Raw genomic sequence first — 461373 nt, 5'->3', positions numbered from 1 at the left:
GACCATCTACTCGTATAAAAAGCCGGGCGATTACCGGGTGACCTTGTTTACCGAAGAAAACCAGGAACCGATTTATCACATGATCAAAATTCTTCCGGCTTACAACTCCCTGGAGCAAGATGAAGTACCGGTAGAAGATTCTTATAAAAAGGTGGATGATGATTTCAAATATCACCTTCAGCAGATTGCCAATGGAAACAGTTTTAATATGCATTACAACTACCTGTTGCGAACTTATTTGTGTAACAATGAAAACACAGTGGTAAAAGTAAGCGACAGCAAGGCTAATAATTTCTACATGTACTGTGCCGGACTTCAGTTTGATAAAAACGTTGTCATTCAGAGTGTAAAAGTGAACTTAGATGATAAGCAGAACTGTGTAACGAAAGTTGATATCAACCAAAGCAAATAATACAATCCGGATTTCCGGATCCACCAATCATAAAAATAAAATAGGATGAAAAATAAATTTCCTCTAGCAGCATATTATATCGGATTATCAGTATTAATAACGAGCTGTCAGGTGAAGCTGCCATCTAAAAGGACCCCTGAACCTTCAAAGTACGGACAGATAGAAAATTCCCCGGTAGTGAACGGATACCCTAAAAAGGCCGTTCCCTGGATCGTTATTTCAGACAGGTCAAGAAATACAGCTTATCTTGATAAAAGCGACGAAAAGTCTTATAAAGAAGTTAAATTTCTGGAACCTTTAATGGTTCTGAAGCATAGAGATGGAATGGTAAAAGTAGCGGAATATATTCCCGATGCTTTAATGAAAAAAGTTTCATCAAAATCCATTAAAACCTATGGATGGATTCCTGAAACCGATCTTCTTCTATGGAACAATTCCTTGAAAAGCGAAAAAACAGGATATCCTGTAAGAGTCGCTGTTGTTCCGAATAACAGTGAAGTCATTCGAAGTGCCGAGAGATACTATAAAAATGACTCTATTATGGTGTTCAATTCACCAAGCCTTATAGAAACAGCCAACGTTAAAATTCCAAATGGACAGATGGTGTATGTTTATAAGCAGGCTGAAAATAATAAGCGGTTCTTGGTAGGTAAAAAGCCCTCCATTGATATAGACAGCATCAGTACCAATCTTTACGGATGGGTGAATGCCAATGTTATCTCTGCATGGGGTGAACGTTCTGCCGTAAAACTGAAAAATGATACCAAGGTTACCGAATCAGCTTTAGGAATACATGAAGGGTATCCGGGAGCAGCAGATGCAGAGAGCAGAACTGCAGTTTTGCTTACAGAAACCCATAAAAGAACGCCTCTGGAAAATATTTATCCGGTCAACCTTCCCTTAGATGAAGCTCCAGCACCGGATTCCAAGACAAAATATTTTACCAATATTTTAGATTACAGTAAAAATTATATATTTAACGTTCTGGGGGAAAAAATTATTTTTGACCGTTACAGAGAAATCACAGAAAGAGATAAAAATATCAACATTGTTTTTGCCCTTGACGTAAGTGCTCCTAATGCACCCTATGCGCCGATCGTAAAATCTCTTCTTCAGGATCTTCAGCTTAGATTTGAAAAACCTTCTTATTTCAACGGTGTAAAATATGGCGTTGTTTTGTATAAAAATAATCCATGCGGAGAAAATGTTCTGGTTTCGAACTTAAGTACTGATTACAGCAAGATCACAACATTCATTACCGAAAAAACCAATGAAATGAACTGTGCAAGCAACAGCGGATATCAGCCTGTAGGCGAAGCCCTGTCAGCTGCAGGAAATCTTCTTTCAAATGTTCCGGATGAAACCAATATTGTGGTCACGGTAGGTACTTCTGCCAACCAGAGCGGAAATATGTACAGCGTCATCAGTTCTCTTACACAGGCACAGGCCAGATTGATCATGTTCCAGACCAGCGCAAGGTCATCTGACACCTACAATGACTTTGTATTGATGGCTGAAAACGTAGTGACCAATACAGCGAAAAATATTGCAGAACTTAAAAAAGAGAAAATCATTAACCAAAGTGATGTTCTTACAAAAAATAACTTCAGCCTTATCGAAGGTGATGCCGGGTTCTTTTCGTTAGATTATCCAAAACAGAGTATGTCCCAGGGATTTGTTATTTTTCCTAAAAAAGGTGATGTTGCAACGCCGGGGTACCTGAAAAAATCTGTAGACAGCTTGATTGCGCAGGTAACTTTAGACAATCAGACCATTGACAAATCACTTAATGAATATTTCCACTCTTCAGTAGGAGCCGGAAGAACAGATGTAGATTTAAAATATAAATATCTGTTCCCAGGTCTTACCAACCCGGTTTCTGCAGGAATTGCAGCACAGCTGATCAACTATGGAAATCCATTCCTGGTAAAAGGCTATATTCCCAAAGAATTGAAAGATTTCAAACCAGGTATAGAAAAAGGAATTCTTATCTCTGAAACAGAATACGATAACCTGAAAAATTTCTACACCGAAGTCTATCTTAAAACTGGAGCTGAAAAAGCTGATTTCAGTCAATCCAGAGCGATTAAAGAATACATCAAGCTTCTGAAAAAATACAATCCAACCTTAAAATTCCTGGATAAGTCTGAACTCTATGAGAAACCAATGTCTTATGCTGTAGGAATGAGTACAGGTTTTGATAATTCCGAAGATGAGCTGATGTCAAAATACAAGCTGAAAGGCTGGAAAAAACCTAAAATCGTTTTGAATGAAAGAGTAAGAAAGTATTTCAAGGATTATAAGGAACTGGCAGACAGAATGCTTTCCCACAGAAACGATCCGGCAGTGAAAATCCAGCAGAACGGACAAACCTTCTACTGGCTTAATGAATACTTTATGCCGACCACTCAGACCGTGGAGGCACCGGAATACACCAAGCATTAAACAGTAATTTTGATCATACAAAAGCAGGAGTTTAACTTCTGCTTTTTTGTTTTTAGAAAGTGAGGATAAGATATATTAGATAAGAGACATCAGATAACAGACCGTAGATAACAGACTTGAGACATGAGATTTTTAGGCAAAGGGTAAGGTTATTTTAGATTGATAAACTCAGACACTCAAATCCTTTGATGCTCCAGTTTCGTGATCTGTATAACGAAACAAAAATCCTGCACCTTAATTCTCAAACACCAGCATCCCGTCACCCCTCAACCTCTTAAACAAAAATAATGGTTCGCGTACTCAAAAAGAGACGCTATTTCTCATATAAGTGTAAAATACCCTTTTATTTCTGTAATGACCAGTAAAAGCAAAACGCCTGCTCATGATCTATAAGAGGGATTCTTAAATCCAAAGTCGTAGAATTACTACAAAAAGTCGTAGAACTACTACAATTTTTGAAATTTATATTCAAATGCTTTCAGGATACAAATAAGCGCTTTATATTTGTTAAACAATCACCACATCACAAAATATTAATAACTGTTAAATTTGACGATCATGGCAGGAAATTCAAGAGGAATCTTAAAATTCAATGGCGGAGAAGGACAGAAATTATTGAAACTGAAATACAGTGTATCCAGATCTACAGACGTTTCAGGACGTGTAGCATCAGATCCGTCTAATGCACTGATTAAAATAACAGTTGAAGCGACCGAAAAATCAGATATTCTGGAAAGTTTACTGAATGGCAAATACAAGCCTACAACTGGCGAAGTTACTTTTAACAAATCTCATGAAGAGGGGACACTGATCACTTTAAACTGGGAAAATGGCTATGTAATCGAGCATCAGATGAGTTTCGATGCGATTGACGAGAACAGCATGCTGATCAGTTTTGTAATCAGCGCAGAAACAATAGACTTTGGAAATTCCAAGTATAGCGGAGCATGGCCATCTTAAATAAGACACTATTACACATCAACATTCATAGAAAAAGATCGTCCCTTAAAAGACGGTCTTTTTTGCCTGAAATTGAATATAAAAACTTCGGGGAAGAAAAAAATTACAGATTTGGAAAATGATACAATCCCAAATAATTCATCTGGAATCCTGTACATATTTTTTTCTATTCAGAAGCATTCGTCAAAAAATTACCGAGGTAAAATAAAAGCATACCCAAAAACTTATTACTTCTCTAATCAAAGAATTAACTATCTTTAACCCTCTATACATTTTGTATAAAATAGATATATTTGTAAAAATGTATTTTTTGACAGATAACACCAAATCATCTGAAACTAAGATCAAGAACACAGACATATTAATATTAGAAAAATTATAAATGGGAGTACTAGTAACCAACGAAACAGTAAAACAGCTATTTCATATTGCTCAGTCGATAGCGAAGGAAAATTATAATGCAACATATGGCGGCCCTCATATTTTACAGGCCTTAATGCATAAAGATATTGGTCTTAATGAATTCCTGAAAAGCATCGATAAAGATCCCGGCTACTTTTATGAGTGGGCGGATGTCCGCATTGAAGATTACCCAAAGACAGCGCATCTTCCCGATGAGGTACGTCAGGATGAGGCCGTAGACGCTCTTGTTGAGGAGGCAGATGATATCCGTTTAAAATTAGGCTTGGATGAGATCACACCCATCTGTATCCTTACGGCTATTGTAAAGCCACAGGTTGTTTTTTCATTGCAGCAATTGAAATCACTCCCGCTCAGAGAACATGAAATTTTTAATTTATACAGAAAAGATACTCCTTTCGCCGTATCTGAAGACGGTGATTTTTCCTCAATTTTTTCAAACGGATCAGACTTCACAGATTCATCATTTCCATCCATCAAAAGCTATTGTGTAGACAGAACGGCGCAGGCCAGAAAAGGAGATCTGGAAAATATTATAGGAAGAGACAAAGAACTCAGAATGCTTGTTGAAATCCTTTGCCGGAGAAGTAAGCCCAATGTAATCATTATCGGTGAGCCTGGTGTAGGAAAAACAGCCTTGGTAGAAGGTTTTGCAACTGAAATTACCAAAGGAAATGTACCCGAAATGCTTAAAAATGCTACGCTTCTTGAACTGGACACAGGTGCATTATTAGCAGGAACATCTTACAAAGGTGAAATCGAAGACCGTCTTAAAAAAGTTATCAATGAATGTAAAAAAATTGAAAAAGCAGTTCTTTTCATTGATGAAATCCATACCCTTTTAGATCCTAAAGGAAGCATTGGAAATGTAGCCAACCTTCTGAAGCCTGAACTGGCAAGAGGAGAAATTACCGTAATCGGAGCTACAACACAGGAGGAATATAGAAAAATTATTGAGCCCGAACAGGCATTTAACCGTCGTTTTGAAGTCTTGACGGTCAATGAGCCGGATGAGCAAACCTGCGTAAAAATGATCGATGTTCTTCTCGATGGCTACAAGAAGCATCACGGGATTGAAGTAGAAAAAACATCCATTCCGGAGTGCGTACGTCTGGCAAAAAGATATGCAAAAGGGAAAAAACTGCCTGATGCAGCGATTGACCTCCTGGACCGGACCATGGCCGCCATTAAAATGCTGGATGAACTTTCAGAAAAAGAACTGGCAGCCTGGAAAGAAACCTATGAAACGATTTTAAAAGAAGAATATACCGACACTAAAGATCAGGCGAATGAACTGATCTGGAACTATAATCTTCTGAGAGACAAAATAAGTCCAATTCTTTGGGGATCTTTAAGTGAGCAACCCGCTATCGACAATTCGATGCCTGTTGATCAGATCCATAAAATTATCGATGATACTTATGCAGAGCTTTTACAGCATGCGGCCAAAAAGAGAGAAAAAGTAGACCGTCTGGAACTGGCAGCAGTGATGGCGGCAAAAACAAACATTCCAATCGGGAAGATTCAGGCCCAGGAAAAAGAAAAACTTCTGAACATGGAATCTCTTTTATTGAACAGAGTAGTGGGCCAGGATCATGCCCTGAAAATTCTGTCGGATGCCATCGTTGAAAACCGAAGCGGACTTAACAAACCTGGGCAGCCTATCGGATCATTTTTCCTTCTGGGACCTACCGGGACCGGAAAAACCGAGCTGGCAAAATCTATGGCAGAATTGCTTTTCAATGATGAGAAAGCCATGGTTCGTTTTGATATGTCAGAATTTAAAGAAGAGCATTCAGCAGCATTATTATACGGAGCGCCTCCGGGATATGTAGGGTATGAAGAAGGAGGAATGCTGGTGAATAAGATAAGGCAGCAACCTTATACCGTTGTTTTATTTGATGAAATTGAAAAAGCGCACCATTCCGTTTTTGATGTGTTTTTACAGATCATGGATGAAGGAAAGGTTCATGATAAACTGGGAAAAGAAGGTGATTTCAGCAATGCTATCATTTTATTCACTTCCAATATAGGCAGTGAAGAGATTGTCAAACAGTTTGAAGAAGGTAAAGTTCCGGAATCATCTTCGCTGATGCAGATTATGTCCAATTCAGGAAGATTCAGACCGGAGTTTTTAGCAAGGATTACAGAGATTATTCCTTTTGCACCGATTACGGAATCTATTGCAGAGAGAATTTTCAACATTCAGCTGAAATCACTTCATACTTCACTGACAAGACTAGGAATGAGCTTGAAGATCACAGACGAAGCCGTGAAAAATCTTGCATTAGGCGGATTCAGCAGTAAATACGGAGCAAGACAGATTTCCGGAGTGATCCGTGCCCAACTGGCCAGACCGATTTCAAAGATGATCGTAAGAGAAGAAGTGAAATCCGGACAGACGCTCCATGTAGACTGGAACAGCGAGGAGGAAAAAATAAGCTGGAAAGTAGATTAACAATAAACAAAGAAAGTTGATAAGTTCAAAAGTCAATGTGCCTGCAGGCTTATGAACTTTCTTTGAAGAAAAACATAAGGAATTAAAATGAAAACCATAGTCAAAAATATCTTTACAGGATTGATGCTGGCAGGGAGTTTTATGATGGTGAAGGGACAGTTTCTTGCTGCCTCCGATACTTCGGAAAACAGCGTAAGAAAGTACAACAATATTATAAATGCCAATAAGGAAATCGTTGAATTCATCGAATATTCTCTGGTACAGAAAGGCCTTCCAAAACATTTAAGAAATCTTGCCCTTATTGAGTCACATTTTAATAGGAATATTACCTCTGGAGCCGGTGCGGTAGGAATATGGCAGTTTATGACCGCTCATGCCAACCAATATGGTCTTACAGAACAGAACCGTACAGATGTTTATAAAAGTACCAAGACCGCTGTGGTTTCTTTAGGCAACCTTTACAGAAAATATGGAGACTGGATTACCGTAGTAGCAGCCTACAACTGTGGAGAAGGAAATATTGCCAAAGCGATGGAGGCTGCGGGTTCCAGCCAATATCATCTGTTTTCCAAATACCTGCCGGGAGAAACCATCAATCATGTTAAGAAGTATCTGAATGCATGCTATGCTACGGGTGAGCTGGAAAGTGTTTTGAGTAACTATAATTCTTCCAGACTTAATAAAGTTTTCTTTACTGAAGGAGGCAGTGGAAGGAATGCAGGGGTACCTCTGCAGGAAACAGAGATCAATGCCGGATTTAATCTGGACATCATTGCCAGTGAATTAAACATTGGAATGAGCGACATTCTCGCCTGGAATCCCGGGATTGTAGAAGAACTGCAAAAGAAAGGGGAGAGCCCTCTTTATCTTCCAACCGATCTTATGCCTGATTTTCTTTTGAGAAAAAATAAAATTCTTTCACGATCCATAAGAGAAGGAAACCGGGTACAGCAATAAATAAAAAACTAGCAGTAAAAAACTTATAGCCGTTACTTTAGTGACGGTTTTTTTGTGTGATAAAATCAGCCTAAGAGATTGTCGGGAATTTGCTTCAGGGTCTTGAAAAGAGTAGGTTATTTCTCTTTTAAGTGTAAAATTGTACTTCAGATGCAATTCTTTGTTTTCCACTTAATTGTTTTAAATTCAATTGATTAATATTGTTTTTTAAATCTACTATCGTAGAATTACTACATGAAATCGTAGAATTACTACAAATTTTCAATTTTATATCCAAAAGCTTTTTTATCAAAATATGACGTTATATATTTGCTATGTAATCAATCACCAAATCACATAATATTAACAATTAAAATTTACCAATCATGGCAGCAAATTCAAGAGGAATCTTAAAATTCAACAACGGAGGAGAGCAAAAATTATTAAAGCTTAATTACAGCGTTTCAAGATCTACAGACGTTTCAGGACGTGTAGCATCAGACCCTTCCAATGCTCTGATCAAAGTAACAGTAGAAGCGACTGAGAAATCTGATATCTTAGAAAGCTTATTGAACGGAAAGTATAAACCTACTACAGGTGAAGTTACTTTCAACAAATCTCACGAAGAAGGTACATTAACGACTTTGAAGTGGGAAAACGGATATGTTATCCAGCATGAAGTAGACTTCGATGCCGTGGACGAAAACAGTATGCTGATCAGCTTTGTTATCAGCGCAGAAGTGATTACCCTTGGTAACTCTGAGTATCGCGGAATGTGGCCTTCAGACGGAAAATAATCTGAACAATCATCTTAGTAAAATAAATTAGTACAGGATAGTGTATTCGCAGGAATATACTATTCTGTTTTGTTATTTTCAGGCAATTGACCCCAAAACGGATCCTGTAGAAATTCTTATTTAACTTGTTTTTTAAGAATTGAACATGAATCTTCAACAATGTTTTAAGCATCTTGAAGTGGTTAAAAATGGATTCTTTAATTAAAAAAAACACATAGTATGTTCAAGGATGATCAATCGATAAAAGGACCAAGCTCCAAAGGCAGTGTCAAAAATATAATGGCATCACAACAGCTTAAAAGTGCTGCCGTACAAAAAATAGACGAAAAGCTTCAGAAAGCAGATGAAGCCGTTAAAAAGTCAGCAAAAAAAGCTCAGGAAGTCTATTCCGGTGCTACCCAGAACTCAAAAATGTTCATGAACCAAACGCTGGTTCCCAATAATCCATCCATTACTGAAACTAAGGTCTGGGCAAAACAACCCACCTCAAAAATACACAATGCCGCCGCCATTCCTGAAAGCTTAATTGCCGGGATCAACCGCGTTGTTATGCTTGATATTGTCATTGAAGGACAGATTATTAAGCATTTCAAGCATTTTAAACTGGCTCAGAGTGCCTCAAAGCATCATGAATTCAGTCTGACCCTTGCTCATGATACCTCTGGGAGGGCCGGAAAACCATAATTTACAGGAAGCACAGAATTTTTTAGGAAAGAGAATTACTGTAATATTTCAATATAAAGACATTGAAGAAGGACCCGAACGTAATTTTGTTGGGGTTATTACAGAAGTAGGTTTCAGCCAGGAAAAAGGTAACCTGGGAAATATTGTCCTTACCGGATTCAGTCCTACGGTTTTACTGGATGCGGCACCGCATATCCAGAGTTTCGGAGGAGGACAGGAAGTGAGCTTAAACAGCATTGCGCATCATGTCATAAGAGAAGGTCTCGGATCGGATAAATTTGATTTCAGGGTAGATGCCCAGCATGGAAATGTTCCCTACAGCTCTCAATACGAAGAAACGCATTATAATTATCTGGCAAGAATTGCCGAAGCATACGGAGAACAGTTTTATTATGATGGTGAAGTACTGCATTTCGGGAAGCTCCCGCCACAGGAAAAACCGGTGATGCTTACCTACGGCAGCAGCGTAAGTGATATTGGCATCAAAATGAAAGCCCAGCATGTAAATCCGAGTTTTTATGGCTACAACAGCAGTAAAAATGAAAAACTGACCACCGGAAGCTCAAAGATCAGCCATACTTCTGATATTGCCAAACGGGCTTATGAAATATCAGAGAGAACTTTTAAGACGCCATCATTAAGAGTAGCCCCTATTAAAGCGACTTCCTTTATGGATATTGATGCATCACAGAAAGGGACAGCAGGAAGTAAAGCCTCTGAGGTTTTCATTACTTCAGGAACGACCACGGTTCCGTTCTTATATCCGGGATGTACCGCAGACATTGAAATGCGTAAAGCAGATACCAATGATACGGCCTATTTTACAAAATTAATGATCATTGGAGTTACCCATGAAGTGGATGCCAGGGGTTATTATGACGGCACTTTCGAAGCTATTGCAGCAGACACAGGATTTATTCCCCGCCCGGAGTTTGAAATTCCAAAAGCAGAACCTCAGTTTGCCAAAGTAATATCCAACAGTGATCCTTCAGATCAGGGAAGAGTGAAAGTGCAGTTTGACTGGCAGGCAGGGCAGGATACCACCGAATTTATCCGCGTCATGTCTCCTGACGCCGGAAGCAGTGATAAAGTCAATAAAAACCGTGGTTTTATGTCTGTTCCCGAAGTAGGTGATCAGATCATCGTGAACTTTGTTCATCAGCATCCCGATCGTCCTTTTGTGATGGGAGGAATGTTTCATGGAGGCATTGGTGCTGGAGGTGGTGCCGGAAATAATGTGATGAGTTTAAGCAGTAAAAGTGGTAATATTATCCAATTTCATGATGGTTGTGGGATAGAAATTAAGGATCGGAACGGAAATCATGTCACCCTAAGTGGAACAGGAAATATCAATACATATGTAAGTAATGACAGCACGGAAGATATCGGGAATAACCATACGATCAATGTTGGGACAAACAATACTATTGATGTTGGAAAAGGAAAGTCTACAATAACAATGGATAACGCCGGGAAAATAAACATTAAAAGTGCTTCCGAAATAAAATTGGAAACAGGAAGCAGTTCTATTACAATGACTTCTGATGGGAAAATTGTTATCCAAGGAGATATCATTGCACTTGGAGCTAATGGAATAGGAATAGTTGGTCATAATGATGTAACAGTAACAGGAGGAACAACTGCATCAGCAGTGTTTAAAGGAAGTACGAAAATAACAGGTTCACCGCAAGTTGATATTAATTAATGATGGAGTTTATTAAATACGAAATACAAAGAGATGACACATTAGAATCTATTGCGGAAAAGTATGGGAGAACTGTAAACGAACTTTTGGATTTTCATAATAGTCAATCTTTATTAACACAACAAATACATAGTGCCTATATTCCGATGCATATTGATACGATTTTATTAAGTTCTGAATATAAAAAAAAGGATTCGTTGCGGGATATAAATGCATATAAAATAATTTCAAAAAATGAATATTTTAATTTTAAAAACCTAGTATATTCTACAAGGAATGAAATTGTCGTTGAGATTGAAAAATTAAATAATAATAAATACGCCATTAGTCAAAAATCAAAGACAATTGAATGCAGTTCGCCACATTACGATAATTATCTTGTACTAATGTCATTGCTTGATCGTCCTTTTGAATATGTGGTTTTGATAATTGATGATTTTGGACAAATTAAAAAGATTGGTAATCAAAATGAAATAGAAGAACAATGGAGTATTGTTCAAAAGGAATTGTCTGGAGTTACAGATGATAAAGAAATGCTGGATAAATTAATTAAAGATGGTGCTCCTGTGTATACAGATTCTTTATCTCATATTAAAGCTAATCTTCAGTATAATCTTCTGTACCCGGGAAAATTTGAAAATAACGGTGTTAATAAGATTAATGAAGGTCCTGTAGTTAAGCTTTATTCATCGTTGTTTTCTGGTTCAAAAATTCTGTTAAAGTTTAAAAATAGAATTATTGAACATAATAACGACATTCTCACCCTTGAAAATAAATCCTTTTTAGAAAAAAGTAATATAGAAACCCTCAGGGAACTTTATAATGTAAGTTTTAGAGAATTGCTAGGGAATGATTTTAATTATAATTTAAGTTTAATATCCAATTATTATATAAAAAATAACCTTATTGATAGTTGTATTGTCGATTTTATCGAAAATATTAATGATACTATTGTAGCGAAATCTAGCTACGAAATTAACAAAATCAAAGCTTATGGGTAATTTATATGTTCCTGATGGATCCTGGTTAGTATGTTCTTCAGGAATGAAGAAACAACAGATAAAGGTTTCAAGTCAAACAACGATAAAGACACAAAATAAGAATTTAGCAACAATTAATGATAGAACAGGTGGGAATTTTATTTGTTCAAAAATGGTAATTGCCGGAGCATTGATCGGTGCTGCAGTTGGGGCTGCTATATTTTTTACAGGAGGAGCTGCTGGTGTTGCTCTTGGTGCATTGATGGCTGCTGGAGCAGCAGGTGGAGCAGCAGCAGGACTTGCCTCTGCAATTACTTATCCAATATGTGCTATGACAACATTAATGTATGATTGGGCCCCTGTTCATCAAAATGTCCATTTTGAAGGTAAAAAAGCTCTGATCGGTAGCTCTACATTAGACTGCTTATTTGGAGGTAAGATATTTATAACTTTCTCTGCAGAATATGCTGATGCTATTGTAAATAAAAATAGAGTTGATACACTTAGAAATACAGTTGTCATTATTGGCCTTTCTTATTTCGGCGGAAATTTACTTCAAGGAATAGTACAAGGTGTACCGGCTTTATTTACCGCTATAAAAGCAAAAAATTGGATTGCATTAATTCAAGCAGGATCTGTTGTTACCTTAAACTATGGGACTGGAAAAACCTATGATTGGATAAAAGATGTAACTGGAATGGGAGGTGTTATTAATCCTGAAAACAAGTCATCTAATGCTACATCAAGTTATGATTATCTGAGTTCGCCTGAAGGGGGGCTCTGGGGAGGCGGATCAGAAATTGATAATGTAAATACTCAAATCAGTCAATCTTCAGTGACGCAGAATATTTCAATTTATCAGAACAGGACTACAATAATTACTCCTAATGGAGAAATTATCTTGCCTGGTACAACAGCCCAGCAGACTACTATAGGATCTCAAACTATTCATTCTTCTACAGGGAATACTGCAGGTCCCAGAACAACTCAGATTAATATTAATTCCTCAACATCTGTTACAACAGGTTATCACTCTCCATCTATTACAGAGGTTAATAATACAACGACTAATTCTAACCTGAATATTCAGACCAATGCCTTCAGCCAGATAAAATCAACCATTGGCAAAGGTCTCTTAGAAAATTTAGTTAAAGATGTTGGAGACTTTATTACATTAAATTTAATGTCAAAATATGGAGAGGACGAAATAATGCAAAGTCTAATGACCGACGAAGTAAAAGCAAGAGAAGGAATCAAAGTTAGAGAACATGAATTTTAATAAGAAAATGACTATAATTATAATAATCTCAATAATAGGAATTTTGTACATCCCTTTGAGATTAGTATCTCTAAAAAATAATCTTATCCCGATCCAGGGCTCATTAATTGATGTTACAAAATCATCTACAAGGATTCCCTTTTATAGATTTCGTCTTTCTGATTATCCTAATATTTTCTATAACTCTGGGACAGGGTTTTTATCAAATTTAAAAAGGGATAAAGAGATTTTATATAATAGTGTTAACAAAGAAATAACATTTTTTATCAACAGAAAAGATTTTTCCAAGCTTGGTAGAGGTGATGATATTAAATATGTAGGACTGCAAAAGAAGAATGTTTTTATTGATTTATTTTATTATGATTACTCTAGTTTCGGTAAAATGTTTTTTTCTATGTTTTGTATTCTCATGATGTGCTTAAATTTATACGGGAGATATGCGTTTAAAACCAAAATTTTTGAGATATTCATTCTCTTTTATTTATTTTATGTAATTTTAATTTTAATAGTATGAGAAAAATAATTGCTGTTTTAGGAGTCGTTTTATTGTTAGGCTTTCTATCATACAAATTTTTATTTAAAAAAGATAGTGAGCGGTATTTGGATCAAGGAATAGAGTATTTTAACGAAAATAGATACAAAGAAGCTTTAGTTCATTTTGAATTGGCTGAGAAATTTGGGAGTACTGATGCTCTGAAATATTCTGGAGTCATTTATTTAGAATCCGGTGATCCTCAAAAAGCAATCCCTAAACTTGAAAAATATCTTAAAACACTAGAACCCATGAGTGAGGATAGTAGTATTATATTAAATGATTTAGGTGTAGCTTATTTTAAGATTAATGATGTACCGAATGCAAAAAAATATTGGCAAAAGGCAGAAGAATTAGGAAATACGACAAGCTCAAATAACCTAAAAGAACTTGCAAAAACGAAATAATTTTTTGATTGATATAAAAGTATTCTTTAAAACCTATAAAAAACAGACCTGAAAAGGTCTTTTTGTATATATGTAATGAGACATTAAATCATCCGCAGAATATATCAGATATGAATAATAAAGAGTTTCGATTTCAGGGTCTTGATGCTAAAACAGAGCTTAAGTTAGCTTTAATGTTAATTTTTCCAAGTCTAATGATTATGCTTGGAATATTGTATGGCAGTCATCTTTTATTTCCTAAAATATCCTTTCTCCTACCGCTTCTTTTTGGAGTTACAACAGTGGTAGGAATAAGCATTATTATCTTAAAACAATTAACTAATCTGGTCAGAGAAAAAGAATGGATTATAAATATAGATGATAATTTCTTAAATCTGAAATTCAGAGGTATTAATCATCATATTCAATTATCTGATATTAAAATAATCAAAAACTTGGGAAATATTGGATTGCGTTATCTGACAATTAAGACGAAAAGTAATGTAATTAAAATAAGAGTTGGTAATACAGGCTTGGCACCATTCTCTAAGCAAAAGGATATAGATGAATTAGATGCATTTGTTCAATACTTGAAACCTTATATTGATAAGCATTTTAATGAAAAAGTGCTTAAAAATATTGTACAACCTAATATTATTCCAAATTTTGGAGTTTATGTAGCAAAAGGAGAAAAGGTGAAATACTCAATAATCAATAGAATGAAACCTTGGCAGGTGGTGGTATTTATTTTAGGAATATTAGTCTTAATAATGATAATTTTTGTGAATATTATGGAATATATTTTTTTTAAATAATATAAATATGGCAGTTTACTTACCTGAAAATGTATTTGCAGTTTGTACAAATCAATTAAATTCAGACTATAAACAATTTAATCTGAGTGATAACAGACAATTTAAATCTGTGAAATTAGGTACTCAAAATAGAGTTTTTCTTGTTAAAATAGATAAAAAGTTATCAGAGGATTTTGAGTGTAAAAGTGGATGGAGCTCTGGTTTAGGGACTGTAGCTTTTGGAGGAGGAGTTATAGGAGGAATGCTTTTAGTTGCAGCAACCGCAGCAACTGTTCCCGTGGCAGGCTGGATCGTTGGAGGGGCAATTGCAATTGCAGCCATTGGATATGGGCTTTGGCAAATGAGTCAACGACCGACATGTAGCGAAATGATTGGCTTTCAGGAAAGTCAGTGGAAAAATCACCATATGACAGTACATTTTGATAGTAATAAAGTTAAAAATAAAGATATGTATTTGGCATTGACAAAGAATTCAATGCTAGCATGTAAGGAAGGTGGGATTTTATTACCTTTTATAAGTCGTATTTCTGCAAGTAGCGCAGCAAATAGCATTTCTTTAAATAATAATACTGAAAAATGGGTTAATATAGGTTCTGGACTTATTGCTGGAGTTTTGTTTGGTTTTAGTATGGGTGCTAGTTTGCCTGTCGGAGGTTTCTTAGGAGGAGCAAGGTCTCTATATGTAGCAAAACAAACTGCAATTTTTTTAGGTTTCTTACCAATTGGGTATTTTTTAATAAATCCTTTGGCTTCATCCACTGCCACATCTATTAATGCGGGAATAGGTGATGGTAGCTATGAAAACATTAAGGGAGCAGGTGAAAGTACAACAAACCTAATTCAGCCAACCGATAGTTGGGATCCATATTCGGTAGCTATCGATGCTAAAGATATTCCGAATATTAGACAGCGAATGGTTGACAACAAAGCGACAAAAAGCGATATTGCAAAATTTGAAAGCGGAGTTGCTGAAGCACAGAGGCAAGGAACATATTCACTTAAAAATAATCCTGATCTTAAAGAAATAATAATAAAGATGAAAAATGGAGATTTTGGGATTGTTCTTAAAGACAAAATTACTAATAAAAGTGGTAATTTAAGGGGAATGATAAATGAGCGGAATGTTGGAAGTGCAGCCAATATTCATAATGAAAATGGTAGAGCTTCGATTAAAGCTAACACAATATTAAACATTGAAACTTCCGGAAAAGTAGCGGGAGGTATAATTACTCTAATAGCACCTTTTGTCAGCAGTTTTTTTGCAGAGAATGCCATAAGACTTGCTGCGGAAGATTTTTCAAATGATAATACAGATAGTATCGCGGTCAATGCAAATGATGCATAAATTTTAAGTAATTTCTATTGAGAAGTATCATCTATTTGTGAATTTCGAAAGCATAAGGATAAAAAGAATAGGCTATTCTTCATGAGCAATTTTTGTAGTTGTACTATCTTTTTTAGTAAGTGAATTTTTCATTACAAAATGCTATCAGCCAGAAAATCTGATAAAGTATTTGCAACCATTTCATAGAGCAATTATGTTTCATATGATATTTATCAACTGTTTAAAAAATGGGGATGTCTTCACCCTGATTCTAGTATACGGTACATTTTATATATTTTATTTATAGAAGTTATTTAAGAGAATATTTAATCCACAAGAATTTTTAATGAAAAAAGTTACTGTTAGAAAAGTTGATTGGAAAGTCTTTATTTTTAATATAGTAGCAGTTGCTATACCATTATATTTTATTGTTTTATTTGCCTACGAAATTAATGATACTACAATGCAGACTGTTTTCATTATATGTAGTCTTTCCTTATTAGGTTTTGTAAATTTTATAATAGTTAAAAAAGGAACAGAATTAGTTGAAGTAATACTGAAAGATGATGAAATGGAGATTGTTGACGGTAAGAAAACAATCTACAGTTCGAAATACTCCCAGATTTTAAATTATAACATTTATTATTTTATTAATAAACGAGGCGGATACATTTTAAGAATTAAGGATAAAACAAGAACATTTTGTTCTTTAATAACATGGATCAATCTTAGCAAGGCAGAAGATATTGATTATCAAAATAGGGAGGTTATTTTGGAGACTTTAAATAATCATCTTTTAGGTAAAAAGAAAATCACACGATGTGATTACTTTTTAAAAATCCTTTCTATATTTCCTTATATCATGTTAGTTTTTGCATTACTATTATTGTTAGGAATGTTTTTATATCTAATTTATTTATAGAATGATTACTATCGTTACAGGCGAATAGGTGAAAAAATATCACAAGTAGTTTGTATTAATTAAACCTGAACAGTCTGATTGCCCCCCGTGGATTAAAAAGTTTATTTTCTGATTAGATTATAAGAAGTTATTTACTTAATTGTCGATAAAAATCACAATGGTAAGTCAGCATTAATCGTAAGATGAATCAAGCTGAAGATTCTTTAGAAAATAAGTATTTAAAATAGTACAATCTTTCGGCAGATACTATGCTTGAATTAAATGATTTATAACTTTTAGATTCTCTATGAAAAAAAATAAAATCTTCACATTTAAAAATGTTTTGCCGTACCATAGCGTCTGGACGGCTTTTGTGATCATTCCATGTCTGTTTTTATATGCATCTTTGTATTATCTTTTATTCAAAGATGGTTTTAGGCTTTCTTTGGTGAGTATTTTTACGTTGCTTTATTTCGTGACCTGCTATTTGATTTTAAAAGCAATTTCTGTTCAGGTGAAAATTTGGTTTAATGATCAGTATCTTTTCATACAAAAAGGAAACAGGAAGCAGAAAAAATATCCTAAAACTGATATTAAAGGATTTTATTCATATGATTATGAAACAAAATCAACCATATTGCAAAGTTCAAAGGTCTATTTTAGATTTTGTTTGAAAAACAGTCATGATATTTTTATTAATGACGTTGAATACAGAAGTCTATATGAAGTAGAAAAAGGTGAGAATCTTAAAAGATTTCTAAAGGAAGCTCAAAAAGAATTAAATTTTGTAAGAATAAGGAGGAGAAATTTTCAAAGCACTTATTGGTATTCAAAGCAGGAGAATGATAGTTGATAAGCATTTCATTTATTCAGTAAAATTAGTCTTTGACTTTTCTAAACCTTCGCTTCTTATTTACAATACTATTTCCCTTAATAGTGTAAAACAATAGCTCTTACTGCTTTTCAAAACAACAGTAAATCTTTTGTGAATAAGCATTTAAAGCATTATGTTAAATCAAAAGTCGTAGAATTACTACATCAAATCGTAGAATTACTACAATATTTCAGATTTACATCTAAAAACTTTTTCTTTACCTATATCGGGTCTATCTTTGTTCTGTAATCAATCACTAATCACAATATTATATAACAATTAAATACACCAATCATGGCAGCAAATTCAAGAGGAATCTTAAAATTCAACAACGGAGGAGAGCAAAAATTATTAAAGCTTAATTATAGCGTATCAAGATCTACAGATGTTTCAGGACGTGTAGCATCAGATCCTTCAAACGCTTTGATCAAAGTGACAGTAGAAGCTACTGAAAAATCTGATATCTTAGAAAGTTTATTGAACGGAAAATATAAGCCTACAACAGGTGAAGTTACTTTCAATAAATCTCACGAAGAAGGTACATTAACGACTTTGAAGTGGGAAAACGGATATGTCATCCAACATGAAGTAGACTTCGATGCTATCGACAGCAACAGCATGTTGATCAGCTTTGTTATCAGCGCAGAGGTTATTACTTTAGGAAACTCTGAGTACCGCGGAATGTGGCCAGGAGGTCAATAATGAATAGACCCAAGTCTTAAAAAAAATAACAACAGAACAGAACAACAGAAATGTTGTTCTTTTTTTTTACTATTCCTACTGGTGGCTGAAGCATTCGAAACCCCAGGCAGCTGTCTTAATTATTTCCAACCAGCAATTTCCTTTCACATCCATATACTCTACAACCCTCAAAGTCGTCGACTCTCAAACCCGCACTACGAACCCCGAAACTCATCACTCATAATTTATAACTCATCACTCCTGAAAATATTCCTATTTTCTTATATTTGTTCATTATAGATATTATGGACGCAACACAAGATAAAAGACTCTTTCTTATTGATGCTTATGCAATGATTTTTAGAGGATATTACGCATTGATCAGGAATCCGAGACTTACCAGTACAGGACTGGATACTTCTGCTATTTTCGGTTTTACCAACTCTTTGATAGAATTGATCAGAAGAGAAAAGCCTTCTCATCTGGCGGTTGTTTTTGATGTAGGACAAGCCAGTGTAAGAACTGATGATTATTCAGATTACAAAGCCAACAGAAGCGAAACTCCTGAAGCGATCAAAATTGCTATTCCATACATACACAGAATTCTTCAGGCGATGCATATCCCGATTTTGGGGGTCGAAGGCTACGAAGCAGATGACGTCATAGGAACCATTGCCTGCAAAGCAGAAAAAGAAGGCTATACCACTTTTATGGTGACCCCGGATAAAGATTTTGCCCAGTTGGTAACCGATAAGATCAAGATTTATAAACCCGGTTTAAAAGGTGGAGATATTGAGATCCTGGGAGTAGAGGAAGTAAAAGCAAAATACGAGATTGAAGATCCTAAGCAGGTCATCGATTTCCTTGCAATGATGGGAGATGCTGTGGATAATATCCCCGGACTGGATGGAGTAGGAGAAAAAACGGCGATGAAATTCCTTAAAGAATTCGGTAATATTGAAACCCTTTTGCAGAATACGGATAAACTGAAAGGAAAACTGAAAGAAAAAGTAGAAGCCTCCGCTGAACGTGGAATTTTATCAAAAAAATTAGCCACCATTATCTGTGATGCCCCTGTAGAATTTCATCAGGAACAATATGATCTGGATACACCGGATTTCGAGAAAGTAAAAGAAGTTTTTGACGAAATTGAATTCAGAAGATTGTATGAAAACCTTTACAGAGCTTTTGCTTCTGCTCCTCTGGAAACCGCAGTTGTGAATGAAGCCGAGGTTAAACAGAAACCATCAGTTGCTGAAATAAAAGGACAGGTTATGCAACTTGACCTGTTTGCCAATTTTGAAGAACTGGATCAGGCTACCTCCACGAAATCTAGTATAGAACATAATGACCATCTGTATCAGTATGTGGACAATCCCAAAGCCCAGAAGGTATTGGTCAATAACCTACTAAAACAGAAAGCAGTCTGTTTTGATACCGAAACCACGTCTCTGAACGAACTGGAAGCGGAGCTTGTGGGAATGAGTTTTTCTTATAAAAAAGGACTCGCTTACTATATCCCTCTATCCGAGGACAAAGGTGAAGTCCTTCAGACTTTGGAAATCTTCAGACCGTTCTTTGAAAAAGAAGATCTGCTGAAAATTGCCCACAATTTAAAATTCGATTATAAAATATTAAAGCAGTACGATATTACGGTAAAAGGAGCCATGTTTGACACCATGATCGCTCATTATCTGCTGAATCCGGACGGAAGGCACGGGATGGATTATCTTTCAGAAGTTTATCTGAATTATAAACCCGTTTCCATTGAAACCATTATCGGAAAGAAAGGTAAAAATCAGGGGACTTTCAGAGATGCGGATCTGAGAACACAGACCGATTATGCAGCGGAAGATGCAGATATTACTTTCCAGTTGTATGAACTCTTCGCGCCACAACTTAAAAAAGAAAACCTGGAAGACCTATTTTTTAACATAGAAATGCCTCTGATGGAGGTACTCGCTAAAATGGAATTGTCCGGAATTTCATTGGATGAAAAATGGCTGGCACAGGAAAGCATCGACCTTGAAAACGATCTGAGACAATTAGAAGCTACTATTTTTGAGATTTCGGGAGAAGAATTCAATATGAATTCACCAAAACAGCTGGGAGAAATCCTGTTTGAAAAAATGCAGCTGGATCCTAAAGCCAAAAAAACAAAAACCGGACAATATGCTACTTCTGAAGACGTTCTTCAGAAACTTTCCTCGAAGCATGAGATCATCAAGCATATTCTGGAATACAGAACCTATCAGAAATTAAAGTCAACCTATGTGGATGCACTGCCTTCACAGATCGATAAACAGGACAGCAGAGTTCATACCAATTTCTCACAGACTACGGCTGCTACGGGTCGTCTGGCGAGTGTCAACCCAAATCTTCAGAATATCCCGATCAGAACCCTTCGTGGACAGCAGATCAGAGGTGCTTTTGTTTCAGGCGAAGGAAAAAAAATCATCTCTGCCGATTACTCGCAGATTGAACTTCGTTTGATCGCCGAGATTTCAGGAGAAGATAATATGATCAAAGCTTTTCAGAACGGAGAAGATATCCATGCTTCAACTGCAGCCAAACTATTCAAAATTCCTTTGGAAGAGGTTTCCAAAACCCAGAGAGGTCAGGCAAAGACAGTGAATTTCGGAATTATCTATGGTCAGGGAGCCTTTGCATTGGCAGAACAGACCGGAATGTCAAGGACAGAAGCTAAACAGATGATCGAGGCCTATTTTGAAACTTATCCGAAACTAAAGGAATATATGGCAGAGCAGGTGAGTAAAGCCCGTCAGATAGGCTATGTAGAAACTATTTTAGGACGAAAGCGCCATTTAAAAGATATCAATTCCAATAATTTTGTGGTAAGAGGTCATGCGGAAAGAAATGCTGTAAATGCACCGGTTCAGGGAAGTGCAGCAGATGTTGTAAAGCTTGCCATGATCAAAATCGATAAAGAACTGGAAGCCCAGCAGCTAAAAACCAAAATGCTTCTTCAGGTGCATGACGAATTGGTGTTTGAATCTCCGATAGACGAGATTGAAATCGCTTCAAAACTGATTAAAACTGAAATGGAACGTGCTTTAGAAACACAAGTACCATTATTGGTAGAAGTGGGAGTCGGAAATAACTGGCTGGAAGCGCATTAATAAAAAATTTATAGAGATAAAATAAGGTGAGTTTTTGAAAACTCACCTTATTTTTTTTCAATTTAGTAAAACAATATAAATAAAAAGAAGACTAAAAATTTAGCCTTCTCAACTCTTTGCACTTTGCATGAAGTTTTGTAATCATTTTTCACCTCATTGATCTTACCTTCGTTTTGTGTCTGTCAAAAGAATAATTCATTCCAATGACCAGGTGATAAAGATAGAAAGTATAAACCTTCTGTGAAATACTACTTTAGGGGTAGTTTTTGATGAGAATGAAAGAAAATATTTATTCGTGAACGGCATTATAAGCTTTCCTTACCACATCATCCGGAGACGTTTTTTCAAATAAATACTTTTCTTTTTTAAGGTGAATCGTTTTAGATTTCGAAGGCATTTCTTCTTCCATGGTATTTACAGTTTCATGGATCAGCTTTCCCTTCAGAGGTTCATAATAGAGGGCAGAATGAGATCCTGCTCCCATATTATAGGTTTCGATATAAGTAAGAAGCAGATCGCCGTTCAGGTACTTAAATCGGCTGAATTGATTTCCGTTTGGCCCAATGTCATATAAATTGATGCTCAGACCTCCATTTTCAATCGAGATATCTTCCGGATCATGCATTTTATAGCCCGATTCGTTGTATTCATCAGGGAAAACGGTGTCTGATATCTTATCAGTACGATACGTTTTATCCGTATTCCTTAATAAAATCATCATCTTTCTACCAGCCAGCGTGTCTTCTTTTTTTCTAATCACCAGTGCCACGTCACTCAGTCCATCCTGATTGAGATCTCCTTCCGCATCATACTGGATTTCATATCCGTCCGGAACAAGATCAGATGGTTTTTTTGCTAATTGAAGAGCGCTTGTGTCCTGTCCAGAAATAAGATTGCTTATGGTATCTTTTTGAATGTTTTTTTCTTTGGCTGTGTCTTTTTTCTGATCTGAATTGGGTTTTTCATCTTTTTGGCAGGCATAGAGAAGAAGAAACAGAGCCAGTAGAGGAATGAATTTTTTCAATGTTTTTAGTTTTGTGTTCGGGTAAATTTAAGTTTTTTTTTCAAAAAATATTTTAATGGGACCGTATCATTCTGATTATTGCAAGGTCATCCGTTGGTTTTAATCCGTGATGATGTTCCAGTTTTTTAAGTTTTCTGTTGAGCATTTCTTCGGTGTCAATGAATGATCGCTCAGTCATTAAATATTGTGGAACATCTATTTTTTCTTCCGTATCCGTTTTTTTGATTTTAGTAAAGCTTAGAATACCATCAGTAGCTATAGAAATATCGGTTAAATGATCAAAACATATTTTTTGCTGCAGACCAGCATACCAGTCTTCGAAATTTTCATGAAGATGATAGGCTAAATAATCCGGTTTATTATCTCTGTCAAATTTCGTTATTTCGCCATTAATACAGATTACACCGTCCCCAATAGATAAAACAACACCTTTATTTTCATTCATGTCATAGAGAAGAATGATCAGGGTGGATAATAATTCTTTTTCATCCAGCATAAGATGATTCTTAACAAAAGCCAGTTCTTTGAATAGATTTTGCACAATTTCTTTTAGGTGATCATCCAAAGTTCTCGTAGCATTGTTTTCATATAAATCCTTATAACCTTTTTCGACGGCTGTTTTTCGCAAAATTTTTCCAATAAGAGTAGATGCAAAGTGACTGTCCATCGCAGTAGAGCAGCCATCCATTACAGCACACAACAATTGATCGGAGCCAATTTTTTTAATTAAGACATCATCTTCACAGTGATGGGTGTGGTAATCTCCCATCTGCAGGGCAGAGTAAATATTCATTGACTGTAAAAATAGTTTAAATCCGGTAAATTGGAAATAGGGAATGATTTCAATACGGAGAATAATTTATTGGCTCATCAACACTCCGTTGACAAGTTTAACTGCTGTTCCGGGCTGATCAAATTTCCATCCCAGATCTATAGCTTCTATTATTTTGGATTTAATGAATTGCGGACTAATATTCATGGGCTCTCTACCGTAGTCAATGGATCTGCAAAAACCTGTGTATATCAAAAGAAGCTGTCCTTCACTTTCATGCTGCACAGGGATTCCATATTCTTCATTATGTTTTTCGTTATGGGAAACAATTTTTCTAATTTTCCAGTAAAAGATCTGATCACCTACGACCATTCTTCTCAGTCCTTTTTTTGCTAAAGCCATACTATCTTTTCTTACTTTTTAGATGTTTTCTTCACATCATGGATTGCTTTTTCCATTCTTTCTTCCCAACCTTTTCCATTCCTTTTGTCAAGATAGGCCTCAACAGTTGAAAGGTTTTATTTTTTTATATTTTGAACTTTAAAAAGCAGAGGAAATTAGTATAAGAAATGTAGAATTTTATTCATGATTTACTTTCCTGTAAATAATCTCATCGTCCTTCAATCCATAGACAGAGCAATCTTCTGAAGTAAGATCTATAAGATCAAAAAACAGGTGAAAACTGTAGGTATGTTCATTGAGCAGTTGAGTATACTGAATGGTTTCTTTGACAGGAATGGTATAAGTAAAAGTCTGCCCGGGTTTTAGTCTCACTGTACTTTTAATGCAGTCTTTGAAACAATCTACGTCAGCAGTATAGTTGATTTTATTTCCAACGTTGGGGCTACTTTCTGTAATTTTGACAAGCTGCATTCTATAAGGTGAGAAATCTTTGTTGATTTTAACTTTCCTATTACCTGCATTCGTGACAGAAAGCTCTACAATCCCCGTACTTTGAAGATTAGAGGTGGTAGATTCAAGTTTTAGGGTACATTTTTTTTGCCCTGAAACAAAAAACAAATGCAATATCAGTACAATAAACAGAGCTTGTTTCATTAATAAATTATTAATCCTAGGATAGTTAAAAAAAATAAATAGTTGAAGTACTTAAAAACAGAAAAAGGACCTCAAAAACCTTCATCAGATTTTCGTAGTCCTTTATCGAAGCCCTTTTTATAACAGACTATATGTGGTATTCGATCTCACCGATGTAGTAGAGTGCATACTCCTCTTCATTCACAGAGACAGGATTGGGAATGACGTTTTTCGTGCCGAAAATAATAGCATTGACCGGAGTTTCCAAACCAAGTTCATTGATTTTTTGTTCCACAATCGGAAGCCATTGATCAGCATAAGAATAATCTGTAAATTTTTCATAAATCCCTAAGCTTTCATCTTCAAAACCATATTCCAGAAAATCATAGTCGAACCATTGTATATTCTGTGATTCAGCAAATTTTGAGACATAGAGGTCTTCATTTTCTTCCTCTGTATAATAACTTTCGTTCTCTTCAGCAAAATCATTAAAGTCATCTTCATTTTTAAAATATCCCAACCAAAAGTGTGAAATCTCTTTCTCCATAAATTATTTTTTAAGTATACCGTATGTTTATTTTATTCTTCTTGAATGTTCGCTTTCGTTAATAACTTTTTCAAGTCTCGATTGTCTTGTTTTTTCCTGTTGGGCACTCATCAGCCAATGAATAATGGTCCTTTTATAGGAAGGAGCCTGTTTTCAAAAAATTCCCAGGCATGATGATGGCTTTTAAACTCTTGTTCATACACAGCATCAAGAATAAGCTCTTTTTCATGCGAGTAGATTCCCGTTTTATGCTCTTTTCTTGCTTCAAATACTTTTTGTCCTTCAGGAGTCATCAGTCCGGATTTGGTAAGCTCTTCAACCTTTTTAATGTTGATCATGCTCCAGTTACTGTTCGGTTTTCTTGGAGTAAACCGGTTATAATAACTTTCTGCATCTATCGATCTTCGTACCCCATCGATCCACCCGAAACATAAAGCCTGATCTACAGATTCAGACCAGTTCAGGGAAGGTTTTCCGCTGCCTTTTTTGTAAAAGCCCACCAGAATTTCTTTTTCTTTCGAATGATTTTCCTCCAGCCACTTTCTGAATTCTTCCTTTGTTGCAAAAAAAGTTGGTGCCATGATGAATCTTAATTATTCATATTAAAATGTAATATTACAAAACTTTTCTTTTAAATGAGAATCTGACAGGACAAAGTCAGGACGTCAAAAAGCGTGACGATAAACTTTTTTATCGTAATTTTATTCAGGTAAAATTGTATATCATGGAATTTCTTCAGGATCATTATGTGGTCCAAAACGAGCTGCTGCTAATATTGATCTCTGTCCTTCTGGGGCTACTGATTGGGGCAGAACGCGAATACCGGAATAAATCAGCAGGGCTCCGTACCTTTATTCTGGTATGTTTCGGATCTTGCCTGTTCACCATCCTTTCCATTAAAATAGGCGTGCAGAATCCTGACCGTCTTGCGGCCAACATTATTACCGGGATTGGTTTTCTGGGAGCCGGGGTGATTTTTAAGGGAGACAATAAAATAGAAGGAATTACAACGGCTACAACCATTTGGGCCACTGCTTCTATAGGAATGGCCGTAGGTTCCGGATACATCTACCTGTCACTTCTTGGAACCGCGCTGGTACTCCTGATTCTGAGCGCACTGATTTATCTTCAGAATTTCATAGACAGCAGCCATAAAATCAGGGAATACAGAATAACAGTAGTGGGTCCCGAAGATATTAAACATTGCGAAACAATATTTGATGAACATCACCTGAAACATTTGATGCTGAAATTACAGTATACCCAGGGGAACCTTTCCATCACCTGGAGGCTTACCGGAAATGATACGAAGCACGATGAGGTCATAAGAAGTCTCATCAATGATCCTAAGATCACAGCTTATCAGTTTTAAAACAAAGCAAAAAAATAAAGGCCGGAGCCTTTATTTTTTCTTGAAAACATACAGATCCTTGTTGGGTCCGGTAATTTCCTTACCATCCATATCAAGCTGTATAAGAATGTTTTCACCCACTTTATATTTGTAACTGGCCGTTTTTCCTTTCAATGTGATAGAGCTTCCTGAAGCATCCCATTCAAAAGTTCCTTTATCTTGGTTTTTCGAATTTCTGTCGATATATTCTTCCGTAATGCTGAACGTTTTGTCATTGTTTAAAGTCAAAGAAGTCTTAATTCCCGGACAGTCTGCACAGGGAACAACGGCTTCATAAGTGCCCGGCCAATCCAGAGCATTTTCCGAAGTATCTCCTGCAGCAGTAGGCGTTGCTTTGGTAATGCTGTCTGCGGGTGCTGTACCCACAGTAGCAGAATCTGTGGTAGAATCAGTTGAGTCAGTCGTTTTTTCTTTTGGATTACACGAAGCTAAAAAGACAGCCGATGCCATGCCAAGAATGAGCATTTTGCTATTCATCATAATGAAGTAATTTAAATATATTAATAATTAAGTGCTTTATCAGGAACAAAAACTAAGCCAGTGGAGGAATTGAAGGATTTCGGGATGCAAGATCTTAAAGTTTAAGAATAGTAGGGATTTAGAGTAAATGAGTTCAGCGTTAATTATAGAGATGTCCTATTCTAAATCGTTGGGAAATTATTGAATCAATAACTTAAAGTCTCATATCTCATGTCTGAAATCTGATGTCTACTATCTGGCATCTAAATCTTGAATTTTAGCCCTATATTTCCACAACCACGTAAGGCATATATATAATATTCTTTGTAAATTGGGGCAAAATTTTGATTATGACAAAAAAGATACTTTTATCCGTATTTATTTTGCCGGCTGCTATGGCTTTCGCACAACAATATGGAGGAATGTGGATTCCGACAGAGTTGAATGAGAAGGAAATGAAGGATTTGGGAATGAAAATCTCTGCCAAAGACATTTTCAATACCCAGAAGCCGAGCATAAAAGATGCTGTTGTTCAGTTTAACGGTGGATGTACTGCGGAGATCATTTCGCCTAAAGGGTTGCTGCTCACCAACCATCACTGTGGATACGGGCAGATTCAGGCACATTCTACGGTTCAGAATGATCTTCTTTCCAATGGATTCTGGGCTAAGAATCCGGACGGGGAACTTCCGAATCCTGGCGTAAAAGTAGACTTCATTGTAGACATCAAAGAAGTAACCGATTTTATTTTGGAAGGAACAGACAACCTTGTGGAGCCTGAACTGACTAAAAAGATCAATAAAAATATCGAAGTTTATAAGAACTCTCAGAAAATAGAAGCTTACCAGTCGATCATTGTAAAATCGATGTACTATGGTAACAAATTTTATGCATTTACTACGGAGACCTACAAAGATATCCGTCTGGTTGGGGCACCGCCTCAAAGCATTGGAAAATTCGGTAGCGATACAGACAACTGGGTTTGGCCAAGACATACGGGAGATTTCTCTATGTTCAGAATTTATGCAGGCAAAGACAACAAACCGGCTGAATATTCAAAAGACAATATTCCTTACGTTCCAAAACATTATCTGCCGGTGTCTATCAAAGATAAAGCTGAAAACGATTTTACTTTCGTATTCGGATTCCCTGGGAAAACTACGGAATACCTTCCAGCAGTAGCGGTGCAGAAGATCATGACCGACATTGATCCTGCAAGAATTGCTGTACGTGAGGTAGCCCTTAAAACATTAGACGAAAAAATGCGTACAGATAGCGAAACGCGCATCAAATATGCTTCAAAATATGCTTCCGTAGCCAACTACTGGAAAAAATGGATTGGCGAAGTAGAAGGCTTGAAAAAGTCCAATGCCGTTGAGAAAAAAGTAATGTACGAAGGTTCTCTGGTTGCAAAAAACCATGAGATCAAAACAACTTTGGATCAGCTGAATAAACTGTACAATGACCAGGCTCCTTATGCCCTGAACAATGCCTATTATACAGAAGTTGTAAAAAATGCAGAAACCCTTAAACTCGCAGGAGATTACTATGATTATATAGCTTCTGTGGAATCCGGGAAAATGGAAGAAAAAGAGCTTGCCAAATTAAAATCAAAGGTCACCTCATTCTACAAAGATTACAGTGCAGAACTTGATGCAAAAGTAACAGCGAAATTACTCGCATTATACGTGAATAAAACCGCACCCCAGTTCTTACCTGCAGGATTCAGCAAATATAAAGACGAAAATCAGAATATTCCGATGATCGAGGAGATGTCTAAAAATTCAATCGTAACCGGAAGATCACAGGTCAACGGAGCTGCGCTGACAGGAGATATTGAAAAGGCATTTTCTAATCAGGACAAACTGATCAAGACTTTGAAAAAAGATCCTATTTATCAGCTGTATGCTTCTATGAAGGAAACCTATATGAAAACGGCAGATCCTCAGTTTACGTCTCTTCAGGGGAAAATTGATGACCTTCAGAAGAAATTCATGGCTCAGCAGATGGCAACGGATAAAGACAGAAAATTCTTCCCTGATGCCAATTCCACCCTTCGTGTTACCTATGGAAAAGTAAAAGGCTCTACACCTAGAGATGCTGTTTCTTACGGTTACCAAACGCATCTTGCGGGAGTGATGGAGAAATATGTTCCGGGAGATTATGAATTTGATGTTCCAAAAAAACTCATCGATCTTTACAACAAAAAAGATTACGGAAACTATAAAGACAAAACAGGAGACGTTCCGGTAGGATTTACCGCGACCAACCATACCACAGGAGGAAACTCAGGAAGCCCGGCTCTGGATGCCAACGGAAATCTTGTAGGACTTAACTTCGACAGACAGTGGGAGGGAACGATGAGTGACATCAACTATGACCCGCGTTTCAGCCGAAACATTATGGTAGATACCAAATACATTCTCTTTATTATCGAAAAATTTGCCGATTCAAAATGGCTTATCGACGAAATGAAGGTGATTAAATAATACATAAAAGTAATACCTTTAAGAATCTATTTGAATATCATTTAAATAGATTCTTTTTTATTGTACAGAGATGAAAGATAAGATCATCAGTTTACTTGCTGCTTTCGAAACCGGAAACATAGGTCAGTCTTTTCCTATGGAATATTGCCTGCCTGTCTATCATTGTGTTTCAGATGAAAATTTACCCCACATCAGACACCTTATTCAATATAAGAATACAAAGCAGTTTGAAGAAGACCTGGATGATCTTTCAAGACATTTCCAATGGGTCAGCTGGTCAGAATTCAAAGACTTTGTCAACGGAAATTTTAAACCGCGGAAAAAGATTGCTCTGCTCACTTTTGATGATGGTTTCAGAGAGTTTTATGATACCGTAGTTCCCATTCTGGAACGGAAAGGAATCTATGCCTGCAATTTTATAAATCCTGCGTTTATTGACAACCGGGAATTGATGTTCCGGTGTAAAGCCAGTTTAATCATTGACAAAGCAATAAAGGCCGAAAAGCCAGATCCTGAAGTGTACAGGATATTGTCTTTAGATAATCCAACCCGGGAACAGTTTAAACAGCGCTTGTTGAACATTAATTATCATCAGAGAGATCTGCTGGATAACCTTATCCAAAAATTTGAGATCGACTGTACAACCTACTTAAAAGGGCAAAGTCCGTATCTGACGACCAATCAATTAAAAATACTGACTCAGAAAGGTTACGGGATTTCCTCCCATAGCTGGGATCATCCAAAATACCATGAATTATCCTTGCCGGAACAAATAAAAACTACAGAACGAACCTTCCATTATTTAAAAGAAAATAACCTGATGTACGACAGTTTTGCTTTTCCTTTCACAGATTTCGGAGTGAAGAAAGATTTTTTTGATGAGTTGTTTAAAAATAAAGACCTTTTTTGCTGTTTCGGAAGCGCAGGCGTAAAGTTCGACAGTATCGAACGGCTTTTTCACAGAATTCCAATGGAAATGGGAGAAAGCGGAGAGCAAACTTTAAAAAAAGAAATTGCCTATTTCAGATTGAAGAAGATGATCAACAAAAATAAAATAGTGAGAAGATGACAGAGCTGAAGACATTGAATAAGAAAGAACTTGAAGATTTTGTGGCATCTGGTGATTTCAGCAATTTTGATTTTCTTCCCATATCAGAACACAGGGCAAAATCCCATATCAGAAACCTGAAAGCTTTAGATGATCAAACCCTTTTGGTCCTGGCATTTTATGACGGAAAGCTTGCTGGATATGTGGGGTGTTTTCCCGATAATTATCTGATCGATGGGAAAATATTCCATTATGCATGGTTGAGTACATTGTATGTGAGTGAAGAATTCCGTGGAAAAAGAATTGCAAAAACATTGCTGAACAAAATGTTTGAGGAATATGACGGAAATATCATTGCAACCGAATTCACCAAAGAAGCAGAAACTCTTTATAACATGTTGGGCGTATTCGAATACGTTTTTCCAAAGCCGGGGAAAAGATATTATTTCCGTTCAGATGCAACCCATATTATTCCTGAAAAAAAGCCGGAAATAAAGTCATTAAAGCCTGTTTTTAAATGGACAGATGCGGCAGCCAATTCTTTGATTGCCATAAAAAACCTGACGATTAAAAAGCCTGAATTCAGGTTTGAAATTCTTGATCATATCGATGATGAAAGTTCTGGATTCATGTCCAAATTCCAAAGCAGACGAAATGCAGATGAAATCAATGTATTTATAAAAAATCCGTGGGTGCTTGAAAGTAAAAGTAAAGAAAACAAATACCTTTTTTCAAGCCATGCGGAGGTCTTCAGGTATTTCTGGATTAAAATATATGATGAAAATAATACTTTAACAGCCTGCTCACTGCTGCTTTTAAGAGATGGCTATCTTAAAATTCCTTACCTCTTTTCCGAAAAGGCTTTAGACCATTTCATTGATTTCTTAAGCTATTTTATCGTTAAAAATAAAGTAAAAGCACTGACAAGTTATCAGCAGGAATTAAACAAAAAAATTGGACGGTCAAAAACATTTCCCAAAATCTATGAACGTGATTTTGAACGAAGATACCTTTTTCACAAGCAGCTTATCGGGCATCTTCCGAAAGGATTTGATCCCCTGTATCAGGATGGTGATGGAGATTGTATGATGACATAGGCACATCTTGAGTTGGAGAGTTTTAGGGTAGTTACTGGATTAGAGTTTTGGGTTTCGGGGTGCGACTTTCGGAAACTTTGAATGTTTTAGGATGATGATTGCGGGGGTCGTTGAATAAACGACAAATAGCTGGAGGCTGCCGACACCATCAGTGGTAATGTCTGAAATCTGACATCTGAAAATCCACCACAAAAAAAACCGCCTCAAGAGCTGAAGCGGTCTTTATTTTTTAATGTCCGAAAATATCTTTCAGGCTTAACTCTTTGAAGGGTCCCATCTCGTTGACGGCATCCATATCAAGATTTTCTTTCTTACCGATAATGGCGGTATTAAAATGAATCGGTTTGATGTTTGTCTGGTAGAATTCTTTTACATCTGCAAATCTCAGAGTTTCAATCTGTGTGTAGATATCTTTTCTGAAGTCATGATAAATGTTCAGTTTCTTCAATCGCAAGGTATTGAAAAATATATTGTTTCGGGTAATTCTGGTGGAAGCGATCTGTTTCAGAGCTGCATTTCTGGCGTTCTCAAACTGGATGGGAACTTCAGGAAGCTCGTCCATCAGTTCGCTCATTGTGCTTACGGCAGTCTGAAGTTTATCCGGTTGTGTTCCGATATACGTGGTGATATAATCCGGATGTCCCAGTTCAGAATTAGCAGCATAAGAAACATAGGCAGAATAGGCTAAGCTTTTGCTTTCACGGATCTCCTGGAACACAATAGAAGAAAGTCCTCTCCCGAAATATTCATTAAAAACATTGATCTTTCCGAAGTTTGAAGTCTTCACCTCAAAACCTCTTCCTACTTTGCTCATTTCCATCTGGACCATATCGTAATCTGTGAAATAAACGTTTCCGTTCGTTTCAGGTTCAGGATATTGTTTAGGTTCAGGAACCTGGAAACTTGCATTTTCTATATATTTTCCAATATACTGCTTAAAGTTTTCAAGCTTTTTCCCGTAATAGAAAAGTTGGTAAGGATATTTGAAAAGCCTTTTCATTCTGTCCGTAAATACCTCTGCATTGCTACTTTCCAGCTCCTCTTTCGAAATGATATCCGTATACCGCGAAAAGCTACCCAGCTTTGTATAATTGGTCAGGGCAGTCATGATTCTGTTTTTATCTTTTTTCGAGGCCTGGCGGTTTTCCAGAACAGTTTCCACAAACTGAGTATAAATTTCCTGGTCCGGTTTCACCTCATACATCCAGTTTTGTAAAAGCGCAATACCTTTTTCAATATTTTCCTCCAATCCGCTCAGTGAGATGGTGAGCTGGTCATTGGTCGTTTTAAAATCATTAGTGACCCCGATTTTAAAAAATTCCTGTTTTAAATCTTCAGCTGAAAGATTTTCTGTTCCAAGGTATTGGAGCAGCTGGGTAGAAACTCCAAGATCCCGGTCATGATCACCTCCGAAAGGGAAAATAAAATGAATCTGTGCGATATCATTGTACTTGTTGAGCACAAAACTCAGCTTTTTATCTTTTATCGTATCTGTAAGGATTTCTTTTTCATAATCAATGAATTCAGGCTGTATATCCTCCGTTTTTTCTGCCAGAATTTCTTTTAAAAACTCAGATTGTACCTCCCGGTTGATTTTAATAGGAGTAATTCCTGGATTTTCAACCCGTACCAATTGGTCATTAATGCCTTTCTCCTTATACACTTCAACATAATGATTCTTAAAAAAAGTCTGAGCAAAACTCACCACTTCTTCCTTTGTAAAATCCTGATATTCATTCAGTTCATTCAGTTCCTGCTCCCAGGATCTGCCTTTGATATAAGTGTCGTACAGATTGGTAGCCAGTCCGTCAGCTGTTTCAAGTCCCTTCAGACGCTGAATTTTAAAATCATTCACGATCGCAGGAAGAATCCAGTCCGGAAAATCTCCTTTTTTGATCAGTTCAATCTGTTCCAGAACCATTTCTTTAGCTTCGTCCAGGGTCTGGGTTTCCTTCGGAACAGCGACGATGGAAAAATATCCGTACTCCTTTAAGCCTACAGAAAAAGCCTGGGCCCAAAGCATTCGTTGCGTTTGATTAATATTAAGGTCAAGCAAGCCTGCTTCCCCTCTGTTGCTGAGAATATTGGCTATAATATCTGCAAGCATGGCCTCTTTCGTACCATAACTATCAGTTCTCCATGCCAGCTGAACCCTTGGAGTGGTAGGACTTTTTACCGTTCTTTTTATAATTTCCGTTAAAGGTTGTTCAATTACAGGCGTTTTTGGGGGAAGTTCTCTGTAAGGAATCGTTCCGAAATATTGATTAACAAGCTGAATCGTTTCCTCAAAATCCAGATCACCCACCAAAACTATCGCGTAATTATTCGGAACGTAATATTCATCAAAATACTTGTGAATGGCCTTCATAGAAGGATTTTTAAGGTGTTCCGGATCTCCGATAGTTGTTTGCTGACCATTTGGGTGGGTAGGAAACAGTGCATCCATCAATTCGTAATTGACCAATCTTGAATCATTATCCTGTGCTCTGTTAAATTCCTCATACACTGATTCCAGCTCGGTATGGAAAAGACGAAGGACCACTTCTGAAAATCTTTCCTTTTCTATTGTAAGCCATTTTTCAAGCTCGTTGTTCGGAACATTATTCTTATAAACCGTTTCGTCAAACCAGGTGTGTGCATTGGTTCCGGTAGCGCCCAGTGAAGAAATCACTTTGTCATATTCATTGGCGATCGCATATTGGCTGGCTTCCTGAGATACTTCATCTATTTTTTTATAAATCTCCTTCTTCCTGTCAGCATCCTGTGCCGCTTTATGCTCCTCATACAATGCCGAGATCTGGTCAAGAAGTTCTTTTTCCTTTTCCCAGTTCTGCGTCCCGATTTTCGAAGTTCCCTTAAACATCATGTGTTCCAGATAATGCGCAAGTCCCGTATTATCAGACGGATCATTGTTACTTCCCGTTCTCACGGGAATATAAGTCTGTATCCTTGGGGCATCAAAATTCTGGGCAAGAAAAACTTTTAAACCATTTTTCAGGGTATAGATTCTTACCTTATTTTCATCATGCGTTACTGTAATATATTCGTAGTTGTTTTTATCTGTATGAACCGTCTCTCTGTATCTTTTATCAATCATAAGCTAACTCATTTCATCCTTTTAGATCCGAATGCACTACAAATGTAAGCAATCAAAAAAAATTCCAATACCTTTTTGTGACTAATACATCTATAGCTTCGATTTGCAACAACGAAAAGGTGTTTTTTTCCTGATCTATCATTCACCAATCACTTGCGAAGCAAAATTTACCCTTTACAGTTTCTTCCATCTCGTTCATTTCCCTAGGGTTCAGATTAAATTTCGTCCCACTACTGTTCATTTGCTCAAAAAATTCAATAAGTTTGCATCAGGTTTTCCAAAAACAACCATTATGTCCGGAAACATTCTGATCATCGATGATGAGATCAAACTCCTTAAATTACTGGGGATGATCCTTTCCCAAGAAAATTTTAATGTTAAAGAAGCTTCTACAGCACGATCGGCAATGACCATGCTGGAGCAGCATGAATTTGAAGTCGTTTTATGCGATGTCCGGCTTCCCGATGCTTTCGGGGTAGAGCTGGTACGTTCCATCAAAACAAAATATCCGCATCTTGAAATTATTCTGATGACTGCTTTCGGGAATATCATCGATGCTGTTCAGGCTATGAAGAATGGGGCGTATGACTATCTGGTAAAAGGAGATGATAATGACAAGATCATTCCACTGGTGTACAAAGCACTCGAAAAAGTAAAAGACAACCAATCTAAAACTGTTCAAAAAACAGTGGTACCAAAAGGTTTCGGACAGATCATCGGAACTTCGCCTTTAATCCTTCAGTCTAAGAAACTGGCTGAAAAAGTAGCTTTAACGGATGCTGCCGTTCTTCTGACCGGAGAAACAGGGACGGGAAAAGAGGTTTTTGCGAATGCCATCCACGAAGGCAGCGATAGAAAGAAGAATAATTTTGTAGCCATCAACTGTTCAGCATTCAGCAAAGAAATACTGGAAAGCGAACTTTTTGGACATAAACAAGGGGCTTTTACAGGAGCTGTAAAGGATAAAAAAGGACTGATAGAAGAAGCCAATGGCGGAACCTTATTTCTTGACGAAATAGGAGAGATGCCGATAGAGCTGCAGGCCAAACTGCTCCGTGTCTTAGAAACCGGAGAGTTTATCAAAATGGGTGAAACAAAAGTTTCAAGATCGGATTTCAGACTCATTGCGGCTACCAACAGAGATCTGGAGCATGAAATAAAGCAGGGCCAGTTCCGGGAGGATTTATATTTCAGACTGAATGTATTCGAGATCCATCTTCCACCATTGCGTGAAAGAAAAGACGACCTGAAAACCCTGGCCAAAAACTTCATCGATGTTTTCTCACGAAAACTACATCTTTCCAACCTTCAGGTCAATCCGGATTATTATAAAATGCTGGAAAAAAACGACTGGAAAGGAAATATCCGCGAACTTAGAAATGCAGTGGAAAGAAGCCTTATCTTGATGGAAGACAATATTCTGGATGCCGGAAGCCTTCCGCATTACTCAGATAAAGCAGTTCCTGAAAGCGATTCTTTAAGTATAAGATCTCTGGAAAAAATACACATTCAAAAAGTCCTTCAATATACCAAAGGAAATAAAGCTGAAGCCGCCAGACTGCTGGAAATTGGCATTGCAACGCTGTACCGTAAGCTGGAGGAATATGGTTTGAGGTAGATGAGTTGCGAAGATTGAGAGGAAGAGAGTTATAAATTATGAGTTATTAGTAATTAGTTTCGGATGCGTGTTTCGGGGTTGAGGGGCATAGAATTTGAGTTTTTTAAAGCTATAAACTATAAGCCCAACAAAAAGCATGAATCCAGAAATCTTGAATAAATGATAAATATCTGTTGGCTGAGGCTCCTGAAACCATCAGCGGTAATGTCTGAAATCTGATGTCTGAATTCTCATGTCTAAAATCTCGTTTCCCGAATCTCCCATTCACCTTTCCCTTGCGAAGCAAGATTCACCACTGACATTTTCTGTCTGAAATCTGAAATCTAACTTCTACTCCCTATCATTTCAATAAACGAGCCTATCAAAATGATAGGCTTTTGTGTTTTGGTAAGGTTGATTTATTATTCATAAGTTTTTGTTTGTTAATGTCTTAAATGTTTTGTTTTCAGAGTGGGCCTCTTTTTGGCCTATAGGAGGTGAATAAAATATTTTAAAAATGACAATTTCAAGAAAAACGTTCAAAAAACGTGAGCATGCAGGCTTCAGTCTGCTGATGGTATCGTACGTACTGCTGACCCTATTAACCTTAATACTATCGATATGATGCTTATATGTTTGATCCTGCTTTTTGCAGTGATGTTTTGGCTTCTTTATAAATCTGTTGAATTTTTTGATAAAATATAAAGCTATGTGGAGTTTATTTTTCCTTTCAATTCTGGCCTTTGTGTACATCTGCTACGTTTTGCTGAAACCTGAAAAATTTTAACCGGTCATGAATACAGAAATTTTAGGCGTCATTGCCATGTTTGTTATTACATTAGTGATCGGAGTATTTCTGGGGAAATACATTGCTAATGTGTACGGGTACAAAAAGACCTTTTTAGATCCTGTTTTTGAACCTGTTGAAAAATTAATTTATAAAATATCGGGAATCAACCCGGCCCGTCAGATGACCTGGAAACAGAATATGTATGCCATGCTGACGATCAACCTGGTTTGGTTTGTTATAGGATTCCTGATGCTGATGACTCAGTCGTGGCTTCCTTTAAATCCTGACGGAAACCCGAATATGTCACCTGACCTTGCCTTTAACACGGCAATCTCCTTCCTGGTAAACTGTAATCTTCAGCATTATTCAGGAGAAACGGGAGTAAGTTATTTAAGTCAGCTTTACCTGATGTTCCTGCAGTTTGTAACCGCAGCTACCGGAATGGCGGCTATGGCTGTTCTTTTCAAAGCTTTTAAAGATAAGACAACTACAGAATTAGGAAATTTCTATGATTTCTTTACTAAATCTGTAGTCAGAATACTCGTTCCGATCAGTATCCTTGTTGCTCTGATCCTTTCTGCTAACGGAAGTCCGATGACTTTCGAAGGGAAAGATCATATCACAACACTGGAAGGACAGAAAGCTGATGTTTCCAGAGGTCCGGTAGCTGCTTTTGTAGCGATCAAGCATTTGGGAACCAATGGGGGAGGTTTCTTTGGAGCCAACTCAGCGCATCCGCTCGAAAACCCGAATTATGTAACGAATATGACTGAAATGGTCACTCAGATGATCATTCCGTTTGCACTGGTTTTTGCCTTAGGATTTTATCTGAAAAAGAGAAAACTGTCATGGGTCATCTTTACCGTAATGACAGTCGGTTTCCTGGCACTAGCTGTTCCGAATGTAGTGAATGAAACCAATGGAAATCCTCTCATCACTCAAATGGGTGCTGACAGTAGCCTTGGAGCAATGGAAGGTAAAGAGATCCGGTTCGGAAGTGCTTCTTCAGGATATTGGAGTATCGCAACGACGGTGATCTCAACAGGTTCCGTGAACTCCATGCATGACAGTACGATGCCGCTTTCAGGAATGAATGAGCTGCTCGCCATGATGATCAACTGCTTCTATGGAGGTTGTGGGGTCGGAATTCTGAATTACTTCATCTTTATCATTCTCGCTGTATTCATCAGTGGTCTGATGGTGGGAAGGACGCCGGAATTTATGGGTAAAAAGATCGAAGCCAAAGAAATGAAGATCGCAATGATCGTCGCTCTTTTCCATCCGTTCTTAATCCTTGTAGGGACAGCGTTAACTGCCTATCTGCCGGAATTTGGAGCAAAGACATTGAATAATCCGGGTTTCCACGGTTTCAGTGAAATGCTGTACGAGTTTACTTCTTCTTCTGCGAACAACGGTTCCGGATTTGAAGGTCTTGGCGACAATACGCCATGGTGGAATATCTCAACAGGAATTGTATTGCTGTTATCCAGATTTATTCCGATCATCGGACCGATAGCGATTGCAGGATTATTGGCACAGAAAAAATTCATCCCGGAAAGTTCAGGAACTCTGAAAACGGATACGGCTACTTTCGGCTTTATGACGCTGGCGGTGATCCTTCTTATTGCGGCGTTGTCTTTCTTCCCGGCCCTTACATTAGGACCTATTGCAGAACAGATCCAGTATTTCTCTAAATAAACATTAAAAATTAAAATCAATAGTCAACCATTAGGAAGATTGAAATGTAAGGGAATCAGTCTATAACTCATCGAAACATTCACCTGAATATATTATCCATTTCCACTCCTTTTAGTTTTATTCTTTCTTAATGGTTACCATTGATTACAATTATATAACTCTTTCAAAAAAATGAAAAATCAATCACAGACATTGTTTCAAAAAGATTTGGTAAACGAAGCGATCAAACAGTCCTTCGTCAAGCTGAATCCGAAAATCATGTTTAAAAATCCCGTGATGTTCCTGGTGGAAGTCGGAACAGTGGTGATGTTTATCGTAAGTCTTTTCAGCCTTACGGGGGACAAGTCACAAGGAAGCTTCGCTTATAACTTTACTGTATTCATTATCTTATTTTTTACCGTTCTTTTCGCCAATTTTGCAGAAGCTATCGCCGAAGCGAGAGGAAAAGCACAGGCAGATACCCTCAGAAAAACCCGTGAAGAAACTCCGGCTAAAGTGGTGGTGGACAACAAACCTGGATTTCAGGTAGAAACTGTTCTCAGAATGTCTGCCGAAATGAAACTGGGGGATATTTTCCTTTGCGAAACCGGGGATCAGATCCCTATGGACGGAGAGATCATCGAAGGACTTGCTACCATTGATGAATCAGCAATCACCGGAGAAAGTGCACCCGTGATCCGTGAATCCGGAGGTGATAAAAGCTCGGTAACAGGCGGAACAAAAGTGCTTTCCGACAGAATAAAAGTAAAAGTAACCACGAAACCCGGAGAATCTTTCTTAGATAAAATGATTGCCCTTGTAGAAGGTGCATCAAGACAGAAAACACCCAACGAAATCGCATTAACTATACTTTTGGCAGGATTTACCCTGACTTTTATTATCGTAACCCTCACTTTAAAACCTTTTGCAGACTATGCGCAGACTCCCATTACTATTGCGGCATTTATCTCACTTTTCGTTTGTTTGATTCCCACAACCATTGGAGGTCTGCTTTCTGCAATCGGGATCGCCGGAATGGACAGAGCCTTAAGAGCAAACGTCATTACCAAAAGTGGTAAAGCGGTGGAAACAGCCGGAGATATTGATGTACTGCTTCTGGATAAAACAGGAACCATAACGATTGGAAACCGTAAAGCAACAGAATTTCACCCGGCAGACGGAATCAGATTACCGGATTTTATTAAAGCTTCTGCATTAAGCTCAGTAGCAGATGAAACACCGGAAGGGAAATCCATTATAGAATTAAGCCAGCTGAAATCAGAAGACCTTCTTGTTCCCAACCCGGTCTATATTGATTTCTCAGCAGAAACAAGAACCTCAGGAATCGATTTTGAAGACACAAGGATCAGAAAAGGAGCGTATGACACGATAAAAAAACTGACTGAAAAAGCCGGGAATATCTTCCCAAAAGAAACCCAGGATGCCGTTACCAAAATTTCCGAAAACGGAGGAACCCCTCTTGTGGTAAGCGTTAATGAAAAAGTCTGGGGGGTTATCGAACTTCAGGATATCATTAAAACAGGAATCCAGGAACGTTTCCAGAGACTGAGAAAAATGGGCGTAAAAACAGTGATGGTAACCGGAGATAATCCTCTGACGGCAAAATTCATTGCTGAAAAAGCAGGTGTAGATGATTTTATTGCCGAAGCCAAGCCCGAAGACAAAATGAACTACATCAAAAAAGAGCAGCAGGAAGGAAAGCTGGTCGCCATGATGGGAGACGGAACGAATGATGCGCCGGCACTGGCTCAGGCCGATGTGGGAGTGGCAATGAACAGCGGAACACAGGCTGCAAAAGAAGCCGGTAACATGGTAGACCTTGATAACGACCCTACGAAACTGATTGAAATCGTAGAGATTGGAAAACAACTGCTGATGACCCGTGGAACACTGACGACTTTCAGTATTGCGAATGATGTTGCTAAGTATTTTGCCATTATTCCGGCCCTGTTCATCACCTTCATTCCTTCACTTCAGAAGCTGAATATCATGAACCTTCACAGCCCGGAAACAGCAATATTATCAGCCGTTATTTTCAATGCCGTGATTATTCCTTTCCTTATTCCACTGGCGTTAAAAGGAGTGGCCTACAAACCAATTGGTGCGAGTGCATTATTAAGAAGAAACCTTTTAATCTATGGTTTGGGTGGTGTTATTGTTCCGTTTATCGGGATTAAAATCATCGATTTAGTGATCAGTTTATTCTATTAAAATTTAAAAAATGAAAAATCATATTGTTGCAGCATTCAGACTGACTTTTGTAATGCTGGCTATCGTAGGAATTTATCTGCTTATCGTATACGGAGGTTCGAAAATATTGCCTACAAAAGGAAATGCAGAAATTATTACACAAAACGGACAGAAATTTTATGCGAATATCGGACAGGAATTCAAATCAGAAAAATATTTCCACGGACGTCCTTCATCTGTTAATTACAATGCGGCAGGAAGCGGTGGAAGCAATAAAGGTCCAAGCAATAAAGAATATCTGGAAACTGTACAGAAAAGAATAGATACCTTAAAGATGACGCATCCGGGAATGGGAAATACAAAAGTTCCTGTAGAACTGGTAACGGCCAGTGGTAGTGGTCTTGACCCTGACATTTCTGAAGAAGGCGCTTTGTATCAGGTGAAGAAAATTGCTGAAGTACGAAATCTTTCCGAAGAAAAAGTAAGAGATTTAATGAAAAACCAAACAGAAAAACCGTTTTTAGGACTTTTAGGGCCTTCAAAAGTAAATGTACTGAAGCTTAATATCGCTTTGGACCAATTAAAATAATCCAGCTATCATCGTGAAAAAATATATCATTACCAGTGCTGTATTATTCGGGATCTTTTTCCCGAAAGCACAATCATCAGATTCATTAAAAACAGAAAATAAAGTGACTTTTTCTGCCTATGCAGAACTTTTCTACACCTATGATTTTAATGAACCAGCTAATCATCTCCGTCAGAATTTTTTATATTCCTACAATAGACATAATGAGCTCAATCTGAATTTAGGATTAATCAAGGCCAATTATCAAAGTGAGAACCTTCGTGCCAATGTGGCTTTAATGGTAGGAACCTACGCACAGGATAATATGGCTGCGGAACAGGATGCATTGCGTTATGTCAATGAAGCAAACGTGGGAATCAAAATTTCAAAGACCAAAAACTTATGGATCGATGCGGGAATTATGCCTTCCCACATCGGTTGGGAAAGTGCTATTGGAAAAGACAATATCAACCTGACCAGAAGTTTTGCCGCTGAAAATTCACCTTATTTTGAAACCGGAGCAAAAGTTTCTTATACATCCGACAGCGGAAAATGGTTTTTAAGCGGATTGGTATTGAATGGCTGGCAACGTATCGCAAAGCCGGAAGGAAACCAAACCATCTCTTTCGGACATCAGGTAACCTACAAACCCACTGAAAAAATTACGCTGAACAGCAGTTCATTCATCGGAAACGATAAATCAAAAGAGGAAAAAAGAATGCGCTACTTTCATGATCTCTACGGAAGTTTTCAGTTGACAGATCAATTCTCAGCCTTATTGGGATTTGATATCGGGGCAGAGCAGAAAACAAAAGGAAGCAGCAGCTACAATATCTGGTATACTCCCAACGTCCTAATGAAATACCAGCTTGATAACAAATGGGCTCTGGCAGGAAGGTTCGAATATTACAATGATAAAAACGGGGTCATCATCAGTACCAAAACGCCTAATGGTTTCCAAACCTTCGGATACTCCCTGAATGTAGATTATGCTATTTTGAAGAACGTCATTTTCCGTACAGAAGCCCGGGGATTTACCTCGAAAGATGCTATTTTCGTGAAAAATGACGAGATGAAACAAGGGAACTTCTTTATCACAACAAGTCTGTCAGCGTGGTTTTAGAATATAAAAAATAATTAATTAACCACAAAAGTCACAAAAGCTTTTGACACTTAAGTTATCTGAAGTTCAAATACTTTGAGAAAAGAAGATCACATAAGTTCTCAAAAATCGAGGATTTTTATTCTGATGGATAATAATCCTTGAGCCGACAAGAATTCCCCTCCCGTGGAGGGGTGGCAAAAATTCAAAGAATTTTTGACGGGGTGGTTTAAGGCATTTCAAAATCACAACAAGTCTGTCAGCCTGGTTTTAGAATATAAAAAATAATTAATTAACCACAAAAGTCACAAAAGCTTTTGACACTTAAGTTATCTGAAGTTCAAATACTTTGAGAAAAGAAGATCACATAAGTTCTCAAAAATCGAGGATTTTTATTCTGATGGGTAATAATCCTTGAGCCGACAAGAATTCCCCTCCCGTGGAGGGGTGTCGAAAATTCAAAGAATTTTTGACGGGGTGGTTTAAGGCATTTCAAAATTACAACAAGTCTGTCAGTCTGGTTTTAGAATATAAAAAATGATTAATTAACCACAAAAGTCACAAAAGCTTTTGACACTTAAGTTATTTGAAGTTTAAATGCTTTGAGAAAAGAAGATCATATAAGTTCTCAAAAATCGAGGATTTTTATTCTGATGGATAATAATCATTGAGCCGTCAAAAATTCCCCTCCCGTGGAGGGGTGGCAAAAATTCAAAGAATTTTTGACGGGGTGGTTTCAGGTGGTTCAAAAAAATACCCAAAATAATCGTAACTTACTTATACAGTCTAAACTGGTGGAAAATAAACCTTTTGTGCCTTTTGTATTAAAAAAAATAAAGCAAAAAAAATCAATGTCATCAGCAAAACATTTTTTAGAATTGATCCAGAAATCCAGGAAAGGAAAATTCAAGATCTATATCGGGATGAGTGCAGGCGTCGGGAAAACCTTCCGGATGCTTCAGGAGGCACAATCCCTTCTGCGTAACGGCATTGATGTAAAGATCGGGTATATAGAAACCCACGACCGGGAAGAAACCGTTGCTCTTACCGACGGAATTCCTGAAATACCGAGAAGATCAGTTTTCTATAAGGGTAAAAACCTTGAAGAAATGGATCTTCAGACCATTATCAATGAACATCCGGAGGTGGTTCTTGTGGATGAATTGGCCCATACGAATGTAGAAGGTTCAAAAAATAAAAAAAGATGGCAGGATGTGCTGGAAATCCTTGATAACGGGATCAATGTCATCAGTGCCATGAATATCCAGCATATTGAAAGCCTGAATGAAGAAGTGAAGAATATCACGGGAATAGAAGTGGCTGAACGGGTTCCTGATAAGATTTTGAGCCTTGCAGATGAGGTGGTCAATATAGACCTTACCGCAGATGAATTGCTGACCCGTCTTAAAGAAGGTAAAATTTATAAAAAAGAAAAGATACAAACCGCATTGACCAATTTCTTTCAAAGCGGACATATTCTGCAACTCCGGGAACTTGCTTTAAAAGAAGTCGCTGCGCACGTCGAAAGAAAGGTTGAAACCGAAATTAAAACGGAGAATTTTAAACCCATAAAATTTCTTGCTTGTATCAGCAGTAATGAAAAGATTGCTAAAAATATCATCAGAAAAACAGCACGTCTGGCGAGTTACTACAACAGTCAGTGGACCGTCCTATATGTACAGAAGCCATCAGAAAATCCCGAAAAAATTGCCCTCGACAAACAGCGGTATTTGATTAATAATTTTAATTTAGCACAGGAATTGGGGGCCAAAGTGGTGCGGGTAAAAGAAAGCAGCGTCCACAAAGGAATTCTGGAGTATGTGATCGCCCACAATATCACGACGGTCTGTATCGGAAAACCCCACGCAGAGCTCTGGCAGCGTCTTTCCGGCTATAGCTGGATTTATACGTTGATGAACAGACTCAATGAAAAGCAGATAGATATTATTATTTTATCTTAGAAGTAATGAAACTTAAAACAAAACTCACCTTAGGCGTAGGTCTTTTATTTTTACTGATCGTTCTCATGTCAGTGATCGGATCCGTCTATATCAATAAACTAAAATCCGATACGGAGAAGATCCTTACGGCCAATTACAACAGTTTGGAATTTTCCAAAAATATGCTTCTCGCCCTGGATAAAATAAGCACGGACAGTGCTATTGCCGTGAATGATTTTCAGAAAAATAATAAGCTGCAGGAGAAAAACCTTACTGAATTTGGTGAAAAGGAAGCGACTCAAAGTCTGAATCTGCATTTCAACAGTTATCTGAAACAATCTTCTCCGGAAAAAGAAAAACTGATCCGGGAAGACCTTGCAAAAATCATGTCCCTGAATATGAAAGGGATTGAAAGAAAAAGTGATATCGCCATCATCACCGCTGAAAATGCCACTTTCTGGATCGTAAGTTTGGGAACGGTTTGTTTTCTGATTGCTTTTATTCTGCTGTTTAATCTTCCCCAGACGATCGCGGAACCTATCAACCAGCTCACATTCGGTATCCGGCAGATCGCTGCTAAAAATTACAATGAAAGAGTACATTTCAAAGGCAGTGAGGAATTCAACAGCCTTGCAGACTCTTTTAATACGATGGCTGAAAAACTTCAGGAGTACGAAAGCAGCAGTCTTTCCAAACAGCTGATGGATAAAAAACGAATCGAAACACTGGTGAACAATATGCATGATGCAGTAATCGGTCTGGATGAAAACCATTTTATCTACATGATCAATGATGAAGCCCTAAAAATCACCAATCTGCATAAAGAGGAAATCATCGGGAAAACAGCTCATGAAGTAGCGATCAATAATGATCTGTTGCGGGAGCTTCTTAAAAATATTGACCATCCGGTAAAAGAGCCGATCAAGATTGTTCGTGATCATAAAGAGAACTATTTTGAACAGGATATTATTCCTATCAATATTGTAAAAACGGGTGAAAAGGAAACCAAATATATTGGTAAAGTAATTCTTCTCCGCAACATTACGCCTTTTAAAGAACTTGATTTTGCTAAAACCAATTTCATAGCCACGATCTCTCATGAACTTAAAACTCCGATTTCTGCTATAAAAATGGGAGTACAGCTCCTAGGAAACCAAAAATTCGGCGAGTTGAATGACCAGCAGAAAGAACTGCTCAAAAGCATCAATGATGACGGTCAAAGGCTATTGAATATTACCGGAGAATTGCTGAATCTTTCGCAGGTAGAAACCGGAAATATCCGTCTGACCGTTGAAAAATGCTCCCCGAAAGAAGTGGTAAAGGCTGCCGTGAAAAATGTTGAAAAGCTGGCAGAGCAGAAGAATATTCTTATCAATACTGAATATCTGATTGACGATAATGATTTCATTACTGCAGATTTCGACAAAACGGTTTGGGTGATGAATAATTTCCTTACGAATGCCGTTAAACATTCTTTCCAGGATGAAAATATCAGTATCACAGTAGAAAAACAAGACTCAATGATTCAGTTCAGCATTACCGATACCGGAAGCGGAATTGATGAAAAGTATCACTGCCAGATCTTTGACCGCTATTTTCAGGTTCCTGGAGAGCATCAGAACGGAACAGGGCTGGGACTGGCTATTTCCAAAAATTTTATAGAAAAGCAAAACGGCGAAATAGGAGTGAAGAGTTCCCCCAATCAGGGAAGTACTTTTTATTTCAGACTGCCGGTGGTTTAAACAGATTTTAAATAATTTTTTTTAAATTTGAATGAAAATCACACAAGATGAATACATCAGATCTAAAAGCTGACTTGATCAACAGAATCAGTCAGTTAAAAGAAAAAACAATTATGGAGGAGATTCAAAAACTGCTGGATTTTGAATTGAACGAAAACGAATATATTCTTACCGAATCCCAAAAAGACAGAATTGCTGAAGCACAGGCAGAATACAAAAACTCAGCATATCTTACAGAAGATAAAGCCAATCAGGATATTGAAGAATGGCTGGGAGAAAAGTAATCTGGACACATAAAGCCAATATTGAAAGAAAAGAAATTCTTGAATATTGGATTCTCAGAAATCAATCCAAAACATTCAGTATTAAACTAAATAAATTGATAATTAGCAGTGTCAAACTGCTGTCTCTATTTCCGTTAATAGGGAGGAAAACTGCTGTCACAAATGTAAGAGTAAAGATTGTTAAGGATTATCTTATATTTTATGAGTTTTCAGAAACAGAGCTAATCATCCTATCTCTTTGGGATGGAAGACGGGAGGAAAATAAAATTTGATGCGATGAACAGAGTTCCAAAGGTAAAAAAAGTGGTGCAGGATCAAAATTCTGAAGCGTGGAAGAAACTATGTCTTTATATTGATGAAGTAGCAGAAGGAGGGTATGAAGAATTTGAACCGAGAAAAGGTATTGGTTCAGAGTTGTTTCAATTGATCGAAACGCTTCCAAAATCTATTGCCAAGCTGAAAAAAGTAAAAAAAATGATGCTTTATGGCAGTCATTTAAAGCAGATACCACCTGAAATAGGGGAAATGGAATCGCTGGAAGAGTTTATTCCTTATACTTCTTATAACCTTATGTGGTTTCCTTATGAAATCATATACTGTAAAAATCTTAAAAGCAGCACAGTGAGTACAAGAGCGCTCTATGGAAATTATAAATTCCGGACGCATTTTCCTAATCTGTATCAGCGCCCTTTAAGGTATTATGATTTTGAAATTGTAAAGTGCAGTATCTGTAAAAATGAAATACCGGAAAATGAACCGGATCAGTATTGGATTTCATTATCAATCGCCACAGATGTTCTTCCTCTACTGGTGAATGTATGCTCAGAAAGCTGTAAAGCAAAGATTCCACAACCTTCGGAATTATATGTTCAGTTTCCACATAAAGGTGGAGAATTTATAAAACAACCTCCAAAATATTAAATTAATATACATTTGTTTTTCAATGCCTGACAAAATCTTGATTTACTTCCTTCTCATCTGTGTTGCATCAACATTTCTACAAGGGATATTTTTTTATTTTCAGAATAAAAAAATAATAACGAAATACAAACAACCTGATTTCAGGGAATTAAAAAAAATTAGGGGAAAGATTGTTATAGAAAAGGGACTTTTGAGAAAAAGCATCCGTTGGTGTAGCTTTGATATTCTTTTGAATCAAAACTCTGTTTTTTTATTTTCAAAGAATTTTTATTGTATTCCTTCCCGTTTCATTAATCTTATATTTTTTTCTGATAAGAGAAATACGAAAAGTCCTACTGTGCTGAGAGAATTCAGTTTCAATAATAATTCTGTTGTTTTAGTATCTTACCCTGATTTTCTGGTTAATGGGAAACGGACGATCTATTTACAGAATCTTACACCTGACCAGATCAAACTTTTTCAGGAAGCTTTAAAGAATAGAATGCCTTCTGCTCTTCATTAGCAAAATTATTTTACATTTACATAACAGCAAAACTATTCCATGAAAAGCCCCATCAGCCTTTTACTACTCCTGTTCTTTTTCTGTGCCACTTCTCAGGTTTCAAAGAGAACGGCTGCCATCATTAAACCTCTTGAAAAAGAAATATTATTTTATTCAAGTGATGACCAAGAAATAAAAAAGATAGAGGAATTACTTTTTAAAGAAACAAGTACGGAAGAACTTGTATACTTAGCGGAAGAGGGTAAAAATGTTTACATAAAAGCAGCAGCAGTCAACGTTCTGGCTAATAAAAAAGAAGGTGAAAAAATGCTGGAAGTTTTTAAAAAAAATATTCATTCAAAGGAAAAATTAAAGTATAGAGCGGGTTGTATTGTAAGTGATTATTTTTTGTCGGTCTATATTTATGAAGCAATTGACGGAGAAAATAATTTTTCAGAAAAAGAAAAAGATAATCTTCATAGTGAGATGGTATCTATCGCACTGAACACTGATCCTGTCAATACAGATCTTCTGGAGGCTCTGACCTCTGACCTGCCGCTGGATGATGATAGCTACACCAAAATCAGAAGACTGGTGATGGAAACAAAATCACCCATACTGCTAGTGAATCTTGCAAAATATAAAAACCCTAATGATATAGAGCTGATCAAAAGTTTTGGAAAACAAGCTTATTCGGCCATTCAAGAGTTTCCGGATCCTAAGTTTCTGCCGATGATGAAAGAAAATAGGAATGATTCTTCTGATTTTGCTTTCATGCTTGCCTTAGCTGAATTCTGTAGTGAAGAAGCTAAAGAAATAGTGATTAAAGCCATTGAATACAATAAGAAAATCAATAAGGAAAAGGATTGTGGCGGGAATTGCCTGGCTTTCCTCTATCAGCAGATCTCCATAAAAAAATGTACCCTGTATGATGCTGCACTGGCTGATCTTTGGGTAACAGATAAAATCATTTCTTTTGATATTCTGGATGCCTATGAAAAAACACATACCCCAAAAGAAACCGCAAAATTTTTGCTGGATGGATTTTTGAAACCCGGACAAGCCGAAGTGATTGCAGTGAATACATACGATATGGATCACTTGGAGGAGGATGGATCCGGTGAAATGATCTTTGACGATAATCTAAGGCTGGTTACCCTATTGGAAAAAGCAAAAAAGATTTCCCGGGAAACTTATGAAAAAGCAGTAAGAAATTCTCTTCAGTATCTCGATGATCTTGATTTGAACCGTTTCATCTCAAAACTGAAAGACAATGATTCCGTACTTCAGAACCGGGATGTTCTTCTGGACAGGGTAAGAAATAATGAAAATGCCTATGGTGCCCTTAATATCATGGATGGTCTGAAAATGCTCAAAGATGAAAAGCTTTTTAATGAAGGGGCAGCTATAATTGTCAGCAGAAAAGCGGAATTTAAAAAAAGTCCGGTGTGGGGAGAAAATTATAAAAATTTTATCCGGGAAAATAATATCAAAGAATAATTAAACGATGAATACAATAAAAATAATGATGATCAGTATGCTTTGCACGCTTATGCATTCACAGCTGGCTGCGCAGGCATTCAAAGTGGAAGAGCTGGCCGCATTCAATAAGCTTGATATGGCTGCTTTTAAAACAGAAATTAAGAAGCATAAATATACTTTCTATGACAAAACAGAAAGTCCTGCATTTATTCTGTTTGAATATGACAGTCCGGATTTTACTTATAAGATCGGGAAGTTTGAATATACGGAAGACAAATCTCAGGACAATATAGAATTTCAGTTCAAAGACAAAAAAGAGCATGATACCTATATAAAAGTCATTCTAGCAGCAGGTTACCAACAAACGGAAAAGGGAAAGGTTCTTACCGGTGAAAATTATGTGGATTATTTTAAAAATAAAGCACAGATCAGAATGGTTTACCCCCAAACTGCACAGGATAACTATACAATTCTTGTTTTCAAATAGGCCAATCTTCCATTGCATCGGAACAAAGAATAAAATCAGTTTTTATTACCATGTTGGAATTCATCATTTACATACTATTGATTTTCGCTGCAGCCAATCTGTATTATTTCGCGTTTTCGGATCATCCCAACCGGAAAAGGACGATACTTTACATAATACTCCCTTTCTCAGCTTTTCTTTTGGTAACCGCCATATTCTTGAGCCTTATAGATTCTGATGATCTGGTACGGGATACCGGAGACTTCTTCCTGTTCCTTTTGTTTTCCAATATTTTGCTCGTGGCTTTTACTTTTTTCCTTTTGGCCATTCATCATACGGTAACCGGGATGTTTTCTTCCGCTAAAAACTATGGGACCTATGTCTTCGTATTTTCTATTGCTGCGTTTTTCGGGTGTCCTTTGCTTGCTTTTGTTTTGTACGCTGTAGTGTCACTTATTTTCGGATTCGGATCATAAGGAGAAAAAAAGGCTGTGACAAAAATGCACAGCCCTACAGATATAAATAAGATGATTAGTTTACATTTTGATAAACTTATGAGTCACAGTCTTGTCTTTGGTAAACAGTTTAATAATATAGTTCCCTTTCGTTAATTCCCTAACGTTGATAGAACTTCCTGTTACACTTGCTGAGCTGATCATTCTTCCGTTGGCATCATAAATTTCCGCTTTGATCACCGTGTTTTTAGATTGGATATTCAAAACATCATGTACAGGGTTCGGATAGATGGTGACCATGTCGTTTCCTTTGCTTACTTCTGACGTTGCCAGTACATTTCTGACCGTCGTTGTGAAAGTGTTGGTAATGATAGGATGATTGTAATCAAAATAAATTTTAGCAGTATTGCTGAAACTGTCACCCATTGTCATGGTGGCCTTTGTTTTAATTTTAAATGAAATATATCCGTCATTATGAGCATCATCAAAAGGCAGCTGAATATTTTCAAAAATAAATTCTATGACATTAGCGTTGCTGATTCTTGTTGTGTAACTATGACTTCCCGCTAATGGTACTACAGAATTAATATCAAATTTTGACAGGTCGATTTCATCTTTTACCACAATATTCTGGGCATTGGCCGTTCCTTTATTTTCAAATCGGATCAGGTAATGAACATAGTCTCCCACTTGTACCTGGGTGATGGATGTTCCTTCCAGACAAGTTTTATCATTCGGATCAAAAGAATTGACAACGGTTTGATGGAGCGCAAAATAATTATCAGCAGGAGTTTCATCGGTTGCTCCTGTGATTTGAGCCGTGTATTGCAGAATTTCTCCGCCATTTAATGCCGGTATTTGTGTAGGAGTATTGAGTTTTAAACTAACGGTAATTTCCTTTTTTTCAAAAGGTAAAAGATTCGTGAAATTCCAGTTGAGAACGCCTGTTGAAAGGGAAGTAGGAACAGTTGTTGAGCTTAGATAATCTGTCAGTGCATCATCGTAATTAAATACTAATGTTCCTGATTGGGCAGTGGTTCCTTTGTTTTTATAAACAATTTTGTAGAGAGACGTGAACCCCGGTCTGGCATTGTTGATAGGAATAATGACAACTTCTAAATCATGATGCGTTCCGTTGGCACTTACGCAAAAGTTTTTAGTTAATGGACTCGCCTGTGCCGGGAAATCCGCTGTTATACTGGCTGGAGAAATAGTAAAATACGCAGGATTTTCAACAACCGGAGTAATCATATGTAGTCCTTCTTGAACAGAAATAGAATAATTTCCGGAGCCATCTGCGATGTAGCTCCCGGAGTTAGTTCCGTCTGTGATATTAAATTTTTGGAATGCCTTGTTTACATCATTGGTATCGCAACCATTATTGTTGGAGTCATACTTTGTATTTCCCTGAATCGTATACGTTGTTCCGCCAGGGGTGAATGAGCAATAACTGTTGACTTCCACATGATTTTGCCCCTGACTGATCAGCATATTGGAAAACTGCTGTACTTTATCTGTATCGCAGCATATATAAGCCAAATTGGGTGAATAGGTTGATGATCCTGCATAGAAATTCAAATTCGGATTTCCATTTTTAACATTGATGTTTTGGATACCCGTTCCACTTACGGTGGCTCCTTCTAATTCTGTATTCTGGCTTAAATTCAGACTCGTTATGCCGTTTTCATTAAAATTAAAAGCTTTTAATCCCAAAACAGGAGAGACATCAAGAGAGGTCAATGCATTTCCACCGATGCTCATATTGATAATTTGCGGAGTGCCTGTAAAATCAAGTGATGTCACATTGGTTGCTCCTAAGCTTAATGTTTTAAGATTCGGCTTGTTTTGAAGCGCAACGGAAGTGATTAAAGGAGAGTTCAGTAGCTGTAAATTATCCAGATTATTTGTATTTTGGATATTTAGCGAACTCAATAATGGATTGGCATCCACCAATAGATATTGCAGCAGAATTGCATTGCTTAAGTTGAGTGCGGTCAGTTTCGTATTCTTAATACTGAAGTGCAAAAGCTTGTTTAAAGGCCCTAATGTTAAGGAGTTCAGATTACTTTTGTCAATGACAATTTTTTTAAGATTGACATTACTGGTAAGATTCAAACTTGTAATGGTGTTCGGATAAGTAAGGTTGTCACTGAACTCAATTTCTTCAAGATTGGTGAGAGTTGGAATGTTTACACTGGCTAAGTGCGCATTGCCTCTGATTGTCAATCTTTTTAAAGAAGAATTCTGTAAAAAATTCATATTGGTCACATATCCTCCATTAGATGTAAGGTTAAAATCTTCAAGCTGCGTGCAGCCTTGAGTGTTGATGACATCCACTGCATTATTATTAACGATTAGAATTTTCAAGGCAGTCATATGGCTCACATTCACTTCATCAATATAAATATTTCCCTGTACTACGAGCATTTTCAGATTAGCGAAATTCTGAATTCCTGTAATGTCGTGAATCTGTGTTTGATTTAAACTGATGCTCGAAATATTCAAGGCCTCACTGACCTGAATTTCACCATCATTGTTGGTGTCAATAACACTCGTATTTCCATTGAGATCCTGCGCAACATAATTCCATTGACTTGCTGAAACAAGTTTTGCTTTAAATTGTGGATCCGGGAAATTAATAATCTGTGCACTGAGTGACAGATGTGCTAGAAAAAGCACAAAAAAGTAAAGTCTATTCATGGTTTGGTGATTTGTTTTGTTAAATGTACAAATAAAATATTATTATGTGATATATTTTATTTTTAAAATATAAAGCGTTAATTATTCGTATTTAATTAAAAATATTACTATTATTCAATCTAATTGAAAATATTATTTCTATCATTAAGAGCGAAAAAAGACTGCCCTGGAAAGAAGCAGTCTTAAATCTCAACAAGTTTGTTTCAATTAATTTTTAATCAATTTCTGACTTACAGCTTTATTTTTTGTGAATAATTTGATAAGATAAGTGCCTTTTACAAGTTCAGAAACGTTGACTGAATTTCCGCTCACAGCCTTTGAGTTGATAATTCTTCCATTGACATCGTAGATCTCAGCTTTGATCACCTCATCTTTTGATTGGATATAAAGAATATCTTCGACAGGATTAGGATGAATATTGACCTCATTCTTGCGGATATCCACCTCAGAGGTCGCCAATACGTTTTGTACTGAAGTAGTATAGGTATTCGTAACGATCGGAGCATTATAGTCAAAATAAATCTGTGCGGTATTGCTGAAAGTATCACCAATAACTAAAGTAGATTTGGTTTTGATTTTAAACGAAATATACCCGTCATTGTTGGCATCATCAAAAGGAAGCTGAATATTTTCAAAAATAAATTCTACGGTCGGATTGTTAACCTTCGTGATAAAAGGATGGCTTCCATTCAGGGGCACTAAAGTAGAGAGATCAAACTTTGAAGTATCGATCACATCTTTTACCACAATATTCTGGGCATTGGCCGTTCCTGTATTTTCAAATCGGATTAAGTAATGAACGTAATCTCCAACCTTGGTTTGAGAAATGGTAGTTCCTTCCAGACAGGTCTTATCATTTGGATCAAAAGAGTTGACAACGGTTTGATTGAAGGTAAAGATATTGTCAAGAGGAGTATCATCCGCTGCTCCATTGATTTGTGCACCATAATGAAGAATGGTTCCACCATTAAGAGGAGGGGTTTGTGTTGGGGTATTCAAGTGTACGGTTACCGTGATTTCTCTTGTTTCAAACGGAAGAAGATTGCTGAAATTCCAATTCAGAATTCCCGGTGATTGAGAATTCGGAGCAAGGGTTGAAGTCAGGTAATTCATTACCGTACTATTATAATTGAAACCAAGAGATCCTGACTGTACCGATGTTCCTTTGTTCTTATAAATGATTTTATATTGAGCATCAAAACCCGGGCGGGCAATAGTAACAGGCATAATTACGGTTTCAAGATCGTGATGAGTGCCATTGGCTGCAAGACAGAAGTTTTGCGTAAAAGGAGTGGGCTGAGTGGGGAAAGTAGCCGTTACTGAAGTCGGTGAAACCGTAAAATAGTTCGGGTTTTCCAATAAAGGAGTAATGATATTGGTCCCTGCGGGAAGATATAGATGATGAGAGCCGCTTGCATCAGATAGAGCAATGGAGTAGCCTGAAACATAGCTTAAAATATTGAATTTTTGAAAGGGTTTTAAAGGATCATTATTATCACATCCGTTTCCGTTGCTGTCGTATTTTATAGTTCCTTGAAACAGATAGGAATTGCCTCCCGGAGTAAAAGTGCAATAGGAGTTTACGACAACATTGGTCTGATTATATTGGGTTAGAAGTGAATTGACCACATAAATTTCTGCCGGATCAATACATATATATTTTAGCTGTGGTGTATTGGCAAACGCACAAGCTGATCCGGGACCGTTAAAACTTTCTTTTCCATTTTTCATCATCAGAGTCTTGAGATTCAGATTATTGGAACAGTCAAAAGAAATCAGGGCAGCGTTCTGTGAAAAATCAATATTGGTAAACAAATTATTTTGAATCTGAATTCCTCTTAAAAAAGGAATTTGGGTAAAATCTAAATTCTGTAATTGATTATTACCAGCATAGATATACTGCAGATTTATATTATTGTTGAATGTTAATGTTGACAGTGAATTCTCAGAAACCAAAAGCTGAGAAAGCAAAGGATTAGAACTTAAATTCAGGCTCGTAAGTTGGTTTTCGTGGACGTCGAGGTACGTTAATCCAATGTAGGGAGTAGCGTCAAAAGTTTGAAAATGATTAGTGGATATCGTTAAATAGTTAACAAGAGAAGGATTGGGTACACTAAGGCCGCTTAGCTGGTTCCGAAATAATTCTAATTTTTTTAAAGCAGTATCTCCGGCAAAATTAATGCTTGTAAGAGATGGGTTTTCTGTAATACTTACTTCTTCAAGTGAAGGTAAATTACTCAGGTTTAAAGAGGAGAGAGTTGAGGCAAATAAAGAGAATTTTTTAAGATTGGGAGCTGATGAAATACTGATAGCATTTACATTCTCCAGCTTAATTTCCTGAACAGATGTATTTTGAATACTAATAACGTTTCCATGTGCCCCCAGATGTGCCAGACTTAAAGCATTGCAATTTTCAATAGTCACATTAGCGACTTCACCTCCCATAAATTTTATTTTCTGAAGAGCAGGATAATTGCTAAAAACCAGACTGTAGGTTAATAGGTTAGGATTGGTTAGTTCCAGTTCTTTTAAATTGGGGAATTCATTCAGACCGGATAAGCTCGTTACCGCATCGGTAAGGTTATTAATATTAATTTTATAAACCATTGCTGCTTCCGATACCTGAATTTGTCCGTCGCCATTCGCATCAAGAGTAATAAATGTTCCGCCGGAATTACTTGTTGCTCCGTAAGCAAATAATTTTGATTTCAGATAAGCATCAGGAATGTTCACAATTTGTGCCTGAAACATAGACAATACCATCATAAAAATGATAAAGCAGATTTTTTTCATGGATTATTAGTTTGTAGTTATTTTTATACTTAAAGCGCAAAAATAAACCATTGGAATCTAATCCCAATGGTTTAATTATAATTTGTTAAAAATATTACTGTTTCTCTATCAGATTCAGAAACTCTTGTTCGTCAAGAATTTCGATGGTTCCGATATCCTGAGCCTTTTTCAGTTTGCTTCCTGCTTTCTCACCAACCACAAGGAAGTTGAGGTTTTTAGACACTGCAGAAATATTTTTTCCACCATGTTTTTCCACCATTTCTTCCGCAGACTCTCTTGTGAATAATGAAAGTTTTCCTGTGAAAAGGAATGTTTTGCCTTCCAGAATATTCGATAAAACTTCATTCGTACTTTCCCCTTTTTCAAGCTGAACTCCATATGATTTCAAACGCTCGATCATCAGCAGGTTTTCCGGATTTTTGAAAAACTCCACAATACTTACAGCGATTTTTGCTCCGATATCTTCCACCTGGCAAAGCTCTTCTACCGTAGCTTCCTTCAGTTCATCAATAGTAGCAAAGTTTTTGACCAGCTTTTTGGCCACCGTTTCTCCCACATGCTTGATCCCGATTCCGTAAAGAACTTTTTCAAATGGAATTTCTTTGGACTTTTCAATTCCGGAAATAATATTCTGTGCAGACTTCTCCGCCATTCGCTCCAGTGGAAGAATCTGTTCCTTCGTTAAAGCATAAAAGTCAGCAGGATTTTCAATTAATTTTTCTCTGTAAAGCTGTTCTATAGTTTCACTTCCCAGATTATCGATATTCAAAGCCTTTCTTGAAACATAATGAATCATCCTTCCCACGACCTGAGGAGGACAGTGAAGCTCATTCGGACAAAAATGGATCGCCTGGTCCACAATTTTCACCAGCTCAGTTCCACATTCAGGACAATTGGTAATATATTCAATTTCTTTACTTTCAGAAGTTCTTTTTTCAGTATTCACTCCCACAATTTTCGGAATGATTTCCCCTCCTTTTTCCACATACACAAAATCATGCTCATGGAGATCCAGCTTTTTGATAATATCTTCATTGTGAAGGGAAGCTCTTTTAACGATCGTTCCAGCCAGTAAAACAGGCTTTAAATTAGCCACCGGTGTAATCGCTCCTGTTCTTCCCACCTGATAAGATACACTCTGAAGCTCAGTTTCTACCTTTTCAGCTTTAAATTTATAGGCCATAGCCCATCGCGGGGATTTTGCCGTATAGCCCAATTGTCTCTGTTGCTGTAAAGAATTTACTTTTAAAACAATTCCGTCAATTTCAAAAGGAAGATGGTGGCGCTCCGTGTCCCAGAAACTGATAAACGCCTTCACTTCATCCATGGTTGTACAAAGTTTAGCCTGCTGTGACGTTCTGAAACCCCAGCTTTGTGCTTTTTGCAGCAGTTCCCAATGCGTTTGCGCAGGAACATCCTCAGAAATGAACTGATAAAGTACAGAAGACAGACTACGCTTTCTTACTTCCGCGCTGTCCTGCATTTTTAAACTTCCGCTGGCTGTATTCCTGGGATTCATAAACGGATCCAATCCTTCCTCTTCACGAAGTTGATTAAGCTTATCAAAGTTTTTTCTGGTCAGATAAATTTCTCCCCTCATAAAAAAAGAAGCTGGGAAATCTCCTTTCAGTGTCAGAGGAATATCAGAGATCGTACGGACGTTCGAAGTGATTTCATCTCCCTGGAAACCATCACCACGGGTTACGGCCTGAACCAGTTTTCCGTTTTCATAAAGAATAGAAATAGAAGCACCGTCATATTTCAGCTCTGCAACAAACTCTACAGGATCATTGATGGTTTTGATGATTCTTTTCTCCCAATCTTCAAGATCATCGAAATCATAAGAATTATCAAGAGAATACATTCTGAATTTATGCTGAATAGTAGGAAAAACCTTCGTAATTCCTCCTCCTACTCGTACGGTAGGAGAGTTTTCATCGTAAAATTCCGGATGCTCCGCCTCCAGGTCCCGAAGCTGCTCCAGAAGCATATCAAACTCATAATCAGAGATGGTACCCGCATCCAAATGATAATAATTTTCATTGTGCTGATGAAGCTCTTTTCTTAGCTGTTCTATTTTTTGCTGTATATTTTCAGACATTCCTTTCTATCTTTTGAGCAAAAATAGCTAAACTAATTTCATTAAAAAATACCGCAATTAAATATTATAGAAAGATTAAAAACACGTAATATGACATAAGTTGTTGATTGTATTGAAATTAAAACACTTGTTTAAATTAATTTAACATATTGTTATGATTTAATTGAAAATTTGTTAAAACTCCCTTAAACACTAGGTCCGGAAACTCAAAATACCTTTGCACATCTAATTTGAAGAGATGAGAAAAGTAAAGATTGTACTAGGATTATTGTTTTTGGGATTTGGAACACTGGCTTATGCGCAGACTACGCAGGCATCTATTGTGGGAAAAGTAACCGGACTGGGCAGTACTGCTCAGGAAAAAGTGAAAGTAACGATCGTGAACGAGTCTACAGGGTTCAGGACGGAGACAGAAACCAATTCGAAAGGAGAATATATTTTTAAAGAAATTCCTCTTGGCGGACCTTATACGGTCATCGTAAACGAGGATAAAAAAGAAGGATATAATGTCAACTTCGGAGATCAGGTAACGGTAAATATGAGCTTGGGTGGTGGCGAAAAGCAGATTGAAGAAGTAGTCGTTACCGGAAATTTGAAAAACAAAATAGGAAATCTTGGAGCAGCTACCGCGATCTCTGCCAAGAATATCAGCATGCTTCCGGTGAATGGAAGGAATTTTAATAATCTTACTGAATTATCCCCATTAAGTGGAAAAGGCGGAAACCTTTCCGGGCAGCTGGGATCTTCCACCAACTTTACCATTGATGGGATGACGGCTAAAAACCCAACTTCGGCAGGATCTACAACCAGTAGAAGTGGCGCACCTTTCTCCATCTCAATCGAAGCAGTCCGTGAATTTAAAATCACGACCAACCAGTATGATGTTACACTCGGAAGAAGTGGTGGTGGAACGGTAAGTGCAGTGACTAAATCCGGTACGAACAAATTTTCTGGAAGTGCCTGGGAATATTTAAGAACAAACTGGCTTTCCAGCCCATATGATATCAGAGGAAACAAAAGAGAAAATGATTTCTCTACTTCCCAGTTTGGATTTTCATTAGGTGGACCCATTATCAAAAATAAATTACACTTCTTTGTGGCATGGGACCATCAGCTGGATTCAAGACCTTTGCAGATTGCAGATATCAAATCGGCGGATGACGAGAAAAGACTGAATACAACCACGCAGACGCTTAACCAGTTTTTAGATATTGCAAGATCAAAATACGGGGTAGGAAATACTCCACAATTCGGAAGCTTTGATAAAGTAAGAAATTCAGATGCCGCATTCCTTCGTTTAGACTGGCAGATCAACGAAAAAAACTTATTGACATTAAGAAATAATTTTACATATGACCTGAATAAAAACGGTTTAGGAGATAATACCGCCATCAATTTCTTTGAATCTTACGGAAACGATAAAAACCTTGACAACAGCTTACTTTTCACTTTAAGAACAAATGTAAAGCCGAATATCACAAATGAACTGAAAGCACAGTATTTGTATACTTTTCAGGACAGTTACCAAAACAGTGAATTGGGGAAAACAGTTCCAAGAGCAGTGGTAGAAGGGGTTGTGTCCAGTGTTGGAGCTACCAATATCCAGATTGGAGGTCACCGTTTTGGTCAGGAAGGTTTCCGGAATAATGTATTCCAGATTGTGGATAACCTCTATTACAACACAGATAAAATTAAATATACTTTCGGGGCAGACCTGATGTACACCAGATCAAAATCGATCTACGGAAGTGAAGTAAACGGAAGGTTCCAGTTTCAGGGGATGACCAATTTCGCCAACCTTACTCCTTACAGATTCTACAGGGAAGTTCCTTTAATGGATGACCCATCTGTAAAATCCAGTATCTGGAATGCCGGAATATACGGACAGATTCAGACTAAAATCGCTACAGGCCTTGATTTTATGGCCGGATTAAGGTTTGATTATGGAGGATACCCGAAAGCTGAATTCAATCAAAAGCTTTTTGATGAAATGGGAATCAGAACCGATAATCAAATCAAATCTTTTGTGATCCAGCCGAGATTTCAGTTTGATTGGAATATCAACGAAGGGAATAAAGATTTCTTAAAATTTGGAGCCGGAGTTTTCTCTTCCGATATCAACAATTATATGGTGATCAACAATCTTGTTTTTGACGGGAAACATCTGGCAACAGTAGATGTGAATCCTGGCACCGTTGGTCTGACTCCTGATTTTCCAGGGTATAGAAATGACTATGGAACGGTTCCTACTCTTTCACAGTATCAGATTCCGACCATTAATTATACAGGAAAAGATGCAAAAATTCCAATCGTTTATAAAGCGAATATCTCCTATACCCACTTCTTTAATGAAAGATTCAGAGCAGGAATTGCCGGATATATGGCATTGGGAAGAAACAATTATTTCTACTACGACAGAAATATGATGCCCAACCCATATTTCACTTTAGCCAATGAAGGAGGAAGAGGGGTGTATGTTCCTGCATCTACAATCGTCAATAATGATAATAAAAGTGTAAGTATCGACTGGAAAGAAGGAAGAATCAATAAAAAATTTGGAAGAGTCCTTGAGCTTGTAAGTGACGGAAAAGTGAACCAGTTTTCATTCGTGATGGATACCAGCTACCGTTACTGGAAAGATGGGGAGATCACAGCAAGTTATACCTGGTCTGATATCAAAGACAATACCTCATACAACGGAAACGTGGCGAATTCTGCAACACTTTCCACTCCGGTTCAGAGCGATCCGAGAGATTTAAGAATGAGCTATTCTGACAACCAGTTCCGGAATAAAGTAGTGATTTACGGAAATTCACCTACTATCGCAGGGTTTACGCTAGGAGTAAGATACTCCGGAATCGGAGGAACTCGTTTCTCGGTAACTGCAGGTGGAAATATCAACGGTGATTTCGTAGATTCTAACGATCTGGCTTACATTTTCCCGGGAATCATTACCCAACCGCTTTTGAATGATCCTGCAGTGGGACAGGCACTGAAAGATTATGTGGAAAAATACAACAATGCTATCGCAGAACGTAATGGAGGTAAAAATGGATTTTATGGAGTATGGGATGTACGTGTTGCCAAAAAAATCAAGTTTGAAAAAATCGGGGCATTTGAGCTTTCTGTAGATATTTTCAACCTTGCCAATCTGCTTAACAAAGAATGGGGAGTGAATAAGTCTTATGGAAATACAGCCCTGTACAGAGTGACAAAATTCAACCAGGCCACCAAAGAGTTTGAATACGTTAAAAATACCAGTGGTTTAGCGCCTCTTTCCGGGAATCCTTACCAGATCCAGATCGGTGCCAAATACAGCTTTTAACATTTAAACACTACCTTTATCAAACGTTTTTAAGATTTTTATCTAATTATCTCAATTGTATTATGAAAAATTTTATCTTAGGGTTAGCAGTTTTAAGTACAGTCCTAATGAAGGCACAAACCCAGATTATCGCACACAGAGGCTATTTCCAGGCACAACCGCCTACCACGGAAAATTCTATTCAATCTCTAGAAAATGCCCAGAAATTAAAAATATACGGATCAGAATTTGACGTGAGAATGACTAAAGATGGTATTCTCGTGATCAATCATGATGAGCATCACGGTGATATGGAGATCTCTGAAACATCTTTCAAAGAACTGGTAGCTGTGAAATTATCTAATGGGGAAAAGTTTCCTACCTTGAAAGATTATCTGAAACAAGGGAAAAAAGACACCTCTTTAAAGCTGATTGTTGAGATCAAGCCTGCCAAAACTCCGGAAATAGAAAACGAGATTACTCAGAAGACCCTTAAAATGATTAAGGATATGAAACTGGAAGGTCAGAGCGAGTATATTTCTTTCAGTTTAAACATCTGCAAAGAGATCAAAAAACTTCAGCCTAAATTTAAAGTGCAGTATCTGAACGGGGAATTATCTCCTGAGCAGATTAAAAAAGAAGGCCTTGACGGAATGGATTATCATTACAGTGTTTTTCAGAAAAATCCTACATGGATTTCTGAAGCTAAAGCCTTAGGTCTTATCACGAATTCCTGGACAGTAAATGATCCCGAAGTATATGGACAGTTAAAAAATCAGGGAATCGGTTTTGTGACGACCAATATTCCTGATCAGCTGAAAAATAAATAGTAGTTTTTTTATTACTTAAAATTTACGACCTGTCTCTTGGAGGCAGGTTTTTTTGTAAACCACCCCGTCAAAAATTCTTTGAATTTTTGCCATCCCTATGAGGGAGGGGAATTGCTGGTTGTCATTACGCAAGTTTGAGTCTTCTTTTTATAGATGGGTATAGCCTCCTTCAAAATAAAGCAACTATTAAAATTCTATTAAATCCAAATTCTCTTGGGCTTGTCAAAATGTTCTTTTGTAAATTTGTCCTAAGAAACAATATTATTATGAACATAAACGGAAAAAACGCCATCGTGACAGGTGGTGGAAGAGGACTTGGGAAAGCTGTGGCATTAGCTTTGGCGAATGAAGGAGTGCATGTTGCAATTACCGGAAGAAACGAAAAGAATCTTAAAAATACAGTTGAGGAAATTAAGGCCCTTGGAGTGAATTCTGCCTATGCAGTTTTCAGTATGGATAACGAATTTGAAGTAAAAACGGGAATTGAATCTCTTGCGAAACAACTTGGAGGCGTTGATATTTTAGTGAATAATGCAGGGATCGGAGACTTTGGAAGCATCGAAGAAATGCCTTCTGAAACCTGGGAACAGGTCATTAAAACAAATTTATTTGGAGTCTACTATGCGGCTAAAGCGGTTCATCCGTTCATGAAAGAAAATGGGGAAGGTGACATTGTCAATGTAGCTTCTACCGCTGGTTTGAAAGGAGGCCCGAATATGTCTGCGTATGCGGCTTCAAAAGCGGCAGTCGTTTCTCTGTCTCAATCCATGATGGCAGAATGGAGAAAACAAAATATCCGTGTAATCACCCTGACTCCAAGTACTATCGCTTCTGATATGAGTATTCAGGGAGGACTTACAGATGGAAATCCTGATAAAGTTCTTCAGCCTGAAGACTTTGCAGAATGGGTAAGAGATATTCTGAAAATGAACAGAAGAGCATTGATTGCCAATGCTTCCATTTTCTCTACAAATCCTTAACAGTAAATGATGGGGAGTCGTTGTGAAAAATACTCTGCAAACTAACCATAGAAGCGGGCTTTTGCTCGCTTTTTTAATGGATACCAGTGAACAAAATGTAAGAATTACTTTTATTTTTCCAGCTTCTTCTGAGGATGAGCGCTTTCAATCTTAAAAATCAATCGCTAAATCGAAAAACTTATCGTCAAAGGCATTAAAATATAAATAAAATCAAGAAAAAAATAGCCCGCATAACAGTTCCATTTTTTTAACCGTAATAACATTCTTATTTTTGCACTAAATTACTTACGCACATGCAAAATTATTTAGAATTCAATTTCAAGATTTCTCCATTACAGCCATGGAATGAGATATTAATGGCAGAGCTTATCGAAATAGGTTTTGACAGCTTTACAGAAGAAATCGACGGAATTTTAGGATATATCCAGAAAGAACTTTTCAAGGAAGAAGACCTTAAGACCCTTCCGCTTTTTGAAAACGAAAATGTGGAGATCACTTATTCTTTTGAAGAAATGCCGAACATCAACTGGAATGAAGAATGGGAAAAGAACTTTTCACCAATCAATATCGATGATAAAGTAATGATCAGGGCAGAATTCCATGAATCGGTACCCGGAATGCATGAAATCATCATCCAGCCTAAAATGTCTTTCGGAACAGGACATCACCCGACGACCCACCTGATGATCCAGCAGATGATGGATATTGATTTCAACGATAAAAAGGTACTTGATATGGGATGCGGAACTTCTGTACTGGCGATCTATGCAAAACAACAGGGAGCCGGAGAAGTAAAAGCAATTGATATCGATGAATGGTCTGTGGAAAATTCAAAAGAAAATGCCGCAAGAAATGGGGTGGAATTGGATATTGAACTGGGAACTGCAGAAAACTTAGGAAAAGAGAATTTTGATATTATTCTGGCTAATATCAATAGAAATATTCTGATCTCTGATATTCCTACCTATGTTGCTGTTATGAATGAAGGTGGAAAACTTCTGCTTTCAGGATTATGCTTCTTTGATGTGGACGATATCCTGGAGGTTTGCAAAGAAAGCGGACTTGAACTGAAAAAGAAACTTCAGCGTGAAGAATGGGTGAGTTTGTTACTGGAAAAATAATGAAAAGCAATATTGATATGAAATCCTTACTAACGATTATAGGGGTATTGTTCATCCAGCTTTTTTCAGCGCAGGAAGACAATATGACGTATCCTGATGGTATTTTTAGCTTTGAAGACAATAAGACCCAGAAAATTTTTACAGACTGGACCAGAGTAAGAAAAGAACCTAATGTAAAATCGGAGATATCGGATTCACTGCAAACCAACCAGCAGGTGGTGATCCTTAAAAAGGAAGAAGCTGTCCTGAGACTAGGTGAGAGAGGAGCGAATTGGTACAGGGTTTCCTATCAGAAAGGAGATGCAATTTCCGAAGGGTATATCTGGGGTGGGAATCTCTCCGTGGGATATCGTAACAAAAATGGGTACGACTTCCTTTTTGGATTGTCAAAAACAATAGACCGCAAGAGCAAGGAATATAATGGAACTGAAAAGCAGAATATCGCTGGTATAAAAGTAATGGAAGGAAATGCGCTGATTGATGAGGTGTATTTTGATACAGGAAGAGGAGAGGAGCTGAGTTATGGTACATTTACGATTGAAAGTGGGCATAAACTGCAAAATGTAGAATTAACCCTTAAAGCGATGGTATCCGGTGAGGCCTGTGGAATTGCAAGCTATGACCAGTATGTACTTTTTAGAGATAAAAAATTGGTTGCCCTTCCCCAGTTGACCAATGTAGGCGATGCTGATGTTTACTATCACAGTGAGAAATTTGTATTTCCTAATGACCAGGGAGGAATTCCAAATGCCTTTATCTTTAAAATAGAGGAAATGGAAAGAGATGATAAAGACAGGGAAAAGAAAAAACGTTCATCCAAAACCTACCTCTGGAATGGAAACTCTTATCAGCTGAAATAAGCTTTTAACTATGAATAAAAAAAACCACTGTATCTGTTACAGTGGTTTTTATGTTTCAGGGGCCTAGTTCTATGAAGAAAAAATAGTATTTGTAAGTAAAGTGTATCATTAGAATGGACAGACTTATCTTATGGGCAAAAAATATTGATCCTGTTTTTTATAATGGCAGGTTTCATTAATGTTCGGGAGTTAGCTGACGGTAGCTGATGACTCCTGATATAGTGTATAATTAAAAACAGCTCCTATAAGCCTATTAAGGCTCAATACAGGATTAAAAACAATTTCGAGCATTCTGTATACCTTTTCTCAATAAAGCCAATTTTGGAGCATTCAGGAAGCAGAGTGAGTGCCGTTTTACTATTGATGGAAAGAGTATACAAAAGAATGAGGTAATATTTAACCCCAGTGTCTATTTAAAGGGCGAAAATGGCTTAGATATCCTTATTCCGGATAACCTTGAAGCTTATCGTTAGTTTTGCCTTAAATGAGATGTATAGAGGGTAATGGCGTAAACTGAAAATTAAAGTCACAATACCTCGGGGATTTGGGGATGTTTCCTTAGTCGTTCTTGTAAATCTTCTGAAGAATATCCAATGTTGTATTTGTTTAAAGATTCCGAGTAGAGTGTTGGTGGATAGAATAGCGAGCTAATAGCAACAAAAAAGACTTTACATTTCTGTAAAGTCTTTTTAAGTGAGCGCGAAAGGATTCGAACCTTTGACCGTCTGCTTAGAAGGCAGATGCTCTATCCAGCTGAGCTACGCACCCATTAAATAATTTTGAAAAAATTACTAAAACTGTCGGGGCGGCAGGATTCGAACCTGCGACCTCCTGGTCCCAAACCAGGCGCGATGACCGGACTACGCTACGCCCCGATTATTAGGTCATCTGAACGAATTTTACTTCGTTTTTGCGAGTGCAAAGATATAAATTTATTTTGAATAAAAAAGACTAATGTGAAAAAAATATTAAATAATATTTTCCTGTGTTAAAAGGGCAAAGCATGAAATGTGGGGTTGTTTTCTGAAAGAAATGATCAGTGATTATTAAATATCAGTATTTTACATCCATTCCTGTTCATTTTTTGCTTCTCTTATACATAGCAACATTTTTTAGTATTAATTTTTCTGCACACACGAATAAAAATCCCTGTCACAAAAATAATTTAACAGTATTGAAGTCACGCTTCCACTCAAAATAAAATAATATAAACTTAAAATTATGCTATATTTTCTATAAAAGGTTCACACTTTATTAATATTGCTTCCTTCATGAATATAACTGTTTATTGGAAATCATGAGTTTATTTATTAAAATAAAATGTATAAAGGATTCCCTATTTTGTAAAGTTTAGGAAGGATTTGAGCATAATGCTTTTCATTATCAATTTTAAATTATTAATATGGAATTAATATGATGCTATTGTCAATATTAACTATTTCACTATTTTTGGAAAAAATTAATTACATGAAAAACTTTTTACTCATTTTACCTGTAGTTTTTTTTCAAAGCGTAGTGGCACAGACCCTAAGTTTTGAACATGATACAGGTGGAAACCAAAAAATCAGGAAGTATTGTGCAACCTGCTCTCCCTACAGTAAAGTTGTAAAACAGGAGCTGATCACCGCTGAGAAATTTGTTCCCTCAGTTGATCAAATCAAACTTTATCCAAATCCTACAACAGATAAGGTTAATTTGGTTTGGAGCCCTGAACTGGGAGACCGAATCGAAAAAATAGACTATGTTGCCTATAATTTTACCCAAATCCGAACGCTACCTTTTAACAAAAGAGAAGGTAAAGTGGTACTGGATCTTTCAGATCATCCAATAGGAATGTACGTTATTATCTTCTATCTGAACAACGGAGAAAAACTCACTTACAAAGTACTGAAACACTAACCATATAACTTAAATTATTGTATAATGAGAAAAAAACTCTCACTATTTGTCGTGCTTTTACTAGGCATGGCAAACCTTGTGAATGCTCAGGGTATAGGACAGACTGCTGGGGCTTTTTCCGTATCCTTAAGTGGAGGAGCCAGCTATTCGATTCCTATTAAAAATTTACCGGGGATAAAAGATGTTGCACCCAGTATTTCCCTGGATTATTCCAGTCAGGCTGGAAACGGTATAGCCGGATGGGGATGGAACATCAGTGGACTGTCTTCAATTATAAGAACAGCGTCCAACAGATTCCATGACGGAGGAGTAGACCCGGTGGATCTGGATGAAAAGGACAGATTTGTTATGGATGGGCAGAAGCTTATTCTGAAATCGGGAACCTATGGAGGAAATGCTGAATACCAACTTGAAAACTATTCCAATGTAAAGATAGTTTCTGTGGCTTCTTCAGATCCGTATACACCGTCTTATTTTTTGGTGTATCATCCTAACGGTTCTGTTGCCAAATATGCCTGGGACTACGGTTCGGATGTATTTAACTACAGAATGGTTTCTATGGAGGATGTACAGCATAATACCATCAGCTTTACGTATTCTGTAGGATATATTGAAGCTATAGATTATGGCGGAAATTCCTCTGCGGGAACTCCTAATGTCAATAAAATAAAGTTTTCTTACAACAATGCCGCACGTACTGAAAATACTCAGTTCTATGGGGGAATGTCTAAAAATATTTCCAGAAAACTTGATAAGATAGAAGTGCTGGCCAATAATCTGCTTTTCCGTAAATATCAACTGGAGTATAACACCACATCACTGAATTATGACCGTCTTATAAAAGTTCAGGAATATAACGGCAGCAACGAATCTATTGCACCTGTAACTTTTGAATATGATACAACGGATAACGGAATCACAAATAATTCCAAAACAATTACCAGTGTTTCTCCGGCTTTTGATAACGGAAGCTGGCAGTATGTTTCCGGGTACTTTGATCATGACGGTGCTCTGGATTTTATGACCTATCCGAATTCTAAGGATAAACTTTATCGGTTTAACTCCAGCCAGCTCATGAATTCTACCTCGAATGTGGCAGGAGGAATGATCAGTGTGCCAAAATTTTCAGATATCTTTACCTCTAAACTGGTACTCAGCAATAATAAATTTTACAATCTTGATGCTATTACAACGGTTTCAGACGGTCTTCTTGCTATGGATCAGGAAACTGTTAAACTGAATAATTATATTTCAAATACTTCTTACATCTCTTTGGATCTGGCTTTTACCAATACCTTTATTTTTCCTGCAGCTTACAATCAAAGATGTTATCCTATAGGGGGAGATGATGTGTATTATTCAAGAATTCCTAAAAGATATATCAGTGGAGATTTTGACGGAGATGGAATTACAGATGTTTTGGCTATATCTCTTCCTTATACGGTATATTATCCTACAATATGCAGTGGAGGACCTTCAGGACCTGTTATAGATCCCAATCCTTTTCCGGGAGAAACGATTCCTACGCACTGCTGCCAGGAAAGTTACACCATGTCCGGCTCCAGCGCTTACCTGCTAAAACTTAATGCTACTGATTCTTCAGATCAGCAGCCAATGAGTATTGGATATACCAATGCGATCAGTTCAGCATCAAAATTATACGTTGCTGATTTTGACGGGGATGGGAAGTCTGATCTGTATGTGATCAACAGCGGAAAGATGTATGTCTTTACGGTAGAGGATAATGTTTTTAAGCTGGTTCATGAAACAACAGACAGCTACTTAAACAGTCACTTAAATTCAGATTTACCAGTTTTTGTAGCAGATTTTAACGGAGATGGTAAAACGGATGTCGTTGTTCCGAGAGGAAATGCCAATACCACATGGTTCTTCTTCACGGCGAACGGAAAGCACTTTAACGGGTCTTCAAAAGATATCGGCATGAACTATTACAAACCTCAGGTGATCAATACATGTTATCCTGATGGTTCTGGCGGTAATTTATGCGGGTATATGCTTCAGCAGTATTTTTATACTTTCGCAGATATTAATGGCGACGGCAAAGCAGATGCTTTCTACCATGATATTCTTACCCCATACAACTATCCACAGGGAGGACAGGCTTACAATTATCCTTATCTGCATTATGGAGATAATTATTCTATCAGGGATAAAGGAGGCGTAAGATATAATATAGGAAGCGATGCCTTCGGATTGCCTAATTTTTCCGGATATATTGACGGATGGCAGAACAATTTCACTTATGGAGGAGCAATTAACAAAGGAACACCTATTTTCCTGAGCAACTCAAGTGTTACCAACCAAAATCTGGACTATGCCTTTTTTGGTGGGGATAAAATCAAATATGTTTCTTTCAAAAAAGATAACCGTATTGATACATCTCTGAAAAGGATCAAAGAAAACGGGATTACAACCACTATTACCTACAGTCCTCTTGTTGATAATGGCAGTGGTATTTATACGGCGGATAACGAAGAAGTATATCCTTTTGCGAATATTAATATTTCACCGTCTACGCAGATTGTAAGTAAAGTTACCAAAAGTGCTAATGGTGAAGAAAAAATCCAGGATTATAAATACAAAGGCGCGGTAACCAACCTGGATGGTTTAGGTTTCCTTGGATACAAAGGGATAGCCACTTCTTCAGTTTACGGTGGTGATATCACGAAAAAACTATGGACGATAACAAAACAGTCACCTCAAAAAAGAAGTGCAAATGTTGAATCTTATCTTTTGAATGATTTTGTTGATTTTAATTCACCTTCCAATTTTATTACAAAAAGTACAAAAGTTTATAACACCTCTTTATTGCCTAATAAAGTATTTGTCAATCTGGTGTCACAGGCTGCAAAAATTGATAATTTAACAGGAGTTACCAAAACTACTTTTTATGATATCTACGACAGCTTCAATAACCTTACCAAGCTGAGAGAAGTTGCTCCGGGTGGAGAAAAAGTAACACTTTTTGAATTTGATAATAATCAGGCGGGAGTTTCCAATCAGTATTATATAGGAAGACCTACCAAGAAAAACGAAACACAGACGCTGGGAAGTGAATCTTATTCTACCGAACAGGTTTTTGTATACGCCAACAGCCTTTTGAGCCAGGTAAAGAAAAAAGGAAACAATACGGATTATGTAACGGAAGATTACGAATATGATGCCTTCGGAAATGTTAATAAAAAAACTTTAACAGCAGTGGGAATAGTACCGAGAATAGAAAAGACTCAGTACGACCCTTCCGGAAGATTTGTAACAAAACTTACCAATACAATTGGCTTTGAAGATAACATGACCTATGATACGAACTTCGGTCTGCTGCTTTCTAAAACCAATCATCTTAACCAGGCCATCACCTATTCATATGATGGCTGGCAGAAGAAAACTAAAGAAACAGATTTCTATAATAAAGAAACCAAATATTTCTATGACTGGATTACGTCAGGTGAATTTGTAAACGGGATCAAGCTGAGAACGGAAGCACCTACAGGAGCTGTAAAAGAAACATTTGCGGATATCTGGGGAAGAAACCGGATAGAAAGCGAATTGAGTATCAACAACAAATGGATCAATGTAAAAACAGAGTATGATATACTGGACAGAGCATATAAAGTAAGTGACCCGTATTTCTCAACATCTTCTCCTACAAGATGGACATTCACGGAAGTAGATGATTATGGTAGAGTGAAAAAAATAACACTGCCTACCGGAAAAACGGCTTCTTCAACATATAACGGCCTGTCAGTAACCGTTACCGAAGGACAGAAAGCACAGACTATTACAAGTGATGCGTGGGGGAATAAAATTAAAATGGTAGATAATGGCGGTGAAATTAACTATACTTATTTCGCTAACGGTAATGTAAAATCCTCTAATTACGGCGGACATGTTGTTTCAACAGAACAGGACGGCTGGGGAAGAAAAACCAAGCTTACAGATCCGTCTATAGATGGTGACCGTACGTATACTTATGATGCTATCGGGCAGCTTACCAAAGAAGAAGATTCTAAAGGTAAAACAACATATGTGTATGACCAGTACGGAAGAACTGCTTCCAAAAAGATTCTGGGAGACAATACAGACATCAGCATTAATTATACCTATAAGCCTAATGGATTGCTGGAATCAGAAATCGGAACGGCGAACGGAATGCCTAATTCATTCCTCTATGAATATGATGACTATTTCAGAACCAAGACAAAAGTAGAAGACCTTGCCCACATCATTGTTACAAAAAAATATACATATGACGGCTTTGGAAGAATAGGAACAGAATTTACGGAAACAAAATCAGGGAGTGCTGTAAGCTTTGTGAATATTGAGAAAATATATGCTTCATGCGGAATTCTGGATAAGATCAAAGACATTACTTCAGGAGTGATGATCTGGAAAAAGAATCAGATCAATGAGAAAGGACAGATTCTGAGTGCTACATTAGGAAATGCAGTACAGATTAATAATAACTACGATTCAAATTATTATTTGTCAGGTATTAATCATATGAATGCCAATAATATTGCCGTTCTGGATAATACCTACAACTTTAATGCACTACTGGGAACATTGATGTCAAGATCCAATAACTCAATTCAGCCGGGAGGTTGGAATGAAACCTTTGAGTATGACAATTTGCAGCGATTGGTTTCATGGACGGATCCTTTAGGGACCCAGACTCAGAGCTATGACAACTATGGAAGAATCAATAACAGCAGCACCGTTGGAGATTATAAATATGACGCAGCGAGCAGATACCGTAAGAAAGGAATCAATTTAAATCCGATAGGAGATTCTTATTACAGCGTAAATCAGCTTCAGGAGATAGAATATAATGCGAACAGGCTGCCGGTAAATATTTCTCATGACGGAATTAAAAAGATGGTATTTGGCTATAATATTCATGAGAACAGATCGTCAGCAATGTCAGGCTACGAACCGGGATTCATGATTTATACAAAGCATAAATATTATTCTGATGATAAAAGTGTTGAAGCTTACAGTTTTAACCTGACAGGCAGACCTAACGGAACTTTCGTTAATAAAAGGATTATTACTTACATCGGTGGAGATGCCTATTCGGCTCCCGCAATGCAGATTCAGGACTTTACAGTTTCCGGACTTACTACTACCAGCATTCACTATCTGCACAGAGATTTTCAGGGATCATTACTTGCAATCACCGATCAGAATGGAAATGTACAGGAAAGAAGGCATTTTGATGCATGGGGTAATCTGGTTAAGTTAACCAATGAGGCAGGTGCTGCTATCCGTTCCAGAAGTATGATCATCGAAAGAGGATATACAGGACATGAGCACTTATTTGATGTTGGCCTTATTCATATGAATGCAAGGCTTTATGATCCTAAACTGCACACGTTCTTATCTACGGATAATTATATTCAGGATCCGCTGAATACACAAAGCTATAACAGGTATGGTTACGTTTTAAATAATCCGCTAATGTATACCGATCCTAGCGGGGAATTTGCCTTTATCCCTATTCTGATAGGAATGGCATACGGAGCACTTGTAAGTGCTGCCATTGCTGTGGTAACCTATTCTATTCCTGCTTTATTAAACGGTTCATGGAATCTGAAAGGACTCGGGACTTCTGTTTTATATGGAGCCATTTCCGGGGCTATTACCGGAGGCATAGGAGCCGCCGCCGCCCAGATGGCAGGATCTTTCTGGCAGAGTGCTACGATGAATATGCTGACAAGCGTTGCTTCTCAGGTAGGTACCGGAGTAGCTATGGGAGACAGTATTGGCTGGGGAACCATTGCGGCAGGTGTTGTAAGTGGTTATATGGGAGCTAAAATGACCGAATGGCAGGCGATTGATGGAAACTGGCTGGCTAATGCAACCGGAGAACTTGTATATAATGCAGGTAAGGGTGCTATATTAGGAGGTGTGTCAGGTACTGTGGCTGCTGCATTAAGCGGAAAAGATATGGGAGAAGGTATGAAAAGAGGAATGATTAATGGTGCTTACGGTGCAGCTTCTCAGAGTTTTGCAATGACCGTTACCTTTGGAGCGACCTTTATTCCGGATAAAACGAAACTTGAGCAGGTAGAAAAAATGTCTAAAAAAACGGGCGTTTCATCTGAAGGAGTAAGATGGAGAAAAGGAGGACTTTATCAGGTTTTACAACCGCTTTGGACAAGTGGTGGAGGTAAGAGAGAAGTGACATGGGGGAATAATGTCGCTGTATTCAACAGTACAAATTCAGATACTTACGGACATGAGTTCGGACATATCATTCAGGTGAGAACACAAGGCTGGTCAGTAATGCAAGGGAACGGGATCTGGGATCAGGTAGTTACCGGGCAGGACAGCTACATTACACCGGGAACTAATGAATATGGAGCGGAAAAAGCCCTTCAGAATGTAGGAGGATGTACTGTTTTTGCTAACGATGGCAATTGCTATAAACTTTAAGTAAAAATGAAAATAATATTTAAAATCAGCGCTTTTCTGCTTGTTTGCTTATCATTGTGTTCATGTCCCGGAGGAAATTTTAATAAATATTTTCAGGTGGGATCAGACAAGGAAAACAATTCAGAATATGATAAAATTGTGAATAATTCCGAAACCATTCAGGTAAAGGTCGGGATTGTGGATAATTTTACTGGTGATAAGAAAATTTATCTAATCGTAAGATTTAAAGAGCCGAAAAATGCTGATTTTAATATTATTTCAACACAGTACGGAATACTTCGCCCGGATCAGGAAAATCCGCAGGTATTCAGAACTGAGATAAAATCTTATAAAAAAAAGGATACGGTAATTCTGTCAAAAGACCGGCAGAAATATTATTTTACACGTTAGTGTAAGAATTTGGATTAAAAAAGAATAGGCTTTTGTCTATTCTTTTTTTTGATTTCCGTTTGATATTCTGTTGAAATACTTTTGATAAATAAATTGATTGAGCTCATCAGTATTATTTAAATGGGAAAAGTAGTACTGTTGATCTTGTTTCGGTTAAAAAAATCCTGTAACAGCTTTCCGCTTTTGGATGATAATGTACTTCCCGAAAACTGGATGTGAAAAACCATATGATTATGAAGATATTTGATGAGTCTTCTTTTTGTTTTAAACGTGGATCCGTCATCATGAGTATTTTCGCCCAATATGAGCATCTTATTGTCCTTTAAAATAGAGTCAAATATTTTCCGGTCACTGTTTCATTGTGTTTTATAGAAATACTTTTTACAGGGTGTTTGTAACGCTCAATTTCTGACAACTGTTCTTTTGTATCCTTCTCCGGAATTTCTGATCTATTATTGTTTGAGCAAAGAGGTCATGTGAAAAATCTATCATTTAAACAGTTGACGGAGAAATAGAATATTTTTTTAACACAAAGCATGATTTTCATACTACGGATTATAAGTGGCATAAAGAGAGAAGCAATTGCACAGATTTTTAACTGATCCGGAAAAAGGAATGATTATAATAAAAAGAAGGAAGGGTATAAAAACAAAAAAGACTTTACATTTTTGTAAAGTCTTTTTAAGTGAGCGCGTCAGGATTCGAACCTGAGACCGTCTGCTTAGAAGGCAGATGCTCTATCCAGCTGAGCTACGCACCCATTAAATAATTTTGTAAAAATTAATAAAACTGTCGGGGCGGCAGGATTCGAACCTGCGACCTCCTGGTCCCAAACCAGGCGCGATGACCGGACTACGCTACGCCCCGAAGTGTATATTGATAGTGTAAGAAAAAATAGCGGAGGGTAAGGGATTCGAACCCTTGCGACGCTTGCACGTCGACAGTTTAGCAAACTGCTCCATTAACCACTCTGGCAACCCTCCTTTTTTCTTATTTTTTAATGATCGTTGTTCCGTTATTGCGAGTGCAAATATAGAACAGATTTCTTTATTTACCAAATAAAATTCAAGAAAAATTTGCGTATTTTTGAAGTGATAAATGGTTAAAAAAATAAACTGATGCGTAAGACATTATATATCATCGGATTAAGTACTTTTGTTTTTTCATGTACTTCCCAACAAAATGTAAAAAAAAATACTTACAAGCCGAAAACCCCGGTATCACAGGCTAAACCCGCAGTTAAAACTCCGGTGGCTGAAACGCCAAGACCTAAAATTACCAATGAGCACGGTGTAGAGTTTTTTACAACCAATCTCGCAGATCCAGCAAAAAATGATAATACAGCAAGCTACGGTTCTATCGTTTCAGCAAAACCTATAGGATATAAAGTTGTAAAGACCTATTTTCCTTCCATTGCCCAGAACTTCAGACAGCGTTACCTCATATTACATTATACAGCACTGAATGACGAGAAATCCCTTACTGCTCTTACCCAGCAGGGCGTAAGCGCTCACTACCTGGTTAATAATACGGGAGACAATGAAATCTATCAGCTGGTAGATGAAAACAAACGTTCCTATCATGCAGGCGTAAGTGCATGGAGAAATGACAAAAATCTTAATGATACCTCTATAGGAATTGAAATCGTTAATACAGGGTATACAACAGATGCCACAGGAAAAAGAACATTTGCTGGTTTCAGTGATGATCAGATTAAAAAAGTGGCAGCACTGGCTAAGGATATTGCCGTAAGATATCAGATTCCGGCAACCAATGTGCTGGCCCATTCCGATATTGCCCCTACCAGAAAACAGGATCCGGGACCAATGTTTCCATGGAAAAAGCTTTACGATGAATATCAGCTTGGAATGTGGTATGACGAAACGGCAAAACAAAACTTCCTGACTCTGGCACAGGCAGATTTTTCTGTAAGATATATCGATCCGTCGTTTATCTTTGTTGTTCAGACGGCATTGCAGAAATTCGGATACTATTTGGATTTAAGTGGAAAATGGGATGATGCAACGAAAAAAACAATCGAAGCTTTCCAGTATCATTTCCGTCCTCAGAATTATGATGGAATCATGGATGCCGAAACATGGGCAATCCTTCAGGCTTTAAATCAAAAATATCCAGCGAAATAAAAATTCAAACGCATCGGTTAAGATGCGTTTTTGTTATATTTAAAAATAAAAACAGTTAAATTATCTGTAATGGAAAATTTCAGAAAAGAAAGTGACCTGTTAGGCGAGTTAAATGTGCCTGCAGACGCTTATTACGGAGTACAGACGCAAAGAGCGATCGATAACTTTAAAATCTCAGGACAGCTTTTGTCTTCCTACCCGGACTTTATCAAAGGGTTGGCTTTTGTAAAAAAAGCAGCGGCAAAAACCAATTATGAATTAGGTCTGCTTGATGAAAACCTATATTTCAAAATAGCAGAAGCTTGTGATGAAATTGTAGCAGGAAAATACCACGACCAGTTTCCTGTAGATATGATTCAGGGAGGGGCCGGAACTTCAATCAATATGAATGCGAATGAAGTGATTGCCAATATCGTTTTAGAAAAACTAGGAAAAAATAAAGGTGAGTACGAATTCTGTTCACCGAATGACCATATCAATCTTTCCCAATCCACTAACGATGCGTATCCTACAGCGATCAAAATGGGATTATTGCATATGAACATTGGCCTTGTGGACAGACTGGAGAAAATTGTTGAAGCTTTCCGTGCTAAAGGAAACGAGTTTCACGATGTGATCAAAATGGGCCGTACGCAGCTTCAGGATGCCGTTCCTATGACTTTGGGACAGGAGTTTGAAGCTTATGCTGCCACATTGGAAGAAGATATTTCTAAATTAAATAACAATGCTGACCTTTTCGTAGAAGTGAATATGGGAGCTACAGCGATCGGGACAGGATTAAATGCTCCGGTAGGGTATGCAAAACTTTGTGCGAAAAATCTGGCTCAGATTACAGGATTTCCGGTTATTTCCGCTCCTAATCTTGTAGAAGCAACACCGGATACGGGCTCATATGTGATTTATTCTTCCGCTACAAAACGTCTTGCTGTAAAGCTTTCCAAAATCTGTAATGATTTAAGATTACTTTCTTCAGGTCCGAGAGCTGGATTATTCGAGATCAATCTTCCTCCGATGCAACCGGGATCATCCATTATGCCTGGAAAAGTAAATCCTGTTATTCCGGAAGTGGTGAACCAGGTTTGTTTTAAAGTATTTGGAAATGATCTTACCGTAACTTTTGCCGCAGAAGCAGGACAATTACAGCTTAATGTAATGGAGCCTGTACTTTCCCATGCGATCATGGAAAATATCAATTTCCTTAGCAATGCACTGGACACGCTTCGTGAGAAATGTATAGTAGGAATTACGGCTAACAAAGAGATCTGCCTGAATATGGTAAAACACAGCATCGGTATTGTAACGGCATTGAATCCGTATATCGGGTACAAAAAGTCTACAGAAATCGCGAAAGAAGCATTGGAAACCGGAAATAGTGTTTATAATCTGGTTTTAGAGAAAGGGATTCTTTCACAGGAAAAATTAGACGAAATTCTTGACCCTAAAAACATGCTGACGCCGCATAATAAATAGAAAAGCTATCAATGATCAATGATAAGTGATGAACGATACTCCCGTGTCAGGAATTTATCATTGATCATTCATTATTCATCACTCATAACTTAAACGCGTGACGTTTTTAATCATCATTCCTGCCCACAACGAAGAAGAAAATCTTCCCTTCACTCTGGAATCTTTACAGAAACAAAGTTGTAAAGATTTTAAAACCGTGATTGTTAATGACGGGTCTACGGATAAAACACAGGAAGTGATTCGGAAATATACCGGTCAGGACTCCCGTTTTGAAACGGTAGATCTTCAGAAATCATCGCATCAGCCGGGTTCTAAAGTCGTCAATGCATTTAAAAACGGACTGAAGACCCAGAATATAAATGAATTTGATATCATCTGTAAATTTGATGCCGATATTATCCTTCCCGAAAATTATCTGGAGACCGTCCAAAATGCTTTTAAAAACAATCCTGAATACGGACTTGTTGGCGGCCTGTTGTACGTTGAAAGAGAAGGGGCTTGGGTGTATGAAGGCAATTCAAATAGACATCACGTAAGAGGCCCTGTGAAAGCCTACCGCAAAGAATGTTTTATACAGATGGGCGGAATAAGGGAAACATTGGGATGGGACAACATTGATTCCATTCTTTTGCAAAATCTAAGCTGGAAGGAAACTGTCATTCCTGAACTTCAGGTAAAACTGATTAAAGTGAAAGGAGCTGACTATACCATCAGACCAGCAGATTATTACGGAAGATATTTTTATTTTTTAGGACTGAATAGATTCCTGGCTTACATTGCCGCCTCAAAAGAAGCTGCGAAGAGTCAATCTGTTTCCTTTTTCTTTAGCATCATCAAAGCTTACGAAGCCTGTAAAACAGAAAAACTGGAACTGAAAATCTCAAAAGACGAGCAGAAATCCATCAACGCTCAACGCTGGAAAACGCTCAGGAAAAAATGGCTGAAAATCTAAAAATGATAGACAGAGATTCATTAAAGCCATTTACCTTTACTAATCTCTAATCTCTAATCTCTAATCTCTAATCTCTAATCTCTAATCCCTCATTGAAAAATATCGCCTACATCGAAATAGACACCCACGCAGAAATTGCACAAGCCTTCATGGACATTATGAAGGACTCTTCTGAACTGAGCGTAGATTATTACTTTTCGAAAAAGATTAAAGATAGAGTGGAGGAGACAGGAGAAACCATTTTTTTATCCGACAGTTCGATGATTCTGGAACAGCTGAAGTTAAAAAAATATGACTTGATTATTATTGGGACTGTTCATCGGTATTTCAATACTTTTCATGCATTGGTCCAAAAATACAATGCAGCAATTATTGTTCATAATATCAATTTTTCACTAGCCTCAAAAAGTGCTCTGATGAAGAGTATTTTCAAAGGGGATGTCATCTACAGGCTGAAGCTTTGGTGGAAAGAAGGTCTGTTCTACACATCGAAGGCATACCGGAATGCCAGAAACCTGTTGGTCCTGGATGAAGAACTTTCAGTAGGTAAGTACAAATTTCTGCCCCTTTTTTACAACGAAAATTCCGAAAAACCGGAAAATAAACATTTTACCGTTGTTATTCCCGGAGGAGTTTCTCAAAAAAGGAGAGATTATCTCCATGTTTTTGAAACCATTCAACAGGTAAAAACCGAAGAAAAGTTTGAATTTATATTTCTGGGGGAAGCTAAAGACAGCGAACTGAAACAACTTCAAAAATTGTCTCAACAACTCCCTGAAAACATCTCCATACAATATTTTTCTGACAGAGTTTCGAATACCGATTTTCAAAAAGGAATGCAGAAAGCAGATATGCTATGGTGTCCTATCCGGCAGAAAACAGAATTTTTCAGCAGGGAAGAAGTGTATGGCCGTACCAAAATGACCGGGAATCTGGGAGACGCCATCAGATATGGTAAAATAGCCGTTTTCCCCAAAGATTATCCATCGAAACTGGAATTTATTATTCCGGAGAAGGAAAATGTTATAGAGCAGTTTAAAGAGCTTAAAAACATTCATTTCGATTTCCAGAAAAGCTACCATAAAAAGGCCGTACTCAAAAAGCTTGAGGAAGTCCTTTCCCAATTGGCTGCTATTTAAATTTAAAAATACTCTTAATAAATTTTGCATTCACATAATTCTCTATGGGGAAAACTTTGGTGAAATGATTCCCGATATAGATCAATACAAGAACGACAGCCGGTTTGTAAACTAAGTTGATGAAGTTATTATGGAAAGTTGGTAAAACAATAGCCACTGTAATCGCTAAAGTACAGATAATTGAAACAAAAATCATCTCGATTGTTAACGGAGAAACTTTAAATACAAAATAATTAAATACAATTTTTACAACATTATAAGTTGTAAGAGAAATAGCAGTGGATAAAGCGACCCCAATCAATTTCAGATCTGTATTTTTTAGAAAATAGAAATTCAAACCAATGGTGAGTCCCGCCAGAAGAAGCATCACCAGAATATTGAATTTATAATACCTGGAAAGTGAGATAATATTTCCGTTAAATCCTGTTGCTAAATCCACCAAAACAGCAGATCCCCAAATCCAGACTACAGGTTCGTATTCTCTTAACATAACTCCGTTTTTGGGCATAAAATGAGTCAGATAGGGAAAGCCTACCATGATGCATGAAAACAGGACGGCACCCAAAAAATATAGAGATAAAGATGTCTTTTTATGGAACCTGTCGAGTTCATCCATATCACGGTCAGCCAAAGCTTTACTGATGATCGGGGCTGAAATATTAAACAGTCCTAGCTGTGGAACAGAGATTAATGAAATCAGAGCGTACAGAATAGAGTAGATTCCAACTTCTTCCATGCCCAGAAATTCCCCGATCATAAAATTATTGATCGCAAGATAATTACCGAAAGTCCCTAAAAACCCAAAAAAACTATAAGCTGCAAACTCTTTGTAAAAATGATCTTTTTTAAAGTATCCCGTACTAAAATCAAATTGAATCTTTTCCAGCTTGTTCGTGTAAAAAATATAACCGATAAACATCAGGAAAAACATTCCGAAGAAAAATAGCAATGCTGTTTTTTCAGGGATCGATGAGGTTGCCGGATAGTGTGAGACCAGAGATATAAAAATAAGGAAAGCTCCCAGGTTAGCAATTTTAGGAAAAAGATTGTCGAAAATGTTGGAAACAACAATTCGTTTATAATTTGAAATATATTTATTGAAAATAGCACAAAATGAAAGCATTAAGGTAAGAGGAAGGATAATTTCTTTAATCTTCCAGGCTTTCATATTCTTAAATCCCGGAAAAATGTAGGGAAGTAGAAAAAAAACGACTAAAAATAAAATGAAATTGATAAAAACGGCAGCCAGCGAAAGCGAGAGCATATTGTGCCGTTTTCCATCTTGATCTACCTTGTTGAAAAATTTCACATTGGAATAGGAAATCCCAAAAACGACAAAAGGAACCAGCATTTCTGCAGTGGGCATAATGTATCTTAATGTTCCGTAAAACTCAAGATTATTTGTAAAAATAAAAATAGAAAAGGTTCCCAGCAAAAAACCAATATAACCTATGATGGAATACTTGAAGCCCTGTCTCGCTACTACACTCATAATGTTCTTTTAATGGTTTTTTGGCGTAAAAATAATGTTGTTTATATAGCTGGTTTTGTTTTTTTCATCGTTTGTATTGTGGGTAAGAATCTCTTCCGTGAGAAGTTCCAGCTTAAAACTGTTACGGTTAAGATACTGAGCTTCATATCCCCAGTTCTTAACTTCAGAAATATCGTTCCATATCGGATTATCATGGTGTCTCTGTTCCATTTCAACCATTAATGTCGGAAGGAATTGTTTGATGATTTCTTTGGCGCCGGAAAGGGTTTTCATTTCATTTCCCTCTACATCTATTTTGATGAAATCCAGCCTGTCGAAATGCTCTATAGCAGCCCATTCATCCAGTTTGATCACCTTGACCTTTTCGGTGTAGCTTTTCTCTTCACCTTTTTCTTTGTATGAAGTGTTTAAAGTGCCACGGGAAGCAATTTGTCGCCCGTTAATGATAGGAACTTTAAATTCAGCCGTAGTGTTTTCGTCAGAAAGAGCTAGCGGAAATATCCTCATTGCCGGGAAAAGCCTTTTCAGACGTCGGTAAAGCTTTTTATTCGGTTCGAAACCATAAATATTTTCATGATTGAGTTTGCTTTCCAGTTGATAGAGAAAAGTTCCGACATTGGCTCCGATGTCCAGTATTACAGCATTTTTCGGAAGGTACTCCTTGATCCATACCAGCTCCGGTTCTACATTACGTGCCGAAAAATTAGTTTCTGTAAGATGGTTTAAATTTTTAAAATATCTTTTCTTGTAAAAACTCGGACTTATATACTGTAGTTTTTCTGCAATTTGTTGATATAAAGACATTCTTGATTGTTTGACGAAAAGCAAAGATAAGCAAAAATGTTAAACTAATGTTAAAAAAACACAAATATAACCATTTGATTATCAATTCATAACTATAATGTCGTGTTTTGTAAAAAATTGAACTTTAGCAGGTTGGAGCTTTATGATAAAGACGATTCTCGAAGTGTCTGTTTTAAATATAATTTCTTTCTGTGGCCGTCGCTTAGTATTTAAAATAAAGCTTTGTTTAAATTGATTTCAAATCTTCATTAAAATTATCAATAGCTAATCGTTAATGTACAAGTGTTTTCAGGCTTTTGGGTATCATGAAACCTGTTTTTATTAAATCTTTCATATAATTCGTTAAATAATTAACATTTGTTCAATTTTATGGCAAGATTGTTGATGGAGATTTTAAACTTTTTGCAAAAAGACCTTAAAACTAATAATCACTGATTTTAACAGTTTAAATATTTAATAGTGATGAAACACCTAAATCAAAACCAGGAATTTCGTTTCAACGAAGTTCTTTTTGAGCACCGCAACAAAGAATACGGTGCCTATGCTTTAAGAAATGAATCAGATCGAATACTCACCAAAGCACTTTTTGTAGGAGTGAGTTTATTGGCTGCCATTTCAATAACGCCTCTTGTAATCTCGGCATTTACAAACGAACCGTCTGTTCATGTACCTGTAGACGGCCCTCCGGTAATCATTAAACTAAAAAAGGTTGACGATCAGCAAAGACCACCGGTAGAAATTGTAAAGCCTGTTCAGCCTGTTTCTCCACCAAATGTGAAACAAGTAGATACTTCTGTACCTGTACCTAAAAGTGATGCAATAGAGCCAATAAAACAGAATAAACCTAAAGATGCAACTTCCGGACTAATAGATAACCTGAAAGGAGATCCTGTAAAACCCGATAGCTATCTTCCTCCACCTCCTGTTATAGGAAATGGGCCTGTGATAAAAGATACTCCTGTACCAGCTCCAAAAGTAGATGATAATCACATCGCAAATAAAGGAGAGCTAAGTGCAGAAGCAATATTTGCAGGAGGAATTGATTCATTCAGAAATAAAGTGATTGGTAAATTTGACAGCTCGGGGTTTGAAGGAACCGGAGAAACAATGAGAACGATCATCACCTTTGTAGTAGAAAAAGATGGAACGATCTCCGGAATTAAAGCTGATGGTAAAGATGCTGAATTTAATAAAGAAGCTATCCGAACTATTAAAAGTGTCGGAGGAACCTGGAAAGCAGCTAAAAATAAACAAGGCGAGACCGTAAGAAGTTATTTCAAATTTCCTATCACAATGAACTTTGAATAAATGACATAAAAAACAGATCTTAATAGTTATCCACAAAGAATTTTTTTTGTGGATAATTTTTTTTATCGTTAAGGTGTTTATTAACAATACTTTAACTCAATTTTGAATTTCGCCATTCATACAGAGCAAAGAAAAAAGTGTATTTTTGAAATCTAAAGTTCTAATAATGGCAAAAATCATAGGTATCGCTAATCAAAAAGGTGGAGTTGGAAAGACGACCACAGCTGTAAACTTGGCGGCAGCATTAGGGGTATTGGAAAAAAAAATACTTCTCATTGATGCAGATCCACAGGCTAATGCAACCTCAGGGCTTGGTGTAGATGATGTTCAGTATTCTACGTATAATCTTCTGGAGCACAGCGCAGATACAAGAACCTGTATCAAAAGAACCGCTTCTCCCAATCTGGATATCATCCCTTCACATATTGACTTGGTTGCAGCAGAAATCGAGCTCGTGGATAAAGAAAACCGTGAGTATATGCTGAAGAAAGCCTTGGCAGAGGTGAGAGAGGATTATGATTATATCATCATCGACTGTGCACCCAGTTTAGGACTTATTACGGTGAACGCTCTTACTGCAGCAGATTCTGTGATCATTCCGATCCAGTGCGAATATTTTGCATTGGAAGGGTTAGGTAAGCTTTTGAATACTGTAAAAAATGTACAGAAAATCCATAATAAAGATCTTGGAATTGAAGGTCTTCTTCTTACCATGTACGACAGCAGACTGAGACTGTCAAACCAGGTAGTGGAGGAAGTAAATTCACATTTTCCGGACATGGTTTTTGAAACCATCATCAGCAGAAATGTAAGATTAAGTGAGGCACCCAGTTTTGGAGAAAGCATCCTGAACTACGATGCTGAAAGTAAAGGAGCGATCCAGTATATTCAGCTGGCAGAAGAAGTCTTGCTGAAGAACGAAAATTTAGTAAAAAATTAATTTAATAATAAATGGATCCTAGGTGAATCTACATCGTCACTTATCAATTATCATTTATCAATTATATCTATGAAGGACAAAAAAAGAGCTATGGGACGCGGTTTAGGTGCTATTTTAAGTGCTGAATCCAAGGCGAGTGTCAACTCCGCTACCGATGAAGGAGCAGATAAGTTTGTGGGGAATATTGTAGAGGTAGCCCTTGAAGATATTTATCCCAATCCTACTCAGCCAAGGACTTATTTTGATGAAAAAGCATTGAACGAACTTGCTCTGTCCATCAAAAATTTAGGGATAATCCAACCGGTTACCTTAAGGAAAGATGGAGAGAAATTCGAAATCATATCAGGGGAAAGACGTTACCGTGCAAGTAAAATAGCCGGGCTTTCAACGATTCCTGCTTATATCCGCTTAGTAAATGATCAGGAGCTGCTTGAAATGGCTCTTGTTGAAAATATTCAGAGAGAAGATCTTGATGCTATCGAGATTGCTTTAACCTATCAGAGACTTTTGGATGAAATTGGTCTCACTCAGGAAAATCTGAGCCAGAGAATAGGAAAGGATAGAAGTACCATTACCAACTCTATCAGGTTGTTAAGGTTGAATCCCGATATTCAGAATGCGATCAGAAGCGGTGAGATTTCAGCAGGGCACGGAAGAGCAATCATTAGTCTTGAAAGTGAAGAACATCAGCAGATCTTATTTGACCTGATCATTAAAGAAAAACTCAATGTACGTCAGGCTGAACAAGCTGCGACAGTATTGAAAAATCCTAAATCACCGGCAGCGAAAAAAGTAAATGCTGAGCTTTCCAACAATTTTAAGAGAGTACAGAAAACGATCGCTGATATTTTAGACGTAAAAGTAGAGATCAAAACCTCCGGAAACGGTAAAAAAGGTAAAATCGTCCTGGACTTCAAAAATGAAGAAGAACTGGAGTATATTTTATCCCATATTAAATAATGAAGAAAATATTTTTCACATTTTTTTTGTGCACTTTTGCTTTAGCCTATTCGCAGGTCACTCCCGGCGACACTGTTCGCGTAGGGCCTCTTCCGAAGGATAGTATTGCAGTGGTAACTCAATCATCTTCAAAACCTGCAAAACCTGTGAAAACAGAAGCTAAGATTATAGCAGATCTTGAAAATGCAAACGGACCCACAAAGAAAACGATCAAACTGAACCCTACAAGAGCCGGACTGTATTCTGCAGTATTTCCCGGACTGGGGCAGTATTACAATAAAAAGTATATAAAAATTCCTATTGTTTGGGGCGCTATGGGAGCCGGTATCGGATATACGATCTGGAGTAATAATCAGTACAAAAAATATCGGGAATATTATGTGGCAAAACTTAACGGAACCCCCAATCAGTTTGTAGATGACAACCCCGGACTGGATAAAAGAGCTTTTGGAAATGCCCAGGACAGATATAAAAGACAAAGAGATTACGCCATAGCTATTACAGGCCTGATCTATATTCTGAACATCGTAGATGCCGTGGTAGACGCTCATCTATACGAAAGTAGACATGACCCGGATCTTACTTTTAGCCCTACTGTGATTCAGGATCAGTATGGCGTTACTCCTCCCAAAACCGGATTAAGTTTAAGCTACAGATTTTAATACAAATTTTTAATAAAAGTGATACCAGCCGTATGGCTCAGGATCATACTAAATACAGACATCACATGAGAATAGCATTAGTTGGATACGGTAAAATGGGGAAGATCATTGATGAGATCGCACAGAAGAGAGGACACGAAATAGTGGCCCGTCTAAAAGAAACTCCAACAGCAGAAAACCTTAATAATCCCGACGTCGCTATTGAATTTTCATTACCGGAAGTGGCATACGATAATATCAAAGCATGTCTTAAACATCAGATACCGGTGATCTGTGGTACCACTGGTTGGCTGGACAAAAAGGAAGAAGTTGAAAAAATTGCGGTAGACAACGACAGCGCTTTCTTATATGGATCAAACTTTAGTTTAGGGGTGAATTTGTTTTTTGCCCTGAACGAAAAAGTAGCCGACATTATGAAAAATGTGGATGAATACTCATGTCAGCTGGAAGAAATTCATCACATTCACAAAAAAGATGCGCCCAGCGGAACAGCCATTTCAATTGCTGAAGGCATCATCAAAAATAATCCTAAATTTAACGCCTGGAAACTGGAAGAAACTCAGGACAAAGAGCTGGGCATTTTTGCTATCAGAGAAGATGAGGTTCCGGGGACTCACAGCGTTTACTACAAAAGTGAGGTGGACGAAATTGAAATAAAACATACGGCCTTCAACAGAAATGGGTTTGCACTCGGAGCTGTAGTCGCTGCAGAATGGATCAAAGACAAAAAAGGAAACTTTACAATGAAAGACGTTTTGGGGCTTTAATTTGTAACAAATACGCTAACTACTCAACTAATAACAGGTAATGGTGTTATCATGTATTAATCATCATTGATCATTTATATTATCAGAATAGGCACAAAAAACTATGAATTATTTTTTAACTTATACAGTATATGTTCTCATTTTATCTGTACTGATGGGGATTTCCACTTGGAAACTGTTCAAAAAAATGGGATACAGTCCCTTATTTGCATTTATACCTTTCTATAATTATTTCATTATTTTAAAGGAAACCGAACATCCGAAATGGTGGGCTATCTTTTCCTATCTGCCGATAGTAGGACCTATTATGATGTCTGCTTTCCATATTTATTTAATGAAAAAATTTGGAAAATCTCTTTTCAAAGACCAGCTGCTTACCGTGATCCTGCCGTTTATCTATATGGCTACAGTGAACTATTCTAAAGATGCAGAAGTAGAGGATGAAAATGCCAACGACCTCTTTATGACAGATGAAGAGAAAAATGCAAAAAAGAAAGATACCTTCTTAGGATCTATTACTTTTGCAGTAGTTTTTGCGACTATTATTCACGTTTTTGTAACACAGCCATTCGGTATTCCCACAGGATCTATGGAAAGAACACTTCTTGTAGGTGATTTCCTTTTTGTGAACAAATGGAGCTACGGTTACAGAATGCCGATGCGTCCCGTTGCTATACCATTCCTTCAGGGAACCATTATGGATACAGGGCAGAAAGGAAACCCGAAAGATGATCCAAAATCATACGTTGATGGCATCAAACTGCCTTATACAAGAATTTTCCAGTTCAGTAAGCCGCAGAAAAATGATGTGGTCGTATTCAATTATCCTAGAGATTCTGTGCATACAGCGATCGACAGAAAAGATCCTTACGTTAAAAGATGTGTGGCTGTTGCAGGCGATACTTTTGAGATGAGAGCCGGAAGACTATTTGTCAATGGAAAATCAGAAAAAGTTTTAGGAGATCAGGAAGTACAGCACCGATACATTGTTAATACAGGAAGCCAGCTGGATATTCCTGCACTATATAACACTTACGGATTCTTACCGGTACAGGAAGTGCAGGGTGAGAAAGGATATATTTATGCTTTCCAGGGATTGACGGATAAAACCGCTAAAGAAATCAAGCAACTTCCTCAGGTCATAGACATGAAAGAGGATATTACCCCTAAAGGAGAAGCTGCCGTATATTACAGAGACGAAGCCAAAACAAAAATAGATACCACTCAATCCATCTTCCCGATCAATCAGCCTTGGAACCAGGACTGGTATGGCCCGCTGAGAATTCCTAAAAAAGGAGATGTGGTAGCAATCAATAGCCAAACCCTTCCAATGTACCAGTGGATTATTTCACAGTACGAGCACAACAATCTTGAGAAAAAGAACGGAAAGATCTTTATCAATGGAAAAGAAGCTAATAATTATACCATCCAGCAGGATTATTATATGATGGTAGGAGACAACCGGGATGCTTCACTGGATGCGAGATTCTTTGGTTTCGTTCCGGAAGAAAATATTGTTGGAAAACCGATGTTTACGTGGATGAGCCTTCAGGGTGCTTTTTCAGACAGCAGCTCTACGTATCAGGCACCGTTTAAAGTTCGTTGGGACAGAATGTTTAAAGCAACCAACACAGGAGAAGCCAATAAAACTTCATACTGGTGGGTAGCCGCAATGATTCTTATCCTGTTTTTCGGATGGGAATATTTCATGAAACTTTTCGGAAAGAAAAAAACGGAAGACGAAGTATAATTTAATGTAAAATTTAAAGATAAAATGAAGTATTTGAAAAGATACTTCATTTTTTAATAGGATGAATATGACAAATGTATTATTGCCGGTATTTTATATGCCCCCGATTTCATGGTTTTCAGTGTTTTTGAATCCTGATAACGAGATTGTATTTGAACAGTTTGAGAATTTCCCTAAGCAGACCTACAGGAGCAGAACCAATATCTATGGGGCTAATGGAAAGCTTTCTTTAATCATTCCTGTCCATCATAACGGTAAAAGAGAATTCAAAGATATCGAAATCTCTTACAGAGAAGACTGGAGAAGCTTACACTGGAAATCCATCAAGACTGCCTATCAGAGTTCTCCTTACTTTGAATATTATGAAGATCAATTGAAGAAAATATTTGAGCTTGAGGAAAAATTCCTCCTTGATTTCAATCTTAAAGTATTAGAGATTATACAGCAGATCCTCAAAACAGAAAAGGCACAGTCTTTGAATGAAGAATATATCAAAAATCCTGAAAGCATTAATTTTAGAGAAAAGTTTTCGGCGAAACTTCCTTCTGAATTTCAAATGGGAGAATACTACCAGACCTTTTCAGATAAATTAGGATTTTTAGAAGATTTGTCAATTTTAGACCTTATATGTAACAAAGGACCTGAATCTCTGACTTATATCAAAAGTATTAAACAACCGTATTAGCATGAAATCGCCGTTAACGAAATTTTCTGAACAATGAATCAATGAAAATGACGATCTCATCAAATATAGAAAAAAATAAATATCGACATATGAAAAAGGTACTATTAGCAGCTGTTTTTCTTACAGGCTTCAGTTTCTCTTATGCTCAGGAAGCTTCGGCAAAAAGCATGGATCCAAAAGAAGATAAAGATCTGATGACCTGGTACCATAAAGACTTTTCAACTACAAAAGTATATGGAGTAAATACCGCAAACGCTTATAAATATTTAGAATCAAAAGGCCTTAAACCTAAAACTGTTGTAGTAGGAGTTTTAGACAGTGGTGTTCAGGTTGATCATCCAGGTCTTGTAAAAAATATTTGGTCCAATCCTAATGAAGTTCCCGGAAACGGAAAAGATGATGATGGAAACGGATATATCGATGATGTACATGGATGGAACTTTATCGGTGGAAAAAATGGCGATATTGATATCGACAATATGGAAGTAACAAGAGTTGTTGCTAAATATAAGTCTGTTTTCGAAGGTGATGATTCATCAAAAAACAAAGCAAACCAGGCGAAAATGCCCGAAGAGTTTGCTCTGTATATGAAATCTAAAGAGCTTTTCAATAAGAAGAGTATTGATGCAAAACAAAGCTTGCAGACGTACACCATGATCAACAGCATCATCCCCAATATGGTGAAGTTGTTAGGAGGTAAGCCTGTTACTGCAGAAACTTTGCAGGGAATTAAGCCTCCCACAGATCAGAAAGATGCCATTGCACTTCAGGTTCTGGGACAGGTTTCTCAAAGTCCTGAATTCAAAGGGAAATCTTCCGCTGAATTCGAGAAATTGATGAACGAGCAAATGAAAGAAGCCATTGATCACTTTGCTCCGCAGGCTAAGCAGTACGATCTGAGCTATGACCCAAGAAAAGAAATTGTAGGAGATAACTACGATGATTATTCTGAAAAAATTTACGGAAACAACCACTATGAAGGACCGGATGCAGAGCACGGAACACACGTTGCAGGAATCATTGCAGGTCTTCCGCAGGGAAAAGAAATACAGTATGGGGTAGCTTCTAAAGTAGCTAAAATCATGTCTGTAAGAACAGTTCCAAATGGTGATGAGAGAGATAAAGACGTTGCCAACGCTATCCGTTATGCAGTAGACAACGGAGCTAAAGTTTTAAACATGAGCTTTGGAAAACCTGTATCTCCAGGGAAAAATGTAGTATGGGATGCTTTTAAATATGCTGAAGAAAAAGGCGTACTTCTAGTAAAGGCAGCCGGTAACGAAAACGAAGATGTTGCCGAGCACTTGGCTTTCCCGACCAACTTTAAAAATGTTACGGATGAAAAACCATTCGTCAATAATGTATTGGTTGTAGGAGCAAGTACCAACAGAAATAATGAGCTCAGAGCCGATTTCTCTAATTTTAACAAAAAAATGGTCAACGTTTTTGCACCGGGTGAACAAATTTACTCTACCGTGCCTAAAAACGAATATAAATATCTTCAGGGAACTTCTATGGCATCTCCTGTAGTAGCGGGAGCAGCGGCAGTATTGCTGGCTTATATGCCAAACCTGAAGCCTGATCAGATCATTGAAGCACTTGTGAAAAGCAGCAATCTGAGTTCAGAAAACAAATTTCCTGAGTTTTCTCAGGCCGGAGGAGTAATCGATCTTCAGAAAGCAGCAGAATATGCATACACCAACTTTTATAACGGAAAATCATCAGGTAATGCTAAGCCTGCGAAATCCATAAAAAAGGCTGTTAAAAAATAATATATATCCCTGAATATAAGGGAAAACCATCTGAAGTCCGAAATTTTCGGACTTTTTTTGTTTTTATTTTTCAATTTGGCACGGTTTTTTGTAACTTTATAAATAACAAAATAATAAACAACAAAATGAAAAAGTTACTACTTGCAGGGATGATCGGAACATCACTTTTTGCAGTGTCTTGTTCCTCAGTGAAAAAAGCGGAAACATCACAAAACCAAAGAGTTGAATACCTTAAATTAAAAGGCGACTGGCAGATTGTTAGCGTTGATTATGAAAAAGGATTCAAAATCAAACCTTTTGACGAAGGAGCAGATGCTCAGTGTTTTGTAGGAAGTCATTGGAGATTAATTCCTAATAACTACACCGGTGCCTATACTTTAAACGGAGGTGGAGCTTGCCCAAGCATTACTCAGCCTATTAAATTTGAAGTAAAAGATGGCAATACTTTCCTGTTTAAAAAAATTGCTGCGGGAACTAAAGCTAAGCAAAATACTGTAGGATATTCTTTAACTATTGCCAACCAGTCTACAGATCAGTTCTCACTTGTACAGAGCGTTCCTTTTGACGGGAATACAGTGCAGGTTGTTTACAACTTTCAGAGAACGGGAATGAAATAATTTATCAATTTTAAAAAATTACAAAATGAAATTTACTAAAACATATATAGGAGCTCTTTTCTTATCATCAGCATTATTATTAACAAGTTGTGAAGCTGTGCAGAATTCCAACCACCAGCAAAGAGGTACAGCAGTAGGTGTTGCCTCAGGGGCTGTCCTTGGAGGTATTTTGGGTAATAACGTAGGAAGTGGTAAAAACTCAGCTTTAGGAGCAGTACTGGGAGGGATTATCGGTGGTGTTGCAGGTAACGTTATCGGTAACAAAATGGATAAGCAGGCTAAGCAGATTAAAGAAACTTTACCTGGAGCTGAAGTAGAAAGAGTAGGAGACGGGATTAAAATTACCATGAACGAAAGCATTGTAAACTTTGCCTTTGACTCTTCAAATCTTACTTCCACTGCTCAAACCAACCTGAATAAATTAGCTCAGGTACTGGCTGACAACCCGGATACCAATATCAATATCTACGGACATACAGACAGTAAAGGAGCAGATGCTTACAACTTGTCGCTTTCCCAAAGAAGAGCAGACGCTGTGAAAGCTTATTTATCCGGAAAAGGAATCGCATCAGCAAGAATGTTTACCAAAGGAGAAGGAGAAGCGATGCCAGTGGCTAGCAACGACACAGATGAAGGAAGAGCTAAAAACAGAAGAGTAGAATTTGCTATTACAGCCAATGAAAAAATGATTAACGAAGCCAAGCAAGGGCAGTAATTAATTTTATATATAAATATTTTCGTAAAAGACCGCCTCGGCGGTTTTTTTTGTATTTTTATGATTTAAATTTTGAATTCATTATTTTTGTAACTGAAATAACATAAATGAAGAAATATCTTAAACTCCTCCGGGTAGAGCAGTGGGTCAAAAACTTATTTGTTTTCGTTCCTTTGTTCTTTTCAGGAAACATTACAAACATAGACTTACTCAGCAAAAGCATCTTTGCATTTATTATTTTTTCCCTCGCAGCAAGCGTCGTTTATATCCTCAATGACTACAATGATATAGAAGCAGACAGTAAACATCCTGAGAAAAGGAGAAGACCTCTGGCCAGCGGAGCCATTTCAAAATCAAAAGCTTTAGGAATTCTTACCGGACTCATTATTATCGATATAGCTCTTGTAGCCCTTGCTCAGCTTTATTTTCATGAATCTTTATGGAAATTTGCCACGATCATAGGTCTTTATATTGTGATCAATATTGCCTATACCTTTAAGCTTAAACATGTTCCCATTATCGATATTTTCATTATCGCTTTAGGTTTTGTACTAAGAGTTTTGGCAGGAGGTTATATTACAGGCATCGGCATTTCACAATGGGCCATCCTGCTTACCTTTGTGCTGGCTCTTGTGTTGGCCATCGGAAAAAGAAGAGGAGAGCTCATCAATGCACAGGTTTCAGGAAAAACAAGAAAAGCACTGGACGGATATAACGTGCAGTTTGCAGATATTGCCCTGTCTATTTCAGTAACCCTGGCGATTGTCTGTTACCTGATGTTTACGCTTTCCCCTGAAGTGCAGGCAAGATTTCATGAGCGAGTTTTCTATACGGTAATATTTGTGGTTTTTGCATTTTTAAGATATCTGCAGCAGACATTGGTATACAACAGGACAGAGTCTCCTACCAAAATTGTCTACAGAGACCGGTATATACAGGTAACTTTAGTACTTTGGGTTGCCGCATTTTTAATTCAGATTTATTTTAAAAAATGAAGCCAAATTTCACACAAAAGGTGACCAATTGGGGAAATTTCCCTGTGGTAGAGAAAGAAATGAGATCCGAGGATAGCTTCAAAAAAATAAAGGAGTTTGTTCTTAATCATAATGAGATTATTGCAAGAGGAAATGGAAGATGCTATGGTGATGCTTCTCTGGGAGAGACCATATTTTCTACCAGGAAATTAAATAAGTTTATCAGTTTCGACCGCCTCAACGGGATTATAGAATGTGAATCCGGCGTATTGCTTTCAGATGTACTTGAAATTGCAGTTCCGCAGGGATATTTCCTGTATGTAACTCCTGGAACAAAGTTTATTTCCGTTGGGGGCGCTATTGCTTCAGATGTTCATGGCAAAAATCATCACTCAGAAGGCTGTTTTTCAGAATATGTGATGGAATTTAAGCTGATGACAGAAAAAGGAGATATTATAACCTGCTCCAGAGATGAAAATTCAGATAAATTCTGGGCCAGTATAGGAGGAATGGGACTGACAGGAATTATACTTACCGTAAAATTCAAACTTAAAAATATAGAAACCGCTTACATTCGTCAGGAAAGCATTAAAGCAGAAAATCTGGATGAAATTTTCAGACTCTTTGAAGAAAGTGAAAGCTGGACCTATACTGTAGCGTGGATTGACTGTCTTCAAAAAGGAAAAAATCTCGGAAGAAGCATTCTGATGAGAGGAGAGCATGCTTTTCAGCACGAACTTCCCCAAAACCTCACCAAGCAGCCATTAAGACTGAAAAAAAAGCTTCAGCCAACCGTTCCGTTTTATTTTCCGGGATTTGTTTTGAATGCACTCACAGTGAAGATATTTAATCTTCTGTATTACAAAAAACAGGCAAAAAAAGAAGTAAAATCATTTATTGATTACGAAACCTTTTTTTATCCGCTGGATGCTATTACCGATTGGAATAAAATCTACGGAAAATCAGGTTTTATTCAGTATCAGATGGTAATTCCCAAAGAAGCGGGCAAAGAAGGAATGAAACAGATCCTTGAAACTATTGCCGCAAGTGGCAACGGATCATTTCTGGCTGTTCTGAAGCTTTTCGGAAAAAATAATCCTGAAGCGTATAACTCATTTCCTTTTGAAGGCTATACTTTGGCTCTTGATTTTAAGGTCAATTCAAAATTGAAAAAGCTGGTGGAGAAATTAGATGATACCGTGCAGCAGTTCGGAGGAAGGATTTATCTTACCAAAGACAGCATGAGCAGGTCTTCACTCACCAATTATCTTAAAAATATTCAAAGTTCAAAATTTGTGTCTTTGCAGCACAAAAGAATCATAAACAACAATTCATAAATGATAGTTCTGGGAAGTACGTCTGAGGTAGCTCAGGCTTTTGTGGAAAAGGCTCTTCAGGAGGGAGAAAAGTTTGAGAAAATATATCTTTTCACTTCAAGTAAAGAAACCACCGAAAGATTTGCACGGCATATTGATGTGAAATTTCTGCAGCAGTCCGAAGTGATCGAAATTGATCTGATGAAAGAGATTGATTATAATACATTTGATCATGTCAGTTCAAATGTATTATTTTGTGCTGTCGGATATTTAGGAGATGCAACCGAGGAGGGACTTTATGACAACAGGAATACAGAAAGGATTATCCAGATCAATTATTCCAAACTGATTCCGGTAATGAACTATTTTGCCCAAAAGTTTGAAAGCAGAAGATCGGGAACCATCATCGGACTGTCTTCTGTAGCTGGAGACAGGGGGAGGCAGAGTAATTTTATTTATGGTAGCGCAAAAGCTGCTTTTACTGCGTATCTTAGTGGACTCCGAAATTACCTTTTTGAGAAAAAAGTACACGTCCTTACCATAAAACCGGGCTTCATGGCCACAAAGATGACAGAAGGACTGCCTTTGAATCCTAAACTGACGGCAACCCCAAAGCAGGCAGCGGAATGCATTTATAAAGCTTTTAAAAAGCAAAAGAATGTAGCATACGTTTTGCCGGTTTGGAGTATTATTATGATGATTATCAGGAATATACCTGAATTTATATTTAAAAAATTAAAGCTTTAATAAAATGAAAAAATTGTATTGTTTTGATTTTGACGGAACCCTTACCTATAAAGATACCATGTTCCTGTATCTTAAATTCTATGATCCCACAAAATTCCGGATACAATTTTTAAGACACGTTCCTCTTTTTATTTTACTGAAATTAAAGCTTGCCGAAACGGAAAAAGTAAAGAAAAGCTTTATCGGATCTATTCTGAAAGGGCAAAGTCAGGAAAAAATAGAAATGAAATCTAAACAGTTTTTTGAACATCATTATCCCAGAATTGTAAGGGAAAATGCCCTTGACTTTATTAAAAATATCGATAGGAATAATACACAAAGCTTATTGGTCACCGCATCATTGGATATCTGGGTAAAACCTTTTGCTGAAGAATTGAAAATGCAGCTGGTATCCACGCGTGCAGAGTTTAAAAACGGTATTTTTACAGGAAATTTCATAGGTAAAAACTGCAATGGAAGTGAAAAACTGGTCAGAATAAAAGCTGAAATACACGATTCTAAATACGATAAAATTATTGCTTTCGGAGATACTTCCGGAGACCGGCAGATGCTTAAATGGGCAAATGAGGGTCATTACCAATTTTTTCACTAATTTTGGGTGGTAAAAATGTAAAAATGAAAAGACTGCTTATTATATGTACTGCAATCTTAATGAACTGTACTGCTACGCCGTCTCAAAAATTATCAGATATGCAGAATAATGCAGATCTGCTTGTTTCTGAGTCTCAGGGGGGTACAGATGTAGCCGGATTTACTATTATTAAAAGTGAACAGGAATTCCGAAACGCCATCAAGGGTAGTTTTGGTCTTATTGATTTGAAAAAAGAACCGTCTGTCAACTACCCGAAATTTCCTAAAAATAAAAAAGTAGTTTTATATCACATGGGAATCTTTAGATCTGGGAGCCATAGAGTGACCAGTATCAGAAATATTTCTGTAAAAAACAATGTCTTGTCTGTGGAAGTTCCGGATGCAGCATCAGGCGGAATGGAAATTCAGGTACTTTCAAATCCCTGGTTTATCTTTGCCGTTCCTTCAGATTATCAGTTTACCTCAGTAGAATTAAAATATTCCAAATAATAATGAACAAAATATATTTAGATAACGCTGCAACAACCCCTCTTTCAGAAGAAGTGATAGATGCAATGGTGAGCACCATGAAGATGAATTTCGGAAATCCTTCTTCTACCCACAGCTTTGGCCAGGAAGCAAAGATCCTCATTGAAAATGTAAGAAGACAGGTGGCAGATTATCTTCATGTAAGTCCTGCAGAGATTATCTTTACATCCTGCGGAACAGAATCGAATAACATGATCATCAAATCCAGCGTAGAGCACCTTGGGATAGAAAGGATCATCAGTACTCCAATGGAACATAAATGTGTTTCAGAGACCGTTCTGGATATGAAAAACAGGAAAGGAGTAGAAGTAAATTATATCCGTCCCAATGAAAAAGGGGATATTGACCTTCATCAACTGGAAGAGCTGTTAAAAGCTTCAGATAAAAAAACATTGGTCAGCTTGATGCATGCCAATAATGAGATTGGGAACATCGTGGATATCAAAAAGATTGCTGAACTCTGTAAAGAGAATAATGCCCTTTTCCATTCTGATACCGTACAGACGATGGCTCACATGAATCTTGATTTTTCGGAGATCAAGGTAGACTTTGCTTCATGCAGTGCCCACAAATTTCATGGTCCTAAAGGGGTAGGTTTTGCTTTCATCAGAAAAGCAACGGGAATGAAAGGAATTATCACTGGAGGACCTCAGGAACGAAGCTTAAGAGCAGGAACGGAAAACGTAAGTGGTATCGTGGGTCTTGGAAAAGCTCTCGAAATTTCTTTACAGCACATGGAAGAATACACCCAACATATGCAGGAGATCAAAGACTATACTATAGAAAGGCTTTCTGATGCGATTCCGGGGATTAAATTCAATGGAAGAAGTGCAGAGAAGGAAAATAGTCTTTACACGGTTTTAAGCGCTTTATTACCGTATAAAAATCCATTGATAGGACTTCAGCTGGATATGAAAGGAATTGCCATCTCTCAGGGCAGTGCATGTTCTTCAGGAGCATCTAAACCTTCTATGGTGATGATGATGGTTCTTTCCGAAGACGAAATGGATCATTGTACACCATTACGTATTTCTTTCAGCCACATGACGACAAAAGCAGAGATCGATGCCCTAGCAGAAGCTTTGGAGGAAATTTCAAAAGACTATGCTATAGAAAAAACAAATGTTGAGCATAGATAGTCTTATGGCTTAAAAATCGTAATTTTGAATATCCAATAAAGGATTACAATAAGAATATAATATTAATTTAAATAAAAGAAACAAAATGGCTTTAGAAATTACGGACAGCTCATTTCAGGAAACGGTTTTAAAATCAGATAAGCCGGTATTGGTTGACTTTTGGGCAGTATGGTGTGGACCATGCAGAACTTTAGGACCAATCATCGAAGAAGTAGCATCAGATTTTGAAGGAAAAGCAGTAGTAGGAAAAGTTGATGTAGACAACAATCAGGAAATTTCAATGCAATATGGCATCAGAAACATCCCTACAGTTCTGATTTTTAAGAACGGTGAAGTGGTTGATAAATTGGTAGGCGTGACTCCAAAAGAGATCATCGCTGAAAAATTAAGCGCACACTTGTAAAAAATAACTTTGATAATGAACGCCTTCCATTTTTGGAAGGCTTTTTATTAGGAAATAATTTGCAGGTAATAAAAAAAGTCGTAGTTTTGCAATCACAAAAAAGAAACAACGTTCTTTATAACAACAGAAAATGATCCGGTAGTTCAGCTGGTTAGAATGCCGCCCTGTCACGGCGGAGGTCGCGGGTTCGAGTCCCGTCCGGATCGCAAAAGTTTTTCAATTTACTTTTAAAAAAAATTAGATCCGGTAGTTCAGCTGGTTAGAATGCCGCCCTGTCACGGCGGAGGTCGCGGGTTCGAGTCCCGTCCGGATCGCAGAAGTTTTTATTCAATTTCTTTTAAAAAAAAATTGATCCGGTAGTTCAGCTGGTTAGAATGCCGCCCTGTCACGGCGGAGGTCGCGGGTTCGAGTCCCGTCCGGATCGCAGAAGTTTTCATCAATTTACTTTAAAAAAATTGATCCGGTAGTTCAGCTGGTTAGAATGCCGCCCTGTCACGGCGGAGGTCGCGGGTTCGAGTCCCGTCCGGATCGCAACTATTAAATCATAATAGTACAAAACGCTTTAAAACGTATGTTTTAAAGCGTTTTTCGTTTTATGTCTGTTCTTAAAGAGATAAATAAGCACAATCTGATAGTGTCCTATTCAGTGACCTTAGAAACCTCGTTATGGAGGTCACTGAAACAATTAAATATTCAATATGATTATTCTTACAATTAACAGTCTAATAAGTTGAATATTCTTTGAAATTCTTAATTAGTTTTTCAATTTAAAGTGACCTATAATAGTGACCTTAATTAGTTTGGTTTAGTGGGTCACTAAATATTTGATAAACTCCTGTAGGAAGCCTATTCAGAAAGTGAATATCTTGTCAATGTTTTTTACTGAGGTTAATTTTAAACTCTTAAATTCAAATAAATGAACAAGACATTTAATCTGCTTTTCTATGTGAAAAAATCTAAGATCAATGCTTCTGGAAATGTACCAATATATTTACGTATTACCATTGATGGTAAAATAACTGAGATTAGTACAAAGCGTACAATAAAAATTTCAAAATGGAATTCTGATTCGCAGAAGGTCAGTGGGACATCTGAAGAATGCAAATCACTTAATTCTTATTTGAAGACATTTGAGCAGAAAGTTTATAACACTTATCACTGTTTGGTGAAAGACAACGAACAGGTAACATGTGAAACTATTAAGAATCGACTACTGGGAAAAGACGAATTCAACAGAACTCTAATTCCTATTTTTAATGACCATAATGAGCGAATGGAGAAACTTATAGGGAAGGAGTTTGCAATTGGTACATTGGGGAGGTATAGAACTTGTCTCAGTCATATCAAAGAATTTCTAAAATGGAAATTCAAAGTATCAGACATAGATGTAAAAAAAATTAATTATACTTTTCTGAACGATTTTGAATTTTTTTTAAGAACTGAAAAATCTTGTAATAACAATTCGGCAGTAAAGTACATTAAAAACTTTGGTAAGATAATACGTAGCTGTCTTGCTAAAGGTTGGATGGAAAAGGACCCATTCCTTAATTATCATTCAAATTTTGATGAAGTAACAAGAGTATTTTTGAATGAACAAGAATTGGAAAAGTTGTTCAACAAAGATTTTAAAAATGAACGTTTGTCGCAGGTTAGATACATCTTTCTCTTCAGTTGTTATACTGGTTTGGCTTATATTGACACAAAAAAGCTAACACGGAATCACATACATATAGGGTTAGATGGTAATCAATGGATTTATACAGTAAGGCAGAAAACTAAAACAACTTCTAATATCCCTTTACTTACTCAAGCGGAAGACATTATTAAAAAGTATCTCAATCACCCTACTTGCATTAACACTGGGAAGTTGCTTCCAATTCTAAGTAATCAGAAAATGAATGCATATCTTAAAGAAATTGCCGATTTGTGCGATATCAATAAAGAGCTTACTTATCATATTGCGCGTCATACCTTTGCTACTACCGTAACCTTATCAAATGGGGTTCCAATTGAGAGTGTAAGCAAAATGCTTGGACACAAGAATATTAAGACTACTCAACATTACGCAAAAATTCTAGATAAGAAACTAAGTGAGGATATGTCCGCATTGAAAAAAGTTCTATTAGATAAAGAAAAACAAAAGAAACAATCGCAAGTTCTAAAATAGTGCAGGATTTATGTTTGCTCAAAAAAGATTTTGTTTTAATATTTACAAAAACTGTATCAAAGTTGTAAAATGGTACCTAGCAACATAACAGCACGAACTGAAATGAATCATAAATAATTCTAAGTAATGAGAGGTTAATTTAAAATTTTTTAAAGCTTCAATGAACAATGATCATTGAAGTTTTTTATAAATCACAAAATTCCAAGTCTTCCTAATTACTATACTGTTGAATTATCAATCACAAATTTTTATCCTACTTATTCTTTAGCATTAAGATCCCGGGAATCATTTATTCCCTCTAGTATACCAATATTAATTATTTCTAGATAAATTTTATTTATAAGAAAGCGATTTGTATAACTTATTGTGTTTCTGAAATATGTCCAATTAAGGACTTAATTTAATTTCACATTAAGCGCCTAATGCTAAACCTATTTGAAGGAGATAAGATTTTATATCTTAATACAATCTTTTTCTTATTTTAGTTATCTCTAGATGAAATATAAATTCATATTAAGTTCTTTGCCAAAGATGTTCATTTAATCAAAAAGTGTTAATTTAATCATATTTATTATGGATGAGCTTGTACTTCGAAAGCATTTCACATAATTAGTTGAGATCAATGATGAAGAATTTCTACAAATAATTAATTTTTTTAAAAAGCAGTTATTTAAAAAACATTATATATTAGTTTCCAGAGGTGCAGTTGCTCCTTTAGAGTATTTTGTGGTAAAAGGACTTCTCAAATCAACTCATACAGACTCAGAGGGAAAAGTACAAATCATGCAATTTGCCTATGAAAACTGGTGGATCTCAGATATGCAATCTTTCAATACCGGTGCACCTGCCCAATTTGATATCGATTGTTTAGAAGACACTACCGTTTTTTCAATTTCTCATGAAGACAAAGAGGACTTGTGCAGGATTTCAAACAAGATGCAGTATTTTTTCCGTCGAAAAGCTGTGTACAATATGATTGCTTTACATAAGAGGGTTCTTATGCTTCTAAGTTCTACTGCCTCTGAACGTTATGAAGCATTGCTTAAACAGTATCCTCAACTTCATGAACGTGTTTCAAAGAAACTCATTGCAGGATATCTTGGAGTAACGCGTGAAACATTAAGCAGGCTTTCAACTACTTAACCTCACATGCATTAATCAGAATTTATTTTAACAAAATTCTACTTTTCAGCAATAGGCCAATCGGTATATCCTTTTTCTCCTCCACCATAAAATGTATACCTTGAGGCCTCCACTAATGGTATATTATTTTGTAAACGATAAACCAGGTCAGGATTGCCGATCCACGGTCGACCAAAAGCAACAATATCTGCAAGTTCTTTTTGTCTTGCTTCTAACGCAAGATCTAGAGTATATCCATTATTTGCAATGTATTTTCCTTTAAATATATTGCGTTATTGGTAGAGATCTATTCCCTCTGGAAGCTCTCTTGATGCAGCAGTGCTTCCTTCGACAAAATGAATGTATGCAAGATTATATTCATTCAGCTTATCAATTAAATATGTAAATGTGCCCATTACATCACTGTCTATTGGCGTATTTCCTGCATCTGGTGTTGTCGGAGATAAACGTATACCAACTCGTCCTGAGTCTCCCCATACTTTAACTATCGCTTCTACAACTTCTAAAAGCAGTCGGGTGCGATTTTCGACGCTACCTCCATACTTATCAGTTCTTTGATTTACTGAATCACGAATGAACTGATGCAAAAGATAACTATTAGCAGAATGACCCTCCACACCATCAAAACCTGCTTTTTTCGCTGATTCGGCTGCGTGTCTATATTCTTCCAATAATGCCGGAATTTCTTCCAATTCTAATGCCCTCGGCTCAGAAACATCTTTAAATCCATTTTCAGTAAATGTTTTTCCTTCAGCCTTCACAGCAGAAGAAGATACCGGAGCATTACCATCAGGAAGTAATGAGGTATGCGAAAAACGCCCAACGTGCCACAGCTGGCAAACGATCTTACCGTTCTTTTCGTGCACTGCATCGGTCACTTTTTTCCATCCTTCAACTTGTTCCTCGGTCCAGATCCCTGGTGTGAAGGCATAACCTCTTGCTTGTGGTGAAATATTTGTAGTCTCCGAAATAATGAGACCTGCGGACGCTCTCTGTGCATAATATATGGCATGGAGATCTGTAGGCACCCCATCAGAGCCAGCCCTGCTTCTTGTAAGAGGAGCCATAGCAATTCTGTTAGCTAACTCAATTGATCCTAGATTAACCTTTTCGAAAAGGTCATTTTTTATTGCATTACTCATGAAAAAAATTTTGGTTTACAAAGTTAAATTGATAACATGTTTAATATAGGTGCTCTACATCACTATTTTAAAGTAATGTAAGTCAACTTTTGATTTTCTAACCCTAATTTATAATCTTGAATATTGTCAGAGTGATTTACAGTATAGATCAATCCACCTTATGTACTAAAAATAATACCTAATTGTGGTCAATAGAGCCAGTACTTGACTATAGTTACATATTGTTTTATTTTAGTCTGTCTGCTGAATTGGGCTCTGTAAACGGCCTTATTCTCTGTGCTTTTTGAGATTCGCTCTGCATTCTGTTTAGAACGTCTACTTCGTAGAAATGCTCATCGTTTCCATAAACACATTCAGCACCGCTCATCAAACCATACCAAGCTCTCTCTGCCACATCTGCAGGGGAGTCTTTCTTCTTGGAACCAACTATTGTATTTGCCTGCCCAGAGTTGATATGAAAATTTGTATCAGTACTTCCAGGTAGTAATAACGTCATTTCAACACCGGTTCCTCTTGTTTCATTTCGAACTGCGTAGAAAAATGAATTTTCGAAGGCTTTGGTAGCACCGTATATACATTCGAAAGGTATGGGGGCTGTTCCTGAGACAGATGAGGTCATTAAAACCTTACCACTTTGTCGTTTGACCATCGCAGGGATAAATAGTTTTGACAAATGAACATAGGAATCTATATTCAAGCGAATAAGAAACAACTCTTGTTGCAATGAGGTATCTATAAAAGCCCCACCTAAACCTTGTCCGGCATTAAGGACAAGTGAATCAATAATATAGCCTTCTGAATCTATCCATTTTTTAAGCTCTTCAATCTCATCATAATTAGAAAGGTCTGCAGAATGAGCTTGTACATTGATTTTATATTTTTCTAGCAGTAATTTTGCTTCATTTAACTTGGAAACATCTCGTGCAACTATGATAATATTATAATCATTTGCTGCAAACTTTTTTGCTATTTCCAAACCAATACCATTGGAAGCTCCCGTAATTAGTGCAATTTTTTTGTTATTCATAATGTTGAGATTTGAAAACAAATATATACACCTTAGTATCGGTACACTTGATTTTAAGGTTCAAATAAATTGATTTTTCAGACCAAAAAAAGATTTTAGACTATAATTAGATAATCTTTTAATTTTTAACATTTTTTTTTATAAGGTGATCAGACCTATATCGACTTAGACTAACTTTTTTGTGTTTTTTGAAAAATTTGTTAATATGACTTTCGTCGCTAAATCCAAATTCAGAAACTATCTCATTTATTCGAGCATCACTATATTTTAATCGATGCTCTATTAGCCTGATACGATAAGAAGAAACATACTCTTGAAGGGATTCTCCACAGTTTCTTTTAAAATAATTGCTAAAGTATGATTCAGAACACCCAAAACGCTCAGATAGTGCTGCTATTTTTAGGACAGAAGGATTTTGTATGTTGTGTTGTATGAAAGATATAATGTCAACAATTTTTTTATCTGGAGAACTAGTGATTCCTTTAGGCATAAATAAAGAGATATTCCTTGCTGCTAGCACTATGATGGCATTGGTTAAATGTTTTTTCAGATCTTGATAATACAACGCATCTCCTTCAATACAGCTTAGTAGATTAGTAATCAAAGAATCAACAGTTTTTTTATCTCTTTCATCACTAATTATTGAACCTATGATATTTGACCTGTTGAAGAGCAAGCACTCTATATGATCGATGCTTTTCCATTGATACTCATTCAAATAGCTTTTATCAACTCTTATCACAAGAAACTCACATTCTCCATGTAAATCAAAACCATGACAATCATTTGGTGTGACCATAAATAGCTGTTTCGATTTAAAAAAAATTGTGTTGTCATTTAATGTATAGTAACCACTTCCTGAAATAATATAGGCAAACTCCAAAAAATTTAATCCTCTATTATTGAGTGGACAAGATGTTACTTTCTCGTAAATAATTTCCAAAGGTTGATGTAAAGTTTCTTTTCTCATAAAACAAAGGTACATTATTATGTAATAATTATACCTGTAAAATTATCAGTTTTCAGTTTAATTTTGTTATTAATTAATTTAAAAATATTTTCAAATGAATTCATTACTTTTTTCTCCGTTTAAAATTAAAAATGTCGAATTAAAAAACAGAGTTGTCATGTCTCCTATGTGTATGCATAGTGCTGATGATAATGGAAATATAACAGATTGGCTTAAAACACATTATTCTGCACGCGCATTAGGGCAAGTTGGTCTAATTTTTTTGGAGTCGTTGGTTATTTCGGAGGATGGCAAAATAGGTCCAAATGATATAGGAGTTTGGTCTGATTCTCACATTAAAGGACTTTCAGAAATGGTTGATCTAATTCACGGATTCGGTTCAAAGATCGCTGCTCAGATCTCACACGCAGGAAGGTTAAATTATACTCCTGGCATAAAACCAATGGCTCCATCCCCAATTTCTTTCAGTGATGCTTTTGCAATACCAAGAGAAATGACTAAAGCTGATATTGCTGAAGTCATCAAGTCTTTTGGAGATGCTGCAAGAAGAGTCAAAGCAGCTGGTTTTGATATTCTCGAAATTCATACTGCTCACGGATATTTGCTCAATGAGTTTTTATCTCCTTTAGCAAATCAGCGCACTGATGAGTATGGTGGAACTGTTGAAAATCGTTATAGAATAGTTGGTGAGATCATTCAAGAGGTTAAAAAAATCTGGGATGGTCCTCTATTCGTAAGAATATCCAGTTCTGATTATAAAGAAGGAGGGAATACACCAGAGTCATTCTTAGCGTATGGGAAATTAATGAAGGAAGATGGTGTTGATCTAATAGATTGTAGCTCAGGAGGAATTGCTCCGGTAAAAGTTGAATCCTTTCCCAATTACCAAGTGCCAGCCGCTGAACTGTTACGTAAAGAATTAAATATAGCGACAGGCGCAGTTGGTCTTATCCAAACAGGTAAACAGGCTGAAGAAATATTGAGAAATAATAGAGCAGATCTTGTATTTATAGGTAGACAATTACTAAAGGATCCTTTTTGGGTTAGAACCGCTGCAGACGAACTTGGAGCTTCTATGGAAATACCTGTTCAATATACTCGTTATGGCTCAAGATGGATAAATTCTATGTCTTAACAGAAATAAATATCTAAATAGTTATTAAAAGTGAAAACAATGAAAGTAGTAGATTTAAAGAGATTTGGAGCAGCAGATAATTTTTCTTTTATAGATATAGATGTACCTTCTCCAAGTGAGCACCAAGTGTTAATCAAAGTTTTTGCATTTTCTATCAATCCGATTGATTACCTAGTGCGCTCTGGCCAGGCAATGAAGGAGCTCTATAGTGAGTTGAAGCCTCGAATCATTGGTTGGGATATTGCTGGAGTGGTCGAATCTGTGGGTAAAGCGGTAAAGAATTTTAAGGAAGGTGATGAAGTATTCGGAATGATTAATTTTCCGGGTGTAGGTAAAGCATATGGAGAATATGTTGTAGCTCATCAAGAACATATTGCTTTGAAACCTTCAAACATTAATTTCGTCGATGCCGCTGCTTCAACTTTAGCTGCCTTGACAGCATATAAAGCCTTGGAAATTCTTAAGGTAAAAAAGGATGACAGAGTTCTTATTCATGGTGCTGCCGGTGGTGTGGGGCATTTCGCTGTTCAAATTGCCAAAAGCAGGAAGGCATACGTAATTGGAACCGCTTCAGCTAGTAATCATTCCTTTGTAAAAGATATGGGAGCAGATGAGGTTTTAGACTATCACGTTCCCCAATATCTCAATGTTTTGAAAAATGTAGACAAAGTATTGGAAAGTATTGGTGGAGAAAACATAGAGAAATCGTTAAACACTATGAATTCAGATGGTCTAATAGTTTGCTTACACTCCAGGCCACAGGATCGAATTGAAGCTAGGGCGAAAGCAAGGCGAATTAGTGGACAATCAATGGTGGTTAATTCGGATGACAAAGATATTTTGTCAATTGCAAAACTATTAGCTGACGGTGTCATTCATCCTTACGTTTCCAAAACTTATACAATAGATGAAATAATAGATGCTCATATTAATATCGAAAGTGGTAAAACCATTGGCAAAATTGTAGTAACTGTGTAAACGGTATACAAGATTTAAAAACTACTGAGAGAGGAATCGGATGAATCGCTATGTATTGAATCCGATTCCTTTTTTTATTTTAACTTATACAAAATGATAAAATAAAAAGATGTTTAACAGTTTAGAGGATCATTTTTAAATCAAGCTTTCATTTTGGCTTCGAATTTCCGATGGACTCTGCCCGAAGAATTTTTTAAATGCTCGAGAAAAATGGGAGACTGTTTCAAATCCAGTTGCATAGCAAACATCAGCCACAGGCAGATTGCTTAATGATAGTAGATCTTTTGCTTTATTCATCCTTTTTTCTCTGATATATTGAGCTGGCGAAACTTTGTAAATTGTATAAAAATCTCTTTTAAAGCTCGAAAGGCTTCTTCCTGATAAGTATGCGAAGTCTTCCAAATTGAGAGGATTCATGTAATTTTCCTCGATTACTTGTGAAATATCCGAGATGACTTGTTTTTTTAGTTGTAATAGTTGTTGCAGTAAATCTTCATCTGTTTGAGCAAGATCATACAATAATTCGATAATTTTTAATCTAACAAGTCCCTTATCCATCTTCTCCGGTTCATTAAAGTGAGGTTTTATAGAAGTAATAAAGGATAAAAGTGGTTCTTTTACTTCCTTTACCGTTACCCTTGCCATCTTATCTGATTGATTAGAAATTACACTTCCCATTTTCATAAAATCCACGAGAAATTCATCCTTCAGGAAAAAATACATACTATCATAGCTATTATCAGTTTCTTTATTTCCAATCTTATGAAAAGCAAAATTGATATTTTTATGTAGCAATACCATTTCATTTTTTTTGACGAGATATGACTGATTACCATATGTTATCTTATTAGAACCTTCTAGAACGAATAACAGTAAATGATCATCGATATACATTGTTCCTTGTTTGTCTTTGGTATGAGTACAGGATTCAACAATATTAACTCCATTGAGCGATATAAAATTGTGGTAGTAAGGAGCTCCTAACATTTCTCCCGGTGCCATGGTGGATTTCATAAAATCATTTTTTATAATGAGTTTTACTTTTGTTATTAAGTTTTAGAATATGAGTTTTATCTAGCAAGAGCATATTATCTAATAGCCAAAAGGTTGTAGCAAGATAACAAAAATTGTGCTAATTAAATAATTGAATAGCAGTAACAAGAATTTTTCATTCGTATGAAAGCATTGTTAATTATGAATTAATGCATATCGATTTCAGGCTTTGAACTAAATGAGCAATTTTTTTGACCTATTTTATCAACCTGAATATTTTTATCATCAATAATTTTACGGTATGACGCTTAGTTGAGTATTGCTCAACAGGCAATTTAACTATTTTAACTATTGAAGTTGACATAGAGTATTTTAATTAAAAATTTTATTATGACAAATTTCAGGAAGTTATTTATTCTCAGTGGCTTATTATCTTTAAGTCTTATAGATGGACAAAATAAAAACGGTAATGGAGAGGTTGTTGCGGGAGCAAGACCTCCTGAAACACAATCCACTGAAGGTAAGCCCTTAGAATTGAGAGAGACTTTTGGAAAGGGGCAAAAGCCTGCATTTGAAGGACAGACAAGAATTGGATCTGTCAAAACAAAAACTCCTTACAAAGAAGAGATTATTACTGACAAACTTAATGAACCCTGGGGTATGGCATTCTTACCTGATGGAAGAATTCTGATCACTGAACAAAAAGGAAAGTTAAGAATTGTAACTCAAGATGGTAAAATAAGCAAAAAACTGAAGGGGTTGCCAAAAAATATAGCATATGGTGGAGATGCCGGATTGCTCGATGTAGCCATAGATCCAAATTTTGAAAGCAATCATACTGTTTATCTATCTTATGTTGAAAAAAAGAAAAACAAAGGAACGGGGCTTATTATATCTGCTGCGAAACTGTCTGATGATGAAAGTGAATTACTTGGTCTAAAAAAAATCTATGTTGTACGAGACAGTACTGGAGAAGGTATGGCGCACTATGGTAGCCGTCTCATATTTGATGATAAAGGGAAGCTTTTGGTTTCAATTGCCGAAAGAATGTTTAAGAAGAAAAGAGTAGAAGCACAATGGTTATCTTCACAGCTTGGTAAGATCATTCGTATCAACACCGATGGTACTCCAGCAGAGGGAAATCCTAAATTTACAAGCGATAGTTTGAATGTTCTTCCTGAGATCTACGCACTAGGTGTTCGCAATCCACAGGGACTGGCTTGGAATCCTGTGACAAAAGAACTTTGGGAAGATGAACATGGTCAGCAAGGAGGGGATGAGATTAATATAATCAGACCGGGTAAAAATTATGGTTGGCCAACCATTGCGTACGGCGTAGAGTATGATTGGAAAATTATTGGTAACAACTTGACTCAGAAAGAAGGTATGGAGCAACCTATCTATTATTGGGATCCAACTGTTGCACCTTCAGGATGCACATTTTATACTGGAACATCTATTCCTGAATGGAAAAACAATATGTTTATCGCTACACTTGCGGGTGAGCATATTGTGCGTCTTGTTATTGAAAGTGATAAAGTGATTGGTGAAGAAAGATTGTTGTTAGGCCAAAAATCGCGAATGCGAGATGTTGAGATGGGAAATGATGGTAACTTATGGGTTATCAGCGACGAAAAAAGAGGAAAATTGATTAAAATTTCTAAAAAGTAATAGTCAACATCCTAATATATTTTTTTTTATTCAAGTTTTATTTAATACATAATCGATATTTATGCTAAAAAAATTCATTAAAAATCTGAAATACTTTTTTATCATCCTCTTCATTTTAATACTTGTTCTATTTATCTATATCAACAGGGAAATGGGAAAAACTTATTCAGACAAGGAAAGTAATCAAAAGTTTTCTGAACTAACTTACTACGATTCTCAACTTAATGAATTTATTAGTCCTGAAAAATTAATTTCAGCTCCTAAAGAAACAACGGGTGGGAATTCTGGTCCACTAAGATTTTTTTTGGATTCCCCATATGCTCCAAGTTCTGAACTTCCAAAAGTAGTACTGCACAAAACCGACTTTCCAGCCGTACCTTCTTCTTATGCTGTGTATTGGTTTGGTCATTCAAGCTCAATGATTGAATTGGATGGCAAAAGGATACTCGTTGATCCTGTTTTTGAAAATGCAGGCCCCCTTCCTATTATTGCAAGAAGATTTAGTGAGTCACCTTTAAAAAGGGAAGAATTACCTGATATAGATATATTAATTATTACACACGACCATTATGACCACTTGGAGGCAAAGACCATTAGGTATTTAGCTGACAAAAAAATCCGATTTGTTGTACCGTTGGGAGTGGGTGCCAGACTGAAGAGTTGGGGTGTAGATGAAAGCAAAATTACGGAACTTGGTTGGAACGAAAGTTATAAATTCGATAGTATTAATATCACAGCCTGCCCTTCAATTCATTATTCTGGCAGAAGCAAAACAGATAAGAATAAAACATTGTGGGTATCGTATGCCATAAAAGGTTATGAGAAAAATCTATATTGGAGTGGAGATACAGGGTATGGCAAGCATTTTAAAGCAATTGGTGAGAAGTACGGACCTTTCGATGTCGCATTTGTTGAGATTGATGCTTGGAATGATGGATGGCCAAAAACACATATTTTTCCTGATCAAACTGTAAAAGTAGTTGACGATGTAAACGCTCAATATTTATTTCCTATTCATTTGGCAACATTTGATCTTGCCCTGCATGAGTGGGATGAGTCGATTAAAAGAGTATCAGAAATTGCACAGAAGAATAATGTGCCGATTATCACACCGATAATGGGACAGAGAGTGATTCCCGGTATAACACCTACAACTAAATGGTGGGAAAAAAAAAATTATCTAAATAAAAATTTAAAAGAGAAGGATTGAAAATGGAGGTGCATGAATATATCATAATGCTAAAAGTAAAACCGGATTTTGAACAGATTAAACTGGTAACTAAAAAAAACTTATATGTCGGTGATTATTTGAATTTTTCTGATCATTTGCTTGCAGAAACTTTTGCATCAGAGTTTAAGACAACTAATTTCAAAATTATAGATAGAATTTTCTCTGTAGAATTTGATGAATTGTACATATCACTGGAACCATCGTTGAAAAATATAACATTTCAATAAAATCTGTGTATTGATAATTGTCTCGGAATGCTGCTTAACATTTACATTCAACTATCAATGATTATGACTTACTACTGTTACAACTTTAATGGGATTTAACAAAAAAAATGAATTTAATAATGCCTCGAAAATTTTCAGAATTTCCATTTCACTGATTTTTTTTGTGGCAGGTTTATGCTTTGCAAGCTGGGGATCTAGGATATCTTCCATTCAACAAAAGTTTATGCTTTCTGATCAGGAGCTAGGTTCCATACTATTTGCATTACCTGTTGGCCTAGTAGTATCACTACCTCTCTCAGGATGGTTGGTCAATAAATTGGGAAGTAGAAATATGTTGGCAATTTCGGTTATTAGCTTTGCCTTGACGTTAGTGGCATTGGCTTTTGTGAACACAGTGTATTTACTTATCACAAGCCTCATTTTTTTTGGATTATTTTGCAATGCAACAAATATCTCTGTAAATACTCAGGCTGTATCAGTCGAGAAACTCTACGGGAAACCAATTATGTCAAGCTTCCACGGAATATATAGCATTGCAACGTTTTTAGGTGCAGGTTTTGGTACACTGATGATTGGGTTCAGTGTGAGTACAGTTTTTCACTTTTTACTAGTTGCTTCTATTATAATTATTACTGTAATTTTATCTCTCAGTTTTTTAAACGATGATCAGGTACCGGAAAAAACGCAAAAAACTTTTGTCGTACCGGAAAAATCTCTGATAACTATAGGAATGATAGCATTTTGTTCGATGGTGATAGACGGCGCAATGTTTGATTGGGGAGTGATTTATTTCAAGAAAATTGTTGGTGCCAATAAGCAATGGGTTGGTGCAGGTTATACAGCGTGCATGTGTACAATGGCTGCAGGACGTTTCTTTGCGGATAGATTCTCAACGAAGTATGGATTACGAAGAACTTTACAATTGAGTGGGATTTTAAGTACTATAGGCCTACTAATAACCGTATCATTCCCGTCTTTGTTACCATCCATTTTAGGATTTATGCTAATAGGAGCTGGAATATCTTCCGTTGTTCCAACCATATATAGCGTGGCATCAAAATCAAAAATAATGAGCCCGGGATCAGCTATTGCTGCAGTTTCCACTATTAGTTTTGTCGGCTTTTTATTCGGACCTCCACTAATTGGATATATTGCAGGACTATTTTCTCTCAGAGTCTCTTTCGTCTTTTTAATTAGTATGGGGATTGGAGTTTTTATTCTTTCTACTAAAGCTAAAATTGAGTAACAAAATGTTTTCTAAAACAAAAAATAACAATAGAGGCAGCTACTTCACTTAGTAACTGCCTCTAACATTTAAACTCTATATTTATAATTCATCTTCCCAATGATACTTTGGTGCAAAGCCAAGTACTTTTTTTGCCTTGCTATTGGATATCACAACTTCATTTCCTTCAAACTGTTTTCTTTTTTCAATCTCCGGATAGTATTTATCGACTAATTCCTGCGTAGGAGTTCTCATCACAGTTTTATCAGCGGTAATAAAAAATTCATCTTTACCTCTAATGTCATATTGAATTGCAAGTTCGATACTTTGTGCCACATCTCGGTTATCAATATATGTCCACATATTCCAAAGCCTTTCTTTAGGATCATTTTGCCATCCTTCAAACTTTTTATATTCTTCAGGATTCATAACATTTGACAGACGAAGGCATGTAATGCGCATCTTTGGATCATTCAAGCAGAATTGATGAGCCATTTCTTCACCCAACACCTTTGTTAGTGAATAGACATTATATCCTCTTAAAGGGTAATCTTCATCCACTGGAACATACGGAGCATTAGTTTTGTCATAAGGCACTCCTGTTCCTACTTCGCTTGCGGTCCAGATGACATTTTTTATATCCAATCTTTTTGCTGCCTCAAAAACATTGTACGTAACAATCATGTTCACTCTGAATTCGTCACTGTCAGGAACCATTCTTGGATGTGGCATGCTCGAAAGATGTACTATGGCATCAAAAGCTTTATGCTCAGGCCTTGCATAGACGTCTTTTCCAACGCTTGATAAGGCGTCAAGTGTCTGTCCAAAGTCTTCGAGATTCGCCTGCATATATGCTTCTCCTTCATATAGGGGTTCATCCTTATCAATCACGAAAACATCGTAACCTAATGATGTAAGATATGGTACTAGCACAACTCCTATCTTCCCGTGCCCTCCTGTTACTGCTATTCTTTTATTTTTCATAATTTTTTTAATTGTATTGTACAAAATATTTCATTAAAACCACATCGTCGTCCAATCTGCTTACTGCTTTTAGACTCAAAAGCGTTGCATGGTCTACTTTCGAATTATCTATCTCAAAAGCGGTAGAGGTTTTGTCTTTTCCATCTATTATCGGAAGGAGTAGCTGATGAAATTCATTGACTAATTTTTCTTGAATAAAACTTCCGTTCATTCTACCACCTCCTTCAAGGAGCAAAGTTTCTATGCCGAAGAGAGAACGTAATTGTATCATCGCTTTCTTAAGGTCTATTTCTGATTTGCCAGCAAAGATGTATGAGACATTTATTGATCTAAGATGACGCAAATACTGATCAGAAACGGATTCGGTTAGTATGGTAATTACGTGATCAGAAAGCAGGTTATTGCTTTCCCAACCTAATTTTCCTTTACCGTCCACTGCAATAGCAAAAGACGAAGCTTCATTATCTCCAATAAAATCTTCGCGCGAAATCACATCTGTACCTTCTTTGAAAATCGGTGCAGCACCTTTTGTGAAATCTCTTTCAAAAGTCGTTCTCCCACATATCCATGCGTTGATTCCAAAGGTCTCGTGGGCTTCTTCATACTTATTTATTAATTTCTTTACCTGAGGATTCTCCCCCCAGGTCTGTCCTAAGATTTTACCATCTACGGAGGTCATCATGAGACAGATGACATAAGGCAATCCATTATTCATAATTTTAATTTTACCAATTTTGGCCAGTAGGTGATACAACTATATCATTTACTGCCACACCATTAGGCTGTGATAAAGCAAATACCACCGCATTTGCTATCACATCTGGTTTAATTGCCCCTTTGTTCAGCTCTTTTGCCAATTCTGAGCCTGCTTTATTTTCTATTTTATCGGCCCAGCCGGTATCAATCACTCCAGGACTAACCATCGAAACTTGAATGTTATATTGTGTTCCAACCTCCTTCCTTAAGCTTTCTGTCATTCCTCTAATGAAAAATTTTGTAGCACTGTATACACCACTTGCATCTCCAGTATGAATTCCGGCCACAGAACTCATGTTTAGAATATGTCCGGATTTCTGATCGATTAAATCAGGTAGAAAGGCAGCTATGGAATGTAGGTATCCCTTTATATTTGTGTCTATCATCTTGTTCCAGTCCTCAACCACCGCATCCTTCCAGTAAGAGAAAAGCATTAATCCTGCATTATTAACAAGATTATTCACTTTACCGACTTCAGCTTTGCAATAATCTGAAACTCTTTTCATATCTTCAAGTTCAGAAACGTCTGCCACTTGAAAATAGGCTTCGCCACCTTCTTTTTTAATTTTATCGACCAGAGATAATAGTTTCTTTTCGTCTCTTGCTACTAGAACAACTTTTCCGCCGGCTTCTGCAATTTTTTCTGCTGTGGCAGCTCCGATACCTGAGGATGCTCCAGTTATTACTGTTACTGTATTTTTCATAATATTATATTTGATTTGTTACTAAGATTTAGGACTCGGTTCTGAGATCATTCTGTGTCTTTGGGCTTTTTGAGATTCACTCTGCATTCTATTCAAAATATCCCCTTCGTATTCAACATCATCACTACCATAGGCATATTCATGGCCACTCATTAATGCATAGTAACCTCTCTCTGCTACATCTTCAGGCTTGTCTTTTTTCATTGAACCAATTTTAGTCTGTGCCATATCTGCATTTTTAAAGAAATTCGTTTCAGTTCCGCCAGGCATCAAAAGAGTCATGTTAATATTGGTAGTTTTTAATTCGTTTCTAACTGCGTAAAAGAAAGAATTTACAAAAGCCTTCGTAGCACCATAAACTGCTTCGAAAGGAATTGGTGTAGTACCAGAAACAGATGATGTCATGAGAACTTTTCCTTCATTTTTATCAACCATATCCTTCAGAAATAATTTGGACATGTGAACATATGAATCAACATTTAATCTGATCAAGGATAACTCTCGTGATAAGTCTGTTGAATGAACGAAATCTCCTCCGTAACCTTGTCCAGCATTAAGTATTAGAATATCTAAATCTATATTATTTTGATCAACCCAATTTTTAAGGTTTTCAATATCTTCATAAACTGAGAGATCGGATGATTTAGTACGGATCTCAACTCCATAAGTAGAAAGTTTTTGTTTGGCTTCTTCCAGTTTTTCTTCGCCACGAGAAACTAAAACTAAGTTGTAATTATCTTTGGCTAAAAGTTTCGCCAATTCGAAACCAATTCCGTTTGAAGCTCCAGTAACTAGAGCCGTTTTGTTATTTTTCATAAAATATTATTTTAAATTTTAAGATTGAAATTATATTGTTTTTGCATCAATGACGTATCTATATCTAGCTTTTTTTTGAAGAACTTTATCATAAACATCATTAATATCTTTGATATCTACAATCTGAATTTCAGGATAAATCTTGTTTTGGGCACAATAATCCAAGATTTCTTGAGTCTCCGGAATACCACCGATCAAAGAGCCGTTGAAGTTGACACGACTTGAGATGAAAGCAAAGTTGTTAAAAGATATGTTTCCCGCTGGAAGCCCAACCTGAGTGTAGTTACCATTTGGCTTTACCAAAGCAATATATGCGCTCAAATCATAGGAAACCGGGATTGTGCTGATCATATAATCCAGAGTACCTTTATGCGCATCTAATTTAGAAAGGTCATCAACGACAATAACCTCTTTGGCTCCAAACTTCTTAATATCATCGACCTTGTCATTTGTTGTTGTAAAAGCATATACTTCTGCACCTTTTGATACAGCTATTTTTATTGCAAGATGTCCTAAACCGCCTATACCAGCTACACCGACTTTCATACCTTTTCCTACATCAGCCTTCATTAAGGGTGAATAAGTTGTCACACCCGCACAGAGTAGTGGCGCGGCATCTTGTAATGACATGTTTTTTGGAATTTTTATTGCAAAACTTTCTGTAACTACTAGATTGTTGGCGTAACCACCCTGAGTTACCCCTGTAGGATATTTCTCTGATTTCGTGCCGTAGGTCATTGTGGTTCCTTTTTCACAATATTGTTGTAAACCATCCTTACAGCTTTTGCAAGATCCACAACTATCAACCATACAACCTACCCCTGCATGGTCACCAACTTTAAATTTTTTAACGTTCTTGCCTACTGCTGTAACAATTCCGGCAATTTCATGTCCAGGGACTAATGGATATTTTTGATCTCCCCACTCACCTTTTACTGTGTGGATATCACTGTGACATACTCCGGAAAATTTAATTTCGATAAGAATATCATTATCACCTACAGGCTGTCTTTCAAATTCATAAACACCTAAATTTCCACTGCTGTCACGAGCTGCATAGCCCTTTGATCTCACTCGGAATGGGGGTGTTGGGTTTGGTTTTGACAGTAAATTACTTGCAAATGCCATGTGATCAGCAAGTAAAAGTCCTGCTCCTGCTAATGCTGTTTTCTGAAGAAATGCTCTTCTTGAATTGTCTTTTTCCATTTCTTTAATTGTTTGTAATTCTTTCAAAATTACAATTCAATCAGAGAATCTTAAGGTTAGAAAAGGTCAAAAATATATGCAAAAACGCTCAAAATTTGGCACGAGTTTGAGAAGGTGTCGAACCAAAAAAGCTTTTAAACAATCTTGAAAAATGAGCAACATTGTCGAAACCGGTTTCATAGCAGATATCTTTAACAGGAAGTTCTGTAACTGTTAATAACTCTTTAGCTTTTTTCAGACGTCTTTCCCTGATATAGTTACCTGGCGAAACTTTGTAGATCAATTGGAAATCTCTCTTGAAACTGGAGAGACTACGACCTGACAAATAGGCAAAATCTTCCAGACTCAGCGGATTTGTATAATTTTCTTCTATAATCTGAGGAATGTCGGCCACAACTTGTTGTTTCAATTGTAGCAATTGTAAAAGTAGATTTCGGTCTGTGTTTGCCAAATCATATAATAGTTCAAGCATTTTTAATCTGATCAGACCTGGAGATATTTTTGAAGCATCATTAAAATATGGTTTTATAGATAGAACAAAGGACAGTAAAGGTTCTTTTACTTTCTTTACAGTGATTCTCGCCATTTCTTCTGTAGTTGTATCCTTGATGCCAGCCATTTTGATGTAATCCAATACAAATTCATCTTTTAGAAAAAACATAATACAGTCGTAACTATGGTTGTTTTCCAGATCACCAGTTTTGTGATAATCAAAACTGATGTTTTTTTTCAATAGAACCATTTGATTTTTGGACACTGTATATCTTTGATTACCATATAAAATATGCTTCGTGCCTTCAAGAACAAAAAGTAACATATGGTCTTTCAAAAACATTGCACCTTTTTTGTCTGTAACGCTCGTGCACGATTCAATAATTTTAACGGAATCTAATCGCAAAAAGTTATTGTAGTGAGGTGCATTCATTAGTTCATTCGGTACTTTTGTTGCTTTCATTGCGGGGTGATTTAGAGTTAAAGAATTAACTATAGGTGTGAGAACCAAGACTTTCACTTTTACTATTTTTGAAAATGATATAGGCCATCAATATTCCAAAAGTTGCCATTATTACTCCTACAGAGGATGACCAAGTATAGTTCATTCCATATTCAAGAGGAATTCCACCTAACCAAGCACCCAAAGCATTTCCAACGTTAAAACAGGCCTGTCCGACAGAAGATGCTACAACTTCGGATCCCTTCCAAGATCTTATGATCAACATCTGAATAGATGGAACCAAAGCAAACGATGTTGCACCAGTCACGAAAGTGAGAATCAGCGAAGGTATCTTGTACCATGAGAAAAAATGCACCAACAAAAGGGAGATTGACATTAAAACAAATAGTCCCATCACCGTTCTTTCTGGTGTATATCTGTCACAAAGGAGCCCACCGAAGTAACTTCCTGCTGTCATACCTACTCCTGCAAAGATCAATATATATACAACCGAGCTTTCATCAAATCCACTGACGTTCGTCAATAGAGGTGATACATAGCTAAACCATGTGAAGAATCCGCCTTGCCCAATACAGATCATCAACACTATGATCCAAGCTTTACGACTGTTGAAGAATTTTAGAAGTGATGGACTATCTTCCTTTTCTTTGGTATCACTATGGGTGTCAGGTAGTGATATTTTTAACAATATAAGTGAGATGCAACCAATAAGGGCGATTAACATAAAAGAACCACGCCAGGAAACTTCTTGTCCAATATATGTTCCTATAGGAACGCCAATGACATTTGCTAAAGTAAGTCCCATGAACATAAAAGAAACAGCCTGTGCTTCCTTACCTTTCTGAGCAACTCGGCTTGCAACGACCGATCCAACACCGAAAAAGGCCCCATGCGGTAGTCCTGCTAACAATCTGGAAAATACCAAAAGATCAAAGTTTGGAGCAACTATTGTCAGAGCGTTAAAAACTATGAACATAAGCAATAAAATGACCAATGCTTTTTTCGCTGAATATTTTTTTGATATATTGTTAAGAATAGGTACACCAAGCACAACACCTAAGGCATATGCTGAAATCAAGTAACCTGCTTGGGAAATAGAGATGTCAACGGCAGTGGCAATCTGAGGGAGGATCCCCATCATTACAAATTCAGCTACACCTAATCCAAAACCTCCAAGTAAAAGAGGAAATATTTTCTTTTTCATAATTTATAATTATTTTACAAAGTTGAGGTTGTTTTTCTTTTCTGATATTGCATAAGAGATCAAATGATTTGATTATTTGGGTCAAAAAGAAAGAGGGCTGCAAATTTTGCAACCCAATTATCATCAAATCTATCTGAAAAAATCAAAATTGGCTATTTTGGAAAATCGGCCGATAAAGTTAAATCCTTCCAGTTGTCAAAATCATTTTTAAGTTCTCCTAATTTAACATAAGCATTGTTCAATGCTATTTCTCCCAATAGTAATCTGAGAGGAGGTTTTGTTGACTCTACTACCTCAATTATTGCATGAGCGGCTCTAACTGGATCACCAGCCTCCTTTCCACTGCCTTCACGCATACTGTCTTTGACAGCAGAAGTATCACTATATTCGGAGATCTTAATATTTTCTGCGACAGCTGAACGACCTGCCCAATCAGTTCTGAATGGACCAGGCTCTACTATAAGCACCTTAATATTTGTTCCTACGAGTTCTTTTGAAAGTGCTTCTGAATAACCTTCAACGGCAAATTTAGTTGCGTTATAATGCCCCACACTAGGGAATGACATCAAACCACCAATTGAACTAAAATTAACTATAAAACCCGATTTCTCTTTTCTCAAATATGGAAGAACTTTCGATGTTAGCTGAATAAGACCAAAATAGTTAATCTCAAACATTTTGCGTACTTCTCTTTCATCACTTTCCTCAATAGTGCTGAAGTAACCAATCCCTGCATTATTTACTAAGATATCAATTTTACCAAATCTCTCTATCGCAATTTTTACACTCTCATCAATTTGTTCAGCATTTGTAACATCTAATGCACAAGCGATAGAGCTATCGGGATATGGATCCACTATATCTTTAATATCCAGTTTATTTCTTGCAGTAACCACCACATAATCTCCTTTTTGCAATACAGCTTTCGCTAGTTCTCTACCAAAACCTGTAGAACATCCTGTAATAAACCAAACTTTTTGATTACTCATTTTTAATATTATTTAAAATTAATACAACAAAATTATTGGTTATTTGAAAAAGTAAGACGACAATACGGTTCAAAAAAATTGATGTTAAAGCTCATCTTTGTCACCATAAAAAATTGGTAGAAAACCGATTGGAAGTTGGTCTTCATTTTCTAGGTATTTTGTTTAAATGGAATCTGATACGTTGGCACAAGCTGATTAAAATGTACGTCGACCATATTGCATCAATTACTGAAAAATGTTGGTGAGATTTTCTCAGTTAGTATGCAAAATTTTAACAGGTAGATGCTGTAGTTCTTTGGTCAATTTATAAATGCGTGTTCCTTGAAAACTTTAGAGGTGTGACACTTGTCTTTCTTTTAAAAAATCTAGAGAATTCCTCTATGTTATCGTAGTATAATAGTGTTGCGACTTCCGAGACATTGTATTTTCCAGACCTTAGGAATACTTTAGCCTGAGTAAGTACCATTTCCTCAATATGATCTTTGGCACTTTTTCCAGTGTATTTTCTTACGATATTTGTTAGCAACTGTGTTGATATGCTGAGCTCCTTTGAATAAAATCCAACTTTTCGCTCCATGTAAAATTTTTTGCGTAGCAACACTTGAAAATCGGAAAGTATTTTTTCCTGACCGTAACTATTACCAGAATTGTTAACTGATATATGCCTCTTCAAAATATTGTCTGTCTCATAGATCAAGATGATGATCAGGTTTCTAACAATATCATGCCTGTATGGGTGTGTTTTATTTTTTTGTGTTGTTATAATCTTATCGATATGGGAAAGCAGGTTTGAAATATTGTTCGCGTCCAATCTCAGATTAAAAAGACCGTTGTTGTTCAAAAATTGAAATCTCTCAAGGAAATAAATGTTATTAAGCGTTTCGATGAGAAAGCTTTTCATAAAAATTACTAAATGACATCTATAATCTTTTGATATTTCAATGACGTCTATTATGGTTGAGGGAGTAAAGATTGCCAATGTGTTGATCTCCAAAGTAATTTCTTCCCCATTCAGCCTGACCCTCATACTTCCGGATGTACAAATTGAGATCATGTAACAATTTTGGCGTAGTGGAAAATAGCGGAGAAGGTTATTTACGGGATCTTTGGTAACATAATAGTCACGGGTTTGCCAATTTATATTTTGTCCAAGAGTAAGTTCATCAATTGCTAAGTTTGGTATATTGCGATTCATAAATCTTTCTGTTCTTTTTGTCAAAAAATATCTTTTTTTTGTCAAAAATAGCTTTTTTTTTGATTCTATCTTTACAGAGAAAAGATGACAAATTGTGAAATACTAATTGTTGAGGGCAAGAAAAATTTTTAATAAAATTAATATTTACTTCAATACGCAGAATTTTTATGATTTTAACTAATAAATAAATCTACAATTGAAATAACAAATTATAAAACTTTTAATACAAATAAAAAAATGAATAGAGTTAAAGACAAAGTGGCACTTATAACTGGTGCTGCGATAGGAATGGGAAAAGCTACTGCTGAGTTGTTTGCAGAGGAAGGTGCAAAAGTAATTGTTGCTGACTTCAATGAAGAGGAGGGACGTAGAGTTGTGGAACAAATAAAAGCTGCAGGTGGCGAGGCAACTTTTTGTAAAGTTGATATTTCAGATTCAAAGCAGGTAGAGGAAATGGTGAAATTTACAGTTGATACTTATGGAAGATTAGATTGTGCAGTAAATAATGCAGCCCTAAAGCCAGATAATAATTCTTTTCAGGATCTTGATGAAGAATATTATGACCGTCTTCAGGCTGTAGATTTAAAAGGAACAGCACTGTGTATGAAATATGAACTTCGACAATTCGTAGCTCAAGGTGATGGCGGATCAATGGTAAATATTTCTTCAATAAATGCATTTAAACCAATATTGGGTAATCCTGCTTACCAGGCTTTTAAACATGGTGTGGAAGGATTGACCAAAGCAGCAGCATTCGAGTATGGTGTAAAAGGTATAAGAATTAATTCTGTGGCTCCTGGCGCGATCAGAACTCCTATGCTTACAGCCACATTAGAAGGTCGAGGTATGACAGAACAGGATATTATCCCTCAAATGAGTTTGATCGGACGATTAGGTGAAGTAAGGGAAATTGCACAAGGAACTCTTTTTTTAAGCTCTGATGATGCTAGTTATGTTCACGGAACTGTTCTGCATGTAGGCGGAGGTTTTGAACTGATCTAATTCTTTTCTAATTAAGACAATCTCTCTGAACCTTAGAGAGAGATTGTTGTTTACAATTGTACAAGTAAAATTCGAGACTAGCAATCTTTATTACAACAATTACAAACAAAAACCATAATTTTTGTGTCTTACCACTGCTGAATATATAGATTTAAAAAAGGTCGAGAAGAAAATAATAAATCAGAATCAAATTGACAATTATCTACCTAGTAAGTCTTTCACTGGTAAATGCATTTCAAGATATAGACAAACTTTTATTTATTTCTGGAAATGATATTGTAAATCGTCTTACCCAACATAGAAACGTAGTCGATGCTGCTAAGCAAGCTGGGGTCAAGCATATCATCTACACAAGCTATGAAAGAAAGAATGAAACTGAATCATCACCTCTATTCAAAAGTGTTGGTGAATCTCATTTAAAAACTGAAGAATATTTGAAAATGAGCGGAATTAACTACACGATATTGAAAAACAATCTATATCTCGATCTCATTCCTTTTTTCATCGGTGAAGACGTCATTGAGACTGGCTCGATTTACTTCCCGGCTCAATCTGGTAATGCAGCCTTTGCTTTACGCTCTGAAATGGCAGAAGTAGCGGCAAATATTATAATATCTACTAGTCACGAAAACAAAATATATGATCTCTCCAACGCTGAAGCATACAATTTTGATGATGTTGCGAAGAGTCTTTCTGATATCACAGGGAAAAATATAGTATATACATCTCCCTCACCGCAAGAATACCAACAAATACTCTCCAATATAGGGATCCCACAAGAGTTCATCGAACTATTTTCAACTTTTGCAAAGGCCCAGGCACAGGGTGAATTAGATATAACAAGCAAAGATCTCGAAAGGTTGTTGGGTACAAGACCAACTGCATTGCAAGAGTATTTAAAATCCGTTTACACAATAAAATAGTTTATTAAAACTTAACAGACAAGAGGAGATTTATAGATTTCCTCTTTTTTTAATCTCTGGGAAAAGACCAGTTCGGCAAAACACTCATACCAAATTTTTTAGATCATATTGAACCAGTACTGTCAAGGTAAACTTTATAATAGTGAATATTTTAGTTGACATTTGCTGAGTAGAGTTTTTATTATTCTCAAGTGTACATTTTTTTATAACTATAGATTGTACAGTATTTTAATATATTTTCCCAAAAACATATCTATGAAAGCACTAAAAATCAATAGTATTTTTTCTACTATCGTAATTATTGTATTATCAATTGGTCTTTATCAAACCTAACGAGACTATAATAAAATCAAAAAAGAATATAAAGAAACAAAGGAGGTTCTACATCAATGTTGTGATAGACATTACAGAGAAATTAGTAAATCGAAGTTAAATGTTTATGCGTTTTCATTCAAATATGCTTTTATTTCCTCATCTGAAATACCGTCAAACTCTTTACCAAAATCAGTCATAGTAAATTCCATGGCTTCAATAATACTAATTAAAGTAGTAGCTTTCGGTGATGTAATACCGTTTAAAGTATCATTGATTGTTGCTTTTCGAAGGAGGGCATTAGAAGCAACGCCATGATAGCTGTAAACAACCTTATTATCCTTCCGATCTTTTTGCAGGCTTTTACCTCTCTCCAAAAGTTTTTTTATGGAAATAATGATTTTAATTTTGTAAACATTTTGTTCAGTATTCACAATTGCAATTAACAAATTCAAAAAAAAAATATCGTTACGCTATGCCGTACCGATTATTTTTGTATATTTGAAATTATTGTTGACAGATAGATATTTGTTTGTTAACTTTGCGATACTTCAAAGAATATTAGAAGCTATTGCTTAGAATCTCAATTCGAAAACTGGTACTTTTATGACACGAGATGATAAGCAGAAAGCTCACGACCTAGGCGTGGGCTCTCTTATCTGTGTCAAAGGTATACCAGTACCCCGAATTGGATAATGTAGAGTTCCCATGCCGTCTTTTTTCAATGCTGTTCGCTCATTTCTACATTACAATCTAAGCCCTGCTTACAAAATAGTATCATGCACGATACAATAGGAGGGTACAACCTATTGAGGCAATAAAATGCCAACTTGGGACAAAGATTTCATTCATATTAAATTCTTTCCGGTGCCTTGCGGTCACTGCTTGCAGAACCTCACCAGTCCTTTTTCATACCAAAGGGCATCAGGAAAGTCTTTACATTATCCACATGAATCTACGCAAAATTAAAATCAGAAAAAAAAGAAAAAGCCCCTTCCCATACAGTTTGACGACATAGGGAAAGAGCTGAAATCAGTTATTTAATTAAATTAAAAACCTTTACAAATCTATGAAAAAATCCTATTACAATATAGGAGGTATTTTCTTTGGCCTTATGCTGACAACAGTAAGCATTAATACACAGGCTCAAAAACGCGCCATTTCCGGTACAGTCACTTCATCAGATAAACCCCTTGCAGGAGTTATTATCTCTCAGGAAGGCAGTAATCAGGTAACACTTACCGGCAATAACGGAACCTACCGACTGGAGGTTAATACAGAAAATCCCATCCTATTGTTCAGACATCGTGATTATGCAGAAGTAAAAATTACAGCAAATAATCAGACCGTCGTAAATGTCAGCTTAGAACAAAAAGTAAAGGGAATCGAAGAAGTTATTCTCAACGCAGGCTACTACAGGGTAAAAGACAAAGAAAGAACCGGTAGTATCGCCAAAGTTTCAGCAAAAGATATAGAAAATCAACCTGTCACCAATGTTCTTTCAGCAGCACAGGGTAGGATGGCGGGGGTTAATATTACCCAAAGCACAGGAGTTGCAGGTGGTGGTTATGATGTGCAGATCAGAGGAAGAAACAGTCTCAGAACCTTATCCAATAGTCCTGTGGACGGAAATCAGCCTCTATATGTTTTAGACGGAGTGCCTATGGCCACATCAGTGACCTCAACATTTTCTGCACAGATTTTACCATTCAGAAATATCAACCCGTTGAACAGCATCAGTCCCAATGATATTGAAAGCCTGGAAATCTTAAAAGACGCTGATGCCACTGCTATTTATGGGAGCAGGGGAGCTAATGGTGTGATCTTAATTACAACAAAAAAAGGAAGTAAGAATAAATCCAGTATCACGGTTAATTCAAGTCTGGCTTTCAGCAGTGTAGCATCAAGAATGAAAATGATGAATACCGCAGAATACATCCAGATGAGAAAATCTGCATTTGCCAATGACAATATTTTAACGTTACCGGCTACGGCTTACGATATCAATGGTGCATGGGATCAATCCCGCTCTACCGATTGGCAGAAAGAATTAACCGGTAAAACAGCAACAACATCGAATACCAATCTGGGACTGTCGGGAGGCTCAGACGGATGGACTTACCGGATCAATGTTACCCATAATGAACAGACAACGGTTTACCCTGCTGATTATCGGTATAAGAATAATGTTTTATCAATGGGATTTACCCACAGATCAAAAGATAAAAAGCTGAATATCTCTCTTGCAAATAATTTTTCGCAGCAGTTCAATAATGTCATTAATGAAGATATGACCAATATCGGTTTATCTTTGAGTCCCAATGCTCCTGCACTTTATAATGTTGATGGTTCATTGAATTGGCAAAATAACACCTTTACCAATCCCATAGCATCAACATTGGCTACTTATCAAAACGATACCAAGCAGATCAGCAACAGTTTGAATGTGTCTTATCAGCTTTTTCCAAACATTCAATTTAACATTAATTCAGGATTCAATTACCAGAATTTTGAAGAATTTAACCTGCGACCTCACACAAGGTATAACCCTGCCTTTAACTTTACGAGCTCAAATGGGTCAAGTACCTTCACGAGTTCATTTTCCTCATTTTCATATAACGTGGAACCACAGATTACCGGGGACTTTGTGTTGGGAAGAAATAAAGTCAGTGTTCTACTGGGAGCTACTGTTAATTCTTTGGAGTCAAAACAGTCTTCTATTCAGGGTTCAGGATTTGAAAGCAATGCATTAATGATGAATATTAATGCAGCAAAAACAAAAATATTCTCGGATATTATTTCCACAGATTATAAATATATTGCAGCCTTCGGAAGAATAAACTATCAGTTTGACAGTAAGTATATTGTTAATCTTACCGCAAGAAGAGATGGTTCCAGCAGATTTGGACCCAACAATAGATTCGCCAACTTTGGAGCCATAGGAGCAGCCTGGTTATTTTACAAAGAGAACTTTTTGGCAGACAGAAAATGGTTAAGTTTTGGAAAACTGAGAGGCAGTTACGGTATTGCAGGAAGTGATAATATTGGTGATGCTCAATTCAGAGACACCTATTCAGTAGCTTCATCAAGTATTTATAATGGAGTAGTAGGGCTTGTTCCCACCAGGCTGTTCAATGGTAACTTTAGCTGGGAAAAAACAAAAAAGCTTGAATTTGCCCTTGAAACTTCATTTTTTTCTGATGCTATTGGAATGAATATCTCCTGGTTTAGAAACAGATCAGATAATCAACTCGTTGGACTTCCATTGCCAGCTACTACGGGCTTTACATCCGTTCAGGCTAACTTAGCGGCAACTGTTGAGAACAGAGGTTGGGAGTTTGAATTCAGAGCTACACCCATTAAAACCAACAATTTTACTTGGGAATCCAATTTCAATCTTACAATCCCCGAAAATCGTCTTCTAGCATTTCCTAATCTGGAAGGATCCACTTTTTCCAATCAGTATGTTGTAGGTTACAGCACATCTATTGTAAAACTGTACAATTTTACGGGCGTTAATCCACTAACGGGACTGTACTCATTTACAGATGTTAACGGAGACGGTAAAATCTCAGCCCCTGATGACAATAAAAGTATTGAAGATCTTTCAGTGAAATTTTATGGAGGGTTGTCTAACAGATTACGATATAAAAATTGGGATTTGTCCTTCTTATTCCAGTTTACAAAGCAGAGAAATTATAACTACAATAGCTATATGTCAGTTCCCGGAACGATGAATAATCAACCGCAAGTGGTTTCTGATGTGTGGTCTGTGAATAATCCAAACGGTTATTACATGCCGTACACCACTGGTGTAAATGCAACAAAAAATGCTGCGCATACCAATTTTATGAAAAGTACAGCAGCTGTTGGCGATGCATCATTTATCAGGTTAAAAAATATCCAGCTTAATTACAGACTGCCCCTTCAAAATTCTGTTATCTCTGAATTGATGATTTATGTTCAGGGTCAAAATGTTATCACATGGACAAACTATTTCGGTCTTGATCCAGAGTTTGTTGCCACAGGATATTTACCACCCTTAAGAACATGGTCCATAGGAACTCAGATTAATTTTTAAAATTAAAAAAATGAAAAATAATATATTCAATACATTGAAAAGTGTTTCAATAAGCTTAGTCCTGTTGGGATCGGTATCATGTGAAAAGTTTATCGATACAGAACTTCCCTATAATCAGATTGGGAACACTGAAGTGTTTGCAGATGTCTCATCAGCCAATGCCGCCCTGGCAGGACTGTACGCCGAACTTTGGAGCAGCTCGATGATTTCAGGAGATGCGACAGGTGGAGCAGCTATTTTGGGAACGTACACCGATGATCTCAACTGTTATTCCCCATACGTTCAGAATGGTCTTGTTGATATTTACAACAATGTACAGATTCCAAGCAATACGATTATCTACAATTTTTGGTCGAGAGCATATAAACACATTTATTATGCAAACTCAATTATTAAAGGTGTAAGGGAATCCACTTCTGTTTCACAGGCAAACAAAGATCGACTAATTGGAGAAGCAACAGTTATACGCTCTATGTTATATTTCAACTTGTCACAGATTTTTGATGACATTCCGTATACCGATACAACGGATTATGTTTACAACAGTCAATTAAAAAAGATGTCGAAGAGCCAACTTATGTCATATCTTGAAAATGATCTGAAAGGCAGCATTAGTATTCTGCATGACCAATACTCTAACCAGGAAAGAATTTACATCAATAGGAAAACGGCGGAGCTATTACTGGCAAAAGTTTTAATGATGGATGACAAATGGAGTGAAGCAGAAATTCTGTTATCCCAGATTATTCAATCACCGCTTTACACTTGGGAATCTGATTTAAGTAAGGTTTTTATTAAAACAGGAAAGCACATTTTGTGGCAGTTAAAGCCGGCGAATTCAACGGATGCGACAAAAGAATTTATCATGTTCAATTTTACAACAAGTCTGCCAACATCTTTTTCGCTGTCAGAGGCTTTAGTCAATTCTTTTGAAACAGGAGATCTAAGAAAGCAGTCTTGGATACTAGCTACTGTAATCAATCAGAAAACCTATTTCCGTCCGATGAAGTATAAGAATCCTGTCAATGCCAATTCGACCGAAGACTCCGTCATATTAAGAATTGAGGAAGCATATCTTTTATATGCTGAATGCATGGCTCAACAGAATAAACTACCTGAAGCTAAAGCAGCTGTTGACAAAATCAGACAGCGAGCAGGACTTAGTCCATTACCTTTTGGTCTTTCAAAAGATGGGGTCATTGATAAAATTATGGAAGAATCAAGACATGAGTTTTTTGCAGAAATGGGTCATCGATTCTATGATCTAAAAAGATTTAAAAAATTAACCTTGCTTCCTCTAACAAAACCCAGCTGGAAAACTTTTCACAGTGCTTTTCCTATTCCGGAAAAAGAACTGGTCATTAATCCAAATCTTAATCCACAAAATTTCGGGTACTGATGAAAACTTTTTTAATATTCATATTGTTTTTCTTAATCCAGCAAGTATTTTCTCAGGAGAAAAGTGAAATGGCATCGAGAGAAAAATATGATAACTATAACATTAATCTGAAAGATACTTCATTAGACGGCAAGTGGCTGGCATTTTACAAAGTATATGATAACAACAGTGACACGCTAGTGATCGTCAATCGAGACAATCCCGCCAAGCTATATCAGAAAGTAAAAGTTAAAGATCATAAATGGAGTAGCGACCGATTGGTTTTGAAGTATAATGACCATACAGAAGTTTTTGATTATATTAAAAATAAACAGTGGGACTTACCTGCATGTCAAAGCTTTGGTATGATCCCTAAAGATCATTTATTGGCACTATACAGTTATGACACAGTCAAGGTCTATGACTTGAAAAATGAACAGTTACTGGATACGATCGGATTAGTTTCAAAAGTCTTTTTTCATGATGATACGATTCTTATGCAAGTTAAAGATGGAAATGAGAATGACCTGGTTGAGCTAAAAAAAAGTGGGATTGGACCTTTGTACAAAACACCTCATACAATATTGAGCGTAAAGTTTCTCAAAAATCATTCTTTACTGATTTTTGAAAAAAAAGATGGAAACATTCAAGACATTGTATATTATAATGGGGTATCAAAAAAAACATTCAAGTTTGCACAAGTACTAGAGCCCCAATTTAATTCTGCTACCGGATACCAAAGAAGTGATGGAAGCATTATGATCAGTACGGAAAAGACCAAGGTCAAAAGACAGTCTTCTGATCCTGAAGTCTGGTTAACATCAGATAACAATCTTATACATAAATTTAAAAATACTGTACCAGATCAATTTCTTTGGCTGCCAGAAGAAAAAAAGATTCTTAAGTTGGGAGCTAAGAACCTGGAGAGAGTCGTAGATATCAATAATGACAAGTATTTTCTGACGTTTAGTTTTTCCGAAATGCAGGATTATACGACAAAACAGGTTTCATCAAAAGTTTACAGATTTGATCAAAGAAACGAAGAACTTGAATATGTTGATACGATAAAAGAAATCGCTTTTTACTCGCCGGGTGGTCAGTATATAATTTATAAAAAAAATAAATTTTGGAAACTGTTAAATATTAATACGTTAAAATATGCAGAGATTAATGATAACTCTTTTGCCAATGTCTATTTTACAAAAAATAACAAGATCATATTTGACGGATCGGAGGGACTTTGGGAATACGATATAAAAACAGATCATCTTAAACTCAGTTACAGAGATGAACCGGGAATTTACAAGATTCTTACCTATGACTATTCAGGTAATTTTCTAAATTACCTTTTAGAAATCAATTTTCGTAGCCGAGGCCTTAATGAGAATAGTTTTATGTTTGAAGTTTATGATCCATCTACGTTAGTGAAATCATTTTATGAGAAAACCAATACAAAATATTTACCTCTGATTAAAACTACCACTTCAAAACTGGTTTATCAGAAAACTGATATTTCAAAAAACAGTTACGTTTTTACAGAAGAAAACTATAATCTGCCTAAGCAGTTGATCACTTTGAGCAGGTCAGAAAAAAAGAAAGTAGTTTATCAGTCAAATAGAGGGGATAAGGCACAAGCGGATTTTCGAATAGAAACCATTCATTATCAAAACAGTGAGCATGCTAATCTTAAAGGGACATTGCATTATCCTCTCAATTATATTCCATCTGAACGCTATCCATTGATCGTCCATGTGTATGAGATACAAAGTGACAAACGCAATGAATATCCGGTATTTTTGGAACAAAATATAACTGAAGGCTTTGATATTCGATCTCTTTTGGAACAAGGATATTTCGTTTATATGCCTGACATTGTTTTTGATAAACGGGGAACAGGCATATCGGCACTGGACTGCGTGAATAAATCTCTTGATGCAATAAGTAGTTACAATTCAATAGATTTTGATAAGATAGGGATGATTGGTCATTCGCACGGAGGATACATCACCAATTTTATTGCAACCCATTCAAATCGATTTGCAACCTATATAGCAGGTTCAGGATATAGTGATATTGTTCGATCCTATTTTTCAATGAGTTTTCATTATATGAGTCCGCTTTATTGGCAGTATGAAAACGGACAATTTAATTTAAAAACTTCTTTTTTGGAAAATAAGGAACTTTATTTCCGCAATAATCCAATTTATTATGTGGAAAATGTTTCAAGACCCATTTTGTTATGGACAGGAAAAAAAGATCTGAATGTTGAGTGGGGGCAATCGATGGAATTTTATATCGGACTTAAGCGAAATAAAAAAGAGGCTACATTGCTCATATATCCAGAGGAAGGACATTATATAGCTTCCAGGTCGAGTTCAAAGGATCTTTTTCAAAAAACGATGGAATGGTTAGGACACCATTTGAAAGGAGAAGAAAAACCAGCATGGACAGAATAAAAATAAGAAGGATGCCGAGAGGCATCCTTCACTTTTTAATTTCTGAATAATGCCTGTCCGCATTCCGTATCACTGAGATACGACTGCATTACTTTTGGTGAACCATTGACCAATTCGGTGCAAACTGTACCACCAGTGACATCACAGTCAATTTGTCCAAATGGAATACATTTCTCATCTGGAGCAGCTGGATCAAAATGATAAGCAAAAATACTTGCTTTCTTCTCTGTTTTTGCTTTGTTTGTAGCAAAAGCACTTCCGACACCAAACACTAAGATGGCTACGGGAATCATGATTGTTTTAAGATTTCTCATAATAATTGTATTAAGATGTGCCTACGATTAAAACAGGTTTTCGGCTTTACCTGTGAAATTGCTCAAGTACCGGTTGCGCAAAATGATATTTGACAATTTCATTTCCAATGAGGATATATAAGTATTCACCAGCGATAAACATATCCTTTACTTTCTCACCATGGCGGTTGGGTACCAGAAAGCTCCCGGAATAATATTGCTGATTAATCTTATAAAAGTCAATAATGCTCGACTTATTCCACTGCATGGTTCCATCATGCACAGCTTTGGAATTTGAATTGACAAACAATAAATTATTGGTGACAAAAGCATTTTTTACACTTTGCTGAAGGGGATTCTTAATTTTCGTTGAACCGTCAGGAAGTTTTACGGTTTCGGTTTTCTGCTTTTTTTGAAAACCAATCATTTTTAACCTGTTACTATTTCTACCTTTTGTATGATCAAAAGCAACAAACTCATTTTTGTAGTAATATAAATACACTGACATTTTTGTCTGCAGGTCCGAAAGTAAAAGACCATCATTCTCAATATATCCTGCTTCATCAGTTCCCAGAAGATTATATTCCAGTTTAACATTATTGTTTTGATAATAGCCCAGTACGAAATTTTTGAATTTTGAGCTTTGGGATCTAAATAAATAGTTTCCTTCCGAAAGAACATTTAACTGATCAAAAAACATCTCATTTTCAGTCACTTTATGTAACGGGTCATTATTTGAAATCGTTCCCTTAAAAATCACTGGAACCGTGCCGTCATAGATATAATAAAAGGGTGCTTTCCATGCTATTTTCAGACTTTTAAATTGATATGATTTAGTTTCTAAAGGTATTCGATACTTTGAGAAACCGCTCAGATCTTTTTTTACAACAGTAATATTTAAAGGTGCGGTTGTGTTGCCGAGGTAAAGATTATGAGAATCATCTCCCATAAAATAAAAAGAATTATAATCAATATTGAGATGAGTTTCTTTTTCTACTGCATGCGGTATGTATCTTCTTGTGAAATTATTATTTTTTCTTATTTGTTTTTCAGACTGAAAATATAAAAGGCTAACCGACAGTGAGCTGATGAATATTACCACTACAGGTCTTGAAATAAACTTAATTGCCTTTTGACCTTGGTGTCTTTCAGCCAGTACAATGGCAAAACCTGCAATAATTACACATATCCCATTAAAGATTAAATGGGATCTCCATCCCATATTTTCCAAAATTCCACCACAGGAGCACGGAACAAACTCACTATACTCGAGAATTAGGTAAATATACATCGTAAAAGCAGACATCAGTCCAAGCGAAAAGTATAAGCCTAAAATTCTTTTTGCAGGAATCATTAGAAAAAACACCGCTATAAATTCTATAACTATTGTAAAATAGGATATGCTTCCAGCATAGACGCTAAGCAGAGGAGACTGGGCAATCTGTGACTGAAAGTTTTCAAAATCCAGTACTTTACTCACACTTGCATAAATAAAAAGGATGGCAAAAAAATACGAAACAGCAGTAATACAATAAATTTGAAAATTTTTCATGATATATAGTTTTTTTGATTACTGTTCAGTTAAAAGTTTCCATCGAACTTTATGACCGCAATAATCCGGCATAAGCTCGCCTTTAAAAAGGGCAATGGTTGTTTTAAAATTCCCCATACTTTCCCAAATGCCACTCGCCGGACATGGTAAGCCTGTTGCAATTGATATATAGGTATGAGGAATCATAGGTTGTAAATTGATTAATTGCTTGGCTTTATTCTCCAATTATCTCCATCTCTTACTGGGGGATCAGGATCTATTATTTGCTGTGCTGTTTTTGCAGAATCATATCTCATCTGTAGATTATTTTTTATTTCAAATTTTTCATTATTAGTTGAGATGATATCTTCATCTCTCTGGACACAGCTTTGAGATAAAACTGATCCAATCATTATGCTCAAAAATGGGATAAACTTTTTCATTTTATAAATTTTTGTTGATTATCCCGACGTCGGATTATGTAGAATTCTGAAGCCAAAGTTATCTGGCAAGTGCCTAGAAAAAAACTGCATTACGGTACTATTTTAAAATAGTGACGTCACTATTTTAGAATAGTACCATGTGATTTTCAATGATAATGTATTATTAATCAGACTTATGTACGTTTTGCGTTTAAAATGCTTGTAAACTGATAAAATAGATAGTGTTTATAGGCAAATTGCGTAATTTTGGAATGGTGAGGCTCTAATAATAGCATATGAAAAAGTTAAATTACTTTCTCGTCTTCATTTTTGCATTTTCTCAACACATATTTTCACAGCAAAAAAAAGAGAGAACCTTCTGGGAAATCAGAAAAAATTATCAAAAAATGACCATTGACGACATTCGCGCAATGCCATACGTTAAGGACTATATTCAAAAATCTAAGAGACAGAATAACTTGCCAAAACTCATCCAAGGATATAGGGACGGTAGGCAATTTGATTTTGCTAACAAAATGAAATATGCCGACAGCGCGTTGGCGGCAAGTATTAAATATAAAAACAACGATGATATTAGCAAAGATTACTTAAGCAAAGGAATCATTTATTACTTCTATCAAAAAAAATATAAACTGGCTTTGAATGAATATTTAAAGGCATATAAATATTCAAAGGATTCAAAAGATGAGTACCATTATTATAAAGTTTTATATCATCTTGGAATAGTTAAAGAACATTTAGGCTATTATGACGAGGCTTTAGAACATTTTTCAAATTGCGCAGAGTTCTACAGCACCAAAATGAACAGTAAAATGCACGAGAATATACTTTTCAACTATAAAAAAGCTTATTATAACTCACTGCATCAGATGACAATAGTAAACCGATATCTGAAAAATTTTTTGAAAAGCGACAGTTTAATCAATCTCGGATATCATCTGACACGAAATGATGGTGATTTTCTTATTGAAAATAGTTACTTTCTTAAGTGTAGGGGAATTTCAAAATTTCATAAAAAGGATTATTCGGGAGCAAAATTAGATTTAGAGCAGGCACTTCCGATATTGTTGCAAAGAAATGATTTTGCATGGACCTCGGTAATTTATTATTATCTTGGAAAGATATCAGAAGTAAGAAATCAGTTACCCAATACTATAAAATATTATGGCGCAATCGATTCAATATTCGAAAAACAACAATTTATATTTCCTGAGATCTACAGGGGTTACAATTATCTAATTAGCTATTATAAGGACAAGGATCTTAATAAGCAGCTTTATTACACAAATCAGCTTTTAAAAGCTGACAGTTTGGTTACAAAAGATTATCCTTATTTATCAAATAAGTTGCATAAGGATTACGACCGAAATACTCTAATACAAGAAAAAGAAAAAATTGAGACAACTGGACGAAATAATATGTTGTTTGCAAATATTCTTATTGTAACGGGATCACTTGCATTTACAATTCTTTCCTACAAATATATAAAAGACCAAAAAATAAAAAAGCAGTATGATTTACTTCAAAAGAGAATTGCTGAAGGTAACAATGTGCTTTTGGACAAAAAAGTAGATGAAGCAGATGATAATTTGTTAAAAAAGAGTTTACTCACTCCTGAATTGTCCCATGAAATTAGAATAAAGTTGGACAAGTTTGAGAAGGAACTCCAATTTACCAAGCGTTTAACTCAAAATAGCTTAGCCGCTAAACTCAATACTAATTCACGATATTTATCGGCTTATATTAATGAGAATAAAGGTGTAAATTTTAATAAGTATATTGCTGGATTACGGATTAATTATATTACAACTTTATTAAACAGTAATAATAAATACTTAAATTTTACAATAGAGGCTTTAGCAGAGGAGTGCGGTATTGTGGCTAGACAAAACTTTTCAAAGCTTTTCTTCGAGATTAATGGGATTCGTCCAGCGGATTACATAAAAAAGCGAAAACAAGAGCTCGGTTTAAGTTGAAAATGGCTCCAGTAAACGTTTTTTTGTAAATTTCTTGAAAAAGGACATGGTAACAAATACTATTTTTAGAGAAATTACTCAATTACATGATGAGTTAGAATCAGAGATTAATAAAGTTTATAAAGAAGATAATGATGTCGTCAAACTCGCTGAAAAATCTTTGATTCTCATTGATAACGCTGTGCGAAAAGTTAAAGAAATGATTTCATCCCATCATTTTGATACAATTGCTCAAGAAATACATTTTTTCAAGAAAATAAAACCGAAGTTTATTTCAAAATTTATTTATCATTCAACAATCCTTGATATTGAATCTCATAAACCTAATGCAGGAATTAAAATTATCAAAGAATATTATGAAGCTGAGCAAGAAAAGTTAAAAAATTTTTATACTGAACAATCCGAATTTTACAGTTATTATCGTCGTGATGCCACCTATTTGGATCATAAGATATTTGTGAGGAATTCTTATGATTTAAAAATGAAGCTATCTTTTGGCTTTTACAATTTCGATACAAGTTTTACAACATCTCACGATCACCTCGTAGCAAGATTTATTGCCAATCAGTTATTTGATGAATATTTAAAAGAGTCAATAGCAAATTTAAGTGAAAACCGCAGCAATAAAATTTTATCACCACTAGTATGGTCTGCATCGAAAGTTAGTCTAACTGAATTACTATTTGCTCTACATCTTAGTAACTGTTTTAATGCAGGTCACACCGAATTATCCGAAATTTTTAGATGGGCAGAAAAATCATTTGACATTAGTTTAGGGAACTATCATAAAACTTTAGGCGAAATAAGGCTAAGAAAAACCGATCGGTCAAAATTTCTGAATTTACTCCGACAAAATCTAAATCAGCATCTGGATGATTTAGACATCTAATTTATTTTTCGGTTGTACGACAAACTACCGAAAAATATCGTAATACAAATATTCAGAGAATTTACAAATATTCTGAGGTAAGCGTGCGCTTAATTATTAAAGATATGTGCTATAATAGCTACTGCTAAGAAAGGTTAAAACAACCTTTTTATATAAAAAAAATCTTTCGGTAGTACCGACAAACTACCGAAAGATATTTTGCGTGATTTTGAAATTTTGTCAAACAAAACAATTTTCAAATTATGGCAATATCCATTCTTACCAAGGAAGACCTTCAGCAGTTTAAAATTGAATTGCTGGAAGCTATCAAAGAACTATTACAAGGTAATACTACAGAACAAAAATTATGGCTTCGCACCTCTGAAGTCAAGAAGATGCTTAATATTTCTTCAGGCACATTACAAAATCTAAGAATAAGTGGTACACTTTCTTATAGTAAAATAGGAGGGACGCTGTACTACAATTACAAGGATATTGAGAAACTATTGAAAGATTTTAAACATTAATTGATAGTCAACAATTATGGAGCAATCTAAAAATATCATCAGTTTCTTTGGCTCTTTTATTCAGGATAGCCGCATGTATCCTTCACATATCAGCCTATATGTTTCGCTTTTCCAATTGTGGAGTTCAAGCAAATTTCAAAATCCCTTTCGTGTTTGTCGCGAAGAATTAATGAAGCTAAGTAAAATTAAATCTTTTGCAACCTACCATAAATGTATTAGTGAGATACATAATGCAGGATTTATTAATTATTCGCCGAGCTATAATTCTTACGAAGGAAGCTCGATTGAAATTATTGATTTTGAAAGTGTAGATAAGAACAAAAATGAATTAAGCTTGGAAGAAAAAACCTTGCAAGAGGAAATAATTAATTTTTCTGTACCAGCGCTATATGAGATTGAAATGTATTTCAATGAGCGGGATGTAGTATCTGAAGAAGCGTGTCAATTTTATTCATTGTATCAATCTAAGGATTGGAGGTTGACAAATGATAAACCAATGAAATGCTGGAAATCAGCTGCAAGAAATTGGATTTCGAAAATGAAAAACAGCAATCAAAACCAGAACCTATGAAAGAAATAAATCTTAAAACTCCAATGTGGAAATTAACTGTTGGAGAGTTTTTAGAAATTTCAAAAGACTTCATATTTCAACAAAAATACGAATATGGATTAAAGGGATTGGCAAAAATTCTGGGATGTTCTATTTCAAAAGCTTCTGAAATAAAATCATCTGGAATATTGGATGAAGCCATTATCCAAAAGGGTAATATAATCATTATTGACATTGAGAAAGCTTTGGAGCTTTTCGCCCAGAAGTAATATGTATTACCTTGAATTAATACAACGATTTTGGGATTTTAATAAGATCGTCAAAATAAGTCCTACTGAGATTGCTTTGTATTTTTACTTGCTTAAAATTGGTTTTGAAAAAGACCGCTATGATTTTAAAATCTCTGATGTGGAATTAGCAAGAGAGTTGGGTCTGACGAGAGTTACCATAAAAGCTTCAAAAGATAAGCTCAAAAACAGAGGATTAATACAATTTCAGACCAGCAATGGGCTTCCTTGCTACTATCGTTTACTTTTAGATTATTCTTTTGAGATTGAACCGGAAAAAGAAGTTATAAAACAAGATTCTGATACGGAAAACTTACAAAAAACAGTAATTCTAGAAATCTCTCAAATCATTGAAAACCTAGCCAATGAAAGTACCATCATCCCTTCTTGGGAAGAATTTATCAGTTATGCAAAGACGTTGCAAAGCTATGATTCGCCAATGGATTTTTCCATTGAGAAAAAATATAAAAGCTGGGTTGATAAAGGATGGAAAAATGCATTTAATCGTCCAATCAGTAATTGGAAAGCAACACTAAAAAGTACACTGCCTTATATGAATAATTCAAATGAAGACAATCCAATTTCATTAAAAGATATTCCAAATATAAAGCGCCCCTAACTCAGAATTAATATCATTAAATCAAATTTCAAAAAGTAATGGGTAAAAAAGAAATTACAATATCAGATTTAAAACCTGGACAAAAGGTTATTATCAATGGTATGCTTGCAGAATATAAAGGTATCCAAAAAGTGCGAATTTTCAATTTGGGTAAAGCTGACAAAAGAGTTTTTAAAGGAGAAGGAGTTAATATTTTTAAATATTACAGCTTAGCTGATGGCTCGAAAACGCTTAAAAGTGAAAAAATTAAATTGATTTAGTCCTGCCAGTCAATTTGAAATGTAATTAGATTAAATCATACAATAGAATGGCTAATCCAGATAAGGATTTTCGATTAATCCGTAAAAAATTTGAAGTTAAGAATGAATTCAGTCAGGAAAGAATACGAATAGGAAATCGTTTTGTTGATGATTTTATTTTCGATGATAACGAAGCTGCAGATATTCCGATTAATGCACTTCGTGTTATTTTTAATATTATTTCCATTATCAGTAATGAACAGTTTCGTCCGGAAGACCGACCTAAACAACTATCGCTTTTTGATGAAGAGTTTGAAACGGACAATAATATTTTTGCTTCCATTAGAATAAGAAATAGTAAAATTTCACCAAGTGGTTCAACACAACAAGTCGTTGATGCATATGAGTTTCTGGCACGATTCAAAATGGGTTGGTATAAATCTTTGAACTCGAAAGGGAAAGAAATAAAAACTTTCGGTGGGTTGATTTCTACACCCAGTTATGATAAACGAGGTTACACTACATTTTTAGTCAGCAGCTATTGGCTTAAGAAACTGTTGGTCATTCCTGAATACAACTACGTTTTATATAATTTGGTATACAGTGTAAGAAACAACAAACATATTATTTTTGCCATCTGGCTTTCAAAAATACCTGAAAATGGAACAGTTCTGAAGCTATCGACTTTGAACAAAAAATTTGGACTTAATTACAAAACAGCCAATGATTTTTGTTTTAAATTTCTAAAACCTGTAAGAATCAATTTGGATAAATACAATAGTTTGTCTTTCAACTACAAATACAAAGGTGAATCTATTTTTATAATTCCCTACAAAACCAGAATTACTTCAGTTGATTTAATCATCGAAAACTCTCAAAAAACGTCTGAAGTCACTAAAAGGTTAAGCTATTTTCGAAAGAGATTTGGTTTACAGGAAAGTACAATGAAACAATTTTTTCATCAATACCGAAACATTCCACAAAACCGAATATTGATAGAGAAAGCTTTTACAAGATTCATTAAAATCTGCAGATTGAGAAAAGTTAAGTCTGTCGTATTTCAAGGGATAGCATTTTTACAAGAAATTCAGAAGCTGATTATAGAAATATATCAGGAGAGTAGGACAGGTAAATTGATTCCCAATGGTTACCCCATAATACTTTGAAATCGGAATTGCGCTCATTCGGATTTCGGAATTACGGTAGCTGGAGTTAATGAAACCTTAAAAAATGATAGCTTCATTCTTTGTTTTCGGAATTGCGCTCATTTCAATTTTTTTAGTGGGGCTAAAATTATTGGTTATCATTAAAATCGTGACTAACTGAGAGAATTTATAAACAATTACAAAAGGCATTTCGGAATTGCACTCATTCCAGAATCTGCCTTTTTTCGGATTTGTGCTCATTTCAATTTCGGAATTGCACTCATTTTAAATTCGGAATTGCACTCATTCGAAAAATACTTGAAATCCTTTGTGGTAAGACGATATGGCGATTTACTAAAAGTATATTAAAAGATGATAAAAGGTTTTTTTTATCTAAAAGGAATGTGAAGATGAAAAATTTGCTTTAAAAAGAAAAAAAATGAATTGCGAAGAAATTAAACAAAAAATAGGAATCAGAACTGTTCTGGAATCGTTCAACTTATTTCCGTCCAAAGAAAACAGAAGAACAGCTTTTTACTTTGCAATTGACAGAGAAGAGAGGACACCCAGTTTATCTGTTGATTTTGTAAAAAACAAGGCATTTGATTTCGGAACTGGCAAAAGCTATGATGTGATTTCAATTGTGCAGCAAATTAATCAATGTTCTGTTTCTGATGCTTTGAAATACTTAACAAGGTTTGACTTTTCTCTTCAGAATGATATTCAGAAATTTGAGTCTAATCAGGAAGTGGAATACGAAATCTTAAAAACGAGTGAAATTAGGCACTTTGCATTAGTTCAGTATTTAACATCACGAAGAATTTATGAGCAAAAGTATTGGGTCAAAGAGATTCATTACAAAATGAATGGCAAAAAGTATTTTGGAATAGGCTTTTTAAATGACTCTGGTGGTTTCGAAATACGAAACAAATATTCTAAAATCTGTTTGGGTAAGAAAGATGTTACATTAATAAAAACTCAAAATAATAACTGTGATGAAATTGCAATCTTTGAAGGCTTTTTCGATTACCTTACTTACAGAAATATGGAAAAAGAACAAAGCTCAGATTATCTGATTCTCAATTCTACATCAATGCTTTTTAAAGTTGAAAACGAATTGAAGAAGTATGATAAAATCTCATTGTTTTTAGATAATGACTCCAATGGAAAATCTGTCAAGTCTAAAATTGAAAAACGATACAAAAATGTAGAAGACTGTTCCGTGATTTATGAGTCGTATAATGATTTGAACGAGTGGTACTGCAACATTTAGAGGGTGTTTTTTATTTAAATATTACGGGGAAAATTATGGAGAAAATAAAATTATTTCAAATATTACTGAAAATGAAGTCGCATCTTTTGTCGGTAGTTTCCTTAGGAACTTCAATAACTTTATAACCAAAATTTGTATAAGTCTGTTTCATTAAATCAAAAGTATATACTGCCTCTTTCCAGGTTTGTTTCCTTTCATTATCTGTCTCGTAGATGTCTAACCAAGGTGGCAGGATAAATACTTTTTGATTATATGGATTAGAGCGTACAACAGCAAGTAGCTCATCAGATACAGTAATGTTCTCCATTTCCATATAGCAAATTGAATCCAAAATTCCTCTATCAAAGAAAACTGTTTTATCCAAAACTTCGCTTGTTACTTTTTGATAAGTTTTTAAAGAAGCCTCAAACATCAACTCCGCATATAAAATTTTATTCTTCCACGGCAGTCCTTCACCATTAATCTGCATCTGTTGTTTAATAATTTGGCGGGCATCTTCAGGAATGACACGTTTTCCCTTAATTTCAAGTGCATTTAGTAAAGTTGTCTTTCCAGCTCCAGGTCCGCCGGTAATAACAAATAGATGTTGGGATTTATTTTTGAGCATAGATTTTTATTTTGGTATTCAAAAACAAATCCCAACTGAAAAGCTGGGATTTATTTTTTATCAATTATTATTTCTTAGATTCTTCAACAGAGATTTTTCTAAAGTCTTTAAATAATTTACTTAGTTCCAAAGCAGATTTTCTTGCTCTAGTTCCAGCTGCTTTGTTTCCTTTTTCAACTTGTTGGTTTGCTTCTGTAGTGAACGCCTCAAATTCTGCGTTGATTTTTTCGATAAGTTCTTTCATAATGTATGTTTATATATTTAATAAGACCGCAAATATAAATTTTTATTCCTTTTTATAAGCACTTTTAAGCCTATATGCAAATTTTTTATAGAATGATAAATCATCAAACTATTTGAATTTCATTTTACAAAAGTCAGAATGTGAAAACCGGTTTTTTCTAATGGATTCTCCTTTGTTTTTCGTTGACAAAAACGTCATTGAACCAATTCATAACTGTGGTTTGTGCTTTTTACTATTGCAAATGTAGGACAGCATCATTCACTCAAAAAAATCTTTTTGGGTTTCTACAAAAATTCTTTCCATTTCATTCCAATAATTTTTCCAGACACTCCTAAATCCTTCGGACAAAATGATTTCAAGCCCGATTCACTACTGTAATCCATTACGGGAAGTGAATCGGGTTTTGTATGCCTGATGCTTTCCTATAATCATCGGCAAAGAAAAAGCCGGAACCTCAGTTATACGAATCAATTCAACTCAAGACGTTCTTTGACATCAACGAAAAAACAAATGGAAAAACAACAAAATATACTGTTTTTCAAAACTTAAATATAAAAAATAGAGCCGAGTGTCCTCGATACCAAATCAAATCACTCAGAATTTAAAATCAAAACAATCAAGAATTAAAAAAAAATTTTAACAAAATAAATCGAAACATTATGAGTACAATTATCGGTCGAGTTACCAAAAACGCAGAAATCAGCATTTTAAAAAATGACAAACAAGTAGTTAATTTTTCAGTAGCCATCAATGACAGCTACAAAAATAGACAAGGAGAAATGGTGGAGCAGACCACTTATTATAATTGCGCATATTGGCAAAGTCCTAATGTCGCAAAATCTTTAACTAAGGGAACTTTGGTTGAACTATCAGGCAGAACAAGTTCAAATGCGTGGATAGGCAAAGACGGAGAGATAAAGTCTGGACTGAATTTTCATACTTCCAACATCAAGTTTCACGGAGGAGGAAAACGAGAAGATGTACAAAACGTTGTGACTGAAAAAACACAAGAAAAAAAAACATTTGCAGAAGATACAGACGACGATCTACCATTCTAATTAGTGAAATTTATGGAAGCACAATTTAATTTTCAGATAAAGCAGAAAAAAGACAAACGAGGATGGGAAGACATAGAAGTTTATTATCTCACCGAATGTGACAGAACTACAGCAGTACGATATGCTAGAAAGATTTCCAAGATCTTTAAATCAGAAATCCGATTAACACAAGGGGCAGAACCTCTAAAAGTAAGTGGAACTTATATCTACGAAACCAATTAACAAGAAAAATTAGAAAATGAAAAAATCAATCAAACCAACCGAATATTTTTTAATAAAAGCAAAGAGCGAATGGGACGACTGTGATTTTGCAATTATACATATCACCGAAGAATGGAAAGAAATCCAAAAGAACAGATTGGAAGTTGTGAAAATTGTGAAAAATGATTCTGATTTGAAATGGCTCAACTATGAAGATGTCAAAGTTGAGTTTTTCAAATTCTCTAAAGAAAACTACCCTCAAATTGAAGAATGGCTTTCAGAAAAAAATCAATTTTTCGTCGAATTGGAAAAAGATGATTTGAAACAACTTTTACAACCCGAACACGATTTGCACAACCGTCAAATGCAAGTTTTTAAGAGCGGAAATGCCATCTACAACGCATTCGGAAAACACACAAGCGAAGAATTTTTTACAGAAGAATTTTCATTGGAGGAACTCACAAAATAATTTATAGATTCAAAATTTCACATCATAACAATTATGCAGACCAATTTTTTCAGACATATCGCAAAAATGGACTTAACGGGAGATTTGCAAATCACACTTCGTCCAACGACTGAAAATTGCTTTGTTCTTTCCATACTGCTCAGTAATGAGCAGTGTGGAGACGAAGCAAGGAAATTGATTCCACCTCTCAATCTTCGTGGAACAGCAGAGGAACTCGATAACGGTTTTTTTGAACAAATAACGACACCATTGCAAACCGCTTCGGGATTGATGGTGGATATGGAAGCTTTTATGAAGCAACTTGAAGAAGTTAAAAAGAAATCGGCAATGGAAAAGGAAAAGACGGACAAGGAAAAAAAGGAAAAAGATACCAAAGAAAAAAAGTATAAAGAAGCATTGCAAAAAGCCGAAGAACTTGAAAAAGAGGGAAAATATAAAGATGCTTGGACAGCACTTCCAAAAGCATCAGATTATCCCGACTTCGCCGAAGTTATCCGCGGTAAACAAGACGAGTACTCCAAATTTCTTGCCCCCAATCTTTTTACTGAAAGCAATGACAACAATGTACCAATTGAAACTACCTAACCTTAAAAATCTTAAAAATGTTACTTGCAACACTATTAGAACGAGTTTTTGTTTTGAAAGACAATGGACACGAAATAAAACTTACAGACCCCGAACCTAAATGGAGTGTAGAAGCTGTGATGAATTTTTACGCCAATACTTACCCAATATTAACCACTGCAAAAGTTTCAGCACCGCAGATTAAAGATGATACTATACAGTACAAATTTGAAAGTGTAATGGGGACTAAGGGATAGATAAATATTGCGACTTGTTAAGAGCAAATATCTTTAAAGCCAATCCACATTTTTCAGCAACCAACAACAAAATAAAAATGAATGCAACAAAAAATCATATCGGGAAAAATCAAGTTACCCGAAGAAAGACAACAAGAAAAGTTACATCAACAATTGGGCAGGTTCGCTCACTGGCTTCAAAAACCAAAGACCTTGAACGAAATTCGGAAAGACAAACAGAAGTCTGTACCAGTAGCAATGCTTCCAATGGTTTTCTGAAATGTAAGTTTCTACCAAAACAAGAAGAAGTGTCACATTTTCAAGGTAGCAAGAAAATACTTAACACAGAAAGGGACTTTTATAAGTCCCTTTCTAAATTTTCCAAACAGTATGGAGTAGAGCCAATGCAAACCAAAGACTTTGGTTTTCCATATAATTTGGCTTTGGCAATGTGGGATATAAAAACGAAAATGAAACAGGCTAATGCGGATTGGAATCAATTCAAACTCATACGAACTAACAAAAAGTTTCATTTTGCAAAAGAAGAACAGTTCTGCACTAATACATCACTTTATTTTATTCCCGTTGTACCACTTTTTAAAATGCTTCACGACAAAAAGTGTAAAAAGAATGCTCAACTTTTACTTTCGGTTTTTAGTTACCTTTATCATATTGCCAACGTTCCATATTATAGACAACAAGCTAGTTATCTGTATTGGATATACGAAATGCACGAAGGATGGATGGAGGAGGATGAAGCAGGAGAGGATTCACAACATTATTGCAGAGAGTTTGAAATGTCAAAGAATATAGGAGACAAAATAGAACGAAAAATTTTTAATATTAAAAATTTGGATTTTTTTGAACAGCGTTTAAAGTGTTTTAAAATCCAAAATGAATTTGACATCATTTGCCACAAAGTTGCTTCCGAAGCTTTTGCTCTTTATTCAGAATATCCAAATACAACAATTTTCAGAAATAAACCATCATCTGAAGAAAACCCGCACGATGACGATTATTCCAATAAAGCTATATCAATGGATATGTACATTTCATTTGTAGCTAACACCAAAGGCTGTTTGTACAATAATATTGAAGATAGCATTAATGCGGAGTTCAATGAATACGGAAGCATTGAAGAGCCAACTATTTACTTACCTATTAATGGAACAGAAATTCCAAAAGCGGATTTTGATTTTGAATATCGTTTATTCGCTTTAATGGAAAAATTACATCAAGTATTAACCTGTTAAAAAATTAGAATGAATAATGTAATTGACACCAACAAATATTTCGGAATACTGTACGAACCAAAATCTGCATTGGTTTTTTACGAATCTTTAGATAAAAATGAAATGTACGTTGAACATTTTGATATGGACAAAAATGGAAATCCAGTCAATGCACATCCGTTAACTGTTAATGAAGCAAAAGCGTTAGCAAAATCATTAGTCATTGATGAAGAAATCGAGAAAGCCTTTTTAAAATCTAAAGGAATCTTAGCCAATAACATTTTGCATATTAACCCAAGCCAAAAAGGTTCAGTGATTTGGTACACCAAAGCACAAGAACGACAAATGTATTTTGTGAAAAATCTGGAAATACCCAGCGGAAAAGCAAAAGTTCCTGCAATGCTATGGATTGCGGATAAAGAAACTCTTTCTGTTTTTGCATTATCAAACGATAAAAGACCAACAGAAAAAACACCATTGCATTATGCTCCATTTTTCAACGTCTATAATGACGGTGATGTTTGTATGGGAACTGTAGATATAAAAATTAAAAACTCAGCTTCGGTCGAAGAATTTATAGAACAATGGGAGAACTACTTTTTCAATTCTTATTTCAGCCATTTGGTAGGTAATCATAATCCTATTGATGGGAACTTAGTCAACCTTTGGAAAAAATTGCTTGAATCAAATGAAGCTTTTCCTGTCAAAATGTTAAAGAAAAACAATAAAACCCTCAAAAATTTATTACGATGATTGCAACAAAAATGATGGTTCATTTTGCAGACAATTCTTTGCTTAGTCCGACCAACCCAATTTCATTAAACCTAATTGGAGGAGGAGGGACAGGTTCTAAAGTTTTAACAGCTTTAATGGAAATGAATCACAGTTTGATTGAAATGGGACACGCAGGTTTGTTGGTTCGACTTTGGGACGATGATATTGTCACAAGTGCCAATATAGGCAGACAACGTTTTGCAGAATGTGAAAGAGGATTGTATAAATCCGTTGCGTTAATCAACCGCATCAATCGATGGGCAGGAACCAATTGGAAAGCCGAAACACAAAAGTTTGAAAAAGATAGTTTCGGCAGATTTTCAGAAGATGCTAAAGCAACGATTACAATGACCTGCGTAGATAATGTACAGGCAAGGTTTGGTGTTGCAGAAATTTTAAAAGAGAGAGATGATTATAAAAGTTTCAGCAATCAACCTAAATATTGGATTGATTTTGGGAATGGTAAACATACGGGGCAAGTCTTGTTATCTACTGTTGGAAGCTTAGCACAACCAAAATCCGATAGATATGAAACAAGAAGTAATCTTCCATTTATTACTGAGGAATTCGGAGAACTTCTAAACCAATCCGAGACTGAGGACGATACGCCAAGTTGTAGTCTGGCAGAAGCTTTGGCAAAACAAGATTTGTTTATCAATTCAACTTTGGCTCAAATGGGATGTTCGCTTCTTTGGAATTTGTTCTGCGATGGATTGACTGAGAACAGAGGTTTTTTTCTTAATCTAAAGAACTTCCATTCTCAAGCGATTAAATTGTAGATTTTGCTGTCCGATGAAAGTCGGGCGGCAAAAATGCAATTCCTTCCTGCGGTCAGAAACGCATTTTTGCAAAATAAGGAGCAACCCTATTTCAAAAAAATTGCCTTGTTTTGGCTTTAGATATTTTTGAAAAAAGGTTGTGAAAATTTTTTATAATTCTTGTTCGACCGTTTTTAAAACTTTGATAAGCTCGTTTAATTCGACATTATTAAATTCTGTGAAATTTTGATTTGCAAAATTCATTGGTAATTGAATGTAATTTATCCAATTCTTTGAGTTTTCTTTATACACACTTCCAAATTCAATATTACTAAAGGTTTCAAACTTGTATTTACTTCCTTGATTATTCTTAGTTTCTGACTGTTTGACTTCAATTGTTTGCAATGCTTGAATCAACTTGGATAGTTCTGGTTTTTCTATGGTTAATGTTCTTTTTGAAATATTATCATAGGTTTCAGTTTCTGACATAATTCCTAAAACGTTTTCTGTTGTATTGTCCGAAAGGTCTTTTGTGATAATCTTCTGAATATTCAGATTTTTGAATTTGGCTACATCAATTGTTTTTTTCTCTATTAATGTTCCTTTTCTTGAATTGACTTTTAAACCACCAAAAGTTGTAAGTGGATTTTTTATTACAGGTGGAGGAGATGTTTGTGCTTGTATTATTGTATAAAATATCAAAGATGATAAAATTGTTATTTTTCTCATTTATTGTTTTTTTAGAAATTTAATCCTTAACGAAAAAAATGTATAAAAAGTATGCAAAAATGCAATTCCTCCTTGGGGTCGGAAACGTATTTTTGCAGTATAAGGAGCAACCCTATTTCAAAAACATTTCCGTGCGTGAACTTTGGATGTTTTTGAAAAAAGGTTGCGGAGTATTTTATTTTTTTGAATTATTAAAATCAAGTAGAATCAAAAAATCTTGTTCAGTCATATCAGTTCCAAACAACTTTTAAATCTTTAAATTCTAGGTTTGATTTCGTTTTCTCAAATGTATTTCTCTCTGGCTGTGAGGTAGTTATAAATTTAAATATTTTGATAAATAAAGGTTCGCCTTGTATGTCTTTAAATGAAAAATTTAGTTTCAAAGGAACATTTTTGGCCAATTCAGGAAATGGTTTGCTGGATTTATACAAGTCAATTTTGTGTTCATTACCTTCAATATCCACAATACTAATATCTTCGATTGTCATTTTTTTATTCTCATCCTTGGACTCAATAAGGAAAATTATTTCAATGTTTTTCCCAGCTTTATTACCTGTAACTTTTGTGATTCTATAAGAAGAATTTTCTGTTTCTGTTTCAAGAATTGGCTTATTGATTTCAAGCACTTTTTTTAGATAATCGTTTTCAGAAGTCAAAACTTTATTGGTTGATTGCAAAGCTTCGTTTTCTTTTTTTAGAGCTTCACAGTTCGTTTGGCTAAATCCTGATATTCCGATTAAAAGTAGTGATAATGTAATTAGTTTTTTCATAAACCCTCTTTAATAATGTGTTTGTTGGATATTCAAATATACAATTATTGATTTTTATTTCTTGTTTTACAATCGAAAAAGGGTTCTAATTCTTATGCTTTTTTTCTGACTACATAGGTTGTTTTCAGTTTGCAAAAGTATAAATCCTGTTTCTGCTCAAAAAATCTTTTTGGGTTTCTAAAAAATTCTTTCCACTTCGCTTCAATAATTTTTCCAGACACTCCTAAAATCCTTCGGACAAAAAGATTTCTAAGCCTTCATTTCATTCTTCCATTCCGGTTTTGGCTGAAACTGGATTTCTATCGTCAAAAAGCAATGAAAAACAACTCAATAGTCAGAAAAAATTAAAGCACAGCAATCTGTGACTTTTCCGAAAAATAAAACAAAATACAAACATTTTTAAAATTTCAATTATGAAAAATCCAAACATTTCAGCCAATGATTTTTATGACAATTTTATGGGAACAGAATCTTATTACTCCTATCTAAAAGGATTGTTATTAACAGATGGTGTCTTTACTATAGCACAAGAAGAATCTTGCTTCTGGTTTCTTGACTGCATCGCATCCTACCAATTTTCAGAAAAATTTCAAAAAGAAGAATTCCAAGTCTGGAAAATCGAAAGAATTGAAGAGAATAGATTCAACCTTTCTGCGACTAACGGAAATGATAATGTTTTGGCTACACAAGATATTGAGTTTTCTGATTTCTTCTTTAATGAGTTTACAATCTGGAAAGAAGATAATGTTTTACTCCTACCAAGTGAACATTAATCACAAAGAACCTCACGATGTATAGGCAATCGTATTCTTTTAATTTAAAAATATTTAAAATGGGAACTTACTCGATAATATATTTGAAAAAACCAGAAAAAGCGATAGAGGTGAATAATCTTCTCAAAGAACAATATAATCTAAAGTATGAAACTTACAATGGGATAGATTATGGTCTATTCTTTTCGCAAGAGATGTTTAATGAGGACTTACGATTTATGAATGAAGATGAGGAAGGTATAACTAACTTACCACATTTTAAACGTCCTATTTCCAAAGAAACTTACTATTCTCTTCTTTTTGGTTTAGGAAATTGTTTTGGAGATATAGGAACTGTCTGCATTAAAATCTCAAGTATTTCCGACAAAGACATAGATACTATTGCGGCACTTCAAAAATTTTCAAAAACTCCAAAGTTTAAAAAGTTGATTAATTTCAGAAAATCTAAAAATCTTCAACGATTATTGCAGACTAAAATGTAATTAGTTATAATAAAGCCAATTGGGATAAATTCCAATTGGCTCTTTTTTTTGTAAAAAGTTGTCAAAAATGCAATTGCTCCTTGTGGTCGGAAACGCATTTTTGAGACGTCTGGAGCAACCCTATTTCAAAAACATTTCCGTGCAAAGACTTTAGATGCTTTCGAAAAAAGGTTGCAATCTTTTTGAAAGAATTTCTAAGATTTATTGTAATATAATTTGACCGCTAAATCAAATTCTTTTAATATTTCATCATAACTGGTTCCTAACAACTTAAACTCGGTTGCGAGCTGGGACTTATATTTAAGAATTAAATTTGATGGAATACCGTAGAATGTATTTCTAAATATCTCAGAAGCATATCTGTTTTTATCATTCATAGATAATGAATTGATTAAATATAGATGCTTTAGAAATTTAATACAAGTATTAATGACTGATTCATCACCGTGTATTGTAAACTGTAGATTCTCTAATACTAAAGGGTAGTAGTTCTCTCTACCTGCTATAAAGTCATAGAATTCGTTTTTTAAGGTGTCAAGTCCTATTCCTATTCCCAAATATTTTGACTTCAGAAGAAATCTGTAAAACTCACTGTTACATTTTTCGGGATAATAACTGAGCAAATATTTTTCTGGATTTATATAATTATAATATAGGTTTTGTTCAGATTTTATTCTTATTAAAGAACTGTCACTGCTTATCAATCTGTACTTATCATTAGATGAAAAATACATATTGTCTACCATTAAATTTGAAAAATTACCTGTGAAATTAGATTCATTTTGTTTTAATTTAGGAAGAACATTTAGCTTTTCTTCAACATAATCGATTTCACAGTTTTCATTTACCCAATCTAAAATCGATTGAAAAAAGGTAGTTCTTTTTTCATTGTAATCTTCAGGAACTGGGCTTGGTCTGACACCATCCATAGTTATCTGAACAAACATAAACGTTTTGTGAGAACCTTTTAATTCTAAAATTTTATTTTCAATATGTTCCTTTATGTAATAAGATATTTTAAACTTATGAATGAATTTGAAATCAAGTTCTTTTTCCAAGAAATAAAAAAGCATCAAAGAACTAAAATCCAATGCGAATAGAATGTCAGGACTATCTGTGATTGACCTGACTAATCTATTGGGAAGTGTAGTGAACTTACTACCAGAGTCAGTTGTTAGATGTAGATAGGCATCTATAAAATTATCTTTGAATACAGCTCTTACAACTTCCGTATATCCAATTTTCCAGCTGTAATAATTGTTTAGTGATTCTCTAATTCGTTCATTTTCTTGGGAACCACTAATGCCAAATTGCTCAATAAGCATTTTCTCAAAATCCTTAGGATTTGTAGGTGTCTGAAAAGATTCAAATCCCAGATTATTTAGCGGATTATGTGCCTCTTCATTGATTTCTCGGAATAAGTTTACAGCATCATTGAATATCTCAATAATCACTACAGAATTAATTCTATTGGTCATTGGGGAAGGTATAGACACTTGATCTCCAATTTTTTTCCCAATTAAATTCTTATGAAGTTCATTACCTGGAGAAATCTGTTCGCGAAATTTTTGATCACCAATTGTATACAACACATAGTATCCAAAACAAATCTCGTCATATCTTTCAAAAAATGAATCATATAGAGTAGATCCCACCATATAGTTTTTTCTGGCCATTGTATTACTAGGATTTTTTGCCAGGTTGTAAAGTATATCGAATCCTTTTTTTGGATTAATGTCATTTCTTCCCAAGATTCCAGAAATAAAAACTCCTACTTCTTCATCATTAAAGATCTCAGACATACTTTCAGAAATATCTTTGATTTTATCAAAATCACTAGATCTCTCAAGCGAAACTAAATAAGAATACAAATATCGTTCGTTACTTGGAAATTTAATATATAGAAATTCACTGATTGTTTTTAGCTTTGGAAAGTCATTAATTGTTAGATAAAGATTATACTCGATTTTACAAAGGTGTTCATCTACAAAACTGCTGTTTAACCTCCAAAACTCTAAAAGAGTTAGTAATTCTTTGTAACGAAACTGTTCTGAATCATTTTTATCAGAGAGTTGTTTATCAAGTAATAATATGTAAAGTCGTAGGGTGCCAGAAACTTTTGATTTGTCTAAATATGAATCCAGATATTGTATTGCTTCGTTGGTTTTCCCTATAAAATCTAAATCCTCAGCAATAAGATTTTTACAGTTAATATTTAACTCCACACTATCTTTTATGCTATTCAGGGAATTATAAACTTCTTTTTCATCATATTTCTCAATATATCTTAAATCTACAATTGTTTTTAATAAAGTCTTAATCTCGTTTGGATAAAAGTTTTTTTGCAGGGCTAAATCTAGATATTCAACATATTTGTGCTTATTTCCGATTTGCCTTTGAACATTGAAAAATGCACTGATAATGTTGAACAAATGTCGTTCATCAAGAATATCTGTCGATTCCAAATAATTTTTATACAATTCATCAATATCATCATTCTTACCAAGAAGATAAAGAACGATTGATTTGAAAAGGTAAAATTCAGAATGTAGTTCTTCTCCTGATTTTTCATATAGATTTAAACAATCCAATGCCTTTTGGTAATGCTCTTGGTGATTATAAATCTGGCATATTGCATTAGTGAAAAACCATTTAGGTTTTTCTATTTCATTGTATAAACTTTCTAATATCTGTATATCTTCAGGGCTATTGGATATTAAGTATTTTAAAAAATGGAGATAAAATTTTTGATTTTTGGTGGAATCTGCGATTTCTGAGTTTTCTAGACCAACTACATATTTCTCGATGAGGCTCAAACCACTATTCAATTCTGGAAAACGTTCAATAGAAAAATGTTTTCCGTTGATGTATCGAATAGGATGGTCATTGAAAGTTCTATTTACAAAAAGATCTATAGCAATTAAAAATGAGTCCTTGTTCTGAAAATTAATTTCTTTGTACCTCTCGAAATCAAAAGTTAGCTTAAGATTATATTGTCTCAAATCTTCTAGATAATTAAGTTTCTCGACTCTTATAATGTGATAAATTATACTGTGACGAAAACCGTAATCGTTGATTATTACATTAGGAACAGTTTTTAAAAATTGTTTGATATTACTGGACGTTATTGTCTTTACTATCCAAGCTGTAAGATTATACTCATCAATACTTAATAATTCGTCTGCTAATATTACAGCTTTTTGAGAATCTGGAATATGAAGATATTCTATGCAGGCTTTGGTTTTTAAAACTTCATCCTCTTTATTGAGATTATAAGCGTGAATGAAATCTTTTGCAGATTCTTGACTTGTAAACTCAGACAATTCTCTTTTACAAAGAGCTTTTAAGAATAATAACTTGCTTTTTGTTTTATTATCTACTGTAGTCTGGCTGTCATTTATTCTTTTTTCAAGAGCTTGAAGTAAAACAAGAGCTGTTTTGGGTTTGAAAGCCAGAATCAGGTGGTTGATTTCATCAAGCTGTTGCTTATACTCTGTAAGTAAAAGACCTAATCCATCTATAAATTGAGTAATGTTATTATAAATCTTATCACCAATCTCAACGCTTTCAGCATCGATATTTCCAGTGTTTACATTTTTATACTCCATAATCGTCGCCTATCCTAAAATTACCACCTTGAGTATTTACGTTACCTGTATTTACGTTTTTACTTTTGTGTATCGAAGTTTCTGTTTTTGGAACTCTGTTAAGAATTTCCTTTAGAAATTTGTCATTTTCAGGATTATCTTCAATAGAATTCTCAATTATTGCTTTAATGACATTTTGTCTTTCTTTGTCTTCAGGAGCATCAATTAATTCTTTAAGCGCATTTTTTGGTTCATTATTTATGAAAAATAAAGACTTTAACCAATCAATGCTTCCTTCGGTTAGTTTTTCACTTGATGTATCAACAACTTTCTCAGCACTTTTCTTAGCTAATTCAATTAAAAATGGGTATAATGCAGCAATGGCTGCTGTAGTAATTAATGGCATAGTTTAAATGTTTAAATATTAGTAGATTATCACAAGCAATGTACCAATTTGAAAAGTGTCAAATTGACAGTGTATTGTAGCGGAGTTTAACTAGTACACAACTAAAAACTTCTAATATGGCATTGTTACCTTAACCTGCATAAAATATTTGCAGCCAAAAAAATCTTATAACCTAGCATTTTATCTGCAATAAAATCATAAATATAAACCGCAATCCTGTAAAAGTAATTTACAGGTTTTGTTAAGACCTGAGTAGAAAGTTTACAGTTTCACTCCAAACCTGAACAAAAAAGTGTGTAATAAGATATCTTCATTTTATTATTTTTTTTGATTGCATAATAATGTCTTTTAAAATATTTATAATCAAATATTTATATTGTTTTTTTGTTTCTCTAAAAAACTCGTGCGTTCTTATAGCAAGATGTGTCTTTGTATATACAAACTTTTCAAGTTTGATATCCAAAGACGATCTTGCCTTTTTTGCAAAAAGGGGAAAAAACTGCGGAACTTGTTTTTTAGAGTTTCAGCTAATATTTTTTTTAAGAATAGTATTTTCTTTTTAACCATAAACTAACCCTAACCAATAAAATTAAAACAGGTACTTCCACAAGAGGGCCGATGACCCCAACAAATGCTTGTGAGGAATGGATTCCGAAAACCGCAATCGCTACGGCAATCGCTAATTCAAAATTGTTTCCTGTTGCCGTAAAAGCAATAGAAGCATTTTTGTCATAAGGGACTTTCAATGCCTTGCTAATGAAAAAGCTGATGAAGAATGTAAGAACAAAGTAAATTATTAATGGGATAGCAACTTTAACAACGTCCATTGGTAGCTCTAAAATTTTGTCTCCCTTTAAACTGAACATCAATACTATAGTAAACAGCAAAGCATACAAAGTAATAGGTGAAATAGCCGCAATGAATTTTCTATTGAACCACTCTTTTCCTTTTAATTTAATCAAGAAATAGCGGCTCAAAAATCCTGCAATAAATGGGATCCCTAAATAAATGAATACACTCTCGGCAACGTCTTTCATTGGTACAGCAACATTGAAATTACCTAAGCCTAGTTTTTGTGGTAGTACATTAATGAAAAGCCAGACATAAAAACTATAGAACACCAATTGGAAAATACTGTTTAATGCTATTAGCAGTGCTGCATATTCTCTATTACCTTTTGCTAAATCATTCCATACAATTACCATCGCAATACACCTTGCTAGACCAATCAAAATCAGACCAATCATATAGTCCGGCTCGTCTCGTAGGAAAATGATAGCTAAAACAAACATTAAAATAGGGCTGATAATCCAATTGAGTAGTAATGATACCGACATTACTTTCTTGTCTTTAAAAGCCATTGGTAAAAGAGTATAATCCACTTTTGCCAAGGGAGGGTACATCATTAAAATCAATCCTATTGCTAAAGGAATATTAGTTGTTCCGACAGACAAAGAATTTGTGACAGTAGAAATATCAGGAAAGAAATATCCTAACCCAACGCCCAAAAGCATTGCTAAAAATATCCATAAGGTAAGAAAGCGGTCGAGGAATTTTAGTTTTGGTTGCATCGTCTAATTATTGAGTTGAGCGTATTGTTCCGCTGTTAATAAATTTTCAGTTTCTCTTAGTTCTTCAATTTCAACTTTTACCATCCAGCCATTATCAAATGGATTAGAATTTACAAGCGTTGGCTCTTTTAAAAGTTGCTCGTTGGTTTCAATTATTTTCCCTGAAAGAGGCATAAATAGGTCGCTGACGGTTTTAATGGCTTCTACAGAACCAAATACTTCGTCTTGTTTAAAATTATGATTAACATTAGGTAGGTCAACATATACGATTTCTCCTAATTCCTTTTGAGCATATGCAGTAATACCGACAGTTGCAGTTTTGTTCTCAATACGAACCCAAGTATGTTCTTTAGAATAATGTAGATCTTTTGGTAGTTCCATTTTTAGATATTAAAGATTAGTAACCACATCTTAGATTTTCTGCATACTCGTTTGGAAGAGGACTTTGTTCCACTGCTTTCGCTGCCTTTTCAAAGTCATAGTCGAAGCGGATAAATTCTACACTGATGCTTTCTTTGTTCAATATAGAACTGTTTTCATCAACTGTCAACATCACGTAACCACCTCTGATATCATTGTCTTTCGGCTTCCCAACAGAACCGATATTTACTGCGTGACGAAAATGATCCTGTCCATCAATATCCGAATTTAAAACCCTGTGATATGGCTTATGGGTATGTCCAAAACACATAATGTCGGCGTCAGCTTGTTCCATAATGCGGAGCATACTTTTTTCTTCACGGTCTTCAAAAAGATATTCATTTATTTTTCTCGGACTCCCGTGTACCAAAAGCAGGTTTAGTTTGTCTTCATTCAATTGAAATTCTACTTTTATATGTGCTGGAAGTGTACGCAGGTAAGCACGTTCGTCGTCTTTCATCAAAGAATTGGTAAAAGAAATGGAAATGTTTCCGTTGTCCTTCTCAGCGTCTGTTTTGTAAGCGCAACCGCATTCATTGCTCATTCTCCCAATGCCAAAATCGTAGTTGCCAGCAATAGTTGGTATTCTTCTTTTACGGATTTCATTGACCACCTCGTTAGGCCAGATATTGTAACCTACTAAATCTCCCAAGCAATAAATGCTGTCGGGATTTCTTTTTTCAACATCTGCAAAGAATGCTTCCAATGCAGGGAGATTAGCGTGAATGTCGCTGAATAATGCAATTTTCATTTTTTATTGATTTATAATTTTTATTTTTAATCTATTCCGGTAATTTTACTCCTGCATTCCATCAAGACAGTGTCTTTCCAAACCCCATTCTTTCTTCCAATTTTTTCCCTATAGCCGACGATCCTGAAACCACATTTCTCGTGTAATCTTATGCTATTTTGGTTTTCTGCAAATATCCCGGATTGTAAAGTCCATATTTCATTTGACTCACTTTGTTTAATCAATTCATTCAACAACATTTTACCAATCCCTTTTCCTCTTGCAATTGTTGCTACATAAACACTTACTTCAGCTACGCCCGAATAAACACATCTGCTGGAGACAGGAGATAATGCAGCCCAACCAAGCAATTCGTTATTTTCATAAATACTGATCCTGCAAAAATTAAGGTGTCCTTTATCCCAATCTTCCCATATTGGCAAATCATTTTGAAAAGTGGCAATATTGGTTGCTAATCCCTGACCATAGATTTCTACCAACTCTGGAAAATTATCTTCGGTAATCGGTTTAAATTCCATTGCAATCAATTAGCAGCATCCAGAATTTGGCGTACAAGAATTGTTTTGGTTTATACCAAGTTCAATTAGATTCTTTTTTTCTTTTTCTGGTGGGATACCACAAGCGTCCTGTGCTAAACAAGCTGTAGTCTTATTTTTTAGAATAAATGTTTTCCCGTTAAATTCTAAATCATATTTACCGATTGTCTCACTTTGATATTCAACTTCAATATCAAAATCTTCGATTCCCAATTTATCTTCAGAAAGTTTGATAATGTTGAGTAATTTGTTAGGCTTCAAACGATGTTCAAAATCGTCTGCATTCCAAAGTTGAAAATTCACAACCTTCTCTGAACGGATGACACCGCCACAATCAATAAAGTTTTTATTAATCATTCCTACTTCCGTAACGTGAAAATGTTCCGGAACAAAAGCTCCATTTTCTAATTGGAATTCAACATTTTCTAATGTTGGTAAAATTTGTTTTACTTCTGATAATTTCATAATTGAATCTTTATAGTTTAAATGCAATATTGCGATATATTTAGGTAAAAAAATACTTAACAGCATTTTGATTTGGTAACAGTTTGTACTATTGCGGAAAAATAAGTGTTTAGAATTTCGATAGTCTTTTCGTCTATACAATAGCAGATAGCATTTCCGGAAATGTTACCTTTTATAATCCCTGCGTTTTTCAGTTCTTTCAGATGCTGAGAGACGGTTGGTTGAGCTAAGGGCAATTCGTTCACGATATCTCCACAGATACACTCATTGACTTTCATCAAATACTCAATAATCGCTATTCGCGCAGGATGTCCTAATGCTTTTGCGATTGTTGCAATCTGATTTTGCTTGTCTGTAAAATGTTCTGTTTTAGTAGCTCCCATAATTGTACTGTTTAATATTGCAATATTACGATTAATATTTAAGTATAAAAAATGATTTATCTTTTTTCTTCACTCACTTGTAAGATAGTTTTTTCTAAAAGTAAAACATAAATCAAAATTTAATACTTTTGTAAAGTGAAAATTTTAAGACTTATATTGACATTCTATTTCATCGCATTATTGGTAATGCCGTGTAGTGATATCAATGCACAGTCTTTATCAAATCATTCTGCCAAAACTTCGATGCAGGCGGAGGATACTCATTCTGACGAAAGTGATGATACCTGTTCTCCTTTCTGTTTTTGTAGCTGTTGCCAAATCACGGTTATTGCATTTAAGGTTGAACCTTTATTAGAAATTCCAACAAAGATTTCCTTCTATCTTTCAGAAAAGATTCTTTTTCACAAGAATAACATTGCCTATCAGGTTTATGACCACATTTGGCAACCTCCCAAAATTTAATTTTTTACCGAGATTTTTTGCAAGACACTGCAATTGATGCATTGTCTTCAATATTATGTTTGCTGCAATTTTAATGATATTCGGACAGGTTCTGCTCATTATTCAACAGCAATTTCTATAAAAAATTAAATTAAATTCTGTGTTAGATAAAATCATAAAATTTAGCATCAAGAACAAGATTGTCATTGGCGTAATGACCTTGTTGTTGATTATATGGGGCTCGTGGAGTGCAACGAGATTACCCATTGATGCTGTACCGGATATTACCAACAATCAGGTTCAGATCATTACAGTTTGCCCGACATTGGCGGGACAAGAAGTAGAGCAGCTGGTAACGTTCCCAATTGAACAGAGCATTGCCAATATTCCCAATATCGAAGAAACCCGAAGTATATCAAGATTCGGTCTATCGGTTATTACCGTTGTATTTAAGGAAAATGTTGATGTCTATTTTGCACGTCAACTCATAACTGAAAAACTGAAGGAAGCTTCCGAAGAAATCCCGAAAGGCGTTGGAACGCCTGAGCTTTCGCCAGTCAGCACTGGTTTAGGGGAAGTGTACCAGTATATTCTCCATCCGAAAAAAGGTAGCGAGAAAAAGTATTCCTCCAAAGAACTGCGAACAATGCAGGATTGGATCGTAAGAAGACAGCTGAACGGAACTCCCGGTGTTGCAGAAGTCAATAGTTTTGGAGGAGAACTGAAACAGTATGAAGTAGCTGTCGATCCCAACCGTCTTAGGGCAATGGGAATCAGCATCACAGACCTTTTCACCGCTTTAGAAAAGAACAATCAGAATACAGGAGGGGCTTATATTGATAAAAAACCAAATGCCTATTTCATTCGTGGAATCGGCGTCGTAACTTCGCTTGAGGATATTAGAAATATTGCCATTGATAATAAAACTGGCAGTGTTCCCATCTTTGTCAAAGATGTTGCGGAAGTCCGTCTCGGCAGTGCAGTTCGCTATGGAGCAATGACCTATAATGGTCAGGTAGATGCTGTTGGTGGTATTGTTATGATGCTGAAAGGAGCAAACAGTAATGAAGTTGTCAATTTAATTAAGGATAAAATTCCGACGATCCAGAAGTCACTCCCAAATGATGTGATTATAGAGCCGTTCCTGGACCGTACAGATCTTGTTGGAAGAGCAATTAATACGGTTGAGAAAAATCTTATTGAAGGTGCACTCATCGTAATTTTTGTACTGGTCGTATTCTTAGGAAATTTCAGAGCAGGATTGATTGTTGCCTCTGCAATCCCACTATCACTCCTTTTTGCATTAGGGATGATGAATGTTTTCGGAGTCAGTGCCAACTTGATGAGTTTAGGCGCGATAGATTTTGGATTGATCGTTGATGGTGCCGTGATCATCGTGGAGGCTACACTCCATCATTTGGGACTTAGAAAATCTACTCAAAGACTGACACAGTCAGAGATGGATGAAGAAGTTTTCCTTTCCGCTTCTAAAATCAGAAACAGTGCTGCATTTGGGGAAATTATTATCTTGATCGTTTATATTCCTATTCTAACTTTGGTGGGTGTTGAAGGTAAGATGTTCACGCCAATGGCAAAAACAGTTGGCTTTGCAATTTTAGGAGCTTTGATACTATCGTTGACCTATATTCCTATGATGAGCGCCTTGTTCTTATCTAAAAAGATTTCGACAAAAGCAAGTTTCTCTGATAAGTTGATGGATAAACTGCAAGGTATCTACCAGCCAATATTGCAAAAAGCGGTAAAAATTAAAGGAGTGATTGTTTCAGTGACTATTGCTTTATTCGCATTGAGCCTAATTATTTTTAGCAGGATGGGAGGAGAATTCATCCCGCAATTACAGGAAGGAGATTTTGCTTTTCACTGCATATTGCCGCAGGGAAGTTCACTGTCGCAAAGTATTGAAACGTCTATGCAGGCATCCCGAATCATCAAAGGTTTTGATGAAGTGAAAATGGTAGTGGGAAAAACAGGGGCTGCCGAAGTTCCCACTGACCCAATGCCTCCGGAAGCGACTGATCTGATCATTGTTTTAAAGCCACAGGATGAGTGGAAGAGTAAAAAGTCTTATGATGAGCTGGCAGATGAAATTTCAGAAAAATTAGAATTGATTCCCGGTGTATTTTTCGAGAAGAACCAGCCTATACAAATGCGCTTTAATGAACTAATGACTGGAATCCGTCAGGATGTGGCGGTGAAAATCTTTGGTGAAAATTTGGATTCCCTTACAATTTACGCAGATCAGGTCGGTAAAGTCATTCAATCTGTTGATGGGGTTACTGCTCCACAAATTGAACGCATCAGCGGGCTACCACAGATCAATGTAGAGTATGACCGCACAAGAATGGCAAACTATGGGTTGAGTATTGAGGATGTTAACAATACTTTAAGTACAGCTTTTGCAGGTAAATCTGCTGGTCAGGTTTTTGAGAACGAAAGACGTTTTGACCTGGTTGTCAGACTCGACAGTCTTCACCGAACCAATATCGATGACGTCAATAATTTGATGATCTCAACTGGTACCGGAAACCAGATCCCACTTTCCCAGGTAGCGAATATCAGCTATAAACTAGGCCCATCTCAGATCAGCCGTGATGAAGGGAAACGTAGAATTGTGATTGGATTTAATGTGAAAGACCGTGATGTTGAAAGTGTAGTAAAAGATATTCAAACTAAGTTGGATAAGCAAGTAAAATTACCTTCAGGGTATTACTTTACTTATGGCGGTCAGTTTGAAAATCTCCAAGCCGCAAGCAAAAGACTGATGATTGCGGTTCCGGTTTCTTTACTCCTGATATTTTTTTTGTTATACTTCACATTCCGCTCATTTAAGCAGGCTGCATTAATTTTTACTGCGATACCGATGAGTGCAATTGGCGGAATTTTCGCATTATTGATAAGAGATATGCCATTTAGTATCAGCGCTGGGATTGGTTTTATCGCTTTGTTTGGCGTTGCCGTTCTTAATGGGATTGTTCTTATCGGAACCTTCAATCAATTGGAAAAAGATGGCGAAACCGATATTCTCAAACGTGTTTTTGAAGGAACCAAAACAAGACTTCGACCAGTCTTAATGACCGCAGCCGTAGCTTCATTTGGTTTTCTTCCGATGGCCATTTCAACAGGAGCCGGAGCGGAAGTTCAGAAACCGTTGGCAACAGTGGTTATAGGTGGCTTGATCACTGCGACTTTCTTGACGTTATTTGTTTTGCCAATGTTGTACATTATTTTCAATACAAAATTCAGAAAGAATCATTTTAAAATGAAATCTTTGACAACGATTGTCGTTGTAGGATTTTTACTTGTAGGGCAAACTTTAAATGCTCAAAATATAAAAACATTATCGGTGGAGCAGGCGACAGAAATGGCTTTGAGTAATAATTATTCAGTAAAAACGAAGGATCTGGATATTAAAGTTTCTGAAGCCTTAAAACCTACAGCCAATGAACTTCCAAAAATGAATTTTAGTGCGCAGCTTGGACAATACAACAGTCCGAAGTTTGACCAGTCGTTTTCCATTTCTCAAAGTATTCCTTTCCCGACTTTGTTTAAGGCAAGAAAGGAACTTATTGCTCAGGAAATCAAAGGGAAACAGATCAGCAGAGAACTAACTGTTAATGAGCTTGCAAAACAGGTCAGAACGTATTTTTATCAGATTGAATATTTACACTACAATCAGAAGAAACTAATGAAACTCGATAGTCTGTATCAGGATTTTATCAGGATTGCAACCGTCAGATTTAATGCAGGTGACATCAAGAAGATAGAAATCAGTACAGCGGAAACGCAGAAAGGTGAGATCAATCTATTATTAAATCAGAATAAAATCTATCTTGATAATGCTTACAAAAATTTGAAAACGCTTTTAAATACAGATGATCAAATCGAGATTCCGCTTAGTGAAAATTATCAGCCACTGAAATTTGAATATATATTGGACAGCACTACAATTGCCAATCATCCAACCGTCAAAGCATTCTATCAGGAAATGGAAATTGCCGAGAAAAATAAAAATGTAGAAAAATCCCAGGGCTTACCTGAATTCAGTTTGGGTTATACGAATCAATCGATCATTGGTTTTCATACCGTGAATGGGCAGGAAAAATATTACAATGCAGGGAACCGTTTTAACGTTGCCAACATTGGGATATCAATACCGTTGACGTTTGGAGCAACCAAAGCAAGAATTCAGTCCTTGGATTATCAAAAGCAAATGGCAAAATCCAATGCGAAACTTCAGCAAAAACAATTGTCCGCCCAACTTGAAAACGTATTGAACCAATACAAACAGGATATTCTGCAATATGAATATTATGTCGGTCAGGCTTTGCCAAATGCCGAAAAAATTGTGAAAGCTGGTCAGCTCGGTTATAAAACAGGAGAAATCTCCTACGTTGAATACCTTTTTGCATTGCAGACCGCAACCAATATTCAGCTCAAATATCTGGAATCAATTCAGCTGGTCAATCAGTCTGTGATCAACATTAACTCTTTAATAAATAAATAATATGAAACAACATATCATCTACATCGCCTTTGTCTTGGTTTTTTTCGTAGGCTGTGGAAAAAAGGATGCTTCAACTGAAGTGGAGGGCGAAGTGAAAACCGAACAAGCCGAAGAGCACGGCGAAGAAGCCCCACAGACTATCGCTAGCTTGACTGGAGAGCAAATGAAAGCGGTGGGCATCACTCTGGGCAAAATCGAGATGAAAGAACTGACTTCTACCATCAAAGCCAATGGAGCACTTAGAGTTCCGAACAATAATAAAGCGACCGTCACATCAATGTATGGTGGGATTATTAAAACTTTGAATGTGCAGATCGGGGATTTTGTAAGAAAAGGACAGGTAATTGCCTCCATTTCAAATCCGGAATACATTCAGTTGCAAGAGCAATACCTGACTGTGAAAAGTAGGATTGTATTTGCAGAACAGGAATACAGGAGACAGAAGGAATTATTTGATAATGATGCCGGCGCAAAGAAGAACCTTCAAAGTTCAGATGCTGAACTGAAAACCCTGAGAACACAAAGATCTTCTGTGCAGAGACAGCTTCAGATTATGGGCATCAATCCCGCCAATGTCAATAATGGAAATTTGCGATCCGGTTTAGTGATCACATCACCAATCAGTGGAACGGTCAGTACTATTTCTGCACAAATTGGAAGTTACGTTGACATCTCATCACCTGTTGCAGAAATCATAGATAACGGTTCCCTGCATCTCGATTTGCAGGTTTTTGAAAAGGATCTGCCAAAAATGAAAGTTGGGCAAATCGTCCATTTTAAATTAACAAATAATCCTGAAACCGAGTACGATGCAAAAATCTACAGCATTGGTTCATCCTTTGAAAACGACAGCAAAACAATTTCGGTTCACTGTTCTGTAACCGGAAACAAATCCGGACTGATCGACGGAATGAATATCACAGGAATTGTCAGCCTGGATAAAAGTACAACACCCGCAGTTCCAAACGAAGCCATTGTAGAAGCCGACAGCAAATATTTCATTTTTGTCAGAACAGACAAAAAAGCTGAAGAACATCACGAAGAGGCGGAAGGTGAACATTTAGATGAGAAGAAGATACCTGAGAAAGAAGAAAAAATGACAAATTTTGAAAAAATAGAAGTTGTAAAAGGTTCTTCCGATATGGGATATACTGCAATTACAACCGTTAATGAAATTTCTGCAAATGTGGAAGTTGTTATTAAAGGTGCATTTTTTGTCAATGCTAAACTGAGTAATTCCGGGGAACACGAACATTAATTTTAAAATCTACAACAATGGAACACAAACATATTTACGACAAGGAAGGAAATCAGCTTTGCTGCACACCTCAGGAAGGCAAGATCTACAATGATGCTGGAGCCAAAAAATTACTTGAGGATGACAAATGCTGTTCTACCAAGAATAACAAAGCTGAAGCGCACAGCGAGGACCACGGACACGACCACGACCATAGCACTGGTGAGAAAAATACATTTCAAATGTTTTTACCAGCAATTGTTTCTCTGGTTATTCTGTTGATAGGCATCGTACTGGATAACTTTTTTCCGCAGGAGTGGTTTCAAGGCTGGGTACGGATCGTATGGTATGCGGTGGCTTATTTGCCTGTGGGTCTACCCGTTCTAAAAGAAGCGTATGAAAGCATTGCCAAAGGTGACGTTTTTTCGGAATTTTTTCTAATGGGCATTGCTACTGTAGGCGCATTTGCAATCGGTGAATATCCGGAAGGGGTTGCTGTTATGTTATTCTACAGTGTAGGAGAGGTTTTCCAGACACTTGCTGTTTCGAGAGCAAAGAATAATATCAAAGCATTGTTGGATCAGCGTCCAGATGAGGTGACCATTCTTGAAGGTAACCAACCAAAGACCATCCCTGCCAAACAGGCGAAAATTGGAGATATTGTACAGCTAAAATCAGGAGAGAAGCTGGCTCTGGACGGAGAGTTGGTAAGTGAATCCGCATCGTTCAATACTGCTGCATTAACTGGTGAGAGTAAGCCTGATAACAAAAACAAAGGTGAGAGCGTGCTTGCCGGAATGATCAATCTACAGACTATTGCTCAGGTAAAAGTGACAACTGCTTACGAAGACAGTAAGTTGAGCAAAATTCTGGAATTGGTACAAAATGCGACGGCTCAGAAGGCACCTACTGAACTTTTTATCCGAAAATTCGCAAGGATTTATACACCCATTGTCGTCGGACTCGCAGTACTGATATGCCTACTACCATATCTGTTCGTGGAAAATTATGTTTTCCGTGACTGGCTTTACAGAGCATTAGTGTTCTTAGTTATCTCTTGTCCTTGCGCTTTGGTTATTAGCATTCCTCTAGGTTATTTCGGCGGAATTGGCGCAGCTTCAAAGAACGGTATACTGTTTAAAGGAAGTAATTTTTTAGACATTATCGCCAATATTAAAAATGTGGTAATGGACAAGACCGGAACAATGACCGAGGGCGTCTTTAAAGTTCAGGAAGTTACTTTAAAATCTGAATTTAATAAAGATGAAATTCTGAAGATGTTAAATGCTTTAGAAAGCAAGAGTACCCATCCGGTCGCTACGGCAATCCATCAATATGTCGGCGAAATCGACCATTCTATACAATTAGAAAATACAGAAGAAATTGCTGGGCGCGGATTGAAAGCCAGTATCAACGGAAAAGATCTACTTGTGGGAAATTTTAAATTGATGGATAAGTTCAATATCAAATATGATCTTGACCCTACTCAGATCGTTTATACAATAATTGCAATTGCATATGACGGAAAATTTGCAGGCTACATTACTATTGCAGACAGTATAAAAGCGGATGCACAGCTGAGCATTGATAAACTTAAAGCCTTAGGTGTAAAAACCACGATGTTAAGTGGAGACAAGAGCACTGTTGTACAATTTGTTGCAGATCAACTGGGAATTACTAACGCCTTTGGCGATCTGCTACCGGAAGATAAGGTCAACAAAGTAAAAGAGATCAAATCACAAAATGAAACAGTTGCCTTTGTGGGAGACGGCGTCAATGATGCTCCTGTTGTTGCCTTGAGCGACGTAGGTATTGCAATGGGCGGATTGGGAAGTGATGCAACCATTGAGACCGCAGATGTAGTTATTCAAGACGATAAGCCAAGCAAAATACCGATGGCAATCAATATCGGAAAGCAAACCCGGAAGATCGTTTGGCAAAATATTTTTCTAGCTTTTGCTGTAAAAGCGATTGTACTGGTATTGGGAGCTGGTGGATTAGCAACAATGTGGGAAGCAGTTTTTGCTGACGTAGGAGTTGCTTTATTAGCTATATTAAATGCTGTCAGAATTCAAAGAATGACTTTTTAGTAAATATCTTCTTAGAAATTATATCAAGAGAGATTAGATGTAACTGCAAGTAAAATTGTAAGTTACAAAAATATTTTTTTTAAGCATAGAGGACGTTAGATTAAAAACTAACGTCCTTTCGCTTTAGGTATTTAATCATTGATAGTAGTGCAATCCCTTATTTAATTTGCTTAACTATTTCATTTTCTATTAGTTAAATCCTTCTAAGCATAAGTAGATTATCGTTTTATAAAGAATTATTAATTACTATCATAAAGGAAGAACATTTCATCAACATTTTTTGGATTGTTCTTATTTTGAGCGAATATTCCAGATTAATCTTTTTTAGTCTTTTTTAATCTTCGCTACTTTCCAAACTAATCCAGATTGTTCTTATTTAGCCCAAACCCTTTGAATACTATTGTTTTAGAAGGTTTTAACGCCCAATTTTGTCACAGAATTTTTAATCAAAATACTAATGAAAAAATTGAGTCATCTTCTACTAGCATTAATAGTAGTATCAATCCAAGCTCAGGTTGGCATCAATACCGAAACTCCAGAGGCTACTTTAGAAGTTGTAGGAAAACCAAATGACACCAATCATTATGACGGGATTATTCCTCCAAGGATTACAGGAAACCAACTCGCAGCAAAAACATATTCATCTTCAAAAAAAGGAGCTGTCGTGTTTGTAACATCTCCAGCTACTAATTTATCCGGTCAGGTCATTCATATCACAAAGTCCGGGTTGTATTATTTTGACGGTGATCTATGGAAGTCATTTATACAAGAAGACCCATTAAATACAGTTGCACTCAAGGGCAACACTTCTACGGTTGAACTTATCGTCAAGAACAGTCTGCATCTTAATTTTGATGAGAAAGAAAATTACATACTGGGCATTTCCAGAAGTCCAATTACTGGTGATTACAATTCTATTTTTGCCACCGATTCAAATATAACATCCGGAAAGGGAAATTCAGCCAGCGCTTACGCAATGTCTCAAGGCGAAATTACGGGTAAACTTAATTATGGAGCAGGAGTTTCGGCATTGAATGGGATTGCAAACGGGGTGATTTCCGGAAGCAGAAATATTGGAATTGGTCCGGGAGCTATGTCCTACATTACTTCTGGAAATGATAACATATCAATTGGTTATCTGTCCGGGACAGGAAACCGAACAGGGTCTAATAATATTTTCATTGGCATTGGCGCTGGTAGCCCGGCCACAGGAAACAGAAGCGTAAGTAATAAACTAGCTATACATTCAACCCCCGTTACAACAAGTTCAACCAGCTTTTGGGATAGTATCACGAACAATTATACGGATTACAAATTTGCTTTGATTTCGGGGGATTTTTCTGAGAGATGGTTAAATATCAATGGCAAGCTAAGCATTACACCTTCCCAAATGCCCAATGCAGACGGAGATTCATCCTATACGAAAAAAGTAGTTGCCAAAGCGGATGGTACATTTGGCTTTGCATCAGAAACAATTCCACCGCCACCAGCTACCGGAACTTATATTTTAAAGAGCGTGAATGGTGTACCAAATTGGGAATTACCATAGAACAATAGTTTGCAGTTTTTTTTCACCTCACGATGTATAGGTTAATCGTTTTAAAATCTAAAAATAAAAACAATGAAAAACTATTACAAATTTTTATTTCTGTTGATTGGAATTTCACTTACCTCTTGCAAATCTATCATATCGAATCAAGGTAAGCCTTTAAACTACAATTCTTTAGAGCTAAATCATAAATATGAGATTCAGGAATTTAAAGCTAAAATCCATAAAATAAAGATTACTTCGATAGATGGTAAAAATGTTTACGGTATTTCTAAAAAAGGAGATTCTATCACAATTGATAAAAAACAGATCAGAGAAGTGAAAAAAGTAAAAATTGCTGGCTCTATCGTTGTTGGTATTGTTGCAATTGCAACAGTGATTTTTGTACCAATTTAAAAACAGTCAAAATTTTTCATTACAAAAATAAAGCAAAGCGGGATTATAAATTTGAAAAAAGATGGAAACCGATGAAAAAGACGGGATTATAGTTATCAGGATCAACAATCAAAAAAAGAAATACTGGAGGAAGATATGTTCAGAAAAGAAAATCTCTATGACAAGTCTAATTATCAATTCTGTAGAAAACAGGATTTTGGATGATGAGAGGAGAATAGTATTAGCGTTCATTGAAAAACAAGATAATCTATTCGTGAAAATAGAAACCAACATCAATCAGATCGCAAAAATTGCAAATGCTCAAAAATTTATCAGCGCAGCAGACCTGCAAGATTTTTCTAACAAGTTATCTGAAATAGCTGATTTGAAGATAAAGCAGAATGACATTTTTATTAAAATATATTCTTTGCTCGGACAATGATCGTTAAAATAATGAAACCGGCGGGTTTCAGCTTTCCGGGAGTCAATTACAACGATAAAAAAGTGAATAAAGGAACTGGGGAATTGATGCTGATGAAAAATTTTCCTTCGTTCATTAATGAAGCCAGTAGTCAGAAGGAGGTTCGGGATTATTTAAAATCAATTTCAAAAAACGAAAAAGTAAAGAAACCCCAATTTCACTCAGTCATTTCAACCAAGTTTCAGGGGCACAGCAAAGAAGAACTGAAAAATGTTGCAGAAGGTTTTATGAATGAAATGGGATACGGGACACAACCTTTCATTGTTGTATTTCATAAGGACACAGATAATAATCACGTCCACATTGTTTCCACAAGGGTTGATAAGCAATCCGGAAAGAAGATCGATGACAGTTACGAGAGGCTTAAAGCTCAAAAGGCATTAAGTAATACAATGGGAAAATTGTACGGACAGAGTCCAGAAGCAGAATTGCACAAACTTCTAAATTACAAAATAAGTTCGTTCAGTCAGTTGGAAACTTTGCTTCATAGAAATGGTTATAAAATAAACAGAAACACAAATGATGAAAATTTTTATAGCATTTTAAAAAACGGAGTCATACAGCGAACACTTTCAGGGAATCAAATTGTTTTCGACAATAGTAAAAGTGATAGTAGAGCCAGACAGATTAAAGCCATTCTGAATAAATATAAGGAACTGTATTCCAACAAAGTTTTCAAAGTGGAAGACAATAGGCGAAGTCAATCAATGTTACCACAAGAAAAGATAGCTGACAGAGAAAATCTTTCAAAATCAAAAACTGAATTTGAAAGTGAGCTTCAGAAAAAGTTGAAAGATGTTTTCGGGATCGATATGGTTTTCCATCATAAAGAAGATAAAAATCCTTTTGGCTACACCGTGATCGACCACAAAACAGGAAAAGTTTATAAGGGAGGTGATATAATGAAAATGAATGAAGTGTTTGAATTCACTTCTGACAAGCTGGATAAGAAGACTTTTGAAATCCTGAAGGACTATAATATTCGCAATCAGGAAACAAGAAAGATACTGCTTGAATTTTTTAAGAAGAATAATCCGGAAACAGAAATCAAGGACTTTATGATGTTTGAAAATCGAGGAAAAAAAGATCTGGAGACGTATCGAAAAGTCCAGTTTGAAGTAAAGGATTTTATTAGAAATAACAAAAACACAAATGATGAAAAAAAAGATATTTCTATAACGACTGCTGAAGACGGAAAGCTGTATGCTCTTCATACCAGATTCCATTACGTGGGTAAACTTCAACCATTAATCGGAGAAAAGGAATATCAAAAATTTTTAAATCCCATAGGCATAAATGAAGTGCAGACAGAAAACCGGACTGAAAATAATAAAAAAACAGAATTAAACAAAGCCGTCAACGAAATGCTATTTGAATGGATGAAAAGTTCAGGAACGGCAAAAGACTCTGCTGAAAACGAACTCAAGAAACGAAGGAGGAAGAGGCGGTAAGGCCAAAGTTCCGGCTTCCGATAAAAATTTACAGCTAATAATTATCAAACAAAAACCATCAACCAACCAATGATCATCACTTTTGCCACCCAAAAAGGAGGAACCGGAAAAACAACATTGGCGATTGCTTTAGCCAATTATATTTCCACTAATTCCGAAAGAAAAATCAATGTGTTTGATTTTGATTATCAGAAATCCTTTTACTACAAATGGAAAGAAGATGAAGTGTTGGAAATTCCAAAATTGTACGATGTTGAGATTATTGGTGAAGATGATGGGCAGCCTTTTTCGGACTTTGATACTCTTATTGATCTGAAAGAAAGCGAGGAGATCGATCTCTTTGATCTGGCAGGAACACTTGATGCTAAATACAGCGACTTATTGATATACAGCGATTTTATCGTGATCCCATTTGAATATTCCGATGTATCTGTAAAATCAACGTTGGTTTTTATCAATATGCTGGGATTATTGGAAAGCGAGGCCGAAAGAATATTTATCCGTTCCAAATATGATAAAGGATACAAATACCTAAATCAGGAAGCAATGGACATTGAGCTGGCAAAATATGGAACGCTGCTGCCAAGTCCAGTATTCAAGAGAAACATCCTGCAAACTATTAATACCAGAAACCTAGCTGGCAAGCACAAATATGCCGTAGAAAATACACTCGATGAACTTTTAAAGCATATCAATGAAAACTCAAAGATCAAAATAGAAATTCTGAAAAAGAAGGAAAAAGCCAAAGATTAGACACCGAAAAACATCCACTAAATAAAACATAAAAAATGATTAAAATTTCACTTAGCATACTGGCGGTTTACCTGATGTATTATGCAGGTAACATCTTATACGATCTGTTTCTCAAAAAAGAAAAAGCAATTTACAAAGAAGAGACTGAGGAATTTTCTTTGTCCGCCATCTCCGAGCAGTACGAAGATCTTACTGCAACTATTGGGATTGAAGATGTTGAAAATCTCAACACTCCGAGATCCTTTAATAAAAATCAAATCCATCCCGATTTCATTGATGAAGAAAGACAAGATCTGGAGTATTTGAGGGAACGATTTGAATCTGAACAAGATTTAGATGAATTGGATAATGCACCAAAAAAGGATTCCACCGAAAAGGAAAACCTAAAAAATTCTGAAAATTCTGAATCAAGTGAAACGTATCCTAACCAAAAAGAAAAAGTATCAAAAGAACAGGAAATCCAAAAACCTTACGATGTGATTCCCCAAAGCCCAATTATTAAAGACAAAGCCACAGAAAATTCCAGAATAAAAGAATGGAAGAAGATGCTCAATCTTTCTGAAACTTTGGTTCAAATGGTTGCCAACTATGACGGACACAAAGTTTACCATTCCACGATGTAGTCTTTATTCTAAATAATATAACTCACTAATAAACAACGTGTTAAAAATACGATACAGGGTATTCTATGCCCAAAAACCAAAAATAAACCAATTAATTAACCTTCTAAAAGCACACTTATTATGAATCAAAAATTCAAAAAACACCAAATGATGAAAAAAATTTTAACCCTCGCTTTTGTAGTGATGGCACTAACACCTGCATTTGCACAAGGCGGTGCAACAGCCATCTCGAACGCCGCCAACGACATTAAGGATTATTGGGATCCTATCAAACTAATCCTGAAAGCAGTTGGTGGATTGGTCGGTTTCATTGGAGGTCTTAGAGTGTACAACAAATGGACGAACGGCGATCAGGATGTCAACAAAGAAATTCTCGGTTATGGAGGAGCAATGATCTTCCTGTTAGTAGTTCCGGAATTCGTAACCGCATTTTTTGCCTAAGATGGGATTTTATTTATACAAGGGGCTCAAAAAACCCCTTGTGTTTTTCGGACTGAAAGGGAAATACATTTTTTACGCAGTGGGTGTCATTGGCACAGGAGTAATTTTGGCGCTGGTATTATCGAAGTTTGGATTACTAGGTTCTTTATTCGGACTCGCAATAACCGCAGGAGGTGTTTATCTGATCTTCAAAAGACAGGACAAATATGGGCTATATGACAAGACCAAAAATTTCGATCAGATCTTGATCTTTCCAAAAAAATTAACCAACAAAAGACTTTTAAAGAATGATGAAACCGAAAGGTTCCATATGACGAATAAAAAATAAATAAGTTCAATATGAAAAAGGAAAAACAAGCATTTAACATCCCTTTTATCGGGTATGATTATGCAAAAGATTTCAATTGGGATTTTGATGTTCTTTTCGGACAATATGGGAACCCTATCATCGGGATCAAAATAAAAAATATTGTCGAACAGTACTCGGCAGACCCGGATAGCTATCTCAATTTCCACACGGTTTTAAATCAGGTGGTATCAATCATTGGAGAAGGAAGAATTGTTCAGAAACTCGATATTTTCTCTAAGAAAAAATACACCGCTGAACAATCAAACCAATTTCTGCAACAAAAATATTCGGAACATTTTGAGGGAAGGCTTTTTAAAACCATCGAAACGGTGCTTTTGTTTACAGATATCATCGATGATAAACTGAAAAAGAAAATGAAGCATTATCATTTTTCGGATAAAAGTTATAAGGAACTAAGGGATAAGTGCCAGAAAGTATTGATGCTTTTGAAACAGAATAATTGTGAACCTGAGTTTTTATTTGAGAAAGATTTTGATTACTACATTTCGGGAGTTCTGTCGATGCAGTTTACAGAAACTCCAACTTTTGATAATATAAAAAGCACCAACGAATTTTTACAGATCGGAAACAGGTTTGTGAAAAACATTGCCTATGTTGACGTAGAAAACATTGATCTGCCATCGGAAATTGAGCCTTACTCAGTTTTAGGAGGTAATGGAGCTGCAGCTGAGACGGCGGTTGATAATTTTAGCTTCATCAATGAACTGGAAGACTACGAGACCATTGTCTACAATCAGATCATTACTATTCCGCTTCAGGCACAACAGCAGAGGGAGCTCGACAAAAAAAAGAAAAAGCACGAAGGGGCAGCCAACAATTCCCCGTCCAACGCGATTATCGCAGATGAAATCCAGACCCTGCTTCATAACATAGCCATTGACGGACAGCTCGTTGTCAATGCTCATTTTTCAATCTTATTTTCCGCAGAAACACTGGAAAAAATGGAGAACATTCAGTCGATGATTGAAAACAAACTTTTCACCAAGGGTATCATTGTTTCTAAAAATGCGTATAACCAATTGGAACTTTGGCGGGCAGCTATTCCGGGTAATAGCACCGAACTTAGAGAATACGATTTATTTATGACGACAAGCGAAGCGGCCTTGTGTTTTTTTTTAAAAGAAAGTTACCCCGTCAATGAAGAATCCAACTTCTACCTGAGATTTACAGACAGACAAGGCGTTCCGCTAAAAGTAGATCCTTCGGATTTACCGATGAAAACAGGAAGAATTAATAACAGAAATAAGTTCGTTCTCGGACCTAGTGGGTCAGGCAAGAGTTTTTTAATGAACAATATTATCGAGCAGTATTTGACTTACAATTATGATGTCGTCATTGTTGATACAGGGGATTCCTATTCAGGAACGTGTAAATACAAAGGAGGGAGATACATTCAGTACACCGAAGAAAAACCGATCACGATGAATCCTTTTCTGATGGATAAGAAAGAATTTAATATTGAAAAAATAGAATTTTTAACCAACCTGATCTTCCTGATCTGGCAAGGTCCTGACTCCTCAATGTCATCAGCACAAAAGTCCATATTAGACAATGTATTGATGTCGTATTATCATCAGTATTTTAACTCAGGACAAGAGTGGTATGAAAATAAAACTTCGGAAGAACTCATTCTCTATCTGAGTAAATACAACATTCACGAAGATGATCTTCTTTCTGAATATGAGAATGAAGCCAAAGGACATCAAAACTATTATGACATTCTGGGGATTACATTCGATGCCAGTTGTAATGAAATCAAGGAAGCCGGAAGAAAATTGTTAAAATTTTATCATCCTGATAAAAACATCAACAATCCGGAATATGAAAGTGAGAATTTCTATAAAGTCTATGAAGCGTATGATACGCTGAACGATGAAGAAAGAAGGAAAATATACAATGAAACGCAGTTGATCTTAATTAAGTCGAATGACATCATCAAGCAGACCAGATCATCTGAGCAGTGGAATGAATCTTTTAGAAAAGCCATCATCATAAAAATTAAAGAATTAGAAGAAAAGCTAGTTGTAACAGAACTTTCGTTTAATGGATTTTATGATTACTGCGATCAATTTCTTCCAATCTATTTGAATAATAAGAAGCACAACATCATTGAGAAGGAATTTAATCTTCGAACATTTTTGTTTGTTCTGAGAGATTTTTACAAAGGCGGTAGGTACGGAACGACGCTCAATGAAAGCTCAGATAATACGCTGTTCGATGAAACATTCATTGTTTTTGAGATCGATAACGTAAAGGACAATCCGAAGCTGTTTCCAATAGTGACGTTGATTATAATGGACACTTTTATTCAGAAAATGCGCCTTAGAAAAGACCGCAGAAAAGCTTTGATCATAGAAGAAGCGTGGAAAGCCATTGCGAGTAAATTAATGGGAGGTTATATTCTTTATTTGTATAAAACAGTACGGAAATTTTGGGGAGAAGCCGTAGTTGTTACTCAGGAACTGGATGATATTATCGGGAATGCAGTCGTAAAAGAAAGTATAATCAATAACTCGGACACTTTTATATTGCTTGACCAGACGAAGTTCAAAGACAACTTTGACAAGATCGCTTCATTACTTTCACTCAATAAAGTAGAGCAGAACAAGATTTTTACCATTAATAATCTCAATAATAAATTCGGAAGAAGTCGTTTTAAAGAATTTTATCTGAAAAGAGGTTCCAAAGGAGAGGTATACGGAAACGAGGTTTCTTTGGAGCAGTATCTGACCTACACAACAGAAAAACCTGAAAAGTCTGCTGTTGAGTATTATGTACATCGATATGGCAATTATGATGAAGCATTGCGCAGAATAGTTGCTGATTTGAAAATCTTCGGAGACAGTCTGGAAAACTTGGTGTCGCTCGTGAATTTATATCAAAATCCATTGGATCAAAAAATCAATTCCTTTTACGGAATGATGAAAAAAGAACATAAAGGGAAGAATGTCTTCAAAGTCATCTCGCAGGAATTGGAAGACCGTAATATCAGTTTTTCAGAATTAATAAATAAAAAACAATATGAAAAAGTTTAGCATTCTATTTTTAGGATTTGGAAGTTTATTGTGTGCTCAAAACACCTACATCGATCCTACGGTAACGGCAGCAATGATTCTATATTCTGAAAATCTAAAAGCCAAACAGAATGAGGTCATCGAAGAAACTTCAAAACTAAAAGATGCCCAGACGTGGGTCGGAACCCAGATGGTTGCAGCTAACGATATTCAGAATAAAATTCTGAAGGGTTTAAAAGAAGTTTCCGGGACACTGCAAAATGGTATTCAGGTGCAGGAGATCTACTCGGAACTCAATAAGTGTTACAATTACTCAGCACAAGTAGGACAATTAGCATCAGCACATCCGCAATACGCAATTTTTGGGGTAAAAGCTTCCCAAAAAACCTACGATCAAAGCCTGAAAATAGTGACAGATGTTTCTGACATCCTCGCATCCGGAGAACTCAATTTGGCGACAGCGGGGGACCGATACAAAATTCTGCATAACATTTCAAGTAATGTAAAAAATCTGAAGTTGTGGCTTTTGGCCATCAAATTAAGATTGGAGAAAGCAAACCGATTGGGATTCTGGAATTCCATCAATCCATTTGCAGGCTACATCAATACAGACAAAGCGATTGTTGAGGATATTATGGATCGGTATAAAAGGAATTTTTAAAACCAAAAAGATGAAATCGAGGAACGAGATTCGCCGACTTTATGGAGGCAAAAATAAGTTGTTTTTAAGTTTGCTTTTTTCTGCAATCTACGTCGTTTTAACTTCTTCCGGTGGCGGTTCCACACCAGCTTGGCAACAGGAAAATGTATCATTTCCGATGATGGATTTGGAGATCAATGCCACAATGAAAGAACACGACAGGCAAAAAGAGATGCGGGAAAAGCAAACGCTGAATGCGACTGTGGAAACCGCCAATAGAACCCAATGGAACAACTTCAAAGACAAGATTACCAAAATTCAGGATCGATTGAGGATAGTTTCATTTGCCATCCAGGCAATACCGACAGGAATAGCAATGAGCAGGGAAATAACAAAAATAACAAACAATCAGACTGCTATTATCAATGAAATAAACGATGCTCCTTATTCCATTATAGCCGTTTTGCCTTCTCAGGTTCAGTTTGTGGATGATCTGCAAATGGTAACCAGACTCGTAACCGGAATCATTTTGTCTTACGGAGCCATCAATCAAATGGAGAAATCGGAACGCAAAGTATTATTGGATTATGCTTTAGGCGAAGTGAAAACATTGAGCAGGAATTCTACGCATATGCTTTTGAAAATACGGGATATAAAAGCCAAAGTAAAACGAAATAAAAGAGCCTTTCAGTATTATGTCAACAGAGACAAGCAAGTAGTTGAAAGCATAATTAATAACATCAAGTCTTTTTAGAAATGAAATCGAAGATTCGGCGGAGCCAATGTATTTCACAAATTTCTTAATGATAAAATAATAATGATATGAGCAAAAAAGCAATTCTTCTTGGAGTTTTATTCTTCACTGTTGCATCCGTAAAAAGCCAGCAGATAGTTATCAATGACAAACTTTTATCACAGATCACCGTAAATCACGGCGTTCGATTGGGAAGTGAACAGACTTTTTTGAATTCGTATGAAAAGCAAAAAGAACTGTATGATGATATCAACAATAAAATCACGCAGATCATCGCCATTCAGGAATACATCTATCAACAGCTCAAAAATGTGAATTCGGCGCTTACCCAGAGCAAAAAGCTTATCTACCTCTATCAATATCTCGGTAAAATCGTGACGAACTCCAATAAAATGCTGGATCTATCCGCACAGCATCCTGAATATTCGATACTCATTTCAAAATATTATGTTGAAATAGGCAAGCAGACGATGAAGCTTCAGCAGGAAGTTACCCAGGATATTCTCAATGAAGACAAAGATTTTTTGATGGATGCGATGGACAGGGAAATGCTCATTGAAAAAATATTTATAAGGGTAAGAAACATTAATGGCAATATACTGTACATCAATCTGCGATTAGAAAATGCTAAGAAGATCCCTTATCTGTATCAGGTTCCTATACTCAGAAATTACATCAGTATAGACAAACTTATTGTTGGCGATATTATTCAGAAATACAAATACATCTTTAATTAAAACTTATGAAAAATCTAGATAAAAAAATAAACCTGTTTCAGTTTCTACTGATTACAATTACAATATCCGGACAAGTCACTGTAAAAAGATTGAATGATCCTTCCATCGTAGCACAGCACAAAAGAATGGTCTTTCAAAGCTGGGGAGATTGGCGACCATATCCTAAATACTTTTTAGGTGTTCAAACCAATTTCGCTTACGCCACTATTTGGGGAATGTGGGCACCGAAGATCAACAGGGATTATAAAGACGGTGAAGACATTCGACCATTAAAGCCAACCGGAGTACAAAATCAACGATTTGCCCAATTGAAGTTTCAGGAGGAAGAGGCAAAAAAGATAAAAGCAGCTTCGGACACTATCCATAAAAGAAGCGTTCAGGATTTTGCCCATTGGACTTCCGCAACGGTAGATGCCGATCCTCTCTGGCTGCTGTATTACAAACGAATGTTAAAACCAATTACCGAATTCCCCGACCATCCACAAAATTTTATTGAATGGAGATTGAAAGACCAACAAACTTTTGAAACGCTCAATACGACAGGAACCATTAGAAGGCTTAAGGAAGAGCTGGATCTCATCAAAGAAAAATACGCAATGTCCAGAAGTATGGATATGCCAAGAGGAAAACGATTCATAATGTACCACGAAACCCTTATTAAGTGGAGAAAATTTGTAACGGAATTAAGGAACCACAATAACAAGACAACACTTCTAACCGATTATAAAAACATTTTAAAGAACCATTCAAATTACGCTTTGCCACCTGCGTGGACACCGGCTTCAGATCAACAGATCATCCATAATACGATGCAGCACTATAAACACAGATATTAAAATGAATAAAAATCTCACAATTTTTTGTTGCCTGCTGGCAATAGTGTTCCCTGTAATGGGTTTCGCCCAGACAGATAGCGATTACAGTAATTTACTCCAGTTTTTAAAAGGTGACGGTGCTTTTGAGAAATGGTTTATGGAAGTTTTTACCAAACTGGACAACAGTGTGCAGGATAGTGCAGCAGGTTCAGCTTTGGTAGGAAAAGCAATAGGCGGTTTAGGTGCTCTGATGTACCTCGGATATATGGGTTGGCAGATGGCAGCCGGAGACAGAGAATGGGAAATCACACCTATGCTGAAGCCGATACTCATTGGATTTACGCTGGTGTATTGGAGCGGATTTGTCAATATGATTCAGGCACCATTTGAGGCGATTGCCGAACCGGGGATTTCAATTTTCAGCGATATAGAATCTGAGGTCAATGATCTACGTGTCGAGAGATTCAAAAAACAACAGCAATTATTGGATGCCGTCATAAAATTGAAAGCGGAAGAAGATGCGAAGCAGGAAGTTATTGAAAATACCACTGAAGATGCAGATGATTCGTGGTTTGACATCAGTGAGGGATTGGATAAACTCATTCAACCCATCAAAGAGTGGTCGATAAGAATGGAGTTCCAAATGCAGAAATTATTCGCAGAACTTATTGAATTTTGTTGCCTTTCCATTCTTCGAGTTTGTGTTTATCTCATTTTCTTCATTCAAAAAATATGGTCTTACATTTTAATCATTCTAGGTCCGATAGCTGTCGGAATGGCATTGATTCCCGGATTTGAAAATTCATTATACAGTTGGGTATCCAAATTTATCAATATCAATCTGTACACTTTTGTTGCCTACACCATTATCAACATTGGCCAGCAACTGATCGCATCAGGCTATACAATGGAGATCGAAAGGTATGACACCTTACTATCAAACGGAACGATTACCAATTTAGATGCTTTAATGGTGTATGTGAGTAATTCGGGAATGATCTACAATCAGCTATTCACTTGTGTTGCTTACGTTGTTACAGGAATTGGTGTTCTAATGACCCCAACCATTGCTGACAGTATTGTTTCAGCCGGAGGAGCGGGCGCGATGACCAAAATGAAAAGTGCCGCAGGAAAAATGGCAAGCAGTGCAAAGACAGCAATATTGGCAGCTAAAACAGGTGGTGCATCTGTAGCAGCAGCCACAGCAAAAAATGCAGCAGCAGGTTCAGCATCGGGAAGAGTTCAAGGAGCGATGAAAAATGGAAAATAACCTCAAAAAAATACCAAAACAAAATGCTTATTAAAAACATAGAACAAAGAATTAAAATCAACAAGATTATTTCAATCTCAACCATTGCTTTTGCTGTTTTTATTGTCATTGCGGGATTTTTCTTTGCATACAGAATGATCGAAGATTCCAGAAAATCCATTTACATTTTAGACAATGGGGTTCCGGTACTTGCAAAGCAAACGGATGTATTACTGAACCGACCCGTAGAATACAAAGCACAAATAGAACTTTTCCACAGACTGTTTTTCACACTCGCTCCAGATGATACCTATATCAAGGATAATATTCAAAAGTCATTATATCTCATTGATGACAGCGGGAAAAAAGAATATACCAATTTAAAGGAAAAAGGTTTTTACAATCAGATCATCGCCTCCAGTTCAATGGTCAGTATCCATACCGATTCAATTGCACTCAATATGGAACAAAAGAAATTCTCTTTTTTCGGGAAACAAATGATCACAAGAAAATCCTCTGTCATTACAAGAATGCTCATAACCGAAGGTTTCTTTGAAGACATCATCAGAAGTCCCAATAATCCTCATGGTGTGATCCTTAAAAACTGGCGAATCATCAATAACGAAGAACTATCCAATCAAAACAAAAATTCTTACTAAAATGAATACGACATTAAAACAAAAGGGTCAGAAATGGATACTATGGGCGGTTCAAAATCCGAAGAAATTCTTCACTTGTGCAATGATTTTACTGTCAGTTTCCTTTATAGGATCAATTATTCAAGGTGTTTTTTTTCCTTCCGAAACGGCATTTAAAATAAGACCTCCGGTTCTTTATTCAAACAATAAGACGAGTCAAAATTTGCCCATCAACAATGATAAAGAAATGGAAAAAATAGTGAATGAACTCAAGACTTTAAAAGTAAAAAGAGACCAAAATTCTTTACAAAAAGAAGACAGCTTACGAATCGACTACCTGTTTAACCAATACCAAAATTTAAAAAATGGACATTAAAAAGATTAATTTTAAAGATAAGAAATACGTTTTGCCACTTTTGGCTTTGCCGTTTCTTTTTCTTTTCGGCTACGTGGGAGCGCAGTTTATGAAGGAAGATGCTTCTGCAAAGGATAAGCCCAAAGAACTGTCTCTTTCATTAGGTGAAACGCAGGATTCTATTATGACCAAAAACGATGCTTACGATGAATTCTTTAAAAAAGAGGATAACCGAACAATGCTTGGAGGTTTGGATAAGGAATCAGACAGTTTACTAAGCTATGATGATCAATTATCATTAGACCAAAAAAGAGAAATAGATTCATTAAAAGCGGTCAACGGAAGACAGAATAGATATCAGGCAAGAGGAGATCAATCTTCATATTACAATCCCAATCAACAGCAAGGAGATGATAAAGATTATAAAAGGTCTTCAGAGATCATCAAAATGCTAAATGAAAAATCTTATGGAAATGAAAATAACAAATACTCTGATACACAAAAAGAAAAACCTCAGTCCGCCCAACCAGATCCTGTAAAATATCTGAAAGAGCAGATGCTGGTAATGGATTCATTAGAAAAATCCCGTGATCCTGAATACCAAAATAAACTCGCAGCAGAACAGAGATTGAAATCAAATAAGGATAAGATGGACGATTTTCTCAATTCAACTTTCAATGTGAGCAAATCCGGAATCAACAGTGGTTTTAATGCTTTCTATAAAGAAAAGGAAAATAGTTTTATCAAAGCGGTCATTGACGAAAACAACAAAGGATTTTTAGGAAGCAGGATTAGGTTCCGCTTGTTGGAAGACATCTTTGTTGGAAACAAAAAGATTGGCAAAGGTTCTATACTATATGGTCAAATTTCGGGATTTTCAATGCAAAGAGTCAATCTCAATATTGTTTCGGTCTTTACAAAAGGAGAGATCTATCCTGTCAATCTATCCATTTACGATGTTGACGGGATGAAAGGATTGTACGTTCCACAAAGTGTTTTCAGGGATATGATGCGGGAAATGGGTAGCAACTCAGTTCAAGGAACACAGATGGATATGGGCGGAAAAGGATTTTTTTCAAGTATTGGAAGCAGCCTTTTTACTTCGACATCTAAATCCATCACCAATCTGATCAAAGAAAATAAAGCAAAACTGAAATACAACTCATATGTCTTTTTGATCGACGAAAAACAATTGAAAGATTCACAAAACCAACAAAAAAAATAAAACAATGAGAACTTTATTATACACCCTTTTAATATTCACAGCTCAATTTTTCACGGCTCAAACTGCAACCAAAGAACAGATTGTTTCCGATTTACCTGAGATTGAAATTACCGAAGGCATCAACCTGCATATCATTTCGCCGGAACCCATTCAGTACGTGGATTTGTCAACAGAAAAACTGACTGGAGATTTGCCTGCTACAAACATTGCCAGAATAAAGATCACAGACCATCCTGATTCTGACGAGAAAGGAAAAATCAATATACCTTCCGTTTTTTTTAATGGAAATACTATTGGGATCATTACCGTTGTCGCACAATCTTTCATTGCACAGTACAAAGTTGTTTATCGAAATCAGGATAACCTCAATACGATTACCAATATTCATATACAGCCCGAAGCGATGCAGCCTGTAGAATTTGATAAAATGGTGTTCTCTAATCTTGAACTGAGAAAATTTGCGATGGATATTATTCGAAAAAAATCTGAAAAAAATCCGATTAGAGAAGAAAAAAATCTAAAACTCAGCTTCCAGCTCAATAATGTCTATGTGATCAGTGATTATATTTTTTTAGATATGACCATTAAAAATAATTCTAATCTGAGCTACGATATTGAGGATTTGAAATTCTCCTTGGAAGACAAAAAAATACACAAAGCCACCAATAACCAAAGTGTAGATCTAACACCCATTTTACAGCTCAATCCGCAGAAACACTTCAGAAAAAATTTCAGGAATATTTATGTTTTCAAAAAATTCACTTACCCAAACAGTAAAGTGATGATGATTCGCTTGATTGAAGAACAGCTCTCGGGGCGCACCATAGAAATGAAAGTCAACTATTCAGATATTCTGAAAGCAGATACCTTTTAATATTAAGACTATGGAAAATTTTACAGTTATGCTGTGTTTTGCACTGGTGATATTACTATTTACCTACCATTCTGTTGCTATAATTATTATTTATAAAAAACGAAAAGAATTTATCATTGCCTATGAAAGGGTATTAAACCTTAAAGAGTGGTGTGATAAAATATCTGAAGAGGCAGGTCAATCATACATTATCGAGAGTGTCGAAAAAAGAGGAAATGAATTAATTGCTCAATTGAATCTGTTGAATGCTAATCTTGTTAAAATACAGGAACATCATAAAAATTTGCAGGAACGGCAACAGAAGCTACACGATAGTTTACTAGAAGAACACAAATTACTTAATCAATATTTCGAAAATTATTCTTAATGCAAGAACAACAACATCAAATAAAGATCTATGGCTTTCTGCAAAAAGCAGTGTACGCTGTGGTTGCATTAGACTGTGCTTCGCTTTTTTATCTGAGTGCTGATGTTCCGGTAGTGTCCAACTTGCTGAAAAATTTTTCAAAGCTGAGCTTTATTTACCCACCTATCAATGCCAAATTCGCTACATTAATTTTGATAGGATTAGTTGCAATTGGAACAAAAGCCAAGAAAAAGAAAGACCTCAATGTTGCTACAGAAATTATCGTTCCTATGATTTTGGGATTGCTGATGATTTTCTCTTCGCTGATCTGGCAAAATGAGGCAGGAAATGCAAAACTTCCAAGAGTGTTTCCCGGATTCAATCTCTATCAAGTAATCTATGCAGTTCTTTCTTTTTTAGGGGCAGTTATCCTCCAAATGGGTGCAGACAGTATTTCAAAACTGATGCAGCAAAAAATGGGAAAAGACCGATGGAACGTGGAGGAAGAATCTTTTGACCAAAATCAAGAACTGGTAACGTCAGACGTCACAATCAATATTCCATATTTGTTCCGTTACAAAAACAAGAGCAATAAAGGCTGGATGAACATCAATCCATTTCGGGGAACAATGGTCATCGGAACGCCGGGAAGCGGAAAATCTTTCGGAGTCATCAATCCTGCAATAAGACAAATGATAGCCAAAGGTTTTTGTCTCTGCATATACGATTTTAAATTTCCCGACTTAGCGCAGATTGCGTACTACCATTATTTGTTTAAAAAAAGCAAAGAATCGGAGTACGACTACAATTTCCACGTCATTAATCTTAACGAGATAGAAAAATCAAAACGGGTAAACCCGTTTCATAAAAAATACATTCAAACTTTAGCGGAGGCACAGGAAATGGCAGAATCTATGGTTTCATCTTTACAAAAAGGAGGTTCGAGTTCAGGAGGAGGCTCTGAAGCTTTCTTTACCCAATCTGCGATAAATTTCCTTTCGTCCTGCATTTACTTTTTTGCAACATTCGAAAACGGGAAATATTCAGATCTGCCTCACATTCTTTCCTTTATGAACAGAAGCTATAAAGAAATTTTCGATACTCTTTTTACCAACGAAGAAATTTTCTCTTTGCTTTCGCCTTTCAAAACGGCTTATGACAACAAGGCGTTTGATCAGCTGGAAGGACAAATTGGAACTTTGAAAATATTCCTTTCCCGATTGGCAACTAAAGAAAGTTTTTGGGTGTTTTCCGGAGACGAAGTGGAATTAAAGATAACCGACAGAGATAATCCGTCCATTATCATATTAGCATCAGACCCGGGAACACAGGATATTAATTCTGCATTGTATTCTTCGGTACTAAATAGGATTTTAAGATTGATCAATTCCAAACACAATTTACCGGGAGGAATTATCGCGGACGAATTTCCGACGATTTACATTCACAAAATTGATAACATCGTAGCTACTGCAAGAAGCAATAAAGTTGCTGTAATGCTTGGATTACAAGAAATTCCGCAGCTCCGCCAGTTTTATAAAAAAGAAGTTGCCGATACGATTTCTGCTATTGTAGGAAATATTCTTTCCGGTTCTGCCAGAGACAAAAATACATTGGATTGGTTGGAAAAACTATTTGGAAAAATTAAACAGAAGTCATACTCACAATCCATTTCTCAGCAAGGAACAACAACCAGTATCAACGAAAAAATGGATAATATGATTCCGGCAGGTAAAATAGCAGCCTTGAAAACCGGGGAAATGGTCGGAATGATTGCGCAAGGAGAAGAAAATGATGCTGAGGAATATAAAACGTCTGCAATTAGTGGTAAAATTAAACTGGATTTGAAAGCGATTCAAGAAGAAGAAAAAAACTATGTGAAAATGCCGTCATATTACTCTTTTGTAGATAAAAAGGGGGTTAACCGCAAAGAAGAGGTGTTGATGACCAATTTTAGAAAAATCAATAAAGAAGTGGAACTCATTGTGAATGAAAATATAAAAGCTGCATAAAATGAAAAAACTAAAATACACATTTACTTTGATGGTGCTGTTTTACAGTAGCTTATCATCTGCGCAATTCAATACGATTATACCAACATTACCGAAAAAATCTGAAAATATAAAAGTATCAGATAAAACTAACATTGACGAACCGGTAAACCAGAAAAAGAATAAAAAAATGTGGAAAGAGGTTTTAAACATCATCACAAAATCAGATCTGAAAAATCAAATTGATTCCCTGAAAATACTCATTAAAGAATATGGAAGTATAAAGGATGAAGGGATAAATGACATTGAACAACTTAAAACTTCTTTAACGCAGCTCACACAAAATCAGCCTGAAGATCATAGAGAAACATCAAAGAAGCTGGCTGCGGTTACGACCTATGATTTTGTAGATGAACCAACAGAATATTTTTCAAAAATTGTAATGCCACTTAAAAATAAATTGACAGTAACATCATCTTACGGAACCAGAACGCATCCCATTTTCGGAAGCAAAAAAATGCACAACGGAATCGACCTTAAAGCCAACTATGAAAATGTCTATTCCGTAATAGATGGAATTGTTACGGCAACCGGTTGGGATTCTAAAGGCGGCGGAAATTTCATCAAAGTAAAACATTTCAACCGTTTTGAAACAACCTATATGCACTTATCAGAGATCTATTATCGGATAGGCGAAAAAGTAAAAGCTGGTTTTATCATTGGGAAAAGTGGCAATTCCGGAAATTCCACAGGACCTCATTTACATTTTTCAGTAAAGGAATTTGGGCAAAATATCAATCCTTCTCATTTTTTAAACGACCTCATAAAAGTTAACAATTTTAATAGCAACATACAATGAATAACACAACCTTACCCACAGAAGAACTAAAAAAATACGGAATAATCAATGAAGATTTATCATTCTCTACAAAGCTAAATGAGGATGATATTCAGAAATTTTTGAAGGGATATACCATCGTTGCAGACAACGACAAGAATAGGGCGACCTTTCAGCTTACGGATAATAATACCAAACTGAAGGTCATCTTTTTAGAAAGAGATAAAAGTATTGATGAGATTCTCAAAAACAGTAAAGCCAATATTGAATATTCCAATATTCAAGACCTTTCAAAATCAGAAAAAGAATTGATTTTTGAAAAAAAGGCTTTCATTTTCGACAAAGAAACCAATAAGGTGGTTGAGTTTGATCTCATTAAAAACGCAAGAGAATTAACTGCAATTATTGCAGATAAAAGAGATGTAGCAGAAACCAACCTCTACAAAAATGAACTTATGAAACTGAAATCTTTTCTACAGGATAAAATTGACCAGTTCCCAGAAATGGCAAAAGAAATCGCTAAGGATCTGAATATCGTTTCCAAAGAGATAGGAACAGTTGATGGAATTTCAAAAAAGCAGCATCAATCACAGGAGCAGAATAAATCTGACATTCAGCTAAATGTAAATGACCCCGATGTCTATCAAGACGCCAATAGAATGAGAGAGGAAAACAAAGAACAAGAAGAGGAAGTAGAAAAGTCACGAAGATTTAGAAGATAAATTTAAAACTAAAAAATGGAAGATAAATTATCTTGGTTTGAGAAGCTTGTAATTCCGAGAACAACGGCTTATAAAGATTTTGTTCGTGAAATGAAAACTACTCCGCCTGAACAATTTTTCAGGGATGGAGAAAGGAAGTTTTCTGATCGGGAGAAAAAGTTTATGCAGATTTATAAATCCACGGCAAATCAAATAGTTCAAGGTTCTGCCTACACTGTAAATACAATCTTCAATGCGGATACTGATACTTCCGTGAAAATTAATTTTAAAAGTTTAGCTGAAGTAGTACGCTTTATGGATAAACAGAAAATCGATGGTAGAATCTTAATCATACAAGATAACCAAGCTTTTACAGAAGTGACTATTGGTAATGAAGCGGCAAAGCAAATATATCTTTCAGATTCTTGGGCAAATGAATTGGAGTTAAGGACAGACTTAAGTTTAGGAATGACAACTTCAGAAATTGATGAACGGCAAGCCGATCATTTCCGAAAATATGAAATGGAAACAGATAGATCAACCATCGAAATAAATACCTCTATTGAAAAGACTAAAGATCAAATAGAAAGCACATTAAGCTTTGACTGGGAAGAAAATAGTCTTGGATTTGATGACCTATTTTCAGAAGAAGACTTTGAAGAAAATTTAACCCCTGCATCTGACCTTCCGGACGGCTGGACCTGGAACGATTATGATGATGGAAGTGGCTCGCTGAAGAGTCCAAGCGGTCATAGGTATTACAGCTATGATATGCAAACTCAGGAATATACATTACCGTACGGTCGGCGAGAATGGACAGGTATAAGAGATTTTTATGATGCTCCAAAAAGTTTGAACGAATTCAAAAGCTATGTCGAAAACGACTTAAAAGCAAAAGCGGTGCAAAATAATCTTAATCCGAAACTTTCCGAAGAGGAAAAAAATGATATTCTCAATTACAGGATCTTTATGAAAGAAAACGAATTCATACTGGAGAACTTGCAGATCACAGCGAACCAAAGAAAAGCTTATTCAGAAAAAATGGAATTCGGAACAACAGATGGAGATTATTCTCTTACAAAGGCACAAATGGACACAATCCCAAATGTTATTGATGGTCATATGTTGTCAAAAAATGACAAAGACGAATTGGCTTTCGGCCTATTGGAAAAACAGCTATATGGGGAATCCTACGAATTATTGGATAGCGGTGAAATTCTAAAAAATTATCTGGATGAAAATGTTTTTTCAAGACACAGAATATTAACAATGAATGATATAAAATTTAACAATCAAAACCCAAACATTATGGAAACACAGAACGAATATGAACCATCTCAGTATCCGAAATTTCAGTTAAAATATCTTGGTTTCGGAGAAGGAGAACAACTGCACAAAGATTTAGAAAATGGGATTAATGCTCCCGAAAAAGAGTTCGAAATTAAAACCACTTCCGACAAAACGATGCCCGGAAACAAGGTAGATTTTATATTAAAATTCAACAAATCAGAAAGTGGTGGTGTATTTTTAAATTCCTACAACGCAAAATTAACCAATGAAAAGAGCGAAGAAATTTCTCACAATTTTCCTGTTAACAGGGTAAATACATTTACTGCTAAAGAAGCGGTCAACCTTTTGGAAGGGCGTACGGTAAAAATAGAATTTCACAATCCGAAAACAGAAAAAATAGAACCTGCATTTGCCAAACTGAATTTTAACGAACCCAAAACTGAAAAAGGAAATTATAATTTCCAGAATTTTTACAAAAATTATGGTGTTGATACGGCTCAGATCGTAGAAAAATCCAAACTGATCTTCGATAAGCCGGAATGGAAGGAAAGTACCATAAAATCTTTGGAAAAAGGAAATATCGTCAAGGTAAAATTTGAATTGGACGATAAAGTGGTAGAAGGCAAAGCGGTACTGAACCCGCAATACAAAAATCTGAATCTGTATGATTCCGATATGAACAGAATCAATACCAACAAGCCTTTAGAAGGTTTGGAACAAGACAACAAGCACGAAAAAAATAACGTGAAAGAACAAAGTATTAAACGATAGATCACTTACAACCAATCATTTATTTCCCAGCGGTAAGTCAAATTAATTAGGCTGCCGCTTTTTTAAACCCTATATCTATGAAAAAACTTTTAATACTACCCAGCTTGTTTTTTCTTTTTGTAAGCACTTCCTGCCACAAAGAAATCAAATCCCCAAAAGGAGGAATCGATGTTGTCTCCAATGTCTATTTTGATGTTTCCAAAAATCTGGACAAAATCCAAAGTTTTCATTTGTCAAGCCTTAATTATTCGGGAGATTCTATTATAGAAAGGATTCCGGATGCTGATGCTCCCGAAATAACCCAACAGATTTATTTCATTAAAGATTCATTGTGCTATACCATTGAAAATGAAAATCCGAGCAAAATTATTCTGTCAGATATCATAAAGAAACAAAAGCCGCTTTCGGTTGAAAAGAAAAGAGGAGGAACATTGTTTTCTCAGGAAAAAATCCCCAATTACCGAAATCGAAAAAATCTGAGTGATACGGTTTTGTTTAAGAAACAATACAAACGATTTGAAATCAACTCACCTTGGATGTACACCCGGTTTTACATTTATCCAACGGATACTATTTTACCGTACTCTATTTACAAACACGCAGAAAAGGACTACCACGGAAGGCTCGAAAGGATTGATTCTTACAATAAAAAGACGGACATATTCGTGACGCTTCAATTAATGTCAAGAAAAAACTGGGACGGTGAAGCCAAAGAAATTTTTGAATTTAACCACTTCATAAAAAACAGAAAAAAGTGAAAAATGAAGATTTTTTTAATGAGATAAATGATGACATTTCTGTAGTTGAAGGAAATTTAAAGGAACTTATTGTTTTCACAAACAGTAAGGATACGCTTTCATTCTTGGAGCTTCTTCAATTGAACAAGCAAACCAATAATAAAACATTGATTACCCTCAATTCAGGTTCAAATAGCAAAAAGTTTCTCAATAGATACCAGAATTATGATGGTAAAATGTTTCTTTGTCTTACCGGGGATAGAACGGGAAATGCAATAACCAGGAAAATTCTTACAGAATTTAATGGCAAAAATATCAAAGACGTTCGTCCTTTGTATGAAATTTCTAAAAATGGGAATCAAGACCTGACCGGATATTTAGAGAATAAACTTAATCTTCAAGATAAAAATACTAATTTAGTTGAACCAAAAAATTCTGAAAATGAAAGCAATGCAATTGAATCCAGAACAACATCCGATTCTCAGCAAGTGGGAAACGGAACACCTGAACAAAACACTCGAGAACTTAGCCCTAAAATCCAATCCGAGCAAAACGGAAGTTACGGAAGAGGACAAGCAGTGGGCAGCAACGATGCTGGAAATGGACTTGCAGGCACAGAGCGGAGCGATTTGGGAAGCCGAGACCGAGGAAGAGGATCCTATGACGACTCACAACAGAATAATGTTGGAGAAACTCAAGGACGTTCCGTGGGCGGAATCGTACCCGGGAGAACTATATCCGATAGAATAAGATCAGCTAGAAGACCTTCCGAGGTAGGTGAAAATTCAACAAATAATGTAGAGCTAGATGCTCTTATTTCAAAATATAAAGGACAAAAACTGTCCAACGAACAAGTTGCGGAAGTAGTTTCTGCAGCTTGTTTTGTTTCCGAGAATCACAAGGTTATTCTCAAAGAAAATCTGAAAGTCACGGATGATTTAAAAGAAATCTGCAACAAATTCCAAAGTGGCGGAACCTCAAAAGAAGGCAGAGGAATTTTAGATGAATATTACACACACGATAAAATTGTCGATGCAGTCCGTAATTTAATCAAAGACCATTTCAAAACTCAAAATGGAATTTCCGTTTTAGAACCCAGCGTTGGAACCGGGAATTTCATTTATGCTGCTAACGAATTATCTGTAAATTCTAAAATTACAGGATTTGAAATCAACGAGACCACAGCAAAAATTGCTAAACTTTTGCATCCCGAAGTCGAGATCAACCTTCGTTCTTTTGAAACCGAATTTATTGATGACACAGGTAATAAAAAAAACTCAAAAGATTTTTCAGAAAGATATGATTTGGTCATCGGGAATCCTCCCTATGGTGAACATCGGGGACTTTACAAAGGATTAGGAGAAGAGCCCAAAATTTCAAAATACGAAGATTATTTTGTTAAGCGGTCTTTGGATTCTTTAAAACCAAACGGCGTTTTGGCGATGGTACTTCCATCATCTTGGCTGAACCGCCAAAGCAATTTGAAAAATGCCAATATTTTGGAAGGTTTCCGCTTACCCAACGGAGCTTTTGCAGGAACACAAGTAGGTACCGACATTATCATTCTAAGAAAAAACAATCAAAATATTTCAAAGGATATTTCCAATTATTTTGAAAATAATCCAACAAGAATTTTGGGAGAAACCCGAGAAAAAACCAACCGTTTTGGTCGATTGGAAAAATATATTCACGGAAATTTAGATGAAGCTTTATTTAAGATTGAACAGTTTAAAAATAGGAAAGAAACCCAGCGGATCGGAAATCTGTTTGAAGATATGTTTTTAGAGGAAGAACCTAAAGTTGAAAATAAAGTTCCTGTACCCAAAAAAGGAAATGCAGAAATCGAAGATTCTGCTAGGATTGAAAACCAAAATAAAAATAAGGTAAATGTATCGGAAATTCAAGAAAAAATTGAATTGGTACTTTCTAAACTCAATAACATCAAGTTTAAATCTCCCGCAATTACGAATGAAATTAGCAAGTATCAAAAACTACGCGAAGATCTAATCACAAAGCCAACATCGTTTTCGGAGGAAAAATTAAAGGATCTTATTGAAAAAAGTGATAGAATAATTTCCATTCACAATACGAGAGTCGGGAAGGAATATGAACTTCAAACAAAACCGGGACTAAAGAAAGGTATTTTAAAATATCAGTTCTCCAAACAGGATGAAATTGTAAATACTTCCTTGCAAAATAGCTCTGATATTACCAAAGAACAAATTGAAGCATTCAGAGATACCTCTTATGACGGCACATTAAATAATCTTGGAAAGCATTATCAATTTGCGAACTTCATTGATGGAAACTGGGTTCACGATTTTTATTACACTGAAGGAAATGTTTATGCAAAATTAGAACAGTTAGAGCGAGATTTCGCAGATAAGAATGCAGTTGGTGGAACAGAAAACCAATACGAAAAACAAAAAGCATTACTAGAAAAAGCATTACCAAAAACGAAATCGCTGGATGAGATTTATATCAGCCCGAATCACGAATTCGTACACAAATTTGAGTTAGGTCAAGTAGAAAAAGACCAGTATAATCATATTACAAAACGTACCGAATCGGTCATTTTAGATTACAATCTTGCGGAAAAATTCAAAGATTTTGTAGGCACTTTGTCAAGTGAAGCCTTTGCGGGTTCTTCCGCTTGGGAAGTGCGAAGCTTTGTAGATAACGAAACGGTTACAGGAAGCGATAAAGAGAGGAATGCATTAGTAAGAGAAAGGCGAAAAGCTGCTGCGAATGATTTGTTTTACAAGTTTGTTCGCGAAGAACTTTCCGATGACATTAGAAATCGTTTTGTAAAAGACTTTAACCGCAATTACAATAACATCCACGTTCCGGATTATTCTAAATTCCCATTATTTTCCAGAATCTATCTGCATTTCAAAGGTCAGGAATTGCGTTTGACCGAAGTTCAGAAAGCAGGAATTGGAAGACAGACCACAAAAGGAGTAGGGCTCTTAGCGCACGAAGTGGGTTTTGGTAAAACATTATCAGGAATCCTATCTATGCACGAAGCAATGGAGAGGGGAAATGCGAAAAGACCAATCATCGTAGTTCCGAATGACAGTATTTTGAAACAATGGGTGGAAACGATATTTGAAACCATTCCCAATGCTAAAGTCAATGTTTTAGGGAATCTAGGCAAAGATTATGACCTTTCAAAGTTTGATAATAAAGACGGAGAAATTACCATTGTTACTTATGAGGGTTTCAATAATATCGGGTTTTCATCAGAAATAACTGAAGAACTTTCTTCAAAATTCAGCTACATCTCTACAAGCGAAATGAAAGGCGTTACCAATACGGAAAGGGATATCCAAATTGAACTTCAGAAAGAAAAGGAAATCGAGGGAAAAATGAAACGTGGTAAAATCTATGATTGGGAAGATTTTGGATTCGACCATTTGACGTACGACGAAGTTCACAACGCCAATCATATTGTAGGAAAAGTAAAAATTGAGGACCTAAGATTTGCTTCCGATTTTAGAAGTCAAAACCAACAGACTTCCAAATTGGGAATCAATACCTGGATGGCAGCTCAGTACATTCAAGACAAAAATGACGGAAGAAATGTAACCTTGCTTTCCGCAACGCCTTTTACCAACAAGCCTTTGGAATATTATTCCATTCTTTCTTTAATAGCAAATAGAAGATTAGAAGAATCGGGTTATTTCAATGTAAATACATTCTTCGAGACCTTTATGGAAGCGGACAATGATATGGAAATTGATGCAAAAGGCGATGTTAAATTTAAAGCAAATGTTCGAAGATTTAAAAATAATTCGCTGTTTCAGCAATTACTTTCGGAATTCATTGATATAAAAGGAGAAGAAGACAATCCGGAATTGATTCGTCCCAACAAAATAAATAAAGAGTATAAAATTGAGCAGAATGATCTGACAAGAGAACAATATGACTTGCTCAATGAAAATTTCAATGAAACTGAGAAGGGAGCAATTCTTACTCATATTCTCAATGCCCGACTGATTGCAATTTCGCCATATATATCATTATATTATGATGGCGAAGAACCTTCCGTCAAAGAATTCATAAAAAATTCTCCGAAATTAAAAGAGACGATGGATTTAATAAGGCAGAACAAAAAAGATCTTCCTGACTCCGGACAAATTATTTATTCTGAATTAGCTGTTGCTCAATTTCCAAAACTGAAAGAATACCTCATAACAGAAATCGGTTATAAACCCGAAGAAATTGGAATTATTACTGGTGCGACCAATAAAAATCAAAGAATTTCTATTCAAAATGAGTTTAATGAAGGAAAAATAAAAGTAGTTATTGGCAGTGAAGCCATACAGGAAGGAATGAACCTCCAGGAAAACACCACAGATGTTTATATGCTTACGTTGCCGTACAATTTTACGTCACTTCGACAAGTGGAAGGACGAGCGTGGAGACAAGGAAATAAAAATGAAAATGTGAGAATCAATTTTATGCTGACCAATGACAGTATTGATGTGTTTATGCTTCAAAAACTGCAATCCAAACAAGCAAGATATTTAGAAGCGATGAAAAAAGGAGCCGATGTTTTGGATATTTCGGACATCAGTACACATGAGCTTAAAACATCCATCATTACCAATCCCGAAACCAGAGCCAACATTGAAATCGAATTAATGAAAAAAAGGATTGAAAGCGAGAAAAATAAGCATCTCGCAGATAGTGCTTTTGTGTTGAGAAAATACGAAGATGTTTTGAAAGTTCAAGAGTTAGTCACCAAAGCTGAACATTCTTATAATAGAATTGAAGGCTATTCGAAAAATGGCGATGCAAATGCTGAATATTGGGCAACCCAATTACCATCATATCAAAAAACAATTGACCTTCATAAAGTTCAAGTACAAGAAGTAATTGAAAATTTAGCTCAGAAAGGAATAGATGTTACTCAAATTGAATTTCAAACCAAAACCACTGAAGATAAAATTGCAGAACTGGATAAGAAGTTAGAGGAGCTTCCGGAAACGAGGGAGAATTTGGTGGCGTTGTACAAAATAGAGAAAGCGGAACAATTAAAAGCTAATGAAAATAGAGATTATGTTAAAGAAAGATTGGATGAAAATAGGGCTTTATTTTGCTTATTTCCGAAAAAAGGCATTTATAGTAATAATCCATTGCATAAATCATTTGGTAAAACGGAGGTTAATGTAGATTTAGAAAATAAAGAGGTAAAAAGAAGAAGATAGGTGTCAAAAAATCTAATTCACTATAATGTTATTTGTAAATTTGGCTAAAACTTTTAACCTATAAATTAATGTCTTACAAATCGAGATTTGACTCTTTAGAGCAGAAAGCACATCATCAAATAATAGCAACTAAAATTTCCAAAGAAATGGGTGAATTACGCTCACTCGTAGAAAAATCCCCTATTACACCTAAAAGATGGATTTGGGAATTAATTCAAAATGCAAAAGATGTACATTTGGACAAAGGGGTTCAGATAAGAATAGATTACCAACCGGAATATGTCAGTTTTAAACACAATGGTATGCCCTTTACTGCAGATAATATTCGATTTTTAATAGAACAGATATCCACTAAAAGCAGAAGCAGACCAGAAGAAGGTAAGAGTAAGACTACAGGAAAATTCGGCACAGGATTTTTAACAACTCATTTATTGTCAGAAATCGTAACCGTCAAAGGAGTTGCTAAAGAACCTGATTTGGATTACAGAAAATTTGAGTTGCAATTAGATAGAAGTGGTTTTGAATTAGAAGATATTACTGAGGCGGTCAAAAAATCTAAAGAATCTGTAGCAGATTTGGATAGTTCTCCTATTTACTTGGAATACCTTGAAGGGGATTTCAATACGGAATTTGTATATCCGTTACAGGATAAAATTAGTGTTAATGTTGCCGAATCAGGCCTAAATAATTTAGAGATTTGTCTTCCCTACACTCTTCTATTCGTCCCAGAGATAGAGAAAGTTGAAATAGTATCATCTTCTCATTTATTTATTAGAAGTAAAGAAATTGAAAAAATAAATGATGAAATTAGTTTACATACCGTAAAACTAATTGATACTGATTTGATTGAGGAGAAAATTTATTGCATAGTTGTTTGTTCTTTTGGACTAACTTCTATTGCAATGCCTATACAAAAGGATGCGGATTCTATTTCATTATTACCAATCGATGAACAAGTACCGAGATTGTTTTGTGATTTTCCGCTGGTAGGCACTGAAAAATTCCATGTGCCAATAATTATCAATAATCCTAATTTTAACCCAACAGATCCGCGGGATGGTATTTACTTAACGTCCTCTGAAAGAGTTAATCCACGAATTGATGAAAATAAAAGCATTATGAATGAAGCAAAGTCACTTTATTTCAAGTTGCTAGATTTTGCTGTTACGAATAACTGGAAAAATCTTCATTTACTTGCACAAATAAAATCAATTTCGGAGGATTATGATTGGGTAGATAATAATTGGTTTATTAAAGATGTAGTTAATCCCATTCGTGAAAAATTGCTTCATATACCCATTGTAACAAATGCTGATGGAAGTCTTATTTCGATTTTAAATGAAGAAGAAAAAATACATTCTTGGTTTCCCAATTCCGGAAGTAGAGAGGTAAGAAATGAAATTTGGGAGATATCAAATTATTGGTTCCCTTATCGTTTACCACAATTTTCTGATATTGAACTTTGGTACAGATTAAATTGGAAAGAATCTGGTAAATTGACTGTGGAGCAATTAGCAATATTTGTAGATTATTGTAAAACTTTAGAGAATCTATCAGAAAAGATTAAAGGAATAGAAGTAACTGATTGGATAAATAAATTTTATGAATTAATAAAAAAAGAGCCTAAAGATTATGATACAATTATAAATAAATATGCAATTTTCCCTAATCAAAATGGTAATTTTAAAAAAATATTACATTTAAAAAAAGATAAGGGTGATATACCTATTGATTTTAAGGATATTTTGGCTCTTCTTGGAAACGATATTAGAGATGAACTTTTGCATAAATCAATTAATTATGATTTCGATCCTGAAAATATTAGAGATAAGAGCTATGCGGTAGAAACAATCACGTCAGAGGTTAATAAAAAGTCTATTGATAGGAGTATTTCAAAAAAGTATAATGAAGCATTTAAAAAGCTTTTATTTTGGTTTAATAAAAATACCTCTCAAGCAGCATATCTTTTTCCTACGCTTTTTAAAAATAAACATCTTTTATATGATGATGAAGAAATTATAGAAAATATTAACAAAGCAGAAGAATTAAAAGATCTTCTTTCTACTTTTGACGTAACGTCGGCTAATGAACTTAGACTTAAATTTGAAAACATAAACGATGATACGCAAAGCCTACTTCCTATTACACATGAAATATTAACCTCAATGGGTATAACAAATATTGAAGAATGGGAAAATGCAATGCGTGATACAGATTTGAAAGCTTTATTTGATCATCAATCTGTTCCTACAACAGATATGTTTCTTCTATCACAGTCTCATATTAAAAAGGCAAGAATGAGAGTAATTGCTCATCTAAAAACCTTAGATAATTATGACCTTGAGGATCTTGATATTAATACCGCTCCAACAATTTTAGCGGGTGTTTATAAAAATAATAATCCTGTAAAAATTGTTTTTAGACCAGCGTATTCTCAAGAGGTAATCGTGTACTATGGTGCTGAGAAAGATGCACTAGATTATGCTGATGCTGAATTATGGGTAGATGATGGTACTGAGATATGGCAAGTGAGTTTAGGACATATTTTAAAAAAGAATAATATCAAGAAATTTCCTATATAGAAAAAATGACATTACAAGAATATGCAGTTAAACAGATTGGCTTACCCGAAAGTAATAGACTGAAGTATGAGGTGTTATTACCTTCGAATATCGAAATTGGAAAATTAATATGCGCCTATGCAAATACTGCTGGAGGACTTCTAGTTCTCGGAGTTTTAAATAAAAACAAAACAATATCCATAAAAGGTTTAAGTGATGACTTTCGGGTGGACATGGTAGTAAATAATTCATTGATGAAAATCTCTCCACCAGTGAAAATTGAAAGAGGGTTTATTAATTATGAAGGAAAAAAATTATATATTATAAAAGTAGAGAAGGCGAATGAAATTGTTACTTATAATGAAGTTCAATATGAAATTACTTACAAAACAATAAAAAAAGTAACTTTTCAAAAAGTTAATAATAATACAAATATTACCGAGAAAATAATGCCCTACGCAGATAAATTGGACGCTATACTAAAATTTTTGTTGGATAATCCAAAAAGAATTAATGTAAATAAATATACGATAAGAGAGGTTTTTGCTAATGAGATTTCCCTGTCAGAAGCGGAGCAATTAATTGAAAAATTGAAAGAAACCAAATATGTAAAATCTTATAATGACAGATACATTGGTATGTCAATAGATACGGCCGTGTTTCTTGAAGATGGTGGTTTCAGCGGAAAAAGTCCAAATTCATTACAATCGTCAATAAAGAGTATTTTTTTATCATATAGTTGGAAACAAAAGGAGGCTGCTAGTAAATTATACAATTTTCTGAAAGCTAACGGATATAATCCATCAATGGACGATCACAATCTCGCATATAAAGACAAACTTTCAACTTTTATGGAATCTATAAGGACTTCTGATTATGCAATATTGATTATTAGTGATGATTATCTTAAATCTGCTAATTGTATGACTGAAGTTTTGCATATTTTAAATGAAAGAGAGTCTTATAGCAGAATACTTCCGATCAGACATGAAAATGTCAAAATTTTTAGTAGTAGTGATAGAATGAAATATATTCATTTTTGGAAGACGCAGTTTGAAGAGAGTACAGCTGTGATTGAAAACCTTGATCGAATAAGTACTATTGAAGAAAGTAAAAAGCTTAAAATAACAAGCAGGATTTATCACGATATTGGAGATTTTTTAATTACAATAGCTGATATGATTACTTTTACGATTGAAAAGGAAGAAGAAGTTTTGTTCAGCAATTTATTAGATTATATGGAGCGAGAATGAAAAAGAATAATCATAAATTTTTTTAATTAATTTATTTTCTACAGAAGTAAGTTAGTTTATCCATTATTATAATCTTTGTAAATATGACTACTGCTTAGTGCCGTATTTTACCGTTAGAGAATGATAGAATAACATCAAATTCGCATGATTATTTTCTATCTTTGCGGGAACCAAAAATTACTATATTGTAGTAATTATTTATATTTATGGATAATCGACAGTTGTATTTAACATTGATTGGAAAAAGATTGGCATATCTCAAAACAGAGGTAGAGCTTTTTAATTCTCTCAATTTAACAGATATTAATGTCTATGCAGAAAATTTTTATAGAGATTTTTTCAATTTATTAGGCTATGAATTCGATAATACGAATTATATAGAAAACAATTTTGCTCATATTGATTTAATTGATACCAAAAACAAATTAGCTATCCAAGTAACGTCTCAAAATGACAACAAGAAAATAAAAGAAGCAATTGATGGTTTCTTCAACGACCCTTTATACAAGGATTACAAATTGAAAATATTATTAATAGCTAAGGATGCTAAAGATTACAGAACAAAATTTGGGAACGATTTCAATCATAAAGAAGATGTCCTTGATGTTAAGAAAATTCTAGCACAGATAAATAATATTTCTGCTTTAGGTAAACTTAAAGGCATTGCAGATTTTCTTAACGAACAAATTTTACAAGAACGGAAAAAGACCGAATCTAACGAAGTAGAAACGATAATGGCTCTGATAGAGTACTTAAGCAAAGATGACAACCTTAGCATATCTGAAAAACCGGAGAATGTAGACCCTCAATTTAAAATATATAATAGATTTTCAGAACATAGCGTTTTTTTAATAAATTTATATACAGAACTTTGTACAGTTTATCAGCAACCTTTGATTGAAGCTAAGCGTGTAATCGATGGAGTAAAAGCAATTAAAATATCAAGTTACTTAAAGGATGAGAGCGACAAGATTTTAACTGCTGTAGGTAATAACCCACAGGTGGCATTAGAAAAATTAGTTGAGCTATTTTATGGTAAACTTTCCGAAAACGGAATTAAATTCGATAAGATTGCTATAAAGTTTTATTTGTTAGATGAATTAATCAATTGTAATGTTTTTCCCAATAATTAAAAATGTTAGTATCTAAAGACGAAAATATAAAAACATCATCTGTATATGTTGCTTCTTTGATTTTGAAAAATATTCAACGTCAAAAGGTCGACAAAATTTCTATTTTTGAGCTTTCTAAAGACCTTAAAAAATACAACATCACACGATACAGACATATGTTTTTTGGACTTGCATTTTTATATTCATCCGGAATAATTGATTTTAAAGAACCGTTTATTTATGTCAGAAAGCAGAAATGATTAAGATTAACAGACTATACAGCGAACCCCAGATATTTGAGCCCATTTCTTTTGAATATGGGATAAATATAATTATGGGAGAAGAGGCAGAAAGCACCAATAAAAAAATTGGTGTAGGTAAGTCTATCTGTATAGAGTTTATAAATTTTTGTCTGCTCAAAACAATATCAGATAGTAGATTAAATTTGATTCCCAAGAAATATTCTGATATAACTGAAAGTCAAATTAAATTAGACCTTGACTTCAATGATAAGAAAATCACTATCTCTCGTTCAATAAAAAACCAAGAAGAAATTACAATTTTCGTCAACGGAGAAGAAAAGATTTTTGATAGATTAGATGATGCTTCAGATTATCTAGGCTCTTTATACTTTGAATTATTTCCAGCTAATTTAAAACGATTAAGTTTTAGAAATTTATTGCAACCAATTATCAGAGACGAAAGGTCAGAGTTTAAAGACCTAATCCAGTCTCACGATACAAAAAAAAGAATACCTTCAGACTTTGGTCCTCATCTTTTTTATCTGAGTTTAGGCCTCGAAAAATATTCGGAGATTAAAACGTTGAATGATGAGCTACAAAAAAGAAAGGTCTATTTTACTGAGATAAAAAAATTGGTAACTCAAAATGATGAATTAAAGATTCAAGATGCTAAAGCTCATTTAAATGAGTTGGAAAGTGAAGTTTTAAAAGTCAATAAATCTATTGAAGGATTAAAGAACAATGAGTCTTTTGAATTACTCCAGGAAGATTTAGTAAAATTAGAAAGTAAATTAGCAGAACTTAGAACACGTCAGCAAGCCATCAAATACGAGATTAAACAAATTGATTCTTTGCCAAAGCCCGAAAATATTAATGAAAATGAAATTTCTATAATATTTAATCAGTTTAAACAAGGGTTGGGAGATTTAGTTGAAAAATCTTTGGATGACCTAAAGGAGTTTAAAAACAAAATAGATGGGTTCAGAAGTTCTATTGTAAATGACCGATTAACTGCTCTAAAAAAAGAACTCACTCAACTCAATGAAGTAGTTAGGAAATTAGACAATGATTATTCTCAAAAAATTAGTCTTATAGATAAAGGCGAAGTTTTAAGGGATTTGAAAACTTCAATCAAAATATTTAATGATAAAAACAGTGAGTTAAGTAATCTTCGTTCATTGATTGAAAGATACGATACTGCCGAAAGAGATAAAAAACTATTGGAAGCAGAAAAGACAGTTCTAATTTCTGATTTTGATGAAGAATTATACCAAAAATCTAAAATAATCAAGAGTTTTAGAGAAACAATTTTAGAGATTCACGAAAAGATAATGGGCAACAGGGAAGCTCATTTCGATATCAAGACAACAAAAAATAAAAGCGTTGTAGAATTTGTTATGAGAACAGATGATGATGGAAGTCATTCTACTGAAAGAATGAAAGTTTTTATCTATGATATTTCATTGATGCTAAACGAATACACCAAACAATATCATCCCGGTTTTTTAATTCACGACAATATTTTCGAGGACGATGATTCTATTGAAAAAAGTTTAAACTTTCTTTATGGCTACAATGAAAATAGTCCTAATGAATTTCAATATATAGTTACATTGAATAGTGACTTGATAGAATTAGCTTCTCAAAATGGTAAACTTTTATTTAATGTTAATAATGTAAAAAGGGCATCATTCACAAAAGAGAATAGATTTCTGGGATTAAAGTACAATGAAATGAAGTAACGTAGAAGTAAGCTGATATTCCCATCCCACACTTAACCAGTTCAAGAAAAAATAACGTTCTAGCAAAACGCTAACTACAAAAGTCTAACTCTTCACCTGTCTTCTATAATATTGCTAAGGATTTACAACTGTTGTATTTTTTACATTATTTTTTTAGCAACAGCAAATAGCAAATTCGCATCCTCGTTCCTTCATTGACAAAGAGTTATCCCAACTGTCATCGTTCCATTGCCAAAATGCAAATGGGTGAAAGGAAAATTATTTAATGTGGCATTATAGTACAATATGTAATTGCTTTACTTGTATAGTAAAATAAGAGTGCAAAAAATTACAGAAAGATATAAGTCGGTATATTCAGATGTATAATAGGCATTAAAATGCACTAAATATCCTAATTTAGCATTTACATTAAAACTTTTTCAATGGCTAAAACAATTTCGGATGCTGATTTATCAAGTGCAGGAGATGACTTTCATATATTATGGACCATCAAGAAATCTCTGGAATTATTAAATTTTAATAACCAAAGTTTAAAGGCTATTACAATTGAAGGATTTGAGAAAAATTTATCTAAAACAATAGATCCATCTGGAGAGAAATTCTTAGGGATTGACTTAACAGAGTATTTTGGAGGAAGTGATTTTGAAAGTGCTGATTCAATTACTATCTCTCAATTAAAATATAGTACAAGAAGAGTGGGAGAAAATTTTACTTTTTCTAAACTTTATGAGGGGAAAAAATCAAATTCCTATGATGGGTCAATTATTCATAGACTAGCAACCATTTTCAAAACATTTATAGATCAATTTGGAAGGGAGAAGATAATTAAGAAAATAAAAATCAAATTAATAAGCAATAGAAATATCAATGCTTCCCATTTAAAGCAAATTGCTCAAATCCAAGATTATTTAGTAAACAATAAAAGATCAATAAGTTTTAATGCTGTTTTGAATGAGTTCCCTGATATATCAAAAGAACCTTTTTCTAAATTAAAAAAAGCGTCAGGACTTAACTTAAATGAATTTACGGATTTTATAAGATTATTAGATTTTGAAGATTGTGGAACAAATTCAAGGCAATTACTGAAATTTGAACTCATTAATTCTATAGCTAGTGCAAGTATAAAATCTCAAAACCAATTCAATTCTTTATTCCAAATGATCTGGAGTAAAATGATGCCTGAAAAACGTGAAGAAAGAACACTAACCTTCATCGATGTAGTCGCTAATTTTGGATTTAGTAGTATTGAAAACTTGTTTCCAGTTACGCAAAATTTTGAAAATAATTCCAATGTAATTCATAGAGAACAATTAGGTGATATCATATCAATAATAGAAAACAATACTTCTTATTTTCCAATCTGCATCCACGGAGGAGCAGGAATAGGAAAGTCTACGATTACACATCAAATAAAAGATAGTTTACCTGAATATTCTGAATGTATTTTATTTGATTGTTATGGAGCAGGAAAATATCAAAATCCTGAAGATAAGAGACATCTTCACAGAAACGCGATACTTCAGTTAGCAAACGAATTAGCAAAAAAAATAGGAACAGAATTTTTACTTTTACAAAATGAATCGGATGACATATTTTTAAAAGAACTTATAAAAAGAATCCGAGATGGTGTTGATATTTTAAGAAATAGAAATCCAAGTGCTTTTTTAGTATTTATTATCGATGCCGCAGATAATAGTGTTACAGCAGCAAAAAATAATGGAGAAAAAAGTTTTATTGAAGATCTCGTAAATATTGAAATTCCAAATGGTTGTCATATTATTGTAACATCGAGAAGTTATAGAAAAGAATCTCTCAATCTACCTAATAAGTATACGGATGTTGAATTAAAACCCTTTAGTTTTGAAGAAACAACATTATTTACAAAAAAAGTTTTTCCACGTATTACCAGCCAAGAGATTGCAGAGTTTCATAAATATTCCAAAGGAATTCCAAGGGTACAGTTTTATTCCTTAAATCTTAAAATTCAGGGAATAAGTGAAATCATAAACTATTTGAAACCAAATGGTAAAGTTGTAGGAGATTTGATTTTAGATAAGATTGAACACGCCATCAGTAGAGTTGGAAAAGATAAAAAACCTTTAGTAGAACAGTTTTTTAAATTGCTGATATCATTGCCAAGACCTGTACCCATTGCTTATTTATCCGAAATAATGAAGGTTGAGATAGATTTTCTAAAAGATTTATCTTCTGATATTTGGAATGGGTTGATTTTAGAAGACGATTTATTTAGCTTCAGAGATGAGGATTTTGAAAATTACATTGGAGAGACGTATCGTACTACCTTGGAAGAACTTCAAGAAATTACTAAAATATTTATAACTAAATCTGAAACTGATGAATATGCTGCAACTAATCTAGGAAGCCTTCTATTTAATGCTGAATATAAACAAGAACTTGTGGATATTGTTCTGAATAGAAAATTATTATTGTTCCCAAAAGACCCGATAAGAAATAAAGAAGTTTACATTAATAGAGCAAAATTAGCTTTAAAAATAAGTCATGACATTCAGGATAATTTAACGTATTTCAAGTTATTGTTTATTGTCGCTGAAGAATTAAAAACAGATAAGGCATTATCTAACTTACTTATAACCTATCCTGATTTGGTCTCTAGATTTGGAGACGAGGTATCTTTATCCAGACTCAAATTAAATTCAGACGAAAAACCGTGGGCGGGAGCGTTTCATTTAAAATTGGCAGGAATATATTCACGTAAATCTGAAACCAAAGAGATTGCATTAAAACATTTAAAAACAGCCGGGGAGTGGTTAAATTGGAGACGAAATAAAAAAGATGAAGATTTAAATGATTATCCTATTAGCAGTCTCGATATTGCCTATGAAGTAGAAACTGTACTAAGAATATCTGGTTTGCATAAAGCAATTAGAGCAATAAATAGATGGAAGCCAAAAGAAATCAGACTTTCAGCAGGCAATTATTTAGTAGAAAACCTGATTAGTTTTTCTACAAAAGAAAATATTGGTGAGTGGTCGCAACATCAAAATTTTAGGACGGATGTTAAAATATTTATTATTTGTAAGTTATTTCAATATAACCACCCGATCAATTTCGACTTAAATCTTATTGCCAATTACTTATTAAATATCCTAACAAAAAAAACTTTAAAATTTAATAAAAGATTTCAACAACTTCTCGTTCAATTTTGTGGAATTTTAGCTCATCATAAAACAAATCCAAAGATAATACTGGATATTCTAGGTTTTATTATCATTAAACCTTTGGAAGAAATTCCTCATTTTTTTAATTATTCTGATAAGGATGAAGAAATAGCAATGGATATAACTTTAGCTAAGGAAACTTTAATTCTATCCCTAAACAATTCAGAAGCTAATATAGAATCTTTTTTCCCTGATAAGTTTAGAAATGTTGATAAAATTAAAGATTATGAAAAAAGAAAATCAATAGAAAGTGATAAAAAAGAGTTTGTAAGTTTCTATAAATATGCAGTTAGAATATACCAATTACGTTCTGATTTATTGACTGAACGAATCACTCAATCTGAATGTCTATCGAAATTTGAGACAATATGCGGTAATATTGGAAACGATTATGAATTAAAATATCAGTACGGTTATCAGATAAATGATAGATTAACATTTCTATCAGGAAAGCTGGCAGAGATTGCTCTATTTTTTAAAGAGAAAGCTGAACGGATTGATTTTATCATAAAATCTTTAGATAATCAAACAGATAAGTTAAAACTTAGATTTGAAGTTTTAAGCAAGACAATCTTAATTGAAGACTTAATCAAAAACTCATTTAAAATTTTAGCTGAGTCAGATGAATTAATTAAGGATTCTGATTTATCAGCGAAAGAAGCTACGGATAACTATATTAAGTGTTTACTTTTTAGCAGTAAGATTGATAACGCTTTCAGTCAATATTTTTTTGATGAGGCTATAAAAGCTACTTCAGAGATAGATTATGAAGCTTTTGCTCAAATATTATGTATTTATTATTTATCGGAAATAGGAATTACTAAACCTAACCCTCAATTGGCTTATCAATATGCACGTTTTGTTGAATATTGTGATATAAAATTGGGTTCTTACGACAAAAAACACTTTCCATATAGAGAAGGACTCTTGGGACTTGCCAACATAGATATGCCTTCAATGTTTGCTACAATTTGCAGATGGCATCATAGAAATGTTGTTAGAATTGGTGAAGAGATTACCTCTTTAATTAAAATAGCTGTTGAGAAAGGATATATTAACCATATTGTGGCAGGTTCAATGATCCTTTTAAAAACAAATTATAATTTTAAAGAATTGGAAAGTCTTTATAAGTTATTGATTCAGAAGTTTGACCAAACAGGCAATTCTGAACTAAAAAGCAATTATATAGATTCAGAATATAAACATTTAAGACTAAATAAAGACAAACATTTTACCAGAAAAATTTATGATGAAATTAAATCTGGGAGATTTATTGATAGCAATATTGTAAATGAAATTAAAAACTATATAGAATTTTTAGATACACTTGAAGACAAGAAAACTAAAACATATACAAATAATGGCTTCAAAAAGGAAGAATTTGCTCATAATATTGATTTGAACAAATTAGATTATACCTTAACAAAAGAAATAGAGAAAGCTATTGATCAAATTGTTTTAAATAATAATGAGACTTATAATCATCGATGGACTATTGAAAATTTTTTAACAGACATTGTAAATAAATGCTCTCCAAATGAATACACTTTATTTTTATCAGTGCTAGTGGAGGTTGATGCAAGCTTAATAGATTTCCATTCTTTTGAGATAACTTTAAAAAAAGCCTTTACTCAATGGGACTACTATCCAGGAGTGAAAATTTGGAAGAAGGATAATTTCAATAATGTAATATCTACCAAACTTCAGCACTTTGATTATGGAAATACTTTAAATATTTGGTCACTTAGAGAGTTTGCCAGTTTGTTTAATATTGATAATATTCAATTAGCAGATGCTCTTGTAGGAATTTTACCTCAGAAAGTAGATTTATTAACTGACGAGTCAATTTACAGTTCCTTTGAATTGATTAAAAGTAAGCTGAACCCGGATGAAAACGAACAACTATTATCGTGGGTTTTAGAAAGATGGAACTCTAAAATTAAACCTGACGTTGCTGATGGTGTTTGGGCTGAAGATTTAACCGCTCCTGAAACCTCTGATGTAAACGTTGCAAATTTGTTAAGATTCATTCTCGGACATCCAGATAAGAAACTGCGTTGGAGGGCAATCCATTCTATTAGGAGATTAGCAAGTCTTAATAATGTAGAAATACTTAAAGTATTATTAGACAAACAAAATGAAAAGGACTGTTTTCCTTTTCAGAATAAGGATTATATCTATTATTGGATGTCTGCTAAATTATATTTGTGGATTGCAATAGACAGAATCTCAATTGAAAATCCTGAAATACTAATTCCTTTTAAAGATACTTTCTATAAAGAGCTAATATGTGAAGACTTACCTCACGTTTTAATCAAACATTATATCAAGAAATCTTGTTTAAATCTTTACAAATTCGATCAGTCTATATTTACGGATATTGAATTGCAAAGTATTGAAGGTATTAACAAAAGTAAATTAGGTTATGTAGAAGAAAAACAATACAGTAGGCAACAACGAAGATATTCAATTAAATCTGAACAAAAATGGAAGTTCCGCTTTGACTCTATCGATACTTTACCATATTGGTATAGCAGAATTGGAGATATTTTTAATTTATCGGAATATGATGTTGCCGACATTGCAGATCAATTTATTTCTGAAAAATGGGGTTTTGTGGGTAAGCCTAATGATGATGATTATCTTCGAAGTCAACTTTATGATAGAGATTGGTATTTAACAAGAAATGATCACGGGAGTAATCCGGAAATAGAAGATTTATCCACTTATTTTGAATACCATGCAATGTATTGTGCAGCAAATTTCTTTTTAGAGCACGAACCATTTTTGAAAACAGATTATTCTGATTATTGGGATAGCTGGGAAGGTTGGTTAAATTCGGAAGCAAACGCTTTCGACAACTTTTGGTTATCAGATATAAGAACTGCTATTCCATTAAAGTTAGATTACTGGAAAAATAATGTAGAAAGTTTTGACTTACTTTGGAGAGATTCAATTCCGGAAGAATATTTTGATGAAAATGTCGGTTTTTCAAAAGAAAATAAGAACGAATTTCTAAATGTGTATGGAGCTATCAAAAAATATACAGGAGAAAATCAAGAAACAATAACTTTTACTTCGTGTTTAGTTTCAAATAGAGGTTCAGAAGCTCTATTGCGGGCCTTGCATACAACTAAGGATAGCTATGATTATTACCTTCCTCTTGAAAAAGATAGTGATAATGACGACTCTGAGATAGATGAAGTAGATTTTACATTTAAGGGATGGTTGAGGGAAAGTCGAAGTGAATATGATGGCCTTGATACTAATGATTCATTGTTTTCTGATAGCTCTAAAGGATATTTTGTGTTTGGGGATATTGTAAATTCTTATTTTAATATAAAATACGATAACACTTATACAAAGGGATACTTTGAAGATAATGAAGTAAGTATATATGAAAATTGGAATGAAATAACGGATGACAATTATAGAAAATATAATACGGATACAGAGACTTCTGGTTGTTTTTTTAAAGTCAAAAGTGAATTTATTTTGAATTTCCTAAAACTTGAACAGAAATCTTTAATAATTCGGTGTATAGTCGATAGACAACTAGAGGAAAGAAACTACAGAGAAAGAAATAGTGATAATACAAATCAAGTTAAACTTTATTTAATTAAATCAGATGGCACAGTTAAAACACTCAGAGGAAGAGATTATAAAATTGGGTGAAAAATTAGTAAGAGAACTTGACTTGGAATATTCCACAAATACATTAGCAAGATGGATGTCTCATTATCTTGCTGAGTTAATGGGAAATATTGATAACATTAAATCTGAAGAAGAAAAAACGATATTGCAACAGGAATGTTGTGATATTATACTAAAAGTTTGGTCCCAAAAAGAGAATCTACCAATTACAAAACCTTTAGATAATTTAAAACCTATTATAGAAATATTAGAGGTTTTAAAAGAACAAAAAGAAGTAAGCATATTACCACGTTGGCTTGAATACAATTCATTACCTCGTAATAACGAATGGGCCTCACTAGTTGATTTAGTTAAAAATAATTCTGAGCAAATCTTCAGCAAAGTTGTTCAAATGAATTTACACAAGGATATTTTAAGTAAAGATAAAGAATGGCTAAAGGAAAATAAAAGTTTTCTAAGTAGAGATGAGATAAACTTTCTTGAGCTTATTGACGTTATGAATAATAATGACTTTAGTAAAGGAGTAATTGATTTAAATGATTTTGAGATGTCAGATGATAATTCAAAGAGAATAAAATTTATGTTTGATGAATTAGAAAATTTAATAGATGAACAAAAAAAGGAACTCTTGAAGATAAAGAAGAACTACCTTAAAAATAAATAATTACTTTTTGTATTTTAAGGTGATTACTTCTTTCTTATATATTTTAAGAATATTTTTTTATTTGATAATCTGAGATATATGATTGATTGAAACGAAAAATCCTAAATTTATTTGCAAAAACTAAAAAAAGGCATATATTTGCAGCAGTAAAAACGACGATCTCTAGACTGTTTAAAAAAGTGACCTATTCGGTGACCTCTTAAACAAGAGAACAATATAAAGCTTATGGATAGGGCTTTTTTGAAAAAATAACAAGTCCCGTCCGGATCGCAAGATCTTTAAATCCCTTTCAATTATTTGAAAGGGATTTTTTTATGCGAATTTACTTTGAAAAAACTAAGTCTTTATTTACGTAAGGAATTAAGTAAAAAAGGAAAGGCTGGAATAATTCTTATTATGCATAAGCTGATTATAAGGAGTACAAATATAAAATCAAAAAGGATGATAGAATGACCGGAGATTTGATAATGTCGCTCAGTCAGGGACTTTGCTATCCTCTACAATACTTCCTATGAAACAATATAGTCCACAATAGCTTCACAATGTATTTTTGTTGTATCAAAAACAGGAACGGCAATATCTTTCTGACTGATCAGTAGCGGAATCTCGGTACAACCGAGAATAATACATTCTGCACCGCGAAGGATAAGTTCATCGATGACCGAAATATAACTGGTTTTGGTTATGGGGTTAATGATTCCCACGCCCAGTTCATCTTTTACAGTTTGCTGGATGTAATCTCTTGTTTCCTGTTTTGCCGGGATCAGTGCTTCAATTCCGTAGTCTTCAAGTTTATTTTTGTAGAAATCCATTTCCATGGTAAACTTTGTTCCGATTAATCCAGCCTTTGTAAAACCTTCTTTTTGTATAGCCTTTGCGGTTTCCGTACCTATGTGGATAATTGGCAGTTTTAGGGCATTCTGAAGCTCATCTGCGAAGAGATGAGCGGTGTTGGCACAAAGAACAAGGCCGTCTGCTCCGATGTCTTTAAGGTGCTTGCAGGCATTCAATAATAAATCAAAGGAATGGATCCAGCTTTTAGCCTGGATATCTCCAAAATTCAGAGAGTAGATCATGCATTCGGCAGCATTCAGACCTCCCAGTCTCGCATTGACTCCTTCATTGATGAACTTATAATAATCTAATGTGGATACCCAGCTTATTCCGCCTACCAATCCTATTTTTTTCATGAATTTTGCAATTTACCGTTCACGACAAATCTATACAAAAGTTTTCATTGTATCTCGCACATCTGTCGGTATATTGATGATTTCAATGACAGACGAGTCGGCTGACACTTTTAAACCTGTCAATCCAAATCCGTACACTGCTCCGGTATCTATATTGATTGAGTTTGAGTTGTCGTTAAACAAGGGGGCATTCCTTTTCAAAGGAGTGTGTCCGTGAACCTGTAATTTTCCAATATTTTTCAGATCTTTTCTATTCCAAAGGACGCTGTCATCGTGGTTTTCATTATATGGATCTTCTGTTTCCGATATTCCGGCATGCGTGATCATCAGAAAGTCTGTTTCATGCTTTAATGGAAGAGATTGAAACCAATTGCGGGTCTTTTTATGATCGATTTTATTTTTGTTGAAATCATTCAGTGTTTTTTCTCCGCACTGCCTTGTCCAGTTAAGATTTTCTCCTTTGTCATAATATTCTATGAATTCATACTCATGATTTCCTTTTAAAATGATACAGTTAGGAAAGGATTTCTCAAGTTTCATGCATTTTTCAATAACTTTTGAACTGTAATTTCCCCTGTCTATAAGGTCTCCGAGAAAAATTAAATACTCATGGTCTGCATTCCAGTGTGTTAGTATTTTTTCCAAAGTATAGAAGCAACCGTGCACATCGCCTATGATAAAAAAATTCATAAAACAAAATTAAATAAAAAGCAATTGATCTCAATGGAAAGTTCTTTTGGAAAAGAGATATGACAGCATGCTATTTATAGCTATTTTTGTTCAGAAAAACCATCGGACCAGGCGATGTATTGATCTATTATTTGAAAACTATACAGACCGACAATGTCAAAAATAAAATTCATTCTGCTTTCCATCCTTAAAACGTGGTTTATTGCTACCGTTATTTCTACGGTTATTCTGATTATTTACATGACGATGACGGAAGTTCCGAACAGGCAACCCAGAAACTGTGATATGAGTGGCCTTGCCTATGGCCTTCTGATCATGTGGATTTTGTCTTTGAGTATTGTTTCCTTCAGCAGTCTTTTTTCTCTTTTAAAAGTTGTTCAGGGAAAAATAAAAAGAGGGCTTTGCTGGTATTTACTCCCTATACTTACTGCAGGATATTTTTTTATAGCCATTGCTGACGGAAAGATCGATGGGGAAGGAGTGATCTATTTTTTGATCTCCAATCTTCCATGGTTTCTTCTGTGGGGATTTTATTACCATCGATTTAATGTTTTGTTTAAATCATCATTAACACCACCATTAAGCCAATAATAAAAAATGAAAAAACTGTTTTTGTTCTTTGCAATGATACTATATACCGCTGTCCTTCAGGCTCAGCCACTCACCTTGAAATCTATTGACGCAACTAAAGAATTCAGGCTAAAGCTGTATTATGGAAACGCAGGTAAGGGAGCTTTTGTACAGTATGAAGGAAAGCAAGGCATTATTCCGCTGCGGGTTAAAAGTTATGTATTAGATACCCTTCAGGCAAAGAATAACCAGCCGGATCGTCATTATTTTGTATGGGAAGAGATGGTGAATGGAAAAGTACACGGAACGTACCAATTGCTGCAAATGAATAATCTGATTGCTGATGCATCTTACATCAGGGAACAAGATCGGAGACATTTCTTACTTGAACTGGCTGATGATCAAATAGACGATGGCTACGATAAATATCTATTGCATGGTGCCGTAATTTCCTTTAATCATTTTAATAATGGCAATCTGCTGATTGAATATCCGGACGGGAAAAAGATGACCGCAGAGCTTCCTTTTCCCGACAGTCCTGATGCAGCTCAGCAAAGTATCATTGAAGATTACAATTTCGATGGCTATGATGATCTCGCATTTGCCATTCCTGATGCGGGAATGGGAGTATATCATATGTTTACCATTTATCTCTACAATCCTGGAAAAAAACGTTTTGAAAAGCTTGCTGAGCCTGATTATTCCCAATCAACCTGTTCCTGTCTGTGCGATGTATCAGTAAATAAAACCAGTAAACAGTTGCAGATCGGTTGCAGAGGGGGTGCCTCCTGGCATCAGGATACCTACGGTTTTGATAAAAAGGGTGTTTTGAAATGGATAAGCTCTACAGAAGGGAAAGAAGAATGAGGTGAGGTGAATTTCCAACATATTTTAAGATTAGCAAGCTAGATCTTGAACCATAGCAAACCCCATATTTCAAAAATACCAAATTCCAGTCCGGAAACCCGAACTCAAACCTTCCTAATCAGTGCTCAAAAAAAAATTACTGCCCAAAAGACAGTAATAGAAAAAGATCAGCAGATATAATATTTCACTCAGTTTGCAGTTTTTTTTTACAGAAATTAATTCTGCTGTTGAGAAGGCTGATCTTTAAGGGCTGCTTTAATCCGGCCGCTGTTATTGAATATTTTCAGTCTGAATTGACCCTCATGGGTTGAGTTATTTACGATAAAAACTTGATGGTTGAAATCTACCTTAACTTTGACCGAATCGTTTTTTTGCAGCTCCTTTATTTCACGGTTATTGATAACATATTGCAGGGGAGCTGTCTGCGAAGAGTTATATAAAACTGCTTCGAGATGCTCTTTTGATGAATTTTTAATATTTAGATTTTGGTGGGCAGGAATTTTCCATTCATTGCGGTAAAGATGTCTGCCTTTAGTAATCTGAAAAGAGGATAGAAGAATAACAGGTACTGTGGAGAATATAAATAGTGAGCAAAAATAGATGTTTTTCATTTTTCGGACTATTAATTTTTGGGTACAGAATTAAAGTTATTTTCAGTAAAATTATATCACGTCATTTTGATAACCACTACACTTTTGTGTAGATTTGCTTAAGGGTAATGAAAACTACACTTTTGGGTAGTGATTTGACCGATTTATTAAGACGTGTATGGAAGAGATCAATAAATTTTTTAACGATAAAAATGAGGTACGCAACGATGCAGAAATAGACCATAGCCAGATCGGAGATTATTTACAAGCGGTAAAGGCATTTTCAAGACTCACTTATCAGAGTCTGTATGTGATAGACTACCAGACCAGAGCTTTTGAATATGTATCTGAAAACCCTTTGTTTTTGTGTGGCAAATCTTCGGAAGAGGTCAAAGAATTGGGTTATGCTTTTTATTTTCAGAATGTAAAGCCTGAAGACGTTGAGTTGCTAATCCGCATCAATGAGGCCGGATTTGAGTTTTATGAAAATATTCCGGTGGAGGAGAGGAAAATGTATTCTATCTCTTACGATTTTTATCTGGTCAACAATAAAAAGAATATGGTTCTTGTGAATCATAAACTCACGCCCATGTTTCTTACCGAGGGAGGACAGATCTGGAAAGCATTATGTATTGTTTCCCTTTCTAACAGCACATCGTCAGGGAATGTAGTCGTTAGCCGGGAAGGCTCCGATGAACTTTGGAAATATGATCCTGTAACGAACCGATGGGGGAAAGATGAAAAAATAAAGCTTTCACAAAGAGAATATGAGATCCTGAGACTGTATGCAAGTGGTATGACTATTAATGAAATTGCAGAAAAACTATTTATCTCTGCCGATACTGTAAAATTTCACAGAAAGAAACTATTTGATAAAATCGGAGTGAATAACATTGCTGAAGCGCTTTCTTACGCCAAAACAAATAAGTTGCTGTAATTCAATAACCTTCCTTACCGTTTTTTTACGGTATTTTTTATAATGTCTTTTATGATTCAAATTTAGGTCTGATATTTGCAATGGGTAATCAAACTAAATGACCTGTTTTATTTATGAAAAACATATCTGTGAAGAAATCATTTTTATACGCATGTATCGGTGCCATGTTCATGGTTTCATGTAAAAAAGAAATTGAAAAAGTAAGCGATACTTTTAAAGATACCACGTCTTCGTCCGAAACGCCTGTTGTTGAAAAGGACTCTATAAAAAAAGATTCAGTAGTTCAAAAAGAATCTGTACCACCGGCCATGCAGGAGAACGGTTTTTATAACGCATTTGTCCTTCCTAAGGACAAAAAACTCAGAGATTCTGTCTATGCAGAATTCAGCAAGAAATACAGCGAGAAAGAGCGTTATGCGATCCTTGCGTTGAACAGGCTGGACTCTAAAAACAGATTCAATGCAGATACTTTAGTGGTTCCTGCTAAAATAGATACTACGCTAATGTCCTACTCACCATTCCCAATGCAGCTGGATATTCTGAGCGGAGTTAAAAAGTTTGTGATCTTCTCTTACCCTATTCAGGCGTATGGAGTATATTCCAACGGAAGCCTGGTCAAATGGGGACCTACGAGTATGGGAAAAAAAGCGGCACAGACCACAAGAGGGCTTACTTTTGCCAACTGGAAAAAGAAACTTTCAATTTCAACGGTGAGTAGTGAGTGGAAACTTCCCTATAATTTCAATATTCATAATATCGGTGGTATCGGATGGCATCAGTATGATTTACCGGGTTATCCTGCATCACACTCATGTTTGCGTTTGCTGATGAAAGATGCCCAATGGTTATACTCGTACGCAGACACATGGATTCTGAATCCCGGAGGGGCAACAACCAAAGCTAAAGGAACAGCGGTAATGGTATTCGGAGATTATAAATGGGGAGGAAGAAAACCATGGAAAAAGCTTCTGGATGATCCCAATGCCAATAATATTTCAGTGGAAGAAATGACCCGGCTTTTGGAACCTAGCGTTGACAAAATGATCAAAGAGCAGGACAACAGAGAAAAGGTGTCAGACTCCATTAAAGCCGCCAAAGCAATGGCAGTGCCGGCTCAGAGTGAAGTTCCCGCTAATTGATTTTCTTCTCAAACTGGGAAGTTGATTCTTCAGCAAATCTTCTTAGCTTCAGCATTTCTTCTTTACCCTTATACTGTCCGAAACGGGCAGCTACATAAGTCAGGAGGATGAAGGACAACATAACGAATGAAGCGCTCAGGGCCCACGGGAACTCAGCGCTTTTTATCTGTTTTTCCACGTAGAACATTGTGAAAAAGGTCATCCAGAGAATGGAAAAGGAAAAATACAGGAACATAAAGAACGTCCACACCGCAGAGCTGGGACCAAATATTCCCCGTATCGCAATATCATCGTCCTCAACCTCTATCCTTAAAGACAGTCTGGGTTTCCAGTAATTGTCATATTTTGTTTCTACCCAGATGGTAGCCACTTCCTTGTTGATGTTTCCCGAAAATTCATCCTTATGGTCCGCAAGGTATTTTTTTAATTGCTCTGCATATTCATCTTTCGTAAGATGGGTAAACATTTTGAATCTCGGGCGGGTTCTTATTTTATCTATTGTGCTTTCTTTAGTTTCCATATTTTATTCTTGATAAGGGATAGGATCTTCCAATACAAAATGAAAGGTCATTTCTTTATTCTTTCTCTGAATCACAAGGGTAATCGTTCTTCCTTCTTCAGACTTCATCATTTCCATGATCTTTTCCATCGTCATATCTGAAGTTTTGCTTCCGTTGATGGTCAGTACGCGGTCATCTTTTTTTAGTCCTGCTATAAATGCCGGTGAATCTTTTCGGACACCTGCCACAGAAAAAATGGGTTTTAAAGTAAATTTATATTGGAAGTTATTGGTTACCGAAATTTCTGTGCTGGCTTCAGATAATTTTTTCGGTTCAATTTTTACACGGTCTTCCTGCCATTCCAACCCATCCTGTTTGAAATCCAATCCACTCATATTAAAATGAAAAGGATCATCAAAATTCCTGTTTTTTTTAAGATACAATTTTCCGGCCGTATAATCAAATACAACCGAAAACCTGCGCATTATTTCCCCTCCTACCGATCCTTTTCGATCAGCGACCAGATTCACATGCTGGATCGAATATTCGTCAGGCATTGCGGTAAGTGGTTTTTCAAATTTAAAATCCTGCAGATAAAAATTATGAATTCGGCTTCTTTTACCATAGATATCCCCGTTGAATCCCCGTCCCAGATAATCTTCAATATTAGGTCTGTTGTATACAAAATCTTTGATAAGAGTAGGGAAGAGCCAGATAGCATCACTGTTTCCAAGGTCAATGAGCAGCTTTGAACTTTTTTTGTCATTAGTCATCTCTATATCTGCATACAGGTAAGGTTTGTCTTTCTCTATGCTTAATGGCAGTTCCGTAAACTTTCTGAGCTTCTTTTTAAGAACGTCATCATTCTCGTAAACGGTTATTTTTTTTGCAGTATAATCTATATAAATGGGATGGTTTTTGAAAAAATGATATCCGATCACTCCGTTCACAGGAATTCCTATATGAGACGAAATATTGAATTCTTCATCGGTGATAATGAATAGCAGCATGGAGGAATTAATGATCTTGTTACCGATCTTCGCGATATTACGGTCAGATTTAAAACCGTCTATACTTACATTTCCTCCTAATCCCGAAAATTTTATTTTTTCAACATTTTCAAACTTAATTTCTTTGTTATCCAGACTGAAAAGTATCGTTTCAGCCACTCCGGTATCCAACATAAATGTAAGTTCGGCACCATTGACATTAACCGGTATAAAAATGAGATTATTGATAAGCTTAAAAGGAATAACCGCTTTTTTGACATTAACCAGCTCAAAATTGTTCTGAGCATCAATAAAAATGCTAAATAAAAATGTCAGTAAAAAAAGCTTTAGTTTCATTTACTGAATTTAGTGAAATAATTTCTACTGTAAATAAAAAAACATTCCAAAAACAGGAATGCTTATATCAACTGCAACAAAACAGCAGTAAGATTGAATTTTATTTAAAATATACGCTGATCTTATTTCGAAAAGAAATCCATCAGATCCATATAGTTTTTCTGATTTACCCCGTGTCCGCTCATATACTCTCTGAAGGTAAAATAGCAGCTCAGGTCGTACAGAAGATCTGCCGCTTTTCTTCCCCATTCCATAGGGATCACCGCATCATCTGTTCCATGGGATACAAAAAAGCGAAGCTTTTCCAGTTTCTTTTTATCTTTTACAATACCGTCCAGCAATTTTTCCTCCGGATAACTGCTCAGACAGGCCACGTAGCTAAACAATTCAGGGTGCTTTAATGCCAAAGCATAGCACAATATTCCTCCCTGACTGAAACCACATAAATGCACTTTGCCTTCGGTAAGCCCATAATGATTCACCACTTTCAATATATTTTGCAGCACACCATACAGGGACTCTTTAGCCTGAGCAATGTCAATAAAGTTTTCAGGATTATTGAAATCAATGTCAAACCAGGAATACCCTTCAAACTGAGTATCTCTGGGTGCTCTGAAACTTACAATAAGCCAGTCAGCGGGAAGAGTCTCCCTGAAGCTGAAAAGATCCTGTTCATTACTGCCATAGCCATGAAGCATAAAAAGTACAGTAGTATTGGGAGTGATATGTTCCGGTTCTCTTACTATATAATCTAAATTCATACAGCAAATATAATTAATAAATCACATTGTAAAATTCAAAATGCCGATGCTGTATTTTAATATGTAGTAATGAGGAGATGGTAAGCGTGAAAAGCGACTGATCCTATCATTATGCTTTTTGTTGATTTGATATTATTTGCAAAACATTGTTGGAAATTTTTCATAAAAGTTATTTTTATATTAATAAAAAACTTATATTTGAAACATTAAAAATCTATTTGGAGAAATGAAGCAATTTTACAAATCAAAGAGTTTACTTAGACTTTCTTTTTTATTCGTTCTATTATTTTCTGTAATGACCGTGTTGAATTCTTGTAAAAAGGATAATGATGAAGAGGAGTTTGCAGATCACGTTGTTCAGTTTGAAGTAAAAACCACTACCGGAGGGGTTATCAGAGCTATTGTAACACAGGTAGGAACCGTTAAGACTGACATTTTTGATCCTGTAGGAACTACCTGGGCAAGTGGTGAATTTTTCGTCAATTCCAGCCAGGCACAGTTGAACCTGGATGCTAAGGCAGACCTTCCTAATGCAGATTCAGAACTGGTAGTTAATCTTTATATAGACGGCGAAATTGTAAGAACCAAAAAAATGGTTGGAGCAGGTCCTTTAGTAGCTTCTATTGATTACAGCTTCTTAGAATTATAAGTATCATCTACTTAATATATATGAAACCGCTTTTACAGCGGTTTTTTTTTTATGTACCGCTTTCAATCATATTCTGCTGGATGGCCCGGTGGATCAGCTCAGTAGAATTTTTCACCTGAAATTTCTGTAACAGATTTTTACGGTGGGTATCTACGGTAAGCGGGCTGAGAAAAAGTTCATCTGCAATAATCATACTCGTTTTTCCCTCTGCTACCATTTGCAGAATTTGTTTCTCTCTTTTTGTCAGCCTAGGCACGGGCAGATCATTTGGACTAGGTTTACTGATCATTTGCCTGGTCTCATTGCAGAAAACGATATTTCCGGAATAAGCGCCCTGAATACATACGACCAATTCATCGATAGACGTGTTTTTAAGAATATAGCCACTCGCTCCGTTTTGCAGAGATTGCATAATAATACTTCTTTCAGAGCGGTTACTGAACATGATCACTGAAGTTGCCGGGGATATTTTTTTAATTTCTCTGCATAGTTCTGTGCCGTTGGCATCAGGAAGGGTAATGTCTAAAAGAATAATGTCTACCTGATGATTCCGGATAAAATCAATGATCTCCGAACCGGAGGTGAAGCTTTCGGAAACGGTGAAACCTAGGTGACTGCTCAGCATCATTTTCAGTCCTTCTATGACGATGGGATGATCGTCCACAATGGCAATATTTATTTTTTTATTCTCCATCGATGTTAAGTTCAATATTAATAGTTGTACCCTGCGGGTCAGAGCTGACCTCCATTTTTCCTTTCAGATAATTGACCCTGTTTTTTAAGTTGCGCATTCCCATACTTTTAGTAGTTTGCTCAATGCCTGTATCGAAGCCTTTTCCGTTGTCCTCAATGGTAATCATCAAACGGTTATCAGATTGGGAGCATTGGAGCAAAATGCTGGTAGCTTCAGCATGTTTCAAGGCATTCGCTAATAATTCCTGAACGATTCTGTAGATATTAAGCTGAACAGGCAAAGGTATATTTTTTTCAATAGTTATAGCCTGAAAGTCAATGTCCAGATCTTTCCTTAAGTAAAATTCACAAAGATCATTTAAAGCCGTTTCCAGACCAAAATTCAGAAGTGATTCAGGCATTAAATTTCTTGCGATATGACGAAGTTCACTGATAGAATGATCCAATTGCCCCAGGATCTTGTAAAACTCCTTATCTTTTTCAGCCTGTAAATGATGGGAAGACCATGTAGAGAAATTAATTTTAACTCCGGCAAGCATTCCGCCTAAACCATCATGAAGATCCTTTGCAATGCGTTCCCTTTCTCTTTCTTCACCATCAAGAATAGCCCTTGTCAGGGAGAGTTCTTCCTTTTGTTTAATGTCGTTGATTCGCTGTTCGGATATTTTTTTATTTTTTCTAAATAAAATATAAAGGAAGATCAGGAGGATTAAAACTAATAGTAAGATAAGACTAAGTCCCCACAAATAGGAGTTTTTTTTATTGACTTCCAGATCTTTCTGGTTCTTTTCGGCATCTAAGACGGCTATTTTTTTTTCTTTCTCGGCCGTATTGAATTTTGCCTCAATCTTATTGATCTCAAGCCTTACATTGGCACTGCTCAGACTGTCATTAAGTTTCGAATATTTTTGTTCCCATACCAAAGCTTCCCGGACATTTCCCATTTCTTCATTCAATGCAGAAAGTTGCTTATAAATGGTTTTTCTGTTGTTAAGGTCAATAGCGAGAGATTTCTCTGCTAAAATATCTTCCAGTACATTTTTGGCTTCACGGTATCTTTTCAATTTCTTTAAAATGTCATATTTTTTGAAATAGAACATTTGAGCCTGAAGATTCTGATTGAACTTTCTGGTATAATAAAGCCCCTTTTCAATAATGGGTAATGCCTCTGAATTTTTCTGTTTCGTAATACAATAAAGCGTTTTACCATAATAGAAAAACGAGTTGGATGAAGACTCAGGGTAAGGCATTATCAATTTTTCTGCTTTATCCAGAAACTTTTTGGCTTCATTTCCATTCGCCTGATAACAGAAATTGCTGGCAGAGTTCAGGTAGGTGTAAAACAATTCAGCGGAATCGGGATAATCTTTTTCCAGAATTCTTAAAGCTTGATTGTTGTAGTTTCCAGCCTTTTCAAACTGTGCATTATAAGTAAAAATAATCGCCAGTTGAGTATAGGAAAATCCTAAGTTCCTGCTGTTTCCATATTTTTTAATCAGTGGAATACATTTTTCTACCACGGTCTTCACTAAAAAAGGATAGCCTTCCTTATCTTTTTGGGTGACTCCATAGCCATACCAGGCCAAAGATTGATAGAAGTCAGATTCCCTTGTTTTTAATTTAGATAATACCTTAATCGCCTGTTGATAAGCATGAGCGGCCTTTTCTTTATTTCGGTCCAGATGGTATTGACCTTCGTAATAATAATATTTTGCAGTAAGTAAGGCATCATGGACTATGAATGTTTTCCCATTTTCAAGGTATTTTTTGCTTAAAAGAGAATCACTGTTCCTGTAATAGTTGGATAAAAGAAAAAATGCCGTTGCCTTGGAAATGTTGGGGGCTTTACTTTTTATAACATTCTGTAAACTGTCTGAATAGGATTTCTCATTAAGAGGGACGATTTGCTGGGACTGTAAAGCAAAAGATAATAATATGTTTAATAGAATAAGTAATCTCTTCATCGGGGTATCAATTCTGTAACACGGATTTGAATGCTCAATTTAATTAAAAATTCCAGCAAATAAAATACCGGATTTTAGGTAGAAAAAAATACACATTTTTCAGGATTGATAAAGTTGAGTCACTCTGATAGCTTTGCAGGTACCAAAACATTGATCATAGAATATTAAATAAATAACATACAATTTAAACAAAAAGATTATGAAAAAAATGAAAATGAGCCAGTTGCTTAGAGTAACATTCGTGGTATTGCTGGCAGCCCTGTTTTTTGGGTTTGTCACTTCTTGTAGTAATGATGATGACGATGACAGCAGCCCGGCAAGGAAAAGTCATAAAGTTGTTTTTAAAGCTATAGCGTCTTCAGGAAGTAATATCGATGTAGCGGTATATGGAATTGATGGTAATCCAACCACAGCTTCAAGTCTTAGCGGAACAACATGGACCAGCCCGGAAGTAACATCAGAAGCGGGAGCTTATAATGCGAATGTTGCGGTCAATGCAGTCGGGGCAAATGCTTCTTCTACGTTGAAGGTTCAGATATGGGTAGATGGCGAATTGAAAAAAGAAGGATCTTCCAGCGGGCAGTATTTATCGGCTTCCGCCAGCTATGTATTTTAAACTTAATAACTTTCATGAATAAAAACCGGCGCTGAGATCAATCTCAGCGCCGGTTCTTTTATAAGATATTGAACATTAAATAACCTTTACAATGAAATAACTTTTCTTGCCTTTTTGAAGCAGTAAAAATTGACCATCAATAAGGTCACTTTCATTTGCAGTATACGTGTCATTTACTTTCTCTTTATTTACAGAAATGGCGTTTCCTTTGATCTCTCTTTGAGCCTCACTTTTAGACTTTAAGAATCCTGATTTTTCTGAAAGCAGATCAACAATATTAACGCCTAAAACATCAGTTTTTGCAACTTCTTTTTGTGGAACACCGTCAAAAACCTCAAGGAAAGTTTCTTCATCCAGGCTTACCAGATCTTCAGCAGTAGAACGTCCGAAAAGAATTTCCGAAGCCTTCAGAGCTTTTTCATATTCTTCTCTGCCATGTACCCAAACTGTAACCTCCTCAGCCAGCCTTTTCTGAAGTTTTCTTTCGTGAGGAGCCGTTTTGTGCTCTTCCACTAAGGCTTCGATTTCTTCTTTTGCAATGAAAGTGTAGAATTTAATGAATCTTTCTGCATCTTCATCCGTAGCATTCAGCCAGAACTGGTAAAATTTGTATGGTGATGTTTTCTTTTTGTCCAGCCAGTAATTCTCTCCGCTTTCAGACTTTCCGAATTTAGAACCGTCAGCTTTAGTGATCAAAGGAACCGTTAATGCAAAAGCTTCTCCCTGAGCCTTTCTGCGGATCAGTTCAGTACCGGTAGTGATATTTCCCCACTGGTCAGAACCTCCCATCTGAAGCTTTACATTATTATTTTGGTACAAATGAAGGAAATCATATCCCTGGATAAGCTGGTAGGTGAATTCCGTAAAACTCATCCCATCTGCGCCACCATCTCCCGAAAATCTCTTCTTTACAGAGTCCTTCGCCATCATATAATTAACTGTGATGTTTTTCCCGACATTTTTAGCAAAATCAAGGAAAGAAATATTCTTCATCCAGTCGTAATTGTTCACTAATTCTGCTTTATTAGGACCATCACCCTCAAAATCCAAAAATTTTGAAAGCTGGTTTTTTAAACAGTCTACATAGTGAAGAAGCGTGGCTTCATCCAGCAGATTTCTTTCTGCAGATTTTCCTGAAGGATCTCCGATCATCCCTGTAGCACCTCCCACCAAAGCAATCGGCTTATGTCCGTGCTGTTGGAAATGGGCTAAAATTTTGATCTGGATAAGACTTCCGATATGCAAAGAATCAGCTGTCGGGTCGAAACCAATATATGCAGTAGTTACCTCTTTATTCAGCTGTTCATCGGTTCCTGGCATCATATCGGCAAAAAGACCACGCCATTTCAGTTCTTCTATAAAGGAATTCATCTATACTTTTCTTTAAAATTTTATGGTGCAAAGATAGTAAATTCAGGAGTATCGGTAATAGATGAAACAACGCAAAAAAATCAAAGGATAAAAAGGCGTATTTGACCCTTTGCCCTTTCACTTAAAAAAATTATATTTGTTATTAATGAACGACGAACAGCTATTTTTGCTTATTCAAAAGGCAAAAGAAAAAGACCAGAAAGCCCAGACCAAACTCATCAATGTTTTTTGGGTGGATGTTTTTTCTTTTGTCATGAAGAAAGTAAAAGATGAAAATGATGCAGATGAGATCACGGTAAATGTTTTTTCAAAAGTGCTGTCCAAACTGGATATGTACGATCCCCATTTTCAGTTTAAAACCTGGATATTAACCATTGCCCAAAATACAGTCATTGATTTCTGGAGAAAAAGGAGTCGCGAAAATCAGGATCCAACCGAAAATCTGGATGAAGTTAAAAATCAATTCGCAAAATCTCCTGAAGAATTGATGATCTCCAATGAAGAGCAAAAAAAGATTATCAAAACCATTGAATCGCTGGATGCCAATTACCAGGATATTATCAAATTAAGATTCTTTGAAGAGAAAAGCATCAAAGAAATTGCAGAAGAACTCGGAATTTCCGTGGCCAATACCAAAGTAAGAGTCATGCGTGCCAAAAAAGTACTGGCAGAATTACTGAAAAACAACGAATTTGACGATCACTAGAATATCAGATCGTTTATCAATGTAAAGTGAGTCATCATCACTTAATAAAATCTTAAAGGTTCAAAATTTTAGAAATAAACTTCCTCCTTTGTTTTAGGAAGAACAATTTTTCTTTGCTCATCTTGATTTCTGTTTTGCAGATCGATCTTTATTCCCTTTTTAATAGAAGTTTCCTGTTTGGATGTTCCATATTCTTTGGTATTCTCTACTTCCTTTTTATAATTCAGCTGTCCGGTAGAAAGATTAAAATCTACTTCTGTCCAGTAATCCCCGGGCCTGCCGAATTCTGAAGAATAGCCTATCAACTCAAAATGTCCGTTCTGAAATCTGTATTTATCCGTATAGCCCCATTTCCAGCTGCTTCCGCCTGCCTGAGTGATGCTTAAAATTCCTTTTGAAATAGCCATTCCCTGATAGGGATCTCCCATCATTCCCCCACCGGCACTTTCCAAAACGGCGTTTCTTGATTTACTCAGGATCATCCATGTTCCCCCACTTTTTTTTAGAATCTGAATTTCGCGGATCTTGCCCAGCTCGCCTTCATCAGCTGTATTGTAGATCACAACTCTTTCAGGGATTCGGTCACCGTCTAAATCTCCCTCTACAGTTTCAATGATCTCCGAACCTGCGGGCTGAAGCTCTTTTTGAGCAAAACAAAATACACTGATACTGGAAAATAGGGTAAAAAGAGTCTTCTTCATAGCTTAATTTTGATCATTTAAAACTACAATTATATTTTGAATTATCTGTTTCATCAATTTTTCCGGTAGATGGTTTCCATTAAAAATTCCTTAACTTTGAACTTCAATTTTAGAAATGGAAAATTTAGTTCAAGATACTACCGTTCAAAAACCAAAGTGGATCCGTGTAAAACTTCCTACCGGAAAGAACTACAGAGAGCTTAGGACTTTGGTGGACAAATATAAATTAAATACCATATGCCAGAGCGGAAGCTGTCCGAATATGGGAGAATGCTGGGGAGAAGGAACGGCGACGTTCATGATCCTGGGAAATATCTGTACCAGAAGCTGCGGGTTCTGCGGGGTAAAAACAGGAAAACCGCTTGACGTTAATTGGGATGAGCCTGAAAAAGTGGCCCGTTCTATCAAATTGATGAAAATCAAGCATGCTGTACTTACGTCTGTAGACCGTGATGACCTGAAAGATATGGGGTCTATCCTTTGGGGTGAAACAGTGAATGCTGTGAGAAGAATTTCTCCGGGAACAACGATGGAGACCCTTATTCCAGATTTCCAGGGACTTACCAAACATATTGACAGACTTGTGGAAGTCGCTCCTGAAGTGATCTCTCACAATATGGAAACCGTAAAACGTTTGACAAGAGAAGTAAGAATCCAGGCTAAATATGAGCGTAGCTTAGAAGTATTGAGATACTTGAAAGAAGCAGGCCAGAGAAGAACAAAAACCGGAATGATGCTTGGCTTAGGTGAAACTAAAGATGAGGTGTTCCAAACGATTGAAGATATCAGAAATGCTAATGTTGATGTGATCACGCTTGGACAGTATCTTCAGCCAACTAAAAAACATTTACCGGTGAAAAGATTCATCACACCGGAAGAGTTTGATGAGCTGGGAGACTTTGCAAGAAGCTTAGGCTTCAGACATGTGGAAAGCTCGCCATTAGTAAGAAGTTCTTACCACGCTGAAAAACATATTCACTAAAAATACAGCCGTTTCATTTTTGAAGCGGCTTTTTTTGTTTAAAAATTTAATAGATAATAGAAACTTCGGGCGTCTCAGTTTCCACTATTTCTTTACCACAAAAGTCACAAAATTTTTAAACACTTAAGATATTTTTAAGTTAAATACTTTGTGAATAGAAAGTGCACTTAAGTTTTTTGAACATCAAATATTTTCGTAATGACAAAAATAGGTCGGAGTAGAATTCCCCTCCCGTGGAGGGGTGGCAAAAATTCAAAGAATTTTTGACGGGGTGGTTCACCAGCACTCATTCATTCTGAATCGGCTTTTTGTTTAAAAATTTAATAGATCAATAGATGATAGAAACTTCGGGCGTCTCAGTTCCCACTGTTTTTTTCAACAACAAAAGAGACAAAAGTTTTAAACACTTAAGATATTTTTAAGTTAAATACTTTGTGAATAGAAAGTGCACTTAAGTTTTTTGAACATCAAATATTTTCGTAATGACAAAAATAGGTCGGAGTAGAATTCCCCTCCCGTGGAGGGGTGGCAAAAATTCAAAGAATTTTTGACGGGGTGGTTCATCAGCACTCATCCATATTCACTAAAAAAATCTAGCTCCTCACCTCAATATTACTCAAATACTTTTTCCTAAACTCCGAAGGCGTTTCACCCGTATGCTGCTTGAATAATTTATTAAAATAGGACAAGCTCTCAAAACCCACCTGGAAACAAACCTCCGTTACAGAATAATCTTTCAACAGAAATATTTTAGCCTGATTGATTCTGTAATTATTCACAAAATCGGTGAACGTCATATTCGTCTGCTTTTTAAAATAACGGCAGAAAGCAGGAGTACTCAGGCTGACAATTTTTGCAATTTCGTTGACGTTGGGCTTTTTATCATAATTTTCATGAATATAATCATAGATGGTTCCCATTCTGATTTTATCGTTCAGAAACCACTTGATTCTGGTATCTTCTTTGTTCAGTTCTTTGACTTCATCGGAGGCCGCGAGAATTTGCAGAATTTCAATCAGCCCGATCAGAGAATCGAAAGAATTTTTATCCTTGATTTTATGAAGTTTTTCAACAACTGCCTTTTTAGTTTCTCCTGAGAATGAAAGCCCCAGATAAGATCTTTCAAGAAGTCTTTTAATATTTTCAAACTCCGGAACGGGCAAAATAAGATCCTGAAGAAAATTTTCTCTCATCTGAAGTACCATCTGTCTGCATTCTGTCTGGATGCCATAATCGAAATTCAGATGAGGTACATTGGAGCCAATCAGAACCAAATCACTCTCTGTAAAACCTGATATATCCCTTCCTACGTGGCGAATTCCATTAATAGCTTCTACATACACCAATTCTATTTCAGGATGATGATGCCAGAAAAAACAGTTCTTTAAAGACGGTGAAAAAAGCTTAAAAGATTTTCCGTTTTCAAATTCTATAACCTCTTTCTGGATTTTCATCTTGTTCTCATTTGATTGTTTCTAATTTTAAAATTACATAAAAAGGTTAATATGGAGCAAATTTTTATCATTTCAAGAGAAGTAAAAACCAATATTTCTAGCGATTTTTGCACTTTCAAACTACTAATGGACAAGCATTTTTAATTTTGAGAAAAATCGTTTAAAAATAAATTCGAAAAAAGAAGTTTACTCATAATGAAGATTGATAAAAGAATTATACCGCTGGCCATAGGCGGACTGGGAATCGGAACTACGGAATTTACCGTTATGGGACTTCTTCCTGATATTGCCAATACTTTAAAGATCACTATTCCTGAAGCAGGACACCTGATTTCAGCTTATGCAATGGGAGTCGTGATCGGAGCTCCCATCCTGATCGGATATTCCGTGAAATTTCCACCTAAAAAAGTCTTGATGGTTTTAATGATCCTCTTCACTTTATTCAATGGGCTTTCTGCGGTGGCTCCTGACTATACCAGTATGCTGATCATCAGATTCATGTCCGGACTTCCTCACGGAGCATTTTTCGGAGTAGGAACGGTAGTGGCATCCCGAATGGCAGGAAAAGGGAAGGAAGCATTTTATATATCCTTAATGTTTACAGGACTTACGGTTGCCAATCTGGTCATGGTTCCGCTTGTTACTTACATCGGACACGCTTATCACTGGAAACTCTATTTTGCGATTGTAGCATTGATCGGCCTTTTCGCCCTATTATTCCTGAAATTATGGCTTCCTGCAATAGAAACCAATCAGGATACCCACTTCCTCGAAGAACTGAAATTTCTTAAAAAGAAGCAGTCTTGGCTGGTTCTAGGGATTACAGCTATCGGATTTGGAGGACTTTTCACATGGTTCAGCTACATCACCCCTTTAATGACAATCGTTGCCGGGATCCAAAGCAACCAGATGGCTTACGTGATGGTTCTGGCCGGTGCGGGAATGGTCGTTGGAAACCTTGCCGGAGGATTTATATCCGATAGACTCGGACCAGAAAAAACCTGTGCACTATTGATTTTTCTGATGATGATCTCTCTTAGCGGAGTATTTCTGTTTGCAGAACATCAGAATATAGCCCTTATCCTGACATTTGTTTGTGGAGCATTGTCCATGTCTGTGGCGGCACCTATCAATATCATGATGATGAAGGCGGCGCCAAAAAGTGAAATGATGGCTGCAGCATTTATGCAGGCTGCTTTTAATATTGCCAATGCAATGGGAGCATTTTTAGGCGGAATTCCTTTAGAATACGGATATTCGTTCAAATATCCATCATTGGTAGGAGTAGCGATGACTTTCATAGGTCTGGCAATAAGCTTAAGATACAGATATCTCTATGGTAGAGAAACTCCGGATAACAATGACACCACTGTGGAATGCGTGCCTTGTGACAAATAAAAAACAGGAAAGTACAAAGATTACTCTAATCAATTGAAGATTTTTGCGTTGCTTTCTGAACAAAAATTATCTGATGAATTAAATCATCAATAATATAAATGAGACCCATAAAAAAGACTTTGTTCAAACAGATGAACAAAGTCTTTTTTTGTATGATGAAATACATTTACACTTCTACCTCATCTCCGTTTTTACACCAATACAGTGCGTTGTATAAATTCTCTTTAGGGAAAGATTTAAACTCTCCCGGCATCAGAACACTGAAAATATCGGTAAAGTTCTGTACCGCTTCTTTGTCCGTGACAATGGCTGCACGATTCCACTTTGAAAGATTTTTGAGCCCTAAAAGTGCATCTTGAAGCCATGCTCCCATAGTAAATTTATCCAGATCCGTGTCTAAATATAATAGGTAATTCAACTCACCAAATTCGTTCACTTTCTCTTTTACATGAGGAATGACAAGGTTTTCAAAATCTTCTCTCGTTATTTCTCCCGTTGCATTGAATGCGGCAACATTTTCCGGAGCTTCTGGAATAATCGTTATCATAGTAAATTATTTTAATGTGGTTGGATTTTAAAACTGGGTACAATAATTGCACCATAAAATGATAATAAATAGTTAAAATACTTATAAATAATACCTTTTTAAATATAATATTCAATTATGGATCTAAAATCGAACGAACCTTTCTGGCTCATAAAGAATGGAATTATAGAGTCTTATCCGTCCCTGAAATCAAATGAAGAATGTGATGTTTTAATTATCGGTGGTGGTATCACCGGAAGTCTTATCACCCAGCAAATGATAAAAGACGGTTATAAAACAATCCTGATTGATAAACGCGAAGTCTGTAATGGAAGTACTTCAGCCACCACTTCGATGCTGCAATACGAAATTGATGTTCCTCTGTATGAACTGATTGAAAAGATCGGGGAGAAAGGAGCGGTCGAAAGTTATAAAGCCTGCTCTGATGCAATAGATACTCTTGAAATGCTTTCAAAACTGATCAGATCTGACGCAGGTTTTAAAAGAAAAAAGTCATTGTATTTCGCCTCAAAAAAGAAAGATGTAAAGTGGCTCAAGGAGGAATATAAAGCAAGGAAAAAGGCTGGATTTAATGTGAAATGGCTTGAAGCAGAACAAATTGTAGATCAGTTTGGATTTGAAAATACCTATGGCGGTATTCTGTCTAAGCAGGGAGCCAGTATCGATGCTTTTAAATTTGCCCACGAACTGTTTACCCATAATGTAAAAAAGGGATTAAAAATATTCGATAAAACTGAAATGAAAAAGGTAGAATATCATAAAGGTTTTAATCTGGTGACAGTAGACAGCGGCCATCAGATCAAAACGAAAAAGATCATTTACTGTATCGGTTACGAAAGTAAAAACCTGATCAAAGAAGACTTTGTAGATTTAAAAAGTACCTTCGCCGTTGTGTCAGAAATTGATGACGATAAATTTAAAAACATAAGCAGCACACTGGTTTGGAATACCGATGAACCTTACATCTATATGCGAACAACAGATGACGGAAGGCTTCTCATCGGTGGTGGTGATGAAGATTTTAATGATGCTCAAAAACGCGATGCTCTTCTTGATAAAAAAGAGAAAGAGATTCTGAAAAATCTAAAGAAAATAAAACCGGATTATCAGTTCTATAAAGATTTTGTGTGGGCCGGAACTTTCGGAGAAACTAAAGACGGATTACCCTATATCGGGGAGCATAAAAAGTTTAAAAATTCCTATTTTGTCCTTGGTTTTGGAGGAAATGGAATTACCTTTTCTGTAACCGGAATGGAAATGACTTCCCAGTTTATGAAAAATAAAAAACACCTGCTTTCTGAATATTTTAAGTTTGGAAGATAAAAACTTAATGGCTTCTAAGCACCGGTACCGGAAGAAATTAAATAAAAATGGTGGCTGAAAAGCCACCATTCCTGTTATTTCGAAGTATATCCGCTCATTGTTGCCTGCTCCAGGATTGACTTCTCAATCGCTTTTCCAAGATCGTCGGAATCCGGATTTCCCCGTTTTTTCATTTCGACATCAATATATTCCTGACGTTTTCTGGAAAGTTCTTCAATCTCCTTTTGAATCTTTCCCCGTTCAGCAGATTTTCCGGCAACTGCTTTTTTTATTTCTTCCTTACTTTTACCCTTTAGTTCGGCCGGAAGCGCATCATCTTTCACGGTGGCAATAAATCCGGCATCCTTTTCAGCTTTGTCTACCAAATCCCAGTGATCATTTCTATAGGCGTTTTTCTTAGACTTTGCAACCGTTCTTTCTACATAGTTGGAAACCGATTGTACTTCTGCATTTCTGTCCTGTGCAGCCTGTTTCTGTTGATATTCAGAGCCGTGACTTCCATAATAGAGGTAGGTATCGTTCAGTTTTGTATTACATGCTGAGATTCTTATATCGTAAGGCGTTTCAATGTAGATGACTTTCCTGTCGCTGTCGATATTGAAATACTTTCCACCACCAACTGCTGCTCCGTTTTGCCAGAACGTTTGGGTTCCTTCCTCTCTGCTTCCACAGAAAATGGTATTGGTATAGATATTTTTGGTTTTAGCTTTGGAGATCACTTCTTTGTAATTCACTCTTCCCTGATCAAACGGTTCATTACCGGCAATATAGATTAGTTTCATGCTCTTTTCGTTGCCGTCCCAATTCAGATTCATTGAGGCGTCGCGGATCACGGCACCACAGTACTCACTTCCGCCATTGGTTCTCAGAGCAAACAATTTCTCCGAAACCAGATCCAGATCCTGCGTAAGAGGAGTGACCTGACGAATATAGTTATCATCGCGGATCCCGTCATTTCCATATTCATAAAGGGCAATTTCAACCTGCGGAGCCTGTCCGTTGTATTTCAATGTCGTTAAAGTATTCACGATATTCCAAAGCCTTGATTTGGCCTGGTCAATCAATCCATCCATGCTATTGGAGGTATCCAGCAGAAGCGCAACCTGAATTTTGTTATCCTTTGCTGCTGTGGAGGGCTCTGTAACAGAAGCATTTTGTACCAATGGAGCCCTGTCTGTTGTAGGGGTGCCTGAACAGCGGCTGTCTGAAAAACTGCCGGAACTCAAAAAAGCGGTAACGGCGGTAAGTGCTAAGATTTTTAAAGTTGTCATATTATTTTTTTTATTGGTTATCTGCTGTAATATTGAATCTTCATCTCTTTCGGGTACTTCACTTCATAAGAGAAATTGATTTTATCCGAACCTCCGCTGCTGATGTTTCTGTTCCAAAGGATACTTCCCGTTTTTTCATCTAAACTTCCGTTTCCAATCTCTAATGATTTTACCATAATTTTTGAATTTTCACTGATTGGAAGCTGGTCCAGAATTTCCAGTTCGATGCTTTCTTTCGTATTATTTCTGATGCTGATCTGGTAAGATTCCGTTTCCCATTTATTGCTGTTAAGCGTTTTTTGAGACGTTTTGTCTTCCAGTTTGATCCTTTTTACCGTGATTCTTTCGTCCACACCCAGAGAAATTGGGAATTCATCTTTCACATAATTGCTTGCGATGTTTGTTTTTCCAATATAATGATCATCAAAATAAATATTGGCCTCTCCGGAGATCAGATTCAGATTTTGCCAGTTTTTAATAAAGGCCATCAGGAATACCTGGTTATTCAGCTTTGGAACAGTGTGGTATTTATAGGTAGCATCCATCTGTTTTTTATCAAGGATGACATATTGTTCTTTTTCCTGGCTTAAGATCGTTTGGTTATAATTAAGCTCATACATTACGTTCATCTGGCTATCCGATACGCTTGCTACAGGAATTTGACTGGGTTGAACGGCAACTTCATCTCTCATCTGATAAGAATTCACTTCTTTTGCAGCAGCTTTCAGTTTGTAACCCGCAGTTTCTGCCTGAGCATTATAAGCGGTATATTCAGCCACATAAAGCGGAGATAAAATAGGTCTGTCCTGATTATAAGAAGGTCTGTAGGTAGAAACAAACAGTTTTACATTATTCCAGTCCTGTCCGGTTTTTTGATAAATCTTTCCTTTATACACCATTTCAAGAGGTTTTTTAACCGATTGTGCACGAAGGTCATACGAAGGAACCCAGCCTGCATCAGAAACAATATAGCTTACTCCTAAATTCAGACTTGTTTCATTGTCTGCAAGAATCTCCAGAAGAAGTTCTTTTCTGTTGGTATTTTTGTGGGTCTGTTCTTCTGCAAACTGATTATTGATTTTAGCAATACCTTCGTCCAAAAATGTTTTCTGTTCGTTTAAAACAAAAACCTGATTGTCGATTTCCAGCATTCTTTTTCTGTAAAACTCAGTCAGTTTGATCAGTTGTTCCTGCGGACTGGATTTGTCATTGGTAGAGACCTTCAAATTGTCATTAATGATATTCTGTTCACCCGTCAGGTTCTTGATCTGGATATTCAGTAAATTAACCTGTCTCTGCAATTTTTTTCTTTCGCTATCCAGTTTTTTTTCTCCGTCAGACAAATCCTCATTTTTCAAAAAATTGCTTTGTGGAGTAATGGAAAGAAGCGTTGTATTTTTTTCAAGATTGATCTTATAGGTATTTTCGTCCAGATTGTTGGGAAGGTTGACGATTCTCACGCTGTTTCTTCCTTTCTGCAGAGTAACTGTAGTGCTCCCAAACACTTTTGCCCCCTGAAGGAATACAGTGGCCTGTTTTACATCGATTTCTTTTTTGATTTCCTGTGCTCTTACAAATGAAACTGAAAAAGCGATGAAGAGTATTAAATAACGTTTCATAGTATATTATTTTAAATTTCTAGAGTAAAATTATCTGTATTTAAGACTGAAAACCGGGAGACTTGGTGAAACAACACTTTCACTTGGTGAACTTTTAAATCAACTATAAAAAAGAAAACAGCCCTTTTGGGGCTGTCTTTTAAATCTGTTACTTCTAAAGGATTTCATATCTGGTTTTGATGCTGTATTTCAGCTTGATATTCTCAATATTATCGAAAGAAAAATCTACTGTTGCATCTGCGGCTTCCAGCTGCATATTTCTGACACTGCTTTTATAGGCTACAGGAAGAACCATATCGCTGGTGTAGTCTTCAATTTCTACGATCTCAATAGCCGCTCCGGTCTTTTTACCCATGCTTTCTAAAAGATAATCCGCTTTTTCTTTGGCTGCTTTTAAAGCATTGATCTTAACCGTTTTCTTAAAGTCTGCAATTTTAGTGTTTTTCACTTCTGCCACATTCAGGTTGCTGACCCATTTCTGGTTGAGGTCTTCAAATATTTTGCTGATATTTGCTTTTGTACTGGCCTTAAACTGATAACTTTTCGTGAATTTTCCATTTTTTGCATAGATATTCTGGTACATGGATTTAAATTTAATATCCTCGTTTTTCACCCCGGCATTCTTTAGCGTTTCAAACAGTTTCTTTTCATTATCCGCCAGATCGTTTTTATTATCCGCTTTGATGCCGATACCGAAGATGATTTCATCCGGTTCCACTTCCATTTCTGCAATCCCTGTTACTTCAATAGCATTTTTCTTTACCTCCTGTGCATTCACAAAACTTCCCAGGGTAAAGATTCCGATCAATAAAAAATGTCTTAATTTCATAATTTCTTGTTTTAAATTCTGAAGTAAAATTACGGCGATCTGAAACCCGAAATCGAGAGACTTGGTGAATGGAGGTTTTGACTTGGTGGATGACCAAAAAAATGATAATTCCTTTAAGGGTCGTCTTTTAAAAGGTTTTTGAAATGCGATGTAGGGCGATGATAAAAAATAAGTTTTGAAGAACATGGTTGGATCATATAATAATGAAAGCCATAATAGAGTCTTTTGCTCAATTGACACATCTGGAAAATTGAATGATCAGCTTTTATTCATCAGTGAACTTGGTGAAACAGAGTTTTGACTTGGTAAAGAATAGGAAAGGATACCTAAAGTTTTACTTACTTTGCATGAAAGATTTGAAATCCGTGAAATTAGTTTTTAAAATACTATTGATCTCTATTCTTGTTGTCGGAAACTTCTGTACAGCACAGGATTCCACGCGGGTTACCCAAGCCTATAAATCTGCTGCCAAACTTAAAAAAGCAGTAGACAATAATGATAATAAAGGCGTAGCCGACTCTTACGTAGGAATTGCCAACGATTATTATATCCAGGGGAATTATGCTAAAAGCGAAGAGTTTTTAGTCAAAGCCAGAAACATTTACAAAAACCTCAGCGATAAAAAGAATCTAGAAGCTGTCACCCGGAAAATTGCCCAGTCACAAGAGAAGCAGAACAAAATAACACCCGCGATCAGCAATTACAGCATGGCCGCTGAAATGGGCTACACTGAAAAAAGCAGGGCGGTGAATACGAATGATGCTGCAAGGCTTTCTTCTCCTACATCGGAGCAGAAGGTAGAGGCTATTCAGGATAATATCAATATAGGTCTTAAGACAAAAGACAAAGGGGATCTTGCGGCAAGCTACAGCCAGATGGCCGATGTGAATATCCAGCAGAAAGACATTCCCAAAGCAGAAGAGAATTTGAATAATGCTTATGTGATTTCTAAAAAAGAAGCTCCTCAGCAGGCTTTGGAGATCAATCAGAAACTGACCAATTTCTACGTCGAAAACAGAAACTTTGAAAAAGCTATTGAAGCTAAAAAGAAAGTGCTGAAAGAAGACTTTGTCAAAGATAATTCACAGGAAAAAGTCAATCAGATTCAGGAACTTGCGGATATTTATATTAAAAAAAATGATCCGGATGAGGCCGTGATACTCTTGAAAAATGCCTACGGAATCGCTCTTGAAAAAGGACATACGCTGGAAGCTCAGAAAAGTGTAAAAAGGCTGGACAGTCTGTATAGTATAACGGGAAATACCGATGCCTCAGTTTTACTCTACCGCGATTTCCTTGGAAAACTTCCGGATATTGTGTCCAAAGACCGAAGCCTGGTTGACAATAAAATACTGGAAGATACCGAACAGAGGATCTCCCAGCTTGAAAAAGAAAAAGAACTGAAAGATGCACTTATCCATAAGAAAAATGTATTCAATTACAGTCTTATTGCGGCTCTTATTCTCCTTACCGGTCTGGTTATCTTTATTTTCAGAATGCTCAAAAAAGTTCAGATCAAAAATAAAAAAATCGCCCTGCAGTCTTTACGAAGGGAGATGAATCCGCATTTTATCTTTAACAGTTTAAACAGTGTCAATCATTTTATTGCCACGAATAACGAGCTGGAAGCCAATCAGTATCTGACAAAGTTCTCAAAGCTGATGCGTGGCGTCATGGAAAACTCTGCCGAAGATTTTATTCCTTTCCAGCAGGAACTGGATCTGCTTCAGAACTATCTTGCATTAGAAAAAACGCGTTTTGCAGATAAATTCGATTACGAAATTGAAGTTGATGAAAATCTCAATATGCATAGCCTGAAAATTCCCGGTATGCTGGTTCAGCCGTTCCTGGAAAATGCCGTCTGGCACGGACTTCGTTACAGAAGTGACAAAGGATTTCTGACACTCAGTTTTGAAAAAGAAGCCCAGCATTTAAAGATCACGATCGAAGACAACGGAATTGGCATCGAAGAAAGTAAAAAGCAGAAAACCCAGCATCAGAAGACCAGAGAAGGACGAGGAATGAAAAATACCCTGGAAAGGATTAAGCTGCTGAATGACCTCTATAAAAAAGAGATCACTTGCACCATAAAAGACAAGGAGAACGGCAGTGGCGTTTTGGTGAATATCAAAATAAACCTGACTTAAAGAACAACACATGAACAAGCATTTATTCACAGGAATATTGGTATTTTTAGTCGCAGGATTTTTACACGGACAGGAGATTGATATAATGCGTTTTGATAATATAGTAAAAAGCTTGAAACTTGATAAAACAAGGATCAAAGGAGAATTCTGTACTGAAAAGAAAATGCCGAACGCAGAAGATTCATATATCGCTGTTCTACCCATTCTTCAGGGAAAGGAAGAAGAAGATTTTTTTGTGGTCCGTAATTATATTGTGATCACAGATGGAAATGGAGCCATCAAAAACCAGTATTTCGATCCTGTGGAGGTCACTTCGGATGCTATTATGCTGAGAAGTATAACAATAGATACCGGATTATATACCATCAGTAATGGAATTCGCGCTTTTGGTATAAAAGTGAGCGTTCAAAACGGAAGCCAGCCCAATCCCTATTCTTCAGAAACGATTTCCCTGTATTACCCTGCGGGAAAAACACTGAAAAAAGTGTTGAATGCTTTTGAGTTAAACACTTACAGTGGAGAATGGGATACCCGGTGCACAGGCGAATCAGATGACAATCATTCTGTAATCATGATGGATAAAACTCAAACCAGTATGTTCACAGATCTTAAAATCAAAACCATTTCTGTTAACAGAAAAACCCAGGAGGTAAACGGGGATTGTAAGGAAAATGAAACCTCAAAAACTTCCTATCACATCTTAAAATTCAAAAACGGAAAATACCAGTAAACGATTAACTCACCCAATACCTGCTCCTTTTGATCTGCAACCTGTAATCTGAAAAAAATGAAAATAAAATCCATAATCGTAGACGATGAGATTATTGCACGGGAAGTTCTGAGAAACTACCTTACAAAATACTGTCCACAGGTAGAAATCCTGGGCGAGGCTGAAAACATTAAAGAAGCCGTTCCGCTGATTGCCGAAAAGCAACCTCAGCTGGTCTTTCTGGATGTAGAAATGCCCTTCGGAAATGCCTTTGACGTGCTGGAAGCCACTAAAGAATTTTCTTACGAAACGATTTTTATCACCGCATTTTCACAATATTCTCTTCAGGCACTCAATAAATCCGCCAGTTATTATATTTTAAAACCCATTGATATTCAGGAACTTATTTTGGCAGTGAATAAAGTAGCAGAAAGCCTTGAAAGTAAAGAGGAACTTAATAGAAATAAAATTCTTCTTGAAAATTTAAAATTAAAACCTGAAAAACAACAGCTGATCCTTCCCACACTTCAGGGATTCGATGTTGTAAAAACAGAAGATATTCTGAGGCTCCAGGCAGATGGAAACTTTACACAGGTCTGTCTTAGCGACGGTTCAAAAAAGATGGTATGCCGTTTTCTGAAGCATTTCGATGACCTTCTGGAAAATCCTTTTGTCAGAGTTCATCGTTCTCATATTATCAACACCAGATTTGTAAAATCCTATCATAAAAGTGGGACGATAATGCTTTCTGATCATACGGAAATTGAGGTGTCCGGTAGCTTTAAAGATCAGTTTCTAAAGGTTTTTTCATAGAATTTATTTCTATTTAAAGCTTAAAGGCATTGTTTTTGACGTTTTCATGGCAATCATTCAAAATATCTAATTATGAAAACGTTTAAGAAAATTGCTATTCCGGTGACTCTGGGAGTTTTAGGTCTTATTATTTATAGTTCATGTTCTGCAGGAATTCCAAAAGGAGCAGCAGCGGTGACTAATTTTGATGCTAAAAAATATCTCGGAAAATGGTATGAAATTGCCCGTTTCGATTACAGATTCGAAAAAAACATGGACAATGTTACTGCCGAATATTCGGAGAACGCTGATGGTTCCATTCGTGTAGACAATAAAGGGTATGATTATGTAAAAAAGGAGCACAAAGAATCGATCGGAGAAGCCCGATTCGTAAAAGACAAAACGGAAGCCCGTCTTAAAGTTTCATTTTTCAAACCCATCTGGGCCGGATATAATGTTATTGATATCGATGAAGATTATCAGTATTCATTAGTGGCAGGAAGCAGCTTGAAATATTTATGGATTTTGTCAAGAACACCCTCTATTCCTGATAGTATTAAGCAACGTTTCATTGAAAAAGCAAAAAAAATTGGCTATAACACAGATGAGCTGATCTGGGTGAAACATAATTAAGCCTTGACAGAGTCAGGAATTAAGATTTTTGATGAAAGATAGATATTAGACGTCAGATGTTAGATATCAGATGTCAGACATAACATCAGATATTCAGATAGTATTACTGGTGGCTGAGGTAACCCGAAGCCACCAGATATTTTTCTGATTCAATATTTCAATGTCAGGCTTCAGACTATTTAAAGGGTATTCTTAGTTACTTTCAAGCAGCAACTTTTTTTCACATTCATGTACCCTAAACCCCTGCAAACTCTTTCCACTCTTCAAAACGCTGATCGATTAGCGGTTTTATGAGATCATAATTTTCATAAGTATCTTCTACATGATAGAAAGATTCGTATTCAAAATTATTTTCTTCTGCTTTTCTGTCAAAAGTTTCTGAATAATCATCTGCAAAAGAATTGAATTTCTTCCCAAATGCGGTACCATCATTATAATAAGCCTGTGCAAAACCATTGCCCTGAGCACTGAGATCATACTCGCTGAACTTTTCATCGCATACATCAATCAGGAATTCTCCTCCTGTCATTTCACGTCTTTTTACACTTTGGATCTCATCAGCAGAATCTTCCGCAAGCTCTTCAGAGATCAGATCGTTGTTGATGCACCATGCCAGAAACATTCCGATATGGGTCGCTGCATTTTCATCAGGTAAATTTTCCGGATATTCTCCGCCATAGTGCCAGGAAGCATCATCATATTTTGCCATCGCCGAATAATTATAGTTTTAAACAGTATCAGCCAAAGATAGAAAAAATCATTTTATGTTGTCGCAGCCATAGATTTTTCCGTCATTTGCAGGACATTTTCTTTCAAGAATTTATATATGGAAAAAGCTGTTCTGATTACTATCGGTGACGAAATCCTGTCCGGAAACACCGTTGATACCAATTCTAATTTTATTGCCACTGAACTTAAAAATATAGGCATACAGGTGACACAGATTTTCACAATTTCAGATGAAATCGGGACCATTAAAAATACTTTAAAAGCTGCTTTTGAGATAGGCGACCTCATCATCACCACAGGAGGACTAGGTCCGACACGCGATGATAAAACCAAAAAAGCACTGGCCGAATATTTCAATGATGAAATTGCGCTCGATGAGGTGACCTTCAACCACCTTAAAAACTATATGGAAAGACGGGGCCGTACTGATATTCTCGAAAGAAACAGAGAGCAGGCTTTCGTTCCTACGAAATCTGTGGTTTTTCAAAATCATTTCGGGACTGCACCTTGTATGATGATGGAGCAGGACGGAAAATTATGTTTCAGCCTTCCGGGTGTTCCTTATGAAGTAAAGCCATTGATCAGAGACCAGATTGTTCCTTATTTAAAAGAAAAATTCAACCTTTACTATATCTATACCAGAATTGTTTCTGTAGTAGGAATTCCTGAGAGTATTCTCGCAGATACCATTGAAGACTGGGAACTTGCACTTCCTGAAAACCTTTCATTATCCTATCTTCCGGTAGGAACGCGTGTAAAGCTCAGGCTCACTGCCTCCGGAGATGATGAGTCTGCCCTTAAAAAGCAGGCTGAAGATGAAATTCAAAAACTTCTTCCTTTGGTAAAAGACCATGTTATTGCAGTCACAGAAGATAAAATAGAGAAAATCCTTGCAGAAATTCTTATGGAAAGAAATCTGACCATTTCAACAGCAGAAAGTTGTACGGGCGGTGAGCTGGCCAAAATGATTACCTCCACTGCCGGAAGTTCAAAATATTTTATTGCAGGTATTATACCATATGCCACAGAAAAGAAAATCGAGATTTTAAAAGTTTCTAAAGAGACGGTAGACGAGTTTACCGTAGTCAGTGAACAGGTGGCCAGCGAAATGGCAAAAGGTTGTCAGAGATTATTTGATACCGATATTTCCTTATCCACAACAGGAGTAGCAGGTCCCGGAAAAGGAGAGGATGGCAATGAGGTAGGGACTGTGTTCTACAGCATACGCATCAAAGACCAGGAAGTGACTTCAAAATTGTATATGCCTCATTTAGACAGACTTGATTTTATGAATTTTGTTTCACAGAAAATTATCCAGGATTTGGTAGGGCTTCTTATTAATAGATAACAGCCAGTTGTTTTTTTTAATTTTATTTTAATTAAAATGAATACTCTTTTTCACGCTTTTTGAGATCTCTATAATAAATTTCATAACGTGAAAGACTCAAAACAGATTTTTCAGACTGACAGTAAAAAACGCTGGAGAAGCGTACAGTGGGGAAGTCGTATTTTTATTTTCGTGGCCGTATTGCTCGTTCTTGCTTTAGGGCTGATGATGAAACTGGAAAAAAGCCCGAAAATTCCTTTTAAAGAAGACTACAAGGCCGTAATTACTGCCAGTAAACCCTATCTTCAGGAGAATAAAATATCCAAAGAATACAAAGGTTTCAGAAGTTTTATTTCTGAAAAAACGATGCATACCAGTCTGGCTAAAATCCAGCAGGCAAGAGCCGAAAGACTCAAAAACCAAAACAGAAACTGGTCCCAGTTTCCCGGTGGAATACGCTCGGCATTCTACGTGGCCTGGGACCCACAGTCACTGATGTCTCTGAAAAGAAATATCAGACACATCAATCTCGTTTTTCCCGAATGGTTTTTTCTTGATCCCAAAACGGGAGATTTAAAGACCAACATAGATCCTGAAGGCTACAAAATCATCAAAAGAACCGGAGTGGCCGCCATGCCTATTTTAAGTAATAATTCAGACCGGGAATTCCGTTCTGAGGGTCTTGGGAAAGTTCTGAAAGATCCTCAAAGAAGAACACAACTTATTCAGAAACTTACCCTGCAGTGTCAGAAATTCCATTTTAAAGGAATCAACATTGACTTTGAGGATATGAATCTCGATTCTGATAAATATCTCATTGCCTTTATGAAAGAACTTTCAGAAACTTTCAAACAGAACAAACTACTGGTGACCATGGATATTATGACGGATAATGACGATTACAATATCCAGAAACTGAATCCGTATGTAGATTACTTTATCCTGATGGCTTATGATGAATATGCCGTAGATAGTGATGCCGGCCCGGTTTCTTCTCAGAAATGGATCGAAGCACAGACTGAAAAAATACTGAAAAAAACATCGCCGGAAAAAATAATTCTGGGATTGGGAGCTTATGGATATGACTGGAGTACCAATAAAGAAGATAATACCTCCGTTACTTATATGCAGGCGATTACAAAAGCCAGTGCCAGTAAAGCGGATATTAATTTTGATGATAATACATTCAATTTAAATTACTCCTACACAGATTCTAAAAAAAATACCCACACGGTGTTCTTCAACGATGCGGCCTCTATTTTCAATACCATGCGTTTTTCCTCTGAATATCCTTTGGCAGGAACAGCGGTTTGGAGACTGGGGAGTGAAGACAGCAGAATCTGGAATTTCTATGATAAAGATCTTACCTCAGCCGGTCTTCCTAAGTTTAATTTAAAAACTCTGGAAAATGTAAAAGGGCAGACGATGGTAGACTACATCGGAGACGGAGAAGTACTGGATGTTCTGAATACCCCTCATGACGGAAAAATTGCCCTGGAAATAGATCCGAAAGAAAAAATAATTACAGACGAGAATTATATCACCTATCCAAGTTCGTACGAAGTGAAAAAATATGGGGAAGCCCCCCAGAAAGAGTTGGTTCTGACCTTTGATGACGGTCCGGATGAGACCTATACACCGCAGATTCTCGATATTCTGTCAAAATATCATGTGCCTGCCGCATTCTTTCTTGTAGGACTTAATGCTGAAAGAAATCTTCCATTGGTTAAAAGAATTTACCGTGAAGGCCATGAGATCGGCAACCATACCTTTACGCACGAAAACGTAGCTAAAGTAAGTCCCGAAAGAGCACTGCTTGAAATGAAACTCACAAGACTGCTTATCGAATGCGTAACCGGACACAGTACTATTCTGTTCAGAGCACCTTACAATGCCGATTCTGAACCTACCACTTCAGAGGAAATTATTCCAGTAGCATTGGCGAGACAGCAAAACTATCTGGATATCGGAGAAAGTATTGACCCCGAAGACTGGCAGCCCGGAATAAAATCAGATGAAATCATTAAGCGCGTAATGGCAGGGATTAAACAGGAACGGGGAAATATTATTCTTCTGCATGATGCAGGTGGAGATACAAGAGAAGAAACTGTGAAGGCTCTTAAAATCCTGATCCCGGCACTTCAGAAACAAGGCTATCATTTTACGAATCTTGCCAGTATTTTGCACAAAAGCAAAAGTGTACTGATGCCGGAAGTTCCCAAAACAAGATCATACTATGTCATGCAGCTCAATTTGGTTCTGGCTACAGCCATCTACGGCTTAAGTCATTTTCTGGTGGCACTTTTTACCCTGTTTATAGGCTTAGGTCTTATAAGGTTGATGTTTATGATGTATTGGGCTTTTAAAGAAAGAAAAAAAGAAAAAACGCTGGGTGATTTTCCTGTGTTGGAAAACTATCCCAAAGTATCCATCATTGTTCCTGCGTATAATGAAGAAGTGAATATTATTTCTTCCCTGAATAATTTATTGAAACAAACCTATCCGAATTTCGACATCATTATGGTGGATGATGGAAGTAAAGATTCAACATATGAAAAAGCAAATGAAGCATTCTCAAACCATCCGAAACTGAAAATTTTCACTAAATCAAACGGTGGAAAAGCAACCGCCCTGAATTTTGGAATTTCGCAAACCGATGCGGAATATGTTGTGTGTATTGATGCAGATACGCAGCTAGAACGTAATGCTGTAAAATATCTGATCGCAAGATTTTTGAACTCAGACCCTGAGGAAAAGATAGCAGCCGTTGCAGGCAATGTAAAAGTAGGAAACACGGTGAACTGGCTCACCAGATGGCAGTCTATAGAATATACCACCAGTCAGAATTTCGACAGGCTGGCTTATGCTCACATCAATGCTATTACTGTGATTCCGGGGGCAATCGGAGCATTCAAAAAATCCGTGATCACTGAAGCGGGGGGCTATGCTTCCGATACACTGGCGGAAGACTGTGACATTACAGTAAAGATTTTAAAAGCCGGATATACTGTTGCCAATGAAAACAGAGCTGTTGCCGTGACGGAAGCACCTGAAAGTGTAAAACAGTTTTTAAAACAACGCTTCCGCTGGACCTATGGGATTATGCAGATGTTCTGGAAACAACGCCAGACCTTCCTCAATCCGAAATACAAAGGACTTGGACTTTGGGCGATGCCGAATATTTTACTGTTTCAATATATCATTCCTTTCTTTTCACCTTTGGCAGATGTGATTATGTTCTTTGGAATTTTATCAGGAAATGGCGGAAAAATATTTACGTATTACCTGATCTTTCTTCTGGTAGACGCTTCTCTGGCACTGGCGGCATTTATTATGCAGCGGGAAAAGTTAACAGGCTTGCTCTATGTGATTCCGCAGCGTTTCGGGTACCGATGGTTAATGTATATCGTGTTATTCAGAAGTTTAAGAAAAGCTTTGAAAGGAGAAATGCAGGCCTGGGGATTTTTAAAAAGAACCGGAAATGTAAAAGAGATCGCTGCTTCCTGATATTTGTTTAAATTTGTTATTTGTAAAAGTAACAAATGATAAAAAAAACAGACCTATACTATAAATTTGCTATCATAATGAAAAAACTTACGCTTTCTTTGTTTTTATTGGCAGGTGTTTGTTCACTTAATACCGTGAACGGACAGGCTAAAGCCGTGAAAACAGCAGTTAACAGCACCGATAAAGGCTTAGATATGAGCCTTATGGATACTTCTGTACGTCCACAGGATGATTTTTATAACTACGTAAGCGGAACTTGGATGAAAACCGCCAAAATTCCGTCTGATAAACCAACTTGGGGTAGTTTCAACAAACTGGCTGAAGATACAGACAACAATTCCATGACTATTTTGAACTCTCTTCTGAAAGATAAATTTGCAGACGGAAGCGAGGGGAAAAAAATTCAGGATCTGTATGCTTCTTACATGAATATGGAGAAGAGAAATGCAGATGGGATCAAACCTATTCAGGCTAACCTGAATAAAATTGATGCGATTAAAAATCTTGCCGACCTTCAGAACTATCTGATCTCTGTAACGAAAGACGGAGAAAATACGTTATACGGATGGGGTGTGGATGCAGATCTTAAAGACTCTAAAATGAATGCCGTTTACTTAGGAGATGCTTCTTTAGGTTTAGGAAGAGACTACTATCAGAAAGTAAACGAAAAAAATACGGAAGCCATTGCTGAATATCAGAAATATGTAGCTTCTATGTTGACTGAGCTAGGATATAAAAATGCTGATGCAGCGGCGAAAGGAATCGTTGATTATGAAAAAAGCATTGCACAGACTTATCTTACCAACGAGCAGAGCCGTGATAACACGCTTCAGTACAACCCAAGAACAATGGCTGAACTTTCTACATTGGTAAAAGGCGTTGATATTCCTGCTTATCTTAAAAAAGTAGGGGTGAGTACAGATAAAGTAATCATTGGAGAAATCGGGTATTACAAAAACTTTGATAAATTAGTCAATGCTCAGAATCTTCCCGTGATCAAGGATTATTTAAAATTCCACATGATTCACGGAAGTGCTTCTTACTTAAGTGAAAAACTGGGGAATATGAGATTTGGTTTCTATGGTAAATATCTAAGAGGCCAGCAGGAGCAGAGAGCATTGAACAAAAGAGGATTTGAGCTTATCAATGGTTCTCTTGGCGAGGCTTTCGGTAAATTATACGTTGAAAAATACTTCCCGGCTGAAGCAAAAGCTCAGATGGTGGAACTGATCGACTATTTAAAGAAAAGCTTTGCCGTTCACATCAACAACCTGGCGTGGATGTCTTCTACAACAAAAGAAAAAGCAATGACTAAACTGAACAAGTTTACTGTAAAAGTTGCTTATCCGGACAAGTGGAAAGATTATTCGAAATTAGAGATCATTCCTGAAGCTAAAGGTGGAACTTTATACAAAAACCTTCAGAACATCAGCGAATGGCAGTACAATAAAGATTTAGCAAAAATTGGAAAAGCTGTTGATAAAACAGAGTGGGGAATGACGCCACAAACGGTTAATGCTTACTACAACCCTGTAAACAACGAAATCGTGTTCCCTGCTGCCATCCTTCAGCCTCCTTTCTTTAATCCTAAAGCTGATGCTGCCGTGAATTTCGGAGGAATTGGTGCCGTTATCGGTCACGAAATGAGCCATGGATTTGATGATTCAGGTGCTCAGTTTGATGCAGACGGAAACCTGGTAGACTGGTGGACGCCGGAAGATAAAGCCAACTTCGAAAAAGCAACAAAAGCTCTTGCCGCTCAGTATGACAAATACGAGCCGGTAAAAGGAACTTTCGTCAACGGAACTTTCACAAACGGTGAAAATATCGCTGACTTAGGAGGAGTAAACATTGCTTATGATGCGCTTCAGATGTACTTAAAAGATAAAGGAAATCCAGGGAAAATCAGCGGATTCTCTCAGGATCAGAGATTCTTCTTAAGCTGGGCAACCGTGTGGAGAACTTTATCAAGTGAGAAATATATGGTGAATCAGGTGAAAACTGACCCGCATTCTCCGGGATACTTCAGAAGTTTTGGTCCACTGATCAACGTTGACGCTTTCTACAAAGCATTCGACGTGAAAAAAGGAGACAAACTATACAAAACGCCGGAAGAAAGAATTAAAATCTGGTAAAAATACAAACCGCTCAGCAATGAGCGGTTTTTGCTTTTTTTGGTAGGTGGTGATAGGTGTTGGGAGTTATAGATTAGCATCGGAAGAACGATAATTGTAATAACGACTTCCATCATTCCCCTCTTCCGGAAGGGTGGCGAAAATTCAAAAAATTTTTGCCGGGAGTGGTTTCCCCATCTATCTCAACTTCGTTTATATTTCCAAAAGATATCCTATAAACTCTGAATTTTTAATCTTAAATCATCAATTTCCCACTTCATATACCAATTATTATTAATCATTTATTATCAAAGTTCGTATATTTGGTAAGTTTGTATACAATCAAAATTTTTTTTTAATGAAAAAGCTAAATATTGGAATACTTGCCCTTTCCGGCATTGTATTTTTAAACTCATGCGGAGCGGCCAAAACTGCTGGTACAGAAACTAAAGCTGAAACTACGGTTGCCGTTACAGAACCTGTCAAAGAAGAAGCAAAAGAAGAAGGAATCAATTTATCTTATATGGATAAAAGCGTTCGCCCGCAGGATGACTTTTTTAGCTATGTGAATGGAAATTGGGTGAAAACTACTCAGATCCCTTCAGATAAAGCTAGCTGGGGTTCTTTCAATGCGTTGAGAGAAAATGTGGATGATGCTTCTTTGGATATTCTGAATAAAATTTTATCCGAAAGTTATGCTGAAGGTTCAGAAGGGCAGAAGATCCAGAATCTGTACGCATCTTTTATGGATGTAAGCAAAAGAAATGCAGAAGGGCTGGCTCCTATCAAAGGAGATCTGGCAAAAATTGATGCCATCAAAAACCTTAATGATCTGCAAAAATATCTTCTTGAAGCAACAAAATTAGGCGACAATTCATTCTACGGATGGAGAGTAAGTGCAGATATGAAGAATTCTAAAATGAATGCGGTATATCTGGGCGGTCCTGATCTTGGATTAGGAAGAGACTACTATCAGAAAGTCAATGAAGCCAATACCAAAACTTTAGCAGAATATCAGACTTATGTAGGGAAGCTGTTCGGAGTTTTGGGAAATAAAAATGCAGGACAGGCTGCACAGAATGTGGTAACCTTTGAAAAACAACTGGCTAATTATCTGTTGACTCTTGAGCAAAACAGAGATGCCAACTTGAGATACAATCCAAAGAATGTAACTGAACTTTCAGGAGTCGTTAAAAATGTCAATCTTGCAAAATATCTTAAGGAGGCAGGCGTGAATACGGATAAAGTCATCATTGGCGAACTGAAATATTACCAGAATATGGATCAGTTCATCACTGAAAAGAACCTTCCGCTTCTGAAAGATTATCTGAAATACCATTTAATTAACGGTAACGCCAGCAATCTGAATGACAGTCTGGAGCAGATCAGATTTGATTTCTATTCAAAATACCTTCAGGGACAGAAAGAGCAGCGTCCGATGGACAAAAGAGGACTGACGCTGGTAAACGGGGTTCTTGGAGAAGCTTTCGGTAAATTGTATGTTGAGAAATATTTCACACCGGAAGCAAAAGCTCAGATGGAGACGTACATCGACTATATCTTAAAATCATTCAAGACCCATATCAATGATATGGACTGGATGTCTCCGGCTACCAAGGTGAAAGCTCAGGAAAAGCTGTCTAAATTCACCGTGAAGATCGCCTATCCGGACAAATGGAAAGATTACAGCCAGTTAAAAGTGGAATCTCCAAAACAAGGAGCAACATTATATTCCAATCTTCAGAATGTGTCTGCATGGCAGTATCAGAGAAGTCTTGATAAAGTAGGAAAACAGGTAGATAAAACAGAATGGGGAATGTCTCCACAGACTGTGAACGCGTATTACAGCGGATCAAACAACGAGATCGTGTTCCCGGCGGCCATTCTTCAACCACCTTTCTATAATCCTAAAGCTGATGCAGCCGTAAACTTCGGAGGGATCGGAGCCGTTATCGGTCACGAGATTTCTCACGGATTTGATGACAGCGGTTCCCGTTTTGACGGTGACGGAAACCTTAACAACTGGTGGACAGACGAAGATCGTAAGAACTTCGATGCTAAAGTAGGACAGCTGGCAGCTCAGTACAGCGCTTACGAACCGGTAAAAGGAAGTTTTGTTAACGGTAAATTTACAAGCGGTGAAAACATCGGTGACCTTGGTGGAGTAGCAGTGGCTTATGATGCCCTTCAGATGTATTTAAAGGATAAAGGAAATCCGGGGAAAATCAGTGGATTTACTCAGGATCAGAGATTCTTTATGAGCTGGGCTACCGTATGGAGAACAAAAGCTACCGACCAGTATATGATCAACCAGGTGAAGACCGATCCGCACTCTCCGGGAGTGTTCAGAGCATTCGGTCCGCTGGTAAATCAGGATGCATTCAGCAAAGCATTTGATATAAAACCTGGAGACAAAATGTACAAAGCGCCTCAGGACAGAATAAAAATTTGGTAAAACAACCAAAAATTGTTAGAAAAGAAAGAATCCGTCTCCATTCAATAGGAGATGGATTCTCTTTTTAATAGGCTTTCTTATAATTCCGGAGAACAAACTTGATTCCGGTTTCTATAACATCGCCCATGGTTGTGCAATACTTGAAATTGACATCATAAGTAAGTTTCTGCAAGGCGGTTTTCAGCTCTGTAACATTAGCTTCCGGTGCAATATTGTCCTTTTTCATTATAGAAATAAGCTCATCGAATCTGTTTTGACTGCTGGTTACTCTTTTTACAATTTGTGAGCGTACTTCTTTACGATACTGTTCTATAGAATTAGGCTTTAGTTTTTCCAAAACCATATTCACCATGATGCTGTTTTCCTTGAAATACTGGGGAAGATACACTTTCAGATTCCCCTCATAACTCTGCTGATCAAAATCAATAGGACGGATTCTGTAAATAACCTGATCAAAATCGTGTATGGGAATAATAACATAATTATAGGAACGCATGTCACCTAGCAGCCCGATGAGACAACGTTCATTGAATTTTACAAATTCCTTGGAAATCTGCGCCTTTTCCGGTTCTGAACAGTTTTGTAAATGCTTCTGAATAAAAACATCTCCCGGAATTCCCAAGATATGCTCTTCTATCAGAGTGTTTTTATAAATCAGAAAGTTGATCCGGTTGGGAGAAAGCAGGTCTTCTATTTCCAGTCCGTAGATCCGCGAAGCATCAGCCTGTTTAATGTAAAAATTAGTATAATTGTCGTTCAGAATATTTCTCACCCGAATTCGAAAAGGTTTAGAGTTCCCAAAGGTACAGAAGTCGATCGTATCCACTTTTAAATAAGGTAAAGTAGCCTCATCACCGTCAGAATGAAGAAGAGTATAAATCTTATTTAAATTCGCCTCTATTTCCTTAAACTCATATTCAGAATACAATACACCGAGCCACAAAGTATCTTTGCCCTCCTTATCCAGAATATTGACACTGTCACTGAATCTCAGCAAATCTTCATACAGAAACTGAATCTTGGTCGTTCGGTTATGTTTTTCCAAATACAACTCTAATGCTTCTGAAACAGGATATATTGGTTTTCTAAAAGCGATTTTTACATCTTTCATGGCTCTGTTTTACTTTACTTAAAATATAAAATGAGTTCAGGGTAAGATCTGTTTATTTTAATGATGGTCATGAAGTTTTACTTGGATCTGAACACTCATTATCCTTGTCAAGGTTCTGAACCTTGACAAGGATAATTAATAACTCCCATTCTCCTTTTTCCAGTTTTACCATCTAAATTTTATTATCCCGGACTCAGGTTAAATATAAAGAATATTTTTTCCTTACGCCGGAGGAATTCTTATTTTAACATGGGTTTAATGCATTTTTATAAATCTAAAATGCACCCGGATTTTATTTTATCATGCTATGGTTGATTTTATTTATTTTTTCATAGTTTAGTGATATCGTAAAGTCATGATTTTACGTTATATATATTATGGGTTAAATTAAATAATTCAAGAAAAATCTTGACAAAATTTTGTATGTTACAGTTTTTTTTTAAATTTAAACATTGGATTGGTAATTTATTTGATTCATCGGTAAATTACTCAAAGACAGATCCAAACCAAAATCAACAATCTCAAAATAACAATAATATGGCAATGTTTAATTATGGTGTTGGCGGTAACGAAGTAAAAGTAGACGCTAATGAAGCTATTCAGGAAATACAGGAGAACAAATCGCTGATAGTGAGCCAGCTTACTACCGAAGAATCTTACACCCCTGAAATCATCACAGGATTAAAGTCAGTGGACGATGTCTTCAGACATTTTCAGCCTTCTGTAGCCGTGCAGCACGAAACAGAAGATGGAGGTGTCATCGAAGAGGAATTCCGTTTTCAAAATCTTGCAGACTTCACCCCTAAAAATCTTACTCAGAAATCAGACTATTTACAACAGCTTAGCATGGAGCAGGAGCAGTACAATAAAATCGTACGTCAGCTGAAAACCAATAAAATTCTGCGTAATATGCTTGAGAACGATCAGACCAGAGCTGCGTTCATCGAAGTATTGAAAGATGTGGCACAAGAACTTGAAAAATAATCATTTACACTAAATCAAATCATGGATAGCAAATTACAGGCACAAGAAAGCCAACAGCAGGGTCAGCAGCAACACTCAGGGCAACCGAAAGGAAACCCGCTTGCGGAGCTTAATAAAATGGGAGGTTTTGGCTTTGTTGAATCCGTTGTAGACGGAATCGCCAATATGAACCCTACCAGAAAAGCAAGAAAAGAAATTTTTCTTACTGATAGCAATAAAACAGACGAAAGAAAAGAACTTCTTCAAAAAATAAACCTTTGGGTAAGTCTTTTGGAAGGAAATGAGTCTGCAGATAAAATGGCCGATACCTGCAAAACTAAAGCACAAACAGCCGATCAGAATTTAAAAACCAATCTTAAAAATACACTTGACGCAGTACGTTTGTTGGAAACAAACTACAGAACGGTAGCTCAATTCTACAAAAATACAGAATTGGATAAAGTAGACAATGTAAGCATTGTTAATGCAAGTCTGGAACAGGTTTCAGATCTTGACAATCCTTTATTCATCGATGCTATTTCCGAAGAATTCAAGAATTATTATGACCGTTTAGATCTTAGAGACAACTATTCTATCCTGGCGATCCCTGGATATTTAGGATCCAACAAAGTCATTGAAAAATGGGCAAAGATCTGTAACGAAAACAAAGTAATGATGGTTACCGATTTTGCTAATCTTGATAAGCCGGATGACGTAGTAGACTTATTCCACTCGGCTAACCTTACCGGAGGTGAGCTCCACAGAAGTAACGTGATTATGACGTGTAACTGGCTGGTAGGAAGAGGAAGAGCCGAAGAAGTAGGAGAAGAAGAGAACGTAGAACTTCCACCTTCCACTTCATTAGCTGGAAAAATCCACAAAACCCTGATGTCTCAGGTAGCAGCAGGTAAAAAACACGGGAACATCAATGAAGTAGACGCCGTAAAATTCGAATTGAAGAAAAGTGAAATTTCTCAGCTAGAAAAAATGGGTCTGGTTCCAATGGTGAACGAGTATGGAAAGATCATGGCATTCTCTGCCAAAACATTGTTTACAGGTGATAATATCGGTCTTCAGACCTATTCAGTAGTACGTGTATTCGACTATGTGACTAAGGTTTTACTGGATTTCCTGAACAGAAGAGCTTTCGAAAACTGGAATGCCAAAAATGAAGATGATCTGAGAAGACAGATCGTAACATTCCTTGATAACATCAAAGGTCCGGATAAATTGATTGAAAAATTCAAAATCGTTCGTTTTGAGCAGGACAAAACAAATAAAGACAGAGTATGGCTTGATATCCGTATGACCCCTTATTTCCCTACAAAAAGTTTCGTTATTAAATTAGACGGGCACAAAGGAGATGATGGTAACGAATGGGATGCACAATACACTCAGGAATAATAAAAAACTAATTTTAAATAACAAACCGATGCATTTTTACATCGGTTTTTTACTGCCAATTCATATGAAAATTAATGTAATCAAAAAAAGTTTAAGCTTTTTCCTGCCGGTATTCCTGCTGATTGTATTATCAGGATGTGAAAAAAAATATGAAGCGCCGGATCATTATGCAGTGGATCTTTTTAAAGACGAGCGTACAGAAGGAAAAGCCTACATCATGAACGAAGAAGAATGCTTTGACGGCAGTGAGCTGGTTATTGCAAGTGGAAATGTAAAACTGACCGACAGTTCAAAAGGAAGAGGAAAAACATTCTTTCTTTACAAAGTAAGGTCAGGAAAGATAATGAAAACAATAAGAGACTCTGTTGTAGACTATCCATTCATGTTTCTGTCTGATCAGAGACTTAAGCTTAAAAATGATTCCATCTATCTTTATCTGAAAAAACTTGAAGGGTACCGCTTTATTGCCGCAGAAAGAAACCTTAAATATCAGTGGCTGAAAGCAGCTCCGGTATACTCCGTTAAAAAGGATAAATAATTTTATCTTTGCAGAAGGGAAATTAACATCTGCTATATTTCTGTTGCAAGCCAGTTACTAAAATAAACCTGTCATGCTGAGCGAAGTCGAAGCATGATACAAATAATAGCAGTTAAGAATTCCCTCAAAATCATTTAAACAGACTAAGGTTGTTGGAAAGAGATAATAAAAGTTCAGATTTTCTCCATATTGGAAATAAATTATTGAACTGGTACGGAAAAAATGCAAGAGATCTGCCTTTCAGACAGACAAAAGACCCCTACAAGATATGGATCTGTGAAATTGTTTTTCAGCAGACCAGGATCAGTCAGGGACTGAATCATTACAATAATTTCATTAAAAGGTTTCCGGATGTCAAAACTCTGGCCGATGCTGAAGAAAATGAAGTGTTGCTTTATTGGAAAGGACTCGGATATTATTCACGGGCCATTAATATCCATAAAGCTTCACAACAGATCATGAATGATTACCATGGAGTTTTCCCTGCAGATTATGAAGAAATTTTAAAATTAAAAGGTGTAGGCAAATATACCGCTGCTGCAGTATCAAGCATTTGTTTTGGAGGCAGAATGCCGGCGGTTGATGGAAATTTTTACAGAGTTTTAAGCCGCATTTTTGCAGATGATTTTGATATTTCCAGCTCACGGGCCTTTTCCTATTTCTCTCAATTGGCCGGACTGGTCATGCCGGAAAATGTAGGCGATTTTAATCAGGCCATGATGGATCTTGGCTCAGAAATCTGTAAACCTAAAAATCCACTTTGCGGGGAATGTCCCGTCAATGATGACTGTCTCGCATTTTCTCTTGATAAAACATCAGATTATCCTGTAAAAACAAAAAAGGTGAAAGCACAGGATCTCGCGTTGAAATACTATTTCGTCCATAGAAACGGACAGTTTTTGATCCGGCAGAGAAAAGATGATTTTATCTGGAAAAAATTATTCGAGTTTCCGGATACTATTTCTGAAGATATGGAACTATTCATCAGAAACGTAAAGACGATCACCCATAAACTAACCCATAAGAATCTGACCATTGAAATTTCAAACGTTGAGATGGATTCAGAAGCCGTTTGGGACCGTTTCATAGCACAAAATCATTACCTCATTACAGACTTTGAAGACTCTCACGATAAATCTTTTCCCAAGCCTTTGGAAAACTACATCCAAAACGCACTGAAAGACTGAAATTTGTCTCCCAAAATCTAAAATCTAATTTGTACTTTTGCAAAATGATAAAAAACGTCATTTTTATTTTCGTGTCATTGCTTTTAATTTCGTGTGGAAAAGATCATGTTCCAAAACCGTATGGTGAACTCCGTCTGGAATATCCTGCACCGAAATATCAGAAGTTTGAGAATAACTGTGCCTATACCTTTGAATATTCAGATTTTGCATCCATTAGTGATGCTAAAAGGCCGTGCTGGTACTACATCAACTACCCGAAAATGAAAGCAAAGCTTTTTGTAACCTATTACCCGATACAGAATGATTTTGCAGACCATATCAAAGAAACTGAGAAAATGGTCTATGAGCATACCGTAAAAGCAAGTTCCATAGATACCAAGTCATTTGAATACCCTGATAAAAAAGTATACGGGAACTTCTATGAGCTGAAAGGACAGACTGCTTCCAATCTTCAATTTTACATTACAGACAGTACGAAACATTTCGTGACTGCTTATTTATACTTTAATACAAGACCCAAACCGGATTCTTTGGCCCCGGCAGTAAACTATATCAAAAATGATATGAAACATCTGCTGGACACTTTTGAATGGAAAAAATAATTGACTTTAAAATACATTGAAAAATATATGAAACTTTTAGTTGTAGGAAGCGTTGCATTTGATGCGATCGAAACACCATTTGGTAAAACGGATAAAATTTTAGGAGGTGCAGCCACTTATATCGGCATTACTTCATCTATTTTAGGTGTTAAATCCGGTATTGTTTCTGTTGTTGGAGGAGATTTCCCACAGGAGCATCTTGATATGTTCACAGACAGAGAGGTAAATATTGAAGGAATTGAAATCGTAAAAGAAGGAAAAACATTTTTCTGGTCTGGAAAATACCATAACGATTTGAATACCAGAGACACTTTAGCTACAGAAGTGAATGTCTTAGAAAATTTTGATCCGAAAATTCCAGATTCTATGCAAGATGCAGAGATTCTTCTGCTTGGAAACCTACACCCTGGTGTTCAGTTATCCGTATTGGAAAAAATGAACAACCGTCCTAAATTGGTTATCCTTGATACCATGAACTTCTGGATGGATTCAGCCTGGGATATTTTAATGGATATGATTGCCAAAACAGACGTTATTACCATCAACGATGAAGAGGCAAGACAGCTTTCAGGAGAGTATTCTCTGGTAAAAGCAGCTAAAAAGATCCACACCATGGGTCCTGATTATGTGATCATCAAAAAAGGAGAGCACGGAGCTTTACTTTTCCACGACAATAAAGTATTTGCTATCCCTGCGCTTCCACTGGAAGAAGTTTTCGATCCTACCGGAGCCGGAGATACTTTTGCCGGAGGTTTTGCCGCTTATCTTGCTAAAAAAGGAAAGGTAGATTTCGAAACGATGAAGTCTGCTTTGATCGTAGGTTCTGCCATGGCTTCTTTCACCGTTGAGAAATTTGGAACAGAAAGAATTCAGGAAGTAAATGAATCTGATATGTTCGAAAGATTGAGACAATTCAAAGAATTAACGACATTCGATATCGAACTGCAATAAATAAATCTTTTTAAGAAATATTTATAATAAAAAATTTAGACTAATTCGTTAAGAATTCTAAATTTGCAACTTGTTTAAAATAGTAAAATGACAAATAAACTAAAAATCACTTTTCTTCTTGGGATTTTCATGATGATATTCTCTTCAAACATGAATGCTCAGCTAAAACCAGGAGAGTTAGTGGATGGTATTGCTGCTGTTATCGGTGATGAAATTGTTTTGGAATCAGATGTGAATGAGCAGATGAACTATGCCAAACAGCAGGGAGCCTCTGAAACTGACAAATGTGAGTTCCTTGAAAACCTGATCAGCAACAAACTTCTTGTATACGAAGCCAAAAAAGATACATTGATTGAAAACCGTTCTGCTGCCATTAAAGAGCAGGCCAATGCAAAATACCGTCAGTTGCTCTCTCAATTCCCGGATGAAAAAACAATGCTTACTGCATATAAATTCAGAAACGGATTTGAAATGAAAAATGCAATCGAAAAGATCGATATAGACCAGTATTACGGGCAGGCAAAATATCAGCGTATCACTGAAAAAGCAGACGTTACGCCAAATGAGGTGACAGATTTCTATAACCTTTACAAAATGCAGCTTCCACAGGTAAAAGATGAAATTTCTTTAGCTCAGATCATGATGTATCCTAAGCTGACAGAAGCTCATAAAGAAGACCTGATTAAAAGATTAAAGAAAATCAAACAGGATATTGCAGGAGGAGAAACTTTCGAAAGCCAGGCAAGGATTTATTCTGAAGATGAAGGATCTGCGGCCAACGGAGGTTTGTATAAAAACATCTACAAAGGACAAATGGTAAAGCCATTTGAAGCAGCGGCTCTAAACCTTCAGGAAAATGAAATCTCAGATCCTATTGAATCTGAATTCGGATATCATATTATACAGCTGATCAAAAAATCAGGTAAAGTTTATGACGCTAGACACATCCTGCTAAAGGCGACCCCTACAGATGATGAAGTAAAAACGGCAAAAATAAAACTAGACAGTATCAAAGGACTGATCTTTGCTGGAAAGATCACATTTAAAGATGCTGCTTTTAAATTTTCAGATGATAAGAAAACCAAGTTCAATGCAGGAATTATCGCAGGAGCAGACGGTTCTGATAAAATCGAAAGAGAAAGTATTCCGGGATCCATCAGCTATGAATTGGCAGGTCTGAACAAGGGAGATATTACAGCTGCTTTCGAAGATGAAGACAATAAAAGAAAAGTTGTGAAGATCATTAAGCAGGAAGATGTGATTCCTGCACACCAGATTACGCTGGAAACAGATTATAACAGAATCAAGCAGATGGCGCTTAACAAAAAGCGTAACGAAATGATTGAGAAGTTTGTCAACTCTAAATTACCGACAACCTTTATATCAATTGACGGACGTTATGATAAATGTAACTTCAAAGCCAACTGGAAAAAAGAATCAATCAAAAAATAAATACAAAACCTTCAGAATTTCTGAAGGTTTTTTTTGTATACAGATTGGTTTTCTGGAAAATTATATATTTTAGATAATAAAATCATAAAGCAATGGATGAACACTTTTATCAACAGGAATTTCAGAAAGCTGTTGATGCCATTTCGGAAAAAGACTTTGATGATGCCGGACTTCAGCTTTCTGTCAACATCATTCTTGAGTCTGTTGCATTAAAGATATATAAGCCTGAATGGGCCAGTAATGTACAGTCTCCCTTGAATGCTCCCGGCAGAATCTTTTTTTCGGTTTGGGTGAGCGAAAAATCAATTGGAGAAGGGAAGCTATATTACAATATTCACGCATTAAAAGTAAGAGCGCTGAAAGCCTATAAGATCCCGGCCAGAAGTTTCGCCGAAGAATTTAGAACTCGTTTTGAAAAGGAAAAAGAAAACTGGGAGAATGTCAGTGTAAAATACGGTCCTTTGACCTTAATGGAAGGATGGGTTGTATTAAAACATGATCAACTCCAGGATGATCTCCTGAAACTGGCTCATCAATTTATGACGATAAGCCCTTTAATAGATGAATTACTCAATAAGTACCGCTTAAAGCCATAGCTAATATCAGATAATTTCCCCCAATTTTTAATCACTAAAAACCATTGTTTTTAGTATTTTTACGCATGAGCAATTTTATAGATTTCAATTCAGCAAAAAAACTTCACGAAATGAAGACAGGTCACAATAGAATTACAGAGCTTTTTACTATACAATATCCTATTATTCAGGCCGGAATGATCTGGCATTCAGGTTGGAAATTAGCTTCAGCGGTTTCTAACTGCGGAGGATTGGGAATTATAGGGGCAGGAAGTATGTACCCTGATATCCTCAGAGAAAATATCCAAAAATGCAAAATGGCTACCAATAAGCCTTTTGGCGTGAATGTACCTATGCTATATCCCAATCTTGAAGAGATCATCCAGATTATTCTTGAAGAAGGCGTAAAGATCGTCTTTACCTCTGCGGGAAATCCAAAAACTTATACAGAAACACTTCAAAAAGAAGGAATAAAAGTTGCCCACGTAGTCTCGTCTACCAAATTTGCCGTAAAATGTGAAGATGCCGGAGTAGATGCCATCGTTGCAGAAGGTTTTGAAGCGGGAGGACACAACGGAAGAGATGAAACCACTACTTTCTGTCTGATCCCGAATGTGAAAAATCATATTTCTAAACCCTTAATCGCTGCAGGAGGAATTGCACTCGGCTCGCAAATGAAAGCAGCTATGATTTTAGGAGCGGATGGAGTACAGATCGGTTCAAGATTCGCTGCCACCGTTGAAGCAAGTGCCCACGAAAACTGGAAAAAGAAAATTACAGAACTCAATGAAGGGGATACGCACCTTACCTTAAAAGAACTAGCCCCCGTAAGGATGGTTAAAAATAAATTCTTTGGTGAACTGGAAGACATCTACCAGTCCGGAAGAGATAAAGATGCTTTGATCGCTTCATTAGGACGAGCGAGAGCAAAGCGGGGAATGTTTGAAGGAGATATGGAAGATGGCGAGCTTGAAATAGGTCAGGTTTCGGCTTTGATTAATGATATCCTTCCGGTAGAAACTGTTTTCAGTAATTTACTGAAGGAATTTGAAGAAGCGAAAACACCAGTATTGTAATAGAGATTTGGACAAATGGAAGAAAGAATAATAGAAGTAGGAGGTCAGAAACTTTATACAGCATATCATCATGCATGGGAAGGAAAACCTGTTATTGTTTTTCTACACGATTCCTTGGGTTGTACTCAACTTTGGAGAGATTTTCCAGCAAAACTCTCACAAGCTACCGACTGCAATGTCCTGGTATATGACAGATTAGGTTACGGAAAATCAGAGCCTATGCTTACCCATGAAAGACCCGTCAACTATATGGAATTGGAAGCTGATCTTTTGAATGATCTGCTTTCGGAGCTTCATATTACTAATGCTATTCTATTTGGGCACAGTGATGGCGGAACGATTGCCTTGATCACCGCGGCTAAATATCCGGAAACAGTAAAAGCGGTTATCTGTGAAGCAGGACATATTTTTGTGGAAGACGTGACGCTGAAAGGAGTTTATGATGCCTGGGATGCTTATAAAACAACCAATCTTCCCGAACGTCTGCAAAAATACCACGGTGACAAGGTAGAAATGCTCTTCAAAGCATGGACAGAAACCTGGACCCGCGAAGACTACAGAAGCTGGAATATTGAATACCTCTTAAAAAATATTCAATGCCCTTTACTCTTCATTCAGGGAGAAGCTGATGAATACGGAACGTTGGAGCAGGTTGAAAAAACAGTGAATCAGATAGCCGGAACGTCAGAAAAATATATCATTCCCGGAATAGGGCATACGCCGCACAAAGAAGTTCCGGAAATGGTTCTCAACAAAACAGCAGCATTTATAAAACAGAATAGCTGACAATACTTACAGTACATAGCACCTTGATTGAACAAGGTGTTTTTTTTTATTTTTAAAGCACATGGCTTAAAAGTTCTCAAAATTAATATGATATATGATGTTTCTGACAGCCAGGAATATGGTATTGAATATGGCTGTAAAGTAAAGAATTTGTCAGGAAATTCTGATTTATTATTCTGAAAAGAGGTTTATACTATTGTAGTAAAGAATATCAGAAAGCATATCTATTTTAATGATGTGTAACCATATTATAGTATTTCGGTTAAATATGGGAGCACAGAAGAATATTTTTTGTCTAGTAATTTTAATGTATTTCTTGTCTTTGTAAATGTATTCATTGTATTCTTCTTATTATTATTAGGCTAGGTCCGGTTTATTGCACCGTTAAGAAACCCAGATAGTTTTTTGACACCTAAGTTATCATAATCATACATGGTTTTTTAAATCCAATATTCAAGTCGTCGAAATATTGAGACATCGCTCTTTGTAGTTTCTATCCAAGATCCATTATAGTTTAAACAGGATATGAAAAAAACATATCTGGCCAAGAAATCTGAAATTCTAAGTGACAAATATCTGCAAAATAAAAAGAATTGCTATTTATTTAAAGTCTACTTCCATAACTGGCTTTTCTTATTTCATGGGCAAAGCTAATGACAACTTTAGCTCTGTTTTCATATCCTTGATGTGAAGAAAATCTTCATCGTTCCAAAATTTGTAAATTGTATTATATAAAATTTTTAGTTCATCATTATTTCCCCAGATTTTTATTCATCATCGTTTTTTAGTGGTGAAATTTTCTTTTTTTACATTCGTAGTACCAGATACTTTTTATCAAAAAACTCATTAATTGAACATTTGCAAATTAATTTTTTAATCTCTTTGGCCATTGAAAGATATTCTTTACCTTCAAAATGAAATATAAGGCTAAGTAGATTCATAATTATTTGATTATTAAAGAAATATATAAATTATTATTAACTACGGACATTGAAAATAAGTAAATAAATATGTGGTCTTTAAATAAATTTTAATACATTTATAACTCCTTGTTAAGGGAATTATAACTTTTAAAACACAAACAAAATGATGACTAAAAACAACAACGTAAGGTTGTTAATTATGAAATTATGTTTAAGTATTACATTCTTATTAAGTAATACCACCAACATAAATGCACAGATTAACACGCAAAAAAATTCACAGGTACGTGAAAATTATAGTCCGGGTAATACTAATGGTGCACAAGCTGCAGCTGTAGACTGGATTAGAAATATAGCTTTTCTTGAGCTATCTAATCTTCTTCAACAATTCGCGAGAATAAACATGAATTATTATCAGTTAAATTGGAGACCTCAAGTTAATGATACAAGACAGCGTCTTATAAGATGGGATCGTAGGCCTCCAAATCAGATTTTTGGAGAAGGTTTCGTGCCATTTGTGAATACACAACCTAGAGCAATTGAAGCGAATTTACCACACTATGTCTCAACTAATTCTCCTTCAATCTTCGTGTCAACTACACAAACATTTGATGAAGGAAGAAGATGGTGGGTTCCTTATGATATGCGATATGTAGCAGTTTATTATGCGTATGAAATCTACGCTCCCGGAGGGATAGATGTGAATGCCTCATTGGGAGAACATGAATACGACGATCAAAATGAGATTGCATTTCCGGGAGGAATACAATCTCAATATATCAGATCCGCTATAGAATATAGATCCACTAATATTTATAGAGTATGGATAAATCCGAGATTTAGAGGTCCGGAAAATCTACCTCCAGTTGGAAGATATTCCAGTGCCGGTCAAATACAATGGTATGATAATCATCCAGAAGGTAACAATAAAGGTTTTTTTAATGATAAAAAATATGATATGAGTACTGATCGCCGTGGAGAAATTACAGATATCCCAAAGGCGGATGAAACTAAAAGAGTTTTAGAAGACGGTGTCTTTCAAATTAAAAGTAGTGTTAATTCTGATGTTGCGGTAGATTTAGGCGTTGCTGGTAATGTAGTCGGTTGGCAAAATAATTCTGCAACCAATCAGATATGGGAATTCACTTATAATGCTAGTAAAAAAGCATATAAAATAAGAAACTTAAATTCTAAAAATTTGATATTGACTTGGGACAGTACAAAGGGTAAAAATGTCATAGGTTTTCAGGATGAAGATAATAGTGACCAGTTTTGGCAAATTGAAGTGAGCAACAATGGAGAGTATATTCTTAAAAATAACAAGAATCACGATATGGTTCTTGATTTACTAGACAGTAAAACGACAAACGGAACCAAAATTCAAGTTCATGAGGTAAATGGTCAAGCAGCTCAAAAATGGATAATCACCCCTTGGACTGGGCAAATCATCAATGATGGAGAATATCAAATCAGAAGCAGTATTCCTAATTCTAATGTAGTCGTAGATTTAGGAGTTGCCAATAATGTAGTCGGTTGGCAAAACAAATCCTCACACAATCAGGTATGGGAGTTCACTTATAATGCTAGTCAAAAAGCATATAAAATAAAAAACTTATTATATAACAGTTTCGTATTGACTTGTGAAAATGGTTCTAATGTCATAGGTTTTCCGGATATAAATTATGATGGCCAGTTTTGGCGAATTGAGAAAAGAAATAATGGAGAGTATGTTCTTAGAAATAACAAGAATCCTGAGATGGTTCTTGATTTATCTGGTAGTCAAACTACAAACGGAACCAAAATTCAAGTTTATAATTCAAACAATGGAGTAAATCAAAAATGGACAATCACCCCTTGGATCGGGAAAACCATCGATGACGGTGTATACCAAATAAAAAGTAGTATTAATTCGAATGTTGTAGTAGATTTAGGACCTGCCCACAATGTAATCGGTTGGCAAAATAAATATTCAACTAATCAAATGTGGGAATTCACTTATAATAGTAGTAAAAAAGCATATAAGATAAGAAACTTATCTTCTGACAATTTAGTATTGGCTTGGGCCAGTCGCAAGGATAGAAGTGTCATAGGTTATAATGATAATGGTGAGAATGACCAGTTTTGGCAGATTGAAATGACCAACGATGGAATGTATATTCTTAGAAATATCCAGAATCACGAGATGCTTCTTGATTTACTCGATAGTAAAACCACAGACGGAACACGTATTCAAGTTCATGAGGCAAACGATCAAGCAGCTCAAAAATGGAGTTTACACCCATTACATAGACCGCAGGTAGATCAAGGAAATTATTATATCGGTTCTAAGTTGAGCTATAAAAATGTCATCGATCATAACCAGCCTAGACATAATTTAGAATTACTTTATAATCGTGGACTTATTTCTAGTCAATGGAGAATTGAATTCGATCCTTCTGAAAAAGCGTACAAAATAAAAACAGCCCGATACCAAAACAGCGGTTGGGTGTTTCTTCAGAAAGGGTATAATATTAATGTAGATAATGTGGACACTCCAGAAATAAATCAAAAACATTTGTGGTTTATTGAATATGATATTAAAGCGGGGGGATTTATAATCAGGTCTAAAGCTGATCCTACTCAAGTAGTCACTTTAAAAGGAGATCGTGATATTAATTCTCAGGAGGTAAAATTTGACTCAGATCAAATTTGGTATATGATACCAATAATGGATTAAAAATTTGATAAGAACAACTTGATTTTACGGGTGGCCCCATAAAATACTTTGTTGGATCATTACTATTGAAGCTGCTCTTTGTGGGCAGCTTCATTTTTTCTTTGACCCCTATTTTAATTTTTATAAGCTGAATATGTGCCTGTCAAAAAGGAACAGTGATTAAACAGATGTTCAAAATGACAACTTTTAATTTTATTTTTGACGTAGGAATCAACTCACAAAAAGTAAAAACAGAATTTAGAATAAAACCTATCAGATCTCATAAATTTGATAGATATAAAACTAACTAGAGAAAGTCTTCACTAGCTTTATATTGTTAGTGGCTGTTATAGAAGGGTAGTCTTAAAACATCGATATTAACAGATTTACAGGATTATGATTTAATTCTATTGGAAGGTTTATTATAATATGAATGCACTAGTGGTGTTTCAATTTATATGCACTAGTAATCAATTTGTTCGTCATATCCTGCCGCTTCTTCATGACTTGATGATTATTGATGTGTACAGATTAAAGATAAAGTCATCATTTTGTACAGAAGTTACAAATTATTAAGACAATCCCGTCATTTTTCAAGCGTATTGATTGGAGATTTTACCAGTCTTTTTATTCTTATTTGTATTGATTTTAATGAAAATAAAAAAATAGATAATTTGTGTTCTAAATAAATTATAAATCTATATCATTAATTTTTTAAAAATATTTAAGGATCTTCCAAAGAGAAATAAACCTGTGATACCAATAGTTTTGACAGTATTTGGCGATGCTTAAATTACATAATACACGCAATTAAAATCACCTTATAGTGATATTTAAATGTTTATTTTTGAAATATCAATAGGTGATGCTGATGATTCTGAAAACAAGAATTATGAAAAAAAGATCTTAAAACTTACAAACATTTTTCAATTCATCCTGGGTGTTGGAATGTGAAATAGTTGTGTTAGAAATGGTTTGTGTTTGAATGGATGTTTTGATGGAGATGTGGCTTTTGCTGCATCTCTTTTTATATATAATATTCACAGAATCTTAAGTTCTTCGGCTATATTTTTTTTGGCATTAAGCTCATATTTTTCCCTGAATTCATCTGTTTTAAAGAGACTTTCGAGCTCCAGAAAATGTTTTAGCACCTTTTTTCTTCCGGGTTTATAAAGCAGATCCGGATAAATGGAGTATTCTTTTCTTATTTTGTGGCTATAGTCCAGATACGCATCCAGATCTTTTCCCAGAATGGAAAGGTCAGCATCCAAAAGATAATTGGTGTCCGTATCTTCAGCTTTTCGATGTGTTTTTGTAGCTATAATCTGAGTGGTGATTTTTGAAATAAGATCTTGAGGTAAACCTAGTTTTTGAAGCCTGGATTCAGCATACGACGCACTTTTTTCTTCATTCGATTTTGAAGAGGCATTGTAAATGACATCATGATAAAATACAGCAAATGAAACCGCAGTGAAGTTTTCAATACGTTCTTTTACAGAATCCAGCTCCCTGAACATATTTTCCAGATGCAAAAGGTCATGATAATGCCGCCCCTTTTCAGAATAATTTATTTCAAGTTCCTGCCAAAAGTGATTGATAAGACTTTGGTCTTTTGAAAAAGTAAGACACAGCTGTATAAAATTTTCTTGCAGATCCATCATAGATAAGATAAAAAAAGGAACTTTAAAAAGTTCCTTGATTTGATTCCAACACTGCTTTAAGCTCAGCCCAGCCTCCGCCGTTATAACCGTCTTTCAAGCCTTGTCCGTTAAGATATTCCAATGCTTTTCCACTTCTGTTTCCACTTCTGCAGAATAAGATGACCGGTTTTTCAACAGATAAGATTTCCTCTTTTCTCTCCTCTACTTCACCAAGAGGGATATTTTTAGCTCCATCTATACTTCCGTCCATTTCAAGCTCCATGGGCTCACGGACATCGATCAATTCATAGTTTCCGGATTGTATTACTTCTATTAAAGACATAACTGTTTAATTTTAGATTAAAAATAAGAACGAAAATACGCAATTTTTTCCTTAAAAAGCGCCTAAAAATTTACCTTTATCCACTCCGGAATTCAAAAGAGAAAGATTGGTAAATTAATCTTAATTTTGCAAGGTGAAAATCCTGAATTCCGGTGCCGAAAAATATTCCCAGCTCATCAAGACCAAAGCAGAACGTTTTGGGTTTCAGAGCTGTGGTATTTCCAAAGCTGAATTTTTAGAAGAAGATGCCCCTAATCTTGAAAAATGGCTTAAAAATAATTTTCATGGCGAAATGAAATACATGGAAAATCATTTCGATAAAAGATTAGATCCAAGGCTTCTGGTAGAAGGTTCAAAATCTGTCATTTCACTTTCCTACAACTACTTTCCAAAAGAAAAAATTTCTGCATTAGAGAATTATAAAATTTCCAAATATGCCTACGCAGAAGACTATCATGAGGTGGTGAAAGAAATTCTTCGTGAAATGGTTTCAGAACTTCAGGACGAAATTGGAGCATTCGGATTCCGGGTCTTTGTAGATTCTGCACCCGTTATGGAAAGAAGCTGGGCCAGAAAATCAGGAATAGGTTGGGTAGGGAAAAATGCCAATCTGATCACCAGACAAAACGGTTCCTTCTACTTTTTAGCAGAAATCATCTGTGATCTTGAGCTGGTTCCCGATCATGCGACAACAGATCATTGCGGAACCTGCCGGAAATGCATCGATGCATGTCCTACAGATGCCATTGTTTCAGAAAAAATAATCGATGGGAGCCGATGTATCTCTTACGCGACCATAGAACTCAAAAACGAAATTCCTGAGCACTTCAAAGACAAAATGGAAGACTGGATGTTCGGCTGTGATATCTGTCAGGATGTATGTCCGTGGAACAGATTTTCTGCACCCAACAAACAGAACAGATTTGCTCCCAACGAATCTTTGAAAAATTTCAAAAAAGAAGAATGGAAGGAAATTACTCAGGAAATATTCTCTGAGATCTTTAGGAAATCTCCGGTGAAGAGAACAAAATTTGCTGGTCTGAAACGAAATATTGAATTTTTGGAAGGCTCTTCAGATAAAATCTAGGGTAATTTTTTTGGTGACGAATCCTTATCTGGAATTTTTGAGTTCCAAAATCTCGTGGATAACTGGCCATCCCTTAAGCTGTACGTCTTAAGGAGGAGAAGATTGAATTCAGTAAGAATCTTTTGAAAACTTTTCCTAAAAAGAAAAATTGACTTTCATGAGACAAAATCCCACAGAAAATCAACGTTTTTTTTGTACTCTTTTAGGAGCAATTTTCACTCTTACTTTAAATCTTTTTTGTGATTTTACATTTTTACGCATATTTGTGAATATTTCGTAACTAAATTTAATCATTTTTCCGATTAAAACAAATACTTTTACGGAAAATTGATGATTAAATTGTATTAAAATATGACTGCGAAAATTGTATTAGGATATATCCTCAAAACCATAGGAGTTATTTTAGGAATTGTAGTGTTTTACATTATTTTAGGCCTTGTGCTTCCACTCATAGAGGTTTCTGCAGAGGACGACGGGCAGCCGAAAGATATTCCCATCTATATTTATACAAACGGTGTACATACGGACATCGTAATGCCTGTAAAAAATGATCTTCAGGATTGGGGAGCAAAAGTTCCGTTTTCCAATACCAAATCAAAAAGTACAGATTACCACTATATAGGAATTGGCTGGGGCGATAAAGGTTTTTATCTTGATACTCCTACATGGGCTGATCTAAAGGCTTCCACTGCTTTAAAAGCAGCATTCTGGCTCAGCGATTCTGCCATGCATTGCACCTATTACAAAACCATGAGAGAAGGGGAAGACTGCAAAATGATCATGATCAGCAGAGACCAGTATAAAAACCTGGTAAAATTTGTGGAAGATAAATTCGACAGAGATCAGAACGGAAATTTTATGGTGATACCTACCAATGCTGTTTATGATGTCAACGATGCTTTTTATGATGCCAAAGGGACCTACAGCTTCCTTTATACCTGTAATACGTGGGCCAATGATGCTCTCAAGGCGGCAGGACAGAAAGCAGCCTTATGGACTCCTTCCGACTTCGGGATTTTCAGACATTATAAATAATTTTAATGAAGATTTTTGCCGTAATTATCGCTATTCATCTTGTATTTTCCTGTAGTAAAAAGCCCGGCGAAATTAAGAAGGCTCCCGGAATTTCTGTAGCAAAAGAAGAAAGGAAACCTCAAATACCGGTTTCTGAAATGGCAGATAAGGCAGAAGAAGCTTTGAAATTCTGCATGTCAAAAAAACTCAGTACAGATTTTTGTATTCTTATCGATATGAGTATTCATTCAGGAATCAAACGATTTTTTGTATGGGATTTTAAAACGAAGTCTGTTTCCAAAATGTATCTCGTAGGACATGGCTGCGGAATAAACCCATGGAGTAGTGATGGTTCTAAAAACAACCCGGCTTTCAGCAATGAAGACGGAAGCCATCTTTCATCTTTGGGCAAATATAAGCTTCAGGGAAGAGGTCAGAGTGACTGGGGAATTCATATTAAATACCTGATGCATGGTCTGGAAGAAACAAACAGCAATGCATTGAAAAGATATATTGTTTTTCATTCATGGGATCAGATGAGTGACGACGAAGTTTTTCCAAAAGGTTCTCCTGAAGGATGGGGCTGTCCCACTATTTCCAATAATGCTATGAAAGAAATTGATCCTATGCTTCAAAAAGCAGGGAAGCCGGTTCTCATGTGGATTTATCACTAACTATCTTTAATGAACGGATTACTTCGTTTTATAAAAAATATTCCATTAAAATAAATCTAAAAAAGAATTGGGTCTTTGAATTGTTTCAAAGACCTTTATTTTTTAATGATATAAAACATGATTTAAGTTTTTTTAACATTCACGATGCCAGATAACCGACCTAAAATTCATAATTTCGCCGAACTATCGTTTTTACTATAAAACCAAAGCTTTTCTTATTGACATGGCAGGTCTGAGATCACTTATCTTTTTCTATTTCATATTGGTTTTTACCCTTTTCAATTCGAAATGGGCAGAAAAAGCAATGGGAAATATTCCCTGCGTACCAACTGTAGGGAATGTTCATATTCTCGATTTTTACGAGGAAGCAGATATGAATACTCATGCACTGCCTTCTATATCGAAAATCGTAAAACATTCATCCCGCAAAGATGAGGTAGCAACAGAAGATTTCTCGGAAATTCTTAAAATTACCTCCAGAATCAGTCTTCCTGATATCGCGATTTCCACCATCTGCGGCGTAAAATCCTTTCTCCATCTTTTCCAGTTATATTAATGTAAGTTATTGAAAAACAGTTTATTTTAACGAAATTTTTATAACTTAAATACTTTAAAATGTATTCTAAAAACGTAATAATTTGCATTCTTGCAATATTATTCGCTGCGTCATGCAGTAAAAACAACAAAAACAATAAAGCGAACGAAAAAGAAGTTCCTGTACTTGAGATCAAAGAAAAAGATACCCTTGTCAACAACCAGTTTGTTACCGATATTCAGGCAAAGAAAAATGTTGATATCCGTTCCCGGATCGGGGGAATCATTCACCATATTTATGTGAATGAAGGACAGTTTGTTCACAAGGGCCAGACCCTTTTCAAGATCAGTGATGCAGAACTACAGATGGAGCTTTTAAAAGCAGACGCTACTTTAAAGCAGACCGATGCCGATGTACGGGTGGCAGAAGTAGAACTGAAACAGATCCAGAGTCTTCATGCCAAAAAGTTTGTCGCAAATAATGAACTTGAAATGGTTAAGGCCAAGCTTTCATCAGCTAAAGCAAAACACGCTTTTGCAGATGCGGAAAGAAAAACAGTGCTGCAAAAAATCAGTTTTACAAGAGTAACAGCGCCTTTTGACGGTGTTATCGACGTTATTCCTCATAAAGAAGGAAGCCTTGTAGAAAACGGAACCCTGCTCACCACTTTATCCCAGCTGAATGAAGTCTATGCCTATTTCTCTATTCCTGAAAACCTGTATTTCGAACTTATTGCGAATGATAAGATCGGAAATCACCATAAAATAGAACTTACACTTCCCAATGGGGTCAATTATGAGTTCAATGGTGCACTGAAAACAGCAGAAGGAGAAATTGACAGAACTACGGGTTCTATCCGTTATAAAGTACTGTTCCCCAACCCTGACCGCCTGATTAAGCACGGGACTTCAGGAAAACTTATTATTTCCGAGCATCAGGCCAATGCCCTATTGATTCCTCAGAAATCTACATTCTCTATCCAGGACAAGACCTATGTTTTTGTTGTCGATAAAAAGAACAAAGTGAAAATGACCAGTATTAAGATCGGAACCACCTTAAGAGATTCTTATGTCGTGGAAAGCGGTCTTAAAAAAGGAGATCTGATCATCTATGAAGGGACACAGTCTTTGAAGGATGGTGATATGATTAAAATTAAAAAGAAGTATTAACCTTTCGTAATTTTTAAATCAACTGACATGGTAGAAATGTTTATAAGACGAAAGGTGCTTTCGTTGGTGATTTCCATTGTATTTGTATTGCTGGGAATTATGGCATTAATGAAAATGCCCATCACCCAGTTTCCCGATATCGTACCCCCTTCTGTCACCGTGACTGCAAAATATACAGGAGCCAATGCCGAAGTTTCAGCCAACGCTGTTGCTCTTCCTTTGGAACGGGCCATCAACGGGGTTCCCGGAATGACGTATATGTCTACGGTGACTTCTAACGATGGGCTTACCTTAATTCAGGTATTCTTTGAAGTGGGAACAGATCCTGATGTGGCCGCAGTGAATGTGCAGAACAGGGTGACAACCATCCTTGATGAGCTTCCCGAGGAAGTGATCAGAGCGGGAGTCACTACTGAAAAGGAGGTGAACAGTATGCTGATGTATCTGAATATTACCAGTGCAGATCCCGGCCAGGACGAGCAATTCATCTACAACTTTACAGATATTAATGTACTCCAGGAATTGAAGCGTATCGATGGAGTAGGACGTGCCGAGATCATGGGCCAGAAAGAATATTCCATGAGAATCTGGCTGGATCCGCAGAAAATGGCCGCATACAGTATTTCGGCTGATGAGGTGATCAGTTCTCTGCAGAAACAGAATATTTCAGCTGCACCGGGAAAAGTAGGAGAGACCTCCGGAAAAACCTCCAGTCAATTACAGTATGTCATCAAATATAAAGGTAAATTCTTTGAGCCCAAACAGTATGAAGAAGTTCCCATCAGATCAGACGTGAACGGAACCATCCTGAAGCTTAAAGATATAGCAAAGGTTGAATTTGGTGCCATGAATTACGGAATGGTTTCCAAAACAGACGGAAGACCTTCAGCATCCATTATGATGAAGCAAAGACCAGGTTCCAATGCATCCGAAGTCATTGAAAGTGTCAAGGCAAAAATGGAAGAATTAAAAGTCACTTCGTTTCCTCCCGGAATGGAGTATAATATGGCGTATGACGTTTCCAGATTCCTGGATGCTTCGATTAGTGCGGTATTGATGACCCTTATCGAGGCATTTATTCTTGTAGGCATTGTCGTGTTTATTTTCCTTCAGGACTGGCGTTCTACACTGATTCCTGTGCTGGCAGTGCCGGTAGCATTAATAGGAACCTTTGCTTTCATGAACATGCTGGATTTTTCAGTGAATTTATTAACCCTCTTTGCTCTTGTTCTCGCCATTGGAATTGTGGTGGATAATGCGATTGTCGTCGTGGAAGCCGTCCATGTGAAAATGGAGCAGGGCATGGAACCTCTGGAAGCAACAATCAGTGCAACAAAAGAAATTGCAGGTGCGGTGATCGCTATTACCATTGTGATGTCTGCTGTATTTATTCCGGTCGCTTTTCTGGATGGGCCTGTAGGGGTTTTTTACAGACAGTTTTCACTGACGCTGGCAATTAGTATTGTCATCTCCGGAGTGAATGCCCTGACCCTGACCCCGGCACTTTGTGCCATTATTTTAAAACCTCATAACCACAACAAAAAGAAAACCGTAGTTGACCGGTTTTTTCAAAGTTTCAACAGAGGTTTTGAAAAACTGACCGAAAGATACGTTGGTGTTTTATCAAAATTTGCCACCAGAACCGTAGTCACCTTCGGTATTCTGTTTTTATTTATTATACTGACTGTGGTTACCAGCAGATTTCTACCTACCGGATTTATCCCGATGGAAGATCAGGGAATGGTTTACGTCAGTGTTACCACTCCTCAGGGCGCCACTGTTGAAAGAACGGAAAAAGTACTGGATGAGGTCACTGGTATTGCCAAGAAAATAGAAGGGGTGGAAAATGTGACCACACTGGCGGGATACAGTATTGTGACAGAAATTGCCGGTTCTTCGTATGGTATGGCTATGATCAATCTGAAAGACTGGAAAGAGAGGAATATTTCTGTCAATGAACTGATTGCTGATCTCTCCGAAAAAACGAAGAGCGTTGCCGATGCACAGATTGAAATTTTCGCTCCGCCTACAGTTCCCGGATTTGGAAATACCAGTGGTTTTGAGCTCCGTCTTCTCGACAGAACCGGAGGAACTATTGAAAATACGGATAAAATCACCAAAGATTTTGTTAAAAAACTGAATGAAGCTCCCGAATTGCAGAACAGTTTTACCAGTTTTGATGCGACCTTTCCACAGTATATGATCCACATGGATTATGATATGGCCGCGAAAAAAGGAATTTCCGTAGACAATGCCATGTCGACACTTCAGACGATGTTGGGTTCCTATTATGCTACCAATTTTATCCGTTTCAGCCAGATGTATAAAGTAATGGTACAGGCAGATCCGGAACACCGGGATACTCCTGAAAGTATTTTGAATTTATATCTGAAAAATGACAAAGGCGAAATGGTCCCTTTCTCTACCTTCATCACCATTGAAAAAGTATACGGCCCTGAGGTTTTGACCAGGTATAATATGTATATGTCCGCCATGATCAATGGAGAACCTGCAGAAGGTTATAGTTCCGGGGATGCTATTGCAGCCGTAGAACGGGTAGCCCAAGAAACGCTTCCGAGAGGTTTTGATGTAGAATGGTCCGGGATGACCAGAGAAGAGATTCTTTCAGGAAACCAGACGGTCTATATATTTATGATCTGTCTTTTGTTTGTCTATCTTTTATTAGCGGCACAATACGAAAGTTTTCTTCTTCCGATGCCTGTACTGCTAAGTCTTCCGACGGGTATTTTCGGATCTTATATCGCATTGGTTCTTACCGGGCTGGATAATAATATCTACGCCCAGGTAGCTTTGGTTATGTTAATCGGACTTTTAGCTAAAAATGCCATCCTTATTGTTGAATTTGCCGTAGCAAGAAATAAAGAAGGCTATGATATTGTTCCAGCCGCAATTGAAGGCGCAAAACAGCGTCTCCGCCCTATTCTGATGACTTCCTTTGCATTTGTAGCAGGACTTATTCCGTTGTGTATAGCTTCTGGAGCCGGAGCGATCGGAAACCGTTCCATAGGTACTGCTGCAGCGGGAGGAATGCTTATCGGAACTGTATTTGGCCTAGTGGTCATTCCGGGGCTGTATATATTCTTTGCAAAACTTGAAAATAAAAAGAAAAATGAAGAGATCAAATCATAGAAATATAGCGTGCGGAATTGCGGTATTCAGCTTAATGTCGTGCACCGTTCCAAAAGTAACTGAACTTAAAAAAGCTCATACAATTCCTGATATTGTTACCACTGAAAATACAATAGATGCAGACCATTTTCAGCAAATCAACCTGAAAACTTATTTTACGGATTCTCATTTGCTGGAACTTTTTGACCAGGTGGTTCAGGCCAATCCTGACTTCCGGATCGCTCAGCAGCGGGTAGATATTGCGAATAGCTTTTTGCAGCGTTCCAAAATGGATCTGCTTCCTTCTCTTGAAATAGGCGCTTCAGTCTCCGGTGACCGTTACGGAAAATATACTATGGAAGGGGTGGGGAATTATGATACCAATCTTTCACCCAATATTACCGAAGATCAGAAGATCAACCGGAATTTTACCCCGAATTACTGGCTGGGAGCAAGGAGCAGCTGGGAAATAGATGCCTGGGGAAAGCTTAAAAATAAAAAACTGGCAGCCCAGAAAAAATACCTGGCTTCTGAAGAAGGTTTGAGACTGTTGCAGGTAGAATTGTTTACGGATATTGCCAATTTATATTATCAGCTGGTAGCACTGGACAATCGTCTGGCGATTTATCAGAAAAACTATCATCTTCAGCAGAGGGCTTTTGAGATCGTACTTGCCCAGCGTGAAGTAGGGAAGGCGACGGAACTGGCCGTTCAGCAGTTTAAAGCACAGAACAATAACTGGCTGGCTGAAATTGAACATATAAAAGTGGAAATTGTGACGGTGGAACAGGCTATGACTACATTAACTGGGAGCTATGGCGGTGAAGTGAAACGTGGAAAATTACTGATGCCAACGAATATGGAAGTCCTGAATAAAACGATCAATGTAGAAACAGTGATTCATTCCAGGCCTGATGTAGCGGCCAATTATTATGTGCTGCAAGCCTCACAGGCTGATGCTAAAGCCGCAAGAGCAGCATTTTATCCAAAAATCGATCTTGGAGCCAGCTTCGGGCTGAATGCTTTTTCTGCCGGAAATTTCTTCAGTCCTGCTTCTCTCGCAGGGCAACTGTTGGGAGGTCTGATGGTCCCTGTTTTTAATAAAGGACAGCTGAAACATGAATTTAAAGTAGCCGGGAAAGAACAGGAGATTGCCTTTCTCAATTATCAGAAGAGTGTGACAACCGCATTCAATGAGCTTCAGTCTATTCTGAAGCAAACCAAAATCTATGAAAAAATGTTGCAGTTAAAAGCTGGAGAAGTAGGTTTCTTAGACCGGGGTGTGGAGGTTTCGAATGATCTCTACCTGACGGGCTATGCCAATTATTTTGAGCTGATCAATTCTCAGAAAAGCAAACTGACCGCTGAACTGGATCTGCTCCAGTTTCAGCATCAGAATACCAGAAATAACGTTCTGCTGTTTAAAGCACTAGGCGGAAAACTGGATTGATTTTTACTTTTTTACGATGAAAGCCGCCCCTGAGGGCGGCTTTCTTTATTGTTTTACGAAATCTGCCAATAGAGCAGATCTGTTATAGTAAAGCTAAAACTTTAATTATTTAACCAACTGGATGTTAACCGCAGAGAATCCTTTCGGAGATTTTTCTTTCTCGAAAGATACTTTGTTCCCTTTTTTTACAGGGTGTGCACAACTGTTGTTGTGAAAGAAAACGTTTTCCTTGCTGTTGTCTTCAGTAATGAAGCCATAGCCTTTCTCACTGTGGAAGGTGATGATTCCTGTCTTTCTTACATCTTCCTCCATAATCGGAGCTGCACCAAGCTGGATCTCATCAATGTTTACTTCCTGTCTTTCTCTGTCTTCAGGAGGAGTAGAGGTAAGTCTTCCGAATTCATCTACATACATGAATACATCTTCCGCACCTTTGTTGTTATTCGTCTTACGATCTTCGCGTCTCAGCGCTTTTTCTTTTTGCTTTTGAATTTTTTTCTTGAAATTTTCTTTTTTAGAAAAAGAGTCTGCCATAAATTATTCTATTATTTAATTTTATATTGTAATATTTGTTACCTGATCTGCCCTATGCTATGTAAAGCCTGCAGTCGTCCGTTTGTTCTTCTTGATCCAACGAAACGTCGAAAGCAGTTTTGTTTTGGCCGTTCATCAGTAAAAGAAGTGATTTTTTAAAAAATGGGGCATCTGAAAAAGCGGGAACTGATAAGAAAGAATTTCTAAACTATACAGAGGGCAAAGGCAGAGGCCTGTTAATTAATATACAAATATACGACAAAAAACTGAATAAACCTATATTAAATCATTGATTATCAAAAATGTATTTTCCCTCTCTTAAATGCAGTAATCATTTCATCCATTTGAAGGCAATGATAAAAAAAAATCCTCAGCAAACTGAGGATTATGGAAAATAATATATTATAAGAATGAAGTGGTGTATAATATGATTGACAGAGTTGCAAATGCCGTGCCTAAAACTCACTTATTTTAGACTTCTCTTAAAGAAAAGTTGAATTCCAGGGCACTTGAAGGGTGTATTCAATTGGTATGTAGTGAAATATATCCCGATTGTAGTCCATAAAAAAAATACATTTTTTTCAGTCGGCCCTTTTTTATAGAATCAAATTAAGGAAATTGAGAATCATTACAATTTCCGAAAGATTCACCATGTTGTATTGACATTCATTATCCACCTTTGTTTCACTAACAATTTAAAGTAATTATAATGTCAACACAAGATGTAAAAGGTAAAGTCGTATTAATTGCCGGAGGTGGCAAGAACTTAGGAGGACTACTAAGCAGGGACTTTGCCGCTAAAGGCGCAAAACTGGCGATTCATTATAACAGTGAAAGCTCAAAAGCAGACAGTGAAAAAACACTGGCCGAAGTTCAGGAACTGGGAGCAGAAGCATTTTTGTTTCAGGCAGACCTTACCAAAGTCGCTAATATAACCAGATTTTTTGATGAAGCTGTTTCTCAATTCGGAGGAATAGATATTGCGATCAATACTGTTGGAATGGTGCTTAAGAAACCTTTTGCGGAAACTACAGAAGAAGAATACGATGCCATGTTCAATGTGAATTCAAAATCAGCCTATTTCTTTCTTCAGGAAGCCGGTAAAAAACTGAATGATAATGGGAAAATCTGTACCATCGTTACCTCTTTACTGGCAGCGTATACCGGTCTTTATTCTACTTATGCAGGAGCAAAAGCTCCGGTAGAGCATTTCACGAGAGCCGCATCAAAAGAATTGGGAGGAAGAGGGATTTCGGTAACTGCAGTGGCGCCGGGACCAATGGACACACCTTTCTTTTATGGTCAGGAAACTGCAGATGCCGTAGCATATCATCAATCTGCCTCAGCATTGGGAGGATTAACGGATATTAAAGATATTGCCCCGCTAGTAGAATTTCTGGTAACAGAAGGGTGGTGGATCACCGGTCAGACGATCTTTGCGAACGGAGGATATACGACCAGATAGTTAAGTATGAGAGAGGGAAGGGGGAAGATTAAAGTCTATAATCACAACAGATGGCCTTATGGTCACTTGCCTCTTCCTTCTTTTATATACACTTTTAAGCTGTTGATATACAGAGTTTATCATTCTTTTCTGTGTTTTTTTAATTTGGATTCATGAAAAAGAATTTTTATATCCGTTCTGCTCTTGCTGTTATCTTATTGATGCACAGTGTGGTTTCTATTTTCAGTGGTGATGTTAATAATTTTGGACGACTGTATCTTGATACTATAGGTTTCAGACCTTTCGGGCTTTATCTGGCCTGGGCGGTGAAACTCATTCATCTTTTTTCAGTAATTCTGATCTGGTCAGATCGGTATGTAAAAGGGGTAGCTTTATTCAATATTCCGATTCTTATTTTAGGAATCTACTTTATCCACTGGCAAAATGGGTGGTATGTTGTAGGTGGCGGAACCAATGGAATTGAATTCAATGTGCTGTTGATCTGTTGTTTTTTACAGTTGGTCTTTACGGAATGTCCATCGTCAAAGAAAGTAAAAAGCAGTTTGTAGACCGATCCTTTCGATTGGAAGGTTTATATTTTTATTTTCCACCTAAAGATGGTATTTTGCGTGGTAAATCCTATCACACTTGAAGTCAGACAGAAAATCAAAATTATATGTTCATCTGCTCTTTTGGATCCTGTACTATATTCTGGAAGTGTATCTGGACTTTTACTGGTCGAGGTACCAGTTTCCGGGTGAGGAATGGCAAATAAGGCTTCAGAATACCATTGTTCTGGAACTTGGCTATCTCCTGATTAAAATGCCACTGGCATACTCGCTGCTTTATGTATACGAAAAAACAGGGGTTAAGCGATTGATCAGCTATATTATTTACGGCTGTATTATTGTGGCTGCCGTTCTCGTTCACAGATTCTTCACTCACTTTATTATTTATCCGCACATTTATGGAGTAACGGAAACGCTTGATGGAAAACAGCCTTCAGGGTTGATCAACGGATTGGTGGCTTTCAACTCTTTTATGGACCTTATTTTCATGGCGGGTCTTATTTTTGGGGTGGAAATTACAAGGCAAAAAAATCTTTTAAAAGAACAGATTTCGCTGTTAAAAGCAGAAAAACTGGATCAGGAACTTACCATGCTGAAAGCACAGATCAACCCTCATTTTCTTTTCAATACCCTTAATAATATTTATGGAATGGCTCTTAAAAAAGCAGACGAAACACCTGATGTCATCCTGCAGCTTTCCAAAGTGATGAGGTATAATATTTATGAAGCCACTGAAAAGTATATTTCCATTGATAAAGATATAGAGAACATCAAAGATTTTCTTCAGATCCAACAGATCCGTCATCGTGATCTGGTGATTCGTTTTAATGAAGAGATGGATAACCCTTCTCAGAAAATTTCCCCGCTCATCCTGATACAGTTTATCGAAAATGCTTTTAAACATGGAGTTTCTGAAACTTTAGGGCAAAGTTTTCTTCATATTGATATGAAATTAAATAAGGGAGTTCTTCATTATCATATTGAAAATTCAAAACAGGAAAAGCCGCACGGAAACTCTACAAAAATAGGTTTGAAAAACATACGCAGACAACTTGAGCTGCTTTATCCGAAACACAGTCTTACTGCCGAAAGTACAAGGGACCGTTATACTGTAAACTTAATTATTGATTTTAATGACTCATCCTGCTTCTAAACAATACAATTGTATCATCGTGGAAGATGAACCCATAGCCGCTGAGATCCTGGACAATTTTATATCCAGGGACGAAGAACTTCACCTTGTAGCCCAATGTTCCGATGCTGTTTATGCCGGAAGCCTTTTGAACAGGCATGACATTGATCTGATGTTTCTTGATTTGCATCTGCCCGTTGTGAAAGGTTTTGATTTCCTTAAAAAACTGAAAAACCCACCTCTTGTGATTGTCACTACTGCTTATCATCAGTACGCTGTGGAAGGGTATGAACTTGATATCGTAGATTACCTGATGAAGCCGATTCCCTATGACAGATTTGCTAAAGCTGTAGACAAATTCAAGTATCTGATGAACGCCGGAGAAGCTCTTCTTGAAGCGGCCGACCGGGAGCATATTTTTATCAGCAGCGGAAAAAAACAAATTAAGATTGTTCTTCATGATATTTTCTATATTGAAAGCTTGAGAGAATACATTCATATCCATACCAAAGCAGGAACAATCACTGTAAAAATGCCGATCAGCAGGATAGAAGAAAGTTTAGATCCGAAACTATTCATCAGAATCCATAAATCCTACATTATTTCTAAGATTAAAATTGAAGAACGTTCTGCCAGCATGATACAGGTGAATGGTAAAAAACTTCCGATCGGAAGGACGTACAAACCTTCAATAGAATTTTAGGATTTAGGATAGACCGTAAGCCGAAAATACAAACTTTGGCTTCCTGACCTTCAAAAGCAGAGCTCTCCGGATCCTTCATAGACCAAAAGGTTTATTTGATAGCTGTTTCTTTTATTCTTCCTCTATTTTCAGCAACTTTGAATCGTTGAATAAATGAATTCAAAGGATCAGTAAAGGTTTGAAGAAGAAGATGACCAATTGCAATAATTAGAATATAAATGTGGATGTTAGTATTCTGACTGAAGAATACGGAGTGGCTTAAGAATCTTAAGCCATTTTTTTATTGAAAATTTAAAAGCCTCTTAAATCCTTGGATTTCAGAGGCTTTTAAATATATCTTTTGTGCTTATGAAGCTTTCATAGTTTGTTTCTCCCGAATACTTTTCACCATAAAGAAAAGTCCCAGAAATACAAAAGGGATACTTAAGATCTGTCCCATGTTCAGGCTCATTCCCTGTTCAAAATCAACCTGATCGACCTTAATGAATTCTACAAAAAAACGAACAACGAAAATCAACAGAGTCGTGAGTCCAAAGTAAAAACCTTTTCCAACCTTAAACGTATTTTTTGTATAAATAAAATAGACTAAAAGAAAGATCAGCAGATAAGAAATTGCCTCATACAGCTGAGCAGGATGTCTTGGGATATTATCTACGTGCCTGAATATAAAAGCCCATGGAAGATCAGAAGGGGTTCCTATGATTTCTGAGTTCATCAGATTACCCAGCCTGATAAATGCTCCGGCTAAGGGAGTTGCAATAGCAATCACATCCAATACCGTCATAAACTTGATAGAAAATTTTCTGGCATAAATCAGAAGCATGATGATAAGTCCGATTCCACCGCCATGGCTCGCCAGTCCAGCATATCCTGAAAATTGATAAGTACCGTCAACCCCTTTTTGGATCGGAAGGAATATCTCAATCGGATGCTGGGAATAATAATCAAAATCGTAAAAAAGACAGTGTCCTAATCTAGCCCCCACTAAAATACCAATAAATGCATAAGAGAAAAGCGCGTCATGGGCCTGATGGCTTAAATTCTCCTTTTTATAGATGGTCTTTAAGATGTTGTAGCATAAAACAAGTCCGGCAAGAAATAGCACACCATAATATTTTAGAGGAAATCCGCCAATATTAAAAATTTCGGAACTTACATCCCAGTTAACATATAATAAATTCATTGATTAAGATTGTAGAATTACTTTTTCGGGGGCAAATATAGCAGGATATGACGGTTTTTAAGAATGTAAATCAAACTTTATGATATTTTGGGGGAATGTATCATGTTTTGAATAGCCGGTAAAGTGAAATCTTAATATTTATCCTGAGCAGAAATAGGTTTACATCTTCAGTATATATTACGATACTTTTTCATCACCGTGTTTTCGGAATTTTGTATACCCAAAATTAAAAATTGAAAATTTATGCAAACAATATGAGGTGCCAACGGACAGATTGGCGAAGAGCTGGGCTCCGGACATCCGCAGTTAAGAACAGAATGTCTGTTTCTCCACTGGAATTCAGGGATTCTTTTCATTAAAGACAGAAAAATCAGCGTGGTATTTACACAAAAAAACCTCTTACATGAAGCAAGAGATTTTTTTAACGGACATCAAAAAAGAAGTATTGCTACTGATCAGTCAATATCTGTTTAAACGGTATATTCAAACTATGCTAACTTTACGTTAACTGCATTTAAACCTTTGTCACTTTTTTGTACCTCGAAAACTACTTTATCGTTTTCACGGATAGATCTTGTATCTAATCCTGAAGAGTGTACAAAAATGTCTTTACCTCCGTCTGCTGGAGAAATGAATCCGAAGCCTTTTGCTTCATTGAAAAATTTTACGGTGCCTTCTTGCATTGTAATTATTATTAAAAATTGTTGTGTTAATGATTTGATGACTTTTTTCTGAAATTTCTCTGAGAAAGAGTCCATCTATTTTGTTGTGATTTAATGAATGTATTGAAGTTTTCCGACAGGCATTATAAACCCGATCAGTTTTTGAATATTCGTTAAGTCCGAGCGCTCTCCTTCGTCACAAAAAGAAACGGCTGTTCCTTTGGTTCCTGCTCTTCCTGTCTTTTCAATCCGGTTTATATAGGTTTCCGGAACGTCCGGGAGTTCATAATTGACGATGTAAGGAAGTTCTTCGATGTCAATTCCTCGTGCTGCGATATCGGTGGCTACTAAGACACGGATTTTGCTGTTCTTAAAATCTTCTACGGCCTGCTGTCTGGCAATCTGAGATTTATTCCCATGAATGGCCGCTGCGAAAATTCCTGTGCGTTCCAGTTGTTTCACTAATCTGTCGGCACCTTGCTTGGTCTTTGTAAAAACCAGTGACCGTAAAATCGAAACATCCTGTAAAATATTAATCAGAAGATCGGTTTTCTTGGTTTTTTCAACAAAGTAAACGGATTGATTAACAAATTGTAGTGGTGACGGGATCTGATCTACTATGACCTCAACAGGATTATTCATCATGGTTTCCGCAAATTTTCTGACCTGTGATGGCATTGTTGCAGAAAAGAATAAAGTCTGTCTCTTTTGAGAAATAAGTTTTAAGATCTTTTTTACATCATCTGCGAATCCCATATCAAGCATTCTGTCAGCTTCATCCAAAACCAGAATTTCAATTTTAGATAAATCAATATGCCTTTGGCTTACCAGATTAAGCAATCTTTCGGGCGTTGCTATCAGGATATCTACTCTTTTTCTCAGAGCGGCCAGCTGGCTTCCTGATAATACCCCTCCAAAAATAGAAAGCTGGGACATGGGTAAATATTTGCTGTATACTTTAAAGCTCTCCTCCAGTTGCTGTACAAGTTCCCGGGTGGGAGTTAATATTAAAGTTCTTATTTCTTTATGATCTGGTGTATTTCTTTTGAGTAACTGCAGAATAGGCATAGCAAATGCTGCCGTTTTTCCCGTACCGGTTTGAGCATATCCTATAAAATCTCTTCCCGCTAAAATAGGAGGAACAGCTGCGTACTGGATTTCTGTAGGTTTGGAATATCCGGCTTCTGTAACGGCGCGGACTATAGGATTTATTAAATTTAAATTTCTAAAACTCATTGTAATCTACCGGACATCCGGTTCTGAGTGGCCAAATCCGTTAGGATCTGAATTGTTGTCTTGTCTGAAAATAAAGATTATCAATTGGGATAAGCATTATCTTTAGGTATTATTTTACTTTGCATTAACTTTGACAATAAATTCAGTTGGGAATATATGTGCTGAGCTTTGCAATATCGTATCGTTCTCATTCGGTGAGCAGGATTGTGATACAATCCGTACTGTCTTGAATTTTATAACTGCTTTTTTTAACCTGAAAACCTAGGAAGCAGTATTAAAAATTATTTAAAAAAATAAATTTTAATTGGGCAGCTGAAAAAGCAAAACTGAAAGAGAAAAATGAATTTTAAACTATTACAGAATAGCAAAAGGCAGAGGCCTGTTTTTATAAATGCTCTGCAAAAATACGATAAAGAAAACGAATAATAATTAGTTTAAATAATTGATTATCAAAAATTTATTCGTAGCTTCCGCACGTCAACTGAATTGTTTGCCCAAAGCGGATGATTTTAAATCCGTTCTTATGCAGACTTCCGCTCCTTCACACAGCCCTCACCCAAAAACTTTAGAGTCCCACTCTGATCAGCATGTGAGAATTGCTTACTTTATTATGATTCATCATAAGCCGGAAGTATTCAAAGCTATGTTTGAGAAGATCTATACCAGAGATCAGTTTTACCTTATTCATATCGACCGGAAAGCTAAAGACGAGATTACGGATGAAATCCAGATGTATCTGGTCCGTTTTCCCAACGTCTATATTCTGGAAAGCATCAATATTGTTTCCGGGGGATTCAGTATGATTCAGGCCGAACTTGATGCCATGGAGTTTTTGCTTAATGTAAGTCAGGAATGGGATTATTTTGTCAATTTAAGTGGTGAAGATTATCCTCTTAAATCACAAAATGTGATCCGCCAGTTTCTTACATTGAATAAAGGAAGGAATTACCTTTTCTATTATGATCAGAAATTTTACCGTCCCGATACCCTTCAGAGAATTCAAAATCATTTTACCGAGCTGTCTTATAAGATTTCCTCTCTTATATATAAAAGAGAATTTATGAAAGATGTTACGCCCTACATTGGAGGAAAATGGGTGATCTTTACCAGAGATACCTGTGCTTTTCTTGCCAATAATAAAAAAGTGATGAATTTTGAGGACTATTATCTGCACACATTACTGCCGGCAGAATCTTTCTTTCAGACTGTTTTGATGAATACTTCTTTCAATGACCTTATTGTGAATGATGATAAAAGAGCGATCATTGAAAAACCAATATTTGGAAAGAAGCAGACTGCGGATGATCTTATTCACTTTTTGAAGACTACCAACCATCTTTTTATCAGAAAAATAAATGAAAAAACAGATAAGGAAGTGCTGAAATACATTGCCGAAAGCTATGATTTCCCCTTACCGGAAGTAGACGAAGTGGAAAGGGAATTGAAAAGAGACAAACGGCAGGATAACTGATATGGACATTATTCAATATGGTTCAGTCATAAAATAAGCCATTCAGGACATTGAACGGCTTAAATAGAACATATTTATTCAAAAAATTATTTATACTTTCCTGGATATCTTACTTTATCAAGATACTGGAATCTAAATTGTTGTAAAAAATAAGGTTAAAATCAGTCTTAGATAGCCCCCATGACATACATATTCTCCATTGTAGGAGCTACACTGCCGCCCTGTTTTTCAAGAGTTATGGCAAAGGCTTGCGCATTGGGAATATTAGCGAGAGGTGTTTTGGTATCTTTTTCTTCGGTATACATTCCCGCACTGACAGGTTTTCCGTCCGCAATAGCCCAAAGCTGATATTGCATTCCTTCAGGAGCTTTTGGAAGACTTTCAGCGGTCAGATACACTTCTTTTGTTTTTTTATCCCAAAATACCATAGCTTTTGAATCGGTATGTTTTTCCACACCTTTCAGCATCACCATCTGCATATCAGGATTGGAAAGCATATCCATTTTCTGATTCATTTTTTGCATGGCGAGATCCTGAGTCTTTTTTTCACTCTGTATTTTAGCAATTTCTGCTTTCGTTCTGGATTGGTCGTTCATCCAGAAAAGATTGCCTGCAGCACTGATCAGAAATAATACAGAAGCGGCTACTGCATAGTTTTTCCAGCTGCTTTTCTCCTGAATTCTGATCTCTTGCTGTTCTCTTACAACAGGAATCTCTGTAGTCACCGCAGGTTTTACGTTTTCAGTAATCTGTTCCTGCTGGATCTTTTTCCAGATTTTTGATTTTAAATCTACTGGTGGTGTCACGGCCTGGCTTGTCGCCAAATCTTCTAAAGTTTTTTGTGCTTCTTCAAAAGCAGCAGATACTTCAGCATTGTTTTTCATCACACACTCCAAAATCCCTGCCTCCTCGGGAGAAGCAAGACCTAGAATATAAGATTCTATAATTCCGGATGATATGTATTCTTTAGTGTTCAATTTATTGATAATCTTTTAGCAAATCCTTTAATTTCATCAGCGCATTCCGCATTTTGGTTTTCACCGTCCCAAGGGGTATCTTCAGCTTTTCAGATATTTCGTTCTGAGTATATCCCTGGTAATAAGCTAAGTCGATAAGTTCTTGTTTATCAACCTCCAGACCTTTAAGTACATTATTAAATCCAATAAAATCAGATGAATTATTAGTCGTTGAAAGCTCTGCAGAATTATATACGAAATCTGGAAGCGGTTGGTTTTTAAGTTCGTTTTGGAAACCTTTGGATTTTAAATAATCTATTGCCGTATTTCTTGCAATATTGATCATCCAGGTGTAGAATTTGCCTTTTGAAGAATCATACTGATGAATAGCATTCCAGATCTTTACAAAAACATCCTGAATGATTTCTTCGGTATATTCTTTTGACTGAACGATTCGGAGAACAACCCCATACAGGGCTCCTGCATAGTGATCGTATAAATAGTGAAAGCCTGATTCGTTTCTTTCTTGTAATAAAACGATAAGCTCTTCTTCCGAATAGGTTGTTTTAATAGCGTATGATTTTCATTCCAAATGTAATAAAATAAAATATATACTGCAAATAACATCCGAAAAATATTTTACATCGTAAATGATCTTAAATAATCATTTAGAATAAGAAAATATGGAAAGATTAATCATAAAAACAGCTTTCACTTTTTTTCTGGTTACGATGGCGGGGAAAAGCTGGGCACAGTCTGGGAATTTTAAAGCAAAAAATCCTTATTACTCCCGTACGGTAACCACTCCTTTGAAAGTAAGTAATACGGAATGGAAAAAAATTCTAAAGTCTGAACTCTATCAGGTAGCGCGAGAAGGAGCAACGGAAACAGCCTTTACAGGAAAATATGATGAATTTGATGAAAAAGGAACTTATTTCTGTGCAGTGTGTGGAAATCCACTGTTTCTTTCCACTTCAAAATTTGCCACAACCTGCGGATGGCCTTCCTTCTACCAGCCTCTTACCAAGAATAGCGTGAAATATAGAAAAGATACTTCATATAATATGACAAGAAGTGAAGTGCTGTGCGGAAGATGCGACTCTCATCTCGGGCATATTTTTGATGACGGGCCAAAGCCTACCGGCAAGAGGTTCTGTATGAATTCCGTTTGTCTTGATTTTGTTCCCAATTCTAAAAAGAAATAACGGATTATAAATTTTTAATAATAAATCATTTTTTTAAATCCAAAACAAAACTATCCTCGTAAATGATTCTAAGAACACAAATAAATTACTCATTAACTTAAAAAATAAATAAAATGAACACAACCTCAAAAATCGCAGTATTCGGAATGGTGGCTTTATCATTCGCTTTCAGTGGGAAGGTAACTGCACAAACGATGAAAGAAAAAACAGTAATGGTAGGCGGTGCGCCAATGTATCCATCTAAAAATATTATCGAAAATGCTGTGAACTCCAAAGATCACAAAACTTTGGTAGCAGCAGTAAAGGCAGCAGGTCTGGTAGAAACGTTGCAGGGAGCAGGACCTTTCACTGTGCTGGCGCCTACCGATGCAGCCTTTGCAAAACTTCCGAAAGGAACAGTGGAAACTTTGGTAAAACCTGAAAATAAAGAAATGCTTACCAAAATCCTGACGTATCATGTTCTTGCAGGAAAATACAGTGCTAAAGACATCTGGGCTGCCGTAAAAGCAGGAAACGGAAAAAGCATGATGAAAACAGTAGAAGGTGAAGGATTGACGTTCTGGACCAAAGGAAAAGATCTATATATACAGGATGCGAAAGGGAATAGTGCAAAAGTGACGATAGCTGATGTGAATCAGTCAAATGGCGTGATTCATGTAATCGATACGGTGTTGATGCCGTAATGTTTTAGTTTTCAAACAGCATAATTTATTATGCTGTTTTTTTCTCCTCTTTTGAGAATTATATAACACTCAAACCAATAATATTATGAAAAAAACTATTAATGTTTCTAACCAGGGAGCAACTCTGGATACAGGCAGAAGAAATTTTTTGAAACTGGGCGGTATTGGACTGGCTATGGCAGGACTTACGCTGATCGGTTGCGATGATGATAATGATTTCGGAATGACAGACAATGGTCCCGTTTTTGACCTGGGAACCGGAGATGTAGGCGTTCTGAATTACGCGTATGCATTGGAACAGCTTGAAGCTGATTTTTATACCAAAGTGGTTAATAATTTTTACTCCGGAATTTCAAGTGTTGAAAGAGATCTTTTTACAGACCTTTATCATCACGAAGTTATTCACCGGGACTTCTTTAAAGCAGCGATCACGGGAGCAACAACCAATATTTTACCTACGCTTGAATTCAAGTATCCCAATGTGAATTTTAACGACAGAAATTCTGTTCTTGCAACGGCTAAGGCTTTGGAAGATACAGGAGTAGCAGCGTACAACGGTGCAGGGAAATATATTACCAATGCGGCTTATTTAGTGATTGCAGGGAAAATAGTTTCCGTGGAAGCAAGACACGCTTCAGCAATCAGAAATATCATTAATCCTGGATCTACAGATTTTTCCGGAGATGATGTCATCGATGCCAATGGATTAGATCTTGCCAAAGAGCCTAAAGATATTGTCATGGTTGCGGGAGGATTTATAAAAACGCCTTTCACATGGAAAGAAAGAGGAATCAGCTAATTATTCATTTTCAAAATCTACAATTATGAACATTCTTAAATTACTAGATAAGCTTTCTAATGATAAATTCTTTACAACGGAAGCTACAAGATTAGAAACGATCACCAATATTTCGACATTTGGTAAAAAAGCAGCGGTAGCCTCAATCCCATTAGGACTGGGAGCATTAATGGCAACTCCTGCTAAAGCAGAAACTTTAGATACGGCAGCCTCCGCAACTTTTTTTAAAAGTGCTTTAACGGATGCCCTGCAGTTGGCATTGGTTCTGGAATATCTGGAAAATGAATATTACGCATTAGGTCTGGCAGCCCCCGGATTGATTCCGAATTCGGACCGACCTGTTTTTATGCAAATCTCAAAACATGAATCTGCACACGTAGGATTCCTTAGAAATACATTGACTTCCTTAGGAGAAGCACCAAAACCAAAACCTACTTTTGATTTTACCGCTGGAGGTAGTTTTATGCCTTTTACAGACTACAATCAATTTCTGGTTCTGGCTCAGGCTTTTGAAGATACTGGGGTTCGTGCGTACAAAGGACAGGCTGGAAATGTAATGTCCAATAAGGCTGTATTACAAGCTGCCCTTCAAATTCATTCCGTAGAAGCAAGACACGCTTCACAGGTGAGAAGAATGAGAGCGAATAAAGGCTGGATAGAATTGGCTAACGGTGGAAGTATGCCTACTGCTACCAATGCGGTCTATGCCGGAGAAGATAATGTGAATCAGGCTGGATTTAACACCAGTACAGCTTTTGGAGCCGCAGCCGGATCTGCTGCTTATGATGAAATTTTAACTGGAAGTGAAGCTCAGGCTATTGCCGGTTTATTTATAGTCTGACATAATTTTTATTATTTAGGTGTGAGTCCTATCCTTAGATACTTTCTGGGGATAGGATTTTTTTTTACCATATAATTCTGCTCAGAGAAAATAGTACCTAAAAGGGTAATTGACTTGTTTTGTTTTTAAGGGGAACTTTACTGGTGAAATTCATAACGATAGCAGTTTAAATAAGACCATGAAACTGCTGGATTTCCTGAAGATGATCATCTTCACATGAAGTTGGAATTTTAGTCAACCATTAACTAACCATAAAACGAAATTATCATGAAAACACTACATTTAAAAAGGGTAAAGATTTTTGTGAGCTTTTTTCTGCTTGCTTTGTTTACGGACCTTTACTCACAGCCTCCGGTTTTGCTGGGCCGGATTTATGATCAGGCCCATGGACAAGCCTTTGTTCTATACAGCGATGGAATGATGATACAGGAAGGAAATCCAATGAACAGGGGATTGGCTTCCCGGGACCCTTCAGGAATTATGTATTTGAGGTTACCTGCTGCCAATCCGTATCAGAAAGCTTTTTTCCTGGATTACAACAAGAATGTGATTGAGCTTGATTATATGACAGGAAGCAGGATAATAGGTTTTTCAGACATCCAGCCACCACCGAATCCGATGATTAATTATGTGCCGCCGGCATACAGCCCCAATGTAGGGATTCAGACACCAAATGGTTTTCAGCCTTTACCCAGCCAAATTGTAGATACTAATAATCCTTATGGCGATCTGATGATTACAAACGGTCAGACCGCTAAAAGCTGCTATGATCAGTCGATAGGCTTTAATGGGACATTAGACAGACAGAAATTTGGTGACTGTATGGTAGCCCATATGGCGGGAAAGAAAGAAAATGAAATTTATAATTGTGTTAAAAATGCCTCAACACAGGAGGAGCAGGCCTTATGTCTGGTAGGAACTATGGGAGGGAATAATGAAAGACGGATCTCTGCCTCTTTACTGAAGTGTTATAAACAGTATGGAAATGATTACAGCAAATATCCGTTGTGCTTAGCAGGAGAATCTTCTGATCCTGAACTTCAGAGACTTCTTTCCTGTGTACAGCAGCAAGGGCAGTATGGGCAGGTCAGCTTTATGAACACGGCGGTGTGCTACGGAGCAGGCAAACTTAATTTAAATACAGAAGCCCAGATAGTAGTGCAGTGTGCAGTGACTTCCGGTGGCCAGCCTTATGTTTTTGCAGGCTGTGCGGGCGGGCAATTAATGGCAAGGGAGCTTGACAAATGTTTTACTGATGGGGTAGGTGGGGATTCTGGCTGCTTTGGAAAGAATAATGATATTGTAAAAGGTTTGAATAAAATTGGTTCAGAATTACAGAACCAGTTTGGTCCTACTAATGATATCGTCAGAACATGGAATACTACAGTTCATGACATTCAATACGGGCCGGGTCAAAACCATGAAGCAGTGAAGATTCTCACCAATATGGGGAACGAACTGGGAAAAGCAGGAAACAATATTGGAAAAGAAATCAAAAAAGTACTGCCGAGAATCAAATGGTAATTGCTTGATAATACATTTTTTAATGGAAAAGCTCTGAGAATCTCTATTTTTCGGGGCTTTTGCCTTTCATATACAAATTATCCCAGGAAAAATATTTTATAAAGTAGAATCCCTGTATACCAATACCGCATCCAGTAAGACCGTTTTGCTAGGTGCAGAATGATCTCTGATCTTTTCTAAAATCAGTTCTGCCGCAGTTTCTCCCATCTTCACCAAAGGTTGCTGTACACTGGTCAGCTGAGGATAAACCATCGTAGATAATTCAGTTCCTGAAAAACTGGCTACAGCTACCTCACCGGGTATTTTGATGTTGTTTTCAAGAAGAAAATTCATTGCGCCTATTGCCAGCGTATCGCTGAATGCAAAAATACTGTCAAACTCTATATCTTTGTCAGACCAGTGTTTCACTGCTCTTTTCCCATACTCAAAGGTCATTCCTTCTGTTTTAATGATCAGGTTTTCATCAAAAATATGATACTTGTTCATAATGCGTTTATAGCCGTTCGCTCTTTCCACTGCATTCCTGATGGTTTGTGGTCCCATAATATGAGCAATTCTTTTTCTTCCGGTTTTAATCAGGTATTCCACCATGAGCGATGAGTTAATATAATCATCCACGATGACCTTTGAGGCATTCAATGATTTATCCGGGATTCTGTCAAAAAATACCAGTGGAGTTCCCTGGCTGATAATTTGCTGGTACAGATCATTATTATAGGTTTCATGACATAAATTAATAATAATTCCATCGACATTAAATCCTTCCAGAAGTTGCAGGTTTTTTCTTTCATTAAGAGGATTCTCATCAGATTGGGTAATGACCAGTCTGTAGCCCAGCGGATACAGTACATTTTGAATTCCTTCCAGAACCTTGGCCGAAAAAGGAGTGATCATTTCCGGAACTACGACCCCTATCGTTTTTGATTGTCCGGATTTCAAATTTAAAGCGGTAAGATTAGGTTTATATCCTAATTCAGCCGCTGCATCCATTACCCGTTTCCTTGTTTCATCGTTTACATTTTTGTCATTAAGCAAGGCCCGCGAGATGGTAGAGGTGGATAATGACAGAAATTTAGAAAGATCTTTAATGGTAATACGCTTCATCGGACTTTGTTTTTTGATAAAATTAGTAAAAAAATAGGCAATTGGGAACGTTCCCTGTGTTTAGGGAACGTTCCCAATGAAAATTTTATAAAAAAAAAGGAGGATGAACTGATTGTTAATATAGTTTTAACACATTGACAAATCTATTAAGAATCTTTACCTATGAATACCATTTCTTATCATTATGATGCACAAAAAATCACTACCGGAATCTTACACATCGGTGTGGGGAATTTCCACCGGGCGCATCAGCAGTTTTATACTAATGCAGTATTGGAATTTGAAGACCAGCAACAGTGGGGAATCTGCGGAGTTTGTCTATTGCCTTCTGATGAAAAAACAGTTCACAATTTAAGAGCTCAGAACCTTGAATATTCTCTCACTGTATGCGGACGAAACGGAACGGATGAGGTCTATACAATCGGATCGCTGCGGGAGCTGATCTGGGGAGTGGAAAATCCGGTAGCCGTAATCGAAAAAGTAGCAGATCCTTCTATAAAGATAATCACATTAACCATTACCGAGGGCGGATACAATCTGGACAAAGAAACCGGTGAATTTATTTTAAGTGATGAAAAAGTTCAGCATGATTTAAAAAATCCAGGTTCTCCTTCGACGGTCTTTGGATTTGTAGCCGAAGGACTTCGCCGGAGAAAAATAAAAAATCATGGAGGAATTACGATTCTTTCTTGTGACAATCTTCAGCACAATGGAAATACAGCTCAGAGAGCTTTTTCGGCATTCATACAAGCTCACGATAAAGATCTGGCGGAATGGATGAAAGATCATGTAACCTTTCCCAATAGTATGGTAGACCGAATTACTCCGGCGGTTACCGCTGAAGATGTTATCAGGCTTAATCAAAAAAGTGGAATGACAGATCTGGCGCCAGTCTACTGTGAAGATTTTGCACAATGGGTCATTGAAGATAATTTTATCGCCGGAAGACCTGCCTGGGAAAAAGTAGGAGTAGAGTTTACAGAGGATGTGACCGCTTTTGAAAATATGAAACTGAGTCTCCTTAATGCCTCACACACTTTATTATCTTATCCTTCTTTTCTGATGGGATATCGTAAAGTAGATCTGGCGATGGAAGACGAGAATATGGTGGAATTCATCCGTAATTTTATGGATATCGATATTACGCCTCTTGTTCCTGCTCCTGAGAATACCAATCTGGAAGAATACAAAGAAATATTGATCGAAAGATTTTCTAATCACCGGGTCAGTGATCAGGTAAGTCGCTTATGTTTCGACGGAATTTCCAAATTCCCGGTTTACATCATTCCCAATCTTCTTAAAATGATCAAAGAAAATATGGATCTCACGCGGCCTGCATTTCTAGTCGCGTCCTACAGACATTATCTCAAATACAAAACAGATGACTACGGGCATTCTTATGAAGTAGCAGAGCCATGGCTTACGACAGAGGATCAGAAATTGATTGATGATGCAGATTCTCAAGCTTTCTTGGATCTATCCTGTTTTAAGGGAGCGGATTTAAAAGGATCAGCAAAATTTGTCGACCTGTACACCCGGTTTGCAGATCATATTAAAAATATAGGAACCGGCCCTGTTTTACAATCCATCATAAAATAAAAAGCCATGATTATACATTCTGATATCAAGCCTTCGGGATCAAAGTCTGATCAACCGATCCTTCCATTTCTTATCATCACCTTTATTTATTTTATCGTAGGGTTTCTGACTACTGTGAACGAACAGCTTCAGGCACCATTGAAATTTACCTTTCTGAGTCAGGCAGGAGGGCTAAAAAATACATTCACAACACTGATTTCCTTTTTCTTCTTTCTCGGATACTTGCTGAACGGGACTTTAGGAAGTAAGTGGGTCAATGCCTTTGGATATAAAAATACGATTCTCAGAGGGCTGTTCTTTATGATTTCGGGCTTGTTCATGTATTTATCCTCTTCCTGGTTCGGTTACCAATATCCGGAACTGAAATTCAGTATTAAAGAAGCGGTAATTCCTTTTGGTTTTGTGATTTTTGTTATCGGATCCTATTTAATGGGAACAGCGGCTGCAATCATTCAGGTGGTGGTAAATCCTTATGCTGCTTCTTATGAATTAAAAGGAACTCAGCCCGTGCAGCGTCTGAATATTTTAACGGCTATTAATTCCATAGGAACTACTTCAGCTCCGTTTTTCGTTACTGTTGTTATGTTTAGCGGCATTTCAATTGAAAAGATCGAGATCAGACAGTTGCTGTTACCTCTTTCTATCCTTATTATATGTATTCTGATCATTATGATGATTACCAGGAAGCTTCAACTTCCCGATCTTGCTCATACCAGAGCGGTGGCAGGAGAGAAGCTGGAAAGAAGCATCTGGTCTTTCAGGCACTTTGTGCTGGGCGTTTTTGCGATCTTTTTTTATGTAGGAACAGAAGTAGCAATCGGGGCTAATATCAACCTGTATGCCTTTGAGCTGATGGACTCCGGACATCCGATCACCTTCTTTGGAAAGACAGACATTATTATAGGAGGAATGGATCTTGGAATTCATGCACTATTGTCCACATTATACTGGGGTGGATTTCTTGTCGGGAGGGCGGTGTCCAGCTTTTTCAGCAATATTTCTGCGAGAACACAGCTGGCAGTGACAACGGTTCTGGCAGCGATACTTGCGCTGATCTCTATGATTACACAGAATTTATGGTTTTTAGTAGCCATCGGCCTCTTGCATTCTTCGATGTGGAGCTGTATTTATTCCCTTTCTATAAAAGGTTTGAATAAATATACATCAAAAGCTTCGGGAATCTTTATTTCTGCCGTATTTGGCGGTGCTGTTTTTACTCTTGTTCAGGGAGGATTGGCTGATGTTTTAGGATCCTGGAGATGGACATGGTTTCTTACAGTGATCTGTGAATTATTAATGCTGGCCTATGCGTTGTTCGGATCCCGTATAAGAGAAAAGGACAGGCTTATCTGATCGTATTTCTTTAAAAACACAGGTTATGATTAAATATATTTTTTTATTTTTTTTCTCAATAATGACTGGGAGTTTAAGCTTAAATGCGCAGGCGCTGCATTCAGCCCTGCAGCTCAGAAACAGTCATCTATGGCGAGGTTTGGAAGTGTCGGCCGGACTCATATATACAGGAGATGTACATTTGGATTTTAAAAACTTTTACGGAGGATTTTGGGCAGGTGGTCATGTAGATGGTTCCTACAAGGAATTGAACCATTATATAGGATATAAGAATAAGCATTTTGTTGTAGAGTTGTGGGATATTTATAATTTTTCTCCCGGTGCGACGTATAACAATAAAGAATATTTCAATTATTCTGCCCGTGAAACTGGTCGTTTCTGGGATCTGAGATCCTTTTATACCATCAGTGATCGGTTACCTTTGGTATTAAGCTGGAATACGGTTGTTTTCGGAAGAGACAGGAATAGTATCGATACGGAAAACAAGTATTCAACCTTTGTTTCGGGAGAATATCCTGTTTATAAAAAAGAAAATCTCGAAGTACGGGGAAGAGTCGGGTATGGTTTTGCCCTGAATAACAGCAATGATGAAAAGAACAACTTTTTTGCAAAAGAGGCCGGATTCAATGAAATAAGCCTTATCATTTCAAAAAGCTTTGTCATTGAAGGATATAAAATTCCTGTAGGAATATGGGGAATGTGGAATCCGGTGAACAATAATGCATTCCTTCAGTTCTCGGTGCAGGCTTATTCATTTTAAAAATAAAAAAAATGGTAAGAGTGGTATTTTTCAGTACTAAATCATCATTTCACCACTTGTCTTTAATTATACTTATAAAATTTTAGTAATTTACTGATAGATAAAAACGGGACGGAGGAGTCTGTCTGTCTGAAATAGAATTGAATTGATCATGGAAGAGAAAAAATATAAAGCAGTTTGTTTTGGAGAAGTTCTTTGGGATATATTTCCGGGAGAAAAGAGTAGAATTGGGGGAGCACCTTTCAATGTGGCCTATCACCTTTTTAAAATGGGTCTTGAGGTAGAGGTGATCAGCAGTGTAGGAGATGATGAGCTGGGTCATGCGCTTCTGCATAAAATTAAAAACTGGAATATTTCCACTGATAATATCCAGGTAACTAAAGAACATCCAACAAGTACAGTTATTGCAACAGTGGATGAAAACAATGATGCCCATTATGATATTGTAGAAAATGTAGCCTGGGATTTTATTGAAACAACTCCGGAAAATAAAAAAGTACTGGGTACCGCTGATGCTTTGGTTTTCGGAACACTGGCTGCCCGGAATGACAAATCAAAAAATACTTTGTTTCAAATGTTGGAAATAAGTTCTTATAATGTTTTTGATATCAATTTGAGGGAACCTTATTACGATATCAGGATTATTAATGAACTCCTGCACAAGACGCAACTTGCGAAATTTAATAAAGCAGAACTGCGTATGGTACTTGATTTTTTAAATAAAGACTACAAAGATGAGAAAGACAGCATCAGGTTTCTGCAGGATAAATTTGGAATTCACGAAATCATAGTTTCAAAAGGAAGTAAAGGAGCTCTGTATGCTCATGAAGATCAGTTTTATCTCTATCCTACCATCCCTGTTGAGGTTAAAGATACAGTGGGTAGCGGAGATTCTTTTTTAGCAGGATTTTTATCAAAAAGATTACAAAAAGAAGGGTCCGCTCATGACATTATGTCTCAGGCTATTTCATTAGGAGCTTTTATCACTTCGCAGGAAGGCGCGTGTCCGGAATATACGCCGGAGGACTTTAAACACTTTAAAGAAAAACATCCATTGTCAGCTTTGAGCTTTTAAAGTTATATTTCTTTTGTATAGATCTTTAATTATTCTCAGTGTAATTAAATCAACTGCTTAAAAATCATTGATTTGTACTTTGTTTTGATCTTTTTAAATCTATTATTTGATAGTTCTCGGGTTAATGTTGTTCATAACACCGGCTTTGCTGATGCTACCCAAAAGAATCTGTAGTCTTCCTATTTAAATCAATATCCGGCAGGTAATCATTAGTTTGATATTTACGGATTGAGGCTTAATTCTTCTAGAAGTAATTTGGGTAGCAAGCTTTTATACTTTAATGCAATATCTGATGACGGAATAAATCCAAACAAAAAAAAGGATTGGCAATTGTCTGTATGTCTATGAAAATAGTACAATAACACATTTTTTTTGACTACTAAAAGCCTTTGGAAATAGATTCGAAGGCTTTTTATATGGATATGAGTAAGCCTTAAAAATAATTATTATCTGTCCTGGGTGAACCTTACGGGTTTCCGTATTTTTTGATGAAGATGCTTATTTATTTTTGTCAGAGAAATTTTGATATTAAAATTAAGACTATGAAAAAAACAATTTTATTCGTTTTATTAGCTTTAGCCAGCAGTTCTTGTGAGAGAGGTGGAGGCGGCAGCGGTTCAGAATATTGTACATACAATGGACATACGCTTTATGTTGGAGAAAAAGGAGGATGTTATTATCTGTCATCCGGAGGGAATAAAGAATATGTTGATAAGAGTTATTGTGTAGGCTGCAATTGAAAAGGTACAGTTTTTTTCTTTATTTAATCTGACGGATACACTGAATATAGACTTTTATTTCAGTACATCATGGATGGGTCACGAGGGATAAGTGTTGAAAAAATAGGACCTTAGGTAAAAAAAGAAAACCGGAAAATTAAACATCTGTTTGTTTTTCCGGTTTTAGTACCCAGTACCAGAATCGAACTGGTACATCTTTCGATACTAGAGTTTGAGTCTAGCGCGTCTACCAATTCCGCCAACTGGGCTTGTTTCAAATCGGTGTGCAAATATATAAACTTTTTTTAATGTTCAAAAGCTTTTTAAAGGAAAAATTTTAAAATTCTATCTCCAAACCATCGTAGGCAAGGTGCATTCCTTCCGGAAGATCCTTATCTTCAATATCATGCAGTCCCAGGTGGTGGCTGATGTGTGTTAAAAATAATTTTTTAGGCTTAAGCTCTTTAAACAGGGCGATGACGTCAGGTAAGACAAAATGGGCAGGATGCGGATCAAATTTTCTGATGCAGTTTAAAATCAGCACATCCAGATTCTGTAGTTTTTCCTTTTCCGTGTCTGAAATGAAACTGGCATCGGTGATATACGCGAGATTTTTAAACTTATAGCCAAGGATCATAATTTTGTAGTGGGTCACTTCAATAGGCGTGATTTCCGTATCCAAAACATGGAAAGGCTTATTTTCAATTTCATGAAGGTCAAAAGCTGGTGCTCCCGGATATCTTTCATCAGCGAAAGCATAGGGGAAACGTTTTTTGATCTCCTGGCCAACTCTTTCGTTGCAGTAGATGGGCATGTTTTTCCCACTTTTAAAAATCAATGGACGCATATCATCAAGCCCGATCACATGGTCATTGTGCTCGTGGGTAAGAAGTGCGATATCTACGTTATTTTCGTGATTGAGGAGCATCTGCTCTCTGAAATCCGGTCCGCAGTCGACCAGTATTTTTCTACTTTCCTCTGTAGTAATCATTACTGAGGAGCGGAAACGCTTGTCTTTGGGATTTTTGGAAGTACATACTTCACATGTACAGCCTATAACGGGTACACCTTGGGAAGTACCAGTTCCTAAAAATTTCAACTTCATTTTCTTTTGAGGTTGGTTTAATTTTGGTAAATTTACGAAAAATTTTACGTCCTAATGTATCAGAAACTAACTCCTAAACAAAAAGCATTAACAATTAATCTAGATCCTACTATTTATGGTACTTTCGCAGAAATTGGAGCAGGGCAGGAGACTGTTCGTCACTTTTTTAGAGCAGGAGGGGCTTCCGGTACAATTGCTAAGGCGATGTCTGCTTACGACAAAGATTTTAGTGATGCCATTTACGGAAAAGAGGTGAAAAACAGGTATGTCACCCAAAACCGACTCCGTAAAATGCTCCGTTATGAAGTAGCATTAATTGAGGAAAGGATTTCAAGGGAAAATAATCCGAACAGAAAGTTTTTCTCTTATGCCAACACAGTAACGACCATTAATTTCGACAAAACGCTCAAAGGCCACGGCTGGGTAGGAATCCGTTTCCAGACTAAAGAGAACGAAGATTACAATGAGATCGTGATCCACGTAAAATTTAATGAAAATGATGCCACCTTACAACAGGAAACTTTAGGAAACCTCGGGGTAAACCTTATCTTCGGAGCTTTCAACTACTACGACAATCCCAGAACTTTAATCGAATCTTTATACGACGACATTGCCAAAGACGGTCTTGAAATTGACATGATCGATTTCAGTGGTCCTGCCTTTGACTATGTTGATAACCGGTTGATGTCGCTGCAATTGGTAAAACATGGGATGACAGATGCTGTAATCTTCAATTCCCAGGGAAGTAATATGCTTCCTGCCGATGTTCTGTACAAGAAGAATATATTTGCAGTGCGAGGAAGTTTCAGGCCCGTAACGAAAGTGAACATCGATATGCTTAAAAACGGTCTCGAGATGTTTCAGAAAGATGCCACCTGTACCCATGAAGAAACAGAAGTTCTGATTGAAATCACCATTTCAAACCTTAGGGCAGATGGTGATATCGATGAAAGAGACTTTATGGACAGAGTAGATATTCTGGGCAGACTCGGCTATACTGTTATTATTTCAAACTTTTCGGAATATTACAGACTGATTGATTATTTTGCCTCCTACACAAGCGGAGATATCGGTGTTGCCATGGGAGTGAATAACCTTCTGATGGTATTTGACGAGAAGTATTATAAAGACCTTTCAGGAGGAATTCTGGAAGCATTCGGAAAGTTCTTCAGAAATGGGATGAGAGTGTATCTTTACCCGTACAAAGATCCTGAGACCCATGAATTGCTGGATTCTGCCAATCTTAAGGTAGAAGAAAATCTAAAAGAACTTTACAAATATTTTAAACACAACAACCGTATTGTAGATATCACGAATCATAATCCTGAGTTTTTGGAAATTTATTCAAGAGAGATTCTGAGAAAAATTTCATGCTGCATTAAAGGCTGGGAAAACCAGGTTCCTGAAGGGGTGGCGGAAATGATAAAAGAGCGTGGAATGTTCGGCTATAAAGAAGAACTTTCCTTCAAACAATTCTCCTAAAAAACAAAATAAAATGTCAGAAATAAAAAAAAGACTTTCTTCCATTCTTGAAAGTCCAAAACATAACACAGAAGAGAAACTGGAAAAAGTATGTCACCTGTTGGATCAGGAAATTTCTTATTTCAACTGGACAGGATTCTACTTTAAAAACGGCGATAAAGATGAGCTGAAATTAGGTCCTTACGTGGGAGCTCCTACAGATCATACCATCATTCCTTACGGAAAAGGGATTTGCGGACAGGTTGCTGTTTCCAATGAAACATTCGTAGTTCCGGATGTTCACCAGGAAAGCAATTATTTAAGCTGTTCTATTGATACAAAGGCTGAAATTGTAGTTCCTATCTTCAAAGACGGACAAAATGTAGGTCAGATCGATATCGATTCACATACGGTAGATCCTTTTACAGATGAAGACCGTGAACTTTTGGAATGGCTTTGCCTTGAAGTTTCCAAGATTTTGTAATTGAAATTTTAGTAAGAAATATACAATATGAGCTCCGATTTTAAATCGGAGCTTTTTTGTGTAAAGGGTTGTTGTAAGAGATTGTTGGCAGAGGGGAGAAGGGAGTGGGGATGACCACCCCGTCAAAAATTCTTTGAATTTTCGTCACCCCTCCAGGGAAGGGGAATTTTGTGCCGCCGAATTTTTGTCATGATGAACATCTTTGATTTTCATACAACTTAAGTGATCTTCTTTTCAAAAAGCTTTTAAACTTAAAATAAGTGAAGTGTCAAAAGAACTTTTGTGGTTGAGGAATCAGCGTTGCATCGCGTGAATTTCATCCAGTAATTCTTTAAAGTAATTTTCGCACTTCGCAATGTGCGTTCCATACCAGGAAAATGCCTCTCCGTCTACAATCATGATTTTCTTATCAGGATAGAAAGCCTTCATTTCCTCTATATGTTTTTCTTTGAAGGGGAAAGGTTCAGAACAAAGCATAATGACTTCCGCATCGGCCAGGTCTTCCATTTGGATTTCAGGATAACGTGTTTGATCCTTAAAAATATTTTCAAAGCCTATTTCAGCCAGGATTTTATGAATGAAAGTATCGGAACCGATCGTCATGTAAGGATTTTTCCAGATGAGGTACGCTGCTTTTACCGGGAAATCAAGTTGAGCCTGTTGTAAAACATCGTAGATTTTAAGGTTAAACTGTTGGGCTTTTTCCTCTTTATTGAAGATATTTCCGAGTGTTTTAAGAAGGTAGTAATTATCTTCAATATTCTCTACATTAGTTACCAGGACCTTAAAATCGGCCATTAATGCTTCTACCTGTTCTTTGATATTTTCTTCTTTGTTGGCCAGGATCATATCCGGCTGTAAAGCTTTAATCTTATCAATATTGATATTTTTTGTGCCGCCGATCACCGGTACATTTTTTATTTTGTGTTCAGGGTGGATACAGAATTTTGTTCTGCCAATGACTTCATGTTCAGTAAGGCCAAGATCAAATAATGCCTCCGTAATAGAGGGTACTAGAGAAACAACTTTCATATTCAGACTTTGTCTGCCTAAATTACAAAAGTTTTCCTGTTAAGAAAAGTCCGGCTACGGAAAAATAAATAATAAGACCGGTAACGTCTACCAGAGTGGCTACAAAGGGAGCAGAAGAAGTAGCAGGGTCCAGGTTTAGTCTTTTCAGAATAAATGGAACCATAGAGCCTGAAAGCGTTCCCCAAAGAACGATCATAACCAAAGAAACCCCTACGCTTAAACCTACATAAGGCCAGTACATTCCATAATTGAAGAATCCTGCCTCATGCCATACCATGATCCTTAAAAAGCCGATGACGCCCAGAATACTCCCAAGTGCTAAACCGGTGAAAATCTCTTTTTTCATGACATACCACCAGTCTTTAAGACCGATTTCCTGAAGAGCCATCGCACGGATAATAAGCGTGGCAGCCTGAGAACCTGAGTTTCCTCCACTGGAAATAATAAGAGGTACAAAAAGGGCAAGAACTACAGCCTTTTGAATTTCATCCTCAAAATAACCCATCGCAGAAGCAGTAAGCATTTCAGAGAAAAACAGAATGATCAGCCATGTCCCTCTTTTTTTCACCATTTCCAAAAGAGAAGTCTGCGTGTAAGGATCATCAAGAGCTTCAAGACCTCCGAATTTCTGAATATCTTCTGTGTTTTGCTGTTCGATCTGGTCCAGGATATCATCAATGGTCACAATGCCTACAAGAACACCCGCTTCAGTAATGATGGGAAGAGCAGTTCTGTCATATTTTTCAAAATAGGTTACTGCATCTTCCTTTGAAGTGGTGGTCATGATTGCGACAAAATGATTGTCTGTCATATCTGAGATCAGAGTATCTTCTTCAGCCAAAAGAAGGCTTCCTAAAGCGATATCGTCAATCAGACGGTTTCTTTCATCCACTACGTAAAGATGATTCATGGTTTCCACTCTTTTCCCGACCTTTTTGATCTGCTGAAGACATCTTTTTACGGTCCATTCTTTACGGATCTGGATGTAGTAAGGGGTCATCAGACGGGCAATAGAGTCTGAATCGTAGCCCAGAAGCTTCAGAGCAATTCTTCTTTCCTGTGGATTAAGATGATTAATAGAATACTTGATCAGTTCATCCGGAAAATCTTCGAAAAGAGCAGTTCTGTCATCCGGAGTCATCCCGTTCAGGATCTCAGAAACCTCTTCACTTCCAATGCTTCGGATGGTATCTTCCTGGAAATCAGGATCAAGGTGAGAGAAAACGTCAGCTTTGTATTCTTTTGGAACCTTCAAAAACGCAAGAAGCCTCTCATCAGCAGGAAGGCTGCTAAGAGTTTCGGCAATGTCGGCGGGATTGAAGATAAGTTCGTCTCTGGAATTCAAAGCGTGAATTTTTTGGATATGCAAAAATAATTCAAAATTTTAAGACTAAAAAAGAAACGGGCAAAATTAAGGATTAATTAAAGTATAAAGTAGAATTGAGCGCCCTTTGCAACATAAAAAAACATCTGCCGGAGCAGATGTCAAAAAATTAAATTTTAAAGCATAAATACCTATGTTATTTCAAGAATAGGTCCGCATAAAGGGTAGTAGAGTGAAGGCATGCACATTCCTCCGTCGCAGCACTCCTGAAATCCGCACTGATTGTGGATCTGGCACTTTTTTACCATACCGGCACCCTGGATTTCCTGCTTTTGTTTTCTGTTGAGTTTCTTTAGATTTTTCATATTAACTAATTTTAATCAATACAATCATATTCCATACAAAGGCCTCTACAGCAAAAACCTATAAAGCATGGTTTGGTTGCACTGCATTTGTCAATACCTCCACCATTGATTTGTCTTTGCTGATCTCTGTTGAGTTTTTTCAATGTATTCATATTAATAATTTAGATCATTACATAAAAGATTAAAATTCAATGCAGGCATATTCTTTGCAAGCGCCATCGCAGCACCATCCAATACTACAAGGTCTTGTTGGGCCGCATTTGTTAATAGCGCCTCCATTAATTTGTTTCTGCTGTTCTCTGTTGAGTTTTTTTAAATTTTTCATACTGTATAAATTTTTAATTTGTTGAACTAAAATAGTAAAAAATATTTAATTATTCATCAAATGGTGAAAATATTTATCTAGTAATCAGGGTGTTTGGATGTTTTTTAGTTTTATGAGGAGATTTTCCTGCGCAGCAGAATTGACATTTCGCGTTTAAAAAGGGAACAATTGTGAATAGTGAATCGTCAAAGGTTAATTTTACCATCGTCCAAAATTGACGATTGCCCTGCGCAGCAGAATTGACATTTCGCGTTTAAAAAGGGAACAATTGTGAATAGTGAATCGTCAAAGGTTAATTTTACCATCGTCCAAAATTGACGATTGCCCTGCGAAGTAGAATTGACCATTCACATTCAAAGAATGTTGAATAATTGTGAATCGTCAAAGGTGAATTTTACCATTGCCCAAAATTGACGATTGCCCTGCGAAGCAGAATTGACCATTCACATTCAAAGAATGTTGGGTGTTTGTGAATCGTCAAAGACAATTTTTACCATCGCTCAAAATTGAGCATTAACTTGCAAAGCAAAATTCACTTTTCACCTCTAAAGCTCTGCTCCTTCTGAATGTTTAAGTTTCCGTAGTTTTTTCAGAATACCTTTTATAGCACCATCGGTACCAATCTTTATGGAGTTTTCGGTAGAGCCCAGGAGTCGCATATTTTTTTTGTACGTGTCATAATCTGTTTCAGTAACCAGATTTCCTCCCGCATCGAAAAGTTTCATACTCACCACGACCTGATTGGAAAAAACATATTTACCAATACCTACCTTAAAATACCTTACTTTAGGAACAATGGCAAAATCTGCATCATTATTGACGCAGTAGTCGGTGATCGTTTGTTTTTCTACGCTGTCGAAAGGGATCTGAACCTCGGCTCTGAGCATTTTATTTCTTCTTCCGCTGAAATTATCGGAAACAGCGCTGAAGAAAGCGTGATGGGTAGGTTCTTTAATTTCTTCAATATCAGGTTCTACCTCGGGATTGAAGTATAGGATTTTTTTTACTTTATTATCTGCATTTTTCTGTGCTTTCACTGAAATAACACCGATCAGTAAAAAAGAACTGAGTGCTGTAAAGAGTATAATTTTTCTCATTTGTAATTCGTATGCAAAATTACTGCCTTTTCGTTGGATGACATACAATTTATTAAGAAATTTTTAACATTTTTTTCTATCAAATTTGATACATGAAATCAATAATGTTTTGCTGAATAAAAAAATAGTTGTAATTTTGCAGCCGTTACATAATAATCATTAAACAAATATTGGAATGTACTTAACAACAGAAAAAAAGCAGGAAATTTTCTCAAAACACGGAAAATCTGCAACGGACACAGGAAGTGCTGAAGGACAAGTAGCTCTTTTCACTTTCAGAATCAATCACTTATCTCAGCATTTAAAGGCTAACCGTCACGATTTCAACACAGAGAGATCTCTAGTGAAATTGGTAGGTAAGAGAAAAAGTTTACTAGATTACCTTAAAAACAAAGATATCGCAAGATATAGAGCAATTATTGCTGAATTAGGTTTAAGAAAATAATCTACAAAGATTTTCAAAATAAAAGCAATCTCGAAAGAGGTTGCTTTTTTTTATCCCTAATTCTTGTCTTTTCCAATTTTCCCCAAATGAGTATTCTGAAAGCTGTCCGGGTATTTCAGTCCGTAGCCTAAAATCCGGTCAAATGAAGAGTGGGAGAACAAGATAGCTCCGATCATCTGCACATACGGTAAATGAAGGGCAGCTCCGCTAATATATATAAGGATCGCCAATCCCAGATGGTGAAACAGATTATAGAAAAATGCTCCGGTTTTACTGTTCACAGCATATCCCAGCATGGAAATATCAGGGGCAAAAAATAAGGCGGCAAACCACCACCACGAAAGTCCAGTCCGCTCAAAAGCAAACATTCCCAATACCCAAAAGGTAAAATACTCTAGCTTTAGCTGAAACTTCATAATCAAAAGATAGTCATTACCAGATTAGTGCTTTATTCCTTGTAAAAGTTACATCTTAAGTCAGACTTAAAAACAAAAGTGAGACGTTTCTAAAAAACATCTCACTTTTATAGTATTGTTTAAAATAATGTATTATTTGAATGTGAATGATCAATTTTGCTCGTCAGTAAAACTCACCACTGCCAATTAATTTACAATCCTTCACTAGCCGGTTTTAATGTCCGGATTTGGCTTCAGTGCTTTCCACATGTCCTAAGTATTTGGTGCAATACGCTCCGAAAATCAGGATCACCAGATAGCAGAATACAGGAATAATAAATGAATGCTGTACCCCGAACTGATCGGCAAGATAGCCCTGGAAAATAGGAACGATAGCACCTCCCAGAATGGCCATCACCACTAATGAAGATCCCTGGCTGGTATATTTACCCAAACCGGAAATCGCCAACGTATAGATATTGGAGAACATAATAGAGTTAAAGATCCCAATTCCTAAAATACTGTACATCGCCAGCTCACCATGATTCACCATCGCGGAGATAAGAAGCACCACATTCACTGCTGCAAAAATAGACAATGTTCTTGCCGGAGCTGATTTACCGATAAAGAATGCTACAAAATTAAGTGCGATGAATACTAAGAAAAAGCTGATCTGTGAAAAGGTCAGGTCTACAATACTGAAAATGACAAGGAAAACGGCGGCGGCTGCCCCCAGCATGTATATAGCTTTTTTGCTTTGACTTAACGACTGGTTTAAAGAAATAGCCCCAAGAAAACGTCCGATCATCGCACCTCCCCAATAGAGCGAAAGATAATTTTTACTGATGATTTCATTAAAACCCATGATCTGAGGCTGCTCCAAAAAGCTGATAATAAAGCTTCCTACCGCTACTTCTCCACCTACATAACAGAACATGGCAAAAACACCAAATTTAAGATGACTGAACTTAAGGGCACCCCAACCTTTCACAATTTCTTCTTCCTGGGTCTGGAAAGAAGGAAGTTTTACTCGTGAAATCAGTAAAGCAACCAATAAAAGAATTCCTGCAAAAATCAAATAAGGGATTCTGGTAGCTACTGCGCTGAAAGAACCGTCCGGAGCTGAGAAAAATTCAAAAATCAAATGTCCTCCCAATACCGGTGCAATCGTTGTTCCGAAGGCGTTGAAAGCCTGCGTCATATTCAGACGGCTGGACGCTGATTCTTCGCTTCCAAGTAAGGAAACATAAGCATTTGCAGTGATCTGCAGTACTGTAAAACCAAGCCCTAGAATAAACAAGGCCCCCAGAAATAAAGGATAATAAGAAAAAGTTGCTGCCGGATAAAATAAAATACAGCCAAAGGCCGCGAGAAATATACCGAACATAATTCCTTTTTTGTAGCCCGCTTTATTAATAGGATCTCCTTTGGTAATAGAAATCAGGAAATAAATCAGTGAACCGATAAAATACGCTCCGAAAAAACAGAACTGTACCAGCATGGATTCGAAAAAGGTGAGTTTGAAAAGCTGTTTCAGATAAGGGATCAGGATATCATTCATACAGGTGATAAATCCCCACATAAAAAAGAGCAGTGTGATCGTGATTAACGGGATCGTATAATTTCTGCTCTGTGTTTTTACTTCTTTATTGATCATAAACATTTATTTATTTGAAAAGAATTGTTAAGCTCTTTCAGTTGGTTTCGTCTGCTGCATATATATTTTGAGAAGCGTGGCAAATATAAGGCAGTAGCCTGTTTTTCTGCAACTTTTCAGGTGTTTTTTTCTGTAAACAGATTGTCTTTGCGAAGATAAAAATAGTATTTACTTTTTTTGAGACAATAATACGAAAATGGTCGGATTCTTTGATGAATTTTCTTTGGAAAAAATCTTTTTATTGATGAAATATGATGAATAAGTTGAACATTTCGTAAGTAATTCTTACTTCATTGATAAAATAGGAGGATAAAATCTTATAATCCCGCATACTATTTCTGAGATTGAAAATTTAATATCTCATTATTATACGTTATCTTTGCAAACGAAAATTTAGACGAACTATCAATAATTAAAGCACTCAATACGGAGTGCAACACAAAACAATTTATGAGTATACCTCAAGCAATTACAGAAACGATTACTCTTGCAGACGGCAGAGAAATTACAATTGAAACAGGAAAATTAGCAAAACAGGCTGATGGTTCTGTAGTCGTAAAAATAGGTGGGACCATGCTTTTAGCAACGGTGGTAGCCAGTAAAGAAGCAAAAGAAGGAGTAGATTTCCTACCCTTAACTGTAGATTACAGAGAAAAATTTTACGCAGGAGGTAAAATTCCTGGAAATTTCTTTAGAAGAGAAGCGAGACCATCGGATCAGGAGATCTTAACGATGCGTTTGGTAGACAGAGTTCTTAGACCATTATTCCCTGAAGATTTCCATGCGGAAGTTCAGGTGATGATTTCATTAATTTCTTATGACGGACAGTCGATTCCTGATGATTTGGCAGGTCTTGCCGCTTCTGCAGCAATCGCTATTACCGATATTCCTTTCAACGGACCAATGTCTGAAGTAAGAGTGGTAAGAATCAACGGTGAACTTTCTGTGAACCCTAATTATGCAGATCTTAAAATTGCCGACCTTGACATCATGGTAGGAGCAACTAAAGATTCTATCGTAATGGTAGAAGGAGAGATGAAAGAAATTTCTGAGCAGGAAATGCTTGAAGCGATCCAGTTTGCTCACGTAGAAATCAAAAAACAAGTTGAAGCTCAGGAAAGATTAGCTGAAAAAGTAGGTAAATCATTCCCAAAAAGAGAATACAGCCACGAAAATCACGATGAAGCGATCCGTGAGAAAGTGTGGAAAGAAACATACGATAAAGTATATGAAGTTGCTAAGCAACCTTCAGCAAAAGAAGAAAGAGGTGAAAAATTCAAAGCTGTTTTAGCTGAATTTTTATCGCAATATGTTGAAAATGCTGAAGAATTAGAAAGAGTAACTCCTTTCGCTAAAGTATATTTCCATGATGTAGAGAAAGAAGCGATGCGTCAGATGATTTTGAATGATAAAATCCGTCTTGATGGTCGTGATCCTGAAACCATTCGTCCAATCTGGAGCGAAATAGATTATTTACCGGGAGCTCACGGTTCTGCCATCTTCACAAGAGGTGAAACTCAGTCTTTAACAGCGGTAACGCTAGGCTCAGTGAAAGATGCGAACATGGTAGACAGCGTAATGGTGAATTATGACGAAAGATTCTTCTTACACTATAACTTCCCGCCGTTCTCAACGGGTGAAGCAAGACCTTTAAGAGGAACTTCAAGAAGAGAAGTAGGACATGGAAACCTGGCTCAGAGAGCTTTGGCAAATATGATTCCTGAAGAAAACCCTTATACGATCCGTATCGTTTCTGATATTTTAGAATCCAACGGTTCATCTTCTATGGCCACTGTTTGTGCAGGAACTTTAGCGTTGATGGATGCGGGTATTCAGATTACAAAACCTGTTTCCGGTATCGCAATGGGATTAGTAACAGACGTTAAGACTGGAAAATTTACGGTTCTTTCTGATATCTTAGGAGATGAAGATCACTTGGGAGATATGGACTTTAAAGTAACCGGAACAGCAGACGGAATTACCGCTTGTCAGATGGATATCAAAATCCAGGGACTTTCTATGGATATCATGGAGAAAGCGCTTTTACAAGCTAAAGACGGAAGATTACATATCCTTAATAAAATCACTGAAACCATTGCAGTACCAAGAGAAGACGTGAAACCTCACGCTCCGAAAATGGTAATGCTTGAGATCTCTAAAGATTTCATCGGTGCCGTGATCGGACCTGGTGGAAAAATTATTCAGCAGCTTCAAAAAGATACAGATACTGTTATTGCTATTGAAGAAGTAGGAGAAATCGGAAGAATCGAGATTTCTGGGGTAAGCAGAGAGAAGATCAATGCTGCAATCGCCAGAATCAACGAGATTACATTTGTACCGGTAGTAGGGGAAGTGTATCAAGGAAAAGTGGTAAAAGTAATGGATTTCGGAGCTTTTGTAGCGATTGCAAAAGGAACTGAAGGATTACTTCACATTTCTGAAATCGAATGGGCTCGCCTAGATAAAGTACCTTACAACGAAGGAGACGAAGTGGAAGTGAAGTTCATGGGTTATGATGACCGTAAGAAAATGAAGCTTTCAAGAAAAGTTTTGTTGCCAAGACCTGCAAGACCTGAGTCTAAACCAAGACCTGAAGGACAAGACAGACCTCAAGGTGACAGAAGACCAGAAAGACAGGACAGACCAGAAGGGGATAGAAGACCAGCTGATCAGGCTCCAAAGGAAAATCAAAATCCTTCATCTGAAGCTTAAGATTTAAAATCTTAGATAGATATATGAAATCCCTCAATTTGAGGGATTTTTTTTGATATAATAATAGAGTAGTAAAACCCTGAAATAGGTTTCTGTCTTTTTTAAGCAAAGTTTTTTACCTAATCCTTTTCTTTTTACTGATGAGATCAAGAGAGGCTGTTGGTATACGCAAGGGCGCAAAGTTTGAAAAATATTGATGTTTTTAAGACGCAGGAAAATCGAAGATTTCAGCAAAGTTGAGCTGAGTTTACGCTCTGTTTATTTCGCTGATAAAATCTTTATCATCAGTTTAAAAGACGACCTATATTGTTTTAAATAATGTATCTACCTGCTTTTTTGTAGCTGCATCAGGGCAGATTTTATAAAATTCATGAAGCAGATCTACCGAAGACGGTTTTCTGGGATAGTGATTGTTCTGAAGGAAATGCTGTAGTGCCTTATTTACCTGCTCTTCGCCAAGCAATTCACTTAATCTCACCATGGCTACAGCGCCTTTTGAATACGCTATATGCGGAGAATCACCAGTAGCCTTGTAAATAGGTATGTTTTCAGAGAGTCCCTTTTCATTGTCATAGATTTGCTGATGCATGTCGATCCTTTGCTTCATTTTTTTGGTGCCGTGCATTTTTTTGTAAAGCATCATTTCGGTGTACATGGCCAGGGTTTCCGTAAGCATCACGTCACCTTCTCTGTTATCAGGGTCTATTTGGCTGTTTCCCCACCACAAATGAGACAGTTCGTGTCCTGCAAGCTCATTGATGACATCCTGCTCTTTATCAGCATTGATATTGGCATGGAAAATCATATCTTCAGGCATAAAGATGGCAGACGGATACGCTGTTGCTGCAAATCCTCTGGTAAAAGATGAGATTTCAGCAAAACTGACCGTTTTAAAAGGATATTTTCCAAAATTCTGTTCACAGTAATCCAGCGTAATTTTTGCGTTGTCAAGGAGGTGATCTACATTTTCGAAATGTTTTTTGTGGTAGAAAATATTCACCGTAATACCTTTATACAAGACACTTTTGGTTTGATAATCCGCAGACGACACTGCCAAACGGAACGGAATACTTTCCGCTTTGTACTGAAAATAATTTCGTCCCGACTTTTCCCATTTTTTAACCAGATCTCCGGTACCAATAGCGGTTTGGTTGTCTTCCGTGGAAACCGTCATATCTAGATGGATAAAATCCTTTTCAAAGACTTCCGGATCTTCCGGCTTTTTTAAGTCTGCAAGTTTTGCAAGATGATTCTCCGTTCGCCGTTGTTCATCCTGAATTTCTTCCCCTTTTTGATATCCGACCGTAGGATAATATCTGCTGATTCTCATAAAGGAGCCGTTTTCTATAATGGCATTAAAGGATTGATGTCCGTTCACAGCATACCATTTATACGAAAGTTGAAATTCCAGATAAGCTTTTTCTCCAAGCTTAATAGGCTTCTTTACTTCAACTTCTGAGGTGTTTTTGTTTAATTTTATTATTTCAGAACCTGCACTAAGAATAGCGGATTCAATCTTGAGATCCGGATTAAAATTAATAAGGATTTTGTCAATAGACTGATCCGTAAAGTTGACCAGGATATATTTTCCGGTGATCCGATATGAGTTTTCTGAAGGATATAATGCAATCTCCGTCGTCACATCGGTAATTTGTGGCTGAGGAAGATTTTCATATTGCTTACAATCTTTTTCATACTGAGCCGCTGCTGAGATGGTTTGCTCTTCATTTTTCGGAATATAGCCGTTCATGAAAAATGTTCCTGCGTAAACCCCTGAAATAAGCAAAAGAAGGCTGGGAATAAAGAGAGCCAGTTTAACTTTTTTTGCTCTGACAATAGTATTGATCATCCATAAAAATGAAATCAATCCCGCACCGAATACAAGTCTTTCTGCAAAAGCATAGGTATAGACTCCATATCCGCTGAAGTCACTGTAACTGCCTTTAAAATCTGAAAATATTCTGAATAGAGGATAAGGAATTAATTTTCCGGAAGCAGGACCTGTCAGCAAAAATACCATAAGAACGGAACTCCCTAAAGCAATAAATTTATTCCGGATATGATGATTGATGAACAGTAGGAGTCCTGAGAAGAGAACCAACGGAAAAGTGTTGAAAAGAAACACACTCAGATAAGCAGTCCAATCGACAGAGAAATATTGATAAGCCGCCTGAAACAGAATACCTTCAGTAATTAAGATCGTTGTCAAAAGAAAAAGCAGAGCAGTAATAGAAATGAAATGTCCTGCCACTTTGTATTTTGAAAAGAAAGTACTGTCTTCGATCAGAGAAAATCCGGAAGAACGGCTCCTCCAATATAGATCATTAATAAAATAAGCGGCAAGAAGAAATCCGAACAGCGGAAAGTTTTCTGAAATTGTGGTGGCCATCAGACCGGAACTGGCATACTTCTGCGGAAGACGGATCCCTTTTTCAATCTCGGCATACATTTCCATTCCTACGAAGAAAAGCAGAAGTATTGAAACTGCAGGAATACCGATGCTTCTGAAAAGATAAAGTAAATCAATCTTTGCAAAGGAAAACAGGGAACGGAGCGCATTTTTTTTACCGAAATCCAGTGCTGACCCATTATAAGGAACCAAAGAAGTGCTTTGATTTTCAGCATAGGAAGCCGTTTTTCTTACTTTTTGTTGAGAAACCGATGAAAAACAAAATAAGCGGTAGGTAAGCAGAAGAAATAAAGCCGCCATCGTGAGAAAAATAATTCTGTTGATGAGCAAATATCCTGTCATATACACTATTGAAGTGTTTTTTTGATGAACAGAATAGGTTCTGGCTTCAAAGAAATAAGATGACAATCCAAACGGATCTGCAAGGGCTGACAATTGCTGAGTCTCGACGGATTGAGGTAAACTTCCTGCCATAAAAGGCGAATTGGAAAAGACTAAAATGACCATATACAGAACATAAAGCAGAAGCCCGCCTACGACAGTCAGTAATTTTTTCTTCGCTGTCAATGAAATAAAAAAGAGAAAACTGCATACAAAAAAACAATTAATGAGACCAAAAATAAGCACAGGATACAGGTAATAGCCTCCATTGAAATAGCTCTGCATTTCACTTCCTGTCCGCAGGATCTGGCCTGAAAGAAAACCTGCCATTAAAAAGAAAAAACTTAAAAAAGTCTGTAAAAAATAGATGCTGAATTTCCCATTTAGATAAGTCCATCTAGACAAAGGAAATGAAAAAAGCAAAACATCAAATTTTGAATCTGAGTCTTTGAAAAGCAGCTGTACCGCAAAAATAACCGCAATAAATATAATGGAGAGACTCATCATTCCTGTCATAAAACCAATGGTATACGGTGAGTTCAGATAGATTCCTTCCCCTACAGTGAGGTTGAATGTATTGCCGCAAAAGCCTCCGATACCTATCAGAATAAAGGCTATAAGATAAGCTGGCCAGTGCTTGGTGATGCGTCCGGCTTCAAATAAAAATAGGGTGTTCATGATTAAGGTTTTTGGGTGAGGGTATGGAAGTAAACGTGTTCCAGAAGGGGAGTGACGGCAATGAAACCTCTTGGCTGTTCTTCCGAAAATACAGTAATGTGAAGTTCTCTTTCGATCAGCTGGCGGCTGATGATGTCATAACAGGAAAGGTAATTTTCCAGTTCGTTTTTGTCAATTGGTTTAGACCAGATTCTGTTTTCCAGCTCGGAAATTAGTTCTGCCGGTTTTCCTTGTCGTAGAATCTGTCCATTATTCATAACAGCCATTTCCGAGCATAAATTCCGGACATCTTCCACCAAATGGGTTGAAAGAATAACGATAACCTCTTTGCTGATGTCATTCAGAAGAGAATTGAAACGGTTACGCTCTTCAGGATCAAGGCCAGCAGTCGGTTCATCTACAATAATGATCTTGGGATTCCCCAAAAGAGCCTGTGCCACCCCGAAACGCTGTTTCATGCCTCCGGAAAAAGTATGAACTTCTTTTTTTCTGAAATCCGAAAGATTGACTTTTTCAAGAAGACTCAGGATTTGTCCTTTACGCTCCGTACTGTTGGTAATTCCTTTTAAAACAGCGATATGCTCCAGAAGATCATACGCGGAAACTTTCGGATAGACGCCAAAATCCTGGGGAAGAAACCCCAGATTTTGTTTAATGAAATCAGGGTCTTGGGAAATATCTGCTCCATTGAAAATGATCGTTCCTGAAGTGGGTTTCTGCAGTCCAACGATGGTTTTCATTAAAGAAGATTTTCCGGCTCCGTTCGGTCCAAGTAAGCCAAACATGCCATTGCAGATCTCAAGCGATATCTCTTTAACCGCCTGATAGCCATTTTTGTAAATGAGGCTGAGATTGTTGATAGATAAAGTATTCATATGATAAGGTTGGGATAATAGAAGGGTAGGGCAGACCGTTGTGGTTGCTTATTTGTAGATATTAGATTTCAGATTTCAGATTTCAGATATCAGATATCAGATGTCAGATTTTAGGCTGAGGGAATGAATGTCAAAGGTGGATTTTCGAGACAAGGGACAAGAGACAAGAATCAAGATTTTAGATACAGGACAATGATTCATTAGCTTAATAACTATCCAACTAATAACCAGCAACTGACAACCAAAATTTATCCTCAAACTCTCCGATTCTCAAACACGCACCACGCAACCTATTCCCTAAACTCCAAAATATCTCCGGGCTGACATTCAAGAATTTTGCAGATCGCTTCCAGGGTATCGAAACGGACTCCTTTGGCTTTTCCGGTTTTAAGAATGGAAAGGTTTACAGGGGTAATTCCTAATTTTTCTGCCAGTTCTTTACTCTGCATTTTTCGCTTGGCTAGCATGACATCTAAGTTGACTATGATCGGCATTATATAAATAGGTCTTGTTCGTTTTGCAAATGTAGCCCTTGCCTGAAGATATTCGCAAGAAACAGACAGAAAATTCCAAGTATAAAGTGAATAAACACCAGTCCCCAGATCATACTTTCTACCTCCACAAAGAAACTTGCTATGATAACTATCGGAAGTGGAATGAAAATATTATACAGGTAAAATCTCGTAAGCTGAAGTATATTTTCTTTTGTAAACAGTTTTGACTGAAAAAATACTTTGAAAACCTTTGCCGAAAGCCAGAAAAAAATCCCGTAGGAAATTAAAACCAGTAAGAATGAGAAGATGATATAAGAGCAGCTACGTTCAATATTCAGAAACGACTGCTCTGTAAAAGGATAGTTGATATGCAAAAACATATTATCCTTATACGGGGTAATTGCAAAACCGGTGAGCAGGCATACCATTGAATAGACAAAAGTGATCAGATACCCCGCCGAGAGTACGATACAAATGTAGTACAGAATCTTCGCAATAATTTTGGTCTGGTTCATGGCAATAATCATTTAACTATTGCAAATGTATAATTAATTATCGTAAAACAATAATTATTTTAAATAAAAAAATATTTACTGAATCTTAAATGGAATTTGAAAATAAAAAAATAGGCGTTGTTTACTATGTTTTTTGCCTAAATTTAAATGATAAAATTATTTCTCATGGCATATAATATTGAACTGGCGGACAGAGTTCGTGAACGGCTTTCGGAAATTTCTGATCTTGAAATTAAGGAAAAGAAAATGTTCAGTGGATTAGCATTTTTGGTCAATGATAAAATGTGCATTAATATAAGCCATGATCATCTTATGTGCCGTTATGACCCTGATCTGGAAGAGGAAGTTTCAGAAAGAACAGGTTTTCTTCCCATGATCATGAAAGGAAAGCAGCTCAAAGGATATTGCTATGTGGAACCTATAGGATTTCAAAAACAGGCTGATTTTGAATTCTGGATAAAAATAGGCCTGGATTACAATGCAATAGCTAAAGCATCAAAGAAAAAATAACCTTAATATTCCTAATTTTTTTTAAACCATTAAGGTGAAATTGAGTTATTAAGAATATTAAGATTGAAAACTAGCAGTATAATTTTTCGCGTATTTCTATTAAGATTTTTTCCGTCTCTTTTAGATCCGGACTGTCAGGAAGCAGAGAAGTTGGATGCTCATGTTCTATCGAATCTATCAGATCTTCAGCTTTTTGCATTACTTTTTCATAAGACCAGTTTCCGGCTTTGATATCAAGCAATTCCTCTCTGTTGTCTACGCGGATCTGTAAAGAGTTTGTCTTAAAAATATGCTCACACGACTGCAAAAGGCGGATGGTATGCATCATATTCTTGCTGTCATAATTCTGGCCGTGCTGCTGATTGACGTTATAGCGGTCTTCGTTACGTTCAGACACCCATTTCCAGTATTCCTTATAGTCTTTGCAATAAGTGGAGTAGGCGTCCAGATTGCATGAAAGATAAACTAGGGGGTTCTCATCCTTAGGAACGGAAGACAGAGACACCTGATTGGCTTCTTCATGCTGAATAATTCCCCTATAGCCCAAAGTTCCGGACTCATCATAAAACAGGGCGTGCATCCCTTTTGTATTCCCGATGCTGATCAGTCCGCATTTTTCGTGAAATTTTGCGTTGTCGGTGAGCCATTTCTTCAAAGGAACCGATCCCTGATTTTCCAGAATGTGGCAGAAATCCAGAACAGATTTTCTTTCTTTTTCAATGGGATTAAGGATTTTTTTGTTGAGCCCTTTCGCTTTTTTAATTTGTGAAATAGCATATCCTGCAAAGGTATCTTTACATAATTTAGATAAAAAATCTTCCGTACGCAGCAAATCCATCAACGGATCTTTGTGCAGGATACATTCTTCCGGACTTGCCAGCATTTCAAGAATATTGGGGTTGTTTTTCTGCAGAAGTTCTACCAATCTGCCAATCTCATAATAGGTAATATCATTGGTTTCATTAGAAATCTGCGGGATATAATTCAGTCCGAAAAAATCTTTTTTCGGCAGATAATAAACCCCACGGATATCCGTATCCGAATTTTCTGTGGCCAACCCGAAAGCGCGGCTGCCGGAGATGGCTTCGAAGAGGATGAGGTTGTTGGTTTTTAAGTCTTGGATGGTCATTGATGGAGATCTTCTAAAATAACGTTAATTTGGAAGTTGTTTTGATTTATAAGCATTGTTTCTTCACTTTTGATCTGCTTTCCTTTTCCAGAGTCTGGCCTGACTTTTTGCTTGCTCTAAAGTAACGGGAGACTTCTTGGATAGCATATCCATGCCTAACCTAGCTCTTTCCTGAAATGATATTTTATAATTCATCATTCATGTATTTTCTTCTTTGTATATGATTTGTATTTCTCCTTTTGCTATATCTTTACTAATGGTTGTGAAAACTGGATTTCTACCTTCCTGCCAAGTTTTGTCTTTAAATATAAGTGTGAAATATTTATATTCATCGCGGTTTTTTGCATTAAAACTAATATCTAAAGTATCCTTTTCCTGAGGAGTATAATCAAAATCGAAAATATTTTCTGTATTTAATTTTGCGGTGATATTTTTTATAGATATACCATTCTCAAGATCCTTAGTAATAATCATGATTTTCCCAAGTCTTGATGATGCTTTCGAGCCCTCATATCTATTTAAAATCCAGATATAAATATCCTTTATGTCATGTATGTTTCCTTCGATACAGGTGCAAAACTTTATTTCATTATTGGGTGTACACATAATAATTATCATTTATATAGTCAATCCGTGATAGTTAAAAAAGCTCTAAAAAAACATTAGTTTTCCAGAGCTTTAATATAATACTTTATTACTCCTTCCATTGATTTCGATAAATAGAATTTAAGAAAGGTGTTTAATTCTTCACACAACTCTCCACAATCACCTCCAGCGCTTTTTCCGCATCACAGGCATACAAACCTGAGCACCAGGCCGGATTCGCTTCGATCAAAGCCCAGCCTTTTTCTTTGATAACCCCAAAGTCCAAAACAATAGCTGCCGGAAGGGTAGAAGCGTACTTTCTGATAAACGAATCAAAAAATACAAATAGATCATTTTCTTCCTGCTCTGAAAGCGGATTCATATCAAATGCATCGTTCCGCCAATAGGAAGAATAGGTTTTGAGTTCACCGTGTAAAACAAAGCATCTCACTTCCAGTTGCCACTCCACAACTTCTGATGTGAAAACCGTAGAATTGAGATCTACCGTATCAAAACCTTTGATATCTGTAACTTTTTGATAAACTCCGGCCTTGAAACTTTTAAAATCAGAACATTTAATAAAAATATTTTCCTGATCAACGTAGTCCTTCATCTGCCCGTAAGAAATTTTACGTTTTGTAAAGTCTTCAGAAATAAGGGAAAGCCAGTTGTCATCAGGTTTCATCAGCGTAAGTCCACACTGATCGGCAACAATCTCGGCATAAATATCTTCACCATACACCGCAATAACATCTACCCGGAACTCTTCCGGAACATTCCATTTGGCATTAAAACGATTCAGTTCGTAAGGCGAATGGATGGACGCCTTTTTCAGATTGTTGCTGTCTTCCGTATACATGGGAGAAAGCGCTATTATATTTTTCATGTGTCCTGTTTTTTATTTCTAAGCTCAGATTCTGTTAAAAAGGAAAGTTCTTATTTTTCTCTTTATTATCCAGTAAATTTTGGATAATATCTTCCAGTAATTTAAAATCTTCCAGCTGTTTATATTGTATGCCGGCCGTTGTTTTATAAAGTCCATTAAAACTGGGATAATTCTGACCTACATATCCTTTCAGTTCTGTGTTAAGGATCAGATTCTCGTAATCGAAATTAAGCGTGATCATAAGTTCTTCACCGGAAGCTTTAAATTCAGCATAGCATTGATCGATAAGATCAAAATCCATAGTATTGCTGTGAAAGGAATCATTCCTGAGACTGAATTCAAATTTTGCCTCGTCCAATTGATCCTGTAAGTTTTTTAAATCCGCATCTGCACCATATACTTTCTGATAGCGGTCTACAATCCCTTGGATAAATTTTTCATTATAAAATACTTCAAGAAAATCGTTGTCAAAATGCCAAAAAAGGCTGTAGTAATAATGATCTACCGGAAGATTGAAACGAATCAGGCAATCAATGGAAGACTGTGGAATAACCAATCTAAATTCTTCTTTTAAAAACTGGCATTGTTTTATGAAAGAGTGAATGACGGGTGTAACATTTTTCACCTCCTTTTTAGCCATCAATGGTTTACTTTTCCTTTTAAAAAAATCAAATATTCCTATTCTCATAACTTATCATTCATAACTCATCTACAGTTTCAATATCTCCCTAAACACCCTTTCCATCTCCCTTTTATCCGGTTTCCCACCCTTAAGACTTTTAGATTTCTCTTCGTTTTCCAACACGGTTTTCTCCAGAAATCCAAAAAGTTCCCAGTCATTAGAATGATAATAAGATTCTCCTTTTGTAGCTTTTAAAGCGATAAGGTCTTCTATCTTTCTTCGGGTAAAATCATCAACCAAAACCAGCAATTCACTGAACAAAACTGGTGGAACTGTTCCTTTTTCTATGATCCATTTTCCTGTGAGTGCTGTTCTTAAACAGTAAAAATAGCTTTTCAGTTTCACTTCATCGCTTCTGCAGGCTTCCAGATATTTTTTGCTCATGCTCAGATAGTGGTAAGAAACTGCTATCGGCGAAAAACAAGTATCTGCTATGGGATTGAAGAGCTCCACAAATTTCTCGTTCTTTTTGTAAACGATAGATGAGTAAAACCAACTTAATAGAGCTGCATTCGATTTCAGCAAAAGATGAAAAGTCTTTCGAAGATCCCATCCGGAACCGTCAAGATCATCCTCAGTCATGAATTCTATCGTTTCGTCTTTATCCCACGGAGAAAGATACCAATCTTTTTCATGTCTGTAGATAAAACGTATATCATAATCGCTGTCCGGTGATGCAAAACCCCAGGCTCTGCTTCCGGATTCTACGGCCAAAAGGACTTCTATCCCACGTTCGGCCTCTATTTCTTTTATTTTTTCTAGTATTTTTGGAGTCATTTTATTCAATTTTAATGCAAAGTAAAAGTAGTAGTGCGCAGTGTTTTTGCGTTGCGTTGCTGAGTTTGAGAGTTTTGACGAGTGATGAGTTATAAATTATGAGTGATGAGTTTTGGTTGCTAGTTGCTGGTTTTTTAGTTGCTGGTTTATAGATATATCATGTTTTGCAGCTGAAATTTTGTTTTTTAACTCTTGACTAAAATCAAAAGACCATAATTTCAACCTTAAGCACCATCCCTACAACCTGCTACCTAATCCCTGCCACCCTATTCCTAATTTCACTAATATTGCAACTTCATACTTTAATTAAAACTACCTGTACATCAATGTTAGCAGAACAATTACAACAGACAATAGACTTTAAAACGAAACCTTTGGGAGCATTGGGACATTTGGAATATTTAGCTCATAAGATCGGGATGGTTCAAAAAACGGTTTCTCCGGAACTTTTAAACCCGCATATGGTGGTTTTCGCAGCAGACCATGGAATTGCGACAGCGGGCGTAAGTGCCTATCCGCAGGAAGTTACCTACCAGATGGTGATGAATTTTCTTGGGGGAGGGGCAGCGATCAATGTGTTTTGCAGACAGCATCATATAGCCATTAAGATTGTGGATGCCGGAGTGAATTTTGATTTTCCTGAAGATTTGGAATTGATTAATAAAAAAGTCAGAAAATCAAGCCGTAATATCCTTGAGGAACCTGCCATGACGGTTGAAGAATATCAGCAGGCGTTGGAAAATGGAAGATCGGTTGTTGCTGAGATTGCTGAAACCGGATGTAATATTATTGGTTTCGGTGAAATGGGAATCGGAAATACTTCAGCTTCTTCCCTGATGATGAGCCAATTGTTTGATTTGCCAATTGTAAGCTGTATTGGACGTGGGACAGGTTTGAATGATGATCAGCTACAGAACAAGATCAATATTTTGTCTGCTGCCATAGAAAAGTATCCTGGGATATCTACTCCTGATGACATTGTGCAAACATTTGGAGGACTGGAAATTGCCCAGATGATAGGGGCTATGGAAGAAGCTTTTCGTCAGAATATGCTGATCATGGTAGATGGCTTTATTGCAACCGTTGCGGTAGCCACTGCATGGAAAAAGAATCCTGAAATAATCAATCATTGTATCTTTTGTCATGTAAGTGATGAAAAAGCCCACCTTCAGTTGATCGGGCTGTTGGGGCAAAAAGCATTACTCAATCTCAATTTACGTCTGGGAGAAGGAACAGGTTGCGCACTTGCTTATCCACTGATTCAGAGTGCGGTTAATTTCCTGAACGAAATGTCAAGTTTCGAAGACGCTCATGTTTCAAATAAAGAATAAATGAAATTCATAAAAAACGAAATAAACTATTTCGCCACGGCATTGATGTTTTTTACGAGAATCCCGGTTCCTTTTAAGGTTCCGTATTCAAGTGAGATGATGAATAAGTCTCAAAAATATTTCGCCTGGGTAGGATTGCTGGTGGGATTGATTAATGCGCTGATTTTATATTTATCGGTCCATCTTTTTAATCTGGAAACAGGCATCATTCTGATGATGATTGGCAGTGTTTTGCTGACAGGAGCTTTTCATGAAGACGGTTTCACGGATATGTGTGACAGTTTCGGAGGTGGATATGGAAAAGAAAAGATCCTTACCATTATGAAAGATAGCAGAGTAGGAGCTTACGGAACGATTGGGATTATTCTTCTGTTTGCATTGAAATTTTACAGTATTCAGGCACTGGGAACAATAGATTTGCTTAAAACCTTAGGTCTGATTGTTCTTGCTCATACCGTAAGTCGGTTTATCTCTGGAACGATGATCTATACCCATGACTATGTGACAGATATTGATACCAGCAAATCCAAACCTTTAGCCAATAAACCGTTGAATGGAACTGCCTTAGTAACAGGATTTATAAGTGTTCTGGTTGCTTTTGCTCTTATTCCGGACTGGCGTCTGATCTTCGCTTTTATACTGGCCTACTTAGGGAAAATCTATATGGGATGGTATTTTAAAAAACATATCGGAGGATATACCGGAGACTGTCTGGGTTCTGTACAGCAGGTTTGTGAAGTTTTATTTTATTTAGGAACAATGATCGTATGGAAATTCATTTAATCCGGCATACCGCTGTGGAAAATCCTGAGAATCTGTGTTATGGTTTTTCAGATATTCCTTTACGGAATAATTTTGCAGAAGATTGTAAGGCTTTAGATCTTAATGAAAACTTTGATCAGGTAATTTCAAGTCCTTCCGGCAGATGTACCCTTTTGGCAGAACATTTTAAATTGAATTATAAGACAGATGAAAGGCTTCGGGAAATGAATTTCGGGGACTGGGAAATGAAAAAATGGACCGATATTCCGGAAGAAGAAATTAATCCCTGGTATCGTGATTTTATCCATGTAAAAGCTTCAGGAGGAGAAAATCTACTTGAGATGCAGGCTCGTGTAATGAGCTTTTGGAATGAACTTACTACAGAGAAGAATATGGATAAAGCTTTAATTGTTACCCACGGCGGAGTCATCCGTCTGATTCTACAGTCAATTTTAGAGTTTCCTTTGGAAAATCTATTTAAGATACAGATCGACTACGGAAAGAAAGTGATTATTCAGGTGAATGAAGGCAATTTTTCTGTGAAGAAGCTGAACGGATGATCCGATAAAAAATAAAAAAGAGGCTGTACACCTAAGTGACGGCCTCTTTTCAATAAAATTAAATTCTAACTACTTTCAGGTTTTAAGCAGTAATCTGCTTTGGACCTTTTCCTTTATCTTCTTCTTTTTTATCTAATTTCTCAGATATCTTTTTTACGATATACTCTATCGCAATAGGGGCTATAATTGCAATCAATGCTTTAAATATTCTTGATTTCATAGTATGATTTTTTTAATGTGCAGATAAATACAATTTCTGAGCCATTTTGAAATTTTCTTTATAGATCAGTGTTTTAGAGGAGGTGATATTTTAGAGTGACAATTTTATGTTGTAGGGAACCACCCCGTCAAAAATTCTTTGAATTTTTGCCACCCCTCCACCGGAGGGGAATTCAACTCCGACGCATTTTAGTCATCACGAAAATCTTTGATTTTCAAACTTAAGGGAACTTCCTATTCGCAAACTATTGAGCTTAAAAATAACTTGAGCGTTTAAAAACCTTTGTCCCTTTTGCGGTTAAAAAATTCAGGAGTAATCAAATTAATCCTCATCGGGAATTTCTAAATTCTCATAGTTTTTAGATCCCGCCCTAAACTTATCCTGCAATTTTAATCTCAGTTTTCTTGGCTTATGAACGATCAGAGAATCTCCAAATCCCAGCAGCAGTCTTTCCAGTTCAAAATTAAGTTGTATACAGACTTTAAATAAGGTTCCTTCTTCTGTTTCGCTGATGATTTCCTGGCTTTTATGAATAGGTTTTGTTTTCACATACGGAGCATTGTGAGAATCTACAAAGAAAATCACATTTCTTGGAGCCATCGTATCTGAAACCGTTACGCCGACAATATCTTTAAAATATTCATCACCATCCAGATCTTTATCGATATACACAACATTTTCTTCTATGCCAATGCTTTCCATCCGGTCCAGGGCTAAATTATACATTTTGCCTTTATGCTGGCAGATCAGGAACCAGCGGTTATTGAACTCCTTCAGAAGCTGGGGATGAACCACATAATGGCTGGATTCTTTGGCAGTAAAACTTCGGTAGAGAATATTCAGAACTTTTTTGCTGGAGATACTTTCGTAAAGAATGTCGATATGTTCAAGCCCTTTCAGCTGTTCATTTTTATCCAGATGAATAATAGATTTCTGGCCTGTAGAATGAATGGAATCTTCCAGTTTCTGGATCACTCCGTTCATCTCTTTGAACATAGAGAAATCTTTGAACTGCTTAAGGATCTGAACGGCATTATTCATCGCTTTCAGATCGCTTTCATTCACGGAAATATTGTGGATGCTGTACTCAGGGTCGCTGTATCGGTAGTATTTCCTTTCATAGACTTCAATCGGCGCTTCATACCCGAATTTTTCGCTCCGCATATTTTGCAGGTCAAGCTGAACAGTTCTCCTGCTGACATAAGATTCTTTTCCTTCGAATTCAAACAAAGCATCAGAACACGCATCAATAAGATCTTCCAACGTATATTTGCGGTATTTGTTCTTAAGGCATTTGTCTAATGTTTTGTAACGGATCAGTGCGTTTTTATTGGATGACATGGTTGTGTGGTTTTTTGGATGGGTGAAATGTCAAATGTGAATAGTGAATTTTGCCTCGCAAGTCAGTTTTTTAATTATTTTGATAATTCACGATTCCCTTGCGAAGCAAAATTGACCATTGACTTAAAAAATTATTTCTCTTTCAATGCTTCTCCCTCGAAAGAAATCCCATCCCATCCGAATTCCATAAAGTTTCTGATATTCTGGTGATCCATTCCTTCAGGATTTTTTAGAACGTCTTCTCTGTAGAATTCTCCGAAAAGAGGAAGTACCTGCTCTTTTGAAAGTCCCTGAAGTTTTGCAAAACTGAAAACTTTGCATGAACCGTTATTCTGGCCTGCTTCATTCACTGTACTTCCGTTTTTAAACTCTGTAGGGATAAAATCATAGTGTTCATCGATATAGGCAATAACCTCTTTGAACTGAATGGTTTCAGGATTGTCTTTTAATTGTTCTAATAACATCATTTTTTAATTTTAAGAATTGGATTGTAATAAGCACTGGAGCGTTCTCCACTTTTTGACAAAAATAATTAAAATAATTTTATCTGCGCAGAATTATTGCGTACTTGTGCTGTTACTTTGCACTATCAAAATGACAATACAAATGGAATTTAACGGAAATCACCTGATTGAATTAGGGTACAGACCAGCCAAATGGTTTAAAGATGCCATTACCCATATCAACGAAAATAATCTGGACGAAGTTCAGATCAAAGAATATCTGGATCAGTTTAAGCAGCCCGATATCATTCCCCTTCATGAAACGGCGAAAGATTTTATCATCAATATCAGAGCTGAGCATGAAAGTGAAACGGATAATGTGGAAAAAGTGATCAACACCATGAAAGTCCTGATGAAAACGCCTACGCTGACAGCCGGTGCTCTGATGCCCGATGCCTGCCCTACAGGACCTGAAGGATTGATTCCCGTAGGTGGAGTGGTTGTGGCTAAAAATGCCATCCATCCTGGATTTCATAGCGCAGATATCTGTTGTTCCGTAATGCTTACGGATTTAGGAAACGTTGATCCTAAGGAAGTATTGGATGCCGCTCACTCAGTGACGCATTTCGGATACGGAGGGAGACCCAGAGGTGAACAGATGACAATGTCTCAGGAACTGATGGACGCTTTCAGAGAAAATGACTTCCTGAATGATGAAAAACTGATCAGTATTGCCCGTTCTCATATGGGAACTCAGGGAGACGGAAACCATTTCCTGTTTGTGGGAACATCCAAAAATACAGGAAATACGATGTTGGTTACCCATCATGGATCAAGAGCTCCGGGTGCTGCTCTGTACGATAAAGGAATGAAAGTGGCCAACCGTTTCAGACAGGAGATCTCTCCGGAAACTTTGAGAGAAAATGCCTGGATCCCTTTCGATACGGAAGAAGGACAGGCCTATTGGGAAGCCCTTCAGCTCATCAGAACATGGACTAAGGAAAACCATACCAATATTCATGATGCGGTTTTAAATAAACTGGGGACTGAAAAGCAGGATAGATATTGGAACGAACATAACTTCGTTTTCAAAGATGGAGATCTGTTTTATCATGCGAAAGGAGCCACTCCGCTGGATGATAAATTTATGCCGGATATCACAGGCCCGAGATTGATTCCACTGAATATGTCAGAACCCGTTTTGATCGTTCAGGGAAAAACAAACGAAAGAAACCTGGGGTTTGCACCGCACGGAGCCGGAAGAAATTTCAGCCGAACGCAGCATAAAAAATCATTGGCCCATAAAACATTTGAAGAGATCTTTGATGAAGAAACCAAAGGACTTGATATTCGTTTCTTCTCCAATGAAATTGATATCTCCGAACTGCCAAGTGCGTATAAAAGTGCTAAAAATGTAAGAGCACAAATTGAAGAATACGGACTTTGTGAAGTCCTGGATGAAGTGATACCGTACGGATGTATCATGGCTGGGGATGTCCAAAAGAATGCACCATGGAAAAAAAAGAAGAAGTATAGAAAAGCATAGTTTTCCCAATCAGATGATAAATAAACTAAACCTTATAGGCTTTAAAGAAATCTATAAGGTTTATAAAAAAACAGTAATGGGGCAGTAGCTCAGATGGTAGAGCAATGATCACTTTCCGCTGCTGGCAGACAAAGTTCCTATTGGTACATGGGTCACAGGTTCGATTCCTGTCTGCTCCACAATACAGATGAAAATACTTATATTTAAATACCATTGAAGTGTTTTCATCAGTCAAAAAACTAATAAGGCATACAGAGTTCCTATAATAGGTAATTACTCTCCGCCTTTTCTTACAATAATAGGTAAAAGGAGTTCCTATATGTTTCTTTAAAAACCATACTCCTCACTTATTTAATTTTAATCAAGATGAAAACACTTCAATTATTTAATGCCGTACTGGCCAAAAAAACGGACAATACCCCTTTTATTTCTGACGCTGGTTTTGTGATCGAAGCAGATGCTGTCTGGGCTAAAGACCAGATTATAAAATTTTATAGAAAAGAAAAATTAAATGGAAATGATCTTAACAAGACTTTCCATCAATCCTGGCAGAAAATAAAAGAAAGTACCAGAATCGAGTTGTTTATAGAACAGCTTAAACACTATATGTCTACATATGGAAGCCATTTTCAGGATCAAATTTATATTCCTGATGAAATATTGAATGTTCCCAATACAAAACTGGTTTTCAAAGTTATTAAAGCATATTCTGCAGAAGAAATGACTGAAAAATGTCTTGCACTGCTGAAATCAGGAATTGCTCTGAATGAAAAAACAATGAATGATGTACTTTCTGTTTTAACGAAAGAGCTGAATTATACTTTTACAGGAACAGAAAATATCAGAAATAAAGAAGCCATCGTTAAAATAGCCGATCTGTATCAGGTTTATCCCGCTAATCCGGTAGAATTTTTCAGATATGTAATTTATAAAACGACGGACACTACCCTTTTGATTAAAAATGAAGAACTGATCAAAGCGATTAAGGAAAGTAAATTCAATCCGTCAGGTTTATTTGAAAAATATGGACTGGAAAGACTTGCCCAGATTTTTAACAGATTCAAACCTTTGTTTTTAGCCTATAAAAAAAGATCGCCTAAAACCATCAATAAAATATCAAAACTGTCGAAAATCCATCACCAGCCATTGGTTTCCAATCCATTGAATGAAGCTACGCATACACTGCTGGAAAAAAATGACCTGCACTGGCTGGATCATGCCACTCCGTTTGCTTTGTTTAAAGCTTTGTCCGCCTGTTATTTAAGAATGTACGGTCAGGATACCTTTGTCTATAGAATCAGAAATGGAAAATCCTGGGTGAAAACAGGAAAAGCGGGAACAGTAGGTGAAAAGAACTATGATTTTATACTGAATTATTTAAAATCAAGATGTGATCTTTCCGGAAAGAAATTCTATTTCCCCGAAGATGTAGAATTTGGACTGCCGACTTCTGAAAAAATGTTTGTAGGAAATATTCCTGCCGGAACAAGATTCCTTGGTGAAAAACTGGCGGTCGGCATTTATTGGGAGGATGATTGGGGAGCGAATGATCTTGATCTTTCCGGATTGAATATCGGAGGGAAAACAGGATGGAATGCAGCGTATAACCAGAATAATGGAAGTCTGATGTATTCCGGGGATATGACCTCCGCGCCTAATGGTGCTGTAGAATATCTTTATGCTTCTTATGGGTTGAGCGCTCCTACGCTGATCATGAATAATGTCTATTCCGGAAGTTCAGATTGTGGGTATAAAATTGTGATCGGAAAAGGAGATCATATTTCGAGAGAATATATGATGAACCCTGATCACGTTTTTGCAGAAGTGAAATGTAATTCTGTTCAGAGACAGACGGTTCTTGGAATGTTGCTTCCGAAAGGAGAAAAACAATGCTTTGTCCTTCTGAATTTTGGCGCCGGACATGCCCACGTTTCCGGAAATTCCGAAATTTCGGTAATGGCAACACAAGCGCTGTACCAGCAATGGTACGAGCCCATATCCTTTAATGGTCTTGTTGCAGAATTAGGAGCAGAAATTACTTCCGAAAAAGAAGAAGCTGACTTCGATTTCTCATTCCATAGCCTTGAAAAAGATAGCTTTACAAAGGTTTTTAAGTAATATAAAAAAAGACAATACAATGCAAACATCTGCGTCATCTGCGGGAGAAATTCTCATATTTAGCAGAGATGCATCTCAAATCACTGCCATTTTGATTCATAGGATCAGAGTGGCATTTTTATTACATTCTATTAAATAAAATCATAAATTCCGTTTTTCCAGCCCAATACTTTGGAAGAATCTGCCTTCAGCCAGTTTTTAAGAATCGTAGCATAGACTTTTCTGAAATCTTCGGTATAGATCAGATCGCCTTCATTTAGTTTTTGAAGATCAGGAAGTGCGTTTAGTATTCCTTTCTTTTTAAGACCACCGCTGATGAAAAACATTTGATTGGCAGTTCCGTGATCTGTTCCGTTACTCGCATTCTGAGCGACCCTACGCCCGAACTCTGAAAAAGTCATCAGCAGAACATCATTAAAAACACCGTTGCTTTTCAGATCAGCTACAAATGACTTTACCGCTTCATTAATGTCGCTGAACAGTTTGGTCTGTCTTTCATTCTGGTTCACATGGGTGTCAAAACTTCCCACAGAAAGATAATAAACCTGGGTGTTAATGTCAGATTTGATTAACGATGCTACCGTCTTAAAATCCTTTCCCAGTTGTGAATTGGGATACGCCTGATCTGTTTTTTTCGACTTGCTTTTTTCAAAAATATAATCTGCATTGTTGATCGTGGAACCAAGCGTCTGGTATAAATAAGAAACCGTTTCATCATCGTGATGGTAATCATATAAAGATTTGAAATACTTTTCCTGACTGGTCTGATAAAGTCTTTTGGGATCTTTGAATGCAAACGCCTTATTGTTTTCTCCCTTCAGTGCCAGACTCAGCATATCATCTACCTCCAAAGCTTGTGTGGGATGCTCACAACGGTAACATTCCTCATCCAGAAAACGTCCCAGCCATCCTGTTTCCAGAAATTCGTCACTTTTACTGGCAGAATGCCAGATATCCATACTTCTGAAATGAGATTTGTCCGGATTGGGATACCCTACATTATTCATCACAGAAAGCTCACCATTGTCGTATAATTCCTTAAAATAAGACAACGCCGGATTGATTCCCGTTTCGTCATTCAATGATAAAGAATCTTTGATGGCAATATGATTTCTTTCTTTAAAGTAAATATCATTTTTTGACGGGATAATCGTATTCAATCCATCATTTCCACCCGTAAACTGAAGCACGACAAGAATTTTCTGATTCGGTTCGAGAGCTTCATTCAATGTCATGGCTTTCAGGAAATTGGGCATCATCAGCGATGCGGTAGCTAATGAGCTTATTTTGAGGAAATCTCTTCTTTTGATTAACATAATTTTGTTTTTAGGTTAAATTAAAGGGGGCAGCTTACAGGTGACAGGGCTTGACTGTATTTTTTTAATGGTGGATGTTTTTTATCCCTGATCTGCTACCTAACACAACTGATATTCCGGCGTAGACATCAGATTAATAATATTCATTTTAATACTCTTATCCGAAAAATTCTTTACAGAATCCATGTCGAGGGTTTTCGTATTCTGGATGAGGTATTCTTCACAGTTTTTATCAGCGAAAACCTTTTCCAGCCTGGCCCAGTCAATGGTAATATTGGGATTTTTAAACGATTTATTCATGGTTGTTTCACGCGATTTCATGCCCATGTCAATATCGTCATCCTGTCGAGGACTGTACTCCAAAGGGCGCAATCCGGACCATATTTGCGGAATCTGAAGTCTGACCATCAGCGTAGAGCTGTCTATCCATGATTTTCCGTTGGGCCATCCGGCGACGTTGGGTGGATAGAGAAGCATCTGGCCAAGCAGTTTCTGATACACGATGAGGTTTTCCGGATTCTGAATGTTCATAGGGAGCACCCGCATCATTCCGGCCATCAGTTCGATCGGGGATTTTATCCTGTTTCCAATATTTTTTTTATCGTAAAACCAGGAACTCGAAAATATGTCAGACATGAGTTTTCTGATGTCATATCCGGATTGATGGAAATTTGTACTCAGTTGGTTTATAATATTCTCATCTACCTTTTCATTCACGAAAAACTTATATATTTTAGTTGTAATAAAGGTGGCAGTCGCTTTTTGTTCAAGGATGATATTGAGGATGTCGGTTCCGGTGAAGTTTCCTGTTTTCCCTAAAAATGTCTTGGATGCATCATCGTGAAGGTTTTTTCGCTCTTTAAAATTGCCTTCCTTATCATATCCCCAGCCTGTCAGTGCTCTTGCTCCTTCCCTGATGTCTTTTTCCGTGTAATTTCCCCTTCCCATGGTAAACAGTTCCATGACTTCGCGGGCAAAGTTTTCATTCGGATGATCTTTTTTATTCTGTTGATTATTGAGAAAATTCAGCATGGCAGGGGACTGGCTTACTTCGAAGAGAAGATATTTAAAATTACCCAGCGCATTCTTTCTGATGGTATTCAGAAGCTGCTTACTGAATTTTGAATTGTTGACCCTTGATGCAAAATGTCCGTGCCAGAAAAAGGCCATCTTCTCTCTCAGCTGATCCTTACTGTTCACCATCTCATTCAGAAAATTCAGGTTCAGTTCATTGCTTTGTTCCCTGATGATCCGTTGCATTTCCTTTTTCTTATCAGCCGGAGTTCTGCTGTCCATCATATCGTCTGAAATTACAGTATCAGGCGTGTCATAGTTGATTTCTGTATATTTTTGTTCTTTGAATAATTCATTAACAAGCGTTTTTACGCTGGTATTTTTCAAATCCCCGATCTGGTTGATTCCGGCTCCGAAACCGGCACGCCAAAGAAGATGTTTATTGTATAATAGTGAATCGGTCATGTTGATAGAATTTAATTTTTTGATGATAAAGAAGGAGAAAGGTTAAAATAATAACGGTTAAGAATTTGTAATCGTATGAATTTTAAGATTTAACTTAAACAATCATTTAAATTTAATATAAATTAACATATTGATAATCATTGTTTTGTATGGGCGGCGAGTGTTAAAATCCATCACTAAGCCTCCCTTGGCACGATTTTTACAGCTTATTGGATTAGTAAAATTTAAAATTAGAGTTATGAAAATGTTAAAACAAACAATATTACTGGCTGGAATCTTAACAGCAGGTATCGCAAGTGCACAAAGCTCAAAGATGAACAATATGATCAAGGTGGGTGCAAATGTTGGTTTAGCAGTTCCTTCAGATAATCTTTCTGCTGCTGCAGGGGTAGATGTATCTTATCAGAATTTGATCACTCCCGGATTTGGATTAGGTATTGCAACAGGATATACTCATTATTTTGGAAAAAGTAACAACGGTTATGATAACAATGATGTAGGGGTAGTTCCTGTAGGAGCTTTAATCAGAATTTATCCTAAGCAGACTGGTTTCTACTTTGGAACAGACTTAGGATACGGTTTCCTTGTAGGAGATAAAAAAGTTGCTTCCAACAGTTCTGCCGACAGACCAGACGGAGGTTTCTACATCAAACCAGAGATCGGATACCACAACAGAGACTGGAATTTCTTCGTACAATACCAAAAAGTTTTCGTAGGAGATAAAGGCGATATCGCCGGACAGGACTACAATGTGGGGAATATCGGACTTGGTTTCGGATACAATATTCCATTAGGAAAATAGTTAGATTTTTATATAAACAATTATTAGCCAAACCTTTTTATGAAAATGAAAAGGTTTTTTGCTTCCCTGCAAGATTTACGAAAACAATTATTATATTTGATAAAATTTGAGGTTATGATTTTGAATCCAAAATTTCCGCTTTATTTACCAGGAGTAGAGAACAGTAATAATGATAATGTAACGATCATTGGGGCCAGTCTCCGTGAAGATATAACCATCTTAGGCTTTTTTGTTTCCGGTAACGGAGGTCTTGAGATAAAAATTCAGAATGAATATAGTACGAAAGACTATGCATCATTTTCTGATATATTAAAAAAATTCATTCAGGATAATCAGCTGGAGAATGTAAAACGTCTTTCTGTAGCGGTTCCCGGACCCGTAATTGATGGGAAGAGTAGCCCTGCAAGGCTAGGTTGGGACTTGAATATTGAAGAATATACCAGAGATTTCGGTTTTGAGAAAGCGGATATGCTGAATGACCTTGAAGCTTCTGCCTACGGAATGGGACTTCTAGAAGATAATGATTTGGATCCTATCTACACCAGTGGTCATCTTGAAAAAGGAAATGTAGCCATCCTTGCTCCCGGAAACGGACTGGGGGAAGCCGGATATTTCTTTGACGGAAAATACCTGAGACCTTTCGCCACAGAAGGAGGGCATTCAGAATTCTCTCCGAGAACCAATGTAGAAGTTGAATTTTATCAGTTCCTGAACAATATCTACGGTATTGTGAGCTGGGAAAATGTATTGTCTAAAACCGGTCTTTTCAATATCTACAGATTCTTAAGAGACGTAAAAAGACATCCTGAGCCGGAATGGCTGGCTGAACGTATTTCAGGAGGAAATTTTGTTCAGGAGATTTACAAAGCGGCGGTAGAAGAAGATGTGCTGATTTGTAAAATTGCTCTGGATACATTCATAGAGTTTATGGCAAGAGAAGCGAACAACCTTGTGTTAAAGCTTAAGGCTACCGGAGGACTTTTAATTTCAGGAGATATTCCACAGACCATCAGAGAATATATAGACAAAGGAAAATTCTATGATAAGTTTAAAATAAGTGACAAGATGGAGGAGCTGTTGAAAAGCACGCCGATCTATCTGGTAAAACAAAACCATACGGCATTGAAAGGTGCCGCATTATACACTGCTTATTATCAAAATTAAAATACAAAACTCCGAAACTTTCGGAGTTTTTTTATGGGATGATATTATTCATAAAAATAATTACTTTTATTGATATACATCAATGAAATCTATCGGATAAGTTGGCTACATTTGCAGCATTAAACAAGTAAATAACTTTATTCAAATGAAAAAAATATTCTTATTAGCAGTTGTAGCCAGTGGTTTGGCATTCGGTCAGTCAAAAAAAGTAGTAGCATCTGATGTTCACTGGTGGGGATACAAAGTAGCTAAATCTGAGGCAAGCTCTCATGACGGTACGGTAAAAGTAAAGTCCGGAGACATGATCATGAAAGGGAATGCTCTTGTAGGAGGAAGCTTTGTATTGGATATGACTTCTATCAACGCTACTGATCTTTCAGGAGAATATCAGCAGAAATTGAACGGACACCTTAAGAACGGTGACTTCTTCGAAGTTGAAAAATTCCCTACTGCTTCTTTCAAAATCACTTCTGTAAAGAAAAACAGCGATAAGATTTACAACTCTTTAGTAACAGGAAACCTTACCGTGAAAGGAAAAACAAGCCCAATTACTTTCCCTGCAAAGATTGCTTACAGCAAAGGAGTGGTAAGCTTGGTTTCTGATAAATTCGCTTTCGACAGACAGAAATTTGACGTTGCTTACAAGTCTACCATGCAAGATGTTTTTGTGAAAGATGACATCGAAATGATTGTAAAGGTGACTGCTAAATAATTTAATCAAAAAAAGATTGTTAAAAGTGTAGAAGTTCTACACTTTTTTTTATTTTTGTTGAATTGTAAATAAAAAAGAATGAAAAGATTACTATTGTTTGCTATGGTGTGTGCGAGCATATCATTTGTTTCTGCACAGAGGAAATTTGATAAAGTTTCAAAAGTGACTTCATCAGAGATCAGGTGGTGGGGATATAAAGTCGTTAAAACTGAGGCTTCTTCGCATTCAGGGACGGTAAAGCTGAAAAGCGGAAAATTCAATTTCGATAAAACAGTTCTGGTAGACGGAGAGTTTATTATAGATATGAGAAGCATGATGGCGGGAGATATTTCCGAAGAAGATCAAATCAAGCTTACCAATGAATTGAAAAGTACCAATTTCTTTGAAGTTAAAAAATTCCCGATCGCGAAATTTCACTTGACTAAAATTATTCCTTTAGCAAACAGTCAATACAATTCAACGATATATGGTGATATTACCATCAAAGGAGTAAGAAAAACGATCAGTTTCCCGGCCAATGCTTATGTAACTCAGTTTACCGTGGTGATTGAATCTGCTAAATTTTCATTAAACAGAAGAGACTTTAAGGTATTCTACCAGTCCTCACTGAAAGATTACTTCATCAAGGATGAAATGGATTTCCAATTCAAAGTTTCTACAGAAAAACTGGATAATGACAACAGAGTTCCTGTGAAGAAAAAGAAATAAGTAAAATATACGATTACCTATTAGTATGGGCGGTTTTTATAAACTGCCCATTTTTTATGCTTTAGCTTTAAATTCGATTTTTTATTTATATAGACAGTAAAACAAAATTTTGCGTTAAAAAAGCATCCAGTCAAAGTGAAGTCTTTTTTATATTCCAAACTTCGCACCTTTTTAAAGATTAAAAATAAGACTCATCTCAAATTTAATCTGGTTCTTTTCCTGCGTTTTTCATAAATTAGTCCTATGAAAATTTATGTAGTAAGTGGCCTCGGAGCAGACTTTAAAGTATTGGAAAGGCTGGAATTTCCCGAGAACTGTGAATTAATTTTTATAGACTGGCTTATTCCTGAGAAAAATGAGCCCTTTCATTCCTATGTTGAAAGAATGGCAGAGAAAGTAGATGTTTCAGAGCCGTTTTGCCTGCTGGGTTATTCTTTTGGTGGGATTATGGTTCAGGAGATCAATCAACTGAAACCAGCCCAAAAAGTGGTGATCATGGGAAGCATCAGGTCGGATAAAGAAAAATCTAAATTGATCAGGACAGGGGAGATTACAAAAATTCCAAGAATGTTTCCTACAGGAATGTTCAATGACAAAGCAGCTAATGTTTATTCTGTGGTGAGAAAATTGTTTGATCCGAAGAATCCAAAAATACTTCAATATTTTCAGGTCCGCGATCCCTACTATCTGAAGTGGTCTGTGGAAAAGGTCTCAGAATGGAAATTTGAGGAAACTCCTGGCGTCATCCAGATTTTAGGAGATAAAGATATTGTATTTCCTATTAAATATTCAAAACCGGATTATGTGATCAAAGGGGGAACCCATCTTTTTCCGGCTACAAAATACAAGGAAGTATCCAAAATATTAAAGGAAGTTTTTATTTGAAATCATAAAATTTAAAATTTAGTGTGTTTTTTTTAGGGGTTGATGTTTTAAAATAAGTGTTTTTATAAAATTTATATTTAATTTTGATAGGGTTAAATATAAATTGTATGAAAGTTGGTTTAAAATGGATTGTTTCCTTCTCTGTCATTACCCTTGTGGCATTCGGAGGATTATTCTGGAGTCCGATCGTTGATTTTCCCAATACGGGAGAGTTCCTTAGTGAAGATAAAATCGTAGGGGCAGATGTCGCATGGATTCTGGCAGCAGCGGGTCTTGTACTCCTGATGACCCCGGGACTGTCCTTCTTTTACGGCGGTATGGTCGGGAGGAAAAATGTGATTTCCACCATGCTTCAAAGCTTTATTGCCCTTGGTGTGATTTCAATTTTGTGGGTCGTTGTAGGGTTTTCTTTATCTTTTGGAGATTCTTTAGGTTTTGAAATCAATGGGGTTCATTACGGAATTATCGGAAATCCATTAAGTTATCCATTTTTCAGCCGGGTTGGGGTGCTGCCTCACAAAGCGCTGGCTTCTACTATTCCGTTTGTGCTTTTTGCTCTTTTTCAGATGAAGTTTGCCGTCATCACGCCCGCTTTGATTACCGGTTCTTTTGCAGAACGGGTTCGTTTTATCTCCTATCTTCTTTTCATGGTGCTTTTCAGCATTTTTATCTATACACCGCTTTGTCATATGGTATGGCATCCGGACGGACTTTTGAATAAATATTTTGGCGTAAAAGATTTTGCGGGTGGAACTGTCGTTCATATGAGTGCAGGTTTTGCTGCTTTGGCTGGTGCTTTGGTTTTAGGGAACAGAAAAAAACCTCACCATGAACCTTCTAATATTCCCTACGTCCTTTTAGGAACCGGAATGCTCTGGTTCGGATGGTTTGGGTTTAATGCCGGATCAGCACTCAGCGCTAACGCATCGGCCGCTATGGCTTTTGGAACCACTACGATTGCATCAGCCTCTGCCATGATGACCTGGATCTTTTTTGACCGGATCAACGGGAGAAGTGTATCTGCATTGGGAGCGTGTATCGGAGCGGTTGTCGGGCTCGTAGCGATTACTCCCGGTTGTGGCTTTGTCAGCATTCCTGAAAGTCTTTTTATAGGCTTTGCAGCCGCGATTGTTTCTAATCTCATGATGAACTGGAAAGCGCTGAAAAAAATAGATGATACGCTGGATGTATTTGCGTGTCACGGAGTAGGAGGGATTATGGGAATGATCCTTACTGCTGTATTTGCTCACGGTGAAAATGCCAGCCTTCTTCATGGGGGAATTGAAGTTTTTGCTCATCACATGATTGCTCTGGCTCTTGTTTCGGTTTTCACATTTTTTGGTTCGCTGCTTTTGTATAAGATTACAGATTCTATCATTACGCTCAGAGTTTCTGAAGAAGCAGAGTCTATGGGGCTCGATCTTTCCCAGCATGAGGAAAGTCTGAAATAGAAGATTTCGGAATTTTTAAATTATCATTATCCCTATGAAAGGCTGAATTTATTGGGATTTATCATGTATCTTTGTTTTTCGAGGAAAATGAAGAATCATCTATGGAATCAATATCGGTTTTTGAGATTATTAAAGTAGGAATAGGTCCTTCCAGTTCGCACACGATGGGACCGTGGAATGCAGCTTCTGCATTTATCAGAATTATAAAAAGGGAAAGATCCATCGCGGAAGTGAAGGAAGTTTTTCTTGAATTTTTTGGTTCTTTAGCTAAAACGGGAATCGGGCACGGGACGGATATTGCCGGAATGCTTGGATTGAATGGTGAAGATTTTACCACCATCAATACTTCAAAAATTGATGAAAAAATAGCGAAGATTAAAAATGACCAGATCATTAACCTGGGTGGAGAAAAAGAAATTCCTTTTGTCTACGGGCATCATTTGGTTTTAAATATGCAGAAATCCCTTGATTTTCATCCCAATGGAATGATTTTCAGAGCTGTTTTTGAAGACGGAACCGAGCTTGTTCAGGATTTCTATTCTGTAGGAGGTGGTTTTATTGCCAGCCAGGAAAAAAACTCTATAGAAAAACATTGTGTCCGTACACTTTATCCTTGTCATCATGGTTCAGATATTGTAAAATATTGTGAAAAACTGGGATTCAGCAGGTTTTCAGATCTGATCATGATCAATGAAGAAAGCTGGAGGACTCCGGAAGAAACCAAAGAACAGGCATTGTATATCTGGAAGAATATTAAAGAATGTATCTATAAGGGGGTCAATAAAGAAGGAATCCTTCCCGGAGGCTTAAATGTAACGAGGAGAGCTGCTGGAATCAACAGAAAACTTTTAGGAGATAAAATCTATAAAAATATTGACGAATGGTTTAAGCTGGTGGTGGATGCAGAAGAAAATTTTACCAATATCAATAAATGGATCGCCTGTTTTGCATTGGCGGTGAATGAAGAAAATGCGAGTTTCGGAAGAATTATCACGGCACCTACCAACGGCGCCAGCGGTGTTATTCCGGCGGTATTAATGTATTCACAGGCATTTACAGAATGTATCAGCGAAGATGATATCGTAAGATTTTTACTGGTTGCCGGAGAGATCGGAACGTTGTTCAAGAAAAATGCCACCATTTCTGCTGCAATGGGCGGATGCCAGGCTGAGATCGGTGTATCATCGGCGATGGCAGCGGCAGGACTTACCGAGATTTTAGGAGGAAGCATCGGTCAGGTATTGATGGCCGCAGAAATTGCGATGGAGCATCACCTTGGATTGACCTGTGACCCTATTAAAGGACTGGTACAGATCCCATGTATCGAAAGAAATACAATGGGCGCCATGAAAGCGATCACAGCAGCCAATATTGCTTTGGAAAGTGATCCTGCCAAAGCGAAAGTAACCCTGGATGAAGTGATCCAAACCATGTGGGAAACGGCTTTATCTATGAGTGACCGTTTTAAGGAAACTTCAGAAGGCGGACTGGCCATCGCGGTAAACGTTCCTGAATGTTAAGACAAAACATATTACAAAATATAAAAACCTTAGATTCATCATCTAAGGTTTTTTTTATGGTGAAATTTTAAACCATTAAGAGTAGTGAAGAGATTAAGATAAGTTCAGATAAAATCAATTTGATTTTTTTTAAGTGTAATTCTTAAAGCAGAGATCAACTTACTATCCTTAAAAACTTAAAATCCCTTAATGGTTAAAAAAAGAATTTGAACTACTTTTTATCAAATAGATAGGTTTTTCCTTTCTGAATGAGTTGCATCTGTTTGTTTTCCGGAATAAAGAGAAGGGTGATCCCAGCTTTTTCAAACTGGAATTTATTTTTTTCCATCTTTTCCAGAGGGAATTCCTGTTGTCCTGTTCCTTGCGCAAACAAAGATCCGTTTTTAGAAAATACAGTCAAAGGAATCGGGATTTCTTTTGATTCATATTCTCCTTCATATTTTTTTAGTTCTGGATCTGATTTTTCATTGTCAAATGATGGGTACTGGTAATCTCTTCCATATAAAAGATTTAAAATACCAAGATACAGATCATTATGGGACAGATTTTCTCCGTTAATGGTCACTGCGAAAGAGAGCTTATCATTCGGTTCGTAGGATAGAATAGAGTGAGACCCTGCTGTATCGCCACCATGTCCGTAGGCTATAACATTATAGAAAGGCACTTTCATAATTCCGGTTCCGAAAAATTTTTCCTCTTTATTGGAAGTCATCATTTCAAGAGTCTCTTTTTTAATGAATTTTCCGTTGAATAAAGCATCCATGAAAGTATTCATATCCTCTGTAGTAGAAACAATATCTCCTAAACCAATACAGTTATAGAAATCAAAATCAGGAACTTCTTTCCAGCTTCCTTCTGTGAATTTATAAGATTTAAATACATTCTTTGGATCGTCCAATACTGAAAAAGTATGTTGCATTCCCGCTTTTTCCAGGATATTTTCCTTTAAAAGGATATTATAGGGTTTGCCGGAAATTTTTTCCAGAATTCTGCTCAGTAGAAAATAGGCTGAATTGGAATATTGGGTTTTCTTTCCTGGTTCAAAGCTTACGCCCTGTTTTTTGATCTCTGCGATGATCGCTTTATCACCCACCGTTTTTCCAAAAAGCCAGTTGTCTTTTGCTTCCCCTACATAGTCGCCCAATCCGCTGGTATGATTAAGCATTTGATGGATGGTGATTTTCTTCGCGTTGGGAATGTCCGGATAGTATTTTGACAGCTTTTCATCCAGTTTAAGTTGTCCGTTTTCAACCAGCTGCATCAGCATGACTGCTGTAATCATTTTACTGACAGATCCTATTTGATATTGCGTGTTTTTATCATAGGCCACGTTGTTTAAGTGCTGTTGGCCGAAATCTTTATGGTATTCCTGAACGCCGTTTCTGAAAATAGATACACTGCCGATTCCCTGGTTTTTCTCTGCTATATAATTCAGAAAATGATCCAGTTTTTCTTTATTGATTGCTTTTCCATTGAGGTACGGAACATCAGAACTTTTAGAAGGAGGAATGTTTCTGAAAAGGTCTAAAGGAAGTATTTTTCCATTCTGGGTAAAGTTTCCTTCAAAATGATCTTTTTTAAAAACTCCCTTATAGCTGGCATTGATTTTTTTGATGCTAAAACTAAGTTCGTTATTCGTGAAAGCCGTTTCGTCTACGGTGATATCATTTTTGCTTTGTTTGGGACTGTTGAGCAGCGAGGAATAGCCTTCCGTACCTTTTTTGATCTTCAGTATCAGGGGCAATTTCATCATCTGGGTATCGATTTCTCCGTTCCAGGTGCCTTCAATTTGGGCGTGACAAAGGTGTGCCAGAAAGACCAGCACCAGTAAAAATTTGATTTTCATAATGTTAGAAGTATTTAGATAGTACTATTTGGCATATCAGAGTCATAATGAGCGATACTGCTGCAAAAAGAACAATATGTTGCCATTTTTTAATATTGGTGGCAGTTTTAAAGCCGTTGTAATAGAGGGTTATGCTATAAATTAAAATAATAAGGGCGAATGATGCCATCCCTATTGTAACCATAAGATCTCCAACGGGCAAAGTTTCTGAAAGATTTTTCTGATGGCTGATCAATCGTTCCTGAGCTTCTTTTATAAAGGCTACTTTTTCCGTTGCCTGCAGAATAACCAGCAAGAGCTGTGAAATTAATACCGTGTTGACGATATCTATTAGTCTCGTTTTACTGTTTAAAATTTTACCTAATATGAAAAGGATCAGTATGGCAGATGAAAAACTGATTAAGGTTGGAATAGCTACAGCCTGAAGCGTTACTTTTTCCAGACTGTTGACTTTATATATGCTGCTGAAAAAGGTGCCTGTCCAACAGCCCATTAAAATAGCCAGAGCTGTTCCCAAAAGTCCAATAATAAGAAGCAGTTTATCGTCAAACCTTTCAAAAGGATTAAATATGGTTTTCCAGTTCATCTTGTTGGGTTTACAGGTTAGTTTTTAGTTGTCCTACTTTGGTGATGAGGTCGTCCATTTTGTTTCTCATCGTCGGATAGGAGAGTCCGGCCTGTTTGGCCATTTCTTTAATGCTTCCGCTGGAAAGTAAGAAATTCACAACAAATTCCTGCTCTTCACGGTTAAGTTTAAGCAAAACAGGGAGCTCGTAATCGCCGCTGACTTCTGTTTTGCAGCTTGGGCATTTCATCTGGCTGACATTTAAAGTACTGTCGCAACTTGGACAAACCGTTGGAAGTTTCATGGATTATATTTTTTTTACGAAAGTAAGCTTTTTTTTAATAAAGTTTAAAAATATTTTAACTTTATTAAAATTTTGTTGATTAAATTATATAATTCGTGGATTTTAATGATGCAGAGAGAAGGAATAGAGTATGGATGAGTAATGAACTGAAAGATTGAACCACCCCGTCAAAAATTCTTTGAATTTTCGCCACCCCTCCGGAGGAAGGGAATTGTCACGTTTTTTATTGAATTGTTCGTGAGGATCCGGGAAATATTTTTTTAGAGAGGGTAGATGAAGTGCTTAAGATTTTTTGCTTCCGTTGAGCTGGCCTGCTCTTCAAGGAGAAGTTAAATGAGTAGTGCTAAAATAAAAAGCTGAAAAGAAGTAGTCAAGGGGGTCATTTACCTCTTGTCTCCTTCTTTCAGCTTCCTGTCTTTTCATATCGGTTACTTCTGATTTACCTTAGTATACCTCTGATCCTGTTCGCATTGGTGATCAGTTCTTCAAGGTATTCATAGTTTTCTTTTTCTAATGCCGCCTTGAATTTCCTAAGCTGGGTAATATGTTCATTCAAAACATCCAGAACGTTTTCTTTGTTCTGTTTAAAGATGGGAACCCACATTTCCGGATGGGATTTTGCAAGACGTACCGTACTGGAGAAACCGGAACTGGCGAGCTGGAAAATCGTTTCCTCTTCCCGTTCTTTTTCCAGCACTGTATTGGCTAAGGCATATGATGTAATATGAGAAATATGAGAAATATAAGCTGTATGGATGTCGTGGTTTTCGGCATTCATATAGATCAGGTGCATATCGAGGCTTTCCGCCACTTTTTCGACCAGCTGAAGGGCGTCGGGTGCAGATTGTTCTTTATTGCAGATCACTCCGGCCTTTCCTGAGAAACTATCGGAAACAGCTGAGGCAGGACCACTGTTTTCTGTTCCCCACATCGGGTGAAAAGCCACAAATCTGGAACGTTTCGGATGGTCTTTAACTGAATTCACGATCCCTGCTTTCGTAGATCCTGCATCCATGACCGTTTGGTGATCCGAGATAAGATCCAGTACTTCCGGAAGCAGTTTTCTGGCTGCATCTACCGGAACGGCTATGATAATAAAATCAGCATTTTTTACTCCGTATTCGAGATCTGTACCCGCATCAATAATTTTAAGTTCCAGTGCTTTACTGATGTGCTGCTGATTGTTATCAATTCCATAGATAAAATCTGCAATGCCTTTTTCTCTTAATTTTAGAGCCATTGAACCTCCGATTAAACCTGCACCAATAATACTTATTTTCATCTTTTTAAATTTTTTTAAAATAAAAAACCCCGTCCTAGGACGAGGTTTTTACGTTATGTTCATAAGAATCCCTATCCCAGATCTGAGTTAAAAATTCTATAATAATATGTCGCGTTATTGAAATTCACAAAGCGAAGGTATAAAATATTTTTTAAACTCAAGATATTTTTGGCTTAAATTATCAGGGTGCTTCTTTGCCGGCTTAATCTGCGCTATGGATGATGGTTCTTTTAACGTCTTTATCCTTTTGCTCCAGCCTTAAGGTGGTGACTCCGCCTTCAAACTGAAACTCAATCTCTGTTTTCTTTGGAGAAACCGTGTAACTGATGGACAACAGGCCGTCTTTATTGATTTCTTTAGTGGTATTTTCTTTGGGAAGGTCCGGCAGTAAAAGTTCTGCTTTTTCTACCTCCTGATCTTTTATCGTAGCTTGGTACACTTCATGAATGTCTTTGTTTTTAAAGATGCATTCCACTTCGGTTTCATATTCAACCTGTTTTTCCGTGCATTCTTTCAAAGTGGGGATTTCCTTGACTTCGGGAGTTGTGGGATCTGCTGAAGGTGCTTTTGCAGCGATGGTATCTTTTGTAGTTGTTGTGGTCTCAGTACTCTCTTTTTTGGAATCATTTTGACAGGCTGTAAAAACCAGCAGACTGGCGCAGACGAAACTTATTTTTTTCATTGATGGAATTTTAAATTTACTTTTTTAAAGGGTTTCAAAAATAATGAATATTCATCTTTGAAATGGACCCAATCTGCAATTTTAGAACGTTTTTATTTATAAATATCTGAATACCAGTTAATTTTGTGTTTAAGGTTACTTTTTTAATGAGCTGAATATTGGTCAGTTTTCAATGGCTTTTCCAGACAGAGGAGCAGTATAATAGCGGTGTTTTTGTACTTTTGTATAAACAAGCCTTTTTGAAAAAAATGACATTACCGAATCCTATTTATTTTATCATTAAAATCTAATCCTATGAACGATCTGAAAAAAATAACCTTCATGATATGCTTTGCCACAGGCATCTGTAACGCTCAGCAAAAGAATACTGATGCGAATTATAGCTTTAGCGGTCTTATTAATCAAAAAATTCCTGTTGAATTAACGATGAGCGCTTCGAAAAATGTCGTTTTAGGAAACATCAGATATGTAAAAACGAAAGAAAAGAAACCCATTAAAATAATAGGAACGCTGGATTCTGGAAATCATTATCATCTGGAGGAATTTGAAAGCGATGGAAATATCAGCGGAATTATTGATGCGGAATTAAAAAATGGAAAATTAGCAGGATCCTGGTCTTCCACAAAGTCTGACGCAGTGTATCCCATAACCCTTGATATCCAGACTAAAGTACATCCGGAACATGTAATGTTTTCACCTGTTCCGTCTGATCGTTTTGAAGGAACGTATACCTATCAATATGGGGAAAATGGGTATCAGGGAAGTATCACGATTAAAAAGATAAAAGATCAGATGTATTCCTATGACATTGGTTCTGTGACCAGGGCTCCGGGGAGAAATATTGCAGATGCGTCGGGGGAGGTGAGGATTAAAAATAATCAGTTTACAATTGAAATTAATAAGTCATGTTCATTCCTGGCAACCTTTTACAATGGCTTTTTATCAATTACACCAGTCCCGTCTGAACAGTCCCGTGATTGTGAGTTTGGACTGAATGCAACGTTAGAAGGAACTTTTCTTAAAGTGAAATAGATTTGTGAATGGATGCAAAAACAAAATTATTGAATCACTCCAAAATCAGCTTTTAAAAGTTGGTTTTGATTATAGAATGTACCGACGGACTGTCCTGCCCAGGTGCATTATCATGAAGATTAACTAGCTTTGTTACAGAACAGCAGATCAATATCACGGCAAAATACAATGATCATGAAGAATTGTTTTTATACTTTATTGGTAATCATTGCTGCCCTACATTGGAGCAATGCGGAAACTTTCACACTCGAAACTGGAAATCGGAAGCTTTCTGCCTCTTTACAGATCATACCCTCTGATACAGTAAAGATCAAAGAATCGTTCAGGGAAAATGATATTGCCATCAACGAATATTTAACAGACAGGCTGAAACCGATCCGCACCAATTTTAAAAGGATCAATTCTATTACTCAATGGAGTTCCATCAAAAAGAAAGATATAGAAGGGGAGTCAGCAGAAGGCGGGGAAGCTGTATTTTATGAGCAGAAAGGACGTCTGGAAAAGATAACGGCAAGACTTTACGGAGAGATGGGGCAGGTACTTACCGAATATTATTTGCTTAACGGACATCTGTCTTTTGTTTTTGAAAAGGTATATACCTACAACCGCCCGCTGTTTTATGATGTTAAAGTCATGAAAGAAAACCATGATACGGAGGCTTTTGACTTTAAAAAATCAGAGATTGAAGAAAACCGGAATTATTTTGAAAAAGGAAAATTGGTTCATATAATTCATAGTTTGGATTGTGGTGCACCTTTTAGCAGTGATTATATTGAAGGAGAGCAGGAAAGAATTTCTGAGGCATTTCAAAAACTTCTACAACTCAGGAAGGAAAAATAATGTAACAATATAACAATGTACCCGTTTATCAATCATTTAATCAAGCCGGATACTACTATGAATATCAATTATAATACCCGGGATTATTCTGTTGTTACATTGTTATACTGCTACATTGTTACATTAATTCTATGGATTGGAGATAATCAACGTCGAAGGAATATCAGACAGCCAAAGGCTCTTACTGTCGATCAGATTTTTCCAGCTTTTGCTGCTGACCAGCATCAGATCCTGTGAGTTCAGGAATTCTTTCTCGATCTTTTTCTCGTTATATAAAGTGATGTGATTTGGGGCTACCTGTTCAATACTTCTGATCAGTTCTTTCACCTCGATATTATTACGGATCTGTCCGGCAGCATCCAGGATGATGATTTGTGAATTGTTATTGTTGATCAGTCTTTTTGCGTACTCCAGCAGATAAAAGTCGCTCAGGTTAAAAATAGGGACAAATACTTTATCCGCTGATTTGAAATCTTTCTCTACCATAATGCCGACCGGAATATGGGTTTTATCAAGGATCTGAAGCGTAAAATCGTCAAAAGGAGAATTGTTGAAAATATTTCCCTTTCCTTTTACCGTATTCAGAAGCTTTTCAGGATTGATAATTTTGGTGGTGAATCCCAGCAGTCTTCCCAGTAAGCTTCCCTCATACATTGATTTCCCAAGCATAATCAGAAGAAGATCATAATTTCCTTTATTTGAAATACCGGCAAGGTCGTTTTGAATATCGGTAGACGCTTTGAAAAGGGTGGTGACTTCCAGTTTCAGATCGTGTGACGTTTCGATGACGTTTTTGAACTGGGCGTCCTCATATTCATTGCTATCATAAGCGTGCATTTCGTCCACGGGAGCAATATTCATCGCAGTGATGCTTTTATTGCCGTTCATTTTATTAGTGAAATCGTGAGCCAGCTTCAGAAGTGTGCTTCCGGATTCCGGTTTATCAAAAGAAAGCAGTACGCGGTATTTGGAATCATTACCATCATGCATTTCTTCGTCACTTTTTTTAGATTTAAAAATAAAATTAATAAAGTCTAAAGCAGGACCCGTCATAAATGTAGTAAACAAAGCCATGATAACCAGCATCGCAAAAATCTCCGGGCTTAACACGCCTAGATCATACCCGATATTCAGGACGATAAGCTCCATTAATCCTCTTGTATTCATTAAAGCACCAATCGTTAAACTTTCTTTCCAGTTGATTCCTACAAACCGTGCTGTGAGTGCACTTCCTATGAATTTTCCTGTGACAGCCGTTAAAATGATAAATCCTGCCGTCATCCACAAATGACCATCATTCAGTAAGCCGATTTGTGTGCGGAGACCTGTAAATACAAAGAATAACGGAAGGAGAAGTACTAAAGCGACATCTTCAACCTTATCGATGAAAAGCGTACGGAATTTTGCATTCTCTGGCATGATAGCTCCAGCCATAAACGCTCCGAACAATGCGTGGATACCGATGACTTCAGTAGCATACGCAGAAAGGATCAAGGTCAGGAAGAAAATCGCGACCATCGGTTTACTGATGGTTTTTTTGCCCGCCTGAAGATCCCCGATTCTTTTTAAAAATGGTCTTACGATCTTAATCATTAAAAATACATAGGCAACAGCCATAATGATCACATAAATAGAACTGGTGAAAGATCCTGCTTTTACAATGGCTATAACAGCGGCAAGGATACACCATGCTGTAATATCATCAGCTGCCGCACAGGTAATAACAATAGTTCCCAGCTTGGTTTTCTGAAGATTTCGCTCCTGAACAATTCTGGCCAATACCGGAAATGCCGTAATACTCATTGAAATAGCGATGAACAGGGCAAAAGATGTAAACTGGATACCTTCCGGCGCAAATTCCTGATACACATAATAGGACAGACCGATTCCCAACGCAAAAGGGATGATGATACTCGCATGACTGATCACTACTGCATCGTGAGCTTTTTTTCTTAATACACTCAGATCCAGCTCCATCCCAACGATGTACATAAACAGAATAAGACCGATCTGACTCAGAAACTGTAAATTACCTAAAGATTCTTTCGGAAAAAGAGAAGCGGAAAATTCAGGAAAGTACATCCCAAGAAGTGATGGCCCTAAAACGATCCCAGCAATCATTTCACCAATTACCGTAGGCTGTTTGATTTTCATACAGATCCATCCGAAAAGTCTTGCGACCAGAATAATGGTGACGATCTGTGCAAGAAGCAATGCCAGCGGATGGTGGAGGTTGGCTTTAAAAGATTCCTGAAAATTCTCCCAGGTAGAGCCAGTATTGGTTTTTCTGACGATATTTTCACCGATCTCCAGCGTCTGTCCTTCTATGATGAAGAAGTACATCAGGCAGGAAAAAAAGGCGATGGTCAGTATGTAAAAAATTAAATTTCTGTATTTTCCCCAGTTCATGATTCCTAATATTTTAATGCAAAGTTGATGAGAATATATTGATGTTAAATACCCCTTCTTTCTAAAATGTAATAAATGTTCTAAAAAATGTAATAAAAACCTTAAGTCTGATTAACGAAATTGAGATTATCCAGCAGGGAGCGGGAAAAGGGAGGTTGAAAAAAATGGACGAAACTTACTAGTTTTGATTCTTTACCCTTGTCAAGGTTTTAAACCTTGACAAGGGTAACAATATTATTTGGCCCTCAATAACTTCACTTCTACGACCCCTATTTCTGATTTCAAAAAATCTACTTTAAAGAATATCCCAAGCCGATTCCAACTTTCCAGGCTCCGTTTTCTGCAGATGTTTTTGTATTGTAATAAACCGGTATTTGAAGCGCGATCTTTTTGTACACTACGGTAAGACCTGCGCCCAGGTTTGGAGTGATCGGACTGTTTTTTGTTCCCGCAGAATGATCTTCTTTGATCCGTAGTGAAGGGAGCATTCCGGCGATCAGTTTCAAACCTTTATGGGTAAAGCTGACACTCGGGCCTGTAAAGTTGATAAAAGCGCCATGATCTACATATCCGGCCACCACAACTCCGTCGAAAAAGGAGGCTTTCACCTTTGAACCTGTTTCCTGGGAAAAGCAAAGTCCGGATATGAGAATTCCTGCTGCATACACACAATTTTTCATTATAAAATCATTTAATCTGGAGCAAAAATACACCGGATCGATGGTGTAAAAGGGAAGGATGTAATGAAACCACGGTATTTTGCAGTGAAACCGCAAACGTCTGAAAGATCTACTTTCCGAACAGTTCCATCAATGAATTTTTATAGGCTTCTCCAATCTGAAGCTTGAGAAAATGATCGTTTTCCGCCTGAATGGTAGTAATGATTTCGTTGGTGGAAAATATTTTGATGGAAGCCAGAGCGATGATCTCTTTTTTATTCACCTGGGCGAAATCTTTGGAAGGAAGCATTTCAAGAAGAGTTTTAAAGCTGAGATTTTTAAGGACAATGGTCGTTCCGTCATTCAGGATAATATCTTTGTCACGGCTGTCGATCTCCGATGTTTTAATGTAAGCGATCTGTTCTGTAAAAATAATGGTTCTCCCGATATTGGTATTCCATTCGATCAGATCTTTTTTATGGGGAGCGTCTACCAGTTCTTTTGCTTTTTCGAAGGCCTGGATCAGTCTTTCTTTTTTGATGGGTTTTCTTACATAGTCTACCACATTCAGATCAAAAGCTTCTGCTGCGTATTCTTTATAAGCGGTGGTAAAGATGATCTTTTTGGAACCGGAAATAATTTCTGCTACCTGAAGTCCGGTCATTCCCGGCATCTCAATATCAAGAATGCACAGATTACAGTCGATGTTATCTATTTCACTTAGAAAAATTTTAGGATCATTGAATGCCTTTACCACTTCTACATTTTCAATCTGTTCGCATAGAAGTTTTAAATAGCTGATCGCCAGCAGTTCATCATCGAGAATAACGCACTTTATCATAGAATTCTCCTAAATTGATTTTTAATTCTGCGGTGAAGATACCGTTTTTAGAACTTTTCTCAAGCTGATAATGATTGCTGTAAATCATTTTAAGTCTTTGATCAAGGGATTGGCTTCCAAAACCACTGTTTTCCTTTTCCAGAATATTCTTTAAAGAAGATTTGTTGCTGACTTTCATGGTGAAAACACGGTCTTCAAGTTCCAGATGGATCGAGATGAAAGAGTCCTGAGCCAGAAAATCTGTATGTTTGAAAGCATTTTCAATAAGATCAACAGAGATCAGCGGAGCAAAAACCTTTTCTTCGTACATCGCATCAGATTTATTGATTTTGGACTTGATTCTGAAATCAAAAAGAGGGTTGATCTTTATTTTATTGATCTCAATAAGACTTAACGCAAAATTCAGTTCCTCTTTCGGGCTTACAAATTTATTATTGCTTTCGTATAAAATATAATCCAGGACATTCGCCAGCTTATCCAGAGACATATAAGTCTGGTAGGCATGCGACTGCACGGAATTCAGTATATTCTTAAACAGATGGGGATTCAGCTTTGTGCCGATATGTTCCAGCTGAACTTCATTGAGTTTTTGTTCAATGATCTTATTTGTTTCAGACAGCCTGGTATTTTTTTTCCTGAAATTGCTGTTCTGGCTGAACAGGTAAATGCTGACCGTTAGCAGAAAGAAAATAGCAGAAACTCCAATGAATATCAGATAATCGTGGATCATATAGTAATTGCCTTCCATAAAAAATATTATTTGATGCTACTATTTAAAATCAGTTTAATTTGATGATTAAGAGCATTTAAGCTGTTAAGATAATAAAGCATGCTGCTTACTATTTGACATTATCAAATCCTTAATTATCCATTTTTAAGCAAGTTTCTTAATTCCTTAATGTTTACAAATAAAATTTATTTATTTCAGCTTTTTCAAAGAATTCAGCGTAACTGTTTCCTCACATTTTTCAAAAGTGATTTCATAAGAAGGATTCTTTTCAGGATACGTGATAACATAGTCAGGACACGGCTTTTTCTGGGCGTGACTTCTGTCGAAATCTACTTTTCCGGTGGTAATGATACTGTCTTTTATAAATTTCTCATCAATTTTATAAGTACTCATTCCGTTTTTGACGTCTTCAGAATATTTGAACTCTTTAGACAGGGTTTCTGCGATCACGCGGCTGTTGGGAAGATATCCGCTGCAGCTTGCGCCTTTTTTGTTTAAAATAAAAAATACAAGAATCAGCCCCGGAACAAGGCCTATTAAAAAGAATTTAAACTTTTTCATTAGAAAATTAAAAGATTGATATCATGGTAAGTAAGTCCGAAACGGTCGCATATCACTTTTTTGGTATGCCTTCCTTTATACATATACAGACTTTGCTTCATTTCATTTTTGCGGATCAGCATATTTTCAAAACCGCCTTCCTCATCATAATTCAGAATATAGGAAAGGAAGAAATTGGAAATTGCTTTTGTGGTAGTTCTCGGCATTCTCGAGGTAAGATTGGGAAGTCCGCAGTGGATAACACCGTGTTTGATGATATAAGGATCCTCCATCGTTGTTAGTTCGGATGTTTCGATCACTTTACCGTTGTCTATGGTAATATCAATGATTACACTGCCTTTCTTCATTTTCGCAACCATTTCTTCGGTAACGATAGGGGTCATATTCAATCTTGGAAGTGCCCCGATCACCACATCAGCACGTCTTAATGCTTTGCTTAATTCTTTAGGGTCAATAATTGAAGTTGGAACGCGGCTGTCCACAAGAGTATGCAGTCTTCTAAGTTTTGAAAGGGAGTTATCAAAAACCCTTACGCTGGCTCCAAGTCCGATAGCTGCTTTTGTGGCAAATTCTCCCACAATTCCTGCTCCTAAGATCACAACTTCTGCAGGTCTTACGCCTGTGATACCACCCAACATTAAGCCATTTGATAAGGCGAGAAGTTCAGATGCATACAAGACCGATACTGTTCCTGCAATTTCGCCGACCAGTCTTACCAGGGCAAGCTGTTTGTATTCGTCAACAATAAATTCAAAAGCGATGGCATTGATCTTTCTTTCCGCCAACTTGAGGAAATAATCTTTATCCCTAAGGTTGATCTGAAGAGCTGAAACCAGATAGGTATTAGGTTTCATATAATCAATCTCATCTTCTGTAGGAGGATTAATTTTGAGAATAAGATCCTGCCCGAAAGCTTCTTTAGGATCATTGGTGATCTTTGCTCCAGATTCAGAATACTGTAAATCTGTAAAAAAAGAACCTTCTCCGGCACCTGCTTCTATGATGAGTTCGTGGCCGTGTTCTACCAGTACCTGTACTGCATCAGGAGTAATGCACGTTCTCCTTTCGTTAAGACAGGTCTCCTTTGGAATTCCAATACTGAATTGCTTTCCTTTCTTTATAACCTCCAACTTTTCTTCTTTCGGCATCAATTCTTCTTCAGTAAAAGGAGTAAAAATATTTGTAGTACTCATTCTTTAAATAAATTATGTCTTACAGGTTGTTGTTTTTCAATTGAATTTATGAAGCAAAGATACATAATATTTACTCGAATGAAATTTCTCTTTCATCCCCTGTATTCACGATGCTCATTGTGTGGTACTTAAGCCCGTAGAGCTCCTCTTCATACACTTCAGGCCATTCTATGATGCATAAAAATGCATTATCCAGGTATTCTTCAATCCCGATGTCATAGACTTCTTCGATGTTTTTTAAGCGGTAAAGATCAAAGTGGTAGATCTTTCCTTTAGGCGTAGTGTATTCGTTCACGATAGAGTAGGTAGGTGAGTTCACTTCATCCTGACTTCCCAGATTTTTGAGAAGAAATTGAGTGAATGTCGTTTTACCCGCACCCAGGTTTCCTTTTAAAAGAAGGATGTTATGCTTTACGTCAGGAATGATCTTATCGACAACTTCCTGCCAGTCTTCGATGTTTTTTATAATGAACTGCATAAAAGTAATTTGTGCAAAAATAAGGAATTTAGTTTGAGGGTTGCGTGTTGGAGACTAAAAGTGGAATAGTGATGATGCTGGTAATTGATGGATTCGGAAATCTGTTTTTTTAAACTTATTATCTTTAAGGCTGATAGAGATAATAGCATTTTTTGTTCCTGTATCCAGCTACTCAAACCCTCCAGCTTTCCCGGGGATCTGGCTCAAAAGACTTTTTCTATCTGTATAAATTTACTTATTTTTACACTATGATTTCCAAACAGACCATAGATAAAATTTTTTCAACGATACGGGTAGAAGAGATAGTAGGAGAATACGTTCAGCTGAAAAGAGCCGGGTCTAATTTTAAAGGACTCAGTCCTTTTCATGATGAAAAGTCTCCGAGTTTCGTTGTTTCACCGAGTAAACAGATTTGGAAAGACTTTTCAACAGGAAAAGGAGGAACTGCCATTTCTTTCCTGATGGAAATCGAGAATTTTACCTATCCTGAAGCCCTTCGCCACGCTGCTAAAAAATATGGGATCGAAATTGAAGAAGATCAGCGTGAGTTTTCTGAAGAAGCAAAACATGCACAGACCGAAAAAGATCAGCTGTATAAAATTCATGAGGTTGCCAATACCTATTTTCAGGAGATTCTTTGGGATTCGGAAGAAGGAAGAAGCATCGGTTTGGCGTATTTCAGAGAACGTGAGCTGAAAGATGATATCATCAAAAAGTTCCAGCTTGGGTATTCCGTGGAAAAGAAAAATGCCTTCACCGTTTATGCAGAAGAAAAAGGCTATAACAAAGATATTCTTGAAAAATCAGGACTTTCTATATTTCCTGAAAATACACCATCCGGAATCGACCGTTTCAGAGAAAGGGTTATTTTCCCTATTCACAGTTTTTCGGGCAGGGTTTTAGGTTTCGGGGCTAGGATTCTTAAAAATAATGTTAAGACGGCCAAATATCTTAACTCGCCGGAAACGGAGATTTACCATAAATCCAATGTTCTTTATGGTTTGAATCAGAGTAAGCAGGCGATTTCCAGAAAAAACAACTGTCTGCTGGTAGAAGGCTATATGGACGTGATCGCGCTTCATATGTCAGGGATTGAAAACGTAGTGGCCAGTTCAGGAACGTCTTTGACCATCGAGCAGATTAAACTCATCAAAAGGCTGACGGAAAATGTAACCATTCTTTTTGATGGTGACAATGCAGGAATCAAAGCCAGTTTCAGAAGTATTGATATGCTTTTGACAGAGGGAATGAACATTCGTGTCCTGCTTTTTCCGGAAGGGGATGACCCGGACTCATTTGCCAGAAAGCATCCGCAGGATTATGTAGAAAAGTTCATCGAAAATGAAGCGACAGATTTCATCGACTTTAAAGCGGACATCCTTTTAAAAGATGCCGGAAATGATCCCATCAAAAAGGCCGAAGCTATCCAGAATATCGTAAAATCGGTTTCTTTCGTACAGAATGCGCTGAAAAGGGAAGTGTATCTGAAAGAGGTTTCCAATAAATTCGGATTGTCGGAACAGAGTCTTTTCAATGAACTGGATGTTCAGAAACAAATCACTCAGAACCAGACCCATCACATTCAGCAGCAAAAAGAAAAAGCTCCGGCCAAGCTTGAAATCGTGCCTCCGGATGAGGAAAAAGAAGATCCTTATCTGTATGACGTTTTGTTTATGGAAAGTAAACTTGTCGATCATATGCTGATGTTTGGTGATATTGTTCTGAAAAGAACCAACGAGAAAAACGAAGAATATCAGATTACCGTTATTGAAGAAATCCTTCTGCATTTTGAAGAAGAACAATATAGCTTTTTAGTAAAAGGCAATGAAATTATCATCAACCAGGTGAAAGAAGGAATTCAAAAAGACGAGCTAAGAAGCGGAAACTTTTTTGTCGCTTTTATGGACGAAGAAATCACTTCAAAGGTAGTAGATGCTCTGATTCCTCTGGATGAACTGGAAAACTGGGGTTCCAGAAATATTTATCCGCCCAATTATGGTGACAAAATAGCGGAACAGGTTCAGGGAGATGTTTTGCTGCACAAATACAGATATATTGATTATCTGATCAAAGAAACAGCAAGACAGCTGGATCAGTACAGCGAAACGGATGAAGTGAAATATTATGAGCTGATCAAAAAGATTACCCTGCTGAAACAGGCCTCGATCAGATTAAGTGATATTATTGAATACTCACCTATCAAAGGCATCTACATCGATAGAAAAAGATAGATTGCAGACATACTGCTGATCATCAGACCGGAATTCTCTGACAAAAAGTCCTATAAAATTTTAGGAATAAAAGTTGTAATTTAAACTTCGAAAAATATTTAATAATACATAATAGAAATATGGACATTAAAAAAGAATTCAGAGATTTCTCTGTAAAACATTTAGGAAATAACGGTCTTGTTACCGATCAGTATATGGGAATGTATGGTCCAACCAATCTTACGCCATATATCATGGAAGAAAGAAGATTAAACGTTGCCCAAATGGACGTGTTTTCACGTCTGATGATGGACAGAATTATCTTCTTGGGAACAGGAATTGACGATCAGGTGGCCAACATCGTAACTGCTCAGCTTTTATTCTTGGAAAGTTCTGATTCTGCCAAGGATATCCAGATCTACATCAACTCTCCGGGAGGAAGTGTTTATGCAGGGTTAGGAATCTATGACACGATGCAGATCATCAAGCCGGACGTCGCTACAATCTGTACAGGAATGGCAGCTTCAATGGGTGCGGTATTACTTGTAGCAGGAGAAAAAGGAAAACGTTCAGCGCTTAAGCATTCAAGAGTAATGATTCACCAGCCTTCAGGAGGTGCCCAGGGAGTAGCTTCAGATATGGAGATCAACTTAAGAGAAATGCTTAAATTAAAGCAGGAGCTTTATGAAATCATTGGTCATCACTCAGGACAAACTTACGAGTGGGTAGAAAAGTCTTCAGACAGAGACTACTGGATGACTTCTGAGGAAGCAAAAGGCTACGGAATGGTAGACGAAGTTTTACAGAGATCTACAGAGAAAAAATAATTTCCTTTTCAGGAATATTGAAAAACGCACCGGATTTCCGGTGCTTTTTTTTGTTTTTAATCAGAAAAGAGGCAAAATGTTTTTTAACACTTTAGTTACTTTTAAGTTTAACAGCTATACGAAAAGAAGGTCACTTAAGTTATGAAATTCGAAGGTTTTCACAGCGACAAAAATCCCTCGACCCTAATTCCCATCCTCCGGAGGGGTGGCGAAAATTCAAAGAATTTTTGACGGGGTGGTTTAAAAATGCACTCAAATTATTGATCACAACTCATAAAAGGTTGTAAAAACAAAAACGCGCCCCTTAAGACGCGTTTCACCTATTTTTTAATGATCTTATGAACTATTGTATTCTTCGATGTTTTAATTTCCACCATATACATTCCGGTCTTCAAAGCCTGAATATTGATTCTCGATGTATTTGCAGTCAATATTTTTTCTCCTGAAACAGTATAGATGTTCACTTCTTTAATATTTTCCAAAGTTTCTATCTGGATAAAATCACTTGCCGGATTTGGGTAAATACTAAATTCTTTTTTACGGATATCAGAAACGCTTAAAGTAGAGCTTGATGCTTCCCTTGGAGTAAATGGCATTCTGTTTCCAAAGCTAAGGCCTAGCCAGTCGTTATTTCCCAACTGAATCTGAGATAAATTGGTCTGTCCTCTCCAGCTTGATAGATCTTTTCCTTTGAAAAGCTTCCAAGTATTAGTTCCGGAAGTATTTCCGGCAAAATTATTAAGAGAAAGAGTGCTGATCTGGTTGCTTGCTGAGGTAAAATTAAAGTAAGGCGCCTGAGCATGAATCAACTGTAAAGCTTGTTCAGCGGTTAGGCTTCCATTATATCTAATTCCAAAAACAAAAGAGTGAGCTTCACCATTTGAATTGTTTGTTCCAAAATCGACAACGACAAGACTTGTATTGCTTCCTGTACCGATCCAGTTGGTAATCTGCGATGCATTATACCATGCAGAATGATAAGCGGCCACGGGAGATGAAGGATGGGAAAGTGGCGGTGTGGTAGAGGTAAATCCATAACCGAAAGAAAGGCCGTACCATTTTCCGTTAACTAGCGGATCATTGTTGACTCCATTATTTAAATTCATGTTCTCAGCAGTTGGGCCGGACCAGGTAGACCAGTAATCTTCCAAGCTAGGAATGTGATGGTTGTAATTGAAACTGTAAAGAAAACCTGAGGGAACTTCTGCCTCTATTGTAGGCTCTGCCGCCGCGATAGCATTAATGAGGTCTTCCATCGTAAGATTATTCGCATCATAACGATAGCCCCATGCATATGATGTGGGATTGTCACTGTCATTAAAATCGGCAATGAAATAAGCCTTTTTGGAGCCCGTTCCTACCCAGAATTTAATGTCATTCTCTGTAAATTGGGCAGAAAACAGCTGCAAAGCCAGCAGCAGAAAAAAAAGATAGATCTTTTTCATAATATATTTAAATTAAAGTTTTATTCCCGAAACTTTCCCGCAGAAAAAGAATGCAGAATCTTTTTCAGATCCTTCTCTTGCTGAAGCGAATGCAGATAAGGCAGGTCTCCTGGCTTGCTTCTCCAAGTACGCCTTCCCGGACTTGGATCCAGTGGCTTTATGTACTCAAAGTTTGATACAGCTTACAGTTGCGGGTACAGCCCAAGCATTGAATTTCTTCTCACTTGATTCCCTGTTAATGAACAGATGTTCAGCCTTAACTGCTGCAAATATATCATATAAATTTTTGAAGCCGTTTTGTGAATTATCTTTCTATTTATTCCTTTTGTTTAAGGGTTGGATATTTTTTAGATCGTGATTTTTTGATTTAATAAAGAATAGGAGAGAATGGTGTTGATATTAGGATTAATCTCGTGTTTAAAATTTAAAACTTTTGATTTATTATAAAATTTTCTGAATATTGATTTTATAGCCTTTCTGCATTGACTTTGGAAAATGGAGCGTTAAAAAAATAAATGCTGTGAACGTTAAAAAAATTCTACTGTCCGAAGCGTGGGGCTGTAATTGAAACAAAGCAGAAATAGTCATTCAGCGCAAGTTTTAGAATTTTTAGAGAACAGCATTTATTTTTAGCGGAAGTTTCCAGGTTTTGAATTTTTGATTCTTTTGTTTCAAGACAAAAGAATACCATGAAACTTGATTGTTAAAATACAATTATTATTAAATTCAACATCAGTTTACAATCAATGTATACTTTCGCGGCATAAAAGTAACTATGAGAAAACTTCTGTTATCGGCGATCGTATTCACAGCGCTTGCATCATGTAAAGATGATGACAACAAAATGAATAACCAGGATATCAATTATGCTAAACTTCCTCAGGAATTTCCTTTCTCCAAATTGGTGACGATAAATGGAGTAGACATTCTTAACGGTGGCTTCGGTTCAGGAGCAGCTGCCCATCCAACCAGGAAGGGAGAGTTTTATGTCATTACCGACCGTGGTCCGAATACAGACTATCTGAACGGAAAAAAATTTCCGGCCCCGAATTTTACCCCGACAATTATGCATTTTAAGATCAATGCAGAAGGGAATATCGAGGTTATCAAATATATTAAACTTAAAAATCCTTCAGGCCAGCCGATTACAGGTCTTCCAAATCCCGCAGGAATGGGAAGCACTGGAGAAACAGCCTACGATGCATCAGGAAATGTTTTGGGAACAGATAATTATGGTCTGGATAGCGAAAGTATTGTAGCAGCACCGGATGGAACATTTTGGGTCTCTGACGAATATGGTCCGCATATCGTTCATTATAATGCAGAAGGAGTAGAGCTGGAAAGAATAAGTCCGATAGGGGTGAATACCGGGCCAAGAAAATTACCAGCTGTTTTGGCAAAACGAAGAGCCAATAGAGGAATGGAAGGATTATGCATCACTCCGGACGGAAAAATGCTGGTTGGTACTATACAGTCTACGATGTATGTCCCTACCAAAGTACTCGCGACGAATACCACGTTAACAAGAATCGTCACCTTTGATATTGCAACAGGACAAACCAAACAATACCTGTATAAGCAAAATGGAGGAGCTTCAGATTCAGTGTGTGATATCACAGCGATCAGCAGTACGGAATTCCTTGTGATCGAAAGAGATGGTAATTTTGGCTCTCAGGGAGGGACCAAAAAAGTATACCGGATCAATATTGCCGGAGCTTCAGACGTGAACGGAACCGATATTGCAGCTGTTGACGGGATGAAAATCAACAATAAAGCTTTAGAGCAATCTACCTGGGATGAAATTACGAATGCAGGAATCCAACCAGTTTCCAAAGTTTTAGCCGTAGATCTGGTGGCTAAATTAGGATATGAACATGATAAATTTGAAGGAATCGTTTACTTGGGAAATAATAAGCTGGCCGTCTTCAATGATGATGATTTTGGAATTGTAGACGACGGAAACGGAAATCCAAAAGCCAAGATCCTTCCTAAAACAGGAAAAGTAGATAAAGGAACGATGTATGTAGTCGATATTCAATAATTAGATTTTTTTAAGAAAACGGCGGCATCGAAGATGCCGCCGTTTTTGATTGTATATCGTCTTGAATAGATTCAATAGAATAGGCTTTAGCCAAAAATCTATGAATTAAAACCTTCAATAATTTTAGAAAAATCTTCTAATTTTAAAGCGGCCCCTCCGATCAGTCCACCATCGATATCAGGCTGAGAGAAAATTTCTTTTGCATTATCCGGTTTCACAGAACCTCCGTAAAGGATAGAAATTTCATCTGCAACTTCCTGGCCGTATTTAGCAGCAATGATGCTTCTGATGTGCGCATGAATCTCCTGAGCCTGCTCCGGAGAAGCGGTTTCACCTGTTCCAATAGCCCAAACCGGTTCATAGGCAATAACTACTTTTTTGATTTCTTCCGCAGAAAGGGTGAAAAGAGCGACTTCTGTCTGGTTTTTTACCACTTCAAAATGTTGTCCTGCTTTTCTTTGTTCAAGCGTTTCACCATTACAATATACCGGGATGAGTCCTTTATCAAGAGCTAATTTGATTTTTCTGTTACAGTGAGAATCTGTTTCACCGTGGTATTGTCTTCTTTCAGAATGCCCGATTAATGAACCTGTTGCATCGATAGATTCAAGCATATCCGCAGAAAGTTCACCGGTATAAGCACCGCTTTCATGCTCGCTCATATCCTGAGAAAACACACCGATCTCATCTTTTTCAAAGATATCTTTAGCCATCATCAGATATAAAGAAGGCGGCGCAATCCATACTTCGCATTGGGTGGTGTTACTATTTTTATAGCTCAGTAATTGAATCATTAACTGTTGTGCGTCAATGACATTTTTGTTCATTTTCCAGTTTCCTGCAACTATTTTTCTTCTCATAGTCTTATATAATTAGGTAAATTATTGTTTATTATTTTTATTTCGCGCAGATTTTAATGATTTAGCAGATTTAAAGATTATTAATGACTCTTTTTATACTATCTATAATATTTGTTGTATTAAAATTAATTGGCATTCCTAATTTTTTATCAGATAGTTTTAAATAAGTGTAAAGTTGTTTGTAGTGAATAGCCTCTAATTCTTTTACTGATTTTACATTTAATCCATTTGCTCTGGTTCGTATATAAGTATATTTTGATATATAGATTCAAGCAAGCCAGGACCTAATTGATTATAAACATTAAAAATATATTTTCAAACAATGTATGAAATTTCATTTTCTGTCATTGTCAATCTGCAAAATTCGCAAAACCTGCGTGATATTTAATTATTTATTTATCCCTTCCAGTTTAAACATGAAAGCATACACCAAAGCAATATCCTTCAGGTAATCAAATCTTCCCGAAGCACCTCCGTGGCCATAATTCATATCCGTTTTTAAAAGCAATACATTCTTATCCGTTTTCATATCCCTGAGTTTGGAGACCCATTTCGCAGGCTCAAAATATTGTACCTGAGAATCATGAAGTCCCGTCGTTACCAAAAGGTTAGGATAATTTTTCTTTTCGATATTTTCATATGGAGAATAAGATTTCATATAGAAATAAGCTTCCTTATTGTTTGGATTTCCCCATTCGTCGTATTCATTGGTTGTCAGTGGAATGCTTTCGTCAAGCATCGTATTGACCACATCTACGAAAGGAACCTGTGAAATCATACCATTCCATAAATTCGGACTCATATTCGCAACAGCACCCATCAAAAGTCCTCCTGCGCTTCCGCCCTGAGCATAAAGATGTTTTGGTGACGTATATTTTTCTTTAACCAGATACTCTCCGGCATCGATGAAATCGGTGAAGGTATTCTTCTTTTTCATCATTTTACCGTCTTCATACCACTGTCTTCCCATCTCCTGGCCACCACGGATATGTGCAATAGCAAAAGCAAAACCCCTGTTCAGAAGGCTTAACCTCGTACTGCTGAAAGCTGCATCCATTGAACTTCCGTACGAACCATAGGCATAAAGAAGCAGCGGGCTGTTTCCATCTTTCTTGAATCCTTTTTTATACACAATGGAGATCGGAATTTTCGTTCCGTCTTTTGCGGTGGCGAAAAGCCTTTCCGTGGTATAATCATTTTTAGCATAACCGCCTAGAACCTCCTGTTGTTTCAGTAATATTCTTTTTCCCGTCTTTAAATCCTGCTCAAACTGAGAGACAGGCGTAATCATTGAAGTATATCCAAAACGGAAACTGTCCGTGTTGTATTCGGGGTTTTCAAGCGAAGAAATGGTGTAGGCCGGTTCGTCAAATGTCAAAGCCTCTTTTTTAGCCGTCTTTCTGTCATAAATAACGAGTTGAGTAAGTCCATTCTGTCTTTCACTGAACACCAGATAATTTTTAAACGCACTCACAGACTGCATTAATACATCACTTCTGTGCGGGATGAAATCTTTCCAGTTTTCAACACCTGTTTTGTCTAAAGGCGTTTCTGCAATTTTAAAATTGAGCGCGTCCTTATTTGTTCTGATCAGGAATTTGTCTTCCAGAGGCGTGATCGTATACAAAACATTCTTCATTCTCGGCTGGAAAACTTTGAATGTTCCGTTGGGTTGATCAGCATCCAGATACCTTGTTTCAGAAGAAGTGGTAGCTCCGGAATAAATCAGGATGAATTTGTGATTTTTAGATTTATATACTGAGATATAATTGGTTTTATCCTTTTCCTCGTAAACCGTCACATCTTTACCAGGATCAGTTCCCAGCGTATGTTTCTTAATTTTTTCTGATAAAAGGGTAACCGGATTGTTTTCCGTGTAAAAAATCGTTTTATTATCATTCGCCCATTCTGCAGAACCTTCTGTATTTTTAATACCCAGATCGGTTGTTTTTCCGGTTGTAAGATCTTTTAAAAACAAAGTATACTGTCTTCTGGAAACATCGTCAACGCCGTACACCAGTTTGTTGTTGTCCGGGCTGATGCTGAAACCTGTTGCATTATAATAAGGATGTCCTTCCGCAAGCTTATCTATGTCCAGAAGAATCTCTTCAGGAGCAGTAAGACTTCCTTTTTTTCTGCAGTATTTGAAGTATTGTTTTCCGGCTTCTGTACGGGTATAATAAAAATATCCGTTCTCAAAGACAGGTACAGATTCATCTTTTTCCTTAATACGGGCTTTCATTTCCTGGAAAAGTTTTTCCCTGAAAGGTTCTGTATCTTTCATCATGCCTTCCCAATAGGTATTTTCGGCTTTCAGATAATCAACCACTTTCGTAGAATCTTTTCCTTTTTTAAAATAGTCGATCATCCAGTAATACGGATCATTCACTTTATCACCGTGAATTTCCCGGATGTGTTCCTGCTTTTCTGCAATAGGAGCTTTAAGGGCAGGAAATTTTTGAGATTGTATCGTAGAAGCACTCATAATTAATAGGCCAAGATAAAATTTCTTCATGATGTATTTTGTTTTTGGTGGGTCTTCTATGCTAAATTCCAAAGATTTTTCAACAGCTTGTAGAAAGTGTGCTCTTCGTCAGTTACTTTATTATCAGCTTTAATCAGTGTTTTAGCAAATTGAGCAAATTTCACGCGCTCATCTTCCGTAGAATCATCCTGGAAACATCTTGCATGGAATTCAAAATGATCTTTCCATTCCTCAGGCTGTAAAAGAGCCAGCGTTTCCAGTTCATTATCAAGATTCATTCTGAACGGAAATTCGTCAGCCATATATTGCTGAACCAGCATTCCTTCTTCAGGAGCAAATTCTCCGTCTACAGAAGACAGGATCATTAATAGATGGTAACCAGCGATTGATTTATTTGATTTTTGCATTGGTAAATGTATGTTTTAATTGTAGTGTTTAATTTTAATTTCAAGGAATAGGTTTGGGAATTGACGGTTTTTTTAATTCACCATTCACTCATTGACCATTCGTAATATCCGTCCTAATCGACATAATCTTTTGCAGGCTGTTTGTCTACAATTTTTCCTTTCTCCAGTAGGACAACAAACGGATTACTTCTCGCGATTGTTTTGATAGCAGTTCCGTCCATCATCGCATTTTTAATGGTTTTAAAAGTGTTCTGATCTGTAGAAACTCCGTAGATAACAGCTCCTTTCTGGGTATTTACTTTAGCTTCAACTTTCTGTATAAGATCGGCAGGAACTTCTTTTGGATGATAAGAAAAAACAAGTATTGCCTTTGGCGCATTGATGATTTCATCGGTAAGATCCATGCCTGTAGGATCTTCAATTTTGAATTTGACAATCTCAGATTTATAGCCTTCTTTTACCAGAACCGATTCATTTTTACCTTCCTCAATTTTCCAGGGAGAGCCTTCCGCCCAGTATTTTGTTTCTTTAATATAATCATCCTGATTCACCTTTACAACTTCTCCGGTTTTCTGGTTTTTGAGTGAATAAAAAGTCTTGTATTCAGAAGGGTTTTTATTAATTTTTTCCTTTTCAGTTTTGATATTTGTCCCGATTTTATAATCGCGGAAATCAATGATGGGTTCATGCATAATTCCCTGAGCCATAATGTAGATCATGATCAAAGAAAAAAGGCCCAGAAGTGCATATCTGAACTTACCAGAGGGTTCTTTCGTATTATCGCTGCTGTATACGTCTTTTTTACGGAATTCATTTCTGTAAAGGATGAACACGACCATAAGGCCAACAAGTAGTACAATGTCCTTCATAAAGCTCTGCCACGGCGTAAACTTAATAGCATCTCCAAAACATCCGCAGTCCGTGACCACATTGAAATAAGCAGAATAAAAAGTAAGGAACCCAAAGAAGATACAAAGGGCAATTAATGCTGAAAGTGTGAATTTAAGCTTCAGTTTCAGTAAAAGCATAAACCCTAAGAAAAGCTCCAGGACGACCACAATGATCGAGAACAGAAGCACAAATTTCTCCAGGAATGGCATATTGAAAACGGATGGAGCAAAATATTCTTCCATTTTGAAAGAAAATCCTACCAGATCCACAGCCTTTACAAAGCCTGAAAGAATAAAGATAACAGCAATAATAAAGCGTAATAAACCTTTGATCATAGTAAATTATTTTTGGGGTTCGGAAATATTTTCTTTTTCAGAAAATTTAATCAGGCAGAAAACAGCATAGTTCAGCATATCGAAATAATTGGCATCCAGTCCCTCAGAAACAATCGTTTTCCCTTGATTGTCTTCAATTTGTTTTGTTCTCAGTACCTTCTGATAAATAAGGTCAGTGATAGAAGAAATCCTCATATCCCTCCATGCTTCACCGTAATCATGATTCTTTCTTTCCATTAAAGCCTGAGCAGCATTAGAATATTGGTCATAAAGCTTTAAAACTTCGTCCTTATCTTCATTAAAATCATTGGAAAGACCTTTTTCAAGCTGAATAAGTCCGATGATAGAGTAGTTGACGATGGCTACGAATTCATCTTCTTCGCTTTCATCTACCATCTTTTTATCCGTCATCTGCAGCGTACGGATTCTGTTCACTTTAATGTAAATCTGATCTGTAATAGAACTGGGTCTTAAAACCCTCCATGCTGCCCCGTAATCCTGTAATTTTTTACTGAAAAGATCACGACACTGACTAATAACTTTCCCGAACTGTACTGATGTTTCTGACATAAATTTTCTTAATCTCCCAAATATACGAATTAGGTTTTAGGTAGCAGGAATCAGGAATTGATTTTTGTCAGAGTTTAGGCGTTTGCGTTATAGAGTTTGAGAGTGGAAGGGTTTTAGAGTTGTTAATATTGGGTAGTTCCTGGCTTCTTGTCTGGAAAATCACCAACACCAGCAAACCAACCACCAAACAAACAAAAACCATAAACTCCTACATTCCCCAATAAATCTTAATTTTGCAGAACAGTATTATTTATAACTCATCACTCATTACTCATCACTTATACCTATGTTCTCAAACTCATCCCCCAACCCTCAAACTCTCAAACCTTTTTATTCCATCAACTGCAACGGAAAGCTGGTAGAACTCAGTAAACCGAAAATCATGGGCATTCTCAATCTTACGCCGGATTCCTTTTCCGATGGCGGAAAGTTTAATAGTGAAAAATCAGCGTTAGAGCATGCAGGAAAACTCCTGAAAGAAGGGGCCGAAATCATCGACATAGGACCTCAGTCAACCCGCCCCAATGCTGAATTTTTGAGCAGCAAAGAGGAGATCCAAAGAATAGGAAAAATGATTTCCCAGATCAAAAAAGAATTTCCGGAAGCATTAATTTCATTGGATACATTTTACGCCGAAACCGTACAATTTGGATTCAATGAAGGGATTGATCTGATCAATGATATTTCCGGAGGCCAGTATGATGATAAAATGTTTGATGCTGTGGCAGAAACGAAGCTTCCCTACATTCTGATGCATGTCAACCCGTCTTATGAGACCATGCATGATAAAGTGAAGTTCGAAGACATTACCCTGGAAGTTAATCGTTATTTTTCTAAAAAGACCAATGAGCTTCTTGAAAAAGGAGTGAAAGATATTATTCTCGATCCCGGTTTTGGGTTCGGAAAAACGGTAGAAGATCAGATGAAAATGATTGGGGAAACACACTATTTGGGTTTTGGCAAGTTTCCTTTATTGATCGGGATTTCCAGAAAATCTTTTATTTATAAACCACTTGGAAAATCTCCTTTGGACGTTAATGAAGAAACGCAGAACCTTCATAGGAGAGTGTTGGAGCAGGGAGCTAAAATTCTGAGAGTCCATGATGTAGCGGAAACCGCAGTAACCATCCGTGAATTTTGTAAAAAAAATAAAAAGTGTTAAAAAAACTTGCTCAGTATGTAAAAATTAATACATTTGCAGTATGAATTTTACGAATCAGAAAAATATTATTGTCATTTCTAATAGTATTGTTGTCATTAACAGCAGTAGGGAATCGGCATTGTAAAATATTTTAATTTAAATTATATAAGCCGTTTCATATTGAAGCGGCTTTTTTTATTTCAGAAATTATGAATCAGTTATTTACAGTTATTATTATCGTCATTATTATTCCCTTGCTTTGGTGAGAAGGATAGAGTATGACTATACATATTTGAGCCCTCTCACATCGTGAGAGGGCTTTTTTTATACCCATTTGTTAATTTTTAAACCTTATATAATGTATTACACCGACAAAACCATCGTTTATTTTGATGGAAACTTCTTAAAGGCTGCAGAGGCAGGAATGGACCTTTACGGCCAGTCACTTCATTATGGTTATTCTGTTTTTGAAGGCATTAAATCCTACAGCACCGATCACGGCACCAAAATCTTTAAAGCAGAAGAGCATTATGAAAGATTAAAAAGATCGGCAGAACTGATGCACATTCCGTTTGATTATTCAGTCCATCAATTGACAGACCTTACCTATGAGCTTTTGGAACGTAACGGATTCAGTGATGCTTATATCCGCCCATTGGTCACCTGTTCTCCCAATATGTCCCTTTCAAAAGGACAAAAATCCTATCTGTCTCTGCTTGCCTGGGAATGGAGCAACGGCTATCTCGCAGACAAAATGAAAATCATGACGTCCCCTTTTCAACGTCCCAATCCCAAAGCCTTTAAGATAGAAGCTAAAGTGGGAGGACATTACGTGAATTCTATCCTCGCTTGTCAGGATGCCAAAGACAAAGGCTATGATGAAGCCCTATTGCTAGACGAGAATGGAAATGTTGCTGAAAGTTCAGGCGCTAATATATTCTACGAAAAAGACGGGACATTATTTACGCCCGCAAAAGGAAACATACTGCCGGGTATCACAAGACAGACGGTTTTTGAACTATGCAATCACCTTAATATTCCCGTTAAAGAAACTTTTTTCAAACCTGAAGAAATGAAAGGCGCTGATGCCGCTTTTTTCTGTGGTACGGCAGCTGAAATTGTAGCACTGGATTCTTTGGATGATATTCCTTTTACCAAAGACTGGAAAGATACAGCAAGTGATAAGGTACAACAGGCCTATCAGAAACTGGTAAGACTTCGGTCATTGTAAATTTTAGTAGATTAAATAATTAAATATCAGATGATTATATCTTTTTTTTGAACAGTTGAGTATTGTAATTTTCATAAAATTGAAAATAAAAAAGATATTACAAGCTGTAGTTTTGAACCAAAATTAAGTAAAACTTCATTTATGAATTCAGGAAAAACAGCAATTTTTGAAACCATAAGAAAAGATGATAACCACATCAAATGCAGGATAATATGCTAAATAAATATTCAAAAACATTCACACAAAACAGTGAACAGCCCGCCGCAAAAGCAATGCTGTACGGAATAGGTTTTACAGATGACGATATGCAGAAAGCCCAGATAGGAATAGCCAGTATGGGGTACGATGGGAATACCTGCAATATGCACCTTAACGATCTTGCCAAAGTCGTAAAAAAAGGAACCTGGAATCACGGTATGGCAGGATTAATATTCAATACGATAGGCGTAAGTGACGGGATGAGTAACGGGACAGACGGAATGCGGTATTCACTGGTGAGCCGTGATGTAATTGCGGACAGTATTGAAGCCATCTGCGGGGCACAGTATTACGATGGAATCATTGCATTACCGGGCTGTGACAAAAATATGCCGGGAACCATTATCGCTATGGGAAGACTGGACAGACCGTCCATCATGGTATACGGAGGAACAATAGCTCCGGGATGCTACAAGGACGAGCCTCTTAATATTGTTTCAGCCTTTGAAGCTTTAGGGAAAAAGATTGCCGGTGAAATTTCAGAAGAAGATTTCAATGGGGTTATCAAAAATTCATGTCCCGGAGCAGGAGCATGCGGAGGAATGTACACTGCTAACACAATGTCTTCAGCGATAGAAGCATTGGGAATGAGTCTCCCTTATTCATCTTCCAATCCTGCACTGAGTAAAGAAAAACAGAATGAATGTCTTGAAGCAGGAAAGTATATCAAAATATTACTTGAAAAAGATATCAAGCCATCAGATATCATGACCCGTAAAGCTTTTGAAAATGCACTTCGTCTGATCATCATCCTTGGAGGAAGTACCAATGCTGTTTTACATTTCATTGCCATGGCCAAAAGTGTAGGCGTTTCCGTAACGCAGGATGATTTTCAGAAAATGAGCGACATCACCCCGGTACTGGCAGATCTTAAGCCAAGCGGAAAATACCTGATGCAGGATCTCCATAACCATGGCGGAACGCCAGCCGTAATGAAATACTTACTGGAAGAAGGATTGTTGCACGGCGACTGTTTAACGGTGACAGGAAAAACCATTGCTGAAAATCTTGAACATGTTCCCAGTCTTGATTTTACAAAACAAAAAATTATCAGACCCTTATCAAATCCTATCAAGGAAACAGGTCATCTGAGGATATTGTATGGCAACCTTGCCGAAAAAGGAAGTGTAGCGAAGATCACAGGAAAGGAAGGCGAAAAATTTTCAGGAAAAGCCAGAGTGTTTGACGGGGAAAAAGATCTGATCAAAGGAATTGAAAATGGTAGAGTACAGCATGGAGACGTTATTGTCATCCGACATGAAGGACCCAAAGGTGCGCCGGGAATGCCGGAAATGCTAAAACCCACCAGCGCTTTGATCGGAGCGGGGCTGGGTGGAAGTGTTGCTCTAATCACCGATGGAAGATTCAGTGGCGGAACCCATGGCTTTGTAGTGGGACATATTACTCCGGAAGCCTACGAAGGTGGTCTGATTGCCTTTGTAGAGGATAACGACCTTATCGAAATCGATGCAGTTAACAACACCATACAGTTGAACGTTTCCGATGAAGAAATTGATCAGAGAAAAAAAGGATGGCAAAAACCTGAACTCAAAGTCAAAAAAGGATTGCTTTATAAATATGCACTCACTGTGTCATCAGCTGCCGAAGGTTGTGTAACAGACGAAATCACTTAATAAAAGATATAATGAAGAATCTTAATGTATCCATAGAAACAGAAATTAGCGGAAGCCGGATCATCCTTGAAGCATTTCTTCAGGAAGGAGTAAAAACGATATTTGGATATCCTGGAGGAGCTATTATCCCAATTTATGATTCCCTTTACGATTATAAAGATAAACTGGAGCATATTCTGGTCCGCCACGAGCAGGGAGCGGTCCATGCAGCACAGGGGCTCGCCAGAGTTTCAGGAGAAGTAGGAGTGGTTCTGGCTACCAGCGGACCTGGCGCAACCAATCTTGTGACCGGATTAGCAGATGCATTGCTTGATAACACCCCTATCGTATGCATTACAGGACAAGTTTTTGGACACCTTTTAGGTACCGATGCCTTTCAGGAAATAGATGTGATGAATGTGACAAGCCCCGTGACGAAATGGAATTATCAGGTAACCGATGCAGATGAACTTTCCGAAGTATTGGCCAAAGCATTCTACATCGCAAGATCTGGAAGACCCGGCCCCGTATTGATCGATGTGACAAAAAATGCCCAGCTCCAAAAGGTTTTGTACAGAGAATATACACCGTGTGATTCTTTAAGAAGTTACAGACCTGATCCCATTCCCAACAGGGAAAATATTGAAAAAGCAGCGGCACTCATGAATCATGCAGAAAAACCATTCATCATTGCCGGACAGGGAATTATACTGGGAAAAGCTGAAAAAGAGTTTATAGAGTTTGCTGAAAAATCAGGAATTCCGGTAGCATGGACCGTTCTAGGAATGAGTGCAATTCCAACAGATCATCCGCAGGCTGTAGGAATGGTGGGAATGCATGGGAACTATGGTCCCAATATCCTTACCAATGAATGCGATGTTCTGATTGCGGTGGGAATGCGTTTTGATGACCGGGTGACCGGGAGACTGGATCAATATGCTCAACAGGCGAGAATCATTCATCTGGATATTGACAAAGCAGAAATCAATAAAAATGTAAAAGTTGAGATTCCGGTTCTTGGAAACTGCAAAGAAACCTTGCCACTTCTTACTCAGTTGATAACACCAAGACAACATTCCGGCTGGCATCAGAAGTTTAAAGATTGCCATGAAATAGAGAATCTTAAACTGATCATCCACGAGCTCTATCCTGCTGAAGGTGAAATTACAATGGGAGAAGTCATCCGAAATCTGAATGAGATGACCCGGGGAGAAGCTGTGATTGTCAGCGATGTTGGACAGCATCAGATGGCCACCTGCAGATATTCAGAGTTTAAATATACCAGAAGCAGCATCACAAGCGGCGGCCTGGGTACGATGGGATTTTGTCTTCCTGCTGCCATAGGAGCTGCTTATGGAACTGAGCGTACAGTAGTAGCGGTAATGGGAGATGGCGGTGCTCAGATGAACATTCAGGAACTGGGAACATTGATGCAGTATCAGCCGGACATCAAGATTTTGATTTTGAATAACTGTTATCTGGGAATGGTAAGACAGTGGCAGGAACTGTTTCACGAAGAACGATATTCTTCGGTAGATATTCAAAGTCCGGATTTTGTGCAGGTGGCCAAAGGATATCGTATTCCGGGAAGAAAAGTGGTACAAAGAGAAGAACTGGAAGCTGGTCTCAGCGAAATGCTTCACCATCAAGGAGCATTTCTTCTGGAAGTAATGACCGGAAAAGAACATAATGTTTTCCCGATGATTCCTCAGGGAAAGAGTGTTTCAGAGATCGTACTGACCCATAATAAAGTTTAAAATATTAATTGAAAAAAGATGAAACCAGAAAATAAAGAATACACCATCACGGCTTACACAGAGGATTATCTGGGGCTGATTGGCCGGATCAATGCTATTTTTTCAAGGAGAAGAATCCCGATTGTGAATTTCAATGTAGGTCCTTCCGAAATGGAAAAAATAAAAAAGTTTGTGATTGTCATTAAAGAAACAGAAGAATCTGTACGGAAAATTACCCAACAAATGGAAAAGCAGGTAGATGTGCTGGAAGTACATTATCACAGAAATCCATATCTGACAGCAGTATTGCATGCGAGCTGAACAAAATTAAAATTAAATAATCATTAACAACAAATAAAAATAAAAAAATGGCAAAATTGAATTTTGGCGGAGTAGAAGAAAATGTAGTAACAAGAGAGGAATTCCCATTACAGAAAGCTCAGGAAGTATTAAAAGATGAGGTAGTAGCCGTAATCGGTTATGGAGTACAGGGGCCGGGCCAGGCACTTAACCAAAGAGATAATGGAGTTAATGTCATTGTCGGTCAGAGGAAAAATTCAAAATCCTGGGACAAAGCTATTGCAGATGGTTTTGTACCGGGAGAAACATTGTTCGAAATAGAGGAAGCTTTAGAAAAAGGAACGATCATTTGCTATCTGCTGAGTGATGCTGCTCAGATCGAATACTGGCCTAAAGTAAAACAGCATCTTACCCCTGGAAAAGCATTGTACTTCTCCCATGGCTTTGGAATCACTTTTAATGAACGTACCGGAATTGTTCCTCCGGCTGAGGTTGACGTATTTCTTGTAGCGCCTAAAGGGTCAGGAACTTCATTGAGAAGAATGTTTCTTCAGGACCGTGGACTGAACAGCAGTTTTGCCGTCTATCAGGATGCTACCGGAAAAGCAAGGGAAAGAGTGACTGCGTTAGGAATAGCGATCGGAAGTGGTTATTTATTTGAAACAGACTTTAAAAAAGAAGTATTCAGCGACCTTGCAGGAGAAAGAGGAACGTTGATGGGGGCCGTACAAGGAATATTTGCCGCCCAGTATGATGTCCTGAGAAAAAACGGACACAGTCCTTCTGAAGCTTTTAATGAAACCGTTGAAGAACTGACCCAGTCATTAATGCCGTTAGTGGCAGAAAACGGAATGGACTGGATGTATGCGAATTGCAGCACGACAGCTCAGAGAGGAGCATTAGACTGGTGGAAACGATTCAGAGACGCCACTTCGCCCTTGTTTGAAGAATTGTACGACAGTGTCGCAAAAGGAGATGAAGCGCAACGTTCCATCGACAGCAACAGCAAACCCGATTACAGAGAAAAACTGGAAGTAGAGCTTACGGAGCTTAGAGAAAGCGAAATGTGGAGAGCCGGGAAGACCGTCCGAAGTCTCAGACCTGAGAACAATTAAGTCCAATAAAAAATGATGAAAGAAGAAACGTATCCATCTGTTTTGGACAATATCTATAAAGCAGCTGAAAGGCTCAGAAATGTAGTAGTAAGGACTCCTTTGGCCATCAACAACCATCTCTCCTCTATTTATAATGCCAGAATAAGCTTTAAAAGAGAAGATCTGCAAAGGGTAAGGTCCTACAAAATCAGGGGAGCTTACAATAAAATGGCGGTGATGTCTCCTGAAAGTCTGACCAAAGGTGTGGTGTGTGCCAGTGCTGGAAACCACGCTCAGGGTGTCGCTTTTGCTTGCAGTACGATGCAGGTGAAAGGAACTATTTTTATGCCTTTGCCCACTCCGGGACAAAAACTGGAACAGGTGAAAATGTTTGGGGGAACTTATATTGATATTGTTCTTTACGGGGATACTTTTGATGAAGCAAAAGATGCAGCCGTGAAGTTCTGTAATGATAACGGAGGAATATTTATTCATCCTTTTGATGACCAGAATATTATTGACGGTCAGGCTACCGCTGCACTGGAAATCCTTGAACAGTCTGATGAACCTATAGATTATCTTTTTGTTCCTATCGGAGGGGGAGGACTCGCTGCTGGTGTATGTACAGTATTTAGCCAGTTGTCTCCACACACGAAAATTATTGGAGTTGAACCTTCAGCGGCGGCAAGCATGAAAAAAGCGCTGGAAAAAGGAAAACCGATGCTTCTGGAAAAGATCAGCCGCTTTGTGGATGGTGCTGCGGTACAAAAAGTAGGTGATCTGAACTTTGAACTTTGCAAAAATGTATTGCAGGATATGGCTTTAGTGGATGAAGGAGTGGTTTGTGAAACCATTCTTTCCCTCTATAATAAGGATGCTATTGTGGTGGAACCAGCAGGAGCTCTTTCGGTGGCTGCGTTGGGAAAATATAAAGATCAGATTGAAGGGAAAAATGTAGTCTGTATTATCAGTGGAAGTAATAATGACATTACCCGTATGGAAGAGATCAAAGAAAAAGCGCTTCTCCATGCAGGATTAAAACATTACTTTTTGGTAAGATTTGCGCAACGTCCGGGAGCCCTGAAAACCTTTGTGATGAATGTATTGGGACCGAATGATGATATCACCTTTTTTGAATACACACAGAAAAATTCAAAGGAGAAAGGCATTGCTGTTCTGGGAATCGGATTGAGGCACAGTGAGGATTTTACTCCACTGCTTAACAACATGAAGAAATATGATTTTTTTGTTAATTACCTGAACAATGATCCTTCTTTAATGAATCTGCTTATTTAAAGAAAAAATACTATCAATGGCAGGTTATCGAAAAGACTCTAGTTTATCAAGTCGTCATTGCGAACTGAAGGTGAAGCAATCTGATTTATTTAAAATAAAGATTAAAGAATAAAGAATAAAGAATAAAGAATAAAGAATAAAGAATAAAGAATAAAGAATAAAGAATAAAGAGATTGCTTCGTCGCTTCGCTCCTCGCAATGACAAAGAAAACTAAGTTTAACAGAATTGAATTGTTATAAATTTTGCGGAAAATTGAATTTGCACCCTAAAATATCCGACATAGGAAAATGGAGAGTTTAGAAAATCAATCCTGTGAACGTTAAGAAAATTCTACTGTCCGAAGCGCGGGACTTTAAGTGAAACGAAGCAGAAATAATAAATCCGCGCAAGTTTTAGAATTTTTAGAGAACAGGATTTATTTTTAGCGGAAGTTTCCCAGTCTTGAATTTTTGTTTCTTTTGTTTCAAGACAAAAGAATAATAGAGAATATTTGAGAGAATGTATTGTGAAGCTATGATAAGTAATCTTAAGAATAAAGAATAAAGAATAAAGAATAAAGAGATTGCTTCGTCGCTTCGCTTCTCGCAATGACAAAAAAGTAGTATCGGCGGCCCGAAGGGCCGCCGATACTTTTATCTCTCAAGCGTAAAATTCGAAATCACTTTCGGACGTTCAGCCTCATTGGCTACCTTCCAGGATGTTCTGTACATCCATTCCGTCATTTTATAAAGCTTTTTATAGTTGATGTTTTCGGATTCATCCTGAGGAGTATGGTACTGATCGTGCAGTACGCTGGTGAAAAATATAGCGGGAATACCAATTTTTGCATACGGCAGGTGATCGCTTCTAAAGTAGAAATATTCTGCATGGTTGGGAGAATCCCAGTCTTTCAGATATTTGAACTTTGTACTTTCATTATTGGCATCTTCAGCCATTTTTACCAGTTCTTCAGAATTTTTATGTGGTGCATTTCCTCCCAGAAGGGCAGCTTCATTATTCTCATTTCTTCCGATCATGTCACCGTTTAACACGGCTACAATTTTTTCTTTTGGAACTACAGGATGAGCGGCGTGCCATCTGGAACCCAGCAATCCTCTTTCTTCGGCTCCATGGAAAACAAAGAGCATGCTTCTTTTTCCGGGTTGCTTTTTGTAGGCTCTGGCCATGGCAAGCATAGCGACACAAGTACTGGCGTTATCATCAGCACCGTTGTAGATGGTGTCATTTTTTACAGGATGTCTTATTCCGTCATGATCCTGATGTCCGCTTAGTAAAACGTATTCTTCTTTAAGTTTTGGATCTGTACCTTCTATCTTTCCGATGATATTCACTGAAGGATATTTGTAGGTTTCCGTGATGAGGTTCAGAGAAATCTTAGGATTGTTTTTTACCCAACCTGCATTTTCTCTTTTGATCCATAAAACGGGGATATTATTAGTTATTTTCTCTCTCAGCCCTTCTACACCGTAAGTTCCTCTGGTCATTTGAGGAAGAATTTCTACCCAGCTTTTTTCTGAAATATCGTCTGTGATGAAAATAACCGCTTTTGCTCCCAACTCATAGGCCTTATTGTAATATTTGTTTCTTACAAATCCGGGATACCTTCTTATAAAAAGAGTCATTTCCTTATCAATATTTTTATCAGAAGCATTGATGGCAAGTACTTTTCCTTTGATATTCAATTTAGAAAGTTCTTCAGGTTCTGCCGTTCCTGCGTAAACAATCTCGGCATCAATAGCTGCATTGACCGGTTCTGCAACCAGGAAGTCTTTCCATAATTTCAGGTTGCTGTCTCCGATTTTCAAACTGCTTTGAGGAATTACCTGATGCCTGTACATATCAAAAAACTGGAAAAATGTACCATTATCGCCTGCTGGGGTCATTCCAGCTTCCTTAGCTTTATCAGCCAGCCACATCGACACTTTTAACTCATCCAAAGTTCCGGCTTCACGTCCCCAAAACTGGTCTGCAGCGAGTTCATACATGTCTTTTCTCAGGTCTGCTTCTTTGATGGCAGAGACCAGAGGTTTTTTATCATTCTGAGCATTCCCGAAGCTGAAAAGGAAAATACTTAGGATAGAGAATATGTAACTTTTATTCATCTAAAAAATTTAATTGAAGTTAGCCAATTTATCTGAAAACTGTTTTGAAAATTCCTTTCTGTCTTCCTCCAGCTTTTCCTGATCAGGAGGAAGGATATAATTAAAAATAACTTTATCTTCATTATCTAGAAATATAATTTCCTTTTCATTACCATCGATCATTTGGGAGAAAATTTCCCACATCGGAGTGTCTTTCAGTTTTAATAATTCAAAAAACTGTTCTGCTTTTATTTCTATTCGCTGCATTTTTCGTTTTTTATGTATTTATGTTGTTGCTTAAGTTTTGTTTTTCTTGGAGAGAATTGATGTTTGGATAATTAAAATTCTAACACTTTCAGCTTAAACTGAATGGCAAAATTCTGTTTAAAATTGGGAGTGGTGTAATATCCCACTCTATAGAACAGTCCTAAGTTGAAGTAACTGGAAAGGAAATTATTCCACTCAAGACCGACTTCCTGATACAGGTGATCCAGTTTTCTGAATCTGAACTCATGGTATTCCGGATGTTTCATATCTCCGATGGTTCCTCTTAATACAAAATCAAAGCTGGAGATATTCTGTCCGAAACTTTTGAAATACAGAGGAAGCTTGTGGGTGAAATAATAAGCAATAAACTTATCATTGTAATATTTACCGCCTTCCAGTGTTGCAAAACCCAGATATGAAGTAAGGTTGAAATTAAAATCCTTTCTCGGAGACGCCAGCCCGTTCATGGTGAAATGTTTCCAGATAGGAGCTTCCCCTAACACGATTCCCCCGTACAATCTGAATCCGGTGGTTCCGAGCATTGTCTTAAAGTTATGAACAAAAAGCGCATCAAAACGGGTGTAGTTGAAATCTCCGCCCAATATTTTATAACTCTGTTCGTAGTTCAGATACAGCTCCGGATATTTCTGATCGATGATTGATTTTCCCTGAGGCGTCATGATATTCGTAGAATTGGGAGAATATTTTAAGGTAAAGAGGGTGTTGAAATTATCAAACTGGCCTCCTCTTCCTCTGAACTGATAATCAAATTTAGCTTCTTCAATATTTCTTTTGGCAGCAAAAACCAGAGTAAGTCCATTCGTTACGTCATTCAGATAGGATAGGGAAGCCCCTCTGTAATGATAATATTTATCATTGTTGATGTTGTTCCCGTAATTCATCGTTCTCATCTTGAAATTCCAAAGTATTCTGTAGAATTCTCCTGAGGCGGTCACATCATTATAATATTCAATTCTGAAAAATGAATTTTTGTCCAATGTGGTTTTCATGTCCAAACCGATTCCGTACTTCCATTTGTCGTCCTTGAAACCGTAGGCAAAATAGTAATCCGGGGAAAAGTAAGGATTGAAAGTCTCATTCAGTTTAGCTTTTAAGCCTACTCTGAAACCTTCATACAAGTTGAAGTTTACAATCTCATCCACTGCAAAATCTACAATACCCATTCTGATCTGCCCGTTGATAAGTCCGGTCAGGATTTTAGCCTTGCTGTCGATATTGTATTTTTTGCCTAAACTATCGATCGTGGTGTAGGTATTGCGTTCCCTTTCCGTCAGAGGATCGGTTCTGTACTGATCCAGCAAATGTCCGTCAGCATTTTTTACTGAAAAAGTGTAGCCTTTAAAATGATTCGGGTTTTCTTCGATAGGCGACTTGAAATCAAAGTACGTAGAAGTAAGGAAAGCATAGGTGCCGAAGCTGGTCTTATCTTTTTTTTCAGGATGCTCTTCTGTTTTTTTAGGGGTATCTTCTTCCATTGCTACTTTGCTCATTCTCAGTTTTACCTTTTCCTGAGCCAGAAACCACTTGTTGTTGTAGAAAACCCATGTACTTGCGATGATGCCGTCATTTTTATTCTTGCTGAAGTTTTCGATCTTCTGAATACCGTAGGTCTCCGTATCTATATAAATAGCCCCGTTGTACTTTCTTTTTTTGTCTTGCTTTTTGTAATTCACTTCACGGAAGCGGATTACGTAGGTCTTCCTTCCGCTCACTTCAATGGTGTCTGAAAGAAAAAAGCGGTAAAGGCCTCTGTTTTCCTGTTTGATCTGGTTGGGGATTTTATCCCTGTTGCTTTGCTGAACAGCGATCATTTCATAGATAGGCTGTTTAAGACCGGAAATTCTATTGTCCAGAATATTGATCTTCTCTCCATATTGTTGAGAATACAAAAACTCCTGAGCTCTTTCCCAGAGGAAGAGTTTACTTTTTGAAAAGATCTGTTTTGCAGAAATATTGCTTAATGAATCTTTTTCTCTTTTTTTCTTGAAAAAATCAGAGGAATTAAAAAACTGGTTAAACTGCGTAATGCTGTCCTGATCTATGTCCAGAGAAACTTTTTCGTAAGATTTAAAAGAATAGGACCCGAGGCTTTTGGGCGAATTTTCTCTAAACAGTTTGTTTACTTTTTTAAGAATCTCCAAAGCTCTTGGATCACTACGGTCTTCAATAATAACGGCTTCAATATCAGTTGTTTTTGATGGTTTTTTTTGCATCGGAACTTCCATTTCAGCCTCTGCGGTTGCTGTTTCTTTCAGGTAATTTTCCGCCTGAACTTCTATGCTGTTGCATGATGCTTTAAATTCCAGTATGCCCTGAATGTCTGTAAAGCCAATCACTTTTCCATCACATGAGATTTTTGCATGGGATATGGGTTTCTGGTCAGTTTCATCAATAACTCTGATCTTTGATTGAGAATAACCAAAGAAATACATCAGTAAAAATAATAAAACTAAAAACCTTTTCATGTGAAAAACTAGGTCAAAAGTAATGATATTTCTTGTGTTGAGAAAGTTTTTATGATATGTTATGACATTGATTTAATCTAAATTTTCGATAGAAAAATGCAGTAAAAACACAGATGAAAATATTCAATATAATTTACAAAAAACAGGATTATATTACCGATCATCTAACGCATTCATGAAGTCTATCATTTCATCTGTTTCTTGGTCGGTAAGTTGTAAGGGCGTGTCGGAAAGTGTTTGATTTTCTACCCTAAAACCGAAGCCTTTTCCGCCTCCTTTATTATAAAAATTCATCACTTCCTTCAGTGTTTTATAGCCACCATTATGCATATAAGGAGCTGTTTTACTAATGTTTCTAAGAGTCGGGGTTTTAAAAGAATGCTGCAACGCTTCAACCGTTTCATGGAATTTTCCTCTTCCTAAATCCTGATCAAACACCTTGTTGTCACCATTCACAGCAGTTCCCAGGACTTCCTGTTCTGTTTTTTTGAAATTGGGAGGAACCGTTCCATTGAATAAAGGAATGAAATGACATAAAGCACACTGACCTTTTCCTACAAATAGATTGAACCCCTTTTTCTGGCTTTCTGTCATGGCAGATCTGTTGCCCCTCATGTATTCATCGAAATCAGAATTGAATTTTGCCAGAGAACGGAGGTAGCTTGCCAGTACATTCTGGAGCTGCCAGGTTTCAGCTTTTGAGGTTTTATAGATTTTCTTAAATTCCGGAAGGTATTTTGTGTCCCGATTAATTTTACCAAGAATAACATTCAGGTCGCCATGCATTTCCTCTTTATTCGAGATCACATCTGAACTCTGGCCTTCCAGATCATCTTTTCGCATATCCCAGAATTGTCCGTGCTGAAAACCTGCATAATTTAACGATGGTGCATTTCGCTGCAACTCTGCATTCTCCAATGACATCGACTTGGCGAGACCGTCTGTAAAAGCCTTTTCGGGAATATGACACGTTGCACAGCTTCTGTTATTGCTGTTGGAAAGAATATTATCATTAAACAGTTTTTTCCCCAGAGCTGCCTTTTCATCAGAGAATTCAAATTCTTTTCCGGGAACAAATGCATTCGGATTGAAAGCATTTTTTGAAAAAAAGGAGGCCGCATTTTTGTTTAAGGCAGAAGTCACTTCAATATCCGGAATATTTTCCTGCTTTTTAAATGCCAGCAGTAAAGAAGAGATTGTATTGAGGTGATCTGGAATAAAATTCACATAATCAAAACTATTTCTGTCGGTATTTTTCTTTAGAACAGCGATGGCCGAATCAATTGCAGTATGGATATTTTTCAAGGCCTTATCTTGAGATTGATTCTTTGAAATCTGTTGTAAAGTCAGTTTAATCGACACCAGAGAATAAGGCATTTCCTTTAAAAAGGTTCCCGATATCGGGGTGTCAAAACCGGAAATCCCAAGACTTGAAATTCTGAATATTTCCTGTCTTACTGCATCAAAAACCTGATCTTTACTCACGGAGATTGCCTGAAAATTGACCTTTATGGTATTACTTTTATTGGTCAGTTTTTTCAGAAACCGTATAGCTTCATCTTTATTTTCAGGAGTGTAGGGATAGAAAAGCTCTTCCAAAACCTGAAGACCTTCCGGCTCTAGTTCTGTATGCTCATCCATTTCAATTTCAGGAAGGGCAGGGCCGTTGATAAATCTGGCAGAATTCGGAAGGAAATATTCTACTGCCCATTCCATTTTTTTGTACGTTATTCTGAGATCTTCAAATTTCTGTTGAATCGTCTTTTCATCTGCATTTTTGGAGACAAGAAGCAACAATTCACTGATCTGTTTTTCAAATGACGCATTGGTTTTGGTTATTTCATTTTTTACAACACTTAAATCCTCATGGACGGGTGGGTGCTTATCTGTTTTACACTGAAAAAAAGCAAAAAGAACAACCACAGTGAATAAAACTGCAAGTACCGGATATTTGAAGAATATTTTCATAGGCATGAAAAAGTACCAACGGAAATTTTCCCGCTGATACTTTACTGTTTATTGGATATTTAAAACTATTTCTCTACGTTTCTGATGATGACGATCTGTCCGCCTTCCTTATTCGTATTTACCCCTGCACCGTCAGCATTTTTGAACTTATCCTTCTGCCATGTATGCGAGTGGATATTGACGGTAAAAGTATTTGGAATTCCGATGATATCTGAAATATCTACCATCGCTCCATATTCCCATGAACCGAACTTCTGAAGGGTTCCGGATTGATTGTAAGCGGTCTGCCAGGCTGGATCTAATCTGTTGTGTTTCATGTTTAGCCATGGTTTGTACTGCTTTGTCGCAATGTTGAGCTGCCAGATATAAGAATCGTGAGCTGCTGCCGTATAATAAGAGTCACCGTCTTCCTGAATGTAGACAAAGTTTTCAGTCACACATAAATTATCAGGATTGATCAGGTTGTGACCAGGATTAGAATCTCCTTCCGCGGCTACTTCCAGTTTTCCGGTAAGCATATTATTCTCATTAAGGACCAGCTTGTAGACTCTTCCCCACATTGTCAGTCCAGGTTTTGGAGTAACGCCATCTGAAGATTCTCCCGTTGCTGTAAAGTAAATTTCTCTTCCTTTTCCAGCCCCTTTCCTATAATCTACATCTTCAACCCTTGAAAAACGGATGGCATTATTATCAATGTTTTTCTGATTGATTTGAGCACCCGTAAGGTTTTTAGCATTTGGAATTTCTACGAATTCTACATCGTAAGAACTGCCTTTTACCATATCCGTTTCTGTATAATTGCTGTTGGTTCTTTTTAGAGCATACAGTTTTCCGTTATCAAGGTCACCCTGTGTTGTGGAAACATACATAATCAGTTGTCCTGCAGATTGGTGCGAAGAAGAATAAGACTGATCTTCACCGATCATAATGTATGTTTTTCCACCTGAAATATCTTTAGGAAGAGGAACTGCATTTTCCATAGAAGCCTTTCCCAAAGCCGGCTTTACTCTGGTCTGATCTGAAGCCTGAGAAGCAGGTGCCAATGGATTAAGAGCATGCACCATACTTTCTTCACCGGATTCACCAGCGGTAAGAAATGCGCTGAATCCGTGGGTTTCCGGAGTAGCCAGTGTGGCAGAGCATAATCTTGTCATACCTCCCATTCCGTTCAGGATGTATTCTCCTTTGAAAGGTTTAAATGTCTTATCTAGATAAACTCTGGAAACAGATTGAGTGATTTCATGATTGGTGATCATGAGATAGCCGTCAGAATTAGGATCTTTCATGATTCCCATACCGTCCGGCTGTCCTGCGAAAACAAAATTCGGAGTTCCTGAAAGTACATCAGAACTTGAGATCAGGGTCGTGATGTTCAGATTTTCAAATCCCTGCATTCCATAAACAAAGGCGGGTTCCTGCGAAAAATTTTCAATCTTGATATTCTGATTGACAGGATTGGTTTCCTGCTGGTCGGTATTGTCGTCATTACAACCCTGAATGGCCATAGAAGCAAACAACAGGGCTCCAATAGTTTTGTTAATTTTCATAATTACTTATATTGATTTCGATAGTAGCAAAGCTAAAGGTCTATTGTGAATTGTATTTTAAGGAGACGAAACCAATAGTTTAAGTTTAAGTAATGGTTTGTTAAGATAAGATCAATAATTAGAATGGATATAAATAAAAAAAACTCCTGAAATTTTCAGGAGTTTTTACTGTTTTTATGATAAAGGACGTTTAATCCTAAAGATTTAAAGCTTTTTGGTAAGCATTTTCCAAACCGTCAAGATTTTTACCTCCCGCAGTTGCAAAGCCCGGATTTCCGCCGCCGCCGCCCTGAATCTCTTTTGCCAGGTCTTTTACGATAGCTCCCGCCTGATAATCTGCTGCCAGATCGTCTGAAACTCCGACAGTGATCATTGGTTTCCCGTCTGCATCAGAAAGAATGATCGTTACCGAAGTCGGGATTTCTTTCTTCAACTGGAATACGATGTCTTTTACCGAACCAGCATCCAGAGAAGTTTTCTTCACCAATAACTGTTTGTTTCCTTTTTGCTCGTAAGCGTTTTTCCATTCGCCAATCTCGCCTTTTGCTTTTTCTTTTTTAAGGGCTTCCACTTCAGATTTTAAAGAAGCGTTTTCTTCCATCAGTTTCTCGATAGATCTTACCACATCTTTAGATTTCAGCAATTGAGAAAGCTCATGAATTTGATTTTCCAGATTCTTGAAATATTGCTCAGATTGATCTCCTGAAATCGCTTCAATTCTTCTGATTCCGGCTGCTGCAGAACCTTCGGAAGTAATCTTGAAATGTCCGATTTCAATGGTGTTTTTTACGTGAGTTCCACCGCAAAGTTCCTTAGAGCTTCCGAACTGGATCATTCTCACGCTGTCTCCATATTTTTCACCAAACAAAGCCATAGCTCCTTTTTCCAGAGCCTCCTGAATAGGAATACTTCTGAATTCCTGTAAAGCAATGCTCTCTTTGATCTTGTGGTTTACTTTTTCTTCTACCAACGCCAGTTCCTCCTCCGTCATTTTATTGAAATGAGAGAAGTCAAAACGAAGATAGTCAGGGCCTACATAAGAACCTTTCTGCTCAACGTGAGTTCCTAAAACCTCCCTTAATGCCTCATGCAAAAGGTGAGTTACAGAGTGATTCGCCTGAGAGTTTTTTCTGTCGGTTGCCTCTACTTTTGCATAGAAAACAGCGCCTGCATCTTTCGGAAGACCGTTGATCAGAGAGATGATCAGTCCGTTTTCCTTTTTAGTTTCTAAGACTTCAAAGCTTTCAGTTGCACTTTCAAGAACCCCTTTGTCTCCCACCTGGCCACCGCCTTCAGGATAGAAAGGTGAACTGCTCAATACCACCTGGTAGAATTCTCCGTCTTTATTTTCTACTTTTCTGTATCTTGTAATATAGGTTTCAGATTCAATCTGATCGTACCCAACAAAGTTTTCAGGTTTTGTTTCTAAAGTTACCCAGTCGTATACTTTCTGAGCAGAATCAGCCTTTGAACGAAGCTTCTGCTTTTCCATTTCAACTTTAAATCCAGCCTCATCAATGGTAAGACCTTTTTCCTCTGCAATGATTCTCGTTAGATCATCCGGGAATCCATAGGTATCGTACAGTTCAAAAACTTCTTCGCTTGGCAATACCTTTGAACCGGCTGCAATCGTCTGTTCAATTAATTTTTCAACTCTTATCAATCCGTTTTCAATGGTTTTTAAGAATGAGTCCTCTTCACTTTTAATCACTTCAGTGACCAGGTTGCCTTGCTTTTCCAATTCAGGGAAAAATGCACCCATCTGATCTTTAAGAACAGCCACCAATTCATAAAGGAAAGGTTCCTTCATTCCCAGGAATCGGTAAGAATAAGAAATTCCTCTTCTTAAAATTCTTCTGATCACATATCCTGCCCCTCCGTTGGAAGGAAGCTGTCCATCTGCAATCGCAAATGAAACTGCTCTGATGTGGTCTACCACAACACGGATGGCAATATCTTTTTCGTCTTCTAAAATTCCTGTATATTTTTTACCTGAAAGTTCTTCAACCTTAGCAATAAGGGGGGTGAAAACATCAGTATCATAGTTGGAAGATTTGCCCTGAAGTGCCATACAAAGACGTTCGAAGCCCATTCCTGTATCCACGTGTTGTGCAGGAAGTTTTTCCAGCGACTTGTCAGCTTTTCTGTTGAATTCCATGAAAACCAGGTTCCATACTTCCACCACCTGCGGATGATCGTTGTTAACCAGGTCAAGTCCTGAAACTTTAGCTTTTTCTTCAGGGGTTCTCAGGTCAATATGGATTTCTGAACACGGTCCGCACGGTCCGCTTTCTCCCATTTCCCAGAAATTATCCTTTTTGTTTCCGTTGATAATTCTGTCTTCAGAAATATGAGATTTCCAGAAATCGTAGGCATCCTGATCTCTTTCAAGATTCTCAGAAGCATCTCCTTCGAAAATAGTTACGTATAAGTTTTCTTTCGGAACACCGAATACTTCAGTCAGTAATTCCCAGGCAAAAGCAATAGCATCTTTTTTGAAATAATCACCAAACGACCAGTTTCCCAACATTTCAAACATGGTATGGTGGTAGGTATCTCTTCCCACATCATCCAGGTCATTATGCTTTCCGGAAACTCTAAGACATTTCTGCGTATCGGCAATTCTTGGGGCCGTAGGCGTTTTGTAGCCTAAGAAAAAATCTTTGAACTGCGTCATTCCTGAGTTGGAAAACATAAGGGTAGGGTCGTCTTTCAACACAATAGGTGCTGAAGGAACGATAAGGTGGTCTTTACTTTTAAAATAATCTAAAAATTTTTGACGTATCTCTTGTGATGTCATAGTATTGCTTTGCTTTTAAAACTATCAAATTTTTGATAAGATGCAAATTTAATGTTTTTAAGCGATTTGTAAATAATTTTATGCTATGTTTTGAATGGGGCAGAGCGGGTAAAGTTTATTTGTTGTTGATAAAAGTATGGCTGCAAATAATTTCAAGGATCATTTTTGTCATTGCGAGGAGCGAAGCGACGAAGCAATCTCAAGAAAATAAGCCTAATTATTTTGTATAAATGGTTTGTTGGCTTTAGAGTAATAAGTGACCTTAGGAAAAGCAAAATGTTGGATAAACGCAAAGACGCAAAGGATTTGACTTTCATGTAGTTTTTAGGGCGCGAGAAAATCAAAGATTTTCTGAAAAGGGGAAATGAAGAGATTGCTTCGTCGTTGCACTCCTCGCAATGACGGTGTGCTCAATTTTATCGGAGATAAAATCCTAGCGCCTTATCAGCATAACGGATGTGAGAAAACTTAGCGTCTTTGCGTTTATCCAACATTTTTGGAGTCATTAATAAAACATTCCGAATTCATTCCTTTTATAAGCCTCTCTCAAAGTCTGGCGAATAAAAATTTTGCATGTTATGATTTAACTTTTTATATTCGTTTTAATATTAAATAAAGACGTGATCGATTTTATGATTTTGAAACCAAAATATACTGGTCTGTATAAATCAATACAATAAGTTTTTATAATATTAAAGGATAAAAAATGACGAAAAATGAAGTGCTGAAAAGCTGGGTAGAACAGTATTCCGGACCTCTTCTGAAAAGAGCGGCGTATGTACTTTCAGATAAAGCAGAAGCAGAAGATATCGTACAGGAAGTTTTTATAGCTGCATTTTCGTCCTATGATTCTTTTGAAGGAAAGAGCCAGCCGCTCACCTGGCTGACAGCTATTTTAAACAGAAAAGCTGCTGATTTTTACCGTAAAAAGTATAAATCGGATCCCGAGATCAAACTGGATCATTTTTTTGATGAAACCGGTTCCTGGAAAAATGACGGTGTTTTGAATGACTGGAATGTTTCAGAGAAGGAACCCGAACTTTTAGACAATAAAGACTTTAATAAAACCCTTGAGGAATGTATTGAGGATTTACCCTCCAGATGGAAGATTCCATTGAAAATGTATTACCTTGAGGAGAAAAAAGCACCGGAAGTGAGTCAGGAATTAAAGATATCTGCGACTAATCTTTGGAAGATCCTTCAGAGAAGCAGAATGCAACTGAGGGAATGTCTTGATATCAACTGGTTTACCAACTTATAACCATATCATAGAAATGTTGAAAAAATTGATTCATATTCTGTTCCTGCCATGCAGTAAAGCTACGATGCTGATGGAGAAAAGGAATGCACAGGCCATCTCCCGGAAGGAAGACTGGCAGCTTTCCATGCACCTGAAAATCTGTAAATGGTGCCGTGCATATGAACAGAAGCTGAAGATTCTGGATGATATTTTAAGAAGAAAACTTTCCCAAAAAGAAACTGCTGAAATTAATGATTCTGATATTCAGGGTTTTAAAAACAAAGTTTTAAAAAATCTAGATCTTTAGAAAAAAAACTGTCAGGATTTTGAAATGTCTCCGACTATACTTTTGAAAACAAATAAAGTATCATTCAAAATCTTAAAGACATGAAAGGAACATCAAAACTGAACGTCGAATCCGGAACGTACCCATCGGGATATTATATTTCACTTTTCGGAGCTGCATTGATTTTGCTCTGGATCGGAATATTCAAATTTACGCCTACTGAAGCTGCAGCCATTAAACCCTTGCTGGAAAACCATTTTCTTAGTTTCTTCGTATATAAAATAGCAAGTGTGCAGACAGTGTCAAATGCTATCGGAGTGATAGAAATTATCATTGCAGGATTATTGATCTTTAGTGTGAAATTTGCATCTCTAAAGAAGTATGCCGGAATCGGAATGATCATCACATTTCTGGTAACCATAAGCTATCTGTTTACGACTCCCGGAATGTGGAAAATAGTGGACGGTGTTCCTGTCACAGATTTCTTTATTTTAAAGGATCTCATGCTATTAGGATTCGGATTGATGCTCGTTCAAAACAATACAAAGTAATGGATAAAAAGAAAAAAATGAAAAATATATTTATCGTACTCGGAATTATTCTGGGTATCGCAGTTTTTGCTGCAGGATCGGGGCTATTTAAAAATTCTAAGGCCAAAGAATTAACAACAGAAAAGGAAAATGAGAAAATTATGGATAATAAAAATGTCAGAGAAATCTATTTTGCCGGCGGATGTTTTTGGGGTACGGAGCACTTCTTTCAGCAGATCCGCGGAGTGGTGGGAACTGAAGTAGGATATGCCAACGGAAATACTCAAAATCCAACCTATGAAGAAGTGGTGAGCCATACCACAGGTTTTGCAGAAACGGTAAAAGTGAAATATGATCCTGAACAGGTTGATCTTAAACTGCTGATCGATCTTTATTTTAAAACAATAGATCCTACGACTCTTGATAAACAGGGAAATGACAGAGGAAACCAGTACAGAACCGGAATTTACTTCTCGAATAAAGCAGATGAAACGGTAGTGAAAAATGAGGTTTCGAAATTGGCTAAAAATTACACTCAGCCTGTAGTGGTCGAAACGGTTGCGTTGAAAAATTTCTACAAAGCCGAAGATTATCATCAGGATTATCTGGATAAAAATCCGGGAGGCTATTGTCATATTGAGCCGGGACTTTTTGAAATGGCCAAAAATGCGAACCCTCTTCCGAAAGCAAAATACCAAAAGCAGGATAAAAAGGCTTTAAAGGAAAAACTGACTGCCGAACAATACAATGTAACGCAGGAAAACGGAACTGAACGACCTTTCCAAAATGAATACTGGAACGAAACCCGTGAAGGAATCTATGTAGATATCACCACTGGTGAGCCTTTATTTATTTCTACTGATAAGTTTGAGTCAGGGTGCGGATGGCCAAGTTTTTCAAAACCGATCACCAAAAAACTGATCGATGAGAAAATGGATAAATCGGCAGGAATGATCAGAGTGGAAGTACGAAGTAAAACCGGAGACGCTCACCTTGGACACGTTTTCAACGATGGCCCTACGGATAAAGGAGGACTTCGATACTGTATCAACAGTGCTTCACTGAAGTTTGTTCCAAAAGCAGAGATGGAGAAAAAAGGCTACGGAGATTATCTTCCGTTGTTGGATAAAAAGTGATATGAAGGAGAGACCGCCGTGAGGCGGTCTTTTTTTATTTTATCAAGCAATAGCAATGAATTTATTTAATTATAATTAAACACTTTGAAGTAAAATATTGCTGAAAATCTTTGATTTCCTCGCGTCTTAAAACATTTTCATTTTCAATCGGGCCTTGTGCCTTTACGATTTTCCAACAGAAAAATATTTGATTTGTTCAATCAGGAGTTTTAAGAACATCACGCAAATTTCACCGATAACGCAGATTTTAGGATTTATAGATTTATTCTTATACTATTACGAGAATAAACAGGATATGGTAAATGGGAAAGGTCCGGAAAATTGATTGCACTTTTTGATAAAAATTAATGAAAAATTAAATATCTGAATGCTCAGCCCCTATTTTTAACATAGCAGCCGTAAAAAACAAAAAAAGTGATCCAAAGGACCACTTCATTATTTAATCTTTCAATCTTTCAATCTTTCAATTTTTAAATCTTAAATCTTAAATTTTTCAATATCAGACATCTACCAATCCCTTTTTCTCAGGATCCAGTAAGAACCCCAGATAAAAATGACAGACCAGATGATACAGGCGATCATACTTTCTGTAGGATAGTGAGCTTCATATTTTACCCCCATTACCTTTACCAGATTCAGTCTCATAAGTGGATTCGGGATTAGATTTGACATACTTTCCAAAGGCAGAAGGTTGGTAATAAAGAAGTCATTCTCAAGCACTGCTTTTCTTTGTTCGCCTTGCATTCCGGTTAATTTCTGGTAAGATTCAATACCGGCTAAAATCTTTTCAGCGATCCAGTAGGCGAAGAAACCAAGAAATACAAACATAGATTTTCTCAACAATACTGAAAGGAACATCAGGAAAGAAAAGAAGGTAAACAGTTTTACAAAGTAATTTCCAATATAGTACATCTCCTCATAAATTTTTGCAGAATCAGTAACTTTAGAATACTGATGTCCTAAAAACATAGTGATAACAAATACAATGAGTGTGGAAACAATTGTAAATATCGTAATGGTCAGAAGCTTTGATCCGATAAATTCCTTTCTGCTCAATCCGTCGATCGTATTTTGTTTAAACATTCTGTTCGTGAACTCCTGGGAGATCGAAAACACAATGATCAACCCCAGAAAAATTTTCAATAGTGCAACGATCCAGGTGGTGAAATTCCATATTTCAGGAAAATTATAAATTCCCTGTTCCTTTAAATTGATGGTTCCTCCAAAAATATCCAGATCTACCAATCCTATGAACAGAAGAGCGATCAGGATAGCAAAATATAAGATGGTGAAAACCTTGAACGGTCGGTAGTTCAGGTTTTTATAGTATTCAAGTTTGAGTAATTTAAGCATGGGTATTCGTGTTTTTTACAAGTTCAAGGAATTGAGTTTCAAGAGACAGTTTTTTCTTCGTTAAATGCGATAGAAAAATTCCTTTTTCAGCCAGTTTCTGATTCAAAGCCGAAGCAGATATAGAAGCATCTTCGCGGATTTGGGCTTTGATGATTTCTCCATCTATTTTTACTGCGCTGAACCATTGAAGTTCTTCCAAAGAGCTTAAAAGTAAAGTATTGTTGTCTGCTTTCAATTCAAAATAACCGTTGTTGGCCGTCATTTCATCCACTCTTCCGCTGTAGATGGCATTTCCTTCTTTCAATACGATCACGTGGCTGCAGATCTTTTCGATCTCATCCAGAAGATGGCTCGCAATAATAATAGTAATGCCTTGTTTTGCGATATTACTGATGATTTCCCTGATCTGGATAATACCTTCAGGATCCAGGCCGTTAGTGGGTTCATCCAGAATCATCACCTCAGGATTGTTCAGCATTGCCGAAGCAATGGCAAGACGTTGTTTCATTCCTAAAGAATATGTTTTGAAAGCATCATTTTTTCTTTCAAAAAGTCCCACTGTTTTCAGTACTTCTGCAATTCTTGTATAAGGCGTTTCTTTGATCTCAGCTACGATTTTAAGATTCGTTTCAGCGTCCAGATAAGGATAGAAATTAGGCTGTTCAATAATGGCTCCTATTTTTTTCAGTGTATCAGGCTCCGTTCCTTTCTTTCCAAACCAATACCAGTCTCCGCTGGTAGGATTGATGGTGGACAGCAGCATTCCAAATGTGGTAGATTTTCCGCTTCCATTAGGTCCCAATAAGCCGTATACATTTCCTTTTTCTACATCAAAGGAGATATTGTTGACTACCGTTCTTTTGAATTTTTTGGTTAAATTCTTTACTGACAAAATTTTTTCCATGTAATTTGTTTTACATAGTAGTAGTCTATGTAATTGAGAGATTGTTACAAATTTTTGATATTTTTTCAGATCGCATAGAAATAACTTTCTTTAAATTAAATGTAATAAGATTCACAAGATCATTGTTTTAATGGTGTAACGATTTGTATTGATGAAAGACCCATTGACAAAGTTTCAGCTTTAAAATTTTTCAACCCCATTAAAAAATAGAACTATGAAAATTGCTAAATGGCTCAAAAGAATAGGTATGGCACTCCTTCTCATTGTAATTCTCGTCTTAATGACAGGCTTTATTTTTGAAGAAATATCCCGTTCAAAAGCTGAAAAAATTCATCCGGACGGTCAGTTGGCGGATGTTGAAAACCATACAATGCATTACCTCAGGAAAGGAATCGGCGGGCCGACCGTAGTATTTGAAACAGCTTTCGATCCGGCCGGTCATCTGCAATGGTATCACATCCAGCAGAATCTTCCCCCAACCTTCACTACCTTTTCCTATGACCGCTCAGGAATTTTATGGAGCGAAAGAGGAACCAATGCAAAAACAGGTGAAAAGATAGCAGAAGAACTTCACACACTGCTGGAAAACTCTAAAGTACCCAAACCTTATATCCTTGTAGGACATTCTTTTGGTGGCATGCTGACGAGATTCTTCATTAAAAATTATCCTGAAGAGGTTGCTGGAGTCATATTAGTAGACAGTCAATATCCGGCTGATGAAAAATATCTTTCACCGGAATTATACACAATGGTCAATCAGGGACTTCCCGGTGGCTTTTTAAAGTTTGCAAATACTTTTGGAGCAGCAAGACTGATGTTCAGCAATATGTTTCCGGCCACTGCCCAGTATCAATACCAAAACTCTCTTATGCCTGCATTGCTTTATAAAAGTGCCGATGCCACACTGGAGGAACAGGATCACATGAAATCTATAAAAACAGAAGCCGCTAAAATCAATTCTTTTGGTTCCGTTCCTCTTTTCGTTATTACAGCAGGAGATAAGACCAGATATAATAGTTTCATTAAAGACCAGAAAATAAAAAACGAAATCCTGACAGCATGGGACAAAATGCAGAAAGATCTATTGAATCTATCGACAGACAGCAGGCAGATAATAGCAGGAAAAAGCGGTCATTACATCAATCAGGACCAGCCTGAAGTCATCGAAAAGGCGGTGAATGATATGGTAAAAAAAATCACAGCCAAATAATTAATGTCCTACTTATGATCTTAAGCTCAACCATCCTTAAACAAAGTCTTCATTTCCCTGTTTATTTTAATGAATTTTCAATAGATTTTTAAGATTAAAATATTAAATTTGATAGAATTAATCGGTAGTTTATGAAGTTAATTGAGTTAGCAAAAGAGCTTCATGTTTCGGCAGAAGCCATCAAACAGTTTATTCAGGATTTTGATCTTGAACTGGGAGTTTGTATCAGTACCAACTTTGAAGTGAAAGAAGATTTTGAAAAATTTGCCCGTGAAAACCTGGATTTCTTAAAATTATATGAAAAAGATCTTGACAAAAATAAAACCCTGGAACAGATCGCTGAAGTGATCAATCAACCTAAGGAAAAAGTAGAAGAGGTCATAAAAGAAGACAATCCCAATATTTTCGATAACGGATTTTTCCGTTCATCAATTTCAAGCTATGGAATTGATAATAAGCTCGGCGGCAATTATAAGTTCGTCTATGATTATTTCGGACATAAAACCAGCCTGCAACACCGTGATTTTATTGGCTACAGAGACCTTTTCTTTTATATATCATCGGTTTTAGAGCCATTCCTGAATCCGCAGCAGATTAAAGACTGGGGAATCCATAAACCAGCAGGAATCATTTTATACGGACCTCCGGGAAGCGGCAAAATTTTCTGGGCTACCAAAATTGCTGAGATTATCGGTTATCAGTTCAAAGAAGTAAAAAAACATTATCTGGGAACGTCGTTTATTGACGGAAATCAAACCAATTTTACTGATTTTCTGCTTACCATGATGAAAGAAAAAAAAGTTTTGCTTTTTATGGATGATTTCGATGAAATTATGATGGAAAGAAAAGCGGAAACGGACCTGGCTTCCTGCAATCTGGAAACCCAGGAACTGATCCTTCATTATATCGGGAAATTTGAAAAAGAAGAATTACTGATGGTAGGTTCTGCCAATACGGTCTCAGAGATCGACGAAGAAATTCTTGCTCCGGGAAGATTCGATGTCATGGTTCCCATATTCCCTCCCAATGCGGCGGAGCGTTCCGAAATTATTCTTTATGCAATGACCAGAGAACTTGTGGAAGATTCTCTTCTCTATAAAATCCTCAAAAAGAACAAAGCGGATAAAGTTCCGTTCTGGAATGATATTGCTTCCAGAATGAAGGCGTTCAGCAACACGATGCTGATTGATTTTACACAGAGTCTTAAAAAACGTCTTAAAAATCAGTATCAGAAAACCAAAAACGAAAATCTGAAGATTGATCAGAATCTCCTGAATGCAGCCTTAAGAGATGCAGGAGGAAAGCTTACCGAAGAATATCTCGACCAGGTGGCAAGATTCCTTGCAGATGCTATTATCAATAACTTTGACGATTTTAAATTAAGAATTCAGGCTCTCAAAAAAGAACTGGAAACCTATAAAGTCGTAGAAAAACCTGCAAGAGCAATCGGCTTTCATCATAATGGTGAAAAAGAAGACGATAGCGCACAGGGATGAGACGGGTACATGGTTTCGGGATTCAGGATTCAAAGCAAGTAGGAGGATTTTAGAATGTGAACTTTGTTATCAGTCCAGTATCTGAAATCTGTTATCTGACATCTAAATTCTTTACATTTAAGCAAAAATGAACAGCATCTGGGAGCTTCAAACCTTTTACAGAAAAAGAGACATCGTCATCATCGGTTCCGGTTTTTCGGGACTTTGGACTGCCGTATCCATTAAGGAAAAATATCCTGAAAAATCTGTTTTAATCATTGAAAGAAATACCATTCCTCTTGGAGCTTCCACACGGAATGCAGGATTTGCCTGTTTTGGAAGTCTTACGGAAGTGATGGCCGATTCTCAGAAAATGGGCTGGGAAAAGACATTGGAATTGGTTAAGATGAGGTTTGACGGGCTTCAGAAAATAAGGAGATATTTCAAAAATGATGAAATAGATTTTGAACGGAATGGAGGGTTTGAAATTTTGAATAATAATAAACCTTTACAGCAGTTGGATACGGTTAATGCAAAGTTGAAAACAATCACCGGGCTGGACAGCACCTATTTCCTGAATCAGAATAAAATCAAAGAATTTGGTCTCGGACAATCTGAATTTCTGATTGAAAACCCATGCGAGGGAAGTTTACATTCGGGCAAGCTTCTGCTTAAACTTCTGGAAAAATGTTATGAACTGAAAGTTGAGTTTCTTTTTGGTACAGAAGTAAAGGACATTGATGAAAAAATGAATGAAGCAGAGATTCATCTTTCAGAGACACTTTCATTAAAAGCTGACCAAATTATTTATTGTACCAATGCTTTCAGCTCGAAATTTCTGGAAAAGGAGGAAATCATTCCTGCACGGGGACAGATTCTTTTAACTGAACCCATTGAAGGCTTAAAGCTTAAAGGAACATTTCATTACGATGAGGGGTTTTATTATTTTAGAAATCTTGGGGATCGCGTTTTGCTGGGCGGCGGCCGGAATCAGGATTTTAAAACTGAGGAAACCACAGATTTTGAAACCACAGACTTTTTACAGGATCATTTGGAAAGTTTCCTGAAAAAAGTAATTTTGCCGGATCAGGAGTTTAAGATTTCCCTTCGATGGTCGGGTATTATGGCGATGGGCTCAGAAAAAACACCGATTGTCAAACGGCTTTCAGAAAGACAGTTCTGTGCCGTCAGGCTTTCAGGAATGGGCGTGGCGCTGGCTCCGAAAATAGGGGAGATGATGGCTGAGATGATTTAAATACAAAGTATGTAGAAATGAAATATTTACCTTTTGAACGTATTATTTACAGAACAAAATTGTCCGAACAGGAAATAATAACAAGACTTTCAGGTTTTGTTGAGCCAAAAAAATTTAGTTTTGGTAAAACATCAACAAAAGAATATGAAGGATCCATTAATGATAAGCGTTTTGAAATAAACAGAGTAATCAATTACAGAAATTCTTTTCTTCCGCAATTAACCGGTATCATTCAAAAGGACAACTACGGAACTCAAATAGAGGTTACAATGAAATTACATGTGTTTGTATTTGTTTTTTTAATATTTTGGTGTGGGTTCGTTATGTTTTTCTTAATCAGTTTAGGGGTCGTACAGCAAAAAATATCTGTATTTTTTTTGGTTCCCGTAGGAATGCTATTATTCGTCTATGCTTTAACAATGCTTGGTTTCAAAACTGAAAGTAAAAAATCAAAAGAATTCCTGATGAAAAGCTTTGAAGCTGAAATAATAGATGGAAAAATAAATAATTAATTATTTTCCCACCACTTCATAATACTATTGATTATTTGTTCTGAATTGAATTCATGCCTGTATAAACCATATCCCACACATAGTTCGGATTCTATAATTCTCCGTATCTTCTGCGGATCTGATCCTTTTTCTAATTGCTGAAGTACTTTTTCGGCAAGAAAGGCGCAGAAATCCTGATGCATTTCATAGATTATATTCATTGATATGATCAGTTTTTGCAATTGCAAGACATTGTTTTTACGTTCATTAATTAAAATATTCATCTGGTTACTATCCATTCAATTTATTTTTGGGTTACCTAAATATAAATTAAAATTGGAATTCAGTAAATATTTCAAACCCTAAAACATTAGATTGTATATGAGATAAAATTTTTGACTAAGAAATTAATAAGCACCCAAACCTATCAACTCTAAAAACTCTCTTACCCTTAAACCCGGATCCTGAAAATTCTTCCCACCTAAACTCTCAAACTCGAAACCAACTCACAAAAGAATTCCGTATTTTTGTATAAAATAACAAATTCGTGATCAACAACGACCAGATAAAAGAAGTTCAGTCCAGAATCAAAGACTTATATAAATACCTTCAGATCGAAAAAAAGAAGATCGAAATAGCAAACGATGATGAAAAAACAGCTGCTCCCGAATTTTGGGATAGTCCAAAAGAAGCAGAAGTTTTTCTGAAACAGCTCCGCTCTAAAAAAAGATGGGTAGAAGATTATGAAGAGATCAGTACCCAGTTTGAAGATTTGCAGGTACTGGCAGAATTTGCCAGAGAAGATCCGGACTCTGAAAAAGAATTGGATGAAACATTTCCAAAACTTGTAGAAAAAATAGAAGACCTTGAATTCAAAAACATGCTTTCCAATGAAGGAGACGAGCTTTCTGCCGTTCTTCAGATCACTGCCGGGGCAGGAGGTACGGAAAGTTGTGATTGGGCTTCCATGCTGATGAGGATGTATACCATGTGGGCTGAAAAACAAGGATATAAGATCCGCGAGCTAAATTATCAGGAAGGTGAAGTTGCCGGAGTGAAAACTGTTACCCTGGAGATTGACGGAGAATATGCTTTCGGATACCTGAAGGGCGAGAATGGTGTACACAGGCTGGTAAGGATTTCACCTTTTGACAGCAATGCGAAGCGTCATACCAGTTTTGTTTCTGTGTATGTGTATCCTTTGGTGGATGATACTATTGAAATCAACATCAATCCTGCTGATATTTCATTTGAAACCATGAGGTCATCCGGAGCAGGGGGACAAAACGTAAACAAGGTAGAGACAGCCGTACGTCTTCGTCACGCACCAACCGGAATCATCATTGAAAACTCCGAGTCCCGCTCCCAGCTTCAGAACAAGGAAAAAGCCATGCAGCTCCTTCGTTCAAGACTTTATGAAATGGAGCTTGAAGCACGTATGAAAGCAAGAACAGAGATTGAAGCCAATAAGATGAAAATAGAGTGGGGAAGCCAGATCAGAAACTACGTGATGCATCCGTATAAACTGGTGAAAGACGTTCGTTCTGCTCATGAAACATCAGACGTGGATTCTGTGATGAACGGAAATATCACGCCATTCCTAAAAGCCTTCCTGATGGCCGACGGTACCGCTGTTTCAGATGATGATATGGACTTGTAAAATATCATGCATCTATTTTAGTTAAAATCTTATAATTAATTTTTGTTTAAGACATTTTACGCTTACTTTTGTTGTCAATCGTTATATATGGAAGATTTCAATAGCTGGAGAGATTTACTGAATCCCGAGTTTTATATTAAAATGGGTGGATTCTGGCTTATTTTATTTATTGTTTTTGCTGAAACAGGTCTTTTTGTAGGGTTTTTCCTGCCTGGAGATTCATTACTGTTTGTATCGGGAATTTATGCTGTTGAAATCATCAAAGAGACTTTCGGCTCCACAGGGAGCGACTTCCTGGATACCACTATCCTTGCATCATGTGTAGCACTAGCTGCCATTATTGGAAATGAGATAGGTTACTACTTTGGAGTGAAAGCAGGCCCTGCCTTATACAAAAAGCAAGACACCATGCTGTTTAAGAAAAAATATCTTTATCAGGCTCATGACTTTTTTGAAAAACACGGGGCGCTGGCGATCATTATGGCTAGATTTTTACCTGTAGTGAGAACCTTTACTCCCATAGTTGCAGGGATTGTCAAAATGGACAAGAAAGAGTTCTTAAGAGATAATGTGATAGGAGCGATCTTGTGGTCATTTATCCTGATTTTTGCAGGACATTATCTAGATAAGCTTTTCCAGGAACAGTTTGGAATCAATTTAAAGGAGAAACTTGAGCTGATCATCATTATCATCGTTTTGGTGACAACACTTCCGGTGATTATCAAATTTGTTTTCGGGAAAAAAGAAGATCATTCTAAATACGAGAACAAAGATTTAGACTAATAAATAATTACAAAAACATATTGATAACCTGCTTTCCGGCAGGTTATTTTTTTATCCATTCCAGGATATTGGGATAGATGATGCTGTCTCTCTTTACTTTACTGAAAAACCTGGGAACATGGCCCGTTCTTTTCATAAAGATCAGTTTATGAGGTATATTTTGTCTTGTAAGTGCGGAATCCATGGACAAACCCTGATGCTGATTCACCAGAAAATCATTGTTTCCCTGAAACAGCAGGGTAGGAACATTGGATATATTAGCAATGGGGCTGGCTTCTTTAAAAGCTTCGGATAGATTTTTACGGTCGAATTTTGACCCTACTACCTTCTGGAAAGTAGGAGACGTATATTTGGAATAGAATGAGTTGAGGTATTCCTGGCTGTAAAAATCTGTAGGCCCGCTCAGTGAAATGATCTTTCTGACTTGTTCAGGGTGTCGGTAGCCGTATAGAAGAGCCAGATGCCCGCCTGCACTTTCACCTAAAAGAATGTAATTATTCGGTTGAAGTTCTGCTTTTTCAGCCAAAGAGTTAAATTTTTCAATGGCAAGGCCAATATCTTCCAATTGCTGCTTATAAGTAATGCTTTTTTGTTTGGAAACCAGCCTGTAATTCATATTAATACTTGGAATCTTATTTTTAAAGAGCATTTTCTGAACCTGAATCATATGTTCTTTTTTTCCAAGCGTCCAGGCACCGCCATGTACGATCAGAACAACAGGGGTATTTTCTGCATAGTCCAGTGGGAGGAAAACATCCATTTTCTGTCTTTTATGCTCTCCGTATTTCAAATTATAGATTTTCTGCTGCCCGCCTGTCCCTACCCAGACCCTAAATCTTGTATTGCAAGACTGCATCAGGAAGCTTAGAGATCCTACAATAAAAAAATGGTATCTGAGAACAAGCTTTTTCATAAGATAAATTTACGGAATATTATCTGCCTATATAAGGCCGGAAAAATGATTTTTATTCTTTTTCTGCCCGTTGTTTAATAAGAGTGCTCCTCCTTTTTTATAAACTTCCATTGTCCGGCAATGTATTCGAATGTATATGAATAATAGCCTTTGGGAACATTTCTGATTTCGACACTGACCCTATTCTTAGCCGCATAAAGCCCGAAGTTTACTTTTAACCGGGTATTGTAGGGATGAAATTCAGCTTTCTCCTTATTGCCACGATCATAATATACCATGATATTTCTGTTGAGTTCAAGAGTTTGCGGAAAGCTTTCTATAAAATCGTAATAGCCTCCCTGTCTGTAGTCATTCAAGAGATCAGTGCCGATCGGCAATTTTCCAAAATCATAAGTGGGGAAAAGGTTTTTCTTTAATTTTTTTGCAACATAATCAAACGTATCTTTTGTCCAGAAAAGCTGGTCAAGAAATAGACTTTTATTGAAACCTAAGGTAGATTTTGAGGCACAGTTGCTGATGTTATCATTAATAAAAGTATAGGTATGTATACTTACCGAGATATTGTTTTTAGGGAATAATTCTCTTGGAATATGGTCGAATATCACTGTTCTCAAGGCTTTAAACTTCTCTTTTTCCAGGATGTGTTTTTCTTTAAATTCTTTTAAAATTTCAGCTTCCTTTTTGAAAAATTCATCACAATTATTAGAAGGACATCCGTTGGCCTCCGGACCACCGGGGAGCGTAGGACAGGCATCATCCTTGTCCAGGATTCCGTCGCCGTCCGTATCAGGCCAGGGACAGCCGTTATTTTGAGCGTCGCCTTTTTCATGGGGACAGGCATCTTCTTTATCAATGACACCGTCCTCGTCATTATCCGGCCACGGACAGCCTGAAATTTCTGAAAAGCCACTTTCTTTCGGGCATTTGTCCAGATAGAAAATAACTCCGTCTTGATCTTCATCCGAAAGGCAGATCTTTTTAGAGTATTGTTTTTTACATTTTCTGAACACCTCTTTGTTTTTTATTTCCTGAGAATGTAAACAGAGCGCTGAAAATAGTAAGAGTATAAAATATTTTTTCACTTTTTTATCTTATCTGGTTGGAGACCATTTGTATGTTTCAGGTTATAGTTTCTCTGCCGTTTTTGAGGAAAGTCCTTTTTTGATGATGATAACATCTTTTTCACCCTTTTTGAAAATGAAAGAGATTTCTGTGTCATCATCAGACAGAAAGAATACATCCTCTTTTTCAGCCAGCATTCTTCTCATAGGATCATTATTATTCTGAATAAAAAGCTGCCCGTTTTCGTTTAAGATATGGATGACAGTATCTTCGGAAAGCTCATAATTGCCTGCATACTTTTTCATGACAGAACCATCCAGAGTGATCTCTTTCTTAGGTTTGGGAAGGTCATAGGGCTGGTCTAAAAGTGCCGCCAAAATAGTATTACCCGCTTTCTCCAGTTTCTTGCTCGTAATATTATTAAGAAGTATAATACAAATGTCATCATGAGGAAGCATCGCAAAATAACTTGTAGAACCTTCTATATTCCCTCCATGATTGATCAGTTTTTTTCCATAAAGATCATCAATGAACCAGCCATAACCGTATCCACTTAAATAAGGTGTGGTCGCTTTTTTGAATGATTCTTTAGAAACAATTCTGTAATCTCTGATGCCTTCATAATATTTGTACAAATCCTCCACAGTACTGTAAATTTGTCCCGCAGGTCCTGTTAATGCCGGATTCCAGATTTCTGTCTTTTCCTGTTTGGTTTCTGACAGATAAGAATAAGGAACGGTTTTGTAAGGACTTTTCAAGGCAGGATAATCAAATCCGGTCTGATTCATTTTCAATGGATTCAGGATAATTTTTCTTACAGCATCTTCATAGGAGAGACCTGTCATCTTTTCAATGATCATTCCCAGCAGAATATATCCCGAATTGGTATACGAAAATTGAGATCCCGGTGTAAAATCCAGAGGCTCATCTTTAAAAAATGAAATTTCTCTATTTTTCGTGATGGTTTCTCCGGTATGAAGCAGACGGAAATACTCTTTGTTTCTCAATGCCTCATAAATTCCCGAAGTGTGGGTAAGGAGATGTTCAACGGTAATTTCGCTTCCTCTAGGATAGTCTGGAATAAATTTGGAAACAGGATCTTTAACCGATAGTTTTCCTTCTTCACTTAGTTTTACAATGATCAGTGCCGTGAAAGATTTGGTTAAAGAAGCAATCTGGTAAATACTGCTGTTTTGATTTGGGAGCTTTTTTTCTGCATCCTGCCAGCCATAGGATTTTTCGAAGAATGTTTTGTGCTGGTAATGGACCAAAGCAGTTCCGTTGAATTTGCTGATAGATGCATACGCTTTTACAATGCTGTCTATTTCCTGCTTCTTTTTTTCCTGCTTTATCAGACTGATATCCGCCTTACTTTGGGCTTTTAATGCAGAGCAGTATGGAGTGAATAGAACAGTCAGACATCCTAAAAAAAGAGTATAATATGTATGTCGCATGGTATCTTGTTTAAAAAAGTTAAAAATAAGCAGAGTTTCGCTCAGATGAGCAGCCATGCACAGAAAATATTTAAAATTAATATTCAGAAACAAATAAAAATAGATTTTAATAATTATTTTTGCTGAACTTAACAAAGATTAAAAAAATATTAAAATATATGGCATCTGGTTTTTTTGCGATTTTGGATGATATTGCGGCGTTGATGGATGATGTGGCAGTTACGAGTAAAATAGCCACACAGAAAACAGCAGGCATTCTTGGAGATGATCTGGCGGTGAATGCAGAAAAAGCGACAGGCTTCATTTCCTCACGGGAAATTCCCGTTTTATGGGCTATTACAAAAGGCTCTTTCATCAATAAGCTGATCATTCTTCCTGTAGTATTCCTTCTCAACTGGCTCTATGCTCCGGCCATTAACTATGTGCTGATTCTGGGTGGATTATATCTGTCCTTTGAAGGGGTTGAAAAAATCATAGAATTTCTTTTTCACAAAGATAAAAAAGGTCATGAAGTGGTAGAAGAAATTGTTGAAGACGAAAAGAGTGATCAGGAAATAGAAAAAGCAAAAGTAAAATCGGCCATTACCACAGATTTTATTTTATCTGTAGAGATTGTTATTATTGCTTTAGGAACCGTTTTGGAAGAAAGTCACCCTTTCATTACCCAGATTTTGGTAACAAGTCTGGTTGCCTTTATCGCTACGGTGGGAGTGTACGGAATTGTTGCCCTGATTGTAAGGATGGATGATGCAGGATTCAAATTGATCAAAAAAAGTAATGACAAAGGCTTCTTTGGAAAGCTTGGGCACTTTTTGGTGAAAGCTTTGCCTGTTGTTATTAAAGCCTTGGGGGTTATAGGAACCATTGCTTTGATTATGGTAGCTGGCGGTATTTTTGCCCATAGAATAGAATTTTTTCACCATGTTTTACCTTCCTGGTCTTCTAATGAGTTGCTTACTATTTTAAAAGAAATTATTCTCGGACTTATCGGAGGTTTATTTGCTGTAGCGCTTTTTACGATGGGAAAAAAAACTTATTCACTTGTGGTTAAAAAGTAAATCTGAATAACATTGATAAAACAAAGCCGTATCACATCTGTGAATACGGTTTTTTTTATGCCTTTTCTAAACACTTTTTACATAGAAATTAACGAATTGTTCAATATTTCATTTTAGTAAAGATGATCGGAAAAGATTTTGGCAAAGGAAAAGTTATATTTGCAAAAAAAAATAAACATGACAAAAAAACTATTCTATGGAATCTTTTTACTCTCTTCATTATTTTCAAGTGCACAAACCTTGGATACTACTTTTGGTGTAAATGGCTTTAACTTCACTAATCCGTCAACAGTTTTGGACAAATCTGGTGATTTTCTCATCGAGCCGGATAACAGCATGGTTGTCCTTGGAAACGTTGGCCCCGGATCAAAAAGAGCGATTTATAAAGTCAACTCCAGTGGAAATCTGGATACATCATTTTGGACTGCAGGGGTGCAGATCACTCAGAACCAATCTGCCCATTATAAAGTCATTAAATTAATCTCGGGTAAATATTTAACGATCGGAAGTGTAGGCCATACGTACAATCAGAATTTTTTTATTGAAAGGTTTAATGCAGATGGTACTTTAGATGCAACTTTTGGAACTGGAGGCGGGCTTGCTGTCAATATGGGGTATCCGGCAGATGTAGAAACCATTGATGTCGCTTACAGTGCTGTAGAATTATCAGATGGAAAAATCATAGTGTGTGGTGGGGCAGAATATGGATATCCAAAAAGGAGAGCCTGCTTATTAAAATTGAATCAGGATGGTTCCGCAGACACCTCCTTTGGAACTAATGGACGACTTTATCTTGCTCTAAACACTGGCGTATCTCAGGAAAGAGTAAATGCCCTGAGTATTCTGGTAGCTAACAATAAGCTAATTATTGCCGGAATAGGAAGAATTACCGATACCACAGACAATGTAAACGGGCGCAGTGACGTGTATGTTGTAAGATTAAATATGAACGGTACCATTGATACAACTTTCGGAACCAATGGTAAATTGATTTTCAATTTTGGAAATCCTTTTGAGTTTGGAAATATAGTTCAGGATCCCAACGGAAATTTTTATATAGTAGGTTCTGCATTCAATAATGGTATCAGGGACTCCTGGGTGGCAAAAATAAATTCTGATGGCCAGTTTGTCAATAGTTTTGGAACCGCAGGTATTGTAAAACGAAAGGTGGTCAACATCCCGAATGTAACAAGTGAGGTACCGATCTCTATACTTTTAGGTGATAATGGGATCTATGTAGGAGGAACATTTTATTTTACAGGAAGTTATTTGGATTATGACTGGATGTTTTTGACCAAATTTAATTATGACGGAACTCCCGACCTTTCGTTTGGAACTAACGGATTATTCAGACTTCCAACTTCCAATTCTGTACGAAGATTATCAGCAATGAAATTTGACAGCAGTAGAAAAATCCTCATTTCAGGAGATTCTACTCATGATGACAGACAATTTGCCTTAGCCAGGATTACCATAAACAATGAATCTTTAAATATAGGCGAAGCGTCGAAAAAAGAAGAACTCTCATTCTATCCGAATCCTGTAACAGATTTCCTATTTATTAATGTAAATTCTGAAAGTACACCGGTAAATTTATCCCTGTATGGAATGGATGGAAAGCTGATTAAAAACCTGGAATCCATCAGACAAGGAGATAAACTGAAGATTGACCTTCGAAACTGTGTATCCGGAACGTATTTGATTCACATGAAATATAATAAAAAAGATCAGACTCTGAAGATTATAAAAAAGTAAATCTAAAATAAAAACAAGTTTCAATACTTTTGAAACCTGCTTTCACTGTTTGACTTGAATCATAAAAAAAAGAGGCTTTCTAAAAGCCTCTTTTTATATTTTAATTGAATAAGTCTTTCACTTTATCAAAAAAAGTTTTTTCCTTTCCGGAAGGTTCTGCTACCATATCTCCGCTTGACATCTGTTTTTCAAAGAAATCTTTCTGTTCTTTATTCAGTTTCTGCGGTGTCCAGACATTAATGTGAATGAACATGTCTCCTTTTCCATAGCTGTCGATGCTTGGGAGTCCCTTTCCGGCTAGTCTAAGGATCTTTCCGGACTGAGTCCCCGGATCAACGGTAATTTTTACTTTACCGCCTACTGTAGGGATTTCTTTTTTAGTTCCTAATGCAGCTTCAGCATAAGAAATATATAATTCCTGGTGAAGATTGTCACCTTCTCTCTTGATTGTCTTATCTACTTCCTCCTCAATGATGACCAATAAGTCTCCCGGAATTCCTCCAAACGGAGCATCATTCCCTTTTCCTCTTACATTAAGCTGGATACCGTCTCTTGCACCTGCCGGAATATTGATTGAGATTTCTTCTTCATCTTTGATCAATCCCTGAGCATTGGCTCCTGCAGGAATTTTATCGGCAACTTTTCCGATTCCCTGGCAAGATCCACAGGTAGTCTGTGTTTGCATTTGCCCGAACATCGTATTCATGACCTTCATCTGAACACCGGAACCATTACAGGTAGGGCAGACTTTGGAAGTGGCACCATCGGCCATCTTCATTTTTTTAACTTTGATGGTTTTTTGCGTTCCGTTCACCATTTCTTCAAGGTTCAGTTTGATTCTGATCCTAAGATTAGAACCCTTTACCTGCTGGCGTCCGCCGCCACCACCAAAACCACCGAAGCCTCCTCCGCCTCCGAAAATATCTCCAAACTGACTGAAAATATCTTCCATATTCATCCCTCCACCGAAGCCTCCGCCTCCGAAACCACCGTTACCACTCATTCCGGCATGGCCAAACTGGTCGTATCTCGCACGTTTCTGATCGTCGCTCAGCACTTCATAAGCCTCTGCAGCTTCCTTAAATTTTTCCTCAGCCTCTTTATCTCCCGGATTTTTATCAGGGTGAAATTTGATGGCCATTTTTCGGTATGATTTCTTTATCTCCTCGGCCGATGCAGATTTACTGATCTCAAGAACTTCGTAATAATCTCTTTTTGACATATTCTTATAATTGATTATTGATAAATGATAATTGATGCCTATTGCTTATGGTTTGAAAACCCGCTGTCAATCAATTATCTATCATCATTTATCATTTATTTACTATTAGTTTCCTGTTACTACTTTAGCAAAACGGATCACTTTATCACTTAAAGTATATCCTGTTTCGATAACATCTACGATTTTGCCTTTTAGATCTTCCGACGGTGCAGGAATCTGAGTAATTGCCTCATGGAAGTCAACATTGAATGTATCACCTGCTTTTACTTCCATTGCTTTTAAGCCTTTTTCGGTAAGTCTGTTTTTAAATTTCTGATAGATCAGTTCTACACCCTGAAGGTCAGATGGATTTCCGTTTTTAGCAATTTCTTTTAAAGCTCTTTCAAAATCATCCAGAATTCCAAGCATAGAAATCATCAAATCCTGGTTGGCATACTGAAAGAACTCCATCTTCTCTTTTGCCGTTCTTTTTTTATAGTTTTCAAACTCAGCGTATAATCTGATGTAACGGTCTTTCTCTTCTGCCAAAAGTTCCTCTGCAGAAGGTTTTGCTGTCACATTTTCTTCAGCTGCCACTTCGTTCTGAATGTTGTTTTCTTCCTGATTATTGATGCTTTCTTCGTTAATATCCTGATTTTCCATAATTCAATATTTATTTAAATAGTTGTTGGACAAAGAGCCTGCCAAATAGAAAAAATGGACATTAAGGCAGAAAAAACCGAAGCCAATTGTCAGTTTTGACTGGAAGTAATTCACCATTGGTAAAGGTGAAATGTGAATTCTGCTGCGCAGGTCAAAAGTGAATCCGGGATGTACTTATTATTCACCATTGAAGATTCATTATTCTCCAGACATTTCCTTCCTTTTCTATCAAGTAAATGTCTGATACAAAAGATATAGGTTTAAAACAATGATGACAATAGAAATCACCCATACACAGATTTTAAGGAATGGTTTATTGACGAATTCTCCCATTTTAGCTTTATCATTAGTAAACATAACGAGAGGAACGACGGCGAAACTCAGCTGCATTGATAAGATGACCTGACTTAAAACCAATAAGTCGGTGGTTCCCTGCTCACCATAAAGAATAGCAACTATTAAAGCCGGAATCACGGCAATCAGTCGTGTGATTAATCTTCTCAGCCATGGTTTTAGCCTGATATTTAAGAAGCCTTCCATAACGATCTGTCCGGCTAAAGTTCCCGTCAGCGTTGAGTTTTGTCCTGATGCCAGCAAAGCAATTGCAAAAGCTATACTTGCCATAGAAGCCCCCAAAATGGGAGTAAGCATTTTATAGGCATCATGAATGTCTGCCACATGCTCATTTCCTGTAGTATGAAACGTAGCCGCTGCCAGAATAAGGATTGCTGCATTGATAAAGAAAGCCAGCATCAATGAAACAGTACTATCTAAAGTGGCGAATTTTATGGCCTCTTTTTTTCCTTCGCGATCACGGGTGTAATCTCTGGTCTGAACAATGCTGCTGTGCAGGTACAGGTTGTGCGGCATCACCGTAGCTCCCAAAATTCCAATGGCAATATACAGCATGGCCGGATTTTGAATAATTTCTTTTTGAGGAACAAGCCCACCCAGTATTTCATTGATAGCGGGTTGTGAAATCACAATTTCATAGATAAAACACGCGAGAATAATGAAAATAAGTCCGCCAACAATACTTTCTATCCACCGGAAACCTTTAGCCTGAAGCAAGAGTATAATCAGAACATCTACGGTTGTGATCACAATTCCCCAGGTCAGCGGAATATGGAAAAGAAGGTTTAGAGCAATGGCTGAACCAATTACCTCCGCGAGATCGCAGGCAGCAATAGCTATTTCGCAGAATACCCATAGCATAAAGTTGGTTGTGGGGCTAAAGTGATCACGGCATGCCTGTGCCAGATCTCTCTCCGCTACAACACCCAGTTTTACAGATAGATGCTGTAAAACCATAGCGAAGATATTTGAAATAAGAATGACCGACAGCAGGGTGTATCCGAATTGGGCCCCACCTGCAATATCAGTAGCCCAGTTTCCCGGATCCATATATCCTACGGCAATCATCAGCCCGGGTCCGGCAAATGCAAGATATTTCCTCCAAAACGATCCGTGTTTGGGAACTTTTATAGATGAATATACCTCAGGAAGGGAGTGGGAGGTTTTATCTTTACGCCAGGCGTTATTTAAATTGAAATTCATAATTGTTAGAAATGACTAACAAATCTACTTAAATAAATGTAAATACGAAAGTCAGGTGAAAAAAAAATCCCGAAAACTAAGTTTCGGGATCTTATTTTTATGGATTCTAAAAATCTATTTTGCAAATCTTACAGACATTTTTCTGTCTGCAGCTCTTTCTGCATCAGAAGCTTTAGGATCAACTTTAGCAAATTGGCTTCCGTAACCTTCTGCTTCTAAAACCTGAGTTCCAACTCCAGCTTTAGCTAAAGCAGCTTTAATAAATTCAGCTCTTGCTTTAGATAATTTTACGTTGTTGGCTTCATTTCCTACTTTATCTGTATACCCTCCGATTTTGATTTTCGCATCCGGGAATGCTTTTAAAATCGCTACTAAATTGTCAAGCTGTCCCTGAGAACCTGCTTCCAATTCTGAAGAACTTCCCATTTTGAAGTTGACATGGTCAAAATCATACCACTTGTCTTTTAATGCAGCGTCATCAGCAGCATTTTTATAATTCCCTGATTTAAGGAAAGTAATCATCTGATCTTCCATACCTCCTTTGTAACCTTTAAGCATTACACCGTTAAGATCAATGTTTTCATCTGTCTTCGCAACTGGTGTAGCTGTAGATGCAGAAGTATCTGCAGGAGTCATTGTAGCAGCTGTATCCGTTTTGGATGCGCTGGAATCAACGGTCGTTGTCGTTGTAGTCGTCTGTTTCTTGTCACATTGTTTCCAAAGGAAATAAGCGGCGGCAATTAAAAGTAAAAGCGGAAGCAACCATTTCCAGATTGAACCTCCGCCTTCATTATTATTTCTGTCAGGATTGGTTCCTGCAGCAGTCGTACTTCTTGTAACTTCTATTTTAGGCTCTTCGCTCGAGGTTGGTCTAACAGCATCATTGTTATTATCAAACTTGTATCCTTTAGCCCAGTCTCCAATATTCAGAGATGCCAGAGAAAGTCCTGCCGGAAGAAGCGTAGAAATAATTCCTTTTTGCTCACCTAGCAGATTTGAAATACCCGATTTGTCTAAATTATTATCAGCAGCATATTTTCCGATAGATCCTACCGTAGCTCCCGTTACTAAATTCAACAGTGAACTTGAAGAGTTATTGCTGATTCCTGCATAAGTAGCAATTGCATTAACTATTCCACTGATTTTGTCTCCAAAAATAGAGGTCAACAAAGTGGAAATAACAGGATTGCTGGAGGCACCTCCCATTAAGTTCCCTAAAATTCCGCTCGACGAGGCATTGGTAATTGCATCCAAAACTCCCGGATTGTCAGAATTATTTGCTAATCCACCCACAACTGCAGGGAGTAACCCTCCAATTGCTTTTGAAATACCGGATTCACTTTCCCCAAACTGGGAAGCTGCTTGTGAAACCAAAGCGGGACCTAATTGTCCTTTAATTAAATCAATGACATTTAAAGACATAATAAATTATTTTTTTTGATTAATGTTAAATAAATTTAAACAAAAATCTGTCCAAAAGTCACTTTTTCTTGAATATTTATTTTTTTTCCCGCAAATATTTTCAAAATCAGCAAAAGTTTTTAATACGCTTTTGCGAATAATACTCGTCTTTTAGACGGCTTTCCAGTTACTAAAGAAATACCTTCTTCAACATCATCATCCAAAGGAATACATCGGATCGTTGCCTTCGTTTCATCCTTGATTTGCTCCTCTTCTTCTTCCGTTCCGTCCCAATGGGCATAGATGAAACCTCCTTTTTCTTCAAGAACCTTCTTGAATTCTTCATAGGTATCAACCTTTGTGATGTTATCCTGTCTGAAGTTGAATGCTTTTTCATAAAGATCTTTCTGAATGGTCTGCAATAATTCTTCAATATAGGTATCGACCCCTTCAATAGAACGAAGCTCTTTGGTCAAATTATCTCTTCTTGCGATCTCTACAGATTTGTTTTCAAGATCTTTAGGTCCCAGAGCGATTCTTACCGGAACACCTTTTAATTCATATTCAGCAAATTTCCATCCTGGTTTGTTATGGGTATCATCATCAAATTTTACTGAAATACCTTTCGCTTTTAATTTGGCGACGATATCAAGGGCAACTTCGCTGATTTGTGCCAACTGCTCTTCTCCTTTAAAGATCGGAACAATAACCACTTGGATTGGAGCCAGGGTAGGAGGAAGTACCAATCCGAAATCATCAGAGTGGGTCATGATCAAAGCGCCCATCAAACGGGTAGATGTTCCCCATGATGTTGCCCATGCATGTTCAATCTTACCTTCTTTATTGGTGAACTTTACATCGAATGCTTTCGCGAAATTCTGGCCTAAAAAGTGAGAGGTTCCTGCCTGTAGCGCTTTTCCATCCTGCATCAATGCTTCGATACAATACGTGTCATCAGCTCCTGCAAATCTTTCAGATGGTGTTTTTACTCCCTTTATAACAGGCATTGCCATGAATTTTTCTGCAAAATCGGCATATACATTATTCATTTTTTCAGCTTCTTCCAAAGCTTCATCCTTGGTAGCATGAGCTGTGTGCCCTTCCTGCCATAAAAATTCTGCCGTTCTCAGGAAAAGACGGGTTCTCATTTCCCAACGGACAACGTTAGCCCACTGGTTAATAAGAATCGGAAGATCTCTGTAAGACTGGATCCAGTTTTTGTAGGTATTCCAGATAATTGCTTCAGATGTTGGACGAACGATAAGCTCTTCTTCCAGTTTGGCATCCGGATCTACAATAAGTTTGTGCGGATTATTCGGATCTGTCTTTAATCTATAATGGGTAACTACTGCACATTCTTTAGCAAAACCTTCTGCATTTTTCTCCTCTGCCTCAAACAGACTTTTGGGCACAAAAAGCGGGAAATAAGCATTAACGTGACCTGTTTCTTTGAATCTTTTGTCCATTTCATCACGCATTTTTTCCCAGATTGCATAGCCGTATGGTTTGATCACCATGCATCCTCGCACTCCAGAGTTTTCAGCTAAGTCAGCCTTTACCACCAACTCATTATACCATTTGCTGTAATCTTCGCTTCTTGAGGTTAATTTTGCCATTATTTTTTAAAATTTTTTTAACTTTTGTACATTATTGTAATCTAAAAATAAAAATCTATTTTTGATAGATTTTTCTACCAGTGTTTTGGTACATTTTTGGTACAGATTGCAAATATAATTTAAATTAAAAATCTTTACGTTATCATGAAAAAAAATATACATAAAAATTTGCTCGGTTTGTTAAAGTCCAAAGGGATTTTAGCAATATCTGGCGGATTGCTACTGATGTCTTGTGGCGCCCAGATGGGAGGATATACAGAGACAGATGGGGTATACTATGACCCTAATAAAGATACGCTGCCGGAAGGGGTGATCATCAATGGTGGCGGAAACAGAGTAGGTGAATATTATGATTATTACCAGGACTCTAATGTGATACAGAATGCTCAGGCCAATTCTAAAGAGCAGGAAAATAAATACAATACTTGGAGCGATAATAACTGGACTACCAATGCTACAGACTCAGATTGGGGTGCATTTACAGGAGCTCAGACCAACTTTTACGGTAATTCCTGGGGATCTCCTTGGGGATGGTATGGTGGTTATAGTCCCTATTGGGGGATGAACCGAGGCTGGGGCTGGGGTGCATCGTTTGGTTGGGGCGGATCATTTGGCTGGGGTGGATCATTCGGCTGGGGCTGGGGAGGCTCTATGGGCTGGGGAAATCCTTACTGGGGATCTGGATTTTACGATCCGTTCTGGGGAGGAGGCTATTACCCATACTGGGGCTGGAATGGCGGTTACTGGGGTAACAGCTACCGACCTGTTTACAGAAGAAGCAGTGGTGGAGGATTCAGTAATACAGGTCTTACGAATGCAGTATATAGAAAGAATACCAATAGAGGAGGCTTTAGAAATAGCGGAAATGGTTTTCAGAACACTCCAACTACAGGCGGCTTTAGAAATGGATCCAATAACGGAGGCTTCAGACAAGGAAATATGAATGGCGGATACAGAACTCAACCGCAATCCGGAGGGTTCCGTAATTCAAATTCTCAACCACGACCTAATTATAATTCTCAGCCGAATTATAATAACAATAACGGAGGTTTCAGATCTAATGATAATGGAGGCTTCAGATCTAACGGCGGTTCTTCCGGCGGTGGTTTCAGAAGTGGCGGTTCTTCCGGCGGTGGCGGTATGAGATCTGGCGGCGGAGGCGGAGGCTTCAGAGGCGGCAGATAATTTCAAACGTAATAACTAACTATTAAAAAAATAATGTTAAAAAAATCTTTAGTATTAATGAGTATTTCTGCGGCATTTTTTGCGCAGGCTCAGGATGTTTCTATATTAAGAAATACTGTAGATGTTTATTCCAGTACTCCAATGGTGGGTTCATCAAAATTTAATGCAATGGCTGGAGCTAACGGAGCATTAGGAGGAGACGCCAGCTCGCTGCTTACGAACCCGGCAGGTTTGGGAGTAGCTATTTCCGGAGAAGTTTCCGGAACGCTGTCTATCGCAGGAAATAAAAATAAAAGTACTTGGGCAGGATCTACTGTTGATTACAGTAAAACCAATACAGACCTTGGAAATATCGGGGCAATCATGTCTTTTCCCTTAATGACTGAAAGCGGATGGAAGTTTATCAACATAGGTATTAATTATTCCAATCAATCCCTTGATAATTACGTAGAGTCTCCGGGAAGTAGTAATGTCATCAAAGATTTTACAGATAAAAGTGCCTCATTGGCGGGTCATGCTTACAACAGATACGGAAACCTGTCGAAGACAAGTTTTGGTGTAGGGGCTAACTATAATCATAATCTCTACATCGGAGCAGGATTCAATTTCTTCAATGCATCGATTGACCAGTATGATACGGCAGCATTTAAATCATTGTCCGACGGTTCTATGGAATACTTCGACAGACAGAATACACCGATGTTTGAAAGGTCATCAGGTTTTTCTGCATCCTTAGGGGTGATTGGGAAACTAAGTCCTAATTTCAGAATTGGAGGAGCTATCGAGACACCTACATTCTGGCGTATCGATAGAGACTACAGATTCTACAACGACCCGGATTTTGGAGACGGCGCAGGGACAGAATCCAGAGATCTTACTACACCGTTTAAAGCGACCGTAAGTGCTGCTTTTGTAGCCAGTAAAAACTTCTCATTGAATGTAGATTATACCCTGGGATTAACAAGACCTAAATATAAAGTGGTTACAGGTGTTGAAAGCGAGCTGAACAGTTTTTTCAAAGATAACTACAAGAATGTGTCAGAAGTAAGAATTGGCGCAGAGTACAGATTGCAACAGTTTAGGTTGAGAGGAGGTTACTCTTATGTATCCAATCCTTTCGATGCCTTGACCGTAAGCCAGGTAAATCCGGATGCTTCTACATCTGACCAATCATACAGTAATATGATGCTTAACAGCAGAAATTTAGCTTCATTAGGTTTGGGATATGATTTCAAATCATTCTACGTAGATGCATCTTATCAGTATGTAACCTCTAAATACAGTAATCCATTCTTAAGAGGTATTGAAACAGGAAATCCTTCTACTGATACCGCTTATTATTCTCCTGACAGAATCATGTCATCCGACTACTTTGCAGTATCAGAAGTGAAAAATAATAGGAATAACTTCTTTATTACATTCGGCTGGAAGTTCTAATTCCAGATTGTGTAATTAGTGATTAAATTGTGGCTCCGGATCGAAAGATCCGGAGCTTTTATATTTTATTGATTAAAATAGTACTGTTAGTGAGAATGTCCTGCGGAAGGATGGTGGTGGAAAAGATGCATGATCAGGGCTAAAGAAACCCCCAGAATGACAAGACCTATCTTTATCCAGTCGATATTGTGATTCTTATTGCTCTCAAAAATGATCACCGAAGAAATGTGAAGAAATATTCCTCCCACGATAGCCAGAAAATAAGGCTGGAGATTGGGATTGAAATAGTTTCCAAGCAGCATTCCCATAGGAGAGGCAAGAGCAAAAAGAGCAACAATCAGCAGAGAAGGATAGGGTGAACTTTTCGATTCATTTTTCCTGTTGAATAAAAAAGCTCCAAGAATAAATGAAATAGGAAGATTGTGAAATACAATTCCCAAAAGATAAGGTGACAGTGCTTGTTCTTCATTAGCCAAAGGAATTCCTTCAATAAAAGCATGGATAAATAATCCTACCATCAACGCCATAGGAAGAATATTGTTTTCACTGTGATGGTGAAAATGTCCATGCTCGAAACCTTTCGTTAAAGCTTCAAGAATCATCTGAAGAAGAACACCGGCGATCACGAAAATTCCCAGGCTGCTTCCTGCTTCGGAAGTATAGACCTGCGGAAACACCTCATTCAGACAGATGGTGATCAGAAATCCGGCACTCAATACCAATAAATTCTTAGCCAGCTTTTCTTTTTTTCCGAAATGCTTACCGAGAAAAACTCCCGTAATAACGCTTAATATCAGTAAAACAACTGTTATCATCCTTTTTTCTTAAATAAATTGATACAGCGTGGTGACACCTCACGGTCAAATTCATTCAGTTGATAATCACCCCAGATTTTCACTCTTTCAAAACCGCAGTCGGTTGCATAGGAATGAATAGCCTCCAAAGTATGAAGTTTTACTTTTTCGAAGAAATGGAAAGATTTTCCCTCCGTTTCAAAACGGATGTCCTTGATAATATGTCTGCCTTCAATCTTTTTCAGGATCCTAAAGTCAATATCACCACGGGTTATCGTGGTTTCCGGGACTATATTTTTTCTTACAAATTCTTCATTCAGATAATCCAGGACAAAAAATCCTCCCGGTTTTAAAGCATTATAAACCGACTGAAATACTTTTTTGTCATCAGTTTCGTTATCAAAGTATCCAAAACTCGTAAATAGATTGAACACCGCATCCATAGGATCTGCATCAATCGGGTTCCGCATATCGTGGACATTGAAAAGAAGCGTTTGGGTTTCAAACTGTTTGTCGAATTCAATACTTTGTCTGGAAAGATCAAGTCCCAATACATCGTACCCTAATTTATTTAAAAAAACAGAGTGTCTTCCTTTTCCACATGCCAGATCAATAATCTTGGATGAAGGCGGTAACTGAAGGTCTTCAGTAAGCTTCGTAATGAAATTTTCGGCTTCCGTATAGTCTCTGTTACTATAAAGAAGATGATAATAAGGTGTATCAAACCAAGATTCAAACCATTCCATAATGCAAAAATAACTAAATTTGTGCGGTTAAAAGCAAAGTATTTAAATATTGAAAGATTGAAAAATTCAATTCATGCTAAAATTGGATGCGTAATCTTTTAATTATTAAGTTGTTAAATCTTTTAATTATAATTTATGGACACAGAAAATCTAAAGATTCAGATAAAGACCTTCTTCGGACTGGAGCAGATTCTTGCTGAAGAGATCAAAAAATTAGGCGGAAAGAACGTTGAAATTAAAAACCGGGCGGTCAATTGTGAAGGCGACCTTGGTTTTCTTTATAAAATTAACTACTCTGCAAGAACAGCATTAAAAATATTAATTCCTGTTTTTGAATTTAAAGCATTTAACCAACATCAGTTTTACAACAAACTTTCAGCGATTGCCTGGGAAGATTATATGAGTGTAGATCAGTCTTTCGCGATTGATTCCACTGTAAATTCTGAAACTTTTAAGCATTCACAGTTCGTAACGCTGAAAATGAAAGATGCTATCGTTGATTATTTTCAGGATAAATTTCACAGACGTCCTGATGTAGAAACGAAAAGTCCTGATATCAAATTCCATCTTCATATTGACCGGGAATTAGTGACGATTTCTTTAGATTCTTCAGGAGATCCCCTGTTTAAGAGAGGATATAGAAAAGACCAGGGGGAAGCCCCTATCAATGAGGTATTGGCAAGCGGAATGCTTCAGCTGGCTGGCTGGGACGGGAAAGGAAACTTCCTTGATCCGATGTGTGGTTCGGGAACGCTTCTTATTGAGGCTGCCATGATAGCATTGGATCTTCCGGCACAGATCTTCAGAAGAAGATTTGCTTTCCAGAACTGGGCAAACTATGATGCAGATCTTTTTTCAAAGATCAAAGAAGTTCGGGTAAACAGAGTCCGGGAATTTACAGGAAAGATTGTGGGATATGATATTGACAGCGGTATGCTGTATGCTGCCAGAACAAATATCGAAGCGGCAGAAATGGAGGATGTGATCGAATTAAGAACAAAAGATTTCTTTGAATCAAAAAAAGAACTTTTTCCATTACTAATGGTGTTCAATCCGCCTTACGATGAGAGAATATCCATTAATGATGAAGATTTTTACAAAAAAATAGGAGATACCTTCAAGACCAACTATCCTAATACATTAGCCTGGCTGATCTCTTCTGATCTGGAGGCTGTGAAGAAAATTGGGCTACGTCCTTCAAGAAAGATCAAACTTTTCAACGGAAAGCTGGAAACGAGATTTTTGCAGTATGAAATGTATGAGGGCACGAAAAAGCTCCATAAAATCGAAAAAGAATAATCATTTTCAAATAGAAACCTTCCCATTCCGGAAGGTTTTTTTATTTTTGTTTACACTCGAATTAAAAATGGCCTGGGATCTTCTCGAAATTTTAGGAAATGTATTCAATCTGCTGGATCTACTTCCCAACGGCTCATCTTCTGCGGACCTGAACTATGTTGACAGAAAAATAAAAAAGAAAAAATCGAAATATTTTACCGAAAAGGTAAGCATTGCTTTTTTAGCGGTCTCCTCGGTTTTGCTTTTTTTTGTGTTTAAAGGCTCATTGCCTGCGGAACATTATCCACAGACTTTCGTGGTAGCTTCTCTGATAGGGATAGCAATTTCATTTGTTCTGTTTTTTCTGCTGTATATTCTGGAACTTTATTATTTTAAAAGCCTTTTCAAACTTTTGTTTTTCAGTGGATCTGTCATCTTGTTTTTTATTTCCCTTGTTTGCTGGGTTTACTTTAGATCGGGCTTATTCATTAAATAGAATGAAGAAAAGTGGAGGTTAATTACTTTATTAACGTCTTAAAGTGAAAATTCCGGAATATTCCTTTCTGTTTTTAGGGATTAAGTGTTAATTGATTAAGAATAAACTGACTACCATAGAATCCATAATAATCGTTTACCCTTTTGGGGATGATTGGTTTTTTCATTACATGAAAATTATTCGATAATCTATCGCAAACCGTTTGCGGGTTCATCAGCGAATAAGTAATTTTGAAAAATTTTCAATTTGAAACCTACTATTTCCATCATTGTTGCTATTTTCAACCGAAAAGATGAGCTTTTTGAGCTGCTGAATTCTTTGACTTTTCAGACAGATAAAGCGTTTGAAGTTATTATTGTAGATGATGGTTCTCTGATTGATCTTAAGCCGACCATTCAGAATTTCGACGGAATATTAGAGATCAAATATTTCAGAAAAGACAATTCAGGGCCCGGATTGAGCCGGAATTATGGTGCCAAGAGAGCTCAGAATGACTGGTTGCTTTTTGTAGACAGTGATGTGATTGTAGAAAAAGATTATATTGAAAATATTAAAAAAAATATAGAGACTATTCCGTGTGATGCTTTCGGAGGAGCAGATAAAGCTCATAAAGGTTTTAATCTGATGCAGAAAGCCATTTCCTATTCGATGACCTCTGTTTTTACAACAGGTGGGATCAGGGGAAGTAAAAAAGCAGTATCCCGTTTTCAGCCGAGAAGTTTTAATATGGGCGTCAACAAAGCTGTTTTTGAAAAAGTAGGCGGTTTTTCGGAAATGAGAATCGGAGAAGACCCGGATTTGTCGATGACGCTTTGGGAAAAAGGTTTTACTACTGCATTTTTTGATGATATCGCAGTGTATCATAAGAGAAGGGTAGACCTGGGGAAATTTTCTAAGCAGGTATATCAGTTCGGATGTGCGAGACCTATTCTCAATCAGAGACATCCCAATTATGTCAAGATCTCGTTTGCATTTCCTACGCTGTTTATGTTAGGTTATGTTCTGGGATTTGTAGAATATTTCATTCTGGGAAGAGGAATCATTCTAGCTTTTTACGGATTATACACCTTTCTGGTATTATTTCATGCGTTGATGGTGACAAAGAATATCAGTATCGCCGGAATGGCAGTGATCTCTACATACATTCAAATGTTTTCTTACGGGTATGGTTTTCTTAAATCATGGGTACTTCTGAATATTTTCAGAATGAAGCCTGAAGATGCCTTCCCAAAGCATTTCCATAAAAAATAGATAAAAAAAAATAAAAGCTGTCAGAAAATTCCGGCAGCTTTTATAACAATAAATTAGGATATGTATAGAGTTTCATGGTTGAGAACGCCTGTTTTTAGCATGCATTCCCGCATTTTTTCATAAGTTCTGGCGATATCATGGTCCAGACCGATTGAGAATCTGATCAACCCATCCGATATGCCCATCGCTTCACGCTCTTCTTCCGGAATCTCCGATGAAGTGGAACTTCCCGAGCATGAAAATAAAGTTTTGTAGAATCCTAAACTTACAGCCAGATAACCTAAGTTTTCACGCTGCATCATTTCCATCAGCTCATTTGCTTTGTCAGTTGTGCCTGCATCTACCGTAAGAAGTCCTCCAAATCCATATTCCTCATACATCATGCTTTTCATCAGTTCGTGGTCCTTGTGGGATTTCAGTCCAGGATAAGAAACTTTAAGACCATCTTTTTCAAACCTTTCAGCAAGATACATCGCATTGTGGCTGTGCTGTTTCATTCTGATGTGCAATGTTCTCAGGTTTTTCAAAATGCTTGCAGAACGGAAACTGTCCATGGTAGGTCCCAGCAGCATACAAGCTCCGTTGTTGACATTCTTCGTATCATTGATGAACTCCTGAGTTCCACAGTAGACACCGCCCACCGTGTCACTACTTCCGTTAATAAACTTAGTTAAACTATGAATGACGATATCAGCACCTAATAAGGTCGGTGAAACAGAAAGAGGAGAGAACGTATTATCTACAATCAGCTTTAAATTATGTTTTTTACAGATTTCAGAAAGTTTTCTAAGGTCTGCCACTTCAAGAAGCGGGTTGCTTACACTTTCACAGTAAATAACCTTAGTATTGGGGGTTATTGCATTTTCTATAGATTCAAAATTGCTGATATCTACAAAAGTAGTGTCAATATGAAAAGGAGGAAGGAAATTTTTAAGAAATGCATAGGTACCACCATAGATTGTTCTGCTGGAAATAATGTGGTCACCGCTTTTGCAAACCTGCATTAAAACAGAGGTAATAGCACCCATCCCTGATGCGGTAACATTGGCAGCTTCCGTATTTTCCATTTTGGCCAATGCCTGAGCAAGGTAAAGATTCATCGGGGATGAATGTCTGGAATATAAATAACATCCTTCAGCATTTCCTTCAAAGGTATCGAACATCGTTTTTGCAGAAAGGAACGTATAAGTAGAACTATCTGAAATCGATGGGTTTACTCCTCCGAATTCACCAAAATATTGCAGATCCTGGATCTCATTAGCCGCATTAAAATTTTCCATAAGCTTAGATTTTATTTATCGGCTTAAATATGACCTGTTTTCATAATTATTACAAGAGATATTTAAAATAGTAGAATATAAATCTGTATTTTATTGTTTTAATAGAAAATATGTTTGCTATATTTGAATTTGTTAAACTTTTACCAAAAAAATATCTATGGATTTTGATGAAACGGATAAAAAACTGCTCTTATTTCTTCAGGAAGACTGCAAACAAACCACTAAAGAACTGTCTTACAAGCTTGGTTTGTCGGTAACAGCAGTTTATGAACGAATAAAAAAGCTTGAAAATCTGGGAGTGATTTCCAGATATGTTGCATTGCTTGACAGACACAAGATCAATCGCGATTTTATAGTTTTATGCCATATCAAACTCACACAGCATAAAAAAGAATTTGTGCTGCAGTTTGAAAGAGAAGTCATGAATCTGCAGGAGGTTACAGAATGTTTCCACGTAAGCGGAGATTACGATTATATTCTCAAAATAGGTGTAAAAGATATGGAGGATTATAGGAATTTTATGCTGAGTAAATTAACGGCACTTCAGCACATAGCCAGTACCCACAGCTCTTTTATGATCTCTGAAGTGAAAAATACAACCGCTATTGTCCTTTAGATTTATACTAAAACTCCGTTTTTGGATGAAATAGGATCCGGGAGATCTGTTTCTCCTCCCATTTGTAAAAGATCGATTTCTATAGTTCTGCAAATAGAAAGCATCGGAACGTCAAACATTAATCCTCCAAAAGGGTTTTCAGAATAATCACCTACCAGTTCCATAATAATATAAATCCATCCGATAATAATACAGAAAGGAATGGAAGTCCAGATTCCCCAGTCACCTAATTTAGCAAATTCATTCACCAAACCCAGCGGAAGTAAAAGGATAAAAAGGATATTGAATACAAATGCCGTACTGGCAAACTGTCTTGGGGAAGGGAATTTTTTAATTCTTTCGGCTTGTCCCTGATAATTGTAGAACTCGTTTAAGGCATTTTGAAGCTGTACCTGGTTAAATTCCGAAATGATCTTTTTATTTTTTAATTCATTGATCTCTTTGGCTTGCTTTGAAACCAGATAAGTCGCAAAATTTTTATATTCCGATTGCAGTTCAAATTCTTCTTCGGAAAGGTATTTATGTAAAAAGATAGGGGTTCTTCCATAGTCAGGAAAACCTGCTTTGATCAGTCTGTGGCGTTTAAGGTCAATACTTTGAAATTTATCTTCTTCATTGCTGATGTGTTCCCATTCTGCGGGCACCAGAAGCTGTTCACGGAAAGCATACAGCCATGCAATATGACGGTAAACAATTCTTTTTCTGCGATCTTCCAGTTCAAAAGCTCCCATTTCTTCGTGTTCAGTATCAAAAGCGTAAATCATAGAAGCAAAAGAACGGCTTGAGTTCACGATTCCACCCCATATTTTTCGGGCTTCCCATAACCTGTCATAAGCCTGATTGTTTTTAAAACCCACCAAAAAAGCCTCTGCGGTACCAATCAGGGCAACCGGAACCCACGGAATGATCATCCAGTCCCAGTTAAAAAAATAAAAAAGTGTTGTAATCAACGTACACCAGATCGAAATCCAGATCAAATGAATGCCGGATAAGTTTAAAACCTGTTTGTAGTTGACGTATTTTGTGGTGATCATAATGCTGTGTGAAATTTGGAGTGCATGTAAACAAAAAAAATACCAAAATGATATATTCTAATGCTTATTAAATGTAATAAAAAAAACCTCTAAAAAATTAGAGGTCTATATATATTTTTTAAGGCTGATTAATAGTTCAGCATTTCTTCAATTTTTTTGCTTAGTTTTTCAGCGTTGGGAAGCATTTCTTTTTCCAGGACTAAATTAATCGGAACAGCCGGAACATCCAGAGATCCCATGGTTTCTACCGGAGCATCCAGATACTTGAAGCAGTTTTTCGAGATACGGTGTGCAAATGCTTCGGCAAATGAGTTATTCAGTTGTTCTTCTGTCAGAACAATACATTTCCCGTGTGCTTTTACCCTTTCAAAAACCAGCTCTTCGTCAAGAGGAATTAAGGTTCTCAGATCGATCACTTCCACTCTTCCGCTAAAATTTTTCACTGCTTCTTTGGCCCAGTAAACGCCCATTCCGTAGGTTACAACCAATAGGGTTCTTCCTTTTTCCTTTTCATTTTGATCTGCTTCGATAATCACCTTACCTTTTCCAAAAGGGAGGATATAATCTTCTGCAGGTTCAATAGTTTTAGCATCTTCAGTTCCCGGAACTTTACTCCAGTATAAGCCTTTGTGCTCAAGCATAATCACAGGGTTCGGATCATAATAGGCAGCTTTTAACAGACCTTTGAAATCTGCGGCATTACTAGGATAAGCGATTTTAATTCCTTTAATATTGGCTAAAATACTTTCAACACTTCCGCTGTGGTAAGGTCCGCCCCCTCCGTAAGCCCCAATCGGTACCCGGATGATATTGCTAACAGGGAATTTTCCCTGGCTTAAATAACTTGATTTTGAAATTTCAGTAATCAGTTGGTTGATTCCCGGATAAATATAGTCGGCAAACTGAACTTCTACAATAGGTTTCAATCCTACAGCACTCATTCCGGCCGTTGATCCTATGATATAGGCTTCCTGAATAGCAGTATTGAAAACTCTTTTACTTCCGAATTTTTTTCCTAAAGTAACCGTTTCTCTAAAAACACCTCCGATTCTTTCTCCCACATCCTGTCCGTAAAGAAGAGCTTCAGGATGTTTCCACATCAGTTCCTGAACGGCATGAATCGCAGCATCTACCATGACAATTTTTTCACCTCCTGCTGGTTCGCGGGTTCCCGTTTCTTCTGTAATCGGAGTCGGAGCGAAAACATGCTGCATAACCGTTTCAGGTTTTGGATCTTCAGCATTCTGAGCTCTTTCAAAAGCTTCTTCAGCTTCCAGACGCGCTTTTTTAGTGATCTGTTTTAGAAGATCTTCATCAGTTCCTGACTCCAGCAGTTGCTTTCTAAGGATCTCACCCGGATCTTTAGCCCTATGTTTTGTTAAATCTTCTTCGTCTCTGTAAAATTCTCTTCTTACCCCTGACGTATGATGACCGATAAGAACCGTTTTAGCACAAACCACAATAGGTTTTCTTTCGTTTCTTACAAAATCTACAGCCTTTTTCATCGCTTCGAAACTTTCTACAAAGTCAGTTCCGTCTACACGCATTCTGCTAAGGCCTGTAAATCCTGCTACGAAATCATAAGCATCGCAGGTTCTTGCTTCTTCTTTGGTTACAGAAATTCCCCATTCATTATCCTGTACAAGAAATATAATAGGAAGCTGATGAAGAGCAGCAAACTGTAATGCCTCACTTACTTCACCTTCTGTTACGGAATTGTCTCCAAGACTGCATATCACAACTGGATTATTTTCAAAAGTCTCTAAATTGAAATCCTGAATATATTTGATCCCCTGTGCAACCCCTGTCGTTGGGATGGTTTGCATTCCTGTAGCGGAACTTTGGTGAATGATTTTGGGCTTGTTTTCGTCGCGGCTTGAAGGGTGGGAGTAATACGATCTTCCGCCTGAAAAAGGATCATCTGCTTTTGCCAGCAGCTGAAGCATCAGTTCATAAGGTTCAAAACCTATCCCTAAAAGGATACTTTCATCTCTGTAGTAAGGAGAAATCCAGTCTTCTTTTTTAAGCTGATAGGCAGTGGCCAGCTGAATGGCTTCGTGACCTCTTGAAGTACTATGAACATATTTACAGATATTTCTGTTTTCTTCATAGATATCCGCCATCGCTTTAGCCAGCATCATGTGATTGTACGCTTTAAGCAAAATATCCTGAGAAACTTTTTCGTGAAGTGTATTTTCCATAGGAAGCAAATATACACAAAAAAACAAAATACTAACAAGCGTTAGTATTTTGTGAAGATTGTACTGGCTAAAGGCTTATTCCTTAATGACTTTTTTAGAAATAACCTCTTTTCCGGTTTTTATTTCAATGATGTAAATACCATTACTGAAGGTTGATAAATCTATGGATTCTCTTACACTGTTAATAATACCGTTTTGCAATTTTTTACCCGAAATATCATATACTGTAAATACAGATTTTTTAGGCGCTTTCAATACATGAACCTGATCTTTTGTAACAGATGGTGCCACGGCAAGGCCGCTTAATAATGAATTTTCGTTGGTTTTAAGAACATTATTGTAACCTGTTATCATGATTGAATAATTTTGCGGAGCAGTAGTCCCGGAATTGTTCTTTAATATGCCTTTATGGGAGATTTCAATTCTGTATTCTCTTCCTGCTGTTGGAGTATCAACAATCACCTGTTCAACATTGTCTACTGTATTATCTCCTTTGGTAGCAGGGGTCATTGGGCTGACAGGGTTAAGTTTCCAAGGAGTATATATAGTATTGGTAGTAGTATCTATGATCCTTACATCAATATCGTTGATCAGTTTAGAATTTCGGTCATTATGAAGATCAGACCATAAAACCCCTAAATTGTTAAATTCCGGATCTATCCATGATACGGTTACTTTCAATGGTTCGGAACCGGAAGCAATGAAGCTTTTTGCATTGGTAGTGCCGTTATTAAGTGTTTCGTCACTAAAAAAAACGGTGTTATTTGATTTTCCCACCAGCAGCTCAGCTCCTTTTTTTGCATCGATGAAGCCCCATCCAAACTGAGGGTCTGGCCCTATATTTCCAGCTTCTAATGCTGAATGTATCATTAAGGTTTTAGCAGATGCTGCATTTAAAAGATTTCCTTGAAATAACTGCTTATTGATTTGTGTCCAGAGTCCGATAATTCCAGTGACAACAGGAGCTGAATAGGACGTTCCACTTCCGGAATCAAAGCCTTGACTTCCCGTAAAATCATTGGTACTGCTCGCACTGTAGACATTTGTTCCCACTGCAATGATGTCTGGTTTAATACCTCCGTCATCCCTTGGTCCTGCACTACTATAGCTGGAATGCACGACATCTGTTGATTGATTATATCTGCCTCCGTTGCTTGTCAAAATATCTGCTGCACCTACTACGATAATATTCTTGGCCAGTGATCCTATGCCTATACAGTCATATCCCTGTGAACAGTTGTTGGGAGGAATGGTGTCTGTAGCGGCAAACTCTACAAGAAATCCGTAGGTATTTTCATAATATTTTTTACTGTTGGTATGCTCTGGTCCGTGTCCGAAAAAGTTCCCCGCAGATTTAACGATGATGTTGGATGGATTGTTATATACAATTTGATCATAATTTTGGTCGCTGGTATGGTAGACTCCCTGACCATCAGAATAAGTGTTGGGGCTTGTAAAAGTTCCTGTCCAAACCCAGGCTGCTTCCCCGGCTACTGACCGGTTAGACCATCCATTGTTAGTACCATATGAATGATTCGACAGATTAGGTTGTGCGATTATTAATTTTTGAAATACACTACTCGCCGCAGAGTTTCCGGGGAGTACGGTAGTTCCAAAGGCATAGGCATCTATTGTTGAATTGGGAGCGATTCCTTTGTAATTGAGTTCTGTTGTTGTTCCATCATTAAGTGTAACGGTAACCGGTAAATCCCGGGAGCCTAAAAATCCAGCAACAGCAGTAGCATGATCACCGTATATTAAACTACTGCTTTCTTTATTACTTATTCTGTTCGGAAAATTACCAAAAAAAAAATGGTCAGCATAAACCCTTGCCATACCGTTTACAGTACTGCCATCGAATATTGTAAATTTGATATTTTCACCATTAAAAGAACCGGCTAATCCCGAAATGTTACCATCCTGTAAAAAATCAGTATTTGAATTTAAGATTTGGTTCCTATCGGTAGCCTCCAGAAAATAGGGCTTATCACCGGGAAGAAAGCCGGCAAGGCTGCTTCTTTTTTCCTGAATTTCTTTTACTATTTCCTGATTTTTGTTTTGACCGTAACGCTTGGAAACATAGGCGTCAAACTTTTTATTATAATCAATATTCTGTCTCTCAAGCTTTTCGTTAAGGGTTTCATTGTTTTGTGCGGTCACGAGTGTCATGCATAATAATGCACTCACCAGAGTTAAATTTTTTTTCATTGAAATTGTATTGTGTTTTAAGGCCTCAAAGATATTGATAATTTCTATGTAATGTTTTGTCTGATAGTGGATTGGTTTAATTTTTAAACGTCTTTTTTATGTTTGGTTTATAATTTTATATTTGTGATTTATTTTTAACTTTTTTTATTCATTTAGTGAATTTCTGTACTTCATCCTGAAACATCATTTTGTTACTTTATAGCAGAAACAAATCCTGGAAGTGTTTTTTTATGTGGTAGTATACGATGATCGGGTAAACCATGCAGTACCAAGCGTCTTTGCAATCGTGTTATGGAGTGAAAATTCATTTTCATTATGAGCAGGATTTTATAAAAAATGATTCACCCTTCTTTTGCAGATTACTGCTGAATTTTTGAAAAAAATGAAGTAACTTTACATTCTCTTTTTTAAAAAAGTTAGAAACTTATATGTATTTAATTTTTGACACAGAAACCACCGGTTTACCTAAAAATTTCAATGCGCCCCTATCAGACTCAGACAACTGGCCAAGAATGGTGCAGATTGCGTGGCAGGTGCACGATGATGATGGTACTTTAATTGAAAATCAGGATTATATAATAAAGCCTGAAGGGTATGATATTCCCTTTAATGCAGCAAGAATTCACGGGATTACCACCAAAATAGCTAATGAAGAAGGACGGGATCTTCAGGAGATTCTAGAAGAATTTTCCAAAGTACTGGACAGGGTAAGAGTAGTTTCCGGGCACAACGTAGAATTTGATTACAATATTGTTGGAGCAGAGCTTTACAGAAAAAATTTAAAAGACAATCTTCAGGATAAACCTAAAGCCGATACCATGGTTTTAGGAACAGACTACTGTAAACTTGGAGGAGGTAGAGGCGGAAGGTATAAATCTCCTAAGCTGGAGGAATTATATGAAAAGCTGTATGGTCACAAATTTGATGAAGCGCACAATGCTGCTGCCGACGTAAATGCAACCGCCAGAGTATTCTTTGAAATGATGAGGATAGGAATTATTCCTGCCGAAGTTCTGAAGATATCAGAAGATCAGTTGGCGTATTTCAAAACACTACATCCAGACCCGATAAAACCGTTTCCTATTGTCATCAGAAGACAGGTTGCGGATTTTAATAATAAGAAAAAGCAGACTGACACCGGTAATATTGACGAAGTTGATATTGGAAAATATTTCAATTTTAACAGTCATAGCGTTTTTTCTACCCTGATGGCTACTTCCAGCATTAATGATTTGATCAAAAAAGCTTCCGATGAAAAATTTCCGGCTGTAGGAATGGTCGATATCGGGAATATGATGGGAGCCTTTAAATTTGTTTCAGCCGTGGAGTCAGCCAATTCCGACCGTTCAAAGAAGCACAAAGAATTCCTCGCTAAAAAACAGGAAGCAGAAGAAAACGGGACGGAGTTGACAGAAGAAGAACCTGTTTCAGAACCGTTGATTCCTATCGTAGGTTGTGAGTTTTACATATCAGAACGCTACGAGCAGAAACAGTTTACCAAAGATGATCCGGACAGAAGAACGCAGATGGTTCTTTTGGCAAAAGATTTTAACGGATACAAAAATCTGGCAAAACTATCCAGTATAGGATTTTTAAAAGGTTTCTACTTTGGAGTTCCCAGAATCAGCAGAGAACTTATCGCTGAATATAAGGAAGGGCTTATCGCTGTAACTTCCGGAATTCTGGGAGATATCCCGGATGCCATTCTTAATACGGGGGAGCAAAAAGGGGAAGAACTTTTTAAATGGTGGAAAGAAACTTTCGGAGACGATTTTTATGTACAGCTTCAAAACCACAAGTTGCCTGAAGAAGAACATTTGAATGAAGTTTTGTTGTATCTGGCAGATAAATACAATACGAAAATTCTTGCCCAGAATGAAACTTTTTACACCCATAAAGATGACGCCAATATCCAGGATATTGTAAGCTGTATTAAAGACGGTGAAAAATTAACAACGCCTGTCGGAAAAGGATTTGGAAAACGAAGAGGACTGACGACGGGAGAGTATTATATAAAAAATAGTGATGAGATCAAAGAAGCATTTCTGGCTTATCCGGATGCTTTCGAAGCTTATGAAGAATTTCTAGGCAAATTTAGCCCCTACACATTAAAAAGGGATGTTCTTCTTCCTAAGTTTGATATTCCTGAAGAATTTATTCATGCTGAAGATGCGGAAGACGGAGGCAAAAGAGGGGAGATGGCTTATCTGACCCATCTGACTTACGAAGGGGCCAGAAAAAGATATGTGGATACGGGAATTACAGATGAAATTAAAGAACGTCTTGACTTTGAGCTTGACGTCATTGCCAACACCGGTTATCCCGGATATTTCCTTATTGTTCAGGATTTCTGTAACGAAGCCCGTAATATGGGGGTTTGGGTAGGACCTGGAAGAGGTTCCGCAGCAGGATCTGCGGTAGCATACTGTATTGGAATTACCAACGTTGACCCGATTAAATACGATCTCCTTTTTGAGAGATTCCTGAATCCTGAAAGGGTTTCGATGCCCGATATTGATATTGACTTTGATGATGAAGGGCGAGACAGGGTCATTAAATGGGTCATCGAAAAGTACGGGCAAAGCCAGGTAGCACAGATTATCACGTACTCCGTTTTGGGAGGAAAATCAGCTATTAAAGATGCCGGAAGAGTATTAGACCTTCCGATCCCTGATACCAATAATATCGCGAAACTGATTCCGGCCAGTCCGGGAATGAATATCGCCAAAGCTCTGGCGAAATATGATAAACTGAAGCCTGAAGAGCAAATGCTGGTGGATGAAATGCGAATGGTGCTTAGTAATCCTGATGATCCGCGTTTCGACGTATTGGCGAGTGCGAAAAAAATGGAAGGGTGTATCAGGAATACAGGAATCCATGCCTGTGGGGTAATCATTACGCCTGAAGATGTAAGTAATCTTGTTCCGGTAACGATCGCAGCAAAAGATGCTGATATCCTGGTTTCACAATTTGACAACTCAGTAGCGGAAAGTGCCGGACTTCTTAAAATGGACTTTCTGGGACTTCGTACCCTGACGATCATTAAAGATGCTATGAAACTCGTAAAACAGAGACATAATATAGATCTTGATCCGGATGATATTCCACTTGATGATACGAAAACTTATCAGCTGTTTAAAGAAGGCCGCACGATCGGGATTTTCCAGTATGAAAGCCCGGGAATGCAGAAATACATGAGAGAGCTTAAGCCTACTGTTTTTGCCGATCTTATTGCGATGAACGCACTATACCGCCCCGGACCGATCAAATATATCCCGAACTTTATCAACAGAAAGCACGGGATTGAAGAGATTGTGTATGATTTACCGGAAACTGAAGAATATTTAAAAGAAACCTACGGGATTACCGTTTATCAGGAGCAGGTAATGCTTTTGTCCCAGAAACTGGCCAACTTTACCAAAGGTGAAGCCGATACGCTGAGAAAAGCAATGGGTAAAAAGCAGATCGACGTTCTGAATAAAATGTATCCGAAATTCATTGAAGGAGGACGGAAAAACAATCTTAATGAAGAAAGGTTGGAGAAAATCTGGAATGACTGGAAAGCCTTTGCAGAATATGCCTTCAATAAATCTCACTCAACCTGTTATGCCTTGATTGCTTATCATACAGCTTATCTGAAAGCTAATTTTCCGGCAGAATATATGGCGAGTGTGATGAGTAATAACATTAACAATACGGATTCTATCACCCTGTTCATGGAAGATTGTAAAAGTATTGGAGTAGATGTATTGGGACCGGATGTTAATGAATCCCAATATAAATTCTCAGTAAATGAAAAAGGGCAGATTCGTTTCGGTCTGGGAGCCATTAAAGGAATTGGAGAAGGGCCGAGTGAGGCGATTACAAAAGAGCGGGCCAACGGAAGATTTAAAAATGTATATGATTTCTTTGAAAGGATCTTGCCTTCCCAAATGAATAAAAGAGTAGCGGAAAGCTTAGTGCTGGCCGGAGCTTTCGATGAATTAGGTTCTTACCACAGAGGCCAGTATTTCGATATTGATATGGCAGGTAAAACAAATCTTGAAAGACTGATCAGGTACGGACAAAGCTTCCAGGAAAGCAAAAACGAAATGGAACACTCACTCTTTGCTGATTTTGCCGATGAAGTACAGATCGAACAGCCTAAATTACCACCTTGTCCGGAATGGCCGAATATGCATAAGCTTAATAAAGAAAAGGAAATCATTGGATTCTATCTTTCTGCTCACCCATTGGATGAATTCAAGTACCACTTTCAGTTTATGCAGGGGCAGTTATCCAAAAAATCTGTTCTGGAAAAAGATGAGGAGGAAAAGCTGGTGACGGATGAAGTTCCTATTTTGGAAAAAGATGCTCAGGACGAAACAATAGATCTTATTGAGATTGTTTCAGATGAGATGTCCATAGGTGAAGAAGAAATCATAGAAGAGGTCACGAAAAAAGCGGAACCGAAAGGAAATTTCATGTTTTTAAATCTCGATGAGGTAGATGCCTACAAAGAGCAGGCTTTTGCTAACAGGCAGGAAGAATTGTTTGAAGAAAAAAAGAAAGACTGGAAGACCCTTCAGAAAGAAAGAGAGAGTGGTGGAGCAGGAAAAGAATATACAGTGGCCGGACTGATTACCGAGTATAGGGTTCAGGATGGTTTCAGAAGCGGTGAGAAAGTAGCTTTTGTTACGCTGGAAGATTATTCCGGGTCTTATTCTTTCAGATTGGGAGATAGAGATTATATGCGACTCAAAGAAAAGCTGGAAGTTCAAAGATTTGTGATTTTCAAAATAAAGTTTGCACAGGTGAAGGACGGAAGGGTTTTCGTCAATGTCAATGATGTGATTGAGCTTCAGGAAGCTTTTGAAAGATTTGCAAAAAGCATTTCGTTGGTGATGGATGTCATGGATGTAAGGGCTGAAGATCTGGAGTTTTTCAGAACGGTTCTTGACCGGAATAAAGGAAATCAAAAGCTTAAATTCTATATTAAAAATATTGAAGATGACTCCCAGATTGAAGTGCAGTCTATGAAACATTCTGTAGATCTCAACGGAGATCTGATTAAGGAAATTCAACTCCTTCATAAATATGAATTTTACCTGAATTAATCATAACAGTATATTTAAGATAAAAAAGCGGCATTTTGTCGCTTTTTTTGTTGAAATATTAAGTCGTTATTAAGTGAAAAGATAAATATTTTTTTTGGCAATAAATTAAAATTAATCTATTTATTGTGATTTTTATCTAGTATTAATTGTTTGATAATTAAGCATTTATAGAAACATGTGGTATTGATGATTTAATATTAAAATTAAACGCATATTTAATTTCGTTTAAAAAATAAACGATTTTGCGTTTTTATTGTTAATATTTTATGATAATTTTTGAATTTAAATGGAATATTTGTTTACTTTTACCCCCTAATTTTATTTTTACTACGCATGAAAAAACTTCTACTATCGTGCTTAGTTTCCATGAGTATGGGAGCTTATGCACAGGTAGGTCCACCGCAAGCCACTAATCCGAATACCAATAACGGGTACGGATTTGCGCAAAGTAGTGGAACTTACACTTCGTTATCTGCCAGCCGAACGATCTGGCAATCCGGTGCAGCTTTAGGAACAGATGCTGTATCTGCAGCAATTAATTTACCATCAGCTTTTAAGTATAATGGTAAATCTTATTCCAGTATCTACATTAGCAATAATGGTTTTGTCACGCTTGGTACACCTGCTCTCGCAGCAACCTATGTAGGCCTTTCTACGGATACCACTACTCCGTATGAAGGAGCATTTGCCGGTTTTGCAGCGAACCTGAGACATGCAAGTACTACCACTTCTGAAATTTCATATGAAACAGTAGGATCAAAGTTCATTGTTCAGTTTACAGATTTGCAGGGAAGTACTGCTGCAGCTGCCCAGATTATTAATTTCCAGATACAGCTTGATTTAACATCAAATACCGTTACTATTGTATATGGTAACTGTGTTTCCGGAACTGCTACTTTAACGGGTCAGGTAGGAATCAGAGGGTCTGAAAGTTCAGATATGAATAATAGAACCGGTACTGACTGGACCGCTACAGCCATTGGGACATCAACAACATCCACCTGTACTTTAGGAAGTACTAACGGAGTTACTGTTCCAGCTTCCGGTCTTACCTTTACATTTACTCCCGGAACATGGCTTTCTACAGCTCCTACTTATGCAACATTACCTTTCACTGAAAGTTTTGGAACATGGGTCAATGGGAACTCAACGGCAGATCTGCCCAATGCAGCCAACTGGAGAACATGGCCGTCAAGAGGTGATAATTCCTGGAGAGCAAGTGATATTTCTCTTTCAGGATTTACAAGTGCTTCAGGATGGTCCGGCACAGGGGGGTCCAGTACCGTTTCAGCACCTGCTGTAGGAACGACTGCAAGATTTCATTCATACAATACTGTGAATGCATCAGGGTATATGGATTTATATGTTAATTTATCCACCGGTGCAGGGAGCAGAATTTTAAATTTTGATTATATTAACCCAACAGGAACCGATAATCTGAAAATACAGGTTTCTACAGATGGTGGCGCTACATTTAACAATGTAGGATCCACGTACGGAGTTTCTTCTTCATGGTCTACCAAATACGTTGACTTAGGAACCACCAGTGCAACTGCTATTGTAAGATTCCTTGGGACAGGTGATAATGGAAGTGATGATATTTATGTAGATAACGTAAATATTAATGCACTTACCTGTTTAATGCCGGATACAGTTACAGTGGGTACCTCAACAGCTACAACAGAATCTGTAAGCTGGACGATGGCAAATCCTGCCCCTGCATTTGATATTTATTATAGCACAACCAATACAGCTCCTACAAGTGCAAGTACGCCTAATGTAGTAGGGGCTACAGGCACTACTGCTACATTGGTAAACCTGGCTCCGCTTACGACCTATTATGTATGGGTGAGATCCCGTTGCAGCAGTTCTGATCAAGGTCTCTGGATTGCAGGGCCGTCTTTCACTACAAAAACATTCTGTCCCGTAGTATCTGCTCCTGCTTCTTCAGCAGTGAATGTTCCTGTAACCCCTACGTTTACATGGGCGGCAAATGCGGACGCAACTGGGTATAAAATTACTATAGGAACTACATCCGGAGGAACAGACGTACTAAATAATGCAGATGTTGGTAATGTGACAACTTACACTTTGCCTACACCTCTAAATACCTCTACGACCTATTATTATACTGTAAATTCTTATAATGCTGGAGTAACTTCTTCATCATGTACCGTAAGAAGCTTTACAACAGTATGTGGTGTGATAACCCCTAGTTATACAAATAATTTTTCGAATTTCCCTGGCACATGTTGGGGACTGGCTAATGGCGGAACACCTGCTACAGGACCGGGTACCGGTACCACAAACTACTGGGTTGTCGATGGCTTCCTGAACGTAGGAAGCACTGGTGCTGCTAAAATGAATCTTTATAGCACAGGAAGACAAGGATGGTTGAAATCTCCGGCTTTCAATTTATCTGCTGGTGGTTATAGAGTTAAATTCGATTATGGAGTAACGACATATAATGCTACAACATCCAGCCCTATGGGTTCTGATGATGTAGTGCAGTTTGTTGTTTCTACCGATGGAGGAACTACATGGAGCGTTTTGAAAACTTGGGATGTCAATAATGCACCAGGTAATACTTCAAGCACTTATATTTTCGACTTAGCGAATTTCCTGGGGGCTAATACTATGTTTGCTATCTATGGAAGCGATGGTACAGTTGATGATACTCCTGATTATGAATTCTTTGTTGATAATTTTGTGGTAGAATCTATTCCTGCTTGTGATGCTCCTGTAAATACGGCCATTTCACTGCTTACCGATTCTTCTGCTACAATTTCCTGGACTGCTCCTACGACTGCTCCGGCAAATGGATATCAGTATTATTTTTCAACAACTAATACAGCTCCTGCGTCAGGAACAGCTACTACAGCTACCAGCCAGATTCTAACTCCTTTGCAGCCTCTAACGACTTATTACTATTGGGTAAGATCTATGTGTGCTGGAACACAAAGTGGTTGGGTATCCGGATCTTTCACAACATTGGCTGTTCCGCCTGCCAATGATAACTGTTCTTCTGCTATAAATCTAGTGGTTGGAGGAGCATTTGCTCAAAATGTAGTAAATGGAACAACTGTAGGTTCTACCAATACTCCTGCATTAGCGGCCAGCTGTCTTTTAGCACCAACAAATGTGGCAGGAAATGTATGGTATAAAGTAGTGGTTCCTGCTTCTGGTAAGGTTACTATAGAAACAGATGCTGCTACAGGTACAGCTTTAACAGATACTGTACTTTCAGTTTTTGCAGACTGTACAAGTACTACTTCTATCGCTTGTGATGATGATAACGGTAATGATAACTTCTCTAAGGTTTCTTTAACAGGACAGACTCCTGGTGCCACTTTATACGCTAGTGTATGGAGATACTCAAGCTCAGGAGGAGGTACAGACGGTACGTTCCGTATTTCAGCTTACGATTCATCACTTTTAGCAACTTCAGAAGTTTCTGCAGCTAGAAATGAGATCAAGGCTTATCCAAATCCTTTTGCAGACGTCTTGAATATTTCCGATATCTCTAAAGTGAAATCAGTATCAATAGTTGATGTTGCCGGAAGACTTGTAAAAACCATCGACAATCCTTCCTCAACTCTTCAGTTAGGAGATCTTAAACAAGGATTATATCTGGTTACTTTAAACTTGAAAGACGGATCAAAACAAACGATCAAGGCCATTAAGAAATAAAATTTTATTGACCGTATTATTATATTGAATAGCAGCTGAAAGGCTGCTATTTTTTTGTATTGATAAGAGTATTGATTTGTACTTAATTGATTGATGTAAAAAAAATGTACTTGCTTAAATTTATAGGGTACATCATGAAAGAAATGTATATAATCGATTAAAAAATAATTATTTACAATATTTCTTATATATGTTTCAGTGAGTCATTCTTTTTTGAACAAAAAAAAATAGATATTGTATTTTTTTTATTAAATTAGCCAATACCATAAAATAAATTGATATGAAAAAGTTTTTACTTGCGAATTTACTAATGATTAGCGCGTCTGCATTTGCTCAGACCTATTGTGTGCCGGAATTTTCCAGCGGATGCGATGGAGGAGATATGATCGACAGTTTTACAATTCCTTCAGCTGGATTCAGTCATTTGGATACAGGATGTTCTCAGGGGGCTTATGGAGATTATACCGCGCAGACCATTACTATGAATGCAGGGGTTAATTATGCCTTTTCTGTAGTCCATGATTATTCCAATCAGAATGTACGGATCTGGATTGATTTTGATAATAACGGAACATTCGACGATACCGCACCAGAGCTTGTTGCAGCAGCAAGCAGTATAGGCCCGGATGATAATTCAGTTACCAACGGCAGCATCTCTATTCCTTCTACAGTTACACCGGGAACTTACAGAATGAGAGTGGGTGACCGTTATTCCAGCCAACCGGTACCTTGTAATACGGCAGGATATGGAGAAGCACACGATTATACAGTGATTATAGGAGCAGCTCCAAGCTGTCTGGCACCTGGTAATGTATCTTCAAGTACAGTGACTTCCAATTCAGCATCTATTTCATGGACAGCTTCTACGAGCACCGTTGGAACAGGCTATGAATATTACTATTCCACAACAAACACTGCCCCTGCAAGTACTACGGTAGCTACAGGAAGTGTAGGAGCATCTTCTACATCTGCTCAGTTGTCCACATTATCTTCTGCTACTACTTATTATGTATGGGTAAGATCTGCCTGCAGTGCTACTGATAAAAGTGCGTGGTCTCTAGGAACATCCTTTACAACAGAATGTGCCGTTGTAGTACCCACCGTAACCTACACCAATAATTTTTCAACATTTCCTGGAAATTGCTGGGAGCAGGCTTCAGGAGGTGATTCATCTACAGGACCTACCGATACGGATGAATTATGGTACAGTGGTGACTTCCTGAATTCAGGGGACAATGCAGCCAAAGTAAATCTTTACTATACCGATAATCAGGCGTGGCTGAAGACCGTCCCTTTCAATCTGTCGGCAGGAGGATACAAAGTTAAATTTGATTATGGTGTTACAGAGTTTTTAGAAACCACGCCTTCTGCTATGGGATCTGACGATGTCGTTCAGTTCCTGGTTTCAGGAGATGGAGGAAGTACATGGACCGTTCTTCAGACCTGGAATGCTGCCAACGCACCATCTAATACTTCTACTACCTATTCTTATAATTTAACTTCTTATACTGGGGCGAACACAGTCTTTGCGTTTTATGCTTCCGATGGAACCGTAAACGATCCGGAAGACTATGAATTCTTCGTTGATAATTTTATCGTAGAATCTGCATCACTGGCTACATCTGAAGTTTCCAAAGCAAAAGAAGAAATTAAAGCCTATCCGAATCCATTCACTGAGGTGCTGAATATTTCAAAATCAGACCTTGTAAAATCAGTTTCAGTTTCTGATGTTTCCGGAAGATTGGTGAAAACCATTGAAAATCCATCTTCTGCACTTCATTTAGGAGATTTGAAGCAGGGATTGTATTTTGTAACGTTGAATATGAAAGATGGTTCCAAGCAAATGATCAAAGCGATCAAAAAATAAAAAGAGAACTATCATACTTATAGAAAAAGACGGCCATATGGCCGTCTTTTTTATATTACTTATCACTCATCATGATCATTTGTTGGGTACTGGCTGTATATCTCCTGTATTCATATGTTCAAATATGGTAGGGAAAAACATGACTAGTATGAAATAAATAATGATCATTAGTACGATTAAAGAGAAAAGGATAATGACCAGACTGTTGGGCTTGTTTTTCTTTTGTGGTTCCATGATTTTTGTGGTATTGGGTTAATAGATTAATATCAATACCAAATACTAAGCTAATTTCTTGCCACACTGTTTGCAGTACCTCGCGTCGTCATCTATATCTTCATTGCCGCACTGGTCGCAGATCTTTTCCAGATTCTGTCTTTTGTTCCGCATTTCTGCTGTTACAATTCCTGTTGGAACGGCAATGATGGAATATCCGGCAAGCATTAAAATAACAGCAAAGAATTTACCCATCGGCGTAATAGGGGAGACATCTCCATAACCTACAGTAGTCACGGTAACTACGGCCCAGTAAATGGATTGTGGAATCGTTTCAAATCCGGGTCTTCCGCCCTCTACCATAAACATAAGGGAGCCGACGATCACTGAAAAGATGATCAGAAATAAAAGAAAAATATAGATCTTTCTGGAACTGTGTTTCAAAGCCCGGACGATGAGGTAGCCATCATTCATGAAATCAAGCAGATTAAAAATTCTGAAAATCCTCAGCATTCTCAGCATCCTGAATATCAGAAAGTATTTCGTCACAGGGAAAAAGAAACTCAGATAGAAAGGAACAAGTGCCAGAAAATCGATAATTCCGAAAAAACTGAAAACATAGCTCTTCTTATTTTTTAAAACACTGATCCGCATCCAGTATTCAGCGGTAAAGAAGATAGAAATAATCCATTCCAGGATCAGAAATGTGTAATGAAATCTTTTGTCAAGCTGAGGTACACTTTCCATCATAATAATGGCGGTACTAATAAGGATCAGAGATAATAATGTGATGTCAAATAACTTCCCGAGTTTAGTGTCGGCACGGTAAATGACCCTGTAAAGAAACCTTTTCCAAAGTTTATCTTCAGGAACAAGATTATGTTCTCTTTCCATTTTTAATGTTTTTTAAAATTAACAAATTATCGTTATTTTCGTAGCAAACATACAGAATAAAATGACAATAAGCGAAGTAATTTCAAAAATAGAGCACCGTATTCCCCTGCAGCAGGCAGAAGATTTTGACAATGTAGGATTGCTTTGTGGGGTTCCGGGCAGGAATGTCAGCGGGATACTGGTCTGCCATGATGCATTGGAGCATGTTGTGGAGGAGGCTATTCAGAAAAACTGTAACCTGATTGTATGTTTTCATCCCATTATTTTTTCGGGATTAAAATCACTGACAGGAAAGAATTATGTAGAAAGAGCAGTGCTAAAAGCGATTGAAAATAAAATCGCCATTTATGCCATACATACAGCATTTGATAATGACTTCTTTGGCGTTAACCACGGAATATGCGGCCATTTAGGATTGAAAGACCTCAAAATTCTTCAGCCTAAAAAAAATAATCTGAAACAATTGACTGTTTTTGTCCCTAAAGACCATTCTGACAAAGTAAAAGAAGCTCTTTTCTCTGCGGGTGCCGGAAATATCGGTTTTTATGATGAGTGCAGTTTCAAGCTCAACGGAAACGGGACTTTCAGACCTGTGGAAGGCTCCAATCCATTCTCGGGACAACAAAACATCCGTGAAAATGCAGATGAAGACATGATCTCTGTTATCTTTGAAGGCTATAAGCAGAATGCGATCCTTTCAGCAATGAAGGCTGCACATCCTTATGAAGAAGTAGCGCATCAGATTTATCAGCTGGATAATGAAAATCAGCACTCCGGTTTGGGGATGTATGGCGAACTTCAGGAGGAAATGGAGGAAAAGGATTTTTTAAGACTTGTCAAAGAAAAATTCGGGCTTGAGATCATCAGACATTCAGATTTTACCCATAAAAAAATCAAAAGAGTAGGCGTTCTTGGAGGATCCGGAGCGAGCGGAATAAAATCAGCTTTGTCAAAGAAATGTGATGCTTATCTTACCGGAGACATCAAATACCACGATTATTTCATGGCGGAATCCAAAATGCTGATCTGTGACATAGGTCATTATGAATCAGAACAATTTGTAACTCAACAATTATTTGAAATTTTGTCACAAAAATTTAGTACATTTGCAATTTCAAAATCTATTGAAAAAACAAACCCAGTAAATTATTTCATTTAAGATATGGCAAAAACCAACGATATTTCAGTTGAAGAAAAATTAAGAGCTTTATACGATTTACAGATCATTGATTCAAGATTGGATGAAATCCGAAATACCAGAGGAGAATTGCCAATTGAAGTTGAAGATCTTGAAATTGAGATTGAAGGACTTGAAAAAAGAGCTGAAAAATTTCATGCAGATATCAAAGATCAGGACGACCAGATCAAAACAAAGCATGAAGTGATCAACCATGCAAAAACTTTAATTGAAAAATACAAATCTCAGCAGGATACGGTAAGAAACAATAAAGAGTTTGAAGCATTAGGAAAAGAAATGGAATTCCAGGAGTTGGAAATTCAGCTTGCTGATAAAAGAATTAAAGAATTCGGAGTTAAAATTGCTCACAAAAATGAAACTTTAAGCGAACTTAATGGGAAAATCAGTGATTTAAAGAACCATTTAAAATTCAAAAAAGAAGAATTAAACGGTCTTGTTTCTGAAACTCAAAAAGAAGAAGACTACTTAATAGAGCAGTCTAAAGAGTATGCAAGTAAGATTGACGAAAGATTATTGGCTTCATATAACAGAATCAGAAAGAGCTCTATCAACGGTTTGGCTGTTGTAGGATTAGAAAGAGGGGCGCCAAAAGGTTCATTCTTTACCATTCCGCCTCAGAAGCAAATGGAGATCGCACAGAGAAAGAAAATCATTATTGATGAGCACTCAGGAAAAATTCTTGTAGATGACGAATTGGTAATGGAAGAAAACGACAGAATGAAATCCGTAATTAAATTCTAATTGCGATTTTAAATCATATAAAAAAATGTGTTTCAGAAATGAAGCACATTTTTTTTGGTATAAGATTTTAGCTAAACGTTTGAGATTGGATTCTCTTCGAGACTAAAACTCCTTTGTCCTGAATTGAAACTTTACGATTGATAAAAGTTTAAGATCCTTGTGTTGATAATAAAAAAGCTGCTTCATTTCTGAAACAGCTCATTGTATCTTTATTCGTGATGCTCGTACATCTTGTTGTATAAATCCATAAATTTCTCCTTGACAGCTTTTCTTTTAAGCTTTAAAGTAGGAGTAAGCAATCCTGTTTCGATGGCCCATACTTCAGGAGTAAGCTCAACTCTTTTAATTTTTTCCCAGTTTCCGAGGTGTTCGTTGATGCCTTCCATTTCCTTTTCAATTCTCTCCTTTAATTCCGGACTTTTTGCAATTTCTGCCGGAGTAGATCCTATAGTAAGGTTGTTTCTCATGGCCCAGTTTTTAGCAAATTCAAAGTCAGGCTGTACCAATGCACACGGCATTTTTTCACCATCACCGACCACCATGATCTGTTCAATGAATTTAGATGCTTTTGCCAGATTTTCAATCATTTGGGGAGCAATATATTTTCCTCCTGACGTTTTGAACATTTCTTTTTTACGGTCAGTGATCTGTAAAAAGCCTTCAGCATCGATATGTCCGATATCCCCTGTTTTGAAAAATCCATCCTCAGTAAATGCTTCTCTGGTCATTTCTTCAGCTTTAAAATAACCTTTAAAAACGGAAGGTCCTTTAACGGTAATTTCACCATCTTCCTGAATCTTTACCTGTAAGTTATCCAGTGGAGCACCTACAGTTCCTACCTTCATTTTATCAAAACTGTTGACAGCAATGACCGGTGACGTTTCTGTTAAGCCATATCCTTCCAGAATAGGAATTCCGGCATTCTGGAACATCATATTCAATCGGGTGGACAAAGCGGCAGAACCGGAAACCAGCGTGATAATTTCACCTCCCAAACCTTCTCTCCATTTAGAAAAAACCAGTTTGTCGGCGATGATTTCCTGCAGTCCGGACGGTTTTCCAATCACCTTCTTTTTGCTGATTAAATTCAGAGCCCAGAAGAATATTTTTGATTTCAGACCGCCTGCAGACGAACCTGTATTGTAAATCTTATCATACACTTTTTCTACCAATCTCGGCACCACCGTCATATAATGGGGCTTCACTTCTTTTATATTTTCGCCCATTTTATCAATGCTTTCAGCGAAGTAGATAGAAAATCCACTATACTGGTAAAGATAGAAAAGCATTCTTTCAAAAATATGACAGATCGGAAGGAAGCTTAATGCTCTTGAATCCTTGTAGTCGAGGCTTTTTTTCTTTGGAATTCTTGGAATAGCACCCAGAACATTGGAAACAATATTATGATGAGTAAGCATTACTCCTTTGGGCCTTCCTGTAGTTCCTGAAGTATAAATAATAGTGGCCAGATCTTCAGAATTGATCGCATTGGAAAGATCTTCTACTTCAATTTGGGTAGAATCATCCTCTCCGAGATCCATAATTTCTCTCCAGTTGGCCGCTCCGCTTATATTGTCGAAGGTAAAAATGCCCTGAAGAGAAGGAATATTATGTTTTACCTTCATCACCTTGGTGAGAAGTTCCTTGTCAGATACAAAACAGTACTGTATTTCAGCATTATTAAAGATGAATTCATAATCTTCAGCCGAAATACTCGGATAAACAGGAACGGAAACCACACCGATCTGAGACAATCCAAAATCCATCACTGCCCATTCTGTACGGGAATTGGTAGTGATGAGAGCGATTTTATCTCCAGGTTTTATCCCCAGTTTCAAAAGTCCTCTGGATATTTTATTTCCCTGATTGATAAACTCTAACGTCGAAGTTTTTTTCCATTCGCCCTGATATTTGGTTACAAACATATCCGTTTTAGGAAATTTTTCTAAAGCGTAGTGTGGAATATCGAATAATCTTTTGATTGTCATGATTTTTTAAGCAATTTTTAAAGAATTTTAAATATAAGCATTTTTTTTAATTGTAGTAAAGACAAATCACCAATTGAAAATTAATTGAATGCCTGCCATAACAAACAAAGAATTCATGATCATGATCTAAAAAATACCGTGCTTTATAGTATTTAACCTGGACCTGAATTTTAGTCTGTATCACCTTCAGTCCCTGATCTCTGCCACCTGATCCCTGCTACCTGCTCTCTAATTTCCAATTCTATTTTCAGATTTCGTTAAAAAGTGTAAATTTACGGCTATCTAATTATTATTTTTTATGGACTTTAATTTATCGGAAGAACAGCTGATGATTCAGCAGGCTGCAAGAGATTTTGCACAAAATGAACTATTACCCGAAGTTATCGAAAGAGACCGCGACCAGAAATTCCCTACAGAACAAGTGAAGAAAATGGGTGAAATGGGACTTTTGGGTATGATGGTAGATCCTCAATACGGAGGTGCTGGGATGGATAGCGTTTCTTACGTTTTGGCCATGGAGGAGATCGCAAAAATAGATGCTTCTGCAGCGGTTGTAATGTCTGTAAATAACTCATTGGTATGTGCAGGTCTTGAAAAATTTGCTTCCGAAGAACAGAAAGTAAAATACCTTACTCCTCTGGCCAGCGGAAAGGTAATTGGAGCTTTCGCATTATCTGAGCCTGAAGCAGGTTCTGATGCTACTTCTCAAAAAACAACGGCAGAAGACAAAGGAGACTACTATCTTTTAAATGGGATTAAGAATTGGATTACCAACGGAGGAACTGCTTCTTACTATATTGTTATTGCACAGACTGATCCCGAGAAAAAACATAAAGGAATTAATGCTTTCATCGTAGAAAGAGGATGGGAAGGCTTTGAAATCGGTGTGAAAGAAGATAAACTGGGAATCAGAGGAAGTGATACCCACTCTTTGATCTTCAATAATGTGAAAGTACCGAAAGAAAACAGAATCGGAGAAGACGGTTTTGGCTTCAATTTTGCAATGGCTGTACTGAATGGAGGAAGAATCGGTATTGCTTCTCAGGCATTAGGGATCGCTTCAGGAGCGTATGAATTAGCTTTGAAATATGCTAAAACAAGAAAAGCGTTCAAAACTGAAATTATCAATCACCAGGCTATCGCATTCAAATTAGCAGATATGGCCACTCAGATTACGGCAGCAAGAATGCTTTGCTTCAAGGCAGCTTTTGAAAAGGATGCTGGTAAAGATATCTCTGAGAGTGGTGCAATGGCAAAATTATATGCATCTCAAGTGGCAATGGATACTACGATTGAGGCTGTACAGATCCACGGAGGATACGGATATGTAAAAGAATACCACGTAGAAAGAATGATGAGAGATGCGAAGATCACGCAGATCTATGAAGGGACTTCCGAGATCCAGAGAATTGTGATTTCAAGAAGCATCGCAAAATAAATTAATATAAAACACACTACTTATTATGAAAAAAACTTTGTGGATCAGTCTGGGAGTAGTCCTTATTCTGGTAAGCGTATTGGTATGGTATAAATACTTTTTCGTTTTTGGAGAGGGCGTAAAGTCCGGCTACCTGAATTATGCCATAAAAAAAGGCTATGTATTCAAAACCTATGAAGGAAAATTAATCCAGGAAGGTTTTGGAAAAGGGAAAACAGGAACCATTACAAGCTACGAGTTTGAGTTTTCTGTTAATGATCCTGAAGTTTTTAAGCAATTGGAAACCAACAGCGGTAAAACTTTTGATCTTCATTACAAAGAATACAATGGAGCACTTCCCTGGAGAGGAAACACAAAGTTTGTTGTAGACAAAGTAGTCAATATGAAATAGCGAAAGGCTCCCCACTGGGGAGCCTTTCTATTTACAAACCACTTACTATAATAATATATGAGCGCTTTTTCAAGCGATATTATTCTTTAATTATTTAATGATCAACTGATCTGATTTCGGAAACTTGTCAATAAGATCATCACCCACACCGAAATTACCTTTCAGAATATCTTTTGGATTTCCACTGATCCAGCTGCTCAGATCAATCGCTTCATACAAACCATTATTGAAACCCAGAAGAACGATCAGTTTTTCAGAGCCGATATTTTTGATGTAATGTCCGGCTCCCATGGGAACATACCCAACATCACCTTTTTCAAATTCATCCTTTACAAACTGCCCTTCGGCCAGAAAAACACCCATTTCTGCACGTCCCTGAATATAATATTGCCATTCGTCTGCATTAGGATGCCAGTGCATTTCTCTCAGCCCTCCGGGTTCTATCTCGAAGATACTGCCTGTAATAGTCCTGGCAATATTGAACTCCTTTTGGGTGACTACTCTTTGCAATCCACCGCCTGGAACCGTAATCGGCTGCTGTGCACCAAGTGGATAGCGATGCTTTGATACCAAAGAAACTTCATTTCTGGCCATTGAAATTCCCGAATGGATGTCCGGAAGTTCGCATTGAGCAAAATAAGCTTCTCCCTGATAAAGTTTTTTGACCTCATCTTCACTAATTCCCAGATTTTGCGCGGCAATCTCTGCAGGAACACTGGATATAAAATCCGTTATACTGAATGTATGGTCTTCTGAAAAATCCCCATTGTCAAAGATGAGAATGAAATGACAGCTTTCACTGCTGATACATTGTAATACATGGCCAAAACCTCTTGGGAAATACCAAACATCCCCCGGATTGAAAATATCAACTGAAACATTACCTTCCGGATCAATAACCGTTGTTCTCATTTGTCCTTCCAGAACATAGCCCCACTCTGCAGCATTTGCGTGCCAGTGAAGCTCACGGATAGCTCCAGGATCCAGATGCATGCTGACTCCGGCAAGATTTTGTGAAACTGCAAATTCTTTCACAGAAACCCCTCTGGTGATCCCACCCGGTCCTGGTCTTGGTGCTTTTTTCTCTAATTCATATTTAAAATTGGGAAGTACCTTGTCCATTGATTGTGATGTTTGTCTTAATAATATAAATGTAAGAAGAAGAATTGGGTTTAATTTTTCATATTCATTAAAATAATATTAAAAAAATCCACCTTTTGGTGGATTCTGTTATGACTGAGGAGTATTGTCCGTGGTATTTTTATTTTTCTTCTTATAAAAATAGTAGGCTATACCTCCGATAGCAAATAAAGGCCATAATGGTAATATAAAGAGGAAGATCGAAGTAATGACACCCCAGCCGGATGAAATGGCCGCCAGTGATTTTCCACCGAAAGTTTTAGGTTCTTTTTCAAGATCTGATTTGTCGGTAAGCGTTACCAGTATGCTGCATAAAGTATTATCTGTATAATTATTTCCGGAAACCTGAATGTTTTTATTGTCTACATCCCCGATACTGCTCAAATCATTCATTAAATCATCAAAATTCTGGATCGGAACCTTAATATCCATATAATAGACTTTCTGATTTGTTTCAGAATACGAAGATTCGTGTCTAACCGGCTCCACCGAAATATAGGAAAGTTCTTCACTTTTTACATATCCGTTATTTTTTACAGTCTCTTCTTTGACAAGCTCTTTTACGGTTTCTGCATGGTCTGCTTTTACAGACAACAATCCGGTTTTTACCATTTTGTCTTTAGGAGCATTCAGCTCATAGCTGTCATTTTTGGGTTGATTTTTATAGATGATCTTGGTTTCTTTGATCACCTTTGGAGCCGGGACGTTGACGATGACCTTTTCAATTTTCTTCTCTGTAGAATCATTTTTCTCAATTTTTGATTCCAGTTTTGTGGATGCAATTTTATCAGACAAGGAATCTACCATTTTGGCCGTACTTTTTATCTTCTGCTGAATCTCCCCTTGGGTATCTTCAAAATCTTTTATTTTGACAGTGGCTGAATCCATCATCCTGTCTGCAGTATGATTAATAGAACGTACGGCTTCATTAGCAGCAGATGCTGCGCTGTCCGCAGTATGTAAAGTATCTTCCATCTGAGATTGTGCAGTTTCTCCTTTTTTACACATGATAAAAGTGCTTGATAAAGCGACCAGTAATATGAACTTTTTCATAACATTAATTTTTTGATGAAGTAAAATTAGGAGGGATGATCAGAAATTAATTGTAAATAGAATGTATTATATTAGTAAAGATTTATGCGTTTGAAAATCAGCTTATTGAATTTATTTTACAAAAGATTTACAAAATAGAAGCGATAAGAGTATTGCTTTTATTTTTTCTGTGGTCATGATATTGAGAATAAACCAATCGTTCAAAAGAAGTACATGCTTTTACGGTAAATCTTTAAAGATTAAAATATTTTTGAAATTAAGATCTGATCATTTTACTCTACAGGATGGATACCAAAGTGCTTGCAGACCCATTTTTGCAAAGGGAAGTGGCTTGATAATTACTTTTATTCTTTAATTGATGGTATTTCTTTAATAATTGTGTAATTTTAACGACTTATTATTATGTTTTGGGGTGGATTTATATTTATTAAATAATTTTTAAAAAAAATATTCAAAATGCTACCTACGAATATTTACATTTGCATATTAATATTTTAATAATGAAAAGAGTATTTTTGTTCATCTTTCCGTTGTTTTTATTTGGACTTGGAGGAGGTTCAGGTTGTACAAACGTTTCTGCTACAAAAAATGGGATTAAACAGGCATCCGTAATGACCAGAAATAATAATGAAATAAAATTTTCAGAAGTACGAAGGCTGAATAAAAATATACCATTAAAAGAATACACCGTTTTACAATCTTTTGAAGAGATAGTGAAATTATACAGCACAATGGAAGATAAGAGGTTTTCCCGGTCACAACCCATTCCTACGCTATCTGAAAATGAGTTTCTTCTTGTATTGAAGCCTCAATTGAAAAAACAACCGTATGGTGATATTGAAATAGTGAGGATGGAAGAAGAGCAGTCTGTTTTAAATGTTTACTATAAAGAAATTGATAACGAAGAATATTTATTGAATAAAGAAAAGAATCCCATACTGATTCTTAAAATAGAAGGAAAAATTCCTTCAGGTGTTAAGCTAATAAATTCTTAATTTTAAAAGAAAATAAATGAAGAAAAAATTACTAGTTTTGGGAACCTTACTCATGTTTTCAGCAGTGGGGTTTGCTCAAAAAAATTATTGGAAAAAAACTGACTCAAAAATCGACAGCGAAATTCGTGAAAGTAAGGTAAGAATTACTGATTTCGCTTTGTTTAAACTTAACATCAGTGAGATTCAAAATCAACTCAAAAATTTGCCGGACAGTGATCTGCATCTGTCTCAAAAGGGTATTTTGATGAATTTTCCAAACCTTGAAGGAGGTTTTGACACGTATGAGATTTTCGAATCATCAACGATGCATAGCGATCTTCAGAATAGATATGCTGATATCCGGTCTTATACCGGCTTTAAAAAAGGCGACAAATCAACAGTTTTAAAGTTTAGCATAGATCCTTATTTTGGATTGAGTGGGATCATCAGAAATAATCAGGGAATTTACTATATCGATTCGTACACCAAAGATAATAAGGTTTACAAGCTTTATGACAGAAAAAATGCGTCATCTGCCAATCCGTTTGAATGTCTTTTTAATGGAAATAGTGAACTGGATGAATCTGCTTTAAGTGCTCAGAAAACAGTTATTGACGGATTAAACAGAAAGTATAGGCTGGCTATTACGACAACAGTGGAATACACTGCTTATATCGCAGGGCAAGCTGGTGTAGGTTCAGGAACCGATGCTCAGAAAAAAGCGGCAGTTCTTGCGGCTGTTAATCTGGCGGTAACAAGATTAAATGAAGTTTTTGAAAGGGATATTGCAGTAAGATTACAGCTTATTGCCAATACGGATTCCCTTTTCTTCATCAGTACAGATACTTTTAATACCCTGGATGCAGGACAGATGTTAAATGAAAATATCACGGTTACCAATACCATTATTGGAGCTGCCAACTACGATATTGGACACTTGTTCTTTCAGGCTAATGCAGGAAATGACAATGGTTTGGCAGCCACTCCTTCCATTTGTGGAAATAGCAAAGCAGGTGGAGTTACAGGTTCAGCAGTTCCGGTAGGGGATCCTTTTGTAATAGATTATGTAGCCCATGAAATGGGGCATCAGTTTGGAGCCAATCATACCCAAAATAATAACTGTAACAGAAATACACCTACATCCATAGAGCCGGGAAGTGCAAGCTCTATTATGGGATATGCCGGTATTTGCGCTCCCAATGTGCAAGCCCATAGCGATGCTTATTTTCATGCAGTAAGTATTGCGGAAATGTATACCCGGTTAACTTCAGGTACTACCTCTAACTGCGGTGTTAAAACGCCTATTGCTAATACAGAGCCCATTGCAAATGCCGGACCTGATAAAAGTATACCGAAAAGTACACCGTTTATGCTGACAGCTACTGCAACAGATGCAGATAATGATCCTCTTACATATACCTGGGAACAAACTGATTTTGGAGTTGGAACTATGCCGCCTCAAGCCGTAAATGCAGTGGGACCTCTTTTCAGATCTGTTATGCCTACAGCATCGCCTTCAAGATACTTTCCCAGATTGTCAACCATTGTGTCGGGCTATGACCCTGCAATTGTGACTCCTACAGATGTGAGAGCATGGGAAAAGCTTGCTTCCCGAGGAAGAGATCTTAATTTTTCAGTTCTTGTAAGAGATAATAACCCTCTGGGAGGCCAGACAGGACGTGATAATGTGAAACTTACCGTTGTAGATGGCGCTGGACCTTTCTTGGTTACTTCACAAAATACAGCAGGAGTGGTTTGGAGTGAAGGTCAGTCCTATGCTATTACCTGGGATGTGGCCAATACAACAGCTGCCCCTGTAAGCACGCCTAATGTAACAATCCTTTTGTCAAAAGACGGCGGTCTTACTTTCCCAACTGTTCTGGTTGCAAGTACACCTAACAATGGTTCTTATAATTATACGGTTCCGGGTGGTCTGGGAACGATTTCAAACAGTGCCAGAATCATGGTAAAAGCCGTGGATAATGTATTTTTAAATGTCAATTCACAAAATTTTACAATTAATTCATCAGCAGTAGTGGTTCCGGGTCCAAACCCTGGAAATCCGGTTATCACCCCTACAAGAATATATCAGGGGCTAATGATCTATCCGGTGCCTTCCAATGATGGCTATGTTTACATTAAAGCCGATTTCCCTAGACAAATTCCTTTGCGTCCTTACGTTATTACGTACGAAATATTTTCAATGGATGGGAAACTGATTGTCCCTAAAAAGACCAAATACATATTTGACCAGGATCTGCAACAGATTAACCTGAAACATTTACCTACTGAATCTTATATGATTCATGTGACCGTAGATGGTGAGAAAATTGTTAAGAAATTAATGATGATCCCTAGGTAAATTATCCAAATAGATACCATAAAAAAAACCGTTCAGATGAACGGTTTTTTGCTTTTTATGGCCCTTTAGTTTTGTTGAAATTCACTGATAAAATGCAATTTTACATTCGGGAATTTTTCCTGGGTCATATGAATCGTGAATGATGAATCTGCAAGGAAGACAAGCTGGTTGTATTTATCTCTTGCAAGGAAACGCTGCTTTAATCTTGCGAATTCTTTAAACTCTTCAGATTTTTCATCAGCTTCTATCCAGCATGCTTTATGCATTGAAAGAGGTTCGTAGGTACATTTTGCACCATATTCATGCTCCAGACGGTATTGGATAACCTCATACTGAAGCGCACCCACGGTTCCGATGATCTTTCTGTTATTCATTTCCATAGTAAAGAGCTGGGCAACTCCTTCATCCATCAGCTGATCAATACCTTTAGCCAATTGCTTAGCTTTAAGCGGATCGCTGTTGTTAATATAACGGAAATGCTCCGGAGAGAAACTGGGAACTCCTTTGAAGCTTAATTTCTCACCACCAGTCAATGTATCTCCGATTCTGAAACTTCCCGTATCGTGAAGCCCTACGATATCACCAGGGAAACTTTCATCCACCACTTCTTTTTTATCGGCAAAAAATGCATTGGGAGACGAGAATTTCATTTTCTTGTTTTCTCTTACCAACAGATAGTTTTCATTTCTTTTGAAGGTTCCCGAAACTATTTTTACGAACGCAAGCCGGTCTCTGTGTTTAGGATCCATATTCGCGTGGATCTTGAAAACGAATCCCGTAAAATTACTTTCTTCAGGTTTTACAAGACGGGTATCACTCTCTTTAGGTTGGGGCATCGGTGCAATTTCGATGAATGCATCCAGTAACTCACGGACTCCAAAATTATTTAAAGCTGAACCAAAGAAAACAGGTTGTAAGTCACCTGCCATATATTCTTCACGGTTGAATTCAGGATATACCGACTGTACAAGTTCAAGCTCGTCTCTGAGACTTTGAGCTGCTTTTTCTCCGATCACCTCATCTATGGAAGGATCATTGATATCATCAAACTTAACGGTTTCCCCTACTTTCTGCTTCTTTTCTTCAAGGAAAAGCTGAATATTGTTCTCCCAGATATTATAAATTCCCTGAAAGTCACTTCCCATACCAATTGGAATAGATAACGGAACTACTCTTAATCCTAATTTCTGTTCTACCTCATCCAAAAGATCAAAAGCATCTTTACCTTCACGGTCAAGTTTATTGATGAAAACTAGCATAGGAATATTTCTCATTCTGCAGACCTTCACCAGTTTTTCTGTTTGCTCCTCAACCCCTTTAGCAACGTCGATTACTACAATCACAGAGTCTACAGCAGTTAAAGTTCTGTAAGTATCTTCAGCAAAATCTTTGTGACCCGGTGTATCAAGGATGTTAATTTTGTGATCTTTATATTCAAAAGCCAATACAGAAGTCGCTACAGAGATTCCTCTCTGTCTTTCGATTTCCATAAAGTCGGAGGTAGCTCCTTTTTTTATTTTGTTGGACTTTACCGCACCGGCTTCCTGAATTGCCCCCCCGAAAAGAAGTAATTTTTCCGTAAGGGTTGTTTTTCCGGCATCCGGGTGGGAAATAATCCCGAAAGTCTTTCTTTTTTGTATTTCTTTGATTAAGTCTGACATAGTGTATTTTGAAGTTGCAAAAATCGGGATTTTTTATGAGGTTTCAAATAATTTACCGGAATAAATGGTTGAGAGTTTTGAAGAAAAGCTGCAAGATTATGGATAAGGGGTTTCCGGAGTAAAAGGATTGGAGTTTTAACAGAAGTACTTATCGTGGGGAATAAAGAGATTTTGGTAGTTTAAGGACGTGGTTTAAAAAGTTTATTAATACAAACGTTCATTATCTAACATCTGAAATCTAGCATCTGACATCTGACATCTAATTTCTAACTTCTATTTCAAAAAAAGCACCAACAGATACAATAGCCCAAAAAGAACAGCCATGAAAAGAAGGGTGATAAGCCATTCAAGACCTTTCCATTTTTGAACATAACTTGTTTTGTCTGTCAGATTATATTCTTCAAGGGTATATTGTCCAATGGTAAGATCCGGTCTGAATATTTGTATTCCCTGCAGAAAATGTCTGTAGAGTTCAGACTTGTTTTTAAATTGGTAATAACTGTAATTAAAATCAATAAAAGTGGTCTCAATTTGATTTGACTTATTTTTCCTGAAGATTCTTAATGATTTGGTAAAGGAAGGTTGTGTACTCGTGTTGTCACTGACATCAGGGAGAAAAGGATCCTTAGATTTACATAAATCAGAATATAATGTGTTGTCAATGAGCTCTTTTTTATAATTGTAAACGTGAGCGCCATTTTCATCAACGACAATTCTTTTGAAGTATTTTTTCTTTGCACCAACGATATGAATAATCAGAAATAGACAACAGGAAATAAGGATAGCTTCGGTAATAAGGATCATGAAAAAATGACTGCGATTATAGGACAAATCATGGAAGCCGTGCTCAAAAAGTTTATAAAAAAGCAAAACGGTGATAGTCATTATGACAGCGATCGTTACCCATACCAAACCAAGTGCAGCATAAGTTAGAGGCCGGTTAATCTCCGATTCCATTATTTTAAATTTCTGCTTCATATCTGCTATTTAACCAAAAGAAAAGACCAGCCAAACAATAAGCCCGCAGATAAAGAGCGTGGCTAAAAGGATGATTAAAAATAAATATTTTGCCCCTTTTTTATTCACTTCCCAGGTTTCAGGATCAATAAAATAATTATTAAAAACCTGTGGGGCGATTTTCAGTTCCGGTCGGAAAACACTGATTCCTCTCAAAAGATGGGCATATAATGTATAACGGTCTTTGACAACGTGCAACGGAAGATTCATTTCGATACGCAAAGGTTTCGCGGCTTCTTTTTCAGATCCGGTAAAGACTTCAAGCAGAGGCATCATTCCGCTGCTTCCGGTACTCACTGATAAAACATCATAGTCTTTGCCGGAAGAAACAAGATCACTGTAAAGAATTTGATGGACAACCTCACGTTTTAAATTACAATACAGAATTCCGGTTTCATCAACGATGATTTTGCTTGCAATAAGATTCCTTTTAAGTAGATATTCTTTTACTGTAGGAATCAGAATACCTAGTCCTACGGGAAAACAGATTAATGCCGGAAAAAGCATGACTTCAATACCTCTCTTGTAAATTCCATAAGCAGGAAGAGCAATAAGAAAGGCAAAACCCAAAAGTAACATACCGTAAACCAGGGTCTGAAGCATCAATGTCGGGAACCAACTGATTTTAGATTCTATCCTCTGAAAAGGCTTTTCGGAGTTCATTTTTTAATGTGATTTGGATGAGTAGGCGAAAATAAGTATTTCCTTTTTTAGTTGCTTAAGGGATTCAAAAAAATTATCTTTGTTTTTATAAAATTTTACAGAAAAAGCATGGAAAATAGCAGATATCCGAAGTTTACTTTCACATGGATCGGAGGTCTTGTCTTGTTGGCGGGATTATTCATAGGAACAATGGCTGTTTCTTTTTTTGGAAGTTTCTGGAAAATAGCTTTCAGAGAAAATCTCGAACTAAAAGACTGGTTTTTAATGCTGACCAATGCCGCCGGATTTTTGACTGCGATCGCCTTTTTTGATTTCTTTATTGTGAGGCCTTCAACAGGAAAAAAATTGAATTTTAATTTTTCTCCAACGAATTTTTACACCTACCTCCTTATATTTCCTATGATGATCGGGATGATGTTGATTTCAGAATTCATCACCTCTCTAATTCCCATAACAGGACCATTCTGGGGGAAATACTATGAATATTTCTCGCAACTGATGGAGCAGCTGACCTTTGAACCGGTCATTATGATCATCATGACGGTAATTATGGCGCCTATTTTTGAGGAAATTATTTTCAGAGGAATTATTCAGAAAGGATTGGTAAATAAAGGCGTAGATCCCCGAAGAGCTATTTTCTATGCATCCATCATCTTCGGACTGGTTCATGGAAATCCATGGCAGTTTGTAGGGGCGGTATTGCTGGGCTGCGTGCTGGGACTGGTATATCAGAAAACAAAGTCTCTGTTGCTGCCGATGTTGCTGCACGGATTTAACAATCTGTGTTCTTCAATGCTGGTCACTTATACCAAAAGCGAAAGTTTCGCAGACGCTTTCAAAATTTCAGAATGGATCATTCTGGCGGTAGGAGTGGTGCTTTTTTCTTTATTTTATTATTTGTTTACGGAAAAATATAAAGTGCATTATTCTGAAATTTAGGACAAAGAAGAAATAAAATTAACCGTAACAAGAGGAACGGACAAAAATGAATATAGATATGGAATTATTAGTTGCTACTCACAACATACACAAGAAAGAAGAGATTCAGCAGATCCTTGGAAATGATTTTACAGTAAAAAGCCTCACAGATTATAATATTCATGAAGAGATTGTAGAGGATGGCGATTCTTTTAATGCCAATGCTCTGATCAAAGCGAAATATTGTTTTGAAAAAACGGGAATTCCAAGCTTGGGAGATGACAGCGGTCTTGCTGTTGAATCTTTGGATGGCAGACCCGGAATTTTTTCGGCACGTTATGCAGGAGACCATGATTTTGCGAAAAACATGGAAAAGGTTTTAGGTGAATTGGAAGGAGAAGAAAACAGAAAAGCTTATTTCATTACAGTTTTATGCTATTATGACGAAAATGAAGCCCGGTATTTCGAAGGTAGAGTTCATGGAAATATATTAACAGAAAATAAAGGACACAAAGGTTTCGGTTATGATCCTATTTTTGTCCCTCAGGGATATGACAAAACTTTTGCAGAAATGAATCCTGATGATAAAAACAAAATAAGCCACCGCAAACAGGCGTTGGATCTGTTTCTGGATTTCTTAAAAGTAAAAGATTAATGTATTCAACGGAAAACCATAGATTTTTACGGAAATTAAGCTGTTTTCTGCAATTCCATACAGGCTTTGCTACCGGTACAATGTAAACGGTTTTACTGCTTTTTTCTTTTTATAAATCCTATGCTTTTCAGTATTTAAAATTAAATCTAAAATTTATGTTTAGATTTTCTGTCGTACATTTGTTATAATAAACTATTGATTTGAGTACTTATTTAACGATACTAGGCTTTAATTCAGCTATTCCGACGATTAATTCTTCCCCCACGGCCCAGCTGCTGGAAATAGAAGAAAGACACTTTCTGATCGACTGTGGTGAAGGAACACAGGTACAGCTGAGAAAAGCAAAAGCAAGATTTTCAAAGATCAATCATATCTTTATTTCGCATCTTCACGGAGATCATTGTTTCGGTCTACCAGGGCTTATTGCCTCTTTCCGTCTGCTTGGAAGAGATATTCCTCTGCATGTTTACGGCCCGAAGGGAATCAAAAAAATGCTGGAAACCATCTTTCAGATCACAGAAACGCACCGCGGCTTTGAAGTGGTGTATCATGAGCTGGATAAAGACTATTCCGAAAAGATCTATGAAGACAGCAGGGTAGAAGTATATACCATTCCTTTGGATCACAGAATATACTGTAACGGTTATCTTTTTAAGGAAAAACCAAAAGACAGACATCTGAATATGAAGGAGATTGCCAAGTATAGTGAAATAGAATCTTGTGATTATCACAATATAAAAGCTGGAAAAGATTTCGTATTAAGTGATGGCTACGTTTTAAAAAATGAAGTGCTGACGATTGATCCTGCACCTCCGGTTTCATATGCTTTCTGCAGTGATACCCGCTATCTCGAAAGCATACTTCCGATCATTAAAAAGGTAACAGTTCTGTATCATGAATCAACATTCCTGCATGATTTGAAAGAAATGGCTGACTATACAGGGCATTCAACGGCCTTGGAAGCGGCAACAATTGCCCAGAAAGCTGAGGTAGGAAAACTTATCCTGGGACATTTTTCCAATAGATATGCAGACCTTACCGTATTCACGGATGAAGCCAGGAATGTTTTTCCCAACAGCTATCTTCCTAAAGCCCTCGAAAGCGTAAAAATTTAAAACCTGCATGCTTAATTTTGAAGAACTAAAAAGCTTTTTGAACGAAAAAGCAGATCAGTACAACAGTCCGGATTTCATAGAAGACGACCCCATACAGATTCCGCACCGCTTTACTTTAAAACAGGATGTAGAAATTGCCGGTTTTCTGGCGGCTACTATTTCCTGGGGAAACCGAAAATCAATCATTAAATCTGCGGATAAAATGCTTGATATTATGGGGAATTCTCCATATGATTTTGTGTTAAACCATTCGGAAAAAGACTTGGAAATCCTTCAGAACCAAAGTATCCACAGAACTTTTAACGGAGAGGATTTTGCTTATTTCATCAGGCAATTCAATAAGATCTATAAAGACAATGAAAGTCTTGAAAATTTATTTATAGTAAAGGATCCGGAGACTAATTTTCTTCATGCCATTGAAAGATTCAGGGAAAGTTTTCTGGAAACAGAGAAACACAGAAGTCATAAACACGTTAGTTCGCCCTACAAAAACTCTTCTTCCAAAAGGATTATTATGTTCCTTCGCTGGATGGTACGAAAAGATAAACATGGCGTAGATTTTGGTATTTGGAAAAATATTGATCAGAAGCACTTATCTATTCCTTTGGATGTACATACAGGGAATATTTCAAGGAAACTAGGTCTGGTTTCCAGAACGCAGAATGACTGGAAAACCGTGGAAGAACTGGACGCAGCCATCAGAAAATTTGACGGGAATGATCCTGCTAAATATGATTTTGCGCTATTTGGCCTCGGAGTGACAAAGGAACTCTTATAAAACAGGAAAGGATGAAAAAAGAAACAGAAAAAACAGAAGTATTAGAAAAAATAGCGAACGGAATTACCTGGTGGGTAGGTTCTATACCTTCACTGATCGTTCATACTTTATTCTTTATCACTTCATTTCTATTACCAATGCTCAATCTTGTTGAGTTTGATAAAATGCTTTTGATCCTTACCACAGTGGTTTCTCTGGAAGCCATATATCTCGCTATTTTTATCCAGATGTCGGTTAATAAAAGCCATGAAAAAATTGAAGATATCCAGGAAGATATTGAGGAAATCAGTGAAGATATTGAAGACATCCAGGAAGATATTGAAGAGATCAGTGAAGACATTGAGGAGATCAGCGAAGATATTGAAGAGATCAATGAGGATATTGAAGATATTCAGGAGGATATCGAGGAGATCAATGAAGATGAAGATGACGAAGATCACAACGAAAGAGCTAAGAATGTCATCCTTAAAAGCAATGTGAATTCCAATAAAAATGAAATCAAAGCCTTAAAAGATATTATCAGCCAGCTTCAAAATGAAATTGATCAGTTGAAGAAATAATAAAAAACAGACAGGAAATAAAGATTCCGACTATGAAAATATAAAAAGCAGATCGCCTCATGTACGGTCTGCTTTTTTGTTATTTTTTAATTAAAGTGAAACTCTACCATTTTTGTGGATTATTTAAATATAAAATATATTTGTTGTGAATGTGTATGGTGAATTATTTGAAAATGCTTAAATAGGGTGGTTTTTCATGATATTTTTGCTACATTTGAACAAACAATAATAAAATGTTCAATTATAGACTGAATAATTACTTTTTCATTACCATGTTTCTATTGGCTTCTGTTTCTGCTTTTTCACAGAGAATGGACAGAAAAGTGAAGCCTGAAAAGTTTAGTGCGCAGAGTAAAAAGGCAGGTGCATTTATTGATGTAAATGTACCCACTTACGTACCATCTAGCTACACGATAGACCAGCTTGTAAAAAATGTTCTGATCTCTGGTGGGTCTGTCTGTGCTGCTCCTAATGTCACCAATGTAACCATATCACCGAATCAGCCGGCAACAGATACAGAAAGAGCCTGGGGATATTTTCATAAAGGAACTACCGATTTTCCCTTTAATGACGGATTAGTGCTTGTTACCGGTAAGGCCAGAAGAGCAGGAAATGCTTTAGAAGGACCGGGTGCATTAGGAGACGTTGTTCCTGGAGCCGGAATGAATGATCCTGATCTGGTAGCAGCGATCAATCCTCCTGGTAATCTTAAAGATGTAGTGTCTTTAGAATTTGATTTCGTTCCGAACAGCAATCAGGTTAAATTTAATTACTTATTTGCTTCAGAAGAATACACAAGCGGATTTCCATGTGGTGACTTTGCGGATGGTTTTGCGCTCCTCCTTAAAAAAGTTGGTGACCCAACTTATACCAATTTAGCAATTCTGCCCAACGGAGCAGGACCTGTAAGTGTTCTAAATATTGTACCCCAGGGAGTAGGATGTGATGGAGAAACGATTAATGAGCAATACTTCGGAGGACTGAATACTCTGAATGTCGAAACCAATTTTATAGGGAGAACAATTCCTCTTAAGGCTGTTGCCACCGTAATTCCTGGTCAGACCTATCATTTTAAAATGATTTTGGCAGATGCAATTGATAATGGCTATGATTCTGCGGTATTTCTGCAGGGAGGGTCTTTTGATATCGGGATGACGATTGTTGACGGCAATGGAAATCCTCTCGGAGACACTTTGAATATGTGTGATAACACCCCGCAGACTTTAAAAGCCCAGGTATCTGCCGTTCCCGGAATGACCTACAAATGGTATAAAGATGGAGTACTTATCCCTTTTGCTACCAATGCAGTGTATGTAGCCAATTCACCCGGAGTATATGAGGTGAAAACTTTTGTGGGAGCGACTGAATGTCAGAAAGCCACCATTACCATCATAGGCGGAACTTCTCCTGCTGCTCAAAATGCAACACTTAAGCTCTGTGCAACTCCAACGCTCAGTACTTTCAATTTAGACTTTGCCAAGCCACAGATCAGCACAACGCCGGGAGCGGTATTCCGCTTTTATACCACTCAGGCTGATGCCCAGGCACAGAATAACAGTTTTATTACCACTACCACCAATTATAATGGTACAGACGGACAAGTGATCTACGTATTAGTTTCAAACGGAGCTTTCTGTAGCAAGATTGTCACATTGACCTTAAGAAGAGAAGAGACTCCTGTTGCTCAGCTGAATGCACCGAGATTGAGAATATGTGAAGGAGAATCTCTGATCATAACGGCTTCCGGTGGGGTAACCTATCAATGGGCGGATACTTCCAGTACAGGAGGAGTAAGAACCATAAGTCCAACCCATACGACGACCTATACCGTATACGCTATTGGTGCGCAGGGATGTAAATCTCTGCAACCGGCAACCATTACCATTGATGTGGTTCCGGCTATTGTATCTTCCCTGAAAGGAGGACAAATCTGTGAAGGAGATATGATCCTTTTAGATGCAGGATCAGGACCCGGATATATTTATGAATGGAATACAGGTGAAACCACTCAGGCTATTACTGTGGGAATGCCGGGAGAATATACCGTAAAAATCAGCAATGGAGTTTGCTCTAAAGAATTTAAAACCCAGGTGATCCGTGCTGTAGTTCCGCAAGTCATCAAAGTAGACTATAATGTTAATGGAACGATGGTCCTTACGGCAAGCAATCCCAGCAACGGGACACTGGAATACTCTGTAGACAATGGTTTTACATGGCAGTCTTCCAATGTATTCTCCAATGTTCCTAAAAATACGGTGATATCCATTCGGGTTAAAGTGAAGAATACCAGTTGTGAAGGATTCTTAGAATACTTTACGTTCGTGATGAAGAATGTGATCACACCAAACGGGGACAACGTTAATGATATTATTGATTTTAGTGGAGTAAGCAGCTATAAAGACTTTAAAGGTTTTGTTTTCGACCGTTACGGAAGAGAAGTGTTCAAGGCTGGTAAAACCAGACCGTATTGGGATGGGTTTTTCCAGGGGAAACGTTTACCTACTGCCTCTTACTGGTATCAGGTGACCTATCAGGATCCAGCAAGTAAAGAGACCGCCGTGAAAACCGGATGGATTCTTCTTAAAAATTTAGAATAATCACCTAAGTAATATACGGGAGGGCTGGCATAATCGCCAGCCTTTTTTATTATTTTTAAATAAAGTGAATTTATACTGTAGAATAAATAAACTTATATAGATGACAATGTAAATTGTGTTAAATTAAGTTTCAATCAAAAAAAATAGTATTTTTGTTTAAAATACTATAAAATGTTAAATAGGAGGATTGGAAATTTATTTTTGATGTTATTTTTTGCATTCATCGGCAGTTTTGTTTTTGCTCAAAGCATAGACAGAGCCACGATTCCTGCGAAAAAAGCTAACGCAAATTCTATGAAAGCAGGTCTTTTCATAGATGTAAATACCCCCAATTATCCCGAATCTAACTACAGCGTTACGCAATTGGTCAAAGATGTGCTGATATCCGGAGGAGCCTGCTCTACATCGAATGTAAGCAATGTCAACGTTTCCCCTAATTTAGCGGTCAATGATGCTGGAAGAAGCTGGGGTTTTTTTAATAAAGGAACTACCGGTTTTCCATTCGAAAAAGGAATAGTTCTTTCAACAGGACATGCTGCAAAAGCTGGTAATAACTATCAGGGACTTTTAAATGATGGTTTGAATACCTTGGGAGATGTAGATCTTGCCACTGCTTTAGGCATCAATGATTTAGAATTGAGAGATGCGACCTACATTGAATTTGATTTTGTACCGGCTTCTACAGAAGTTTCATTCAGATACTTATTTGCCTCCAAAGAATATGCACCGGGATTCCAGTTTGCCTGTACCAAATCAGACGGATTTGCATTGCTGTTAAAAAAGGCAAGTGATCCTACCTACACCAACCTCGCAGTGCTTCCCGGAAATGCAGGACCTGTAAGTGTGACCAATATCCACCCGGCCATTCCCGGAGGTTGTGGCGCGGTAAACCCAACTTATTTCGCAGGCATAAATAATCCGTTGGTTGAAACTAATTTTGATGGCCGAACGGTACCTTTAACAGCAAAAGCTACTGTAATTCCAGGTCAGACCTATCACTTCAAAATGGTTTTAGCTGACTTTAGTGATAGAAATTACGACTCAGCCGTATTTCTGGAAGCAGGTTCATTTGATATCGGAGTGAAAATTTTAGATCCTGCCGGAGTGCAGCTTCCTTCATCGATTAATATGTGTGACAATGCTCCTCAAACCTTTACCGCTTCAGTACAGGTTCCTAACGTTACATATCAATGGTTTTTAAATAATAATCCTATTCAGGGCCAGACCGGACCAAGCTACACGGCTACACAGCCCGGAGTATACAGTGTTCAGGTATTCATTCAGGGAAATACATGTCCGGGAACGGGAACCATTACCGTAGTGGGAGGAACTTCTCCTACCGTCCAGAATGCAACCCTTACAGCTTGCTATTCCGCGGGAAATGCTACTTTTAATCTCCCTTCCGCGCAGACTTCTATAAGTACAACCCCAGGGGCAAGCTTTGCGTATTATCTTAACCAGGCAGATGCCCTTGCAGGAAATACCAACACCATTCCAAGTCCTGCAACCTACTCAAGTCCTGGAGGCCAGACCGTATATGTTCTTGTCAAAAATGGCTTCTGTTCAAAGGTTGCTCAATTACAGCTGGTAAAAGCTCCTCAAATGACGGCATCGATTTTACCACCGCCGGTTTTAACCTGCGTGAGCTCACAGGCTACTTTAAATGCGTCAGCATCGGTTTATCCTGCCGGATCTGTTTTCAACTGGACCACTACAGGGGGAAATATCGTTTCTGGCGGAAATACACTAAATCCGGTGATCAATGCCCCGGGAACCTATACTTTAACCATATCAAATACCTATCAGCCGGGAAGTGTGATCTGTACCGCTGTTGCTAACGTGACTGTTACAGGAGACAGCGCTCCTCCTGTTACAGGACTTACAGCCAGTAAAATACAGATATGTAACGGTGAATCAGTTGTTTTAACGGCGTCAGGAGGTACTACCTACAACTGGACAGCTCCGGCTCTTCCGGGAACAGGAAATACACAAACTGTATCACCTACTACAACAACTACTTACACGGTAACCGCTGTAGGAGCCAATGGCTGTATATCACAAAATCCTGCAACGATCACCATTGAGGTTTCACAGCCCATCACTGTACAGAATGCCGTATTGCATAAATGCTATGCTCCGGGATTGACTTTTGATCTTACCACTGCCCAGAGCCAGATCACTTCTGCGGGAGCCGGTGTTACTTTTACATACTATGTTCTTCAGGCTGATGCTCTTGCAGAAAATAATAATTTTATTACAGCACCTACTGCGTATGCTCCACCAGCAAATCAAACGATATATGTTTTGGTAAAAAATGGAGGATGTCACTATGTAGTTTCACTTCAATTACTGAAAACAGCTGAAACAACGCTTACTATAGCTGCACCGCAGCAAATTACCTGTGCAACACCTCAAACAACATTAAATGCATCAGCATCCGTAGTACCAGCAGGATCTACCATTGCCTGGACAGCAACGGGAGGGGGAAATATTGTATCAGGGGCTAATACACTCAATCCTGTCGTTAACGCAGGAGGGGTTTATACCCTTACCGTTTCCAATGTATCCCAGCCAGGAAATTTAACATGTACCTACACCGCTACGGTTACAGTAACTCAAAATACAGCTTTGCCAACTGCTACTCTCGTATCATCACAACCTAGAATATGTTTAGGGGAATCTGTAACATTAACCGCTTCAGGAGGGGTAACCTATAACTGGACAGGGCTTGCCGGAAATGGTGATACGCAGATCGTTTCCCCTACGACAAACACAGTATACACGGTATATGCAGTGGGTGCCAACGGATGTATTTCTGCAACCCCTGCCACGGTTACTGTTTTGGTGGGACCTCCTACCGCAGGAATAGCGGCATCAAAAACAAAAATATGTGCAGGAGAATCTGTTACTCTTACCGCTACCGGAGGGTTCACCTATAATTGGGTAGGGCTTCCGGGGAATGGAAATACACAGGTAGTTTCCCCTACAGTTACGACAGAATATTCCGTATTTGCACTTGGTGGCAATGGCTGTAGCTCTCTTCAGGCTGCAAAAGTGACCATCGAAGTGGTACCGGCAATTGTTTCTACCCTGCAGGATGTTTATGTATGTGCAGGAGATACAGGTGTTTTAGATGCAGGGGCAGGACTGAATTATACCTATCTATGGAGTACGGGGGCAACGACACAGACGATATCGACCAGTGTTGTGGGCACCTATACAGTGACCATCAGTAATAGTGTGTGCTCTAAGGTTTTCACCGCGAAATTATTAAATCCTGATTTGCCTCAGTTTACGAATGTAGTATATGACAATCATGTGCTTACCATCACAACAAGCAATCCTACGGGAGGTGTTTTGGAATACTCTATAGACGGTGGCGTTGTTTGGCAGAATTCTAATATGTTTTATAATGTTTTAAATAATACCAACTACCATTTGATGGTAAGGGTTAAAGATGCAAACTGTAGTACATCATTAGATTACTTTACATTTGTGATCAGCAATGCCATCACGCCTAATATGGATGGAGTAAATGATACGGTTGATTTCTCAGGACTTAGAGGGTATAATAATTTTGCAGCGTCAGTCTTTGACCGATATGGAGCAGAGCTCTTCAGGGCAACCAAGACAGACGCTGTCTGGAGAGGATCTTTAAAGGGGATGAATTTGCCAACAGGCACCTACTGGTATAAAGTACAGTGGGAAAACCCGGCCAGTAAAAAACTGGAGCAACGTTCAGGCTGGATTTTGCTAAAAAATAGGAACTAACAGGTAAACCTTCCATATTTGGAAGGTTTGCTTTTTTTACGTTAAAAAAAAATGAAAAAATAGAGGATATATTTGAAAATAAATTAAATTTGTTAAAACAAAAGTATTATGCGAAGAAATCTCTTATTTTTTTTATTTTTCTTAGTCATCTCGACCTTTTCATATTCACAAACAGACGGGCCCCGTAAGCCCCCCAAAAATAAACCCTCAGGATCAGCTGTTCAGAAAGCAGGCAATTTTATTGATGTTAATGCAGCGGGATATACCCAATCTACCTATTCTATTACACAGTTGGTAAAAGATGTATTGATATCATCAGGAACAAATACTTGTGTTACCCCTACAGTATCCAATGTCAAGATAACACCGAACCATGCTGTTACAGATGCTGACAGATCTTGGGGATACTTTCATCAGGGAACCACCAATTTCCCTTTCAAAGACGGTATTGTACTCTCTACCGGAAAAGCCAGAAGAGCAGGGAACAGCCAGGAAGGAAACCTGAGTGATAACAATGGAGGAGGAACAGATTCTGATCTTGCTCAGGCGATAGGATCTACGGGAACGTTGACAGACGCCGTTCTTTTGGAATTTGATTTCGTACCGACCACCTCTCAAATTAAATTTAATTATCTATTGGCATCAGAAGAGTACTATGGATCATTTCCTTGCTCATATGCAGATGCTTTCGCCATTCTCCTCAGACCCACATCAGGAGGACCTTATCAGAATATGGCGGTCCTTCCATCAGGAGCAGGACCTGTAAGTATTACCAATATTCACCCGGCTATTTCAGGATTTCCGGGATGTGCTGCTATCAACGAACAATATTTTGGAGGCTATAATACGAACCATGCCAGTCAGATCAATTTTGAGGGAAGAACAATTCCTCTTACTGCAACTGCAACTGTAGTGGCAGGTCAGGAATATCACTTTAAGATGGTGGTAGCTGATTATTCTCCAGGTAGCTTCGAAGACCACGCTTATGATTCTGCCGTGTTTTTGGAAGGAGGATCGTTTAATATAGGAGTGGAACTTTTAGGGCCTAATGGCATTAAACTACCCTCTGATATTAATGTATGTGATAACGTACCCCAGGTGATCACCGCATCAGTAAGTGATCCTAATTTATTATACCAATGGTTCCTCAATGGAACGCCAATTTCTGGGGCAACCACGAATAGTATTACAGCCGTACAGCCTGGAATATATACTATTGAAGTAAGTGTTCCCGGAAATCCTTGTCCGGGAAGAGCAACGATAGAAATTCATGGAGGGACAACTCCGCAGGCACAGGATGCAACATTGCTTCTTTGTACGACACCAGACATTACCACCTATGATCTGACCAATGCTATGCCGTCTATAAGCCCTACACCCGGAGCTGTATTCAGGTTCTATGTCGATCAGGCTGATGCAGTGGCTCAAAACGGGAACTACATTCAGAATGTTTTAAATTATAACGGAACTGATGGCCAGATTTTATACACCGTAGTTTCCAATGGAGGCTTCTGTAGCAAACTGATAGAATTAAAACTTCTCAAAGAAGCAACCCCTGTAGCAGGTGTGAAATCTTCAAGAATAAAAATATGTCCGGGAGAAGCCGTAACCCTTACTGCTGAAGGAGGGGTGACGTACCAGTGGGTAAACTTTCCGGGTACAGGCAATACACAGACCGTAACCCTTCACCAGACGACCACATTCACGGTGTATGCGGTAGGAGCGAAAGGATGTCGTTCATTAAACCCGGCTACCATCAAAGTAGAGGTAACCCCGGAAATCACGTCCCCTTTAAAAGATGTGGAAATGTGTCTGGGTGACCGTATTACACTTGATGCAGGGGCAGGTCCCAATTATAAATATTTATGGAGTACGGGAGCTACAACGCAGACCATAACCGCAGACAGCTGGGGCGTTTATACGGTGGAAATAGATAATGGGTTCTGTAAAAAGATTTTTACTGCGAAAGTAGGAGGTGCAGCAACCCCGTATGTGATCGGCATCAATTATGAAAGTGCCAAAAAAACAGTCACCATCATTGCTGAGAATCCTCCGATGAACAATACCCCAAGTACTTTAGAGTATTCAATAGACAATGGAATCACATGGCAACCGTCCAATGTCTTTACCAGTCTTTTAGATAATACCAATTATACCGTATTGATAAGAAGAGTAGGAACCCATTGCGTAGGAACATTTGACTTCTATACCCTTCAGATCAATAATATCATTACCCCTAATGATGACGGTATTAATGATGTTCTGGATCTTAAAGCTCTTGCAGAATTCAAAAACTTCACAGGATCTGTTTATGACAGATATGGGGTGGAAATGTTCAGATTCTCTAAAGAAAAACCGATATGGGATGGAACAGTAGGAGGTAAGAGACTCTCTACCGCGACGTATTGGTATAAATTTAATTTTGAATATCCTAAATCAAAAGTTCAGATGAACTGGTCCGGATGGATCATGCTGAAGAACAGGGAATAAAATAAAACATAGACAAAAAAGCCTTTCAAGAAAACTTGAAAGGCTTTTTTATTTTTAAGATTGTTTCTATTGGTTTTGCTTCCAGAGATTGGCAAAGCCTATAAAATCAAGAACACTAAGTTCTTCCGCTCTTTTATCCAAGAATTCGTGAGTTTTTAAAGCTTCGGGAATATTCAGAACTTTCAGTGAGTTTGAAAGTTTTTTTCTTCTCTGATTAAATCCAGCTTTCACAATTTGTTTAAAAAGAACTTCATTTCCTGCCAGACCTTCTTTAGGGTTTCTGGTGAGTCTGATTACTCCGGATTTTACTTTTGGAGGTGGATTGAAGACGTTTTCATGAACAGTGAACAGATAGGTCACATCATAATATGCCTGAATCAGAACTGATAGAATACCGTAATCTTTAGTTCTTGGTACGGCAGCTGTTCTTTCGGCAACTTCCTTTTGAAACATACCTACCATTTCAGGAACCTGCTGATAATAATCAACGATCTTAAACAGAATCTGAGAAGAGATGTTGTACGGAAAATTACCAATAATGGCGATCTCCTCTCCATTGATAAAGTTAAAGTCCTGTTTCAGAAAATCTCCCACAAAGGCATTTTCTATGATCTTTGAATAATTCTTTTTAAGGTATTCAATAGATTCTGTATCGATCTCTGCAAGGTAGATGGTCTGATCCTTGTCGAGAAGATATTTGGTAAGGACCCCCATTCCGGGACCTACTTCCATGACATTTTTATAGTCTTCATAGCTAAGACCTTCCACGATTTTTCTCGCGATATTTTCATCTGTCAGGAAGTGCTGTCCAAGATGCTTTTTTGCTTTTACACTCAACGTTTTTTATGATTTTATTAACAATGATTTTCTTTATTTCGTCCCAAATTTCGGAAGTTTTTTTCTAATTTAGCCAAAAATTTTAATATTAATGGCTAAATCTGTAGATGAGTTTAATAAGAAAAGGCTTCGGTCCAGCAATATTACTGTAGTAATAAGTATCGCATTAGTGTTATTTTTGTTAGGGTTAATGGGGCTTATTTTAATCAATGCCCAAAAGTATTCTGACTATATCAAAGAGCAATTGGTAGTCAATGCCTATTTTGATGAAAACTATGATGCGAAAGATTCTGTAAAGATTGCAAAACTAGAGGAAGAAACTTTTAAAAAGGTACAGACGTTAGCTCCTGTAAAGAAAGCGACCTATATCACAAGAGACATGGCTGCGAAAGAAGCCAAGAAAACGATGGGGATAGACAGCGATGCGCTTTTTGAAGAAAACATTTTCCCTTCATCCATCGAAGTGGCATTAAAACCAGAATACGTAGACCCTGCAAAAATTGACGGAGCAATCAAGATTATAAAATCCGTTCCCGGTATTGTAGATGTTAAAAATGACAGTACTTTAATGGTGGATGTTTACAATAACCTGAGCAGAATCTTGAAATGGATTTTAGGATTCTCTATTCTGTTCCTGATACTGGCCGTAGTATTGATTAATAACTCCATCAGACTGAAAATATTCTCGAAGAGATTTATTATCAAAACCATGCAGCTGGTAGGAGCAAAAAGGAGGTTTATCCTTAAACCATTTATCATAGAAGCTATTATTCTTGGGGCTATCGGATCTACTATTGGTCTTTTGGCACTGGGGGGCGTATGGTATTATTTCACAAGCCAGATTGGTTCGGCTTTCGTACAGGATAACAACCAGTATTTCTGGCTGATTGTTTTAGTACTGGGAGTTGGAGTTTTTATTTCTGTCTTAAGTACCATTTTCGCTACATGGAGATTCCTAAAATCAAACGTTGACGATCTATATTATTCTTAATAATGAGCAAAAAAACAAATAAATTGGCCGCTTCAGAGTTTGGCAAAGAAACCGAAGTCGTACAGGAAAATACCTTTTATTTCGGACAGCAAAACTTCAAGTGGATGCTGATAGGTCTAGCCTTTATTGTGGTAGGATTTCTACTGATGATGGGCCCGGATGCAAATACGGTAGACGGTAAATTTGATCCCAATGCATGGAATGATGATATTTTTTCCATTCGCAGGATCAGAATTGCGCCACTGTTCATAGTGATAGGCTTTGTCATAGAAGTGTATGCTATTTTAAAAAGAAAATAAATTTAAACCTTATTTAAAGATTAAGAGATTGAGAGATTTAGGATATTCTAAATGTCAAAGTCTCTTAATCTTTTAATTTTAACAATATTATGGATCTAATTAAAGCGATCATTATTGCTATTATTGAAGGACTTACAGAGTATCTTCCA

The 461373-nt window shown here is 36.9% G+C and carries 391 protein-coding genes, 11 tRNA genes, 1 pseudogene and 1 riboswitch (2 of these 404 cut by a window edge); of the genes and pseudogenes, 252 read left to right on the top strand and 151 right to left on the bottom strand.

The window, feature by feature from the left end; genetic code table 11:
• From BW964_RS08800 to polA, 16 genes are all read left to right on the top strand, one after another.
• A protein-coding gene (locus BW964_RS08800) for a PKD domain-containing protein (RefSeq protein WP_076506458.1) crosses the window boundary here: on the top strand, nucleotides 1-412 show its final stretch. It extends 497 nt beyond the left edge of the window; 412 of the gene's 909 nt are visible here — the last part of the coding sequence; the start codon falls outside the window, past its left edge; the stop codon is at nucleotides 410-412.
• A 45-nt stretch (nucleotides 413-457) separates the two neighbouring features.
• The gene (gene tssR / locus BW964_RS08795) at nucleotides 458-2857 is read left to right on the top strand and encodes a type VI secretion system protein TssR domain-containing protein (protein ID WP_076506456.1); all 2400 of its coding nucleotides are present in this window, start codon (nucleotides 458-460) and stop codon (nucleotides 2855-2857) included.
• 558 nt (nucleotides 2858-3415) lie between these two features.
• Nucleotides 3416-3817 (top strand): type VI secretion system tube protein TssD, encoded by a 402-nt coding sequence (gene tssD, locus BW964_RS08790; protein WP_076506454.1) that lies wholly within the window; start codon nucleotides 3416-3418, stop codon nucleotides 3815-3817.
• A gap of 382 nt (nucleotides 3818-4199) precedes the next feature.
• Complete coding sequence (locus BW964_RS08785; protein ID WP_076506452.1) at nucleotides 4200-6695, top strand: ATP-dependent Clp protease ATP-binding subunit; 2496 nt, start codon at nucleotides 4200-4202, stop codon at nucleotides 6693-6695.
• Nucleotides 6696-6782: 87 nt separating this feature from the next.
• The gene (locus BW964_RS08780; protein ID WP_084175728.1) at nucleotides 6783-7652 is read left to right on the top strand and encodes a lytic transglycosylase domain-containing protein; all 870 of its coding nucleotides are present in this window, start codon (nucleotides 6783-6785) and stop codon (nucleotides 7650-7652) included.
• A gap of 365 nt (nucleotides 7653-8017) precedes the next feature.
• Nucleotides 8018-8428, top strand: coding sequence for a type VI secretion system tube protein TssD (gene tssD, locus BW964_RS08775; protein ID WP_175550372.1), 411 nt, complete (start codon nucleotides 8018-8020; stop codon nucleotides 8426-8428).
• Between the two features lie 219 nt (nucleotides 8429-8647).
• Nucleotides 8648-9112: a hypothetical protein gene (locus tag BW964_RS22880; protein WP_317044335.1), complete on the top strand. Its 465-nt coding sequence runs from the start codon at nucleotides 8648-8650 to the stop codon at nucleotides 9110-9112.
• Entirely contained in the window at nucleotides 9081-10817 is a 1737-nt protein-coding gene (locus BW964_RS08770; RefSeq protein ID WP_317044334.1) for a type VI secretion system Vgr family protein, read from the top strand. The genes BW964_RS22880 and BW964_RS08770 overlap by 32 nt, the downstream gene beginning before the upstream one ends.
• Complete coding sequence (locus BW964_RS08765) at nucleotides 10817-11818, top strand: LysM peptidoglycan-binding domain-containing protein (RefSeq protein ID WP_076506450.1); 1002 nt, start codon at nucleotides 10817-10819, stop codon at nucleotides 11816-11818. Before BW964_RS08770 ends, BW964_RS08765 begins: the two co-directional genes overlap by 1 nt.
• Entirely contained in the window at nucleotides 11811-13076 is a 1266-nt protein-coding gene (locus tag BW964_RS08760; RefSeq protein ID WP_076506449.1) for a PAAR-like protein, read from the top strand. The genes BW964_RS08765 and BW964_RS08760 overlap by 8 nt, the downstream gene beginning before the upstream one ends.
• 510 nt (nucleotides 13077-13586) lie before the next feature.
• On the top strand, nucleotides 13587-14015 hold the full coding sequence (locus BW964_RS08750; protein ID WP_076506445.1) for a tetratricopeptide repeat protein: 429 nt from the start codon (nucleotides 13587-13589) through the stop codon (nucleotides 14013-14015).
• Between the two features lie 110 nt (nucleotides 14016-14125).
• Nucleotides 14126-14809 carry a hypothetical protein gene (locus tag BW964_RS08745; RefSeq protein WP_076506443.1) on the top strand — a complete coding sequence of 228 codons (684 nt, stop codon included), beginning with the start codon at nucleotides 14126-14128 and terminating at the stop codon, nucleotides 14807-14809.
• 7 nt (nucleotides 14810-14816) lie between these two features.
• Nucleotides 14817-16154 carry a hypothetical protein gene (locus tag BW964_RS08740; protein ID WP_076506441.1) on the top strand — a complete coding sequence of 446 codons (1338 nt, stop codon included), beginning with the start codon at nucleotides 14817-14819 and terminating at the stop codon, nucleotides 16152-16154.
• A gap of 325 nt (nucleotides 16155-16479) precedes the next feature.
• Nucleotides 16480-17055 (top strand): hypothetical protein, encoded by a 576-nt coding sequence (locus tag BW964_RS08735; RefSeq protein ID WP_076506440.1) that lies wholly within the window; start codon nucleotides 16480-16482, stop codon nucleotides 17053-17055.
• Nucleotides 17056-18202: 1147 nt separating this feature from the next.
• Complete coding sequence (gene tssD / locus BW964_RS08725; protein WP_175550373.1) at nucleotides 18203-18610, top strand: type VI secretion system tube protein TssD; 408 nt, start codon at nucleotides 18203-18205, stop codon at nucleotides 18608-18610.
• 284 nt (nucleotides 18611-18894) lie between these two features.
• Nucleotides 18895-21729 (top strand): DNA polymerase I, encoded by a 2835-nt coding sequence (polA, locus tag BW964_RS08720; protein WP_076506437.1) that lies wholly within the window; start codon nucleotides 18895-18897, stop codon nucleotides 21727-21729.
• 289 nt (nucleotides 21730-22018) lie between these two features.
• Here polA and BW964_RS08715 read toward each other — a convergent pair whose 3' ends face one another.
• The 7 genes from BW964_RS08715 to BW964_RS08690 all read right to left on the bottom strand — a co-directional run bounded on the left by BW964_RS08715 (nucleotide 22019) and on the right by BW964_RS08690 (nucleotide 25688).
• Nucleotides 22019-22753, bottom strand: a complete 735-nt coding sequence (locus BW964_RS08715) for a hypothetical protein (RefSeq protein WP_076506435.1) — start codon at nucleotides 22751-22753, stop codon at nucleotides 22019-22021.
• Between the two features lie 52 nt (nucleotides 22754-22805).
• A complete protein-coding gene (locus tag BW964_RS08710; RefSeq protein ID WP_076506434.1) occupies nucleotides 22806-23546 on the bottom strand; it encodes a protein phosphatase 2C domain-containing protein in 741 nt (246 codons plus the stop codon).
• A gap of 66 nt (nucleotides 23547-23612) precedes the next feature.
• Nucleotides 23613-23927 (bottom strand): hypothetical protein, encoded by a 315-nt coding sequence (locus BW964_RS08705; protein ID WP_076506432.1) that lies wholly within the window; start codon nucleotides 23925-23927, stop codon nucleotides 23613-23615.
• Nucleotides 23928-24104: 177 nt separating this feature from the next.
• Nucleotides 24105-24581 carry a hypothetical protein gene (locus BW964_RS08700; RefSeq protein WP_076506431.1) on the bottom strand — a complete coding sequence of 159 codons (477 nt, stop codon included), beginning with the start codon at nucleotides 24579-24581 and terminating at the stop codon, nucleotides 24105-24107.
• Between the two features lie 127 nt (nucleotides 24582-24708).
• The gene (locus BW964_RS08695; protein WP_084175725.1) at nucleotides 24709-25107 is read right to left on the bottom strand and encodes an immunity 22 family protein; all 399 of its coding nucleotides are present in this window, start codon (nucleotides 25105-25107) and stop codon (nucleotides 24709-24711) included.
• A 27-nt stretch (nucleotides 25108-25134) separates the two neighbouring features.
• Complete coding sequence (locus BW964_RS22875; protein WP_317044339.1) at nucleotides 25135-25218, bottom strand: hypothetical protein; 84 nt, start codon at nucleotides 25216-25218, stop codon at nucleotides 25135-25137.
• Nucleotides 25218-25688: a YdeI/OmpD-associated family protein gene (locus BW964_RS08690; RefSeq protein WP_317044333.1), complete on the bottom strand. Its 471-nt coding sequence runs from the start codon at nucleotides 25686-25688 to the stop codon at nucleotides 25218-25220. The genes BW964_RS22875 and BW964_RS08690 overlap by 1 nt, the downstream gene beginning before the upstream one ends.
• A 143-nt stretch (nucleotides 25689-25831) precedes the next feature.
• Between BW964_RS08690 and BW964_RS08685 the strand changes: the two genes are divergently transcribed.
• On the top strand, nucleotides 25832-26479 hold the full coding sequence (locus tag BW964_RS08685; RefSeq protein ID WP_076506428.1) for an MgtC/SapB family protein: 648 nt from the start codon (nucleotides 25832-25834) through the stop codon (nucleotides 26477-26479).
• A gap of 30 nt (nucleotides 26480-26509) precedes the next feature.
• Here the strand turns inward: BW964_RS08685 and BW964_RS08680 are convergent, their stop codons facing one another.
• Nucleotides 26510-26998, bottom strand: a complete 489-nt coding sequence (locus tag BW964_RS08680; RefSeq protein ID WP_228431943.1) for a copper resistance protein NlpE — start codon at nucleotides 26996-26998, stop codon at nucleotides 26510-26512.
• A 329-nt stretch (nucleotides 26999-27327) separates the two neighbouring features.
• Here BW964_RS08680 and BW964_RS08675 point away from each other — a divergent pair, with 329 nt between their 5' ends.
• The 3 genes from BW964_RS08675 (at nucleotide 27328) to BW964_RS08665 (ending at nucleotide 31611) form a co-directional block, all read left to right on the top strand.
• Nucleotides 27328-29466: a S46 family peptidase gene (locus BW964_RS08675; protein ID WP_084175722.1), complete on the top strand. Its 2139-nt coding sequence runs from the start codon at nucleotides 27328-27330 to the stop codon at nucleotides 29464-29466.
• Nucleotides 29467-29536: 70 nt separating this feature from the next.
• Nucleotides 29537-30535: a polysaccharide deacetylase family protein gene (locus tag BW964_RS08670; RefSeq protein ID WP_076506425.1), complete on the top strand. Its 999-nt coding sequence runs from the start codon at nucleotides 29537-29539 to the stop codon at nucleotides 30533-30535.
• A complete protein-coding gene (locus BW964_RS08665) occupies nucleotides 30532-31611 on the top strand; it encodes a GNAT family N-acetyltransferase (RefSeq protein ID WP_076506423.1) in 1080 nt (359 codons plus the stop codon). Before BW964_RS08670 ends, BW964_RS08665 begins: the two co-directional genes overlap by 4 nt.
• 229 nt (nucleotides 31612-31840) lie before the next feature.
• Here the strand turns inward: BW964_RS08665 and BW964_RS08660 are convergent, their stop codons facing one another.
• On the bottom strand, nucleotides 31841-34708 hold the full coding sequence (locus BW964_RS08660) for a M16 family metallopeptidase (protein WP_076506421.1): 2868 nt from the start codon (nucleotides 34706-34708) through the stop codon (nucleotides 31841-31843).
• 292 nt (nucleotides 34709-35000) lie between these two features.
• On the opposite strand from BW964_RS08660, the gene BW964_RS08655 reads away from it, so the two are divergent.
• The 14 genes from BW964_RS08655 to BW964_RS08585 all read left to right on the top strand — a co-directional run bounded on the left by BW964_RS08655 (nucleotide 35001) and on the right by BW964_RS08585 (nucleotide 50445).
• On the top strand, nucleotides 35001-36326 hold the full coding sequence (locus tag BW964_RS08655; RefSeq protein WP_076506758.1) for a sigma-54-dependent transcriptional regulator: 1326 nt from the start codon (nucleotides 35001-35003) through the stop codon (nucleotides 36324-36326).
• Nucleotides 36327-37098: 772 nt separating this feature from the next.
• Entirely contained in the window at nucleotides 37099-38793 is a 1695-nt protein-coding gene (gene kdpA / locus BW964_RS08645; protein ID WP_076506418.1) for a potassium-transporting ATPase subunit KdpA, read from the top strand.
• Between the two features lie 171 nt (nucleotides 38794-38964).
• Nucleotides 38965-41004 (top strand): potassium-transporting ATPase subunit KdpB, encoded by a 2040-nt coding sequence (kdpB, locus tag BW964_RS08640; RefSeq protein WP_073333710.1) that lies wholly within the window; start codon nucleotides 38965-38967, stop codon nucleotides 41002-41004.
• A 10-nt stretch (nucleotides 41005-41014) separates the two neighbouring features.
• Nucleotides 41015-41572 (top strand): K(+)-transporting ATPase subunit C, encoded by a 558-nt coding sequence (kdpC, locus tag BW964_RS08635; protein WP_076506417.1) that lies wholly within the window; start codon nucleotides 41015-41017, stop codon nucleotides 41570-41572.
• Nucleotides 41573-41585: 13 nt separating this feature from the next.
• Nucleotides 41586-42674 (top strand): porin, encoded by a 1089-nt coding sequence (locus tag BW964_RS08630; protein WP_185117114.1) that lies wholly within the window; start codon nucleotides 41586-41588, stop codon nucleotides 42672-42674.
• Nucleotides 42675-43504: 830 nt separating this feature from the next.
• Nucleotides 43505-44614 carry a histidine kinase gene (locus tag BW964_RS08625; protein WP_076506755.1) on the top strand — a complete coding sequence of 370 codons (1110 nt, stop codon included), beginning with the start codon at nucleotides 43505-43507 and terminating at the stop codon, nucleotides 44612-44614.
• Nucleotides 44615-44619: 5 nt separating this feature from the next.
• The gene (locus BW964_RS08620) at nucleotides 44620-46335 is read left to right on the top strand and encodes an ATP-binding protein (RefSeq protein WP_076506415.1); all 1716 of its coding nucleotides are present in this window, start codon (nucleotides 44620-44622) and stop codon (nucleotides 46333-46335) included.
• A gap of 47 nt (nucleotides 46336-46382) precedes the next feature.
• Complete coding sequence (locus tag BW964_RS08615; protein ID WP_076506414.1) at nucleotides 46383-46619, top strand: hypothetical protein; 237 nt, start codon at nucleotides 46383-46385, stop codon at nucleotides 46617-46619.
• Nucleotides 46601-46891 (top strand): type II toxin-antitoxin system RelE/ParE family toxin, encoded by a 291-nt coding sequence (locus BW964_RS08610; RefSeq protein ID WP_076506412.1) that lies wholly within the window; start codon nucleotides 46601-46603, stop codon nucleotides 46889-46891. The genes BW964_RS08615 and BW964_RS08610 overlap by 19 nt, the downstream gene beginning before the upstream one ends.
• Nucleotides 46892-46895: 4 nt before the next feature.
• Nucleotides 46896-47540 (top strand): hypothetical protein, encoded by a 645-nt coding sequence (locus tag BW964_RS08605; RefSeq protein ID WP_076506754.1) that lies wholly within the window; start codon nucleotides 46896-46898, stop codon nucleotides 47538-47540.
• A gap of 190 nt (nucleotides 47541-47730) precedes the next feature.
• Nucleotides 47731-48042: a hypothetical protein gene (locus BW964_RS08600; protein WP_123911923.1), complete on the top strand. Its 312-nt coding sequence runs from the start codon at nucleotides 47731-47733 to the stop codon at nucleotides 48040-48042.
• Nucleotides 48043-48081: 39 nt separating this feature from the next.
• Complete coding sequence (locus BW964_RS08595; RefSeq protein WP_076506409.1) at nucleotides 48082-49521, top strand: hypothetical protein; 1440 nt, start codon at nucleotides 48082-48084, stop codon at nucleotides 49519-49521.
• Between the two features lie 7 nt (nucleotides 49522-49528).
• The gene (locus tag BW964_RS08590) at nucleotides 49529-49990 is read left to right on the top strand and encodes an omptin family outer membrane protease (protein WP_123911924.1); all 462 of its coding nucleotides are present in this window, start codon (nucleotides 49529-49531) and stop codon (nucleotides 49988-49990) included.
• A 50-nt stretch (nucleotides 49991-50040) separates the two neighbouring features.
• On the top strand, nucleotides 50041-50445 hold the full coding sequence (locus BW964_RS08585; protein ID WP_076506406.1) for a hypothetical protein: 405 nt from the start codon (nucleotides 50041-50043) through the stop codon (nucleotides 50443-50445).
• A 60-nt stretch (nucleotides 50446-50505) separates the two neighbouring features.
• Here BW964_RS08585 and BW964_RS08580 read toward each other — a convergent pair whose 3' ends face one another.
• The 3 genes from BW964_RS08580 to ligA all read right to left on the bottom strand — a co-directional run bounded on the left by BW964_RS08580 (nucleotide 50506) and on the right by ligA (nucleotide 58018).
• On the bottom strand, nucleotides 50506-53124 hold the full coding sequence (locus BW964_RS08580; protein ID WP_076506405.1) for a DUF7619 domain-containing protein: 2619 nt from the start codon (nucleotides 53122-53124) through the stop codon (nucleotides 50506-50508).
• A gap of 207 nt (nucleotides 53125-53331) precedes the next feature.
• A complete protein-coding gene (locus BW964_RS08575) occupies nucleotides 53332-55917 on the bottom strand; it encodes a DUF7619 domain-containing protein (RefSeq protein ID WP_076506403.1) in 2586 nt (861 codons plus the stop codon).
• Between the two features lie 94 nt (nucleotides 55918-56011).
• On the bottom strand, nucleotides 56012-58018 hold the full coding sequence (gene ligA / locus BW964_RS08570; RefSeq protein ID WP_076506402.1) for an NAD-dependent DNA ligase LigA: 2007 nt from the start codon (nucleotides 58016-58018) through the stop codon (nucleotides 56012-56014).
• A 238-nt stretch (nucleotides 58019-58256) separates the two neighbouring features.
• Between ligA and BW964_RS08565 the strand changes: the two genes are divergently transcribed.
• The 5 genes from BW964_RS08565 (at nucleotide 58257) to BW964_RS08545 (ending at nucleotide 65113) form a co-directional block, all read left to right on the top strand.
• A complete protein-coding gene (locus BW964_RS08565) occupies nucleotides 58257-61343 on the top strand; it encodes a TonB-dependent receptor (RefSeq protein ID WP_076506400.1) in 3087 nt (1028 codons plus the stop codon).
• Between the two features lie 62 nt (nucleotides 61344-61405).
• Nucleotides 61406-62152, top strand: a complete 747-nt coding sequence (locus tag BW964_RS08560) for a glycerophosphodiester phosphodiesterase family protein (RefSeq protein ID WP_076506398.1) — start codon at nucleotides 61406-61408, stop codon at nucleotides 62150-62152.
• Nucleotides 62153-62418: 266 nt separating this feature from the next.
• Nucleotides 62419-63132, top strand: coding sequence for a 3-ketoacyl-ACP reductase (locus BW964_RS08555; protein WP_076506397.1), 714 nt, complete (start codon nucleotides 62419-62421; stop codon nucleotides 63130-63132).
• Nucleotides 63133-63425: 293 nt separating this feature from the next.
• A complete protein-coding gene (gene prmA / locus BW964_RS08550) occupies nucleotides 63426-64253 on the top strand; it encodes a 50S ribosomal protein L11 methyltransferase (RefSeq protein WP_076506395.1) in 828 nt (275 codons plus the stop codon).
• Nucleotides 64253-65113 carry an SH3 domain-containing protein gene (locus BW964_RS08545; RefSeq protein WP_228437931.1) on the top strand — a complete coding sequence of 287 codons (861 nt, stop codon included), beginning with the start codon at nucleotides 64253-64255 and terminating at the stop codon, nucleotides 65111-65113. Before prmA ends, BW964_RS08545 begins: the two co-directional genes overlap by 1 nt.
• A gap of 694 nt (nucleotides 65114-65807) precedes the next feature.
• On the opposite strand, the gene BW964_RS08540 is transcribed toward BW964_RS08545, so the two are convergent.
• Nucleotides 65808-65881: transfer RNA gene (locus BW964_RS08540), tRNA-Arg, on the bottom strand.
• Between the two features lie 32 nt (nucleotides 65882-65913).
• Nucleotides 65914-65988, bottom strand: a tRNA-Pro gene (locus tag BW964_RS08535).
• Between the two features lie 592 nt (nucleotides 65989-66580).
• Here BW964_RS08535 and BW964_RS08530 point away from each other — a divergent pair.
• The 3 genes from BW964_RS08530 to BW964_RS08520 are packed head-to-tail and all read left to right on the top strand — an operon-like array spanning nucleotide 66581 to nucleotide 73858.
• Nucleotides 66581-67012 carry a hypothetical protein gene (locus BW964_RS08530; RefSeq protein WP_076506394.1) on the top strand — a complete coding sequence of 144 codons (432 nt, stop codon included), beginning with the start codon at nucleotides 66581-66583 and terminating at the stop codon, nucleotides 67010-67012.
• A 24-nt stretch (nucleotides 67013-67036) separates the two neighbouring features.
• Nucleotides 67037-73468 carry an RHS repeat-associated core domain-containing protein gene (locus BW964_RS08525; protein ID WP_084175719.1) on the top strand — a complete coding sequence of 2144 codons (6432 nt, stop codon included), beginning with the start codon at nucleotides 67037-67039 and terminating at the stop codon, nucleotides 73466-73468.
• 6 nt (nucleotides 73469-73474) lie between these two features.
• On the top strand, nucleotides 73475-73858 hold the full coding sequence (locus BW964_RS08520; protein WP_076506391.1) for a hypothetical protein: 384 nt from the start codon (nucleotides 73475-73477) through the stop codon (nucleotides 73856-73858).
• Nucleotides 73859-73974: 116 nt separating this feature from the next.
• On the opposite strand, the gene BW964_RS08515 is transcribed toward BW964_RS08520, so the two are convergent.
• The 4 genes from BW964_RS08515 to BW964_RS08500 form a co-directional block, all read right to left on the bottom strand.
• On the bottom strand, nucleotides 73975-74169 hold the full coding sequence (locus tag BW964_RS08515; protein ID WP_076506389.1) for a hypothetical protein: 195 nt from the start codon (nucleotides 74167-74169) through the stop codon (nucleotides 73975-73977).
• Between the two features lie 375 nt (nucleotides 74170-74544).
• Nucleotides 74545-74618 (bottom strand) — tRNA-Arg (locus BW964_RS08510).
• 32 nt (nucleotides 74619-74650) lie between these two features.
• Nucleotides 74651-74725 (bottom strand) — tRNA-Pro (locus BW964_RS08505).
• A gap of 31 nt (nucleotides 74726-74756) precedes the next feature.
• A tRNA-Ser gene (locus BW964_RS08500) sits at nucleotides 74757-74841 on the bottom strand.
• Between the two features lie 135 nt (nucleotides 74842-74976).
• On the opposite strand from BW964_RS08500, the gene BW964_RS08495 reads away from it, so the two are divergent.
• From BW964_RS08495 to BW964_RS08480, 4 genes are all read left to right on the top strand, one after another.
• Nucleotides 74977-76002, top strand: coding sequence for an N-acetylmuramoyl-L-alanine amidase (locus BW964_RS08495; RefSeq protein ID WP_076506388.1), 1026 nt, complete (start codon nucleotides 74977-74979; stop codon nucleotides 76000-76002).
• Between the two features lie 69 nt (nucleotides 76003-76071).
• Complete coding sequence (aspA, locus tag BW964_RS08490; RefSeq protein ID WP_076506387.1) at nucleotides 76072-77472, top strand: aspartate ammonia-lyase; 1401 nt, start codon at nucleotides 76072-76074, stop codon at nucleotides 77470-77472.
• Between the two features lie 97 nt (nucleotides 77473-77569).
• Nucleotides 77570-78424, top strand: a complete 855-nt coding sequence (locus tag BW964_RS08485; RefSeq protein WP_076506386.1) for a glycosyltransferase family 2 protein — start codon at nucleotides 77570-77572, stop codon at nucleotides 78422-78424.
• Nucleotides 78425-78516: 92 nt separating this feature from the next.
• Nucleotides 78517-79563, top strand: coding sequence for a hypothetical protein (locus BW964_RS08480; protein WP_076506385.1), 1047 nt, complete (start codon nucleotides 78517-78519; stop codon nucleotides 79561-79563).
• Here the strand turns inward: BW964_RS08480 and BW964_RS08475 are convergent.
• On the bottom strand, nucleotides 79556-81055 hold the full coding sequence (locus tag BW964_RS08475; protein WP_076506381.1) for a lipopolysaccharide biosynthesis protein: 1500 nt from the start codon (nucleotides 81053-81055) through the stop codon (nucleotides 79556-79558). The genes BW964_RS08480 and BW964_RS08475 overlap by 8 nt on opposite strands.
• A 9-nt stretch (nucleotides 81056-81064) precedes the next feature.
• The gene (locus BW964_RS08470; protein WP_076506380.1) at nucleotides 81065-81859 is read right to left on the bottom strand and encodes an FkbM family methyltransferase; all 795 of its coding nucleotides are present in this window, start codon (nucleotides 81857-81859) and stop codon (nucleotides 81065-81067) included.
• A gap of 462 nt (nucleotides 81860-82321) precedes the next feature.
• On the opposite strand from BW964_RS08470, the gene BW964_RS08465 reads away from it, so the two are divergent.
• The 23 genes from BW964_RS08465 to BW964_RS08355 all read left to right on the top strand — a co-directional run bounded on the left by BW964_RS08465 (nucleotide 82322) and on the right by BW964_RS08355 (nucleotide 101043).
• On the top strand, nucleotides 82322-83167 hold the full coding sequence (locus BW964_RS08465) for an energy transducer TonB (protein WP_076506378.1): 846 nt from the start codon (nucleotides 82322-82324) through the stop codon (nucleotides 83165-83167).
• A gap of 166 nt (nucleotides 83168-83333) precedes the next feature.
• Complete coding sequence (locus tag BW964_RS08460; protein WP_076506376.1) at nucleotides 83334-84107, top strand: ParA family protein; 774 nt, start codon at nucleotides 83334-83336, stop codon at nucleotides 84105-84107.
• Between the two features lie 69 nt (nucleotides 84108-84176).
• Nucleotides 84177-85067: a ParB/RepB/Spo0J family partition protein gene (locus BW964_RS08455; RefSeq protein WP_076506374.1), complete on the top strand. Its 891-nt coding sequence runs from the start codon at nucleotides 84177-84179 to the stop codon at nucleotides 85065-85067.
• Entirely contained in the window at nucleotides 85067-85729 is a 663-nt protein-coding gene (locus BW964_RS08450) for a DUF5683 domain-containing protein (RefSeq protein ID WP_076506372.1), read from the top strand. The genes BW964_RS08455 and BW964_RS08450 overlap by 1 nt, the downstream gene beginning before the upstream one ends.
• Nucleotides 85730-85794: 65 nt before the next feature.
• On the top strand, nucleotides 85795-86496 hold the full coding sequence (gene dapB / locus BW964_RS08445; RefSeq protein ID WP_076506751.1) for a 4-hydroxy-tetrahydrodipicolinate reductase: 702 nt from the start codon (nucleotides 85795-85797) through the stop codon (nucleotides 86494-86496).
• A 103-nt stretch (nucleotides 86497-86599) separates the two neighbouring features.
• The gene (gene lepB, locus BW964_RS08440; protein ID WP_076506370.1) at nucleotides 86600-88246 is read left to right on the top strand and encodes a signal peptidase I; all 1647 of its coding nucleotides are present in this window, start codon (nucleotides 86600-86602) and stop codon (nucleotides 88244-88246) included.
• 61 nt (nucleotides 88247-88307) lie between these two features.
• Entirely contained in the window at nucleotides 88308-88931 is a 624-nt protein-coding gene (locus tag BW964_RS08435; RefSeq protein ID WP_185117113.1) for a WbqC family protein, read from the top strand.
• Between the two features lie 89 nt (nucleotides 88932-89020).
• Nucleotides 89021-90703: a S8 family serine peptidase gene (locus BW964_RS08430; protein ID WP_076506748.1), complete on the top strand. Its 1683-nt coding sequence runs from the start codon at nucleotides 89021-89023 to the stop codon at nucleotides 90701-90703.
• Nucleotides 90704-90828: 125 nt separating this feature from the next.
• Nucleotides 90829-91320: a lipocalin family protein gene (locus BW964_RS08425; protein ID WP_076506368.1), complete on the top strand. Its 492-nt coding sequence runs from the start codon at nucleotides 90829-90831 to the stop codon at nucleotides 91318-91320.
• A 25-nt stretch (nucleotides 91321-91345) separates the two neighbouring features.
• Nucleotides 91346-92035: a YiaD family glycine zipper/OmpA-like lipoprotein gene (locus BW964_RS08420; protein WP_076506366.1), complete on the top strand. Its 690-nt coding sequence runs from the start codon at nucleotides 91346-91348 to the stop codon at nucleotides 92033-92035.
• 107 nt (nucleotides 92036-92142) lie between these two features.
• Complete coding sequence (locus tag BW964_RS08415; RefSeq protein ID WP_076506364.1) at nucleotides 92143-93030, top strand: decaprenyl-phosphate phosphoribosyltransferase; 888 nt, start codon at nucleotides 92143-92145, stop codon at nucleotides 93028-93030.
• Nucleotides 93027-94346: an FAD-binding oxidoreductase gene (locus tag BW964_RS08410; RefSeq protein WP_076506362.1), complete on the top strand. Its 1320-nt coding sequence runs from the start codon at nucleotides 93027-93029 to the stop codon at nucleotides 94344-94346. The genes BW964_RS08415 and BW964_RS08410 overlap by 4 nt, the downstream gene beginning before the upstream one ends.
• The gene (locus BW964_RS08405; RefSeq protein ID WP_076506360.1) at nucleotides 94347-95072 is read left to right on the top strand and encodes an SDR family NAD(P)-dependent oxidoreductase; all 726 of its coding nucleotides are present in this window, start codon (nucleotides 94347-94349) and stop codon (nucleotides 95070-95072) included.
• Nucleotides 95073-95076: 4 nt separating this feature from the next.
• Nucleotides 95077-95664 carry an HAD-IB family hydrolase gene (locus BW964_RS08400; RefSeq protein ID WP_076506358.1) on the top strand — a complete coding sequence of 196 codons (588 nt, stop codon included), beginning with the start codon at nucleotides 95077-95079 and terminating at the stop codon, nucleotides 95662-95664.
• 23 nt (nucleotides 95665-95687) lie between these two features.
• On the top strand, nucleotides 95688-96152 hold the full coding sequence (locus BW964_RS08395) for a hypothetical protein (RefSeq protein ID WP_076506357.1): 465 nt from the start codon (nucleotides 95688-95690) through the stop codon (nucleotides 96150-96152).
• A gap of 2 nt (nucleotides 96153-96154) precedes the next feature.
• Nucleotides 96155-97330 (top strand): cysteine desulfurase family protein, encoded by a 1176-nt coding sequence (locus tag BW964_RS08390; protein ID WP_076506355.1) that lies wholly within the window; start codon nucleotides 96155-96157, stop codon nucleotides 97328-97330.
• Between the two features lie 85 nt (nucleotides 97331-97415).
• A complete protein-coding gene (trxA, locus tag BW964_RS08385) occupies nucleotides 97416-97733 on the top strand; it encodes a thioredoxin (RefSeq protein ID WP_034730057.1) in 318 nt (105 codons plus the stop codon).
• A gap of 132 nt (nucleotides 97734-97865) precedes the next feature.
• Nucleotides 97866-97939 (top strand) — tRNA-Asp (locus BW964_RS08380).
• A gap of 34 nt (nucleotides 97940-97973) precedes the next feature.
• A tRNA-Asp gene (locus BW964_RS08375) sits at nucleotides 97974-98047 on the top strand.
• Between the two features lie 36 nt (nucleotides 98048-98083).
• A tRNA-Asp gene (locus BW964_RS08370) sits at nucleotides 98084-98157 on the top strand.
• 33 nt (nucleotides 98158-98190) lie between these two features.
• Nucleotides 98191-98264, top strand: a tRNA-Asp gene (locus BW964_RS08365).
• Nucleotides 98265-98649: 385 nt separating this feature from the next.
• The gene (locus BW964_RS08360) at nucleotides 98650-99900 is read left to right on the top strand and encodes a site-specific integrase (RefSeq protein WP_076506354.1); all 1251 of its coding nucleotides are present in this window, start codon (nucleotides 98650-98652) and stop codon (nucleotides 99898-99900) included.
• Between the two features lie 618 nt (nucleotides 99901-100518).
• The gene (locus BW964_RS08355; protein ID WP_084175713.1) at nucleotides 100519-101043 is read left to right on the top strand and encodes a Crp/Fnr family transcriptional regulator; all 525 of its coding nucleotides are present in this window, start codon (nucleotides 100519-100521) and stop codon (nucleotides 101041-101043) included.
• Between the two features lie 272 nt (nucleotides 101044-101315).
• Here the strand turns inward: BW964_RS08355 and BW964_RS08350 are convergent, their stop codons facing one another.
• The 3 genes from BW964_RS08350 to BW964_RS08340 all read right to left on the bottom strand — a co-directional run bounded on the left by BW964_RS08350 (nucleotide 101316) and on the right by BW964_RS08340 (nucleotide 104182).
• On the bottom strand, nucleotides 101316-102185 hold the full coding sequence (locus BW964_RS08350) for an alkene reductase (RefSeq protein WP_317044332.1): 870 nt from the start codon (nucleotides 102183-102185) through the stop codon (nucleotides 101316-101318).
• A 226-nt stretch (nucleotides 102186-102411) separates the two neighbouring features.
• Complete coding sequence (locus BW964_RS08345; protein WP_076506352.1) at nucleotides 102412-103212, bottom strand: SDR family NAD(P)-dependent oxidoreductase; 801 nt, start codon at nucleotides 103210-103212, stop codon at nucleotides 102412-102414.
• A 118-nt stretch (nucleotides 103213-103330) separates the two neighbouring features.
• The gene (locus tag BW964_RS08340) at nucleotides 103331-104182 is read right to left on the bottom strand and encodes an AraC family transcriptional regulator (protein WP_076506349.1); all 852 of its coding nucleotides are present in this window, start codon (nucleotides 104180-104182) and stop codon (nucleotides 103331-103333) included.
• A 94-nt stretch (nucleotides 104183-104276) separates the two neighbouring features.
• On the opposite strand from BW964_RS08340, the gene namA reads away from it, so the two are divergent.
• Both namA and BW964_RS08330 read left to right on the top strand, forming a co-directional pair.
• Nucleotides 104277-105317 (top strand): NADPH dehydrogenase NamA, encoded by a 1041-nt coding sequence (namA, locus tag BW964_RS08335; RefSeq protein WP_076506347.1) that lies wholly within the window; start codon nucleotides 104277-104279, stop codon nucleotides 105315-105317.
• 39 nt (nucleotides 105318-105356) lie between these two features.
• Complete coding sequence (locus BW964_RS08330) at nucleotides 105357-106295, top strand: NADP-dependent oxidoreductase (protein ID WP_076506345.1); 939 nt, start codon at nucleotides 105357-105359, stop codon at nucleotides 106293-106295.
• 135 nt (nucleotides 106296-106430) lie between these two features.
• Here the strand turns inward: BW964_RS08330 and BW964_RS08325 are convergent, their stop codons facing one another.
• On the bottom strand, nucleotides 106431-107309 hold the full coding sequence (locus tag BW964_RS08325; RefSeq protein ID WP_076506343.1) for an AraC family transcriptional regulator: 879 nt from the start codon (nucleotides 107307-107309) through the stop codon (nucleotides 106431-106433).
• A 369-nt stretch (nucleotides 107310-107678) separates the two neighbouring features.
• Between BW964_RS08325 and BW964_RS08320 the strand changes: the two genes are divergently transcribed.
• The 3 genes from BW964_RS08320 to BW964_RS08305 all read left to right on the top strand — a co-directional run bounded on the left by BW964_RS08320 (nucleotide 107679) and on the right by BW964_RS08305 (nucleotide 111663).
• Nucleotides 107679-108959, top strand: a complete 1281-nt coding sequence (locus BW964_RS08320) for a PQQ-dependent sugar dehydrogenase (protein ID WP_076506340.1) — start codon at nucleotides 107679-107681, stop codon at nucleotides 108957-108959.
• Between the two features lie 61 nt (nucleotides 108960-109020).
• Entirely contained in the window at nucleotides 109021-110169 is a 1149-nt protein-coding gene (locus BW964_RS08315) for an MBL fold metallo-hydrolase (protein WP_076506338.1), read from the top strand.
• A 336-nt stretch (nucleotides 110170-110505) separates the two neighbouring features.
• Nucleotides 110506-111663, top strand: coding sequence for an MFS transporter (locus BW964_RS08305; RefSeq protein WP_076506335.1), 1158 nt, complete (start codon nucleotides 110506-110508; stop codon nucleotides 111661-111663).
• 81 nt (nucleotides 111664-111744) lie between these two features.
• On the opposite strand, the gene BW964_RS08300 is transcribed toward BW964_RS08305, so the two are convergent.
• From BW964_RS08300 to BW964_RS08260, 9 genes are all read right to left on the bottom strand, one after another.
• Complete coding sequence (locus tag BW964_RS08300; RefSeq protein ID WP_076506333.1) at nucleotides 111745-112626, bottom strand: NAD-dependent epimerase/dehydratase family protein; 882 nt, start codon at nucleotides 112624-112626, stop codon at nucleotides 111745-111747.
• Between the two features lie 7 nt (nucleotides 112627-112633).
• Nucleotides 112634-113341 carry a RibD family protein gene (locus tag BW964_RS08295; RefSeq protein ID WP_076506746.1) on the bottom strand — a complete coding sequence of 236 codons (708 nt, stop codon included), beginning with the start codon at nucleotides 113339-113341 and terminating at the stop codon, nucleotides 112634-112636.
• Nucleotides 113342-113351: 10 nt separating this feature from the next.
• Nucleotides 113352-114086: an SDR family oxidoreductase gene (locus BW964_RS08290; protein ID WP_076506331.1), complete on the bottom strand. Its 735-nt coding sequence runs from the start codon at nucleotides 114084-114086 to the stop codon at nucleotides 113352-113354.
• 21 nt (nucleotides 114087-114107) lie between these two features.
• Complete coding sequence (locus tag BW964_RS08285) at nucleotides 114108-114902, bottom strand: SDR family NAD(P)-dependent oxidoreductase (RefSeq protein WP_076506329.1); 795 nt, start codon at nucleotides 114900-114902, stop codon at nucleotides 114108-114110.
• Nucleotides 114903-114932: 30 nt separating this feature from the next.
• Nucleotides 114933-116135 carry an NAD(P)-dependent alcohol dehydrogenase gene (locus BW964_RS08280; protein WP_228431945.1) on the bottom strand — a complete coding sequence of 401 codons (1203 nt, stop codon included), beginning with the start codon at nucleotides 116133-116135 and terminating at the stop codon, nucleotides 114933-114935.
• A 61-nt stretch (nucleotides 116136-116196) separates the two neighbouring features.
• Nucleotides 116197-117063 (bottom strand): AraC family transcriptional regulator, encoded by an 867-nt coding sequence (locus tag BW964_RS08275; protein WP_076506743.1) that lies wholly within the window; start codon nucleotides 117061-117063, stop codon nucleotides 116197-116199.
• A 25-nt stretch (nucleotides 117064-117088) separates the two neighbouring features.
• Complete coding sequence (locus BW964_RS08270) at nucleotides 117089-118267, bottom strand: MFS transporter (RefSeq protein ID WP_076506327.1); 1179 nt, start codon at nucleotides 118265-118267, stop codon at nucleotides 117089-117091.
• Nucleotides 118268-118419: 152 nt separating this feature from the next.
• The gene (locus BW964_RS08265; protein WP_076506325.1) at nucleotides 118420-119256 is read right to left on the bottom strand and encodes an oxidoreductase; all 837 of its coding nucleotides are present in this window, start codon (nucleotides 119254-119256) and stop codon (nucleotides 118420-118422) included.
• Nucleotides 119257-119560: 304 nt separating this feature from the next.
• Nucleotides 119561-120475, bottom strand: coding sequence for a helix-turn-helix domain-containing protein (locus tag BW964_RS08260; RefSeq protein WP_123911925.1), 915 nt, complete (start codon nucleotides 120473-120475; stop codon nucleotides 119561-119563).
• Nucleotides 120476-120709: 234 nt separating this feature from the next.
• Between BW964_RS08260 and BW964_RS08255 the strand changes: the two genes are divergently transcribed.
• Complete coding sequence (locus BW964_RS08255) at nucleotides 120710-121453, top strand: SDR family NAD(P)-dependent oxidoreductase (RefSeq protein ID WP_262484540.1); 744 nt, start codon at nucleotides 120710-120712, stop codon at nucleotides 121451-121453.
• Between the two features lie 191 nt (nucleotides 121454-121644).
• Nucleotides 121645-122376 (top strand): SDR family oxidoreductase, encoded by a 732-nt coding sequence (locus tag BW964_RS08250; protein WP_076506319.1) that lies wholly within the window; start codon nucleotides 121645-121647, stop codon nucleotides 122374-122376.
• A 437-nt stretch (nucleotides 122377-122813) separates the two neighbouring features.
• On the opposite strand, the gene BW964_RS08245 is transcribed toward BW964_RS08250, so the two are convergent.
• Entirely contained in the window at nucleotides 122814-123122 is a 309-nt protein-coding gene (locus BW964_RS08245; RefSeq protein ID WP_123911926.1) for a hypothetical protein, read from the bottom strand.
• A gap of 635 nt (nucleotides 123123-123757) precedes the next feature.
• On the opposite strand from BW964_RS08245, the gene BW964_RS08240 reads away from it, so the two are divergent.
• The 3 genes from BW964_RS08240 to BW964_RS08230 are packed head-to-tail and all read left to right on the top strand — an operon-like array spanning nucleotide 123758 to nucleotide 130603.
• Nucleotides 123758-126769 carry a SusC/RagA family TonB-linked outer membrane protein gene (locus tag BW964_RS08240; protein ID WP_076506316.1) on the top strand — a complete coding sequence of 1004 codons (3012 nt, stop codon included), beginning with the start codon at nucleotides 123758-123760 and terminating at the stop codon, nucleotides 126767-126769.
• A gap of 10 nt (nucleotides 126770-126779) precedes the next feature.
• Nucleotides 126780-128168, top strand: a complete 1389-nt coding sequence (locus tag BW964_RS08235; RefSeq protein ID WP_076506314.1) for a RagB/SusD family nutrient uptake outer membrane protein — start codon at nucleotides 126780-126782, stop codon at nucleotides 128166-128168.
• Nucleotides 128168-130603, top strand: coding sequence for an alpha/beta hydrolase family protein (locus BW964_RS08230; protein ID WP_076506313.1), 2436 nt, complete (start codon nucleotides 128168-128170; stop codon nucleotides 130601-130603). The genes BW964_RS08235 and BW964_RS08230 overlap by 1 nt, the downstream gene beginning before the upstream one ends.
• A gap of 35 nt (nucleotides 130604-130638) precedes the next feature.
• Here the strand turns inward: BW964_RS08230 and BW964_RS08225 are convergent, their stop codons facing one another.
• Genes BW964_RS08225 through BW964_RS08215 form a run of 4 tightly spaced genes read right to left on the bottom strand, consistent with a single transcriptional unit; the run spans nucleotide 130639 to nucleotide 132870 of the window.
• Nucleotides 130639-130917, bottom strand: a complete 279-nt coding sequence (locus BW964_RS08225; RefSeq protein ID WP_076506311.1) for a DUF6520 family protein — start codon at nucleotides 130915-130917, stop codon at nucleotides 130639-130641.
• Between the two features lie 46 nt (nucleotides 130918-130963).
• On the bottom strand, nucleotides 130964-132448 hold the full coding sequence (locus BW964_RS08220) for a MauE/DoxX family redox-associated membrane protein (protein ID WP_076506310.1): 1485 nt from the start codon (nucleotides 132446-132448) through the stop codon (nucleotides 130964-130966).
• An 18-nt stretch (nucleotides 132449-132466) separates the two neighbouring features.
• Entirely contained in the window at nucleotides 132467-132634 is a 168-nt protein-coding gene (locus tag BW964_RS22515; RefSeq protein WP_002981176.1) for a hypothetical protein, read from the bottom strand.
• Nucleotides 132635-132648: 14 nt separating this feature from the next.
• On the bottom strand, nucleotides 132649-132870 hold the full coding sequence (locus BW964_RS08215) for a hypothetical protein (protein ID WP_076506308.1): 222 nt from the start codon (nucleotides 132868-132870) through the stop codon (nucleotides 132649-132651).
• Nucleotides 132871-133145: 275 nt separating this feature from the next.
• Here BW964_RS08215 and BW964_RS08210 point away from each other — a divergent pair, with 275 nt between their 5' ends.
• The 9 genes from BW964_RS08210 (at nucleotide 133146) to BW964_RS08165 (ending at nucleotide 140354) form a co-directional block, all read left to right on the top strand.
• Nucleotides 133146-134846, top strand: coding sequence for a helix-turn-helix domain-containing protein (locus BW964_RS08210; protein ID WP_076506307.1), 1701 nt, complete (start codon nucleotides 133146-133148; stop codon nucleotides 134844-134846).
• A gap of 46 nt (nucleotides 134847-134892) precedes the next feature.
• Nucleotides 134893-135735 carry an RteC domain-containing protein gene (locus BW964_RS08205; protein ID WP_076506305.1) on the top strand — a complete coding sequence of 281 codons (843 nt, stop codon included), beginning with the start codon at nucleotides 134893-134895 and terminating at the stop codon, nucleotides 135733-135735.
• 242 nt (nucleotides 135736-135977) lie between these two features.
• Nucleotides 135978-136241, top strand: coding sequence for a helix-turn-helix domain-containing protein (locus BW964_RS08200; RefSeq protein WP_076506304.1), 264 nt, complete (start codon nucleotides 135978-135980; stop codon nucleotides 136239-136241).
• Nucleotides 136242-136257: 16 nt separating this feature from the next.
• Nucleotides 136258-136812, top strand: a complete 555-nt coding sequence (locus tag BW964_RS08195; protein ID WP_076506302.1) for a hypothetical protein — start codon at nucleotides 136258-136260, stop codon at nucleotides 136810-136812.
• The gene (locus BW964_RS08190) at nucleotides 136809-137060 is read left to right on the top strand and encodes a DUF3853 family protein (protein WP_002981170.1); all 252 of its coding nucleotides are present in this window, start codon (nucleotides 136809-136811) and stop codon (nucleotides 137058-137060) included. The genes BW964_RS08195 and BW964_RS08190 overlap by 4 nt, the downstream gene beginning before the upstream one ends.
• Nucleotide 137061: 1 nt before the next feature.
• Nucleotides 137062-137697: a hypothetical protein gene (locus BW964_RS08185; RefSeq protein WP_076506301.1), complete on the top strand. Its 636-nt coding sequence runs from the start codon at nucleotides 137062-137064 to the stop codon at nucleotides 137695-137697.
• A 38-nt stretch (nucleotides 137698-137735) separates the two neighbouring features.
• On the top strand, nucleotides 137736-137957 hold the full coding sequence (locus BW964_RS08180; RefSeq protein WP_076506299.1) for a hypothetical protein: 222 nt from the start codon (nucleotides 137736-137738) through the stop codon (nucleotides 137955-137957).
• A gap of 47 nt (nucleotides 137958-138004) precedes the next feature.
• Nucleotides 138005-139102 carry a hypothetical protein gene (locus BW964_RS08175; protein ID WP_076506298.1) on the top strand — a complete coding sequence of 366 codons (1098 nt, stop codon included), beginning with the start codon at nucleotides 138005-138007 and terminating at the stop codon, nucleotides 139100-139102.
• Between the two features lie 418 nt (nucleotides 139103-139520).
• Nucleotides 139521-140354 carry a toprim domain-containing protein gene (locus BW964_RS08165; protein ID WP_076506296.1) on the top strand — a complete coding sequence of 278 codons (834 nt, stop codon included), beginning with the start codon at nucleotides 139521-139523 and terminating at the stop codon, nucleotides 140352-140354.
• 55 nt (nucleotides 140355-140409) lie between these two features.
• Here the strand turns inward: BW964_RS08165 and BW964_RS08160 are convergent, their stop codons facing one another.
• Nucleotides 140410-140961: an AAA family ATPase gene (locus tag BW964_RS08160; protein ID WP_076506295.1), complete on the bottom strand. Its 552-nt coding sequence runs from the start codon at nucleotides 140959-140961 to the stop codon at nucleotides 140410-140412.
• Between the two features lie 67 nt (nucleotides 140962-141028).
• A complete protein-coding gene (locus BW964_RS08155) occupies nucleotides 141029-141205 on the bottom strand; it encodes a histone H1 (protein WP_002981164.1) in 177 nt (58 codons plus the stop codon).
• Between the two features lie 659 nt (nucleotides 141206-141864).
• Between BW964_RS08155 and BW964_RS08150 the strand changes: the two genes are divergently transcribed.
• The 8 genes from BW964_RS08150 to BW964_RS08115 are packed head-to-tail and all read left to right on the top strand — an operon-like array spanning nucleotide 141865 to nucleotide 146518.
• Nucleotides 141865-142263: a single-stranded DNA-binding protein gene (locus BW964_RS08150; protein WP_076506294.1), complete on the top strand. Its 399-nt coding sequence runs from the start codon at nucleotides 141865-141867 to the stop codon at nucleotides 142261-142263.
• A 12-nt stretch (nucleotides 142264-142275) separates the two neighbouring features.
• Nucleotides 142276-142485 carry a hypothetical protein gene (locus BW964_RS08145; protein ID WP_002981162.1) on the top strand — a complete coding sequence of 70 codons (210 nt, stop codon included), beginning with the start codon at nucleotides 142276-142278 and terminating at the stop codon, nucleotides 142483-142485.
• 16 nt (nucleotides 142486-142501) lie between these two features.
• Nucleotides 142502-142933: a hypothetical protein gene (locus BW964_RS08140; RefSeq protein ID WP_076506293.1), complete on the top strand. Its 432-nt coding sequence runs from the start codon at nucleotides 142502-142504 to the stop codon at nucleotides 142931-142933.
• Nucleotides 142934-142966: 33 nt separating this feature from the next.
• On the top strand, nucleotides 142967-143518 hold the full coding sequence (locus BW964_RS08135) for a PRTRC system protein E (RefSeq protein ID WP_076506292.1): 552 nt from the start codon (nucleotides 142967-142969) through the stop codon (nucleotides 143516-143518).
• 17 nt (nucleotides 143519-143535) lie between these two features.
• The gene (locus BW964_RS08130; protein ID WP_076506291.1) at nucleotides 143536-143754 is read left to right on the top strand and encodes a PRTRC system protein C; all 219 of its coding nucleotides are present in this window, start codon (nucleotides 143536-143538) and stop codon (nucleotides 143752-143754) included.
• 14 nt (nucleotides 143755-143768) lie between these two features.
• Entirely contained in the window at nucleotides 143769-144986 is a 1218-nt protein-coding gene (locus tag BW964_RS08125; RefSeq protein WP_228431947.1) for a hypothetical protein, read from the top strand.
• A 9-nt stretch (nucleotides 144987-144995) separates the two neighbouring features.
• Nucleotides 144996-145718, top strand: a complete 723-nt coding sequence (locus BW964_RS08120) for a PRTRC system protein B (protein WP_076506289.1) — start codon at nucleotides 144996-144998, stop codon at nucleotides 145716-145718.
• Entirely contained in the window at nucleotides 145715-146518 is an 804-nt protein-coding gene (locus tag BW964_RS08115) for a PRTRC system ThiF family protein (RefSeq protein WP_076506287.1), read from the top strand. Before BW964_RS08120 ends, BW964_RS08115 begins: the two co-directional genes overlap by 4 nt.
• A gap of 150 nt (nucleotides 146519-146668) precedes the next feature.
• Here BW964_RS08115 and BW964_RS08110 read toward each other — a convergent pair whose 3' ends face one another.
• Nucleotides 146669-147226 carry a hypothetical protein gene (locus BW964_RS08110; protein ID WP_076506286.1) on the bottom strand — a complete coding sequence of 186 codons (558 nt, stop codon included), beginning with the start codon at nucleotides 147224-147226 and terminating at the stop codon, nucleotides 146669-146671.
• A 230-nt stretch (nucleotides 147227-147456) separates the two neighbouring features.
• Nucleotides 147457-147996, bottom strand: coding sequence for a transposase (locus BW964_RS08105; protein ID WP_076506284.1), 540 nt, complete (start codon nucleotides 147994-147996; stop codon nucleotides 147457-147459).
• A 413-nt stretch (nucleotides 147997-148409) separates the two neighbouring features.
• Here BW964_RS08105 and BW964_RS08100 point away from each other — a divergent pair, with 413 nt between their 5' ends.
• Both BW964_RS08100 and BW964_RS08095 read left to right on the top strand, forming a co-directional pair.
• Nucleotides 148410-148769 (top strand): DUF6876 family protein, encoded by a 360-nt coding sequence (locus BW964_RS08100; protein ID WP_076506282.1) that lies wholly within the window; start codon nucleotides 148410-148412, stop codon nucleotides 148767-148769.
• A gap of 59 nt (nucleotides 148770-148828) precedes the next feature.
• Nucleotides 148829-149251 (top strand): hypothetical protein, encoded by a 423-nt coding sequence (locus tag BW964_RS08095; protein ID WP_076506280.1) that lies wholly within the window; start codon nucleotides 148829-148831, stop codon nucleotides 149249-149251.
• Between the two features lie 194 nt (nucleotides 149252-149445).
• Here BW964_RS08095 and BW964_RS08090 read toward each other — a convergent pair whose 3' ends face one another.
• The 8 genes from BW964_RS08090 to BW964_RS08055 all read right to left on the bottom strand — a co-directional run bounded on the left by BW964_RS08090 (nucleotide 149446) and on the right by BW964_RS08055 (nucleotide 157370).
• A complete protein-coding gene (locus BW964_RS08090; protein ID WP_076506278.1) occupies nucleotides 149446-152859 on the bottom strand; it encodes a hypothetical protein in 3414 nt (1137 codons plus the stop codon).
• The gene (locus tag BW964_RS08085; RefSeq protein ID WP_076506276.1) at nucleotides 152849-153244 is read right to left on the bottom strand and encodes a hypothetical protein; all 396 of its coding nucleotides are present in this window, start codon (nucleotides 153242-153244) and stop codon (nucleotides 152849-152851) included. Before BW964_RS08085 ends, BW964_RS08090 begins: the two co-directional genes overlap by 11 nt.
• Before the next feature lie 539 nt (nucleotides 153245-153783).
• The gene (gene arsB, locus BW964_RS08080; RefSeq protein WP_076506275.1) at nucleotides 153784-154815 is read right to left on the bottom strand and encodes an ACR3 family arsenite efflux transporter; all 1032 of its coding nucleotides are present in this window, start codon (nucleotides 154813-154815) and stop codon (nucleotides 153784-153786) included.
• A gap of 3 nt (nucleotides 154816-154818) precedes the next feature.
• Entirely contained in the window at nucleotides 154819-155196 is a 378-nt protein-coding gene (gene gcvH / locus BW964_RS08075) for a glycine cleavage system protein GcvH (RefSeq protein ID WP_076506273.1), read from the bottom strand.
• A 16-nt stretch (nucleotides 155197-155212) separates the two neighbouring features.
• Nucleotides 155213-155986 (bottom strand): metallophosphoesterase family protein, encoded by a 774-nt coding sequence (locus BW964_RS08070; RefSeq protein ID WP_076506271.1) that lies wholly within the window; start codon nucleotides 155984-155986, stop codon nucleotides 155213-155215.
• 26 nt (nucleotides 155987-156012) lie between these two features.
• Complete coding sequence (locus BW964_RS08065) at nucleotides 156013-156504, bottom strand: GNAT family N-acetyltransferase (protein WP_076506270.1); 492 nt, start codon at nucleotides 156502-156504, stop codon at nucleotides 156013-156015.
• Between the two features lie 9 nt (nucleotides 156505-156513).
• Entirely contained in the window at nucleotides 156514-156987 is a 474-nt protein-coding gene (locus tag BW964_RS08060; protein ID WP_076506741.1) for a DUF6428 family protein, read from the bottom strand.
• A 56-nt stretch (nucleotides 156988-157043) separates the two neighbouring features.
• Nucleotides 157044-157370, bottom strand: coding sequence for an ArsR/SmtB family transcription factor (locus BW964_RS08055; protein WP_002981116.1), 327 nt, complete (start codon nucleotides 157368-157370; stop codon nucleotides 157044-157046).
• 135 nt (nucleotides 157371-157505) lie between these two features.
• On the opposite strand from BW964_RS08055, the gene BW964_RS08050 reads away from it, so the two are divergent.
• The 35 genes from BW964_RS08050 to BW964_RS07875 all read left to right on the top strand — a co-directional run bounded on the left by BW964_RS08050 (nucleotide 157506) and on the right by BW964_RS07875 (nucleotide 208322).
• Nucleotides 157506-157832, top strand: a complete 327-nt coding sequence (locus BW964_RS08050; protein ID WP_076506268.1) for a DUF6660 family protein — start codon at nucleotides 157506-157508, stop codon at nucleotides 157830-157832.
• 139 nt (nucleotides 157833-157971) lie between these two features.
• Nucleotides 157972-162336, top strand: coding sequence for a CusA/CzcA family heavy metal efflux RND transporter (locus BW964_RS08045; RefSeq protein WP_076506265.1), 4365 nt, complete (start codon nucleotides 157972-157974; stop codon nucleotides 162334-162336).
• 1 nt (nucleotide 162337) lies between these two features.
• Entirely contained in the window at nucleotides 162338-163594 is a 1257-nt protein-coding gene (locus tag BW964_RS08040; protein WP_076506264.1) for an efflux RND transporter periplasmic adaptor subunit, read from the top strand.
• Nucleotides 163595-163611: 17 nt separating this feature from the next.
• Nucleotides 163612-165663 (top strand): heavy metal translocating P-type ATPase, encoded by a 2052-nt coding sequence (locus tag BW964_RS08035; protein WP_056220650.1) that lies wholly within the window; start codon nucleotides 163612-163614, stop codon nucleotides 165661-165663.
• Between the two features lie 457 nt (nucleotides 165664-166120).
• Complete coding sequence (locus BW964_RS08030) at nucleotides 166121-167212, top strand: hypothetical protein (protein WP_076506262.1); 1092 nt, start codon at nucleotides 166121-166123, stop codon at nucleotides 167210-167212.
• A 72-nt stretch (nucleotides 167213-167284) separates the two neighbouring features.
• Complete coding sequence (locus BW964_RS08025; RefSeq protein ID WP_076506259.1) at nucleotides 167285-167608, top strand: bacteriophage spanin2 family protein; 324 nt, start codon at nucleotides 167285-167287, stop codon at nucleotides 167606-167608.
• Between the two features lie 61 nt (nucleotides 167609-167669).
• On the top strand, nucleotides 167670-168029 hold the full coding sequence (gene mobC, locus BW964_RS08020) for a plasmid mobilization relaxosome protein MobC (RefSeq protein ID WP_076506257.1): 360 nt from the start codon (nucleotides 167670-167672) through the stop codon (nucleotides 168027-168029).
• An 11-nt stretch (nucleotides 168030-168040) separates the two neighbouring features.
• Nucleotides 168041-169519, top strand: a complete 1479-nt coding sequence (locus BW964_RS08015) for a relaxase/mobilization nuclease domain-containing protein (protein ID WP_317044330.1) — start codon at nucleotides 168041-168043, stop codon at nucleotides 169517-169519.
• A 69-nt stretch (nucleotides 169520-169588) separates the two neighbouring features.
• Entirely contained in the window at nucleotides 169589-170272 is a 684-nt protein-coding gene (locus BW964_RS08010) for a ParA family protein (protein ID WP_076506253.1), read from the top strand.
• 35 nt (nucleotides 170273-170307) lie between these two features.
• On the top strand, nucleotides 170308-170895 hold the full coding sequence (locus BW964_RS08005) for a hypothetical protein (protein ID WP_123911927.1): 588 nt from the start codon (nucleotides 170308-170310) through the stop codon (nucleotides 170893-170895).
• A 150-nt stretch (nucleotides 170896-171045) separates the two neighbouring features.
• Nucleotides 171046-171336 (top strand): DUF4134 domain-containing protein, encoded by a 291-nt coding sequence (locus BW964_RS08000; protein ID WP_317044329.1) that lies wholly within the window; start codon nucleotides 171046-171048, stop codon nucleotides 171334-171336.
• A 1-nt stretch (nucleotide 171337) separates the two neighbouring features.
• Nucleotides 171338-171664, top strand: coding sequence for a DUF4133 domain-containing protein (locus BW964_RS07995; RefSeq protein WP_076506248.1), 327 nt, complete (start codon nucleotides 171338-171340; stop codon nucleotides 171662-171664).
• A gap of 11 nt (nucleotides 171665-171675) precedes the next feature.
• Complete coding sequence (locus BW964_RS07990) at nucleotides 171676-174741, top strand: TraG family conjugative transposon ATPase (RefSeq protein ID WP_076506247.1); 3066 nt, start codon at nucleotides 171676-171678, stop codon at nucleotides 174739-174741.
• On the top strand, nucleotides 174728-175381 hold the full coding sequence (locus BW964_RS07985; protein WP_076506245.1) for a hypothetical protein: 654 nt from the start codon (nucleotides 174728-174730) through the stop codon (nucleotides 175379-175381). Before BW964_RS07990 ends, BW964_RS07985 begins: the two co-directional genes overlap by 14 nt.
• Nucleotides 175382-175391: 10 nt before the next feature.
• Entirely contained in the window at nucleotides 175392-176114 is a 723-nt protein-coding gene (locus tag BW964_RS07980; RefSeq protein WP_084175763.1) for a hypothetical protein, read from the top strand.
• 68 nt (nucleotides 176115-176182) lie between these two features.
• On the top strand, nucleotides 176183-176851 hold the full coding sequence (locus tag BW964_RS07975; protein ID WP_076506243.1) for a hypothetical protein: 669 nt from the start codon (nucleotides 176183-176185) through the stop codon (nucleotides 176849-176851).
• Between the two features lie 5 nt (nucleotides 176852-176856).
• On the top strand, nucleotides 176857-177687 hold the full coding sequence (locus BW964_RS07970) for a hypothetical protein (RefSeq protein WP_076506242.1): 831 nt from the start codon (nucleotides 176857-176859) through the stop codon (nucleotides 177685-177687).
• Nucleotide 177688: 1 nt separating this feature from the next.
• Nucleotides 177689-178936: a hypothetical protein gene (locus tag BW964_RS07965; protein WP_076506241.1), complete on the top strand. Its 1248-nt coding sequence runs from the start codon at nucleotides 177689-177691 to the stop codon at nucleotides 178934-178936.
• A 23-nt stretch (nucleotides 178937-178959) separates the two neighbouring features.
• Complete coding sequence (gene traK, locus BW964_RS07960; protein ID WP_076506239.1) at nucleotides 178960-179574, top strand: conjugative transposon protein TraK; 615 nt, start codon at nucleotides 178960-178962, stop codon at nucleotides 179572-179574.
• Between the two features lies 1 nt (nucleotide 179575).
• The gene (locus tag BW964_RS07955) at nucleotides 179576-179929 is read left to right on the top strand and encodes a hypothetical protein (protein WP_076506237.1); all 354 of its coding nucleotides are present in this window, start codon (nucleotides 179576-179578) and stop codon (nucleotides 179927-179929) included.
• Complete coding sequence (traM, locus tag BW964_RS07950; protein ID WP_076506738.1) at nucleotides 179925-181133, top strand: conjugative transposon protein TraM; 1209 nt, start codon at nucleotides 179925-179927, stop codon at nucleotides 181131-181133. The genes BW964_RS07955 and traM overlap by 5 nt, the downstream gene beginning before the upstream one ends.
• Before the next feature lie 4 nt (nucleotides 181134-181137).
• Complete coding sequence (locus tag BW964_RS07945) at nucleotides 181138-182007, top strand: DUF4138 domain-containing protein (RefSeq protein WP_076506235.1); 870 nt, start codon at nucleotides 181138-181140, stop codon at nucleotides 182005-182007.
• Nucleotides 182008-182017: 10 nt separating this feature from the next.
• Nucleotides 182018-182374, top strand: a complete 357-nt coding sequence (locus tag BW964_RS07940) for a hypothetical protein (protein ID WP_076506234.1) — start codon at nucleotides 182018-182020, stop codon at nucleotides 182372-182374.
• Complete coding sequence (locus BW964_RS07935; protein ID WP_076506232.1) at nucleotides 182374-184365, top strand: type IV secretory system conjugative DNA transfer family protein; 1992 nt, start codon at nucleotides 182374-182376, stop codon at nucleotides 184363-184365. Before BW964_RS07940 ends, BW964_RS07935 begins: the two co-directional genes overlap by 1 nt.
• A 1-nt stretch (nucleotide 184366) precedes the next feature.
• Nucleotides 184367-185203, top strand: coding sequence for a M23 family metallopeptidase (locus BW964_RS07930; RefSeq protein WP_076506231.1), 837 nt, complete (start codon nucleotides 184367-184369; stop codon nucleotides 185201-185203).
• Nucleotides 185200-185904, top strand: a complete 705-nt coding sequence (locus tag BW964_RS07925) for a hypothetical protein (RefSeq protein WP_076506229.1) — start codon at nucleotides 185200-185202, stop codon at nucleotides 185902-185904. Before BW964_RS07930 ends, BW964_RS07925 begins: the two co-directional genes overlap by 4 nt.
• A 15-nt stretch (nucleotides 185905-185919) precedes the next feature.
• Nucleotides 185920-187944 (top strand): hypothetical protein, encoded by a 2025-nt coding sequence (locus BW964_RS07920; protein ID WP_076506227.1) that lies wholly within the window; start codon nucleotides 185920-185922, stop codon nucleotides 187942-187944.
• Between the two features lie 77 nt (nucleotides 187945-188021).
• Complete coding sequence (locus tag BW964_RS07915) at nucleotides 188022-188702, top strand: hypothetical protein (protein WP_076506225.1); 681 nt, start codon at nucleotides 188022-188024, stop codon at nucleotides 188700-188702.
• Nucleotides 188699-193894, top strand: a complete 5196-nt coding sequence (locus BW964_RS07910) for a helicase-related protein (protein WP_076506224.1) — start codon at nucleotides 188699-188701, stop codon at nucleotides 193892-193894. The genes BW964_RS07915 and BW964_RS07910 overlap by 4 nt, the downstream gene beginning before the upstream one ends.
• A 68-nt stretch (nucleotides 193895-193962) precedes the next feature.
• Nucleotides 193963-196476, top strand: a complete 2514-nt coding sequence (locus BW964_RS07905; RefSeq protein WP_076506222.1) for a sacsin N-terminal ATP-binding-like domain-containing protein — start codon at nucleotides 193963-193965, stop codon at nucleotides 196474-196476.
• 5 nt (nucleotides 196477-196481) lie between these two features.
• Nucleotides 196482-197708, top strand: a complete 1227-nt coding sequence (locus BW964_RS07900) for a TIR domain-containing protein (RefSeq protein WP_076506221.1) — start codon at nucleotides 196482-196484, stop codon at nucleotides 197706-197708.
• A 206-nt stretch (nucleotides 197709-197914) separates the two neighbouring features.
• The gene (locus BW964_RS07895) at nucleotides 197915-198841 is read left to right on the top strand and encodes an SMEK domain-containing protein (RefSeq protein ID WP_076506219.1); all 927 of its coding nucleotides are present in this window, start codon (nucleotides 197915-197917) and stop codon (nucleotides 198839-198841) included.
• A 313-nt stretch (nucleotides 198842-199154) separates the two neighbouring features.
• A complete protein-coding gene (locus BW964_RS07885; RefSeq protein WP_165789167.1) occupies nucleotides 199155-200804 on the top strand; it encodes a DUF2326 domain-containing protein in 1650 nt (549 codons plus the stop codon).
• A gap of 422 nt (nucleotides 200805-201226) precedes the next feature.
• The gene (locus BW964_RS07880) at nucleotides 201227-207679 is read left to right on the top strand and encodes an ATP-binding protein (RefSeq protein WP_076506214.1); all 6453 of its coding nucleotides are present in this window, start codon (nucleotides 201227-201229) and stop codon (nucleotides 207677-207679) included.
• A complete protein-coding gene (locus BW964_RS07875; RefSeq protein WP_076506213.1) occupies nucleotides 207633-208322 on the top strand; it encodes a hypothetical protein in 690 nt (229 codons plus the stop codon). The genes BW964_RS07880 and BW964_RS07875 overlap by 47 nt, the downstream gene beginning before the upstream one ends.
• A 509-nt stretch (nucleotides 208323-208831) precedes the next feature.
• Here the strand turns inward: BW964_RS07875 and BW964_RS07870 are convergent.
• Nucleotides 208832-209512, bottom strand: coding sequence for an aspartate/glutamate racemase family protein (locus tag BW964_RS07870; RefSeq protein WP_076506211.1), 681 nt, complete (start codon nucleotides 209510-209512; stop codon nucleotides 208832-208834).
• A 30-nt stretch (nucleotides 209513-209542) separates the two neighbouring features.
• On the bottom strand, nucleotides 209543-210202 hold the full coding sequence (locus BW964_RS07865; protein ID WP_076506209.1) for a metallophosphoesterase family protein: 660 nt from the start codon (nucleotides 210200-210202) through the stop codon (nucleotides 209543-209545).
• Nucleotides 210203-210355: 153 nt separating this feature from the next.
• Between BW964_RS07865 and BW964_RS07860 the strand changes: the two genes are divergently transcribed.
• Nucleotides 210356-210793 carry a hypothetical protein gene (locus BW964_RS07860; protein ID WP_076506208.1) on the top strand — a complete coding sequence of 146 codons (438 nt, stop codon included), beginning with the start codon at nucleotides 210356-210358 and terminating at the stop codon, nucleotides 210791-210793.
• Nucleotides 210794-210799: 6 nt separating this feature from the next.
• Nucleotides 210800-211639, top strand: a complete 840-nt coding sequence (locus tag BW964_RS07855) for an XAC2610-related protein (RefSeq protein ID WP_123911928.1) — start codon at nucleotides 210800-210802, stop codon at nucleotides 211637-211639.
• A gap of 215 nt (nucleotides 211640-211854) precedes the next feature.
• Here BW964_RS07855 and BW964_RS07850 read toward each other — a convergent pair whose 3' ends face one another.
• Nucleotides 211855-212250, bottom strand: coding sequence for a hypothetical protein (locus BW964_RS07850; RefSeq protein WP_076506205.1), 396 nt, complete (start codon nucleotides 212248-212250; stop codon nucleotides 211855-211857).
• A 157-nt stretch (nucleotides 212251-212407) separates the two neighbouring features.
• On the opposite strand from BW964_RS07850, the gene BW964_RS07845 reads away from it, so the two are divergent.
• Nucleotides 212408-213166, top strand: a complete 759-nt coding sequence (locus BW964_RS07845; RefSeq protein WP_076506203.1) for a response regulator transcription factor — start codon at nucleotides 212408-212410, stop codon at nucleotides 213164-213166.
• Nucleotides 213167-213279: 113 nt separating this feature from the next.
• A complete protein-coding gene (locus BW964_RS07840; protein WP_084175701.1) occupies nucleotides 213280-214305 on the top strand; it encodes a L,D-transpeptidase in 1026 nt (341 codons plus the stop codon).
• On the opposite strand, the gene BW964_RS07835 is transcribed toward BW964_RS07840, so the two are convergent.
• From BW964_RS07835 to BW964_RS07825, 3 genes are all read right to left on the bottom strand, one after another.
• Complete coding sequence (locus BW964_RS07835) at nucleotides 214298-214825, bottom strand: hypothetical protein (RefSeq protein WP_076506201.1); 528 nt, start codon at nucleotides 214823-214825, stop codon at nucleotides 214298-214300. The two genes, BW964_RS07840 and BW964_RS07835, sit on opposite strands and share 8 nt — an antisense overlap.
• A 3-nt stretch (nucleotides 214826-214828) precedes the next feature.
• Nucleotides 214829-216151, bottom strand: coding sequence for a PDZ domain-containing protein (locus BW964_RS07830; protein ID WP_076506200.1), 1323 nt, complete (start codon nucleotides 216149-216151; stop codon nucleotides 214829-214831).
• A gap of 122 nt (nucleotides 216152-216273) precedes the next feature.
• A complete protein-coding gene (locus BW964_RS07825; RefSeq protein WP_076506198.1) occupies nucleotides 216274-216912 on the bottom strand; it encodes an alpha/beta hydrolase in 639 nt (212 codons plus the stop codon).
• Nucleotides 216913-217138: 226 nt separating this feature from the next.
• On the opposite strand from BW964_RS07825, the gene BW964_RS07820 reads away from it, so the two are divergent.
• On the top strand, nucleotides 217139-217561 hold the full coding sequence (locus tag BW964_RS07820) for a hypothetical protein (protein WP_076506197.1): 423 nt from the start codon (nucleotides 217139-217141) through the stop codon (nucleotides 217559-217561).
• Nucleotides 217562-217610: 49 nt separating this feature from the next.
• Here the strand turns inward: BW964_RS07820 and BW964_RS07815 are convergent, their stop codons facing one another.
• On the bottom strand, nucleotides 217611-218255 hold the full coding sequence (locus tag BW964_RS07815) for a response regulator (RefSeq protein WP_076506195.1): 645 nt from the start codon (nucleotides 218253-218255) through the stop codon (nucleotides 217611-217613).
• Nucleotides 218245-220218, bottom strand: coding sequence for a sensor histidine kinase (locus tag BW964_RS07810; protein WP_076506194.1), 1974 nt, complete (start codon nucleotides 220216-220218; stop codon nucleotides 218245-218247). The genes BW964_RS07815 and BW964_RS07810 overlap by 11 nt, the downstream gene beginning before the upstream one ends.
• Nucleotides 220219-220417: 199 nt before the next feature.
• Between BW964_RS07810 and BW964_RS07805 the strand changes: the two genes are divergently transcribed.
• On the top strand, nucleotides 220418-220834 hold the full coding sequence (locus tag BW964_RS07805) for a hypothetical protein (RefSeq protein ID WP_076506192.1): 417 nt from the start codon (nucleotides 220418-220420) through the stop codon (nucleotides 220832-220834).
• Nucleotides 220835-220909: 75 nt separating this feature from the next.
• On the opposite strand, the gene tyrS is transcribed toward BW964_RS07805, so the two are convergent.
• Nucleotides 220910-222205 (bottom strand): tyrosine--tRNA ligase, encoded by a 1296-nt coding sequence (gene tyrS / locus BW964_RS07800; protein ID WP_076506190.1) that lies wholly within the window; start codon nucleotides 222203-222205, stop codon nucleotides 220910-220912.
• A 145-nt stretch (nucleotides 222206-222350) separates the two neighbouring features.
• Here tyrS and BW964_RS07795 point away from each other — a divergent pair, with 145 nt between their 5' ends.
• On the top strand, nucleotides 222351-222911 hold the full coding sequence (locus tag BW964_RS07795; protein WP_073335399.1) for an RNA polymerase sigma factor: 561 nt from the start codon (nucleotides 222351-222353) through the stop codon (nucleotides 222909-222911).
• 68 nt (nucleotides 222912-222979) lie between these two features.
• Here the strand turns inward: BW964_RS07795 and BW964_RS07790 are convergent, their stop codons facing one another.
• Entirely contained in the window at nucleotides 222980-223612 is a 633-nt protein-coding gene (locus tag BW964_RS07790) for a hypothetical protein (RefSeq protein ID WP_076506189.1), read from the bottom strand.
• 115 nt (nucleotides 223613-223727) lie between these two features.
• On the opposite strand from BW964_RS07790, the gene lipA reads away from it, so the two are divergent.
• Nucleotides 223728-224594, top strand: coding sequence for a lipoyl synthase (gene lipA, locus BW964_RS07785; protein WP_073335397.1), 867 nt, complete (start codon nucleotides 223728-223730; stop codon nucleotides 224592-224594).
• Between the two features lie 593 nt (nucleotides 224595-225187).
• Here lipA and BW964_RS07780 read toward each other — a convergent pair.
• Complete coding sequence (locus BW964_RS07780) at nucleotides 225188-226048, bottom strand: AraC family transcriptional regulator (RefSeq protein ID WP_076506187.1); 861 nt, start codon at nucleotides 226046-226048, stop codon at nucleotides 225188-225190.
• 195 nt (nucleotides 226049-226243) lie between these two features.
• Here BW964_RS07780 and BW964_RS07775 point away from each other — a divergent pair, with 195 nt between their 5' ends.
• Entirely contained in the window at nucleotides 226244-227446 is a 1203-nt protein-coding gene (locus tag BW964_RS07775) for an MFS transporter (RefSeq protein ID WP_084175698.1), read from the top strand.
• A gap of 166 nt (nucleotides 227447-227612) precedes the next feature.
• On the opposite strand, the gene BW964_RS07770 is transcribed toward BW964_RS07775, so the two are convergent.
• On the bottom strand, nucleotides 227613-227993 hold the full coding sequence (locus BW964_RS07770) for a SpoIIAA family protein (RefSeq protein ID WP_076506186.1): 381 nt from the start codon (nucleotides 227991-227993) through the stop codon (nucleotides 227613-227615).
• A 117-nt stretch (nucleotides 227994-228110) separates the two neighbouring features.
• Between BW964_RS07770 and BW964_RS07765 the strand changes: the two genes are divergently transcribed.
• Nucleotides 228111-229316 (top strand): NAD(P)/FAD-dependent oxidoreductase, encoded by a 1206-nt coding sequence (locus tag BW964_RS07765; RefSeq protein WP_076506184.1) that lies wholly within the window; start codon nucleotides 228111-228113, stop codon nucleotides 229314-229316.
• 74 nt (nucleotides 229317-229390) lie between these two features.
• Here BW964_RS07765 and BW964_RS07760 read toward each other — a convergent pair whose 3' ends face one another.
• From BW964_RS07760 to BW964_RS07750, 3 genes are all read right to left on the bottom strand, one after another.
• Nucleotides 229391-230587 (bottom strand): vWA domain-containing protein, encoded by a 1197-nt coding sequence (locus tag BW964_RS07760; protein ID WP_076506183.1) that lies wholly within the window; start codon nucleotides 230585-230587, stop codon nucleotides 229391-229393.
• A gap of 17 nt (nucleotides 230588-230604) precedes the next feature.
• A complete protein-coding gene (locus BW964_RS07755; protein ID WP_076506181.1) occupies nucleotides 230605-232206 on the bottom strand; it encodes a DUF4139 domain-containing protein in 1602 nt (533 codons plus the stop codon).
• Between the two features lie 154 nt (nucleotides 232207-232360).
• Nucleotides 232361-233035 carry an SIMPL domain-containing protein gene (locus BW964_RS07750; RefSeq protein ID WP_076506732.1) on the bottom strand — a complete coding sequence of 225 codons (675 nt, stop codon included), beginning with the start codon at nucleotides 233033-233035 and terminating at the stop codon, nucleotides 232361-232363.
• 347 nt (nucleotides 233036-233382) lie between these two features.
• Here BW964_RS07750 and BW964_RS07745 point away from each other — a divergent pair, with 347 nt between their 5' ends.
• The 4 genes from BW964_RS07745 to BW964_RS07730 all read left to right on the top strand — a co-directional run bounded on the left by BW964_RS07745 (nucleotide 233383) and on the right by BW964_RS07730 (nucleotide 237316).
• Nucleotides 233383-235182 carry a histidine kinase gene (locus BW964_RS07745; protein WP_076506179.1) on the top strand — a complete coding sequence of 600 codons (1800 nt, stop codon included), beginning with the start codon at nucleotides 233383-233385 and terminating at the stop codon, nucleotides 235180-235182.
• Between the two features lie 10 nt (nucleotides 235183-235192).
• Nucleotides 235193-235912, top strand: coding sequence for a PA3715 family protein (locus BW964_RS07740; protein ID WP_123911929.1), 720 nt, complete (start codon nucleotides 235193-235195; stop codon nucleotides 235910-235912).
• A 57-nt stretch (nucleotides 235913-235969) separates the two neighbouring features.
• Entirely contained in the window at nucleotides 235970-236704 is a 735-nt protein-coding gene (locus BW964_RS07735) for a LytR/AlgR family response regulator transcription factor (RefSeq protein ID WP_185117112.1), read from the top strand.
• Between the two features lie 72 nt (nucleotides 236705-236776).
• On the top strand, nucleotides 236777-237316 hold the full coding sequence (locus BW964_RS07730) for a lipocalin family protein (RefSeq protein WP_076506175.1): 540 nt from the start codon (nucleotides 236777-236779) through the stop codon (nucleotides 237314-237316).
• Nucleotides 237317-237551: 235 nt separating this feature from the next.
• On the opposite strand, the gene BW964_RS07725 is transcribed toward BW964_RS07730, so the two are convergent.
• The gene (locus tag BW964_RS07725; protein ID WP_076506173.1) at nucleotides 237552-238025 is read right to left on the bottom strand and encodes a DUF7832 domain-containing protein; all 474 of its coding nucleotides are present in this window, start codon (nucleotides 238023-238025) and stop codon (nucleotides 237552-237554) included.
• Between the two features lie 117 nt (nucleotides 238026-238142).
• On the opposite strand from BW964_RS07725, the gene BW964_RS07720 reads away from it, so the two are divergent.
• The 4 genes from BW964_RS07720 (at nucleotide 238143) to BW964_RS07705 (ending at nucleotide 247448) form a co-directional block, all read left to right on the top strand.
• Nucleotides 238143-239393, top strand: coding sequence for a CinA family nicotinamide mononucleotide deamidase-related protein (locus BW964_RS07720; protein WP_076506172.1), 1251 nt, complete (start codon nucleotides 238143-238145; stop codon nucleotides 239391-239393).
• Between the two features lie 87 nt (nucleotides 239394-239480).
• Entirely contained in the window at nucleotides 239481-242879 is a 3399-nt protein-coding gene (locus BW964_RS07715) for a polysaccharide deacetylase family protein (RefSeq protein ID WP_076506170.1), read from the top strand.
• A gap of 77 nt (nucleotides 242880-242956) precedes the next feature.
• Nucleotides 242957-245014, top strand: a complete 2058-nt coding sequence (locus BW964_RS07710; protein WP_076506730.1) for a M13 family metallopeptidase — start codon at nucleotides 242957-242959, stop codon at nucleotides 245012-245014.
• Between the two features lie 337 nt (nucleotides 245015-245351).
• Complete coding sequence (locus BW964_RS07705) at nucleotides 245352-247448, top strand: M13 family metallopeptidase (protein ID WP_076506168.1); 2097 nt, start codon at nucleotides 245352-245354, stop codon at nucleotides 247446-247448.
• 64 nt (nucleotides 247449-247512) lie between these two features.
• On the opposite strand, the gene BW964_RS07700 is transcribed toward BW964_RS07705, so the two are convergent.
• Complete coding sequence (locus BW964_RS07700; protein ID WP_076506166.1) at nucleotides 247513-248559, bottom strand: hypothetical protein; 1047 nt, start codon at nucleotides 248557-248559, stop codon at nucleotides 247513-247515.
• Between the two features lie 537 nt (nucleotides 248560-249096).
• Between BW964_RS07700 and BW964_RS07695 the strand changes: the two genes are divergently transcribed.
• The 11 genes from BW964_RS07695 (at nucleotide 249097) to BW964_RS07645 (ending at nucleotide 261732) form a co-directional block, all read left to right on the top strand.
• The gene (locus BW964_RS07695) at nucleotides 249097-249543 is read left to right on the top strand and encodes a type VI secretion system contractile sheath small subunit (RefSeq protein WP_073335473.1); all 447 of its coding nucleotides are present in this window, start codon (nucleotides 249097-249099) and stop codon (nucleotides 249541-249543) included.
• Between the two features lie 21 nt (nucleotides 249544-249564).
• Complete coding sequence (locus tag BW964_RS07690) at nucleotides 249565-250926, top strand: DUF5458 family protein (protein WP_076506164.1); 1362 nt, start codon at nucleotides 249565-249567, stop codon at nucleotides 250924-250926.
• A gap of 64 nt (nucleotides 250927-250990) precedes the next feature.
• Nucleotides 250991-251464: a hypothetical protein gene (locus BW964_RS07685; protein WP_228431950.1), complete on the top strand. Its 474-nt coding sequence runs from the start codon at nucleotides 250991-250993 to the stop codon at nucleotides 251462-251464.
• 152 nt (nucleotides 251465-251616) lie between these two features.
• Nucleotides 251617-252651: an A/G-specific adenine glycosylase gene (mutY, locus tag BW964_RS07680; RefSeq protein WP_076506161.1), complete on the top strand. Its 1035-nt coding sequence runs from the start codon at nucleotides 251617-251619 to the stop codon at nucleotides 252649-252651.
• 44 nt (nucleotides 252652-252695) lie between these two features.
• Nucleotides 252696-253253 carry a gliding motility lipoprotein GldD gene (gene gldD, locus BW964_RS07675; RefSeq protein ID WP_076506159.1) on the top strand — a complete coding sequence of 186 codons (558 nt, stop codon included), beginning with the start codon at nucleotides 252696-252698 and terminating at the stop codon, nucleotides 253251-253253.
• 27 nt (nucleotides 253254-253280) lie between these two features.
• Entirely contained in the window at nucleotides 253281-254204 is a 924-nt protein-coding gene (locus BW964_RS07670; RefSeq protein WP_076506728.1) for a PfkB family carbohydrate kinase, read from the top strand.
• A gap of 87 nt (nucleotides 254205-254291) precedes the next feature.
• Nucleotides 254292-255656: a peptidylprolyl isomerase gene (locus tag BW964_RS07665; protein WP_076506158.1), complete on the top strand. Its 1365-nt coding sequence runs from the start codon at nucleotides 254292-254294 to the stop codon at nucleotides 255654-255656.
• Nucleotides 255657-255748: 92 nt separating this feature from the next.
• On the top strand, nucleotides 255749-256252 hold the full coding sequence (locus tag BW964_RS07660; protein ID WP_076506156.1) for a hypothetical protein: 504 nt from the start codon (nucleotides 255749-255751) through the stop codon (nucleotides 256250-256252).
• A 65-nt stretch (nucleotides 256253-256317) separates the two neighbouring features.
• A complete protein-coding gene (locus BW964_RS07655; protein WP_394333897.1) occupies nucleotides 256318-257307 on the top strand; it encodes an NAD(P)H-dependent flavin oxidoreductase in 990 nt (329 codons plus the stop codon).
• 15 nt (nucleotides 257308-257322) lie between these two features.
• Nucleotides 257323-258093 carry an alpha/beta fold hydrolase gene (locus tag BW964_RS07650; protein WP_076506155.1) on the top strand — a complete coding sequence of 257 codons (771 nt, stop codon included), beginning with the start codon at nucleotides 257323-257325 and terminating at the stop codon, nucleotides 258091-258093.
• A gap of 1086 nt (nucleotides 258094-259179) precedes the next feature.
• Entirely contained in the window at nucleotides 259180-261732 is a 2553-nt protein-coding gene (locus tag BW964_RS07645; protein ID WP_076506153.1) for an RICIN domain-containing protein, read from the top strand.
• Nucleotides 261733-262751: 1019 nt separating this feature from the next.
• On the opposite strand, the gene BW964_RS07640 is transcribed toward BW964_RS07645, so the two are convergent.
• Nucleotides 262752-263372 (bottom strand): HD domain-containing protein, encoded by a 621-nt coding sequence (locus BW964_RS07640; protein ID WP_228431952.1) that lies wholly within the window; start codon nucleotides 263370-263372, stop codon nucleotides 262752-262754.
• A 22-nt stretch (nucleotides 263373-263394) separates the two neighbouring features.
• The gene (locus BW964_RS07635) at nucleotides 263395-263694 is read right to left on the bottom strand and encodes a rhodanese-like domain-containing protein (RefSeq protein ID WP_076506151.1); all 300 of its coding nucleotides are present in this window, start codon (nucleotides 263692-263694) and stop codon (nucleotides 263395-263397) included.
• Between the two features lie 142 nt (nucleotides 263695-263836).
• Between BW964_RS07635 and queG the strand changes: the two genes are divergently transcribed.
• The 7 genes from queG to BW964_RS07600 all read left to right on the top strand — a co-directional run bounded on the left by queG (nucleotide 263837) and on the right by BW964_RS07600 (nucleotide 272752).
• Nucleotides 263837-264781 (top strand): tRNA epoxyqueuosine(34) reductase QueG, encoded by a 945-nt coding sequence (queG, locus tag BW964_RS07630; RefSeq protein WP_076506723.1) that lies wholly within the window; start codon nucleotides 263837-263839, stop codon nucleotides 264779-264781.
• A gap of 351 nt (nucleotides 264782-265132) precedes the next feature.
• Nucleotides 265133-265816, top strand: coding sequence for a TIGR02117 family protein (locus tag BW964_RS07625; RefSeq protein ID WP_076506149.1), 684 nt, complete (start codon nucleotides 265133-265135; stop codon nucleotides 265814-265816).
• A 5-nt stretch (nucleotides 265817-265821) separates the two neighbouring features.
• Nucleotides 265822-266469: a murein L,D-transpeptidase catalytic domain-containing protein gene (locus tag BW964_RS07620; protein WP_076506147.1), complete on the top strand. Its 648-nt coding sequence runs from the start codon at nucleotides 265822-265824 to the stop codon at nucleotides 266467-266469.
• A gap of 223 nt (nucleotides 266470-266692) precedes the next feature.
• Entirely contained in the window at nucleotides 266693-267025 is a 333-nt protein-coding gene (locus BW964_RS07615) for a hypothetical protein (RefSeq protein WP_076506145.1), read from the top strand.
• A 59-nt stretch (nucleotides 267026-267084) separates the two neighbouring features.
• A complete protein-coding gene (locus BW964_RS07610; protein WP_076506143.1) occupies nucleotides 267085-268173 on the top strand; it encodes an efflux RND transporter periplasmic adaptor subunit in 1089 nt (362 codons plus the stop codon).
• Between the two features lie 27 nt (nucleotides 268174-268200).
• Entirely contained in the window at nucleotides 268201-271323 is a 3123-nt protein-coding gene (locus BW964_RS07605; RefSeq protein ID WP_076506142.1) for an efflux RND transporter permease subunit, read from the top strand.
• On the top strand, nucleotides 271304-272752 hold the full coding sequence (locus BW964_RS07600; RefSeq protein ID WP_076506721.1) for a TolC family protein: 1449 nt from the start codon (nucleotides 271304-271306) through the stop codon (nucleotides 272750-272752). Before BW964_RS07605 ends, BW964_RS07600 begins: the two co-directional genes overlap by 20 nt.
• Nucleotides 272753-272857: 105 nt before the next feature.
• Here the strand turns inward: BW964_RS07600 and BW964_RS07595 are convergent, their stop codons facing one another.
• Nucleotides 272858-273286: a cold-shock protein gene (locus BW964_RS07595; RefSeq protein ID WP_034741140.1), complete on the bottom strand. Its 429-nt coding sequence runs from the start codon at nucleotides 273284-273286 to the stop codon at nucleotides 272858-272860.
• A gap of 709 nt (nucleotides 273287-273995) precedes the next feature.
• On the opposite strand from BW964_RS07595, the gene BW964_RS07590 reads away from it, so the two are divergent.
• From BW964_RS07590 to BW964_RS07575, 4 genes are all read left to right on the top strand, one after another.
• Nucleotides 273996-274751 (top strand): SDR family oxidoreductase, encoded by a 756-nt coding sequence (locus BW964_RS07590; RefSeq protein WP_076506139.1) that lies wholly within the window; start codon nucleotides 273996-273998, stop codon nucleotides 274749-274751.
• A 152-nt stretch (nucleotides 274752-274903) separates the two neighbouring features.
• On the top strand, nucleotides 274904-275299 hold the full coding sequence (locus BW964_RS07585; protein ID WP_076506138.1) for a DoxX family protein: 396 nt from the start codon (nucleotides 274904-274906) through the stop codon (nucleotides 275297-275299).
• Between the two features lie 79 nt (nucleotides 275300-275378).
• Nucleotides 275379-276452 (top strand): sensor histidine kinase, encoded by a 1074-nt coding sequence (locus BW964_RS07580; protein WP_076506136.1) that lies wholly within the window; start codon nucleotides 275379-275381, stop codon nucleotides 276450-276452.
• Nucleotides 276433-277134: a LytR/AlgR family response regulator transcription factor gene (locus BW964_RS07575; RefSeq protein WP_076506135.1), complete on the top strand. Its 702-nt coding sequence runs from the start codon at nucleotides 276433-276435 to the stop codon at nucleotides 277132-277134. Before BW964_RS07580 ends, BW964_RS07575 begins: the two co-directional genes overlap by 20 nt.
• Before the next feature lie 346 nt (nucleotides 277135-277480).
• Here the strand turns inward: BW964_RS07575 and lgt are convergent, their stop codons facing one another.
• From lgt to BW964_RS07560, 3 genes are all read right to left on the bottom strand, one after another.
• On the bottom strand, nucleotides 277481-278317 hold the full coding sequence (gene lgt / locus BW964_RS07570; protein WP_076506133.1) for a prolipoprotein diacylglyceryl transferase: 837 nt from the start codon (nucleotides 278315-278317) through the stop codon (nucleotides 277481-277483).
• Between the two features lie 488 nt (nucleotides 278318-278805).
• Complete coding sequence (locus BW964_RS07565; RefSeq protein ID WP_034741125.1) at nucleotides 278806-279000, bottom strand: cold-shock protein; 195 nt, start codon at nucleotides 278998-279000, stop codon at nucleotides 278806-278808.
• A gap of 90 nt (nucleotides 279001-279090) precedes the next feature.
• Entirely contained in the window at nucleotides 279091-280215 is a 1125-nt protein-coding gene (locus BW964_RS07560) for a DEAD/DEAH box helicase (RefSeq protein WP_076506131.1), read from the bottom strand.
• Between the two features lie 523 nt (nucleotides 280216-280738).
• On the opposite strand from BW964_RS07560, the gene BW964_RS07555 reads away from it, so the two are divergent.
• Complete coding sequence (locus BW964_RS07555; protein ID WP_076506719.1) at nucleotides 280739-281686, top strand: beta-1,6-N-acetylglucosaminyltransferase; 948 nt, start codon at nucleotides 280739-280741, stop codon at nucleotides 281684-281686.
• Nucleotides 281687-281853: 167 nt separating this feature from the next.
• Here BW964_RS07555 and BW964_RS07550 read toward each other — a convergent pair whose 3' ends face one another.
• Both BW964_RS07550 and BW964_RS07545 read right to left on the bottom strand, forming a co-directional pair.
• Nucleotides 281854-282663, bottom strand: a complete 810-nt coding sequence (locus BW964_RS07550; protein ID WP_076506130.1) for an anti-sigma factor — start codon at nucleotides 282661-282663, stop codon at nucleotides 281854-281856.
• A gap of 1 nt (nucleotide 282664) precedes the next feature.
• The gene (locus BW964_RS07545; protein WP_076506128.1) at nucleotides 282665-283183 is read right to left on the bottom strand and encodes an RNA polymerase sigma factor; all 519 of its coding nucleotides are present in this window, start codon (nucleotides 283181-283183) and stop codon (nucleotides 282665-282667) included.
• Nucleotides 283184-283373: 190 nt separating this feature from the next.
• On the opposite strand from BW964_RS07545, the gene msrB (BW964_RS07540) reads away from it, so the two are divergent.
• From msrB (BW964_RS07540) to BW964_RS07520, 5 genes are all read left to right on the top strand, one after another.
• Nucleotides 283374-283847, top strand: coding sequence for a peptide-methionine (R)-S-oxide reductase MsrB (gene msrB, locus BW964_RS07540; RefSeq protein ID WP_228431962.1), 474 nt, complete (start codon nucleotides 283374-283376; stop codon nucleotides 283845-283847).
• A gap of 113 nt (nucleotides 283848-283960) precedes the next feature.
• Nucleotides 283961-284530, top strand: coding sequence for a fasciclin domain-containing protein (locus BW964_RS07535; RefSeq protein WP_083564059.1), 570 nt, complete (start codon nucleotides 283961-283963; stop codon nucleotides 284528-284530).
• An 85-nt stretch (nucleotides 284531-284615) separates the two neighbouring features.
• Entirely contained in the window at nucleotides 284616-285329 is a 714-nt protein-coding gene (locus BW964_RS07530) for a ferritin-like domain-containing protein (RefSeq protein ID WP_073334164.1), read from the top strand.
• Between the two features lie 25 nt (nucleotides 285330-285354).
• Nucleotides 285355-286170: a ferritin-like domain-containing protein gene (locus tag BW964_RS07525; protein ID WP_076506126.1), complete on the top strand. Its 816-nt coding sequence runs from the start codon at nucleotides 285355-285357 to the stop codon at nucleotides 286168-286170.
• 267 nt (nucleotides 286171-286437) lie between these two features.
• Complete coding sequence (locus BW964_RS07520) at nucleotides 286438-287694, top strand: hypothetical protein (RefSeq protein WP_076506123.1); 1257 nt, start codon at nucleotides 286438-286440, stop codon at nucleotides 287692-287694.
• A 96-nt stretch (nucleotides 287695-287790) separates the two neighbouring features.
• On the opposite strand, the gene BW964_RS07515 is transcribed toward BW964_RS07520, so the two are convergent.
• Complete coding sequence (locus tag BW964_RS07515) at nucleotides 287791-288798, bottom strand: LacI family DNA-binding transcriptional regulator (RefSeq protein ID WP_076506121.1); 1008 nt, start codon at nucleotides 288796-288798, stop codon at nucleotides 287791-287793.
• A 162-nt stretch (nucleotides 288799-288960) separates the two neighbouring features.
• Here BW964_RS07515 and BW964_RS07510 point away from each other — a divergent pair, with 162 nt between their 5' ends.
• The 5 genes from BW964_RS07510 to BW964_RS07490 all read left to right on the top strand — a co-directional run bounded on the left by BW964_RS07510 (nucleotide 288961) and on the right by BW964_RS07490 (nucleotide 294325).
• Entirely contained in the window at nucleotides 288961-290397 is a 1437-nt protein-coding gene (locus BW964_RS07510) for a mannitol dehydrogenase family protein (protein ID WP_076506119.1), read from the top strand.
• 6 nt (nucleotides 290398-290403) lie between these two features.
• A complete protein-coding gene (locus BW964_RS07505; RefSeq protein ID WP_076506117.1) occupies nucleotides 290404-291750 on the top strand; it encodes an MFS transporter in 1347 nt (448 codons plus the stop codon).
• Between the two features lie 61 nt (nucleotides 291751-291811).
• On the top strand, nucleotides 291812-292510 hold the full coding sequence (locus BW964_RS07500; protein ID WP_228431954.1) for a hypothetical protein: 699 nt from the start codon (nucleotides 291812-291814) through the stop codon (nucleotides 292508-292510).
• A gap of 151 nt (nucleotides 292511-292661) precedes the next feature.
• Complete coding sequence (locus BW964_RS07495; protein ID WP_076506114.1) at nucleotides 292662-293585, top strand: carbohydrate kinase family protein; 924 nt, start codon at nucleotides 292662-292664, stop codon at nucleotides 293583-293585.
• 542 nt (nucleotides 293586-294127) lie between these two features.
• Nucleotides 294128-294325 carry a hypothetical protein gene (locus BW964_RS07490; RefSeq protein ID WP_123911930.1) on the top strand — a complete coding sequence of 66 codons (198 nt, stop codon included), beginning with the start codon at nucleotides 294128-294130 and terminating at the stop codon, nucleotides 294323-294325.
• A 166-nt stretch (nucleotides 294326-294491) separates the two neighbouring features.
• On the opposite strand, the gene BW964_RS07485 is transcribed toward BW964_RS07490, so the two are convergent.
• Nucleotides 294492-294573 (bottom strand) — tRNA-Leu (locus tag BW964_RS07485).
• A 68-nt stretch (nucleotides 294574-294641) separates the two neighbouring features.
• On the bottom strand, nucleotides 294642-295409 hold the full coding sequence (locus BW964_RS07480; RefSeq protein WP_076506111.1) for an MBL fold metallo-hydrolase: 768 nt from the start codon (nucleotides 295407-295409) through the stop codon (nucleotides 294642-294644).
• Between the two features lie 54 nt (nucleotides 295410-295463).
• Here BW964_RS07480 and BW964_RS07475 point away from each other — a divergent pair, with 54 nt between their 5' ends.
• Together BW964_RS07475 and BW964_RS07470 are read left to right on the top strand one after the other, a co-directional pair.
• A complete protein-coding gene (locus BW964_RS07475) occupies nucleotides 295464-296891 on the top strand; it encodes a nicotinate-nucleotide adenylyltransferase (RefSeq protein WP_076506110.1) in 1428 nt (475 codons plus the stop codon).
• 13 nt (nucleotides 296892-296904) lie between these two features.
• Nucleotides 296905-297354, top strand: a complete 450-nt coding sequence (locus tag BW964_RS07470; protein WP_076506108.1) for a GAF domain-containing protein — start codon at nucleotides 296905-296907, stop codon at nucleotides 297352-297354.
• A 294-nt stretch (nucleotides 297355-297648) separates the two neighbouring features.
• On the opposite strand, the gene BW964_RS07465 is transcribed toward BW964_RS07470, so the two are convergent.
• From BW964_RS07465 to BW964_RS07455, 6 genes are all read right to left on the bottom strand, one after another.
• On the bottom strand, nucleotides 297649-298386 hold the full coding sequence (locus BW964_RS07465; protein WP_076506107.1) for an ABC transporter substrate-binding protein: 738 nt from the start codon (nucleotides 298384-298386) through the stop codon (nucleotides 297649-297651).
• Between the two features lie 22 nt (nucleotides 298387-298408).
• Nucleotides 298409-299731, bottom strand: a complete 1323-nt coding sequence (mgtE, locus tag BW964_RS07460) for a magnesium transporter (RefSeq protein WP_076506717.1) — start codon at nucleotides 299729-299731, stop codon at nucleotides 298409-298411.
• A 170-nt stretch (nucleotides 299732-299901) separates the two neighbouring features.
• Nucleotides 299902-300075, bottom strand: a complete 174-nt coding sequence (locus tag BW964_RS22510; protein ID WP_165789168.1) for a bacteriocin-like protein — start codon at nucleotides 300073-300075, stop codon at nucleotides 299902-299904.
• Between the two features lie 11 nt (nucleotides 300076-300086).
• Nucleotides 300087-300227, bottom strand: coding sequence for a hypothetical protein (locus BW964_RS22505; RefSeq protein ID WP_165789169.1), 141 nt, complete (start codon nucleotides 300225-300227; stop codon nucleotides 300087-300089).
• A 29-nt stretch (nucleotides 300228-300256) separates the two neighbouring features.
• The gene (locus BW964_RS22500; protein ID WP_165789170.1) at nucleotides 300257-300400 is read right to left on the bottom strand and encodes a bacteriocin-like protein; all 144 of its coding nucleotides are present in this window, start codon (nucleotides 300398-300400) and stop codon (nucleotides 300257-300259) included.
• Nucleotides 300401-300945: 545 nt separating this feature from the next.
• Nucleotides 300946-301497: a pyruvate decarboxylase gene (locus tag BW964_RS07455; protein ID WP_076506105.1), complete on the bottom strand. Its 552-nt coding sequence runs from the start codon at nucleotides 301495-301497 to the stop codon at nucleotides 300946-300948.
• A 175-nt stretch (nucleotides 301498-301672) separates the two neighbouring features.
• On the opposite strand from BW964_RS07455, the gene rpsO reads away from it, so the two are divergent.
• Nucleotides 301673-301942: a 30S ribosomal protein S15 gene (gene rpsO, locus BW964_RS07450; RefSeq protein WP_073334059.1), complete on the top strand. Its 270-nt coding sequence runs from the start codon at nucleotides 301673-301675 to the stop codon at nucleotides 301940-301942.
• Between the two features lie 56 nt (nucleotides 301943-301998).
• Here rpsO and BW964_RS07445 read toward each other — a convergent pair whose 3' ends face one another.
• Together BW964_RS07445 and BW964_RS07440 are read right to left on the bottom strand one after the other, a co-directional pair.
• Nucleotides 301999-302358, bottom strand: a complete 360-nt coding sequence (locus BW964_RS07445; RefSeq protein WP_076506104.1) for a DUF4260 domain-containing protein — start codon at nucleotides 302356-302358, stop codon at nucleotides 301999-302001.
• Between the two features lie 214 nt (nucleotides 302359-302572).
• Nucleotides 302573-303994, bottom strand: coding sequence for a sugar MFS transporter (locus BW964_RS07440; RefSeq protein ID WP_076506102.1), 1422 nt, complete (start codon nucleotides 303992-303994; stop codon nucleotides 302573-302575).
• 450 nt (nucleotides 303995-304444) lie between these two features.
• Between BW964_RS07440 and BW964_RS07435 the strand changes: the two genes are divergently transcribed.
• A complete protein-coding gene (locus tag BW964_RS07435) occupies nucleotides 304445-306706 on the top strand; it encodes a polyribonucleotide nucleotidyltransferase (RefSeq protein ID WP_076506101.1) in 2262 nt (753 codons plus the stop codon).
• Nucleotides 306707-307007: 301 nt separating this feature from the next.
• Here BW964_RS07435 and BW964_RS07430 read toward each other — a convergent pair whose 3' ends face one another.
• From BW964_RS07430 to BW964_RS07415, 4 genes are all read right to left on the bottom strand, one after another.
• A complete protein-coding gene (locus tag BW964_RS07430; RefSeq protein ID WP_076506099.1) occupies nucleotides 307008-310175 on the bottom strand; it encodes an ABC transporter permease/M1 family aminopeptidase in 3168 nt (1055 codons plus the stop codon).
• 2 nt (nucleotides 310176-310177) lie between these two features.
• The gene (locus BW964_RS07425; RefSeq protein ID WP_076506098.1) at nucleotides 310178-311050 is read right to left on the bottom strand and encodes an ABC transporter ATP-binding protein; all 873 of its coding nucleotides are present in this window, start codon (nucleotides 311048-311050) and stop codon (nucleotides 310178-310180) included.
• Nucleotides 311051-311340: 290 nt separating this feature from the next.
• Entirely contained in the window at nucleotides 311341-311544 is a 204-nt protein-coding gene (locus BW964_RS07420; RefSeq protein ID WP_034726695.1) for a helix-turn-helix domain-containing protein, read from the bottom strand.
• Nucleotides 311544-312059 carry a DUF2975 domain-containing protein gene (locus BW964_RS07415; RefSeq protein WP_076506715.1) on the bottom strand — a complete coding sequence of 172 codons (516 nt, stop codon included), beginning with the start codon at nucleotides 312057-312059 and terminating at the stop codon, nucleotides 311544-311546. The genes BW964_RS07420 and BW964_RS07415 overlap by 1 nt, the downstream gene beginning before the upstream one ends.
• 165 nt (nucleotides 312060-312224) lie before the next feature.
• On the opposite strand from BW964_RS07415, the gene BW964_RS07410 reads away from it, so the two are divergent.
• Nucleotides 312225-312569 (top strand): TfoX/Sxy family protein, encoded by a 345-nt coding sequence (locus BW964_RS07410; protein WP_076506096.1) that lies wholly within the window; start codon nucleotides 312225-312227, stop codon nucleotides 312567-312569.
• A gap of 70 nt (nucleotides 312570-312639) precedes the next feature.
• Here BW964_RS07410 and BW964_RS07405 read toward each other — a convergent pair whose 3' ends face one another.
• From BW964_RS07405 to BW964_RS07385, 5 genes are all read right to left on the bottom strand, one after another.
• The gene (locus BW964_RS07405; protein WP_076506095.1) at nucleotides 312640-313698 is read right to left on the bottom strand and encodes a nucleotidyltransferase domain-containing protein; all 1059 of its coding nucleotides are present in this window, start codon (nucleotides 313696-313698) and stop codon (nucleotides 312640-312642) included.
• Nucleotides 313699-313896: 198 nt separating this feature from the next.
• Nucleotides 313897-314304, bottom strand: a complete 408-nt coding sequence (locus BW964_RS07400; protein WP_123911931.1) for a hypothetical protein — start codon at nucleotides 314302-314304, stop codon at nucleotides 313897-313899.
• Nucleotides 314305-314437: 133 nt separating this feature from the next.
• The gene (locus tag BW964_RS07395) at nucleotides 314438-315169 is read right to left on the bottom strand and encodes an ATP-grasp domain-containing protein (RefSeq protein ID WP_076506091.1); all 732 of its coding nucleotides are present in this window, start codon (nucleotides 315167-315169) and stop codon (nucleotides 314438-314440) included.
• A 34-nt stretch (nucleotides 315170-315203) separates the two neighbouring features.
• Nucleotides 315204-315857, bottom strand: coding sequence for a hypothetical protein (locus tag BW964_RS07390; protein WP_123911932.1), 654 nt, complete (start codon nucleotides 315855-315857; stop codon nucleotides 315204-315206).
• 21 nt (nucleotides 315858-315878) lie between these two features.
• Entirely contained in the window at nucleotides 315879-316628 is a 750-nt protein-coding gene (locus BW964_RS07385; RefSeq protein ID WP_076506088.1) for a nucleotidyltransferase domain-containing protein, read from the bottom strand.
• Nucleotides 316629-316954: 326 nt separating this feature from the next.
• On the opposite strand from BW964_RS07385, the gene cobT reads away from it, so the two are divergent.
• Genes cobT through cobC form a run of 3 tightly spaced genes read left to right on the top strand, consistent with a single transcriptional unit; the run spans nucleotide 316955 to nucleotide 319281 of the window.
• Complete coding sequence (gene cobT, locus BW964_RS07380) at nucleotides 316955-317959, top strand: nicotinate-nucleotide--dimethylbenzimidazole phosphoribosyltransferase (protein ID WP_076506086.1); 1005 nt, start codon at nucleotides 316955-316957, stop codon at nucleotides 317957-317959.
• Nucleotides 317960-318742 carry an adenosylcobinamide-GDP ribazoletransferase gene (locus BW964_RS07375; RefSeq protein WP_084175694.1) on the top strand — a complete coding sequence of 261 codons (783 nt, stop codon included), beginning with the start codon at nucleotides 317960-317962 and terminating at the stop codon, nucleotides 318740-318742.
• On the top strand, nucleotides 318727-319281 hold the full coding sequence (gene cobC / locus BW964_RS07370) for an alpha-ribazole phosphatase (RefSeq protein ID WP_076506084.1): 555 nt from the start codon (nucleotides 318727-318729) through the stop codon (nucleotides 319279-319281). Before BW964_RS07375 ends, cobC begins: the two co-directional genes overlap by 16 nt.
• An 82-nt stretch (nucleotides 319282-319363) precedes the next feature.
• Here cobC and BW964_RS22495 read toward each other — a convergent pair whose 3' ends face one another.
• The 3 genes from BW964_RS22495 to BW964_RS07360 all read right to left on the bottom strand — a co-directional run bounded on the left by BW964_RS22495 (nucleotide 319364) and on the right by BW964_RS07360 (nucleotide 321306).
• Entirely contained in the window at nucleotides 319364-319501 is a 138-nt protein-coding gene (locus tag BW964_RS22495) for a hypothetical protein (protein ID WP_165570718.1), read from the bottom strand.
• A 321-nt stretch (nucleotides 319502-319822) separates the two neighbouring features.
• Entirely contained in the window at nucleotides 319823-320842 is a 1020-nt protein-coding gene (locus BW964_RS07365; protein WP_076506082.1) for a helix-turn-helix transcriptional regulator, read from the bottom strand.
• Nucleotides 320843-320973: 131 nt separating this feature from the next.
• Complete coding sequence (locus BW964_RS07360) at nucleotides 320974-321306, bottom strand: HopJ type III effector protein (RefSeq protein ID WP_084175691.1); 333 nt, start codon at nucleotides 321304-321306, stop codon at nucleotides 320974-320976.
• A 142-nt stretch (nucleotides 321307-321448) separates the two neighbouring features.
• Here BW964_RS07360 and BW964_RS07355 point away from each other — a divergent pair, with 142 nt between their 5' ends.
• The 3 genes from BW964_RS07355 to BW964_RS07345 all read left to right on the top strand — a co-directional run bounded on the left by BW964_RS07355 (nucleotide 321449) and on the right by BW964_RS07345 (nucleotide 324949).
• Complete coding sequence (locus BW964_RS07355) at nucleotides 321449-322831, top strand: RtcB family protein (protein ID WP_076506079.1); 1383 nt, start codon at nucleotides 321449-321451, stop codon at nucleotides 322829-322831.
• Nucleotides 322832-322909: 78 nt separating this feature from the next.
• A tRNA-OTHER gene (locus tag BW964_RS07350) sits at nucleotides 322910-323010 on the top strand.
• Between the two features lie 187 nt (nucleotides 323011-323197).
• Nucleotides 323198-324949 carry a hypothetical protein gene (locus tag BW964_RS07345; protein ID WP_076506078.1) on the top strand — a complete coding sequence of 584 codons (1752 nt, stop codon included), beginning with the start codon at nucleotides 323198-323200 and terminating at the stop codon, nucleotides 324947-324949.
• Between the two features lie 131 nt (nucleotides 324950-325080).
• Here the strand turns inward: BW964_RS07345 and BW964_RS07340 are convergent, their stop codons facing one another.
• On the bottom strand, nucleotides 325081-326265 hold the full coding sequence (locus tag BW964_RS07340; protein ID WP_076506076.1) for a DUF1501 domain-containing protein: 1185 nt from the start codon (nucleotides 326263-326265) through the stop codon (nucleotides 325081-325083).
• A 99-nt stretch (nucleotides 326266-326364) separates the two neighbouring features.
• Entirely contained in the window at nucleotides 326365-327744 is a 1380-nt protein-coding gene (locus tag BW964_RS07335; RefSeq protein ID WP_076506074.1) for a DUF1800 domain-containing protein, read from the bottom strand.
• 238 nt (nucleotides 327745-327982) lie between these two features.
• Here BW964_RS07335 and BW964_RS07330 point away from each other — a divergent pair, with 238 nt between their 5' ends.
• From BW964_RS07330 to BW964_RS07300, 7 genes are all read left to right on the top strand, one after another.
• A complete protein-coding gene (locus BW964_RS07330) occupies nucleotides 327983-328546 on the top strand; it encodes a hypothetical protein (protein ID WP_076506073.1) in 564 nt (187 codons plus the stop codon).
• A 114-nt stretch (nucleotides 328547-328660) separates the two neighbouring features.
• The gene (locus BW964_RS07325; protein WP_076506711.1) at nucleotides 328661-329710 is read left to right on the top strand and encodes a glucokinase; all 1050 of its coding nucleotides are present in this window, start codon (nucleotides 328661-328663) and stop codon (nucleotides 329708-329710) included.
• A gap of 145 nt (nucleotides 329711-329855) precedes the next feature.
• Nucleotides 329856-330422 (top strand): YceI family protein, encoded by a 567-nt coding sequence (locus BW964_RS07320; RefSeq protein ID WP_076506071.1) that lies wholly within the window; start codon nucleotides 329856-329858, stop codon nucleotides 330420-330422.
• Between the two features lie 78 nt (nucleotides 330423-330500).
• On the top strand, nucleotides 330501-331130 hold the full coding sequence (locus tag BW964_RS07315) for a YceI family protein (protein WP_076506070.1): 630 nt from the start codon (nucleotides 330501-330503) through the stop codon (nucleotides 331128-331130).
• A 243-nt stretch (nucleotides 331131-331373) separates the two neighbouring features.
• Complete coding sequence (locus BW964_RS07310; RefSeq protein WP_076506068.1) at nucleotides 331374-332015, top strand: hypothetical protein; 642 nt, start codon at nucleotides 331374-331376, stop codon at nucleotides 332013-332015.
• Between the two features lie 107 nt (nucleotides 332016-332122).
• Nucleotides 332123-333466 (top strand): ammonium transporter, encoded by a 1344-nt coding sequence (locus BW964_RS07305; RefSeq protein ID WP_076506066.1) that lies wholly within the window; start codon nucleotides 332123-332125, stop codon nucleotides 333464-333466.
• Between the two features lie 101 nt (nucleotides 333467-333567).
• Nucleotides 333568-334986 (top strand): L-serine ammonia-lyase, encoded by a 1419-nt coding sequence (locus BW964_RS07300; protein WP_076506065.1) that lies wholly within the window; start codon nucleotides 333568-333570, stop codon nucleotides 334984-334986.
• A gap of 211 nt (nucleotides 334987-335197) precedes the next feature.
• Here the strand turns inward: BW964_RS07300 and BW964_RS07295 are convergent, their stop codons facing one another.
• The 5 genes from BW964_RS07295 to BW964_RS07275 all read right to left on the bottom strand — a co-directional run bounded on the left by BW964_RS07295 (nucleotide 335198) and on the right by BW964_RS07275 (nucleotide 339665).
• Nucleotides 335198-336832 (bottom strand): serine hydrolase domain-containing protein, encoded by a 1635-nt coding sequence (locus tag BW964_RS07295; protein WP_084175688.1) that lies wholly within the window; start codon nucleotides 336830-336832, stop codon nucleotides 335198-335200.
• A gap of 4 nt (nucleotides 336833-336836) precedes the next feature.
• Nucleotides 336837-337418, bottom strand: coding sequence for a YIP1 family protein (locus BW964_RS07290; protein WP_076506063.1), 582 nt, complete (start codon nucleotides 337416-337418; stop codon nucleotides 336837-336839).
• A gap of 10 nt (nucleotides 337419-337428) precedes the next feature.
• Nucleotides 337429-337701 carry a DUF2089 family protein gene (locus tag BW964_RS07285; protein WP_076506062.1) on the bottom strand — a complete coding sequence of 91 codons (273 nt, stop codon included), beginning with the start codon at nucleotides 337699-337701 and terminating at the stop codon, nucleotides 337429-337431.
• A 439-nt stretch (nucleotides 337702-338140) separates the two neighbouring features.
• Nucleotides 338141-338983: a prephenate dehydrogenase gene (locus BW964_RS07280; RefSeq protein ID WP_076506060.1), complete on the bottom strand. Its 843-nt coding sequence runs from the start codon at nucleotides 338981-338983 to the stop codon at nucleotides 338141-338143.
• Nucleotides 338984-339185: 202 nt separating this feature from the next.
• Entirely contained in the window at nucleotides 339186-339665 is a 480-nt protein-coding gene (locus tag BW964_RS07275; protein WP_076506059.1) for a hypothetical protein, read from the bottom strand.
• A gap of 294 nt (nucleotides 339666-339959) precedes the next feature.
• Between BW964_RS07275 and BW964_RS07270 the strand changes: the two genes are divergently transcribed.
• Together BW964_RS07270 and BW964_RS07265 are read left to right on the top strand one after the other, a co-directional pair.
• Nucleotides 339960-340697: a hypothetical protein gene (locus tag BW964_RS07270; protein ID WP_076506058.1), complete on the top strand. Its 738-nt coding sequence runs from the start codon at nucleotides 339960-339962 to the stop codon at nucleotides 340695-340697.
• 174 nt (nucleotides 340698-340871) lie between these two features.
• Nucleotides 340872-341537 carry a hypothetical protein gene (locus BW964_RS07265; protein ID WP_123911933.1) on the top strand — a complete coding sequence of 222 codons (666 nt, stop codon included), beginning with the start codon at nucleotides 340872-340874 and terminating at the stop codon, nucleotides 341535-341537.
• A 129-nt stretch (nucleotides 341538-341666) separates the two neighbouring features.
• Here the strand turns inward: BW964_RS07265 and BW964_RS07260 are convergent, their stop codons facing one another.
• The 7 genes from BW964_RS07260 to tsaE form a co-directional block, all read right to left on the bottom strand.
• Nucleotides 341667-343946 (bottom strand): cation:proton antiporter, encoded by a 2280-nt coding sequence (locus tag BW964_RS07260; RefSeq protein ID WP_076506056.1) that lies wholly within the window; start codon nucleotides 343944-343946, stop codon nucleotides 341667-341669.
• A 290-nt stretch (nucleotides 343947-344236) separates the two neighbouring features.
• Complete coding sequence (locus BW964_RS07255; protein ID WP_076506054.1) at nucleotides 344237-344626, bottom strand: hypothetical protein; 390 nt, start codon at nucleotides 344624-344626, stop codon at nucleotides 344237-344239.
• 109 nt (nucleotides 344627-344735) lie between these two features.
• On the bottom strand, nucleotides 344736-345446 hold the full coding sequence (locus BW964_RS07250; protein ID WP_076506053.1) for a LytR/AlgR family response regulator transcription factor: 711 nt from the start codon (nucleotides 345444-345446) through the stop codon (nucleotides 344736-344738).
• A complete protein-coding gene (locus tag BW964_RS07245; protein ID WP_084175686.1) occupies nucleotides 345421-346194 on the bottom strand; it encodes a histidine kinase in 774 nt (257 codons plus the stop codon). The genes BW964_RS07250 and BW964_RS07245 overlap by 26 nt, the downstream gene beginning before the upstream one ends.
• Nucleotides 346195-346365: 171 nt before the next feature.
• Nucleotides 346366-346737, bottom strand: a complete 372-nt coding sequence (locus BW964_RS07240) for a hypothetical protein (RefSeq protein WP_076506051.1) — start codon at nucleotides 346735-346737, stop codon at nucleotides 346366-346368.
• On the bottom strand, nucleotides 346737-347930 hold the full coding sequence (locus tag BW964_RS07235; protein ID WP_073333976.1) for an alanine dehydrogenase: 1194 nt from the start codon (nucleotides 347928-347930) through the stop codon (nucleotides 346737-346739). The genes BW964_RS07240 and BW964_RS07235 overlap by 1 nt, the downstream gene beginning before the upstream one ends.
• Before the next feature lie 70 nt (nucleotides 347931-348000).
• Nucleotides 348001-348408, bottom strand: a complete 408-nt coding sequence (gene tsaE / locus BW964_RS07230; protein WP_076506050.1) for a tRNA (adenosine(37)-N6)-threonylcarbamoyltransferase complex ATPase subunit type 1 TsaE — start codon at nucleotides 348406-348408, stop codon at nucleotides 348001-348003.
• 248 nt (nucleotides 348409-348656) lie between these two features.
• On the opposite strand from tsaE, the gene dnaG reads away from it, so the two are divergent.
• Nucleotides 348657-350639 (top strand): DNA primase, encoded by a 1983-nt coding sequence (gene dnaG, locus BW964_RS07225; protein ID WP_076506705.1) that lies wholly within the window; start codon nucleotides 348657-348659, stop codon nucleotides 350637-350639.
• Nucleotides 350640-350758: 119 nt separating this feature from the next.
• Nucleotides 350759-351445 carry an ATP-dependent Clp endopeptidase proteolytic subunit ClpP gene (gene clpP / locus BW964_RS07220; protein ID WP_076506048.1) on the top strand — a complete coding sequence of 229 codons (687 nt, stop codon included), beginning with the start codon at nucleotides 350759-350761 and terminating at the stop codon, nucleotides 351443-351445.
• 320 nt (nucleotides 351446-351765) lie between these two features.
• On the opposite strand, the gene BW964_RS07215 is transcribed toward clpP, so the two are convergent.
• On the bottom strand, nucleotides 351766-352890 hold the full coding sequence (locus BW964_RS07215; RefSeq protein WP_076506046.1) for a T9SS type A sorting domain-containing protein: 1125 nt from the start codon (nucleotides 352888-352890) through the stop codon (nucleotides 351766-351768).
• A gap of 82 nt (nucleotides 352891-352972) precedes the next feature.
• A riboswitch (cobalamin riboswitch) is annotated at nucleotides 352973-353164 on the bottom strand.
• 501 nt (nucleotides 353165-353665) lie between these two features.
• On the opposite strand from BW964_RS07215, the gene BW964_RS07210 reads away from it, so the two are divergent.
• Nucleotides 353666-354931: an esterase-like activity of phytase family protein gene (locus tag BW964_RS07210; RefSeq protein ID WP_076506044.1), complete on the top strand. Its 1266-nt coding sequence runs from the start codon at nucleotides 353666-353668 to the stop codon at nucleotides 354929-354931.
• A gap of 98 nt (nucleotides 354932-355029) precedes the next feature.
• Here BW964_RS07210 and tpiA read toward each other — a convergent pair whose 3' ends face one another.
• From tpiA to BW964_RS07180, 7 genes are all read right to left on the bottom strand, one after another.
• Nucleotides 355030-355791, bottom strand: a complete 762-nt coding sequence (tpiA, locus tag BW964_RS07205; protein ID WP_073333957.1) for a triose-phosphate isomerase — start codon at nucleotides 355789-355791, stop codon at nucleotides 355030-355032.
• Nucleotides 355792-355861: 70 nt separating this feature from the next.
• The gene (locus tag BW964_RS22870) at nucleotides 355862-355981 is read right to left on the bottom strand and encodes a GxxExxY protein (protein ID WP_317044338.1); all 120 of its coding nucleotides are present in this window, start codon (nucleotides 355979-355981) and stop codon (nucleotides 355862-355864) included.
• Between the two features lie 29 nt (nucleotides 355982-356010).
• Complete coding sequence (locus BW964_RS22865) at nucleotides 356011-356067, bottom strand: hypothetical protein (RefSeq protein ID WP_317044337.1); 57 nt, start codon at nucleotides 356065-356067, stop codon at nucleotides 356011-356013.
• A gap of 112 nt (nucleotides 356068-356179) precedes the next feature.
• Complete coding sequence (locus tag BW964_RS07195) at nucleotides 356180-358306, bottom strand: S9 family peptidase (protein ID WP_076506042.1); 2127 nt, start codon at nucleotides 358304-358306, stop codon at nucleotides 356180-356182.
• 26 nt (nucleotides 358307-358332) lie between these two features.
• A complete protein-coding gene (locus BW964_RS07190; RefSeq protein ID WP_076506040.1) occupies nucleotides 358333-358683 on the bottom strand; it encodes a tellurite resistance TerB family protein in 351 nt (116 codons plus the stop codon).
• 113 nt (nucleotides 358684-358796) lie between these two features.
• Complete coding sequence (locus BW964_RS07185; protein ID WP_076506038.1) at nucleotides 358797-359909, bottom strand: BT_3928 family protein; 1113 nt, start codon at nucleotides 359907-359909, stop codon at nucleotides 358797-358799.
• Nucleotides 359910-359915: 6 nt separating this feature from the next.
• Nucleotides 359916-360479, bottom strand: coding sequence for a DUF1599 domain-containing protein (locus BW964_RS07180; RefSeq protein WP_076506037.1), 564 nt, complete (start codon nucleotides 360477-360479; stop codon nucleotides 359916-359918).
• 286 nt (nucleotides 360480-360765) lie between these two features.
• On the opposite strand from BW964_RS07180, the gene folP reads away from it, so the two are divergent.
• The 7 genes from folP to ilvA all read left to right on the top strand — a co-directional run bounded on the left by folP (nucleotide 360766) and on the right by ilvA (nucleotide 369148).
• Complete coding sequence (gene folP, locus BW964_RS07175; RefSeq protein ID WP_076506035.1) at nucleotides 360766-361641, top strand: dihydropteroate synthase; 876 nt, start codon at nucleotides 360766-360768, stop codon at nucleotides 361639-361641.
• Nucleotides 361642-361978: 337 nt separating this feature from the next.
• Nucleotides 361979-362851: a branched-chain-amino-acid transaminase gene (ilvE, locus tag BW964_RS07170; RefSeq protein ID WP_076506034.1), complete on the top strand. Its 873-nt coding sequence runs from the start codon at nucleotides 361979-361981 to the stop codon at nucleotides 362849-362851.
• A gap of 212 nt (nucleotides 362852-363063) precedes the next feature.
• Entirely contained in the window at nucleotides 363064-364743 is a 1680-nt protein-coding gene (gene ilvD, locus BW964_RS07165) for a dihydroxy-acid dehydratase (RefSeq protein WP_185117111.1), read from the top strand.
• 11 nt (nucleotides 364744-364754) lie between these two features.
• Entirely contained in the window at nucleotides 364755-366479 is a 1725-nt protein-coding gene (gene ilvB, locus BW964_RS07160) for a biosynthetic-type acetolactate synthase large subunit (protein ID WP_076506030.1), read from the top strand.
• An 18-nt stretch (nucleotides 366480-366497) separates the two neighbouring features.
• Complete coding sequence (locus tag BW964_RS07155; RefSeq protein ID WP_076506029.1) at nucleotides 366498-366779, top strand: ACT domain-containing protein; 282 nt, start codon at nucleotides 366498-366500, stop codon at nucleotides 366777-366779.
• A gap of 47 nt (nucleotides 366780-366826) precedes the next feature.
• Nucleotides 366827-367873, top strand: coding sequence for a ketol-acid reductoisomerase (gene ilvC, locus BW964_RS07150; RefSeq protein WP_076506027.1), 1047 nt, complete (start codon nucleotides 366827-366829; stop codon nucleotides 367871-367873).
• A 12-nt stretch (nucleotides 367874-367885) separates the two neighbouring features.
• Nucleotides 367886-369148: a threonine ammonia-lyase gene (gene ilvA, locus BW964_RS07145; RefSeq protein ID WP_084175683.1), complete on the top strand. Its 1263-nt coding sequence runs from the start codon at nucleotides 367886-367888 to the stop codon at nucleotides 369146-369148.
• A gap of 633 nt (nucleotides 369149-369781) precedes the next feature.
• Here the strand turns inward: ilvA and BW964_RS07140 are convergent.
• From BW964_RS07140 to alaS, 6 genes are all read right to left on the bottom strand, one after another.
• Nucleotides 369782-371251 (bottom strand): M28 family peptidase, encoded by a 1470-nt coding sequence (locus tag BW964_RS07140; protein ID WP_076506025.1) that lies wholly within the window; start codon nucleotides 371249-371251, stop codon nucleotides 369782-369784.
• 9 nt (nucleotides 371252-371260) lie between these two features.
• Entirely contained in the window at nucleotides 371261-371497 is a 237-nt protein-coding gene (locus tag BW964_RS07135; RefSeq protein WP_076506024.1) for a hypothetical protein, read from the bottom strand.
• Between the two features lie 71 nt (nucleotides 371498-371568).
• Nucleotides 371569-373983 (bottom strand): hypothetical protein, encoded by a 2415-nt coding sequence (locus tag BW964_RS07130; RefSeq protein ID WP_076506022.1) that lies wholly within the window; start codon nucleotides 373981-373983, stop codon nucleotides 371569-371571.
• Nucleotides 373984-374136: 153 nt separating this feature from the next.
• The gene (locus BW964_RS07125; protein ID WP_076506702.1) at nucleotides 374137-375951 is read right to left on the bottom strand and encodes a cytochrome-c peroxidase; all 1815 of its coding nucleotides are present in this window, start codon (nucleotides 375949-375951) and stop codon (nucleotides 374137-374139) included.
• 65 nt (nucleotides 375952-376016) lie between these two features.
• A complete protein-coding gene (locus BW964_RS07120) occupies nucleotides 376017-377498 on the bottom strand; it encodes a hypothetical protein (protein ID WP_076506021.1) in 1482 nt (493 codons plus the stop codon).
• Between the two features lie 196 nt (nucleotides 377499-377694).
• The gene (gene alaS, locus BW964_RS07115) at nucleotides 377695-380298 is read right to left on the bottom strand and encodes an alanine--tRNA ligase (protein WP_076506019.1); all 2604 of its coding nucleotides are present in this window, start codon (nucleotides 380296-380298) and stop codon (nucleotides 377695-377697) included.
• A gap of 706 nt (nucleotides 380299-381004) precedes the next feature.
• On the opposite strand from alaS, the gene BW964_RS07110 reads away from it, so the two are divergent.
• The 4 genes from BW964_RS07110 to msrB (BW964_RS07095) all read left to right on the top strand — a co-directional run bounded on the left by BW964_RS07110 (nucleotide 381005) and on the right by msrB (BW964_RS07095) (nucleotide 383490).
• Nucleotides 381005-381559: a sigma-70 family RNA polymerase sigma factor gene (locus BW964_RS07110; protein WP_076506017.1), complete on the top strand. Its 555-nt coding sequence runs from the start codon at nucleotides 381005-381007 to the stop codon at nucleotides 381557-381559.
• A 13-nt stretch (nucleotides 381560-381572) separates the two neighbouring features.
• Entirely contained in the window at nucleotides 381573-381845 is a 273-nt protein-coding gene (locus BW964_RS07105) for a hypothetical protein (RefSeq protein WP_076506016.1), read from the top strand.
• Nucleotides 381846-381925: 80 nt separating this feature from the next.
• Entirely contained in the window at nucleotides 381926-382375 is a 450-nt protein-coding gene (locus BW964_RS07100; protein WP_076506014.1) for a DUF417 family protein, read from the top strand.
• 17 nt (nucleotides 382376-382392) lie between these two features.
• A complete protein-coding gene (msrB, locus tag BW964_RS07095; RefSeq protein ID WP_076506700.1) occupies nucleotides 382393-383490 on the top strand; it encodes a peptide-methionine (R)-S-oxide reductase MsrB in 1098 nt (365 codons plus the stop codon).
• 507 nt (nucleotides 383491-383997) lie between these two features.
• Here the strand turns inward: msrB (BW964_RS07095) and BW964_RS07090 are convergent.
• Together BW964_RS07090 and BW964_RS07085 are read right to left on the bottom strand one after the other, a co-directional pair.
• A complete protein-coding gene (locus BW964_RS07090) occupies nucleotides 383998-384843 on the bottom strand; it encodes an ABC transporter permease (protein ID WP_076506013.1) in 846 nt (281 codons plus the stop codon).
• Nucleotides 384836-385747 (bottom strand): ABC transporter ATP-binding protein, encoded by a 912-nt coding sequence (locus BW964_RS07085; protein ID WP_076506011.1) that lies wholly within the window; start codon nucleotides 385745-385747, stop codon nucleotides 384836-384838. Before BW964_RS07085 ends, BW964_RS07090 begins: the two co-directional genes overlap by 8 nt.
• A 214-nt stretch (nucleotides 385748-385961) precedes the next feature.
• Between BW964_RS07085 and BW964_RS07080 the strand changes: the two genes are divergently transcribed.
• From BW964_RS07080 to BW964_RS07065, 4 genes are all read left to right on the top strand, one after another.
• The gene (locus tag BW964_RS07080; protein WP_076506009.1) at nucleotides 385962-386957 is read left to right on the top strand and encodes an alpha/beta hydrolase; all 996 of its coding nucleotides are present in this window, start codon (nucleotides 385962-385964) and stop codon (nucleotides 386955-386957) included.
• A gap of 131 nt (nucleotides 386958-387088) precedes the next feature.
• Nucleotides 387089-388453, top strand: a complete 1365-nt coding sequence (locus tag BW964_RS07075) for an ATP-binding protein (RefSeq protein ID WP_076506008.1) — start codon at nucleotides 387089-387091, stop codon at nucleotides 388451-388453.
• Nucleotides 388454-388580: 127 nt separating this feature from the next.
• A complete protein-coding gene (locus BW964_RS07070; protein ID WP_076506006.1) occupies nucleotides 388581-389687 on the top strand; it encodes an NAD(P)/FAD-dependent oxidoreductase in 1107 nt (368 codons plus the stop codon).
• A gap of 17 nt (nucleotides 389688-389704) precedes the next feature.
• Nucleotides 389705-390199, top strand: a complete 495-nt coding sequence (locus BW964_RS07065; protein ID WP_076506005.1) for a hypothetical protein — start codon at nucleotides 389705-389707, stop codon at nucleotides 390197-390199.
• Here BW964_RS07065 and BW964_RS07060 read toward each other — a convergent pair.
• Nucleotides 390196-390399: a 6,7-dimethyl-8-ribityllumazine synthase gene (locus tag BW964_RS07060; RefSeq protein WP_123912032.1), complete on the bottom strand. Its 204-nt coding sequence runs from the start codon at nucleotides 390397-390399 to the stop codon at nucleotides 390196-390198. The two genes, BW964_RS07065 and BW964_RS07060, sit on opposite strands and share 4 nt — an antisense overlap.
• 326 nt (nucleotides 390400-390725) lie before the next feature.
• Between BW964_RS07060 and prfB the strand changes: the two genes are divergently transcribed.
• Nucleotides 390726-391838, top strand: coding sequence for a peptide chain release factor 2 (prfB, locus tag BW964_RS07055; RefSeq protein ID WP_076506002.1), 1113 nt, complete (start codon nucleotides 390726-390728; stop codon nucleotides 391836-391838).
• Between the two features lie 87 nt (nucleotides 391839-391925).
• Nucleotides 391926-392621, top strand: a complete 696-nt coding sequence (locus BW964_RS07050; protein WP_076506000.1) for a DedA family protein — start codon at nucleotides 391926-391928, stop codon at nucleotides 392619-392621.
• A 43-nt stretch (nucleotides 392622-392664) separates the two neighbouring features.
• Here the strand turns inward: BW964_RS07050 and BW964_RS07045 are convergent, their stop codons facing one another.
• From BW964_RS07045 to BW964_RS07035, 3 genes and pseudogenes are all read right to left on the bottom strand, one after another.
• Complete coding sequence (locus tag BW964_RS07045; RefSeq protein ID WP_076505999.1) at nucleotides 392665-393534, bottom strand: alpha/beta hydrolase; 870 nt, start codon at nucleotides 393532-393534, stop codon at nucleotides 392665-392667.
• 707 nt (nucleotides 393535-394241) lie between these two features.
• Nucleotides 394242-394496 (bottom strand): annotated as a pseudogene (locus BW964_RS22925) (thrombospondin type 3 repeat-containing protein); the annotation flags it as partial.
• Between the two features lie 162 nt (nucleotides 394497-394658).
• Nucleotides 394659-396050 carry a serine hydrolase domain-containing protein gene (locus BW964_RS07035; RefSeq protein WP_165789223.1) on the bottom strand — a complete coding sequence of 464 codons (1392 nt, stop codon included), beginning with the start codon at nucleotides 396048-396050 and terminating at the stop codon, nucleotides 394659-394661.
• 158 nt (nucleotides 396051-396208) lie between these two features.
• Between BW964_RS07035 and BW964_RS07030 the strand changes: the two genes are divergently transcribed.
• Both BW964_RS07030 and BW964_RS07025 read left to right on the top strand, forming a co-directional pair.
• On the top strand, nucleotides 396209-397108 hold the full coding sequence (locus tag BW964_RS07030; protein WP_076506699.1) for a DUF808 domain-containing protein: 900 nt from the start codon (nucleotides 396209-396211) through the stop codon (nucleotides 397106-397108).
• Nucleotides 397109-397285: 177 nt separating this feature from the next.
• Nucleotides 397286-398863: a T9SS type A sorting domain-containing protein gene (locus BW964_RS07025; RefSeq protein ID WP_076505996.1), complete on the top strand. Its 1578-nt coding sequence runs from the start codon at nucleotides 397286-397288 to the stop codon at nucleotides 398861-398863.
• Between the two features lie 100 nt (nucleotides 398864-398963).
• Here BW964_RS07025 and dnaJ read toward each other — a convergent pair whose 3' ends face one another.
• The 5 genes from dnaJ to proS form a co-directional block, all read right to left on the bottom strand.
• Nucleotides 398964-400085 (bottom strand): molecular chaperone DnaJ, encoded by a 1122-nt coding sequence (gene dnaJ / locus BW964_RS07020; RefSeq protein WP_076505994.1) that lies wholly within the window; start codon nucleotides 400083-400085, stop codon nucleotides 398964-398966.
• A 105-nt stretch (nucleotides 400086-400190) separates the two neighbouring features.
• Nucleotides 400191-400727: a nucleotide exchange factor GrpE gene (locus BW964_RS07015; protein WP_073336787.1), complete on the bottom strand. Its 537-nt coding sequence runs from the start codon at nucleotides 400725-400727 to the stop codon at nucleotides 400191-400193.
• Between the two features lie 228 nt (nucleotides 400728-400955).
• Nucleotides 400956-402284 (bottom strand): Nramp family divalent metal transporter, encoded by a 1329-nt coding sequence (locus tag BW964_RS07010; RefSeq protein WP_076505992.1) that lies wholly within the window; start codon nucleotides 402282-402284, stop codon nucleotides 400956-400958.
• Between the two features lie 114 nt (nucleotides 402285-402398).
• Nucleotides 402399-403706: an OmpA family protein gene (locus BW964_RS07005; RefSeq protein WP_076505991.1), complete on the bottom strand. Its 1308-nt coding sequence runs from the start codon at nucleotides 403704-403706 to the stop codon at nucleotides 402399-402401.
• Nucleotides 403707-403825: 119 nt separating this feature from the next.
• On the bottom strand, nucleotides 403826-405301 hold the full coding sequence (proS, locus tag BW964_RS07000; protein WP_073336781.1) for a proline--tRNA ligase: 1476 nt from the start codon (nucleotides 405299-405301) through the stop codon (nucleotides 403826-403828).
• A 144-nt stretch (nucleotides 405302-405445) separates the two neighbouring features.
• On the opposite strand from proS, the gene BW964_RS06995 reads away from it, so the two are divergent.
• The gene (locus tag BW964_RS06995; RefSeq protein WP_076505989.1) at nucleotides 405446-406486 is read left to right on the top strand and encodes a prolyl-tRNA synthetase; all 1041 of its coding nucleotides are present in this window, start codon (nucleotides 405446-405448) and stop codon (nucleotides 406484-406486) included.
• A 57-nt stretch (nucleotides 406487-406543) separates the two neighbouring features.
• Nucleotides 406544-407923, top strand: a complete 1380-nt coding sequence (locus BW964_RS06990) for an OmpP1/FadL family transporter (protein WP_228432165.1) — start codon at nucleotides 406544-406546, stop codon at nucleotides 407921-407923.
• Nucleotides 407924-408009: 86 nt separating this feature from the next.
• On the opposite strand, the gene BW964_RS06985 is transcribed toward BW964_RS06990, so the two are convergent.
• Both BW964_RS06985 and BW964_RS06980 read right to left on the bottom strand, forming a co-directional pair.
• Nucleotides 408010-408735 carry a ZIP family metal transporter gene (locus tag BW964_RS06985; protein ID WP_076506697.1) on the bottom strand — a complete coding sequence of 242 codons (726 nt, stop codon included), beginning with the start codon at nucleotides 408733-408735 and terminating at the stop codon, nucleotides 408010-408012.
• On the bottom strand, nucleotides 408735-409463 hold the full coding sequence (locus tag BW964_RS06980) for a class I SAM-dependent DNA methyltransferase (protein WP_076505986.1): 729 nt from the start codon (nucleotides 409461-409463) through the stop codon (nucleotides 408735-408737). Before BW964_RS06980 ends, BW964_RS06985 begins: the two co-directional genes overlap by 1 nt.
• Before the next feature lie 135 nt (nucleotides 409464-409598).
• On the opposite strand from BW964_RS06980, the gene BW964_RS06975 reads away from it, so the two are divergent.
• The 3 genes from BW964_RS06975 (at nucleotide 409599) to BW964_RS06965 (ending at nucleotide 412488) form a co-directional block, all read left to right on the top strand.
• Nucleotides 409599-410762: a THUMP domain-containing class I SAM-dependent RNA methyltransferase gene (locus BW964_RS06975; protein WP_076505985.1), complete on the top strand. Its 1164-nt coding sequence runs from the start codon at nucleotides 409599-409601 to the stop codon at nucleotides 410760-410762.
• 67 nt (nucleotides 410763-410829) lie between these two features.
• The gene (locus BW964_RS06970) at nucleotides 410830-411237 is read left to right on the top strand and encodes a hypothetical protein (protein ID WP_076505983.1); all 408 of its coding nucleotides are present in this window, start codon (nucleotides 410830-410832) and stop codon (nucleotides 411235-411237) included.
• Between the two features lie 246 nt (nucleotides 411238-411483).
• The gene (locus BW964_RS06965) at nucleotides 411484-412488 is read left to right on the top strand and encodes a glycosyltransferase family 2 protein (protein ID WP_076505981.1); all 1005 of its coding nucleotides are present in this window, start codon (nucleotides 411484-411486) and stop codon (nucleotides 412486-412488) included.
• A gap of 53 nt (nucleotides 412489-412541) precedes the next feature.
• Here the strand turns inward: BW964_RS06965 and BW964_RS06960 are convergent, their stop codons facing one another.
• Complete coding sequence (locus tag BW964_RS06960) at nucleotides 412542-413768, bottom strand: aminotransferase class I/II-fold pyridoxal phosphate-dependent enzyme (protein WP_076505980.1); 1227 nt, start codon at nucleotides 413766-413768, stop codon at nucleotides 412542-412544.
• 157 nt (nucleotides 413769-413925) lie between these two features.
• On the opposite strand from BW964_RS06960, the gene BW964_RS06955 reads away from it, so the two are divergent.
• Nucleotides 413926-414384, top strand: coding sequence for an Lrp/AsnC family transcriptional regulator (locus BW964_RS06955; RefSeq protein WP_076505978.1), 459 nt, complete (start codon nucleotides 413926-413928; stop codon nucleotides 414382-414384).
• Between the two features lie 2 nt (nucleotides 414385-414386).
• Here the strand turns inward: BW964_RS06955 and BW964_RS06950 are convergent, their stop codons facing one another.
• The 3 genes from BW964_RS06950 to BW964_RS06940 all read right to left on the bottom strand — a co-directional run bounded on the left by BW964_RS06950 (nucleotide 414387) and on the right by BW964_RS06940 (nucleotide 419827).
• On the bottom strand, nucleotides 414387-415418 hold the full coding sequence (locus BW964_RS06950) for a bestrophin family protein (protein ID WP_076505977.1): 1032 nt from the start codon (nucleotides 415416-415418) through the stop codon (nucleotides 414387-414389).
• A gap of 128 nt (nucleotides 415419-415546) precedes the next feature.
• Nucleotides 415547-417619: an alpha-ketoacid dehydrogenase subunit alpha/beta gene (locus BW964_RS06945; RefSeq protein WP_076505975.1), complete on the bottom strand. Its 2073-nt coding sequence runs from the start codon at nucleotides 417617-417619 to the stop codon at nucleotides 415547-415549.
• 75 nt (nucleotides 417620-417694) lie between these two features.
• Nucleotides 417695-419827, bottom strand: a complete 2133-nt coding sequence (locus BW964_RS06940; RefSeq protein ID WP_076505973.1) for a S8 family peptidase — start codon at nucleotides 419825-419827, stop codon at nucleotides 417695-417697.
• 428 nt (nucleotides 419828-420255) lie between these two features.
• Here BW964_RS06940 and dnaE point away from each other — a divergent pair, with 428 nt between their 5' ends.
• From dnaE to BW964_RS06925, 3 genes are all read left to right on the top strand, one after another.
• The gene (dnaE, locus tag BW964_RS06935) at nucleotides 420256-424923 is read left to right on the top strand and encodes a DNA polymerase III subunit alpha (protein WP_076505972.1); all 4668 of its coding nucleotides are present in this window, start codon (nucleotides 420256-420258) and stop codon (nucleotides 424921-424923) included.
• Nucleotides 424924-425256: 333 nt separating this feature from the next.
• Nucleotides 425257-428613 carry a fibronectin type III domain-containing protein gene (locus tag BW964_RS06930; RefSeq protein WP_084175680.1) on the top strand — a complete coding sequence of 1119 codons (3357 nt, stop codon included), beginning with the start codon at nucleotides 425257-425259 and terminating at the stop codon, nucleotides 428611-428613.
• A gap of 280 nt (nucleotides 428614-428893) precedes the next feature.
• Nucleotides 428894-430480: a GEVED domain-containing protein gene (locus tag BW964_RS06925; protein WP_076505969.1), complete on the top strand. Its 1587-nt coding sequence runs from the start codon at nucleotides 428894-428896 to the stop codon at nucleotides 430478-430480.
• A 279-nt stretch (nucleotides 430481-430759) separates the two neighbouring features.
• Here BW964_RS06925 and BW964_RS06920 read toward each other — a convergent pair whose 3' ends face one another.
• Nucleotides 430760-431587 carry an ion transporter gene (locus BW964_RS06920; protein WP_076505967.1) on the bottom strand — a complete coding sequence of 276 codons (828 nt, stop codon included), beginning with the start codon at nucleotides 431585-431587 and terminating at the stop codon, nucleotides 430760-430762.
• A gap of 61 nt (nucleotides 431588-431648) precedes the next feature.
• Between BW964_RS06920 and BW964_RS06915 the strand changes: the two genes are divergently transcribed.
• Together BW964_RS06915 and BW964_RS06910 are read left to right on the top strand one after the other, a co-directional pair.
• Nucleotides 431649-432746, top strand: a complete 1098-nt coding sequence (locus tag BW964_RS06915) for a Nif3-like dinuclear metal center hexameric protein (RefSeq protein ID WP_076505965.1) — start codon at nucleotides 431649-431651, stop codon at nucleotides 432744-432746.
• Between the two features lie 3 nt (nucleotides 432747-432749).
• Nucleotides 432750-433526: a zinc ribbon domain-containing protein gene (locus tag BW964_RS06910; RefSeq protein WP_076505963.1), complete on the top strand. Its 777-nt coding sequence runs from the start codon at nucleotides 432750-432752 to the stop codon at nucleotides 433524-433526.
• A 209-nt stretch (nucleotides 433527-433735) separates the two neighbouring features.
• Here the strand turns inward: BW964_RS06910 and BW964_RS06905 are convergent, their stop codons facing one another.
• The gene (locus BW964_RS06905) at nucleotides 433736-435514 is read right to left on the bottom strand and encodes an AMP-dependent synthetase/ligase (protein ID WP_076505961.1); all 1779 of its coding nucleotides are present in this window, start codon (nucleotides 435512-435514) and stop codon (nucleotides 433736-433738) included.
• A 298-nt stretch (nucleotides 435515-435812) separates the two neighbouring features.
• On the opposite strand from BW964_RS06905, the gene BW964_RS06900 reads away from it, so the two are divergent.
• Both BW964_RS06900 and BW964_RS06895 read left to right on the top strand, forming a co-directional pair.
• Nucleotides 435813-436952: an acyl-CoA dehydrogenase gene (locus tag BW964_RS06900; protein WP_076505959.1), complete on the top strand. Its 1140-nt coding sequence runs from the start codon at nucleotides 435813-435815 to the stop codon at nucleotides 436950-436952.
• 25 nt (nucleotides 436953-436977) lie between these two features.
• Nucleotides 436978-437343: a hypothetical protein gene (locus tag BW964_RS06895; RefSeq protein ID WP_073336748.1), complete on the top strand. Its 366-nt coding sequence runs from the start codon at nucleotides 436978-436980 to the stop codon at nucleotides 437341-437343.
• Nucleotides 437344-437433: 90 nt separating this feature from the next.
• Here the strand turns inward: BW964_RS06895 and BW964_RS06890 are convergent, their stop codons facing one another.
• Nucleotides 437434-438465: a cupin domain-containing protein gene (locus tag BW964_RS06890; RefSeq protein WP_076505958.1), complete on the bottom strand. Its 1032-nt coding sequence runs from the start codon at nucleotides 438463-438465 to the stop codon at nucleotides 437434-437436.
• 108 nt (nucleotides 438466-438573) lie between these two features.
• The gene (locus tag BW964_RS06885) at nucleotides 438574-439536 is read right to left on the bottom strand and encodes a DUF4349 domain-containing protein (protein WP_076505957.1); all 963 of its coding nucleotides are present in this window, start codon (nucleotides 439534-439536) and stop codon (nucleotides 438574-438576) included.
• A gap of 500 nt (nucleotides 439537-440036) precedes the next feature.
• On the opposite strand from BW964_RS06885, the gene BW964_RS06880 reads away from it, so the two are divergent.
• Together BW964_RS06880 and BW964_RS06875 are read left to right on the top strand one after the other, a co-directional pair.
• Entirely contained in the window at nucleotides 440037-440531 is a 495-nt protein-coding gene (locus tag BW964_RS06880) for a hypothetical protein (protein WP_076505956.1), read from the top strand.
• 16 nt (nucleotides 440532-440547) lie between these two features.
• The gene (locus BW964_RS06875) at nucleotides 440548-442872 is read left to right on the top strand and encodes a reprolysin-like metallopeptidase (RefSeq protein WP_084175677.1); all 2325 of its coding nucleotides are present in this window, start codon (nucleotides 440548-440550) and stop codon (nucleotides 442870-442872) included.
• Nucleotides 442873-442937: 65 nt separating this feature from the next.
• On the opposite strand, the gene BW964_RS06870 is transcribed toward BW964_RS06875, so the two are convergent.
• From BW964_RS06870 to BW964_RS06860, 3 genes are all read right to left on the bottom strand, one after another.
• Nucleotides 442938-444533: a peptide chain release factor 3 gene (locus tag BW964_RS06870; RefSeq protein ID WP_076505953.1), complete on the bottom strand. Its 1596-nt coding sequence runs from the start codon at nucleotides 444531-444533 to the stop codon at nucleotides 442938-442940.
• Between the two features lie 273 nt (nucleotides 444534-444806).
• Nucleotides 444807-445511, bottom strand: a complete 705-nt coding sequence (locus BW964_RS06865) for a hypothetical protein (RefSeq protein WP_076505951.1) — start codon at nucleotides 445509-445511, stop codon at nucleotides 444807-444809.
• A gap of 9 nt (nucleotides 445512-445520) precedes the next feature.
• Complete coding sequence (locus BW964_RS06860) at nucleotides 445521-446213, bottom strand: hypothetical protein (protein WP_076505949.1); 693 nt, start codon at nucleotides 446211-446213, stop codon at nucleotides 445521-445523.
• 108 nt (nucleotides 446214-446321) lie between these two features.
• Here BW964_RS06860 and BW964_RS06855 point away from each other — a divergent pair, with 108 nt between their 5' ends.
• The 8 genes from BW964_RS06855 to BW964_RS06820 all read left to right on the top strand — a co-directional run bounded on the left by BW964_RS06855 (nucleotide 446322) and on the right by BW964_RS06820 (nucleotide 459097).
• Nucleotides 446322-447152 (top strand): CPBP family intramembrane glutamic endopeptidase, encoded by an 831-nt coding sequence (locus BW964_RS06855; RefSeq protein WP_076506696.1) that lies wholly within the window; start codon nucleotides 446322-446324, stop codon nucleotides 447150-447152.
• A gap of 58 nt (nucleotides 447153-447210) precedes the next feature.
• Entirely contained in the window at nucleotides 447211-447786 is a 576-nt protein-coding gene (gene rdgB, locus BW964_RS06850) for an RdgB/HAM1 family non-canonical purine NTP pyrophosphatase (RefSeq protein ID WP_076506694.1), read from the top strand.
• A 200-nt stretch (nucleotides 447787-447986) separates the two neighbouring features.
• Complete coding sequence (locus BW964_RS06845; protein ID WP_076505947.1) at nucleotides 447987-448901, top strand: ribonuclease Z; 915 nt, start codon at nucleotides 447987-447989, stop codon at nucleotides 448899-448901.
• A gap of 7 nt (nucleotides 448902-448908) precedes the next feature.
• Nucleotides 448909-449679, top strand: coding sequence for a TIGR02757 family protein (locus tag BW964_RS06840; protein ID WP_076505945.1), 771 nt, complete (start codon nucleotides 448909-448911; stop codon nucleotides 449677-449679).
• Nucleotides 449680-449690: 11 nt separating this feature from the next.
• The gene (locus BW964_RS06835) at nucleotides 449691-450239 is read left to right on the top strand and encodes a DUF1003 domain-containing protein (protein ID WP_076505943.1); all 549 of its coding nucleotides are present in this window, start codon (nucleotides 449691-449693) and stop codon (nucleotides 450237-450239) included.
• A gap of 233 nt (nucleotides 450240-450472) precedes the next feature.
• Nucleotides 450473-452836, top strand: coding sequence for a choice-of-anchor L domain-containing protein (locus BW964_RS06830; RefSeq protein WP_076505941.1), 2364 nt, complete (start codon nucleotides 450473-450475; stop codon nucleotides 452834-452836).
• 204 nt (nucleotides 452837-453040) lie between these two features.
• Nucleotides 453041-456607 (top strand): choice-of-anchor L domain-containing protein, encoded by a 3567-nt coding sequence (locus BW964_RS06825; RefSeq protein ID WP_228431992.1) that lies wholly within the window; start codon nucleotides 453041-453043, stop codon nucleotides 456605-456607.
• A gap of 108 nt (nucleotides 456608-456715) precedes the next feature.
• On the top strand, nucleotides 456716-459097 hold the full coding sequence (locus tag BW964_RS06820) for a choice-of-anchor L domain-containing protein (protein ID WP_076505937.1): 2382 nt from the start codon (nucleotides 456716-456718) through the stop codon (nucleotides 459095-459097).
• A gap of 66 nt (nucleotides 459098-459163) precedes the next feature.
• Here BW964_RS06820 and rsmA read toward each other — a convergent pair whose 3' ends face one another.
• Complete coding sequence (rsmA, locus tag BW964_RS06815; protein WP_073335067.1) at nucleotides 459164-459934, bottom strand: 16S rRNA (adenine(1518)-N(6)/adenine(1519)-N(6))-dimethyltransferase RsmA; 771 nt, start codon at nucleotides 459932-459934, stop codon at nucleotides 459164-459166.
• Between the two features lie 91 nt (nucleotides 459935-460025).
• On the opposite strand from rsmA, the gene BW964_RS06810 reads away from it, so the two are divergent.
• The 3 genes from BW964_RS06810 to BW964_RS06800 all read left to right on the top strand — a co-directional run.
• On the top strand, nucleotides 460026-460925 hold the full coding sequence (locus BW964_RS06810; protein WP_076505935.1) for a cell division protein FtsX: 900 nt from the start codon (nucleotides 460026-460028) through the stop codon (nucleotides 460923-460925).
• A 2-nt stretch (nucleotides 460926-460927) separates the two neighbouring features.
• Nucleotides 460928-461224 (top strand): DUF3098 domain-containing protein, encoded by a 297-nt coding sequence (locus BW964_RS06805; protein WP_076505933.1) that lies wholly within the window; start codon nucleotides 460928-460930, stop codon nucleotides 461222-461224.
• Between the two features lie 89 nt (nucleotides 461225-461313).
• Nucleotides 461314-461373, top strand: the start of a protein-coding gene (locus tag BW964_RS06800; RefSeq protein ID WP_076505931.1) for an undecaprenyl-diphosphate phosphatase. The gene runs 759 nt beyond the window's last position; 60 of the gene's 819 nt are visible here — the first part of the coding sequence; the start codon lies at nucleotides 461314-461316; its stop codon lies off the right edge, out of view.

The sequence above is a fragment of the Chryseobacterium shigense genome (genome assembly GCF_900156575.1).
GTDB lineage: Bacteria > Bacteroidota > Bacteroidia > Flavobacteriales > Weeksellaceae > Chryseobacterium > Chryseobacterium shigense.
This window is presented reverse-complemented; position numbering and strand designations above follow the sequence as displayed.

Coding starts and splice junctions, on each gene's coding strand:
- tssR (WP_076506456.1), top strand. CDS start 458: ATGAAAAATAAATTTCCTCTAGCAGCATATTATATCGGATTATCAGTA.
- tssD (WP_076506454.1), top strand. CDS start 3,416: ATGGCAGGAAATTCAAGAGGAATCTTAAAATTCAATGGCGGAGAAGGA.
- BW964_RS08785 (WP_076506452.1), top strand. CDS start 4,200: ATGGGAGTACTAGTAACCAACGAAACAGTAAAACAGCTATTTCATATT.
- BW964_RS08780 (WP_084175728.1), top strand. CDS start 6,783: ATGAAAACCATAGTCAAAAATATCTTTACAGGATTGATGCTGGCAGGG.
- tssD (WP_175550372.1), top strand. CDS start 8,018: ATGGCAGCAAATTCAAGAGGAATCTTAAAATTCAACAACGGAGGAGAG.
- BW964_RS22880 (WP_317044335.1), top strand. CDS start 8,648: ATGTTCAAGGATGATCAATCGATAAAAGGACCAAGCTCCAAAGGCAGT.
- BW964_RS08770 (WP_317044334.1), top strand. CDS start 9,081: ATGATACCTCTGGGAGGGCCGGAAAACCATAATTTACAGGAAGCACAG.
- BW964_RS08765 (WP_076506450.1), top strand. CDS start 10,817: ATGATGGAGTTTATTAAATACGAAATACAAAGAGATGACACATTAGAA.
- BW964_RS08760 (WP_076506449.1), top strand. CDS start 11,811: ATGGGTAATTTATATGTTCCTGATGGATCCTGGTTAGTATGTTCTTCA.
- BW964_RS08750 (WP_076506445.1), top strand. CDS start 13,587: ATGAGAAAAATAATTGCTGTTTTAGGAGTCGTTTTATTGTTAGGCTTT.
- BW964_RS08745 (WP_076506443.1), top strand. CDS start 14,126: ATGAATAATAAAGAGTTTCGATTTCAGGGTCTTGATGCTAAAACAGAG.
- BW964_RS08740 (WP_076506441.1), top strand. CDS start 14,817: ATGGCAGTTTACTTACCTGAAAATGTATTTGCAGTTTGTACAAATCAA.
- BW964_RS08735 (WP_076506440.1), top strand. CDS start 16,480: ATGAAAAAAGTTACTGTTAGAAAAGTTGATTGGAAAGTCTTTATTTTT.
- tssD (WP_175550373.1), top strand. CDS start 18,203: ATGGCAGCAAATTCAAGAGGAATCTTAAAATTCAACAACGGAGGAGAG.
- polA (WP_076506437.1), top strand. CDS start 18,895: ATGGACGCAACACAAGATAAAAGACTCTTTCTTATTGATGCTTATGCA.
- BW964_RS08710 (WP_076506434.1), bottom strand. CDS start 23,546: ATGAATATTTACTCTGCCCTGCAGATGGGAGATTACCACACCCATCAC.
- BW964_RS08705 (WP_076506432.1), bottom strand. CDS start 23,927: ATGGCTTTAGCAAAAAAAGGACTGAGAAGAATGGTCGTAGGTGATCAG.
- BW964_RS08700 (WP_076506431.1), bottom strand. CDS start 24,581: ATGAAACAAGCTCTGTTTATTGTACTGATATTGCATTTGTTTTTTGTT.
- BW964_RS08695 (WP_084175725.1), bottom strand. CDS start 25,107: ATGGAGAAAGAGATTTCACACTTTTGGTTGGGATATTTTAAAAATGAA.
- BW964_RS22875 (WP_317044339.1), bottom strand. CDS start 25,218: ATGAGTGCCCAACAGGAAAAAACAAGACAATCGAGACTTGAAAAAGTT.
- BW964_RS08690 (WP_317044333.1), bottom strand. CDS start 25,688: ATGGCACCAACTTTTTTTGCAACAAAGGAAGAATTCAGAAAGTGGCTG.
- BW964_RS08685 (WP_076506428.1), top strand. CDS start 25,832: ATGGAATTTCTTCAGGATCATTATGTGGTCCAAAACGAGCTGCTGCTA.
- BW964_RS08680 (WP_228431943.1), bottom strand. CDS start 26,998: ATGATGAATAGCAAAATGCTCATTCTTGGCATGGCATCGGCTGTCTTT.
- BW964_RS08675 (WP_084175722.1), top strand. CDS start 27,328: ATGACAAAAAAGATACTTTTATCCGTATTTATTTTGCCGGCTGCTATG.
- BW964_RS08670 (WP_076506425.1), top strand. CDS start 29,537: ATGAAAGATAAGATCATCAGTTTACTTGCTGCTTTCGAAACCGGAAAC.
- BW964_RS08665 (WP_076506423.1), top strand. CDS start 30,532: ATGACAGAGCTGAAGACATTGAATAAGAAAGAACTTGAAGATTTTGTG.
- BW964_RS08660 (WP_076506421.1), bottom strand. CDS start 34,708: ATGATTGATAAAAGATACAGAGAGACGGTTCATACAGATAAAAACAAC.
- BW964_RS08655 (WP_076506758.1), top strand. CDS start 35,001: ATGTCCGGAAACATTCTGATCATCGATGATGAGATCAAACTCCTTAAA.
- kdpA (WP_076506418.1), top strand. CDS start 37,099: ATGAATACAGAAATTTTAGGCGTCATTGCCATGTTTGTTATTACATTA.
- kdpB (WP_073333710.1), top strand. CDS start 38,965: ATGAAAAATCAATCACAGACATTGTTTCAAAAAGATTTGGTAAACGAA.
- kdpC (WP_076506417.1), top strand. CDS start 41,015: ATGAAAAATCATATTGTTGCAGCATTCAGACTGACTTTTGTAATGCTG.
- BW964_RS08625 (WP_076506755.1), top strand. CDS start 43,505: ATGTCATCAGCAAAACATTTTTTAGAATTGATCCAGAAATCCAGGAAA.
- BW964_RS08620 (WP_076506415.1), top strand. CDS start 44,620: ATGAAACTTAAAACAAAACTCACCTTAGGCGTAGGTCTTTTATTTTTA.
- BW964_RS08615 (WP_076506414.1), top strand. CDS start 46,383: ATGAATACATCAGATCTAAAAGCTGACTTGATCAACAGAATCAGTCAG.
- BW964_RS08610 (WP_076506412.1), top strand. CDS start 46,601: ATGGCTGGGAGAAAAGTAATCTGGACACATAAAGCCAATATTGAAAGA.
- BW964_RS08605 (WP_076506754.1), top strand. CDS start 46,896: ATGAACAGAGTTCCAAAGGTAAAAAAAGTGGTGCAGGATCAAAATTCT.
- BW964_RS08595 (WP_076506409.1), top strand. CDS start 48,082: ATGAAAAGCCCCATCAGCCTTTTACTACTCCTGTTCTTTTTCTGTGCC.
- BW964_RS08590 (WP_123911924.1), top strand. CDS start 49,529: ATGAATACAATAAAAATAATGATGATCAGTATGCTTTGCACGCTTATG.
- BW964_RS08585 (WP_076506406.1), top strand. CDS start 50,041: ATGTTGGAATTCATCATTTACATACTATTGATTTTCGCTGCAGCCAAT.
- BW964_RS08580 (WP_076506405.1), bottom strand. CDS start 53,124: ATGAATAGACTTTACTTTTTTGTGCTTTTTCTAGCACATCTGTCACTC.
- BW964_RS08575 (WP_076506403.1), bottom strand. CDS start 55,917: ATGAAAAAAATCTGCTTTATCATTTTTATGATGGTATTGTCTATGTTT.
- ligA (WP_076506402.1), bottom strand. CDS start 58,018: ATGTCTGAAAATATACAGCAAAAAATAGAACAGCTAAGAAAAGAGCTT.
- BW964_RS08565 (WP_076506400.1), top strand. CDS start 58,257: ATGAGAAAAGTAAAGATTGTACTAGGATTATTGTTTTTGGGATTTGGA.
- BW964_RS08560 (WP_076506398.1), top strand. CDS start 61,406: ATGAAAAATTTTATCTTAGGGTTAGCAGTTTTAAGTACAGTCCTAATG.
- BW964_RS08555 (WP_076506397.1), top strand. CDS start 62,419: ATGAACATAAACGGAAAAAACGCCATCGTGACAGGTGGTGGAAGAGGA.
- prmA (WP_076506395.1), top strand. CDS start 63,426: ATGCAAAATTATTTAGAATTCAATTTCAAGATTTCTCCATTACAGCCA.
- BW964_RS08545 (WP_228437931.1), top strand. CDS start 64,253: ATGAAAAGCAATATTGATATGAAATCCTTACTAACGATTATAGGGGTA.
- BW964_RS08530 (WP_076506394.1), top strand. CDS start 66,581: ATGAAAAACTTTTTACTCATTTTACCTGTAGTTTTTTTTCAAAGCGTA.
- BW964_RS08525 (WP_084175719.1), top strand. CDS start 67,037: ATGAGAAAAAAACTCTCACTATTTGTCGTGCTTTTACTAGGCATGGCA.
- BW964_RS08520 (WP_076506391.1), top strand. CDS start 73,475: ATGAAAATAATATTTAAAATCAGCGCTTTTCTGCTTGTTTGCTTATCA.
- BW964_RS08515 (WP_076506389.1), bottom strand. CDS start 74,169: ATGCTCATATTGGGCGAAAATACTCATGATGACGGATCCACGTTTAAA.
- BW964_RS08495 (WP_076506388.1), top strand. CDS start 74,977: ATGCGTAAGACATTATATATCATCGGATTAAGTACTTTTGTTTTTTCA.
- aspA (WP_076506387.1), top strand. CDS start 76,072: ATGGAAAATTTCAGAAAAGAAAGTGACCTGTTAGGCGAGTTAAATGTG.
- BW964_RS08475 (WP_076506381.1), bottom strand. CDS start 81,055: ATGAGTGTAGTAGCGAGACAGGGCTTCAAGTATTCCATCATAGGTTAT.
- BW964_RS08470 (WP_076506380.1), bottom strand. CDS start 81,859: ATGTCTTTATATCAACAAATTGCAGAAAAACTACAGTATATAAGTCCG.
- BW964_RS08465 (WP_076506378.1), top strand. CDS start 82,322: ATGAAACACCTAAATCAAAACCAGGAATTTCGTTTCAACGAAGTTCTT.
- BW964_RS08460 (WP_076506376.1), top strand. CDS start 83,334: ATGGCAAAAATCATAGGTATCGCTAATCAAAAAGGTGGAGTTGGAAAG.
- BW964_RS08455 (WP_076506374.1), top strand. CDS start 84,177: ATGAAGGACAAAAAAAGAGCTATGGGACGCGGTTTAGGTGCTATTTTA.
- BW964_RS08450 (WP_076506372.1), top strand. CDS start 85,067: ATGAAGAAAATATTTTTCACATTTTTTTTGTGCACTTTTGCTTTAGCC.
- dapB (WP_076506751.1), top strand. CDS start 85,795: ATGAGAATAGCATTAGTTGGATACGGTAAAATGGGGAAGATCATTGAT.
- lepB (WP_076506370.1), top strand. CDS start 86,600: ATGAATTATTTTTTAACTTATACAGTATATGTTCTCATTTTATCTGTA.
- BW964_RS08435 (WP_185117113.1), top strand. CDS start 88,308: ATGAATATGACAAATGTATTATTGCCGGTATTTTATATGCCCCCGATT.
- BW964_RS08430 (WP_076506748.1), top strand. CDS start 89,021: ATGAAAAAGGTACTATTAGCAGCTGTTTTTCTTACAGGCTTCAGTTTC.
- BW964_RS08425 (WP_076506368.1), top strand. CDS start 90,829: ATGAAAAAGTTACTACTTGCAGGGATGATCGGAACATCACTTTTTGCA.
- BW964_RS08420 (WP_076506366.1), top strand. CDS start 91,346: ATGAAATTTACTAAAACATATATAGGAGCTCTTTTCTTATCATCAGCA.
- BW964_RS08415 (WP_076506364.1), top strand. CDS start 92,143: ATGAAGAAATATCTTAAACTCCTCCGGGTAGAGCAGTGGGTCAAAAAC.
- BW964_RS08410 (WP_076506362.1), top strand. CDS start 93,027: ATGAAGCCAAATTTCACACAAAAGGTGACCAATTGGGGAAATTTCCCT.
- BW964_RS08405 (WP_076506360.1), top strand. CDS start 94,347: ATGATAGTTCTGGGAAGTACGTCTGAGGTAGCTCAGGCTTTTGTGGAA.
- BW964_RS08400 (WP_076506358.1), top strand. CDS start 95,077: ATGAAAAAATTGTATTGTTTTGATTTTGACGGAACCCTTACCTATAAA.
- BW964_RS08395 (WP_076506357.1), top strand. CDS start 95,688: ATGAAAAGACTGCTTATTATATGTACTGCAATCTTAATGAACTGTACT.
- BW964_RS08390 (WP_076506355.1), top strand. CDS start 96,155: ATGAACAAAATATATTTAGATAACGCTGCAACAACCCCTCTTTCAGAA.
- trxA (WP_034730057.1), top strand. CDS start 97,416: ATGGCTTTAGAAATTACGGACAGCTCATTTCAGGAAACGGTTTTAAAA.
- BW964_RS08360 (WP_076506354.1), top strand. CDS start 98,650: ATGAACAAGACATTTAATCTGCTTTTCTATGTGAAAAAATCTAAGATC.
- BW964_RS08350 (WP_317044332.1), bottom strand. CDS start 102,185: ATGAGTAATGCAATAAAAAATGACCTTTTCGAAAAGGTTAATCTAGGA.
- BW964_RS08345 (WP_076506352.1), bottom strand. CDS start 103,212: ATGAATAACAAAAAAATTGCACTAATTACGGGAGCTTCCAATGGTATT.
- BW964_RS08340 (WP_076506349.1), bottom strand. CDS start 104,182: ATGAGAAAAGAAACTTTACATCAACCTTTGGAAATTATTTACGAGAAA.
- namA (WP_076506347.1), top strand. CDS start 104,277: ATGAATTCATTACTTTTTTCTCCGTTTAAAATTAAAAATGTCGAATTA.
- BW964_RS08330 (WP_076506345.1), top strand. CDS start 105,357: ATGAAAGTAGTAGATTTAAAGAGATTTGGAGCAGCAGATAATTTTTCT.
- BW964_RS08325 (WP_076506343.1), bottom strand. CDS start 107,309: ATGAAATCCACCATGGCACCGGGAGAAATGTTAGGAGCTCCTTACTAC.
- BW964_RS08320 (WP_076506340.1), top strand. CDS start 107,679: ATGACAAATTTCAGGAAGTTATTTATTCTCAGTGGCTTATTATCTTTA.
- BW964_RS08315 (WP_076506338.1), top strand. CDS start 109,021: ATGCTAAAAAAATTCATTAAAAATCTGAAATACTTTTTTATCATCCTC.
- BW964_RS08305 (WP_076506335.1), top strand. CDS start 110,506: ATGGGATTTAACAAAAAAAATGAATTTAATAATGCCTCGAAAATTTTC.
- BW964_RS08300 (WP_076506333.1), bottom strand. CDS start 112,626: ATGAAAAATAAAAGAATAGCAGTAACAGGAGGGCACGGGAAGATAGGA.
- BW964_RS08295 (WP_076506746.1), bottom strand. CDS start 113,341: ATGAATAATGGATTGCCTTATGTCATCTGTCTCATGATGACCTCCGTA.
- BW964_RS08290 (WP_076506331.1), bottom strand. CDS start 114,086: ATGAAAAATACAGTAACAGTAATAACTGGAGCATCCTCAGGTATCGGA.
- BW964_RS08285 (WP_076506329.1), bottom strand. CDS start 114,902: ATGAAAAATAACAAAACGGCTCTAGTTACTGGAGCTTCAAACGGAATT.
- BW964_RS08275 (WP_076506743.1), bottom strand. CDS start 117,063: ATGAAAGCAACAAAAGTACCGAATGAACTAATGAATGCACCTCACTAC.
- BW964_RS08270 (WP_076506327.1), bottom strand. CDS start 118,267: ATGAAAAAGAAAATATTTCCTCTTTTACTTGGAGGTTTTGGATTAGGT.
- BW964_RS08265 (WP_076506325.1), bottom strand. CDS start 119,256: ATGAGTAATCAAAAAGTTTGGTTTATTACAGGATGTTCTACAGGTTTT.
- BW964_RS08240 (WP_076506316.1), top strand. CDS start 123,758: ATGAAAAAATCCTATTACAATATAGGAGGTATTTTCTTTGGCCTTATG.
- BW964_RS08235 (WP_076506314.1), top strand. CDS start 126,780: ATGAAAAATAATATATTCAATACATTGAAAAGTGTTTCAATAAGCTTA.
- BW964_RS08230 (WP_076506313.1), top strand. CDS start 128,168: ATGAAAACTTTTTTAATATTCATATTGTTTTTCTTAATCCAGCAAGTA.
- BW964_RS08225 (WP_076506311.1), bottom strand. CDS start 130,917: ATGAGAAATCTTAAAACAATCATGATTCCCGTAGCCATCTTAGTGTTT.
- BW964_RS08220 (WP_076506310.1), bottom strand. CDS start 132,448: ATGAAAAATTTTCAAATTTATTGTATTACTGCTGTTTCGTATTTTTTT.
- BW964_RS22515 (WP_002981176.1), bottom strand. CDS start 132,634: ATGATTCCTCATACCTATATATCAATTGCAACAGGCTTACCATGTCCG.
- BW964_RS08215 (WP_076506308.1), bottom strand. CDS start 132,870: ATGAAAAAGTTTATCCCATTTTTGAGCATAATGATTGGATCAGTTTTA.
- BW964_RS08210 (WP_076506307.1), top strand. CDS start 133,146: ATGAAAAAGTTAAATTACTTTCTCGTCTTCATTTTTGCATTTTCTCAA.
- BW964_RS08205 (WP_076506305.1), top strand. CDS start 134,893: ATGGTAACAAATACTATTTTTAGAGAAATTACTCAATTACATGATGAG.
- BW964_RS08200 (WP_076506304.1), top strand. CDS start 135,978: ATGGCAATATCCATTCTTACCAAGGAAGACCTTCAGCAGTTTAAAATT.
- BW964_RS08195 (WP_076506302.1), top strand. CDS start 136,258: ATGGAGCAATCTAAAAATATCATCAGTTTCTTTGGCTCTTTTATTCAG.
- BW964_RS08190 (WP_002981170.1), top strand. CDS start 136,809: ATGAAAGAAATAAATCTTAAAACTCCAATGTGGAAATTAACTGTTGGA.
- BW964_RS08185 (WP_076506301.1), top strand. CDS start 137,062: ATGTATTACCTTGAATTAATACAACGATTTTGGGATTTTAATAAGATC.
- BW964_RS08180 (WP_076506299.1), top strand. CDS start 137,736: ATGGGTAAAAAAGAAATTACAATATCAGATTTAAAACCTGGACAAAAG.
- BW964_RS08175 (WP_076506298.1), top strand. CDS start 138,005: ATGGCTAATCCAGATAAGGATTTTCGATTAATCCGTAAAAAATTTGAA.
- BW964_RS08165 (WP_076506296.1), top strand. CDS start 139,521: ATGAATTGCGAAGAAATTAAACAAAAAATAGGAATCAGAACTGTTCTG.
- BW964_RS08160 (WP_076506295.1), bottom strand. CDS start 140,961: ATGCTCAAAAATAAATCCCAACATCTATTTGTTATTACCGGCGGACCT.
- BW964_RS08155 (WP_002981164.1), bottom strand. CDS start 141,205: ATGAAAGAACTTATCGAAAAAATCAACGCAGAATTTGAGGCGTTCACT.
- BW964_RS08150 (WP_076506294.1), top strand. CDS start 141,865: ATGAGTACAATTATCGGTCGAGTTACCAAAAACGCAGAAATCAGCATT.
- BW964_RS08145 (WP_002981162.1), top strand. CDS start 142,276: ATGGAAGCACAATTTAATTTTCAGATAAAGCAGAAAAAAGACAAACGA.
- BW964_RS08140 (WP_076506293.1), top strand. CDS start 142,502: ATGAAAAAATCAATCAAACCAACCGAATATTTTTTAATAAAAGCAAAG.
- BW964_RS08135 (WP_076506292.1), top strand. CDS start 142,967: ATGCAGACCAATTTTTTCAGACATATCGCAAAAATGGACTTAACGGGA.
- BW964_RS08130 (WP_076506291.1), top strand. CDS start 143,536: ATGTTACTTGCAACACTATTAGAACGAGTTTTTGTTTTGAAAGACAAT.
- BW964_RS08120 (WP_076506289.1), top strand. CDS start 144,996: ATGAATAATGTAATTGACACCAACAAATATTTCGGAATACTGTACGAA.
- BW964_RS08115 (WP_076506287.1), top strand. CDS start 145,715: ATGATTGCAACAAAAATGATGGTTCATTTTGCAGACAATTCTTTGCTT.
- BW964_RS08110 (WP_076506286.1), bottom strand. CDS start 147,226: ATGAGAAAAATAACAATTTTATCATCTTTGATATTTTATACAATAATA.
- BW964_RS08105 (WP_076506284.1), bottom strand. CDS start 147,996: ATGAAAAAACTAATTACATTATCACTACTTTTAATCGGAATATCAGGA.
- BW964_RS08100 (WP_076506282.1), top strand. CDS start 148,410: ATGAAAAATCCAAACATTTCAGCCAATGATTTTTATGACAATTTTATG.
- BW964_RS08095 (WP_076506280.1), top strand. CDS start 148,829: ATGGGAACTTACTCGATAATATATTTGAAAAAACCAGAAAAAGCGATA.
- BW964_RS08090 (WP_076506278.1), bottom strand. CDS start 152,859: ATGGAGTATAAAAATGTAAACACTGGAAATATCGATGCTGAAAGCGTT.
- BW964_RS08085 (WP_076506276.1), bottom strand. CDS start 153,244: ATGCCATTAATTACTACAGCAGCCATTGCTGCATTATACCCATTTTTA.
- arsB (WP_076506275.1), bottom strand. CDS start 154,815: ATGCAACCAAAACTAAAATTCCTCGACCGCTTTCTTACCTTATGGATA.
- gcvH (WP_076506273.1), bottom strand. CDS start 155,196: ATGGAACTACCAAAAGATCTACATTATTCTAAAGAACATACTTGGGTT.
- BW964_RS08070 (WP_076506271.1), bottom strand. CDS start 155,986: ATGAAAATTGCATTATTCAGCGACATTCACGCTAATCTCCCTGCATTG.
- BW964_RS08065 (WP_076506270.1), bottom strand. CDS start 156,504: ATGGAATTTAAACCGATTACCGAAGATAATTTTCCAGAGTTGGTAGAA.
- BW964_RS08060 (WP_076506741.1), bottom strand. CDS start 156,987: ATGAAATTATCAGAAGTAAAACAAATTTTACCAACATTAGAAAATGTT.
- BW964_RS08055 (WP_002981116.1), bottom strand. CDS start 157,370: ATGGGAGCTACTAAAACAGAACATTTTACAGACAAGCAAAATCAGATT.
- BW964_RS08040 (WP_076506264.1), top strand. CDS start 162,338: ATGAAACAACATATCATCTACATCGCCTTTGTCTTGGTTTTTTTCGTA.
- BW964_RS08035 (WP_056220650.1), top strand. CDS start 163,612: ATGGAACACAAACATATTTACGACAAGGAAGGAAATCAGCTTTGCTGC.
- BW964_RS08030 (WP_076506262.1), top strand. CDS start 166,121: ATGAAAAAATTGAGTCATCTTCTACTAGCATTAATAGTAGTATCAATC.
- BW964_RS08025 (WP_076506259.1), top strand. CDS start 167,285: ATGAAAAACTATTACAAATTTTTATTTCTGTTGATTGGAATTTCACTT.
- mobC (WP_076506257.1), top strand. CDS start 167,670: ATGGAAACCGATGAAAAAGACGGGATTATAGTTATCAGGATCAACAAT.
- BW964_RS08015 (WP_317044330.1), top strand. CDS start 168,041: ATGAAACCGGCGGGTTTCAGCTTTCCGGGAGTCAATTACAACGATAAA.
- BW964_RS08010 (WP_076506253.1), top strand. CDS start 169,589: ATGATCATCACTTTTGCCACCCAAAAAGGAGGAACCGGAAAAACAACA.
- BW964_RS08005 (WP_123911927.1), top strand. CDS start 170,308: ATGATTAAAATTTCACTTAGCATACTGGCGGTTTACCTGATGTATTAT.
- BW964_RS08000 (WP_317044329.1), top strand. CDS start 171,046: ATGAAAAAAATTTTAACCCTCGCTTTTGTAGTGATGGCACTAACACCT.
- BW964_RS07995 (WP_076506248.1), top strand. CDS start 171,338: ATGGGATTTTATTTATACAAGGGGCTCAAAAAACCCCTTGTGTTTTTC.
- BW964_RS07990 (WP_076506247.1), top strand. CDS start 171,676: ATGAAAAAGGAAAAACAAGCATTTAACATCCCTTTTATCGGGTATGAT.
- BW964_RS07985 (WP_076506245.1), top strand. CDS start 174,728: ATGAAAAAGTTTAGCATTCTATTTTTAGGATTTGGAAGTTTATTGTGT.
- BW964_RS07980 (WP_084175763.1), top strand. CDS start 175,392: ATGAAATCGAGGAACGAGATTCGCCGACTTTATGGAGGCAAAAATAAG.
- BW964_RS07975 (WP_076506243.1), top strand. CDS start 176,183: ATGAGCAAAAAAGCAATTCTTCTTGGAGTTTTATTCTTCACTGTTGCA.
- BW964_RS07970 (WP_076506242.1), top strand. CDS start 176,857: ATGAAAAATCTAGATAAAAAAATAAACCTGTTTCAGTTTCTACTGATT.
- BW964_RS07965 (WP_076506241.1), top strand. CDS start 177,689: ATGAATAAAAATCTCACAATTTTTTGTTGCCTGCTGGCAATAGTGTTC.
- traK (WP_076506239.1), top strand. CDS start 178,960: ATGCTTATTAAAAACATAGAACAAAGAATTAAAATCAACAAGATTATT.
- BW964_RS07955 (WP_076506237.1), top strand. CDS start 179,576: ATGAATACGACATTAAAACAAAAGGGTCAGAAATGGATACTATGGGCG.
- BW964_RS07945 (WP_076506235.1), top strand. CDS start 181,138: ATGAGAACTTTATTATACACCCTTTTAATATTCACAGCTCAATTTTTC.
- BW964_RS07940 (WP_076506234.1), top strand. CDS start 182,018: ATGGAAAATTTTACAGTTATGCTGTGTTTTGCACTGGTGATATTACTA.
- BW964_RS07935 (WP_076506232.1), top strand. CDS start 182,374: ATGCAAGAACAACAACATCAAATAAAGATCTATGGCTTTCTGCAAAAA.
- BW964_RS07930 (WP_076506231.1), top strand. CDS start 184,367: ATGAAAAAACTAAAATACACATTTACTTTGATGGTGCTGTTTTACAGT.
- BW964_RS07925 (WP_076506229.1), top strand. CDS start 185,200: ATGAATAACACAACCTTACCCACAGAAGAACTAAAAAAATACGGAATA.
- BW964_RS07920 (WP_076506227.1), top strand. CDS start 185,920: ATGGAAGATAAATTATCTTGGTTTGAGAAGCTTGTAATTCCGAGAACA.
- BW964_RS07915 (WP_076506225.1), top strand. CDS start 188,022: ATGAAAAAACTTTTAATACTACCCAGCTTGTTTTTTCTTTTTGTAAGC.
- BW964_RS07905 (WP_076506222.1), top strand. CDS start 193,963: ATGTCTTACAAATCGAGATTTGACTCTTTAGAGCAGAAAGCACATCAT.
- BW964_RS07900 (WP_076506221.1), top strand. CDS start 196,482: ATGACATTACAAGAATATGCAGTTAAACAGATTGGCTTACCCGAAAGT.
- BW964_RS07895 (WP_076506219.1), top strand. CDS start 197,915: ATGGATAATCGACAGTTGTATTTAACATTGATTGGAAAAAGATTGGCA.
- BW964_RS07885 (WP_165789167.1), top strand. CDS start 199,155: ATGGGAGAAGAGGCAGAAAGCACCAATAAAAAAATTGGTGTAGGTAAG.
- BW964_RS07880 (WP_076506214.1), top strand. CDS start 201,227: ATGGCTAAAACAATTTCGGATGCTGATTTATCAAGTGCAGGAGATGAC.
- BW964_RS07875 (WP_076506213.1), top strand. CDS start 207,633: ATGGCACAGTTAAAACACTCAGAGGAAGAGATTATAAAATTGGGTGAA.
- BW964_RS07870 (WP_076506211.1), bottom strand. CDS start 209,512: ATGAAAAAAATAGGATTGGTAGGCGGAATAAGCTGGGTATCCACATTA.
- BW964_RS07865 (WP_076506209.1), bottom strand. CDS start 210,202: ATGAATTTTTTTATCATAGGCGATGTGCACGGTTGCTTCTATACTTTG.
- BW964_RS07860 (WP_076506208.1), top strand. CDS start 210,356: ATGTCAAAAATAAAATTCATTCTGCTTTCCATCCTTAAAACGTGGTTT.
- BW964_RS07855 (WP_123911928.1), top strand. CDS start 210,800: ATGAAAAAACTGTTTTTGTTCTTTGCAATGATACTATATACCGCTGTC.
- BW964_RS07850 (WP_076506205.1), bottom strand. CDS start 212,250: ATGAAAAACATCTATTTTTGCTCACTATTTATATTCTCCACAGTACCT.
- BW964_RS07845 (WP_076506203.1), top strand. CDS start 212,408: ATGGAAGAGATCAATAAATTTTTTAACGATAAAAATGAGGTACGCAAC.
- BW964_RS07840 (WP_084175701.1), top strand. CDS start 213,280: ATGAAAAACATATCTGTGAAGAAATCATTTTTATACGCATGTATCGGT.
- BW964_RS07835 (WP_076506201.1), bottom strand. CDS start 214,825: ATGGAAACTAAAGAAAGCACAATAGATAAAATAAGAACCCGCCCGAGA.
- BW964_RS07830 (WP_076506200.1), bottom strand. CDS start 216,151: ATGAAACTAAAGCTTTTTTTACTGACATTTTTATTTAGCATTTTTATT.
- BW964_RS07825 (WP_076506198.1), bottom strand. CDS start 216,912: ATGAATTTAGATTATATAGTAAGAGAACCGGAACATATCACTCCCAAT.
- BW964_RS07820 (WP_076506197.1), top strand. CDS start 217,139: ATGAAGCAATTTTACAAATCAAAGAGTTTACTTAGACTTTCTTTTTTA.
- BW964_RS07815 (WP_076506195.1), bottom strand. CDS start 218,255: ATGGAGAATAAAAAAATAAATATTGCCATTGTGGACGATCATCCCATC.
- BW964_RS07810 (WP_076506194.1), bottom strand. CDS start 220,218: ATGAAGAGATTACTTATTCTATTAAACATATTATTATCTTTTGCTTTA.
- BW964_RS07805 (WP_076506192.1), top strand. CDS start 220,418: ATGAAAAAAATGAAAATGAGCCAGTTGCTTAGAGTAACATTCGTGGTA.
- tyrS (WP_076506190.1), bottom strand. CDS start 222,205: ATGAATTCCTTTATAGAAGAACTGAAATGGCGTGGTCTTTTTGCCGAT.
- BW964_RS07795 (WP_073335399.1), top strand. CDS start 222,351: ATGAACGACGAACAGCTATTTTTGCTTATTCAAAAGGCAAAAGAAAAA.
- BW964_RS07790 (WP_076506189.1), bottom strand. CDS start 223,612: ATGAAGAAGACTCTTTTTACCCTATTTTCCAGTATCAGTGTATTTTGT.
- lipA (WP_073335397.1), top strand. CDS start 223,728: ATGGAAAATTTAGTTCAAGATACTACCGTTCAAAAACCAAAGTGGATC.
- BW964_RS07780 (WP_076506187.1), bottom strand. CDS start 226,048: ATGAAAATCCAGAAAGAGGTTATAGAATTTGAAAACGGAAAATCTTTT.
- BW964_RS07775 (WP_084175698.1), top strand. CDS start 226,244: ATGAAGATTGATAAAAGAATTATACCGCTGGCCATAGGCGGACTGGGA.
- BW964_RS07770 (WP_076506186.1), bottom strand. CDS start 227,993: ATGATAACGATTATTCCAGAAGCTCCGGAAAATGTTGCCGCATTCAAT.
- BW964_RS07765 (WP_076506184.1), top strand. CDS start 228,111: ATGGATCTAAAATCGAACGAACCTTTCTGGCTCATAAAGAATGGAATT.
- BW964_RS07760 (WP_076506183.1), bottom strand. CDS start 230,587: ATGACAACTTTAAAAATCTTAGCACTTACCGCCGTTACCGCTTTTTTG.
- BW964_RS07755 (WP_076506181.1), bottom strand. CDS start 232,206: ATGAAACGTTATTTAATACTCTTCATCGCTTTTTCAGTTTCATTTGTA.
- BW964_RS07750 (WP_076506732.1), bottom strand. CDS start 233,035: ATGAAATTAAGACATTTTTTATTGATCGGAATCTTTACCCTGGGAAGT.
- BW964_RS07745 (WP_076506179.1), top strand. CDS start 233,383: ATGAAAGATTTGAAATCCGTGAAATTAGTTTTTAAAATACTATTGATC.
- BW964_RS07740 (WP_123911929.1), top strand. CDS start 235,193: ATGAACAAGCATTTATTCACAGGAATATTGGTATTTTTAGTCGCAGGA.
- BW964_RS07735 (WP_185117112.1), top strand. CDS start 235,970: ATGAAAATAAAATCCATAATCGTAGACGATGAGATTATTGCACGGGAA.
- BW964_RS07730 (WP_076506175.1), top strand. CDS start 236,777: ATGAAAACGTTTAAGAAAATTGCTATTCCGGTGACTCTGGGAGTTTTA.
- BW964_RS07725 (WP_076506173.1), bottom strand. CDS start 238,025: ATGGCAAAATATGATGATGCTTCCTGGCACTATGGCGGAGAATATCCG.
- BW964_RS07720 (WP_076506172.1), top strand. CDS start 238,143: ATGGAAAAAGCTGTTCTGATTACTATCGGTGACGAAATCCTGTCCGGA.
- BW964_RS07710 (WP_076506730.1), top strand. CDS start 242,957: ATGAAAAAACTTACGCTTTCTTTGTTTTTATTGGCAGGTGTTTGTTCA.
- BW964_RS07705 (WP_076506168.1), top strand. CDS start 245,352: ATGAAAAAGCTAAATATTGGAATACTTGCCCTTTCCGGCATTGTATTT.
- BW964_RS07700 (WP_076506166.1), bottom strand. CDS start 248,559: ATGAAAGATGTAAAAATCGCTTTTAGAAAACCAATATATCCTGTTTCA.
- BW964_RS07695 (WP_073335473.1), top strand. CDS start 249,097: ATGGCAATGTTTAATTATGGTGTTGGCGGTAACGAAGTAAAAGTAGAC.
- BW964_RS07690 (WP_076506164.1), top strand. CDS start 249,565: ATGGATAGCAAATTACAGGCACAAGAAAGCCAACAGCAGGGTCAGCAG.
- BW964_RS07685 (WP_228431950.1), top strand. CDS start 250,991: ATGAAAATTAATGTAATCAAAAAAAGTTTAAGCTTTTTCCTGCCGGTA.
- gldD (WP_076506159.1), top strand. CDS start 252,696: ATGATAAAAAACGTCATTTTTATTTTCGTGTCATTGCTTTTAATTTCG.
- BW964_RS07670 (WP_076506728.1), top strand. CDS start 253,281: ATGAAACTTTTAGTTGTAGGAAGCGTTGCATTTGATGCGATCGAAACA.
- BW964_RS07665 (WP_076506158.1), top strand. CDS start 254,292: ATGACAAATAAACTAAAAATCACTTTTCTTCTTGGGATTTTCATGATG.
- BW964_RS07660 (WP_076506156.1), top strand. CDS start 255,749: ATGGATGAACACTTTTATCAACAGGAATTTCAGAAAGCTGTTGATGCC.
- BW964_RS07655 (WP_394333897.1), top strand. CDS start 256,318: ATGAGCAATTTTATAGATTTCAATTCAGCAAAAAAACTTCACGAAATG.
- BW964_RS07650 (WP_076506155.1), top strand. CDS start 257,323: ATGGAAGAAAGAATAATAGAAGTAGGAGGTCAGAAACTTTATACAGCA.
- BW964_RS07645 (WP_076506153.1), top strand. CDS start 259,180: ATGATGACTAAAAACAACAACGTAAGGTTGTTAATTATGAAATTATGT.
- BW964_RS07640 (WP_228431952.1), bottom strand. CDS start 263,372: ATGATGGATCTGCAAGAAAATTTTATACAGCTGTGTCTTACTTTTTCA.
- BW964_RS07635 (WP_076506151.1), bottom strand. CDS start 263,694: ATGTCTTTAATAGAAGTAATACAATCCGGAAACTATGAATTGATCGAT.
- BW964_RS07625 (WP_076506149.1), top strand. CDS start 265,133: ATGACTGCGAAAATTGTATTAGGATATATCCTCAAAACCATAGGAGTT.
- BW964_RS07620 (WP_076506147.1), top strand. CDS start 265,822: ATGAAGATTTTTGCCGTAATTATCGCTATTCATCTTGTATTTTCCTGT.
- BW964_RS07615 (WP_076506145.1), top strand. CDS start 266,693: ATGGCAGGTCTGAGATCACTTATCTTTTTCTATTTCATATTGGTTTTT.
- BW964_RS07610 (WP_076506143.1), top strand. CDS start 267,085: ATGTATTCTAAAAACGTAATAATTTGCATTCTTGCAATATTATTCGCT.
- BW964_RS07605 (WP_076506142.1), top strand. CDS start 268,201: ATGGTAGAAATGTTTATAAGACGAAAGGTGCTTTCGTTGGTGATTTCC.
- BW964_RS07600 (WP_076506721.1), top strand. CDS start 271,304: ATGAAGAGATCAAATCATAGAAATATAGCGTGCGGAATTGCGGTATTC.
- BW964_RS07595 (WP_034741140.1), bottom strand. CDS start 273,286: ATGGCAGACTCTTTTTCTAAAAAAGAAAATTTCAAGAAAAAAATTCAA.
- BW964_RS07590 (WP_076506139.1), top strand. CDS start 273,996: ATGTCAACACAAGATGTAAAAGGTAAAGTCGTATTAATTGCCGGAGGT.
- BW964_RS07585 (WP_076506138.1), top strand. CDS start 274,904: ATGAAAAAGAATTTTTATATCCGTTCTGCTCTTGCTGTTATCTTATTG.
- BW964_RS07575 (WP_076506135.1), top strand. CDS start 276,433: ATGACTCATCCTGCTTCTAAACAATACAATTGTATCATCGTGGAAGAT.
- lgt (WP_076506133.1), bottom strand. CDS start 278,317: ATGAATTTATTATATGTTAACTGGGATGTAAGTTCCGAAATTTTTAAT.
- BW964_RS07565 (WP_034741125.1), bottom strand. CDS start 279,000: ATGCAAGAAGGCACCGTAAAATTTTTCAATGAAGCAAAAGGCTTCGGA.
- BW964_RS07560 (WP_076506131.1), bottom strand. CDS start 280,215: ATGAGTTTTAGAAATTTAAATTTAATAAATCCTATAGTCCGCGCCGTT.
- BW964_RS07555 (WP_076506719.1), top strand. CDS start 280,739: ATGCAGACTTCCGCTCCTTCACACAGCCCTCACCCAAAAACTTTAGAG.
- msrB (WP_228431962.1), top strand. CDS start 283,374: ATGGCGGGGAAAAGCTGGGCACAGTCTGGGAATTTTAAAGCAAAAAAT.
- BW964_RS07535 (WP_083564059.1), top strand. CDS start 283,961: ATGAACACAACCTCAAAAATCGCAGTATTCGGAATGGTGGCTTTATCA.
- BW964_RS07530 (WP_073334164.1), top strand. CDS start 284,616: ATGAAAAAAACTATTAATGTTTCTAACCAGGGAGCAACTCTGGATACA.
- BW964_RS07525 (WP_076506126.1), top strand. CDS start 285,355: ATGAACATTCTTAAATTACTAGATAAGCTTTCTAATGATAAATTCTTT.
- BW964_RS07520 (WP_076506123.1), top strand. CDS start 286,438: ATGAAAACACTACATTTAAAAAGGGTAAAGATTTTTGTGAGCTTTTTT.
- BW964_RS07515 (WP_076506121.1), bottom strand. CDS start 288,798: ATGAAGCGTATTACCATTAAAGATCTTTCTAAATTTCTGTCATTATCC.
- BW964_RS07510 (WP_076506119.1), top strand. CDS start 288,961: ATGAATACCATTTCTTATCATTATGATGCACAAAAAATCACTACCGGA.
- BW964_RS07505 (WP_076506117.1), top strand. CDS start 290,404: ATGATTATACATTCTGATATCAAGCCTTCGGGATCAAAGTCTGATCAA.
- BW964_RS07500 (WP_228431954.1), top strand. CDS start 291,812: ATGACTGGGAGTTTAAGCTTAAATGCGCAGGCGCTGCATTCAGCCCTG.
- BW964_RS07495 (WP_076506114.1), top strand. CDS start 292,662: ATGGAAGAGAAAAAATATAAAGCAGTTTGTTTTGGAGAAGTTCTTTGG.
- BW964_RS07490 (WP_123911930.1), top strand. CDS start 294,128: ATGAAAAAAACAATTTTATTCGTTTTATTAGCTTTAGCCAGCAGTTCT.
- BW964_RS07480 (WP_076506111.1), bottom strand. CDS start 295,409: ATGAAGTTGAAATTTTTAGGAACTGGTACTTCCCAAGGTGTACCCGTT.
- BW964_RS07475 (WP_076506110.1), top strand. CDS start 295,464: ATGTATCAGAAACTAACTCCTAAACAAAAAGCATTAACAATTAATCTA.
- BW964_RS07470 (WP_076506108.1), top strand. CDS start 296,905: ATGTCAGAAATAAAAAAAAGACTTTCTTCCATTCTTGAAAGTCCAAAA.
- BW964_RS07465 (WP_076506107.1), bottom strand. CDS start 298,386: ATGAAAGTTGTTTCTCTAGTACCCTCTATTACGGAGGCATTATTTGAT.
- BW964_RS22510 (WP_165789168.1), bottom strand. CDS start 300,075: ATGAAAAATCTAAAGAAACTCAACAGAAAACAAAAGCAGGAAATCCAG.
- BW964_RS22505 (WP_165789169.1), bottom strand. CDS start 300,227: ATGAATACATTGAAAAAACTCAACAGAGATCAGCAAAGACAAATCAAT.
- BW964_RS22500 (WP_165789170.1), bottom strand. CDS start 300,400: ATGAAAAATTTAAAAAAACTCAACAGAGAACAGCAGAAACAAATTAAT.
- BW964_RS07455 (WP_076506105.1), bottom strand. CDS start 301,497: ATGAGAAAAATTATACTCTTTACAGCACTCAGTTCTTTTTTACTGATC.
- rpsO (WP_073334059.1), top strand. CDS start 301,673: ATGTACTTAACAACAGAAAAAAAGCAGGAAATTTTCTCAAAACACGGA.
- BW964_RS07445 (WP_076506104.1), bottom strand. CDS start 302,358: ATGAAGTTTCAGCTAAAGCTAGAGTATTTTACCTTTTGGGTATTGGGA.
- BW964_RS07440 (WP_076506102.1), bottom strand. CDS start 303,994: ATGATCAATAAAGAAGTAAAAACACAGAGCAGAAATTATACGATCCCG.
- BW964_RS07435 (WP_076506101.1), top strand. CDS start 304,445: ATGAGTATACCTCAAGCAATTACAGAAACGATTACTCTTGCAGACGGC.
- BW964_RS07430 (WP_076506099.1), bottom strand. CDS start 310,175: ATGAACACCCTATTTTTATTTGAAGCCGGACGCATCACCAAGCACTGG.
- BW964_RS07425 (WP_076506098.1), bottom strand. CDS start 311,050: ATGAATACTTTATCTATCAACAATCTCAGCCTCATTTACAAAAATGGC.
- BW964_RS07420 (WP_034726695.1), bottom strand. CDS start 311,544: ATGCCGATCATAGTCAACTTAGATGTCATGCTAGCCAAGCGAAAAATG.
- BW964_RS07415 (WP_076506715.1), bottom strand. CDS start 312,059: ATGAACCAGACCAAAATTATTGCGAAGATTCTGTACTACATTTGTATC.
- BW964_RS07410 (WP_076506096.1), top strand. CDS start 312,225: ATGGCATATAATATTGAACTGGCGGACAGAGTTCGTGAACGGCTTTCG.
- BW964_RS07405 (WP_076506095.1), bottom strand. CDS start 313,698: ATGACCATCCAAGACTTAAAAACCAACAACCTCATCCTCTTCGAAGCC.
- BW964_RS07400 (WP_123911931.1), bottom strand. CDS start 314,304: ATGTGTACACCCAATAATGAAATAAAGTTTTGCACCTGTATCGAAGGA.
- BW964_RS07395 (WP_076506091.1), bottom strand. CDS start 315,169: ATGAAAAATATAATAGCGCTTTCTCCCATGTATACGGAAGACAGCAAC.
- BW964_RS07390 (WP_123911932.1), bottom strand. CDS start 315,857: ATGAGAATAGGAATATTTGATTTTTTTAAAAGGAAAAGTAAACCATTG.
- BW964_RS07385 (WP_076506088.1), bottom strand. CDS start 316,628: ATGACTCCAAAAATACTAGAAAAAATAAAAGAAATAGAGGCCGAACGT.
- cobT (WP_076506086.1), top strand. CDS start 316,955: ATGTTAGCAGAACAATTACAACAGACAATAGACTTTAAAACGAAACCT.
- BW964_RS07375 (WP_084175694.1), top strand. CDS start 317,960: ATGAAATTCATAAAAAACGAAATAAACTATTTCGCCACGGCATTGATG.
- cobC (WP_076506084.1), top strand. CDS start 318,727: ATGGAAATTCATTTAATCCGGCATACCGCTGTGGAAAATCCTGAGAAT.
- BW964_RS22495 (WP_165570718.1), bottom strand. CDS start 319,501: ATGAAATCAAGAATATTTAAAGCATTGATTGCAATTATAGCCCCTATT.
- BW964_RS07365 (WP_076506082.1), bottom strand. CDS start 320,842: ATGTCATCCAATAAAAACGCACTGATCCGTTACAAAACATTAGACAAA.
- BW964_RS07360 (WP_084175691.1), bottom strand. CDS start 321,306: ATGTTATTAGAACAATTAAAAGACAATCCTGAAACCATTCAGTTCAAA.
- BW964_RS07355 (WP_076506079.1), top strand. CDS start 321,449: ATGGAATTTAACGGAAATCACCTGATTGAATTAGGGTACAGACCAGCC.
- BW964_RS07345 (WP_076506078.1), top strand. CDS start 323,198: ATGAAAACACTTCAATTATTTAATGCCGTACTGGCCAAAAAAACGGAC.
- BW964_RS07340 (WP_076506076.1), bottom strand. CDS start 326,265: ATGTTAATCAAAAGAAGAGATTTCCTCAAAATAAGCTCATTAGCTACC.
- BW964_RS07335 (WP_076506074.1), bottom strand. CDS start 327,744: ATGACCGATTCACTATTATACAATAAACATCTTCTTTGGCGTGCCGGT.
- BW964_RS07330 (WP_076506073.1), top strand. CDS start 327,983: ATGAAAATGTTAAAACAAACAATATTACTGGCTGGAATCTTAACAGCA.
- BW964_RS07325 (WP_076506711.1), top strand. CDS start 328,661: ATGATTTTGAATCCAAAATTTCCGCTTTATTTACCAGGAGTAGAGAAC.
- BW964_RS07320 (WP_076506071.1), top strand. CDS start 329,856: ATGAAAAAAATATTCTTATTAGCAGTTGTAGCCAGTGGTTTGGCATTC.
- BW964_RS07315 (WP_076506070.1), top strand. CDS start 330,501: ATGAAAAGATTACTATTGTTTGCTATGGTGTGTGCGAGCATATCATTT.
- BW964_RS07310 (WP_076506068.1), top strand. CDS start 331,374: ATGAAAATTTATGTAGTAAGTGGCCTCGGAGCAGACTTTAAAGTATTG.
- BW964_RS07305 (WP_076506066.1), top strand. CDS start 332,123: ATGAAAGTTGGTTTAAAATGGATTGTTTCCTTCTCTGTCATTACCCTT.
- BW964_RS07300 (WP_076506065.1), top strand. CDS start 333,568: ATGGAATCAATATCGGTTTTTGAGATTATTAAAGTAGGAATAGGTCCT.
- BW964_RS07295 (WP_084175688.1), bottom strand. CDS start 336,832: ATGAAAATCAAATTTTTACTGGTGCTGGTCTTTCTGGCACACCTTTGT.
- BW964_RS07290 (WP_076506063.1), bottom strand. CDS start 337,418: ATGAACTGGAAAACCATATTTAATCCTTTTGAAAGGTTTGACGATAAA.
- BW964_RS07285 (WP_076506062.1), bottom strand. CDS start 337,701: ATGAAACTTCCAACGGTTTGTCCAAGTTGCGACAGTACTTTAAATGTC.
- BW964_RS07280 (WP_076506060.1), bottom strand. CDS start 338,983: ATGAAAATAAGTATTATTGGTGCAGGTTTAATCGGAGGTTCAATGGCT.
- BW964_RS07275 (WP_076506059.1), bottom strand. CDS start 339,665: ATGAAAAAAATAAGTTTCGTCTGCGCCAGTCTGCTGGTTTTTACAGCC.
- BW964_RS07270 (WP_076506058.1), top strand. CDS start 339,960: ATGAACGATCTGAAAAAAATAACCTTCATGATATGCTTTGCCACAGGC.
- BW964_RS07265 (WP_123911933.1), top strand. CDS start 340,872: ATGAAGAATTGTTTTTATACTTTATTGGTAATCATTGCTGCCCTACAT.
- BW964_RS07260 (WP_076506056.1), bottom strand. CDS start 343,946: ATGAACTGGGGAAAATACAGAAATTTAATTTTTTACATACTGACCATC.
- BW964_RS07255 (WP_076506054.1), bottom strand. CDS start 344,626: ATGAAAAATTGTGTGTATGCAGCAGGAATTCTCATATCCGGACTTTGC.
- BW964_RS07250 (WP_076506053.1), bottom strand. CDS start 345,446: ATGATAAAGTGCGTTATTCTCGATGATGAACTGCTGGCGATCAGCTAT.
- BW964_RS07245 (WP_084175686.1), bottom strand. CDS start 346,194: ATGGAAGGCAATTACTATATGATCCACGATTATCTGATATTCATTGGA.
- BW964_RS07240 (WP_076506051.1), bottom strand. CDS start 346,737: ATGAAAAAGTTTAAATTCTTTTTAATAGGCCTTGTTCCGGGGCTGATT.
- BW964_RS07235 (WP_073333976.1), bottom strand. CDS start 347,930: ATGAGTACTACAAATATTTTTACTCCTTTTACTGAAGAAGAATTGATG.
- tsaE (WP_076506050.1), bottom strand. CDS start 348,408: ATGCAGTTCATTATAAAAAACATCGAAGACTGGCAGGAAGTTGTCGAT.
- dnaG (WP_076506705.1), top strand. CDS start 348,657: ATGATTTCCAAACAGACCATAGATAAAATTTTTTCAACGATACGGGTA.
- clpP (WP_076506048.1), top strand. CDS start 350,759: ATGGACATTAAAAAAGAATTCAGAGATTTCTCTGTAAAACATTTAGGA.
- BW964_RS07215 (WP_076506046.1), bottom strand. CDS start 352,890: ATGAAAAAGATCTATCTTTTTTTTCTGCTGCTGGCTTTGCAGCTGTTT.
- BW964_RS07210 (WP_076506044.1), top strand. CDS start 353,666: ATGAGAAAACTTCTGTTATCGGCGATCGTATTCACAGCGCTTGCATCA.
- tpiA (WP_073333957.1), bottom strand. CDS start 355,791: ATGAGAAGAAAAATAGTTGCAGGAAACTGGAAAATGAACAAAAATGTC.
- BW964_RS07195 (WP_076506042.1), bottom strand. CDS start 358,306: ATGAAGAAATTTTATCTTGGCCTATTAATTATGAGTGCTTCTACGATA.
- BW964_RS07190 (WP_076506040.1), bottom strand. CDS start 358,683: ATGCAAAAATCAAATAAATCAATCGCTGGTTACCATCTATTAATGATC.
- BW964_RS07185 (WP_076506038.1), bottom strand. CDS start 359,909: ATGATCAAAGGTTTATTACGCTTTATTATTGCTGTTATCTTTATTCTT.
- BW964_RS07180 (WP_076506037.1), bottom strand. CDS start 360,479: ATGTCAGAAACATCAGTACAGTTCGGGAAAGTTATTAGTCAGTGTCGT.
- folP (WP_076506035.1), top strand. CDS start 360,766: ATGTTCTCAAACTCATCCCCCAACCCTCAAACTCTCAAACCTTTTTAT.
- ilvE (WP_076506034.1), top strand. CDS start 361,979: ATGTATTACACCGACAAAACCATCGTTTATTTTGATGGAAACTTCTTA.
- ilvD (WP_185117111.1), top strand. CDS start 363,064: ATGCTAAATAAATATTCAAAAACATTCACACAAAACAGTGAACAGCCC.
- ilvB (WP_076506030.1), top strand. CDS start 364,755: ATGAAGAATCTTAATGTATCCATAGAAACAGAAATTAGCGGAAGCCGG.
- BW964_RS07155 (WP_076506029.1), top strand. CDS start 366,498: ATGAAACCAGAAAATAAAGAATACACCATCACGGCTTACACAGAGGAT.
- ilvC (WP_076506027.1), top strand. CDS start 366,827: ATGGCAAAATTGAATTTTGGCGGAGTAGAAGAAAATGTAGTAACAAGA.
- ilvA (WP_084175683.1), top strand. CDS start 367,886: ATGATGAAAGAAGAAACGTATCCATCTGTTTTGGACAATATCTATAAA.
- BW964_RS07140 (WP_076506025.1), bottom strand. CDS start 371,251: ATGAATAAAAGTTACATATTCTCTATCCTAAGTATTTTCCTTTTCAGC.
- BW964_RS07135 (WP_076506024.1), bottom strand. CDS start 371,497: ATGCAGCGAATAGAAATAAAAGCAGAACAGTTTTTTGAATTATTAAAA.
- BW964_RS07130 (WP_076506022.1), bottom strand. CDS start 373,983: ATGAAAAGGTTTTTAGTTTTATTATTTTTACTGATGTATTTCTTTGGT.
- BW964_RS07125 (WP_076506702.1), bottom strand. CDS start 375,951: ATGAAAATATTCTTCAAATATCCGGTACTTGCAGTTTTATTCACTGTG.
- BW964_RS07120 (WP_076506021.1), bottom strand. CDS start 377,498: ATGAAAATTAACAAAACTATTGGAGCCCTGTTGTTTGCTTCTATGGCC.
- alaS (WP_076506019.1), bottom strand. CDS start 380,298: ATGACATCACAAGAGATACGTCAAAAATTTTTAGATTATTTTAAAAGT.
- BW964_RS07110 (WP_076506017.1), top strand. CDS start 381,005: ATGACGAAAAATGAAGTGCTGAAAAGCTGGGTAGAACAGTATTCCGGA.
- BW964_RS07105 (WP_076506016.1), top strand. CDS start 381,573: ATGTTGAAAAAATTGATTCATATTCTGTTCCTGCCATGCAGTAAAGCT.
- BW964_RS07100 (WP_076506014.1), top strand. CDS start 381,926: ATGAAAGGAACATCAAAACTGAACGTCGAATCCGGAACGTACCCATCG.
- msrB (WP_076506700.1), top strand. CDS start 382,393: ATGAAAAATATATTTATCGTACTCGGAATTATTCTGGGTATCGCAGTT.
- BW964_RS07090 (WP_076506013.1), bottom strand. CDS start 384,843: ATGCTTAAATTACTCAAACTTGAATACTATAAAAACCTGAACTACCGA.
- BW964_RS07085 (WP_076506011.1), bottom strand. CDS start 385,747: ATGGAAAAAATTTTGTCAGTAAAGAATTTAACCAAAAAATTCAAAAGA.
- BW964_RS07080 (WP_076506009.1), top strand. CDS start 385,962: ATGAAAATTGCTAAATGGCTCAAAAGAATAGGTATGGCACTCCTTCTC.
- BW964_RS07075 (WP_076506008.1), top strand. CDS start 387,089: ATGAAGTTAATTGAGTTAGCAAAAGAGCTTCATGTTTCGGCAGAAGCC.
- BW964_RS07070 (WP_076506006.1), top strand. CDS start 388,581: ATGAACAGCATCTGGGAGCTTCAAACCTTTTACAGAAAAAGAGACATC.
- BW964_RS07065 (WP_076506005.1), top strand. CDS start 389,705: ATGAAATATTTACCTTTTGAACGTATTATTTACAGAACAAAATTGTCC.
- BW964_RS07060 (WP_123912032.1), bottom strand. CDS start 390,399: ATGAATATAATCTATGAAATGCATCAGGATTTCTGCGCCTTTCTTGCC.
- BW964_RS07050 (WP_076506000.1), top strand. CDS start 391,926: ATGGAAGATTTCAATAGCTGGAGAGATTTACTGAATCCCGAGTTTTAT.
- BW964_RS07045 (WP_076505999.1), bottom strand. CDS start 393,534: ATGAAAAAGCTTGTTCTCAGATACCATTTTTTTATTGTAGGATCTCTA.
- BW964_RS07035 (WP_165789223.1), bottom strand. CDS start 396,050: ATGCGACATACATATTATACTCTTTTTTTAGGATGTCTGACTGTTCTA.
- BW964_RS07030 (WP_076506699.1), top strand. CDS start 396,209: ATGGCATCTGGTTTTTTTGCGATTTTGGATGATATTGCGGCGTTGATG.
- BW964_RS07025 (WP_076505996.1), top strand. CDS start 397,286: ATGACAAAAAAACTATTCTATGGAATCTTTTTACTCTCTTCATTATTT.
- dnaJ (WP_076505994.1), bottom strand. CDS start 400,085: ATGTCAAAAAGAGATTATTACGAAGTTCTTGAGATCAGTAAATCTGCA.
- BW964_RS07015 (WP_073336787.1), bottom strand. CDS start 400,727: ATGGAAAATCAGGATATTAACGAAGAAAGCATCAATAATCAGGAAGAA.
- BW964_RS07010 (WP_076505992.1), bottom strand. CDS start 402,284: ATGAATTTCAATTTAAATAACGCCTGGCGTAAAGATAAAACCTCCCAC.
- BW964_RS07005 (WP_076505991.1), bottom strand. CDS start 403,706: ATGTCTTTAAATGTCATTGATTTAATTAAAGGACAATTAGGTCCCGCT.
- proS (WP_073336781.1), bottom strand. CDS start 405,301: ATGGCAAAATTAACCTCAAGAAGCGAAGATTACAGCAAATGGTATAAT.
- BW964_RS06995 (WP_076505989.1), top strand. CDS start 405,446: ATGAAAAAAAATATACATAAAAATTTGCTCGGTTTGTTAAAGTCCAAA.
- BW964_RS06990 (WP_228432165.1), top strand. CDS start 406,544: ATGAGTATTTCTGCGGCATTTTTTGCGCAGGCTCAGGATGTTTCTATA.
- BW964_RS06980 (WP_076505986.1), bottom strand. CDS start 409,463: ATGGAATGGTTTGAATCTTGGTTTGATACACCTTATTATCATCTTCTT.
- BW964_RS06975 (WP_076505985.1), top strand. CDS start 409,599: ATGGACACAGAAAATCTAAAGATTCAGATAAAGACCTTCTTCGGACTG.
- BW964_RS06970 (WP_076505983.1), top strand. CDS start 410,830: ATGGCCTGGGATCTTCTCGAAATTTTAGGAAATGTATTCAATCTGCTG.
- BW964_RS06960 (WP_076505980.1), bottom strand. CDS start 413,768: ATGGAAAATTTTAATGCGGCTAATGAGATCCAGGATCTGCAATATTTT.
- BW964_RS06955 (WP_076505978.1), top strand. CDS start 413,926: ATGGATTTTGATGAAACGGATAAAAAACTGCTCTTATTTCTTCAGGAA.
- BW964_RS06950 (WP_076505977.1), bottom strand. CDS start 415,418: ATGATCACCACAAAATACGTCAACTACAAACAGGTTTTAAACTTATCC.
- BW964_RS06945 (WP_076505975.1), bottom strand. CDS start 417,619: ATGGAAAATACACTTCACGAAAAAGTTTCTCAGGATATTTTGCTTAAA.
- BW964_RS06940 (WP_076505973.1), bottom strand. CDS start 419,827: ATGAAAAAAAATTTAACTCTGGTGAGTGCATTATTATGCATGACACTC.
- dnaE (WP_076505972.1), top strand. CDS start 420,256: ATGTATTTAATTTTTGACACAGAAACCACCGGTTTACCTAAAAATTTC.
- BW964_RS06930 (WP_084175680.1), top strand. CDS start 425,257: ATGAAAAAACTTCTACTATCGTGCTTAGTTTCCATGAGTATGGGAGCT.
- BW964_RS06925 (WP_076505969.1), top strand. CDS start 428,894: ATGAAAAAGTTTTTACTTGCGAATTTACTAATGATTAGCGCGTCTGCA.
- BW964_RS06920 (WP_076505967.1), bottom strand. CDS start 431,587: ATGGAAAGAGAACATAATCTTGTTCCTGAAGATAAACTTTGGAAAAGG.
- BW964_RS06915 (WP_076505965.1), top strand. CDS start 431,649: ATGACAATAAGCGAAGTAATTTCAAAAATAGAGCACCGTATTCCCCTG.
- BW964_RS06910 (WP_076505963.1), top strand. CDS start 432,750: ATGGCAAAAACCAACGATATTTCAGTTGAAGAAAAATTAAGAGCTTTA.
- BW964_RS06905 (WP_076505961.1), bottom strand. CDS start 435,514: ATGACAATCAAAAGATTATTCGATATTCCACACTACGCTTTAGAAAAA.
- BW964_RS06900 (WP_076505959.1), top strand. CDS start 435,813: ATGGACTTTAATTTATCGGAAGAACAGCTGATGATTCAGCAGGCTGCA.
- BW964_RS06895 (WP_073336748.1), top strand. CDS start 436,978: ATGAAAAAAACTTTGTGGATCAGTCTGGGAGTAGTCCTTATTCTGGTA.
- BW964_RS06890 (WP_076505958.1), bottom strand. CDS start 438,465: ATGGACAAGGTACTTCCCAATTTTAAATATGAATTAGAGAAAAAAGCA.
- BW964_RS06885 (WP_076505957.1), bottom strand. CDS start 439,536: ATGAAAAAGTTCATATTACTGGTCGCTTTATCAAGCACTTTTATCATG.
- BW964_RS06880 (WP_076505956.1), top strand. CDS start 440,037: ATGAAAAGAGTATTTTTGTTCATCTTTCCGTTGTTTTTATTTGGACTT.
- BW964_RS06875 (WP_084175677.1), top strand. CDS start 440,548: ATGAAGAAAAAATTACTAGTTTTGGGAACCTTACTCATGTTTTCAGCA.
- BW964_RS06870 (WP_076505953.1), bottom strand. CDS start 444,533: ATGTCAGACTTAATCAAAGAAATACAAAAAAGAAAGACTTTCGGGATT.
- BW964_RS06865 (WP_076505951.1), bottom strand. CDS start 445,511: ATGAAGCAGAAATTTAAAATAATGGAATCGGAGATTAACCGGCCTCTA.
- BW964_RS06860 (WP_076505949.1), bottom strand. CDS start 446,213: ATGAACTCCGAAAAGCCTTTTCAGAGGATAGAATCTAAAATCAGTTGG.
- BW964_RS06855 (WP_076506696.1), top strand. CDS start 446,322: ATGGAAAATAGCAGATATCCGAAGTTTACTTTCACATGGATCGGAGGT.
- rdgB (WP_076506694.1), top strand. CDS start 447,211: ATGGAATTATTAGTTGCTACTCACAACATACACAAGAAAGAAGAGATT.
- BW964_RS06840 (WP_076505945.1), top strand. CDS start 448,909: ATGCTTAATTTTGAAGAACTAAAAAGCTTTTTGAACGAAAAAGCAGAT.
- BW964_RS06835 (WP_076505943.1), top strand. CDS start 449,691: ATGAAAAAAGAAACAGAAAAAACAGAAGTATTAGAAAAAATAGCGAAC.
- BW964_RS06830 (WP_076505941.1), top strand. CDS start 450,473: ATGTTCAATTATAGACTGAATAATTACTTTTTCATTACCATGTTTCTA.
- BW964_RS06825 (WP_228431992.1), top strand. CDS start 453,041: ATGTTATTTTTTGCATTCATCGGCAGTTTTGTTTTTGCTCAAAGCATA.
- BW964_RS06820 (WP_076505937.1), top strand. CDS start 456,716: ATGCGAAGAAATCTCTTATTTTTTTTATTTTTCTTAGTCATCTCGACC.
- BW964_RS06810 (WP_076505935.1), top strand. CDS start 460,026: ATGGCTAAATCTGTAGATGAGTTTAATAAGAAAAGGCTTCGGTCCAGC.
- BW964_RS06805 (WP_076505933.1), top strand. CDS start 460,928: ATGAGCAAAAAAACAAATAAATTGGCCGCTTCAGAGTTTGGCAAAGAA.